Source organism: Brevundimonas goettingensis, from assembly GCF_017487405.1.
GTDB classification, from domain to species: domain Bacteria; phylum Pseudomonadota; class Alphaproteobacteria; order Caulobacterales; family Caulobacteraceae; genus Brevundimonas; species Brevundimonas goettingensis.
Genome location: NZ_CP062222.1, coordinates 1495258 through 1940323, shown reverse-complemented (window position 1 = coordinate 1940323; position 445066 = coordinate 1495258). Strand labels below are relative to the sequence as shown.

The window sequence follows — 445066 nt, the reverse complement described above, 5'->3', positions numbered from 1 at the left end:
CGATCAGGGATGCGGCGGACAGACGGGGGAAAAGCATGGCGCGATTGGCCCCTGATCCGCCCCCGATGGCAAGCCTGCTCAGCCCTGCGGCGCCGCCGCTGTCGCCGGCCTGGCCTCCGGAACGGCGCCCATCCCCGCGGGCAGGCAGGCGATGGCCAGATAGATGACCACATGCAGCCCGACCAGGGCCGCGAAAAGCCTCGGCTTCTTCGTCAGGGCGGCGGGGACGATCAGGGCCACATACAGAAGGAACGACCCGGCATAGGCGCCGATGATCATCATGGCGTTGGGACGCGCCAGGATCTGGGCCATCGAGACCAGCAGCATCAGCAGGTTGGCGGCCACCGTCAGCAGCAGCACCACTTTCTTGTTGGCCCAGAAATGCTCATCCAGATCCATCCCGTCGCGGATGCTGTGCGGGAACACCAGCGAGGCCGCGATGAAATAGACCAGGGCGATGGCCAGGCCGACCACCAGCATGCCGTAGCTGAACGGGGCGTCGCGGAACATGTGCCAGGCGGCGTCCCAGAAGGTGGCGATGTCCAGCCCGACGAACAGGGCCAGCAGCAGGGTCAGCCAGCCGATGCGGATCGACTTCCGGTGCTGGATGGCCGTGGCGAACCCCGTGGCGATCACCGCCACCGACAGACCCAGCACCATGCCGTAGAAGCTGAAGAAGAACTCGAACGCGCTCATTTGTCAGCCTCTGGGTTGGCGGGCGCGCGCACCGACCAACCGCCCGTGGCGACCAGGGCCGTGACCGAGCGGCCGATGTTGTAGCTGTGATAGGCCAGCAGGATGACCAGGGCCGCGATCACCACCTTCTTGCTGCGCGCGATGGCGGCGACCAGGGTCAGGACGGTGAACAGGGCCAGGCCCCACAGCAGCGACGGTCTGATCGCGGCGGCGAACTCGCCGGTGGCGTTGGTCACGACCATGAACAGGGTCGCCATGATCAGATTGGCGCTCAGTACGCACAGCAGGACGATCCGGCGCTGGCTCCAGAAATGGTCGTCCATCGACTGGCCGGGCTCCAGCTTGCGCGGGAAGGTCAGGGTCGCCGCGACATAGAAGATCCCGGCTACGAACAGACCCAGGATCAGCAGGGCGAAGCTGTAGGGGGCGAACCTCAGGATCACCCAGGCCTGGTTCCAGAAGGTGGCGATGTCGATGGCGACGAAGATCGCCAGCATCGGCGTCAGCAGGCCGAACCGGATGTCCTTCCTCTGGTGCAGCAGCCGGGTGAAGCCGCCCACCAGCTCGGCCGCCGAAAAGCCCAGCAGCAGGCCGTAGAAGCTGAAGAAGAACTCGAACGCGTCCATGCGACCCCCATCTGAACGAGCTTCACCTTATGCGGGCGGTGCGATTTCGTCACCCGCGAGCGGTTCAAACGCGCAGGGGCTGAACGACGACGGCCGGCCCCTTTCGGGACCGGCCGCGGAATCATCGGCAAAGAAGCGCCTGGCCTCAGTTGGTGTCGCGGCGCGCGCGCTTGGCTTCCAGGCGGTCGATCACGGTCTGGGCCTCGGCCATTTCGGTGCGGTGGGCGGTGATCTGGGCGGTTTGTTCCGGGGTCAGGCCGCCGGCGGTCTGGCCCGCGGTCTCGATGGCTTCGATCTGCTGCTGCAGGTTGGCGACCTGGTCCTGGGCGGCATAGAGGCGGTCTTCCTCGCGCTCGCTCAGGGCCGGGCGGGCCCGGCGGGCGGCCGAGCGCGCGGCGCCCCGTCCAGCCATGACCTGGGCGTCAGCGGTCGTCGGCAGAACCACGGCGGGCGTCGCGGTGGTGAAGACGAGGGCGGCGATCAGGGCGGCTTTCATTTGGGACTCCGGCGGATGACGAATTGGGACGATAATACGACATTAAAAATCCGTCACGTCAAAACTGGTGCGGTGCAACACGATTTATGCGGTGCGGTATGGGCGAGTGGGGCTCGCGCGCCAAAATCTTTCGCCGGCTCAATCAAATAGCGACTTCTGGCCGAGAACGCGGGTCTCCAATCATCGCCCGAACCCGTGCCTCGCGGGCACGGCCGACGGCTATTTCCAGATCGGCGTCCCGTCGCCGGGGAGGCCCAGCCGGTCCCACAGGGCGTTGACCCGCTCCACGACCTCTTCGTCCATGCGGATTTCCTCGCCCCATTCGCGCTTGGTCTCGGGCGGCCATTTGTCGGTGGCGTCCAGGCCGATCTTGGAGCCCAGGCCGCTCTCGGGGCTGGCGAAGTCGAGGTAGTCGATGGGGGTGGATTCGATGACGGTGATGTCGCGCGCCGGGTCCATCTTGGTCGAGATGGCCCACATGACGTCCTTCCAGTCGCGGGCGTCGATGTCGTCGTCCACGACGATGACCCACTTGGTGTACATGAACTGCCGCAGATAGCTCCAGACGCCCAGCATCACCCGCTTGGCGTGGCCCGGATAGGCCTTCTTCATCGACACCACGGCGATCCGGTAGGAACAGCCCTCGGGCGGCAGCCAGAAGTCGGTGATCTCCGGGAACTGGGCGCGAAGCAGCGGAATGAACACCTCGTTCAACGCCTCGCCCAGCACCGAGGGCTCGTCCGGCGGGCGGCCGGTGAAGGTGGTCAGATAGATCGGGTCCTTGCGCATGGTGATGGCGCTGACCTTGAAGACCGGGAATTTCTCGACCGAGTTGTAGTAGCCCGTGTGGTCGCCGTAGGGGCCTTCGTCCTCGTGCTCGTCCAGCAGGACGTGGCCTTCCAGCACGATCTCGGCGTTTGCCGGCACCATCAGGGGCACCGTCTTGCAGGGAACCAGCTCGGCCTTCTGCCCGCGCAGCAGGCCGGCGAACTGATATTCCGACAGGGTGTCCGGCACCGGCGTCACCGCCGCCAGAATGGTCCCCGGATCGGCGCCCAGAACGACGGCGCAGGGCAGGGGCTCGCGCTTCCCGGCCTTCTTGTGCCGCTGATAGTGCTGGGCCCCTCCGCGGTGGGCCAGCCAGCGCATGATGGCCTTGTCCTTGCCCAGCACCTGCATCCGGTAGATGCCCAGGTTGAAGTCGTCCTCGGCGCTGTCCGACGGCCCCCTGGTCACCACCAGCCCCCAGGTGATCAGCGGCGCCGGTTCGCCGGGCCAGCAGCCCTGGACGGGCAGGGCGGTCAGGTCGATCTGGTCGCCCTTCAGCACCACCTGCTGCACCGGCGCGGTCTTCACGACCTTGGGCCGCATCGACATCACCGTCTGCGCCAGGGGCAGCATCTCCATCGCGTCGTCCAGACCGCGCGGCGGCGTCGGATTCCTCAGGAAGGCCAGCAACTCCCCGACCTCGCGCAGCTCCTTTGCCGTCGTGCGGGTCTTCTTCTCCATGGTCACGCCCATGGCGACCCGCTTCACCGTGCCGAAGAGATTGGCCAGGGCCGGGATCGGGCTGATCGAGCCGTCGGGCATCACCGGCTTTTCGAACAGCACCGCCGGGCCGCCGTTGCGCAGCAGCCGTGTCTGGATCTCGGTCATCTCCAGATGGGTGGAGACAGGCTCCAACACCCGCACCAGCTCCCCCTCGGCCTCCAGCATGGCCATGAAGTCGCGCAGGGATTTGTAGGCCATCGAAAGCTCCGGATTCTCAGCCCCCGCTTAGAACAGTTTGCGGCGGGACGGTATGGCCGCCACGTCCGGCCCCGGCATGTTCCGATTTTACAGTCGTTTACTCGGGGTTCGGTGACCGCCGGTCTATGGCTTCCTCCAGCAACCGGAGGCGCGGCGCCATGACGAAGACGAACAGGACGGTCTGGATCCGCGTCGGCGTTCCGCTGGCCTTCATCGCATCGGGACTGGCGTGGTGGGCGATCATCGATCTTGCCCGCGCCCTGCTGACGGCGAGCTAGATCGAAACCTCAGGCCGGTTCTTGCGGCCCAGTGTCCTGTCGAGCCCCACAATCGCCAGACCGACGATCAGGAAAAAGATCAGCAGGCCGGTGAAGGTCGCGATCGCTTTCAGACCCAGCGCATCGACGTTCAGGAAACCGTAGGGCCACCAGTGGCTGATGAAGCCGTGGATCAGGGTCCAGACGCCATACACGGTCGGCACGCTTAGCCACCTTACCGGATCGATCCACATCAGCCGCCCCTTGGGGGTGAACAGGATCCAGTCGGCGAGAAAGGCCGCCGGCATGACGTAGTGCAGCAGGATGTTGACGAACATCAGCCAGCCCTGCGGGTTCCAGAACGGCGCCAGCAGGAAATGGTACACCAGCCCGACGACCACGGCGTAGAGGGTCACCATGGCCCGGATGCTCTCCGAGGCCGCCCAACGGCCCGCCCGCGTCCCGTCCGCGACGACCGGCAGGGTCAGCGCCAGGGCCATCATCAGATTGGTCCAGATGGTGAAGAAGCTGAAGTAGTTCACCACCCGCGCGGCGGCTTCAGCCGGCGCATGGCCCGCGACCATCAGAACGAACTGGGTGATCAGGGCGAACCAGCCGACCGCCGCAAAGACGATCCGCCAGAGTGTCGCCACGCCGCCCCCGAACCGATCCGCCATCAATAGGCCGGCGTATCCGAGACCAGGGCCCAGATCGGCAGCCTCAGCGCCCGGGTGGCGGCTTCCAGCTGGCTGCTGTCAAGGCGGCTGCGCCCGGCCTCGACCCGACGGATGACATCAGGGCTGGCGTGAATGGCCGCGGCCAGGGCCTCGATCTCGACGCCCCGTTCTTCCCGCCATCGTTTCAGCCGTCGTCCCGCCGACTGATAGCGGGGTTCGACCTCGGGAAACTCCAGCACGACGCCCATCTCGGACCTCCTCAGGCGACTTCCTCAGCGCGCCTTCTTGGGGGCGCGTTCAGCCAGTCTGATCCCATTTGAAGTCGGGGTCCAGCCAGTCGCCCAGGCGCCCGTCGGGCCGGGCCAGGGCGTGGATCTGCGCCATTTCGTCGTCCGACAGCTCGAAGTCGAAGATGTCGAAGCTCTCCTCGGCTCTGGAGACCTTGGTCGTGCGCGGTATGGCGATGACGTCCTGCTGGATCAGCCAGCGCAGGGTCACCTGGCCGGCGGACTTGCCGTGGGCGCGGCCGATGGCGTTGATCACCGGATCGTCGGCGATCTTGCCCTGGGCCAGGGGCGACCACGCGGTGATCGAGGAGCCCAGTTCGTCCGCCGCCTTCAGTAGGGGGCGGAGATCCAGATAGGGATGGTACTCGACCTGGTTGGTCACCAGCTTGGCCTTCGACAGTCCCTGCGCCTGACGGAACTCGGCCGAGGGGAAGTTGGACAGGCCGATCGACCGGGTCAGGCCCTGATCCTTGGCCGCGTTCAGGGCTCCAAGCGTCTCGGCGAAGCTCGGCGTCTTCTTGGGCCAGTGCAGCAGCAGGAGGTCTGGGGTAAAGCCCAGGCTGGCCGCCGATTCCTTCGCTTGGGCGAGCAGGTCGTCGTGATGGAAGTGGGCGACCCAGATCTTGGTCGTCAGCCAGACCTCGTCACGGGTCACATGGCCGGCCTCGATGGCGTCGCGGATGCCGTCGCCGACCGCCGCCTCGTTCTTGTAGATCCAGGCCGTGTCGATGTGGCGATAGCCGATGCGCAGGGCCTCGGCGACCATCCGCCGCGCGTCCTCGGGCTCCAGCATCCAGGTGCCGAAGCCCAGCAGGGGAATGGACAGGCCGTCGACTTCGATATGGGGCTGTTCGGTCATGGCGCGCCTGTGATGCTGCAAAGGTGACCGCCTACCTATGCCCTCAGGCGGCGGGCGCAACCAGATCGGCGAAAATCTCGTCCCACAGCGGCTCCATCCCGGCCCGGAACGCCCCCTCGTGCCCGATGCGTCTGACGCCCTGATCGGCCGGGGTCCGCACCTCGATGGTCTTCGGCGCATTGGGGTAGACCCTCAGCAGCCGCTCGGCCGTCACCGGTGTCGCGATCGGATCGTCGGTGAAGATCCAGGAGGTGATCGGCGCCGTCACCTCGGCGAAGGCGTTGGGCCGCAGCCGGTCGCCCAGCTCGTCCTCGAAATATTCCGGCTTCAGGCACCAGCGCTTCCAGGTCTCGAACACCCCGCGCGGCAGGTCTGTCCCGGCCCACAGGCCGCCGCCCTTCACATAGCCGTGCCGCCTCAGGCTCACCGGCCCGAAGCCGTGCCAGAAGAACAGCTCCAGCGGATTGTAGCTGCGGTGGTGCAGGCCCCAATAGCCGACGCCCACGCTGACGAAGGCGTGCCGGGCGATGCGGTCGTGATTGGGCATGAAGCCGACGAAATGGCCGCCGACGCTGTGGCCCACATGCAGGATCGGCCGGCCCTGCGCGGCCTCGGCCAGCGCCTCGACCGCCGCCGGCATGTCCCAGCGTCCCCAGTCGGGATAGTCCATGACCATGGCGGCCAGATCGTCCGGCCGAGATCCGGCGATGCCCCGGAAATCATAGGTCAGGACCGCCGCCCCCCTGGCCGCCAGATGGCGCGCGAACCGCTCGTAGAACCGCTTGGGAAAGCCGGTGCCCGAGGACACCAGCACCGCATGCCTCGGCTCCGGATGGGCGATCAGCCGCATCGACAGCGGATAGCCGTCGGCCGCCGCATGGACGAAGTCGCGGGTCGTCAGCTCAGGGCCGGTCGCTGGGGAGGAGGGGGAATCGGTCACGCGGTCAGTCCTGTTTCAGGACGGACGATGACAGCTTGCCGCGGCGTCAGGTCAAGCCTCTCCCGGAAGGCGCGGATGCGCCTTCGACAGGCTCCGCGGCGCCTGCTTCCGCCAGCGCCGCGCCAGCATCACCTTCAGCCATTCCGGACCGACCGTGGCGATCCGCGCCAGCACCAGCGGGTGGTCCTTGTAGTGGTCGGTGAAGTGGAATGTGGCCGGGTCCATCTCGATCAGCAGCTCGCGCTCGTCGAGACTGTCCAGATGGACCACGATGCTGTCGTCCAGCTGCGGCCGGACCCAGGTCAGGAACTTGCCCGCGACCTTGAACGACGGCTCGCCATAGGAGGTCCCGTCCTCCACTCCCGGCAGGGCGAACAGCAGGGCGCGGAGTTCGGCGTGGGTCACGGCGCGACCGATCGGGCGGGAGGGGAGGCGGTGGTCGGGCCCAGCGCCAGCAGCCCGTCCCAGCCGCCGCCGTCCTGAGGCTCCAGAATGACTCCGCGTCGCGCGGGATCGAAGTCGCCCTGTCCCAGATCGGAATCACCGCAAGGATTATCGCCGAAACACGCCCAGGTCCGACCGCCTTGCGAGGCGACCCTCAGAGAGACCACGACCTTGGGGTTCAGATGCCCGGCCGCGAACAGGAAGCCGTAACGCGCGGGCGCGGTCTTGCGGGCGTGATAGGAGCCGCCCAGCGCCAGCACCAGGGCGTCGGGGCGGGCATAGGCGGCCTCGGCCAGCAGTCCCGCCATCTCGATCTCATAGAAGGACTGGTCGAAGCCTTCGGGCCGCTGCGCGCTCGGCTGATAGGCCCTCAGCGTCAGATCGCGCCCGGCGGCCTTCAGCGCCCGGACCCGCTCCAGCATCGCGAACATGGCGGCGCTGGACCGGCCGTCGGCCCGGGCCGGGTCCCAGTATGGAAGGGTGAGCAGTCGCGTCCGCGCCGCCTCGCCGCCGTCCGAGGCCATGAAGGCGTCGAGCTCCGGCTGCATCGTTTCGGGCAGTTCCAACGCCACGACCACCGGCCGGGCGGCGCTCGCCTCGCAAACCATCTCTGCAAAGGCGGCGGGGGTTTCGGCCGTGCCGTGCATCTCCCCGACGAAGCCGAACCGCGTCTCTGGCCTGGCCCACAGCAGGGCGGCGTCCGGAGGTGGTGCGCACACCGGTGATTGGGCCAACGAAAGCGCCGCCATCAAAGCTGGAATCATTCGCCCCTCCCGATCTCAGGTTGCGACCGTCGATCAGGGAAGGGGCGAAATATGGGCCTTATTCGATGTCCTCGTTCAGCAGCCCGACCTTCTCGAAGCCGTGGGCGTGCAGGTCGTTCATCACCGCCATGAAGCTGCGATAGGAGGTCTCGGCCTGACCGCGCACGAAGACCCGTTCGTTCTGGCAAGCGCCGCCACCCAGGGCCTCGCAGACGTCGGCCGTCAGGCTTTCCATGGAAGAGGCCTTGTCGCCCACGAAGATGTCGCCGGAGGCCTGGACGGTGACATAGACCGGATCTTTCGTGGCGACGAACTCCGTAGTCGGCGGGGGCAGGTCGAGCTTGAGCGACACGGTCGCCAGCGGCGCCGAGACCATGAAGATGATCAGCAGCACCAGCATGATGTCCACGAACGGCGTGACGTTGATGTCGGCGTTTTGTTCAGCGGCCCTCGGAGCCTGAAAACGCATAGCCATGACGATCTCCTCCCTGTTTGGCGAAACACAGTTCCGCTTGAGGATGTGGAGCCGACATTCGGGCAAAGAAAAGGCCGGGTTCGACCCGGCCGCCAGGCAAAGAAAAGGCCGCGTCCCGGAGGGCGCGGCCTTGGTCTTCAGGAATGGGGACGAACCCTATTCGATGTCTTCGTTCAGCAGGCCGACCTTGAAGAAGCCGTTCTTCTGCAGATCGTTCATGACTTCCATGAACTGGTTGTACTTCACTTCCGGCTGGGCGCGGATGAAGACGCGCTCTTCCTGGCAGCCCTGGCCGGTGGGGTTGCCCACGGCGGCGCACACGTCGTTGGCCAGGGTTTCGATGGTGGTCTGTTTGTCGGCGATGAAGATCGAGCCCGATTCCTGAATGGAGATATAGGTCGGCTCTTTCTGCTGTTCCTGGTTGACCGGCGGGGTGGCCGGCGGCAGGTCCAGCTTGATCGACACGGTGGCCAGCGGGGCAGAGACCATGAAGATGATCAGCAGCACCAGCATGATGTCGACGAACGGCGTGACGTTGATGTCCGAGTTCTGTTGGATCGTCTTGCCGCCCGAGGCGCCGACGGGGCCCGAAACTTTGCCAGCCATACTTACTTGTCTCCGTCGAGGCCCGCCGCGCGGCGGACTGCGGTTGAATGTTCAGACCGGTGTCTTGGCGTCCCCGGCGTCGCTTGTAAAGCGGTCTCGACGCTCCGACGGTTCCCTCGCGTCGCTTTTCGCCTGCGAGGCGAGGAACCTAGCCCCGAGCCAGTTTCAGGAAGCGCTCAACCAATGCCGGATCGGACTTGAACGCGCCGGTGAAGCGGGTCGTCACGGTTGAGACGTGGCGGTGATGCACCCCACGGGTGGTCATGCACTGGTGCTCGGCGTCCACCAGCACCGCGACGCCCTTGGGCGACAGATGCGATTCGATGGCCTCGATGATGTCGTTGGTCAGGGTTTCCTGGTTCTGCAGCCGCTTGGCGAAGATCTCGACCACCCGCGCCAGCTTGGAGATGCCGACCACCTTCTCACCCGGCATATAGGCGACATAGGCCTTGCCGATGAACGGGGCCATATGGTGCTCGCAGTGGCTCTCGACCTCGATCTGGCGCAGCACGACCATGTCGTCATAGCCGGTCACGTCCTCGAAGGTGCGCGACAGCTCCTTGGCCGGATCGGCGTCATAGCCTTCGAACCATTCGGAATAGGCGTCCACTACCCGCTTGGGCGTATCGACCAGACCGGGGCGGGTCGGATCGTCGCCGGCCCAGGCGATCAGGGTCCGCACAGCCTCAAGCGCCTGCTCGCGGCTGGGCCGGATCACTTGGTCGTTCCCCGGAACGAGGACGGGTTTGGTGGGCGTGGAACTCATGAAATCGGTCTCAAACGAACGGGGCGGCGACGAAGACGGCTTCATTCGCCTTCGGACACTGTTTAACAGCTTCGCGGCTATATGGGACGTTCAGTCCGTACTGCAAGAAAACCATCAAGGCCGCCCTTCACGATGACGCTCTCACTCTACGACACCCTGCACCGCGAAAAGCGGGTGTTCACGCCGCGGAACTCCGAGCGCGTCACCCTCTATGTGTGCGGCCCGACGGTCTATGACTTCGCCCACATCGGCAACGCCCGCCCGCCGGTGGTGTTCGACGTGCTTACGCGACTTCTGCGCCGGGAATACGGCGCCGACCACGTCATCTACGCCCGCAACGTCACCGACGTAGACGACAAGATCAATCAGAAGGCCTTCAAGGAAGGCGTCGAGATCGGCGAGGTCACGGCCCGCTACGAGGCCGCCTATCTGGCCGACATGGCCGCGCTGAACGTCACTCCGCCGGACCTGACGCCCCACGTCACCGACCATATGGACGCCATCGTCGCCCAGATCGGCCAGATCATCGACGCCGGCTGCGCCTATGCGGCCGAGGGCCACGTGCTGTTCGACGTCTCGGCCTATCCGGCCTATGGCGCCCTGTCGGGCCGCAATCTGGACGACATGATCGCCGGCGCCCGTGTCGAGGTCGCCCCCTACAAGAAGAACGCCCACGACTTCGTCCTGTGGAAGCCGTCCAAGGAGAACGAGCCCAGCTGGCCGTCGCCCTGGGGCGCGGGCCGCCCCGGCTGGCACATCGAATGCTCGGCCATGATCGAGGAGACGCTCGGCCTGCCGATCGACATCCACGGCGGCGGCATCGACCTGGTCTTCCCGCACCATGAGAACGAGATCGCGCAAGGCGTCTGCGCCCACGGCCACGCCCACGCCGACAAGGCTCCGGCCGAATACAGCCGCTACTGGATGCACAACGGCTTCCTGACCGTCGACGCCGAGAAGATGTCCAAGTCGATCGGCAACGTCCTGCTGCTGCACGACCTTGTCCAGCACGTCCCGGGCGAGGTGGTCCGCTGGGCCCTGCTGTCGGCCCACTACCGCCAGCCGCTCGACTGGAACCAGTCGCTGCTCGACCAGTCGAAGAAGAACCTCGACCGGCTGTACGGCGCCCTGCGTCGCGCCGCTGACGTCGAGGCGCCAAATCGCGAAGAGGGGGGCGACGCCCCCGCCGCCGAGTTCCTCGAGGCTATCTCCGACGACCTCAATACTCCCGGCGCCATGTCGAAACTCTTCGCCCTGTCGAGCGAGATCGAGCGCGCCATGACTGCCGGCGACCTGCACGCCGTCGCTATCGCCAAGGCCGAACTGCTGGCCTCGGGCGCCATCCTCGGCGTCCTGCTATCCAGCCCGGACCAGTGGTTCGAGGGCGGCGCCGACGACGCTCTCAAGACCGAGGTCGAGGCCCTGCTGGCCGAACGCGTCACCGCCCGCGCCGCCAAGGACTGGCCCGCCGCCGACCGCATCCGCGACCGCCTGACCGAACTCAACGTCGTCGTCATGGACGGCCCCACCGGAGCGACCTGGCGGTTGAGGGACTAATCCTCTCTCGCCAAGGGGGGGCGCCTGCCACCTTGCGGGGTGGAGGGAACACGGCAGGGCGCGGGCCGTTCAGGCGGCATGAAAGCTCCGAGCTCGCGCACCGCGCCCGCCTTCGCCGCCTTTTCCCTGATCGCCCTGCTGGCCGCTTGCGGTCCGGCGCCTGAGAAGGCTTCGGAACACGCGGTCCCGGCTGCGACGGCGTCCGCGCCCACGCCAGCCCCGACCCCGCCCGCCGCCACGCCGGGCGCGCCCACCAAGGTCATCGGTCTCGAGGGGCTCGGCGATCTGAAGCTCGGCCAGCCCGTCCCCGCGGGCGGAACCTGGGCCGAGCGCGGGGCGCAAACGAGCGACGCCTGCCGCACCGTGACCTCGCCCGACTATCCGGGCGTCTACGCCATCGTCACCGAGGGCAAGGTCCAGCGCATCACCGTCGGCCAGCGCTCGGACGTGAAACTGGTCGAGGGCGTCGGCGTCGGCTCGCCCGAGAAGGATGTGAAGAGCTGGTTCGGCGGCTTCCGCGAGGAGCCCCACAAATATCAGGATGCCCCCGCCAAATATCTGACCGCCCCCAATGCCGCCAGCGGCGACCCGGCGGTCCGGTTCGAGATCGGCTCCGACGGCAAGGTCAGCCTGACCCATGTCGGCATGATGCCGGTGCTGGGCTATGTCGAGGGCTGCAGCTAGGGCTCAGGCGCCCATCCGTTCGCAGGTCTCCAAGAACTGCCGAAACCGCAAGGCCTGTTCGCGGTCGGAGATCTGCACCGCCTGAAACAGGGCCAGGTGAGGCACGCCCTCGGCGTTCAGCCAGTCCAGCGCACGGCGGCGTTCGGCGGCGTCTCGGGGGAGGGGAATGAGCATTTCTCCTCCTAACGGGCGTCGCCGGCGCCAATTGTAAAACGTTGTGAAATCAACGCGAATCCAGATGCCGAACCCCCGGCGTGGTGGCATTCAGGCGTGGGGCGGGCCTGACAACCGCCCCATGACCGGCCCGGCGATTAACACCAGTCAACCCGTCGGGCCGGTCAACTTTCCCGCCATTGCCAGCCGGATGCGACGTCCGCATTTTGGGCCGATGCGAGCCCCCGATACCTTCCAGACCGACCGCCTGACCCTGCGGCCCGTCACCCGGGCGGACGCAGCCGACGTCTTCGCCTATGCGGGTGAAGCCGCGCCGACGCGTTTCATGCCCTTCGTGCGCCAGCGCGACCCCGCCGAGAGCCTTGCCTTCTGCATCCGTTGCGAAGAGGCCCGGGTCTCGGGCGCCGCCTTCCCCTGGGCGCTGATCGAACAAGCGACCGGCGCTTTTCTGGGGGTGATCGAGCTGAGGCTGAGCCCGCCCAAGGCCGACTTCGGCTATATCCTCAAGGAAGACGCATGGGGCAGGGGTTTCGCCTCCGAAGCCGCCTCCGCCGTCGTCGGCTGGGCCATCGACCAGCCGGACATCCACCGCGTCTGGGCGACCTGCGATCCCGACAACGCCGCCTCCGCCGCCGTTCTGAAGAAGGCGAGTCTGAGTTATGAGGCGACTCTCGCCAACTGGGAGGCCCGCCCCCAGCTCGGCGAAGCGGCGGGCCATAGCTGCGTCTACGCCCTGACGAAGTCCGTCGCCTGACCCCACCCATCCCGCTCATCCCGGCGAATGCCGGGATCCAGATTCACATGCGGCGTCTGAGGTGTCGCACGGCCCGGACTTTGCGGCGGGCGCCGGGTCTGCATCTGGATCCCGGCATTCGCCGGGATGAGCGTTGAGGGGGAGTTCGCATACCCAGCCGTGTCGCCGCCCACGAAATCAGCCACTTGCGTCAATCCCGCCCCAATCGGCTCAGCACGCCTCCGGGACCGGTTAGACTGCGCGTCCGGTCTTTGACATCGCCAGCCCCCGTCGCCAGCCCCCGTCGCCAGCCCCCGTCGCCAGCCCCGTCGCCAGCCCCCGTCGCCAGCCATCGTCCGCGCCCGCCTGCACCCGAGCGCAAACTGAGTGCAACGACAGTCGCCAGAAAATACGACACCGTTTCAACGATCTGCCAGCTATTCCTCCGTCGCCGTCTCACCGATTGCACGTTTTGCACCCGCTTTTTCGAGTGCAAAGGCGGCGGGAACGGGCATTGTCCGGTGACGGGCAGGACGCCGGGTGTGTTTGGACAGGAGGGGCCATGCCGGGACGTCTTTTCGGAATAGCGACCGCCGCTCTCCTGGCCCTGGGTCTGCAGGGCTGTTTCACCGCCATGTACCTCTCGGATCGGCCGTCCGGGGCGGTTCTGGATGAGATGAAGCGACGTTGCGCCGAGGACGCCGGCCTCCACTGGTACGGCCCCCGGCCCGAGGGGGTGGATCTCTGGCTGCCCGGCCAGATGTCGCGGGATCCCGCCGATGACCCCCAACGCACCTCGCTCAGCCCCTATGACGTCAATTATGAGGACACGAGCTTCTTCGACGCCGGAATGGCGGGGGCGCTCTACATCCAGATGCGGCCGGGCTCTGGCGTCTTTGGTCCCGGGCGCGGCGATCCGCCAGGCATCTACCGGTTTCGTATGCTCGAGGCCGGGGATCCCGGTTGCGCCCGCTGGATCGCGTACCAGGCGTCTCGCGCCGCGCCCGGCGAACGGCCGTACAGTCGACCGGACGGAAAATGCGTCACATGGGACAGGGTCGAGGGGGTCGATGAGACCATCAAGGCCCATACCTTCATCCGTTTCAGCGACGGTCCCGCCGCGGAGAGGGGGCTGTATCGGGACGGGCAGGTGTTGATCGTCAATGGCCGGGAGCGGGCGCGCTTCACCGCCTACTGGGCGATCAATCCGCGCGGCGCGGCGGAGCGGCGAAGCCAATGGGGCATCAAGGCCTGCCAGTATGCCGACTACGGCATCCTCGGGTCCGCGTCTCCGGAGTAACCAAAGGCGGCCGTTGTTTCCTGATTTCCAGGACTTGAGGCAGAGTCCTGAGGTCCGGTCTCACCGATTGCACCTTTTGCACCCACTAATTTCCGGGTGCAAAGCCCCGGTCAGCGGCTCATCAGCTCCGTCGCCAGCTCGGCGGTCAGATAGCCGTCGGCGATGCGACCGTTGGCGGCCTGCCAGCGCTTCAGGGCGGCGCGGGTGTTGGCCCCGACCACCCCGTCGACGCCGCCGGTGTCATAGCCCATCCGCGTCAGGGCGGCCTGGGCGCCGACCCTCTGGTCGCGCGACATGGGGGCGTCCGTGGGCCAGCTGGCCATGAGCCCCGGCTTGCCCGCCACCCCGTCCGCCGTCAGGCCGATGGCCAGGGCATAGGAGACCGAGTTGTTGTAGCGCCGGATCACGAAGTGGTTGGGCAGGCCGATGAAGGCCGGGCCGCGCGCGCCCTGGGGCAGCAGCAGGGTGGCGTTCTCGGCCGCCTCGGCGTCGGTCATCGCCCCGCCTCGCGCCAGAGTCACGCCCTGCTGGCGCCAGAAGCTCCACGGCCGCGACGGGCCGTCGGCGAGCGAATAGTCGAAGCCCTGCGGGATCACGACCTCATAGCCCCAGGCCTGGCCGCGCTTCCATCCGGCCTGGGCCAGCAGATTGGCGGCCGACGCCAGGGCGTCGACGTCGGAGCCCCAGATGTCGACCTTGCCGTCGTCGTTCTGGTCGACGCCGAGGCGCAGATAGTTGTCGGGCATGAACTGGGTCTGGCCCATGGCCCCGGCCCAGCTGCCGGTCAGGCCTGCACGGCTGCGGCGGCCGTCGATGACAATGTTCAGGGCGTCGCGCAGCTGGCCCTCGGCCCAGTCGCGGCGGCGGCCTTCATAGGCGAGGGTGGCCAGCGAGCGGATGACGTCCTTGTTGCCCTGGACCTGTCCGAAGCTCGATTCCTGCGCCCAGATGGACACGAGGATCTCGGCGGGCACGCCGAAGCGCTGGGTCACGCTCCACGGCACGATGTCCACCTTGCGACGGGCCTCGGCGACGCGGGCGGACGAGACGGCGTTGGCGACATAGGCGCCGGCGGGACGGCTGAACTCGGGCTGGTTGCCGTCCAGTCGGATGACCTCCTGATCGGGCGTCAGTCCGGCCAGCTGCTGCTCATAGGCCGTGCGGCGGGCGCCGCCCATGCGGTTCAGGAAGCCCTGTTTCCAGCCCTCGAAGCCCGGCTGGTCATAGACGGGCTGGGTCGGCTGCGGCCCGGGCCGGGTCGGCGGGGGCGTCGGCTGAGGCTGGGGCTCCGGCCGGGCCGGAGCCAGCACCGTCTCCGCGGGCGGCAGCATCGGCGCGCAGGCCGCGACGGACAGGATCAGCAGGAGACGGGCGGAAAGGCGCATGTTGGTCAGGCTAGTGTCCCCGGAGATGAAGTCGCAATCACAAGCGCGCGACACGGCCAAGCGTTGCCGCAGATCGTGCGATAGTGGTCTGACCCCCTGATGACACCAACAGGGTGAACAGGCCGTTCACCGCGTTCGTTTCCGGAATCTAAAGCCGGGTGCGACATTCTGTCCATCGACCCTGATGCGGCCTGGTGGCGGAGGGGCTACGCGATGGGCCCGCAAGCCCATAGACCCTCCGTTCAACTCGGAGGCCAGGCCTCCATCCTTCTGGCGCTAACGCTCGCCGCGCGGCGGCTCGCTGCTTGAGCGCCGGTCGTGCTATCGCTCCCTGAGGACCCCGCCCAAATCAGTCGCCCGGCGGTTGACTTGGCGCTCCCGAATCTCTACATGCACCGCTCCGCCGCAGGTTCGCCCCGCGGCTCTTTTATTTTTGATTTGCCTCAGGACGCCCGACCATGAAGGTCCGTAGCTCGCTCAAGTCGCTCAAGACCCGCCACCGCGACTGCAAGGTCGTGCGCCGCAAGGGCGTCGTCTTCGTCATCAACAAGACCGACCCGCGCTTCAAGGCGAAGCAGGGCTAAACAGACGCTTATGGCGCTTAAGGGCGCCTAAGTCTCTGAAATGTCTTGACTATCGAGGGCTGTGGGCAATCTGTCCGCAGCCTTTTTCGTGTTCGTGGTTGAGCCTGTCGCGGCAACGTGGTTAGTCGCCCGCCAAACCCAGACACCGACGCGCTCAAGCAGCGAAGCTCCGCGAGCTGAGCGTTAGCGCCCTTCCGAAGGACCCAAGAATGACCGACGCCGCCGCTCCCTTCGACAGCTCGGACGTCCTGACCTCGGCGGCCCAGGGCCGTCTGCGTTCGATCATCGAGCGCATCGAGCGTCTGGAAGAGGACAAGGCCGCGATCATGGCCGACCAGAAGGAGGTCTTCGCCGAGGCCAAGGGCGAGGGCTACGACGTCAAGATCCTGCGCAAGGTCATCCGCATCCGCAAGCAGGACAAGGCCAAGCGCCAGGAAGAGGACGCCATCCTGGACCTCTACCTGTCCGCCCTCGGCGAGATCTGAGCCTGAAGCGGACGCCCCTCACGGGCGGTCCGAAAGACCCTTCGGGGTCACTCAAGCGCTCGACCGGGCTCAAGCCCGGCTCGGGCTTCAAGACAAGGACAGACAAGCCCGCCAGCCCGTTCGAGGCCGAGCGCGAGGCCGCGCGCCGCAAGGCCCTGAACGCCCTCAAGCGCGCCAAACGGGCGGCCGACAAGGCCGGTATCGTCCTGTCGGAGTGGGAGGGCGAGTTCATTGAGGGCGTCTCTGACCGCATCCAGACCTACGGCCGCGCCTTCGGTGACCCGGAGAAGGGCGCGCCCGGTCAGGCCCTGTCGGCCATGCAGGGGCGCAAGCTCAGGGAGATCACGGCCAAGGCCAACGGCGAGGAGCCGAAGCGCCGCTGGGGCCGCAAGAAGCCCCCCGAATGAGAAAGAGGCCGGCGGAGCGATCCACCGGCCTCTTCTGCGTTCTAGAACAGCACCTTGCGGTAGTTCAGTCGGATGACCCGGCCCGTGGGGTCGAGGTAGTCGGGCTGGTAGTTGACCGGCAGGTTGCCTGCCGAGGTGGTGACCACCGTGCGGGTGTCGAAGATGTTGTCGAAGCCCAGGCTGATCCGGGCGCCCTTGAGCAGCCAGGGGGCCTTCTTCACCCAGTCGGGGCGCTGGTTCATGTCGACGAACATGTTCAGCCCGACCGTGGTCTGGTGCGAGAAGTTGAGGTCGGTCGCCCCGCCGTCGACGAAGGTCGCCTCGCGCCAGTTGGCGTTGATGAAGGCGCCGAAGCCGTTGCGGAAGGCGCCGCCCTGGACCTGGATCTCCTGCTGGGGCGTGCCGCCGCGACCGCCGGTGGCGCCGCCGTTGAGCTGGTCGATGACCGGCAGGCCATCGGCGATGACGATCTCATCCTGGAAGCGGTAGGTATGATAGACCGACAGGTTGAAGACGCCCTGGCCCGGCTGCATCGGCGTGCCGCCGCGTCCGCCGCCGCCGCCCATGCGCATCTGACCGCCGCCCCCGCCACCGGGGCCGCCGCCTTCACCGCCGCCGGCCGGACGCGGGCCGCCGCCCATCATCATCATGCCGCCGGGGCGCGGACCGCCCGCCGCCGCGTTCGGCTTGCCGAACGGACGCGAGAAGGTGAAGCCGGTGCGCAGGTCCTGACGCTCGGTCTTGGCGTAGTTCAGCGGACGGGCGTCGACCGACAGCAGGTTGCCCGCGCCGTCGCGCACGAACCGGCCGGGCAGGGCCGCTTCCAGGGCCGGGGTGATGGTCGGGAAGGCCGAGATGGCGTCGTCCGTCCGGCTCCAGGTGTAGTTGGAGCTGAAGTTGAAGTTGACGCTCTGGAACGGGGTCAGGTTGAAGCCCAGCTTGACCACCGAGCGGTCGTCCGAACCCAGGTTGCGGTTGCCGCCGGTGATCTGGGTGATGTTGACCGTCTGGCCGGCCTTGAAGTCGTAGACGGCCACGTTCGAGGTGTTGATGACCGGGTCGTTGACCTGGTTGATCGTCGGGGCGCCCTGTTCATCCGTATAGCTGACGACGAAGCCGATCTTGCCGTTCGGGGCCCAGTTCAGGCCGCCGCCGATGGTGGTCAGGCCGCCGAAGTCGGACAGGTCGTCATAGCCGCCGTTGAAGTTGAAGGACAGGTCGCCGAGCTTCGACAGGAAGTCGCGGCGGGTGCTGGTCAGCGGCATGTTGACGTTGAAGCTGCCATAGACCCGGTCGCGCTGCAGCGAGCTCTCGGTGTGGCCGATGACGGTGCGGTCCGACTCGGAGTCCAGCGTCCGGGTGTCCAGGCCGAACTTGACGGTCGAGCGCAGATTGCCCGCCGGGCCTTCCCACAGGGTGCCGTTGAGGGTCGATTCCACATTGCCGCCGCTGGACACCGAATGGGCCGTGTCGGTGGCCTGGCGCAGCAGGGAAGGCGGGATGACGCCGAACGGGTTCACGGTCGGATCGTTGTTGGAGAGCGCGGTCTGGACGGGCAGGACCTCATAACCGCGGCCTGTCGTGGTGTCGGTCTCGGTCCGATCGTAGGTGGCGGTGACGGTGTAGCGCCACTCCTTCAGATAGCCGTCCACCAGCAGGGCGGCCTTGCCCGTCAGGGTGTCGTTGTTGCGCAGCATCGTGCCGGGGTCGGCCAGATAGCGCTGCAGCCGCACGTCGCCGGCGCTGGTCGAATAGGGGTTCCCGGCCGGCAGGTTCAGCGACAGGGAGGGCAGGCCGCCGTATCCGCTGGTGGTCGAGTCCTCCAGGCTGAAGCTGCCTGTCGCCTTGGTCGTGGCGTTCAGGTCGTGGGCCAGCGAGCCGCGGATGGTCGTCCGGTCGCCGCGCGACTGCAGGGTGCGATAGGCCGACAGCTCTTCCGGCGTCGCGACGGCGCCGCTCGGGCCATAGGTGTTGGGGTTCACCGTGCGGGTGATGTCGCGCTCGCTCTCGAACAGGGCGGTGTCGTGCTGCTGCTCGATGTCGAAGTTCCAGCGGTCGCCGGTCTTGATGGTGAAGGCGTTGCCGTCGACCTCGGCGGTGGTGCGGCCGCCCTGGGTCGGGCCGCGGCCCTGGAAGGTCGCGGTGGCCTGGCGGAACTGCTGCTTGAGGACGAAGTTCACCACCCGCTGGTCGGCGCTATAGCCGTAGTTGAGGGCGACCTCCTCGGGCAGAATCTCGGTGCGCTCGATGGCCTCGACCGGGATGCCCTGGATCTCCTGGAAGCCCGAGATGCGGCGGCCGTTGAGCAGCAGGACCGGACCGGAGTCCGACCGGCCGCGGCTCGACTGGGTCAGGGGTTCGAGCCGTTGCAGCAGCTCGGAGATGTTGCTGGCGCCGTAGGCCTTGATCTCTTCCGCGCTCAGGGTGACGTCGGGCGGGATGTCGCCCTCGACGCTGCCGCGCGGCTTCACGCCCGTGACGGTGACGGTGCCCAGGTCATAGGCGTCCGACGAGGCCGAGCCGCGCGGCAGGGCGTCGTCGTCCTGGGGCTCGGGCGAGGTCGTCGGCGGAGTCTGCTGCGGCGGCGTCGGGCCGGCCGTGGGCGGGGGCGCCGTCTGGATCGCGCCGGAGGCAAGCGCGGACAGAATGGCGACAGCGATCGTCATGGATGGTCTTCCGGAATCAACAGTGGCGTGGCGGCGTCTGCGACCGGCGGTGGAACGTCTGCGCGTCCCTTCAACCCCCGGCCATGCGCCGTTCGATGAGCCTCTAACGCACGCCCCCGCGACCTCCGTCGGGCGGATGCGTTAAATTTCAGACAGATTCAGGCAATGCCGTGAAATGTTGCCCCGAAACGACGGTGATCGGGGTCGATCCTCAGCCGACTTCCTTCAGGGCGCCTTCCAGCCCCTGTTCGCGGACCTTGCGGTACAGGGTCGAGCGGCCGATGCCGAGGCGGCGGGCGATCTCGGACATATGGCCGGCGTAGACCTCGATGGCGTGCTGGATCAGGTCGCGCTCGATGTCCTCCAGCGTGCGCAGATGGCCGCGGTCGTCGAGGATGCGGATCGGCTGGTCGGGCAGGGGCGGCAGTTCCACCGACAGCCCGCCCTCCGACGCGGCCGAAGCTTCGATGCCGCTCTCGGCCTGGGCCAGAGGCATGGCGACGCCCGAGATGGCCGGGAAGTCGTGCGGCTGCAGATAGGGGGCGTCGGCCAGGACCAGGGCGCGATAGACGCTGTTCTCCAGCTGGCGCACGTTGCCGGGCCAGTCGAAGGCGCTGAGCAGGGCCATGGTCTCGGCCGAGGCTCCGGCGACGCGCTTGCCCTCTTCGGCGTTGAAGCGGCCGATGAAGTGGTCGACCAGGGCCGGGATGTCCTCGCGGCGCTCGCGCAGGGCCGGGGCCTCGATCGGGAAGACGTTCAGGCGGTAGTAGAGGTCCTCGCGGAAGGCGCCTTCCCTGACCTGCTGGGCCGGGTCGCGATTTGTCGCCGAGACGATGCGGACGTCGACCTTGACCGAGCGTTTGGCGCCGACGGGATCGACCTCGCCCTCCTGCAGGGCGCGCAGCAGCTTGACCTGCATGTCCAGCGGCAGCTCGCCGATCTCGTCGAGGAACAGGGTGCCGCCGCTGGCCTCCTGGAACTTGCCGAGGTGCTTGTCGTGGGCGCCGGTGAAGGCCCCCTTCTCGTGACCGAACAGGATCGACTCGATCAGGTTGGCGGGCAGGGCGCCGCAGTTGACCGCGACGAAGGGCTTGCCGGACCGGTCCGAGGCCCCGTGCAGGGCGCGGGCGATGACTTCCTTGCCGACGCCGCTCTCGCCGGTGATCAGGACCGGGATGGAGGACTTGGCCGCGCGCGCGCCGAAGGCCTTGACCAGACGCATCGGCGGGCTGTCGCCGACCAGATCGTCGAACGAGGTGCGGCCCGCCACGTGCTTCTTCAGACGGCCGACCTCACGGGTCAGCTGGGTCATCTGCAGGGCGTTGCGGATGCCGACCAGGATGCGTTCGGGGCTGGCGGGCTTGATGAAGAAGTCTTGGGCGCCGGCCTGCATGGCCTTGACCACGGTGTCGATGCCGCCGTTGGCCGTCAGGACGATGACAGGGGTGGTGACGCCGGCGGTGCGGATCTCGGCCAGGGCCTCCATGCCGCTCATGCCGGGCATGACCATGTCCAGCAGCACGACATCGGCGCCGCCGCCCTTGGTCAGGCGATCGATGGCCTCGCCGCCGTTCTCGGCGTGGACGACGGCATAGCCCTCGCGATCCAGAACCGCCTGAACGAGGCGGCGCTGGGTCGGATCGTCGTCGACCACCAGAACGGTCTTGGCCATGGGGAGCACACCTTCGTCATCACCGTGAAGGCCGCCGCGTCTTGAAGCGCGACTGACCCGTTTCGGGACGTTTCTACGCCCGATGCGGTGAAGATCGGGTTGGTGGGCGTGGTGTGCGGGAGGTTAACGGGCGGGCGGTGGCGCGGGCCGGGCGGGCGGCGGGGGCGGGGGGACGAGGTCGACGCGCACGGCCTCGCCCGGGCACTGGGTGTCCGGCGTAAAGGTCCAGTTGATCGAATCCGAAGACCTCAGGCCCGGCCAGCGCTGGGGCTCGGTCTGGAACTGGTCCGTCTCCAGCGTCTTGCGCATGTCGCCGCGCCCAACGCCGGCGCAGATCCGCGGCATATAGGTCCCCGGCGAGGTCCACTTTCCGTCGTCGCCGAGCACGAAGACGATGACGGCGAACCGGTGGGCGATCAGCAGCTCGTCACGGCCGTCTGCGTCCAGATCGAAAAGGCGCGCCTTGCAGGGCTCGTCCTTGGACGTACAGCTGGTGAGGGCCTGGTTGGCGCCGGTGGAGCCGTCGAAGACGACGGATCGGGGGAAGGCCGCCGGAAGCGCGGTTCCGGCGGGCAGCATCTCGATACGGAGATCGACCGCCACGTCGGGCTTGGGGCTGTCCCACCGGTCTTCCATCTTCCGGGCCTCCTGAGCGCGCCGGGCGATGTCGGCGTCGGTGGAGCGCGCGAGCTTCTCAAAGGCTTGCTGGCCGACCTTGCCGCTCTCGAACCGCAGGAAGCCGAAGTCGAACTTGTCCGGCGTCACCTTGCCCGCCTCCAGACGCTTCACCTGATCGGCGACCGACAGCCGGGCCGGGTCGGCGAGGGGGCTGAACAGGGCGAGGATGACGGCGACGGCCAGGACGCCCGAGGCCAGGTTGGTCGCCTCCAGCGCCTTCATCCAGTCCGAGCCCTTGCGGATCAGGGGCACAATGGCGCCGAGCCCGTAGCCCACCGCATAGACGGCGCCGACCAGGGCGCAGGCGGCGGCGATGATCCGGTCCGGCGTCAGGCCGTACTGGCCGATCCGCAGCATCAGACCCCAGACGGCCAGGACGATCAGGGGCGTCAGCAGGAGCGAGGCGACCTGCACAGCGATGCGCAGCACCAGCGGCGGCCGGTTGTCGGGACGGCCGTCCTGATAGGCGGTGTTGATCAGGATGATCAGGGCGCCGGCCGAGGCGAGGACCAGAGCGGTCGCGCTGCCGGTGTCCCACAGGCCCTTGAGGCCCGTGAAGGGCAGGGCGGCGAGGAAGCCGGCGGCCAGCACCGTCATGACCAGCAACAGCCAGGACAGCAGCATCAGGGCCACGGCCCGCACGCCCCGGATCAGGCCGTCGCGCACGTCGGTCAGCTGCACCGCCGTGGCGAAGGCGAGGCCGGTCATGGGGAAGGCGAACCAGCTCTTGCCGATCAGGTCGCCGAGGAAGGTCAGGCCGATGACCTTGAACAGGGCGGCGCCGAGGAAGAGCAGAAGCCAGAAGGCGCCCGCGAAGCCGATCGACAGGGCCAGCTGGACCCCCGCCATCCAGGCCGCGTCGAAATAGGCGGGGTAGGGGGCGATCAGCCGACGCTCACGGTCGGCTGGCACGATCAGGTGATGGCCGATGAACAGGGCCACGGCTGTGAAGACCACGAACAGCGGTGACAGGACGGTGTCGTCCAGCTTCACGCCCTGACGGTCGATGTCGTGGAAGGCCAGCGCCGCCATGACCGCCCCGGCGATTCCGCCCCAGACGATCAGGGTGACCGGCCTCAGCCGCCCGACGCCCGCCAGCAGCACTACCGGCAGGAAGGCGAAGACGATGAACAGGCAGCCGAACAGCCAGGGATCGGTCGCCGGCCAGAGCGGCGGGTGGCGATACTCATTGGGCCAGGACCGCGTCAGCCACCACAGGGCCACGCCTTGCAGGAGGCCGATGCCGAGGCGGACGGCGGCCGTGGCGCGCCGGTCGCCCTCGCGCGCCAGTCCGGAGCGGCCCGAGGCGGAATGATCGTCATGGCTGCCGGTCATGGTTGTCTCCCCCGCACCATCTGAACCGAAAGCTGCGCCGTTGGGAAGCTCAGTCGGGATAACGGGCCTTGATGGCGGCGTAGGAGACGGCGGCCAGTTCGCGCAGGACGTCCATGTTCACGTCCGACAGCCGCTTCACATAGATGCAGCCGCCCTCTGTCTTGTGCTTGCCCAGCCGGGGCGACAGGGCGTCGCGGGCCTCTCCGGCGTGCAGATACAGGACCAGATGCGGCTTGCGGGGCGAGAAGGCGATGGCCGGGGCGTCGCCCTGGCGGCCGCTGTCGTAGACGTAGTGGTACGCGCCGAACCCGACGATGGACGGCCCCCACAGGGTCGCCCGCTGCCCCGTGACCTCGGCGAACAGGGCGGCGACGACTTCGGCGTCGGCCCGGCGCACCGGATCGGGCACGGCGGCGATGAAGTCGTCGACGCTGACGTCGGTGGGCTTGGTCTTCGCTTCGGCGGCCATGATCGCTCCCCTTCGCGGGGACGATAACACGGTTCAGGCAGCGGCGGGTTTGGGTTTGGTCCAGCGGTCAATAAGTCGCTGGGCGGGGCGTTCGACGAGGTGGTGGGCCAGGACCGCGAGACCGACTATGCCGGCGAAGACGGCGATTGCGAACAGGTCGTTCAGCCAGACCGAGCCGAAGTCGATGCGCCGCCCGTTGGGCATCCAGTGCAGCTTGCGGGCCATGATCAGCATCACCGTCAGCACGAACATATGGACCATATAGATGGCGAAGGACCAGCGGCCGAAGGTGACCAGCACCGGCAGATCGAGCAGGCGCGACACCTTGCCCTCCTCGCCCGCGAAGACCCAGACCACCCCGATGAAGACCAGGGTCACCAGAACCGTCACCGGCCCCTCGGCCCAGGCGACGAACAGGCAGCACATGACGACGGTCGCGACTTCCAGAGCCGTGGCGGCGCCCGCCTTCAGGCGCGGGATCCGGGTCCATAGCCCCTGCAGCAGGCAGCCGAGGAAGAAGCCGTAGACCGCGCGCGGAACGGCGAAGTCATAGGTGGTGTTCATCCAGCGCTTGGCGAACTCGACCACCATCAGGCCGCCGATAACCGCCAGCACGGCGCCGATCCAGCGGAACCGCTTCGGCGCGACCAACACCAGGGCGGCGAAGATCAGATAGCAGGCGACCTCGGCGCTCAGCGTCCACGAGGGACCGTTCCAGGTCAGGTAGGGATGGATGTGCCAGGCCTGGATCAGCAGCAGGTTGGTGAAGATCGCCTCGACCGAGCGGTCGCGCGTGAAGGGGGAAGCGGTGTCGAAATGGAACCAGAGTCGGCACAGCTCCAACCCGACGAAACAGGCCAGCATCAGGACGTGCAGCGGCCAGACCCGGCCCAGCCGGCGCACCATGAACCGGCCCGCGTCGCGCGCCGTCTTCAACCGCTCCGCATAGGCATGTGCGATGACAAAGCCCGACAGGACGAAGAAGTAGTCGACGAACAAATAGCCGTGCTGGATCAGCGGCCAGTCGCGCCAGTGGCTGGCGATCGGCATGTGGAACATGAACACGAGCACGGCGCAGACGCCCCTGAGGGAGTCCAGAGCTTCGAACCGATGTGCGCCCGCCGTTTTCACAGCGGCGTGATAACGGGTTCCCTGGCGGGGCGATAGAGGGGGCGAACCCTATCGGCTCAGCCCGGCTGCCAGCCTTTGGGAGCCATCTCAAACCCCTCGAATTCGAAGCCTGGCGCGACGGTGCAGCCGACCAGGGTCCAGGCGCCGAGCGACTTGGCCGCCTGCCAGGCGCCGGTCGGAACCACGGCCTGCGGCTGTTCGCCGGCCTTGAGGTCACTGCCCAGCCTGACCAGCCGCCGCGTCCCGCCCGAGGCGATCTCCAGCGCCAGCGGCGCCCCCTCATAGAAATGCCACAGCTCGGCGGCGTCGACCGAATGCCAGTGCGACTGCTCCCCCTCGGCCAGCAGATAGTAGATCGCCGTCCCGACCGAACGCCCGTCCACCTCGCGCGGATCGCGGAAGGTCTCGCGATAGTGCCCGCCCTCCGGATGGGGCTGGAGTTCGAGCATGGTGATGACTTCGGCGGCGGTAAGCATGGGGTGTGAATAGCCGAGTCGGCCGATTCAGGCCCGGAACTTCCGTCCGTGGGGTTAGCGCGCGACCTCAACCAGATCGTGTGAGAACAGGGCGCCGATGCGGGGCGCGTCGGCCGGGGCCAGTCGGCGTTCGACCTTTTCGACGCAGCGGTCCTCGATCCTTCCGGCGCGCCGATTGCCGTGGTGGACCAGGAAGATGTCGAGGCCTTCGGCGAAGTCGAGCCCCGCCCGGCTGGCGCCTGGATTGGAGCCTTTGGAGGTCAGGGACTGAAGCTCCATCTCGCGCCCGTCGTGGAACCAGACCCAGAGCGACGGATAGATCTCTCCCTTGCGGCCAGTCTCGCAGGACGCGGTCATGCCGGCGGCGTTGTCGATGCGATAGAGGACGTCGGCCTCGCCCCAGCGGTCGGAGGTGACGCGGATGTCGTTGGCCCGGACCTCGATCCGCGACCGGCCGCCAATGAACAGCAGCCCCAAGGTAATCGCGGCGCAGATCGCCCAGACCGTCAGGATCGTCCGGATCGACTTGCCGACCGAATAGCACCAGGCGGGAAAGAGGAAGGACAGGAAGACGGCGCCGATCCCGTACCAGAACCAGTGGCCCTGGATGGGCCACCAGCCGAGAACGTCGGCCCGTCCGATCACCCACGGCCAGGCGAACAGGCGCATCAGCCAGGGCTTCCACGAAAAGCCCAGCACGATCATCAGCACCATTGCGGGCGCGAGAAACAGGCGCTGTGTCGGCGAGAGCGTGTCGTTCGGGGATGTGGACTTGGGCGTGCCCCTCATCGTCGTGCCCGCCGCCGTTTGTTCGAGACGATCGAGGTCATGGCGCGCTCTCCACCTCGACCGCCACCCGATGGCCCGCCTCAGCGGTCGAGGCGGGGAGGGGCAGGTTCAGGAAGGTCCAGATCTGGTCGTACAGGCCGTCGCGGGTCAGGGTCGCGTGGTTCGAACCGACCATCTTCACCAGCCGCCGCGGCGTATGGGCGAGGTCGTAGAGGGTGCGGCCCTGTTCGAAGGGAATGACCTCGTCAGCGCTTCCGTGAACGATCAGCAGGGGGATGGAGACGCGGTCGATGATGTCGCGCGACCGGTACTGGTCCAGCATCAACAAGCGCACCGGGATGAAGGGCCAGGCCTCGGCCGCGATGTCGGCGGTGGAGGTATAGGGCGCCTCGAGGATCAGGGCGCGGGCGGGGCGTTCGACGGCCAGCCGGGTCGCGACCCCGGTGCCCAGGGAGAAGCCGTGGAGAACGATGTCCTGCGCCGGGGTCGTTCGGGCCAGCCAGTCCCAGGCGGCGCGGGCGTCTGTATGGAGACCCTTCTCCGAGGGCTTGCCGGTCGAACCGTCATGGCCGCGATAGCCGACGGCAAGGAAGCCCACCCCCTCGTCGGCCATGCGCCGCCAGCGCCCGGACTGGAAAGACAGACCCCCGCCCTGACCGCCGAAGAACAGGATCGTCGGCCGCCCCGGCTTCGGCGCCAGGAACCAGGCCACCAGCCGCTCGTGATCGTGGGTGTCGATGTGGACCACCTGGATCGGCGGGCCGTCGGCGTCGGGCGTCGGGCTGCCGTGAACGATCGGATAGAGCATCTCCCTCTGGCTGAAGAAGACGACGCCGATCACCAGCGCATAGGCGATCAGAACCACGCCGAGCAGGATCGCCCCGGCGCGCAGCCACCACTGCGATCGTCGTGTCGAACGGTGGGTCGAGGCCACTCAGATCGTCCCTGCACGATTCATCCCGCGCCGACCTTAGCCGTATTTCGCGTCACCGCGACCGGGAGTTGTCAGAGGACGCCGAGGGAATGCAGCCACTGCTCGACCTGGCCCGGCCATTCGCGGGTGATCGGATCGGTGGCGGGGCGCAGGCCGAAGGCGTGGCCGCCTGATCAGGCGTCTAGCCACAAGTTGCTCGTGGTGTCAGCCCGGTCACGGGCGGGTCCCTGTAGGCTCCCACCAGCTTCCATCGTGATAGGTGAAGAGCGCGCTGCCTGCCGCGGAGGCGCCGAACATCCCCGTCGTCGCGCCCCTGCCGAACGCCTCATAAACGATCCCGGGCTTGAGGGACTCGGGCGCATGGATCGTTCTGAAGCCCGCAGGCGCTTGCCCGTAGGCGATGCTGTCGAGCGCGATACATCCGCTTTCGGTCTGAACTTCCCAGACAAGTTTGCCGCTGAATGAGCGGTCGGCGTGCTCTCGGACTTCCAGTGAGGACACGCAGATGTCGACCGGCTTGCGGGCCTGGAGGAAGGATACGACGGGGTGTTCGAGATCGCCCGTCACCGTCATGGAATAGGTCGCTGAACAGCCGGTCAGCAGGACTGTCAGGCCAAGGCCGATCCGGGCTATCGAGCGACCAGCCCTCACAACGCCTTCACGATCCCTTCGACCATCTTCTTGGCGTCGGCGAACAGCATCATGGTGTTGTCGCGGAAGAAGAGTTCGTTCTCGACGCCGGCGTAACCCGCCGCCATGCCGCGCTTGATGAACAGGACGGTGCCGGCCTTTTCGACGTCGAGGATCGGCATGCCGTAGATGGCCGAGGTCGGGTCGGTCTTGGCGGCCGGGTTGGTGACGTCGTTGGCGCCGATGACGAAGGCGACGTCGGCGGTGGCGAACTCGGCGTTGATGTCCTCCAGCTCGAACACCTCGTCATAGGGGACATTGGCCTCGGCCAGCAGGACGTTCATGTGGCCCGGCATCCGGCCCGCGACCGGGTGGATGGCATACTTCACCTCGACGCCTTCTTCCTTCAGCTTGTCGGCCATTTCGCGCAGGGCGTGCTGGGCCTGGGCGACGGCCATGCCGTAGCCGGGGACGATGATGACCTTGGAGGCGTTCTTCATGATGAAGGCGGCATCGTCGGCCGAGCCCTGCTTGACCGGACGGGTCTCGACGCGCTGCTCGCCGGCCGGGCCGCTGTCGCCGCCGAAGCCGCCCAGGATGACCGAGATGAAGCTGCGGTTCATGCCCTTGCACATGATGTAGGACAGGATCGCGCCCGAGGAGCCGACCAGGGCGCCGGTAATGATCAGGGCGATGTTCTCGAGCGTGAAGCCGAGCGCCGCAGCGGCCCAGCCGGAGTAGGAGTTCAGCATCGAGACCACGACGGGCATGTCGGCGCCGCCGATGGGGATGATCAGGGTCGCGCCCAGCACCAGGCTGATGGCGAAGATGCCCCAGAAGGCCCAGGTGGTCGTGCCGCCCGAACCGACCATGATCCCGATCAGCAGGACTAGGACCAGGGCCAGGGCGATGTTGATCAGGTGCCGGGCGGGCAGGATGATCGGGGCGCCCGACATATTGCCGTTCAGCTTGGCGAAGGCGATGACGGAGCCGGTGAAGGTGATGGCGCCGATGGCGACGCCGAGGCTGAGCTCGATGATCGACTGGACCTTGATCCCGCCCATGCCGTCACTGATGCCGAAGGCTTCCGGCGCATAGACGGCGCCGACGGCGACCAGACAGGCGGCCATGCCGACGAGGCTGTGGAAGGCCGCGACCAGCTGGGGCATGTCGGTCATCTTGACCTTGGCCGCGATCAGGGCCCCGCCGCCGCCGCCCACGACCACGCCCCCGGCCAGCAGGGCCAGGGTGATCGGATCCAGCGCCCCGGTGAAGCCGAGCGTCAGCAGGGTCACGCCGACGGCGATGGCCATCCCGACCATGCCCATCGTATTGCCCTGACGGCTGGTCTCCGGGCTGGAGAGGCCGCGCAGGCTGAGAATGAAAAGAACGCCTGCGACCAGATAGGCCAGCGCCGCTATGGATGCGTTCATCGCAGTCCCCCGAAGTCTCTTGTTGGTCTTGTCGTGTGATGGATCATCAGAACACCGTCGCCCGGGCCGGTCGCGCCGGATCGTTCGTGCCGGCGGAGACGGTGCGGGCGCCTTCGCGGGCCAGACCCAGTCCGATCGGGCCGGGGCCGTCGGTCAGGGTCAGGGCGCGGCGGCCGTCGGGGCCGGGCAGGCGGCCTTGATCCGGGCCGCGCCCGGTCAGCCTTATCCCGTTGGCCCAGTGGTGCAGATCGTACGGGCTGGCCCGGTAGGTGACGGGGCGGAAGCGGCAGGCCAGCGTCCAGCCGGTCCCGGCGGGCGCCGCGACGGCCCAGCGCAGGCCCTGGAACGGCGGCCCCGGGACGTCGGTGTCCAGCGAGGCCTGGGCCAGGGCCGAGCTCGCCAGCAGGCCGGCAGGGGCTGTCGCCAGAAGGGCTGCCATCGCCTTCATCATTCGTAGTCCCCCGGGCAGGCCGTCCGCGCCAGCCGCCAGAAGGCCGCGACGATGAACAGGGGCGAGAGGAAGACCAGGGTCCAGTCGATGGCGTTCATCGGCCGCTCCTGGGCCACGATCCGCACCAGAACGGCCGAGAAGATCAGCACCACGCCGCAGTCCAGGAAGCGCAGCTTGCGGATGGCGTTCTTCTCGCGGAAGAAGCTCCACGCCCACAGGCCAAGCCCCAGCCCCGTGGCGATCCACGAGACCAGAACGGCCAGTTGTGCGGGGCTGATGGGCATGTCAGTCGGCCCGCCGCCACTTGCGGAAGGTGCTGACGCCGCTCCAGGCAACAGCGGCGATGGTCACGACAAGAAGGGTGATCAGCAGCGGCTTGTGCCCGGCCTGCGCCGCCTCCAGCACCTGCCAGCCCCAGAAGGCCAGGAAGGCCGGGAACAGGATGGCCATCAGGAACAGCTCGACCCGCCGCCGCAGCGGACGCGACATCCGGCCGCTGGACAGGACGAAGGCCAGGGCGCCCAGAAGGACGGCCGGGATCACGATCATCATGGCGATGTTCGCCGGGGTCATCAGGCGGCCTTCGTCTCGGCAGCCGGCTTGGGCCGTTCCTTCTTCTTGTACATGGCCAGCATCCGTCGGGTGACCATGAAGCCGCCGAAGATGTTGACGCTGGCCAGGGTCACGGCCGCGACGCCCGCGCCCTTGGCGATCCAGGGTGTGGCGCCGCTGTCCCCTGCGGTCGCCGCCGCCGCGATCAGGCCGCCGACGACGATGACGCTGGAAATGGCGTTGGTCACGGCCATCAGCGGGGTGTGCAGGGCCGGCGTCACCGACCAGACCACATAATAGCCGACGAAGATCGCCAGCACGAAGATGGCCAGTCGGAAGACGGTGGGATCGACGTGTTCCATCAGTCAGCTCTTCTGTTCAACGGGGTGGCAGGATCATTCTTCGGTTCCAGACCCAGGCGCCGCGCCAGATCGACTGCGGCCGTCAGCGCCAAGAGGCCGCCCGCACAGGCGGCGAAATGCTGGCCCGTTGGATCGACTTGCAAGAGGACGAAAGCCACGGTCGCCGCCCCGGCGACGATGGCGGTCAGATGGAGAGGGTGAGCCAGTAGCCTCATCCCCGCACGCCCTCATGGACCACCGCGCCGCCGTTGGTGACGACGGCCGCTTTGAGGATTTCATCTTCCAGATCGAGGCTCACCGCGCCGTCCTTGAGGATCAGGCCGACGAAGGCCAGCAGGTTCTTGGCGTAAAGGGACGAGGCGTCAGAGGCGATGCGGCCGGGCAGGTTGGCGATGCCGACGATCTGGGCGCCGTTCGGGGTGACAACGGTCTCGCCGACCTTGGCGCCCTCGACATTGCCGCCGGCCTCGACGGCCAGGTCGATCAGGACCGAGCCCGGCTTCATCGTGCCGACCTGTTCGGCGGTGACCAGCACCGGCGCCGCGCGGCCGGGGATCAGGGCCGTGGTGATGACGATGTCCTGCTTCTTGATGTGCTCGCCGACGAGCACGGCCTGTTTGGCCTGGTATTCCGCCGACATGGGCTTGGCGTAGCCGCCGGCCGTCTGGGCGTTCCTGAACTCCTCGTCTTCGACGGCGAGGAATTTGGCGCCCAGAGACTCGACCTGTTCCTTGGTGGCCGGGCGGACGTCGGTGGCGGTGACGACGGCGCCGAGGCGACGCGCCGTGGCGATGGCCTGCAGGCCCGCGACGCCGACGCCCATGACGAAGACCTTGGCCGGGGCGACCGTGCCCGCCGCCGTCATCATCATCGGGAAACCGCGGCCGTAGGCGGCGGCCGCCTCGATCACGGCGCGATAGCCGGCGAGATTGGCCTGGGACGACAGGGCGTCCATGACCTGGGCCCGGGTGATGCGGGGCACGAACTCCATGGCGAAGGCGGTGGCGTTGGCCCCGGCGAGCGCCGCGACGGTGTCCTTCTCGCGATACGCATCCAGCAGGGCGACCACGATGGCGCCGGGCTTGAGGGCGGTGATCTCCTGCGCTGTCGGGCCGCGCACCTTGAGCAGGATGTCGGCGCCTTCCAGCACCGCGCGGGTGTCGGGCTTCACCACGGCGCCGGCGGCGACATATTCGGCGTCAGGGAAGGACGACCCGGCGCCCGTGCCCGCCTCGACGGTCACGGTCGCGCCCAGGGCGACGAATTTCTTCACGGTCTCGGGTGTGACAGCGCAGCGCGTTTCGCCTTCACGGCGTTCGCGGGTCACGGCGATGGCGACGGCCAAACGAATCTCCCCAAGTCTTGTTCTTGGAAATCACGTTAGGCTGGAATGGATTGGTCCGTCAAAGCTCGAAAAGGCCGTTCGCAAGCGAAAGGCGTGCGCGAAACCGGATTTGACCGGCAGGGACTTGCCGATCCGGCAGGAGCCCTAGTGGGCCTTCTTCGAGCCTGACTTCAGCCAGACCGCGCCGACCGCGAAAAGCGCCACGCAGAGGAAAAGGCCGAGGAAGATGTTGCCGCCAGGACGGAAGGCCATGACCAGGCCCAGCAGCAGGGCGGCGATCGCCAGCGAGCCCCAGCTGAACATGGCCTGGACCAGCTTCCAGGTCGCGGCCTGTTCGCCGATGGCCATTTCACCGCGCTGATAGTCGTCAGCGCCGTGAGCGTCGTGGTGCGGGTCGGCCATGAGGTCTGCATCCGGAAGAGTCGGTGGTTTGCGACTTATAGCGCGGCTTGCGCCGGGCTCAAGTCATAGGCTCGCGGCTTCAGAACGTCGCCTCGAACTGGTCGACCAGCCGCTCCAGCCGGCCGCAGCCGATGGTCCAGAAGGCCGGGTCGCGCGGGTTGAGGCCGAAGGGCTTGAGCGCTTCGTCATAGGTCCGCGTCCCGCCGCCGGCCAGGAGCTCGCGGTACAGGGGCGTGAAGGCGGCCGGGTCCTTGCGCCGCGTCTCCATCAGGGCCGCCACAAGCAGGTCGCCGAAGGCATAGGCGTAGACGTAGAAGGGCGAGTGGACGAAGTGGCTGACGTAGGACCACCAGTGCTCGTAACCGGGGTTCAGGGTGACGGCCGGGCCGAGTGAGGCCCCCATCTCCTCCAGCCAGATCTGGCCGATGCGTTCGGCCGGGACCTCGCCGTTGGCGCGCTCGTCGTGGAAGCGGGTCTCGAAGCGGTGGAAGGCGATCTGGCGGACCACGGTGTTCAGCCCGTCCTCGATCCGCCCGGCCAGCAGGCCGCGCTGCTCGGCCTTGGGCGCGGTGGCCAGCAGTCGGTCGAAGGTCAGGCCCTCGGCGAAGATGGAGGCGGTCTCGGCGAGGGTCAGGGGGGTGTCGGCCAGCAGCGTGCCCTTGTCGGCGGCCAGGGTCTGGTGAATGCCGTGACCCAGCTCATGCGCCAGGGTCAGGACGTCGCGCCGCTCGCCCATCCAGTTCAGGAAGACATAGGGGTGGCGGTCGGCGGTCACCGGGTGGGCATAGGCGCCCGACTGCTTGCCCGGGCGGGCGCGGCCGTCGATCCACGGATTGTCGAAGAATCGCGTGGCGCGATCGGCGAACTCGGGACCCAGGTCGGCGAAGCTGTCCAGAACCATGGCCTTGCCCTGCAGCCAGTCGAAGCCGCGCGGGGTTGACGTATCCAGCGGGGCGTTGCGGTCCCACTGGTCCAGCGCCGTCTTGCCCATGGCCTTGGCCTTCAAGGCGTAATAGCGGTGCGACAGCTTCGGATAGGCGGCTGCGACGGCCTCGGCCATGGCGTCGACCGCCTCGCCGTGGACCTCATTGGCCAGGTGGCGGGCGTCGGCGGGGCGTTTGAAGCCGCGCCACTTGTCCTCCAGGGCCTTGTCGGCGGCGATGGTGTTCATGACCAGGGCCATGGTCGAGGTGCGGGCGCCGAGCGTCTCGCTCAGCCCCTCGGCCGCCGCCTTGCGCCGCGCGGCCTTGGGATCGGACAGCCGGTTCAGGGCCTCGGCCAGGGTCAGCTTCTCCTTGCCGACGTCCGCGCGAAGGGCGGCCAGGGTCTCGTCGAACAGCCGGCTCCACTGGGCCGAGATCGGGCCGTGCTCGGCGAGATAGGTCTCCAGCTCCTGCGACAGCTCGTGCGGCTTCATCGCCCGGACCCGCCGCAGCCAGGGCCGCCAGTTTGCCGCGCCTTCATCGGCCAGGAGGGCGGCCTCGATTTCGGCGTCCTCGAGCTGGTTGATCTCAAGCGTCAGCCAGACCGTCGGCGTGGCGATGGCGGTCATCTTCTCGCGGATATCGGCCTCGAAGCCGTTGGCCTCGGCGTCGTCGCGCGCGGTCGAGGCGGCGAGGAAGGCATAGGCGCCCAACCCGCCGAGCGCATCCGTCGCCCGCTCATAGAGGCCGATCGCCTTGTCCAGCAGCCCACCCAGGGCCTTCGGCTCGCCCCGCGCCGCGATCAGCGCGCCCTGAAGGGCGTTCAGCTCCGCCACGGCGGCCTTGCCCTTGTCGAGGTCGGCGGCGATGCGCGAGTCTGATCGCGAGGAATAGAGATCCGACAGATTCCACAGCGGGGCTTCGATCGAGGGAGCGGGGGGCGCTTTGAAGGGGGCGTTCATACCCTCAACAGTGGGGACGTCCGCCGCCAGAGGCAACCGGTCTTACGCCGCCATCCGCCACAGCAGGCTGTCGTCGATGGCTTCGGAGAAGCTGCGGGCCTCGTCCCACATCGCGTCTTCCTCGGAGTAGCGGGCGCTGGCCGAGGCGGAGATGACGTCGATCACCTGTTCCTCCAGCCGGTCCCAGATGATGGCCAGGTCGCCGCAGCCCTCGGCCTCGCACGGGACGATCATGTAGCGGCTGGCGTTGACGGAGGCGTGAGGAGCGAAGTGGGCCATGGTCGTTTCCTTTGAGCGTTGCCTGGAAGGCGGTGTCTGAGGGGCGGTGTCTTGCCGATGATGGACAATGCGACGGCGTTGCGCCAAAATCGGACGTATCGTTCAGGAGGCCCGCGATGCGACACGACAAGGCGATGATGGTCATCGAGCTGGCCCGGCGCATGGCCGCCTCGGCCGAGGGGCTGACGCTGGACGAGATGGCGCGCGAGAGCCGGGTCGGGCGGCGTACCGCCGAGCGGCTGCGCGACGCGGTCCTGATGCTGTTTCCGGCGGTGGAGGAGGTCAGCGACCCGCCAACCAAGCGCTGGCGCATCCGCGGCGGCCTGTCGGCCTTCGAACAGGCCCCGACCACGACCGAACTGGTCGAACTGACCAAGGCGGCGCAGGGCCTCAGGGCGACGGGGGAGGCGGGCCGGGCGGTCGCGCTGGAAGGGTTGGAGCGTAAACTCAAGTCGGCCATGCGTTCGACCACCCTGAACCGGCTGGCGCCCGATCTGGAGGCTCTGGTGCGGGCCGAGACCATCGCGGTTCAGGCCGGGCCGCGTCCCTCGGCCGACGAGAGCGTGCTGGCGACCATTCGCGGCGCGGTGCTGGCGCAGCAGCCGCTGGGCTTCACCTATGCCCGGCCGGGCGCCGAGCCGCGTCGCCGCAGCGTCGCGCCGTGCGGGGTGATGTTCGGCCGCGCCAACTATCTGGTCGCGGCGGACCGGGAGAGCGGCCGTATCCAGACCTTCCGTCTGGACCGGATGAGCGCGGTCGAGGCCCAGGATGGGGTCGCCCCGCCGCCCGCCGACTTCGACCTGGCCGTCTTCGCCAGCCAGTCCTTCGGCATCTATCAGGACGAGATCGAGGAGGTGGTGCTGCGCGTGGCGCCCATCGGCGCCGACGAGGCCCGGGCCTGGCGCTGGCACCCGACCCAGACCATCGAGGACCAGCCGGACGGCGGCGTCATCGTCCGCTTCCGCGCCTCGGGCATGCGCGAACTGGCCTGGCATCTGTTCACCTGGGGCGAGCAGGTCACCATTCTGGGCCCGCAGCGGCTGAAGGCGACGATGGCCGGGGAACTCGCCGCGGCCCAACGGGCTTTGGAAGCCGCGCCCTGATCTGCCGCCATCCGGCCTCTGGGATTAGCAAAGCTTAAGGTGACGGTTCGCCAGCGCGCCGGTATCCGCGTTCTCGACCTCCGGAGGCTCCATGCGACCCGTTCCCGTTCTGGCTGCCCTGATGCTGCTGACCGCCGGCTGTGCGGCGGCCGAACCCGCGCCAGCCCCCGCGGCCCAGGGTGTGATCACCGGGCCGGTCAGGGCCTCGGTCCTGCGCGACGGGGATCGCTGGACGGTCGACTATCAGTTTAATGACAGCGCGCCGGTCTGGGTCTTCCAGCGTTCGGCCCTGTTGCGCGTGGGTCGCCAGCCCTGGCGGCCGCAGTGGTGGTCGGTGGAGACGCCGGGCGTCGTGCTGGAGCGTCAGGGCCGTTACGACGTGCTGCGCACGACCGACGGCGGCCCGGTGCCGCGTGAGGTCCGCATCGTCATGCATCCGCGCGCGGGCGATCTGGAGGCGGACTACGATCCGGCTCTGATCTTCACCGACGGCACGGTCGCCCTCTATTCCGGCCAGTTCGACGTGATGCCCATGCCCTCGCTCGAGGCCGTCCGCGCCCTGCCGCTGGACCTGAACGGCGTGGACCTGCCCAACAGCGACCCGGCCGAGGTGCGCTGGAAGGATGCGGCGAGGCCGGTTCTGTTCAAGGGCGAGCGGGTGGACGCCCCCGTCGCGGCCAAGGCCGACACCTATGTCCTGTTCGGGGAGGCCAGCATCCGCCAGAATCCGGGCGTGACCACGGTCATCGATCCCGGCCTGCCCCACTGGCTGGGCGAGGAGCTCGGCCGGTTCACCCCGCAGGTCATGTCGGTCTATGAGCGGCGGCTGGGCGAGAGCCGTGGCGGACTGCCCACCCTGATGGTCAGCTGGACCGGCCCGACCGAGCATGTCTCCAGCATGGGCGGCAGCGTCCTGCCCGGGTTGATCTCGATGAATTTCGAAGGGGAGGGAGTGCTGGATCCCGACGCCGCCGCCCTGTCGCGCGCCCGCTGGTTCATCGGTCACGAGAGCGCCCACTTCTGGCTGGGCTCCAACGGGCTGAAGTATCAGTTCGCGCGCGAGGCCTGGATCACAGAGGGCGGGGCGGACCTGATGGCCGTACGCGCCATCCAGTCGATCGACCCGACCTATGACGCCCGCGCCGAGCTGCAGCGCGAGGTCGACGACTGCGTGCGGCTGGCGGCCGGCAAGCCCATCGCCACGGCCGGCGAGCGCGGCGACAACCGCGCCTACTACGCCTGCGGCGCCGTCTGGAGCATGGCGTACGAGGCGGCGCGCAAGGCCCGGCGCGGCGGCGACTTCATCGATGTGGTCGCCGACTTCCAGCGCGCCTATGGCGAGGACGGGATGCTGACGCGCGAGGAATGGCTGTCCGGCCTGACCCGCATCGCCCGCGACCCGTCGCTCAGGCTCGGCATCGAACAGATGCTGGATCAGGGCGTCGCCGACCCGACCGCCACCCTGGGTCGTCTGTTCGACCGGACGGGCGTGGCCTACCAGCTGGTGGGCGGGAAGATCGTGCTGAGCTAGGCGCCCGAGAACGGATAGGGGCTCACCGACTTGGACCAGTCGTCCACCGTCAGGGGCCTGTCGACCGGCGGGGCGGCGCGTTCGGCGCAGGGGTGGCGGTGGCACAGGCGGCAGGCCGGGCCGATGGGGGTGACCTCGGGGTTCTGGAGGTCCAGCCCCCGGGCGTAGATCAACCGATGGGCGTGGCGCAGCTCGCAGCCCAGGCCGACGGCGAGGTCGGCGCCTTCCGAGAAGGCGTCGTGGCCCTGACGGTCGACGGTGCGGGCCAGTGTAAACCAGCGGCCGCCGGGTTTGCCATCCTGAGGCGGCGTCTCGATGATCTGGGTGATGATCCGCCCCGGGGTGCGAAAGGCCGAGTGCAGCCGCCAGCGCGGGCAAGCGCCTCCAAAGCGAGAAAAGGGAAAGCCTGCGGCCGCATAGCGTTTCGAGATATTGCCCGCCTGATCGACCCGCATCAGGAAGAAGGGCACGCCGCGCGCGGTCGGGCGCGACAGGGTCGTCAGCCGGTGCGCCGCCTGTTCGAAACCCACCCCGAACCGCGCCTGCAGCCGGGCCAGGTCATAGCCGGTCTGCTCCGCCGCCCTCTGGAACGGGCCATAGGGCATCAGGACGGCGGCGGTCAGGGTGTTGGTCAGGGAGACCTTGAGCAGGTCGCGGCTGACCGGGTCCGGCATGTCGGCGGCGTCGGCCATTTCGGCCAGCTCGGCCTCATGCTCAGCCAGAACCAGCTGATAGACGACCGCGAAGGCGCGCGACGCCGGGCCCAGGGTTTCGGACACCAGCAGGCGGCGGCGGTGCGGGTCGAAGCGGCGGGTCCATTCGACCATGACCTCGGCGGGCATGACCTTGACCGTCAGATTGTGCCGCTCGGCCAGCCGGGCGCGGGCCAGGATCTCGACGTTCTCCCCTGTCTCATTGGCCGTCAGGGCGCCGTGCAGGGCCTCGCCCAGCGCATCCAGTTCGGGGAAGTGGTTTTGGCGGACCTGAATCCAGTCGCGCACCCGGTCGGCGGGCGTATCTTCGAGCCCGGCGCCGCCGCGTTCGGCCTGGATCCGGTCGCGGGCGCGGCGATCGGCGAAGGCGCGGTAAAGGCGCAGCATGGCGTCGGCGGCGGCGGGCGCCTCGTCGGCCAGTTGCAGGATTTCGTGACGCGGCACGCTCAGTCCCTGGAACATGGGGTCGGCCAGCAGCTCGGTCAGCTCGGCCTCGGAGGCGTGACCGTCCGGTGAGTTCAACCGGCGCAGATCGACGTCATAGGTGTCGGCCAGACGCAGCAACAGCTGGGCCGAGACGGGCCTCTGGTTGCGCTCGATATGGTTCAGATAGCTGGGGGAGACGCCGAGGTCGGCGGCCATGGCCGTCTGGGTCAGGGCGAGCTCGCGCCGCAGCCGTTTCAGCCGGCCGCCGAGGAAGAGTTTGTGATCGACGGCGGCGTCCATCCGCGAAGGATGTCACATCATGACTGAAAGGCAAGAGTCACATCATGACAAGATGACTTTCCCGATTGCACTCCGACGGTATCAATATGACTTCCGGCGTGTTGATGTCGGGTCAGGGCAGCGGGCCTTCCGCTGTCGCAAAGGAGACCCGCCATGGAACCGCTCAGCCGCCCCCAGGCCATCATCGACTTCTGTTTGGCCCCGCTAGACCTCGATCCGTCCGCGACGGGCGCGGAGGAGACGCGCCGCCGTCTGGAGCATGTGATCAAGACCTTCCAGTCCAAGCTGGCCAAGGCTTCCAGCCCGATCAGCGTCGACTTCTCGAACATGCCGTCGCAGGTCATCAACGAGGCCGCCCACGGCTACGAATAGGGTGGCTACGAAGAGTTGGGCAGGCGAGGGCGCTCGGCTTCAGGCCGCCAGCGCCCTTTGCTGTTCGCCCAGGTCGCAGACCAGTTCCAGCAGTTCGGCCGCGTTGAACGGCTTGGCCAGGTGGCGGTCGGCGCCGGCGGCCTGGCCTGCGGCGACGTGCTCGGCCAGGGCGTTGGCGGTCAGCATGACGATCGGCGTGCGGTTCAGGCCCATGACCGTCTCGTGCAGGCGGATCTCGCGCGTCGCGGTCAGTCCGTCCATGACCGGCATCTGCATGTCCATCAGCACCAGGTCATAGCCACCGTCGCGATAGGCGGCGACGGCCTGGGCGCCGTCCTCGACCGAGGTCATGTCGACGGCGGCCGGGGCCAGGATCAGCTCAACCACGCGGCGGTTGGTCGGATGGTCGTCAGCCAGAAGCACGCGGATGCGATGCGGCTCGAAATCTTCCGCGTCGGGTTGGGCCTCGACCAGGGCGGCGGGCTCCTGGGCCTCGATCAGGGGCAGGGTCAGGATGAAGGCCGAACCGCCGCCGGGCTCGCTCTCGCAATCCAGGTCGCCGCCCATCATCTCGGCCAACTGGCGGCAGATGGCCAGACCCAGGCCGGTGCCGCCGAAGCGGCGCGTGATCGTGCCGTCGGCCTGTTCGAAGCGGGTGAACAGGCGGTCGCGCGCCTCGGCGTCGAAGCCGACACCGGTGTCCTCGACGGTAAAGCGCAGCATGGCCGAGCCGTCCGGGCGCCGGCCGCGGCAGGCGGTCAGGCTGACGAAGCCCTGATCCGTGAACTTGACGGCGTTGGAGACCAGATTGGTCAGCACCTGTTTGACGCGGACGACGTCGCCGCGGACCCAGGCAGCGGCCTCCGGCTCGATGTCGACGAAGAAGGACAGGCCCTTTTCGGCGGCTCCGGCGGCGTAGAGCTGTGCGGCCTCGCGCACGGCGCGCGCCAGGTCGAAGGGTTCGCTGGCGATCTCCATCCGGCCGGATTCGACGCGGGCCAGATCCAGAATGTCGCTCAGCAGAGTCTGCAGCGTATGGCCCGACGACTGGATCAGCTCCAGCATCTCGGTCTGGTCGGGCGTCATTTCAGTGCGGGCCAGAGCCTGGGTCAGGCCGATGACGCCATTCAGGGGCGTGCGGATCTCGTGGCTCATATTGGCCAGGAACTCGGACTTGGCCCGGTTTGCGGCCTCGGCGGCGTCGCGGGCCTCGGCCAGGGCGCGGCTGTCGCGCTTCAGGTCGGTGATGTCGTTGCAGACCGTGACCATCCCGCCCGCGGCGGTGCGACGGTCCTGAACCCGCAGCCAGCGGTCGTCCTCGACATGCTGTTCCAGGGTGCAGGACAGGGCCTTGCGGGCGGCCAGCCGCTCGGCGATCCACGCCTCTTCATTGCCGAAGGCCTCGGTATAGCGGCCGGCGGCGACGCCGATGCGAATGATCTTCTCGAACGACATGCCGACGGTCAGGGCGGCGGCGATCTCGGGGTTCACCTCGGCGTAGCGGGCGTTCCAGACCATCAGCCGTTCGTCGGCGTCGAAGAAGGCCAGGCCGTCCGGCATGGCGTCGACCGCTTCGCGGATCTGGGCCAGGGCGTTGTTGCGCGACCAGGAAGCGACGCCGACCACGAAGGCGGCCATGGCGATGATCACGGCGACGCCGGTCGCCAGCCAGAACAGCAGGCCCGTCTCGCCCATACCGCCGGTCAGGACGACGCTGGGATCCGGCACGATGTCGAGGGCGGCCATGGAGCCGAAATGGAGGGAGCAGACGCTCATCAGGGCGAAGCCGGTGACAAGGGGCAGCCGCCAGCGGGAGGCCGACTGGGCCGGTAGTCCGGTCAGGACGGCGAAGCCCAGGCTGACCACGACCGACAGGGCGACGATAACCGGGTGGTAGACGAACCGGGCCCCCTCGAAGGTGACGGCGGCCAGGCCGACGAAATGCATTGCCGCGACCGAAGATGCGCCGGTCACCGCCCCGATGATGCGGCGGCTCCGATCGACGCCGCCCCGGTTCAGGGCGACGCAGGCCGAGAGGCCGATGACAGCGATCACCAGGGAAAAGAGAGTCGCTGCCGGGGTGTAGCGGACCGCGAAGCCGGGATCGTAGCCGACCATGGCGATGAAATGGGTCGCCCAGATCGACAGGGCCAGCACAAGGGCGCCGGCCGTGCTGTACAGGCGTCGGGCCTTGGGCGCGGCGGACCGGCCGAGGCCCACGAGGGTAATGGCGGTCGCAATGCCGCCCGCGCACACCACCGCAGCCAGCAGCATGAAGCGCCAGTCGTGTTGGGTCGTCAGGCAATTGATGATGCGATGCACCGGTTCGGAATCCCCCTTCAGTGGGGGCACAGTCGCCGAAACAGGTAAAGAAACCGCCTTTGCCGTACACTTTTTTGGCGCAAGGGCATTGGTTTCCCGCAACGAGATGATCGTCGTCATCCGGACGTGTCAGGACGATGCTAGGACTCGACGAATCACACGCCCGACCTGACGCAAAGCCGCCGCGAGACGCTTCCCCCATGTCCTTCGATCCGTCGCCTTCGCCCGTCGCGCCCATGGCGTCGTCGCGCCTGTGGACGGCCGGGACGACCGGCGGCCTGGCGGTGGTGGTGATCCTGATCTTCGCGGCTTTCCGCACCGAGCTGGCCCCCTGGCTGATCGGTCTGGCCCTGATCGTCGCGGCCGCCACCTGGTTCGCCAGCCGATCGACGGGCGGACCGGCAGGCGCGGCTGCCGCCGGAGCGGTGGCCGCACCGACCTCGATCGCGGCGGCCGCGCCCCTGCTGGACAACGTGTTCGAGGCGCTCAACGACCCGGTCCTGATCATCAGCGGCGGAGAGGCCGACGACATCGCCGGTCGCCGCATCGTCATGGCCAACGCCGCCGCCCGCGACCTGTTGCGCGTCCCGCGCGAGGGCGCCCTGCTGGTCTCGGCCATGCGGGACCCGGGCGTGCTGGAGGCGGTCGATGAGGCCCTGTTCGGCGAGGTGACCAAGACCACCGACTATTCCGCCGGCGGGGCCCGGGCGCGGCACTGGCGGGCGTGGGTCCGGCCGTTGCCGTCGCCGCGCGAGGCGCCCCTGGCCATTCTGGCCCTGCGCGACGAGACCGACGTGCGGCGCATGGAGCTGATGCGCGTCGACTTCCTGGCCAACGCCAGCCACGAACTGCGCACGCCCCTGGCTTCGCTGAGCGGCTTCATCGAGACGCTGAAGGGGCATGCGCGCGACGACGCCGTGGCCCGCGACCGCTTCCTCGACATCATGGCCACCCAGGCCGAACGGATGAGCCGTCTGGTCGCGGACCTGCTGTCGCTGAGCCGGATCGAGCTGAACGAACACATCCCGCCGTCGGGGCGGGTCGATCTGGCGCGGGCGGCCTCGGACGTGGTCGATGCCGTCAGCGTCCTGTCGCAGGAGCGCGGCGTGGTCGTCACCCTTCAGTCCGACGGCGGCAAGATCAACATCGACGGCGATCGCGACGAGATCATTCAGGTGATCCAGAACCTGGTCGACAACGGCATCAAATATTCGGCCCCCGGCCAGTCGGTCGAGATCGTCATCCGCCGCGACCTGCACATCGACGCCGCGCCCGGGCCGCGCACCGACGGCCTGACCCGCCTGCCGCTGCTGACCCCGGATCGCGAGGCGGGCGTCCTCTATGCGGCCGTCACCGTGCGCGATCACGGCCCGGGCATCGCCCGCGAACATTTGCCGCGCCTGACCGAACGCTTCTATCGGGTCGAGGGTCAGAAGAGCGGGGGAGAGCGCCCCGGCACGGGCCTTGGCCTCGCCATAGTGAAGCATATCGTCAACCGCCACCGCGGGGGTTTGACGGTGGTCAGCGCTCCCGGCGAAGGCGCGGCGTTCAGCGCCTATTTCCCGATGTCGCCGATCCGGTCCGAGACGTCCGACGCCATCTGAGACCAGCCGAAAGCGGGCGGACCTACGCCGTTACAGAAGTGTCACGGATCAGTCGTAATCCGCTCGCCAATAAAAGGCAGTTTCCCGCCTCACCGAGCCGGCCCCCAGCCAGGCTCTGAAACCCTGGCGATTCTGTTCGGACCTCGATGATCTGGTTCTTCCTTCTGGTGGTTATCGCCTTGTCGGCGCTCGCCTTTATCGGCGGGCGTGGGCTGGCGGTGCGCCGCGCCGACGCCCAAACCCGCGCCGGGGGCTCCAAGGCCCACTCGCGACCCGCCCAGCACGGTCTCTATGCGCTCATCTGGGTCGGGGCGCCGTCGCTGCTGGTTCTGATCCTGGCCGGGGTCTTCTCGGGCGGCATCGCCCACCAGGCCCTGGTCGCCGGCGCCTCGCCGGAAGTCGAGCAGCTTGAGCCCTTCCGCCGCGAGGCCTTCTTCTCGGACGCCTATCTGGTCGGCGCCGGTCAGCCGTCGCAGCAGATCTGGCCCGCGCCCCTGGCCGAACAGCTGACCGTTCAGGGCCGTCGCGCCGCCGAAATCCGCACGACCCTGTCGATCGGCACGGGGATCGCCGCCCTGATCGCCGCCGTTCTGGGCGGCCTGTTCGTCTTCATCCGCATCCGTCCGGACCTGCGCGCCCGCAATCGGGTCGAGGACTGGATCGGCGTCGTGCTGTTCGCCTGTTCGGCCGTGGCCGTCCTGACCACCATCGGCATCGTCTTCTCCCTGCTGTGGGACAGCCTTCGCTTCTTCCAGTCGGTGCCGGTCGCCGAGTTCCTGTTCGGGACCAAATGGTCGCCCCAGATCGCCATCCGCGCCGATCAGGTGGGCTCGTCAGGCGCCTTCGGGGCCGTGCCTTTGTTCGCCGGCACCTTCCTGATCATGATCATCGCCATGTGCGTCGCCGCGCCGGTCGGCCTGTTCTCGGCCATATATCTGTCGGAATACGCCAGCCGCGGCTCGCGCGCCGTGGTCAAGCCGGTGCTGGAGATTCTCGCGGGGGTCCCGACCGTGGTCTACGGCTTCTTCGCGGCCCTGACCGTCGGTCCGGCGCTGCGCGTCTTCTTCAACTCCATCGGCGACTTCCTGATCGGCGGGCCGCTGAACGACATCGGCCTCTATCTGTCGCTGGTGCAGAACCAGATGGCCCTGGTCGCCGGGGCCGTGATGGGGATCATGCTGATCCCGTTCGTCTCGTCCCTGTCGGACGACATCATCAACTCCGTGCCCCAGACCCTGCGCGACGGCTCCTACGCCATGGGCGCCACCAAGTCGGAGACGGTCAAGAAGGTGCTTCTGCCGGCCGCCCTGCCGGGCATCGCGGGCGCCCTGCTGCTGGCCATGTCGCGAGCCATCGGCGAGACCATGATCGTGACCATGGCGGCGGGCCTCGCGGCCAAGCTGACCCTCAATCCCCTGGACACGGTGACCACCGTCACCGTCCAGATCGTGACCCTTCTGACCGGCGACCAGGAGTTCAACAGCCCCAAGACCCTGGCCGCCTTCGGCCTCGGCCTGACGCTGTTCCTGGTGACCCTGGTGCTCAACATCGTGGCCCAGCGGATCGTCCAGACCTATCGGGAACAGTATGACTGACGCCACTCTTTCCAAAGGCGCCGATTCCCAGGGCGTCGGCGTCGATCCGGCGCGGGTCAGCAAGCTGCAGGCCGGCATCAAGAAGCGCTACGCCAAGGAGGCGCGCTTCAAGCTTTACGGCGTTCTGGCCGTCTCGGTGGCCGTCGGCTTCCTGCTGCTGCTGCTCGGCCGGATCATCGAACAGGGCCACACGGCCTTCTACGCCCACGAGATCACCCTGCCGGTCTATATGGACCCGGCCCGGATCGACCGGACCTATCCGCAGGGCACCAATTTCGAACTGCTGGTCGCCGAGCAGGAGCTGGTGCGTCTGGGCGTCCAGGACGACGAACAGGGAACCAAGGCCCGCGCCATGCGGTCGCTGTTCTCGTCGGAGCTCAAGTTCCGCGCCGCCGCCCTGGTGCGCAACAACCCCAACATCATCGGCCAGACGGTGACCATCGCGGCCCCGGCCTCGGACGAGGCGGACCTGTTCTACAAGGGCGAGATCTCGCGCGACACGCCGTCGGACCAGCGCCGCATCTCGGATCAGCAGATCGTCTGGCTGGACCAGATGAAGGCCTCGGGCGCGGTTCGCACCCACTTCAACGGCGCCCTGTTCACCAACGGCGACTCGACCGAGCCCGAGCTGGCCGGCGTCCTCGGCGCCGTGGTCGGTTCGGCCCTGATGCTGCTGGTCACCGCCCTGATCGCGATTCCGATCGGCATCGGCGCGGCCGTTTATCTGGAGGAGTTCTCGCCCCGGAACCGGATCAGCGACCTGATCGAGGTCAATATCAACAACCTCGCGGCCGTGCCGTCGATCGTCTACGGCCTGCTGGGCGTGGCCCTGTTCATCAACTGGATGCACCTGCCGCGCTCCTCGCCGCTGGTCGGCGGTCTGGTTCTGGCCCTGATGGCCCTGCCGACCATCATCATCGCCACACGGTCCTCGCTGAAGGCCGTGCCGCCCTCGATCCGCGAGGCGGCCCTGGCCATGGGCGCCAGCCGCACCCAGACCGTGTTCCAGCATGTCCTGCCGCTGGCCATGCCGGGCGTCATGACGGGGACCATCATCTCCATGGCCCACGCCCTGGGCGAGACCGCGCCCCTGCTGCTGATCGGCATGGTCAGCTTCGTGCCGGGCATCCCGCATTCGGCGGTGGAGCCCACGGGCGCCCTGCCGTCGCTGGTCTATATCTGGGAGAACGCCTCGGAGCGGGCGTTCCACGAGCGGACGGCTGCGGCCATCCTCGTCCTTCTCGCCTTCATGATCGTCATGAACGCCGGCGCGATCCTGCTGCGTCGGCGCTTCGAACGCCGGTGGTAAACTTATGAAATTCCCTTTCTTCCAGTCCCCGGTGAAGGCTGCAGACGGCCATGAGGGCGGCCCGGTCGATCCGACCGAAGTCCCGAAAATGGGCGGTCAGGTCCTGCCCGGCGCCGGCGAGGCTCCGCGGGGCGAATCCCTGCTGACCCCGTCGACGGATGAAGGCGCTCATTCGCGCGCCCCGACCGTCACCGCGCCCAATTTCCCGGCCGGCCCGACCAAAATCGCCGCGCGTGACGTCTCGGTCTTCTACGGCGACAAACAGGCCCTGTTCGACGTCTCGCTGGACATCCCGGACAAGACGGTCACCGCCTTCATCGGCCCGTCAGGCTGCGGCAAGTCGACCTTCCTGCGCACCATGAACCGGATGAACGACACCATCCCGGGCTGTAAGGTGACGGGTCGGATCGAGATGGACGGCGGCGACATCAACGCCAAGGCCATCGACCCGGTGCTGCTGCGCGCCCAGGTCGGGATGGTGTTCCAGAAGCCGAACCCCTTCCCCAAGACCATCTATGAGAACGTGGCCTATGGCCCGCGCATCCACGGCCTGACGTCCAACAAGGGCGAGCTGGACGGCATCGTCGAGGCCTCGCTGAAGCGCGCCGGCCTGTGGGACGAGGTCGCCGACCGGCTGCACTCGGCCGGCACGGGCTTGTCGGGCGGTCAGCAGCAGCGTCTGGTCATCGCCCGCGCCATCGCGGTCAATCCCGAAGTCATCCTGATGGACGAACCCTGTTCGGCTCTGGACCCCATCGCGACGGCCAAGATCGAGGAGCTGATCGACGAACTGCGCGAACGGTTCTGCATCGTCATCGTGACGCACTCGATGGCCCAGGCGGCGCGGGTGTCGCAGCGGACGGCCTTCTTCCACATGGGCCGGCTGGTCGAGCACGGGAACACCGAGGAAATCTTCACGAATCCCCGCGAACGGCGCACCCTCGACTACATCACGGGGCGCTTCGGTTGAACACGCATACCGTCAAGGCTTACGGCGACGAACTGAACCAGCTGACCGCCGAGGTCGCCCGCATGGGCGGCCTGGCCGAAGCCCAGGTCGCGGACGCCGTGGACTCTGTCGCTCGCCGCGACATCGCCCTTGCGCGCGCGGTGGTCGACCGTGACGTCAAGCTCGACGCCATGCACCGCGACATCGAGAAGAAGGCCATCCGCCTGATCGCCCTGCGTCAGCCCGTCGCCTCGGACCTGCGCAAGACCCTGGCGGCGATGAAGCTCTCGGTCGATCTGGAGCGCACCGGCGACCTGGCCAAGAATATCGCCAAGCGCGCCCTGGCCGTCGCCGAGACCGAGCCGATGCAGCCCCTGACCCGCTCGATCGAGCGGATGGGCCGGCTGGTGTCGATGCGGCTGCGCGACGTGCTGGACGCCTATACCTCGGGCGAGCTCGACGGCGCCCTGGCGGTCTGGGCCTCGGACGACGAGGTCGACGAGCACTACAACGCCCTGTTCCGTGAGCTGCTGACCTACATGATGGGCGATCCGCGCACGATCAACGCCTGCACCCATCTGCTGTTCATGGCCAAGAACCTCGAGCGGATCGGCGACCACGCGACCAATATCGCCGAGACGGTCCACTACGAGATCACCGGCGACGAGATGATCGGCGAGCGCCCGCGTGGCGCGCCCGGCGCCTCGGAGACCGGCCTGACCCATACTCACACCCTGCCTGAAGCCTGACCTCCCCGGCAGGCTGATCGGACGACGACGGAGAGACCCACGTGCAGCCCTACATCCTGGTGATGGAAGACGAGGACGCCCTGGCCACCCTGCTTCAGTACAATCTGGAGAAGGAGGGCTATGATGTCGTGATCGCCTCCGATGGCGAGGAGGGTCTGGTCCAGGTCGACGAGCGCCAGCCCGACCTGGTCCTGCTGGACTGGATGCTGCCCAAGGTCTCGGGCATCGAGGTCTGCCGCCGCCTGCGCGGCCGGGCCGAGACGCGCAACCTGCCGATCATCATGCTGACCGCGCGCGGCGAGGAATCCGACCGCGTCCGGGGTCTGGACACCGGAGCCGACGACTATCTGACCAAGCCCTTCTCGATGGTCGAGTTGATCGCCCGCATCCGCGCCGTGCTGCGCCGGATCCGTCCGGGCCTCGCCGACGACCGCGTCGGCCATGGCGACATCGTCATCGACCGCGTCGCCCACCGCGTGCGCCGCAACGGCACCGAGGTCCACCTCGGCCCGACCGAGTTCCGCCTGCTGGACCACTTCATGCGCCACCCGGGCCGGGTGTTCAGCCGCGAACAGCTGCTGGATGCCGTCTGGGGCTCGGACGTCTATGTCGAGGCCCGCACCGTCGACGTCCATGTCGGCCGCCTGCGCAAGGCCCTGGACGTCGGCGAAAGCGCCAACCCGATCCGCACCGTGCGTTCGGCGGGCTATTCGCTGGATCTGGAAGGCTAGAGGCGCTGCCGGGCGAGGGGCAGGCGGTTGACCTGACCGGCCGCTGGGCCGGGGTCTACTTCTACCCAACAGACTCGATCTACAATCCGTTCGACAGCTTTCCGCCGACGCCGTTCGAGGCCGAGCTGACGCAGGTCGGCGCCCGGGTGTCCGGCCGCACGCTCGAACCGGACGTCCTCGGCGGAGCCGGGGCGCCGGACATCCCGGCCGTTCTGGAGGGGCGCTTCGCGGACGGGGTCCTCGTCTTCACGAAGTTTTCGGAAGGCGGCGGCCACATCGACCCGATCCACTATGAAGGGCTGGTCTCCACAGCGGGCGACGAGATTTCCGGAACCTGGACGATCAAGGCCGACTGGTCCGGGACGTTCCGGATGCAGCGCCGGGTCGTCTCGGCCGAAAAGACCGTGCAGCGCGAAGCCGCCATCCGAACCTAGTCTGCCTTGGCGACCACATCCTCGGGCGAGAGCTCGTAGACGGTCGAGCAGTATTCGCAGGTGACGCGGATCTTGCCGTCGTCCTCGATCATGCCCGCGCGCTCCTCGTCCGAGAACGAGCCCAGGACGCCGACGATGCGCTCGGCCGAGCAGCGGCACAGGGCCGACAGGGCCAGGGGTTGCTCCAGCCGCACGCCGTCCTCGTGGAACAGGCGGAACAGCAGGGTCTCGGGCGAGACGGTCGGGTCGATCAGTTCGTCGTCGCCGAGCGTCTGGAACAGGGCGCGGCTGCGGTCCCAGACGTCCTCGGTCGAGCCGCGCGCGGCGTCGCCGGCGACCATCTGGATCATGGCGCCGCCCGCGCGCCATGCCGTGCCGGCGTCGGTCGAGACCTGACCCACGGCAAGACGCACCTTGGTCGGCACCTGTTCCGACTGGGCGAAATAGTGTTCGGCGCACAGCGACAGGCTCTCGCCCTCGATCGGGGTGATGCCTTGGTGGCGGTCGAAGTCCGGGCCCTGGTCCAGGGTCATGATGAAGACGCCCTTGCCCAGCAGGGTCTGGGCGCCGGGGCGGGCGAAGCCGGTCGAGGCGGCGGCGACCTCCTCCGGGTCGAACCGGCAGTAGCCGCGCAGGGTGCCCGAGGTGTCATAGTCGGCGACGACGTAGCGGACCGGGCCGTCGCCCTGGGCCTGGACGATCAGTCGGCCTTCGAACTTCAGGCTGGAGCCCACAAGGGCCGCCAGGGCGCAGGCTTCGCCCAGCAGGGCCGCGACGGGCTCCGGATAGTCGTGAGCCTTGATGATGCTGTCGACGGCTTCGCCCAGGCGCACCAGACGGCCGCGCACGGGCCAGCCTTCGATCTGGAAGGCGGCGGCGAGGTCGTCGGTCGGCGTGGCGGCGGCGGGCGCGGAATGGGGCACGGGGCTAGTGGTCCGGTAAGCGAATGTCTGGAAGGGCGACAAGATAGGCGCCTGAGGTCGCCATGGTAAGGGGCGTGTGATCTAAGGTCGGAACCCGGGACTCGCGAAAGCCGTTCCGGAACCGGGCGCAAGTCGAGGCAAGCATGGCGAAACCGACCCTGAAACCGCTGAACCGGCAGTCCATCGTGATCACCGGCGCCACCTCCGGCATCGGTCTGGCGACGGCGCGGCGGGCGGCGCGGGGCGGGGCCTGCGTCTTCCTGATCGCGCGCGGCGAAAAGGATCTGCGCCTACTGTGCGAGGAGCTTCAGGGCACGGGCGCCCGCGTCGCCTGGGCCGCCGCCGACGTCGCCGACTATGACGCCCTGGCCGAGGCGGCGGACAAGTGCCGGCGGCTGTTCGGGGGCTTCGACACCTGGATCAACAATGCGGGCGTCTCCGTCCTCGGCAGCGTGCTGGAGACGACGCTGGAGGATCAGCGTCGCCTGTTCGAGACCAACTACTGGGGCGTGGTCAACGGCTCGACCATCGCGGCGGAGCACCTGCGCGGCCGTCCCGGCGGCGGGGCCATCGTCAATGTCGGCTCGACCCTGTCCGACGCGCCGTCGCCGATCCGCGGCGCATACTCCGCCTCCAAACATGCGGTGAAGGGCTTCACCAACGCCCTGCGGATGGAGCTGCTGCGCGACGCGCGCAAGGGCGGGGCGCCGATCTCGCTCAGTCTGGTCAAGCCGGCCGCGGTGGACTCGCCCTACGACCGGCACGCCCGCAACCTGGTCGGCTATGCGGCCAATATCCCGCAGCCGGTCTATGCGACCCACGTCGTCGCCGACGCCATCCTGTGGTGCGCCACCCATCCGATGCGTGAGATCACCGTCGGCGGGGGAGGACGACTGATCGCCTCATTCTACTCAGCTTTGCCGGGGATCGCGGAACCACTTTTCGCCCGGTTCGCTCCTGTCCTGAAGCGGGACAGGGGTTCCGACTATGAGCCGTACGAGGATGGTCTGTACGACGCGTCCGACGACGGTCTCGATGAAGAGGTCTACTATCCTATGGTTCGACAGTTCAGCGTCCTGGCGGAAGCCCGCAAACATCCCGGGATCACGGCCGGATCGGTCGCCCTGGTCGCCGTGGCGGCCGTGGCCACGGTCCTGCTGACCCAGCGCACCGGCCCGACGCGGTATCGGGTGCTGCGCGATCGGCTGGATCCGCGCGGCTGGATCGACGCCGAGGCACTGCGCCACCGGTTCGAGGACATCCAGCGCGGCCTGAGCGAGAGCGCCGAGGACTTCGGTCATCGCGCGGAAGAGTTTGGCGACGACGCCCGCCATCAGGCCCAGAAGCTGTTCAAGCGCGGCAAGAAGGCCGTCTCGCCCGGGAAGCGTGCCAAATACGCCAAGGCCGCCCGGGGCTACGCCGAGGACGCCGGCAAGGCCGCGCGCCGCTATGCCGACGTCGGGGGCCAGTACGCGAAGGACCACGCCCGCGAAGGCGGCGCCCTGCTGGCCGTGGCCACCATCGCGGCGGCCATCGGGGCGGCGGCGCTGGAAAGCCGTCGTCCGGACAGCCGGGTCCGCCGGTTCGCGAAATTCTAGGGCTCCAGCTTAGCAATCATCGTTGCCGCTTCCACGCCTGACCGCGTAGACAGCGCGGCATGAGCGCGACCCCGACCTTCGTCTTCGACTTCGATTCGACCCTCGTCCGCATCGAGACGCTGGAGGCGCTCGCCGACATCGCGCTTGCCGGTCACCCCGAGGCCGACAACGTCCGCGCCGAGATCGCCAAACTGACCGATCAGGCGATGTCGGGCGAGGTCGATTTCGGCACGGCCCTGCGTCGGCGTCTGGCCCTGCTGCCGCTGACGCGGGCTCATGTTGAACAACTGGCTGACCGCATACTTGACGAGGGCACGTGGTCGGTGCGCCGCAATCTGCGCTTCTTCCAGGAGAACGCCGACAAGATCGTGATCCTGTCGGGCGGCTTCCGCGAGATCATCGCCCCGGTCGCCGAGGGGCTGGGCGTCGCGCCGGAGCGGGTGCTGGCCAACGATCTGGTCTATAACGCCGAGGGCCGGGTCACCGGCGTCGACGACCAGAACCCGCTCTCCTGGGACAACGGCAAGCCCAAGGTGATCGAGGCCTTGGGGCTGGCCCGGCCGATCGTCATGGTCGGGGACGGCTGGAACGACGCCGAGGTCAAGCTGGCCGGCGCCGCCGATCGCTTCTACGCCTTCACCGAGATCGCCCGCCGCGAGAAGGTCGTCGCCGTCGCCGACGCCGAGGCGCCCTCGATGGACGAACTGCTGCATGCCGAGGGCATGGCCGGCCGCTGGTCCTATCCGCGTGCGCGCATCCGGATGCTGCTGCTGGAGAACATCCATCCGGCCGCCGTCGAACGCCTTCAGGAGGCCGGCTATTCGGTCGAGACCATGAAGGGCGCGCTCGACGAGGACGACCTGATCGACAAGATCAAGGGGGTCCATGTTCTGGGCATCCGCTCCAAGACCAATGTCACCGCCCGGGTGCTGGAGGCGGCCGACCGTCTGATGGCCGTCGCGGCCTTCTGCATCGGCACCAACCAGATCGATCTCGACGCCTGCGCCGACCACGGCGTCGCGGTGTTCAACGCGCCCTACTCCAACACCCGCTCCGTGGTGGAGCTGGCCATCGGCCTGACCATCACCCTGATGCGCGACGTCGTCGACAAGTCGGCGGGCATGCACGCCGGCAAGTGGAACAAGTCGGCCGACGGCTCGCGCGAGCTGCGCGGCAAGACGCTCGGCATCGTCGGCTACGGCGCCATCGGAAGTCAGCTTTCGGTCCTGGCCGAGGCCCTGGGCATGCGGGTCATCTTCCATGACCTGTCCGAGCGGCTGGCGCTCGGCAACGCCCGGCGGATGCGCAACCTCGACGCCCTGCTGGCCGAGGCCGACGTGGTCACCCTGCATGTCGACGGGCGCAAGGACAACGCCGAGCTGATCGGGGCCGCGCAGTTCCAGCAGATGAAGGAGGGCGCGCTCTTCCTCAATCTGTCGCGCGGCCATGTGGTCAATATCGGCGCCCTCAGCCAGGCCATCCAGGGCGGACGCATCGCCGGCGCGGCCCTGGACGTCTTCCCGGAAGAGCCCCGCACCAACGCGGATCCGTTCGAAAGCCCTCTGATGGGACTGAAGAACGTCATCCTGACGCCGCACATCGGCGGCTCCACCGAGGAGGCGCAGGAGGCCATCGCCGAGTTCGCGGCCGAGCGGCTGCTGGGCTATCTGAACCGCGGCGACACGACCTTCGCGGTCAACCTGCCGAACGTCCAACTGTCCGAGGTTTCGGGCGGCCACCGCATCCTGCACATCCACCGGAATCAGCCCGGCGTCATGGCCGCCCTGAACCGGGAACTGGCCTCCGCCGGCCTCAACATCCTTGGCCAGCACCTGAAGACCGACGAGCGGACCGGCTATGTGATCACCGACGTCGATCGCGACTACGATCCTGAGGCGCTCAAGGCCCTGAAGACCCTGGACGGCACCCTGCGCTTCCGTCTGTTGCATTAAATCGACCAAGGCTTCCCTAGCGACATCTTGCGCTCGCGCCAAACGGGAGCATTCTCCGGATAACGACCGCGTCCTGACGGTCGACGGAGGAAGTAAATGTCTCGAAATCAACATGGTACGGCGCTGGCCGTACTGGCCGCCGCCGCAACCCTGGCCGTCGCCTCCGGCGCTTCGGCCCAGACCTACAATCGCCTCGTCGTCTTCGGCGACAGCCTGAGCGACAACGGCAACCTGTCGGCCGCGACCGGCGGGGCCGCGCCCGGGCCGGCCTACTATCAAGGCCGGTTCTCCTCGGGCCCGACTTTCGTGGAGCTGCTGGGCTTCACTCTCGGCCGTCAGACGGCCGGTTCGCCGGTGACGGGCAGCATCGACTACGCCTACGGCGGCTCGCGCACCGATGCCGTGGCCACCCCCGGACCGGGCATGCGGACCCAGCTGCAGGCCTATACCGCCGCCGGCGGCCGCTTCGGCGCTACCGATCTGGTCAGCATCCTGGGCGGGGCGAACAACATCTTCCAGGCCCTGCCGGCGGCCGGCGCCAGCGCCAATCCGACGGGGTCGATCAGCCCGGTCGCCAACGCGGCCGCGGCCGACATCAACTTCATCACCAACAGCGTCGCCGCGGCGGGGGCGGGGACCATCCTGGTCACCAACCTGCCCAAGCTCAGCCTCACGCCGCAGTTCCGGGGCACGGCCGCCGCGCCCCTGGCCGACTTCGCGGTGACGACCTTCAACGGCGCCCTGCTGACCAGCCTGACGGCGACCGCCGCCGCCAACCCGAACAGCAACATCATCGTCATGGACCTGTTCAAGATCGGCGACACCATCGCCGGCAACCCCGGCGCCTTCGGCATCACCAACGTCACCAACGCCTGCTACAACGGCGTCACTGTCTGTACGGACCCGGGCTACTTCTACTTCGACGGGGTTCACCCGACGGCCCTGGGCCACCGGATCATCTCCCAGCTGGCCACCGACTACCTCTATTACGGCGATCTGGGGGCCCAGAGCGCGGTTATGGGCGAGACCGGGTTCCGGCACCGCGAGGACAGCCTGGACGAGGGCTCCGCCAGCCTGTCGGGCCGCGAGGAGTGGCATGAGGGGACGTCCATCGTCATGGGCGGGACCTATGACCAGACCGATTCCGACGCGCGCGGCGTGGTCGGCGAGGCCAAGTCGACCGGCTACGGCGTCCGCGCCGCGGTCGAGAACGGCTGGAACAACAGCTGGAAGGTCGGACTGGCGGGCAGCTATCGCAACGCCGACATCGACGGAGCGCGGTTCACCACCACGGTCGATACCCTGGCCTTCGACGTCTATGCCGGCTGGCGTTCGGGCGGCAGCTTCGTCAACCTGTCGGCAGGGGCGGCCCACGACGACTACGACACCAAGCGTCTGACCATGGTGGCGCCGATCGTCCACACCGGCTCGACCGAGGGCGTGTCGAAGGGCGCGCGCATCCAGGGCGGGATGTGGTTCGACATGGGCGGGCTGGCGATCTCGCCGCGCGTCGCCGCCACCTGGGTCTCCAGCCACGTCAGCGGCTTCTACGAAGAAGGCCCGGCGGCCCAGTACGACTATCAAGGCCGTACCGTCGAGGACGTCAGCGCCGAGTTCGTGGTGCGGGCCGAGGGCGAGGCCGGCGGCTTCGGCTTCTTCGCCGAAGGCGGCTATCGCGACAGCCTGGCCGACAACTCCGACGAGGTCGGGGTGGGCATCCAGGGCAATCCGGCCAAGGTCCTGTACCGCGAGGTCGAGGAGCCGTTCGGCGGCCAGGTCCTGGCCTCGGCGGGTCTGGAAGGCGACTGGGGGCCGGTCAAGGTCGAGGTCGGCTACCACGGCCGCTTCGGTCAGGAAGCGACCAGCCATATGGGCGCGATCACCCTGACCCTGCCGCTGCAATAGACCTCGAAATCCTCTCCGGCCAAGCTTTCGCGAGCAAGCGTGGCCGGGGAGGGTGCGGCGTCGTGTCCGGAATGAAACCTCCGGAGCGCCCCAAAGTCGCCCCATCAAGCCGTAAAAGGCCCGGCTCCCCCGGTCGCCGCCAGACGCCGTTCCGACATCGTCGGTCTGCGAGATGTGACCGTTCCCCGCGCGATACAGCGACGCCGGAGCCGACGACACCATGCGCCGACTTGCGCCCGCCACCCTCGCGCACCCGGCTCTCGGAGCCTGGCGCGGCCATCTGGTCCACACCGGCCGCGCGGTCGGTCTGGCCGTCATGGCCTGCCTGGCCATGGCCGCTGCGCCCTTTACGCCCAAGTCGGTCGCCGAGGCCGCGCCCCTGTCCGGCGTGTCGCTGGTCAAGCCGCCGGTCGTCGCAATCGCCGCCCCCGCAGGGCCGATGATGCGGCAGATGGTCTTCGCCGAGCCCGTGCCCGGCCACGGCATCAACTCGAAATTCGGCATGCGCCGTCTGGGTGGCGAGCCCGGCGCGCGGATGCACAAGGGCGTCGACATCGCCGCCCCCACCGGCACCTCCGTCTATGCGACGGGCGAGGGCGTGGTGCTGCGCATCGGCTATGATCCGGCCGGCTACGGCAACTTCATCGAGATGCGCCACCCCAACGGCCTGACCAGCCTCTACGGCCATCTGAGCCGCGTCGATGTGGCCAGCGGCGACGCCGTCGGCCCGCGCCAGCGCATCGGCCTGGTCGGCTCGACCGGCTATTCGACCGGCCCCCATCTGCATTTCGAGGTCCGCCGCGAAGGGGCGCAGGTCAATCCGGCCAAGGTCATCGGCCGCGCCTTCCAGGTGAAGGCGGGCTAGCGCCGCACCCTGCCGATTCCGGTTGCCATGCCCTAGCCGTTTGCTACCTCTGGGAGACTTAGGGGTGGAGTATCGGCATGACGGCGGCGTTGACGCTGGAGGGTGTGGGCAAGCGCTACGGCGAGTTCCAGGCTGTCCGGGACCTGAGCTTCGAGGTCGGCAGGGGCCAGATATGCGGCTTCCTGGGCCCTAACGGCGCGGGCAAGACCTCGACCCTGCGCATGATCCTGGGCCTGCAGCCGGCGACGACCGGGCGGATCGACATCCTCGGCGCCGACAACGGCCGCAAGGTGCGCGACCGTATCGGCTTCCTGCCGGAGGAGCGCGGCCTCTACAAGAAGATGACCCCGGTCGACGCCATCGCCTTCTTCGGCTCCCTGAAGGGGGTGCCGACCGCCGAGGGCCGCCGTCGGGCCAAGGAGCTGCTGGACGCCCAGGGCCTGGGCGCGTCCAAGGCCAGGAAGATGAAAGAGCTGTCCAAGGGGATGGCCCAGAAGGTCCAGCTGATCGCCTCGATCGTGCACCGGCCCGAGTTCGTGATCCTGGACGAGCCCTTCTCGGGGCTGGATCCCGTCAACCAGCAGGGGCTGGAGGCTATGATCCGGGGGCTGGCGGCTGACGGGGCGACGGTCCTGTTCTCGACCCATGTGATGCAGCACGCCGAGCGGCTGTGCGACAAGGTCGTACTGCTGGCCCGGGGGCGCAAGGCGTTCGAGGGCACGGTCGCCGAGGCCCGCGCGACCTCGCGTCGCTTCCTGGAGCTGGAAGGCGACATCGCCGCCGAGGCCGTGTCGAAGCTGCCGGGCGTGACCGGGGTGGAGATCTCCTCCGAGCTGGACGGCGCCCGCGTCCTGCGCGCCGCGCTGGCGGCCGGGGCAGGGGGGCAGGAGGCGCTCAAGGCGGCCTTCCTGACGGGTCTGGACGTGCGCCGCTTCGAGCTGCGCGAGCCGACCCTGCATGACGCCTTCATCGACCTGACCGGGGACCATCCGGATCAGGACCAGTCTGTCTCCAAGCCTGCGGAGGCCGCCCGATGAAGCGCACCCTGCTGATCGCCCGCCGCGAGTTCATGGCCTATGTCCGCACCGTCGGCTTCTGGCTGTCGCTGCTGTCCCTGCCGCTGTTCGGCCTGCTGGGCGGGGTCATGCCCCTGCTGGCCCGGTCGTCCGAGCCCGTGCGCGAGGTCGTACTGATCGAGGACGGTCCGCAGGCGGCGGGGCTGGCCAGGGCTGTTCAGGACGTCATGGCCGCCGACGCCGAACGAAGGGCCCAGAGGGCGCAGGAGGCCGCCGAAAAGGCCAGCGCCTCCGCCGGCGGGGCCGTGGACTCCAAGGCCGCGCGCGACGCGGTCGCCTCCCTGACCAAGGACCGGGTCCGCATCGTGCCCGCGCCGGCTGAGCTGGTCGCCACCGCTCCCGGTATTGCCCGCGACGCCGCCGTGCGCCATCTGCTGGGCGAGGAGACGCCCAAGGATCAGCGTCTGGACGCGATCGTCTTCCTGACCCGTCAGGACGGCAAGCCGGGCGCCCGGGTCTGGACTTCGCGCGCCTCCGACTCGGAGGTCGAGGACTTCGTCAAGGACAGCCTGCGCAGCGCCAACCGCCGTCAGGTCTTCCAGGACGCCGGGATCGACCCCGGCATCGTGGTCGCCACCGACCGGTTCCGCGCCGATGTGAAGGCCTTCTCGCCACGTTCGGCCAGCGGGGGGGAGGTGTCGATGCGCGACCGCCTGCCGCGCTGGGTCGGCTTCGGCGCGGCCTTCCTCCTGTGGTCGCTGGTTATCACCGGGGCCTCGATCCTGCTCAACAGCGTGATGGAGGAGAAGGCCAACAAGATCCTGGAGGTCCTGCTGTCCTCGGCATCGGCGACCGAGATCCTGACCGGCAAGGTGCTGGGGGTGGCGATGCTGACCCTGACGGTGCTGATCGTCTGGAGCGGGATGGGGGCGTTCGGCCTGCTGACCGCCAAGCCGGAGCTGGCCGCCGGCGTCGGCTCGGTGCTGCTGCACAACGGCCTGATCTTCTATCTGCTGGCCTATACGGTCGGGGGCTATCTGATGTTCGCGGTCCTGTTCGCGGCCATCGGGGCCTTCTGCGAGACCCCGCGTGACGCCCAGACCCTGATGGGGCCGATCATGATGGTGCTGATCGTGCCCCTGCTGGTGCTCCAGATGCCCGACAGCCCCATCGCCCGCATCCTGTCCTGGGTGCCCTTCTTCACCCCCTTCCTGATGAGCGCCCGCGCGCCCTCGGACCCGCCGATGATCGAGATCGTCGGCACCCTGATCGGGATGGCGGTCACCGCCGTCCTGATGGTCTGGCTGGCCGGCCGCGCCTTCCGGGCGGGGGCCCTGTCGGACGTGAAGCTGAGCTGGAAGGCCTTCGGCGCGGCGATCCGGGGCGGGGGGAACTAGGGGTCTGTGTCCTCCCCACGCAGTGGGGAGGGGGACCGCGAAGCGGTGGAGGGGCGACGCGGGCGCGGCCGCCCCCTCCCCATCGCAAGCGACGGGGAGGAAAAGCAAAAAGGCCGCTCCGTGAGGAGCGGCCTTTTCAAATTTTGACATCGGATCAGACGCTTAGGAGCGCGGACCGCCAGCGCCCGGACCCGGCACGCGGGGCTTCGGAGGCGGCAGCAGGCCTTCGCGTTGAGCGCGCTTGCGGGCCAGCTTGCGGGCGCGACGAACGGCCTCGGCCTTCTGACGGGCGCGCTTTTCCGAGGGCTTCTCGTAGTGCACGTGGCGCTTCATTTCACGGAAGCTGCCTTCGCGTTGCATCTTCTTCTTGAGGGCTTTCAGCGCTTGATCGACGTTATTATCGCGAACGAAAATCTGTACCAGGTTGAACTCTCCTTTGGCCGCCCGCCGCGTCCTGTGAGGGAGACGGGCAGACAAATAAAATAGCAGCCCGGGGGCGACAGCCCACCGAGCGAAGGCGGGCGAATACACCAAGGGCGGGCGGCTGTCCAGATCGCGGACGCCCAAACCGTCGGGTTTTGCGAGGTTTCAGATGGGGTCGCATCCCGGCCCTGACAAGCCTATCTTCGCACCATGACCGAAGCGCCGCACCTGTCGAACGAAGCTCCCGTGGGCGACTGGGCCGACCGTATGGAACAGGCGGTGCTGGACGCCGCGATCCAGCGTGCGCCGACCTTTGGGTGGAATTCGCGGCTGGTGCGGGCCGCGTGTGAGGCTCAGGGGCTGTCGCGCGGCGACGAGGAGCTGCTGCTGCCCAACGGCCCGCGCGATCTGGCGGCCCTGCTGTCGCGCCGGCATGACGCGATGACGCTGGAAGCGCTGAAGGCGACCCCGCCGGAGACGCTGAAGATGCGCGAGCGAATCGCGCAGGGCGTCTCGGCGCGAATCGAGGCCGGGGCGGACCATCTGGAGGCGACGAAGCGCTGCGCGGCCTTCCTGGCCCTGCCGACAAACGCCGATCTGGGCTTGTCGCTGGCCTGGGAGAGCGCGGACGTCGTCTGGCGCTGGGCCGGGGACACGGCGACGGACTGGAACCACTATTCCAAGCGGGCGATCCTGTCGGGCATCCTGATCCCCGCCCTGACGATGCGGCTTTTCGACGGACCGGAGGCGGCCGAGGCCTTCGTCGCGGCGCGCATCGAGAACGTCATGACCTTCGAGAAGTGGAAGGCCGGCAAGGACTTCGAGGCCCCGCTGCGGCGGGTGACGGACTTGCTAGCGAAGCTCAGGTATCGCTGACGGGATCAGGCCTTGCCGAGCACCCGGTTCACATGGGCCATCTTGCGGCCCGGGCGGGCGTCGGTCTTGCCGTAGAGGTGCAGGCGGGCGTCGGGTTCGGCGGCCAGCTCGGCCCACTGGTCGACGGCATCGCCGAGCAGATTGGTCATCTCGATGCGGGCGTGGGCGGCGGTGGGGCCCAGAGGCCAGCCGGCGATGGCGCGGATGTGCTGTTCGAACTGGTCGCAGACGCAGCCGTCCTGGGTCCAGTGGCCCGTGTTGTGGACGCGCGGCGCGATCTCATTGACCAGCAGGACACCCTTGCCGAGGTCGAACAGCTCGACCCCGATGACGCCGATGTAGTCGAGGCCGTCGAGGATGGCCTCGGCGATCTCGATGGCGCGGGCGGCGGTCTTCGCATCGACCCTGGCCGGAGCCAGAGTGGTCGAGAGGACCCCGTCGGCGTGGTGGTTCTCTCCCAGTGGATAGACGGCGACGGAGCCGTCGTGGCCCCGGGCGGCGATGACCGAGAGTTCGCGCTTGAAGGCGGCCTTCGCTTCCAGAATGGCCGGGCGTTCGCCGATGGCGGCGAAGGCGTCGGCGGCCTCGGAGACGTTGCGGATCCAGACCTGGCCCTTGCCGTCATAGCCCTCACGGCGGGTCTTGAGCAGGGCGGGGACGCCCAGCCGCTCCAGACCGGCGACCAGGTCCTCGACCGTGTCCACCTGGGCGAAGTCGACGGTGGTGGCGCCGACGGCGTTGAGGAAGGTCTTTTCGACGACCCGGTCCTGGGCGGTCGAAAGCGCGGTCGGGCCGGGGGCGACGAGGGCGCCCGCGCCGGCCAGGGTCTCGACCGAGGCGGCCGGGACGTTCTCGAACTCGAAGGTGACGACGTCCGAGACCCGGCCGAGAACGGTCAGGGCGGTGGGGTCGTCATAGGCGGCGACGATCTGGCCGCGCGAGACGCGACCGGCGGGAGAGTTCTCCTCCGGGTCGAGGATGACGACGTCGAAGCCCAGCTTCGAAGCGGCCTGGGACAGCATCCGGCCCAGCTGGCCGCCGCCGAGGATGCCGATGGTCGAGCCGGGGGGCAGGGGAAGGGCCACTCAGTCCTCGACCGTTTCGGCGACGGCGTCGGTCTGGGCGGTGCGATACGCGGATAGGCGTTCCGCCAGGGCTTCGTCCGACAGGGCCAGGATCTGGGCGGCGAGCAGGCCGGCGTTCTTGGCGCCCGCCTCTCCGATAGCCAGGGTGGCGACCGGCACGCCGCCGGGCATCTGGACGATCGAGAGCAGGGAGTCCAGGCCGCTGAGCGCTTTCGACTGCACCGGCACGCCGAGCACCGGCAGGTCGGTCATGGAGGCGGCCATGCCGGGCAGGTGGGCCGCGCCGCCGGCGCCGGCGATGATCAGCTTGAAGCCCGCGGCTTTCGCTCCGGTGGCGACCTCATAGAGGCGCTGGGGCGTGCGGTGGGCGGAGACGACCTTCGCCTCCCAGGCCACGCCCAGGGCGTCGAGCGCATCGGCGGCGTGTCTCATCGTCGGCCAGTCGGACCGGCTGCCCATGATGATCGCCACCGGCGTCGAAGAAGTCGCCATCTCAGGCCTCCTGTCGCGGAAAGCGGCCCGTTACAGCACACGCGTTGCGCCCGCAACCAAGGGCGCTAGCATATCGCCAGTTCCGCCGACCCAGTGAGTCGCGCCCTCCCGGAGTTTCGCCGACCGTGACTGACGCGGCCGACACAGAGTTGAAGTCCGAAGTCGAGCGCCTGCGCGCCGAGGTCGAGGCCTTGCGCATCCAGGCTCACTTCCTCGAGAAGCGGGCCGAGGCGGCCGAGGCGGCGGCGGATCACGACGTCCTGACGCCCGCCCTGAACCGGCGCGGCTTCGTCGCGGCGATGAACCGGACCATGGCCTATTGCACCCGCTATGACGCGCCGGCGGTGGTGCTGTACCTCGATCTGGACGGGTTCAAGGGGGTCAACGACCGGCTGGGCCACGCCGCCGGGGACGCGGCCCTGGTGCGGGTCGCCGAGCTGCTGTTGGCCAATGTGCGCGAATCGGATGCGGTCGGACGCTTGGGCGGCGACGAGTTCGCCCTGCTGATGCTCAACGCGGGCATCGAGGAGGGGCGGGACAAGGCGAAGCGGCTGGCCGAGGCCCTGGCCACCGACGGCTTCGACTGGGAAGGCCAGAAGACCGAACTGGGCGGCTCGTTCGGGGTACGCGCCTGGGCCGAGCAGGCCGATGCGGAAACCTGGCTGGCCGAGGCTGACGCGGCCATGTGGGTCCGGAAACGGTCGCGCTGACGGCGCGTTTGGGGTCCGCGAGGCAAGATCGTGCGCGGCTTGACCTTGTCCGGCCGGGCGACCAGCCTCCGCTGCCATAGCCTTCACGGAGCCTACCCATGCCGATCGCTGACGCGCCCACCCTCAGCAAGCCCTCCGGCTCCCTGCTGGACCTGATCGGCAAGACGCCGATGGTGGAGGTGACGCGGATCGACACGGGCAAGTGCCGCCTGTTCCTGAAGCTGGAGGCCCAGAACCCCGGCGGCTCGATCAAGGACCGCATCGCCCTGTCGATGATCGAGGCGGCCGAGAAGGAAGGCTGGCTCAAGCCCGGCGGCACGATCGTCGAGGCCACGGCGGGCAACACCGGCCTGGCCCTGACGCTGGTCGGTCAGAACAAGGGCTACAAGGTCCTGCTGGTCATCCCCGACAAGATGTCCAAGGAGAAGATCCAGCACCTGCGCGCCATGGGCGCCGACGTTCGGCTGACGCGGTCGGACGTGCCGCACGGCCATCCCGACTACTATACCGACATGGCCGAGCGCCTGGCCCAGCAGATCCCCGGCGGCTACTACGTCAACCAGTTCGCCAATGACGCCAACTCGGCCGCCCATGTGAAGACCACGGGGCCGGAGATATGGGAGCAGCTGGACCACGACGTCGACGCCTTCGTCGCCGGCATCGGCTCGGGCGGCACCATCACCGGCACGGCGCAGTTCCTGAAGAGCGTCGGCTCCAAGGCCGAGATCATCCTTGCCGACCCGGTCGGCTCGACCCTCGCGGGCATCGTCAACGAGGGCGTGCCGGGGCCGGAGGGCAGCTACACCGTCGAGGGCATCGGCCAGAACTTCGTGCCGGACACAGCCGACATGAGCCTGATCGACAAGGCCTATTCGATCCCGGACGCCGAGGCGATCGCGGCGGTGCGCGAGCTGCTGCTCAAGGAGGGCATTCTGGCGGGCTCGTCCTCGGGCACCCTGCTGGCCACGGCCCTGCGCTGGTGCCGCGAACAGACCGAGCCGAAGCGCTGCGTGACCCTGGTCTGCGACACGGGCGCCAAGTACCTGTCCAAGGTCTATAACGACGCCTGGCTGGCCGATCAGGGCCTCGGCGACGACCCGATCCAGGGCAACCTCGCCGACCTGATCAGCCGCAAATACGCCGACGGCGAGGTGGTCGTCGCCGGCCCGACAGACAGCCTCGACTCGGCCTTCAAGCGGATGCGCTCCAACGATGTGTCGCAGCTGCCGGTGATCCAGGACGGCCGTCTGGTCGGCATCCTTGACGAGAGCGACATCGTCCACATCATGAACACCGACGAGATCACCCGAAAGGAGCGGTTCGCCAAGCCGGTCTCCGAGGCCATGACCCGCAATCTGGACACGGTGCAGGTCAATGAGCCGCTGGACGCCCTGATCCCCCTGTTCGACCGTGACCGGGTGGCGATCGTGCTGGACGGCGAGACCTTCGTCGGCCTGATCGCCCGCGTCGACCTGATCAACCACCTGAGCCTGAACCGGTAGGATGGACCTGACCCGCCGGACCGGTCTGGGGCTGCTGGCGGCGTCGATCGCAGCGACGGCGGGCGGCGCTCCGGCGTGGGCCCAGGCGGCGCCGCGCATCGCCACGGGGACCTATCCCAGCGGGGGCGAGGACATCACCGTCGTGCTGTTCAGCCCGCCGACGGAAGGCCTACCGATGGCGGGCGCCGGGATCCTGCTGCTGCACGGCGGGGGCGGGGCGGCGCTGGAGATCCGGCGCTGGCTGGAGGACGCGACCCGGCTGGCGGCGCGGGGCTATACGGTGGCCTTCCCGGCCTGGTTCGGCGCCGATCCCGAGGGGCGGCGCGAGGGCCGCGGCGCGTTCCAGAGGCAGGCGGCGCTGGACGGCTTCAATTGGCTGGCGACCCAGCCCGGCGTGGACCCCGGGCGGATCGGCATCATCGGCTTCTCGCGCGGGGGCTTCATGGCCTGCGAACTGGCGGTGTCGGACGCCCCGGCCCGGGCCGTGGTGGCCATAGCGGCGGGCGGCCGGCGCGAGGTCGAGCAGATCCTGAGGAAGCCGCCGACCCTGCTGATCCTGGCCGACGGCGATCCGGTGGTCGAGCCGGGCGTGACCCGCAACTGGGAGCGGACGCTGCGCCGCGCCGGGGTCCATGTCGAGGTCGAGGTGCTGGACAGCGACCACCATGTGCCCGAACCCGCCGAGTGGCGCGGCATCTTCGACACCGCCCACCGCTTCCTGCGCGACGAGCTGAGGAGTGGGGCGTGAGGCGGCGCGAGCTTCTGGGCGCGGCCGGTGTGCTGACCGTGGCGGGCCCGGTGCTGGCGCAGACGCCGCCGCCCGTGGACGGGGTCACGACCGAGCGGGTCGCGTATCAGAGCAACGGCAAGACCATCCGGGCGATCGCCTTCCGGCCCGGCGCGAATGCCAATGGGGCCGGGGTGGTCTACATCCACGGCTCGGGCGGGATGGGGCTGGACCAGCTGGCCTTCGCGCGGCAGTTCGCGGTGGACGGCTATCTGGCCCTGGCCCCGACCTATCTGGACGCGGCCGAGGACGACGTCGTGCGGCGCGAGCCGACGATGGAGGCCTGGCGCGACTGCGCGCGCGACGGGATCGAATGGCTGATCGGGCAGAGTGTGGATCGCCGCCGGACCGGCGTCGTCGGCTATTCCCTGGGCTCCTACATCGCCGTGGACGGGGCGCTGGGCGACAGTCGGGCGTCGGCGGCCATCGCCGTCTGCGGCGGCTGGGACGTCTATATCCCGCGCCACCCCACGCGACGCATCCCGGTGCTGATCCTGCGCTCGGAGCGCGACCGGGTCGTCTCGCCCGCCTCCACGCAGCGCTGGCGCCAGTTCCTGCTGGACGCCGACGTGCCAGTGCGGGTGCAGGTGACGCGCGGCGCCGGCCATCTGATGACGGCGGCCCAGTGGTCCGACGTCTATACCCGCAGCCAGACCTTCTTCGCCGAACAGCTCGGCGTCTCTTCCGACAGACAGGAGCCGTGATGGCCGACCTCAAGAACTCCCAAGGCTTCTCGACCCGGGCCATCCACGCCGGCCAGCGGCCCGACCCCACGACGGGCGCCGTGATGACGCCGATCTACGCCACCTCGACCTATGCCCAGGAGAGCCCGGGCGTGAACAAGGGCTATGAGTACGCGCGCGGCAAGAACCCGACGCGGGAGGCGTTCGAGGCCTGTATCGCCGACCTGGAGGGCGGGGTTCAGGCCTTCGGTTTCGCCAGCGGCATGGCGGCGACCTCGACGGCGCTGGAGCTGCTGGACGCCGGGTCGCACATCGTCACCGGCGACGACCTGTACGGCGGCTCCTGGCGGCTGTTCGAGCGGGTGCGCCGGCGCTCGATGGGGCTGGACTTCGCCTATGTCGACCTGTCGGACATCGCCGCAGTCGAGGCGGCCATCACGCCCAAGACCAAGATGCTGTGGGTCGAGACACCGACCAACCCGCTGATGAAGATCGCGGACATCGCCGCCCTGTCGAAGGTCGCCAAGGCCCACGGCCTGCTGCTGATCGTCGACAACACCTTCGCCACCCCCTTCTGCCAGCAGCCGCTGGCCCTGGGCGCCGACGTCGTCATGCACTCGGCGACCAAGTACCTGAACGGGCACTCGGACATCATCGGCGGGGTGCTGGTGGCGGGCAATGATGACGTCGCCAAGGAGCTGAAGTTCCTGCAGAACTCGGTCGGCGGGGTGATGGGGCCGTTCGACGCCTTCCTGGCCAACCGGGGGCTGAAGACCCTGGGCCTCCGGATGAAGGCCCACTGCGAGAACGCCATGGCCGTGGCCCGCTGGCTGGAGGACCGCGAGGGGGTGCAGAAGGTCATCTATCCAGGTCTGGTCAGCCATCCGCAGCATGCTCTCGCGGCCAGCCAGATGAAGGGCTTCGGCGGGATGGTGACGGTGTTGATCGACGGCGATCTGGAGCGGACCAAGCGGGTGCTGGAGAGCGTCAGGGTCTTCACCCTGGCCGAGTCGCTCGGTGGGGTGGAGAGCCTGGTCAACCACCCGGCCATCATGACCCACGCCAGTGTGCCGAGGGAGGTCCGCGAGGCCGGGGGCGTCACCGACAACCTGATCCGCCTGTCCGTGGGCGTGGAGGACGTCGAGGACCTGATCGCCGACCTGGATCAGGCGCTGTCTGTCTGATCAGAAGGCGTAGTTGACGGCGGCGACAAGGGCCGAGCCGTACTGCGCTTCAGAGGCGCCCGGGTCGGCGTTGGTGTCATACCAGCGCAGGTCGAGGTCGAGGTGACGGCTCATGGACCAGGTCACCCCGGCGTTCCAGCCGGTGTAGTCGACCGAGTCCTGCTGCTCGCGGCGGCCGATGGCGGCCGTGCCCTTGAGGCGGTCGGTGAAGGTCCAGCCGAGGCGGGCCTCAACCCAGGTCCAGCGGCCCGTAGCGCCGGCGCCGTCCGGCGAGGTCTGGAACTGCAGCCGGCCGCTGGCCTTGCCGATGGAGCGGCTGACGTTGGCGGTGATCTCCCAGTTGTCGGCGTCGGCGCCCGGATCGGCGTCGATCCGCCACTGGCGCGTCACGGACAGGTCGAGGTCGAAGCCCGCAAGCTCCGGCTGCATACCGATGAAGGCTTCGAGCTGGAGGTCCGAGCCGCCGGCGTCGATCGTCTCGGCCCCGGCTCCGGCGTAGAACAGACCGCCTTCGCCCTCCCAGTCGGCCGAGGCGGAGACATAGGGATCGCCCAGCGACTTGGAGGCGTCCTTGGAGCGGTTGTCCGTTCCGGCCCCCATGCTGAAGGCCCAGTCGCCGCGGGGCCAAAGCAGGTGAGGGCGCTCGCCGTGGGTCTGGCTGCCGCCGCCGGACTGGACACTGTGGGCGCCCGTCGAGGTCTGGCCCAGGGCGGGGGAGGCGGCGAGCCCGGTGGCGAGGGCGATGAAGGCGAGAAGGCGAGTCATGCCCCTGCCTAGCCCCGATTGCACCGCCTGCGTATGGGGTCGCGACCGGAGGCCGCACCCGGGGCTGGCCTAGGGAACGACCTTCCAGCCGTCGGCGGGGTTCACCCACATGACCGTGGCGGTCAGCTCGGGATGGGCGACGCCGCCGACGTCCGCGGTCGCGGTCATCGTGCCGTCGGCGTTGGCCGCATAGGCCGAACACAGGGGCTCGCCGCCCTTCATGAAGTCAGGCAGGCCGGCGATGATCTGGGGTCTGACCTGGGCCAGGGCGGCGGCGGGCAACGGTTGGCCGTCGATCTCGATCTTCTCGATGTCGGCCTCCTTGAGGTCCCCGTTGGAGCACTCCTTGCCGTCGCGGATGACGACCGCGCTACGGGCGAACATGACGATGACCGGGCTGTCCTGCAGCCGGGTTTCGGCCAGGCTGGTGATCGTTCCGTCAGCGCCGAAGGCATAGGAGCCGATGGCCCGGCACAGCTTCTGGGCCGGGAGCGGATCGTAGCACTGGACCTGGCCCTGACGCGCGGGCGCCAGGGGATCAGAGGCGGCGGCGAGGGTCAGGAGCAGGGCCGTGGCGAGCATCGGAGTGTCCTCAGGCGACGCCGACCTTCGTGGCGAAGGCGGCCGAGGCCACAGCGTACTCGCTGCGCAGGCGGGCGACCAGTTCGGCGGCCGGGACCACGTCGTGGACCGTGCCCGCGCCCTGACCGGCGGACCAGACGGTCTTCCAGGCCCGGGCCTCCTCGCCCATGTCCAGCTTGTGCTCGGGCAGGGTCTTGGGATCGATGCCGTTGGCTTCCAGCGACTTGATCATGAAGTTGGCCGGGATGCCCGAGACCGCTGGAGTGTGGACGATGTCGGTCGCGCCCGAGTCGATGATCATCGCCTTGTAGCCGTCGGACGCCATGGCCTCGGTCGTGTTGATGAAGCGGGTGCCCATATAGGCGAAGTCGGCGCCCATCATCAGGGCGGCGGCGACGTCCTGGCCGTTCGACAGACAGCCCGACAGGATGATGGTCCCCTTGAAGAACTCCCGCACCTCATTGACCAGGGCGAAGGGGTTGACGATGCCGGCGTGGCCGCCCGCGCCGTTGGCGACCAGGATCAGGCCGTCGACGCCCGCCTTGGCCGCGTTCTTCGCATGGCGGACGTTGGCGATGTCGTGGAAGACCACGCCGCCGTAGCCGTGGACCGCGTCGACCAGATCCTTGACGGCGCCGAGGGAGGTGATGACCAGCGGCACCTTGTGCTCCACCGTCACCGCCAGATCGGCCATCAGACGCTCGTTGGAGCCGTGGACGATGTGGTTGACCCCGAAGGCCGCGGCGTCGTCGTTGAGGCGCGACTTGATCTCGACCAGCCAGTCCCGATAGCCCTCGGTGGTGCGCTGGTTCAGCGAGGGGAAGGTGCCGATGACGCCCGCGTTGCAGCACTCGACCACCAGGTCGGGCCCGGAGACGAGGAACATCGGCGCCTCGATGACCGGCAGTTTGAGGCCCTTCTGGAGGGAAGCGGGGATGGCCATGGACGTCTCCTCAGTTGTCTTTCGCTACGCTTAGCGGGGGTACGTTGGGTAAGGCAACGGGCGTGTGGGTGGGTGAGAAGTGTTAGTGAGCGAGGGGTGAGCGAAGGAAGACGATGCCAGCGCGGCAGGCTCACCTCTTGCTCACCAGCACTCTTCACTGACCCGTCGCCGAAGTCTAAAGCGAGCGAATGACCACAGACACCTCCGGCCTGCATCAGCTGGGCCAGCAAACCGTCCAGCCGACCAGCCCCGAAACCGCCGTGCTGGAGCGGGTGCCCAACCCGCATTCGGACACCCTGTACCTGGCCCGGTTCACGGCGCCGGAGTTCACCAGCCTGTGCCCCGTCACGGGCCAGCCGGACTTCGCCCACATCGTCATCGACTATGCCCCGGGTGAGTGGCTGGTCGAGTCCAAGAGCCTGAAGCTCTATCTGACCAGCTTCCGCAACCACGGCGCCTTTCACGAAGACTGCACCGTCGCCATCGGCCGCAAGCTGGCCGACCTGCTGCAGCCGAAGTGGCTGAGGATCGGCGGCTACTGGTATCCGCGCGGCGGCATCCCCATCGACGTCTTCTGGCAGACGGGCGCGCCGCCCGAGGGCCTGTGGCTGCCCGACCAGGGGGTGCCGACCTACCGCGGGCGGGGCTAGGTCCAGCGGGGCTTTGCACTCGGAAAAAAGTTTTGCACTCGAGTGCAATTTTGAATGTCTGGCCTGAGGTTTGCCTTCTACGGATCTGAAAAAATACGGTTTTTCGTTTTATTGAGTTCTCGTTCGGGCGTGCACGCGGTCTGCACGCGCATGCGCCAGAGTGCGGCCATGCCTCGGTGTGGTTCAGCGATGTCAAAGACCCGAAGCCGTCAGTTTACGCCCTTCGGAAGCGGCGCCGAACCGAATGTGGTCGCGGACCTGCAGAGCCTTGATCGGCAAGGGATTGGCCAGCGTCGGAATGCGAAGTCGAGGCGCTTGACGGCCTCTCGTGACGGTCGTCAATGTCGTGTTTCGCACGTTCGGGATGCAGCGATGAGGCGTCGGTCGGTTTCGGTCGTGGTGGTCGGCGTCTGCCTGTTGGCCGCTCGGCTCCGGTCCTAGCCCGGCCCGTGACGGTCCCAGCCGCCGGCGGGCGGGTTCAAGCCGTCGCCGCACCGGTTTAGCACCCCCACGCAGGCGGTGAGGCCCAGCGAGGCGGCGGCGAGGATCAGGGCGGTGTGCAGGCGCAGGCGGCGGAACATGTCTCACTCCCCTCCGAGGACCGAAGGGGAGTGAGCGCGCCGATTGTGGCGGGTTCGGGGAGTTTAGGCCCAGGCCCCGGTGGCGTTCTCCGGCCGGAAGTCGAAGTCGCCGTCGGTGGAGAGGGTCAGGGCTTTCCAGGCGTCGAGCTCGGCCTGAAGGCTGGCGATCTTGGCCTGGACGATGTTGAAGCCGTCGGTTCCGGCGGCCCAGCGGACCGGCTGCTGCGGGGCATCGGCGAGGGTGACGAGGGCCTGGCCCAGTTTGGCCGGGTCGCCCGCCTGGTTGCGGCTGCGGCCGTCGTAGAAGGTCTTCAGGGCCTCGGCAGCCTCGGCATAGTCGGCGATGGGAACAGTGCCGTGCTTGACCGAGGTCGGCTCAAGGAAGTCGGTGCGGAAGAAGCCGGGCTCGACGATGGTCACCTGAATGCCGAAGCGGGCGACCTCCTGAGCCAGGGATTCCGAGAAGCCCTCGACCGCGAACTTCGAGGCGCAGTACAGGGCGCCGCTTTCGCCGCCGGCGATGCCACCGATGGAGGAGAGGTTGAAGATCCGGCCCGAGCGGTTGGCGCGCATGGAGGGCAGGACGGCGCGAGTGACGGACATCAGGCCGAAGACATTGGTGTCGTACTGGGCCTGGGCGTCGGCGGCGGTGGTCTCCTCGAACAGGCCGAGGTGGCCGTAGCCAGCGTTATTCACGAGGACGTCGATCCGGCCGAAGCGGGCGAGGGCGGCGTCGACGGCGGGCTGAGCCTGCGTCAGGTCGGCGACGTCAAGGGCGACCGAGAGGACGCGATCGGAATCCGGACCGACGACCTTGATCAGGGCGTCGCGGTTGCGTCCGGCGACGACGACATTGTCGCCGGCGTCGAGGACGGCGCGGGCGATGGCGGCGCCGAGGCCGCGGGCTGCGCCGGTGATGAACCAGGTTTTGGGGGCTGTGGTCATGTCCAAATCTCCATTCTTGTTTGGCCTATCGCGCGTTGCGCTACTTGAGGCCGGGGGCAGGCGTGTTGTGCGCCCTGACGGCCCCGGGGACGTAGACGGATGCCGCCAGCCTCTTGCACGATCCTGCCAACCGGCGTGGCCAGGCTTGCGCGCGCGGGCCCGCAGGCGTTGAGTGTCGGCATGGATCGCTTGCACGAACTCGCCGCCTTGGTGCGGAGCCGACTGGGCGAAGGCCCGCAGGACGGAACCGCGCCGGTGCTGTTGCCCGGCATCAGCATCCTGGCCAGCGACATCGTCTCGGACGCGCAGCAGATCGTCTATGAGCCCATGCTGTGCGTCATTCTGGAGGGCGCGAAACAGACGACCCTGGGCAGCGAGACTCATGCCTATCGGGCGGGCGACTATCTGGTGGTCTCGGCCGATCTGCCGGTCAGCGGGCAGGTGCTGACGGCGCCCTATCTGGCCGTCGGGGTGGCGCTGGATCCCGCGACGGCGGCAGAGCTGCTGATCGAGACCGAGGGCGGTCTGGCGGCGGACGAGACCCCGATCCGGGCGCTGGCGGTCAGCACCATGGACGCCGAGATGGTGGATACGGTGACGCGGCTGGTGCGGCTGCTGGACCGGCCCGGCGATGCGGCGGTGCTGGCCCCGATGATCCGGCGCGAGCTGCTGTGGCGGCTGATGCAGGGCGAGCACGCGGCCATGGTGCGCCAGATCGCGGCGGTCGACGGGCGGCTGGCCCAGGTCAAGCGGGCGATCCGCTGGATCCGCACCCATTTCGCCGAGCCGATGACCATCGGCGGGCTGGCGGCCCTGTCGGGGATGAGCGAGACGTCGCTGCACCGCCATTTCAAGGCCGTGACCTCGATGAGCCCGCTGCAGTACCAGAAGCAGGTGCGGTTGCAGGAGGCGCGCAACCGGCTGCTGGGGCAGGGCGGCGACGTGGCGGGCGTCGGCTTCGCTGTCGGCTATGACAGCCCCAGCCAGTTCAGCCGCGAGTACAGCCGCCAGTTCGGCCGGCCGCCGGGCCGAGACCTTGAGCGGCTGAGGGCCGACCCGGCGCTGGCGGCGGCGGTCTAGCCGGCGCGGCGAACCTAGCGGCGGGAGGGATCAGGCTCCGGCCTTGATCTCTTCGATATCGTCAGCGCTTTCCTCATCGAGGCCGGCGAGTTCGTTTCGGGCGCCCTCCGTCGCCAGAATCAGCTCGTCGAGCTTGGCTTGAAGCGCCGCCGTGTCGCGGTTCTGGCCGCGCTGGATAATCAGTGTCATGGCGACGGCGACGAGGGTCGCGACAGCGTGAAGGTCGAAGCTGTCGGGTTCGACCCTGCGCCAGACGAGAGCGCAGATCAGCAGGACCACCAGACTGGCGGGATGGCCGAGGGCGCCGACGGTGGTCGTCATGACGCGATGCAAGGGGCTGGACATCCCGGTCAGCGCCTCCACGCCGCCGGAGTTCCCACGATAGCGCCTGATGCGGTGGAATGACGCGATTTTACCGGTTGCGCCGTTGGACGCAGACGGTGGTCAGGGCAGGGTTATGGTCAGGGTCGAAAGGTCGGGACGGACGCGTTCAAGCGGGGCTTCGGCGGTCGTGCCGATGTGGATGAAGCCGGCGACCTTTTCGTTCGGCTTCACGCCAAGGATTTCAAGCGCTTCGGCGTCATAGCTGTACCAGTCGGTGATCCAGCAGGCGGCGTAGCCCAGAGCGTCGGCGGCGTGTTCGATGTTCATGCAGACGGCGCCGGACGACAGCTCCTGCTCCCAGACGGGCTTGGGACCCGGGGCGGCGGTGGAGATGACGAGGATGGAGACGGGGGCGGCGGTCAGCTTGGCCAGCACCGCCTGGGCCTTGCCGCCGAGGCCCTGACGGACGGCGAGGGCCGACAGGCGTTCGGCCAGATCGGCGCGGGTCTGGGGGCCCATGACCACGAAGCGCCAGGGGAAGAGCTTGCCATGGTCGGGGGTGCGGGCGCCGAGACGGAGGATTTCCGCCACTTCCTCGGGGTTCGGGCCGGGGACGGTCAGGGTCTGGGCGGGCGCCGAGCGGCGGGTCGAGAGCCGGTTCAGCAGCTCTTGCGAGCGGACGGGCTGGGGCAGGAGGTCGCCGAGATCGGCCGCTTTCGGAAATTGGGTCATGCGGTCTAGCTAGGCGCGGAGGCCGCCTTGCGCCATAGGTCGGGGGTGACCGACGACGCTGAAAATTCCTCCCCCGACCCACAAGTGATGGGTGCGCAACCGATCCCCGCCTGGGCAGAAGGCCTGACGCCGACGCCGCCGTGGCAGGATCTGGGGCATGAGGTCGTGCACCAGACGCCGTGGATGAAGGTGACCGAGCACAAGGCGATCGCTCCGACCGGGCGGGCGGCGAACTATGGCGTGCTGCGGTTCCAGAACATCGCCACCGGCGTGCTGCCGATCCATCCCGACGGGACCGTGACCCTGGTCGGACAGGCCCGGTTCGCGCGCGCCAACTATTCGTGGGAGATGCCCGAGGGCGGGGCGCCGTTCGGCGAGGATCCGCTGGACGCGGTCAAGCGCGAGCTGGCCGAGGAGGCGGGGCTGGCGGCGGCCAGCTGGAAGCTGGCGCTCAAGATCGAGGTGTCGAACTCGATCACCGACGAGATCGGTTACACATGGATCGCCTGGGATCTGACGCCCGTGCCGATCGATCCGGACCCGACCGAGATCATGACCATCGTGCGCGTGCCCTTCCTGTCGCTTCTGCACGAGATAGAGCGGGGGGCGATCCTCGACTCGTTTACGGTGGCGACAGCATATCGGGCGTACCATATGGCCAGGGAGGGGCTTCTGCCCGGCTGGCTGGCGCATGCCATGCTGACGCGGGTATAGTCCCCGGACGACCGGAGCCGTGCAGACATGACCCAACCCAAATTCGAGGTGATCGCTGGCCAGGAGACGACGGGTTCGTCGACCTGGGCCCAGCTGCGCGCCTCGGCCGAGGAGGCGGCGCGCAGCGAGCCGCATCTGGGGTCGCTGATGAATGCGACCATCCTGTCGCACCTGGACCTGGCCAACGCCCTGAGCTTCCAGATCGCGCGCAAGATCGGCGACGCCGAACTGGCCCAGATGAGCGTGCGCGAGGTCTGCGCCTTCGCCTTCTGGTCCGATCCGTCGATCGTGGCGGCCGCCGAGGCCGACCTGCGGGCCGTCGCCGAGCGCGATCCGGCGATCCGGTCGCTGCTGCAGCCCTTCCTCTATTTCAAGGGCTTCCAGGCGCTGCAGGCGTCGCGTGTGGCCCACTGGCTGTGGACGCAGGGGCGCGAGACCCTGGCCTTCCACTTCCAGAGCCGCATCTCCGAACTGTTCCAGATCGACATCCATCCGGGCGCGACCCTGGGCAAGGGGCTGTTCTTCGACCACGGCACGGGCATCGTCATCGGCGAGACGGCGGTGGTCGGCGACGAGGTCTCGATGCTGCACGGCGTGACCTTGGGCGGGACCGGAGCCGAGCGCGGCGACCGCCATCCCAAGATCGGCAAGGGCGTGCTGCTGGGCGCCGGGGCCAAGGTCCTGGGCAATATCCAGATCGGCGACTACGCCAAGGTGGCCTCGGGCTCGGTGGTGCTGAAGCCCGTGCCGTCAGGCTGCACCGTCGCCGGGGTGCCGGCGCGGCTGGTCAACTGCCCGACGGGCGCGGAGCCGGCCCGGACGATGGATCACACCCTGGCCGACGTGGTCTACGACTTCTCGATCTAGGGTTTCCCCTTGCGGGCTCTGCGACTAGGGTCCGCCACCAGATTCCAATCCGATACTGCCGAGGCTCCGATGAACACCAACGACATGAAGCGCATCGAGACGCATCTGAAGAAGACCTTCAACACGGGCGGCATCATCGTGAAGCCCCGGCCGAAGGTTAACGACTCGGCCGAGGTCTATGTCGGTGACGAGTTCGTCGGCGTGGTCTTCGACGACGAGGACGAGGACGGCAGCTTCATGTTCGAAATGGCCATCCTGTCGGAAGACCTGCCGAGCGACTGATCGCTTCGGCATCGCCGGACAGCAAAAAGCCCGGGCGGTTCGCACCGTCCGGGCTTTCCGTTTGTTTGGCCTACCGCGCTTCGCGCTAGTTGGGGCCGGTCAGATCAGCGCTTGCCGAAGATGGCGTCGGTGATCTTGTCGAAGAAGCTTCTGGGCTTGGCAGGAGCCGGAGCCGGAGCGGCGGCGGGCTTGGGCGCCGGAGCCGGGGTCGGGGCCGGGGCCGGGGCCGGGGCCGGAGCAGGGGCGGCGGCGACCGGAGCGGGCTTGGGCGCTTCGACCGGCTTCGGCGCCGGAGCAGCGGCCGGTTTGGCGGCGGCGGGCTTGGGCGCAGCGGCCTTGGGCGCGGCCTTCGCAGCGGCGGGCTTGGTCGCGGTCTTCGGGGCGGCCTTGGCGGCGGGCGCCTTCACAGCCTTGGGCGCGGCTTTCGCAGCGGCGGTGGCCTTCGGAGCGGCTGCGGGCTTGGTCGCGGTCTTCGGCGCAGCCTTGGCGGCGGGCTTGGCAGCGGCCTTGGGCGCGGCGGCCGGCTTGGCGGCGGGCTTGGGCGCAGTGGCTTTGGCGGCAGCGGCCTTCGGGGCGACGGCGGGTTTCGCGGCAGCCTTGGGGGCGGTCGTCGGGGCGGCCTTCACGGCCTTGGGCGCAGCGGTCGCCGGGGCCGGTTTCGGAGCGGCTTTTGCGGTCGCGGGCTTCGCGGCGCTCGACTTTGCCGCCGGTTTGGGCTTGGAAGCGGCGGCGGGTTTCGCCGACGCGGGTTTGGATGGTGCTTTAGCCATAGAACTCGCCGACCCCTCGGTTGGAATGGACGCACATGACGCGCGTCCGCAATTGCATCGATTCGATATAGTACTGGCCTTTAACAAAATGTCCCAAACCGCAGTTCAGATAATCGCACACGGTTCTCGCGCCGCCGCCGAGGCCGCTGCGGAGGCGCTCGACGCCGACGTCATGCTGGAAGGCGCGACCTATTCCATCCTCGAGGAAGACGAGGACCGCGGCATCTGGCGCATCGACGCCTTCCCGACGACGGACGAGGAGTCCGAGGGGATCCAGGCGCGGCTGGCCGAACATCCGGAGGTGACGGTGAAGGTCGAGGTCCTGGCGGACGCCGACTGGCTGGCCATGTCGCTGTCGGGTCTGCCGCCGGTGAAGGCCGGGCGATTCTTCGTCTACGGCGCCCACGACCAGGGTCTGGTGCCCGCCAGCGCCGTGGCCCTTAAGATCGACGCGGGCGCGGCCTTCGGCACAGGTCACCACGGGACGACGGTGGGCTGCCTGATCGCCTACGACGAGCTGCTCAAGCGCGAGACCTTCGAACGGGTGCTGGACGTCGGCTGCGGCACGGGGGTGCTGGCCATCGCGGCGGCCAAGACCGGCAGCCGGATCGCGGTCGGCACCGACATCGACGCCCCCTCGGTCCGCATCGCCAACGAGAACGCCAAGCTGAACATGGCCAAGGCGCGCTTCGTCCACGCCTCGGGCCTGAACGACCGTATGGTGCGCAAGGACGGGCCGTACGATCTGGTGTTCGCCAACATCCTGGCCCCGCCGCTGGTGGCCCTGTCGCAGGACATCAAGCTGGCGCTGCGGATCGGCGGGGTGGCCATCCTGTCGGGTCTGTTGCGGACCCAGGAGCGGCGGGTGACGGCGGCCTATCTGTCCAAGGGCTTCCGGCTGGAGCGGCGCATCCATCGCGACGCCTGGAGCGCCCTGGTGCTGCGCCGGATGGGTTAACGGGACGCCCCTTGGGGAACCGGCGCCGTCAGGACCCGTTCCGGGGGTTCAATGGCGGGAGGAACCCCATGACCCAGTACGACCCCAACCTCGACCCGGCGCGACCTGCGTCGGGCGAGCCTGTCTATACCGAGACCGTCATCGTTCGCCGTGAGTCGTCCAACACCGGCTGGTGGATCGCGGGCGGGCTGGCCATGCTGATCGTTGTCGCGGCGATGTGGATCCTGTTCGCGCGCGGCGAGGCCCCGGTGACCGACGACAGCGAGGCGCGGCTGGCCGAGGCCCAGGCCGCGCAGGCCGTCGCCGAAGCCCAGGCCACCTCCAATGTCGCCGCCGTCCAGGGCCAGATCGCCGGCGGGCAGCAGAGCCTTGAACTGGCGCGGGCCGACGCCGCCCGGGCCCAGGCCGAAGCCCAGCGCGCGGACAGCGAGGCCCGCGCGGCTGAAGCTCGCGCCGCCGCTCCGGCCGTCGTGACCCCGGCGCCGTCCGGCGGCGTGGCGGTGGTGACCCCGACCTCTCCGCAGCCTTAAGGCCCCAACCCCAAGGTCACGCTTGCCCTGAGGGGCGGAGCAGTGTCAGAGGCGCGTCATGCCTCTGCACATGATCAAGCTCAGCGTCGGCATGGATAACGTCGAATGGCTGGAGGAGCGCGCCCGCAAGGGGCCGCTGGTCGTCCATACGCGAATGACGCCCAAGCGGGCGGCGGAGATGGAGGACGGCGGCTCCCTTTACTGGGTGACCAAGGGCGTCATCCAGTGCCGCATGCCGATCGTCGACATCACCACGCGCGGGGAGGGCAAGGCCAGCGAATGCCTGATCACCCTGGCGCCCGAGGTGATCCGCACGGCCCCGCAGGCGCGTCGGCCGTTCCAAGGCTGGCGCTATCTGGAAGCGAAGGACGCGCCGGTCGATCTGACGACGATGGACGCGGGCGATCTGCCGGACGATCTGGCCATCCAGCTGCGCGAAATGGGGGCGTGGTAGGGCAGGGAGCGGACGTTCCGAACGTCGGCTGGGCGTGGGAAGCGGGCGTCCTCTAATGAACCATCGGGCCGGGTTCTGATCTCGGCGCCCGCCCGTCCCCAAGCCCGTAGGCTTCCATGAAATAGAAGAAGGTCGGATACACGGGACGACTGTCGGTACCGCAAACCACCGCAAACTGACGCTCGCGCAAGATGTCTCCATCAACGGGCTTGAACGGCCCATCGTTGTTTCCAGGCGAGACAAGGGGGTCTGCGTTGCCTCTGAACAGACGCGTTCCTCCGACGCGAAAGGTGCGCTCGTCGCATCGGAAATCGATCCGGTCGATCGTGTAGGCAGGCGTGGTCCAGTTCGTCTCCCGCGCGCCATGGCGAAACACAGTGTAGGTTGACGCGCCGAGGCTCCCATCCGCGAGACGGGTATTCCAGCCGACAGCGGATGCGATCTGGCCGTCTGTGTAGGCCACCACGACCCTGGTGTCGTTAGGACCTGACGGTCTCGTCTCACTAAAATCTTGCATGACGGTCGCCGAAACGATGGTCGCGAAAAGTGATCGCAGCATGGACTCTCTCGCAGGTGACCAAGCCACTCTGAGACCACAGTGACAGTGTCCGCAACGGGTCGAGAGCCGACATCGGCTCACCCGGCCGACTTAAAGCGCCAGCGCCGCCTCGCCCCGCAGAATCGCCTCGGCCTCCGGCGTGTGTTTGGCGCCGGTGCGATCGTGGAGGGTCAGGGCGGGAAGGAGTTTCAGCGGGGCGCGGCCGGTGCGGACGGCCTGGACGAGAACGCGTTTGGCGGGCTGGTCGGCGAAAGGCTGGATGGGCAGGATGGTGAACGAGCCTGCCTTTTCGCCGAGGGTGGACAAAATGTCCGCGAGCCGGTCGGCGCGGTGGATCATCAGGATTTTGCCGTTCTCGCGCGTCGCCTTGAGCAGCAGGGAGGACCATGCGGCGAGGCCGTCGTCGGCCATCCAGGCGCCGCGCTTGCCGGGGGCGGGCGCGCGCAGGGCCCCCGCATCGTCGAAGAAGGGCGGGTTGGAGACGGCCCAGTCGAAGGGCTTCAGATCGAGCGGGCGGAAGCCCTCGGCGACGTCGCCGGTCACGACGGTCATACGGCCCTCAAACCCGTTCAGGGCGGCGTTTTCACGGGCGAGGGCGGCGGCGGCGGGGTCGCGCTCCAGCCCCGTCAGAAGGATCTCCTGACGGCGGGCGGCGACCTGGGTCAAAACGGCGCCGGCGCCGCAGCCGGCCTCGAAGACGCGGTCTCCGGGCTTTGCATTGACGGCGGCGGCGAGGAGGGCCGCGTCCATGCCGGCGCGGTAACCGCTCACCGGCTGGCGCAGCCGGACACGACCGCCCAGCAGGGCGCTTTCGGCGATCTCCGTTCCCGGGGATACCGATGTCAATACGGACGTCACGCGGCTTGACCCATCATGGCCCGACCACCATTGTCCCGCCAATCGGCCCCTCGCAAGACGGGACGACTTCTGACGGGCGTTTCCCCCCTTTTTTGACGCCCGGGTTTCGAGAGAGTTTCGCGTGGACGCCGTCACCCTGACAACCGACCGGCCCTCTGACGGGCGCGGCGCCCGGCCGACGGGCGACGTCGAGGCCCTGGCGCGCCTGGCCCAGGCCGATATGGCCGCCGTCGACGCCCTGATCATCGACCGGATGCAGTCCGACGTGCCGGTGATTCCGCTGCTGGCAGAACATATCGTGGCGGCGGGCGGCAAGCGGATGCGGCCCCTGATCACGGTCGCCGCCGCGCGTGCGGCGGGTGGATCGATCGAGCATCCGCTGAAGCTGGCCGCCTCGGTCGAGTTCATCCACACCGCCACCCTGCTGCATGACGACGTGGTCGACGGGTCCGAGCGTCGGCGTGGCAAGGTCGCGGCCCATCTGATCTGGGGCTCGGCGACGAGTGTGCTGGTCGGCGACTTCCTGTTCGCCCGGGCGTTCGAGCTGATGGTCGAGACCGGCCAGATGCGGGCTCTCGGCATTCTGGCGCGGGCGTCCAGCGTGATCGCGGCCGGCGAGGTGTTGCAACTGACGCGCGCGCACGACCTGAATCTGGACCGCGACACCTATCTGCAGATCGTCTCGGCCAAGACCGCCGAATTGTTCGCCGCGGCGGCCGAGGCCGGGGCGGTGGGCGCGGGCGCCGACGACGCGGCCGTGGCGGCCCTGCGGTCCTATGGGCTGAACCTGGGCCTGGCCTTCCAGCTGGCCGACGACGCCCTCGACTACGGCGGCTCGAGCGAGGCTCTAGGCAAGAACGCGGGCGACGATTTCCGCGAAGGCAAGGTGACCCTGCCGCTGCTGCTGGCCATGGCCAAGACCAAGGGGCGCGAGGACGCCTTCTGGGACCGCACCATCACCAAAGGTGAGCGCACCGAGGACGACTTCCGCCGGGCGCGCGAATTGATCATCGGCACGGGCTCGGTAACGGCGACGCTGGACACGGCAGGCGACTACGCCGACGCCGCCAAGGCGGCCCTGCGCGTGCTGCCGCAGAGCGACTGGCGCGATGCGCTGGATCAGCTGGCGGACTTCGCCGTCAGCCGGGCGGCGTAGGGAAACGCGAGAACCATGGCAGTGCTCCTCGCCCTGGCTCTGGCCCTGCTCCAGTCGACTGCAAGGCCGACCCCTCTTTTCACTATGACGCTTGAACCCGGCGACGGGGTTGCGGCTGAACTGTTCCCGCTGAAGCCGGACGACCGCGCCGCTCAGGTCAAACAGTTGCTTAGCCAGGAAGGCGATGCGGCAGAGATTTCGCGCACCGTTGTCGGGCCGCTCGTCATGGCGCATCGGGAAGGCGAAGCGCCCGAACGAGTCCTGGTGATCTACGCTGAGGCCGCGTCCGAAGGCGCAGGGGGAGGGGCGTGTCGTTTGACGCGGGACACAACCCAACGCACGGACAACAGCGAGCGGGCGTTGCGCTGGTGCATGTCCTTTCTGGACCGATCAGCGACACCAACAATCACATTGCCGGCAAACCGCTGAACGAGATTTGACGCCTCAGGTCAGCCTGAGGACGGCGTGAGCGATCTCGCGCCAGAAGACACCGCAAACCATTCCTGCCAGCAGCAGTCCCACGACGCCCGCAGGCGAGAACGCGTGACGGCCAGGGCGATCCTCGTGGACCATTTCAGCCTCCCAACGGGGTCTTTGAATCGCCCCGTGTAAGAAACGAAGCTAATCCCGTTCAGGATGAACGCAAGCGGGGCCGATTTTGTGGCGTAAAATCAGCTGAGGCTGGCCGCGAAACGCTGAATCCGGCTGCAGGCTTCCTCGAGAATGGCTTCTGAGGTGGCGTAGCTGATGCGGAAATAGGGGCTGAGGCCGAAGGCCGCGCCCTGAACCACCGCCACGCCCTCGGCCTCCAGCAACTCGGAGGTGAAGACCTCATCGTCGGTGATGGTCACGCCCGACGGGGTCGTCTTGCCGATCAGGCCCGCGATCGAGGGGTAGACGTAGAAGGCGCCCTCGGGCGTCAGGCAGGTGATGCCCGAAGCCTGGTTCAGCATCGAGACGACCAGATCGCGGCGCTTCTCGAAGGCTTCCTTGCGCGGCGCCAGGAACTCCTGGGTGCCGTTCAGGGCCTCGACGGCGGCGAACTGGCTGATCGAGGTCGGGTTGGAGGTCGTCTGGCTGGCGACCTTGCGCATCAGGTCGATCAGGGCCTTGGGCCCACCGGCGTAACCGATGCGCCAGCCGGTCATGGCATAGGCCTTGGACACCCCGTTCACGGTCAGGGTGCGGTCGTAGAGCTTCGGCTCGACCTGGGCGATGGTCGTGTATTCGAAGTCGCCGAAGGTCAGGTGCTCATACATGTCGTCCGTCAGGATCCAGACCTGAGGATGACGCAGCAGGACGTCCGCGAGGGCTTGCAGTTCGGCGCGGGTGTAGGCGGCGCCGGTCGGGTTGGACGGGGAGTTGAGGATCAGCCACTTGGTCTTGGGCGTGATCGCGGCCTCCAGCACCTCGGGACGCAGCTTGAAGCCGTCGACTTCCTCGCCGGTCACGAAGACGGGCTCGCCCCCGGCCAGCAGGGTCATGTCGGGATAGGAGACCCAGTAGGGGGCCGGGACGATGACTTCGTCGCCCGGGTTCAGGGTCGCGACCAGGGCGTTGAAGATGACCGGCTTGCCGCCCGGGGCGACGTGGATCTGGCTGACATCGTAGGTCAGGCCGTTCTCGCGCGCGAACTTGGCGCAGATGGCCTTCTTGAGCGCGGGCATGCCGTCGGCGTCGGTGTATTTGGTCTCGCCGTTGTGGATGGCGACGATGGCCGCGGCCTTGATGTTGTCCGGGGTGTCGAAGTCGGGCTCGCCGGCGCCCAGGCCGATGATGTCGCGACCGGCGGCGGCGAGAGCGCGGGCTTTGGCGCTGACCGCGATGGTGGCGGACGGCTTGACGCGGGCCAGGGCGGCGGACTGGAGGGTGGACATGAGAGGATCCCGTAGCCGGTAAGGAGGAGGCGGCGGGCTTCTTTACGCAGATGATGTGACGCTGAAAACCGTGGCGCTCGCGGAAAAGCGTCCTGCAGTGCTATTCCCGCCCGATGATGCGGACGATCCTCGATTTTTTCCTGAACATGGAAGGCAAGCGCTGGCGCGCCTTGCTGGCGACGCTGCTGCTGTTCGCGGTGATCGTGGCCCTGTTCGCGGTCGGGAAGTCGTCGCTGGGGCTCGGGCACGGGGCTGAAGGCGCGGAGGCGCGGCTGGAAGAGTGGCTGACCGGGTTCCGCAGCGGGCCGTGGGGTCTGTTCGCGGCGATCCTGCTGTTCACCCTGTCGGCCTTTCTGGGTGTGCCCCAGTTCATCCTGATCGCGGCCTGCGTGGTCGCCTTCGGGCCCTGGTTCGGCTTCGCCTACAGCTGGATCGCGACGGTGGCCTCGGCGGCGGCGACCTACTGGTTGGGGCGCGGACCCACGGCGCGGTTCGTCGAGCGGTTCGGCGGCAAGACGATGGGGCGAATGACCCGGTTCGTCGGCCAGAACGCCTTCTATGCCAGCTTCATGATCCGCAATGTGCCGTCGGCGCCCTTCATCGTCGTGAACATGGCCTTCGGGGCGGCGCGGGCGAACTTCTGGGGCTTCCTGGGCGGCTGCGCCCTGGGGGTGCTTCCAAAGACCGCACTGGTCGCCTTCTTCGGTGGATCCTTCATGACGGCGGTCAGCGGAGACGGGGTCTGGACCTCGCTGATCCTGGCCGGAGTGGCCGTCGTCTGGCTGGGGCTGATGCTGGTCGTGCGCGAGATCGTGAAGCGCCGCGAGGCCGCGCGCGGGGATTGAAAACGGTCCGCACACGGCCTGTCGTCCGTATACGGTTTCAGCTGTCCGGGGCGTAACGCGGGTCGGGGAGGGGCGAGGCCTCTACGGCGCCGCTGGAAGCCAAGCGCAGCCGTAACCGGGACGTGATCGATACTCTCGCCTGAGGGGGGATCAGGACTTGTAATCGCCTTCTCATAAGGGCAAACGACGCTCCAGCCGGTCAGGCGAAAGACGATCAGTATGTTGCGCGTATGGGGATGCGCGCGGCGGGGCGTCGCCAGGGCCGGCAGAACATAAGAACGCCCTCCAGGCCCGAACCAAGACGGTAACCGACCCCCATGTTTTCACACCTCTTCGGCGCGATCTCCAACGACATCGCGATGGATCTGGGCACCGCCAACACCCTTATCTATATGAAGGGCAAGGGCATTGTCCTGAACGAGCCCTCGGTTGTGGCGCTGCGCAACGTCGGCGGCCGCAAGATCGTCCATGCCGTGGGCATCGAGGCCAAGCAGATGCTGGGCCGCACCCCGGGCCATATGGAAGCCATCCGTCCGATGCGCGACGGGGTCATCGCCGACTTCGAAGTCGCCGAGGAAATGATCAAGCACTTCATCCGCAAGGTTCATAACCGCCGCGGATTCGTGAACCCGAAGATCATCGTCTGCGTGCCGTCGGGCGCCACCGCCGTCGAGCGCCGCGCGATCAACGACAGCTGCCTGAACGCCTCGGCCCGCCGCGTAGGCCTGATCGACGAGCCGATGGCCGCCGCGATCGGCGCCGGCCTGCCGATCCACGAGCCGACCGGTTCGATGGTCGTCGACATCGGCGGCGGCACGACCGAGGTCGCCGTCCTGTCGCTGTCGGGCATCGTCTATTCCAAGTCGGTCCGCGTCGGCGGCGACAAGATGGACGACTCGATCATCAGCTACATGCGCCGTAACCATAATCTGCTGATCGGCGAAACGACCGCCGAGCGCATCAAGAAGGACATCGGCACCGCCCGTATCCCGGCCGACGGCGAAGGCCTGTCGATCGAGGTCAAGGGCCGCGACCTGATGCAGGGCGTGCCGCGCGAGGTCCGCATCTCGGAGCGCCAGGCCGCCGAAGCCCTGGCCGAGCCGGTCTCTCAGATCATCGACGCCGTGAAGGTGGCCCTGGAAGCGACGCCGCCGGAACTGGCCGCCGACATCGCCGACAAGGGCATCATGCTGACGGGCGGCGGCGCCCTGCTGCGCGGCCTGGACGCGGAAATCCGCGACCACACGGGCCTGCCGGTCTCGGTCGCCGACGATCCGCTGTCATGCGTGGCCATCGGGTGCGGCCGCGTTCTGGAACACCCGCGCTGGATGAAGGGCGTCCTCGACTCGGCTCTCTAGGGCTTTCGGGACGACACAGGCGGGGAAGGCGGCGAGCGTAGCCGCAAATCCCCGCCGCTCCGGTGTTTCACCGGTTTCCAAGCGGCCTGTATTTTGCAATAGGCTGCGATGTCGGCGGGGGGCGTCCCGCTGATTCCACCCTTACCGGAAAGGCTGCCGTGGCGTTTCGCGACGGACCGTTCGAGAACATCAAGGTGCCGCTGGCGTGGACCGCCGCGGCCGCGGTCGTCCTTGCCGTGGTGGTATCGCTGTTCCTGATTGTCAGCGATCGGCGCGATGTGCGCGATCACGACAACTACACCCCCGTGCGGGCAGGCTTCGACGCTGTTCTGGGGCCGGTCAGCGGCGTTCTGGCGGCGCCCGTGCGCTGGGCCGGCGCCCTGTCGGACGGGGTGAAGGGCTATTTCTTCGCCGTCTCCGAGAACCGGCGTCTGAAGGCGGAGGTCGCCGAACTGCAGCCGTGGCGCGACCAGGCCATCGCCCTGAAGAACGTCAACGCCCGCTATGAGGCGATGCTGGGCCTGCGCACCGAACCGCCGGTGGCCATGGTCACGGCGCGCTCCGTCTCCGACGCGCGAGGCCCGTTCGTCAACGCCCGCCTGATCGACGCCGGTTCCGCCAAGGGCGTCCAAATCGGCAACCCCGTCATCAACGAACATGGCCTGGTCGGCCGGGTCGTCGGCACCACCGGCGGCATCAGCCGGATGCTGTTGCTGACCGACGTCGCCAGCCGCACGCCCGTGCTGATCGACCGCACCGACGCCCGCGCCATGCTGACCGGCGACGGCAGCGGCAATCCGCGTCTGGAGTATATCCGTGGCGTCGGTTCGCTTCAGGCCGGGGACCGGGTGCTCAGCTCCGGCGACGGCGGCGGCTTCCCGCGCGGCGTGCCGATCGGGGTCGCGGCAAAGGGCATCGACGGCTCCTGGCGGGTCAAGCTGTTCAGCGACCGGGGCGCCATCGACTTCGTGCGGGTGCTCCTGTTCCAGGACTTCGGCCAGCTTGTGAACCCTGAATCGCTGAACGCCGCGCCCTTGGCCGGTCTGGGCACCGCCCCTGCTCCCGATGCGGCCCAGACGGCCGCCATCGGCGACGCCACCGCCCGCCGCGCCGCCGCCGCTACGGCCGCCGCCGAGCGCGCCCGCCGCGCCGCCGAGGCGCCCGCCGCAGCCGCCCCGGCCGCGCCGCGTCCTGCGGCTCCGAGGCCTGCTGCCGCCCCCCCGCCGCCCGCGACCATTCCGCCGCCGACGACGCCGGGAGGCGCGCTGTGAAACGGCACGCCGCGGTCCGTGTCGTCGGCCCTGTGGAGTGGATCCTCTACCCCTCGTTGGCCGTCCTCGCCGCCACCGTCGTGTTGGCCACGCCGGTGGAGCTGTTCGGGCTGAAACTGCCCGAGCCCGTCCTGCCGATGATGCTGGCCTTCGCCTGGCCTCTGGTGCGGCCGTCGATGATCGCCCCCGTCGCCCTGTTCCTCGTCGGCCTGTTCGTCGACCTGTTGTGGGGCGGGATGCTGGGCGTCTGGCCGCTGAGCCTGCTGGCCGTATATGGGGTGGTGCTGCTGTCGCGCAATCTGCTGGCGGGGCAGGAGACCCAGGTGCTGTTCGTCTGGTACGGCTGCTGCACCCTGCTGGCCTTCTTCCTGACCTATCTGATCGTCAGTCTGGACGCCATGAACGCGCCGAGCATCCTGGCGCTGCTGGGCCAGATGATCCCGACCTTGCTTCTGTTCCCCGTCGCCAACTGGATGATCCAGCGCTTCGATGACGGCGACACCCGTTTCCGATGAGCAGCGAACCCTCAATCTTCTTTTCGGACGTCAATGAGCGGCAGGGCTCGTTCCTGCGGCGGACGTTCATCGTCGGCGGGCTGACGGCGCTGGGCATCGGCGCCCTGGGTGCGCGGCTGGGCCAGCTGCAGGTCGTTCAGGCCAAGGAATACGCGACCCTCGCGACCAACAACCAGTTCAACTTCCGTCTGGTGCCGCCGCCGCGCGGACGCATCCTGGACCGCAACGGCGTGGTCATCGCCGGCAACCGGCCGAGCTTCCGCGTCCTGGTCGTGCGTGACGAGACCAAGGACCTGGACCAGACGCTGGACCTGCTGGGTCGGCTGCTGCCCGACACGGTGGATCGCCGTCGGGCGATCATCCGTGACGTCAACGCCGCGCGGCCCTCGTCCCCCGTGCCGGTCAAGAGCGACCTGAGCTGGGAAGAGTTCGCCAAGGTCAATCTGTACGCCCCCGAGCTGCCGGGCGTGATGGCCGACATGAACGAGGCGCGCTTCTATCCGTACGGCGGGTCCTTCGCCCACGTCATCGGCTATGTGGCCAAGGTCACCGATCGCGACATCGAGGCGATGAAGAAGCGCGGGGAGACCCCGCCCGAGATCCTCTACAACCCCGGCTTCCGTATCGGCCGGTCTGGCATCGAGAAGGCGCTGGACGCCGATCTTCGCGGCGAGGCCGGCGGCACCCGTGTCGAGGTCGACGCCCACGGCCGGGTCGTGGCCACCGACGTCGGCGGCTCCAAGCCCGCGATCAACGGCGAAGATGTGGTCCTGACCCTGGACGCCGACGTCCAGAATCGTGCGCTGGAAGTCTTCGGCGAGGAAAGCGGGGCCTGCGTCGTGATGGACGTGCGCAACGGCGACATCCTGTGCATGACTTCGGCGCCGTCGTTCGATCCGAATCTGTTCGTCGGCGGTGTGCCTTCGCGCATCTATCGCGCACTGGCCGACTATGAGCGCAAGCCGTTGCTGGACAAGACTATCAACGGCAACTTCCCGCCGGGCTCGACCTTCAAGCCCAACACCGCCCTGGCCCTGTTGCGCGCCGGGGTGGATCCATCGATCCGCATCAACTGCACCGGGGCGTTCCGCAACGGCAATCGCATCCAGCGCTGCTGGGGCCGTCACGGCCCGCAGGACATGCACAATGCGATCAAGAACTCCTGCGACGTCTATTTCTACACTCTTTGCAACCGGGCCGGCGTCGATCTGATCCGCGACACGGGCCTGAAGATGGGCTTCGAGCACGAGTTCGACATCGGCGTCGACAACCAGCGAAAGGGCCTGCTGCCGTCGACCGAGTGGAAGCGGCGCACCTTCAAGCGCGACCCCGTCTGGCATCCCGGCGAGACGACCTCGGTGGCGATTGGCCAGGGGGCGGTGCTGGTCAACGCCCTGCAGTTGGCCGTCTATACGTCGCGCCTGGCCAACGGGAAGAAGGCCATCCTGCCGCGTCTGATCAAGTCTGTGGGCGGCGAGGAGCGGCCCTCGGGCGCCGAGGTGCCGGACCTGCCGTTCGACCCCGCCCATATCGAGATCGTGCGCCAAGGCATGATCGCGGTGGCCAACGACACCTCCGGCACCGCCTATCGGCAGTCCCAGCTGGGGCTGGGCGACATCCAGATGGCGGGCAAGACCGGTACGGCCCAGACCCGCAACTATGGTTCGGGCACGCGCAAGTCGAACGTCTGGTCCGAGAAGGACCACAACCTGTTCATCGCCTTCGCGCCCGTGGACGCGCCGCGCTACGCCGTGGTGGTGATCGTCGAGCATGGGGGCAAGGGTGGGGCCACGGCCGGCGCGCCGCGCGCCCGCGAGGTCATGCGCACGGTCCTGCTCAAGGATCCGGAGATGCGCGAGCGCATCACCCGGCCGCCGCCGCCTGAGCCCACCGGCCCCGTGACGGAGGATCCCAATTTCGGCGCCGCGCCCGACGAGATTGTCGAAGGCGCCGTCGTGCCGGACGCTGCGCCTGCCGCGCCAACCCCCACGCCGTCCGGCCCGCGTCCCTATCAGGCTCCGCAATGACCGCTTCCGCCCTGACCCGTCCCGGCGAACGCGACCGGATCTCGACCAAGTTCGGCGAGATCGACTGGCGTTTCATCGCCCTGCTGTGCGTCGTCGCCGGCGCGGGCGGCGCCATGCTGTTCTCGGTCGCCGGCGGTTCGTGGGAGCCCTGGGCCGCCAAGCATTTGATCCGGTTCTTCGGCCTTCTGGTGGTGCTGCTGGCCCTGTCGATGGTCAATCTGAGGATCTGGTTCGGCGCCTCCTACATCGTCTACGGCGTGGCCCTGGTGTTGCTGATGCTGATCGAGGTGCCGGGACTGGGCTATACGGCCATGGGCGCCACGCGCTGGCTGAACCTCGGTTTCACCCGGATCCAGCCGTCCGAGATCATGAAGATCGGCGTCGTTCTGGCCTTGGCGCGCTGGTACCACGGGGCCTCGGCCCAAGACGCGAAATTCAGCTGGAAGCTGATCTTCCCGGTCGGGATCATCGGCGTCCCCTTCCTGCTTGTCGCGCACCAGCCTGACCTCGGCACGGCCATGCTGATCGGCCTGACGGGTGCTGCGATGATGTTCATGGCCGGTCTGGACTGGAAGGTGATCGCCGCGGCGGCCGCGGCGGCGGTGGCGGGGGTGGTGCCCTACATCATGTTCGGGATGCACGATTATCAGCGCAACCGGATCCTGACCTTCCTCAACCCCGAGGGCGATCCCAGCGGCAACGGCTATCACATCGTCCAGTCCAAGATCGCGCTCGGCTCCGGCGGCTTGCTGGGCAAGGGGTTCGGCCTGGGCAGCCAGAGCCAGCTGGAATTCCTGCCCGAGAAACAGACCGACTTCATCTTCGCGGCGGTGTCGGAGGAGTTCGGCTTCGTCGGCTCGATCACCCTGCTGCTTTGCTATGCCGGCATCATCCTGATCGCCCTGCGCATCGCCTCACTGTCGCACAGCCATTTCGGGCGGATGGCGACGGCGGGGGTGACCTCGACCTTTGCCCTCTATGTTCTGATCAACGGGGCGATGGTGATGGGTCTGGCGCCGGTCGTGGGCGTGCCCATGCCGCTGCTGTCCTATGGCGGTACGGTGATGCTGACGGTGATGATCGGCTTCGGCCTGGTCATGGCCACGCGGGTTCACCGCTACGCCGAACTGCCCAAGGGGCACGGGCTGATCTGATCTAGAGCTTCGCGCGGGCGGCCTTGAGTTTGGCCAGCAGCGCCTTGCGCACGTTGTCCTGGGACGCCGCCAGAGCCTTCGCCTCGGCGTCGAGGGCGGCGCGCCGCTGGTCGAGCGCCGCGACTTCGGCGGTTTGATCGCGGTCGAGGATTTCAAGATCGGCTTCCAGCGCCTTCACGGCTTCTCGCGCCTTGCTGGAGACGGGTTTCGTCAGGGGCTTGGCGGCCTTGCTGATCTTGCCGACGTCGATCGCCAGACCGCGCTGGATGACCTCTCCGGGCGCCTCGAGCGCGGCGTCATGGTCCGGGCCGGAGGTGATTTCCGACGCCAGTCCGTCCTTGAAGATGTCACGTTCGATGCCCCAGGCGGCCAGGGCCTTGGGACGCGACGACGCGGCGACCGTGAAGGCGTGGAAGCCGTCGGCCCAGGTGAAGACCTTCAGCTTGGCCATCAAACAATCCCTAGAGCGTCGAGGCCCAGTCGGTCGCGCGGATCAGGCTGTCGATGATGCCGGGCTCGGACGAGGCGTGGCCGGCGTCGGGGACGATGTCCAGCTTCGCCTCGGGCCAGGCGCGGTGCAGGGACCAGGCGCCCGAGATCGGAGTGACCACGTCGAAGCGGCCCTGGGCGATCCAGCAGGGGATGTGGCGGATGCGGCCGATGTTCTCGATCAGCCAGTTCTCCGACGGGAAGAAGCCGCCGTTGACGAAGTACCAGCATTCGATGCGGGCGAAGGCGAGCGCGAAGTCGGGTTCGGCGAACTTGTCCGGGCGGGCCGAGGGGCCCTCGACGCTGACGGTCTCGCCCTCCCAGCTGGACCAGGCGACGGCGCAGGCCTCGCGCTCGGCCTTGTCGTCGCCGGTGAGGCGTTTGTAATAGGCGCTCATCAGGTCGCCGCGCTCGGCCTCCGGAATGGGGGCCACGAACCGCTCCCAGGCATCCGGGAAGATCATCGAGGCGCCGTCCTGGTAGAACCAGTGCAGCTCCTTCTTCGTCAGCAGGAAGATGCCGCGCAGGATCAGGCTTTCGACCCGTTCCGGATGAGTGATGGCATAGGCCATCGACAGGGTGGAGCCCCAGGAGCCGCCGAACACCGACCACTTCTCGATGCCGCAGCGTTCGCGCAGGCGCTCGATGTCCTCGATCAGGGTCCAGGTGGTGTTGTCCTCGAGCGAGGCGTTGGGGCGCGACTTGCCGCAGCCGCGCTGGTCGAACAGGACGATGCGGTATTTGGCCGGGTCGAAGTAGCGGCGCATGCCCGGATTGACCGCCCCGCCGGGGCCGCCGTGCAGGACGACGACCGGCTTGCCCTGCGGGTTGCCGCATTCCTCGTAATAGATTTCGTGCTCGGTCCCCGTGCTCATCCAGCCCGAGGCGAAGGGCTCGATCTCCGGATAGAGGTCGCGTCGGGGAGCGTCGGGGATCGTGAAGGCCATCGGGAGAAAAACGCTTTCGGTTCTACGATTTCAGGCGTTGGAAGACGTCTTCCGCAATGCGGCAAAGGCGAGCAAAAGCCAACCCGCAATCATCAGAACACCGCCGATCGGGGCGACCGCGCCCATGGCCTTCATGCTGAGCAGGGCGATGAAGGCCAACGCCAGGCAGAAGACCAGACCGCCGGTCGCAGCCAGCCAGCCGCCGATGACGGCGAGCTTTTCGCCCCATATCGCGCAGGCGACGGCCAGGACGGCGTGGACTAGCTGGTAGTGGGCGCCGGTGGTGAGCAGGGTCTTGACCGCCGGGCCGGCGCCGTGGGCGGCGAAGGCGCCGACCAGCACGGCCATGGCCCCATTGAAGGCGGCGTAGACGACGAGGTTGCGATTCAATGTCATGAACCCACGCTAGACCACAGGCGGCCCGACGTCTGCTATCGGGGCGCATGAATTCCGCCTCTGAGTCTTTGCCGCCACCCCCTGCTGGCTCCGCTTGGCGGATGGGGCTTCAGTATGTGCTGCTGTTCGGGGCCAACGGGGTCAGCCTCCCGTTCGCGGGGCTGTGGTTCCACGCCCATGGGCTGGACGGGGCCGAGATCGGCGCCCTGTTCGCCGCGCCGATGTTGGGGCGGCTGGTCACCGGCCCGGCGATCGCCCTGTGGGCCGACGGTTTTCGGTATCGCAGGACGGCCATCGCCTTCCTGGCCCTGATCTCGGCCGCCGCCTATGCCGCGACGGGGCTGGTCGAGGGCTTCTGGCTGTGGGCGCCGCTGTGGTTCGTGGCGGCGACGGCGTTCGGGTCGATCATTCCGCTGAGCGACGTCATGACCCTGAGGCTGGCCAGGCGGGCGGGCTTCACCTTCTCGGTCCCCAGAGGGTTCGGCTCGGCGTCTTTCGTCGGGGCCAATGTGCTGATGGGCGCGCTGCTGGTGAAGGCGCCGGTCGATGTGGTGCTGGTCTGGTGCGTCGGCGCGGGGATCGCCATGGCCGTCTGCGCGCGCTGGGTCCTGCCGGCCGAACCCGTCGCCGACACGCTGGTCGGGGAGGCGGAGTCGCCGAAGGGGTGGGCCCGTTTCGCGGGTATGGGGCTGTTGCTCCGGAACCGGACCTTCATGACCGCCATCTTCGCCGTCGGCTGCGTCCAGGCGGCCCATGCCTTCTACTACGGCTTCTCGGCCATCGCCTGGAAGGCGCAGGGCATCCCCGAGAACATGACCGGCCTGCTGTGGGCCGCGTCGGTCGTGGTCGAGATCGGCTTCATGTGGTGGGGCGAGCCGTGGCGGCGCAAGGCGGGGATCGGGCCGCTGACGGTGCTTGCAGTGGGCGCGGGGGCGGCGATGCTCCGCTGGACGGCCCTGGCCTTTGCGCCGCCGCTGTGGCTGCTGTGGCCCCTGCAGACCCTGCACGCCCTGAGCTTCGCCGCGACCTATCTGGCTGGCGTCCAGTTGGTCGAGCGGCTGAGCCCGCCGGGCAGCCAGACGGTGGCCCAGACCCTGAGTTCGGTGCTGTCGGCCGGGGTTCTGATCGGGCTGGCGACCCTGGCGGCGGGGCCGCTGTACGACGCCTTCGGGGTGAAGGGCTATCTCGCCATGACGGCGATGGCCGCGGTCGGGTGCGTGGCGGCGTTCAGCCTGGGGCGTCGGCTAAGGCCTGGCTGAGGCGAGCTTAGTTCGGGCGAGCTCTGGGCAGGGGGGCGAGGCTGCGGGCCATGGCGGCGGCGGCGGCCTTGACGCCCTTTTGCACCGTCTCGTCCGGGATATCCATCGGCGCGCGCAGCAGGCCGATGGCCGGGACGTCAGCGTCATCGGGCAGGGCGGTCAGGATGCTGTAGAGCAGGAAACTGCCCACATCATGCTCGCCGTCGGAACTGGCGTCGGCGTTCAGGCCCGCGGCGTTCAGGGCCCGGACGATGTCGGCGACGGGCGCAGTGGCGCGAGCCATGGCCGGGCCGGTGTGGGTCAGTTTCGCGCCGTCGGCGCCCAAGGCGCGGTTCTCGGCCCGCATCTGGACGCGGAAGCCGCCCGTCTTGTGCGTGCGGCCGACCAGCAGGATGGCGCGGCACGAGGGATCGCGCAGGCTGTGGCTCAGGGTCGCGACCAGTTGTTCGGGATCTTCGGCCGGAATGGCGACGGTGCGGGCGCCAGTCGGATTCCAGGGCTGGCCCGACAGGTCCTCGACCGGGTCCCAGCCGGCCTCGTCCGGATCCCAGGCGCAGATCACGATCGCCGGCCTGCGGTCGGGCTGTTTCTCTGCGTGGAGGTCGAGCATGGGTCCTGCTTGGCATGTGTGACAGTGACGTGACAGGCAGGCCTCAGGTGTCGCCATCAGGGGTATGTCGTCAAGTGTAATGCGCCGGATTTCGGACACACTTCCCTTAATAACGCCAGTCTTCCCCTGTCGCGCGAACCTTAGCCGAGGTCGCCGACGGCGGCGTCCAGCAGCATGAAGGCCCGGCCCGCATCGGTCGCGAGCGAGGACAGCACGCCCGGCGCATCGCCGGAACGGGCGGCGCCGGCCAGCTTCTGCGCATAGGCCCGGACATAGCGTTCGGCGTCGGACTTCAACTCGGGATCGCTCATCACCCGGCGCGAGACGCTGCGGACGGCGGCCGGGGCGACGCGGCGGACGATCTGGCGCGCCCGGTCGGGATCGCGCCCGGCGAAGGCCTCGGCTGCCTCTTCCACGCGCGAGCGGGGCAGGAGGGCGTTGGGGTCGACACCCATGCGGCGGATGGCGGCGGTGATCCGGTCCGACATGGCGTCGGCGTCCGACGGCATGATCGGCTGGTCGAGGTCCATCGGCTCGGAGGGCGGCGGGCTGGCGCCGTCATTGACCAGATCGGCCCAGTCGAGGGCGGGCGCCTGAGAAGGCGGCGGGGGCTGGCGGCGCGTGGCCTCTTCCGTCGGCTCCAGACGCAGGCGGCCGCGCAGGCCGAAGCCGCGGTCGTCCGCCGCCGAAGGGCGTGCCTCCGGCGCGGGGGCGGGCTCGCGGCGGCGCGAACTCGACGGCTCGCCCGAGACCACGCCCATCAGGCGGACGGCCTCAGTCAGCATGTCGTAGTTGCGGCGGACACGCTCCTGGAAGCCGACGTCGAGAGCTTCGGTGTCCTCGGCGGCCTTGCGCGAGGCGGCGGCCAAGGCGGCCAGACCTTCTTCGACCGTGGCGCGGACGTCCTCGGCGCGGGCGCGGGCCTCCTCGGGCAGGCGCGCGGCCCGCTCGTCAAGATCGGTTATCGTGGCGTCGACTTCGCCGAGGGCCTTGATCATCCGGTCCATGGTGCGTTCGAGCTTCTCGATCGCATTGACGCCGGCCTGATCGACCATCGCGGCGGTTTCATTGACGATGCGGCGGGCGCCCTCGATACGGCTGTCGGCGGCGTTGTCGGCCTTCTGGGCGGCGTCGAACAGGGCCTCGCCGAGCCGGTCGGCGCGGATCTGGGCCTGGGCGGCGGCGTCGGCGGCGGCGATGCGGCTGTCCTCCGCGGTCGCAGTAAGAGCGGCCAGGGCCCGGCGGGTTTCCTCGACCAGGGTGTCGCGCGCCTCGGCGGCGAGCGCTTCGAACCGGTCCAGCGAGACCTTGGTGGCGGCGTCGAAACCGTCGGCCTCGCGCTGGGACATGTCGATGAGGGCGCGGAACTGGTCGGTAGCGGCCTCGACCAGATCCTTGATCGACTCGGCCGATTTGACCGAGGTCTCGCCGAGGTCGCCGTGGGCGGTGCGAGCGGCGTCGAGCTGTTCGGTCAGCTGGGCGCGCTGGCTCTCGACCTGGGCGGAAAAGTCCTCCTGATCGGTGCGCAGGGCGTAGGCGGCGGTGACCAGGGCGGCGCGCTGCTGGCCGAGGCCTTCCTCGACCGACTGGATCTGTTCGGCGACGCCGGCGCCGGTGTTCTCGAGACGCAGGGTCTGGCGGGCCAGGTCGTCGGCGGCCAGACGGGCGGCGTCCTGGGCCTCACCGGCGGCGGCGGCCAGGTCGGCGGCGCGGGCGGCGAGGGCGGCCTCGGCCTCGCGCAGCTGGGTCTGGGCCAGGTCGGAGGCGTCGACGATCATGCGCGACTGGCGCTCGACCGCGTCCAGCACCCCGGCGGACTGGGTGTCGAGCTGCAGGCCGAGGGTCTGCATGCCCTCACGCTCGCGGCCCAGCTGTTCGGACAGGCGGCGCGCGGTCCTGCCGGCGGTCTCGGCGGCCTCGTTCAGGCGGTTGGTTTCCTGCACGAGCACCTCCCGCAACAGGGCCATGTCGTTGCGGGCGCGCTCGGCGGCCAGAGCCGCCTGATCGATGTCGTTGCGCAGGGTCAGCAGGACCTGACCGGTCTGCTGGGCGGCGAGGGCGGTGGGCGCCACAAGGGCCTCGGCCAGGCCGCGCGCGCGGCGGGTCTCGGCGGCCAGGCCAGCGCCCTGGCGCACGGCGTGGGCCAGCATGACGGCCAGACCGGCCGGGGCCAGGGCGATCAGGGCGTAGAGGGCCAGACGCAGGGGATCGAGCGCCGCCGCGCCCGAACCCACCTCGAAGGCGGCCCAGGAGGCTACGCCGCCGATCCACAGGGCCGAGGCGACCCCGGCCAGCAGATAGGCGTAGCGGCCCGAGGGCGCGGCCTCGAACAGGCGCGTCATGGTCGCCGCGGTCGTCGGGGTCTCGGCGTCGGTCTCAGCGCGCGGCGCGGGCGGACTGGCGACGGTCGCTGGCGGGGCTTCCGCGCTCTCGGCGAAGGGCGCGGGCGCGAAGTCGGGGGTGACGACGGCGTCGGGGGCTTCAGCCTCTTCAGGGAGGGCGAAGTCGGGCAGGGGCGGCAGGGAGTCTTCGGCGACGCGGGCGCGGGCTGCCAGGGTCTCGGCGCGGGCGGCGGCGCGCAGCTCGGCCTGGCGCTGCTCTTCCAGCAGGCGACGGCGGCGACGTTCGGAGATGGGGCGGTCGATCACCAGCGGAGCCTCGGCCTCGACCGGGACCTCTTCGGCGAAGAGGGCCTCATCCTGCATCCCGGTCTGATCGTCGGCTTGCGCCTCAGCCTCGATCGCGGGTTCGCCGGGCGTCGTCGCGGGGTCCTCGATCGCGGGTTCGGGGAGATTGAGCGGCGGCCGTTGGCGGGATTTCATCAGGCGTAGGTCTCGGTCTGGCGACCTGGGGCCGGGCGCGGCGCAACAGGCCACGCAACCCTAACGGCTCACGACGCGTCCGCAAAGACGAGTCGTCTCATAGACCCGTGATTCAGCAGTGTTCGGACGGAGAGGCGATCGTGCTGCTCTGGGCCGGAGCCTGCGGGCAATCGACGACGCGGTGGACTTCACGTTCCGGGGCGCTGGGGCGGTGCAGATCGACGCCGAACTGCGACAGGGCGGCGGCGGCCAGAAGGGCGATGAAACCGGCGATCAGATCGATCAGAGCCTGCACCTCACCCTCCCGTCTCTCGCGTTCAAAACCAGCGACGCCTCTATGCTCCCAAAACCGTGTTCAGACAAGGTGAACGCGGGTCGGCATTGACCAATCACCGGCGAGCGTGGAACGGAAGACACAGGCGTTGCCTTACAGCGGGACGCCTGGCCGCAACGACGCTGTCACGCGAATCCTTCAGACAGGACGAATGGTCGCTACGGACGACACCTCTCCCGACAGTCTGCTGGCCGCCGGCCGGACCGTTTGGCGCGTGGAGAAGGCCGACCGGTTCGCGATCCTGATGGAGAACGAGACCTATTTCGACGCCCTGGCCTCGGCGATCTCCAAGGCGCAGCGGTCGATCGTCCTGCTGGGATGGCAGTTCGACCCCCGCACCCGGCTGGATCCTCAGAGCCGGGCCGGCGACCGTCAGGCCGAAATCGGACACCAGCTGCGGATGCTGGTGCGTTCCAGGCCCGAGCTGGACGTGCGGTTGCTGATCTGGAAGTCGCCGCTGCTGATCGCGGCCTCGCAGGGCTTCTATCCGCACAAGGCGCAGCGTTGGTTCCGCAAGCGGATGGTCGAATTCCGGCTCGACTCCCCAGGACCGATCGGGGCCTGCCATCACCAGAAGGTGGTGGTCATCGACGATAAGATCGCCTTCTGCGGCGGGGGCGACGTCTCGGTGGACCGCTGGGATTCGCCCGAGCATCTCGATCTTGACCCGCGCCGGTGCATGCCGTCGGGTCTGATCAGCGCGCCGCGTCACGAGACCATGGCGGTGATGGACGGGGCCGCGGCCCGGGCTCTGGGCGATCTCGCGCGTGAACGCTGGTTCCGCGCTACCTGGGAGCGGACCGTCCCCGACGAGGTCGACAGCGATCCCTGGCCCGACGGCGTCAAGGTCACCATGACCGACGTCCCGGTCGGCATCGCCCGCAGCGAGCCGAAATGGGGCGGGCGCGGCGAGGTGCGCGAGAACGAAGCCCTGCATCTGGAATCGATTCAGAAGGCCAGGAGGCTGATCTATCTGGAGAACCAGTATTTCACCTCGCCGGCCATTGCCGCCTGCCTGGCGCAGAGGCTGTCGGAGGAAAACGGGCCCGAGGTGGTGGTGGTCTCGACCGGCAACAGCCCCAGCTGGTTCGACAAGATGACCATGGACACGGCCCGGTCCGAGGTCCTTTTCCGGCTGGAGGCCGCCGACAAATACGACCGCTTCCACGCCTTCGCCCCGCATACGGCGGAGGGTGAGCGGATCATCGTCCACGCCAAGGTCTCGATCATCGACGACCGGTTGCTGCGTATCGGCTCGACCAATCTGAACAACCGGTCGATGGGGCTGGACACCGAGTGCGACATCGCCGCCGAGCCGGTGGATCAGGCGGGCCGCGACGCCATCCGCGCCTTCCGCCACCGCAGCATCGGCCATTTCATCGGGGTCTCGCCCAAGGATTTCGCGGCTGCCGAGGCGGTGCTGGGCTCGACCGGAAAGGCGATCCAGACCTTTGACACCGGGCGGATGGAGCTGCTGGGCGCGACGCCGCCCTCGCGGATCGAGCGGTTCATCGCGGAGTGGCAGCTGGGCGATCCCTCGTCCTCGGACAACGCCTGGCGGCCGTGGAAGCGCCGGAATCCGTCGCAGCGGATCGCAGGCGGGAATTTCAGCCGGCTGGGCGACCGTCCCGACGAGAACTAGGCGTCGATCTCGAAGTCGATGACCAGCGGCAGGTGGTCCGAGGCCACGCGCGCGAGGGGCGAGAAGGGCGCCTTGACCCCCGTGATGCGGATGTGCGGGCTGACGAAGGCGTGGTCGATGCGGATCGCCGGGAAGGCCGAAGGGAAGGTCTTCACCGTCTGCTTCAGGCCCAGCTTGCGCTGGCAGTCGTCGAAGCCGTTGCGGCACAGCGTCTGATAGGGGCGGGTGATCGAGGTGGCGTTGAAGTCCCCGGTCAGTATCGTCGGTCCCTTGCAGTCGGGGTGGCCCAGCCAGTCCTTGCCCATCAAGGCCGCCGCCTGAAGCCTCTGCTCGCGCGGGACGAGGCCCAGATGGGTGTTGATCACATTGACCTCGACGCCGTCGAAGTCGATGGCGGCCCAGACGGCGCCGCGCGGCTCCAGCCCCGGTATGCCCCGGATGGTCGGCAAGGCGCCCTTGCGGATCAGCCGCTCGGGCCGGCGGGTCAGCAGGGCGTCGCCATATTCCTCGGCCTCGATCAGCATGGCGGCGTTGAAGTGGAAACGCATGTCCAGACCAGCGGCGATGGCCTCGGCCTGATCGACATGGCCGGTCCGGGCGCGGCCGACGTCGAGTTCCTGAAGGCAGACGATGTCCGGATCATGCTCGTCGATCACGCCGACAATGCGGGCCACGTCGAGGCGTTTGTCGGTGCCGACGCAGCGGTGGACGTTGTAGGTCAGAAGACGGGGCATGCGGTCCAGCGGCGGTTGCGCGGGCGAACTGCTAGGCCAATTCGAACCGGATTGCGACCCTCGCAAGGCCGCGTCGGAAAACCGTCACGGGATCAGATTTCGACAAGCCGGTTCGGCAGTTCGTCGGGATTGTCCGTCCGCGGAGGAAAGTGGGTCGCGAGGACGTCGCCGGTGAGGCCGATGGCCGTTTCGAAGCCGTCGGCAGCGCGGCCGACGCGCAGCGACCGCGTCAGGGCGTCCACGGCTTTCGCCCAGACCTCGGCGTCGACTTTCGAGTGGATGGCCTCGTCGGCGACGATCTCGACCTGACGGTCCGAGAGGGCGGCGAAGATCAGGACGCCGGTGCGGTTCCGGGTCGTGTGCAGGCCGTGGGCGAGGAACTGCTGCAGGGCGGCGCGACGCACCCGGGCCCGGCGCACGCGGCGCGGGATGACCAGTCTCTGGACTGCGGGGATGCAGGTGATCAGCAGAACCGACGCGAAGATCGCCGCCTGGACCACGGCATAGGCCGAGAGGGTCTTGCCGATGGTGACCTCGCGGGCGGCCAGATGGGCGGCCTCCCAGCTGTCGCCGAGGCCCGGGAACCAGGCCGGGTCGAAATTCAGCGGAATCAGCAGCATGGGCAGGATCAGGGCCGAGGCCGCCGCCCAGCCGAGGCTGACGTCGCGATAGGAGGAGACCTGCCGGGCGAAGACGCAGAAGATCTCGCCGGAAGTCCGGCGTTCGGCCATGGCGATGGCCGCCGCGATCCGGGCCTGATCGTCGGGGGTAAAGACCTTCACCATCCGCCTGAGGCTCCCCCGCCGCCGAAACTGCCGCCGCCGCCGGAGAAGCCTCCGCCGCCTCCGCCGAAGCCGCCTCCGAAACCGCCGCCGCTGCTACGCCCGCCGCCCGACCTGCTCATCGCATCGAGAGCGCTCCAAAGGATGACCGGGCCGAGGCCGCCGCCGCGCCGCCGCCGACGTCCGCCGCCGTGGGAGGCGCGGATCATCCCGACCATGATGAACAGGAAAACCAGCCCGACGAGGATGATCGGCCCGATCGGCACATCGGCCTCCTCAGGCTTGGCCGCCGCGGCTCGGGCCTGGGCGTCGGCGGGGTCGAGCATCAACTGGGCGATGATGGCGTCGGTTCCCTGGGTGATGCCGCGCTGGAACCCGCCGGTCCGGAAGGCGGGCAGGATTTCGTTCTGGATGATCTGGGCGGACAGGGCGTCGGTCAGGACAGGCTCGAGCCCGTAGCCGACCTCGATCCGCACCCGGCGCTCGTTGGGCGCGACGATCAGCAGGGCGCCGGTGTCGTGCTCCTTGCTTCCGATGCCCCAGGCGCGGCCGAGGCGATAGCCGTAGTCCTCGATCTCATAGCCCTGCAGGCTTTCGAGGGTGACCACGATCAGCTGGTCGCCGGTGTCGGCCTCCAGCTTCTCCAGTTTGGCGACGAGGGCGGCCTCGACGTCGGGCTGCAGCAGATGGGCCTGATCGACCACGCGGCCGGACAGACTGGGGAAGGTCGGTTGCGACTGGGCGGCGCAGGGAAGCGCAGCCGCCAGCCAGAAGGCCAGCAACAACCAGACCGTTTTCACGGGGAAGGGGATGAGGGCCTTCACTGGGCGGGCGCGGAACCCGGGGTCACGGCGGGGGCGTTCCCCGGGGCGGGCGGCGGGAACGTTGGGGCCGACGTTGAAGGTGACGGTCGGGGCGTTCTGGGCCTCGGCGGAGGCGGTGAAGAGCTGCATCGGCTTGGAGCCCGACTGGAAGGTCTTGGCCCAGATCACCGTCGGGAAGGTGCGCAGCGAGGTGTTATAGTCGCGCACCGCCTCGTTGTAGTCGCGCCGCGAGATGGTGATGCGGTTCTCTGTGCCTTCAAGCTGGGACTGCAGCTGGACGAAATTCTGGTTCGACTGGATGTTCGGATAGGCCTCGACCGTCGCCAGCAGCCGCGACAGGGCGCCGGTCAGCTGGCCCTGGGCCGCCTGATAGGTCTGGAAGGCGGCGGGGTCGCTGAGGGTCTCGGGAGAGATCTGGACCGAGGTGGCTTTCGCCCGCGCGTTGATGACTTCGGTCAGGGTGGTGCGTTCGGCGATAGCCGCGCCCTGGACCGTGGCGACGAGGTTGGGGATCAGGTCGGCGCGGCGCTGATACTGGCTCTGGACGTCGGCCCAAGCGGCCTCGGCCCGCTCCTGTTTGGTCGGAATGGTGTTGTATCCGCAGCCGGCGACGGCAGGCAGCAGGACGGCCGCGACGGCGAGGCTGCGAACAGGGTGGCGAACCATAGCGTGTATCCTCGACAGGCCGCTCTTCTGGCGGGCGAGTCGGACTATCAGCGGTCAGGCGTTACGCTTCAAGCGTCAAGAGATACCGGTGTAACGCTATTTGCACGGCAGGCCGCGACATAGGTGTTGGCCAGAAGACAGGCGATGGTCATGGGGCCGACGCCGCCGGGGACCGGAGTGATCGCGCCGGCGACCGCGGCGGCCTGGGCGAAGGCGACGTCGCCGACGACCCGGGTCTTGCCCTCGGCGGCCTTGACCGGATCGGCCGAGGGCACGCGGTTGATGCCGACGTCGATGATCGTCGCGCCGGGCTTGATCCAGTCGCCCTTGATCATTTCGGGTCGACCGACGGCGGCGACCAGGATGTCGGCCTCGCGGCAGATGGCGGGCAGGTCGTGGCTGCGCGAATGGGCGATGGTGACAGTGCAGTTCTGGGCCAGCAGCAGCTGGGCCATCGGCTTGCCGACGATGTTGGAGCGGCCGACGATGACGGCGTTCAGGCCCGACAAGTCGCCCAGCGCATCCTTCAGCAGCATGACCGAGCCCAAGGGAGTGCAGGGCACCATGCCGGGCAGGCCGACGGCCAGACGTCCGGCGTTGACGACGTGGAAGCCGTCGACGTCCTTGTCCGGGTCGATGGCGTCCAGCACCACGGTGCTGTCGATCCCGGCGGGGAGGGGGAGCTGGACCAGGATGCCGTGGATGCCGTCGTCGGCGTTCAGGTCGGCGATCAGGGCCAGCAGCTCGGCCTGGGTGGTGGTTTCGGGCAGGCGGTGAGTGTCGGAGCGCATCCCGGCCTCGCGGGTGCGTTCGCCCTTGTTGCGCACATAGATCTGGCTGGCCGGATCCTCGCCGACGATGACCACGGCCAGACCGGGGATGACCCCGTGATCGGTCTTCAGCGAGGCCGAGGCGGCGGTCACGCGCTCCACCAGGCCGGCGGCGAAGGCCTTGCCATCGATGATCCGGGCGCGCGCGTCGTTTTCCGCCATGAAAGCAGCTTCCGTCAGGTTTCGTTCAGATGCGGGCGATTTACAGTGGGGGCGGTTCGGCGTCTATGTACGACCGACACAACTTGGGGGAATCCATGCGTCGTTCCGTGATTACGGCCACCGTCAGCGCCCTGGCTCTGGCGGCGGGCGCCAGCCTTCTCGGCGGACAGGCCATGGCCCAGACCTCGCTGCAGATCGGCGGCAGCGTCACGGGGGCTCTGGACGATCACGACTCGACGCTGGGCACGGGCGACGGCCAGTACCGGTTCGAGGATTACCGGTTTACGGCCCGCGCCGGCCAGCGGCTGGAAGCCATCATGCGATCCGACGCCTTCGATACCTATCTGGAAGTCTTCAAGGCCGGTGACGAGGGGGCCGAGAGCGGCCCTCTGGGCTTCGACGACGACGGCCTGGCTGACGGCACCAACGCGCGGCTGCGCTTCGTCGCCCCGGGTAACGGCGCCTATACGTTGCGCGCCCGGACCCTGTCCGGCGTGGAGGGCGGCGACTACAGCCTGTCGCTGAGCGAACGGCCCGCGCCGCCGCGTGCGCCGCGCCCCGGCGGCATCCGCCTGGGCCAGACCGTGTCGGGCAGCATCGCCGACACCGATGCCGAGGACGACGACGGCCTGCGCTACGACGCCTATGCCTTCCGTGCGCGAGAGGGCCAGCGCTTCGCCATCGCCCTGAAATCCGAGGACACCGACAGCCTGGATCCGGTGGTCCACGTCGGCCAGATGGTGGGCGGCAGTTTCGTCGAGATCGCCCAGAACGACGACGCCGCGAGCGGCGGCCTGGACTCCTATCTGGTCTTCACCGCCCCGAGTTCGGGGACCTTCATCATCCGCGCCATGCCGCTCGGGACCGACAGCACCGGCGACTACACGCTTTCGCTGGAGGAAGGCCCGCCGCCGCTGGACGCCACGCCCATTGCGATCGGCGACACGAAGGAGGGCGAGCTGACCGAGAGCGACGGCCTGAACGACGCGGGCGCGCGCGCCGACGCCTATCGCTTCACCGCCACGGCCGGTCAGCGGATCCAGGCGGAACTGAACTCCGAGGTCCTCGACACTGTTCTGGAGCTGTTCAACGCCAAGGGCGAGAGCATCGATCAGGACGATGACAGCGGCGGCGACACCGACTCGCGCCTGACCACCACCCTGAAAGACGGCGGGACCTATACGCTTCAGGTCCGGGCGATCGGCGACACGCTGCTGGGCGCCTATACGCTGAAGCTGGGCGAGGCCGCGCCGGCCCCCGCGGCCATCCCGCTGCCGTTCGGCGAAACCGTCCAGGGCGAGATCACCGCCGACGGGGCCCGCGACGATGACGAGCGCGGCTATGCCGACTACAGCTTCCAGGGCACGGAAGGGAACCGGGTCCAGATCGTGATGCGGTCAGGCGACTTCGACACCTACCTTCAGATCGGCAAGCCGGGCGACTCGTTCGAGGCCCTGAGCAGCGACGACGACGGTCTGGGCGAGGGGACGGATTCGCGCCTGAACTACATCCTGCCGGAGACGGGGGAGTATGTGATCCGCGCCTCGCCGCTGGGGTCGGACGCCAAGGGGCTGTTCTCGATCGAGCTGACCGACAAGGGGCCGCAGCCCGAGCCGGGCAGCATCCTGGTGGGGCACACCGCGCGTGGGACGCTGACCGACAGCGACGGCATCGCCGACGACGGCGCCTTCTTCGACGCCTACACGATCACGGTGGCCGAGGGCGACAAGCTGGACGTGACCCTGGTCTCCAACCATTTCGACGCCTACCTCGACATCGGCAAGATGAACGACGGGACCTGGGAGAGCGTCGCCAGCGACGACGACAGCCTGTCCGACACCCACGCCAAGGTGGAATGGACCGTCGATGAGGCCGGGACCTACATCATCCGCGCCCGCAGCTTCGCCCCGGGCGAGAGCGGCGACTACACCCTGGCGGTCGAAAGCCGGAAGTAGGCGTCAGCGACCGGTCGGCGGGTCCCGGAAGCTGAGGCTCCAGGACAGGTCGACCGGCCCCGTCAGGCTGGCGGTCCCGCACTCGACGACGGACCGCAGGGCGCCGACGGGCGTCCGGTGGATGGCCGGATCCAGCGTTCCCGCCCGGCAGGCCAGGCCCTCTACATCGAAGGCCGCGATCTCGCCGTCGCCGTAGCGCGCGCCGTCGGCGGCGACGGTCGCCTCGCCGAAGCTCGCGAAGGTCAGGTCGATCCTGGAGACCATCACGCCTGCGCGCGGCTCGATATGGTCGGTGCGGGTAATGCGACCGGGCTCCAGCACATAGCGGGTCGAGACGCTGACGCGATCGTCGGCGACCGGGCCGGGCTGGCCCATCCGGTCGAGCTTCGACTGGCGGTAGGTGACCACGGTGCGGTCGCCCTCGGTCGTGACCTCGGCATGGGTGAAATACGCGAGCGGCTGCAGCACCGAGCCGTCCGACAGGGTCAGGCGTGGCAGCAACTGCGGCCAGGTCTCGTCCGCCGCCCCGGCCAGAACGCCCGGCGAGAAGGGGATCGGGAAATAGGGGGTGTTCATATGCTGGCCGTTACCGCCGTTGATCAGCGGCAAGCCGATGACCCGCGAACCGTCGCGATACGTGACCAGCAGCCGGTCATACTCTCCCCTGGCGAACCAGTTGGTCTGGCTGCGGGGCAGGGCGCCAAGCCAGTTCTCGAAGCCCGGATCGGGGGTGGCGTCATGATAGCCCAGCCGGTTCCAGATCGCGTTGGTGTAGAGCAGCTGGTGCGCGAGGCTGAGGTTCTCGCCCAGGATCCGGTGTTTGCCGCGATAGGCGTCGGTCTTGCGGCCGTGATCCCACAGATTGACCGAGCCGGTCGTCGGATCCAGCCAGAAGTCGGCATAGCGGGCGGCGACGCGCGAGGAGAAGGCATAGGCCATGGCCTTCTCCTGATTGGTCAGGACGTCGAGCGAGGCGGCGGCGGTCAGGACCTCGAGGAAGGCCGTCTCGCCATAGGTCCCGATGCTGCGGCCGTATTCGAAGCCCTCGCCACGCAGGTTCAGCCGGGGCAGCATCAGGTCGACCGAGGATCGCAGCCAGGTCTTGACCTCGGGCGGCGGGGCAACGCCGGTCTCGATGAAGCGCTGGGCGATCTCGCCGATCAGCAGGACGCTGTAGCGGTCGAAGCGGCCGTCGCCGTTGGTCTCGTCGGCGAAGCCGTACTGACCGGAGTACTCGCGGAAATGGTCCAGCGTCTTGGCCAGCAGGGCCTCGCTGGCGCTGGTATCCTCCCAGCCCAGCAGATAGCGCAGCCGGGCGATGCTGAACGCCACGCCGAAATAGTTGTTGGGCAGGTCGATCAGGGTGAGGTCCGACGTCCGCACGAACCGGCGCCAGTCCAGCTGCGTGCGCAGCTTCGCCAGGGTCTCGGGGCTGACCGCCTCGTCCAGCAGGCCGGCGACCTGAAGCTCGTGCAGGGCTGAGACATAGTAGTAGATTCCCCAGCTGTCGTTGGGATCGTCGACGGTCAGATCGGCCAGGCGGCGGAAGCTGGACAGGTATTCGGGGAAGTTCGGGTCGGTGCGCGGCGTCTGGCTCAGCACATGGGCCATGGCGATGGCGATCTTGCCGGGCAGGAATTTGTCGTGGGACTCGAAGACGGCGACACCGTCCAGCGTGTAGTCGCGGCCGTCGGCGCGGAGCTGCTCGAGCAGGGCCTCGACCTGGGGCGTGATGCGGGTCTCGACCGTGCGGTTCATCGGGGCGACGTCGCGGTAGACGGGGCCTCGCGAGGCTTCCGCTGGTGAGGCGACGGAGGCCTGCGGCGGCGTCGTCGCGCAGGCCGTACCGGTCAGCAGACAGGCGGCGGCCACGCCGGAGAGGAGGATACGGTGCATCGGCCGGTCCCTGAATCGGAAAGGAAAAGGGCGGGAGCGACGACAGCCGCGCCCGCCAGAGAACTGTCCCTGGGAAGGAACGGGATCAGGCTGGATTGGTCAGGCCAATTTGTCAATCGCGCTTACCAGTCGCTCCTGTGCGACACTTCCGAGGCGGCCATCAGGAAGGCGCCGGAGCCGTAAAGCTGGGTGTCGGAGGCGGCGACATGGTCGGGCGCATAGCCGACCTGCTGCACCCAGCCGAGGCGGCCGTCGGGCTGGACGGCGCGCGACAGGGCGGCCCAGCCTTTCGCGACGGCAGGGCTGTAGGTCGCCCGGTCCAGCACCCCGGCGTTAACGCCCCAGGCCAGGCCGTAGACGAAGAAGGCGGTGCCGCTGGTCTCCGGTGGGCCGCCGGCGTCGAGCAGGGAGACGGGCCAATAGCCCTCGGCGCCCTGCAGCCCGATCAGCCGTTCGGACATCTGGCGGAAGATCGTCTCATAACCGGCGCGGGCCGGATCGTCGGCGGGCAGAGACTGCAGCACCTTGGCGAGCCCGGCGTAGGACCAGCCGTTGCCCCGGCTCCAGAACACCTTGTGGCCCGCCGAGTTCGGCTTACCGATGAAGCGGCTGTCCCGGTAGAAGAGGTGATCGTCGCGGTCGTAGAGGGCCTCGATCGTCGCGTTCAGTTCGCGCTCGGAATGGCGGCGGTACTTCGGATCGCCGGTGATTTCAGACAGTTCAGTCCAGACCGGCGGGGCCATGAAGATGGCGTCGCTCCAGCACCAGCGGACCTGACAGGGGCGTTCACCGCGGCCCTCGTCGAAGGTCATGGCGGCGTCGCTGGGCGCGGCGAGGATGGCGTCGAAGCGGGCGCGGAGAGGGGCCAGGCGCGCGGCGCGGGCTCCGCCTTCGACCCGTCCGGCGGCCCAGATCCAGCTGTGGCCGATGGCGTCGGCGTCGGCGTGGCGCGGGCGCGAGCCGAAGCCCCAGTGCGCCGCCTCGCCGTGATCCTCTATAGCCTTCGCATAGGCGGCGTCGCCCGTGGCGTCGGTGAAATCGGCGAGGCCGGCCCAGAAGGTCGCCTGGATCCAGTCGATCGGATCGGCGGTCTGGTCGCGGAAGGCGCCGACGTAGTCGAAGGCGTCCATATGGGCCAGTTGCCAGTCCGCGACTCGCCGCGCCTGGGCCAGGACGGCGGCGTCGCGCGGCGTCGTCGTGGATTGAACTGCCGCCGAACCGGCCGGTCCGCCTGCACAGGCTCCCGTTCCCAACAGTGCGCCGGACATCGCCAGCGCCGCAAAACTCCACCCTCTGATCCTCATCGTCTTTCTCCCTGACCGGACCATGTGGCTAGCCCGGTTCATTCTTTTTGGTCAGGCCAATCTTGTCACCGGTGTCAGTTTCGGTCTAGCCTGTTCGCATAACGTCGCCCGGTCCACGGGTGCGGGAAACATCAGGCAGGGGAAATACACCATGACCGCCAAGTCCAAGACCCTTACGCGGGCGATGCTGCTCGCCTCGGCCGCGACGCTGTTCGCCGTGCCGGTTCTGGCGCAGACCGCGCCGGCTCCGGCAGCCGACGAAACGCCGCAGCAGACCGCGCCCGAGCCCAGCGCCCAGGTCGGGGACGTCGTGGTGACCGGCATCCGCGCCACCCAGCGCAGCTCCATCGCTGTGAAGCGCGACTCGGCGACGATTGTGGACGCCATCGTCAATGACGAGATCGGCTCCCAGCCGGACAACTCCGTCGGCGATACGCTGGAGCGGATCACGGGCGTCACCGCCGACCGGTTCAAGGGCAACGCCAACGAGCTGTCGGTGCGGGGCCTGGGGCCGACCCTCAGCTTCTCGACCTTCAACGGCCGCGAGGTCTCGACCGCCGGTCCGGACCGTTCGGTCGCCTTCCAGCAGTTCCCGTCCGAGCTTGTGAACGGCGTCCTGGTGTACAAGACCCAGCAGGCCGACTTCCCCGAAGGCGGCATCGCCGGCGTCATCGACCTGCGCTCCATCCGCCCGCTGGACGCCCGTCCGCGCATCCAGGCCGAATACCGGGGCGTCTATCAGGAGAAGGAGGACGCCGCGACTGGCCGTGACGGCTTCGGCTATCGCGCCAACATCTCGGTGACCAACCGCTGGCGGGACACCGCCATCGGCGACATCGGGGTGAGCCTGGGCTACCAGCATCAGGACCAGGCCTCGCCCGAGGACTATTACACCACCAACTCCGCCTTCATTCCCTGCAACACCTCGGCGATCAATCCGAACCTGATCACCGGCACGGCGGCGGCGCAGACGGCCGCGGGCTCCAGCTTCAACTGCGCCATGCGCTCGACCCTGAGCGCGGCCAACCGGGCGGGCACGGCCGAGGTCCCGCTCTATTTCGCCACAACCTCGCGCGCCTTCCAGCAGAAGACGACCAGCGAGATCCGCGACGGCCTGATCGGCGCCCTGCAATGGCGTCCGAACGACCGTTTGGACTTCGCCCTGGACGGTCAGTACTCGAACCGCAGCAGTCTCGAGAACCGCAACATCCTGGCCATCACCGAGGCCGCGCGCGGCATCCAGCCCCTGATCGTCGGGGGCCAACTGGGCGGCGGCGAGGGCTTCAGCGACGGCGCCCTGATCTCCTATCGCGGCAACTCCAATGTCGAAATCCAGCTGGAAGACCGGCTGCGCGAGGAGGAGTACATCGGCGGCGGCTTCGCAGCGAAATACAGCGGCGACCGGCTGACGGTCACGACCGACCTGTCCTATTCGCAATCGGTGCGCACCGAGCTGCAGAAGGCCACCAACATGCGCTCGTCGCGTCGGGTGGTCTATGAGCTGAGCGGCCTCGACGATGTGGTTCCGACGGTCAATTTCATCGGCTTCGACATCAACGATCCGGCCAACTTCATCACTGCGGTTCCGGCGTCCAACACCAACTACGCCCGCTATCGCCTGGTCACCGACCGGCACGACGAGATCGCCGCGGCGCGGATCGACGGGACCTATCAGCTGGGCGAGGGTTTCTTCCGCTCCGTGGCGGCCGGGGCCCGCGTCTCCGAGCACCAGCGCAAGACCGACGCCAACAACAACGTCGACGTCGCCATCCCGATCGCCCGCGACGGCCTGACGGCGGCGCAGCTGGTGGCCCAGGCCAACGCCAACTGCCGCGTGCCCTTCGGCTCAAGCGACTTTATGAGCCAGTCCAGCACGAACATTCATTCGTGGGCCCAGTTCAACAATGACTGCCTGTTCAACACCTATACCGGTCGGGACTCCAACCCGCTGCTGACCGACTCGCGCGGTCCGGAAGACACCGACGTCACCGAGACGATCAGCGCCGTCTATCTGATGACCACCTTCGGCTCGGAGCTGAACGGCATTCCGTTCAGCGGCAACGCCGGCCTGCGCTATGTCCACACCACGGTCGACTCGCGCGGCTATCGCTCGGCGGTGACGGTGACTCCGTCGGTGGCCGGCTCGGCGGCGACCATCGTGACAGTTCCGGGCACGCTTTCGGAGGTCTCGGGCTCGGGCGAGTACGACTACCTGCTGCCCAGCTTCAACCTGAACTTCGACCTGAACGACCGGACCAAGCTGCGCTTCGGCGCGTCCAAGGCCATCGCCCGGGTGGGCATCGAGGAGTTCAACGTCGGCATCACCCCGGTGGTCGATGCGACCGCGACCACGGTTCAGGGCGTTCTGGCCAACTCCACGACAGGCAATCCGAACCTGAAGCCGCTGGAAAGCTGGAACCTGGACACCTCGCTGGAATGGTATCCCAGCCGCGACGCCGTCTTCTCGTTCGCCACCTATTACAAGTGGATCAAGAACGCGGCCTTCGACGCGGTCCAGCCCTACACCACCTCGATCATCGCCAACGGGTCGGAGGTGACGTTCAACGCCGTGGCGCCGGCCAACGACCCCGAGACGCGTCACCTCTACGGCTTCGAGATCACCGGCAACTACGTCTTCAGCTTCCTGCCGGGACTGTGGTCGGGCCTGGGCGCGACGGCGGGCTACAACTACGCCGAGGCGGACTTCGAATTCCCCGACCCCTCGACCGTCGCCCCCTATGTCGATCCGGCCAATCTGCGCGGCCTGTCGAAGAACAACTTCACCGGCTCGATCTTCTGGGAGGGCGCCGGCCTGTCGCTGCGGGCTTCGTACCGCTACCGCTCGGACTATTCCAAGCCCAACTCGTCGACCAACCGCAGCGTTCGCGGCTCGGGCTATCTGAACCTGTCGGCCCAGTACGACCTGACCGACAACATCCAGCTGAAGGCCCAGGCGCTGAACGTCACCAACGAACGGGACATCATGTACAAGCCCGGCGAAGACGCCATCACCGAGGTCAGCGAGAGCAACCCGCAGTACTATTTCGGCGTCCGCTTCCGCTATTGATCCCCATGACCCGCGACGGCTTCGCGGCTGTCGCGGGTCCGATTTTCCGGACCTGTCCCGATGCGTTCTCTCGTTTCCATTCTGGCCTTCGGGACTTTGCTGGCGACCCAGCCGGCCGCTGCCCAGGCGTCTTCTGCGGCTCCGGTGTGCGAAGGCTCCAGCGGCTATGCCGAGGCGTTCGGCGGTCGCCGCACCTTCCTGTGGCGGCCTGACTGGCTGACGGCGGTGAAGGCGCGCTATGCCACCGATCCGGCCTTGCAGCCGGCCCGGGCGGCCATGCTGGCCCGCGCCGACGCCGCCCTGACGCGCGGCCCCTATACGGTGGTCGACAAGACCCAGACCCCCGCCAGCGGCGACAGGCACGACTATATGAGCATGGGGCCCTATTGGTGGCCCGATCCTTCCAGGCCTGATGGCAAGCCCTATATGCGCCGCGACGGCCATATGAACCCCGAGCGGGACACCAACGCCTTCGACCTGACCGATCTGGAGGCGATGAGCGGCGACGTTCAGGCCCTGTCGCTGGCGTATTACTTCACCGGCGATGAGCGCTATGCGGCCAAGGCCGCTGAATTCCTTCGGGTCTGGTTCCTGGCGCCCGAGACGAAGATGAACCCCAACCTGAACCACGGCCAGGCCGTGCCGGGTCTCGTGTCGGGCCGGGCCGAGGGGGTGATCGACGCCTATCGGCTGGTGCGGGTGGTCGAGGGGCTGGGGCTGCTGGATACCTCATCCAGCCTGACCGACGCCGAGCGGGCGGGGTTGCGCGACTGGTTCGCCGACCTGGTCCACTGGATGGCCACCAGCCCGATCGGCCGCGCCGAGAAGGCGGCGACCAACAACCACGGCGTCTATTACGACCTCCTGATCTCGGAGTTCGCTCTCTATGCCGGGATGGACGATGTGGCGAAGACGGTCATCGGCCGGGTCGGCGCCCAGCGGCTGACGCCCCAGATCGCCGCTGACGGCAGCCTGCCGCAGGAACTGGCCCGGACCCGGTCGCTGCACTACTCGACCTGGACCCTGACGGCGGCCTTCGACATCGCCCAGCTGGGTCAGTGCGTCGGCGTCGATCTGTGGAATTTCCAGACGGAAGACGGACGGTCGCTGCGGAGCGCCACCAACTTCGTCGCCGGCTGGGCGGGCAGGGAGGCGGAATGGCCTTACCCCGAACTCGACAAGACCGAGACCTCAGGCCTGTACGAAGTGCTTCAGCGCGGCGCATGGGCCTGGAGCGATCCGGGGCTGGCGGCGAAGGCGGCCCTTTATCAGGAGCGCAACGCCGAGATCGACCTGAACCTGCGCGTGCCGCCCTATGGGCCGTAGGGCGGGATCAGATGGCGGTGCGGCGCGCGATGTCCTGACGCCGGGCCTCGACGTCGGAACGGGTGCGCTCCAGGGCGTCCAGTTCGGTGGCGGTCAGCAGGCCGTCGATGACCCTGCCGAGGTGGGCGCGCATGGCGCCGCGGGCCGCGGCCGGATCGCGCGCGATCAGGGCGTCGAGGATTTCGCGGTGATCCTCGATCAGGGGACGGACGCCGACCTGACGGGCGCGGCCCAGCATGGCGGCGCACAGGGGAGAGCGGTAGCGCAGGTCCCACAGGTTCTCGACCACCATGACGATGGCCGCGTTGCGCGTGGCCCGGGCGATGGTGGCATGGAAGCGGCGGTCGGCGTGCTCGCCGATGGCCGTGGTCAGGGTGTTCTCGCCGACCATGTCCTTGAGGATGACCTCGAGCTCGGCCAGCTCCGCATCGGTGATGACGCCGGCGGCCAGGGCGCAGGCCTCGCCCTCGAACAGGCGGCGCGCCTCGGTCAGTTCGAAGGCGCCGATGTCCAGCTCGGGCGCCGGGCCGCCGTTCGCGGGCCCCGCCTCGGTGACATAGATGCCCGAGCCCGGACGGGCCTCGACCAGACCCCGGATTTCAAGCGCGATCATCGCCTCGCGCACCGTGGGCCGGCTGACGCCGAACTCCTCGGCAAGGTCGCGTTCGGACGGCAGGCGCGTGCCCACCAGATACTGGCCGGCGGCGATGCCCGCGGCGACCGAGGTGGCGACCTGCTGGTAAAGTTTTCGGGTGTCGGCGGTGGATGTGGTCATGCCGCATTCTTCTACGACGCTGCGAAGGGTCAGGCCAGTGGGCCGGGCCGGCTGACATGTTTCCTCCCAAACCGCGTATGATGTGACTGAGATGACCGACCGTTCCCTCGCCGCTGCTCCCCAAAACGCTTCGTCGGTGTCCGCTGCGCGGATGGCTTCGCCCATCGTCGACGCCAAGGTGGTGATCACCTCGCCGGGGCGGAATTTCGTCACCCTGAAGATCACCACGGCCGAGGGCGTGTACGGCCTGGGCGACGCGACCCTGAACGGGCGCGAACTGGCGGTCGCCGCCTATCTGACCGAGCACGTCTGCCCGTTGCTGATCGGCAAGGATGCGCACCGGATCGAGGACATGTGGCAGTATCTGTACCGCGGCGCCTACTGGCGTGGCGGACCGGTCGGGATGACCGCCATCGCCGCCGTCGACGTCGCCCTGTGGGACATCAAGGCCAAGATCGCGGGCCTGCCGCTGTACCAGCTGCTGGGCGGCGCCTGCCGTGACGGGGTCACCGTCTATGGCCACGCCAACGGCGCCACGATCGAGGAGACGGTGCAGGAGGCGATCCGCTATCGCGATCTCGGCTATCGCGCCATCCGGCTGCAGTCAGGCGTGCCGGGGCTGAAGAGCACCTACGGCGTGTCGCGCGACAAGATGTTCTACGAGCCGGCCGACGCCGCCCTGCCGACCGAGAACGAATGGTCGACGCCGCGCTATCTGCGGATGGTGCCGCAGCTGTTCAAGGCAGCGCGGGCCGAGCTGGGCTGGGACGTCGAGCTGCTGCACGACGTGCATCACCGGCTGACCCCGATCGAGGCCGGGCGGCTGGGCAAGGATCTGGAGCCGTATCGGCCGTTCTGGCTGGAAGACGCGGTCACCGCCGAGCATCAGGCGGGCTTCCGCACCATCCGGGACCACACCACCACCCCTCTGGCCGTAGGTGAGATCTTCTCCTCCATCTGGGACTGCAAGACACTTATCGAGGAGGGGCTGATCGACTTCATCCGGGCGACGGTGGTGCACGCCGGCGGCCTGACTCATCTGCGCCGGATCGCAGCCCTGGCCGACCTCTATCATGTGAAGACCGGCTGCCACGGGGCGACGGACCTGTCGCCGGTGTCGATGGCGGCGGCCCTGCATTTCGGTCTGTCGACGTCGAATTTCGGCATTCAGGAATATATGCGCCATACGCCGGAGACGGACGCGGTCTTCCCGCACAACTACGGCTTCGAGGACGGCATGCTGCACCCCGGCGACGCGCCGGGTCTGGGCGTCGATCTGGACGAGGGGCTGGCCGCGCGCCATCCCTACAGCCGCGCCTATCTGCCGGTGAACCGGCTTCAGGACGGGACGATGTTCAATTGGTAGACCTGAACCGACGCGTCGTTCTGGGCGGAAGCCTGCTGGGCGCCGCCGCGACGCCGGTGGTCGCTCAAACAGCGCATGAGCCGGCGGCGCCGCTTGCGCCGCCCGAGGACCCGACGCCGCGCGCCGTGGTGCATTTCGCGCCCGAACGGTTCGACGACCTCTGGTGGGAGAATGACAGGATCGCCCACCGCATCTATGGCCCGGCCCTGCAGGCGCAGGAGCCGCCGTCGGGATCTGGCGTCGATGTCTGGGGCAAGAAGACGCGCGTCCCCTTCATGCAGCGCCAGATGGCCAGCGGCAGCTATCACGTCGATCACGGCGAGGGGCTGGACTTCTATGAGGTCGGGGGCAGTCGCGGCTGCGGCGGCCTCGGCGTCTGGTACGACAACAAGCTGTGGACCTCGCGCAATTTCGCGACTTACCGCATCCTTGACACCGGAGGCGACGCGGCGCGGTTCGAGGTCGACTATGCCCCCTGGCCGGTCGATGTGATCCGCAAGGTGTCGGAGACGCGCCGTGTTGAACTGCCGATGGGGTCCAACTTCAACCGCATCACCTCGACCCTGACCTCGGACACGGCGGAGCCTCTGACGGTGGGGATCGGCATCGCGCGCCGTCGACCGGCGACCCGGGCGAACAACATCCGGCGCGAAAAGGAAAGGGGCCGTCTGGACGTCTGGGGGCCCGAGGCCGCGCCGGGCTCGATCGGGATTTCGGTGCTGGTTGATCCGAAGTCGGTGGTCGGCTTCGTCGACGACTTCGACAACTATCTGATCCTCGCCGAGGTCCAGCCGGGCGTTCCCTTCACCTATTATGTCGGGGCGTGCTGGGACGGGGGCGGGGATTTCGCCGGCCGCGATGCGTGGTGGGCGCATGTCGATGGGCGGGCGTTCACGTTTTGATCTCGACATCCGGCGGGCGGAAGGCCAAAACGACGGCTGACCCCGGAGGATTTTTCCATGCCTGACACCGCCGACCTGTTTGGAGAGGCCGAGGCGCCCAGGGCCCTGACCGACCGGCTATTCTTCGGCCTCTTCCCCGACGCCGCGACAGCCCAACGGATCGCGGCGCTGGGCGAGGATCTGAAACGCAAGCACGGGATGAAGAGCAAGGTCCACGCCGTGGACCGGCTGCATGTGACCCTGTTCCATCTCGGCGACTTTCCGGGCCTGCCGAACGATCTCGTGCGCAAGGCGACGGCCGCCGCCGAGGGCATGAAGGCGGAACCGTTCGAGGTGACCTTCGACCATGCGACCAGCTTCGCCGGACGGCCGAAGAACCGGCCCTTCATTCTGAAGGGAAGCGAGGCGGGGCTCGCCGACCTGCAAGCCTACCGTGCCGCCGTGGGGCTGGCGCTGGCCAGCCAGGGGGTGAAGACGGCGGGCGCCTTCACGCCCCACGTGACCCTGCTCTACGACGACCCGATCATCGAACCCGATCCCATCGCGCCGATCTCATGGACGGTGCGGGAGCTGGTGCTGGTGCGCAGCCTGCTGGGGCAGGGGGTGCACGAACACATCGGGCGCTGGCCGCTGAAGCCCTAGCCGGCCGCGGCGACGTCGAGGTCGGCGACCACGATCCTGCGCATCTTCAGCATGGCCTGCATGGCGCGCTCGGCCCTGGCCCGATCCGGGTCCTGCATATAGCGGGGCAGGGCCTCGGGGATGATCTGCCAGGACAGGCCGTATTTGTCCTTGAGCCAGCCGCACTGGCTCTCGGCCCCGCCGTCGGCGGTCAGGGCGTCCCAAAGCCGGTCGACCTCGGTTTGATCCTTGCACGAGACATAGAGGGAAACCGCCTCGGTGAAGGGGAAGCGCGGGCCGCCGTTGAGGGCCAGGAAGCTCTGACCCGCCAGCTGGAACTCGACCATCATCGGACTGGCGCTGACGATCCGCGAATCCTCGAACAGGCCGGCATAGAAGCGCGCGGCCTCTTCCGCATGGCTGTCGAACCAGAGGAAGGGGGTGATCTTGTTCCGGGAAAAACTGACGGCGGGCATGGGGCGTCCTCCTTGTCGTTGGAAGGATGGTATATAACCGATCAGTTAAATGAAATCCAGAGAACGCGGTGTGCAGGAACGGATCGGAAGCCCCGAGGGTTGTGGAATGACAGGAGACTCTTATGACCGACCCGACCCCTCAGACCCGAAATGCCGAAATCGAGCGTGAGGCCCAGGAACTGGAAAAGGACGTCGAAGCCCTCGAGCGGCCTGATCGCGTCATTCCGCTCAAGGACAGGGATGAAGGCGACGGCGTCGGACCCGTGACCGGCGTGGTTCCCTGACAGCGGCGTGAGCGACCGGGTGGCGCGGGCGGGCGTCCTGTCCTAAAGGCCACCGGCCTTCAGGAGCTTCAGATGACCGCCACCATGTACGGAATCCCCAACTGCGACACCGTCAAGAAGGCGCGGGACTGGCTGGGGGCGAACGGGGTGGCGTTCGAATTCCATGACTACAAGAAGGCCGGGATCGACCGGGCCTCGCTGGAGCGGTGGGTCGCCGAGCATGGCTGGGAGACGGTGCTGAACCGGGCCGGAACCACGTTCAAAAAGCTTCCGGACGCGGATCGCGTCGATCTGAACCCCGACAAGGCCATCGAACTGATGCTGGCCCAGCCGTCGATGATCAAGCGGCCGGTGCTGGACCTGGGCGACCGTCGGATCGTCGGCTTCAAGCCGGACGTTTACGCGGCCGCCCTGGGTTAGGGGCTAGCCCTCGACGCTGGTCTCGGGGCGGTCGTGGCCGTCGGCGCGTTCGGTGATCCACTGGCCCGAGGTGTTCTCGTATTCGATGAAGGCCGTTTCGTCGGGCGAGCGCTGCTCACGCGAGGCGCGCACCGCGCCGGCGCGGGCGCTGTCGTGGTCGGGGAAGGTTTCGGAGAAGGTCTCGCCCAGCTTGTAGGCCCAGCCGCCGTCGTGTTCGACGATGCGATAGGTGACCTGGGACATGCGAAACTCCTCGAGATTAAATCAGGCCACGACCGTAGCCGGTGTCGGCCGCTTGAGGAACATCAACTGTAGTGTCACGCCCACGATCAGGACGACGACGAGGCTGAGCTGGAAAGCGACGACCAGCGGCGCCTGCGGGCTGGCCGCGACCGGATGGCCGGCGGGCAGGCGGGTCAGGGTCTCGGTCACACTGGGCAGGAACAGGGTGAAGACGGCGGTGCTGAGCGCCACGGTCTGGATCCAGTCGCGGTGGCGGCCCAGGAAGGTCGCCTTGTGCACCGTGGAGCCGACGGTCAGGGAGCCGAGGCTGAGGATCGAGATGGCCACGCCCGGCGCGTCCTTGATCACCAGAACGCCCGAGATCGCCCCGATGAACATGAAGACCAGCCATGCCTTGCCGATTGCGGCCTCGGGCGTCACCCGGCCCTGACGGATCAGCATATAGAGGGCGAGCGGGACGGCGGGCAGGCTGCCCAGGGTGTGGAACCAGCCCAGGGCCGAAAGCTGGGGCAGAAGCATCGCAATCCTCCCTTGAGGCCGCGCCACGGCGGCGTTTCAGGCGATCAGCCTTGACCGTAAGCGGACGGTTATCGAGGTTCAGACCGGCGTTCGATGATAAATTCGGCGCGACTGTCGCCGGGCTGCATCCAATGCCGCGTCCGGCGCCGACTACCCTTTGAAAGCGCGGGCGATGGGCCCGGCGCGATGGGAATGAGACGATGGAACACTTCTTCTATTCGTTCTGGTGGCTGATCTTTCCGGTCGGCGGGATGATCTATGCGGCCTTCCAGAGCTGGCTGAAGCTGCGCCAGCAGAAGGCGATGATGGACCTGATCCGCAGCTATGCGGACAAGGGGATGGAGCCGCCGGAGGCCCTGCTCAAACAGCTGGACATGCCGCTGGAGCTGGACGGAGACGAGCGGGAGGCGCGGCGTGAGCGGACGCCGGCCCACTACTGGTCGCTGGTCGGGCTGTTCGCGATCCTGTCGGCGGGTTTCGGCATCGGCGCCTGGATGAACATCGACCGCGACAGCGGCGCCTTTGTGATCGTGTCCATGGTGATGGCGGCGGTGGCGGTCTGGTCGCTGATCAACGCCCTGTTGTTCCAGCGGCCGAGGCTCTGACCCTGATCAGAACGGGGCAGGGGGATGTCTATCGTAACGGACGGCGATCTGGCGCGGGCCGCCCGGGCCGGATCCGACGCGGCCTTCGGGCGGCTGGTCCAGCGGCACCAGGCGGTGGTGCGCGCCTTCCTGCGCCGCACGCTTGGAGGCGGCTGGGCCGAGGCGGACGATGTGGCCCAGGAAACCTTCCTGGCCGCCTGGCGCTCGATGCGGTCGCTGAAGGATCCGGATGGCGTGCGATCCTGGCTTCTGGGCATCGCCTGGCGGCGGGCCCAGGACCGGATCAGAAGCGCTCAGCGCGGCGCCCGGCGGGATCGCGACTGGCTGGACGCGGTGGAGACTCCCGCCGGGGTCTCACATACCGACCGGATGGCCATGGCGGCGGCCATGGGCAAACTGGCCCCCGATGTGCGGGCCTGTGTGGCTCTGTGCCTCGCCGACGGCTTCTCCAACGCCGAGGCGGCCGAGGCTTTGGGCTTGCCCCTGGGCACGGTGAAGTCGCATGTTCTGCGCGGACGGGCGAAACTCCTGAAAGCGCTCGGAGGACCCGATGACGCCTGAACATAAGATGGCCGCCCTGTTTGCCGCAGAAACGCCCCCGGCGCGGGACTTCGCCTTCGAGGCCCGGATGGTCCAGCGGATCGCCATGCGGCGGTTCTGGGCCCGGATCGCGGCCATGATTCCTCTGGCCGTGGCGGCGGCGGCGGGACTGTGGGGGCTGCAGCCCCTGGGGCCCGAGGCTGCGCGGATGCTGGAACAGGCGGGGGCGGCGACCCCGGACCTGCTGCCCGCGCTGGCGGTCGTCGGGGTGACCGGGGCGACGGCGCTCTGGCTGGTCAGGACCCTGCGGGACTATCGCCGGGCCTGACCCTGCCGCAGGCGGATGGTCGCCGACACGCCGAAATGGTCCGAGGCGTATTCGCCGCCGACGGACTGGGTGGCGAATGCCCGGGCGCTGACCGGCGCGAAGGCGTCGGCGCGGGCGAAGATGTGGTCAATGACCCGGTTCGGGTGTCCCTTGGCGGGCTTGAGAGTGGTCGCCACAGACCCGCGCGGAAGGGCGCTGAAATAGTCGGGACCGGTCAGAACCGCGAGGCCGCTGTCCTCCTGCGTCGCATTGAAATCTCCCATCACCACCAGCGGGGTTCCGTCCTGCGGCAGCCAGGCCAGAAGGTCGCCGATCTGGCGCGCCCGCACGGGGCCTGCGTCATCCTGCCAGGCCAGATGGGTGACGACCAGGTCGATCGGAGCACCGCCCTTGGCCACCCGCAGCCGGATGGCGGTGCGGTAGTCGTCGAGCGGCTCCAGCTTCTTCCAGTCGCTGGCGATGATCGGCAGGCGCGTGAGAATGGCGTTGCCGTACCGCCTGGGCCTGGCCTCGTCATCGACCGAGTGGAAGATCCATTGATAGCCCAGCGCCTCGGCGAGGGTCTGGGCCTGGTTGGGCAGGCCCACGGCGGCGTCCTGAAGCACCTCTTCAAGCGCGATGACGTCTGCGTCCTGCGCCCTCAACACCTCGACGATCAGCGGCAGGCGGGCCGGCCAGTCGCCCTGATTGTGCCAGATGTTGAAGGTGGCCAAGGTCAGGGTCGCACCGGACCCGGCCGGGGCTGGGGCCGTGACACAGGCGCAGGTCGGAGAGGCGAGGGGCGCGGCTGTCATCCCGGTCAGCAGGGTGCGACGGTTCAGCATGGCGATCCTCCTTCGAGGCGGCCGGTTTAGGCCTGTCCGCCGCCTTACGAAAGTTTCACGTCGAAAGACGCATCCGTACGGCCTCGGCCGCGCCTCTTGTTATCAGAAGGCCGGGACATCACGCTCCGGTCGCCAGTTTGAAACAGGGGTTACACCATGGACATGACGCCCATCCTGATCGTCTTCACGGTCTTTGCCGCCATCACCGCCATCATCCTCGGCCCGGGCTACTTCAAGAGCCGCGAGCGCCGGGAGCTCCAGGCAACGGTCCGCGCCGCCATCGACAAGGGCCAGCCGCTGCCGCCCGAAGTCATCGAGGCCATGGGCCGCGAGGCCACCAAGAACGTCCCGTCGCGCACCCGCGACATCCGCCGGGGCATCATCTGGCTGGCTGTCGGCATCGGTATCGCCGCCTTCGGTCTGGTCGGTGAGCTGGGCTGGAGCCACGACGGCTGGGACGGCCCCGAGCATATCGGCAATGGCCTGCTGGGCATCGCCTGCATCCCGACGACCGTCGGTCTGGCCTTCCTGGTCCTGAGCTTCTTCAACAAGAACAAGGACTGAGAGCCGGTCACGACAGGGGGAAACTGTAATGACCAAGTCCCTGATGGACTTCCATGACGTGGAGCTCGCCGCCCTCGCGGCGGCGGGCGGGCGGCGGGAGTTCGGCGAGCTGGTGCGTCGGCACGGCTCCGCCGTCCGTGCGTTGCTGCGTCGCATGGGAGCCCAGGCCGCCGAGGCCGACGACGTGGCCCAGGACGCCTTTCTGACCGCCTTCCAGCGGTGCTCCGAGTTTCGGGGCGAGGGCACCTTCGCCGCCTGGGTCAAGCGGATCGCCGCGCGGCTCTATCTGAAGCGGAAGTCGAAGGACGCCCGCTATGTCTCGGAAATCGAGACGGAAGAGGTCGCGCCGACGATCGACACGCCCGGACTGGTCGACCTCGACGAGGCGCTCAAGTCGCTGAACGAGACCGAGCGGCTGTGCGTTTCTCTCTGTCACGGGGCGGGTATGTCCCATCCCGAAATCGCGGCCGCCATGAATCTGCCGCTTGGTACGGTGAAGTCTCATGTCAAACGTGGTCTGGATAAACTCCGCGCCCGGCTTCGGCCGGAACCGCCACTCTCCGGGAGAGCTTCGCATGTCGGTTGATGAGTTCGATCCCGAGATCGAGCGCCTGTTCGCCCGAACCCCGCACATGGCCGATGCGCCGCTGTTCGTCGCCGATGTGGAGGCCAGGCTGGCTTCGAGCTCGCGCGTCCGGACCCTGGCCCTGACCCTGGCGGGGCTGGTCGGCGGAGCGGTCGCGGTCAATCAGGCCATGCACGTCAACATCAACTTCGCCTCCAGCGATGCGCCGGTCGCCGGCCGGGCGCTGGGGCAGGGGTTGCAGGCGGCCAGCGCCGGGACCGAGAACGCGGTCCAGTCGTTGCTGGACCAGGTTGGCCTCGCGAATGTGTCGCTTGGGTCGATGAGTGGAATGCAGCTATTCTGGATCGCGACGGCAGCGCTGATCGCGCTGGCCGCCGCCGGTGTGATGAAACTGTCCCAGGAAGCGTAACCCCATGTCGAGCCAGAAGCAGGAAACGGTCCGCCGTCTCGCCGCCCCGGACATCATGAAGCGAAAGGGCGGCGAGCCGATCGTCTGCCTGACCGCCTATGACGCCCCGACCGCGGCGCTTCTGGACGATCACTGCGACCTGCTGCTGGTCGGCGACAGCGTCGGCATGGTGGTGCACGGCCTGCCCAACACCGTCGGCGTGACCATGGAGATGATGATCCTGCATGGCCAGGCGGTCATGCGGGGCTCGAAGAAGGCCATGGTCGTGGTCGACATGCCGTTCGGCTCCTACGAGGGCGGCAAGGAAATCGCCTACGAAAACTGCGCGCGGATGATGAAGGAGACCGGGGCGCAAGGGGTGAAGCTGGAAAGCGGCCCCACCGTCCCGGAGACCATCGCCTATCTGGTCCAGCGCGGCATCCCGGTCATGGGCCACGTCGGCCTGCGGCCCCAGGCGGTGCTGACCGAGGGCGCGTTCAAGGCCAAGGGCAAGACCGACGATGAGCGTCTGCGGGTCATCGCCGAGGCCGAGGCCACCGCCGATGCGGGCGCCTTCGCCATCGTCATCGAAGGCACGGCCGAGGGCGTCGCGCGCGAGATCACCGAGGTCATCGACAAGCCCACGGTGGGAATCGGCGCCTCGGCCGCCTGCGACGGTCAGATCCTGGTGACCAACGACATGCTCGGCATGTTCGACTGGACGCCCAAATTTGTCCGGAAGTACGCCGATCTGCGCGCGGAAATCGACCGCGCGGCCGCAAGTTACGCCTCTGACGTCAAAGCCCGCCGTTTTCCTGCCGAAGTCGAGACCTACTTCTCGAAAAAGCCGGCTTCGCAATAACGCGCTTCTGTTGAGACGCGTTGCGGGAGCGACGTTGACCCACTAGGGTCCGCGCGGTTTTGCCGATTAGCTTTCTGGGGCGACTTTTCCGTGGTTGATGTCTTCGAGCAGGTCGAGGAGGAGCTTCGCTCCGATCGATACAAGCGCCTTTTCCTGACCTGGGGTCCGATCGTCGGCGGCATCCTGCTGCTGGCCCTGATCGGCGCGCTGGGCTGGTGGGGCTGGGATTCGTGGCAGAACTCCAAGGCGGACAAGGCCTCCGTGGCCTATGACCGGGGTCTCGAAGCGCTGCAGCAGGGCAATGCCGCCGGCGCCGGCGCAGCCTTCCTCGAGGCTCAGAAGGAAGGCAACGGCGCCTATAAGGCTCTGGCCCTGCAGCAACGCGCGGGGCTCGCCGTCCAGGCCAACAACCTGACCCAGGCCGTCGAGCTGTTCGATGAAGCCGCCAAGGCCGCGGGTGATCCGATCCTCAAGGACACCGCCGCCTACAAGGCCGCCCTGATCATCCTGGACACCGGCACGACCGAAGACGCCATCAAGCGCCTGACGCCGCTGGCCGCCGAAGGCCGCCCGATGCGTCCGTTCGCCCAGGAAGCCCTGGCCATGGCCAACCTGCAGGCCGGCAAGCCTGCCGACGCCCGCGTCCTGTGCGTCCAGCTGACGCTCGGCCAGGACGTCCCCGACTCCGTTCGTCAGATGGCCCAGCAGTGCATCGACGCCGTCGACACCGGCGCCGCGGCCAATGTGAACGACATCATCAAGGCCCAGAAGGCCCTGCCGCCGGTGACCGCGCCGTCGGCCCAGGCCCTGGCTGGCGCTCAACCCCAAACGGCCGCTCCGGCTGCCGCACAATGACGGATCGCGCCTTGAAGACGACGCACATGACCCGCGCCCTGAAGATCGCCCTGATCGGCGGTCTGGCGGTGACCGCCGCCTCCTGCGCCGCCCAGCGCCAGATGCTGCCCTTCGGCCTCGGCGGCAAGAAGGCCCCGACCGCCGTCGCCACCGCCGGACAACGCGTCTCGGTGCTGGAGTTCGAACAACAGCTGGCCCCGTCGGCCGCCCTTTCTGGTCGCGACTTCTTCCTGCCCGGTCCTCAGGCCGCCAACAGCTGGCCCCTGCCGGGCGGCACCGCCGAGAACTCGGTCGAGCACGTCATTGCCGCGGCGGATTTCACCGTCGCCTGGAAGCGCGACATCGGCGCCGGCTCCTCGAAGACCCGCCAGGTCATGGCACCGGTGGTCGCTGACGGCGGCAAGGTCTTCGTTCTGGACGGCGAATCGACCGTGACGGCCGTGGACGCCGGTTCGGGCGAGGTCCTGTGGAAGCACAACGTCAAGCCGGAGGGCCGTGAGCGCGGCGAAGGCATTCTCGGCTTCAACATCCGCATGGGCGGCGGTTCGTCCCTGACCGGCGGCTTCGGCGGCGGCGTCGCCGTCGGCGGCGGCAAAGTCTTCGTGGCCTCGGGCTATCGCACCATGTCGGCGCTCGACGCCGCCACCGGCGCCGTGGTCTGGACCGTGCCGGTCGACAGCCCGATCCACGGCGCGCCCACGGTCGCCGGTTCGCGCGTCTATGTCGTCGACATCGACAACCAGATCATCGCCTTCAATACCGCCAACGGCCAGCAGGAATGGTCCTATCGCGGCATCGCCGAACCGGCCCGCATCATGCGCGCCTCGTCTCCGGCGGTGGTCGGTGACACGGTCGTGGCCCCGTTCTCGTCCGGTGAAGTGGTGGCGCTTCGCGCCTCCAACGGCCAGGCCGTCTGGAACCAGGTTCTGTCGCGCACCAGCCGCACCAGCGCCCTGTCCGAAATCCGCGACATCGCCGGCCGTCCGGTGGTCTCGCGCGGCTTCGTCTACGCCGTCAGCCATTCCGGTGTGATGCAGGCGATGGATATCCGCTCGGGTACGCCGAAATGGACCCTGCCGGTCGCCGGCGTCAACGCGCCCCTGCCGGCCGGCGACGTGGTCTATGTCGTGTCCAAGTCGGGCGAGCTGACCCTGATCAACCGCGACTCGGGCGCCGTCTACTGGACCAAGGACCTGAACGTCGGCCGCGTCCGCAAGGAAGGCGGCGTGTTCGGCTGGTGGGACCACACCGTCCATCCGGAATGGTCGGGTCCGATCCTGGCCTCCAACCGCCTGATTCTGGTCAACTCCGACGGCGAGGCCGTGGCCTTCGATCCGAAGACCGGCGTCCAGACGGCCGCGATCAAGCTGGGTGCGGCGGCCTACGTCGCCCCGGCCGCCTACAACGGCGCGCTGTACGTTCTGAACGACAAGGGCCAGCTGGTCTGCATCCGCTAGGAACCTTTCGAGGGTCCACTGTTTCACTTCTTCGGGCGGAGGCGCTGACGCTTCCGCCCGAAACACGTTAGAAGGCCAGTCATGGCATTGAAGGTCGCCATCGTCGGCCGCCCCAACGTGGGCAAATCGACCCTGTTCAACAGGCTGGTCGGAAAGCGCCTCGCGCTGGTCGACGATCGCCCGGGCGTGACCCGTGACCGTCGCTATGCCGACGGCAACATCGGCGACATGGACCTGACCCTGATCGACACCGCGGGCTATGAGGATGTCACCGACGACAGCCTCGAATCGCGGATGCGCGAACAGACCGAGGCGGGCATCGAGGACGCCGACGTCATCCTGTTCATGATGGACGCGCGCGAGGGGGTGACCTCGCTGGACGAAATCTTCGCCGAACGCCTGCGTCGTCAGGACAAGCCGGTCATCCTGCTGGCCAACAAGTCCGAGAGCCGTGAGAGCGGTGGCGGCGTCGGTGAGGCCTATAGCCTGGGCTTCGGCGAGCCGGTGGCCATCTCGGCCGAGCACGGCGAAGGGATGGCGGACCTGTACGCCGCCCTGGTCACGGCCAGCGCCGACATCTTCATCGAAGAGATCGACGAGCCCGACAAGCCGATCCGCATCGCGATCATCGGCCGTCCCAACGCCGGCAAGTCGACTCTGATCAACCGCCTGATCGGCGAGGACCGTCTGCTGACCGGGCCCGAGGCCGGGATCACCCGCGACTCCATCTCTGTCGACTGGGAATACGAGGGCCAGAACATCCGTCTGGTCGACACCGCCGGGATGCGCCGCAAGGCCCGGGTGCAGGAGAAGCTGGAAAAGCTGTCGGTCGCCGACACCATCCGCGCCATCACCTTCGCCGAGGTCGTCGTCGTGGTCATGGACAAGGACAACGCCTTCGATGTCCAGGACCTGCAGCTGGCCGATCTGGTCGAGCGCGAGGGCCGGGCGCTGGTCTATGTCGCGTCCAAATGGGACCTGGAAGAGAACCCGCAGGCGCGCATGGCCGAGCTGAAGCGGATGGCCGACGACAAGCTGCCTCAACTGAAGGGTTCGCCCTTCGTCGCCCTGTCGGCCCACTCGGGGCGCGGCGTCGAGCGGCTGATGCCGGCAGTGCTCAAGGCGCACGAGCTGTGGTCGGTCAAGGTCAAGACCAAGGACCTCAACGACTGGCTGTCCATGGCTACCCAGAGGCACCCGCCGCCCGCCGTGGACGGCAAGCGCATCAAGACCAAATACATGGCCCAGACCAAGGCCCGGCCGCCGACCTTCGTGCTGTTCGCCAGCCGGGGCGGCAATCTGCCGGACCACTATCTGCGCTATCTGACCAATTCGATCCGCGAGAGCTTCGACCTGCCCGGCGTGCCGATCCGGCTGACGGTCAAGGGCGGCTCGGAGAACCCCTATGCGGCGGGCGGCGCCAAGTCCGGCCCCGAGCGCTACAAGGGCGACGCCAAGACCGCGCCCCGCAAGGTGCGCAAGAAGGAAGAGGAAGAGTCTCACCTGCCCGGCAAGGCGCTGGAGCAGAAGAAGACCCGCGTCGCCAAGCCGCGCGTCATCAGCGGGGTGAAGGCGTCCTCGTCCAAGAAGGCCGGCTCCTCGGTAGCGATCCAGAAGGGCGCGCGCGGCGGGGCGAGACAGGTCTCGCGCTCGGGCCGTATCCGCACCGGCCAGAAGCACGCGCCGAAGAAGTAGGGGGCTTCCAAGCTTCACCTTACGGTTGACCGGCGCCTCGCCCTCGGCAAGATGACGCCGGTCAGTGGAGGGGCTTATGGGCATTTCATCGGGTTTGATCGCAGTCGCACTTCTGGCGGTCGGGTTGCAGGAGGCCGCGCCGCCGGAGCCGGCCTGTGTCCCGCCAGAGGTTCCGGCGGTCGAACGGACGGTGAAGCCCACGCGTCCGGCGACCCCGTCCTGCGTCAATGAGGCGACCCACCGCCACACCTGCAGCAACCGGGTCATCACCACCTATGAGGCGTCCATGGACGCCTATGGCCAGGCCTTCGACGCCTATATCGCGACGATAAACGCCTATGTGCAGAAGCTCAGCGCCTATGCCCAGGCGGCCAATGACTATGGTCAGTGCGAGCAGCGGATCGTCGTGCCGACCCGGATCATCGAGCCCTGAAACCTAGTCCGCGAAGCTCACATAGCCCTCGGGCGAGATGGGCGGGGTTGAAGGCGATTTCCCAGGCGTGGCCGTCCGGGTCGGCGACATAGCCGTTGAGGCCCCCTTGCGGCGGTTCCTGCGCCGCCCGCAGAATCGCACCGCCCGCCGCCGCCAGCCGATCCATCAGCGGCTCGACGTCATTCTGCGCGCTGACGTTGTGGGCCAGGGCGAAATCGCCTGACGTATTGGCCACAGGCCGCGCCGAATCCGTCGCCAGGGCCGTCCGGAGCCAGGTCCCGAGGACGAAGCCGTTCATCTGGTAGAAGACGACCTCGCCATTGTCGAAAACGGGCGTCCAGCCGAAGCCCTCGGCATAGAAGCGCTTCGAGCGGGCCACGTCGTCGATCCCGAGCGTGACCACAGACATCTGTTGTTGCACGGCTTCTCTCCCTTAAGCCCGATCAACGGGCGGATCGGGGAGCCCGTTCCAGCCTGATAGACGGCGTTGCCGGATTGATCCGCCCGCCCGCCCAACCGTCTTTTCGTCGTCATCGGCTTTTGACCGAACGGCCATCGACCTGTGTCGGAACTGAATCCCGGCCGCCCTAGGAGCGCCCTGTTGCACTGCACCAAGAAGGGGGCTTCTCATGCGCAATTTCCATTCGGTTCGTGGCCTCGCGGCCGGTCTTCTCGCCACCAGCGCCCTGTGCGCGCCGGGTCTGGCCTTCGCCCAGCAAGCGGCGCCCGCTCGGGATGGCGAGGCCTCCCAGGTCGATGAGGTCGTGGTCACCGGCCAGCGCGCCGCCGTGCGCGCCGCCATCGCCGTCAAGCGCGCCGAGTTCGAGGTGATGGACGCGGTCTCGTCCGACGACATCGGCAAGCTGCCCGACCACAACACCGCCGCCGCCCTGCGCCGCATTCCCGGCGTCTCGGTTCAGGAAGACCAGGGCGAGCCGCGCTTCCCGGTCCTGCGCGGCCTGACCTCGACCTACAACCGCACCACCATCGACGGCGCCATCGTCGCCTCGGTCGACGAAGCCGCTCGCACCGTACCCCTGGACATTGTCCCCTCGGTCATGGCCGGCCGGGTCGAGGTCATCAAGACGGTGACGCCCGAGAACGACGGCAATGCCATCGGCGGCGTGATCAACATCACCACTCGCAGCGCCCTGGACGTGGGCCGGCCGTTCTTCAACGGCATGGCCTCCTACGGCGTCTATGAGCAGAACGGCGACGTCCGCAACGACGAGCCGTCCTATCGCCTCAGCTTCGCCGCCGGCAAGACCTTCGGCGCCAATGACGAATGGGGCGTGGTCGTCGGCGCCAGCCACGAACAGCTGGATTACGACATCCCGCAGATGGAGGTCGCCGACCCCTCGGTGCGCGAATACACGGCCGCCGGCGTCCCGGTGAACTCCGGTGCACCGACCGGCAACGGCATCCAGGTTCCGACCCAGTCGCGCCTGTTCTGGTACAACAACACCAAGACCCGCGACGGTGTGAACGGCAAGATCGAGTGGCGGCCGAACGCCAGCTTTCACTGGGAAGCCTCGGGCCTGTGGGCGCACATGGAGGACGACGAGGAGCGGATCGAATACCGCATCGAGCCCGTCGGCAACGTCACCAACCAGACCGCGACCAGCGGCGCCTTCGCCAGCGGTCGCGGCATCATCGGTCTGAACCAGCCGATCACCAAGCGTGAGATCAGCCTGGCCCGCACCGCCTTCCAGTGGGACGCGACCAGCCAGTGGGCGATCGACGGCTCGCTGGTCTATTCGCACGCCAAGATGGAGCAGCCGAACACCTCGGTCACCTTCACCACCCGCGACGCCCAGGCCGCCAACTACGGCTTCAGCTATGACACCTCGGGCTTCTTCCCGGTGTTCACGCCACGCACCGCGGGCCTGACGACCGCCTCAAGCTACTTCCTGACCCAGTATCGCGACAGCCTGGTCCAGTCGTTCGAGAACACCACCCAGGTCAATCTGAACGCCGCCTTCGATGACGGCGGCGCCGACCGCAATCTCAAGGCCAAGGTCGGATTGGCGCTGCGCACCAGCGACCGCGACTATCAGAGCGCCCGCACCGACTATGCCAACAGCGCCTTCAACTTCGACTCCGTCGACCGGCCGGGCCCGAGCGCGCTGATCCACGGCAATCTGGTCTGGGCGCGGATCGACGTCGCCTCGACCTACGACTACTTCAACGCCAATCGCTCCAGCTTCACTCGCATGGTCGCGGCGCGGTCGGGCGACTATTCGGTCAGCGAGGACGTCTCGGCCGCCTACGGTCAGGCCAGCTATCGGGTCGGGACCTTCACCGCCCTGGCCGGGGTTCGTTACGAGGAGACCGAGGTCTCGGCCGACGCCTTCAGCGTCCGCTCGGGCGTGATCACCCCGGTTTCGAACGACGGCGACTACGGCAACTGGCTGCCGAGCGTGCACCTGCGCTGGGACTTGATGGACAACCTGACCCTGCGGGCCGCCTGGACCAACACCATCGGCCGTCCGAATTTCGGCTCGCTGGCCGGGGCCGAGAACGTCACCGTGACCGGCGGCGTCTACACCATGTCGCGCGGCAATCCCGACCTGAAGCCGCGCGAGAGCGAAGGCTTCGACCTGTCAGCGGAGTTCTATCCCCACGACGGCCTGATCTCGGTCGCGGTCTTCTCCAAGGAGATCGCCAACGAGATCTTCACCCTGACGTCGCAGGAACAGATCGAGCTCGACGGACAGGTTCGCGATGTGACGGTGACCACGCCGCGCAACGCCAGCGGCGCCTCGATCCGCGGCATCGAACTGGCCTTCCAGCAGGAGCTGTCCATGCTGCCGGCGCCGTTTGACGGCTTCGGCGTCAGCGCCAACGCCACCTTCTTGGACACCGACTTCACCTTCCTGACCAACGGCGGCGCGGTGGAGCGCCATCACTCCCTGTTCCTGCAGCCCGGCACGACGACGAACGAGTCGATCTACTATCAGCGCGGTCCGTTCGAGGCGAAGATCTCGCACAACTACATCGGCGGCTTCCTGGAGACGGTGAACGACACCATCCCCAACGCCGACCAGTTCTGGAAGGGCCGTCACCTTTACGACGCCTCGGTCAGCTGGCGCACCGATCGCGGCGTGACCGTCTTCTTCGAGGCCCAGAACCTGTCGAACTCGGGCCGTCAGGAGAACACCGGCCCGGGTGCGCGCTACCTGCAGGAATCGGCCGAGTATGGCCGGACCTTCTGGGTCGGTCTGTCGGCTGCCTTCTGAGGACACGGACGATGATCGTTTCGGCCTTGTTCGCCTTGGCCTTGTCCGGAGCCGCGCAAGCGGCTCCTGTGCAGGCGGCCGTTCCTGCTCCGGCCGCCCCGCAGCATCCGCCCATCCCGCTCGCGGGTCAGGCGGAGACACTGCGCCGCTACGACGCCCACGCCAGCCAGGGCGTCGCCGTGGGGCCGAACGACGTCTATGCCGTGTCCAACTTCACCCTGGCCCGCTTCGACAAGGCCACGGGCGAGAAGAAGGCCGAGTGGGTGGGGGAGCGCAGCCGCTATCCGCACATCAACTCCTGCACCCTGATTGAGGCCCAGCTGGTCTGCGCCAGCTCCAACTATCCGGCGGTCCCGCACGTCTCGACGGTGGAATTCTTCGATCCCGTGGACCTGCACCACATCCGCAGCGTGGCCCTGGGCCTCGGGACCGGGTCAGTGACCTGGGTGGAGCGGCACGACGGCTTCTGGTGGGCCATGTTCGCCAACTATGACGGTCGGGGCGGCGAGGCGCCGCGCGATCATCGCCACACCACCCTGGTCAAGTTCGACGACCAGTGGCGCCGGCTCGAGGCCTGGGCCCTGCCGGCCTCGATTCTCGACCGGATCACGCCGATGAGCATCTCCGGCGGCGGCTGGGGGCCGGACGGGCGGCTCTATTTGAGCGGTCACGACCTGCCGGAGCTCTATGTCGTCGCCATTCCCAACGGTGGCGGGGTGCTGGAGCACATCGAGACCTACGGCATGGAGGCCGAGGGTCAGGCCATCGACTGGGACGAGAGCACGCCGGGCATGCTGTACGGCATCACGCGCTCCAGCCGCGAGATCCTAGCCATGCGGGTGCCGCTTCGCTGATCAGCTTCGACCAAGGCGTCTGAGGACGGCGTCGCGATAGCTCCGGCTGATCACCAGTTCCGCGCCGCTGTCGAGGGTGGCGCGCCAGGCGCCGTCGGCCAGCGGCCTCAGTTCGGCGACATGGGCCAGATTGATCAGGGTCGAGCGGTGGACGCGGGCGAAGCCGGCCGGCGCCAGCCGCGCCTCCAACTGCTGCAAGGGCTCGCGCAGCAGCCCCTCCTGATCGCGCCAGTGAACGACGGCGTAGTTTCCGGCCGAGGACACCCATTCGATCTCGGCGGGCAGAACCGGGGCCCGCCCGCGTCCGACCGAGACGATCAGGGGCGTGGGCGCATCCGGCGCGCGGGCGGCGATGGCCTGTTCGGTGCGGACGGCGTCTAGAGCGGCCCGGAGCGCTTCCATCTCGCGACGCTGGAGGTCGGTGCGTCGCCACCAGGCCGCGGCCAGTCCGGCGGCGGCGAGGGCGGTGTAGAGCAGGATGGCGACCGGCAGCCGGTCGATGGCGCGGGCGGCTATCTCGCCCCAGGACCAGTCGGCATGGCGCATGGCCTGATCGATGCCGGTCGATATCAGGGCGGCGAGGGGCACGATGGGAACGATGAGGATCGCCAGGATTCCCATGCTCTTCGCCCGGTCGCCTAGCAGGCTGAGGATCGCCCAGACCATCACCCCGACCGCCACCCAGGGCGAGAACAGGAGCGCCGCCCAGCCGATGGACTCCGTGACGTCGAGGCCGAAGTCGCGCCTGAGGAACCACGCCGCCGACACCGCCGTGGCGCCGTAGCTGTAGAGCGCCAGACCGGCCATCAGGGCCGGGAAGGGCAGGGCTTTCAATCGCAGGCGGGGCCTCATGCCGGGACGGGAACCCGACGCTTGCGAACCAGCAGGCTGACCAGCCAGATCAGGCTCAGCGACTGGAAGACGACCGTCGGCCAAAGGGCGCTCCAGGGCGAGGGAATGAAGGTCAGGAAATTGCCGGAAAAGGCCGACAGCACCGCGCTATAGGCGCCCACCATCTTCCAGAGATGCTCATAGGTCCACAGTTCGGGGCTAAAGGGCCAGTCCGTGGGGCGCGCGAACCGCCACAGGTCCCAGCCGCCGATCGACAGCGACCCATAGGCTAGGGCGATCAGGATCTGGGGCGGCGTGTCCTGATGGCCGGTCAGAGCCAGCCAGACGCTGAACAGCCCGATCCCGACGGCGCCCAGGGTGGCGATCCAGTCGATGGGTTGGGCGCGATCCGAGGCGCGCAGGTCGGGCCGCTTTCGCCCCAGCACCCGCAACCCAGAGAACAGCCCCAGCGACGCGGCCGAGGACAGGGCGAGGAAATAGGCGTTCGGCCTCAGCGCCGTCATCCCCCAGGCGCAGACCAGAAGCGTGGACATCAGGACGGCGAAGACCCGGCCAGAGAGCCTGTGCAGGCGCGAGCCCTTGCGGGTCAGGATGGGCAGGGCGCCGACCACGACGGCGCCGAGGCCCGTGCTGATGTGGACGATCAAAAGCGGGAGGAAGGGATCGGGAAGGGTCATGCCTGACCCGTGACCCGCCGACTCGCCTGCGCCCAGTCCCGTGGGACGAACGGCGGCCTGACGTGACGAAGGTCGGCCTAGACCAGGGCCTCGCCCGAAATCCCCTCGCGCCATTCCTTGAAGGAGACGGTCAGGGGCGGCGTCAGGTCGGGGCGCGCCAGTTCGACGATCAGGGGGGCGAGCTCCGACGGGTGCGGCACGGTCTCGGGATCCTCGCCGGGGAAGGCCTGACCGCGCATGGCGGTGCGCATCCGTCCGGGATCGAGGACCGAGACCCGCATCGGCGTGGATTCGATCTCGTCGGCCCAGGCCTTCATCATGGCCTCGGCGCCCGCCTTGGTCGCGGCATAGGCGCCCCAGAAGGCGCGTGGCGTGGTCGCCAGGCTGGAGGTCAGGTGGATCACGCGACCGGCGTCCGACAGGCGCAGCAGCGGCTCCAGCGAGCGGATCAGGCGGAAGACCGAGGTGAAATTGGTCTTCTCGATCTTGGCCCAGCCGCGCGGGTCAAGATGGGCCACGGGCGTCAGGCCGGCGGCCCCGAGGGTGGCCGCCGCATTGACCCAGATGTCCAGCTTGCCGAACCGCTCGAAGATGGCGCCGCCCAGCCGATCGATGCCGCCGCCGTCAACCAGATCGAACGGAACGAGGGTCGCGTGTCGACCCGTCTCGCGGAAGATATGGTCGTCCAGCTCTTCCAGCCCGCCCTGCGTCCGGGCCGTGGCGACGACGTGGGCACCGGCGCAGGCGAGGGCGAGAGCGCTCTCATAGCCGATCCCGCGCGAAGCCCCTACAACCAGGGCGATACGGTCTTTCAGGGGCTGGGCAAAAGTCATGGCGCGCTGATAGCGCGGCGGCGCTTCAGGCGAAAGTCAGAACCCCGGCCCAGGCTGCCAGAGGCTGAAGCTGAAGCCTTGGTCGTCGCAGACCGTGCAGGACAGGCCGGTGGCGCTCTCCGCCGGAATAGCGGCCTTCCCGCCCAGTTCGACGACGCGGGCGCAGGCGGCCGTGATGTCGGGCACCTTGAAATAGAGGTTGGTCTCACTGGCCGGGTGCTCGGCCTTCACGAAGCCGAAGGCGGGGTCGCTGTCGGCGACATGGGCATAGGTCGACTTGGACGCGTCCCCGTCGAAGCTCCAGCCGAACAGGCCGCTGTAAAAGGCCTTGGCCTTGCCGATGTCGGCGGTGTCGAGCGTGAAATAGCCGAGCTGAACCTGGGCCATGGGCGTCCTGTGCTTAAGCTTGCAGGACCTAAGCGCTCACCAGCAGCGAAAGTTGCCGACCGACGGCGTCGCGGCCGCCTTCCTCGATTTCCCGGTCCACCAGACGGGTGGGGTAGTCGCCGGTGAAATAGTGGTCGGTGAACTGCGGGTGGGCGCTGTTGCGGCCCGTCTCGCCCATGGCCTTGTAGAGACCGTCGACCGACAGGAAGCCCAGCGAGTCGACCTCCAGCATCTCGCGCATCTCTTCCATGGTCTTGTTGGCGGCGATCAGTTGGTCCCGCTCGGGCATGTCGATACCGTAGAAGTCGGGATAGAGGATCGGCGGGCTGGCCGAGCGCAGGTGAACCTCGGTCGCACCGGCCTCGCGCACCGCGCGGACCAGCTTCACCGAGGTTGTGCCGCGCACGATAGAGTCGTCGATCAGAACGACGCGCTTGCCTTCGATCACGGCCCGGTTGGGGCTGTGCTTCATGGCCACGCCCTTCTGTCGGGCGCCTTGGCTGGGCTGGATGAAGGTGCGGCCCAGATAGTGGCTGCGGATGATGCCCATCTCATAGGGGATGCCGCTCTGCTCGGCATAGCCGAGAGCCGCGGGGACGCCGGAGTCGGGCACCGGCACGACCACATCGGCTTCCACGCCATGCTCCAGGGCCAGGCCGTGGCCCATGCGCTTGCGCACGCCATAGACCGAGCGGCCGTTCACGACGCTGTCGGGGCGGGAGAAGTAGACGTATTCGAACAGGCAGGGACGGGCGGCCCGCGCCGGGAAGGGCTTGATTGAGCGCAGGCCCTCATGGTCGATGACGATGACCTCGCCATGCTCGACGTCGCGCACGAAGGTCGCGCCGATGGTGTCCAGCGCGCAGGTCTCGGACGCCAGCACCCAAGCCTCGCCGACCTGGCCCAGCACCAGCGGGCGAATGCCCAGCGGGTCGCGGGCGCCGATCATCTTGGTGCGGGTCTGGGCGACAAGGGCGTAGCCGCCCTCGATCCGGGCCAGGGCGTCGATGAAGCGGTCGACGATCTTGGCCTTACGGCTGCGGGCGATGAGGTGGAGGATGACCTCGGAGTCCGAGGTGGACTGGAAGATCGATCCCTCGCCGACCAGCTGGTTCCGCAGATAGTGGAAATTGGTCAGGTTGCCGTTGTGGGCGATGGCGATGCCGCCCTGGTCCAGGTCAGCGAACATCGGCTGGATATTGCGCAGGAAGCTGCCGCCTGCAGTGGAGTAGCGGGTGTGGCCCACGGCCGCGGGCCCGGGCATCCTCTCCTTCAGGTCCGAGCCGCCGAAGGCCTCGCCGACGTGGCCCATGTGACGCTCGGTGTGGAAACGGGCTTCCTTGACCGCGGCGATGCCGCAGGCTTCCTGACCGCGATGCTGCAGGGCGTGCAGGCCCAGCGCCACGATGGAGGAGGCCTCGTCATTGGATGCGCCCCAGACGCCGCAGACGCCGCATTCCAGACGCGGATGGTCGTCATCCGCGTCTCGATGGTGCTCGCGGTGAACGACCGGAGCGGAGATAACGTGATCAAGGCTGCTCATCGTGGGGCTCCGATGATAGCGGGAAATTCAGGGGGCGGCGGCGTCGGGCGAAGTATTGCCTGTTTGGGGCTTACGCAAGGCGCCATCGTCGGAAAATCCTCTGCGGACAGAGGAATCGACGACCGGCGAAAGCGCGTCCGCCCCCCGGCCGATGCCGGGCAGGATGAACTGGATGGCGCGGGCGGCGGCGGCGCTGACCGGGCGCAACGCGGCCTCCTTCAGCCACTGGGGCGTCCTGTCGCCCGGCATGGCGGCGACGATGACCAGATGGATGGCCCCCAGCAGCACCAGCGACCGGCCGGCGCCGACGAAGACGCCGAGGATACGATCCACGCCGCCGAGCGTCGGATGGGCCTGAGCCCGCTTCGACAGCATCGAGCCGAAGATGCGGATGCCGAAATAGATGATCAGGAAGGCGGCGACGGCGGCGAAGATGGTCCCGGCCCAGTCCGGATTGATCAGGGCCCGCCCGATCCGCGAGGTCAGGGGCAGGCTGACCAGGGCCAGGAAGGCCGCCAGCACGAAGCTGAGCAGAGTGATCAGCTCGCGCGTGGCCCCGCGCACCCAACCGGCGGCGGCCGAGGCGAGGATGACCAGGATGGCGAAGGCGTCAAAGCCGGTCACGTAAGCGGGCGATCCTCAACAGGCACGCTGACCTAATAGCGGTTTTCCGAGATTCGTTCGACCGCTTCCGTCAATCGGCTGACGCCTGTGACCAGAACGCCATCCCCCTTGACCGTCAGGGGGTGGGACAGGACGTGATCGAAGCCCAGTTTCTGAGCTTCGCGCAGCCGGGCTTCCGCGCGGCCGACGGCGCGGATCTCGCCCGACAGGCTGATCTCGCCGAAGACGACGCAGCCCTGGGGCAGGGGCACGCCGGTCGCGGAGCTGATCAGGGCCGCCGCCGCCGCCAGATCGGCCGCGGGCTCGTTGATCCTCAACCCCCCGGCGACGTTCAGATAGACGTCCTGATTGCCGAAGCCGATTCCGCAGCGGGCCTCCAGCACGGCCAGAACCATGGCCAGACGTCCCGTCTCCCAGCCGATCACCGCGCGGCGCGGCGTGCCGTAGGCCGAGGGGGCGACCAGGGCCTGGATCTCGACCAGCACCGGCCGTGAGCCCTCGATCCCGGCGAAGACGGCGGCGCCAGGGGCCCGCTCCTTGCCCTCGCCGAGGAACAGGGCCGAGGGATTGGACACCTCGCGCAGGCCGGTGTCGCCCATCTCGAAGACGCCGATCTCGTCGGTGGCGCCGAAGCGGTTCTTGCCGGCGCGCAGGATGCGGAACGGATAGCCGCGCTCGCCCTCGAAGCTCAGGACGGCGTCGACCATATGTTCGACCACGCGCGGACCGGCCACCTGACCGTCCTTGGTGACGTGGCCCACGAGGACAACGGCGGGACCGCCCGCCTTGGCCATGCGCACCAGCTCCCCGGCGCAGGCCCGGACCTGGGTCACCGAGCCCGGCCCGGCCTCATGGGCGTCGGACCAAAGTGTCTGGACGGAATCGACGATGACGATGTCGAACTTCTCGCGCTTCAGGGTGCCGAGGATGTCGCGGAGCGCTGTCGCCGAGGCCAGGGCCACCGGCGCCTTCTCCAGTCCCATCCGCTTGGCGCGCGAGCGGATCTGCTCAATCGCCTCCTCGCCCGAGATATAGGCCACTTTCACGCCCGCGAGGGCCGCGCGGCCCGCGACGTCCAGCAGCAGGGTCGACTTGCCGACGCCCGGGTCGCCGGACAGCAGCAGGGCGGAGCCCGGCACCACCCCGCCGCCGCAGACGCGGTCGAATTCGGTCACCCCAGTGATGATGCGCGCCGGCTCCGGCGTCTCCGACATCAGGGATTCGAACTGCAGGCCGCGTGTTTTCGAAGCGCTGACGGGCTTCAGCGCGCCGGGAGGGGCCGCACGGCTCTCCTCGACGATGACGTTCCACTGATTGCAGGCGTTGCACTGCCCCGCCCATTTGCCGTGCACCGCCCCGCAGGATTGACACACATAGATCGCACCGTCTCTCGCCATACGACCGGCTTACAGGAGTCGGTCGAGATCGGGCAGGGGGCTGTAGGTGGGGTGCGTCCGGAACTGACGCCCTTCTTGGCCGACTAGCCGATATAGGCGCGCGGCACACGGGGCATGACCGAGGTCAGCATCTCATAGCTGATCGTCCCCGCCGCCTTCGCCGCATCGTCCACGAGGCGGTTCGCGCCGAACAGTTCGATGGAATCGCCGACGGCGACGTCGAGCCCGGTGATGTCGACCGCGATGACATCCATCGACACCCGGCCGAGGATACGGCGCGTCTCGCCATGAACCCAGACCTGGCCGGAGCCGCTGGTGCCGGTCGCGCGGATCAGGCCGTCAGCATAGCCGGTGGCGCAGGTGGCGACCCGCACGGGCGTCTCGGCGATGAAACCGCGCGAATAGCCGACGCTTTCACCTGCGGGCACGTCGCGGGTCTGGAGCACTTCGGCGGTCAGGGTGGCGACCGCGGCGATGCGCGGGTCGGCCTTCGCCTCGGGGCCGCCGCCATAGAGGCCGATGCCCGGCCGCACGACGTCGAACCGGAATTCCGGCCCCAGGAAGCAGCCGCTGGAGTTGGCGAAGGACCGTGTGACGCCGGGATATTTCAGAGTGGCGGCGGCGAAGGCGTCGCGCTGGCGGGTATTCATCGGCTCGGACGGCTCGTCGGCGCAGGCCAGATGGGTCATGACAAGCTCCAGCCCCTCGAATGGCTCGGGCGCGTCCTCGGGGCGGAAGCCGAGCCGGTTCATGCCGGTGTCGATCTGCAGGCCGCAAGGGCCGCCGCCGACCGCCGTCCAGGCCGCCTGCTGCTGTCCATGATTGATCACGGGTCGGATCCCCGCCGCCTTCAGCGTCGCCGCCTGATCGCCGTGACAGCCGTCCAGAACATAGATGACCGCCTCAGGACCCAGAGCCTCGCGCAGGGCGATCCCCTCGGTTCCGCGCGCCACGAAGAAGGTTCGCGCCCCCTCGGCCATCAGCCGCGTCGCCACGGCCGCGGCGCCCAGCCCATAGCCGTCCGCCTTGACCACCGGCTGAACCGGCAGGCCGCTGACCCGGCCGAGGGTCTGGTAGTTCCGCGCGAGGGCGTTGAGGTCGACGGTCAGGCGGGCAGGGGCGTGCATGGGCGCCTTATGCCGTAAGTCGCGGCCGTCATCACTCCGGAATGTCGCCGAAGCTTGAGCCATAGCCCTTAGCCAGGTTGCCGAAGCGGGTGGTGTCAGCGTCGAAGCTCAGTTTCACGATGCCGATGGGGCCGTGGCGCTGCTTGCCGATGACGACTTCGGCCTGGTGCTGCAGGACATCCATGTCCTCCTGCCACTTGAGGTGCTCCTCGGTGCCCTCACGCGGCTCGGTCCGGCCCAGATAATAGCTCTCACGGTACACGAACATCACGCAGTCGGCGTCCTGCTCGATCGAGCCCGATTCCCGCAGGTCGGACAACTGGGGCCGCTTGTCCTCGCGCTGCTCGACCTGACGCGACAGCTGCGACAGGGCGATGATCGGGACGTTCAGCTCCTTGGCCAGGGCCTTCAGGCCGCCAGTGATCTCGGAGACTTCCTGCACCCGGTTCTTGTTGCCGTTGCCCTCGCCGACGGTGATCAGCTGAAGATAGTCGACGATGATCAGGTCGAGGCCCTGTTCCATCCGCTTCAGGCGGCGGGCGCGGGCGGCCAGTTTGGAAATGGCCAGACCGCCGGTGGCGTCGATGTAGAGGGGGCTTTCGCCGATCTCGATGGCCGCGTCGCGGATGCGGCCGAAGTCCGAAGCGTCGATCTCGCCCTTGCGGAGCTTGTCGGACGACACGCCTGAGGCGTCGGCCAGGATCCGCATGGCCAGCTGTTCGGCGCTCATTTCCAGCGAATAGAAGGCGACGACGCCGCCGGACACGGTCTTGCGGCCGTCGGGGGTCGGCTCCCAACGGTAGTTTCGGGCCACGTTGAAGGCGATGTTGGTCGCCAGCGCCGTCTTGCCCATCGACGGACGGCCCGCGAGGATCAGAAGGTCGGACGGGTGCATGCCGCCCAGCTTGGAATCGAGGTCGTCCAGATGGGTGGCCAGACCCGCCAGCTTGCCTTCGCGCTGATAGGCTTCGCCCGCCATCTGAACGGCGCCGGCCAAGGCGTGGGAAAAGCTGACGAAACCGGACGAGGGTGCCCCGCTCTCGGCCAGGGAGTAGAGGGTCAGTTCGGCCTGTTCGATCTTGTCGATGGCCGCGGTCTCCGGATCCGGCGCGTCCTTGATCATATCGCCGCCGATGCGGATCAGGTCGCGGCGCAGGGCCAGATCGTAGACGACGCGCGCATAGTCCGGCGCATTGGCCCCCGGAGGCGCCCGGTCCATCAGGTCGGCCAGATAGCGCAGCCCGCCGAACTCGGCGAAGGCCGGGTCCTGTTTGAACCGCTCCATCAGGATGGTCGGCTCGGCCAGCATCCCCTGGCGGATGTGGTCCTCGATGGCGTCATAGAGCCGCTGATGGAAGGGCTCGTAGAAATGCGTGCCCCGCAGCCGGTCGGACAGCCGCTCGAAGATGGCGTTGTCGAACATCAGCGCGCCGAGCAGCGCCTGCTCGACCTCGAGGTTGTGCGGCAGGGACGGGACGGCGACCGTATCGGGGAAGGGGGTGTAAGCGTTCATTGTGTTAACGCCTTACCCGTCGCACGCCCCTGCGACATGCTCGGTCGCCCCCGCATCCGTGGACAACCCAAGCCCTTCTGGGGACAGGGTGAAAATATCCAATCCTGTCAGGGAACGGAGCTTTCCAAAGGAAGGATCCTTGCGGCAAGCCTTAAGGAAGAGCCCTTATGCCGGGCAGGGATAGCGGTCGGCCATCCATTCGCGCAACGCCTGGGTCACGCTGATCTGGCCGCGGCGCGCCGCCGGGATGGCGTTGAAGCGGCCCAGGATCTCATTGACGTTGAAGCTGACCTTCTCGGGCATGCAGGTCGCGGGGCGACGTCCGGCGGCGCGATCGGCGGTCTGTTCGGCGCGTACGGTCTGCATGCCGCCCTTGAATTCGTTCATCAGCCGGCGGGTGTCGGAGCGCAGCAGGGCGGTGGGGTTCTGGGGGATGCGGCTGGCGGTCGTCAGGAACTCCTGCACCGTCATGGCGCTGGCGGCCGTGGCGATCAGGCTGACGGCGACAGCGAGGATGGCGACGCGCTTGAACATGATCTTTCCCCTTGTTCCTAAGGCCAAGCTTGGCGGGGCTCCGGTGGCGAAACAATGACCTGCGCAAGGCCAAAACGGAAGCGGCGCGGGGATCGCTCCCCGCGCCGCCCTCGTCCGTGCCGCGAGCGGCCTAGAAGCTGTAGCTCAGCCGGCCGTAGAAGAAGCGCCCGTTGAAGCCGTAGGGCGAGTACTGCGGGAAGCCCACCGACCCGGTCGTGCCGTTGATCGCGGCCGGGGTGAAGATCGGATATTCGTCGGTCAGGTTGTTGACCCCCACCGCGGCGGCGACGCCCCACGGCAGCTGATAGCGGCCTTCCAGATCCAGCAGGGTCGCGTAGCCGGTCGAATAGTCGAGGCTGGACGCGTTGTTGGCGATCAGGACGCTGTCGTAATAGGTCGCCTTGGCCGTGACGCCGAAGCCGCCGTAGGTCCAGTCGACGCTGCCGAGGATCTTTTGTTCCGGCGTGCCCTCCTCGAAGGCCAGGACGTTGGCGCGGTCGAACAGGAAGCCCGGGGTGGTGGTGATCGTGGCCCCGCCCGGGATGGAGATCGTCGGGTTGGACGGGGTGCGGGTGATCTCCGTGGAGTTGAAGTTCGCCGCGACCGTGAAGTCGAAGCGGCCCCAGCTGTCGGTGGGCATGCGGTAGCGGCCCACCACGTCCACGCCGCTGGTCGAGGTGTCGACGCCGTTCAGGAAGAAGCGGGCGGCGCTGATGCCGAAGGCCGAGGTCAGATAGGCATTGATCGCCGCCGCCGTCGCCGCCGACTGGCCGTCGCGCGACCCGGTCCCGCCGAGGTTCTCGGAGTAGACGATCCGGTCCTGGATATCGATGCGGTAGGCGTCGACCGTCAGCTCGAAGCCGCCCTTGCGCAGCACGAAGCCGCCCGAGAAGTTGGTCGACATTTCAGGCTCAAGCGGCTTGGCGCCCAAAGCGATGGCGGTCGGCGAGTTCACCCGGAAGGTGCCGGCCTCGATCAGCGAGGTGCCGGCCGTCGTGGTCACCAGATTGGTCGAGGTGTAGCTGAAGTACTGCTGTTGGAGCGCCGGCGCCTTGAAGCCGGTCGAGATCGCGCCGCGCAGGGCGAAGAATGGGTTGACGTCGTAACGCGCCGACAGCTTGCCCGTCAGGGTGTCGCCGAAGTCGGAGTAGTCTTCGTACCGGACCGCGCCGCCCAAGGTGAACTGTTCGGTGAACTTGCCTTCCAGGTCGGCGTAGACGGCCCAGTTGTGGCGATCCACGTCGATGGCGGTTGAGGGGCTGAAGCCGGGGAAACCTTGCGAGCCCAGGGCGGCGTTCAGCGGCCCCTTGTTGTAGGAGGCGGCCTCGCCGGGCGTCATGCCGAAGGTTTCGCGACGGTATTCCGCGCCGACGGCCAGGTTGAGCGGCTCATAGAGGCCCAGCTCGATCGGCTTGACCGCGTCTAGGCCCACGGTCAGCTGGTCGTAGTCGAGACCGCCGGCCTGGAAGAAGGTCTTGGACGCCGCGCCATAGGATGCGTTGAGGGAGTTCAGGACCGTATAGGTCAGCTCGTTGCGGCCCCAGCCCACCGACAGGTCGACGTCGAAGCCGGCCGCCTGGCCCTTGATGCCGCCATACAGGTTGTAGTCGTCGATCTCGGCGCCGATCACGGGGGTGAAGCCGTTCGGATAGATGGCGGTGACGTTGCGGGCGTCATTGTACGGACGCGCCGTGGCGGCCGATTGGGAGTAGCGGTGCTGGTAGCCGCCGAAGCTGTAGGCCTCCCAGCCCGCCGACAGGGGCGTGCCGGCGTTGTACCAGATCGAGCCGGACTTCAGCTTCGGATCGCCGAACCGGGCCAGGACCGTGGTCGACGAGCCGCCGTTGACCGCCGCCGGGGCGGCGTAGTCCGAGCGGTTTGTCGGGTCGCGCTGCTGCAGCTCGCCCGACACTGTCAGGAAGCCTTCCGAGCCGAGGGGCAGGCCGACCCAGCCGGCGACCGAGGTCGTCTCGCCGTCGTGGCGGCTGTGCGAGCCGCGGGCCGTGTCGAAGTCGGTGTCATAGACGCCGTAGTTCAGGGTCAGGCCGCCGCCGTGGTTGGCCTCGCGCAGACGCAGGTTGATCACACCGGCGATGGCTTCGGAGCCGTACTGGGCCGAGGCGCCGTCGCGCAGGACTTCGGTCGATCCCAGGGTGACGGTCGGAATGGTGTTCAGGTCGAACGCCGTCGAGCCGCGACCGATCGCGCCGTTGACGTTGAGCAGGGCCGCGATGTGCCCGCGCACGCCGTTGATCAGAACCAGGGTCTGGTCGGGAGCGAGACCGCGCAGGGTGGCCGGACGCACATGGTCCGAACCGTCCGAGATGGCCGGGCGGGGGAAGCTGATGGAGGGGGCGGCGGCGGCCAGGGAGGCGGCCAGCTCGGTGCCCGTACCCGAACGCTGCAGGGTCTCGCCCGAGATCACATCTACGGGAGCGACGGTGTCCAGGCGCGAACGGCCCGCGACCCGGGTGCCGGTGACGACCACTTCCTCGACGGTAGAGGCGTCATCCTGCGGCGCCGCCGGGGCGGTTTGCGCGGAGGCCACGAGCGGGCAGGCCAGCATCGCGCCGGCGGAGGCGAAGGCCAGAAGAAGGGTGCGGGAAGAACGAGCTTGCATGGGGTGCGCCTGGAAACCGAGGAAAGGGCCGACGTGTGAGCGCCGGGGGTGATCGCCTGATCCCTGGATCCGGCGCAGGCCGGGATGTTTCCCTTTGGTCGGTCTACGGAGGAGTGCGCGGCAAGATCATTGCCGAAATGCCCCAGACGCCGTTCTTGAGCAGCAGGCTGGTTGCGTCGGCCGGGGCGGTCAAGCACGCCTTAACCGCTTCCTTTCACGACGTTGCATATTTGACATATCGATGACGCGCGGCTGGCGGTGGACGGCCAGGCCGTGGCTGGTCGTCCGATTTATCCTTTCGGACCAAAGTTATAGGTCTCGCCGGGACGGCCGGAGGGCATCGGGCAAAGAAAAAGGGCGCGTCCCGGAGGACGCGCCCTTGATCGTTTCAACCGTCAGGTCGATCAGGCTTCGAAGCCCAGGCCGTCCTGTTGGCCGGCGCCGCCCTCGACCATGTCGCGGGCTTGTTCGGCGGCGGCTTCGCGGTCTTCGTCGTAGGCCGACTTGATCACGTCCTCACCCTTCGCCTGACGTTCGGCTTCTTCGGCCGAGCGGGCGATGTTGATCTTGACGGTGGCCGAGACCTCGGGGTGCAGGCGAACCAGCACTTCGTGGACGCCCAGCGACTTGATCGCGGTGTTGAGCACGACTTGCGAGCGCTCGACCTTGCCGCCTTCGGCCTGAACGGCTTCGGCGACGTCGCGGCCGGCGACCGATCCGTACAGCTGACCGGTTTCACCGGCCGAGCGGATCATGACGTAGAACTGACCGTCGATCTTGTCGGCGACCTTCTGGGCCGCGTCCTTATTCTTCTCGTTGCGGGCCTCGATGGCGACGCGGTCGAGTTCGAACTTCTCCAGGTTCTTCGACGTGGCGCGCAGCGCCTTGTCGCGGGGCAGGAGGAAGTTGCGGGCGAAGCCGTCCTTGACAGTGACGACGTCGCCGATGGCGCCGAGGTTATCGACGCGTTCCAGCAGAACGACTTTCATCTTACTTCACCACGTAGGGCAGGAGGGCCAGGTAGCGAGCGCGCTTGATGGCTTTGGCCAATTCGCGTTGCTTGATCTGGGACACGGCGGTGATGCGCGAAGGCACGATCTTGCCGCGTTCGGAAATGTAGCGCTGCAGGAGCTTGACGTCCTTGTAGTCGATCTTCGGCGCGCCTTCACCCGAGAACGGGCAAACCTTGCGGCGACGATAGAAAGGACGGCGGCCGGCGGCGCCGGAGCCCGCGGGCGTGCCCGGGACGTTACGGGGAGCGGTGGTATCGGTCATGTGATCTGATCCTTACGCTTCGACGGCGTCTTCACGCGCCGGACGCTCGCGGTCGCGCTCACGTTCGCGCTCGCGGCGGGCCAGCAGCGGCGACAGTTCCAGGTCGAGTTCCTCGACGCGGACGGTCAGCCAGCGCAGCACGTCTTCGTTGATGCCCAGCTGACGCTCGACTTCGGCCATGGCGGCCGGAGGCGTGTCGATGGCGAGCAGGGAATAGTGCGCCTTGCGGTTCTTCTTGACCCGGTAGGTCAGGTTGCGCAGGCCCCAGTATTCGATCTTGGCCACGGTGCCGCCGCCGGCGACGATGAGGTCCTTGATCGTGTCGTTGAGGGCTTCGGCCTGTTGCGCGCTGATATCCTGGCGCGTCATGACCGTGTGCTCGTAAAGAGCCATTCGTCAGTCTCCCTTGTGGGGCGTCGGCGCCGACGGACCGGGTAAGTCGCGCCTGCGATGGCTCCTGAAGCGGCGGCCGGGATGACTTCCCGAACCCTTTGGCGTTCCGCATCAGGACCGAAGCCCTGGAAAGCGGGCGCGTATAGGGGAAAACCGGCGATCCGGCAAGGACTGTCTGGCCGCGCCGGGAGGGGCGGTCAGAAGCTGCGGCGCAGGCTCACCGAGGCCTGGATCTGGCCCTGGCTGAAATTGACCTCGTCATAGGCGGCAGGGCTGGCGCCGCGCACGCCCTCGAACAGGCGGAACCGGCTCTCGCTGGGCTGGCTGACGTTCAGGTCTGCGCTGAGGCTGAGCGTGTCGTCGGGGCGGTAGCTAAAGCTGCCGTAGACAAAGGGATCGGACCGCCAGCTCGAGAGGGTGCGCGCGCCATAGGACCGGCCCTCGCCGCCGCTGGAGGCGCCGACGGTCCAGCTGATCCGCTGGGCGGTCAGGTTGCGGCTCAGGCTCAGGCTCCACAGGAACGGCTGTTCGCTGCTGAGACGGCGCTCCTCCAAGGTAATCGGATCGCGGGTCTGCGATCGTCGCCAGGTCGCCGAGGTGTTGAACATCCCGCCGGTCCAGCCGAACCGGTCCAGCGGCAGGCGGTTGGTCAGTTTCAGGGTGTCGCGCGTCGCGTCGGCGACGTTGCGCGTGATGGTGAAGGTGACCGGGTCGGTCTCTCCCGGCGGGATTTCGGTGACGATCACCGACCCCAGGACGTCGTCGATCCACTCGTGCGTCAGCTCGGCGGTGAAGGCGCCCTGTTTGTCGTAGACGCGTTCGTAACGGGCCTGGGCGAGCCAGGTCTGGGCCGGGCGGATATCGGGGTTGCCGCGCCCGAACACGCCGGTGCTGAACGAGGCCGAGGCCTGGAAGGAGCCGAAGGACAGCTGTTCGGCGTTGCGCTCGGCCTTGAAGTTCCACTGATGGCCCGGCTTCGGCGTCCAGCCGAGGTTCAGCCGGGGCTTGAGGAAGCTCAGGGTGGTCTCGCCTTCGCCGGCGCTGCCGGTGGCGGTGATTCGCGACGCCTCATAGCGCAGGGTGGTCTCCAGGCTGAGGTTCGGCCGGGCCGCCCAGACGCCGGTGATGAAGCTCTCGGACCTCAGTTCCTCCACCCGGGTGTCGTCGCCAGGCAGCAACAGGGGATCGCCGTTGAACCGGTAGGCGGTGTCGCTCTCGACCCAGTTGAGCGCCGCTTCGGAGCCGGTCTCGAAGCTCCAGGCGCCCAGCGGCGTGTTCAGGGACGCAAACTGGACCGAGCCGTTGAGGATGCTTTCGCCCCTGTCCTCGTCGGAGAGGCTCTGGGAGGTGAAATCGGGGGTGTCGTAGAGGCCGTCAGAGGTTGAATGGATCAACTGCTGCGAGCCGACCAGCTCAAGGGTGGCGCCGCGCGGCAGGCTGCGGGTCCAGCGCAGGGCCATCTCGCCCTTGAAGGTCTCTTCCTGGCTGACGGAGTCCTCGCGGCCGAACGGAATGACCAGAAGGTCGGTGAAGGCGTAGTCGGAGCCGTTGTAGCTGAACAGGCCGTTGGCGCGCAGACGGCCGCCGGCCAGAGGGCCTTCATAGACGCCGGTCGCCTCGGCCTGATCGAACATATAGTCGCCGGTCGACAGGGCGCGCAGCAGGACCGTTCCGTCCGGGGCGGTGCGGATGCGATAGCCGTTCTGGGCGCCCGGCCCGTGATAGAGCTGCAGCGAGCCCTCCAGCGAGCGGCCGCCGCGCTGTTGCTGGATCTGCAGATAGAGGTTGGGCTGGATGTCGCCGGTGGAGACCAGATTGGCCCCGACCGAGACGGCGCCGCTGACGCCCGCGTCGGGTTTGCGGATGACGTTGGCGACCACCGCCTTGCCCTGCATGTCGATGCCGCCCGCGCCGCCGCGGACCAGTTCGATCCTCAACACCTGCGAAGCCGGGATGCGGGCCAGAATGGAATAGAGGGTGTCGCTTCGGGTCGGCGGCCGGTCGCCGTCGATCAGCACATTGCCCTGGGTGCCCGCCATGCCCCGGGCCGAGGTCCCGCCGTCGAACTGGAAACCCGGGATGCGATAGATCATGTCCAGGGCCGTGACCGGGCGGAACTCGGAAAAGAAGTCGGCCTGATAGGGGGTGACCCTGTCGTCCGCAGCGACCTCGACCGCAGCGGAGGCTGTCTGGCTTTCATCGTCGTCGAGGGCGAAGGCCGGATCCGCACCCAGCACCGCAGCGAGCCCCAAAGCCCAGGCGCCGAGGGCCAGACCTCGGCCGCCGGAACGGTGCAGGCGCGTCTCTACGAGATTGAAAACCAAGGCCCGTTCCCCCCGAACGCCGTTTCGGTATGGTGACGCTGGAGGGGGATTGTGTCGGACCTGCGGCTTCAATCAGGTCCTTGTGCAACCGAGGCGATATCGGGCGTTCCGCTTGCCCTGACGGAATGATCGGCTTACGCCTCCGGTCCTGATTCAACGGCCCACGGACGGTTCAATGACCCTCGCCCTCCTGTTCCCCGGACAAGGCAGCCAGTCGGTCGGCATGGGCGCGGCCCTGGCCGACGCCTTCGCCAGCGCGCGCGAGGTCTTTGCCGAGATCGACGAGGCCCTGGGCCAGAACCTGTCGCAGCTGATGCGCGAGGGGCCAGAGGACCAGCTGACCCTGACCGAGAACGCCCAGCCGGCCCTGATGGCCGTGTCGGTGGCGGCGGTGCGGGCGTTGAAGGCCGAGTTCGGAGTGGACGTGACGACCGCCGGCTTCGTCGCCGGTCACTCGCTGGGCGAATACTCCGCCCTGTGCGGCGTCGGGGCGATCTCGCTGGCCGACACGGCCCGCCTGCTCAAACTGCGCGGCCAGGCCATGCAGCGCGCCGTGCCGGTGGGGCAGGGCGCCATGGCTTCCCTGATCGGCCCGAAGACGGATCTGGCCCTCGCTGAGGAAGCCGCCAAGGCGGGTTCGGAAGTCGGCGTCTGCGTCGTCGCCAACGACAACAATGCGGGCAATATCGTCATCTCGGGCGACAAGGCCGCGGTCGATCGCGCCATCGAGAAGGCCAAGGAGCTGGGCGCGCGGGCCATCCCGCTGAACGTCTCGGCGCCCTTCCACTGCCCCCTGATGCAGCCCGCCGCCGACGAGATGGCCACGGCTCTCGCCACCGCGACCATCGTCGCCCCGGCCGTGCCGGTCGTCGCCAACGTCACCGCCGGTCCGGTCACCGATCCGGAAATGATCCGCCGTCTCCTGGTAGAACAGGTCACGGGTCGCGTCCGCTGGCGCGAGAGCATGATGTGGATGGCGGGTGAGGGCGGCGTCACCCGCTTCGCCGAGATCGGCTCGGGCAAGGTCCTGACCGGCATGGCCAAGCGCATCGCGCCGGACGCCGACGCCGTCGCCCTGAACACCCCTGAAGAGCTGGAAGCGTTCGCGAAGTCGCTGCAAGGAGCCGAATAATGTTCAATCTCACCGGCAAGACCGCCCTCGTCACCGGCGCTACGGGCGGTATCGGCGGGGCCGTCGCCCGCGCCTTGCATGCCCAGGGCGCCACCGTCGTCCTGTCGGGCACGCGCGAAGCCGTGCTGGCCGATCTGGCGAAGGAACTCGGCGAGCGCGCCCACTTCGCCACCGCCAACCTGTCGGACCCCGAGTCGGTCGACAACCTGGTCGCCGCCGCCGAGGAAGCCGCGGGTTCGCCGCTGGACATCCTGGTCGCCAACGCCGGCATCACCAAGGACGGCCTGCTGATGCGGATGAAGGACGAGGACTTCCAGTCCGTCCTGACCATCAATCTGGAGAGCTATTTCCGCCTGTCGCGCGCCGCGATGAAGGGGATGATGAAGCGCCGCGCCGGACGCATCATCGGCGTGACCTCGGTCGTGGGTGTTACGGGCAATCCGGGCCAGACCAACTATGCGGCCTCCAAGGCCGGGATGATCGGCTTCTCCAAGTCGCTGGCCCAGGAAGTCGGCTCGCGCGGCATCACCGTCAACTGCATCGCGCCGGGCTTCATCGCCTCGCCGATGACCGACGTCCTCAACGATGCCCAGAAGGACGCCATCATGAAGAACATCCCGATGGGCCGGCTGGGTCTGGGCGACGAAATCGCCGCCGCCGCCGTCTATCTGGCCTCCGACGAAGCCGCCTATGTCACGGGCCAGACCCTGCATGTGAACGGCGGGATGGCGATGATCTGAGCGATCAATCCCTGTAAACCCCTCTTTCCAGCCGATATGGCTGTGCTAAAGGGCCTCGCAACCGCTTGCCGCCTGACCCGTTAGGGTCTTGCACAAGCGTCGCCGTCATGAGACGGCAGGATTTGAGACAACAGCCGCATCTTGCGGCCCCATAAGGCAGAGACACCCATGTCCGACACCCTGGAACGCGTCCGCAAGATCGTCATCGACCACCTGGACGCCGATCCGGACAAGGTCACCGAAAAGGCCAGCTTCATCGACGACCTGGGCGCCGACTCGCTCGACAACGTCGAGCTGGTCATGGCCTTCGAAGAAGAATTCGACATCGAGATCCCGGATGACGCCGCCGAGCACATCCAGACCGTCGGCGACGCCGTGAAGTTCATCTCGGAAAAGACCGCCGGCTAAGCCCGGCGTCCTGACCCCGAAAGGGGCATGGACGACAGATACGGCCGCCCGATGCTCCCGACGGAGCGCGGGCGGCCGTTTTCGTTTCCGGCTTCCGAAAAGCGCTGATCAGCGCTCGCCCTAGCGGTAAGGCCCCGCGCTCACTATGATTTACGGCTTGAGTCTCAACAGTCATGGAGCGCAGGGCATGCGCCGCGTTGTCGTCACCGGCCTTGGACTGGTCACCCCCCTGGGCTGGGGCGTCGAACATACCTGGAAGGGCATCGTCGAGGGACGCTCGGGCATCGGTCCGATCACCGCCTTCGACACTGAGGGCTATGGCTGCACCATCGCCGGTGAAGTGCCCTCCGTCGACGGTCGCGGCGGCGGCTCGCCTGACGCGCCCGGCAGCTTCGATCCCGACAAGGTCATGTCCGCCAAGGACCGCAAGCGCGTCGACGACTTCATCCTGTTCGGCATCGCCGCCGCAGACGAGGCGCTGAACGACGCGAACTGGCACCCTGAGACGGACGAGGACAAGGAAGCCACCGGGGTCATGATCGGCTCCGGCATCGGCGGCCTGGGGCCCATCGCCGACACCGCCATCGTTCTGAAGGAACAGGGCGTGCGCCGGGTCAGCCCCTTCTTCATCCCCTCGGCCCTGATCAACCTGGTCTCGGGCCAGGTCTCGATCCGCCACGGGCTGAAGGGTCCCAACCACGCTCCGGTCACCGCCTGCGCCACAGGCGCCCACGCCATCGGCGACGCGGCCCGGATGGTCATGCTGGGCGATGCCGATGTCATGCTGGCGGGCGGGGCCGAGAGCTCCATCGTCCCGATCGGCATCGCCGGCTTCCTGGCCTGCAAGGCCCTGTGCACCGCCTATAACGACACGCCCGAGGCCGCCTCGCGTCCGTATGACCGCGGCCACGCCGGCTTCATCATGGGCGAGGGCGCCGGTGTCGTGGTGCTGGAAGAGTACGAGCACGCCAAGGCGCGCGGCGCCAAGATCTATGGCGAAGTCATCGGATACGGCATGTCGGGCGACGCCTATCACATCACCGCCCCGTCCGAGGACGGCGACGGCGCCGTGCGGGCCATGAAGGCCGCGATCAAGCGCGCCGGGATCGACGTCTCCGAAATCGACTACATCAACGCCCACGGCACCTCGACCATGGCCGACTGGATCGAGCTGCGCGCGGTCGAGAAGGTCGTCGGCGACCATGCCAAGGATCTGGCCGTGTCCTCGACCAAGTCGATGACCGGTCACCTGCTGGGCGCCGCCGGGGCCATCGAGGCGATCTTCTGCCTGCTGGCCATGCGCGATCAGATCGCGCCGCCGACCATTAACCTCGATGATCCGGAACACGAAACCGCCATCGATCTCGTGCCACACAAGGGCAAACCCATGAAGATCGATGTGACCATGTCCAACAGCTTCGGCTTCGGCGGCACCAACGCCTCGGTCATCTTCAAGAAGGTGGCCTAGTGCTCAAGGGTTCGGGGGGACCCATCAAGGGGCCGGTGAAGGGACCGAAGCCAGCCCTGCGCGGCAAACGTTCGGGCACGGTCGCGGCCCTGCTGGCGGCGTCGGCGACGTTCAGCCTGTTTCTGATCGCGGGCCTGGTCTGGGCCTGGAGCGTCTATTACGCGCCCGGGCCGTCCGCGCGGACGGGAGAGGCGACCGTCGTCTCCCTGCCCAGCGGATCGGGAGTCTCGGCCATCGCGGCCCAGCTGAAGAGCGCGGGCGTCATCCGCTCGACCGACATGTTCAAGGCCGCCGCCACCCTGACCGGCGCCGACCGCAAGCTGCGGGCCGGCGAGTATCAGGTGCCGACGAAGGCTTCGCTGCGATCGGTGCTCAGGCTGCTGACCGACGGCCGCGTCGTGCGCCACTACGTCACCATCCCCGAGGGCTGGTCGTCGCTGCAGGCCGTGGACATCCTGAACAAGGAAGACGTCCTGACCGGCACGGTCGAGACCCCGCCCGCGGAAGGCTCCCTCTGGCCCGACACCTATGAGGTCTCGCGCGGCGAGACCCGCGCCTCGGTGATCGCCCGCATGCAGCGCGCGATGACCGACAACCTGGCGCGGCTGTGGGCCACGCGCAGCCCGGCGACGGTGGTGCGCACGCCCGAGGAGGCGGTCATCCTGGCCTCCGTCGTCGAGAAGGAGACCGGTCTGGCGGCCGAGCGCCCCCGCGTGGCGGCCGTCTTCTCCAACCGGCTGCGCATGGGCGTGCGGCTCGAGAGCGACCCGACCATCGTCTATGGCATCACCCACGGCCGTCCGCTGGGGCGCGGCATCCGCCAGTCCGAGCTTCAGGCCGACACGGGTTACAACACCTATCTGATTGACGGCCTGCCGCCGACGCCCATAGCCAACCCGGGCAAGGACGCCATCGCCGCCGTGCTCAACCCGCCGCGCTCGAACGATCTGTTCTTCGTCGCCGACGGGACCGGTGGGCACGTGTTCGCCGCGACCTATGAGCAGCATCTGGTCAATGTCGCGCGCTGGCGCGAGATCGAGCGCCGCAAGGCCGGCCTGCCGCCCGGCGCGACCCCGCCCGCCGCGCCCGGCGCCCTCGCGCCCGGAACGGCGCCCACGGACCAGCCCCTGACCGGAGAGGCCGTCATCACCATGCAGCCGCCCGGAACCCTGACCCCGTCGCGCCCCCTGCGTCCGGCCACGGCGGATCCCCGGTGACCACCCTATCCGGCCAGATATCGGGAATGACCGGCTTCGGACGCGCCGACGGGGCGCTCGACGGCTGGAGCTGGAGCGTCGAGGCCCGCTCGGTCAACGGACGCAATCTGGAGGTCCGCTTTCGCGGCCCCAACGGTTTCGACAACCTCGAACGCCTGACCAAGGCGGCGGCGCAGGAGCGGCTGAACCGGGGTCAGGTCACGGTCGGCGTCCAGGCGAAACAGGCGCAAGGGTCCGCGGCTGCGCTCGCGGTCAATGAGGCGGTGCTGAACCGCTATCTGGAGCTGGCCAACCAGCTGACGATGGAAGGGGCGACCCCGCCCTCGGCCGACGGCCTGCTGGCCCTGCGCGGCGTGCTGGATACGCCGGAAGAGGATGCCGATCCCGAAGCCCGCGCGCCGATCGAGGCCGCCATGGCCGTCGCCGTCGCTGAGGCCCTTGATGCCCTGAAGCTGTCGCGCGAACGCGAAGGCGCCCAGCTGACGCCTGTCATCAGCCAATTCATCGACGCCATCGCGGCCCTGGTTGTCCGCGCCGAGGGCGAGGCCCAGGCCCAGACCGATCACATCCGCGACCGCTTCGCCCGCCGCATGGCCGAACTGGCGCCCGAGGTCCCCGGCCTCGACGACCGCATCGTGCTGGAAGCTGCGGCCCTGGCCACCAAAGCGGACGTGCGCGAGGAGCTGGACCGGCTGACCGCTCACGTGGCCTCGGCCCGCACCCTGTTGCGGCAACCGCCCGCCGGACGAAAACTCGACTTCCTGATGCAGGAATTCATGCGCGAAGCGAACACACTGTGCTCGAAATCGGCTACGACGCCGCTCACCGCCATCGGACTCGATCTGAAGGCGGTGATTGAGCAACTCCGAGAACAAGTCCAAAATGTCGAATGACCGCACGCCGCGCCGGGGCGTCCTCCTGATCGTGGCCAGCCCCTCGGGCGCCGGCAAGACCTCCCTGTGCCGCCGTCTGATGGCCGACCACGGCAATCTGGAACTGTCGATCTCCATGACCACGCGCGGCATTCGTCCGGGCGAGGTCGCTGACCGCGACTACCACTTCGTCAGCCCGGAAGAGTTCCAGGAACTGATCGATCAGGACGCCTTCCTGGAGTGGGCTGACGTCCATGGCAGCCGCTATGGTTCGCCGCGCGCGCCCATCGATAAGGCGCTGGAAGAAGGCCGCGACGTCCTGTTCGACATCGACTGGCAGGGCGCCGCCCAGATCGCAGAGAAATGCCCCGAGGACGCCGTCCGCGTCTTCATTCTGCCGCCCAGCCTCCAGGAGCTGCGTCGCCGTCTGGTGACCCGTTCGCAGGACGCCGACGAGGTCATCGAACGCCGCATCAACAATGCCAAGGGCGAGATCGAACACAGCGATATGTTCGACTATGTGTTCGTCAACGACGACTTCGACCGCTCCTATTCGGAGCTCGCCCACATCTATCACGCCGAGCGCAGCCGCCGGTTCCGCAACGTCTGGGTCGAGGCCTATCGCGACGACCTGCTGCAGGAAGATGTCTGAAATTTAAGGTGAACGCCGGTTGGCGAGGGTGCGCAGGCGTGCATTACTGATCCCGACACGGGGGTGTTGGGAGACTTCGGATATGACGAACTTCAAACCCGCCAGACTGGCTGTCGTCGCTCTTCTCGGCGTGATGGCCCTCGGCTCGGCCGCTTGCGCCTATGACGACTACGGCGACCATCACCATCGCGGCCACGACCGCGGCGGTCATGGCCCGCGCGGCGACCACGGCCGCGATCACGACGGCCGCGGCGATCATCGCGGCGGTCACTGAGTAGCAGCATAGCGCCCGCCGTTCCTCAGGGACGGCGGGCTTTTCGTTTCAGGCTTTCAGGAAAGCCGCGCGCGCCGCGAACCAGGGCCTCAGCCGCTCCAGCGCCTGTTCGATCAGGGGAGTGGACACCGCGAAGCTGAAGCGCATGAAGCGGTGGCCGTCTACCGGATCGAAATCCACGCCGGGCGCGGTCGCCACCCCCGTGTCGCGCAGCAGCTGCTCGCAGAAGGCCACGCTGTCGTCGGTCAGATGGCCGATGTCGGCCCAGACGTAGAAGGCGCCGTCGGGCGGGGCGATGGTCTTCAGGCCCAGCGAGGGCAGGGCCGCCAGCACCAGCTCCCGGTTGCGCCGGTAGACCTCGATATGGCCTTCCAGCTCCTCGACGCAGTCCATGGCCACCAGACCCGCGTGCTGGCTCAGCGACGGCGGCGTCAGGAACAGATTGCCGATATAGGCCTTGGCCGCCGCGATATGGTCGGGCGGGACCAGCAGCCAGCCCAGCCGCCACCCGGCCATGCTCCAGTATTTGGAGAAGCTGTTGATGACGAAAGCCTCGGGCTCGAACTCCAGGATCGAGGGCGTCGGGCGGTCGTAGCTGAGGCCGTGATAAATCTCGTCCGAGACGATGGCGATGCCGCGCCGCTTACAGACGGCGGCGATGGCGGCCAGTTCCTCGGGCGCGATGATCGAGCCGGTCGGGTTGGCCGGGCTGGCGATGATCACCCCGGCGGGCGCCGGCTCCAGCGCCTCAAGCGCGGCGGCGGTCAGCTGATAGTGTTCGGCGGGACCGCAGGCGATCTCGACCGGGGTCAGGTTCAGCGCCTTGACCGTATTGCGATAGGCGACATAGCCGGGCCGGGCCATGGCGATGCGGTCGCCGGGCCGGAAGCGCGACGACAGGGCCAGCACGAGCGCGGGCGAGGCGCCGCAGGTCAGCAGCAGCCGGTCCGGATCGACCTCGACGCCGTAGCGATCCTGATAGAGCCGGGCGATGCGCGCCTTCAGCGGGGCGCTCTCCCAATAGCCCATGCCGTCGGCATCCAGCACCCGGTGCGCCTCGGCGATGGCGGCGGCGGGCGCGCCGGTCGACGGCTGGCCGAACTCCATATGGATCACATCGCGCCCCTCGGCCTTCAGGGCATGGGCGATGCGGCTGATGGTGATGGCGCGGAAGGGTTCGATCTCGGTCATGGCGCCGTTAGTGAAGAGTGAGCGGGGGGTGAGCAAGGGGTGAGTGGGATCTGTTTTTGAGGCTCACGACTGCGCTCACTTTTCACTCCTCACCGATCCAACGCCGCCGCCAGCCGCAGGAAGCCCGCCACGTCGATGGTCTCGGCGCGGGCGTCGGGATCGATGCCGGCGGCCTCGCACAGGGCGCCGCCGCCGAGCTGTTTCAGGCTGGAGCGCAGCATCTTTCGGCGCTGGCCGAAGGCGGCGGCGGTGACGGTCTCCAGCCGCTTCAGCGTCGCCCGGTCGGGCCGGTCGGCGCGTGGAATCAGATGCACCACGGCCGAGGCCACCTTGGGCGGCGGTGTGAAGGCGGCGGCAGGCAGGTGCATGACGATCCGCGCCTCGGCGACCGCCTGCGAAATGACCGCGAGGCGCCCGTAGGCGTCGTCGTCGGTATCGGCCACGATCCGCTCGGCGACCTCCTTCTGGAACATCAGGGTCAGGGCGCAGGGCGTCCAGGGCCCGGTCAGCCATTTGATCAGCAGGGCCGTGCCGACGTTGTAGGGCAGGTTCGACACCAGATGAGTCGGCCCCTCCGCCAGCTTCGCCTCATCGACCTTCAGGGCGTCGGCCTGGACGATGGTCAGGCGGCCGTCGCCGGCGTCCAGCTCCTCCAGCAGGGGGACGAAGCGCCGGTCCTTCTCGACCAGGGTCACCCGACCGGCGTCGCTCTCGAGAATGGCGCGGGTCAGGCCGCCGGGCCCGGGACCGACCTCAATCACGGCGCGGCCCTCGAACGGACCGGCCAGACGCACGATCTTTCGCGTGACGTTCAGGTCCAGCAGGAAATGCTGGCCGAAGCTCTTCTTGGCCAGCAGGCCGTGGGCTTCGAGGGATTCGCGCAGGGGCGGCAGGTCGGCGGTCATGCGCCCTTGAACACCGACAACCTGCGGAAAGCTAGCCGCCAGCGCGCGCCGCGGCCATCTCGGTCGCCAGTCTGACGGCGGCTATCAGGCTCTCTGGGCGGGCGACGCCCTTGCCGGCGATGTCGAAGCCCGTTCCATGGTCGGGCGAGGTGCGGACGATGGGTAGGCCCAGGGTGGCGTTGACCCCGCCCCAGAAGTCCAGCGTCTTCACCGGGATCAGGGCCTGATCGTGATAGAGGCAGATCGCGGCGTCATAGGTCGCGCGGGCCTCGTCGTGGAACATCGTATCGGCGGGGCGGGGTTCGGTGATCGCGATCCCCTCGGCGCGCAGGGCCTCGACAGCGGGCGCGAGGACCTCGATCTCCTGCAGCCCCAGAGCCCCGCCTTCACCGGCGTGAGGGTTGAGGGCGGCCAGGGCCAGACGCGGACGGGCGATACCGAAGTCACGCCTCATCGCCTCATGCACGACCCGGGCGGTGCGGATGACCCGCTCGCCGGTCACCAGCTGGGGCACCTGGTCCAGCGCGACGTGGATGGTCACCAGACAGGCGCGCAGGTCTTTCGCCGTCAGCATCATCACCGGCCCGCGGGTCCCGGCGAAGGGCGCGTCCGCGGTCAGTTCGGCGATGAACTCGGTGTGGCCCGGAAAGCGGAAGCCGGCGGCATAGAGGGGCGCCTTGGCGATGGGGGCGGTGACCAGCCCCGAGGCCTCTCCGGACAGGCACAGATCGACGCCGCGCTCGATCCAGTCGGCGACGACCCCGGCATTGGCCGGATCGGGCTTGCCGACGGTCACAGGCGCAGACACGGGATGGCTGAGCACCGGCAGGGCGCGGGCGAAGCGGTCGGCGGCGTCGGCGACCTGTCCGATCTCGACGATCGGCACGCCTTGCGCCTTCAGCAGTTCGGGATCGCCGATGACCGCGAAAGGCGCGCCCTCGGACGAGAGCGCGCGCCAGGCTTCAGCGATGATCTCGGGGCCGACGCCCGCCGGCTCGCCCATCGACAGGACCAGCGGCCGGGGCGCGGTCATCGGGTTACTTCAGCTCGATCAGGGCGTCGGCGCGCAGGTCGCGAATGTAGCGGCGCGCCAGCATGGCCAGGTTCTGGTTCTGCAGACGGCCTTCGACCTGTTGGAAGGTCGGGGCGTCAGGGCCGCCGACGCGACGTCCGCAGACGGCCAGCAGGTGGACGCCCAGCGGGGTGCGGACAGGCGAGCTGATCGTGCCGACTTCCGCGGCGCGGGCGACCTGCTGGAACTGCGGCGCCAGGTTGGCGATGTCGGATTCACCCAGGTCCGAGCCCAGCAGGCCCTGTTCCGAGGTGGCGCGGGCCAGGATGTTGTCGCAGGTCAGTTGCGGCTTGAGGGCGTTCAGCCGGGCCGTGGCGGCGGCGACCTCGGCCTCGGTCGCCGTTTCCGGCACCTCGACCATGATCTGCTTCATCGTCACCAGGCTGGTGGCGGCGCCCGAGCGCTTGTCGCGCATGTAGACGATGTAGACCCCGCCCTCGACCGGGATCGGGCGCGACAGCTGGCCGACCTGGAGCTGGTCCAGGGCGGTCTGCAGTGCGGGTTGGACGGTGCCCTGGACGACCCAGCCGGCGTCGCCGCCGCGTTGCGCCGACGGGGCGGCCGAGAACTGGCGGGCCACGGCCTGGAAGGGCGCGCCCTGGACCATCTGCTGGACCAATTGGTCGGCGCCGTTGATGGCGGCCTGCTGACCGCCCACGCGGGCGGCCTCGATGTAGATTTCGCCGATCAGATACTGGGGCTTGGACGCCGCCTCGGTCATCTGGCGCATGGCCTGTTCGACCGCGGCGTGGGAGACCTTGGCCCGGCTGTTGAAGCGGCCGCCGACCAGGGCGCGCCAGCCCAGTTCGGTGCGCAGCTGCTCACGCATGTTCTGCGGGCGGATGCCGCCCTGGGCCAGGAAGTTCATGTAGTTGGCGGGCGTGGTGCCGGCCTCCTGCGCCATGGAGGCGATTTCCTCGTCGACCTCCTCGTCGCTGATCACCAGATCCTTGTACTTGGCGATTTCCTGGTTCTGGAGCCGTTCTTCAATCAGGGCGTTCAGAGCCTGCTGCTGGATGGCCGGGATGTTCTCCTCGGTCGGCTGCACCTGGCTCATGGCGATGATCGTCAGCATGCGCTGACGCAGGTCGAAGCTGGTGATGACCTGGTCGTTCACCGTGGCGATGACGCCTTCGGAGATCTGGAACTGGGGCGGCGCGGCGGCCGGGCGGGCGGGCGCCTGTTCAGCGGCCGGGTTCAGCGCTCCGGCGGAGGGAGAGGCGGGCGCCTGCGCAGGTGTCTGGGCGGGCGCGGGCGCCGGGGCCGTCTGGGCCCAGGCCGGCGCAATAGCCGAGCCCGCGAGAAGCGCGGCGATCGCGACGCCCGTCGTGTTACGCATCAAAGGCATAGTCAGTCCTGAATCCTAGAGAAGCGCCGTCTCGACCCCATTGTGCGGGGAGGTCGCGCCCCTGCAAGCGATGTGTTCATCGGTTGCTGTTTCGTCCGTAGCCTGTACCGCCAAAAGTGGCGAGGTTTAGGCGCACATAAACCCCCTCGGACGGGCCCGAAGGCCGTACGCGGGTATTGTCCTGGCGGAAACCCAGTTCGAACCGGAAGCAATCATCGTCGAACAGCAGGCCGACCTCGGAACGGGTGATCAGGTCGCGCTCCAGATCGGCGATGCCTGTGACCGCCACGCCCCAGTTGCCATAGACGAACTGCTGGCCCTGAAGCTGGATGAACTCATAGTTCCGGTTGTTGTCCCCGCTGAGGGGATTCGACCGGTCGACGATATAGCTGACGGTGGCGACGTTGCGGCGGCCCCAGGTTCCGTCGACGGCGGCCTCGGCCCGGCGGATATCGCCCGAGCCGTCGATGGTGGCGTGCCCCCAGGCCCGGAACCGGTCGGTCGGCGAGACGCTGGCCTGAACCACCCAGTCCGAGGTTTGAGAGGCCAGCCCCGACGGGTCGTAGAGCTTGCTCGTATCGTCCGGAATGGTGGTCAGGAAGGCGTCTTCCTCGTACGACCGCATGCTGCGGCCGATGAAGAGGCTGGCCTTGCGGATGTCGTCCCAGCGCAGGGTGGCCCGCGCCCCCGCCGTGAACCGCGAACCGCCTTCGTAGAAGTCGTACCCCGGCAGGCGGTCGGTGCGGAACAGGGAGCTTTCGTCCAGCTCGAAGGTCTGGGTGTCCTCGATCGGGATGCGCGGATCGAGGTTGGCCTTGTTGGAGATCGACAGCTGGGCCATCGGCTCGATGATCAGGTCCGACGTGGCGCTCAGCCGCTTGATCATCGGATAGCTGACGTCGACGCCCGCCGTGGCCCGGCCGCGGGTGATAATGTTCTCCGAGTCGCTGCCCGGCATGGGCGGAAGGTCCGAGACCGAATAGGCGTCGAAGCGACCGTCGATGAAGGGCTCGATCCGGACGCCCGAGGCGGTGGTGAAGGCCCGGCGCCATTCGCCCTGCAGGGTGATACGGCGGCTGTCGACACCGCCGAAGCCGTCGGTCGAGCCCGCGGGAATGACCTCGGGCCGCAGCACCGGCGCACCGACATAGGCATTGCGCGACAAGGACACCGCCGACAGCTTCAGGCGCAGACGTCCGCCAAGGATCGGGTCGGCCGGCTCCCAGCGTCCGTCGATGAGCGGCGCCACCAGCGGCAGGGTCTTGTCGTTCTCGAAGGCCTTGTAGCCATCGGGGTCGCGGAAGTCAGTGTCGGCATAGGCCTGGTCGAGGCGCAGGCTCTGGATCGAGAAGGCGGCGATCGACAGATAGGATCGTTCGGTCTGGCGCTCGGCATAGACCTGGCTGATCAGCCGGCGCTGGTCGCCGTAGTAGAGCCCGTTGTCCTGGTAGGGGTCGCGGACGTCATAGCGGTCGAACAGGTTCTTGTCCGAGGTCCGTTCCGCCGTGAAGCCCCAGCGCCAGGGACCGGCGGGATCGAACGCGCCATAGGCCAGGATGTAGCTGCGGCTGGTGCGATCGCCGAACTCGACATTGCTCTCGGTCGAGCCATCGCCGTCGAGATCGAAGTCGCCGAAATTCCGCTCATAGGTATAGCCGCCGCGCGCCACGATGGTGCCGCCCGCGAACCGTCGGCGCCATTGCAGGTTCACGAAGGGCGCGACCTTGGTGTTGATCTGCGGGCTGACGATCCAGTCTTCCGACGGGGAGACGACATGCAAATAGGGCATCTCGACCGAGAGGCCCCGGCCCTCGTCATAGTTGATGATCGGGACCAGCAGGCCCGAGGCGCGTTCGACCGTCGGGTCCGGCACGGCGAAGACCGGCAGCCAGAACAGCGGCACCCCGCCGACCACGAAGGTGGCGTTACGGAACAGGATGGCCCGCAGTTCCTCGTCCTGGACCACCTTCTCGGCCTTGACGGCGATGCTTGGCGTCTTGGCGTTGCCCTCGGCGTCGCAGATCGCGCAGGGGGTGAACAGGGCGTAGTTCAGCTCGCTGACGTTCTCCGAACGGCGCACGGCCGTGGCGGCCATCAGGCTGGAGCCGTTGGACAGCCGGGTCGCGAGATCGACGACGACACCGGCCCTCAGGTCGGAATCGAGTTCGAGATGGCTGGCGTAGACGACGTCGCCGGCGGGGCTGGTCAGCTCGACTTGCCGATCGGCGCCGCCGACGCCCCGGGCCGTGTCGTAGGTGACCTCGCCGGCCCGCAGGGTGTGGCCCTGGAAGCGGGCGAAGACGCGCTCGACCGTGCTGCTGGCGGTAATCACATCGCCGGTCCGGGTGGCGTGCTCGGCCTGGATGTAGACCGCCTTGGGCGGCAGGCCGTCGGGGCCCGGCGCGTTCGAATCGGCGGCAGCCGCGGCGGGCGTCGCTTGAGCAGGAGCCGTCTGGGCGGCGGCCTGGCCGGCCAGCCATGGCGCGCAGGCGATCGCGGCGGCGCCGGCCAGAAGCCGGGCCCGCAGGGCATTGCCCTGGCCAGTGCCTTTTGAGGCGCCGCGTTCAGTCTGCATGCGAATTCGATCCGTAACGCTTGGCCCCCGCCGAGCGGTCGCTTAGCCGTCTTCGGTATAGAACAGCAAGGTAAAGGCGGCGAGCGCCGTCAGCATGGCAGGCAGCCAGGCCGCCACAAAGGGCGGAACCACCTCGGCCGAACCGAACGCCGAGGACGCCTGGTTGAGGAAGAAGAAGGCGAAGCCCAGCACCACGGCGCCGACGGTCATCTTGGCCAGATCGCCCAGCCGCATCAGGCGCAGGGAGAAGGCGGCGGCCAGTATCGACATGGCCGCGAACATCAGCGGCGTCGCCAGAAGCTGTTGCAGCCGCAGCCGGTAGGCGGTCGAGGAGAAGCCGGCGTCCTCGATCCGGCTGATCTGGGCGGGCAGCGACCAGAATGAGGTCGCCTGCGGCCGGGCGAAGCGTTCGAAAGCCTCGTCGTCAGCCAGGCTGGAAGGCAGGTCCAGGGTGGCGTAGCGCACCGCCCTCTGGCCGGTCTGGGCGCCGACGGCGTTGATCAGCCGCCAGCGGCCCGCGCTGAGACTGGCGGCGGGAGCGTCGATCCGCTCGCTGAAGGCGCGACGGCCCTGGGGATCGGTCGTGTAGATGAAGAAGGTGACGTCCAGCAGGCGGGCGTTGGCGCGGTCCTGACGGCCGGCGCGGATGACCATCTGGCGCGTATCCTCGCCCTCGCGCAGCCAGATCGCCTGTTTGTCCTCCTCGGCGCCGAGGACGGAGCCGGAGATCCGGGCGCGCTCCCGCTGGAACAGGTTGTCGCCCGCCGCCGCCAGCGGGCCGATGCAGGTGACGGTCAGGACCCCGAGCACCAGCGCCATTCCGGCCGCGGGCAGGACGAAACGCCAGGCCGAAATCCCCGCCGCCCGCATGGCGATCAGCTCCGAACGCCGGTTCAGGCTGACGAAGGCCGACAGGGTGCCGAACAGGAAGACGAAGGGCAGCAGCTGGACGATCACCTGCGGCGACTTGATCAGCATCAGGCCGACGATGCGCAGGGCCGAGAGGTCGGTCTCCGAGCCCAGACCACGCGAAATCTCGACGAAGTCGATCAGCATGACCAGGGCGCTGATGACGGCCAGGGCCACGCCCAGGGCGCGCATCTGCTGGACCAGCACATAGCGTTCGATCCGACCCAGACGGATCGGCTTGCTCGTATCGCCGGCGCGAAGGGAGAGTTTCATGCGAACCGCGCCTTCATCCGCTCGAGCATCGGCCAGGTGCGGCGCCGGCGCGGTTTGAGCGCGCGGTACAGAAGTCTTAACGCCAGGGCGGCCGCGACGAGAGGCAGGATGTACTGGAAGACGTTCAGCCAGCCGTTCCAGGCGCTGGCGGCGACGATGCCGTAGCCCATGATCCGCACCAGCAGGAAGACGCCCGCCGCCTTGGCGATGCGCAGACTGTAGCCCGAGCGGCTGAACTGGCCGCCCATGATGGCCGCCAGCGCCATGGCCATCGCCGTCAGGGCGTAGAGGGGCGACGACAGCCGGTTGTTGGCCTCGGCGAGCAGCTCGCCGCGCGATCCGCTGTGACCGATCAGGTCGGGCGTCGGATTGATCAGTTGGGACATCCACAGGTCCGCGGGCTTGTAGCGGATCTTCTCCGAGCTCTCGGTATAGGGGGTCAGGTCGAACGGCAGCCGGTCGAAGGACAACTGGTTCAAAACGCCGTCCTTGGAATATTCCTGCGCCGATCCGTTCACCAACGTCAGCGTCGGGGCGCCGTCGATCCGTTCGAACCTGGCCTCGCCGGCGTCCCAGGTCCGCACCGTCTTGCCGTTGTCCAGATAGACGAAGAGGTTCTTGAGCAGGCCGTTCTGTTCGATCTGCTGCACATAGACGGTCAGGCCGCCGGGGCCCTGGACGAACCGGCCTTCCTCGACCAGCAGGGCGGCCAGGTCGGTGCGGATGGCGAAAGCCTCCTGGCGTGCGGTGCGCTGGGCCCAGGGCTGGGCGAACAGGTTGGTGAACAGGGCCAGCAAGGCCACGAGCACCGCGATCCGCACCGCCGGCGAGATCACCTGCCACCGCGTCATGCCGCTGGCGAAGGTTGCGGTCAGCTCCTGCTCGCGCTGCAACCGGGTCAGGGAAATCAGGGCGCCGACGAACAGGCCGATGGGCAGGATGACCGAAAACAGCTGCGGCAGGGCCAGCAGGGTCAGTTTGATCATAACCAGAACGCTTTGCCCGCGTTCGACGATGACCTGCAGTTGATCCAGGCTCTGGGACAGCAGGCCGATTCCCGCCAGGGCGCCGCACGCCGCCACGACGGGCAGGGCGATCTGTTTGAAAAGATAGCGTTGAATCAGGGTCATGCGGCGGCCGGCGAACACCCAGGTTGCGGGCGCGCGTGATGGAGAGCATCTAATACACATCCGGACGCCCTGCGGACAACCGCGCGGCCTCCCTCCCGAACTGTAGCAAACGACCGGGGCTCAATCCCGGCTGGAGTCGCCTTCATGAAGATCGAATTTGTCGCCCACGCCGGCGCGTCGGAAGTCCTTGCCGTTCTGGTCGGCGAGGGCCGCGCCCTGGCCGGAACCGGGCCGGCTCTGGATACGGCGGCCTCGGGCGCCCTGACGAAGGCGATGACCGCCAGCCGCTTCACCGGCGCCGCCAACTCCACCCTGACCGTCGCCGCCCCCGTGGGCGTCGAGGCCGCGACCGTCCTGCTGGTCGGAGCGGGCAAGGACGCGCTGGACGACAAGGGCGTCGAAACCGCAGCCGGCGCGGCCTGGCACGCCGTCAAGCTGTCGGGCGCCGAGACCCTGACCCTCGACTTCGGTCATCTGACCCCGGAACAGTCGGCCCGCGCCGCCTTCGCCGTGCGCCTGGCCGCCTACACCTTCAACAAATACCGCACGACGCTGAAGCCGGAGAAGATCGCCTCGATCAAGACCGTGCAAGTCGTCACCTCGGACCTGCGCGCCGCCGAAGCCGCCTTCGAGCCGATGTCGGCCGTCGCGGACGCCGTGGTCTTCGCCCGCGATCTGGTCTCCGAGCCCGCCAATGTCCTCTACCCGGCCGAGTTCGCCAAACGGGTCAAGGATCTGGAGCGCCTCGGCCTGAAGGTCGAGATCCTCGGTGAGGCCGAGATGGAGAAGCTGGGTATGTGGACCCTGCTGGGCGTCGGCCAGGGCAGCCGTCGCGAAAGCCAGCTGGCCGTCATCCAGTGGAATGGCGGAGAGCCGGGCGCCCAGCCCCTGGCCTTCGTCGGCAAGGGCGTTTGCTTCGACACCGGCGGTATCTCGATCAAGCCGGCCGACGGCATGGAAGACATGAAGTGGGACATGGGCGGCGCTGCCGCCGTGGCCGGCCTCATGCACGCGCTGGCGGGCCGCAAGGCCAAGGTCAACGCCGTGGGCGTGCTCGGCCTCGTCGAGAACATGCCTGACGGCAACGCCCAGCGCCCGGGCGACGTGGTCGTTTCCATGTCCGGCCAGACGGTCGAGGTGATCAACACCGACGCCGAGGGCCGCCTCGTCCTCGCCGACGCCCTCTGGTACACCCAGGAGCGCTTCAAGCCGAAATTCATGATCGACCTGGCCACCCTGACGGGCGCCGCCATCGTCGCCGTGGGCCTGGACATCGCCCCGCTCTACGCCAACAGCGAAGAGGTCGCGGGACCGATCCTGGCCGCCGCCGAGAAGGTGGGTGAGAATTTCTGGCGCATGCCGCTGCCGCCGCAGTACGAGCAGCACATCGATTCCAAGATCGCCGACGTGAAGAACACCGGCAACGGCCGCGCCGGCGGCTCGATCACTGCCGCCCTGTTCCTGCAGCGCTTCACCAACGGCGTGCCGTGGGCCCACCTCGACATCGCCCCGACCGCCTGGGTCAACAAGTCGCCGAGCCCGACCGTCCCCGAGGGCGCCGTCGGCTTCGGTGTCCGCACCCTCGATCGGATGGTCGCGGACAGCTACGAGGCCAAGTGACCGACGCGACCGGCCCGGAAATCTGGTTCTACCACCTCGAGCGGTCGACGCTCGATCAGGTGCTGCCGGAGCTTCTGGGCCGGACGCTTCAGCGCGGCTGGCGGGCGCTCGTCCGGGTCGCCGAGGAGCGTCGGCTCGAGGACATCGACGAGCGGCTATGGACGTTTCGCGAGGACAGCTTCCTCGCCCACGGCCGCGCCGACGAGGCCAATGCCGGGCGCCAGCCGATCCTGCTGACGCAATCGATGGAGAACCCGAACGGCGCTCAGGCGCTGTTCATCGTCGACGGCTCAGAACTGGGCGCCACGGAGAGTTACCAGCGATGCTTCATCATCTTCGACGGACGCGACGACACGGCGCTGACCGGCGCACGGCAGCGCTGGAAGGATCTGAAGGGGCAGGGCGCCAACCTGGCCTACTGGAAGCAGACGGACGAGGGCTGGCAAAAGGCGGCCTGATCGTCGCCGGGCTCGCGCTTCTGGCTGCCTGTTCGACCCCGGCTCCGGCGGCGAAGCCCGCGCCCGCGGTGGTCGCCGAGGCCCAGGTGTCCCAGCCCGTCGGCACCCGCATGCCTCAGACCGGTCAGGACCTGTGCAAGGCCAATGACCTTCAATGGCTGGTGGGCCGCAACAAGACGGAAATCCCGGTCCCGGTGGACGTGATCAACCGCCGCGTGGTCTGCACCAGCTGCGCGATCACCGAGGACTATTCCCCCTACCGCCTGAACATCTTCTTCAACGCCCAGACCGAAACGGTCGAACAGGTCCGCTGCGGCTGACCGAACAGGAGACGACGCCCGTGAAAACCTCTGCGCTTCTCTCGACCCTGATCGCCTTTTCCGCCCTGGCCGCCTGTGCTCCCGTCGAGGGCGGCGGAGCGACCCCGGCCCCGCCGGCGAACGAGCTCGGCCAGTGCAAGGCCGATGCCTATCGCAGCTATATCGGCAAGAGCCGGTCGGAACTGCCCGCGGCCGCGCCCGGCGAGATACGCCGGGAAGTCTGCACCACCTGCGCCATGACCATGGACTTCAACCCGAACCGGGTGAACATCGTCTATGACACCGCCAGCAACCGGATCACGGAAGTGAAGTGCGGATGAGGGCGCTCGCCGCCCTTGTCGCAAGCGCAGCCCTGACCGGCTATATGGCGACGCCGCCTGAGGCCCCTGGCCCCACGCCGCCACAGCGCTGCGACGCCTCGGCCGCGCAGTCGTTGATCGGCTCCCACGTCGGGGCCGTGGACTTCGCGCCCGGCGCCAATGTCCGGATCGTCTGCACCACCTGCGCCACGACCCGCGACTACCGGCCGGACCGGCTGAATATCCGGTTCGACCAGCAGACGGGGATCATCAAGTCGGTGGACTGCGGCTAGTTACCGGGTCCGGGCGGCGTAGAGCTCGCTGAGCCGGTCGGGCGTGCCGGGGATCCGCTCCAGGTGCGGGTAGCGCAGGCCGCCGTGGTAATCGAGGCTGACGGTGCGGTAGTGGTCGCCGTCCTTGACGATCAGCTCGATCGGCGTGGTCGTGTCCTTGGCCGCCTTGATGGCCTCGGTCAGGTTTGAGGCCGAGGCGGCCTCGCCGTTGACCGCGACGATCGACATGCCGATGGCCAGTCCCGCCTTAAAGGCCGGGCCGTCCCACTGGACCGCCGAAATGCCGTTCTCGCCGTTGGTCTGCAGACCGATGGAGTACATGAAATTGTTGCGCTTCAGCCCCCCTTCCAGCGTCTTCTGCCAAGGGCTCTTGGTGTCGGTGTAGACGAGGCGGTAGCCGCCGCGCGCCAGACCATCCAGCGGAGCGCCGGGGCCGTGGCCGTCCAGACGGGTGCGCAGGAAGGTGGCCCAGTCGTTCTCGACCACGCCGTTCAGCGCCGCGACCACGTCGTCGAAGGTATAGGGCGCCTCGTTGTACTCGCCGTCGTGCGTGCCGAAGAAGGCCTTGGCGAAGTCGTCCAGACCCTTGCGGCCATTGGTCTTCTCCCGGATCAGGGTGTCGGCGTCGAGCCAGATCAGCTGACCCTCGACGTAATAGTCCTCGTCGCGCTGCTCGCTCAGCCAGCCCTTGGGCCGGCGCATGGAGATGATCGGGTCGTTGACCGTGTCCTGCATCGCCCGCCACGAGCGGCCCACGCGGTTGTCATAGGTCGCGGCGTCGATGGCGAGGGCGTCCAGCGCCTGATCCCTGGTCATCAGGCCCGAGCGGGCGGCCAGCACCTTGCCCCAGAACTGGGTCTGGCCCTCGTAGACCCAGAGCAGTTCGTTCTGCAGCGGGGTATTGTAGTTGGGGACGTACTGCCCCGCCGGACGCCGCCACTTGCCGTTCCAGGAGTGGGTGTATTCGTGGGCCAGCAGGTCGCGGTCGCCGAACTGGTTGTCCCAGTCGGTGAAGAACTCCGGATCGACGCTGTCCTCGGACGAGCGGTGGTGCTCCAGCCCGATGCCGCCCAGCCGATCGGTCATGGCCATCAGGAAGTTGTAGTGGTCGAAGTGGCGCGCGCCGTACAGGCGATCGGCCTGGGTCACCAGCGCGCGCAGGATGGCGATCTGGGCGTCGGTCGGAGCGATGTTCGAGGCGGCGTCGGCGAAGATATCCAGCTTGACCGGGGAGCGGCCGCCCGGATCCAGATCGATCTGGCGATAATGGCTGCCCGCCATCAGCGGGCTGTCGATCAGGACGTCGAGGGTCACCGGCTTGAAGGTGGTGACGTCGCCCCCCTCGATCTTGGCGGTGGAGGCCGTTTCCAGCGCCGTGCCGAAGCTCCAGCCCGTCGGCAGCTTCACGCTGGTCTGGGTCGTGATGTTGTGGTGCCAGCGGCCCGCCGGATAGAGCAGCATCTTCTCCCACTGGGCGTTGAGCATCTCGGCCGTCATGGTCACGCGCCCCTGCGCTCCGGCCGTCGGCGACAGGTGCTGGAAGTCGGCGCTGATCTCGGTCACGCCCTCGGGCACGACGACGTGGAAGGCGAAGCTTTCGACCGGGTCGCGCGTCCATTCTATGCGCTGGCCGTTCGCCGTGATGATCAGGCCGGCCAGTTGGGTGATCGGGCCGTCGGGGCCGTGGTCGCCGGGCAGCCAGGCGGGGAAGAAGAGGGTCAGCGGACCCGCGCCCTCGACCGGAATGGTCTCGTGGACGCTGTAGATGCGGCGGTTCAGGTCGGTGGCGTCGACGTCCAGCTTCACGACGCCGGGCCAGGGCTTGTCCACCACCACCGGGATCGGCGCCATCGTCGTATAGGGCGTCGCATCTGGCGCGGCGGTCTGCGCCATCGCAGGCAGGGCGGCGGACCCAACGCTCCCGCTTGGGCTGCGTCAAGTCGCCGCGCCTCACGAAGTGTCACGCGCGACTGTTTCGATAGCGAAATCCGCTTGCATCCGGCGCCGCTTCGGGGCGTAGCTTCGCCCATCGCCGTTCAGGATGCCCCCCGATGCCTTCCATGTCGAAGCCGCTTCTCCTCGCCGCCGCCGTCGCAGCCCTGGGGGCGACGGCCCTGTCCGGATGCGTGATCATCGCCAGCGACGGAGGCGACAAGACCATCGTCGCCATGCCGGGCGAGGAAGCGACGCGGGCCGAGGAGAACGCCTACGCCGCCGCCATCGCCGATCCGCTGCGTCCGGCCGAGGAGGTCGCTCGCGATCCGCTGCGCAAGCCTGCCGAGATGATGGCCTTCGCCCAGTTGGACGCCGGGGACCGCGTCGCCGACATCCGGCCCGAGGAGGGCTATTTCACCCGCCTGTTCGCCAAGGCCGTCGGTCCGTCGGGCCGGGTCTATGCCTTCGTGCCCAACCAGACCGCCCAGCGCGAGAACGGCTTCGGCGACACCCTGGCCGCCGCCTATCCGAACGTGAACCGGATCACCGGCGACCTGAACGTCATGACCTTCCCCGAGCCGCTGGACGTGGTCTTCATGGGGCAGGAGTACCACGACTTCACCATCCCCCGGTTCAACGTCGATGTCGCCAGGATGAACGCGGCGGTGTTCGCGGCGCTCAAGCCGGGCGGCCTCTATGTCATCCTGGATCACCAGTCGGCGCCGGGCGCGGGCATCAGCGTCTCGGGCACCCTGCACCGCATCGAGGGCGCGGAGCTGCGTCGCGAGGTCGAGGCCGCGGGCTTCGTCTTCGCCGGAGAGACTTCGGCCGTCGCCAACCCCGAGGACGACCACACCCTGACCGTCTTCGACCCGGCCATCCGGGGCAAGACTGACCAGTTCGTCTATCGCTTCCGCAAGCCGGGCTAAGCCCAAAAGGTAGGGGCGTAACCTCGGCGGTTTGCGGGCGTAATCAATCAAGCGCCGCTCAGGGCGCGTGGGAGGCTGACATGAAGCGTTCGTTCGTCCTGGCCGTTTCGGCCGCCGTTCTTCTGGCCACAGGCGTCGCGGGCGGCGCCGTCGCCCAGATGCATATGGAGCCGTCGGCCTATTCGGCCGCCCTGGCCGATCCGGTCCGCACCGAAGCCGACAAGGCGCGCGACGAGGCCCGGCATACCGCCGAGACCCTGGCCTTCGCCGAGGTCATGCCCGGCCAGACCATCGGCGACATGATCATCGGCGGCGGCTATTTCACCCGCGTCTTCGCCGCCGCCACCGGCCCGACCGGCAAGGTCATCGCCTGGCAGCCCGCCCAGTTCATCGGCTTCCAGGCCTCGTATGCCGACGCCATCACCGCTGCCGACGCCCTGCCGAACGTCGAGGGCATCCGCTCGCCGCTGGGTGCGCCCGAGTTTCCGGCCGCGATGGATCTGGTCTTCACGGCCCAGAACTATCACGACCTGCACCTCAAGCCCTTCGCGGCCGATACGGCGGCGAAGACGAATGCGGCAGTATTCGCGGCGCTCAAGCCCGGCGGCCTCTATGTCATCGTCGACCACTATGCCGCCGCCGGCTCGGGCCTGGCCGCCGCCGACAGCCTGCACCGCATCGACCCGGCCATCGTCAAGGAGGAGGTCGAGGCCGCGGGCTTCGTGCTGGAAGACCATAGCGACATCCTGAAGAACGACAGCGATCCCCTGACCGCCAATGTCTTCGATGCGGCGATCCGGGGGCACACCAGCCAGTTCATGCTCAAGTTCCGCAAGCCTGCATGATCGCCGGTCTGCTCGCCGCCGTCATGCTGCTGACGGCGGCGGCTGACGACCGTCCCGCGCCGTATATGATCGCTCCCGGGCTGTTCGACGCCTCGAAGCCCGACCTCGGCCTGACCCCGGCGCCGGGCACGGAGACCTTCACCGTCTTTCGACCGGAAGAGGGAACCGATCACTTCAGCAACGGCGTCTCCCTGATCGGCTTCAGGGGGCGGCTCTATGCCCAGTGGCAGTCCTCGCCGCGCGACGAGGATTCTCCCGACACCCGGGTGATGTTCGCTTCCAGCGCCGACGGCGAGCGCTGGACCGCGCCGGTCGAGCTGGCGCCGCCGGGAGAGGGCGGACGGATGGTCTCCAGCGGCGGCTGGTCCACGGACGGCCAGACCCTGGTCGCCTACCTCAACGTCTGGCCCAACGGCTTCCAGTCCGGCGACGGCGGCCAGACCGAATACCTGAGCAGCGGCGATGGTCAGAGCTGGTCCGCCCCGCGGTCGGTGCTGGCGGCGGATGGGACGCCCATCGACGGCGTCATCGAACAGGACCCGCACCGTTTCGGAGACCGTATCATCGGCGCCTTCCACATGCGGCCCGGCATGATCGCCACGCCCGCCTTTACGGATGACCCTCTGGGCGTCTCCGGCTGGACCCTCGGCCGCATGACCCATCTGGAGCGGGCCCCGACCCCGGCGGGCGCCCCCATCCATGAAAGCCGCCTCAGCCGCGAGATCGAGCCCAGCCTGTTTCAGGCCAGCGACTGCGCGGTCATGGTCTTCCGCGATGAAGACCTCAGCTTCCGCCAGCTGGCGTCCGAGAGTTGTGACCGGGGCGTCAGCTGGTCCACGCCGGGGGTCACCGCCATGCCTGACAGCCGCGCCAAACAGAGCGCCGGTAACCTGCCGGACGGCACGGCCTTCCTCGTCAATGCGCCGAACAGCGACCGCCTCCGCATCCCGCTGGCCGTCACCGTCAGCCGCGACGGCCGCACCTTCGACCGGTCCTTCCTGCTGCGCGGGCAGGGCGACCTCCAGCCGCTTCGCTACGAAGGCCAGTACAAGCGGCCGGGTTATCACTACCCGAAGAGCACCGTCTGGAACGGCTTCCTCTGGGTTGGATACGCCGCCAACAAGGAGGATGTGCAGGTCACCCGCATCCCCATGAACGCACTCTCCGGCTATTGAGAACCGTTATCAATTAGCGGTTTAGGACAATTTGTCCTTGTCATCGCGTGGACACCCGGGGTCAATCGGCGCAAATACCCGCCACGTTTTTCGCGCGAAAGTCCGCCCAGTTGTACGACTACAAGGCCGCCTTCGAATCCGCCGTCGATCAGGTGAAGAGCGAGGGGCGTTACCGCGTCTTCGCCGACCTGAAGCGCGTGCGCGGCCAGTTCCCCAAGGCGGTGCGGCGGCGTGAGGACGGCTCCGAGCAGGACGTCGTCATCTGGTGCTCCAACGACTATCTCGGCATGGGCCAGAACCCGGTCGTGCTGGAGGCCATGCAGGCCGAGATCGACGCCGTGGGCGCCGGCGCCGGCGGCACCCGCAACATCTCGGGCACGACGCGCTCGGCCGTGGACCTGGAGGCCGAGCTGGCCGCCTGGCACCAGAAAGAAGCCGCGCTGCTGTTCACCTCGGGCTATGTGGCCAATGAGGCGACCCTGACGACCCTGCAGCGCATCCTGCCGGGCCTGATCATCTTCTCCGACAGCCTGAACCACGCCTCGATGATCGCCGGCATTCGCAACGGCGGCTGCGAGCGGCATGTGTTCATGCACAACGATCTGGCGCATCTGGAGCAGCTGCTGGCCGCCGCGCCCGCCGATGCGCCCAAGCTGGTGGCCTTCGAGAGCGTCTATTCCATGGACGGCGACATCGCCGACCTGGCCGGCACCATCGCCCTGGCCCGCAAATACGGCGCCCTGACCTATCTCGACGAGGTCCACGCCGTCGGCCTGTACGGCGCGACCGGCGCCGGCGTCGCCGAGCGTGACGGGGTGCTGGCCGGCATCGACATCGTCGAATGCACCCTGGGCAAGGCCATCGGCGTCATGGGCGGCTATATCGCCGCCGATGCGGTGATCGTCGATGCTGTGCGCAGCTGGGCCTCGGGCTTCATATTCACCACCTCGCTGCCGCCGGCCCTGACTGCGGGCGCACTGGCCTCGGTGCGCCACCTCAAGGCCCATCCGGAACTGCGCGTCGCCCATCAGGAGCGCGCCCGGACCCTGAAGGACCGCTTCGCCGCCGCCGGCATCCCGGTCATGCCGTCCGAAAGCCACATCGTCCCCGTCTTCGTCGGCGATCCGGTCCACACCAAGATGATCTCGGACATGCTGCTGGAAGAGTTCGGCGTCTACGTCCAGCCGATCAACTATCCGACAGTGCCCAAGGGCACCGAGCGTTTGCGTTTCACCCCCTCGCCGAACCACGACGACGGCATGATGGACGCCCTGGTCAGCGCAATGGACCAGCTCTGGACCCACTGCCACATCGCCCGGATGCCCTCGGCGGCTTGAGAAGCGGCTTGATTTCGGCTTCCGCTATTTTCGCGGTATGGTTCCGGCATGAACGTCCACCAGCCGATCCCGGATGCGCCGGTCGAGGAGGAAGACTTCTTCGACATGGCCAATCTGCGTCCGAAGACGACGGGCCTGCCGATGACCGTGTGGGTTAGCCACAGGGGGCACGCGCGGCATGACGCCCGCATCAAGGTCTGCCAGACGCCGGGCGACCGGATGGGCGTCGATGATCTGGCCGTCGTGGGTATCCGCCCAGAACCGAGCCTGATCGAGGGCGCTCTCGACGCCGCCAACCTGAAGCTGGTCCAGCAATGGATCTCCCTGAACGCCGAGACCCTGATCGGCTATTGGGACGGCGAGATCGACACCGCCGACATGATCCAGGGCCTGCAGCGGCTTTGAGCGACGCCAGCCTCGGGCAGCTCATCGTCGAGAAGACCCGCAACGGACCCTATCTGAAGGTCACCGCCGTCCATGTCGCGACGGGAACCGAGGCCACGGCCGTCGGCCCCGCCATGGAGCCCAAGGCGGTCGAGCGGCTGGCCGTCGCCAAACTCCGGCGTATTCTCGGCCTCTGACTGTCCGCTCCGCTTCACAGTCCCGACACAAGATGTTGTGGTTGGCCCCTCTCAGGACTAGATAGGGCGCCTTCAGATTGCCGGGGACGCCTGTGACCATCACCACCCACGCCGACTACTTCTCGAAGTCTCTCGCGGACGCCGATCCGGACGTCTTCAAGGGCATCCAGGGCGAGCTGGGCCGTCAGCAGGAACAGATCGAGCTGATCGCGTCCGAGAACATCGTCTCCAAAGCGGTTCTTGAAGCGCAAGGCTCTGTTCTGACGAATAAATACGCCGAGGGCTATCCCGGTCGCCGCTATTACGGCGGCTGCGAATATGTCGACGTCACCGAGGATTTGGCCCGCGAGCGCGCCAAGCAACTGTTCGGCTGCGCCTTCGCCAACGTCCAGCCCCACTCGGGCGCCCAGGCCAATCAGGCGGTCTTCTTCGCCCTGCTGCAGCCCGGCGATACCTTCCTCGGCATGGATCTGGCCTGCGGCGGCCACCTGACCCACGGCTCTCCGGCCAACCAGTCGGGCAAATGGTTCCGCCCGGTGACCTACAAGGTCCGCGAGGACAATCACCTGATCGACTACGACCACGTCGCCGAGATGGCCGAGAAGGAAAAGCCCAAGCTGATCGTGGCCGGCGCCTCGGCCTACAGCCGTCACATCGATTTCAAGCGCTTCCGCGAGATCGCCGACAGCGTCGGGGCCTACCTCTTCGTCGACATGGCCCACTATGCGGGCCTGATCGCCGGCGGCGTCTATCCGGACCCGCTGCCGCACGCCCACGTCGTGACCACGACGACGCACAAGACCCTGCGCGGTCCGCGCGGCGGCATGATCCTCAGCAACGACGTCGAACTGGGCAAGAAGATCAACTCGGCCGTCTTCCCCGGTCTGCAGGGCGGGCCGCTGGAGCATGTCATCGCCGCCAAGGCCGTGGCCTTTGGCGAGGCGCTCAAGCCCGAATTCAAGGCCTATGCGAAACAGGTCGTGCTCAACGCTCAGGCCCTGGCCGGCGTCCTGGTCGAGCGTGGCCTGGCCATCGTCTCGGGCGGCACCGACAGCCACCTGATGCTGGTCGATCTGCGGCCCAAGGGCGTGACCGGCAAGGCCACCGAGCTGCAGCTCGAACACGCCCTGATGACCTGCAACAAGAACGGCGTCCCCTTCGACACCGCCCCCTTCACCGTGACCTCGGGCGTCCGTCTGGGCACCCCGGCCGGCACGACGCGCGGCTTCGGCGAGGAAGAGTTCAAACAGATCGGTCACTGGATCGCCGACGTCGTCTCCTCGATGAACGGCGGCGACGAGGCCGATCCGGCCGTCATCGCCGAGGTCGCCGGCAAGGTGCGCGAGCTCACGCGCCGCTTCCCGATCTACGGGTAGGCGCCTGATGAAGTGCCCCTTTTGCGGACATCAGGACACCCAGGTGAAGGACAGCCGGCCGTCTGACGACGGCTCGGCCATCCGCCGTCGCCGGTCCTGCCCGAACTGCAACGGGCGCTTCACCACCTTCGAGCGGGTGCAACTGCGCGAGCTGATGATCCTCAAGCGCAACGGCCGCCGCACGCCCTTCGACCGCGACAAGCTGGAGCGGTCGCTGAACGTGGCCCTGCGCAAGCGGCCTGTTCAGGCCGAACAGGTCGAACAGCTGGTCAGCCGCATCACCCGCCAGCTGGAAAGCCTGGGCGAGACGGAAATCCCGTCCAGCATCGTCGGCGACTTCATCATGAAGGCGCTCAAGTCGGTCGATGAAGTGGCCTATGTCCGCTACGCCTCGGTCTACAAGGATTTCCGCCACACCGGCGACTTCGCCCGCTTCCTCGGCGACGAAGGCCTGGACGAGACCTGATGCGGCCCCGGATTACTCTCAAGATCGCGACCTCGCTGGACGGTCGTATCGGCACCTCGACGGGCGAAAGCCAATGGATCACGGGTCCCGAAGCCCGGCTCCAGGGTCACCGCCTGCGCGCGGCCGGGGACGCCATCCTGGTCGGCGTCGAGACGGTGCTGGCCGACGACCCGCGCCTGACCGTGCGCCTGCCCGAGAGTGAAGCCGGTGTGCGGATCGAGAAGGCCGATCCGCTGCGTGTCGTCCTCGACAGCCGCCTGCGTACCCCGTCTTTCGCCCGGCTGGCCAAGGCAGGGACCCTGATCATCACCACCCGCGAACCCCAGCCGATCGGCGGCGCCGAGGTGGTGCAGGTCGCGGGTGACGCCCAGAACCGCCCGACCATCGAGGCCATTCTGGAGTTGCTCTACGCCCGCGGCGTGCGCAGCCTGATGATCGAGGGCGGCGGCCGGGTCGCGGCGGCTTTCGTCGCGGCCGGCGTCGTGGACGCCATCGACTGGTTCCGCGCCCCGATCCTGCTGGGCGGAGACGGCCGTCCGGGCGTCGCGGCCCTGTCGCTGGCGCGTCTCGCCAACGCTCCGAAGTTCCGGCGCCTTGCGGTGGAGGCTCTGGGTGACGACCTGTGGGAGCGCTACGAAAGGGTTTCCTGATGTTCACAGGCATCGTCACCGACATCGGCCGCGTCCGCGCGGTCACCGAAACCAATCGCGACCGCCGCTATGAGATCGAGACCGCCTGGGACGTTTCGGGCATCGACATGGGCGCCTCCATCAGCCACGCGGGCTGCTGCCTGACCGTCGTCGAAAAGGCGGATGGTTGGTTCGCCGTCGAGGTTTCGGACGAGACCCTGTCCAAGACCACCCTCGGCGGCTGGAAGACCGGCGACCCCGTCAATCTGGAGCGCGCCGCGAAACTGGGCGACGAGATGGGCGGCCACGTCGTCTCGGGTCACGTCGATGGTCTGGGCAAGGTCGTGTCGATCGAACAGGTCGGCGGATCGCACCGGATCGTGGTGGAGGCCCCCGCCCCCCTGCATCGCTACATCGCCGCCAAGGGCTCGATCACGGTCGACGGCGTGTCCCTGACGGTCAACGCCGTGGACGGCCGGAACTTCGACCTGAACATCATCCCCCACACCTGGGAGGCGACGACCCTGGGCCGCTTGCAGCCCGGGGACGCCGTGAACCTCGAAATCGACATGCTGGCGCGCTATCTCGCACGCTGGCAAGAGACCGCGTAATGACCAACACCATCCAGCTTTCCTCGGACATGTTCTCCAGTCCGATCAGCCCGATCGAGGACATCCTCGAAGATGCCCGCAACGGGCGCCCCTACATCCTCGTCGACGCCGAGGATCGCGAGAACGAGGGCGACATCATCATCCCGGCCCAGTTCGCGACGCCGGACCAGATCAACTTCATGGCCCGCCACGCGCGCGGCCTGATCTGTCTGGCCATCACGTCCGAGCGCGGCCGCCAGCTGCGCCTGCCGCCGATGACGTCCGACAACCGTACTTCCATGGGCACCGCCTTTACCGTCTCGATCGAGGCGAAAGAGGGGGTCACGACCGGCATCAGCGCCGCCGACCGCGCCCGCACGGTCCAGGCCGCCGTCGATCCGAATAAGGGCGCCGACGACATCGTCTCGCCGGGCCACGTCTTCCCTCTCATCGCCCGCGACGGCGGGGTTCTGGTCCGCACGGGCCATACCGAGGCGGCCGTCGACATCAGCCGCATGGCCGGCCTGACGCCTGCGGGGGTGATCTGCGAGATCATGAATGACGACGGCTCCATGGCCAGGATGCCGGATCTGGTCGCCTTCGCCCAGCTGCACGGGCTGAAGATCGGCACCATCGCTGATCTGATCGCCTATCGCCGCCGCACCGAGCGCTATGTCGAGCGGGTCATGGATCAGCCGTTCGAGAGCGTCCACGGCGGTCCGTTCCGTCTGATGCTGTACCGCGACACCATCGAGGGCGGCGAGCACGTCGCCCTGGTCCACGGCCGTATCGAGCCCGGCAAGCCGACGCTGGTCCGCATGCACCAGGTCGATTTCGCCGCCGATCTCCTGGGCCATCGCGAGGACCGCCAGAACTACATTCCCGCCGCCCTCAAGCAGATCTCCGCCAGCGGCGAGCCCGGCGTCGTTGTCTTCCTTCGCGACCCCTCGCTGCAAGGTCTGGCCGAACGCCTCGCCGGCGCCGACAAGCCGGTGACCAACGACCGCGCCATCAAGGCCTATGGCCTGGGGGCCCAGATCCTGCTGGACCTCGGGGTCCGCGACATGATCGTGATGAGCTCGACCCGCCCTGAGCCGACTGCGTTGGAAGGCTACGGCCTGCGCATCGTCGGCTGGCGCGGCATGAACGGAGAAGACCAATCCTGACCGAACCGATCCGCGTCCTCATCGTCGAGGCGCGCTACTACGACGCACTGGCCGACGCCCTGCTGGACGGAGCGAAGGACGCCCTGCGCGCCCAGAATGTGGCCTTCGACGTGGTCACCGTGCCCGGGGCCCTCGAGGTGCCGACCGCCATCGCCCTGGCCGACGAGGCCGGCAAATATCCGACCGCGCCCAAGTACGACGGCTTCGTCGCACTCGGCTGCATCATTCGCGGCGAGACCTACCATTTCGAGATCGTCTCGGACCAGTCGGCCGCGGGCCTGATGCAGCTCGGTCTGAAGGGTCTGGCGATCGGCAACGGCATTCTGACGACCGAGGACGAGGACCAGGCCTGGGCCCGCGCCAAGCTCAGCGAAGGCGACAAGGGCGGCGGCGCCGCGCGCGCCGCTCTGGACCTGATCGCCTTGCGCAAACGCCTCCGGCATGGTCTTGCGGGGCAATGACCGAACCCAACAGCATCCAGGCCGTCCTGCAGCAACTCGCCGAGAGCGAGAAGGAACGCGCTGAACCCTCCCTGACCTCGCGCCAGCGCCGTGCGCGCACCGTCGCCCGTCTGGCCGCCGTCCAGGCCCTGTACCAGATGGAACTGGCCGGCGAGGGCGTCGAAACCGTGATCACCGAGTTCTCCAACCACCGCTTCGACGCCGATATCGAGGGCGAGCCCCTGGCCGAGGCGGACGAGGAGTATTTCGGCGGCATCGTGCGTGGCGTGATCGAGAACCAGCGCGAGATCGACACCGCCGTAAAGGCGCGTCTGGCCTCCAACTGGCGCATGGAGCGTCTGGACGCGACCCTGCGCGCCCTGCTGCGCTGCGGAGCCTGGGAGCTGGCGCACCAGCCCGAAGTGCCGCGCGAGATCGTCATCGACGAATATGTCGAACTGGCGAAGGCCTTCTTCGACGAGGCCGAGGCCAAGTTCGTCAACGCCGCCCTGGACGGCGTCGCCCGCGACGTGCGCCCGAAGGCGTAAGCGCTATGCCCGCCGTCGACGTGTCCGGCGAGTTCGAGACCATCGCGAAACTGCTGGCGCCCCTGGCCCATCCCGAATGGGGCAGGGGGTTGGTCGACGACGTCGCCGTGGTCCCGTCCCGTCCGGGCTTCGATCTGGTGCTGACCAAGGACGCCCTGGTCGAGGGCGTGCATTTCCTGCCCGAGGATCCGCTCGACACGGTGGCGCAGAAGCTGTTGCGCGTGAACCTGTCGGATTTGGCGTCCAAGGGGGTGGAGCCGTTCGGCTATCTGCTGGCCTGCCACTGGTCGCAGCGCTGCGGCTGGCCTGAGCGTCAGGCCTTCGCGGAGGGGCTGGCGCGCGATCAAAAGGAGTTCGGCATTCACCTGCTGGGCGGCGATACGGTCGTCACGCCGGGTCCCGCCTCGTTTTCCGTCACCCTGATGGGCTGGGCGAAGGCGGGCAGGGTGGTGGCCCGCAACGGCGCGCGCCCCGGGGACGCCGTCTTCGTCACCGGCCAGATCGGCGACGGCTTCCTGGGCCTGAAGGCCGCGCAAGGGGCGTTGACGCTGGCGCTCGAACGTATCGAGGCGCTGATCGACCACTATCGCCGTCCCATGCCCCAGACGGCCTTCGCCGAGGTCGTGCGCGACATGGCGACTGCCTCGCTGGATGTCTCAGACGGCCTGATCGCCGACATCGGCCATATCGCCGAGGCCTCGGGCGTGGGCATCGAATTGGATATGGAGCGGACGCCAGTGTCCCTGGCCGGTCAGGCCTGGCTGGAAACCCGCGTCGACCGTCAGGCGGCCTTCGAGCAACTGGCCACCGGCGGCGACGACTATGAGATCGCCTTCACCGCCCCCGCCGCCGACGAGGCTGCCCTGCGCCGCGAGGCCGAGCGCCGTCACATCCGCCTGACCCGGGTCGGCCAGGTCGTGGCCGGAGCGGGCGTCCGGGTTCGTTTCGAGGGCCGTCCGGTCGAGCTGGCCCGCGCCGGCTGGACCCACGGCTGACAGCGGTCGCTGAAACTGAATCCTAACCCCCGCCGGTTAGGGTTACCCTCATGCGCCGCAGAGACCTCATCGCCGCCGGAACCGCCGTCGCCCTTTCGGCGCCGGTCATCGCCGCCACGCCCGCTCTGGCGAGTGCTCCCAAGAAGGAGGAGGGCGCAGAGCCCGCAGACAAGACCGTCAGCATCCGCGCCGTGGGCCTGCCGGTCATCGTCGAAGGCCGCATCCGCAACTATGTCTTCGTCAATCTGAAGCTCCACCTCGCCCCCGAGCCCAAGGTGGAGGACATCCAGAACAAGGAAGCCTTCTTCCGCGACGCCCTGGTGCGGACCGGCCACGGCGCGCCATTCACCCTGCCGGACGACTGGAACAAGCTCAGCGACAACAAGATCAACGCCGCCCTGATGGCCATCGCCGAGGTTGTCGTCCCCCACGCGATCATCAAGGCCGAGGTGACCAACCAGATCCCGCGCCGCCGTGTCAGCGGGCCGGTGATCGAGACGGTTCCGGACCCCTATCTCACGCCCGACGGCTCTGACGGGTCGGCTGACGGCGTGGCCTCGACCCTCTAGGCGTCTCTCGCTTCCAACGACCCTCCCCAAAGACCCTTCAAAGATCACGGTTGCGTCATCACGGCGCATGCGGCACGGTCATGCGGCAATTCCCGAGTGACCGCAGTTCTGCGGTTGTAGCGCACGGGGGAGCCGGAAGGCGGATAGAGGCCAAAAGGCCCGCCGCGCCAAGGAGCCGGGCGCCTTTTGCAAGGGCATGGAAACGCCAATGAGTCATATACTTACGCTGGTCTTTGGGGCCGGCGTCCTGGGGGTGCTGTATGGCCTCGCCCAGACGGCTGTGCTGATGAAAGCCGGCACCGGCAATGACAAGATGCGAGAGATCGCCGCCGCCATTCAGGAAGGCGCCTCGGCCTATCTGAGACGGCAATACACCACCATCGGCATCGTCGGGGCCGTCATCCTGATCGCCGCCTACCTGCTGATCGGTCCCTATGCAGCCGTCGGCTTCCTGATCGGGGCGGTGCTTTCGGGCGCCGCCGGCTATGCCGGGATGCTGATCTCGGTGCGCGCCAACGTCCGGACGGCCCAGGCCGCGTCGGAAAGCCTCGCCAAGGGGCTGGACCTCGCGTTCCGCTCGGGCGCCATCACCGGCATGTTCGTCGCCGGCGGGGCGTTGGCGGGCGTCTCGGGCTATTTCGCGGTCCTGGTCATGCATATGGGCCTGGAGCCGACGAGCCGCGAGGTCGTCGACGGCCTTGTCGCCCTTGGCTTCGGCGCTTCCCTGATCTCCATCTTCGCGCGACTGGGCGGCGGCATCTTCACCAAGGGCGCCGACGTGGGCGGCGACATGGTGGGCAAGGTCGAGGCCGGCATTCCGGAAGACGATCCCCGCAACGCCGCGACCATCGCCGATAACGTCGGCGACAACGTTGGCGACTGCGCCGGCATGGCCGCCGACCTGTTCGAGACCTATGCGGTGACCACGGTCGCCACCATGGTCCTGGCCGCCATCTTCTTCCGGGGGACGGAGTACGTCGGGACGATGATGCTGCTGCCGCTGGCCATCTGCGGCATCTGTATCGTCACTTCGATCATCGGCAGCTTCTTCGTCCGCCTGGGCAAGAAGCAGAACATCATGGGCGCGCTGTATCAGGGCCTGATCGTCACAGGCGTCCTGTCCGTGGGCGCGGTCTGGTGGGTGATCACCACCCTGGTTCCGGCCTCCGTCACCACTGGCGACGGTCTGGTCATCACGCCGATCAGTCTGTTCTACTCGGGTCTGGTCGGTCTCGGGGTCACCGCGGCCATCGTCGTGATCACCGAATACTACACCGGTTCCAACTTCCGTCCCGTGCGGTCGGTGGCCAACGCCTCGGTGTCGGGCCACGGCACCAACGTCATCCAGGGTCTGGCCGTCTCGCTCGAGTCGACCGCGCTTCCGGCCCTGACGATCATCGTCGGCATCGTGGCCAGCTATCAGCTGGCCGGGCTGTTCGGCATCGCCATCGCCACCACCACCATGCTGGGCGTGGCGGGGATGATCGTGGCGCTCGACGCCTTCGGTCCCGTCACCGACAACGCCGGCGGCATCGCAGAGATGGCCGGACTTCCCTCGGAAGTGCGCCACTCGACCGACGCCCTCGACGCCGTCGGCAACACCACCAAGGCCGTGACCAAGGGCTACGCCATCGGTTCGGCTGGCCTCGGCGCCCTGGTGCTGTTCGCGGCCTATACCTCGGACCTGAAGTACTTCTCGGCCAATCCGGGGGACTATCCGTTCTTCGCCGGGATGGGCGCGGTCGCCTTCGACCTGACCAACCCCTACGTCGTCGTCGGCCTGCTGTTCGGGGGGCTGCTGCCCTTCCTGTTCGGCGGGATGTCGATGATGGCGGTCGGTCGCGCGGCCGAATCGGTCGTCGCCGAGGTGCGCCGTCAGTTCCGCGAGAACCCCGGCATCATGACCTATGAGGTGAAGCCGGAATACGGACGCGCCGTCGACATCCTGACGAAGGCGGCGATCCGCGAGATGATCGTGCCGTCGCTTCTGCCGGTGCTGTCGCCGATCGTCCTGTTCGTCGCCATCCTGTTCCTGGCGGACAAGGCCAACGCCTTCGCGGCCCTCGGCGCCATGCTCATGGGCGTCATCGTGACCGGCCTGTTCGTGGCCATCTCGATGACTTCTGGCGGCGGCGCCTGGGATAACGCCAAGAAGGTGATCGAGGAGGGATTCACCGACAAGAACGGCGTCGTCCACGGCAAGGGCTCCGAAGCCCACAAGGCCGCGGTCACCGGCGACACGGTCGGCGATCCCTACAAGGACACCTCCGGCCCGGCGGTGAACCCGATGATCAAGATCACCAACATCGTCGCCCTGCTGCTCCTGGCGGTGCTGGCGAGCGGCAAGATCGTCTGATTGCGTCCCGGACAGCGGCTTCGCCGCTTCCGGGAGGACAAAAGTAAACGCCCCGGAGAGCGATCTCCGGGGCGTTTTCTTTCCGACTGTCTCGGTGACTTAGTCCGGGCGGCGCTGGCCGGGGACGTCCTCGTCGGTGCGAGGCAGCTGGCCACGGGCGACGTTGCCCAGCAGCTGTTCCATGACGGTCAGCGAGCGACCGCGGGTCGGGGTCTCGCGACGCTCCATGGCGATCTTCTGGCCGTCATCCAGGCCCAGGGTACGGACCGAGGCGACCTTGGAATCGGCCTTGTCGAAGGTGATCTCGGTCACGCTGCGCTGGGAAATCTGCGGGCGATTGTAGGTGTAACGCTCGCTGGTCTGGCTGATGTAGTACCAGACCTGATCCGGTTCGAAGGTCGAGGTGGTCGAGGGCGTGCCCAGGCGCGCCAGGACGGTCTCCTTGGTGTCGGTGCCGGCGACGATGTCCGAGGGCTTCACATCGACCACCTGGAAGCCGTGCAGACCCACCACGGGGGCGCAGGCAGCGGCCGAAAGCGCCAGGGCGGCGACGGCGACGAGAGGGGCGATACGAAGCATTTGCGGGCGCCTGCGACAGAACAAGGTCTTTGACCTAACCGGACACGGGCTCTAGTTCAACGGCGCGGCGGAAAAGGGGCCGTGAAACATGCTTAAGTCTCTCTTCCGGAAACATTCTGCGCCGAGCCCGGGCGACACCCTGTATGCGGCGGTCGCGGCCCAGGCGCGTCAACCGGCCTTCTACACCGTCCTAGGCGTCGCCGACCGGATCGACGCCCGGTTCGAGCTTTACACGCTGCACGCCCTGTTGCTGATCCTGCGCTTGCGCGATGAGGACGCCGGGGAAGACGGGAAGGGCGTGGCCGCCGCCCAGTCCCTGTTCGACGCCTATGTTTCGGCGCTCGACAACGTCCTGCGTGAACTCGGCGTCGGCGATGTGTCGATGGCCAGGAAGATGCGCACCCTGGGCGAGGCTCTGTATGGCCGCATGACCGCCTATGAGAGCCCGCTGCGCTCGGGCGACGCCGCCACCCTGTCCGCCGGACTGGCCCGCAACGTCTTCGAGAGCGAGGACGCGGAACGCGGCGCCGCGCTCGCCCGCTATGCCCTTGCGGCGCGCGAAGCTCTGGCCGCCCAGTCCTTCGCCGCCGTTCTGAAACCGTCCTGGCCGGAGATCGCCGCATGAGCCTCGCCCTTCCGTTCAGCGAGACCGTCCGCCTCAACGAGATCGGCGCCGGTCTGAAGCGCACGCTGGAGCCCGACGCCGCCGTGCGCGCCCGCATCGCCCGCTCGCTGGACCTGGCTTCGCTCGACGCCTTCGAGGCCGAGGTGGCCCTCGCGCCCAACCCTGATCTGGGTCCGCATCTGGGCAAGGGCGGCTGGAAGCTGACCGGCCGCGTCAAGGCCAGCGCGGTCCAGACCTGCGGCATCACACTTGAGCCCCTGCCGGTCGAGATTGACGAGCGATTCGCCGTCGATCTGGTCGAGCAGGCTCCTGAACGGCCTGAGGACGAAGAGTTCGAAATCGGCGTCGACGACGAGATCGCCGATGTGATCGAGGACGGCCGAATCGACCTGGGTCAGTACGCGGTCGAACAACTGGCCCTGAACCTCGATCCCTTTCCGAGGAAGCCCGGCGTGGAGTTCGTCCAGCCCGAGGAACCAAAGGAAATCTCGCCCTTTGCGGTCCTGAAACAGTTCAAGCCCAAGGACGAAGCCTAAAAACTTGACCTAAGGTCGCCTGCCTTTGCATCGACCTGTTGCAGGTCTATCGTGAACAGCCCAGATGAGCGTCGCGTCAGACGACGCCCGGAGAGCGTAGCCTTTTGCCCACCCCCGTCCTGATATCGCTCGACGCCATGGGCGGCGACCACGGACCCTCCGTCGTCGTCCCCGGCATTCGCGAATACCTCCGCCGCCACGGCGGTGAGAACGTCCGCTTCCTGCTGCACGGCGACCAGACCGCCATCGCGGCCGAGATGGCGAAATGCAAGCTGACCGCCGAGGTTTGCGAGATCCGTCACACCGACAAGGTCGTGGCCATGGACGAAAAGCCCGCCACCGCCATGCGCCGAGGCAAGGGCTCCAGCCTGTGGAACGCCGTCGAATCGGTGAAGTCGGGCGAGGCAGGGGCCGTGGTCTCCGCCGGCAATACCGGCGCCCTGATGGCCATCTCCAAACTGATCCTGCGCATGTCGGCGCCGGGGCTGGAGCGTCCGGCCATCGTGGCCAGCTGGCCGACGCTGAAGGGCGTCACCGCGGTTCTGGACGTCGGCGCCAATATCGAGAGCGACGCCGAACAGCTGATCGAGTTCGCCATCATGGGCGAGGCCTTCCATGCCGCTGTCCATGGGGTGAAGAAGCCGACCATCGGCGTCCTGAACGTCGGGTCCGAGGACATGAAGGGCCATGAGGAGGTGCGCGAGGCGCACGCCATCCTACGCGCCGGCGGCCTGGACCTGAACTACCACGGCTTCGTCGAGGGCGATGACATCGCCAAGGGCACGGTCGATGTGGTCGTCACGGACGGCTTCACCGGGAACATCGCCCTCAAGACCGCCGAAGGCACGGCCCGCTTCATCTCGACCCTGCTCAAGGGAGCCCTGTCCTCCAGCGTCCAGGCCAAGATGGGCGCACTTCTGGCCCTGCCAGCGCTCAAGGCCATGGGCCAGAAGATCGACCCCAACGCCATCAACGGCGGCCCCTTGCTGGGCCTGAACGGCATTGTGGTGAAGAGCCACGGCGGCGCGACCGCCCAGGGCTTCGGCAACGCCATCCGCATCGGCGTCGACCTGGCCCGCAGCGACTATCTGACAACGGTCGGCTCCAAGCTGGGTCGGCTCGACGACATCATGCACGCCCTGCCATCCGCCGCTGAAGCGGGGGAGGCGGCCGCATCCTCCGGAGAGATTCTGCAGTGAGCGTTATCCGCAGCGCCGTCACCGGCGTTGGCTCCTATCTGCCTGAGCAGATCGTGACCAACGCCGACTTGGCCGAGTTCGTCGAGACCAGTGACGAGTGGATCCAGGAACGCACCGGCATCAAGCAGCGCCACAAGGCGCGCGACGACCAGCCGACCAGCGATCTCGCCGTCGAGGCGGCCCGCAAGGCCCTGGCCGACGCCGGCAAGACGCCCGCCGACGTCGATCTGATCATCGTCGCCACCACGACCCCGGACATGACCTTCCCGGCGACGGCGACCATCGTCCAACGCAAGCTGGGCTGCCCGGTCAATATCGCCTTCGACGTCCAGGCCGTCTGTTCGGGCTTCGTCTATGCGCTCAGCGTCGCCGACGGCTTCGTGGCGCGCGGTCACGCCAAATGCGCCCTGGTCATCGGCGCCGAGGAAATGACCCGGCTGATGGACTGGTCGGACCGCACCACCTGTGTCCTGTTTGGCGATGGAGCCGGCGCCTTCGTGGTCGAGCCGCGTGAAGGGCAGGGGACCAAGGACGATCAGGGTCTGCTCGGCTTCGCCCTGCGCGCCGACGGCTCCAAGACCGATCTGCTCTATGTCGACGGCGGCCCTTCAACGACCGGCTCGGTCGGTCACCTCCGCATGCTCGGCAACCAGGTGTTCCGCCACGCGGTCGTGAACATCGCGGAGGCCATCACCGCCTGCTGCAAGGCGGCGAACATCGAGATCGCCGACGTCGACTGGTTCGTGCCCCACCAGGCCAACCAGCGCATCATCAAGGGCGTAGGCGACCGCCTCGGCCTGAACGAGGAGACGGTGATCACCACCGTGGCCCAGCATGCCAACACCTCGGCGGCATCGATTCCGCTGGCCATGGACGCCGCCATCAAGGACGGGCGCATCAAGCGGGGCGATATGGTCCTGCTCGAAGCCATGGGCGGCGGCCTCACCTGGGGCGCTTGCGCTTTCCGACTTTAAGTTGCCCTTAAGCTCAAGCTTGTCGACTTGGGGCTTTCGTTTTGTTGGGTTTTCGCCTTTTATGAGAACCTCGCATCGACCGGAGACGAACCTTGGCTGAACAGAGCACATTGACCCGCGCGGATCTGTGCGAGGCTGTCCACGAAGAGGTGGGCCTGTCGCGGCAGGAATGCTCGTCGATGGTCGAGCGCACCCTGGATCTGATCGTCGAGTCGCTCGAGCGCGGCGAGACGGTGAAACTGTCCGGTTTCGGCGTCTTCCAGGTTCGCGAAAAACGCGCCCGCATGGGCCGTAACCCCAAGACCGGCGAACCGGCCGCGATCAATCCGCGCCGGGTCATCAGCTTCCGCGCGTCCCAGATCATGAAGTCCAAGGTCCACGACGCCGCCGTCGAGGCCTGATCGCCTTGGCGAAGAGCCCTAACGCTTTTCGTACCATCTCCGAAGCGGCGGAGGCCGTCGGCGCGCCGCAGCATGTGTTGCGCTTCTGGGAAACCAAATTCACCTTCATCGACCCGGTCAAACGGGCCGGCGGTCGGCGCTTCTATCGTCCCCAGGACGTGGTGGTGCTGAAGGCCGTGCGTCGGCTGCTGCACGACGAGGGCCTGACCATCAAGGGCGTGCAGCGCCTCTACAAGGACCAGGGGCTGGCCCGGTTGGCCGCCTACGGTGATCCCGAGGCCGCCTTCGCCATGGACGCCGAATCGGGTTCGGACGCCGCGCCCGTCGCGGAACAGGCCTCGGCCGTGCCCGGACCGACCAACGGGCCTGTTTCGACCGTCCGCCTGCGTCAGCTTCTTGTGGAGATCGAGAGCGCGCGGGCCCGTCTGGACGCCGTTCTGGCCGGTTGATCATAAAAGCGCGTTTTTGCGTTTGCGGCGGGCGGGTCGCCCCGCTATACGACCGCCTCTCGGAGCGTGGCGCAGCCTGGTAGCGCACTTGACTGGGGGTCAAGGGGTCGCAGGTTCGAATCCTGTCGCTCCGACCATCTAACCTCTTGGTTTCATGGTCGAATTTAGGGGCCGCCTTCGGGCGGCCCCTTCTCAATTCCGGCTTGGGGCACATATGGGGAGCAGTCCCAATTCAGCGGTTTGATTCGCACCGCTCCTGGTCGGCGTTGTTCAGTTTTGACGGCGATCGGCGGCTGCTCTCAGCGAAAGTCACGCGTCTTCGGCCTTATCGAGTCGATGTGCAGGTCCGGGATGTATATGTCGCGCGCAGCCATGCCCTTCGGCGGCGCGTCGCGGGCATCCGGTGACCCGCCGCGAGCGAACTCATCCCCTCGACCCTGTCTGAACCTGAGCGGGGCGTCGCGGCCGCCGACGCTGGCGAGCTGATCGGACAGATCAAACAGCTTGTAGGCGACGAGATGGACGACCTCGCCCTCGCGCTGGATGCGACCGTGGACGCCGAGCATGGAGGCGCCGAGGATCGTGCGGCGGTTCTCTTCATAGAGTTTGGGCCAGATGACGAGGTTGGCGATGGCGGTCTCGTCTTCCAGGGTGATGAACATCACCCCCTTGGCCGAGCCGGGCTTCTGGCGGACGAGAACGACCCCGGCGACGCGGACGAACTTCTGGTCGCGGGCGGCGCCAGCCTGGGCGCAGGTTTCGTAGGTTTGCCGGGTCAGATCCTCGCGCAGGAAGGCCAGGGGATGATCCCTGAGCGTCAGGCCGATGTGGCCATAGTCCTCGACCACTTCACGGCCTTCGGTCATCGGCTTGAGCAGGATCTCGGGCTCGTCGGTCTCGGGGACGATCTGCTGCTCACGCAGGGAGGCGGCGGCGAAAAGAGGCAGCGGTTCGTCGCGCAGACCCTTGATGGCCCACAGGGCCTCGCGTCTGGCCAGTTGCAGGGAGGGGCGGAAACCGTCGGCCTCGGCGATCTTCACCAGACTGGCGGCGGGGACGCCGGCGCGGCGCCAGACGTCATCGACCGAGGCGAACGCCTGGTCGGCGCGGGCGCCGACGATCTTCGCGCCGTCGACATTGGCGAGACCGGAGACCATGCGCAGGCCCAGCCGGACGGCGAACTGTTCGGGATGACGGGTCGGCTCGAGACTGCAGTCCCACCGCGAGGCGTTGATACAAGGGGGATGGATCTCGACGCCGTGTTCCCGCGCATCACGGACGATCTGGGCGGGCGCATGGAAGCCCATGGGCTGGGCGTTGAGCAGGGCGGCGCAGAAGACGTCGGGATGCCAGCATTTAAGCCAGGACGAGGCATAGGCGATCAGGGCGAAGGAGGCCGCGTGGCTCTCGGGAAAGCCGTAGGAGCCGAAGCCCTCGAGCTGGCCGAAGGTTCTGGAGGCGAATTCCTCGGTGTAGCCCCGCGCGACCATCCCGCCGATCAGCTTGTCCCGGAAATGGCTGACCCCGCCGGTGAACTTGAAGGTCGCCATGGCGCGGCGGAGCTGATCGGCCTCGGAGGCGGTGAAACCTGCGCATTCGATGGCGACCCGCATGGCCTGTTCCTGGAACAGGGGCACGCCGAGCGTCTTGCCCAGGACCTTCTCCAGTTCGGGCTTGGGGTATTCGACCGGCTCCTTGCCCTCGCGACGGCGCAGATAAGGGTGCACCATGTCGCCCTGGATCGGGCCGGGGCGGACGATCGCGACCTCGATGACGAGATCGTAGAAGGTGCGCGGCCTGATCCGGGGCAGCATAGCCATCTGGGCCCGGCTCTCGATCTGGAAGACGCCCAGGGTGTCGGCCTTGCGGATCATCGCATAGGTGCGCGGGTCCTCGGCCGGGATGGTCGCCAGATCGAGGTCGATCCCCTTGTGGTCGCGAAGCAGGTCGAGACCGCGCTTCATGCAGCTCATCATGCCGAGGGCGAGGCAATCGACCTTCATGAATTTCAGGGCGTCGATGTCGTCCTTGTCCCATTCGATGACCTGGCGGTCCTTCATCGCCGCGGGCTCGATAGGCACGAGATCGTCAAGCCGGTCCCGGGTCAGGACGAAGCCGCCGGGGTGCTGCGAGAGATGGCGCGGGGCGCCCTGGAGCTGATGCGCCAGTTCTAGGGTCAATCTCAGGCGCCGGTCCTCGAGATTGAGGTTCAGCGCCTTGAGGTGCTTGTCTTCAACACCTTCCGTCGACCAGTGCCAGATCTGGGAGGATAGGGCCTTGGTCAGGTCCTCGGGCAGGCCGAGCGCCTTGCCGACGTCACGGATGGCGGCCTTGGCGCGATAGCGGATGACGACCGAGCAGAGGGCCGCATGGTCCCGGCCATAGGTGTCGAACACCCACTGCATGACGACCTCCCGGCGCTCGTGCTCGAAGTCGACATCGATGTCGGGCGGTTCGCGCCGCTCCTCGGAGACGAAGCGCTCGAACAGGAGGTCGTTGCGCTCCGGATCGATTGAGGTGATGCCCAGCACATAGCAGACGGCCGAGTTGGCGGCTGAACCCCGTCCCTGGCACAGGATGTCGCGACTGCGGGCGAAGGCGACGATCGAGTTCACGGTCAGGAAATACGGCGCGTACTCCAGCCGCTCGATCAGGCCGAGCTCGTGTTTGAGGACGGCCGCGACCTTGTCCGGCACGCCGTCCGTATAGCGCCGGGCCGCGCCCTCGAAGGTCAGCTGCTCCAGGGTCTGCTGCGGCGTCATGCCGGGCGTCGAGACCTCGTCGGGGTACTGGTACTGGAGCTCGGCCAGGGAGAAGCGGCAGCGGTCGGCGATCTCGAGCGTCCGGGCCAGGGCCTCCGGATACCGGGCGAATAGCCGATGCATCTCCTCGGCGGGCTTCAGATGTCGGTCCGCGTGGCGCTCCCTCCGAAAGCCCAGTTCGTCGATGGTGCAACGGTGGCGGATGCAGGTCAGGACATCCTGAAGCAGGCGCCGCTGCGGATGATGGAAGAGCACGTCGTTGGTGACGACGGTCGGGACGCCGGCCGAGGCGGCCAGGTTCGATAGGTCGTGGAGCCGCAACGCGTCGCCGGGGCGGCGACGCAATGTAAGGGCCAGATAGGACCGGTCCGCAAAGATGGCGCGGAGCCTGCGCAGATTGGCGGCCGTGGCCGCGTCGGCCTCGTCAGGGACGAGGATGGCGATCAGGCCCTCGGCCCAGTCGGCGACGTCGGTCCAGTCGAGATGGCATTTTGCCTTGCCGGCGCGCCGCTTGCCCACGGACAGCAGCCGGGTCAGGCGCGAATAGGCGGCCCGATCGGTGGGATAGACCAGCAGCCCGGTCCCATCGGCGAGATCCAGGCGGCAGCCGACGATCAGCCTGGCGCTCGTGGCCTTTGCCGCCTGCCAGGCCCGGACGATGCCGGCGACCGAGTTCCGGTCGACGACGGCCATGGCCTCGATGCCGCAGACGTTCGCCTGGCTGAACAATTCCTCGCACGACGAGGCTCCGCGCAGGAAGGAGAAGTGCGAGGTGGCCTGGAGTTCGACATAGCGGGGCGGCGGCGCGGACATTATGTTCCCGTATTGTTCTTTTTAGAGGCGTGCGAGTCCGATGGGTGTCGGAACTTCAAAATCGTGGGGGATTTCCTACGTAGAGAGTTGAAACAGCTGACGGACCGCGGAGGACGACATGGCCGGCGGATGGACACGTGACGGCGCCGTTCTGGATCAGATCCACGACACGGTTCTCGACGGGGTGTTGAACGCCCGGGCGCAGATGCCGGTCGGTGAGGGCGCCTCGGAATGCGTGGAATGCGGGGAAGACATCCCCGAGGCCCGGCGCAGGGCGATGCCCGGAACCACGACCTGCATACATTGCCAATCGGGCAGGGACAGCCGCGTCGTTCATTCCGCCATCAATCGGCGCGGCAGCAAGGACAGCCAGCTGCGCTAGGTGCGCAGTCAAGGTCGCGGTGAACCGGCAGGGCGCTCGGGTGTTCGGCGCAGATGACCTCGCAGGATCCCGACCTCTGCCGCCGTGCTCTCAGGGAGATCGGCGAGATCGCGGCAGTCGCCGTGCTGGACGGCAGTGCGATGACGGAGCAGGAGGCGCTCCAGACCATCGCGGCCATCGCGGAATGGGTGAGTGAGGAAACGCCTTCCGACCGGGCCGGGTGCGGCGACCGCATCCGCACCCTGAACACGATGACCGATGGCGTCGATTTCGACCGTCTGGATGATCACGCGGCCGTCGCGCTTTTCCACGCCGTTGTAGGCACCCTCCAGCGACCGGGCGCGGCCTCATCGTCCTGATGGCCGGGTTCGACGAGCGTCGCAACGCCGGCGCCGGCTGGCAGCACGACAATGATCGACGCGAGGGTGAGCGGAGCGCTAGGCGCCGGGCAGGGTGCTCATCAGTTCCCTGATGCAGGCCGCGAGCGTGTCGATGTTGAAGGGCTTGGTGATCATCGACATCTCGGGACCGAGGAAAGCGCCGCGGTCGGTGGCCTGTTCGGCGTAGCCCGTCATGAACAGGACGCGGAGATGCGGCTGGAGCGTGAGCGCCATGTCCGCCAGTTGCCGCCCGTTCAGACCAGGCAGACCGACGTCGGTCACGAGCAGATCGACATGTCGCCCGCGCAACAGCGCCAGGGCGCTCTCCGCTTCGGAGGCCTGCAGCGGCGCATATCCGATCTCTGTCAGGACATCGAGCACCAGCAGACGGACGGAAGGATCATCCTCGACGACGAGGATGGTCTCCCCGCGGCCGAGGGGCGTCGGGATCGCCTGATCACTCTGGACGGTCGAAACCGACGCCGCGCGCGGCAGATAGAGGTCTATGGTCGTCCCGCCGCCCGGTTCGCTGGCGATCGACACGCCGCCGCCGGCCTGCCGCATGAAGCCGTAGATCATGGAAAGACCCAGGCCGGTGCCCTGTCCGATCGGCTTGGTTGTGAAAAACGGATCGAACACCCGATCGATCACGTCCGGAGCAATGCCCTCGCCGGTGTCCTCCACCCGGATGCGAACATAGTCGCCGGCCTCGAGGCCAAGCCCCTTATCCACGGCAACGGCCAGGTTCGACGTCTCCAGGGTCAGGACGCCGCCGCCCGGCATGGCGTCGCGCGCGTTGATCGCCAGGTTGAGGATCGCGCTTTCCAGCTGGTTCGCGTCGCTCCACGCGGGCCAGGTCGCCGCGTCGAGGCGCACCAGCAATCGGGTCTGCTCGCCGAGCGTCCGCGTGAGCAGGTCCTCCATCGACCCGACGAGTTCGTTGACGTCGACAGCCCTGGTGTCGAGGGACTGCTGTCGGGAGAAGGCGAGTAGGCGATGGGTCAGGCCGGCGGCGCGCTCGGCGGAGGTGGAGGCTGCATCCATGAAGCGGCCGAGATCCTCGGTGCGTCCGTCCGCGATGCGGCGGCGGATGATGTCGAGGCTGCCGATGACGCCGGTGAGCATATTGTTGAAGTCGTGGGCCAGACCGCCCGTTAGCTGGCCGACGGCTTCCATCTTCTGGCTCTGCCGAAGCTGTTCCTCAAGCTGTTTGCGATGGCTGATGTCTCTCCCGGTGAGGAAAAGTTCGTCATCCTCTGCGGCGCCGCTCCAGTCGATCCAGCGATAGACGCCGTCGGCGTCTCGTAGCCGGCTTTCGAAGCTCTCGACCGTGCCCTGTCGTCCGAGACCGTCGATCATCCGGCGCAGGCCGATCTGGTCGTCGGGATGGATCAGATCCCGTAGGTCCCTGCCTTCGAGTTCGCCGCTATCGTGTCCTCCAAGGCGGCTCCAGGCCGGATTGGTGGCCCGCAGACGCCCGGCGCGGTCGGTGACGGCGAACAGGTCGCGCGACAGGGCCCAGACACGGTCCCGTTCCTGGGTCCGCGCCTCGACGCGTTGTTCGAGGGTGGCCGCAAGTTCGCGCAAGCGGGCTTCGGCCTGTTTGGCGTCCGTGACGTCATAGATCACGCCAACGAAGCGGACTCCCAGCGGACCGGCATCGCGGATCAGTTCGCCGCGCCGGGCGAGCCAGCGCTCGGCGCCGGTGTCGGCGCGCCGGATGCGGAATTCGGAATAGGCCGATTGCTGCTCGGGGGCGGTGTCCGCGCCGAGAATGATCGGCGGTTCGCCCGGCGCCACGACGGCGTTGATGGTGCGGACGGGAAGGGCGTCGGCCGGCAGCAGGCCGAGCAGGGCGCAGAACTGCTCGGAGACCGTCGCCGTGCCGAAACCGCTGACATATTCGAAACTGCCGACGCCTCCTGCGGTCTGGGCGATGCGGAGTTGTTGCTGGACGCGCTTCTGTTCTGTGATGTCGCTGAGCACGCCGGTGAAACGCGCGGGGGCCCCGGATTCATCCAGGGTCAGGCCGCCCCTGGCGAGCACCCACCGAACGCCGCCGCCGGGATCCCGCAGTCGGTACTCCCGGGCGAACACCTCGGCGCCGTGCAGGACCCCGGCGACGGAAATCCGAACCCGCGTCCGGTCTGCTTCGTCGATAGCGGAAAAGAAGGTCGCGGTCGGCACCCCGTCGCGGGCCGCATCGCGATCCAGGCCGTACAGCTCGGCGAACCGGGCGTCGGCGCGCAGACGGTCGCCGGCGATGTCCCAGTCCCAGGCGCCGCTGGCGCCCTCCAGAGACCGCCGTCCCTCTGGGGTCGGCGAAGGCTCAGGAGGCATCGGCGCCGACGATACGCTCGAGGAACTCGGCGATGAGCACCTTGAGAGCCTCGATCGAGGGCAGGTCCATCAGCATGGCGATATAGCCGCGGATGTCCCGGCCGCTGACCGAGAAGTTGATGTAGAGGAACAGGACGACACCCGTCGTGCTGGACGGGTCGGTATCTGACAGTTCGAACAGAACCTGCCCGTCGCCACGGATGACGGCCGGCAGGGACATTTCGAGCGGCCGCTTGAGCATATTGGCCATGGTCGCCAGACAGCCGTAGAGGACCACATTGCCGGTCTCGGACAGGGCTTCGTCTTCCATCTCAAGGACGCCCGCCTCATCCAGCTCGTCGCCGGTCACGGCTCGCACCAGGGCGAGGCTGTTGGCTTCGGGGAAGATCAGCAGGGCGCGGCCCGAGAAGGCGCCTTCGAAGTCCTGACGGACGGCGACGAGATCACCGCCCTCCCGCTCACGGATCAGGGTCGCGGCGACGGTTCGACTGACGATCTCAAGAGCCGGCACGGACAGCAGGACCTGATGGCCGATCATCTTGCGCAGGCTCGCCGCCGCGCGACTGACGCCGATATTGACCAGTTCCGTCAGCGCGTCCTGCTCGAGCTCGTCCAGATATCCCCCGGTCCGGGTCACGTTCTGGTAGACCGGAGCTTGAGGGCTGCGCCCGACAGGAAGCCCCGGACGCTGTCCTCGGTCACCGGCTTGGCGATGAAGGACACGTCGGCGTCGCGGGCCCGCGCGATGATCTCATCCTGGACGTTGGCGGTTGCAAGCGCGATCGGCATGGATGGATGGGCGGCCCGGAGCTCTTCGGCGAGGTCCAGTCCGTTCCGGCCAGGCATGTTGAAGTCGAGAATGGCCAGATCCACCGCACCGTCCGCGATCCGGGCGAGGGCCTCGTCCGCATTTCCGGCTTCCACCCGCGTCCATTCCGGTTGCAGGGCCGCGACCGCCTTGCCCAGGACGATCCGGGCCAGCTTGCTGTCGTCGACGATGAGAAGGGTGGTCATACGCGGTTACGCCCCTGGTCACGGGATGGCTGAATCTCACGTCTTATAAGCGCCGCCGTGCGGTCTGTCCCGTCAAGTCTCGGCTTCGCCTTGATACTTTGGCGATAGAAGCGGGGTCAGCCACGCATCCAGAGACGGGTTGCCGACACAACCGACGAGTTTCGGCGCGAAGACCAGCAAGACCTGGAGAACCGCGCCGTTCAGGTCGGTGCAGGCCGACAGATCGACCGTCCGTTCCGGCGATGCGATCAGGGCGTTCGCCAGAGGTTCGGCGTCTTCAACCCGGGCCACCCCGTCAACGACGATCGTGTTCGCTTCCACGGTAACGCTCATCGGACGAGCGCCTTCAGGTCCAGGACCAGCAGGAGTTTTCCATCGCCGAGCAGCGTGGTCCCCGTCGCGCCCGGGACCGCGGCCAGAAGGCCGGAGAGCGGCTTGAGCACGACGTCCAGCCGCGCCCCGACGGCGTCCACGCCCAGGGCGAGGCGACCCTCCGCACCCTCGACGATCAGGACGGTCAACCCGCTGTCGAACGGCGCCGGAACGCCGGGACGCACCAGATCGGCCAGACGGACGAACGGGAGCACGGTCTCCCGGACGACGATGGCGGATCCCAGTCGGACAGGCGTGATCTCTTCGGCGCGGATGCGCAGGGTTTGCTGAACGTCGGAGAGCAGCAGACCGAACCGCTCGCCGCCCACCTCGACGATCAGCACCCGCGTCATCACCACGGTCAGAGGCGCCCGCAGCGTGAGGACGGAGCCCCGGCCCGGCAGACTGGCGATAGCGATACGGCCGCCCAGTCCGGTGACGGCTTCCCGCACCGCGTCCATTCCGACGCCGCGTCCGGAGACGGAGCTGACACGGGACGCGGTGGAGAAGCCGGGCGTGAAGATGAGTTCCAGAGCCGCCTGCTCGCTCAAACCGTCCAGATCAATCCGGTCGCCGAGGCCCCGCGCCCGGGCGATCTCGCGCAGATGCGCCGGGTCCATGCCGCGGCCGTCATCACGAACCTCGACCTCCACCTCGTCGCCGTCCACACGCGCCCGGACAGACAGGATCGCCCGTTCGCCCTTGCCGGCGCCATGCCGTTCAGCGGTGTCCTCGACCCCGTGGTCGAGCGCATTCCGCACGAGGTGGAGCAGGGGCTCGTACAGGCCATCGACGACGCCCTTGTCCGCCTCGACCCCGTGGCCCCTGAACTCGATATCCACGGACTTCCCGAGTTCAGCCGCGAGTTGGCGCGCCTGCCGCTCGAGGCGACGCAGGACCGGGGACAGGGGTGTCATGCGCAGGCGCATCACGCCGCTGTGCAGATCCGTCGTCAGCCGGTCGATGAGAGCCTGGATCCGCGCCAGTTCGCCATCGGGGTCGGCGAGGGCCAACAGGGCGTTCTTGGCGATGACGAGCTGATCGGCCTGATCGGCGAGGGCGTCGACCTGGCGTCCATCGACCCGCAGACGGGTCGCAGCCAGGCTCGTCCTGTCGACCGGGACGGCCGCCGGTGCGCTTTCGGCCGTCTCGTGATCGGTCGAGAGGATGATGTCCGCCTGATCCTTCACCAGACGGAAGGCCTCCGCGACCCGGTCCGGATCGGCTTCGGACAGCAAGTCGAACGCCAGCCGGCAGACGAAGGGGTCGTAGTCGGCGGACGGGTCCACAGGCCCGGCAGAAACCTCCAGGGCCCGCAGGCCGGGCACGGTGCGGACGATGGCCAGGGGGTCATCGCCCCGGAAAAAGGCCTGGGCGTCGGGGCGATAGCGGACAGCCGTCAGTCGTCCCTGCGCGTCGGGATGGCGCAGTCTGAGCGCTCCCACCCAACGGACATCCGGCGCGGCCGACGTCGTTCGGTCCTCATCAGTTCGGCCCAGAAAGTCCGAGAGACGCGCCACGAGACGATCGGCTGCAACACCGGCGTCGGAACCCAGTTCGCCATCGCGGCCAAGGTCTTCCAGCCAGGTTTCGGAGCGGTCGACGACGGCCAGAAGCACGTCGACCAGATCGCCGGTCGCCGTGAGCCGCTTCTTTCGGACCGCGTCGAGCACGTCTTCGGCCGAATGCAGCACCCGCCCCATCGGCGCCAGGTCGAAAAGGCCGACGGATCCCTTCAGGGTATGGACGGCCCTAAAGGCGCTGTCGATCAGGGCGGGGTCGTCCGGCGTCCGCTCGAGAGCCAGCAGATCCTGCCCGGCGCGCTGCGCCAGTTCAGGGCCTTCGATCAGGAACTGTTCGAGCAGTTCGTCCATCACACCGGCCTCTGATACACCATCGCCTCCGGGAAGCGCCGGAGCACGAAGGCATCGGAAATCCGGCTCATGGATTCCGTATGTCCGAGGCAAAGGAAACCTCCTGGGACCAGGGCGTCGAACAGATGGCCGACCGCGACCTTTCGCGCGGCGTCGTCAAAATAAATGAGCACATTGCGGCAGAAGATCACCTCGAACCGGCCATGCCCGGCCATCGAGTCCCGGTCGATCAGATTGGCGGGCGACAGGCTGATCGACTCGCGAAGATCGTCGATGATCCGGCGGCGGTGGTGATGGGTCGGATTGAAGTAGCTGTCGAGCACCGGGCCCGGCAGTCGCGACAGGGCGCGGTCGCCGTATTCGCCGGCCGCCGCCGCGGCGAGGGCATGGCTGTCGATGTCGGAGCCGACGATTTCCACATTATAGGCGTCGACCAGGCGCCAGTTTTCCAGCAGCCACAGGGCGATCGAATAGGGCTCCTCGCCGCTGGAGCAGGGGTTGGACCAGATGCGGACCCTGTCGCCGGGCGCCTTGTTGCGGATCAGCTCCGGCAGGAGGTCGTCGGAGAGGCATTTCAGCTGGTGGTCTTCACGGTAGAAATAGGTCTCGTTGACCGTGCACGCGTTGATCAGGGCCTCGCCCTCGGCCGGATTCGCGCGAAGCAGGCCGAAGTAGAAGGTGAAGGACACCGTGCCGTTCGCCTTCATCCGGTCGGCCACCCGGCGCTCGATGTAATAGCGCTTCTTCTCGCCGAAGATCATGCCGGTGCGGCGATAAAGGAAGTCGCAGATCCGCTCCAGGCTCTCGGCGGTCAGGTGGAAGTCCGCCATGCCCGGCGTGCCCCGGCTCATCGCGCACGAACCGCTGCGGCCAGATGGGCGCCGACGTCGCCGAGGTCGGCGACGACGCTCGCGCCGTCCGCCCGGGCCAGTTCTCCCGGCATGCCCCAGACGATGGCGGTCTGTTCGGACTCGGCGATTGTCCACCCGCCGTCTGCCTTCAGCGCGGCCATGGCGGTCGCGCCGTCATTGCCCATGCCGGTCAGGAGCACCCCGGCGAGCCGCTCGGCCGGCATGACCTGACGGGCGCTTTCAACCAGCCGGTCCACGCTCGGATGCCAGCGCCGTCGTTCATCCTGGGGGGCGGGGAGGGCGACGATGCCGCCGGCCCGTCGCGACAGGATCATATCGGCGTCGCCGCGGGCCACGACCACCAGACCGGGCTCCAGCCGTGTCGCCCTGGCCGCCTCGACGACGCGAAGGCGGCAGAAGCCGTCCAGCCGGCGCGCAAGGGAACCGGTGAAGCTTGCGGGCATGTGCTGGGCGACCACGACCGGCCAGGGGAAATCCTCGGGCAAGGCGCCGAGAACCGCATCCAGGGCGGGAGGGCCGCCGGTCGAGGCGCCGATCACAACCAGCCCGGGCAGATCGGCGCCGGACGCCTGGTCAAGAGGCTCGACCGTCTGGCGCGAAGAGGCCATCGGGAGGTGCGCCACACCCTGGGTCTTCATCCGCACGCGCTCGGCGAGACGATGGGTGCGCCGGACCCTCGCCGAGGCCGCCGAGCGCACGGTCTCGATCAGCTGGTCGGCGAGGTCGTCCATCTTCAGGGACACTGCGCCGGTCGGCTTGGCGACGAAATCCACCGCGCCCAGGGTCAGGGCCTCGAGCGTCTCGTCCGCGCCTTCGGTCGTCAGGGCGGAGAGCATGACCACGGGGCAGGGACGCTCGAGCATGATCCTGTCCAGGGTCTCCAGTCCGTTCAGGCCCGGCATGTTGATGTCCAGGGTGATGACGTCGGGACGGAAGGTCTCGAGCCTCTCCAGCGCCTCGACGCCGTCTCGCGCGAAAGCGAGTTCGAATCCGTCGTCCCGCCCGAAGACGTCCGCGAGCAGACGACGCATCAGGGCGGAATCGTCAACGACCAGAAGCTTGATCACGCGGGGGAGCCGAGCCCCGGCGAAAGCGCGGCCAGGACGTCCGCCTCGGCCTGGTCCAGCAAGGTCCGGGCGTCGGCGATCAGGATCACCGTCCCGTCGGGATTGCGGGCCACCCGATCGAAGATCGCGCGGTCATCGGCCAGGAGGTCGGACGCCGGCGCCAGATCGGACCGGGCAATCGCCCGGATACCGGCGACGGCGTCGACGATGAAGCCGGCCTGAAGCGCGCCCGCCGCGGTGACGATCACCTTGCGAACTGTTGTGGCCGCGCGGTCGGCGCCGAAACGCTTGCCCTGGTCGATCACCGGAACGACACGGCCTCGCAGATCCATTACTCCCTCGATGAAGCCCGGGGCGTTCGGAACCCGGGTGAGGGTTTCGGGCGCCGTCACAACCTCATCGATGTCGGCGACGGGCAAGCCGTAGGTTTCTCCGCCCAGATGAAAGATCAGGAAGGTCTCGGTGTCCTGCATGCTATCCTCGGCCACCGTCTCAAGCTCCTGTCGACCATCGGCCATGATCTGTTCGAGCGCCTCGGGCCGGAACAGGCGTTCGGGCGACAGAAGGCTGACCACCCGACCCGACCCGACGCGGGCGAGGGCTTCGATGGCCGCTTCTCCGCCGCCGCGATTGAGAAGGGCGGGGGCGGGACCGATGGCGCTGTCCGGTATTCTCAGGACGACCTGCAGGCCGTCCACCCGCAATCCCGCCAGGGCGGACCCGATCCGCACGACGATCAATTTGCCCGCTGCCGTCGGCGGGACCAGTCCCATCAGGGCGGCGAGGTCGACGACGGGCAACACGCCCCGACGATAGGGGACCACGCCGAGATCGGCGCGCTCGCCATGCGGCAGGGAGGCGATGCCTTGCGGCGTGTTGATCGCCTCGACAACGGCGGCGATCGGCAGGCCGTGGGTCTGTCCGGCCACGGTGAAGGTGAGGATCTGTGTCGTCGCTTCGACCTGGTCGGCCATCTCCGGCCCGGGTCCGGCTGCGAGCGGACGGCTCGACGCGCCGCCGGTCCTTGTGGTTCCGAACGCCGCCAGGAGCGCGCCGTCCAGATCAACCACCCGGATCGCCTCGTCCTCGGCGACGAAGACCGGGGCCTTGCCATGGCCCGAGGCCTTCATCTCGCCCAGTCCGATCACCGCATCGACCTTGAGGGCGAGGGGACGTTCGAGATCCATCACGATCAACCGGCCGGCGGCGGTCGCCGGCGTTTCCGCTCGTCCGAGAAGCCGCGCGGCCGAGATGACCGGCAGAACGGCGCCGCGCAAACTGGCGACCCCGTCCACGCAGGCGGGCGCATGAGGCACGCGGGTCACGGCGAGGTCGCGCGCGACTTCGCTGACGATGGCGGAGGGCGCCGCCATGGTCACGCCGTCCACCCGGAACCTGAGCACCGGGATCATTGCCGTGTCCGTCGGGCTTCCGGGCGCGACCGGGGACACGCTCATGCCGTGCCGGTTTTCAGCGCGTCCGCGAGCGAGGCGATCTCCTCGATCGCCACCGCCAGATCCTCGGAGCTCTGGGCCTGCTGGCGGGCGGCGGCGGCGGCCTGAACGGACGCGCCTGAAGCTTCTTCGGCGGCGGCGGCGATCTGACGGGCGCCCGCCAGGACTTCGTTGACCGTCGCCAAGATCGCGCTGGATCCGTCCAGGATCGCATCGGACCCGTCGCGGATCGTGGACAGGTCGTTCTCCACCTCCGCGAGGCGTTCGTCGATCATGCGATTGCGCACGACCTCCGCGCCGACGCCGGCGACGATGGTCTCCAGTTCCCGCCGCGACGCGAGGGTCTGGGCCTGGATGAGCCAGACGCGATCCTTGATCTGGTCGGCGTTCTCTCCGGCGTCCCGCGCCAGTCCCCGGATGTCGGAGCTGACCATGGCGAAACCGCGCCCGGCGTCCCCGGCGCGGGCGGCCTCGACCGACCCGCTGACGGCCAGCATCGTGGTCTGGACGGCCAGCAGGGCGATGCCGTCGACGATCTTGTCGATCCGGCGGCCGAGCGTCTCGAGGCCGCCCAGCAGGGCGATCACCTCGGTGGTTTCCGTCAGGCCGTGAGCCACCCCCTCGGAAAGGGCGGCGACGGTGGCGCGGCTGCCGGCGACGCGGGTCCGGGTTTCGGAGGCGCGGGCCAGTGAGCGTTCGGCGACGTCCCGGGCAACCTCGGCCGCCCGTTCGATCTGGCTCATCGCCGTGGTGGCCTGCTGGGTCGCGCTGGCCTGAATCTGGGCGCCGCGGCTGATCTGATCGACGGCGGCGAGGATTTCGGTGGCTGCGCCGGAAAGCTGCTGCACGGCCGCGGAGAGTTCCTCGGCCGAGGCGCTGACCTGTTCGGCGGCGGTCGCGCCCGCCTCGCCCTGCAGGACCTCGCTCAGACGGGCGAGGTCTTCGGAGGTCTGCTGGCTCTGTTCCAGCGACACCGTCTGCTGCTGCACGGCGCGCTGCGCCTCGCCGGCGGCCGCGGCCTGTTCCTCGGCGGCGGAGGCGACGTTTTCAGCGCCCTTCTGGGCTTCTCGCAGCGCGATGTCGGCCTCGACGGCCGAGGACAGGACCGTCTCCGCGTCGCGGGACATCGCCCCCGCCTCCTGCCGAACGGACTGGAGTTCGGCGGAGACCTTTTCGGCGGAGGCGGCGCCTCGGGCTGCGTCTTCGGCGGCCGCCTTGACCCGTGTGGCGATGGTCTGGACCTCGGCGGCGATACTGTCCGCGAGGTCTCGAACCTCGCGCGCGCGCGTTTCGGCCGTTTCCGCCAGGGCTCGCACCTCGTCGGCGACCACTGCGAAACCGCGCCCGTTGTCGCCCGCGCGCGCCGCCTCGATGGCGGCGTTCAGCGCCAGGAGACTGGTGCGATCCGAGATGTCGGCGACGGCCCGGGTGATCTCGCCGATGGCTCCGGCGTGGTCTTCCAGGGCCGAGATGGCGGCGACCGCGGCGAGTTGTCGTTCGGCGGTCGAGCGCACCGAGGCGATGGAGCCTTCGATCTGGACGGCGGTTTCGGTGATGGCCGTCTGCAGGGCTTCAGTCCGCGTCCGCGCGCTCTCGGCGCGACTGCGGGCTTCCCCGAACGCCTCGCCGAGGCTTGCGACGGAGGCCAGGGACTCGTGGGCCGCTCCGGCCGCTTCCTCGGCGCCGCCTGCGATCTGTTCGAGCGCGCGTCGCAGCTCTTCCGCGGCGCTCGCGGCTTCCGCGATGCCGCCGGAGAGTTCCTGAGTTGCGGCGGCGACCCGTTCGACGGCTGTCTGCCCGCTCCGGGCGACCGGCCTGGTCGCCCGGCGAGGCGGAGGCGGCGACGCCTTGGGCGCGCGTCCGCCGCCCTGACCGGACAATGCTGTCGTCTTGACCAGCGACATTCAGGAACCTTTTTTCGAGTACGGTCCGCACGCTAGACTATCCGGGCGGGGCGGTCACGAACTGAGACCGCCTGTCAGGAAGATCGTGCGGCGAAATCCGGTCGCCCGAGGACGGCGTCAGAGATTGACGATCTCGAAGTCGTCGCTCGCCGCCAGCCTTTGCGCCAGAACCGCCCGGTGGCAGCCGGCAGGGTCGGTCTCGAAGCACAGCAGGGCGACAGGCGCTTCCGAAGCCATGGCCTCGAGTTCCGCCAACTGCAGCTGGGCGGCGGGCTCGGCGAGGTGGTCCTCGAAAACGGCGCGCATCTCCGCGATACGTCCCTTTCTGGCGGCGTCACGGCCGGACTTGGGCGTGCCGAGCGCCCGCAGGTGCCGGTAGGCGATACCCTCGGCGGCAAGGCTCGTCGCCAGGATCGTCTTGGAGAAGCCCGCGCGCCGTGAGGCGGCGACAGCGCGGACGTCGACCAGGGTTTGCACCCCGGCCGACTTCAACCGGCCGATGACTTCCGCCTGGGTGGCGCCTTCATATCCGACGGTGAACAGCTTCATCCTCGACATATGGCGGCTCCGAACCCGGGCGGAAGACCTCAAGGCCTAGCGCAGCGCCATGCGCAGCCGTCCGAACGACCAGGCCTGGGCTTCCCGGGCGTCGGAGACGACGTCAGCCATCGAGAAGAACTCGTGGACCGAACCGTCCCAGACGCGGCGTTCGACGGGCACGCCCGCGCGACGAAGGGCGGTCATCAGCGTCTCGCCATCCGAGCGCAGGGGGTCGATCTGGGCGTTCACGATGGTGACCGGAGCCAGTCCACGCAGATCGGCGGCGACCAGATTGTAGCGGGGATCATTCTGATCGGCGGGACTGCGCAGGGCATACTGACCGAACCAGCCGAGCGTCGGCGTGCGCAGGGGCAGGCTGGCCATGTTCTCCACCTTGGACGGCAACTGCGGATTGGCGTCGGCGATCGGATAGACCGCCAGAATGGCCTTGGGCTGGGTCCAGCCGCCGTCGCGCGCCGCGATGGCGACGTTTAGGGCCAGGTTGCCGCCCGCGCTTTCACCGGCGATGGCGATGTTCTTCGGATCACCACCCCAGGACGCGGCGTTCTCCTGCACCCATTTCCAGGCGTTGTTGGCGTCTTCGTAGAAGGCCGGGAACCTGTTCTCGGGGCCCTTGCGGTATTCGACCGAGACGACGATCGCATTCAGGTTTTTGGCCATCGAGCGGGGCGTGGCGTCATAGACATCCAGGTTGGCGATTACCCAGCCGCCGCCGTGATAGTAGACGACGACCGGCAGATTGGCGCCCATGGCCCCGGCCGGCTTGTAGACGCGGATCGGCTGGGTCGTTCCGCCCGTCGGATAGGTCAGGTCCACGGTCGTGACGCCGGCGTCCGGCGCGGTCGACATGCCCATGATCATCTTGACGCGGTTGACGGCGTCGGCCGGCGACGGCTGGGCGCGCGCCTGCTCGACGGTGAGTGTCTCGATGGGCTTGGCGCCGAGCGCGGATTGGGCGTCGAGCACGGCCTGCATGTCGGCATCGGGCCGGGCGGTCATGCCCATGGGGGCCATGGCGCTGGGCGGCGGGGCGGACGGCTTCATGCCCATCCCCCTGCCGGGGGCACAGGCGGTCAGGGTGGCGGCGAGGGCGACCGAGGTCGCCAGCAGGGTAAGGGTCGATTTCATAGAAGGTCTCTGATCAGAAAAAGGGGGCAGGGCGGCGCGCAGGGCGCTCAGCGCATCAGACGTTCGACCATCGACAGATGGCTCTGGACGATCATGACCGTGGCCTGGGCGGCGGCCTTGAGCTCCGGCGTGTCGCCGGTCTCGGCATAGGTCTTCATCAGACCCAGCGCCTCCTTGTGAGCCATCATCTGCTGGGCGAGGTAGAGACGGTCGCGCTCCACGCCGTCGTATTTCTGAAGCGACGCCAGCATCGCCATCTTCGGCGCGTCGAGCATCGGCGTCGGCGCAGTCATTCCGGCCCGCATCGCGGCCGCGGCGGCGTCTCGGGTCGTTTTGGTATGGTGCTCCACCATCATCTGGGCGAAGCGGCGGATGTCAGGGTTCTGGGTGGTTTCGAGCACGAGCTGACTGGACTGCACTTCATAGAGGTCGCCGGCGCCGGCGAACATCAGGAAGGTCGGGGCGGGTGGGGTGGGCGCCAGGGTGCCGGCGGGCGTCCAGTTGTAGTCGAACGTCTGGGCGGAGGCCGCGCCGGCGATCAGGCAAGCGCAAGCACTTGCTGCGAGCAAGAGTTTCATCTTCGAGTTTCCGGTAAGTTATTCAGTTGCCTAGGAAACTTGGTCGAACGCTGTTGGTTCCGCCCAGCGGCGTTCGACCCGCAAATAAGCCTCTGATCGCTCAGGGTTTGCGCTTGAACGTCTCGCCCACGACGCCGGCGTCGGGCCCGTCAGGACCCGCGCTTTCCCGTTCTAAGCCCGTTGTCACGCAGGCCTTCTTCGAGGTGGAGGCGTCCGGCTTGCCGCCGGGGGCGGCGCCGTTCTTGCGGCGACCGTCTGTCTGTTCCTCGGCCATCTCAGTGCTTCCCGCCGCCAGGCTCGGCCTGTCTGCGGTGCACCTCCGCCAGCGCAGTCTGCGGCGTGACGGCGGCGGTCGCGGCCTGAAGCTTGTTCATGACGCCCGCGACGACATCGCCTTCGCCGCGCTGCATGGCGTGGTAGCCGATCTTCGCGACATCCGCCGGATCCATCTTCTTGCCCTGGCCGACGACGGTGTCTTCCATGCCGGCGCGGTCGAAGAACTCCGTGTCGGTCGGTCCCGGCATCAGGACGGTGACGCTGACGCCCGTGTCCTTCAACTCGTTGCGCAGGGCGAATGAGAAGCTGTCCACATAGGCCTTGGAGGCGTTGTAGACGGCCGCGAAAGCGCCCGGCATCAGACCGGCGATGGAGCCGGTCAGCAGGATCTGGCCCTTGCCGCGTGTCCGCATGTCCCGCCCGACCAGATGCAGCAGCCGGGTCGTGCCGGTGATGTTGGTGTTGATCACATGCAGGATGTCGCCGAAGTCCTGATCGAGGAAACCTTCGCCCAGACCATGGCCCGCATTGGCCGCAAGGGCGTCGACGGAACGGCCCGATACGAGGTCGTAGAGCGACTGGACGCCCTCTTCGGTCGACAGGTCGGTCTGCAGGGTTTCGACCCGGGCGCCCAGGCTCTCGAACGCCTGTTTGGCCTCGGCCAGGGGTGTGTCGGCAGCGACCACCAGATCGAAGCCGTCCTGTGCGAAGAGGCGGGCGAGTTCATAGCCGATGCCCGACGAGGCTCCGGTCACGATCGCGAGCGGCCGCGCGGTCTCCGCTGACGTAAGTCTACTATCCGACACAAGAATTCTCCGGGTGAAGCGATGCCCGATGAAGCGCGGGGCGTCCTGCAGGTTCCGTATCGTGACGCTGGAACGGGCCGGGGGCGGAGGGATTGGAGTGCCCAGCCCAAGGAGTGCGCCATGTCCCACGATCCCCTTTCAACCGACGCCGAGGTCGCCTCGCCCGCCTTCAGCGACAAGGACAATGTCGGAGGCGACTATTCGGCGTCGAGCATCCGCGCCGTGATGATCAACCGGCCGCGTCAGGAGCTTTATGACTTCTGGCGCGACTTCTCGAACCTGCCGTTGTTCATGGAGAATGTGAAGGCGGTCGAGATGCTGGAATCCGGTCGTTCGAAATGGACCATCGCCGGCCCCGGCGGCAAGGATGTCGAACTCGTTTCGGACATCACCGAGGACGTGCCCGGCGAGAAGATCGCCTGGACCTCGAGCGAGGACTCCGACCTCGATCACGAAGGCTGGATCGCCTTCAAGGACAACGCCTTCGGGCGCGGCACAGAGGTGCGTGTCTTCATCAGCTATGACCCGCCCGCCGGCGCGCTGGGCAAGGTCGTCGCCAAGGTCCTGCAGCGGGAGCCGCGCGTCCAGGCGCGTGGCGAACTGCGTCGCTTCAAACAGCTGATGGAGACCGGCGAGGTGTCGACTTCGAAAGCGCCCGACGCCGCGCCCCGCGCCGACCGTCACTTCTGATCTTCGGCTTCAGCCGCACCCTCATTCCCTGAAAGAACCCCCATGCGCGCACTGACCTGGCACGGCAAACACAACGTTCAGGTGGACACTGTCCCCGACCCCAAGATCGTCAATCCCCGCGACGCGATCATCAAGATCACCGCGACCGCCATCTGCGGCTCCGACCTCCACCTCTACGACAGCATGATCCCCGGCATGTCGAACGGCGACATCCTCGGCCATGAGTTCATGGGGATCGTCGAGGAGGTCGGGCCGGCCAACACCACCCTGAAGCCCGGCGACCGGGTGGTGGTGCCCTTCGTCATCGCCTGCGGAAAATGCTTCTTCTGCGATCACAAGATGCCGGCCGCCTGCGACAACTCCAATCCGGCCGAAAAGGCCGACGCCTCGGAAGTCGCCTACGGCTACGCCATGACCGGCGCCTTCGGCTATTCGCACCTGACGGGCGGCTACGCGGGCGGCCAGGCCGAGTATGCGCGAGTGCCCTATTCGGACTATGGGCCGATCAAGATCCCGGACGGCGTTTCAGACGAGCGGGTGCTGTTCCTGTCGGACATCTTCCCCACCGGCTGGATGGCTGCCGAGAACGCCCAGATCAAGCCAGGCGATACGGTCGCCATCTGGGGCTGCGGGCCGGTAGGCCTGTTCGCCATCAAGTCGGCCATACTGATGGGGGCCGGACGGGTCATTGCCATCGACCACCACCCCCGCCGCCTCGAACTGGCGAAGCAGAATGGCGCGGAGGTGCTGAACTTCCACGAGGTGAAGGTTCGCGAGGCCCTGATGGAGATGACGGCCGGCATCGGGCCTGACAGCTGTATCGACGCGGTCGGGATGGAATCGCACGGCTTCTCCCCCGACAACATCATCGACGCTGTGAAGCAGGAGACGAAGATCCTGGGCACCGACCGTCCCCACGTCCTGCGCGAAACCATCATGGCGGTTCGCAAGGGGGGCACGGTTTCGGTCCCCGGCGTCTACGGTGGCGTTGCGGACAAGTGGCCGATCGGCGCCTTCATGGAGAAGGGGCTGACGCTGAAGACGGGGCAAACCCATGTGCAGAACTATCTGCCAGAGCTGCTGCAGCTGATCCTCGACAACAAGATCGACACCACCGACCTGATCTCCCACCGGCTGCCGCTGGAACAGGCGGCCGAGGGCTACAAGAATTTCAAGATCAACCAGAACGAATGGACCAAGGTTGTCCTGCTGCCCCACTGAGCGGTCAAGGAAGCGCCCGGCGGCTTTAAGGCTGCCGGGCGGATGGGCGTCATCAGCCCTGTTCTAATGGCGCCCTTCAACCCATGAGGGCCCATACTGCGGTGTGGCGTACCAGGCTTCCGCTGTTGGGCCCGACGGCCCAGTGCATCAGTTGCGAGCTCGTCCCAGCGGGGCCACGTCTTTGGCGACCGCTGGCCGTGGAGGGCAATATCAGGCGGCGGCCGGCCCCTGTCTCGCGGGTCCAAATCCGCATCCCCGACGCCACGCCACGGCAGTATCGACGATGGTGGCGAGGTCCCGCACCTGCGGACTCCAGCCAAGGCGCTCCATTGCGGCCGCCGGATCAGCCACCAGCATCGGCGGATCGCCTGCACGCCGGCCCCCCTCGACAACCGCCGGATGACGGCCGCAGGCTGCGGTGACCGCAGCGATGATCTCGCGCACTGACGATCCGACGCCGCGCCCCAGGTTCATGGCCTCGAACCCGGCGTCCAGACCGCCGACCTGCAGCGCGAGGACGTGGGCGCGGGCGAGATCGGCGACATGGATATAGTCCCGGACGCAGGAGCCGTCAGGCGTGGGATAGTCCGATCCGAACACCGTCAGCGGCGCTCCGCCCATAGTTGCCTCGATGGCCAGCGGGATGAGATGGGTCTCGGGATAATGGGCCTCGCCCAGGTCGCCCTCGGGATCCGCCCCCGCTGCATTGAAGTATCGCAGCGCCACAGCCTCCAGATCGAACGCCGCGCAGGAGGCGGCGATCAGACGTTCTCCCGCCAGCTTGGAGTCGCCATAGGGATTGATCGGCGCAAGACGGTCCGCCTCCCGCAACCGGGACATCTCCGCCGGCGCGCCGTAGACGGCGGCGGTCGAGGAAAACACCAGCCGTGCCGTGCCCGAGCGTCGCATGGCCGAGACCACGGCGGCAACGCCGTTGAGGTTGTGATCCCAGAACAGGTCCGGGCGGCTGACGGATCGACCCACCTCGATCAGACCCGCGAAATGGATCACGCCCGCGACCGAATACTCTCGCATGGCCTCGGCGAGGTGGTTGGCGTCCCGGACGTCGCCAATGATCAGCGGCCCCCATTTCACCGCCTCGACGTGCCCGTTCGACAGGTTGTCATAGACGACGGGCGTATAGCCGGCGCGAGACAGGGCCTTGGAAGTGTGTGACCCGATGAATCCGGCGCCGCCGGTGACGAGTATGCAGGGCCCCGGCATCAGCAGGCAGTCGCGAGATCAGGCCGTTTCGACGGGGCCCGAAGGGAGAGGCGCGTCTCGGCGTCTTCGGGCGTAGACCAGCGCCGATCCCCGCCAGACTTCGACCGCCGCGCGATGCGGCAGCCGCAGGAGTTCGGCCGCGGCCCTTGCCCGCGCCTCACCGTCGGAGGTGAGGTCAGCCCGCTCGAAGGCGGGGGAGAGGGAGGTGGCGCTGAAGTAGCGGAACTCATAGTCGGCCACCCGCTCACCCGAGGCCGACGGCGGCGGCGTCGGACACCGAGACTTTCAGGGACGGCGCGAGCTTGCGATAGGTCGCCAGAGCCTGACCCACAACCTGGTCCATGTTGTAGTACCGGTAGGTCGCCAACCGCCCGACGAAACTGACCTCGGGCCGTTCAGCCGCCAGCGCTTCATAGCGTTTGAACAGCGCGTGGTTCTCCGGGCGCGGAATCGGATAGTAGGGGTCGCCCTCCGCGGTCGGATATTCGTAGGTGATGCTGGTCGACGGGTGCATCTGGCCGGTCAGGTGCTTGTATTCGGTGATGCGCGTGAACGGCGTCGCCTCGTCCGGAAAGTTGACGTTGGCCACCGGCTGGAAGGTCTCCTGCGGGTGGGTCTCGTGCCGGAACTTCAGCGACCGATAAGGCAGGCGGCCGTAGCGATAGTCGAAGAATTCGTCGATCGGACCCGTGAATACCAGGCGGTCGTGGGCGACCATCCGGGCGACATCCCGGTATTCGACCCCGGTCCGGACCTCGATATTCTCGTGGTCCAGCATCCGCTCGAACATGGCCGTGTAGCCGTCCAGTGGCATAGCCTGGAAGGTATCTGTGAAGTAGCGGTCGTCGGTATTGGTCCGCGTCGGCACGCGCGAGGTCACCGACTTGTCGAGCTGGGACGGATCCAGACCCCACTGCTTGCGGGTATAACCGCGGAAGAAGGTCTCGTAGAGCTCGCGCCCGATGGCCGAGACCACGACGTCCTCCGACGTCCGCACTACTGACACCGGCTCGGCGCGAGAGGCGAGGAAGCCGGCGGCCTGCTCGTCGTTCTGCAGATCGAGCCCGAACAGGATGTTCAGCGTCGTCCGATTGATCGGCATCGGCACGAGAGTTTCGCCGACCTGGGCCAGAACGCGATGCTCGTAGGGACGCCAGCGGGTGAAGCGCGACAGATAGGCGAACACCTCTGCCGAGTTGGTGTGGAAGATGTGGGGTCCGTATTGGTGGATCATGACGCCGGTGTGGTCGAGCCGGTCGAAGGCGTTGCCCCCCACGTGCGGACGTCGATCCACAATCAGGACGCGCTGGCCGCTCTCCGACGCCAGCCGCTCGGCCAGAACCGACCCTGCGAACCCGGCGCCGACGATCAGGACGTCGTAGTGGGCGAGCGGCGCCTTCGGTCGCCGATCGGGCGTCGATACGGCCTTGGTTCGCGCCACGGCGGCGCGCTCGATCAGGGCGTTCATGCGGATATAGGTCTGGTCCCAGGACAGGTCGGCCAGGGCTGCATCGCTTTCGGCGAGCCAGGCGCCGTTGCAATCCGCGGCTTGCGCCAGCGCGGTTTCGCAGGCCGCCACGAAGGCCTCGGCCGTGTCCGCGATCCCGACGGCGGCCAGGTCGCCATAGTGGCGGACGACGTCGCGGATCGGTGTGGAGACCACGGGCTTGCCCGCGGACAGATACTCCGGGGTCTTGGTCGGGCTGATGAAGCGGGTGGACTCGTTGATGGCGAACGGCATCAGGGCCACGTCCCATTCCGCCAGCCTTGCGGGCAGATCGGCATAGTCGGCGCTGCCCGGGTAGTGGATGTTGGAACGTCGCGGCAGTTCGTCGGGGGAGATTTTCACGACCGGTCCGACCATGACGATCGTCCAGTCCGGCCGGGCGTCGGCCACGGCGGCGATCAGTTCCAGATCCATTCGCTCGTCGAGGACGCCGTAGAAGCCGAGAACGGGGCCGGTCGAGGCGCGTGCCGGCATCCTGCGGGTTTGCGCAAAATGGGCGCGATCAACGCTGGACGGGAAGGGGTGGATATTGGCGTGCAGATGCTGCTTGGCCTCATACAGACTGTATCCGCCCGTAAAGATCACGTCCGCGGTGGCGATCAGCTCCTGCTCCAGGGGACGCAGGGCGGGGGGGGCGAAGCGGAAATTCGCCAGCTCGTCCATGCAGTCGTAGACGACAGCCGAGGGCTCGATGTGCCGCGAGATCGGCAGCATCATCGGCGTGTAGTACCAGAGGATGGGCCGCAGGATGTCTCGGTCGCGGACCAGGGCGTCCAGCAGCGTCTTTACGGTGTGGTCGCGCTCTTCAGCGCCAAGGCGGCCGGGAATGAGCGGCGTCGCAACGGTGACGCCCGTCGGCTCTTCGCGGAGCGCGAGGCGAGGGGTCTCGTCCAAGCCGATTGCGACGGCTTCCTCGAAATAGATCACCGGACGGGCGGCGGCGAACCGGCCCATGAGATGCTGGGGGCGCTGAAATACGAAATCCCACCGCAGGTGGGAGAAGCAGATCAGCGCGTCGGGCTCGCGGCCCAGACCGGCGAGGGAAACGACAGACGCGCCTTCGAGCGCCAACGGGGGATGGGGACGGTCCATAGGCGCGCTTTCTTGTGCTGAACCCTGTCAACATCTCCCCGCAGGGGTCGTTCCAAGTTATTAAAAATAAAGGCGATTTCCGGCGGAAAGCGTCGACTTCCCGACTTATCGGATGATGGCGGAAAGCCGTGCGATTTCCGCGGCGAGAGGCGCGTGGACGGTTCTTTCGCCCCCGCTGTCGGGCGGTCCGAACAGGCCCGTCGCACAGGACCGGTCGTCGTCCCAGCCTGGGTAGCTGGTGACAGGGTAGAGGCAGATTGCTCCGATGTCCGCGCCGCCGGCTCGTGCGTCCATGACCTCCTGGCAGACGTAATGCAGCCAGGGCGCCCGCGCGGACCCTTCCGCGCCCGTTTCTGCGACGATGACCGGTCGGTTGTATCGCCGCCAGGTCTCCTCCAGCAGGTCCGACAGCGGCCTGTAGTCGTGATGGCCGAGCGGCAGGGTCGGCCCGTGCTGTCGCCACTGATTCTGCGGATAGAAGTTGCAGCCGATGACATCGAGCAGATCCGGCGATCCGCCCAGTTCCGGGTCCATCCGGCCGCAGATCATGTCGAAGGCCTGGTACTGGGTCAGGCTGGCCCTACGCGCGGCGGAGACGTCATCCTCGCCATGAGTAACCGGGGCGATATGGATAAGAGGTTCAGCCCAGAGCAGCCGGCAGCGGGGGTCGACCTCTCGGAGCGTGCGCGCCGCCTGAACCCCGGCGCGCACCAGTTGCCGCTTCAGTTCATGGCCGCGTTCGAGCCCATAGGGATGAAAGTCCCCGACCTCTCCCGCGATGAAGGCGTAGAAGGACATTTCGTTGAGCGGACACCAGAGCGGCGGGGCGTCGGTCAGGGTCTGGTAGTGGCGCGCTGCGGCCTCGGCATAGTCGGCCAGCCGCTGGATGAAGCCGGCCGACCAGATGTCGATGTCGTCAGGCGTGCCGTAATGCCAGAGGTCCCAGATCACCCGCACGCCGGCTTGCGACGCCGCCTCGATCATCGGCGTCCAGCTGCGCCAGTCGTATACGCCCGGCTTCTGCTCGATGAGATGCCATCGCAATCCGTCTCGCGCCGTCTCCATGCCGTGCTCGAGGATCGCGGCATAATCGGTCGCCGCATGGCGGTCGTGTCCGCTGCCCCGCGTCACATCCAGACGGATGCCGTCACGACGGCGGTGGGTTGAACACTCGAACCCGGCCATGAAGGGATGACCGAAAAGCCAGTCACTCATGGAGTGGTGCGCAAAGGATACTGATCGGGTGTGTTCGGCTCGGGTTGGCGGTCCTCACGGGTCTTCATGCGGAGGCCAGCTCTGTCAGTACAGTCTCCACGAAGGCGGGGTCATGAGGCGTGGCCCCATCGGCGTCGACGATCAACCGGTCCTTCGACCACCTTCGTTGGGGCGTCAGGGCGAGGGTGTCGGCAAGCGACTTCGCAACGATTGGGCTGACCGTGAAGGCGGTGGCCTTGGGCCCCGAGGTGATATCCGTCACTCCCGCGGCGAGCGCGAGGGCCGTCAGACGGGCGGCGCTCAACAGCAGTGACGCGCCCTCCGGCAGGGGGCCGAACCGGTCCTCGATCTCTTCGTGGAAGGCGTCGATGTCCTCGACCGCCGTCAGCCGGGCGAGGCGGGCGTAAAGGTTGATGCGGGTGGTCGGGTCGGGGACGTAGTCGACGGGCAAATACCCCGCTGAGGTCAGATTGAGTTTGGGCGGCGCCAGATCGAGGGCCGGCTCGCCGCGCGCGATCTTGAGCGCCCGTCCCAGCACCCGCTGATACAGGCTGGCGCCGATCAGGCGGATGTGGCCGGCCTGTTCGTCGCCGACGAGGTCGCCGCCGCCCCGGAGGTCGAGGTCTCGCGCGCTGATGGCGAAGCCCGAGCCCAGCCGGTCCAGCGCCTCCAGCGTCTGCAGCCGCGACAGGGTGTTCTCCGACAACGGCGCCTGCGGGTCGCTGAGCAGATAGGCGTAGCCCTGCCGCCGGCCGCGCCCGACCCGTCCGCGCAGCTGGTGCAGCTGTGCGAGACCGAACCGGTCCGGTCGCCAGACCAGAATGGTGTTGGCGCGCGGCACGTCCAGGCCGTTCTCGATGATATTGGTCGCCAGCAGGACGTCGCCATCGCCCGCCGCGAAGCCGGTCATCACCGCATCCATGTCGTCGGGAGACAGTTCCCCGTGGGCGACGACGACCTTGAGTTCCGGGACCAGTTTCGAAAGCTGCTGCTGCAACGCCCCGAGGTCCTCGATGCGGGGCGCGACAACGAAGCTCTGTCCGCCACGGGCGGCTTCCCGCATCAGCGCGATCCGCACCGAGCCGGCGTCGAAATCGGTCAGGAAGGTGCGGATCGGCCGCCGTCGCGCCGGCGGACTGGCGATGACGCTGACATCCTGGATCCCGACCATGGCGCCCTGCAGAGTGCGGGGGATCGGGGTGGCGGTGAGCCCCAGGACGTGGGGGGCGCGCGCCGACAGCTCTGCCTTCATCTTTGCCCCGAAGCGGTGCTCTTCGTCGATCACCACAAGACCCAGATCGGCGAAGGACAAGCTTTCCGACGCGAGGGCCTGGGTGCCGACCACGACCCGGAGAGAGCCATCCGCCAGACCCGCTTTCACCTTGCGGGCTTCCGCGCTGTCGGTCATCCGCGACAGCTGCCCGACGGCGATCCCGGCCTCTTCGAAGCGCCTCTTGAAGAGAGAGTAATGCTGGCGGGCGAGGACCGTGGTCGGCGCCACGATCATGACCTGTCGGCCGGACAAGGCGACGACGGCGGCGGCCCGCAGGGCGACCTCTGTCTTGCCAAACCCGACGTCCCCGCAGACCAGCCGGTTCATCGGCTTGCCGGAGGCCAGGTCGCCGACGACAGCCTCGATCGCCGCCATCTGGTCCGCTGACTCGGGGAAGGGGAAGCCGGCGGCGAATTTCTCATAGGCTGCGCGCGGCGGCGCGATAGCGGGCGTCGAGAGGGCGGCGCGGGCCCGGGCCTGTTCGACCATGACCGCCGCCGTCTCGTCGATCCGGGCGCTGACCTCGGCGCGTCGCTTGATCCAGCCCTGGGTGTTCAGCCTGTCGAGCGTTACCGCACCGGCCTCGGAACCATAGCGCCAGATGCGCGAGAAGGCCTCAATGGGCGCCAGCACCGTCGCCCCGCCGTGATACTCCAGCCGCAGGACGTCACGCTCCACGCCGTCGGCCTCGATCATCTCCAGCGCCTGCAGGACGCCCAGCCCGTGGTCCTCGTGGATCACGACGTCGCCGGCCCGGAGTTCCGTCTCGCCGAAGGGGTTGGTCGTCGCTGCGGTCGCCCGCGCGATGCGGCCGCCGGTGACGTCCGAGGGGGTGATCACCACCAGGGCCTGCCGGTCGTCGACAAACCCCTGATCCAGGTCCGCCGTCAGGGCGGTCAGGGCGCCCGGTGACGCCTTGCGGGCTTCGTCCCAGGACGCGATGCTCTGCGGCGCCTCGACGCCGCTGCGCTTCAACAAACGGCTGACGACCCGGAGTTCGTGAGGCAGGCCGACGAGGACGACACGGCGGTCCGCTTCACGCTGTTCCTTGATAAAGGCCCTGAGCGCGGGACCCGACGCCTTCTCCCGCGCAAACTTCGGGGCCGGCGTCACGCCCTTTACGGACAGGACCTCGGACCTCGACAGGTCGGCCATCATCTCTTCAGTCGTCAGGTATAGACTTGTGGGCGGCAACGGACGCAGGCCGTCCGTGTCGCCGAAGGCGCGCCGGGCCTCGAAGGCCTCGGCGATCTGGGAGTCGATCCGGGCGATGCGGGTGTCCACACCGGCCTCATGACGGATCGTTGCGGACGGCAGGAATTCGAACATGCTGGACAGGCCGTCGTAGCGTTCCGACAGGCGGTGCTCCAGACCCGTGGTGTCGAAATCCTCGTCCTCGTTCTCGCCTAACCGGCGTTCGTTGGCCGGATCCAGTCGCAGGGACGAGACCTCCTCGCCGCTGCGCTGGCTGACCGCGTCGAACGCCTTGATCGACTGGATGACGTCGTCTTCTGACAGTGAGATCCTGAACGGGCCGGCGGCGGCGGGCGGATAGACATCGACGACCTCGCCCATCAGGGCGATTTCGCCGGGCTCGTCGATACGGTCGTCCGTCACATAGCCCCAGTTCCGCGCGAACACCGTTAGCGCCGCCCGATCCAGCGTATCGCCGACGTGTACGCGAAAGGCGTGGCCGACCACGTCGTGCGGCGGCGTGCGCTGCATGGCGGCCTCGGGGCTGGTCACCACCCAGCGCTTCAGGTCCGCCTCAGGAGCCTTCAACGCTGCCAGAACCGCCATCCGCCGCCCCATGCTCTCGCGGGACGGGGCGGCGCGGTCGTAGGGAAGGCAATCCCACGGCGGCAGGACCAGAATGTCCGCCGCTGTCGCGGATCCGAGCGCGCCCAGGGCCGAGGCGATCTCATCGGCCCGCCGCTCGTTCGTCGCCAAAAAGACGAGGTCGCCCGGATGATCAGCAAGTTCCTCCGTCAGCCGCGCCGCGACCGCCGCAGCCGGGGCCTTGCGCGGCGGATCGGTGATGTCGGCCGGTATCGGTCCGTCGACGAGTGAGAGTTCGCCGATGATCGGGACGGTCGTCTGGTCGGACAGAGAAGAGGACATAGGCGGGACAATCGGTTTCATCATGAGGATCAGCCGCCGGACCGGCTGAGATGTCGCGAGGGGTCACCGGAGAGCGGTCACGACTCCGAGGCCGGGTGGTTGCAGGTCGACGGGGGCGGGCAGGGACGCGACGAAGGTCTCGATGGCGAGGTGGTAGCTGTCCGCTCGCTCCAGGAAGCCCATGTGGTTGACGCCGTCGATCATCTCGAGAGCGGCTTCAGGCGTCTCCGCGGCCATGACCTTGCTGGCGTCGGGCCTGGTGACGATGTCGACCTCACCGCCGAGGACCAGCAGGGGGACGCCGAGGTCACGCAGGGCTCCGGTCGCGTCCCAGTGGAACATCGCCAGATTGCCGCGCGCCTGGACGCCCGGCGGATTGCGGGTCGCCAGCAGGGTCGTGTGCTCTAGTTGGCTGCGGGTCACATAGCGACCGAAGCCGAGGCGGTTGGCCATGTGCGCCGAGCCGCTGAGGTAGCCCTGCCAGGCGCCGAGCCAGAAGAGCGGTTGAAGCCAGGCCATGACATGAAAGACGGGCTCAAGCACGGGCTTCTGCAAGGCCCTGAGAAGGCGCGAGACGATCATCGTCCGAAGGGGATTGGTGTAGGTGGTGTTGATCAGGACCACGCCGGCGACGCGGTCCCGCACGAAATCCGGACGGTCGCGGACCAGGGTCTGGATGGTCATGCCGCCGATGCTGTGGCCGACAAGGACGACGCGCCCGTCGCTGGAGCTCATGACAACCCGGCGCAGATCCTCGGCGAAGGCGGGGAGGGTGACGCCGGATGGTTTCACCTTCGAACGGCCGAGACCGGGAAGATCCCAGACCACCAGCGGATGACGGGCGCCGAGGGCCCGCGAGGCATAGTCCCAGATGGTGCTGTCCAGCCCCCAGCCGTGAGTCAGGACCAACGGAAGCCCCGATCCGGCGCCGCGGCGCTCGACATAGAGGCTCGCGTCCACGCCATCGATGAAGACGCCGTCCTCGCGGCGCGCGGTCGACGGGTCGGTGTCGCTCCGGGCCAGGAGCACCGTAACGAGCGGCCGCCCCATGAAGGAAAAGGCCAGCAGACCCAGACCGGTCCAGAGACGCCAGGTGTCGCGGACGAAGACCAGACCGACGCCGTCGTCGGCCGGGATCAGATAGCCGCCCCACCAGGTCCAGAACAGCCAGACCGCCGTTCCCAGGATGAGGAGGGACAGCAGGCCGAAGACCAGCTTGAGAAGAGGGATAAGGGGCATTGAGGGATCCTGACTGGCCCCACCAACAGACCCGGCGCCGCATCGTTCCGGAGCGAGTGACCTTATTCTCTGGAACGTCGCGAATTCATGCTCCAGCCCCCGTTCGCCTTATCATTTGAGAGTGCGAGCGGCTCCAAACACGCCGACACCGACCCATGATTTTTTGGGAGGAACGCATGCCGGATTATCATTTCATGCTTCAGCCCCGCCGAAGCGATGAGCCGGAGTTGGAGTGGGTCGCAGCGACCGATGACGAACAGGCCGCGGCTCTGGCCGAGCTGCGCCTTCTCATGGACGACAACTTCGCCGCCGTGAGCTTCGAGGGGATGGATGGGCAGGTGCGCCGTCTTCAACGTGATCCCGTTCGCCTGGCGGTCGGGCGGGCGCATCGTCCGGATGTTTGACACTGTAGCTCCCGCAGCGACGGGCGACGGGTCCGCCGACGGACTTTCCCTTCTTCTCGATCCGGAACTCGACGCCTTCGGCGCCAGCCGGACCGTGACGCGAGGTACACGCCTTGCGGCTGGTCGCCGCGGCGTTCTGACGATCGTCAGGTCAGGGGTCGTCTGCCGCACAACCGCGCATTCGGGCGTGTGCGCGGGCCTGGTCCGAGCCGGCGAGATCCTGGAATCGGAAACCCGGCTCGGCGGCCCGACAAGCCACGGCTGGTGGATGTCAGACGGCGTCGTACGGGACATTCCCCTGGCGGCGCTCGAGGAGCGCTACGGCAGAGACGTCCGTCAGGACGTCTCGGAGCTCTGGCTGTCTCAGCAGCTGGCGGCGAGTCGGACGACCCTCGTATGCGCCGTGCGCCATCGGGGCGCGCAGCGTATCGCGGGCTGGGTGGCGGCGCTGGCCGAGGCGGACGGCGTCGCCCGTATCGCCCAGGGCCAGTTGGCCGCCATGGCGGGTCTGCAAAGGACCAGCGTCTGCGCGTTGCTGGCCGATTTGGCGGGCCGAGGAGCGGTCCGCGTCGGCCGGGGAAAGGTGGCTGTTCACGACCGGAATCTTCTGCTCGCGGAGAGCTGTGGCTGCGCCGCCCGTCTGGACCGGAACTAGAGACGACCTCCTGCCTTTCAGGTCGCTCCCTGCATTCGGCGACGCCCCGGGGCGAGTCCCCGAAACGACCTGAGCCTTCTCAAACCCGGTGTGTTCATGCCCCGATACTTCTTCAACACCCAGGACGGCCATTGCGTCCGGGACGATGCCGGCGAAATCCTGGACGACGACGCGGCGGCGCGGCGCGAAGGTTTGGCTGTGCTCGGAGAGATATTACGCTATCAGGATGAGAGTTTCTGGAACACCGGTGAGTTCTCCGTGATCGTTCTGGATGAGAACTCTCGGCATGTGGTCACCCTGACCACGCGGGCTACGCGGGGCGATCCGCCGGAGACGCAGACGCCATGAACGCCCTGATCGACAAATTGACGCGCCGCGATGTTCTGACCCCGGAGGAGCAGGCGGTTCTGCACGATCTGCTGGAGTCCCCACGGACGGTCCCGGCCTCGGCGGACGTCGTCACGGAGCACAGCCGGCCCAATCATAGCACCCTCGTCCTGTCCGGCCTGGTCGGGCGTTACAACACCCTGCGCGACGGCGGCAGGCAGATCACCCAGATCGGCGTGACGGGAGATTTCGTCGATCTGCACAGTCTCTTGATGAAGCAGATGGATCACGGAGTGGTCGCGCTCACGGATGTTGTGGTGGCTCATGCGCCGCACGCGAAGCTTCGGGCGATCACGGAGTCCTGGCCCCATCTGACCCGGCTGTTGTGGCTGGACACCATCATCGACGCCGCGATTCATCGACAATGGCTGACGGCCATGGGGCGCCGCAGCGGCGTGGGCCATCTGGCTCACCTGCTGGCCGAGCTTTATCTGCGTCTGGAGACGGTCGGGCTGGCTCGGAACCACGCCTTCGACCTGCCGCTGTCGCAGCCGGTGCTCGGCGACGCCCTCGGATTGTCCGCGGTGCACGTCAACCGGCTGGTCTCCGACATCCGCCGCGCGGGACTGGTCTCCTGGACCGGATCGCGGATCGAGATTCTCGACTGGCCTGGACTGGTGCGAGAAGCAGAGTTCGATCCGACCTATCTGCGCCTGCACCGGGAGCCGGTCTAGGCCGCCGCCACCGACGCCGGACCGCCCGTGCGACCCGGAGCCGCGGCCCGGTCCCCGGACAGGGCGGCGCCCTCGAAGCCATCTGTATTGTTGGTCCCCGCGAACCCGAACGCCGGCGCATCGACTGAGCCCACGAACCTGTCTCCGTCGAAGACGTGGGCGCTCGCCGATCCTGGACTGGCCCTGAGCGTATCGCGGGCTTCTTCCATGGCCGGCTCAGGTGCGGTCGCGTGGAGAAGGGCCATGGACGCGTCGCCCGCCTCGCCATGATCCAGGAAGGCAAAGTAGATCATGCTGTTTCCGAGTCCTCGGAGTCGAGCAGGGCATGAAGCTCCGGATGGCTCTCTGCGGGAAACCGCTCCAGGGCGGCGCTCAGGATCTCCCGGGCCTGACCCTCGTCCAGATCCGCTCGGGCCTCGCGTGCTTTCAGGTCTTCCAGAACAAGGGCCAGAGCCAATTCGCCCATGGCGTTTGAATCGATGGCGGCAGGGGTTTTGGTCATGATTGAATTTCCTCGTGCAGATCCAACCCGAACCCCTGCGAGAGATGATGGTTTCTAAGTCAGGAAGCCGACTCCAACTGCTCATGGCTTTGAGGCTTCAGGCTCGGCACGCCGGGTTTTCACGCCTTCCATTTGCCCGCCGGCGCCATATAGCCCGATCAGCCGCGCATGCAACCAGGAGCCGCGCCAAACCCCGGGCCTGGGGATCGGCTGCCGTGCGGCTCGACGCTAGAACCCCCCGAACCCTGGTTGACCCTCCCGCGCCGGCAAAGGCGCGGGGCGGGCGTCAATCGTCCGATGTCACCGCGATCACCGGCCTGTCAGCCGGCCCGACCTGGCAGCCCCCCTGCCTGCCGGCTTTTCCTGACGGCATGAAATCCCTTGTGTGGTGATCTATCGGTCTGAACCCGGGGGACCGCCGGGACCGGGATGGGGCTCCCGTTCGCCGACGTCCGATCTCGGGACCGCATCCGCAGGACCTCAATCGACCTGGGGCGGGCGTGGCTTTATCGGAGGGAGCCGGGAACGGGCTGCGGGCCGCGGTCGCTTCCCCGCAATGACACAGACGGATCTGTTCCAGACGTCCGGGCCCTATGGACCTGAAGGGTTCAGCTATCGACCCGAGGCGATCTCGCGCGATCTCGAGCGGGACCTGATGCGACGGTTCGAGACCCTGCCGTTCGAGGCCTTCGACTTCCACGGCTTCAAGGGTCATCGGCAGGTGGTCTATTTCGGCTGGCGCTACGACTTCACACGCGCCCGGGTCGAGACCGCCGAACCGATCCCGGATTTCCTGGAGCCCGCCCGGGCGGTCGCCGCCGACCTGGCCCAGGTCCCGCCGGAGGCGCTCGTCCAGGTCCTGATCAACCGGTACGGGCCCGGCGCGGGGATCGGCTGGCATCGCGACCGGCCGCAATTCGGCAAGGTCGTCGGGCTCTCCCTGGGGGCGTCGACGCCGTTTCGGTTCCGCCGGGGAAGACCCGGCGGTTGGGACCGGCGTACGGTTCCGGTCGAGGCGCGGTCCGCCTATCTGCTGGACGGCGAGGCGCGCGATGTCTGGGAGCACAGCCTGAGCCCGGTTGCGACCCTGCGCTATTCGATCACCTTCCGGACCTTGAGACCTTGAAGACCGGGCCGATGAGCGGTCGGCGCGGGCCCGACGCGCCGGGTCCGGGAGCCGACACAGGAACCGGTTGGCGCCCTGACGGATTCGTCCAGCCAAGGAGGATCAATCCAATGGACAGTCCAGCAGCACCGGTCACGGGCGTGAAAAAACGGGGCTTCGCCTCCCTCTCGCCGGAGCGCCGATCGGAAATCGCCAAACTCGGCGGGCGCTCCGTGCCCGAGGAGAAGCGCAGCTTTTCCCAGAACCGGGATCTCGCTCGCGAGGCGGGCCGCAAGGGCGGAACGCAGTCGAGCCGCCAGAAGAAGGGAGACGCCTGATGTCGGATGACAAGACCGGGCGCGGCGGCCAGGACGGCGATCCGGTCCGTCCGCAAGAGGATCGGGAGGATCCGCCGCGCGGCGAGGGCCGGCCCGGCTCCGACGCCTGGACGCCTGACCCGGCGCAGCCCGGAGGAACGCCCGCACGCCGGGAGACGCCTCCGGGAGCGCCGGGAACCGACGCGGGAACGCGCTAGGGCGCAAGCCCTCGGATCGGCGGCACGGCGCTGCAGGACGTGGCGCGCGGCCGTCGCGCAGGCCCGGCTCACGGCGTCCTCAACACCGGCGCGGGCCGCTGCGACAGGGCGTTCAGGGCCGCGGCGCTTCCGCCGAGGGCGGCCAGACCGGTCGCGCCGGCCAGGAGCAGAACGATCCCGCCCCAGTCCAGGCTCCAGTGCGCCTTGAACACCAAGGCGACGATGGGCCAGGCGCCGGCCGCGCCCAAGGCCAGGCCCGCCACACCCGCGATGGCCCCGACGAGACTGTATTCGATCAGATAGGCGGCAAGGATCTGGCTATGAGACCCGCCCAGAACCTTGAGCACCGCCGCCTCCCGCGCCCGCTCACGCACCCCCGAGGCGATGGCGCCGACCAGAACCAGCAGCCCCGCGAGACCGGCGACCGCGGCGGCGCCCCGGATCGCCAAAGCCAGGCGGTCGAAGAGTTTCGCGGCCGACTCCAGTTGTTCGCGCACACTGATGACGTTCACTTCGCGGAAGTCCCGGCCAAGGCCCTGGGTCAGGGCGCGCTCCTCCGCGGGCGTGGCGCGGGCGATGGCGACGCTTCTCGGATTGGCGCCCTGGATGGCGTGGGCGTCGAGCACGACGAGGAAGTTCGAGCCGAAACCGCCTGGATCCACCTTGCGCAGGGCGGCGATGCGGGCGTCGATCTCGCGGCCCAGCACCTGCAGGGTCAGGGTGTCGCCGACCTTCAGTCCGGCTCCCCTGGCCTGATCGCGCGCCATCGCCACCCGGGGCGGACCGGCGTAGTCGGCAGGCCACCATCGGCCGGATACGACATTGGCGTCGTCGGGGGCGCCGGCGAGGGCCGACAGCAGGATGTCCTGGTCGAAGGCCCAGCGCTGGTCGTCGCGGATCCTGTCCAGATCGACGGTCTCCCCCTTGAGTTGGGTGATGCGGCCGGTGATCAGGGGGGCGCGGCGATAGCGGTCAGGCCCCGGATCTCGCATGGCGCGCGCGACCACGGCGTCAAAGGCCGCGCCGCGTTCCCCTGGGATTTCGGTGAAGACGACCGAGGGCGCGGACCGGGGCGCCACATCGGTGATCTGGGCCAGGAGGCTGGACTGGATGAGGACCACACAGGCGAGAAGGGCGACGCCGAGGCCGATGGCCGGAGACGCGGTGCGGGCGGCCGAGCGCGGTCCCGCCAGATTGGCCAGGCCGAGGCGCACGGCGCCCGAGGTCCCGCGCCGGAGGACGCCCGCCAGCCGGGCGGCGGCAAGGCCCAGAAGCCAGAGGAGGCCGAAGGCGACCAGGGTTCCGCCGATCAGGCCCGCGGCGGCCGGCTTCGACGGAGCGGTCAGGACGGCCATGGCCGCCAGAGCGAGGCCCGCGAGGCCGGCCCCGAAGACCTCGGGCCCGAATTGGACGCGGCGGGCCGTCGCCTGGCGGAACAGGGCGGAGGGCGGGGTCGCACGGGCGCGGGCCAGGGGGGCGAGCGCGAAGGCCGCGGCCGCAAGCAGGCCGAAGGCGCCGGCCCGCAACAGAGGCTCGGGGTAGACGGCGAACAGGGCGGGGATCGGCAGGCTGTCCCTGGCCAGGGCGCCGATGATGAGAGGGGTGACGGCGCCGATGACGAGACCGATGGCGACGCCGAGCCCGGCCAGAACCCCGATCTGGATCAGATAGAGATTGCGGATGAGGGCCCCGTCTGCGCCGAGCGCCTTGAGGGTCGCGATCGAGGGCTTGCGGCCCTCGAGATAGGCCGAAACCGCGCCGCCGACCCCGAGTCCCCCGGCAACCAGGGAGGCGAGACCGATGAAGCCGAGGAAATACTCCAGTTGGTCGATCAGGCCCGAGGCGCCGGCCGCGGCCTCGGACCGGTCGCGCGCCTCCAGCCGGGCGTCCGGGAAGGTCTTGCGCACCTGGGCGATGACGGCCTTGGGATCGGCGCCGGCCGGAAGGACGATGCGAACGGCCTCGCCGAAGAGGCCGCCGGGTTGCAGCAGGCCCGCCCGTTCGACGACAGGGACGGCGGTGATCACCCGCGGGCCGAGGGCGAAGCCGCGCCCCAGCCGGTCGGGCTCGGCGATGAGGACGGCGCGGGCGACCAGGGGCGTCGCGCCCACCGTGAACCGGTCGCCGAGCTTCAGATGCAGACGGTCCAGAAGAGTCTGTTCGACGACCGCGCCGGGAACCCCGTTTACCGGGGCCAGGGCGGCGGAGAGGTCGGGGGCTCCCGTCAGCTCGACTTCGCCGACCAGGGGATAGGCGGCGTCGACGCCCCGCATGTCCACGAGGCGGCGCTCGCCCGAGGCCGTCTCGGCCATGCCGTTGGCCCGGACCGACCAGGCGACCGGTCCGAGCCGTGAAAGGGCCGCGCGCTGTTCGGGGGTGAAGCGGGTCTGGTCGAGGCTGAAGACGACGTCGCCGCCGAGGATTTCGCGCGCCTGTCCGGTCAGACCCTGCCGGAAGGCCTCGGCGGTCGAGCCCGAGGCGGCGATGGCGGCGACGCCCAGCGCCAGGCAGGCCAGGAAGATGCGAAAGCCGGCGACCCCGGATCGCAGCTCGCGCCAGGCGAAACGCAGGGCGAGGCTCACGCGGGTTCGTCCTGGCCGGCGATGCGGCCATCCTTCATCCGAACGGTCCGGTCCGCCCGTTCGGCCAGCCGCCCGTCATGGGTGACGAGGACCAGGGCGGCGCCGGTCTCGCGCACCAGGTCGAACAGAAGATCCGCGACACGGGAGCCGTTGACGGCGTCCAGATTGCCGGTCGGTTCGTCGGCGAACAACAGCTCGGGCCGCACCGCGAGCGCCCGGGCCAGGGCGACGCGCTGCTGCTCGCCTCCCGACAGCTGGTGCGGGTAGTGGGTGCGCCGCCCGCCGAGACCGACGCGGTCGAGCCAGGCGCGGGCCTCGGCCGTGGCGCCGGGCCGATGGTCCAGCTCCAGGGGCGCGGCGACATTCTCCTCGGCGGTCATATTGGGCAGGAGATGGAAGCTCTGGAACACCAGCGCCGCGCGGCCGCGCCGAAGTCGCGCCCGGCCGTCCTCGCCCAGGCTCGCCAGATCCACCCCGAACAGAACCGCCTTCCCGTCGCTGGGCGTCTCAAGTCCCGCGGCGATCGAGACAAGGGACGACTTTCCCGATCCGGAGGGCCCGATCACGGCGACGGTCTCCCCGGCGGCGACGCTCAGGTCGACGCCCCGCAGGATCTCGACGGGTCCGGCCGCGGAGGGCAAGGTCAGTCTGACGGCCTCAAGGACGAGGGGAGGTTCTGAAGCCATTGGAATTCCGACGCGATGTCTTGGGAGGAGACGGTTCCTTCCCATATAGGCGCTCAACGCCATGACATCAGATCAGACCCATTTCCCGCGTCGTTTCGTCCTCGCCGCCGGCGGCGCGCTCGCCCTGGCCGGATGCGGACCGCGTGAGGCGGAGACGCCCGCCGCCCCGGCGCCCGACGACCCGGCGGCGAGGCCGCCCGGCCCGCGCGCGGCCCCGGGCCGGATCGTCACCCTGTTCGGCGACTCGATCACCGCCGGCTACGGGCTGAAGGCGAGCGACTCCCTCCCGGCTCAGCTCGAGCGTGCGGTCGTCGCCCTGGGCGTCCCGGTTCGGGTGCGCGCCGCGGGCGTGTCCGGCGACACCACGGCGGGCGGGCTCGCGCGCGTGGACTTCAGCGTGCAGGACGACACCGATCTCTGTATTGTGGCCCTGGGCGGAAACGACTTGCTCCAGGGGGTCGATCCGGGCGAGACCCGGCGCAATCTGGACCAGATCATCAAGCGGCTGCAGGCCCGCCACATCCCGGTCCTGCTGGCCGGCATGCGCGCCCCGCCGCAGTACGGCGCCTGGGCGCGCGAGTTCGATCAGGTCTTCGTCGACCTGGCCCATGAGGACAACGTTCCCCTCTATCCCTTCCTGCTCGAGGGCGTGGCGCTCGACCGACGCTACAACCAGGCCGACGGCATCCATCCGAACCCTGTCGGGGTGAAGATCATCGCCGCGAGGCTCGCCCCCGTGGTGGCGAGGGTGCTGGCGCCCGCCACACCGTCCTGATCCGGCATGACTGGCGTCACGCGTTCCCCTGACGGTGTGGCCGAAGGCGCGCCGGCGTCGAGCCGGGTGGCGCTCAAGGTCGATATCGTGGTGATCGGCGCTGGCCAGGCGGGCCTGTCCGCGGCATACCATCTGAAAAACCTGGGCCTGGAGCCGGACCGGCGTTTCCTCACCTTCGACCACGCGCCCGGGCCGGGCGGGGCGTGGCAGCACCGGTGGCCGTCGCTGACCCTGAGCACGGTCAACCGCGTCCACGACCTGCCGGGGATGCGGTTCGACGCGGCGGTGAGGACGGACGACGGGCAGGTGAGGGCATCGGTGGCGGTGCCCGAGTATTTCGCGGCCTATGAGAAGGCGTTCGATCTTCGCGTTCACAGGCCCGTTTCCGTCGTGGCGGTCTGCGACCGGGGCGAACGGCTTCGGGTGGAAACCGACCGCGGCGTCTTTTCGGCGCGCGGCGTCATCAACGCCACGGGCGCCTGGGAGGCGCCGTTCATCCCGGAATATCCGGGCGCGGACCGCTTCAGGGGGCGGCAACTGCATACGAAGGACTATCGCACCGCGGCCGCGTTCGCCGGCCAGCATGTGGTGGTTGTCGGCGCAGGCATTTCCGCGATCCAACTCCTCGACGAGATTTCGCAGGTGACTTCGACGACCTGGGTGACGCGTCGCGCACCTCAGTTCCGCGAGACGCCGTTCACGCCCGAGGACGGCCGCGCGGCCGTGGCGCGGGTGGAGGCCCGGGTTCGCCAGGGGTTGCCGCCGGGTTCCGTCGTCTCGGTCACCGGATTGCCGATCACGCCCGCGATCCGGGCCATGCGCGCCCGGGCGGCGCTCAGCCGCCTGCCGATGTTCTCGGAGATCACCGAGACCGGGGTCCGCTGGGCCGATGGTTCCGAACAGGCGGCGGACGTCATCCTGTGGTGCACCGGGTTCCGCAGCGCGCTTGACCATCTGGCGCCCCTGCAACTGCGCGAACAGGGCGGCGGGATCGTCATGACGGGAAGGCTCGCCACCCAGGTGGCCAAGGATCCTCGCATCCACCTGGTCGGCTATGGTCCGTCGGCCTCGACCATCGGCGCCAATCGGGCCGGCGGGGCGGCGGCCAGGGAGCTGACGACATTTCTGTCGCTCCAGAGGGGGCAGGCGCGCCCGCCGGAGGCGTAAGGCGTCCTGCCCAGGCCGTCATGGCCGAACCGCCATGTCCGGGCGCCCCCTGCGCTCGCCCCTGTCTTTGGCGGGGAGCATCGGCGCGCTCTGTGCGTTGCGGATGTCCATGTCACAAGGAATCCGCCCATGAGCTCGACACTGACCGCGACCTTCACCACGCGCCGCGAGGCCGAGCTGGTCGTCGAGCGGCTGGTTCAGGAGTTCAAGCTGGATCGCAAGGCGATCGCCGTACAGGCCGACGGAGACGAGAGCACCGTCGGCGAGACGACGTCGGGCGGAGACGCCCCGTCCGTCGGACCGGGCGCCGAAGGCCGGGAAGACGCTCCCGTCGAGGGTCGGATCCGGGTGTCCGTATCGCCGGAGGCCGGCGGGGACCCGGAGGCTGTGCGCAGCGCGTTCGCGGAGTTCGGCGGCGAGTCCGCCTGAACGCAGCCGCCTGAGAGGCCGCGCGCCAGGCGCCGGCGAGCGCGCGCCTCATCCGAACAGGCCGTGGAGATACCAGGTCAGGTCGCCGGTGACCGGTTGTTCGCCGTCGCCCCGCCGGAAGACCCAGAAGCGTTCGCCGGCCTCGTCCTCGAGCTGGAAATAGTCGCGCACCGCATCGCGCTCGCCGTCACGGCGCCACCATTCGCCGAAGATCCGTTCGGGGCCGTCGGCGCGTCGGACGCGACGACGCACCCCGCGCCAGCTGAAACTCACCGGCGGCTGGTCCGGGAGGAGGGCGACGGTCTCGATACGCTCGGGCGAGGGCAGCAGCCGGACCGGCCGCGGCCAGCGCTTCGGCCAGCGCTCGGGCACGGGCAGAGCGGTCGGGGCCAGTCGTATCGAGGACCGCTCGGGGACATCGCTCTGGGCCGGCGCCAGCCGGTAGAGACGGCGGCCGCCGAGGCGGTTGGACAGGATGTCGATGAGATCAGACACATCGGCGGCGGCGGGCGTGGCGAGATCTCCGGCGGCGGGCTTCCAGTCCAGCGGTTCGACGACCGGAGCCGTCAGGACCATGATCTCGACGCCCAGGCCCGGATCGACGGTTTCAAGCCTGTCGCAGAGCAGCCGGGTCAGGCGTCTGACGTCGCGGATCGGCCTGGCCGTTCCGATCCGGATGACCTCGATGTTGGCGTCGACGCGATGGAAGCGCAGGTCGAGCTTCAGCGCGCCCAGCCCCCGGGTCTCGAGCGCGGCGCAGAGCGTATGCGCCAGTTTGAGGGTGTAGCGCGCAAGGGTTTCGGGCGCGCCGATCGGCTCGGCGAACACCTCGCGCGCCTGGATCAGTTCCGGCGCCTCCACCGGATCGATCGGTTCGGCCGTCCGGCCGAAGGCCTGGTCCAGTCGCCGGGTCAGTTCGGGCCCGAAGCGCAACGCCAGGGGCGCGCGCGGCTTGGCTTCGATCTCGCCGACCGTATCGATCCCCATCCTCGACAGACCGGCGACGATGTCCGGCGTCAGGCGCAGGGCCGAGGTCGGCAGGTCGGTGATCAATCGTGCGCCCCGATCGGGCGCGACGAGGGCGGGCCGGGCGAGCAAGCGGGCCAGGGCATGGGCCGAGCCCCAGGTGTCCGCCATGGCGGCGCGGGCGGTCAGGCCCACCGCGCGGCAGGTCTCGACGAGGTCGTCAAGCAAGCCCTCGTCGCCGCCGTAGCGGTGGGTCGCCCCTGTGGCGTCGATGACCAGGCCGTCCGGGGGATCGGCCGCGACGATGGGCGCATAGCGTCTGAGCGCCCACAGGGCGAGCTGCTCCAGGCCGTCCGCGTCGCCCTGTGGGTCGTGATCGTGAACCGTGAGGTCGGGGATCAGGGCCCGCGCCTGGGTCGCGGCCATGCCCGGCCGGATCCGCCGGGCCTGTGAGGCGGCGTCGGCGGCGACCACGACCCGTTTGCGCCCGATCCTGCCGACCAGGACGAGCGGCGTCTCAGGCGACGGCGCGTCGGTCCCAAGCCGGCGTCGAAGACGATCGGTCGGCCAGGTCGGCAGGTAGAGCGAGACGACCCGTCTCATCACAGGCTTCCAGTTCAAAATCGGCGCATGCGCCGGCGCGGCAGCGGATCAGTTCGACGAACCAGCGGGCCCGACCGACGCCGGCCACAGGCAGGGGCTTGGAGGGCAGAGGGGTGGAGGGCAAGGCGGTGACGCGCCAGCGGGTGACGGCGGCCGTCGGCTGGCCGAAATCCGCCGCCTCCGCCTGTCGCCGCCATCGGCGGATCGCCAGCCCGAGGGTTCCGGACCCCTCGGCGGCGAGTTGCAGCCGTCGCGACGCGGTCATGGAGAGGCGGGCGACCTCGCCGACCACCGCGCCCAAGCCACCGTGGCGCAGCCCTTCCTCGAAGGCGGTGAGCACGGCCGCCTCGTCTTCGGCCTCGACATAGACCACCCGGTTGGACTCCAGCCCGGCCTGCTCGAGGGCGGGCGCGAACAGGTCCGCGCGCGTGACGCACCACAGGACCGGGCCGCGGGTGCGCGCCGCGACGCCGGCGACGAACAGGGCCGACGCCGTCCCGTGCAGGGCGCCGTTTCCGCCGCCCGCAACCTCGTGCAGGGCGCCCAGCTGAAGCCCGCCTGCCGGAAGACGAGCGTCGATATCCGGGACGCCGAAGGGCAGCACGCCGCCGGGCGCCCGTCCGCCCGCCTCGAGCCGCGCGATGTCTTTGCGCAGGGTCTCGAAGGCGCTGGTGGGCGGGGCGACGGACATGGACTCCGGAACGGTGAGGCTGCAAGCATGTTCCGTATTTGTTCTCTTTTCAAGCCGGCCGAGTCAAGGCGAGCCCGCCCGTGACTGTGGACGGTCCACACAATGGGAGGGAGTCTCGCCCACAGAGACGGAGCGGCTCGCGATCACCGAGGCGTTGCAGAGTAAGGCCGCCGCATTCGAGAGCCGGCTAGCGGCTTGGTCATCGATCGACATCTCCCGGCTAGCCGAGCTCCTTGAGCGCCTTAACGGCAGAGCGAGCGAAAACTGGCCGAATTCATAATCCGACGCACATAAGGTGCGGTGGCCTATCGAACGTCCGCTTTGGGTCGGATTGCGAAGTTAGCACCCTGCCCGAAAGCGGACCTGAGCAGCCCTTTCCATGAGCGTACGTTCCGGACTTCAGCTAGGGGTGGGAAGCGGACGTTCAGAGCAGTCGAACAGAGCTGGAGCTCCGCTACGCCTGTATCATTCCTTGCCGGATTGCGAACCGCACAAAGTCACCTGGCGTCCGAACACCCGCCTTCCGCATTGCCGATGCACGGTGGGTTTCCACCGTCTTCACACTGATACCAAGACCATCGGCGATTTGTTCGTTGCGCAGTCCCTGCGCCATCATACAGCCGACCTCACGTTCCCGCGCGGTCAGGAGCTGGCGCCGCGACAGGACGTGGTCCCGCAGGTGCCCGGCAGTAAGTAGCTCGCACACCCAGGGCGAATAGTAGGGCCGCCGATTGCCCAGCGCCGAGATCGCGGCCCTCAGATGCAGACCTGTATCGGACTTGAGGATGTAGCCCCTCGCGCCCGCCGCAAGACCAGCATTCACCGTCTCGTCGTCATCTCTCATTGTGAAAAGTAGCACGGAAACTTCTGGCGCCTCCCGCTTGAGGCGGCGCGTCAGGGTCACGCCGTCCAGGCGGGGCAAAGACACGTCCAGAACGGCGATGTCGGGGCGCAGTGTCAACGCGAGAGCGAGCGCCGCATCCCCATCCCTTGCCTCCCCGACGACCGTCCAGGTGGGGTGATTGGTAATAATTCCCCGGAGTCCGCGTCGAACGACGGCGTGATCATCCGCTAGCAGGAGCCTCAGCATGTTGCCGCCCCTCTGTCAGCGGAGCGGTACGATCGGCCGGGAACGCCCCGGTAAGCCATCAGGTCAAACCCGCATACCTGGTCGGTTTCGCCAGTGTGACCTGAATCGAATCGTTCAGAGCTCGGCCAGCGCCGAGGCGCCTATCGGCCTCGCACTCCGAGCCGGACCTTGTCTTCCCTCTTCAAAAGCGGACCTCGCCGCGTCCGCAAAGGGTGAAGTGGACCTAGACGTCGTAGCGCTTGATCCCCTTCATAGAGAGAAAATACCGTCCGCCCTTCGGGCCGCTGAGGATGTTCTCGCCCTCGCACCGCTCTCCTGTGAGGTCTTTGTAGTGGGGTCGACGGCCCCAGGTATGCGGCACCTTGGCTTGGCGAAACGCCGCGCTCAGATTTCCGAACTCGGCGTCGATGTGGCGCAAGGAGGGCAACGACCGGTCCGCCATATAGAGTGCGACGTCTACCCTTCCATGTGTTTCGTAGAGCCTCCGGATTCCGTCCAGAACCTCCGCGCGTGAGAGTTTGGAGCCGTCCTCATGGCGTCCGCGTTTGACGGCGCTGAGCGGTAGTCCCGCCAGTCGATAAGCCCGCCCGACCGAACCGAAGCGAGAAATATAGGCCCTTGAACCGTGAAGTCCTGGTTCAGCGTCAATCAGACTGCAAGTCACCTTGCCCTCACGCCGGGCAATACGGCGCAGTCCCTCAACCATCTCCTCCTCCGTCTGAGTGTAGAGACCGTCGAGTTCTCGAAGGCGCCCCTGAGCCGCCGAGAACAGGCGCTGCGATAGAAGCGGCTTCATGACTTGGGTTGTGGCCCACGCGCCGCGCGGGTGATGTTGGACGGGCGTTGCAAGGTGATGAGTGGATTTGCCGAAGGCCTGAGTACCGGTGACCAACTCGCATCTCAGGACCCGACCGACCCGTTCCTTCGTCCAGGGCGATCCGTCAGTCCAGAAGCTGCCTTTCCTATTGAGAAGTTGCGCGATGTCAGCCTGCCGTTTTCCTTTCGAAACGAAGAGCCGGAAAATCGTACGGATGACCGCTGTCTCGGCTTCTCCCGCCGGCGCATAGCGCACCGACTGGGTTATTCTCGACTTTCGTTCCCCCGGCCGGAGGAGACGGTCTTCCGTACCGTCTGGATTGAAGGTTTTGCGGCAAAACCCGTAGGGAGCCGGCCCCCCGGAAGTGTGGCCCATCTCCGCGTTCAGTCGCTTGGCAGCTCTGACCTTGGCCGAAAGTTCTCTGCTGTACTCTGCCGCCATTACGCGTTTCAGATGCTTGACGATTGACCCTGCGAAGCCATCTCCAAACGCTTCAGCGCAGTACACAACCGCGACCCCTCGCGACCTGCACAGGTACTCGTAGTGGGCGGCCTCATCCGTGTCCTGGTATCGCCCCCAGCGACTGACATCGAGAACCAGAATGGTTTGGAAGTCGGCCTGACCGCCAATGACGTCCGCAAGAAGTTGCGCCAGTCCGAGTCGCCCCGCGGCCGATAGTCCACTGCGACCTGCGTCGACATAGGACTTAACGATCTCGAACCCTTCCGCCTCCGCATAGGAGGCAATCGATGCCGCCTGATTCTCCAGCGAAAACCGCTGATGGTCGGTAGACATTCGAAGATATTGTGCCGCGCGGCGGAACGTGTCGCTGGTCGGGGGAGCAGACGGAGGCATCGTCATGAGGCAGAGTACCGCAACTGGACGTCCGTGTCCGATTGCGATGAGCCCGGAGCGGGTCTGATCGCTCAGGGGTGGCCGTTGGCGTGGCGCATTCAGGCCGCGCGTCAGCGGTAATGTCCGCAACCGGTCGATGCGACATCGTCATCAGGCCGCAAAGCCGACCTTGCTGATGAGCGGACTTTCCGGACTTCAGCTAGGGGTGGAGAGCGGACCCTTTATTGCGTCAACAAAATCCACCCGGCGATGGCCGAACCCGCCAGCACCATCGCGTTGGCGTACCGGCTCCTCCAAAACCACACCGCCGCGAAGGCCCCCAAGAAGATCGCTATCGCTATTGGAACGGAGGGGACGCGCTGAAGCGTAGTCCAGCCCAACTGAACGCTCGTGGCCGCGATGATCCCCACGACGGCGGCGGCGATCCCGGCCAGAACCCGGTGAAGCCGTTCGTCGCTTACCACAGCCTCCAGACGCTCATAGAAAATCATCGAGAACGCGAAGGCCGGGAGAAACACGCCGACCGTTATGGCCAGCGCGCCGACCCAGCCTGCGGCCACGAAGCCGACGAATGTGCAAAAGATCACCAGGGGGGCGGGAATGACGCCGGCGAACGCGACGCCGTCGAGAAACTGGCCGTCGCTGATCTGGCCGCGCCCCACCGTGTCGGCCCTGACATAGGGGATGGCGGTGTAAGCGCCTCCGAACGTCAACAGGCCTGCCTTGAGTCCGGTCCAGAGCATGGCCAGCGCGCCGGTCGCGGCGATAGGGTCGACGTGCTCCCGGGCCGTAGGCTGGCCGTAAAGATGCAGACCGGCCGCGAGGATGACGGCGGCGACGGCCACGACGAGCGCCAGGCCGTATCGACCCGTCTTGACTAAGGCGTACCCCGCGCCGCCTGCAATCAGTGCGTTCCAGAAAGCGACGCCGAGCAGCGTCGCTCCGAACGCAACGATGGCGATGACCCACAGCCATCGATCTTCGAGAATGTGCAAGCCGATCTTATGCACGGCCCGGACGATCACCGCGACCACAGCAGCCTGAACACCCATGAAGGCTCCGGTCAGGAGCCCCATGACGGGCGAAAGCGCGACATAGGCCCAGCCGATAGCGAGCATGATGACGAAGCCGGGAAGCATGAATCCGAGGCCGGCGAGCAGGCCGCCGAAGCGCCCTCTCGCTCGCATCCCGAGGTGGACGCAAAGTTCATGCGCCTCGGGCCCAGGCAAGACCTGAAGCACTGCCAAGAGGCGGTTAAAATGGGCATTTGAAATCCAGCGCTCTTCGTCGACGAGCTCGCGCCGGATCATGGCGATCTGCGCCACCGGCCCTCCGAAGGCGAGCAAGCCGAAGCGAAGGAAGCGCACGAACAGCGCCGGGATCGACAGCGAGGGAGGGGTGCGGTCGGTTTCGATAGAGGTCACAAGCATGGCTCCGGTTTCCGCGCGCACGGCGCAGAGAGAGGAGCGGAGCTTGGACGGCGAACCGTCTGGTCGGGCGTCCGCGTGTGCCCGCTGATCGACACTACTGCGGTCAAGGGGGATTTCCAACCCGGGGCAAGGTCAGCTTTGGGTCGAAAGCGGACACTTAAAAAGCGCCGGAACCCCGACCTGCCAACCGCGCTGAGTCCGGTCATTTGATCGGAGGTGCTGAGATGGCTGTCAGAAAGACGCTGTTGAAGTCCGACACCGGCGTCTGCCTGACTCAGGTGGACGAGGTCGCGGGCGTGAAGGTGAAGGCGACCCACTATCGGCTGACGACGCTGAGGCCAAACCAGCCGCGGGTCATTGCCGATCATGACCTGGCGGAGGTGGCGTTCGCGGGCGAGGTGGCGGAGTCCAAGCGCGATCCCGTCGCTGTCCGAATGGCCTCCGATCTGTAGCGTCGGCGGGCGGACAGAGGAACCGGTGCAGCCCTTCGCGCGTCCGGTCAGCGAAAGGAGACCACCATGTCAGACGACAAGACCAAGACCGGCGGCCAAGACCGCGAACTCATCAGCCTCAGCGAAGATTACGAGGCTCGCGACTGGGCCGAGAAGTTCGGGGTTTCGGAAAAGGCGCTGCGCGACGCCGTCGCACGCGTCGGCAACCGCGCCGAGGATGTCCAGCGCGAGTTGGGCGGTCGATGACCCGCTCTGACAAACCGATGGCGACCGGGCTCGTCGTCGGCGGTCTCGGAGGACCTGAGGATCAACTGCTCGAAGACGGGCAGGAAGAAGTCTTCGCGCGGGAGGAAATCGAAGGCGGGCGGGTTGAGCATCATACAGGCGAGGATGACGCCGGCCGCACCCAAGACCCACGTACCGAACAGGGAGACCGCTGATGGAAAAGGGAACGTCGACGCCATTGCAGCCGGCCGCGCCGCTTGAGGATCCGCCTCGCACGCCCGGAAAGCCTGGATCGGACGCCTGGGAACCGGGCGCCGACCAGCCAGGCGGCGTCCCGGCGCGCAAAGACACGCCAGAGGGCGCGCCCGGCACCGAGGACGGCACGCGGAACCCTGAGCGCGCCTAGACTGTCTCGGCTCCCTCGAGCGGCGGGAGGGCCTTCAGGACTTCGGGCCCGAAGATCAGCTCGCCGAAATAGGGCTCGAGCGTCAGCAGTCTGGGGTGGTCGCCATAGGCAAGGGTGACGTGCAGTTGTGCGGGAAACTCAGTCTTCCAGCCTGAGGACTTCCAGGCCTGACGGCTCCGATTTTCGAGCCTTGGAGACTCGAAGGTCAGGACGATGGCGTTGTCGCGGAAGGCCTCGAGCCGCCGATCGCCGGAGGCATCGACCCGGACTTCGCTTGGCCCGAGGGTCAGCTCTTCGACGTCAATGTCGTAGCGGCTGTAAACCAGGGTCGCATGCAGCTCATGCAGGGGACGAAGCGGTGAAAATCCGACGCGGTTCGCCCAGCTGACGATGTCGTCGACATTGAGGAGGCGACGAGTGATCAGGAGGGGCGTCGTCGCCGGAATGAAATTCGGCAGGTGGGCGGCCGCATAGGCGACCGCGGCTTCGATGTCCGCCCGTTCCAGATAGGGATAGTCGTCCAGTATTTCCGACCAGGGACCGCCGAAGGCGACCATGTCGAGCACGTCACGCACGGTGATCCCCATGCCGCGGATGCAGGGCTGACCCCGCTTGTGGTCAGGATCGACAGTGATGCGCGAGAAATCGGCCATAGCCTACCTTGGCCCGGACGATCGGAAACCGGAAGGCCCGCCGCCGTTGCAGCAGCGGCGGGCCCGGCTTCTCCCCAGAAACCAGGAGCGGCGTCCCTGTCGCTCCGACTCCACAATCAGTGGAGGCCGTGTCAGGTTCCGTCCATGATCAGGCCTGACCTAGACCGACTGAACCCCAACCTGAATGAAAAGGCCCTTTCCGCCGAAACCCTGGCCACGGTCCGGCGGCTGGTCACCGTGCTTTTAAGGGGCGTTCTGGTCGCCGATGCCTATGCGCGGGCGGGCCAGCGTTTGGCAGAGGTTGGCGAAGACCCGCTCGATATGACCTTCGCCTTCGTCGAGCCTGACATGTATCTCGAGGTCTGGCGCGGTTTCCTGCAAGACTTTGAGACGGGTTTGAAGACGCTGCTTGCCGACGCCCGCGCGGAACCCGCAGCCCGGGCGGCCTTGACCGAGTTCCGCGATGCGTTCCGTAGCGCTGTGCCGGCCGAGCCTGCATCGTCTTTGAACAAGCGGAGCATGATGGCGGTCTTCGCCAACCAGATGGAGCTCGGGTTGCAGGATCGGGCGATCAGGAAGCTCGAAGCGGTCACCTATCTGCTGGTCGACGGCTTGCCTCGGGCCCCGCTCGAGGAACTGGCGGGCGAAGACGGGGCCCCGGCTGACCAAGGCCCGGAGTCATACAATACCATGCCAGGGTCCTGAAATGACCGAGATCAAGGACTGCCGGACCGATCGCGAAGCGCTCGCCTTGATCCTCGACGCCTTGGGACAGCCTGAGGCGATCGATACGGAGCGCGATTCCGTCCACTATCTGGATTTTGAGTGGCGGCGACAGGCGATGCAGCTCTACCGCATGACCGACGACGGCTTCACAGCGTTCCAGGTCCGCTTGCTGGCCTTGGCCGGCGGATCCTGGGACGGCCGGAAGGCGGTTGGACGCGCGCATGCGCTGGTGTCCTATGTCGTCGACGCCCGTCATTCGGCGTGGCGGGAGGCGGAAATCGCCGCCGGTCGAGATCCCGATCGTCCTGCCTGACTCCACAAAGCCCGATCGTCGTGCCACGGTCGGTACATGCCGATGCTGTCCCGCGCTGAACTGACCGCCTTCGTCGTTGCGCTGAGGATGCTGGTCGACGAGACCTCTCCCGATCGCCTGCCTCCCGCGACCACGCCCTTTGACGTCGCTGCCGAAATCGCCGCCTTACGGGTGTTTTGCGAAGATCATCTGGCTGTCGCCTCCAACGCCCAGCTGATTGCCCTGAGAGATGGGTCGTCGCCAAACATGCCTGAGAACGCAACGAAGGCCGAGAAGGATCTTGCCCGACGGGTCACCCGCGCCGAGCGCCGCATCTTCAACGGCATCCTGATCCGCCGTGGCGCCGAGCCCGCTCCGGCCCTGTCGCCGCCGGTTGATCTGGAGGCGGACGCCATGGCGATCCGCCTGACGCTGTTGTTGCTGCTTCGGAACGTTTCGGACAAGGCGGTGATTGAGGCGAACCGCATCGCCTTCGCCAAATGGACGGCTATGGGGGAAGCGGGCGTGCCCGAGACCGATCCCGAGCGCCTGGCGCTCGACTACCAGCTCCTGTTCTATCGGACGTTCATGGACGCCTCGGGCGTTACCGATCGGTTCGTCGCCAACCTGCAAACAGGGACGATGAACTAATGTGCAACCTCTACTCCATCCGCAAGGGCCCGGCCTCCATCCTTGACATGGCCCGGGCGATGTCGGGAACAGTCGGCAATCTGGAGCCCCGCGACATCTATCCCGACTATTCGGCGCCGATCGTGCGCCTGAACGAGGCAGGCGAGCGGGTGCTGACCCTGGCGCGCTGGGGCATGCCAACATCCTCCCGCGTGCTGTACGAGGCCGCGACCAAGCGGGCTGACAAGCTGCGCGCCAAGGGGACGGAGTTCGCATTCAGCGAGCTGCTGAAGATGGAGCCGGACAAGGGCGTCACCAACGTCCGCAACACGGCCAACGCGTCCGGCGGCGTCAACGCGCACTGGCGGCCCTGGCTGGGTTGGCCCAACCGATGCCTGGTCCCCTTCACAGCCTTCAGCGAGCCGGACCAGGACTATCGGGGCACCAAGAAGCCGATCTGGTTCGCCCTCGCGGAGGATGAGCCCCTGGCCTTCTTCGCCGGCATCTGGACGCCGCACGCCTGCGTGCGAAAGATCAGCGTCGGTTGGGAGGAATTCGACGCCTTCGGCTTCCTGACCACGGACTCGGCCGAGCCGGTAAAGACCTATCATCGTAAAGCCATGCCGGTGATCCTGACGACCGAGGAAGAGCGCGACGTCTGGATGCGCGCCGGGTGGGATGAGGCAAAGGCGCTTCAGCGACCGCTGCCGGACGGGCTGCTTCAAATCGTCGAGCACAAGGCGTTGGCGTGAAGGGCTGGAAGACCCTACCAAACGGCGACCTCGAAGTGTCGCTTATGCGCTCGATAGAAACCGCCAGTGACCCTGAGGGCGCCGTAGCCATTCGGATCGAGCACGAGCGAGTAGCTGGTCAGCTAGAGGTCATCCAACTGGCCATGTCACCGGAGGATGCCGAGGCGATGGGGCGCGAACTGATCGAAGTGGCGCAGCTCATGAGGCTGGCAAAAGGTCGAGCCTGAAGAGGCTAGCGCTCAACACGTGAAAACTACGGCTGCAAATCGTCTAGCGCTTTGACGTCCCAAGTCTTCACGACGCTGGGTTCAACACCTTCGCCAACGCTCAACAGCAGGTCCATGGATCCGGTACGCTCAAAACCCGCGACAATGTGGCAGACCGGTATACCCGTACCATCATCATCCACTCCGATTTCGGTCTCTCCGGCCCACTTCACTTCACCATTAAAGCGGAGCTGGGGGTACAGTTTGGTCTCGCCGATCCCCTCAACGTCGCAAACTAAAACCACCCCAAGGCGGGCTTGGGCGGGGAAGCTTTTGAAAACGAACTCGCCGTCGGTCAACACTCCCATGAAGGAAAGGAGGCCATTCTCCTCCCGCCGAATGTCATCACAGACAAATGCTGATTTGACGTCGAACTTGACGCTCACTGGACCACCTGCCTTGAGAGACTTGGAGCAATCTGATCAGACCAAGGAGTGATATCAGCCTGTTCGCCGAAGATTGTCCGGGTGTTCAGAATCCGCGTGAAGGTTGTGTCGCGCAACAGCAACGTTGCTTGACGAGGTTTGCGGTCCTTGCCCGATTTTGACCGAGACATCGAAACAGGCGTCGGAACCCCCGAGGATGATGACCCCAGCCGACCTCGACCGGATCCTCGACGAAATGCAGGCCAAGGCCGCCGGAAACCCTGACGCCATGCCCGGCCTGATCACCGTCCAGACCGACGACTGGATCGCGAGCATCGCCGCTCTCTCGACGAGGCCCAAGACGCTCGTCGACGGCATCCGGATCCGGGACATCAAGATCGCAGTCGGTGCGACAGAGACCACCGCTGTTCTAACGCGCGCCGAGGCGGGTGAACGCGGCGAGCCCTATCGCGATCTGGCGCAAGGGCCTGAAACGACGAAGGCCCGCCCCTCCGCGAGGTCCGTCAGTTTGCCAAGGCAAACCGGACGAGCTGCTGAAATGTGTCCTTGGCGGGATCGCTATCGTTCCAGCCCTCCCGAAGTACGCCCTGTTCGAGCCCTTCGACTGCGGCCACACCGAAGCCGACACCCTGCGTCGATTCCGCCATGACCTCACACTGCCGAGGATGCCTACCTTCGTCGACGCGGCATCGCACGGTCGCCCATCCGGAGGTGACATCTCGAGAGGACGCAAGCACAGGATACCTCGGGCGCGGGATGACTTCCCACACGAGAGGTGCGACGAAGACGTCGGAGTTCAGCCCCATCAGTGGCGGGGTTTGCTGAATCAGCACTATCGCCAGCGCTACCTGGATCACCATCAGTCCCTCCGCGTCGCCAGCCATTGATAGCGGAACCGCCGTTTCCGGCAATGGAAGCCAGAACCCGCACACGACAAAAGGCCCGCCACCCCGCGAAGGGTGACGGCCTTCCAGAGGCAGGACAGGATGAGGTCATGCGAACGCGAGAGACGACCGTCGAGGACCTGGAGGACTTTTGGACAGCTCTGCAGGCGCCGCTCGGCCGGGCCCTTCGCGACGCCTGGTCGATCCTGACCGAGAGGGTCGAGGCGCAGAACCGGCGAGTGTCGGACATGCCCGATCAGGAGATGGTCGAGCTGCTGTGCGTCGCTTTCCGCGAGGCCGCGCCGATCCACTACCAACACGTCGACAGGGATCGCCTTGAGGCCGGGCTCGATGAGCTGGTCGCCACCCTGAGGATGGAGATGGCGGCGAACACGCCTTCCAACGAGACGATGAACTAGCCGGGCCTTGATGGAAGCGTAGTCAGATCCGAACCGCCACCACGGCTTCGACCGCGCCTGGGCGATGGCGACCCAGCTCACCGTCCAGCCTTCTGTCGCCTTCAGCAGGGCGTTCAGTCCGTCGACCTGTCCCTGCTTAAGGCCGCCCAAGCGCTTGCGCACCCCAGCAAAGAACGCTGCGTGATCCATGGTCAGACTCCTGATTCCGGGGTGTCCCACCGTTGAGAAGTGTCTCACGGCAAAAGATGTGAGGCGCTCGCCGTTCGGCGCCGTCGTTACCTGTGGCGGCTCACACCGCCGTCGGCTGTCCTCGGGGGAGGCGGCCAGATCCTTCCAGATCGGCGGCCCGGCGCGGAGAGCGGCCGGGTCGTTTTCTGCCCTCGGCATTGGAACCTCAAGCGCTGGGCCGCCCGCCTGCTTACGCTCCCGAACACAGGAACCGGCGGTCTCTAACGCGGTTGAGCACACGTCCCAAGGCCATTCCCCGTGTGGCCCAACGACCGAGCGGCCCGGCGCCTCACCCTCAGCACGCCGGGCCGCAGGCGTCGCCCTATCGGGTAACGACCTCAGACCTCAGAGCACGACCAAGGCATTTATGCTCGGATCCCTTCTTGCCGCCGCTCATCGCGCACGGCGCCCAATCGTAGTCGCCGGCTCAATCCTCGCCCTGGCCGTCGTCATCGCCACCGCTCGCGGATAACGAGCCCTGCCTGACCGCAGGTTCGGGGCGGGCCGGCGGTCCGAAAGACCCCATGGTCCCGCCGTGCTGAGCGGCTAACGTGGCGCGGCAGGTCAAAGCCCCACCGCGATCTGCCGGGGCTCCGATTTCCGCCTGACCGCGATGCGGAGCCCCACCTTCCCCGCTTTCCGTGGGAGGGCGTCGTAGTTTTGTTGCGTTGCAACCGATCCGGAAAACATTAGTTTTTCAAAAGAAGCTGGCCACTGGCCGACTTCTGGCGGCCCGCCCCGAACCTTCACTGGCTCAGGGACGGGCCGCCGCCGGCCTGATGGCGGCAGAGATCCTGTCTGGCCTGACAACAGGCCGGGTCGCCTGCTAGCTGCGGTGCAGGGGGGGGCATCACCGAGGCACCCCTTGGGTTGCACGCCGCTAGGCATGCCGGTTTCCGGTAGCGCTGGATTTCCAGCTAGTCGTTAGTTCTCAATGAACATGTAGGCCGTCCAACCCCACACCGCAGGAGCGCGGCAAGTGTTGGCCGCTTGACCTGCGACAGCTTCGCCTTGCGCCAGCGTCTGGGGGGCGATGCGCAGACCTGACGGGTTCCTCACGTTGACGCTGTCGCACATTCGATATCGCACCTCGCCTGCCGTGTTGAGAATGTACAGGCAGGCGGCATCGACTTGATCCAGCACCGGTTCGCCGCCTTGAGCGTAGATGGTTGCGCCGGTGAGCGAGAGCGGCCGCCCAGTTTGGTTTACCCAAGGCGACCAGCGCGTCTGCTGAACCTGCCCATTACACCGGATCACTTGATCAACCCGGGGCTGTCGCCAGGTTTCCAGCCGCCTCGACGCTGCTGAAGCCGTGACCGAAACAGTGAACCACGGCTCGGTGTGCATGGGACTGAAACTGACATAGAGGGTATCGCCGGGCTGCACCGTCAACCCGGGCCCTGCTGGCGAGCTGCGCAGCTTAATGCTCGAGATCGCCACGCCACTGTTTCGTGAAGTGCAGGCTACTTCCCCTTCACCAGCGGCCGACTGCCCGGTCTCAAAGCGATTGCGGCCGATGCAATACTCCAGAAATTCTCGCCCCCTGCCTGCGGCCGCGCCTTGGACCGCGTCGATCTGCAACGACTGGTCCGACGTGTTTGTTAGCTTCAGATATTGGGTCAGACCGCTATCAAGCCGATAATTCTGCTCTCCGATCATCAAGGGACACGAGACTTCGTTGGTGCGGGAGTTGGCGCAGGTCGCGTCTCTGGTGACGGCCGCAGCGGGAGCTTCCTGGCAGTTACTGAGCAACCATGCCGCAAATAGCGATGTCACGACGACGGCGGCCGAACGATGGAGCTTCAAGGTGGCCGTCCCTTCGGCTTGGCGGGTTGAGCCGCTGCGATTTCGAAAATTCCAGGTCTCGCAACGAGCAATAAGGTTAGTCGCGAGCAAAGACGCTCGCCGAAGATGGCGGTTTCTGGGAAATCACTCGCGGCGCCAGTCGTGACGCCATCTTAGCGTTGAAGTCTTCGCCGGCTCGAACGTGCCGACACTTACCCAAGGGGTCATAGCCGCTAGGCCATGACCTGTTCAACGATGGTGGGTGCCGTGGTTCCGGTGAACCGTTCCCAGCTCCCGCCCTGATCGACCACCAGCTCGCCCGACGTATTGGGCACCTCAGCGGACGCACTCCCATCTTCCGTCGATGGCCAAACAGTTCGGTCGCGCCTCTAGAACCCGTTTGTTGCTTTCCTTCATCCCCGCTTTGATCACCTGGCGGAGATGACCGCCGATGCGGTGAGGTCGCGGACTGTTAAGGAGCCCGCGCCATAACGGCCTGATGAAGGCCTTCATATCTCTTGCGGGTGACACAGCCCGAATCCCTCACGACGAACGCCAGCGGGCTGCGCGGTTGACGCGCGTGCTGGAATCCATGACGGCCAGCCTTCTGCAGCTTCTGGCGGAAAGAGATCGGCCCTCTGGCCGCTTCTTCTGGGATGGCTTGACGGGTGAGTTCAGGACCTGCCCGCTGGTCAGCGCGCTCGCACTGACGAGCGCTGACGGTGTCATCCATGCGGAGGCCAGGCTGCGGAACGACGAGTGGTTGCTGACCATATCGGTCAGCCTGCCGGATCATGCTCTCCGCGGCGTCTACGACCGGCTGCATGGCCTTCTCAACCTGCTATCCTACAGCGATCTGGAAATGGACGCCCACACGGTCCACTGAGTTCGGGCTTCCCGCCAAAAAGCAGACGCTTGGGCGTTGGGTCCGGCCGTCTTTGACACGATGTCCTGTTGCACCGCCGAACACGATCCTTAAGGTCGCGCCGGGCTTCAGGGATTGGCGGGTTGCGGATGTATCGAACGAGACTGGCGGCGTTGGCCGTCGCCCTGTGCGGATCGATCGCGACCGCCGCTGTAGCCCAGGTGAGCGTCGGCGCCGTTCAGCAGAACACGGGGGCCTTCGAGGACAAGTTCCGCCAGTTCGAGGGCGAGGACTGGCCGACACCGACCGACTATCGCAACGCCTCTGGCGCGCCGGGCTATCGCTACTGGCAGCAGAAGGTCGACTACGACATCGACGTGTCGCTGGACGAGCCGACCCGCACCCTCACAGGTAAGGAGGTCGTCACCTACACCAACAACTCGCCCGACCATCTGGGCTATCTGTGGATGCTGCTGGACCAGCAGAACTACCGCCGCAACTCCATCGCCGAGATGACCCGCACCTACACCTCGGCGACCGAGGTCAGCGTGCCGGAGGTGCTGCGCGTCCAGCGGATGAAGGACTGGCAGGGCGGGTTCAACGATCTGAAGATCACAGGGCCGGACGGCGCGGATATTCCCTTCACCATCGTGGATTCCATGATGCGGCTGGAGCTGCCGGCCCCGCTGGCGACGGCTCAGAGCTTCACCTTCACCATTACCTACACCCTGCCGATGGTGGAGAATAAGGTCGTCGGCGGGCGCAGCGGCTATGAGTGTTTCACCAAGCCGACCGAGGACGGCAACTGCCTGTTCGAGGCGGCCCAGTGGTTCCCGCGGCTGGCGGTCTATTCCGACTACGAGGGCTGGCATAACGCCCAGTTCATCGGTTCGGGCGAGTTCACCCTGGAGTTCGGCGACTACGACGTGCGTGTCACCGTTCCGGCGGACCACCAGGTCGCCGCCACCGGCACGCTGCAGAACCCCGACATCCTGACCGCCGACCAACGCGCGCGTCTGGAACAGGCGCGCAACGCCGCCGAGCCGGTCTATATCGTCACCCCCGCCGAGGCCGCCGCCGCCGAGGCGCGCCCCAGCCGCTCGGGCACGCGGACCTGGCATTTCCAGGCCGACAACGTCCGCGACTTCGCCTGGGCCAGCTCGCGCAAATTCGTCTGGGACGCCATGGGCGTGACCCAGGCCACGACCAGCCGTCCCAGCGTCATGGCCATGTCCTTCTATCCGAAGGAAGCGCGGCCCTTGTGGGACACCTATTCGACCCGGGCCATCGCCCACACGATCAAGGTCTATGACCAGTTCGCCATCCCGTATCCGTACCCCACCGCCCAGTCGGTGAACGGGCCGGTCGGCGGGATGGAATATCCGATGATCACCTTCAACGGCCCGCGCCCGATCCGCGACGACAACGGCCGGCTGACCTATACCGAACGGGCCAAGAACGGCCTGATCGGGGTGGTGATCCACGAGGTGGGCCACACCTATTTCCCGATGGTCATCAACTCCGACGAGCGGCAGTGGACCTGGATGGACGAGGGGCTGAACAGCTTCGTCCAATACGAGGCCCAGAAGCTGTGGGACCCCGACTTCCCCTCACGCGGCGAACCGCGCGACATCGTCGAATACATGGTCTCGCAGGACCAGGTGCCGATCATGACCAACTCGGAATCGGTGCTCCAGTTCGGCAACAACGCCTACGCCAAGCCGGCGACGGCCCTGGTGATCCTGCGCGAGACGGTGCTGGGACGCGAGCTATTCGACCGGGCGTTCCGCGAATACGCCCAGCGCTGGGCCTTCAAGCGGCCTACGCCCTATGACTTCTTCCGCACCATGGAGGAGAGCTCGGGCGTCGATCTGGACTGGTTCTGGCGCGGCTGGTTCTATTCGACCGACCATGTCGACATCGCGCTGGACGGCGTGACCAGGGTCACATTGCAGTCGACCGATCCCGAGGTTCGCGCCCGCGAGGCCCGCGCCCGTTTCGACGAGGCGCCGGTCCCGACCACGGTAACCAACAACGCGGGGATCCAGACTGTGATCGAGCGGGATCCGGCCGTGCGCGACTTCTACAATACGACCGACCAGTTCACGGTCACGGCTCAACAACGCCGCGACGCCGAGAGCGCCGACAAGAAGGCCGACGAGGATCGCCGTCGGGCCCAGGGCTTCACCGACAACATATACCGCTTCACCTTCACCAACCAGGGCGGTCTGGTCATGCCGGTCATCGTCAAACTGACCTGGGACGACGGCTCGACCGAGACGGTGCGCATCCCGGCCGAGGTCTGGCGCCGCAACAGCCGCCGGGTGATCTGGCAGTATGTGTCGTCCAAGGCCCTGCGTTCGGCTGAACTGGATCCGCTGTGGGAGACGGCCGACACGGACCGCGCCAACAACTATTTCCCGCGTCGCCTGGACGTCAGGTCCATCCCGTTGTCGGCGGACGGTCCGTCACAGCCCAACCGGATGCGCGACAGCGACGTCGAGGTCAGCCCGGATTCGACCGCCGTGCGCGACGCGCCCCGTTCGGGAGGTCGCTCATGAGCCGCCTGTTGCGATCGGGATCAGTCCTGGCGGTCGTGGCGGCGCTCGCGATAGCCGGACCTGCGGCCGCGCACCGGGGCCACGCGGGCCTGACCGTCGTGGAGATCGATCCCGTCACCGGCGGCGTGACCGTGGTTCACCGCTTCTACGCCCACGACGTCGAACCTGCCCTGGCCTCTCTGGCGCCCGACGCCCAGCCGTCGCTGGATGATCCCAAGGCGGTCGCCGCGCTCGAGGCCCATCTGGCGGCGCGCTTCCGCTTGGACGTCGATGGGCAGCGCGTCGTGCTGCATCAGACGGGCGATGATCTTGCCGGCGACAACGTGCGGGTGGAGCTGGCGGGAGAAATCAGCCCGGCTCCGATTCATAACGTCCGGGTCGATGTCGATTTTTTCCCCGACGTCTATGAGGACATGGAGATGCAGGTGAACGTCCGCGTCGCCGGCGTCACGCACACGGCGGTGTTCCACTCTGGAACGCAGGCGCAGACGTTGGAATTCGCGGACTGAGGAGCTGGGATGACGAGGGTCGGCTTATGGTCGACCGCGATCAACGCCAAATGTCACGTTTGCGATCGCCATCCAATTTCCGCTTCCGGCGCAGACCCGCTGGAGCCTGCCCGGGCGGAACGCCTAAACGTTAAGGCGCCCCGAGCTCATAAGAGACAATGACGACATGGCGGAATAAATCCGTTGCTCGATATGACGGATATCTCCCGCCTGTGCATCGTGTTCGGAAAAGCGGGTAGGTGATGGCCCCGACCGGGAAACCTCAGGACGACGCGGACAGGATCCGCTGGCTGGCGCGCGAAATCCTCCCGCACGAGGCGGATGTGCGCGCCTGGTTGCGGCGATCCCTTGTTCTGTCCGGTGAGGTCGACGACGTGGTTCAGGAAGCCTACTGCCGACTGGCGGACATCGCCAATTTTCAGCGCATTGTCTCTCCAAGAGCCTATTTCTTCCAGACCGCGCGCTCCATCGTCCTGGAGCAGATGCGCCGGGCTCGCATCGTTCGTATCGAGGCGGTGACGGAAATCGACGCCCTGCGCATCGAATGGGACGAGCCCTCGCCGGAACGTATCGCCGGCGGGAGAAGGGAGCTTGCCCGCGTCATGGATATCGTCGCGACCCTGCCCGAACGTGCGCGCCGGATTTTCGAAATGCGCAAGATTCTCGGCCTCTCCCAGAAGGAGATCGCCGAGCGGCTCGGCGTGTCCCAGAACGTGGTTGAGAACGAGGCCGCCCGCTCGTTGAAGGTGGTTCTGGCGGCGCTGCAGACGACGCCGGACGAAACCGTCGCCGGACGGACAGGGCAGCGACGCGCATGACCGGAGTCGAGACGGTTCAGCAGATTCAGGACGAGGCCGCAGACTGGGCGGTTCGGCTCGACGCGGGCGAGCTCGACGGCGACGGTCAGGGTCGTCTCGACGCTTGGCTGGCCGGCGATCCGCGCCGCCGCGGCGCCCTCTTGCGCGCGAGAGCGGGTCTGGAACTGATCTTGGAGCCGGAACCGGGCGAGGTTCGCGACGCGATGTCCCGTCCGCGGCGTATGGATCGTCGCACGCTTTTCGGCGGGCTTGGCGCGGCGGCGGCGGCGGCGGCGCTCGGGACGTTGGCGCTCATTCCGGTTCTGAACGATCGGCGCTACAAGACCGATATTGGGGAGATTCGCAGGGTGCCGCTCCGCGACGGTTCGCTGGCGGCGATCAACACCGACACCGAAATCGCGGTCGATCTGCAGCCCCGGCAACGCGCCATTCGCCTCGAGCGTGGCGAGGCCTGGTTCCAGGTCGCGAAAGATCCGTCGCGCCCCTTCGTCGTCACAGCGGGAGACGCGCGGGTGCGAGCGGTCGGCACGGCCTTTTCAGTGCGCCGCCGCGTCATGGGCGTCGAGGTACTCGTCACCGAAGGCGTGGTCGAGGTGTGGAGCGGCAAATCCGGTGCGGCGCGTCGAGTCTCCGCCGGCAACCAGATCTTCGTGAGCGACAGCGCCGGCCCCGCCAAACCGCTGCACCGGCCACTGGAAATGGATCGTGCTCTCGCTTGGCGGGACGGTCAGATCGTTCTGGACGGCGACACCATCGCGGCGGCGGTTCATGAGTTCAACCGCTACAATGTCCGCAAGATCGTCGTGACGGATCCCCAGCTCGAAGGCCGGCGGATTGTGGGCTGGTTCCATACCAATGAGCCCGATAGCTTCGCGCGCGCGGTGGCGGCGTCGGAAGCCGCCGAGCTCGATGTGAGCGGCGACGTCATCCTGCTCGGCGGCTGAAGCCTCGCATTTTTTTTCGTAGGATCCCGACGGAAAATCCGCGGTCGATCATCGCTCAAGACGGAACCCTCGTCAGAAGGGTCCGGGACATGGAAACGAGAAAAGGGGAGGCAGTCTCATGCCGTTCACGTGCAATACCGTCGTTAAGGCGAGCCTGATGGTCGCCGTCAGCTCCATGGCGCTCGCGAGCGCCGGGGGGGCTCTGGCCCAGTCCAGACAGTTCAACGTTCCGGCCCAGGCGGCGGCGACCGGCGTGCCGGAGTTCGCTCGTCAGGCCAATCTGCAGATCCTCGCGCCGGCGTCCGCGGTCGCCGGTCAACGCACCGCCGCTGTTCAAGGCGTCTTCGGCGTGGATCAGGGCCTGTCGCGCCTTCTGACCGGCAGCAATCTCGTCGTCGCCTCCAATGACAGCCGCACAGCCGTGCTCGCAGCGGCCAGCCCGGTCGTTCAGGTCTCCACGACCTCCCAGTCGGTGCCCGCTCCAGAGCAAGCCCAGGACGACACGGCGACTGAAATCGACTCCATCGTGGTAACCGGTTTCCGTGCGTCTCTCGGCAGCGCCCTGAGCGCCAAGCGCCGCGCCAACGGCGTGGTCGATGTGATCAAGGCCGAGGACATGGCCGATTTCCCGGACGCCAATCTGGCCGAATCCATTCAGCGAGTTCCGGGCGTCTCCATCGCCCGCGACGCCGGGGAGGGGAGGCAGATCACGGTGCGTGGTCTCGGACCGCAGTTCACGCGCGTGCGCATCAACGGGGTCGAGGGGCAGAGCACGGCTTCGGGCACCGACAGTTCGGGCGGCGCTAACCGCAACCGGGCCTTCGACTTCAACGTCTTCGCCTCGGAACTCTTCAACAGCATTACCGTGCGCAAGACGGCGTCTGCTGAAACCGAAGAGGGCTCGCTCGGGGCTACCGTCGACCTGCAGACCGGCCGTCCGTTCGATTATCGCGGCGCCAACCTCGCCCTGTCGGCCCAGTACGGCTACAATGATCTGTCGCAGGAGTGGGACCCGCGCTTCGCGGCCCTGGCTAGCAACACTTGGCTCGACGGCCGTCTCGGCGCCCTGGTTTCGGTCGCCTACACCAAGCGCCGCCTGCTGGAAGAGGGCCATGGCTCGGGCGGCTGGCTGAACGGGACCGAAGCCGGCGGCTTCAACCCGGCTTCGCCCTACACGGCTGCCAGCCGCGCCGACGTCTATACGCCGCGCTTCCCGCGCTACGGGCGGCTGACTCACGACCAGGAGCGCCTAGGCCTGACCGGGTCGCTGCAGTTCCGGCCCCAGGACACGACCCTGATCAACCTCGACGTCCTCTACTCGGACTTCAAGGCGACCCGTCAGGAGAACTGGCTGGAGGCCCTGTCCTTCGCCCGCAACGCCTCCCAGGGCGGCCGACCCGAGATCATTGTCCGCGACGGCGCGATCAACTCCAACGGCGAGATGGTCTACGGCCTGTTCGACGACGTCGACATCGAGACCGAAACCCGTTTCGACGAGCTCGACACCAAATACACCCAAGGCACTCTGACGCTGGAGCACCAGTTCAGCGACCGCTTCCGGGTCAAGGGTCTGGTGGGCTGGTCGAAGTCGGACTTCGACAACCCGGTCCAGACCACGGTGATCCTCAACCGCGAGAACACGGACGGCTATTCCTACGATTACCGCGACAACCGCAACCTGCCGCTGATCAACTACGGCTTCGACGTCACCAGCCCGGCGGCCTACAATTTCGGCGCCGCTCGGTCGGAAATCCGCCTGCGGCCCCAGGGCGTGACCAATACGATCAAGACCGGCCAGTTCGACGCCGCCTATGACCTGAACGACAGCCTGACCCTGAAGGGCGGCGTCAACTACAAGGAATATGCGTTCGACTCCTGGGCTCTGGCCCGGGTCAACGAATCCGTCGTACCGCAGCTGCCGGCGGGGTTGACCCTCGCCAGCCTGACCCAGCTGGTCAGCGGCTTCGGGCGCAATCTCGGCGCGCCCTCGGGCACGGTCACGAGCTGGATCGCGCCGGACCTCAACGCCTTCGCCGATCTGTTCAACATCTACAGCGGCACGGGCCTGTTCGAGCTCAGCGGCGCCTCCAACGCCAACGCGCGGGGGAATATCCGCAGCGTGACGGAAAAGGACACCGCCGCCTATCTCCAGCTCGACTTCAACACCCAGCTCGGTGCCGTGCCGATCCGCGGGGATGTCGGGGTCCGCTACGTCAAGACCAACCAGAGCTCGACCGGCTATCAACTGGTCGCCGGCGCGGCCCAGCAGACGACCGTCGAACGCGACTACGACGACGTCCTGCCGGCCCTGAACGTCACGGCCGAGATCTCGCCGGACTTCCTCGTACGGTTCGGCGCGGCCAAGGTGATGACGCGGCCCAACCTGGGCAGCGTGACGCCGGGCGGCAGCCTCAGCACGGTCGGCGTGTTCAGCGTGAGCTCCGGCAATCCGGAACTGGATCCGATCCGGGCCACGACCTACGACCTGTCCGCCGAATGGTATTTCGCGCCGGACGCCTTGCTGTCGGTCGGCCTGTTCTACAAGGACATCGAGAGCTACATCCAGACCTCGCGCGTCTCGATGCCGTTCAACCAGTCGGGCCTGCCGCTCGAGCTTCTGAACGGCCTGGGCGTCTCGGCCAGCGACGTCTTCCTGTTCAGCCGGCCCGTCAACACCGAGGGCGGCCCGCTGAAGGGCATCGAGATCAGCTACCAGCAGCCGTTCAGCTTCCTGCCCGGACCGTTCGACAACCTCGGCGCCATCTTCAACGTCACCTTGGTCGATTCCGAGATCAGCTACATCTCGGCGCGCTCTCCCACCGGCTTCGTGGACAACGACCTCGTCGGCCTGTCGAAGACGGCCTACAACGCCACCCTCTACTATGAGGACGACCGCTTCAGCGCCCGCGTCTCGGCCGCCTATCGCGACCGCTATCTGACCGCCGTGCCCAGCGGCACCAGCACCAACGACATCGACGGCGTGAGGGACATTGTGACGGTGGACGCCTCGGCGTCCTGGGCCCTGACCGACCAGGTCAAACTCACCTTCGAGGGTCTCAACCTGACGGACGCCTTCAACGAACAGTACACCGACAGCCGCCGCGACGGCACGGTCGTCTACTCCCACACCGGCCGTCAGTATAATTTCGGCGTGCGCTACAGCTTCTAGACTTCCTCCTCCCGAGGATTGGGCGTCGGCGGCTTCGCTGGCCGGCGCCCGCTTTTTCTTTGAGGCTTCAATGTCTTCGTCCGTTTCTCGTCGTCTGATCCTTACCGCGGCGGTCGCCGCACCCTTGAGTGGGAGGGCGATGGCCGCAGACGCGACACGTTACGACGCCGTGGTGTCGCGCTCAGGGATCGCGCGTATTCCGGGCGTTCCCGCCTATCCGGATCTGACGGCCGCCATCGCGGCCGCGCCTGCGGATGGCGTTCGGCCGTTTCGCATCCTGATTGGGCGGGGCATCCATGACGGACAGGTGGTGATCGACAAGCCCTTCATCCATCTGGTGGGAGAAAGCCGGACGGGTTCGGTGATCAATCATCTCGCGGCGTCCGGTCTGGCCGCGCCGGACGGCCGCAACTGGGGCACCTTCCGCACCCCGACGCTGTTCGTCCGCGCGCCGGATTTCCAGGCCCGCAACCTCACGATCAACAACGCCTTCGACGGCCTGGCCGAGATGACGAAGCCTGGCGGTCTGCACTCGCACAATGGCGCGGGGCCGCAGGCGGTGGCGCTGATGCTGGACAAGGGCTCCGATCGGGCCGTGCTCCGCGACTGCGACATCCTCAGCTATCAGGACACCCTGTTCCCGGACGCCGGGACCGCCCTGTTCGAACGTTGCCTGATCGTGGGCAGCTATGACTTCATCTTCGGCGCAGGCCGGGCCTGGTTCGAGGCCTGCGAAATCCGCTCGCGGCCCCGCCCGGTCGATCCCGTCGACGGCTATATCGTCGCGCCGAGCACACCGGTCGACCAGCCCTTTGGCTTCGTCTTCCATCGGTGCCGCCTGACGAAGGAGGCGGGAACGGCGAGGGGGTCGGTCTATCTGGGACGGCCCTGGCGGCCGTCGAGCGCCTTCCCGGACGGTCGCTACGGCGATCCCCGCTTTGTCGCCGCCGCCAGCTTCCTCGACTGCTGGATGGACGACCACATCGCCCCGGCCGGCTGGACCGAAATGTGGTACACCGGCAAGGACGGCAATCCCCGCACCATGCTGCAGCCGGAGGACGTCCGGTTTTCGCAGTACGGGTCGCGTGGCCCGGGCCGTGCGGACTTCGCAAGAGGAGTGACGCTCACCTCCGCCCAAGCCGCCGCGATTACGCGCGTTGCGGTCATCGGCGTCTAGGCACCCATCTCAAGGGACGACGGATCAAGTGGCCAGCAGCAGGACCCCGGACTCTGGCACATTGGGGATTGCGGCCGGCGAGACATGTCCAATTTTAGGAGGCGAGCTAACGTCCGCTCCTGGCGCTTCGGGGACGCTCGTCACTGGAAGGGCAGGGCTGTGGGGGTTGATGAAAGCAAAGGGCCGCGTCTCCTGCGAGACGCGGCCCTTGTGTCGACATCTGCGCGGTGGATCAGTAGCGCAGGCGCAGGCCCACCGAGGCGCCGATGGCGCGGGTCTCATCGCTGTAGCGGCCAGTGACGTCGCCGAAGACTGTCCAGCCGTTGACTGACTGGCTGGTCAGGCCGGCCTTGACCTCGCCATAGGCGTTTTCGAATTGATCGGGGACGCGCAGGTCCGGACCGGCGCTGCCGACCGTGGCCGCGTTCTCCGACAGGGCTTCGCCGACGGCGCGGACCGAGACGTTGTAGCGGGTCGTCCAGCTTCCGCCGATCGACGTGTCGCCGGAGACGCGCGCGCCCAGCGACGGACGCAGGCTTTCGCCGTCCTCGAAGCGGAAGTTCGAACCCACCGCGACGAAGTCGTCCACCGAGGTGTTGACGTAGGCCAGGGCCGCCGTCGTCTCGATGAGCGTGCCCATGATGAAGGGGGCCCGGAAGCCCGCCTCGACCGTGGCGCCCACAGAGGTGATGTCGGTATCCGCATGGGTGAAACCGGCGAGGCGAGGGGCCTTGATCTCGGCGTTCAACTGGTTGGCGCCGACCGTGCCCGCGACGAACCAGCCGCCCCGAACGAAGGTGGCGTAGGCGCCGGCCGACCAGCCGTCCATGTCGATGGAGGTCGACTGTTTGTCGAAGTCGGCGCTGGAGTTCACGTAACCGACCGAGGCGCCGAAGACGACGTCGCCGTCCATCATCGGGCGCACCGCGTCGATGCCGATCGTCGCCGAGCTGAGGTCCTGGCCGTAGGAGGCGTCATAGTGCTTCACGCCGGCCAGGGTCGCTTCGTAGCGGTCGACCTCGCGGGCGGTGTGCGTGCCCTGGACATCGACCCAGAAGCCGCCGGCGCGTTCGCCGGCCGCCAGTTGATCGCGGACCTCGGCCTGACGGGCCGCGCGCGGCGCCGTCTCGTACCAGGCGGCCTGGGCCTGCGAGGCCAGGGTCGAGAACTGGTAGGCCTGGACCTTGGGCAGGCTGACGAGAACGGTCTGGCCCGAGGCGTTGACGCCCAGCTGGCTGAAGAACAGGCCCGGCTTGTCGATGGCGCCGCCGAAGACGCCCGCGTTGTAGAAGCTGGAGCCTGCGTCGAGGACGAAGTCGCCGGCGTGGGTCGAACCATTGACCACCACGATGCCGGTCGGGTTGTAGGCGCCGAAGCCGGTCGTCGTATCGCGGATCGCCACCGAGGTGACGCCCGAGGTCGTGCCCACGGTCAGGACGTCCGAACGGCCGCCGGGGGCGATGGCCGTGTCGATCAGCAGGCGTGCGCCTGTCGTGCCGACGTAGTTGGCGCCCGTGGCGACGATAGCGTCGCCGAGGACGCCGTTCATCAGGTTCAGCGAGCCGGCGTTATTGAAGGTCGTCAGGCTCGTCAGGAAGAAGCTTGAGCCGCTGGCCGTGACCGGGCTGAAGCCGACGAAGATCTGGCCGTTGTTGTTGAAGACGTTGGTTCCGCCGCGGAAATCGAAGTTGGTGACAGTTCCCACGGTCACCAGCTGGCCGGCGTTGGTGAAGGTGTCATTGCCGGCGCTGAAGGTCGACAGGCCGCCGGTCTGGAAGGTGGTGCCGGCTCCGCCCGAAATCTGGCCGGTGTTCGATCCGGTCAGGGCCGAGAAGTCGATCTGGCCGGAGATGACGCCGGAGTTGTTGACGACGACCGAGCCGCCGGTGGCGCGGATGGCGGTGGTGAACGGCGAGCCGCTGACCGCCTGGACCGTGGCGCCCTGGGCGACGTTGATGGTCGAGCTCGTGCCGGAGGCGGTGTTCAGCGCGATGACCGAGTCCGTCGCGCTGTTGACACGACCGGCGACGACGGCGCCGGAGGCGATGGTGATCGTCCCGCCGCCGGCCGAGTTGGCCAGAATGGCCGGGCCGCCCGCCGAGACGACGTTGCCCTGGATGTTCAGGTTCAGTCCGCCCGTGCCGGACGAGGCGTTGATCGCCGGTCCGCTGCCCGAGGTGATTGCGCCGGTGTTGGTGACGACGGTCGAGCCGGAGCCCGTCGAGGTCGCCACGATGCCGGAGGTGGCGCCGGAGACGGCGCCGCCCGCCGTGACGACGACCGGGCCGTTCCCGCTGACGGCCTGGAGGCCGATGCCGCTCAGGCCGGTGATGGTCGTGCCGGGCGCCGAGGTGACGGTGACCGCGCCGTTGCCGGTCGAGGCGACGTAGACGCCCTGACCGCCTTCAACGAGGCCGCCCGTCGCGGTGTAGGAGACCGGGCCCGCCCCCTGGACCACAACGCCGTAGGCGCCGGGGTCGATGACGCCGCTGGAGGTCACGTTCACCGCGCCGGTCCCGCTGTTGACGGCGTAGATGCCGGCGCTCTGGAGACCCGTACCCGCCGAGACATAGATGCCGCCCGACGAGTTGATGTTCAGCGCCCCCGCGCCGGAGGCGATGCTGGCGTAGATGCCGGTGCCGACGGTGTTGCCGGCGCCCGCCGAGCCGATCGAACCAGCCTGGTTGATGGTGATGGCGCCGGTCTGGGTGACCGCCTGGATGCCGACCGTAGCGCCCGGAGCGATCGTGCCGCCCGCCGCCGTATTGATCGTCACCGTTCCCGAGGTGGTGGTGGCGCTGATGCCGACGTTGGAGGCGTTGATCGCGCCCCCGGAGGTGATGGCGATATTGCCGCTGTTCGACGCGCCGCTGACAGAGGCGACGATGCCGTTGGCGACCCTGTTCGCGCCCGCCCCGCCGATCTGGGCCTGGTTGTTGATCGTGATGTTGTTGGCGCCGGTCGCGCCCGTGGCGTTGGCGAAGATGCCGGTGCCGCCGATGGCTCTGAGGGTTCCCAGCGCGGCGGTGTTGATCGTGGTGGAGCCCAGGCCGTTCAGGTTGGCGTTGATCGCGATCTGGCTGGCGCCGCCGGAGACGACGCCCGCATTGGTCGTGATCGCGATGCCCGAACGGGCCGTTGTGCCGGTGCTGGACACGTCGATGCCGCGATAGGTGCCGCTGATGCCGCCCGCCGCCGTGTTGACGGTCACGAGCGAGTCACCGCGTCCGTCGGCGAAGATGGCGTCCCAGGTTCCGTTCGTGCCCGAGAAGGCAGTGACGTTGCGGGCGTTGATCGTGATGTCCCCGCCGACCGTCTGGGCGCTGATCCCCGATCCGCCGGTCGAGGTGATCGAGTCCGTGCTGGTGATCGAGATCGTGTTGGCCGCCAGGGCGCCGTTGTTGACGGCGACGATGCCGAAGCCTGAGGCTGCATTGATCGGGGCGGCGACGTTCACGACGACCGCGCCGTTGGGGTTCGCGCCCTGGCTGGCGGCGACGATGCCACGCGTTCCGGCGTTGACGCCGTTGGCGTAGACCGAGACGTTGCCCTGGCTGGTGGCGAAGATCCCCGTCGCGCCCGCCGAGACGGCGCCGAGGCGCTGGTTGGCGCTGCCGATCGTGGTGGCGCCCGTGCCGATGTTCGCCGCATCCACGCCATTGGCGCCCGCGCCCGAAATGATGTTGGCGACGTTGTTGATGCTGATGCTGCCGGCGCCGGAGTTGTTGGCGGCGATGCCGACGCCCAGGGCGTTGATCGCGCCGGTTCCGTTGATGGTGATCGCGCCGCCCGCGGCATAGGCTTCGACGCCGCGTCCGGCGGCGGCGGTGACGCCGGCCGTGTTGATGGCGATGGCGCCCGCACCCATGGTCTGGCCGTAGACGCCGCCCGCGGCGCCGCCGGTGACCAGGCCGGTGGAGGTCAGGCTGACGTTGCCGCCGCTCGACAGGCCGAGCACGCCGAAGCCGCTGGTCGCCGAGGCGTCCAGGACATAGCGCGAGCCGCCGGTCTGGTAGGTGACGCCCGTGCCGCCGTTGGCGGTGACCGCGCCGGTTGCGATGGTGACATTGCCGCCCGACTGGCCAAAGACCGCCGGACCGCTGGACGAGGTGACGCCTGCAGTGCGCAGGGCCACGGCGCCATTGCCTGCGATGGTGCCGACGACGCCGCCGATGGCGCCGGAGACCTGGCCGCGCGCATCGATCAGGATATTGCCGCCGTTGGTATGGCCGTAGACGCCGTACTGGTTCGTGCCGGTGACGGCCGCCGTCGACAGGACGTTGATGCCGCCCGCCGCGCCGTCCGACAGGGCGTAGATGCCGTCATAGCCCGTTACCGCGCCGCTGGTGTTGATGGTGATCAGGCCGTTGCCCTGCGACTCGGCGAAGACCGCGCTGTTCGAGCTCAGGGTCTGGGACGCGGTCGAGAGGATGGCGCCGTTGGTCGCGATGTTGATGTCGCCGCCGACCGTCTGGGCGCTGATGGCCGTCCGGCCCGTGCCGGTGACCGCCCCGGTGTTGATGGTCAGGCTGTTGGCGGCGAGCGAGCCGTTGTTGACCCCGATAATGCCCCAGGAATTGAGCCCGACGACCGGACCCGTGACGTCGATCAGCACGCGGCCGTTCGGGTTGGCGTACTGGTTGGCCGCCACAATACCGCGCGTGCCGCCCGATACCGAGGAGGCGTAGACCGAGACGTCGCCGGCGCCGAAGGCGGTGATGCCTGTGCCGGTCGCGCCGTTGGCCGTGACCGCCCCGAGGCGGTTCGTCGCCGACCCGACGGTGACGGCGCCGAGGCCGGTCGTTACCGCCGCGATGCCGTTGGCGTTGGTGCTGGTCACGGGGCCGGTGGACAGGATGCTGATCGTGCCGGCGCCGCTCGTAGCCGCCTGGATGCCGAATGACGAGGCCTGGACCGGACCGGTGGTGGTGATGCCGACATTGCCGCCCTGGGCGACGGCCGCGATACCACGGGCGTTGGTCGAGGTCGCGCCGGCGGCGTAGATCGTGATGTTACCGGTCGTGGCGGTGGTCTGGGCCGCGATGGCGTCAGCGGTGACGGCCGAGGTCAGGCCGCTGGCGTTGATGTTCACCGAGCCGCCCATGGAACTGCCGAAGACGCCGAAGCCGACGTCGGCGGTGGCGTTGGCGATCGAGGGGCTGTTGGCCGTGGTCGAAATGACCTCGGCCGTGCCGCCGGTCGCCGCGACCGTGGTTGTCGAGACGTTGACGTCGCCGGCGCCCGTGGCGAACACGCCCGAGCCGCCCGTGGTGGTGATGGCGCCGATCCGGTTGGTCTGGCCGATGTTGACGCCCGCCGAGCCGACGGCGACGGCGCGGATGCCCTGGTAACCGTTGATGGCTCCGGTGTTGACGGTGATCAGACCGCCCAGACCCAATCCATCATTCTCGATGTCGACGCCGCGGAAGGAGGCGTTGATCGATCCGGTTGTGACGCCGATGTTTCCGCCATTGTTGGCGACCGCGTAGACGCCGGTCCAGCCGTTGTTGTTGCCGTAGGTCGAGGTGATGTTACCGGCGGTGATCGCGGTCGCGCCGCCGTTGGAGAAGCTGTAAATCCCGGAGCCGCCGGTCGAGTTCACGTCGGCGACGCGGACCGTGTTGGTGTTGGACGCCAGCGCGCCATTGTTGACGACGGTGACACCCTGGCCGTTGTTGGCCGTGACCGTGCCGTTGACGTCGATCAGGACCGCGCCGTTGACCTGGAAGTTTCCGCCCGAGGTCTGGTTCGAGGCCAGGACGCCCCGGCCCGCGCCGGTCACCGTTCCGGCATAGATCGAGATGTCGCCGCCCGAGGTGACGAAGATGCCGTTGGAGCCGCCAGTGACGGTCCCCACGCGCTGGTTGGCCGCGCCGACGGTCGCCGAGCCGAGGCCGACGTTGCGGCTGTCGATGCCGCTCAGGGTTCCGCCGTTGACGGGTCCGGTGGCGCTGATGGTGGTCGCGCCCGCTCCGGCGCTGACAACGTAGATGCCGCCCTGGGCGCCCGATATCGCGCCGGTGGTCGCGATGTTGACCGCGCCGGTCGTGGTCGTGGCGGTAATCGCGCGGTCGTTCGGCGCGTTGACGGCGGCGGTGTTGATGGTCACCGAGCCTGGGCCGCCGGCGACGATGCCGACGACGCCGCCGGTGGTGGCTCCCGCCAGGTTGATGTCGATCGCGCCTCCGGCCGAGGTGCGGGCATCGACGGCGCGCGTGTTACCGATGATGGCCGAACCGGCGTCCAGCGCGCGGATGGCGATGGCGCCCGAAGTCGCGTTTGCGGTGACGCCCGTCGCGCCCCGCACGGTGTTGGCGCCGTTCAGGGTGTAGTCGACGTTGCCGGCCTGGCCCGACAGATAGACGGCGTCGAAGCTGGCCGAGGTGACGGCGTTGGTGCCGACGGTGACGGTGCCCGCGCCCGTGGTCGAGGCATAGACGCCGTTCTGGCCGCCGGTGATCGCGGCGGTCGCGTTGACGGCGACATTGCCGCCCTGCGAGGTCGCATTGACGCCGCGCACGGTCGGGGCGGTGGTCCCGCCGATGACGCCGCCGACGTTGACATCCACCGCGCCCGCGCCGTTCGAGACGGCGTTGATGCCGATTTGGCCGCCGTCGATCGTGCCGCCGGCGCCCGTGGTGATGCTGATCGCGCCGGGCGTGGCGCCGTTGGCGAAGGCGCTGATGCCGGTGGCGTTGTTCTGGGTCAGGCTGATCGCGGTGGTTACGCCGGCGGCCTGGCCGATGGTGATCGTCCCGCCGTTGCTCTGGGTCGAGATGCCGTACCCGCCTGCGGTGATCGTCCCGCCGGTCGAGTTGACCAGGACCGTGCCGGTCGCGCTGTTGCTGCCGGCGAACAGGGCAATGGTGTTGGAGTTGATCGTGTTGGCCCCGTTCAGCAGGCTGACATTGGCGGCATTGCTGTTGGCTGACAGCGCCGCGCCATTGCCTGCTGCCGCGAAGGTCGAGCCTCCGGCGCTGGCGTCAATCGTGACGTCATACGCCTGGCCATACAGGCTGACGGCGGTGGAGGCCGACTGGATGCTGGATCCCGACAGTATGTTGACGATCAGCGGGTTGGTCGCGCCGTTCTGGAGATTGGCGGTGAAGCTGGTCTGGTTGGCGCTGGCGCGGCTGTCGATGACGGCGCCGGTCAGTGTGACGATGTCGCCGTCGGCGCCATAGACCCCGACGCTCGAGTTCGCGCCGCCATCGGAGATAAAGCCTGTCAGGGTGGTGATGGCGCCAGCCGTCAGGGCCTGGCCCGGTGCGCCGACCTCGGTCTGCTGGGCATGGGCGACGGGGGCCATCGCGGCCAGCACCAGCGCCGACGCGCTGGTCATCATCGCCGCGGAACGCGTTTTAAACATGATCACTTGGACAAACCTCTGGCGCCCGGAACATTTCCAGCGCGAAACACGCGAGGGCCTTACGCTATCGACGGTGAAATAAATGGTTGATTTTTTTAGTGTTCCAGAATTGGGACGTCGGTCGGATGGTTTCGGAACCTTTGTCCGACATCGCCTCGACCGGGCGGAATTGCGGCTCACAATCCCGACTGGCCGGAGGCGTTTGACCGACGCAGCCGTTTAGGGTGTCGGAGGCTCCGTTCGTCTATCCGACGATGCGGGCGACCGACGACTGGGGGGGCCTGGAAGTCGAGACCGGCGGCGCCCTCGTCTGGAGCGAGGGACGGCGAGCGATGGTCAAGGCTCCTGTTGACGTCTTCGGATCCGGGCAGGGATGGCGGCTCAGGCTGGCGAAGGGGTGAGCCATCGCGCCTGGCGACGGCCATGGCGGTTATCGCGTGGTCTGCACGCGAGACTGTGGCGATTGAGCTGGCGGCCGCCGCCTCCTGACGGCGGGTGTGAGGCCCCGGCGTGGCTCCGGCGCCGAACCTCGAACACTTCGAAGGGTGTGTCGGCCAGGGTTGTCAGAACCGGCCGGGGCCACATCATGGACGGGCGTGCTCTTGCGGGTCTTGCCTCCGGGACGCCGCGATGGACGTGGCCGTGCACGACGAGACGTGGTCAGCGCGGCCGATGGCCTTGGCAACCCTTTCCGGCGGCGGTGGGTCGATGATTGCAGTGTCGAGGGTGGCGGCGTGGGCTCTGATCGGGGCCGGTGTGACGTTGGAGATCCTCGCGGCGTTCCCTCGTGTCCCGACATCCGCCAGTCCGGCCAATCCGTGGGCGCCGGATCAAGACTGTCCAGCGTGTTGCGGAGAACGGCGACTTGTCCATCCTCCGCCCGCACCTTCAGCCCGGCGACTTTGCCGCGTCATCTAGCCGGCTGGAAGCGAAACTGCCGGAAGAGCCTCCAGATCAGCCTTTGTCAGGGTCGTCGCCAGATCCGTGTCGGTCCCTCGCACGACCGGCGTCAGACCTGACAGCGGAATCCTGACGAAGCGATCCGGATGGCTGTCCTCGATTTCAACGAGCAGTTGGTCGACCGATCCGTCGGCGCCTTTGATGACCTGGGCGACGTCACCGATTTCCGCGCCGCCGGCGCCGACGAGCTCGGCGTCAAGGAGCTGGGCCTCGGTCAGGCCCAGCGCGACGATGGACGGCCCGGAAACCACTGCGCTGGCCTCCGCCTGTCGTTCCATCCTGTCCTCGGCTGCGTCATTTCCGTCGCTACAGGCGACCAGCAGGCCTGCAAGGCCGAGGACGAGGGGAAGGGCTTTCATGGGACATCCTTTCAAACGACTGTTCTGAACGGCGTTCTGCTGCCGCAGTTTCCGACCTGTGACGATGTGAGGCGGTTCCCGGCTGCAGAAGTTTGTTAACGGAGAAGGGGCGGGCGAACCGGACAGCCGGCCGTCGATCTGATTGGCCGATGATGTTTGAACACCTGCCCCCGATGGCCCCCTCGATCTTCGGAGCCCTGGTCGCCGGCGGCGTGATCGGGTTCGAGCGCGAATGGCGCGGCCGGCCCGCAGGTCTGCGCACGCACATCATTGTCAGCCTGGCGTCAGCCCTCCTGATGCTTGCGTCTATGTCCCAGGCGGACTGGGCGTTTCATGCCCTGCCCGAAGAGAACATTGTCACAGACCCCACGCGCATGGCGCATGGCATCCTGACCGGCATCGGGTTCCTGTGCGCCGGCGTCATCTTTCGCACCGGTTTCACGGTTCATGGCCTGACCACTGCAGCCTCGCTCTGGATTACATCGGCGATCGGGATCCTTTTCGGCGCCGGTCTTTATGGCCTGGGGATTGCGGCGACGCTCACAACGGCTTCGGTTCTGATCGTGCTGCGGGCGATCAGCGCCCGGATGCCGACCCGAGCCTATGTGGATGTGGAGGTCAGCTGGCGGCGCGGAGATGATGGCTCGGAGGCGGCGATCGAGGCCGGGCTCCAGGCGATCGACAAGACCGCTCGGCCCGGGATCTTCGAACTGATCGAAGACGGACGGGTCGTCCGGCGGACGTGGAGAGTGGGTTCGGGCGGAGAGACAGATATGAAACTCCTGGCCTGGCGATTGTGCGAGATCGAGGGTGTCATCGGCTACAGGTTCGTTCCCCGCGACGATTGAGCTCGGGTCGTCGTCCGGGGCGCCGATGGTGACATTCAAGGCTTGAGGCAGTGAAGGTGACCGATGACCGGAAGCCATGGCTCATCAAGGTTCGCGTCGGATAAGCAAGGGCGTCGCGCCCGGCCAAGTCGGTTCGGTGACGGCCAGGGCAAAGTTCGCGTCCCTGCTTCTGGCGGGCATCCGCACCCTCGGGGACGGTAGCTTCCACAGAGGCATGGGGACTGACATGAGCGGACGTGTCAGACCGCTCAACTGGCCGCGCAGACCGTCGTGCGACCCGGCTGTCGGTGTGATTGCAGTCCGGATGCTGGCAAACCGGCAGCGGCGCGCCCGAAGCGCCCGTTCACATAGGGTCGGCCTGGCATCTAGCGCTGAGTCCTGACGTTCAACTTCATGCAAGATTTGATGAAGCGCGTGCGGTCCATGCACGATTGAAGGCACTGGCGATGGCGGTTTTCGATCTTCCAAGTGACAAAGCCTTCCGAGGTCTTCGCTCTCCTGCTTCGGGGCGGATCATCTCCGCGAAGCGTTTGGGGGCCGGGACAACGGCATGGCCACGAACGAGGCGAAAACCTCGTGATCCCACCGTTGCGCCTCTATTGCTTGCCGTCGCCGCCGCCGACAGGATCCGCGTGGTCGGGGCGCGCGCCCTGAAGGATGACATGGACAGGTTCAAATTGAGCCTGACCCTGCCGCCGTCGCGTAGGCGGCTGTGAAGCCTTGGCGTGCCTCCCGCGCTAGACCTCGAACACGCGATAGGGAGTGTCGCCCAGGGTTCGAAGGACGGGCAGGGCCACGTTATAGACGGGCGTGCCCTTGTGGGTCTTGCCCTCGGGCGCGCCGCGATGGGCGTGGCCGTGGACGACCAGGCTGATGTTGTCGTACCGGTCGATCGTCTCGGCCAGCCGGGAAGACCCGAGGAAGGCGTGGATTTCCGGAGGCTCGCCGACGACGGTGTCGACCACGGGCGAATAGTGGAGCAGCACGACCGAGCGTTCCGTTCGCAGGGTGCGGATCGAGTTCTCGATCAGATTGGCGTCCTCGACGGCCTCCTGGACGAAAGTCTTGATCGAGCTTTCGCCAAACGAACTCAGCATATAGCGCCCGAAGCCGCCGACGAACCCCTTGCCGCCGGCGAAGCCGACCCCCTCGATCTCATAGGCCTGACCGGTCAGCATCTTGACCCCGGCGTCGCACAGCATCTTCGTCACGTGCTCGGGCTGCCCGCATTCGTGCTCGTGATTGCCCAGCACCCCGACCATGGGGATTTTGCAGGCGCGGATGTCTTCGAGCAGGATCTCCACCTCGCGCGTCTTGCCGAAATTGGTCAGGTCGCCACACAGGCACAGGACGTCGGCGTCCTCATGCACCTGTTCGAACAGACCGCGGTGGGGTCGGTCGTGGTTCTCGCCGACATGCAGGTCGCCGACGGCGGCGACGCGCAGCTTCTTCTTCGGACCGGTGTCCATACCGGGCTGGGGCGTCTGCGGGGCGGACGAGGCCGGGGAAATATCGCTCATGCCGTCTCCTTCAGTGACCGAGGTTGACCGGATCGTGCCGCTCGTCGAGCCCCTTGCCAACCACGTCGCCGAAGCCCCATTCGGAGATGTCGAGAACGTAGTCGCGCGCGCTGAACAGCCGCCCACGGCAGACCTTCACCCGGGGCGAGGGCAGGGTGACCTGGGCCTGCAGCCGTTCGGTCAGCTCCTGCATGAGCCAGGCCGGCGCCTTGTCCCGTTCGGTCGGATAGGCAAAGCGGAAGTTCAGGAGATGGGCCATCAACACCTCCCAGTAGAGATCCATCTGATCCAGCAAGGCCTTCCAGTCGATGGCGTCCGACTGTTTGAGGATGATGTGGTTCACATCGGCGCCGTCATAGCGATAGCGGTCCTGGATGAAGACCTTGGACAGGATCAGGGCCGTCGGCGGGGTGATCGCGACCTCGTGGCCATAGACCTGAATACGGTCGTCGCCGAACCAGCTGTCGTTGACCGCGATGGTGCCGTTCGACATGGCGAAGATGACGTCGAAGAAATGCTTCTCGTCCTTCCAGACTTTCGCGATCCAGCGCTCGTCCTCAACGTCGGTGCGGTAACCGCGGGCCTGGAAGAAGGCCAGGATCCGAGGATAGTCGCCGGGCTTGCAGAAGACATCCAGATCCTTGGTCGGGCGGCGGATGCCCGTATAGGCCGTCACCGCATAGGTGCCGCTGAGCAGGAAGGGGATGCCGCTTTCCTTCAGGAGCCGCAGGCTTTCCTCATAAAAGGCGAGGGCGTCCTCAGGCGGATGAAAGGTCGGTTCAATGGCGGTTTCGGACACGTTGGCTCACCCGTTCGCAAGCGCTGACAACGAGGCTCAAGGAGAGGGGGTTCCGCCGCCGCGGGCGCTGAATCCGTTTCACAGGCCCGGACGCGAGCCGGCTCACTCAATTTGGATTTTCGTGGCCTTCGGAATCATTCCCGCCTCGGACCATTGGCGGTGCCGGCCAGCCTCAGAGCCGTGGGACATACGATGATCAGACGTATTCAGGATGACCGCGCCCTCTTGGTCACCGGCGTTGCCGCAGCGACGGGGCTTTCGCTCAGTCTCGCGACGATCGTCGCCGCGTTCGTACGCTGAGCCATCGCGTTTGCGATCTGTTTCGCGCCTCTGAATATGGGCCTGTCTAGGGGTGAGCCTGCGCGGTCATCGGACTGCCGCCCGCGAGCGGTCCCCTCTCCCTAGGCGAAACGGGAATTGGCCTCTGCCCGAAGTGGACTCGCCCAATGTCCGGGGAGCGTGGGAAGCGGATGTAGGCTGTCGAGGGCTCGCTCCGTATACTGGACAAGGAGTGATGCTAGCCCGATCTCGAAGTGGGGAGCGGCTCATGCGCGACCCAACAGCCTTCCATGGCCCTTCGCGCGGCCACGCCCCAATCCGCAATAGCGCCCGCGTTTGATGAGAACTGCGAGTATGCCGGATATCGGTCAACCTGCTGCGCGCTGGTGGTCCAGAGGGTCCAGCTTACCCCGTCCAGAACCGTCTGGGGAAACTCTGGAGGCCATTTGAAGCCTGGGATCACCGCGCGTGGCGGATCGAGCGTTTGAAACTGCTCGGCAAGGCGAAGCAGCGCAGGGCATCGATCGCTATCGGTCCAAGTGATTTGATCCGGCCGGCCAGCCCGGCGATCCAACCGTCTGGCCACGAAACGAAGTCGCGTCGGACGCCCTGTAGGCGCGCCCTCAGACGTAGGATTTAGATAAAGCGATATCGAGCCGGAGAAGGTCTGAAACGCATCGGTCCAACGCCAGCCCAGTAGAGCCGGATTGTAGTTCCAGAGAACTTCATCGTCGACACCAACGGCTTTAACAAGAGGGCGTCCCTCGGCCTGACTAAGGCTTGATTTCGGCACGGCAGCCGCTGCTGGGACCGAGGCTACTAAGGCAGCACATAAGGTGACGACATAGGGAAGCTTTCGCATGTCCAGACGATCGCATGCTGTCCTGGCTGTGTGAAGTTTGACCCGTCTATGTCCGCTATGGGTCGAGAGCGGTCTTTGGCCAACTGACCGATAGGGGACCTGTCGCCCGGGGGGAGGTCGGGGCTCCGCGAGCGTCTGTCGAACAGCTCCGGAGCCCCGGCCGGCGTCAGGTGGGGCGTCGACCGGCGGGGGCAAGATAGCCTGCACGGACGGCTGCGCCATGGGGTCTTTCGTACCGCTACGGTTTGCGATCGCTTCTACCCGAAGGTTCGCGGCAGACCTGCACGCACCCACGCCGTCCACTGGTCTCGTAGCCATTCGCGCATATGGGTCACCTCGATCTGAGCTGACCAAGCGCGCGCCTTGCGCGGCCGTTCCCGCGTCCACAGAACCACCCACAATCGGATCGGACGGGCGTTGCTCCCGCTGAAGTCCGCCCCCGGGCGCAGATGGGACGTTGACGCCGTTCCAGGGCGCGATTGCAAAGGGACGGCTCGTCTGTCGGAAACCTTGCGCGAGGCCTGACTAGTGCCTCGCCTCGCTTGAACCGACGTTTGCGACCAACTCCCGATTGACGATCAGTCGCAGCAGCGCGCTTTAAGGTGTTGATTTAAGGAACCAAATCTGAACCGCCGCTGTCAGGCCGTCTCAAGCTCGGGCTGGCGGACGTCGGGCAGGTTGACGAGGTTCGGCGGGGACTCAGGGTCAAGCGGAGGTAGACAGACGAACCGGGCCTCGGTCGTGCTGTTGCGAAGCTTCAGACGCAGTCGGACGAGCTTGCCCGCTTGAGCCAGTCTGAAGGCCAGCGCCCGGGCGGTCTCCTCGGCCGCTCGCCCTGTCCTGAACACCATCGGGTTGTCGACAGTATCCGCTTGAACGGCCCAGCCGCGGGCGAGGGGTTCAACGACGATCGTTTCCATAGGTCCTCCGCTGAATGGCCCGCGAGGCCTCCAGGCTCGCCGGCGGCAGTGATTTTGGTTTCGGGCGTATCGCCGTCAAGAGGTCGCGGAACCTGCGGCTTAGCTGGAACGCCCGCAGCTAGCTCTCGTTGTGGCCTCACCTCAGGAGATGCCCGCCATGACGCCAGAAGAACCGAACCGCCACGAGAAGGCCGCCGAGGCGGTCCGCGAAAACCGACCGGTGAAGGCGGAGTTTGTCCGCGGCGGACGCCCCGGCGTGCCCGTTCTCGTGATCCTGATCGTATCCACACTCGCCGCGGCGTTGGCCATGTTCGGGCTTTGGACGCTTTTCCACGGCGGGTTTGCTGCAGAGAAGCCCAATGTGGGTGGCGATGTTGCCGATGTCCGCGCGTTCGAAGGCGACGCGGCCCAGGGACCGCCGACAGCCGACGCTCCGACGACATCGACGGGTGAGGCCCAGCCTGTTCCGACCGGCGAAGCGCCCAACGTCAACGCGCCGACCGTGCCTTCCAACACTGTCGAGCCCGTTCCTACTCCGCGGCGCTAGCGCGTCGGAACGCGGAATTCCAGCTCGCGATAGGGCTCGCCCCGCTCACCGGCCTCGGCGCGGGTCATGACGCCCGTCATCTCTGTCGCTCCGACTGCGACCTTGATGTCCCGGATACGGATTCCGTCAACGAGGGTCCTTGGCTTCGTCGAGAGGGCGGCGATGCTCGCAATCCAGTCATTGGTCTGGACGGTGATCAGCCCAGGCATGGCGTCGGGACTGCCGGCAGCCTTGGCCTGCATGTCGTCGAGAATCTGGTGGAGCTGGGCGGGCGTCATGCTGGCGGTCTAACCGAGTCGCGTGTGCCCGTCCGGGTCTGAGCTGTCAGAATTCAGCCTAGCTCGGGTCCTGGGGTTGAGCGCGCGCCCACAGGACCGCCTTTTGCGGATGCACCAGGGGCAGGCCGTCATCGCTGATCGGGGTCGCCGTAAGGAGGAGACCCCGGATCACCGCCTGCGGTGACAGCTGCGGAGCCACCGCAAGCATCGAAGCGGCCACGCGGGCGACGAACGGCGAGGCGAATGACGTGCCCGACGACCGCATGACCTGGCCGCCTGGACCGCGTACCAGGTTTCCTTCGGCCAGGGCATACAGTTTCACCTGGGGTCCATAGGTGGTGAAGGTCGTCGGCAGGCCCGTCACGCCGGTTCCCCCGATGACGAGCAGATTGGGCGTGTCGATCGAGGAGGGCGCGCTCCCGCCGTCGACGTCCGCGCGGTCGGTATTTCCGGCGCCGGCGATGAAGAGGATGTCGGGGCAGTCCCGCATCAGGGCCTCGATCCCCGCTCGCGCCGTGGCGTAGATGGCCGCGCCCCGCGCCGCGGCCCGGTCGGGGTCGGTCTCTGCGCCGGTCTGCAGCAGGGTCGTCGCCGCCTCCTCCTTGTCGAATCCCCAGCTCATATTGACGACGCGCACGCCAGCGCCCCGCATCCGACGGCAGACCCCGGGCAGGATCGCCGCCCACCGCGCGGCGTCGTCCTCCAGCACCGGGACGCGCTCTGGACTGTTGCCGAAGGGGATGGCGTTGGCCCCGTACAGGCGCACGAACGGCGCCGGATCGGCGATCAGGCTCGCAACCCAGGTCCCGTGAGACCAGGCGCCCCATTCCTCGGTCGCAAGCGTGTCTTCGATCTGTTCCTGGATGCCGGCGTTTCGCGCCCGTTCGGCGACAAAGCGGGATTCCGGGGTGTCGTCGCCATAGGCGAGATCGCGCAGACCCTTTTCGAGCGCGGTCTGAAGCCCGAGCCGTGCGGCGAGCACCGGCGAGGGCGGGGTGACCACCTCGGCCGTGGGCCGAAGGTGAAAATCGAAGGTCGGCCCGAACGCGTCGTCGATCACACCATTGTCGTCGTTGTCGACGCCATCGAGAGGTTCGGCGGGATCGAAGGCCAATCGCCCTGCGAACAGGGTACGATCAAAGCCGCTCTCGAGAACAGCGACGGTGACAGGCCGGGCCCCCTCGAGATCTTCGGTCGCAGGCTCGCGTGCCGGCCAGATGTCGGCGGGCCGATGTGAGGGAACATCCAGCCAGGCCTTGAGGGCGGCGGCCATGGTTTCGCGGCAGGGCGGCACATAGACCGCCTCGGCGGCCATGCCGGCCAGGGCGAGGCCGCCCATGATGTCGATCGACCCTTGCGCCCTGGCTTGCGGATCGACCACCAGGGCGGCGCTCCCGGCGTGGAAGGCCGGGCTGGCGGTCTGGGTGACGCCGTAACGGCTCAGCACCTCATCGCGGACCACGGACGGGTCTGCAGACTCCAGCGTTCTGGACAAGGTTCTGACGGCAACGTCGCAGCGGGCCGGGACCGGGGCCGCGGCGCCGGCCGCCATGGCCTCTCTGACCAGATACCCCACCTGCTTCATCTGAGGTTTGGATTCGTGGGTCCGCTGCTCCCGGATCAGGGCGACGGAGTCGTCGGGGCGACCTTGCAGGAGGGCGATGGAGGCCAGGCCGATCCGCAACCGGGCCTCGATTTCCGGGTCGGTGATCCGGTAGTCCGACAAGAGCCGTTCGCCCTCGCGCCGGATGTGGGGCACAAGCGCGTCCAGGAACGCGGGTGTCAGATAGATTTCACTCGGAGGACCTGCGACCTCGAAACGGGTCGCAGGGAGATCGGCGCGGGAGGCGATGACGGGTCTGGCGTCCTGGGCCGAGGCGCCGGTCGCCATGACGACCCAGGCCGCAGCCAATATAGCGATCCGCATCCTTGTTCCCCCTCGATCAGCCCTCAGGTTACAGCGACGGTTTCGCACGACAAGGGTTTGTGAAGCTCGCCGGCGGTCATGGGCCCTTAGGAGGCTTGGGGCCCGTAAACCGGGTGATGCTCGGTGGACACGAGGCGTCTGGTTTGGGGCGGCTGGTCGCTTTCGGGGGGGCGTTGATTTCGTAGCGCGCCTTGGCGTCCGCCGATACTCACGCTCCCTGTCGCAGAGAGCCGGTGTGGCCTGAATCAACAGGGCCGCCGGCGAATTCCGGACGGGCGATGGGCCCCGGCCCGGCTCGCCGGGTCGGCAGAGCAGGCGGCCAGGACGCCTGATCGGGCGCGAACCGCTTCGCGGCACGGATAGAATGCCGACCCGGGACCCGCCAGGGGATGACCGGGCAGTGCGAGTTTCGGGCGCGGCCGGGCGGTTCGCTTCAAATCCGACAAGGCGCGTGCCGCTTCCTGGTCAGGGCATGGATCAGAAAACCGGAGCAGGGAGAAGGGGACGGATGCTGTGCAGGACGTCGCGGCCGACGGATCTGCGCGCCGGACGACGTCTCACGCGGCCTCGTCTGCCGTCCTGGGTCCGAGGGCGGCGAACTGCTGCCGGGCCAGGGCCTCGTCATAGAAGACCTCGGACTGACGGGGCGGGGCCAGAAGATAGAACTGGGTGACGGGAAAGGGATCGCTGCGGTCGCGACGCCAGAGCGCGCGTCCCTCGGCGGCGTCCAGTCGGGTCCACTTGCCCGGTTCGTTCGGATGATCGAGCTTAGTCATGGGCCCAACCTACAGCGTTCGTCCGGATTTTCGAGGGATGGACGCGGCTATCGGGCCGAAACCCCGTCGGGTGTGGCTCCAGCGCCCATAAGGACGTTCACAATCTGTTCTCGTGGATGTAGGCTCGCAGCACCATGACCGAAACGGCCGTCCGCAAGATCATCCACGTCGACATGGACGCCTTCTACGCGTCGGTCGAGCAGCGTGATGATCCGGCCTTGCGGGGGCGGCCCGTCGCCGTCGGCTATCCCGCGAAACGGGGCGTGGTGGCGGCGGCCAGCTATGAGGCGCGGGAGTTCGGGGTCCGGTCCGCCATGCCCTCGACCACCGCCATGCGCAAATGTCCGGATCTGGTTTTCACCCCGCCGCGGTTTGAGGTCTACAAGGCGGTGTCCCGCCAGATCCATGCCGTCTTCGCCGACTACACCCCTCTGATCGAGCCCCTGTCGCTCGACGAGGCCTATCTCGATGTGACCGAGAACCTGCGCGGCCTGGCGACGGCGTCCGAGACCGCGCAGGACATCCGCCGGCGCATTCTGGATGAGACCGGGCTCACCGCCTCCGCCGGGATTTCCTACAACAAGTTTCTGGCCAAGCTGGCGTCCGACCAGATGAAGCCCGACGGCCAGTTCGTGGTCCCGCCCGGCCGGGGAGAGGCCTTTGCCGAGACCCTGCCCGTGACCCGCTTCCATGGCGTGGGGCCGGTGACCGCCAAACGTATGCACGACCTGGGGATTCATACGGGCGCGGATCTCAAGGCGCAGACCCTCGAGTTCCTGCAGCGCCATTTCGGAAGTTCGGGACGCTGGTATTACGACATCGCGCGCGGCATCGACCACCGCCCCGTTCGCCCGGACCGCGAGCGCAAGTCCTCGGGCTCGGAGACGACCTTCGCCGAGGATCTGACCGATCCGGTCGGCATCGAGGCCGGGGTCAAGGCCATGGCGGCCGACGTCTGGGCCTGGTGCGCGCAGACCGGCGTGCGTGGCCGCACCGTCACCGTGAAGGTCAAATGGGCGGACTTCCGGCAGGCGACCCGCAGCCGGTCCGTCCAAGGCCGCGTCGATGACCTGGAGACCCTCAGCGCGGTCGCCCTCGACCTCGTTCGCTCGCTCTATCCACCCCGGATGGGGGTCCGCCTGGTCGGCGTCACCCTGTCCAACCTGGACCGCTCGCCCGCCCCTTCGGCCGGCGAGCCGCAACTGGCGCTCGGATGAGGCCTTCAGGCCGGATCAGGCGTTAGGGCGGGCATGGTTGTCTTTCTGGATTTCGAGGCCTCGTCCCTCAGCGACGACTCCTATCCGATCGAGGTCGGCTGGGTCTTCGAGGACGGGCGCGGCGAGAGCCATCTGATCCGGCCGGCGGACGACTGGCGCGACTGGGGCCCGCAGGCGGAGGCCATCCATAAGCTCTCCCGAGCCCGCCTGCTTGAGGTCGGGACCTCTCTCGAGCATGTCGCGCGCCGCATGGTCGAGGTCCTTTCCGGCCACGCCCTTTACGCCAGCGCCCCGTCCTGGGATGGCAAGTGGCTCAGCGTTCTGCTGCGGCGCGCCGGTCTCGCGCGCAAGGCCCTGACCTTGCGCGATACCGATGAGGCCCATGCCGCCCTTGCCTCCGGAATCCTGTCCGGGGTCCTGTCGGATGTCGAGGTCGAAGCCCTCATCCCGACCCTGATCCGTCGCGCCCGGATCGAGCGGGAGAGCGTGCCGGTTCGCCACCGGGCGCTCGCCGACGCCGAGGAAGAACGCCAGGTCTGGCTGACCGTCGGGCGATTGGCCGAGGCGGAACGGGCCCGCCGGCTGTCCTAGTTGCCGCCCTCGCGGCCGCCGGCGGCGCGCAGCAGGTCGCCGACCCTGCGTCCATCGAGACGACAGGCGGCGATGACCCGGTCATAGACGATGACCCTGCCGTTGCGGCCGCGTACGGCGACGCAGGCGAGCACCCGCCCTCTGACCAGCCGGGAGAGCCGGTCGCGGTCGGCGCGACCCGTCGGGCTGTGCAGTTCAGGCGCATCGAAATCGGACAGGCGCACCTCGATCCAGGTGGCGGGGTCCGCGCCCGGTCCCACGCAGAGGCTGTCGCCGTCGCCGACGTAGCGGACTTGGCCGGAGAAGGTCTCGCCCGCGCGGGCGGGCAGACGGCCCTCGCAGGGATCGGCATGGGCGAGCGCGGGCAGGGCGGCGGCGGCGGCGGCGAGGCCGGCGAGGAGGGGAAGCCGTGTCATCACGACAGGATGGGGCGCTTCCGTCGCCTCGCCAAGCGACGATCCGGCCGAAAGGGAGAGCGAGGGCCGCGCGGGGCGCTCCGATGGGGAGTGAGGATCAGGAGATCGCCATGAAACCGCTCTCGCGCACGTCGGAAGTCCGTTGGGTCGAGCCGTCGCCGCGCGGCGCCGCCCGCCGGCCCCCGGGCCGTGAGGTTTCGGCGCCCGAACCGTCCTGCCTCGCCGGCCTGGACGACCGCGTCCTGCTGGCCCTTCTTCTGGATCGCTGGCTGCCGCCGGCCGAGGTCGATGCGGCCGCACAGGGCCTGATCGCGCGGTTCGGGTCGCTCGGCGACATCGCCGCCGCCGAGATCGCCGAGCTCGGGCGGGTCGCGGGGATAAGCGCCCCGGTGATCCGGGACCTCAAGCTGCTGCGTGAGCTCAGCGTGCGACTGGCGCGCAGCGCCGCCAGCACGCGTCCGGTCCTGTCGTCGTGGTCGGCGCTCCTAGCCTATGCCCGAACGACGCTCGCCCACCTGCCCCGGGAGCAGTTCCGGGCCCTCTACCTGGATCGTCGCAACCGGCTCCTTGGCGACGAGCTGGTCGCGGACGGCACCGTCGATCATGCCCCCGTCTATCCGAGGGAAGTCATCCGGCGGGCGCTCGAGCTCTCGGCCTCGGCCCTGATCCTCGTCCACAACCATCCTTCGGGAGATCCCGCGCCGTCGCAGGCGGACATCGCCATGACCCGTCAGATCGTCGAGGCGGCCGGCGTCTTCGGGCTTCAGGTCCACGATCACCTGGTCGTGGGTCGCGAGGGCACGGCGAGCTTTCGCGCCCTGGGCCTGTTGTGAGGCGATCATGACCCTGCGCTCCATCGTCTTGGCCCTCGGCGGCGACCTCTACCAGGGCGGTCATCGCGCCAATGTGCCCGCGCCGGGCCACAGCCGGGCCGACCGGTCGGTTTCGCTCCTTCTCTCGAACGGGCGGGTCATCATCCATGGTTTCGGGGCGGCGGACTGGCGCGCGGTGCGCGATCAGCTCCGCGACGGCGGATTCATCGACGCCGCCGGCCGTCTGAGAGGCGGCGGGGAGGCCGGTTCGAGCGCGCCGAAGCCGGACCGCCGGATCCGGCTCGAGACCGCCCTGCGTCTGTGGGAGGGCGGCGTTGACCTTTCCGGAGGCGATCCGGCGTCGCTTCATCTGCGCCGCCGCGCCGTTCGCGGCGGCGAGGCCGCCCGGGATCTGCGTTTTCATCCAAACGCGCCCCTGTCGGTCTACCGCCCGGGCGGCCGCACCCGCCCGGCCCTGGTCGCTCTGGTCCGGGCGCCCGACGGCGACCCGTCGGCGGTCGAGTTGACCTATGTCGCGCCGAACGGCCTGAGGGCTTCAGGCCTTGCCCTGTCGCGCAAGGCCGTCGGGGTCGTGCCGCCGGGTTCGGCTGTTCGTCTGGGCGACGTCGCGCCGGAGATGCTGGTGGGCGAGGGGATCGTCACCACCCTGTCGGCGATTCGATCGCTTCGCGCTCCCGGGCTGGGCGCTGATGTCCGCCAACAATCTGGCCGCCTGGACGCCGCCTGAGGGCGTCCGCCGCGTGCTCGTCGCCGCCGACCGCGGCGCGGCCGGCGAGGGCGCGGCGGCTCGCCTGGCCGGCCGGCTCGCGCGCCTGGGGGTGGCCGCCCGGGTGATCCTGCCGGCCCCGGCGTTCGACGACTGGAACGCGGTCGCGCGCGCGGTCGCCGAAAGGAAGGAGGCAGGGCGCTGAGAGGCGCCGGAGCGGCGGGGATAGGCCCCGATGTCCGGCGGGAGACTTCCCATGACCGACCTCGTTCCTGTCGCCGCCGCTGCAGCCCCGGCTGCGGCCGTCATCTTCACTCCGCAAGAGCGCACCGTCCGCCTCGGTGATCTCGGCATCGCCCGTGAGAACCTTCGCTGGTCCGAGCCGCCCGATGACGACATCCCGACCCTGGCCGCGACCCTGAAGGCCGCCGGACAACTCCAGCCCGTGACCGTTCGCCCCGGGCGCGGCCGGAAGGAACAGGCCTGGATGGCCCTCGACGGACGGCGTCGCCGCCTGGCGCTCGGCCTGCTTCTGGAGGCCGGCGACATCGACGAGGACTATCCCGTCCGCGCCTATGTCGAGACGGATCCCGCCCGGCAGGCGGCGGCGGTTCTCCTGACCAACACCGCCCTGCCGGTCCATGTCGCCGACGTCATCGCCGCCATCGGCCGCATGCTGAAGTCGAGGCTGACCGTGACGACCATGGCCCGGGCCCTGGGCTATGCCGAGGTCGAGATCAAGCGGCTGGCGGCGCTGGCGGACCTGCCGCAGGACGCGATCAATGCGCTCAGACTGGGCCGGCTGACCCTCAAGCAGGCCCGTCTGCTGGCCCGTCTGCCGGACAAGGCCGAACAGGCCGAGCTGGCCGAGGCGGCGCTCGACGGTCGCGGCTTCGCGGACTGGAAGGTCATCGAGCGTCTCGACGACGCGCGCGTGACGGCGCGCGACCGGCGCTGCGCGCTCGTGGACGCCAGGGCCTACGGCGACGCCGGCGGGCGCACCGAAGCCGATCTGTTCGGCGAACTGACGCCCGTCCTTCTCGATCCCGACATCCTGACCGAGCTGTGGCTCAAGCGCGCCCGCGGGATCGCGGCCGTTTTCGAGGCGGAAGGGATCGCGGTTCACCTCACCGCCGGGCCAGAGCCCGAACTGCCCGGGGATCTCGAGGCGCTCGGCTATGTCTATGGCGGAGCCCTGCCGGCCGAGGTGCTGGCGCTCTACCGCGCCCAGCGCGAGGTCTACGCCGATCGGATGGAAGCCGCGCGCGGTGCGGTGGAGGACGCGGACCGTCCGGACGTGGCGGATGTCGCCATCGTCGACATGATCCACGCCCGGATCGCGTCGGACCAGACCGGCTGCGGCGGACGCGCCGTGACGACGATGGTGATGTGGCCGGCGTCGGGCTGCGGCGTCGAGGTGCGCTGCTACACCCCCGTGGAGCCGGACGATGGGCCGGAGGACGAGGGCGAGAGTGCAGACCGTGACGCGCCGGAGCCTCGCGCGGCCGGCGCGCCGGCCTATGTCGGTCCGGAGGTCGAAGCGCCCGAGCCTGACATCGACGGGGTCAACCACGCCCTTCACGCGGTGCGGACCGATGTCGCGACGCGAGGCCTGATCCGGGCGCTGGCGGACGATCCCGGGGCCGCCCTGACCGCACTGATCTCGCGGCTCTTCGTGGTCATCGTTCGTCGGGCGCGCATCGCCCGCTCGGAGTCCGCCCTGTCGATCGTCGCGACCGGCTTCCACCCGGCAGGCGGGCGGGTGATCGAAACCCTGGACGGCGACGTCCGCCAGCGGCTCGACGACCGCAGGGCTCAATGGCAGGCCTCCGGTGAGACGGTGATCGCCTGGGTTCACGGCCTGCCGCACGGAGAGAAGATGGGTCTGCTGGCGGAACTGACCGCCGCGTGCCTCGATGTCCGGGAGGAGAACACCTCTCAGATCCGCCGGGCCGCCCCGGGCGGAGGCGACGGAGCTGGCGGCGCTCTGCGCCGCCGAGATCACCCGGCACTGGACGCCCGACGCGCCCTTCCTGCAGCCGCATTCCAAGGGGCTGCTGATGTCCATGCTGGAAACCCTGGGGTCCGATGCCCCGGGCGCGGCGGGCCTGAGGAAAGCCGAACTCGTCGACCGGGTCGCCGAACAGGCCGCCGCCCGGTCCTGGGCGCCCGGCTTCCTGTCATGGCGGGCCGACATCGCGCCGGACGCGGCCGAGGCGGGGTCGGGCGATAACCTCGGCGCCGGCGATCCCTCGACCGCGGAGGAGGAGGGGGAGGATGCGGACGGGGCGGGGGCTTTCGCCGTCACCCCCGAAGGCGAGTCGGCGCTCAGCGACGCCGCGGCCTGATGCAGGACGGGTTCCCGCGACGCCGTCCCGGGTCCCCGGGGCGGCGTCGCGGCGCGCCCGGTCCAAGAGGCGGTCAGGGAGAGCAGGTTCGACGAATCCCGCTCTTCAACCGCGGTGTGGGAAAGACCCGGAGGATGATCTCGCCTGTGGCGGACCGGCCGGGGTCGCGGCTCAGGCCGCGGCTTGCCGGACCGCCAGGCTCTGGACGGCTTCACGACCGAGGGGGGCGACGGCCAGGACGCGCGCGAGGGCGCCGAAGTCGACCGGCTTGTCGACATAGGCGTCGGCGCCGGCGGCATGGCCGAGGGCGTGATCCTCCGGCCGGGCCGAGGCGGAGAGGACCGCGATCGGCGTCTGCTGGTTGGGACCGGGGCGCGACCGGAGTTCACGGGTCGCGGTCAGCCCGTCCATGACCGGCATGTTCACATCCATCACGATCAGGTCGAAGGGCGACTGGTCGGCCATGTCGAGGGCGATCTGGCCGTTCTCGGCCGTGGCGCAGGTATGACCGACGGAGCCCATCCAGGCCTCGAGGACCATGCGGTTGACAGGATGGTCCTCGACGATGAGCACATGCAGCGCGGCGACGTCGGCCGCCCCGGCCGGTGCGCCATCGTCGATGGCGGTTGGAACCGTCCAGTCCAGGACGTCCATTTCCAGCTCGAGCGTGAAGGTGGAGCCGACCCCGGGGGCCGACACGACCGAGACCTCGCCGCCCATCAGATGGGCCAGCCGCCGGCAGATGCTGAGCCCCAGGCCCGAGCCGCCGAACCGCCGGGTGGAGGAGGCGTCAACCTGGCTGAAGGGCTGGAACAGACGGTGGATGTCCTCGGCCCCGATCCCGGCCCCGCTGTCGGTCACCGAGAACCGGTAGCGCATCCGGTCGCCGCACAGCCGTTCCTTGTGGGTGGCGACCCGTATCTCGCCGCTATCGGTGAATTTGACCGCATTGCCGAGAAGGTTGTGTGTGATCTGGGCGAGGCGAAGCGGATCGATCCGTACCAGCGCAGGGTGTTCGCCGGTTCGCTCGACCGAGAAGTCCAGGCCCTTGGCCTCGGCCTGGGCCCGGAAGGGGCCGATGAGCCGCTCGAGCAGGTCGCTCGTCTCGGTCGCCACCGGATCAATCTCGAGCCGGCCCGCCTCGATCTTGGTCAGGTCGAGGATGTCGTTGAGCTGGACGAGCAGGCTTTCGCCCGACTGCCGGATGATCGAGACATAGTTGGCCTGGGCGGGCCGGAGATCGGTCGTCTCCAGCAGCTGGGCCGCCCCAAGGACGCCGTTCATCGGGGTGCGAAGCTCATGGGAAATGATCGCCAGGAAGTTCGACTTGGCGTCACTGGCGGCATCCGCCCGGTCGCGGGCGGCCTCCAGATCGACGATGAGCCCGGCCTGACGGGCGTTCACGGCGGCCAGTTCGTCGTCCTTCATCCGGGTGATGACCACCTTGATGAACAGGGCGAGACCCAGAACCGGCGCCATGGCCAGAACGGTCAGGGAGTTGCGGGTGCCCCAGAGGTCCGCGATCAGGATCAGCACTACCACCGTGTAGGGCAGGGAGACGATCAGCGCCTCGCGCGGCGCCGAGCGCATCTGGGTGAAGACCAGCATATAGCCGGCCATGAGCAGGGCCACGGCCATGGCCAGGGAATGGTCGTGACCGCTGAAGTAGGAGAGGAGGGGGGCGATCGCCCAGGCGACACAGGACGCTGTGGCCACGACCAGCTTCAGACGGGCATGGAAGGTGGGCTCCAAGGTGGTCATCCGGGTTTCAACCACGGTGCGGGCCAGGCCCAGCACGGTCGTGCCGGCGAACCACGCCAGGGCGACGATCCAAGGGATGGTGGTGGCCAGCGCCAGGGCCCAGCTTGCGATGATCCAGTAGCGCATATTGCCCGAGGCGACGATCCCGTGGAGGACCGGCGAACGGGCTTCAGGGACGTCTGCGGTCGGCGTGGCGGTCATGAAGGGCTCCCGATACCGTCGTAAGGCGAGAGGCCCTAAGAGACTGTAAAGCCGTGTGAAATGTCCGGTTTCGTACGCGGGTAGACGAGCAAAAGGTCGAAGGGAGGGTGGCCGGGGGCGAAGCGGAACGCGGGAGATCGGCTCCCGGGGCGCTTCGGATCGACAGGAGACTGACATGCAGACCATGATGTTCAACGGCCGACTGGCGGCCGACCCCCAGATCACCGACGACTTCGGCAAGGCCGTGTTTCGCCTGCTCGAAAAGCGCGGCGTCGATGCGGGCGGCAAGGACCGGCTCGTCGGCGTCAACTGCGTGAGCTGGTCGAAAGGGCTCAATGAAAAGGTCATCGCCCGCGGGCTCGTCCGGGGCTGCGAGGCCATCGTCACCGGCGCCTTCATCGATCTGGCCTATGCGGCCAAGGACGGCACGGAGCGGACGGCCAAGGAGCTGGTGATCCATCGCCTGATCGTCCTGGACTGGGCCGAAAACCGGGCCGAGGACCGGGCCGGAGACCGGGACGCCGGGACCGCGGCCGACCAGGCCGCCGCCTGATCTTCAACCCATCTCAAAGGAGACTGACATGCAAACCCTCGTCATCGAAGGCTATCTGGCCGCCGACCCGTCCATCCTCTCCGCCCACGGCTCCGGCAAGAAGCGCGCGAGCTTTCGCGTTCTGGAAACCACCCGCTTCCGCCGCGCCGACGGCACGCCGGGCGAACGCACAACCGGCTTCAACTGTATCTGCTTCAACGCGGCCACGGCCGAGAACTATATCGAGGCCTATGCCAGAAAGGGCAGTCGGGTGGTCCTCCAGGGCCATGTCGAGAACAACACCTGGACCGGCAAGGATGGGGTCGAACACTACGACCTGCAGGTGATCGTCGCCGACATCCGCCTGAAGAAACGGCGTGACCGCGGAGAGGCGGCGGCCTCGGCGCAAGGCGGCCAGGCCGCGGACCTGACCGACGACCCTGACCTGAGCGACGACATCCCCTTCTGAGGGAGGCGACCACAGAACGCCTCAGGGCGGCCCGGCGCGCGAGCGTCGGGCCGCCTTCTCTTTTCAACGGGAGGAGGGGGAAGGGCGGAGGCGGGCGAGCCGATCGGGCTCGTTGAACAGGGAGTTTCCCCATGATCGCCTCCGTCTGGACCCAGGACCGCATCGATCGCCTCCGGACCCTCTGGCTGCAGGGGCGGACCGCCGAACAGGTCGCACGCGCGCTCGGAGCCGACATCACGCGCAGCGCCGTTCTCGGCAAGGTCCATCGGCTGGGCCTGTCGGCCGGCCGGCCGGCGCCGCCGGTCAAGCGACCGGTCCAGCCGCGGCCGCTTCCGCCCGCGCGCCCCCTCCCGCTGAAAGCGGTTGCGAAGACGAGGTCGAGGATCCCGACGCCGGAGGATGTCCCGGTGCGTGAGACCGGGCTCGCGACCCTGCTGTCCGTCGGTCGCCGGGACTGCCGCTGGCCCATGGGCGATCCGCGGGCCGAGGGCTTCAGCCTGTGCGGTTTGAAGGCCGTGCGGGGCGCCTACTGCGCCCGGCACGGTGCGATCGCCTATCGGCCGGCGCCCGAGAACCGGCGCGGTCTGGAGTTTGTCTTGCGCCTGGATTGAAATCCGCCGCCCTGCGCTCGCCGCCCTGCGCTCGCCGTCATGGGGCCGCCGCCATGCGCTCGCTGCATTCCGCCCCTATCGAAGTCACCACGGCGGCCTCGACGAGGTCGCCGTGCATCTGTTTGTCCGGGTGGCCGATCTGAGCCGCCCGCCTTCGGCCCCCCGGGCCGTGAGAGGTCCCATGTCGTCCCCCGCCGCTGAACTCAAACTCGCCCGCCGGATCCTGGGCTGGGACGCCTTCACCCTTGGGCGCGCCCTGCGCCTGTCGGGCACGCCGGAAAAGATCGCTGCGCGGGTTCTGGATATGGAAGCCGGAAAGCGCGACATCAGCGGTCCCGTGCAGGTCGCCCTCGAGGCGTTCCTGAGCGGCTGGCGTCCCAACGCGTGGCAGGACGACGTGGCCGCCTGAGCGGAGCTGCGTCGCGACCTTGGGGCGATCGCGGTGCGGGGAGACCGGCGAACAGCGGTCGGGATGAACCCTTATGGTCAAGCTGCGTTCAACACACATGACCTTCAGACCCACGACCCTCGAACGCGCCTACCAGCTGGCTGAAGGCGGCGAATGCCAGACCGTCAGCGAGATCAAGCTTCGGCTTCAGGCCGAGGGGTTCGCCAATATCCAGGATCAACTGTTCGGCCTGACCACGGCCCGGGCGCTGAGAGACCGCTGCAAGGCCCACTGCAGGCCCGTCGCCGCCTGATGTCCCAGACACGCGCTCTGGCTATCGGTCCGGGGTTCGCGGTCCTCGTCGCGGCGGTGGTGACGGCCGCCTGGCGGCTGATGCCCTGATCGATCCTGAGGCGTGCTGCGGCCCGTCAGTGCAGGGTTTGCCAGCCCATCACGGCCTCGACGTCGTGCGAGCCGTCCTGCTGGACCAGAAGCTCCACGTCGCGGCCCGCGCGATGAAGTCGCTGGGTCAGGTCGAGCCCGGCCTCCTCGGCGTCGACCCGGTAGTCGTATTGGCCGACCCGGCGGTCGTTCCTCATGACCCGCCATCCGCCCTGGACCCGCAGCACGGCGATGGTGATCTTGTCCATGGAGGCTCCGTTCTGGATGGGGCGGCGACCTAGCACGCCGCCTTGCCGCCGCGCCATCGGACAGGATGTCCCAAGAGCCTGCGGCGCCGGCAGGATGGGCCTTCCCGGGGGCGCCGTAGGCTCGCCTACGGAGACGGAGAGGAAGGTGGATGGCCGTCCGTCCGCATCGGCGCAGCGTGCGCCGAATGGCGTCCTCGCCCGAAGGGGGCGAGGACATTGCCCCCACACAACGCCCTCCGATCTTGTCATATCACCCCGGAAGTCAACGGCTGCGCCGTTCCCCTGCGCGAAGGGCGAGCGGCCCTCCGCTCCGGTGACTGCCGGGGACCCCGATATGGCCAAGACCGGGGTCGTTGCGCATGGGGCGCACGGCATTCTCCAGGAATGTTCCAATGACCCGTTTCAACACTTCATCCTCCGCCTTCACCCCGAAGTCCGACTCCGCCTTCGACGACCTGTCGGCTTCGCTCGGCGATCCGCGTCCGCATCCGACGCAAGAGGCTCTGGTCCAGCTCGGGCGCGCACTGATGACCGAGCTGGTGGATGTGATCTCCGACTCCGCACTGGAGGACTTTCAGACCATCCTCGGGGAGGCGTTGATCGGCGCCTTCCACTCGGCGGCCGGGCGGATCGAACGTGAGGCGGACCGGGCGCGCGACACGATGCGATCGCTGGACCGGGACTTCGACGGATCGGAGGCCGCCGACACCGAACTTCAGGAGGCGACGGCGAAAGCCCGAGCCGGAGATGCGGCCACCCAGGCCTGCGAGCTGATCCGGGATGCGGCCTCCGAAACCTGGACGGTCGCGACCGGCGAGGTCTGGACGGCCTGGAGGGGGAGCCGCCGGGGCACGCATCTGACCGCGGCGCAGCTGGAAGCCAAACAGGCGATCCGGGCGATCCGGCAAAGGCGTTCGGGGGAGGCGGATCCGGGCGGTCCGGTGGTCGCCTTCCGGGGAGCCCCGACGGCCGACAGCGCCGAGGACGCGGGCCGGATCTTCGACGCCCTGAACTGGGCGAAGTCGGAATGGCCGGACATGGCTCTGGCGACGACCGGGGCGAAAGGCTCCGAGAAGCTCGCGATCAAATGGGCCCAGCAGAAGGGGGTCACCCTGATCCTCGCGCGGGCGGATTTCGATACCCACGGCAAGGCCGCTCCCTTCCGGGCGAACGACGACCTGATCGCGCTCGAGCCGGAGGTCTGCCTGACGCTGGTCCACTCGGTGGCCGGGGTCCGGGAGGAGCAGCGTCCGTTCGGTCCGGCCCTCAACCTCGGGCAGAAGGCGATGGAAAACGGCGTCCGCCACGTGTCCATCAAGGCCCGGGCCGCCTGACACATCACGACTGAGATGGAACGACCCGCTCGGCTTCGGCCGGGCGGGTTTTTCTCTGTCATCCGGAAATCTCCCGCGGCAAACCCGCTCCGACAACGCCTCCGACGTCTTGAGCGAACGCCTTTGATCGCGTGTGATGAGATGTCGGCGAATATGATGGCGATGTCTGAAAATCCGCAAAAGGGGTGGAGGGCAAGATAAAAGGCGGTGTTTGGCGGTCTTCGTTTCTCGTATCCTGTCCGTGGGTTAGCGGCCTGATCCGAGGCGTTGGATGACTTGTCGCAAGTCGTCCTGTCCTGGGCGCGTCGGCGGCCCGAAGGAGGCCTGGCCATGCTCATCCGGGATGCGATCGACGGTCGACTTGAAACGAACTCCGCACAGGGGCGGGACGAGGTTCAGGTCGGCCTTCCCCTTCGGCTGAAGACCGAGCGGATGACCGTCAGGAACGGCATGCTGAAGCGTCTGGCGAGCTCGCGCGCCTTTGCCCTCGGCGACCGGTCAGGCGTGCTCCGGGCGGCGCAGAACCGCTCGGGACGCGCCTTCAGGCTGGACGTCCGGCAGAGGGTGATCGTCAAGGCCCTGGTCTCGCGCCATGTCGGCAAGGGCGTCGATCGCGGGGCCGCCCTGGCCAAGCATGTCGTCTATCTGGGTCGCTCCGGCGCCGGCGCCGAGGGCACGAGACCGGAGTTCTTTGACCGCGAGAGGGATGGGATCCGGCCGCAGGCGGCGACGGCAGGGTGGAGTGGGGACCGGCATCATTTCCGGTTCATCATCTCGCCCGAGCATGGCGATCGGCTCGAACTCAGATCCTATGTGCGGGCGGTGATGGACCGGGTGAGGGCGGATCTCGGCGAGCCGGACCTGAACTGGATCGCGACCTGTCACTACGACACCGATCAGCCGCACGCCCATGTGCTGGTCCGGGGGCGACGGGCGGATGGGCGGGACCTCGTCATTCCGCGCGACTACATGGGTTACGGCTTCCGCGCGCGGGCCCAGGAGGTGGCGCAGGAGCGGCTGGGCGATCTGTCTCGGGTCGAGGCGGAGCGCAGGATCTGGAAGGAGACCCAGGCCGACCGGTTCACCGGCTTCGACAAGCGGTTGCTGGCGGCGGCCGACGCACGCGGCATGGTCGATGACGGCGTCGGCGCGAACGACGCGTGGGCGGCCCTCACGCGGGGACGGTTGCGGCACCTGGAGGGGCTAGGCCTCGCGGTGCGATCAGGAGGTCGCTACCGGCTCGACGCGGAAATGGAGCTCAAGCTGCGGACCCTGCAGGCGCGGCGGGACGTCATCCGGACGCTGAACCAGCGGCGGCTGGAGGGAGCGAGGGTGGTGCGAGCGCTCGGCCATGAACGGGTGAGGGGCGTGGTGGTGAAGACCGGCTTCCATGACGAGGCCGGGGCGGCGCCCTGGGCGGTGATCCGGGATGGCGGCGGCGTCGAGCATTATGCCCGGCTGCGGGCCGGGTCTCCAGCCCTGGACATCGGCAAGACGGCCGAGCTCATCCCCTCGGGCGCCGGTCTCGCCCAGGCGGCGATCGTGAGGGGCGTGAACCTGGCGCGCTGAGACGAGGGGCGCCCGGACGTCACGGTCGGAGAGCCGAGAGGGCTTCGGTGAACCGGTCTCGTCGGCCGTCAGTTCGAGCAGATTCGGGCCCGGTCGTTCACCCAGCATCCGTCGTTCAGACGCACGGTCCCGAGCGGATCGCCGGCCCGGTCGTCATCGGGATCCGCGTTCCAGGTCGCGTCGCCCGTTCCGTCGCGATTGCGCACGACCACGGCGAAGTGAGACTGGCGAGGCTTGCCGTCGGACCAGGCGTTCAGCGTATAGCCGCCGTCGCCGAACGGAAACACGAGGCACTCCCCATCGACCCGGACCTTGCCGTCCACGGACAGATAGCACCGGCGTCGCGAGGACGATGGCGACGGAGCGTTGGAAGGTGTTGGGGCCGTGGTCTCCGGGGGAGCAGCGGGCGTGTCGGACGTCGCCGGGGGGCCGGATGGCGCGAGGCCGACGGCGCCGGGCCTGATCGACGACGCCTGCTCGGGCGAAGCGGGCGCTGAGGCTGTGGAGGCCGTTGGGCGCGACGCGGGTCGGGCGTCGTCATCGCCGCAAGCCGCCGTGCCGGCGATTAGGAGACACGCCGCCGCCCAGGTCATCGGTCCGCGGGGAGTCCATCTCATGATCATGATGCTGTCCTTTCGGTCGCGGAGTTTGGGGCCGGCCCAGAGCCTGGAGATGGCCTCCGTAAAAGGAGGTGGAGGTCTGCGATCTCCGGATTGGCGTGTGGAGAGGCAAACCGTACGGGCTGAAGACAGTTCCGTGAGCCGTGGCGCGCGGTGGGTTGGAGGTTGCGTCGACCTCGACCTGGGGGCGGCGTGTCACGTTTGACAGGGGTGTCCCCAGCGCGGTCGGGGCAGGGACTGACAGAAGACACAGGGGACATTCCGCGATCGATGGAACATGTCTCCGGATGCGGGATTGATTGAGTTTCAAGGTCACCCGGTTCGGTCCGGGGGCGTGCGCCGACAGCGACGCGCGATCTTCGACAAGGGGCCGGCATGGCGGGCGACATTGAACTCTCGAGACGAGGTGTCCTGATGGCGGGAAGCGCGACAGCGGCCATGGCCGCGGTGTCTCCCGCGGAGGCGCAGGCCCCGCTGCCGGAACCGCCGCCGACCACCATGGGCGTCTCGTTCGAGGTCAACGGCGCGAAACAGACGCTGGAGCTCGACACCCGCACCACCTTGTTGGACGCCCTGCGCGAGCACCTGCACCTGACCGGGACGAAAAAGGGCTGTGACCATGGTCAGTGCGGAGCCTGCACCGTCATCGTCGACGGCCACCGCATCAACGCCTGCCTGACCCTGGCGGTGATGCACGAGGGCTCGAAGGTCACGACGATCGAAGGGCTGGGGCAGCCGGACAATCTGCATCCGATGCAGGCGGCCTTCATCAAGCACGACGGCTATCAGTGCGGCTATTGCACGCCGGGCCAGATCTGCTCGGCCGTCGCCGTTCTGGAAGAGATCACGGCCGGCGTGCCGAGCCACGTCTCGGCCAGCCTGACCGATCGGCCCGAAGCCACCAGTCTGGAAATGCGCGAACGGATGAGCGGCAACATCTGTCGCTGCGGCGCCTATTCCAACATCGCCGAGGCGATGGCCGAGGTGGCGGGAGCGTCGGCATGAGGCCCTTCACCTATGAGCGGGTCACGGACCCTGCGGCGGCCGCGCGGGCGGCCATGGCGAAACCAGGCGCGAAATTCATCGCCGGCGGCACCAATCTGCTCGACCTGATGAAGCTGGAGATCGAGACCCCGCCGCACCTGATCGATGTCGGGCCGCTGGGCCTGGACCGGATCGAGGAGACCCGCGACGGCGGCCTGCGGATCGGGGCGCTGGTGAAGAACACCGACCTCGCGTCCGATCGTCGGGTGCGGCGCGACTATGCGGTGCTGAGCCGGGCCCTGCTGTCCGGCGCCTCGGGCCAGTTGCGCAACAAGGCGACGACGGCCGGCAATCTCCTGCAGCGAACCCGCTGCCCCTATTTTTACGACACCAACCAGGCCTGCAACAAACGCAGGCCCGGATCGGGGTGTTCGGCCATCGGTGGGGTCAGCCGACAGCTGGCGGTGATCGGATCCAGTGAGGCCTGTATCGCCACCCACCCCAGCGACATGGCCGTGGCCATGCGGGTGCTCGACGCGAAGGTCGAGACGGTGAATGCGGCGGGTGAGACCCATGTCATTCCGATCGCGGATTTCCACCGGTTGCCGGGAGACCAGCCGCATATCGACACCACCCTGCCGCCCGGCGATCTGATTACGGCGGTGACGCTGCCCAAGCCGCCGGGCGGAGTCCACGCCTATCGCAAGGTTCGGGATCGCGCCTCCTACGCCTTCGCTCTCGTCTCGGTGGCGACCATCATCCAGGGCGACGGTTCGGGTCGGGTGGCCTTCGGGGGGCTGGCCCACAAGCCGTGGCGGGTCGAGGCGGCCGAGGCGGGCTTCGCGCAAGGCGCCGGGGCCGTGGCCGGGGCGGCGCTCGCCGGGGCCAGGCCGACGCAAGACAACGCCTTTAAGGTCACCCTGGCCGAGCGCGCGCTGGCCGCGGCCATCATGGACGCGAGAGGCTGAGCCGATGAAGTTCGACACGCCCGCCGGGATGAATGCGATCGACCAGGCCAGGGTCGTGGGCAAGCCGTTCGACCGCATCGACGGACCGCTCAAGACCACGGGCCGCGCTCCCTACGCCTATGAGCGCCACGACATCACGACCAACCCGGCCTATGGCCATGTCGTCGGCGCCGGTATCGCCAAGGGTCGCATCCGGAACCTGAAGACCGATCGGGCGAAGGCGGCGCCGGGCGTCCTGGCAGTCGTCACCGCCGATACCGCCGGGGACGTCGGCAAGGGGGACAACAACACCGCCAGGTTGCTCGGCGGTCCCGAGATCCAACACTATCACCAGGCGATCGCGGTGGTGGTCGCCGAGACCTTCGAACAGGCGCGGTCGGCGGCCCAGCTGATCGAGGTCGATTACGTCCGGGCCGAGGGGGCCTTCGATCTGGCCGACGAGAAGGACAGGGCGAAGCTGCCGTCGCCCAAGGAGGCGTCGAGGCACGGCGACTTCGAGGGGGTCTTTGCCGCCGCGCCGGTGACGCTGGACGCTACTTACACGACCCCCGATCAGAGCCATGCGATGATGGAGCCGCACGCCACCATGGCCGCCTGGCAGGGCGACAGGCTGACGCTGTGGACGTCCAATCAGATGATCGCCTGGGGCAAGGGGGAGGTGGCCAAGATCTTCGGTCTGAAGCCCGAGAATGTGCGTCTGGACTCCCCCTATATCGGCGGCGGCTTCGGCGGAAAGCTGTTTGTCCGGGCCGACGCGGTCATGGCCGCCCTGGGCTCCAGGGCCATAGGCGGGCGGGCGGTGAAGGTCGCGCTGCAGCGGCCGTTGATCGCCAACAACACCACCCACCGTCCGGCGACGATCCAGCGCATCCGCATCGGCGCGGAGCGGGACGGGCGCATAACCGCCATCGCCCATGAGAGCTGGTCCGGTGACCTGGAGGGCGGCGGAACCGAGACGGCGACCCAGCAGACGAAGCTGATCTATGCCGGCGCCAACCGGATGACGGCCCAGAAGCTGGCGGTGCTTGACCTGCCCGAAGGCAACGCCATGCGGGCGCCGGGCGAGGCGCCGGGGCTGATGGCGCTCGAGATCGCCATGGATGAGATGGCTGAAAAGCTGGGCATGGATCCGGTCGAGTTCCGCATCGTCAACGACACCCAGGTCGATCCGGAGAAGCCGGAACGACAGTTCTCCAGCCGGCCCTTCATCGCCTGCCTGACGACCGGGGCCGAGCGCTTCGGCTGGTCGCAGCGGAGATCCACCCCGGCCTCGGTACGTGACGGGCGTTGGCTGATCGGGATGGGGATGGCGGCGGGCTTGCGCAACAACCTTCTGATGAAGTCGGCGGCGCGGGTCCGGCTGAACAGCGACGGGGTTGTGATCGTCGAGACCGACATGACCGACATCGGCACCGGGACCTACACCATCCTCGCCCAGACGGCGGCGGAGACCATGGGCGTGGGCCTGGACAAGGTCGTCGTCCGGCTCGGCGATTCCGATTTTCCGGCTGCGGCGGGGTCGGGCGGACAGTGGGGGGCGAACAACTCGACCTCCGGCGTCTATGCCGCCTGTATGAAGCTGCGCGAACAGGTGGTTGAGAAGCTGGGTTATGGTTCCGACGCGACCTTCGCCGACGGACGGGTGACCTCGGGCGCGCAGAGCGCGGCCCTGGCCTCGGCCGCACGCGACGGGACCCTCACGGCCGAGGATCACATCGAATACGGCGATCTGGACAAGACCTACCAGCAGTCGACCTTCGCCGGGCATTTTGTCGAGGTCGGGGTGGACGGCATCACCGGCGAGGTCCGGGTCCGCCGCATGGTGGCGGCCTGCGCGGCCGGACGGATCCTCAATCCCAAGACCGCGCGCAGCCAGGTCATCGGCGCCATGACCATGGGGGTCGGCGCGGCCCTTATGGAAGAGCTGGCGGTCGACAAGCGGCTGGGCTTCTTCGTCAACCACGACCTGGCCGGCTACGAGGTGCCGGTCCATGCCGACATCCCGCATCAGGAGGTGATCTTCATCGACGAGCTGGACGACAAATCCTCGCCGATGAAGGCCAAGGGCGTGGGGGAACTCGGCCTGTGCGGCGTCGGGGCGGCCATCGCCAATGCGATCTACAACGCCACCGGGGTGCGGGTGCGCGACTATCCGATCACCCTGGACAAACACCTCGATCGCCTGCCTGATATCGCCTGATGCGCCTTTTGCCCTCCGCCGCCCGAGCTCCGCGCCGGGTCCATGAGACGTCTGTGGCGAAGGGCGCGGGATGACGGTCCTGATCGCCGCGCGATCCGCGGCGCCCGGAGGCGGGCCGCTGATCGATCCGTTCGGACGCCGGGTCGACTATCTGCGGGTTTCGGTGACCGACCGGTGCGACCTGCGCTGCGTCTACTGCATGGCCGAGCGCCAGAACTTCCTGCCGCGCGCCCAACTGCTGTCGCTGGAGGAGCTGGACCGGGTCTGCACCGCCTTCATCGGCCTGGGCACGAAGCGGCTGCGGCTGACGGGCGGTGAGCCTCTCGTGCGCAAGGGCTTCCTTGATCTGGTCGCCTCCCTCTCGCGCCATCTCGCGTCCGGGGCGCTGCAGGAACTGACCCTGACCACCAACGGGACGCGGCTGGCCGAGCACGCACAGGATCTGGCGCGGCATGGGGTCAGACGGATCAATGTGTCCATCGACACCCTCGATCCGGAAGCCTATCGCCGGATCACGCGGGGCGGCGAGCTGGCGAAGGTGCTGGCGGGTCTGGAAGCGGCTCGGGTCGCCGGAATTGCGATCAAGATCAATACTGTGGCGCTCAAGGCTGACAATGCAGATGAGCTCGGCGACATGGTCCGTTGGGCCCATTCGCGCGGCATGGGACTGACCCTGATCGAGACCATGCCGCTGGGCGAGATCGAGGCGGATCGCACAGACCAGTATCTGTCCCTGGCGGACGTCCGCGCCGGCTTCGAGCGACACTGGACCCTGACCCCGATGACGCAGCGGACGGGCGGGCCCGCGCGCTACGTCCGGGTCGAGGAGACGGGCGGGACGCTCGGCTTCATCACCCCGATGAGCCACACCTTCTGCGAAGCCTGCAACCGGGTGCGGGTCACCTGCACCGGCGACCTGTTCCTGTGCCTGGGGCAGGACGACAAGGCGGACCTCAGAAGCGTCCTGCGCGCGTATCCCGGCGATGACGCGCCCCTGGTGGACGCGATCCGAGACGCCATCGCCATCAAGCCGAAGGGGCATGATTTCCGCATCGACCGCCCGGGCGCGGCGCCCGCCGTGGCGCGGCCGATGTCTATGACGGGCGGCTGAGGTCTTCCGGCCGGTCGACGTCGAAGGTTGCGCCGGGGGCCTCCACGTCGAGGGTCGCGACGGCGTGCCCCAGGGCCTCCAGGACCGGACGCCCGCCCTGGTCGCCTGTTAGGGCCATCAGGGCGGGGAAGGTTGACGCGGCGAAGGCGGTCGGATGCGCCAGCCCCTGCGGCGCGCGCGCCCGGGCGGCCGGGGCGCGGTCGCTCACCAGATCGAGCAGCCGGTCGGCGAGACCGGGATCGACCTCGGGCATGTCGCCGAGAAAGATGGCGACCGCGGCGGCGTCGTCAGGCAGGGCGGTGAGACCCGCCTTCAGGGAGGCGGACAGGCCCTCGGTCCAATCGGCGGCCTCAACGATCTTCAACCGGGGGGCGGCTAGGTCGGAGACCGCGTCTTGCACGGTCCCTGCCAGAGCGCCGACCACCAGCACGACGCTCTCCACCCGGGCGGCCAAGGCCGCCCGCACGGCCCAGCGGATCAATGGCTCGCCGCGCCAGTGGGCCGTCAGCTTGCCGCCGCCGAAGCGCGATGCGGCGCCGGCGGCCAGGACGACGGCGTGACGGCCCGCAGTCACGTGTTCGGTTTCCGAGTCTGCCGCGCCTGGACGATCTCCGCGACCACGGAAACCGCGACCTCTTGCGGCGATCGGGCGGCGATGGGGATGCCGATGGGGGCGTGCAGCCGCTCAATCGCCTCCGCGGGCACCCCGTCGGCATCAAGGCGGGACAGGCGCTCCGGCAGCCGCCGCCGCGAACCCAGCACACCGACGTAGCCGGCCCGGCTGTCCAGGGCGGCGCGCAGGGCGTCATGGTCGAGGTCGGCGTCGTGGGTGGCGACCGCGACCGCCGTCCACGGATCGGGTTCAAGGGCGGCCAGCGCGGCGGCGGGCGCGTCGCGTTGGTAGGCGAGGGGCAGGGGCGGGGCGGCCTCGGGGCCGTTCGGGCGCACCAGCGTGACCTGCCAGCCCTGGAGCAGACCCTGCTGGGCCATGGCCATGGCGAAGGGATCGGCCCCGATCACGATCAGCCGTTGTGGTGGGTCATAGACCCGCAGGGCGCCGGGGCCGGCGGCCTCGCCGTCGGCCAGGCGACGATGGCGGCCGTCGGAGACCAGGGTCACCGTACGGCGATCGGCCTCGGCTGCTTCCAGCCCGGCGATCACCGGATCGTCGAACGCCAGCCGCTCGACGAGCAGCTCCAGTCGTCCGCCGCAGGGCAGGCGCGCATCGACGAAAGGACTGCCGCGGCCATAGACCAGGCGCGCGGGCTCTCCGGTGGCCAGCACTTCCCGCGCATGGATCGCGACGTCGGCCTCGATACAGCCGCCGGACAGAAAGCCGCCCATGTCGTCGGCGGTCACGACCATCTGGGCGCCCGGACCGCGCGGCCCGCCGCCCTCCGCGGCGACGATGGTGACCAGGGCGATTGGCTGGCCGAGGCGCGCCGCGGCAAACATGCGAGGCCGCAGGTCGTCTTCCAGTCCCGCGACGTACCAGTCATCCAAGCGTGTGGTCTCCGTTGAGGAGGCAATGGCCCCGTCTGGCCAACAGCTGATGGGGGTTTGGCGTTTCCATCCGGGATGAAGTCGCGCGAGATAGGAGTCTCAGGCGAGATGGACGGGTTGGCACGAGGGAGCTGGGGCGCATGTCTGATTTGGGCTCAAAGCGGTGATCGGGAATGTCCGCTCTGGGCAATGCCGCTTTCGCATTCGTGATGATGGGGTCGCGTGGGGCAGAGGGCGATTAGGGTGGCGAAGCTTCCGGGGCAGAGGATTCACGACCTCCGCCACAGCGCGGCCAGCTTCATGATCAACAACGGGTGGACCTGTTCGCCGTCGGGAAGGTGCTGGGGCACGCCAGCTATCAAAGTACCCAGCGGTACAGCCACCTCGCCAACGATACCCTGCTTGCGGCGGTCGAGGCCGGGGCGGCAAAGCAGAACGCCGCGTGATCAAACTCCCCACCCGCACCCTGACATCGCGTCGGGGTGCGGGTGGGGCACTCTTTTTTTGAAAGGCCCCCTCACGACCTTGCCGAAGTGGCCTTCAGAGCTGGGGTTAGCGGCGACGGCTCCAACACGATTGCAACTGGTCGTCCGCGTAGCGTGTCCAGTCGTAAAGATAGCCTGTGCCTGCGGTGACAGACATGGTGGCCATTGAGCCATCGGGCTGCACCGCATACCCCCAAACCGTCACGTTGCGGCGCTCGGGCGGGGTCGGAGTCCAAGGATGGAAGTCCGGTGCAGCCGCGTTACGCTGCGCCACGTTGGGGACGCGGAGACGGGGTGGGGACAGTTCGTTCAACGCTTCGAGGACGCCAAAGATCTGCGGACAGGTTGTGGTGCTGATCATCTGACCTTCCGGTCCGCCCCGGCGGGCCAAGAACTCGGTCGGTCCCCGTTGGCCGGGTCCCGCCTGCGGGCGTGCGTAGAATTCCACCACGCCGCCACGCGACGAGTACCCGGCCCAGAAATTTGCGGCAGCGGGTGCCTGCCGCAAACTTTCGTTTACTGTCTGAGCCTGCGCCGGAAGGGCGCTAACGAGGGCCAGTGCCCCCCCGAGTGCAGTCATCAGGTGTTTGGACAAGGTTGAGCCTCCGGATCGACTTCGGGACCGACACCGCCGCCGATGGCGGCCTCGCGGTTCCGCTGATCGTAGACGTGCAGCCTGGGCGTGCCGGGGATTTCATACGACCCGTCACTATCGCGTGCAACGATATACAACTTCGTCTGGTTCCGGTCGCCACCGTTGGCAGCCCGCATGGCCTGCATGCCGCTGAGGTGGTCTTGGTCAGTAGGGTAAGAGTTCGGACCCGACTGCTCACCATTAGGGTGGTTCGGGCCCGTCGACATCACCCAGCCCAAGGGGCCGTGGCTATGGACGCTGCCGACGAGGACGGCGCCCGCGACGGGCGGCGTGAAGTCCACGTCGGGGCTGGGCTTTTGATCGCCGCCGCCCGGCTGGCTGAAGGTCTCCTCGCTGGTCGTGATCGGACCATGGTCGAACGAGCCGTCGGGCAGTTGCCACAGCGCGGTGAAATATTCGCGCTCGTTGAAGGGAGTCTCGTTCGGCTTATGGCCTTTCGCAAACTCCTCCATGTCCTTCGCCGCCTTCGCGGCGGCCGCGTCGGCATTGACCTCGAATTGGCCCAGCGCGTCAGCGCAGGGATCGTTCTGGACGGGCGGCTCCGGGTTGGGGTTGTCGCTCACCTCGTCTTGGTGAATACCGCCCGTATCGCGAGGGCCGCCAGCGCTGCCGCCGTAACCGCCCGTCGAGCCGTGCGCACGGCGGGTCCCGGTGACGAGGATTTCGCCCAAATAGGTCGTGTCAGTCATTATGCTTCTCCATGTCGCGAGGCGGGATGCCCGGCCGACTTGGGAAGTGTTAATGGCGCACTGCGCCAACTCCGGACGTAGGCGTAGGACGATTTTCCTATACCGCCTTTCGGTGGCACGTTGCGCAATCTGTTGAAGGGGTGCCCTTGTCGCCAGTCAGCGGACGTTCCGGACTTCGGCTGGGGGTGGGAAGCAGTCGCTCGGGTCGGCTGGGTCGTACGGGGGATGCCGCAATCCGGGTAACCTGTAGTCTGCCCCAGCGTCGCAGCCGGTGGAGCTTGTCGAGGGTTCGGGTTACCGCCTAGAAACTCCCTCCCTTCGTTCGTCGCTCAGCCCGCAGAGGACCCATGCGTCGCCGTCCCCGCCCCAAAGTCTTCCGCCCCGCGACGTGGGTTTGGATTTGGTTGTTGTTGGCAGGGATCGGGTTGGCGGCCCTAGTCGCCGCTTCCGCGTGGCTGGGGGAGCATGCTCTTTGACGAGGACATCAATCTCGCGACTTCCGGTCCTCGAACGGGCTTATCAGATTGCGGACAGTGGGGGCGCCGCATCAACAAAGACCCTTCGCACCGCGCTCGTTGCAGAGGGCTATGCGTTCGGTGAAGTCGCTGCGGCATTGCACGGCCTGGCAATCCGGAGGTCCCTGAAAGCCCGCATCGCTATGGCTCGTTCAGAGAGAGATGATTCCGGCGGCGAGACCTGAAACGCTGAGAAGGTCGATCGCAGGGCATAAAGGGTCGGAACGCCGGTCAACTGCGCTCCCGTTCATGAACCTCTGATATTGTGACGCTGGACAATCTGTGGCGTTCGCATTTTCATAACCAACGCTATGGGACGCATACTTGATCGCCTGAAGGCGGGTGCAGCTGAATACACCGTGGAGCCGACCGGAGAAGGCGGCTTTGTGCTCGTCTGCAACCGTGAGCATAGCGAGGATTTCGCCCGCTTGGTGCGGGACCTCATCAACTACCCCAATGACGAACTCGCGGTTTTGCCGACCGGCGACGGAAGGGGAGGCTACGAGCGAGTGGTAATACTGCCCCTGTAAACCCATCGTCCTGAATTTGGCATCGGTGAGCGTCCGCATTGGGTCGATTTCGGTCCCCGGCATCATGCCAGAACGCGGACATTGCCCTGATCACCAGTGAGCGGACATTCCGGTCTTCCCCTAGGGGTGGGAAGCGGGCGCTCCAGTTCAGGTGGAGCACATTGCTTCATATGACGGGAGGAACCTGAATCTGAACGTGAAGCTGGCATGGGGCGGATCGAAGCCGTTCATCCAGTCCCAACGCCCTACATAAATTTCATCGGGTTGAGCACGACACGCTTGCCGCACCGGGCACGCGGTCAGACGTGCGTGAACGGGATCGACGTCAACGCAGTCTCGCTGGCTCACAAGCTTGAAGTCGTCGCCGGGGTGGATGGCGATCAGGTTGATCGAGTTGTTTCGCACCAATCCGCCCCCGTCGTTCAACCTCATTGTGCGGGTGACGCCGTTGGACCCCACGAGGATGGCCGTGCGTCTCGCTGTTCCGGGGCGTTGCGGGTCATCGACCGAACGAACGGTAAGGGTGGCTCCCGTCCGCCCCAGCAAAGCGGTAGCTGTCTCTGTTCGGCTTTGGGCGAGACAGGCTCCTCCGACAAAGAGCGCACCTGTGGTGGAAATCGCAATGAAGAGCGCTCGTCTGTTCATCCGAGATGAGTCTTCCGAAAGCAGCTCGCATGCAAGGTTGGATCAACGTCCGCAACGGGTCGAGAGCGGTCTTTCGCCTGCCGCCCGACACCGGACCCTCACCCCAAGTGAGATTGGCATCACTTCGGTGGGGTCTCAGCGATCACGGCGGCGAGATCTTCTTCCACGAACGGTGCCAGATACAGCCTGACCGGCCGGTCGAAGCACGCTATCCATTGAAGATTGCTGAAATAGAACGACCAGAAATTACGCCCTTCCGGACTCGTTGCGAAAGCCTTGAGCGCTAGCAGGTCCGGGACGCCTAGCCTCTGCGCGATCGGCTCAGAGACGCACAGGATCGCCTGGTCGATAAGAGCATCGGGCGAGGCGATCGCCCTGGCCGCCAAGCGGTCCGACAGGCGGAAGTCACGGTCATAAAGGTTCACGCCCCGCGCGTTCAGCACCTCGGCCGAAAGACGAGCAGCGGCCATGTTCATCCCGTGATGGTACTCGGCCGTGTAAGCCTGTCGCGGAAAAAGGGCAGCCGCCGCGGCGCGACGCTCAGTTCCCGGATCCTGCGGCAGCGCCGGTGAAATTGGAGCAACCTGGAGGCCCAGGGCAAAGGCAAGCGCTGCAATCATGCTTCAAAATATCGGTCGTTGTGAAAGTCCGCAACGGGTGGATACGGGACCTCGGCGTTGTCATTTCTGAATGCCTGAAGCCTATTGCGTCACAGAGGACCAGCATCTGAAGAGGAGCTGGTCTGCGAACCGGCCCCAGCCGCCGATCTGACCTTCCGTTCCACTCACTCGCAAATCTGCAAAGGAGCCATCGGACTGAGTGGCCGAGGCCCAAATCGTGTAGCTTGCGGCCTCCGTCCGCTGAGTAGTAGGCGACGGGAAAAACGGGCCAAAACTATCTTGCCGAGACAGATTCCGAACCCTTACAGTCGGCATCGGCAGGCCGTTCAGCGACTCCAAAACAGAAGCGAGAGCAGGGCATTCCCGCTCATCAATGACCTGAACCTGCTCTTCCCCAGCCGTGGCGGCGAGCGCACGACGAGCGAGGAACCGGTAGGGTTGTTCATTGGTGCGGAAAAACTCTGTGATCCACACTCCCGCTAAAGGGCCGTTGCTCGCGCTGGCTCTGTAGCCCGCCAGAAAGGTGGAGTTGGACGGGGCGTGATCTTGCCCGATTTGCACAGTCTGAGCGTTAGCCGTCGCTGCGTTGATCGAGAGGGCAAAGGCTGCGGTCGCCATGACATTTTTCATATCGATAACGTTGCATGGTTTTCGCATGATGTCCGCCATGGGTCGGAAGCCGCCTTAGGCTATCGGCCGGAAAGCCGACTTTCGAGCGCACGCTGAATGTCGTGTTGCCGGGCGACATTGATAGACCGCTTCTGGCGCTTCTGAGACGTCGGCGCGATGATCGCTTTGAGTCGACTTGGTCCCCGGCACTAGGCCAAAACACGTGGACATTGCCCAGACCACCAGCAAGCGGACGTTCCGCCAATCGCAAGTCGTGCGCAGCCGTCCCCGATCGTGAAGTTAGCCTTCATTTGTCGGAGACCTATCGCCCCCACCGAGTTTGCGGGCCTTCTCATCAAACATGGCCGCCAAGCTGAGCAGTTCGGCCCTGTGGATCGGATTTGAGGTTAGTTCTGCGGCTTTGAGGCATTTGGCGGCTTTGGCTCTGGCAGAGGCGGCAGTTAGTCGGCTTATGGTCATCGAACCTGACTACGTGAAATTACGTAGCCAGATCATGGCAAGAATGTAAAATCGCGTTACTTTTCAAGGGTGACTTTGACTAGAAGGTTCTAGCGCCCGGCTTGGAACAGGAGGGACGTCATCAAGCTGCTGGTCACGCCATCCACGCTCAGGTTGGCTCAGCGAGATCTCTGGGCCTGTTACGTTGCACCTTTACGACGATTGAGTTCGGAAGTGCCGGCCGAAAAACGTTCTCAACGGGAGCCGTCGGGAGGCTATCCGCCGGAAAGCCGACGTTCGAGCGCACGCTGAATGTCGTGTTTGCACGCGGCAGCGAAGGACCGCTTCTGGCGCATATCCGACTTTGATCGGCCGGCGCCAAGCGCGCGACTGATGGTGCGAACCGCACCATGGACGGGTTGTGGAAAGTGCAACGGCTGCGGCGGAATGAGGATCGCTGTTCGGCCCGAACTGTTTCGACCTTGATACAAACAGTCCCGGCCCAACAATTCTGCCGCGGATAGCTTGAATTGTATTATTATATAGCTACCGTAAATCCGTGCCTACCGGCGTGAAGACCGGGGCGGAGTGAAACCCAGGAACAGATCAAGGGAAGCGCGGCCTGCGCTTGGCCTCTTGGACAACTTCGGCCGAAGCACGGGGAGAGGCGACACCGGTGTCAATCTTCCGCCGACTGTGACCAAGGGCTGTCGCCCGCATCAGAAACCGTGACCGGGCCCAAAAGAGCCGGCGCTCCAGGAGGGATTTGCAGTGAAAAATACTCAGCAGAACAGCGGCTTGTTGTCTTCAGTGTCCCTGATCGCCGTTATGGCGTCGGGAATCCTAATGGCGGGTGCGGTCCAGGCCCAGACAACACCGCCGACCGCCGAGCCGGCGGCCGACTCCCAAGCCAGCGAGGTCGAGGAAGTCGTGGTGACCGGCATCCGCGCTTCGCTTCGCCGAGCGCTCGACACCAAGCGCAACTCCAATGTCATGGTCGACGCCATCAACGCGGAGGACATCGCCGACTTCCCGGACGCCAATCTGGCCGAGTCCCTGCAACGTCTGCCTGGCGTTTCGATTGACCGGGACAACGGGGAGGGGCGCACAATTTCGGTCCGGGGCCTGGGCGGGGATTTCACCCGGGTACGGCTGAACGGCCTCGAAACCCTTTCGACTGCAGGTTCGAACGACTCTGGCTCCAGCCCCAACCGGGGCCGCGGCTTCGATTTCTCGACCTTTGCTTCGGAGTTGTTCAGCTCCCTCAAGGTTCAGAAGACGGCGTCGGCCGAGACCGATGAAGGCGCGCTCGGCGCCACCGTCGATCTGGTTTCCGGTCGCCCGTTCAATTTCCCGGGTCGGCGTTTCGGCCTTTCTGTCCAGGATGCCTATTACGCCAACGGCGAGACCAACAATCCGCGCGTGGCGGGGCTGATCTCCGATCGCTGGCGGTTCAACCATATCGGCGAGTTCGGAATCCTCGGCTCGGTCGCCTATAACAAGCGCAACTCGATCAGCGACAGCTACGAGCGCGGTCCGGGGCAGAGCGACTACGCCTACCGCGGCGCCACCTTCCAGGGCACCAGCACCCCGGCCGGATCGGAATACCAGGGCTTCGCACGTCCCATCGGCACGACGATTCCCAACGTCACCAACCCCAATGCCCTGGCCCTGATGACCGGGTCGGATCCCGCCGCCTACGCCCTGATCAACGGCAACGGACGTGGATCTTTGGTGCGTATTCCCGCCTTGCCCACGATCAATCACCGCGAGATCGAACAGGAGCGGCTGGGCCTGACGCTCGGCGCCCAGTGGCGACCGACCGACCGGACGACCGTCAGTGTCGATGGCCTCTATTCCACGTTCGACAGCTCTTCGGTCAATTATCAGATCGTCCCCGTTGGCCTGAACCGCAACAATACCTCCGGCGTGATCCCCAACGCCACGAACTACAGCTACAATACCGCGCGGCCGGGCGCGCCCAGCCCGGGGACCGTCAATACGAACCAGGGGTCTGCGGCCCAGAGGCGCGCCCTTTATTCGACCTGCACCTCGCAGCCCGTCCTGACGGGCTCCAACGGGAACCGTATCCGGGACGCCATCGATTGCGGGGAGTCCCAGAACGGCGGCGCGCTCGTCCCGGGCTATGGCTTCAGCTTCAATCCCAACAACCTGGACGTCTACGAATACTATAACAATCCGCTGTCCCCGGGTTACATCAATGACCCTTACGGCCTGGCCATGCGCGGCGCCTTCATCGGCCGACCCGCGACGCGACTGATCGACGCCGCCGTCAGCGACGACGGCAGCCAGGCGACCTATCTGAAGCTGGGCAATGTCGATTTCCGCTCGGCGGCCGACTCAGGGACCTTCACGACCGAGTTCCAGCAGCTGTCGATCAATGTCGATCACCAGTTCACCGACAGGCTGCGCCTGAACTTTACCTACGGCGCCTCGAAGTCGACCAACGAGAGCCAGGGCCTGCTGGCCGAGTTCACCCGCCTGGACTCCGGCAACGGCACGGCCGGCAACGACTACTTCGTCTATGACGCTCGTGGCGGCGGCGACTTCCCGCTGATGAATTTCGGGTTCGACACAGCCGATCCGACCAAGTGGGATTTCGTGAAGGGCTTCTCCGCCCTGAGGAACTACCGTCGCTCGGTCGAGAACACCTACAGCGGCGGCAGGCTCGACTTCGCGTTCGAGGCCAACGACAGCATCACGTTGAAGTTCGGCGGCGGCCAGCGTCAATTCGGCTTCAGCACCAGCCAGGCCGAGCGCCTGATCGGGGACACCGTCAACCCCAGTCTGCTCGAGGGGGGCTCGCCCACAACCGTCAAGGACATGGGCCAGCTGATCTCCTGGGGGCAGGGGCTGGATGTGCCCAACGGCATGCCGACGTCGTTCTGGGCGCCCAACCTGCAGGCCTTCGACAACAGGTTCGGCTTCACCTGCGACTGTATCAACAAATGGGGCGACTGGCGGCTGTCCAGGCTGCGCAGCCCCGCGAGCTCATTCGGCGTAGACGAGACCGACACCAGCTTCTACCTGCAAGCCGACTTCGACACCCTGCTGTTCGATCGACGTCTGCGCGGTAATGTCGGGGTACGCTACGCCCTGACTGAACTGGAATCGAGCGGCCTGACAACCACGGCCCGTCAGGTCTCGGCGACCAACGACTATGACGACACCCTGCCGTCGGTGAACGTCGTCTATGAGCTGTCGGACAAGATGTTCCTGCGCTTCGGCGCCGCCAAGGTGATGGCCCGCCCCCTGCTCGGAAATCTGGCGCCCAGCATCACCGCCTTCTCCGTACCCAACACCGCCGGCGCCACCACGGGCGGCAGCATCACCCTTGGCAATCCCAAGCTGCAGCCCTTCCGCGCCACCAACTACGACCTCAGCTTCGAATGGTATTTCGCCCGCGACGCCCTGTTCTCGGTCGCCCTCTTCGACAAGGAGATCAGCAGCTTCCCGCAGACCTTGGTCGGCGAGAACCGGCTGTCGGAAATCCTCTCGGCCGACGAGATCGCCCAGTTGCGCGAAGCCTTCCTCGATGCGCCGGGCGCGGTTCCCAATGCCAATCTGGCCAACCAGCGGGCCTATCTCGACAGCGACCAGCTCTTCGGGGTGCGCCAGTTCCGTGACGCTCCCGGGGGCTATCTGAGAGGCATTGAACTGTCCTACCAGCAGGCTCTGAAATTCCTGCCCTGGTATTTCGAAAACCTCGGCATCCAAGCGAACTACACCCATATCGAAAGCGAGCTGAGCTACATTCTGAGCCCGCAGCCTCTCGTGGTGGGCAAGGGCCCGTTCCTCGGCGCCTCGCCTGACGCCTTCAACTTCACACTCTACTACGAAGTCCCGAAGTTCTCGGCGCGTGTCTCGACCTCGTATCGCGCCGAGTACCAGACGACCTATCCGCTGGCGACCGGCACCTGCGATCCGGGTGTCTGCGACAGTCCCCTGGTCAATGATTTTGGAGGTAGCGCGGCCACCCTCAATGTCGACTTCTCCTCGACCTACAAGTTCAACGACAACTTCAGCCTGACCGTCGAGGCCCTGAACCTCACCGATCAGGCGAACGATCGCTATGCCTACTCCGCCAGCCCCGTGACGACCTCCTTCGGCCGGACCGGCCGCCAGTTCTTCGTCGGCGCGCGGATGTCGTTCTAACCGGACTGCCGTCCCTTATTCTCCTTCCCCGGGATGGCCTGCGGGCGTCGGTTCGCCGACGCCCGCCTTTTTATGAAAGCGGACCGCTATGCAGCTGGATCGACGAGGTTTCCTGACAGCCGGCACCGCCTCCGTGGTCGCCGTCACAGCCACAGAATCCGCAGCTGCGGGCGCTGGCGCCCTGGCCATCGCCGACGAAGGTTGGAGCCTGTGGATCGATGAGGGCGCGGCCTGGAAGGATGACGACATCCATCTGCCCGGGGCCTTCGATCTGGCGGCCTTGCCAGTCAATCCGCCGACCGGCGGCTGGGACGCGCTGAAGTCCGTCGACGCCCTGACCGTCAGCCTGCCGACCACGGTCGAGGAGCATCTCTGGGGTCGGTTCGGCACGCGGCCCTATGGCCCCGACGAATACCGCTACGCGGAGACCGACAATGTCCCGCAGTATGGCGCCTACAAGGGCGTGTCCTGGTGGTCGAAGGCCGTCGACATTCCGGCCGAGGCGGCGGGCCGGCGGGTGCTGCTCAACCTGCGCGGGGCGCGCCTCCGGGCCGAGGTCTTCCTGAACGAGATTCTGGTCGGCTATTCGATCATGTCGGAGCTGCCGTTCAGCTGTGACCTGACCGAGGCCATGCGGCCGGGGCAGGCGAACCGGTTGGCGATCCGCATCACCAATCCGGGCGGGCGCTACGACTGGCGAGATTCCACCACCATGGTCTGGGGTAAGGTGAAGCTGTTCGCCTCGCACGGCTTTGGCGGCATCGACCGGGGTCTGGCCCTGAGCCTGCATCCGATGACCGGCCGTATCGACGACGCCTGGGTGCTCAATACGCCCGAGCCGCGCACGGTCACCGGGTTGATGGACATCCTGCTGGAGCAGCCGGTCGCGGCCTCGGCCATCCCCAGCCTGCGGTCGAAAGCCGGCGTCGAACTGGTCGACGACAGGACGGGGCAGAGGGTTCCGGCCGTCGTCCGTCTGGACGCGCTGGAGACTCTCGGCGACCGGCGCCTGCGCGCCCGGTTCACGGTGACGGCGCCCACCGCGAAACTTTGGGATCTGGAGACGCCGAATCTCTATCGCCTGCGCTTCCGCTGGGCGGAAACTCCTGAGGCAATCGACACGCGCGAGCCGCGCTTCGGCTTCCGCTGGTTCGGGGTCGAGGGCGTCGGAACCGACGCCCTGCTGCGTCTGAACGGCCGCCGGACGCGGCTCTACTCGGCGATCTCCTGGGGCTACTGGGGCTACAACGGTCTCTGGCCCACGCCGGAGTTGGCGAAGCGTGAAGTGACCGCGGCCAAGACCCTGGGTCTGAACACGCTCCACTTCCACCGCAACGTCGGCAAGCCCGAGGTCTTCGCGGCCATGGACGAGATGGGGCTGATGCGGGTGATGGAGCCTGGCGGCGGCCGCCATGCCGTCGGCCGCGACCTCCAGCCCGGCGAGAGCTTGTCGCCCGCCGACGCCTTCAGCCGCGACTTCATGGTTGAGAAATGCCGCGCCATGGCCCGCGCCTTCCGCTCGCATCCGTCGCTGGTCCAGTACACGCTTCAGAACGAGATCGGCGCGAACCTGGCCAATCCCGACGTCCAGTTCGTGCTCAAGGCCATCCATGACGAGGATCCGAGCCGGGCGGTGGTCCTGAACGACGGCTTCGTGAAGCGCGGCGCGGCCCAGGCCATGTACCTGCCGTACAACGACCACTACTTCCGCTCCGACGTCGAGGAGTGGGGCGGCTGGTGGGTCGAGCACCAGGCGGCCGGCGACCAGTGGTACGACCGCTTCTACAAGTCGAAAGACGACTATGTGCACATGCAGAAGGGCAAGCCCTTCATCGTCGAATTCGGCGAGATGCAGGGCTGCGCCGTCGCCGACAACCATGTGAAGATCGTCGCCGACATCCTGGCCCACGGCGGCAAGAGCTACGACTTGGGGGACCACAAGGTCGTGGTGGCGGCGACCAGCGCCTATCTGGACCGCTGGGGTTTCCGCGGCGCCTTCCAGACGACCGAGGCCCTGTTCCTGTCGGTCGGGCGCAAGGCCTACGAGAGCTGGCGGAACTATCTGGAGAACATCCGTCTGGGCGAGACGGTGGACGTGGCGTGCGTTTCCGGCTGGGAGAGCACGGCGATCGAGAACCACTCGGGCATCGTCGACAACCTGCGCTACTTCAAGGCCGATCCTGAGCTGCTGGGGCAGGCGCTGAGGCCCGTCATGGCCGTCGCCAAGCCAAAGGCCCTGGCCTATGCGCTCGGGGAGACGGCCGAGCTGGACCTGTGGCTGTTCAACGATGCGGCGACGTCCGCGACCGGCGAGATCGTTGTGAGCCTGACGGGGCCGTCGGGGGCGGAAACGGTCTTCGCGCGGCGCCCGGCGCCCCAGCAGACGCCCGATCAGTTCAGCTATCTGGTCGCCGAGAGCGTGCGGTCGCCGGCCTTCGCCGAGGAGGGGCTGCACCGATTGCGTGTCACGGTCGGCGGGGTGACCTCGGAGCGGGAGCTGTGGGCGACCGGTCCGGCGGCGGCGAGGCGGCCACTGCGGATCGGGGTCTCGGGCATCGCCCGCAGCCTGCGGACGAAGCTTGAGGGCCTGCCGGGCGTGACGCTGGAGGATGTGATCGCGGGCGGCCGCTATGACGGGATCATCGCCTCGGGTCTGAAGGCCGATGAGATCGCGCGACGGCAAATCGGCGAGGAAACCGGTCTGGAGGCCCAGCCGACTCCGGGCCAGACGCCGCCGGTGGTGCTGGGCGAACTGCCGGAGGAGGTTCTGGCCGCCGTCCGTGCCGGTACGCCGCTGCTGGCTGTGATCCAGGAGGACGGTCTGGCCGACGGGGTGGCGAAGCAGCTCTCCGGCCTCGGACTGTTCGACTATGCGGGTCAGGTCGGCGGCCTGCGCGCGCCCTGGATGGGCAACTGGAACTATGTCCGCGCCCATTCGACCTTCGACGGCGTGCCCGTCGACTGCGGCATGAGCGTCCTGCATCAGGTCGAGGGCCAGCCCTCAAATGGTCTGGTGATCGAGGGGCAGGGCGTCGAGGTCATCGCCGCCTACAGCCGTGACCACGACCGCCAGAACGGCGCCGCCAGCTTCATCGTGCGCAAGGACGGCATGCGGGTGCTGGTGCATCGTCTGCCGGATATGGCCGGGCCGCTACAGACCCGCTGGCTCGCCAACGCCGTCGGCTGGCTGGCCGAAGACACTTCACACGCGTGACCGGAGATCAGTCTGCAACTGACGAGATGATAGTCAGCCGCGGCCGCGTGTTTGCAGAGGCCGCCCCTCCCTCTCGCGATGGCGAGCAGAAGTGCCAGGGCGAGCGTGAGTGGGTTGCCGGGCTGCACCCGCCACGGTGCTCGATGTCCGCTCTCCGACACGCGGTAAATGTCCGCTCATGGCGCTTCTCAGACCTGCGCCACCAGTAGCCACCCCGGGCTCGTAGCTGTCCTTCGGAATGTCTGCTTGTCGGACGCTACCCTGCGCGATCTTTCGACGCCTCATGTCATCTGCATGGGTTAGCTCGTCCGGGCCCACTCTGGCGGAAATACCAGCTCGGGCGACGCTTCTCGTAACTGGGGCTTGGAGTCGGCCCAAGGGGCGCGCCCCGAGCCGCCCACTCGCCGATTATAGGGTGCTAAGGAAGAGATTCTGGCGCAGCTTCACAACCGCACCACAGTCGCGGGACCGTCCTATGCCCGTCAGTTTAGCTACCCGTTCGGCTTAGGTCGTGGACTCATAAGCTCTGAGCCACAGGCGGGTTGAGGCCAGCAGTACGGCGGCGAGGAAGTTGCGGGCCAGTTTGTCGAAGCGTGTGGCGACGCGGCGGAAGTGCTTGAGCTTGCAGAAGTAGCGCTCCACGACGTTGCGCTGTCGATAGATGGCGGGATCGACGGAGCGCTGGACCTTGCGATCCTTCTGGGTCGGGATATGGGCGCAGCCGCCGCGAGAGCGGACCAGATCGATGACGGCCTGTGCGTCGTAACCTCTGTCGGCGACGAGCGCCTTGGCGGGCTTGAGGCCGTAGATCAGTTCCTCGACGGCGGCCTTGTCGGACGCCTGGCCGGCCGAGAGGGTGATCCTGAGCGGCAATCCGTCCTGATCGACCAGGGCGTTGATCTTGGTGCTCAGTCCCCCACGAGATCGGCCGATGGCGTGATCCGGCCCCCTTTTTCCACCGGCGGCGTGCTGGTGGGCCCGAATGATCGAACTGTCGATCAGGTGCATCGAACCCGGCGACGCCGCCGACAGCGCCTCGAACACCCGCACCCAGACGCCTGCTTTGGCCCACCGATTGAAGCGATTGTAGACCGTCGTGTGCGGCCCGTAGCGACCCGGCAGGTCACGCCAGGGCGAACCCGTCCTCAGAATGTAGAAGATGCCGTTGATCACCCGACGGTCGTCCACGCGGGCCACGCCGCGGGGCTTGTTCGGAAGCAACGGCTGGATCAGCCGCCACTCCGTTTCGCTCAGATCGTATCGCGCCATCGACGTCTCCTTCCGAAGACCTCGAATCCCTCAGACCTTTATGGGTTCAGAACCTAGGCGATGCGCATGCGGCTGATCGGTCTCGGTCTGGGTCTGGTGGTCGGCGCGGCGGCGGCGACCGAACTGTTCGCCTGGACCTACGGCTGGGCCGAAACGCTCGGTCCGGCCTGGCGGGTCAATGCGGATCTGTCCCTCTATCCGCCCTGGGCCATCTTCATCTGGCGCGGCCAGTTCGGGGAGGAGGCCCATGCGGTCATGGCCCGATGCGCGCCCCTGATGCTGCTGGGCGGGGTCGGCGGACTGGGGCTCGGCGCCGTGGCCGGCGACCGGCCGCATCGGCGGATCAGGGGCTGGGGCGGCTGGACGGACATCCGCGGGGCGGGCCTTCTGGCGCGGGACGGGGCGGTGCTCGGCCTGTTCAGGGGACGGGTCCTGGCCACGACCGATCTGCGGCCGACCCTGGTCACAGGCGGGACGCGCAGCGGCAAGGGCCGGGGACATGTCACGCCGACCCTCCTGTCCTGGGGGCAGAGCGTCCTCGTGCACGATCCCAAGCGCGAACTCTGGTCCGTGACGGCCGGGTGGCGCTCGCGGTTCTCCCACGCCCTGTATTTCGACCCGCGCGATCCCGTCTCGGCGCGCTGGAACCCCCTGGCCGAAATCCAGCCGGGCCCGGGAGAACTGGCCCAGGTCCAGAGGCTGGTGGCCATTCTGTCGGACCCCGGCGGGGTGAGGGACGACGAGGCCATCTGGGACAAGGCGGCCTCGGAAATCCTCGAGGCGGTGATCCTGCACGTCCTCTATACGGCCGAGGACGCGGACAAGAGCCTCGTCCGGGTGCGCGAGCTTCTGGCGGACCTCGACGCCGCCGCCGACGTCATGGTCAAGACCCTGCACCGGGCCGGCCCGGGCGGCGAGCCCGAGGCGCATCCCTTCATCCGCACCGCCGTGAAGGGCTATGCGGCCATGCACGACCGGTTCCGCACCTCCGTCCAGGGCACGGCGCGCTCCTATCTGAAGTGGCTGGCGGGTGACGACCTGGAGCGGGTCCTGTCCGCGTCCGACTTTTCGTTGGGCGACCTGATGTGTGCGCAGGCGCCGGTGTCGCTCTATGTGCAGGTGGCGCCGGCCGACGCCGCGGCGCTGCGGCCCCTGGTGCGGCTGCTCTTCTATGCGGCGGCCCAGGCCCTGACGGCGGAGGAGAGGCGCGACGCCACGGGCCGCGACAAGCGCCACAGCCTCCTGATGGTCATGGACGAGTTTCCCCTGCTGGGACGGCTGGCCTTCTTCGAGAAGTCCCTGCGCCTGATGAGCGGCTACGGCGTCAAGGCCATGTTCGTCGCCCAGTCCTTGAATGACATCGTCGAGACCTACGGCGCCCACAACACCATTCTCGACAACTGCGCGGTCTATACCGCCTTCTCGGCCCTGGACCCGCTGACCCAGGACAAGGTGTCGAAGCTCACCGGCTCGGTGACGGAGACTCGCACGAGCCGGAGCGGCCCGGCGTTGATGGGAGCGGGGCGGAGCTCGGTGTCGCGCGCCGAGATCGAACGGCCCCTGCTGGAGCCCGGCGAGATCCGGTCCCTGCCGGACGATCAGCAGCTGATGTTCGTCGCCGGCCGGCGCCCGCTGCGGACGGAGAAGCTGCTCTATGACCGGCGCGAGCCGTTCCGGAGCCGGGCCGGGGAGGCGGCGCCCGACCAGGGCGTCCGCATCGACGCGCCGCCGCCACGACCGCACCCTTGGGCGGGGCGCCGGGCCCTGGGCCAGGACGCCGAGGCCAGCCTGCCGTTGTTCAAGGAGGTCTCGGCCGCCATCGACGACAGGAAGATCGCGGCCAAGGCCGCGGAGATCGCGGGCAAGGTCACGCAGGAGATGGCCGCCCAGGAGGCCGCGCTCGATTATCTGAGAGGATTAGCCGATGCCAAGGACTAACGGAGCGGCCGCCCGGGTACAGGTCTATCTGAGCGATCCGAAGATCGCCCGGGCGCTGGAGCGCGAGGCGCGCGCGGGCCATATGCCGCTGAGCCAGGCGGCCGGGCGCGCCATCACCCGGGGCCTGATGGGCTCGCCACGCGCCGACCCGGAAGACCGGATGCTGGCCCTGGACCGGTCTCTGCGCGATCATATGAAGGCCACCGGCCGGGACATGCAGATCGTCCAGGAGCTGCTGATCGAGGTGGCGCGGGCCTTCTTCCTTCGACTGCCTGATGCTCTGGTCGATCAGGATCCGACGGTCCAGGCCGCCGTCGAGCAGAGGATCGAACGACTCCTGGACGCCACCGCCGCCCGGATTGTGGCGGGTCGGACGGCCCGGGAGGCCGAGCGTCCGGCCGAGCCCCGCTCGTTTGATCCGGACTGATGGCGGTCCATCCGATCGTCGGCGAGCGCAAGCTGGAAGCGCTGCGCCACGCCCTGGGCGAGACGGTGCTCGCCGCGCTGGAGGAGCCGGCCGTGGTCGAAATCCTCGCCAATCCGGACGGGCGGCTGGTCCTCGACCGGGCCGGAGACGGGCGCTGCGACACCGGAGAACGGCTGTCGGCCGAGGCCCGGGAAAGGGTCATCAAACTGGTCGCCGACTATGTCGGCGAGAGCGTCGCGCGCGAGACGCCGCGGCTGTCGGGCGTCCTGCCCGCGACCGGCGAGCGCTTCCAGGGGCTTTTGCCGCCCCTCGTCACGGCGCCGGCCTTCTCGATCCGGAAGCGCCCGCCCGTGATCTGGAGCCTCGACGACTATCTGCGCGACGGGGTGCTGGACGCGGCCCAGGCCCGGGCCCTGCGCCAGGCCGTCGAGACGCGGGCCAACATCCTCATCTCGGGGGGGACCGGATCGGGCAAGACCACCCTCGCCAATGCGGTCCTGGCCGAGCCCGGGTTCGCCGGCGACCGCGTCATCCTGATCGAGGATACCCCGGAACTGCAATGCGGGGCCTGGGACCTGTTGCCGGTCCTGACCCGGCGGTCCGCTCCGCCCGTGGGCGTCGGCGACCTCGTGCGGGACGCCCTCCGGCTTCGGCCCGACCGGATCGTCGTCGGTGAGGTTCGGGACGGGGCGGCGGTTCTGGAAACCCTGAAGAGCTGGAACACGGGCCACCCGGGCGGGCTCACCACCATCCACGCCAACTCGGCGCAAGACGCCCTGTCACGGCTCGAGGATCTGATGGCGGAGGTCTCGATCCGCCCGTCCCGGCGCATGATGGGCCAGGCGATCGACCTGATCGTCCACATCGCGCGGCGCCCGGGAGGTCGCCGTGTCGAGGCAGTGCTGGCCGTCGACGGGGTCGACGGCGCCGCCTGGCGGATCAGGCGCGTCGCCTGACGGTCGGTCGGTGAGAACCGGTGGCGCCGGCTCCGGAGGACAGAGGACACGGCCTTCAATCGCCGGCGGGTCGCGAGACGCTCTCTCCGAGACCCGCGACCCAGTCGGCGTAAGGCGTGTTGCGCGCCATGTGGCGGTTGAGATCGGGCGCGCCGTCTGTCCACCAGACCGGACCGCGCTCGCCCAGGGCGACCTTGGCGGCCTGGACCTCTCCGCGCGCCGCCCTCAGCGCCTCGGGATCACCGGCAGCGAGCGCGTCGCGGACAGCGCGGCGTGCGGCCATCAGGGCCTTGACCTGCCGATCCCGGGTGTCGGGATCGAGGGCGGGGTTCGAGCGCCGCCAGAGGCGGCCCCGGACGACGATATAGCGGCCGTCCGGTGTCTGCGGCGGCGCCCGGCGCGTGATCAAGGCTCCGACCATCCCACAACCCGGAAGCGCGCGGTCCCCGGATTCGTGTCGAAGCGCAGGGAGACCCTGGCGTGGCCGTGTCCAGGCACATAGTCGAGGGCGGCGTGCGCCGTCTCCTCGCCGAGGACGCCCTCGACCTCGACGGCGGCGGCGGTGTCGTCGCCCGCATTGTCGATCTGGACCTCGGCCACCCATCCCGCCGTCGTCGGCCGGCTCAGACGCAGGCTTGCGCTCAGGACCGGCGGCGCGGGCGGCTCGACCGCCTCGCGGACCACGATGGCGATCACCCCCAGGGTCATGAGACCGCCGAGGACGGCCATGGCCCATTGGAGCCACGGCCGTCCGGGCGGCGGTCCGGCGGAAGACGCCCTGGAGGGCGTGCGGGCGGGGGCTTTTTGCGGCGTTGTCATGGACGGTCAGACCAGGAGGCGGGCGGCGGCGGCGCCGATGGAGGCGGGAAAGCCGAGGACGACCATCGTCTGGACCACCCCTTCGAGGCCGTGGCCCTCGATGCGGCCGAACACCCACAGGGCGAACAGGCTGATGCCGAGCGAGACGGCGTAGCCGGGCAGGGTGAAGTGGAAGAAGGCCGTCAGCGGGCGGTCCGCCTCTTCCTGGCCCGCGAAGCCGGCGTTGAAGACGATGAGATGAAGCAGGACGATCGAGGTGACGATCAGGGCCAGGATGTGAAGGGGCGTGGCCTTGTAGGCGATCAGGATCATCTCCTCGGTCGGGGCGACGTTGAGGGCGAAGAACAGGGCGCCGGCCGCCATGAGGAAGAGCTCTCCGCCATACGAAGCTTCTTCCTCATCACCCGCCCCCTCGTCCCGCGATCCGCTGAGCTGGCGGCGGGCCAGCAGCGCGCCCATGGCGCCGGGGACGGCCTGCAGCGCCACCATGCCCACGGCTTCGTGGGGCGAGACGTCCCATTCGACGACGCCGAACAGGATCAGCAGCGCGGAGGCGGTGATGAAGCCGACGGCCAGGGCCACGCCGGTGTCCAGAAGGTCGCTGACCGGACCTCGCGTGCGGGAAAAGCCGGCGTACCAGGCCAGGCCGTAGAGCAGAGGCAGGCCGCCCGCGATGAACGCAAGCAGGCGCCAGCGGTCCATCACAACCCCTTGCTCCCACATTTCCATCGTCATCAGGAGCGGGATATTGAAGACGAGGGCTCCGGCGAACGCCCGCCCCAGGTCACGAAGATAGGCCTTCTCACGGGGTAGCGAGAGCGGTGCAGGGCTGGAGGCGGCGGAGGTCATCCGCCGCCAACGCCCGTCCAGGCGTTCGGCTCCGTGCGTCGCTCGCTCCTCTGACCCGGCGCCCGGGCGGCAGGCGGATGGCGAACCGCCAGGGCCGCCGTCAGGCCGCCTCGGAAAAGCCCGGCAGGGGTTCCGCTGCGAAGCCGAGGGCCGGGTTGGCGAGGACGGCGATCGACCGCTCGCCGCTGTAGAGGGCGATCGTCTCGTATCCCGGCCAGCGCTCGGCGAACCGCACCAGATCCTCGCCGGCGGACGTCTCGTCCTTGACGGCGAGGACCGCGATCTCACGCGCGGGCGCGCCCGGCAGGTTGACGATGCAATAGTAGGGCGACACGCGACACTCCGGGCCTCGGGACGCGACGTTCCGCGACCTTGGGCGTCGAGAACGGCGGCGATCCCGATCCGTTCCGCGAGCGCCGCGTGACCGAGGGATCGTTAGGCCCGGAACGGAATCGGCAGGGCGTCGGTTTCCAAACAACGTCCAACCGCAGGAGGCCGATATGGGTGACAAACAGTCCGAGGGACGCAAGGCCAACGGCGCCGCGCCGGGCGGGAAGCCCGATCCCGCAACGCCGGACAAGGATGTGATTGCCACGGGGCGTGAGGCCGCTCGCCGGGCTGGGCCTGACGGCCCGGACGCGGGCGAGGTGGGCAAGACCTTCAAGTCTGCGCCGGGACAGGCGCCGACCGATCCGTGAACGGGCGCGGCTTCGTCCTGACGAGTCCCGTCGCGGCGGCCGGTCATGCCGGCTGCCGTCTGACGGTGCTGGCCGAGCGCCTGGCCGGACAGGACGACCGTGAGCGGGGCAGAGCGTGAGGCTATGAGCGAGGTCGTCGCGTTTCTGGAGGGGACCGGGGCCGATGGACGCGGGCGGCCGATCGAGACCGTCCTGGCCTTCACGCCGACGGAGCTGGAGCGTCATCACGACTTCATCCAGTGGCTCTTTCCACTCGCGGAGCCCAGCCGGGCGGTTCCCGGCTCGCCGGTGCTCACCCCGGCCGATATCGCCGCGGTTCGCGGCTCCATCCCGGCCCAGGCGAACCTGCGGCGCGCCGCGGCGATGATGGCGGACTTCTATGACCGGTCCGGCCATTGGCTCGAACCTTCGGACCACAACCATCTGCGCATCACCCGCATCATCCGGAGCCTGCGGCTGCTGGCGGGCCCGGAACCGGCGGATGCGTTTCGCAGCCGGATCGAACGCCGGGTCGAGACGGCGGGCGCGACGATCGGTGAGCGCACCCGCGCCTTCTGGACACAGGCCTGAGGGTAGGACCAACCCTTGACGGCGACACCCAGATTCATCAGGGCTCTGATCAACTGTCACAATCGGCGCCGTTTTGCGCCGGCCCGCGCTATTCGAATCCATGTCCTTGCCCGCCCCATCCGTGGTTCATCAGGTCGCCGCCCTGTGTTGGCAGCGGCGTGCGGGGAGCGTGCACGTGCTGCTGGTGACGTCGCGCGAGACGCGCCGCTGGATCCTCCCCAAGGGGCATCGGATGCCGGGAAAGACCGACTGGGAGGCCGCCGCCCAGGAGGCGGTGGAAGAAGCCGGAGTCCAGGGCGTGATCGGCGAGCACCCCATCGGCGCCTTTGACACCGTCAAGACGGGGCGTGGGGGGCGGACGCGCCCGGTGCGTATGGCGGTCTATGCCCTGGAGGTTTCCATCGAACTGGCGGACTGGCCCGAGCGACAACAGCGGGAGCGCCGGTGGGTCGCGGTTCCGCAGGCTCTCGCTCTGGTCCAGGAGCCGGGCCTGAAGGTCGTGCTGCGGCGGTTCGGCCGCGACCACGACGCGCCCAGGGCGTGGGGCGCCGCCCCGCGTCCCTGAAGGGCTCAAGCGGGGTCGGTGTCGGCCAGCTCGATCCAGGCCGGAGCGTGGTCGCTCGCTCTTTCCCGTCCCCGCACCGCCGCATCCACCCCGGCGTCCTTCAGTCGGGCCGCTGCCCGTGGATTGAGGAGGAGGTGGTCGATCCTCAGGCCCGCATCTCTCGCCCAGGCCTCGCGCAAATATTGCCAGAAGGTCCAGGGCGGCTGCTCCGGAAACCGTTCGCGCAGGGCGTCGGTCCAGCCCTGGTCGAGCAGCCGGGCGAAACCCGCCCGGCTCTCGGGCTGGAGGAGGGCGTTCGCCTTCCAGGAGCGGCTGTCGTAGATATCAGCTTCGGTAGGGACGACATTGTAATCGCCGCACAGGACAACGGGCGCGTCGACCGTCACGAGCCCGGCGGCGTGTGCGATCAGTCTCTCCATCCAGGCGAGCTTGTAGTCGAACTTCGGACCGGGGCGGGGATTGCCGTTGGGCAGATAGAGGCAGCCGACGAGAACACCCTGGACGGCGGCCTCCAGATAGCGGCTCTGCCGGTCCGCCGGGTCGCCGGGAAGCGAGCGGCGGGTGACGACCGGGGCGCCCACCCGCGACAGGATCGCCACGCCGTTCCACCGGTGCTCGCCCTCCCAGACCGCGTCATAGCCGGCCTCCCGGATCGCGACCTCGGGGAACTGGCGTGCGGTCGCCTTCAGCTCCTGCAGACAGGCGATGTCCGGGGCCTCGGCCTTGAGCCAGTCGAGCAGATTGGCGAGACGGGTGTTCACCCCGTTGATGTTGAAGGTGGCGATCCTCACGGCGGTCCCGCACTGCGACGTGTGACGGCGCGCAGGGCGCGCCTGTTCCGGCCAATCGCCGCAGACCCGTTCGGTTCCTCAGGTCCGGTGGATTTGTCCGCGGCGGAAGCGGGGCGGCGGGCTGGCGCCGGCCGGCGACGCGGGCAAAAGCACCGGCGACGCATTCCTAAGCCTAAAGTGAAGGTTGTGGCGCTTCAAAACACACGTATTTCTCTGTGCTTGACGATGCGTGCGGGGTGGAACCGATGACATTCAAGGCGTGCCTCGCGGTCCTGTGGCGCAGCTTGTCGACCGGCAAACTCGCAGATGGCGGTGGAAACCTCGCCCGTGTCGAACCGGGCGGTGACCGTCTTCTTGGCGGGGTTCTGGCAACCGCCTGCAAAGGCTGCGCGTTGACGACCAGAAACGGCCTGAAACCTGTCGGCCGCTGTCCGGAGTGCTCCGAAAATGTGCGTTATCTGGGCGGATGATCCGGTGCAGGGCGCGAAGGCCTGATGGCGCGTTCACTTGAGCGCCTCGCCTACCGCAGTCGTGCGACGGTCTCGGTCGATTCCCTGCTGCTGATCGCGGACGTTCTGGCGGTCTCGCAACGCAACAATCGCCGCGACGGCGTCAGCGGCGCGCTGACCTACAGCGACGGCGTCTTCTTCCAGGTTGTCGAAGGCTATCCCGAAGACCTGGACAGGCTGCTGCGGCGCCTGTCCGAGGATCCGCGGCATAGCGCGATCACCATAGTTCACAGGGCCCCGGTCGCGGGGCGACTGTTCGGCGAGTGGAGCATGACGGCCCCCAGGATCGCGCCGGATCTGGCGCCGGCGATGAAGAAGGCGGTCGAGGAATCCGATATCGCACCTTCATTGGCCATCGAGACCTTGCGTCGACTGGCGACGGCGAGCCCGCAGGCCGATTGAGGCGCTGACCCGGGATGTGTGGCGGTCGGGCCGGCTATCCGATTCCGGAAACGGCGTCGGCCGGCGCCCTTCTCGTGACCGGCCCGCTTGTCAAGGCGCCGAAGGCGACCGAAAAAAGGACCGCCTGATTACACCCGACAGACGTCTCCGTAGACCGCATGCCGCGCCGCCCTCGTAACAGACTGTTCCGACGTTCCCCGTGGCTCTGGATCTGGCTGCTGGCCGCGAGCCTCCTTTTGGGCGCGCTGCTCGTCGCGGCGACCTGGTACGGCGACGGCCGATGAACGCGGGGCGTCGATCGACCGTTCTCGAGCGCGCCTTCGAGCTTGCGGACAGCGGAAAGCTTTCTTCCATCCGCCCCTTGAGGCGGATGTTGCTGGATGAGGGTTTTGCGTTCGCCGACATCGCCTCGAACCTGGGCGGTCTGGGGATACGTCGCGCGCTCAAGGCCAGAATCGACGCGTCTCGCGCCCGGGTGTCTGGCTAGCCGTTCCCTCGGTTTCGCGGTCGGGGGGGCGTCGTCCAGTGGCCAGCGCGTCGGCGGGCCTGCGGCGCTCACCAGGCGAGCAGCGGGGAGACCCAGCGTGGACATCATTCGCCCCTGATCAGCCGCTCAGGCGTTGCAGCCCCGCCGCTCGCGGTTGTGCCGGGCGCGATGCGGGCTCGGCAGGCCGGCCTCACGAAACCGTGTTTTTCGCGCTGACGGACGGGACGACGACGCGCCCTTGGTCTGCACGCCGCGCAGCGGTAGTGGGCCTCCACGGACAGGCCACAACAACGGCTTGGGTGGACATGCAATTTGGCAAGTCGTCAAGCGTCAGGCGTCGACCACGGACAAGTCGTTCGAAAAGTGTTTGCCGGAAATAATCTCAAGTCATGCCAAGTCGGAAACAACTTGAGCAAACTAACCTGTAGTTCGCTGTATTCGGCCTGTTGACAACCTGCGGGTGGATTTGCTTGCAATGAGTCGCGCCGTGTTGAACCGCGCTGAACAACAGGACATCAGACATGCAACGGACCCTGGGGCGCCGCCTGTTCGGCGCAGCGATGACGTGCGGCCTTCTGGTCGCGGGACCGGCCCTGGCGGGCGGATCGGGAATGCCGTGGGAAGGGCCCCTGCAGCAGGTGGTCCAGTCGATCACCGGGCCTGTGGTCCAGGCCGCGGCCGTGGTCGCCGTGGTCGTGTTCGGGGCCGGCATCGCCATGAGCGAGAACGGGTCCTCGATGCGGCGGGGCCTGGGCATCATGTTCGGACTGTCGATCGCCTTCGCCGCCTCGACCTTCTTCCTCGACTTCTTCGGCTTCGCCGGCGGGGCGGAGATCGCGTGATGGCCGACCAGCCCGAAGGTTGGGAGCTGCCCGTGGCCCAGGCCCTGGCCGAGCCGGTCCTGATGGCCGGCATGCCGCGGGACTATGCGATCGCCATGGGCACCATCGCCCTGGTTCTTGGCCTCGCCATGCGCATCTGGTGGCTGGGTCTGCTCTGGTGGGCGGTCGCCCATGCGATCGGCCTGTGGGCCGCGCGGTCCGACCGCCGCTTCTTCGACGTGCTGCGCCGCCATCTGCGCACGCCCGGCCATCTGGACGGGTGAGGGCGGGATGCGGTTCCTCGACGAACATCGCAGACGGCCCGCCGCCCTGGCCGATCATCTGCCCTGGGCCGCCCTGGTCGCGCCGGGGGTGGTGCTCAACAAGGACGGATCCTTCCTGGCCGGCTGCCGCTTTCGGGGGCCCGATCTGGAGAGCTCCACCGAGGATGAGCTGATGGCGATCCGCGCCCGGCTCAACAATGCGCTCAAACGGCTGGGCTCGGGCTGGTGCCTGCATATGGAGGCGCGCAGGCGGCCGGCGGCGGCCTATCCGCAGAGCGCCTTCGACCTGGACGTCGCCTGGCTGATGGACGAGGAGCGCCGCAGCCGTTTCGAGACCGCCGATCCGGCCTTCGAGACCGACTTCCACCTCGCCCTGACCTGGCTTCCGCCCGCCGACGAGACCCGTCGCATGGAGCGCTGGCTGTTCGACGGCCTGGCCCGGGCCGGACAGGACTGGCGTCTGTCCCTGGCGACCTTCTCGCGCGAGGCCGACACGACCCTCGATCTTCTCTCCGACGCCCTGCCGGAGATCGCCCGCCTGGACGACGCCGACCTCCTGACCTGGCTGCACGACAGCGTCTCGCCGACGCCCTTCGCCGTCCGGCCGCCCGAGACCCCGATGTTCCTGGACGCCTGGCTGGCGGACGCGGCCCTGACCGGCGGGGTCGCGCCCCGGCTCGGCGACCGCTGGCTCAAGGTCGTCTCGGTGCGCGGCCTGCCGTCGGTGACCCGGCCGGGACTGCTGGACGCCCTGGGCGCCCTGCCGTTCGACTATCGCTGGACGGCGCGCTGGATCGGCCTGGACAAGCCCGAGGCCGAGCGGGAGATCGTCAAGCTCCGCAAGCGCTGGTTCGCCAAGCGCAAGGGCGTCGGCGTCCTGCTGCGCGAGGCCGTCACCCGGGAGGAGGTTCCGCTCCTCGACACCGACGCGGCCTCCAAGACCGAGGAGTGCGACGGCGCCCTGGCCGCGCTCGGGGCGGAGAGCTGCGCCTTCGGCTACCTGACCCTGACCGTGACCGTGCTCGAGGCGACGGAGGCGGGCGCCGCCGCCCGGGCCCGCGCCGTCGAGGCGGCCCTGAACGCCAAGGGCCTGGTCGCCCGTGTCGAGGATCTCAATGCGGTCGAGGCCTGGCTCGGCTCCCTGCCGGGAGAGCCCTATGCCGATGTCCGCCGGCCGCTGGTCTCGACCCTGAACCTCGCCGACCTGCTGCCGGTCTCGGCGGTCTGGGCCGGCCCCGCGGAGGACGCCCACCTGGCCGGACCGCCCCTGGCCACGGCCCGGACCACCGGATCCACCCCGTTCCGCCTGGTCCTCCATGTCGGGGACGTCGGCCATGCCATGGTCGTCGGCCCCACGGGTTCGGGCAAGAGCGCCCTCCTGTCCTTCCTCGCCCTGCAGTGGTTCCGCTATCCGGACGCCAGGGTCGTCTTCTTCGACAAGGGCCGGTCGGCGCGGGCGGCCACCCTGGCGGCCGGCGGCCGCTGGCGGGCGCTCGAGCCCGGGGCGCGCTTCTCCCTGCAGCCGCTCGCGGCGATCGACCGGGAGGACGAGCGGGCCTGGGCGTCGGAATGGATCGCCGAGACGGTGCGGCTGGCCGGGCTGGAGCCCGTGCCGAGGGTCCGGGAGGAGATCTGGATCGCCCTGTCGGCGCTCGCCGAGGCCCCGGTCTCGCAGCGCACCCTGACGGTGTTCTGCGCCCTGGTCCAGGACAAGGCGGTGTTCGCGGCGCTGGAGCCCCTGACGCTGAAGGGGCCGCATGGGGCGCTGCTGGACGGGGAGGGGGAGGCCCTCGCCCCGACCCGGTTCGACACCTTCGAACTGGAGACCCTGATGGCCACGCCCTCGGCGGTCGCGCCCGTGCTCTCGGCCCTGTTCCATCATCTGGAGGCGAGTTTCGACGGCCGGCCGACCCTGTTGGTGCTGGACGAGGCCTGGCTCTTCCTGGGCGAGACGGCCTTCGCGGCGCGCATCCGCGAGTGGCTCAAGACCCTGCGCAAGAAGCGGGTCAGCGTCGTCTTCGCGACCCAGAGCCTGGATGACGTCGCCGCCTCCTCGATCGCCGCGAGCCTGATCGAGAGCTGCCCCACCCAGGTGTTCCTGCCCAATCCGCGCGCGCTCGAGCCGTCCTCGGCGGCGCTCTACCGCGGCTTCGGCCTCAACCGGCGGCAGCTGGAGCTGATCGCCTTCGCTACGCCCAAGCGGGCCTACTACTGGCGCCAGCCGCGCGGGCGCCGGTTGTTCGACCTGCGTCTGACCGGCGTGGCCCTGGCCCTGTGCGGCGCCGCCTCTCCGGAGGACCAGGCCCTGATCGACGCGATCCTGGAGCGATCCGACCCGGAGGGCCAGGCGCCGGGCGGGTTCGCCCGCGAATTCCTCAGAGCCAAGGGAGTGCAGAATGTTGACGCCGTCTTCGACGCCTTCGCCCGACCGCTCGCGGCCGAATAGGCGCCTTGCGATCCTCGCGGCCGGTCTGGTCGCGGTCAGTCTTCTCGCGGCCGCTCCCGCTCCGGCGCAGCAGGTCGTCTTCGATCCCCGCAACCATATCGAAAACGCCCTGCAGGCGGCGCGTCAGCTGGAGAGCCTGGCCAATGAGGCCCGGAGCCTGGCGGCCTCGCCCTACAGCCATCTGGTCCAGTCGAGCCAGAGCCTTCACGACATGGCGGAGCTGGCGCGGACGGCGCGGGGATTGGCGAGTTCCATCAACGGCCTGGAGCGACAATTTCAGACCCTGTATCCGGAAGATCTGACGGGGGCGGACCTGCTGCGCCTGCTGGAGCAGGGGCAGGCGCGGACCGCCAACGCCCGCCGGACGGCCGAGGACCTCGCCCGAACGGCGGCGGAGCTGGAGCGGCTGGGGCAGGGCCGGCAGGCCCGGCTCACCGGAGCCCTGACGGCCAGCGAGACGGCCACGGGCCAGACCGCCGCCGTCCAGTCGACCAATCAGCTGCTGGCCGTGCTCGCTGAGGACATGGCGGCGCTGCGCACCCTCCTGCTGGCCCAGTCGCGCCTGCTGGCCGAACAGACGGCGCGTGACGCGGCCGACAGGGCGTCGGGCGATGCGGCGCGACGCCGGCGCTGGGCGGCGACGGCCCCGCGCCCGACGGCGCCGGCCTTCGATCCCCTGTCCCACGCCGACGACTGAGGAGACAGACGATGTCGGTCGGAGTGGAAACGCCCAATGAGCTGATGGTGGTGTTCTCCAACACCGTCTCGGCCGGGTTCGACGCCCTCCAGGGTTCGGTCAACGGCGTCTTCGGCCTGCTGATCGTCCTCGTCGTCGCCCTGACCGGCATCCAGTGGGCGCTGTCGCCCAACCGGGAGGTCCTCGCCTCGGGGTTCGGCAAGGTGATCCTGATCGGCGCCTTCGCCTGGTTGATCAACGATTGGCAGCAACTCTCTGAAACCATTTACGCCGGCTTCCTCGAACTGGGGCTGACGGCCGGGGGCGGCTCCCTGTCCCGCGAGGAGTTCCTGAATCCCGGGGCGATCCTGGCCCAGGGCTGGCGCATCGTGAAGGCGCTCGGCGACACCCCGGCGCCGGTCGACAACCCGCTCGATGTGGTCGGCAACCTCGCCGACGCCCTGATCCTGGGCCTGGCCATGATCGGCATCATGCTGGCCTTCGCGGTTCTGGCCCTGCAGATCATCGTCTCCCTTCTGGAGTTCAAGATCGTCACCCTGGGCGGTTTCGTCCTTCTGCCTTTCGGGATCTGGAACAAGTCCGCCTTCCTGGCCGAACGGCCGCTCGGTTACGTCGTGTCCGCGGGACTGAAGGTCCTGGCCCTGGCCATCGTGGTCTCCGGCGCCCAGACGATCTTCGATCAGCTGCAACCTTCGGCCAATCCGGACATCTACGAGGCCCTGACCATCCTGGTCGCGGCGCTTCTGCTGGCCATGCTGGCCCTGTTCATCCCCAACCTCGCCTCGGCCCTGGTCACGGGCGGACCGGCGCTGGGCGCCGGGGCGGCGATCACCGCTGGCGTCGCGGTCGGCGGGATCGCCGCGCTCGGCGCCGCCGGAGCGGCGGGCGCGGGGGCTGGCGCGGGCGGCGCGGCGACGCGACTGGCCGGGCCTGCACGGAGTGCGTCCGGCGCAGGCTCCGGCCGGCCGCCGACCCCGGGGGCGCCGCGGGGAGGGCCGGCGCCGGGTGGCGGCTCCCCGGCGGCATGGGCGGGGCGACCGCTCCGATCCCCTTGACCCCTTCGACACCTGCGGCGCCGCCGCGGCCGGCGGGCGACGAACGCAGCGCTTTCGGCCCCATCCGACGGTCTGAAGAGCCGGCGGCGCTTATGGTCGGCGATGTCGCGGACCCGGCGGCGGGAGGGACCTCGCCTTCCCCGGCGTCGGACCCGGGCAAAGCGCAGGCGACGGGCGACGGCGCGGCGGCCTCCGGCGCGGCCGGGGCCACATCCAGACCGGCGCGAACCGTGACGGCCGAGGCGGCCCGGGCGCGCCCGGACTTCCACCGCGCCGCAGCCCGGTCCGCGGAGGCTCCGGATCGCCCGTCCACTCCCGTGAGCCGGTCCCAGGCGCTGCAGGCCTTCTTCATCGCCAACACGGGCCGCGGCCTCCTGCCGGCGGGTGAAAACAGCGGGGTCCTGTCCCCCCATCTGAAGAGCGAGGAGAGTTGAAATGCACCCCTTCTTCCGGCCCAAACGCGCGATGGCCTCGGCGCCCGACCAGACGCCGTACCAGCGCGCGGGCCAGGTCTGGGACGACCGCATGGGCCTGTCCCTGGCCCACGCCCGCAATTGGAGACGGATCGCCGTGGCCAATCTGGCCCTTGCGGGGTTCCTCGGCGCCGGCTGGTGGGTCCAGGCCGACCGGGCCGTCGTCAAGCCGTTCGTGGTCGAGGTCTCGGATTGGGGCCAGACCCAGAGGATCACCGCCATCGGCGGCCGCTACGAGCCCAATGAGGCCCAGGTCGGCCATGCGCTGGCGGGCTGGGTGCGCGATGTTCGCTCCAAGTCGATCGATCCGATCGTCATCCGGCAGAACTGGCTGCGCGCCTATGACCTGCTGACGCCCCGGGCGGCGAGCTTCCTCAACGCCTGGGCCCAGACCCACGACCCGTTCGCCGAGGTCGGGCGCGAGGCCGTCAATGTCGAAATCCTCAACGTCGTCAGACGGACGGAGCGAACTTTTGATCTGCAGTGGCGGGAGACCCGCTTCGTGAACGGGCAGCAGGCCGGTGTCGAACGCTGGCGCGCCCTGATCACCACCACCGTCCAGCCGCCCCGCACCGAGGCCGAGCTGATGAAGAACCCCTGGGCCTTAAAATCGAGGACATCTCATGGACCCCCGACGCCTCCTGATGCTCGCCGCCGCAGGCCTGGCCCTGTCGGGCTGTGCGCTGCTGCCGCCCCCGGTCCGGATCGCGGCGGACAGTCCGGCCGCCCCCGTGGCCGAGACCCGACCGGCCCCGGAGACCGAGGCCGGTGGCGCGGGATTGCCGTCTGACGGGATCGGTCCGTCACGGTTCGCCCCGGCCGCCGCGGCCACCGCGGAGGACGGCGTCTCGCGGGCGCGTCCCTATCTCGAGGTCATCGCGGCGGGCGGCCCGCCCGCCGGGCGGGGGCGCCGCATCCGCCACCGGTCGTCCGGCCATCGCGGCGGCGAACACGGCGGCCCGGGCCCGGTCGACCGAGGACCGCTTCGTCGGCGGCGTCCAGATCTTCGGCTGGTCTCCCGGGCGGGTCTTCGAGGTCTGGGCCGCCCCGTTGCGCGTCACCACCCTGAGCCTGGCGCCCGGCGAGACCCTCGTCTCCAAGGCGGCGGGCGACACGGTGCGCTGGCAGATCGGTGAGGCCGCCTCCGGCTCAGGAGAGGGCAGGATCACCCATGTGCTGCTCAAGCCTCTGGAGCGTGGGCTGGAGACCAACCTCATCCTGACCACCAACCGGCGCGTCTATCTCATTGATCTGAAGAGCGGCGGGGCCGATGCCTTCAACGCTGCGATCGCCTGGGATGCGGGCTCCGTCACGGGGGCTTCGTCGCCTGTTGTCGCTCAGAGCGAAGGACCGGAGCCGCCGACGCCCGATCGCGTGCGCAAGTCCGTGGTCCAGACCATCGTCATCGCCGGCGCCGTCCTCGTCTCCGGATCCCTGGCCTGGGCCTTCGTGGTGCAGCCCGAGTTGCGGGCGAACGCCCGCGACCGGCAGGCCGAGGCCCGGGAGGATCAGGCCCGGGGCGTGGTCCGTCCGACCGACGCCGTGACCGACCAGCCGGCGAACTATGACCGGCTGCCGTCCCCGAGAGGCGCGTCTCCCCTCGATGACGCCGAAGCGGGACCGGCCGCACCGCCGACTTCGGAGGCAAGGGCCCCCGGTTATGCGTCCTCGGCCCATGCGCGCTCCCCTATGCGCCCGCCGAACGCGCCCCGGGCCCGCCGCGCGCCGGCGGTCCGTCCCCGCGCGAGCTGGCGGCGCGGTCGGGCCTGTTCTTCGCCGGCGCGCCGGGATCGTCGACAGCGCCGCCCGTTCCGGCGCGGGGTGAGGGCGCGGCCTTCCGGGCGGCGGGCGCGGACCTGGGCGCCGACTTTGGCGAGATCTACAACGGGCACGGCCTGGTCGCGCCACTTTCCCCGTTCGAGCTCAAGGCCGGTGCGCTTGTGCCTGCCGCCCTGCTGACGGCGGTGGATACGGCGCGCGCCGGACCGGTGATCGCCACGGTGACCCAGAACGTCTTCGACACGGTCAGCGGCCGTCACCTGCTCATCCCGCAGGGGGCGCGACTGATCGGCAGGTCCGAGGGCGAGAGCGCCTATGGCGACCGGCGGGCGTTTCTGACGTGGGAGCGGCTCATCCTGCCCAACGGCAAGAGCCTGATCCTGACGTCGGAGGCGGGCGTCGACGCCCAGGGCGCGATCGGCGTGCGCGGCCAGGTCGACCGCCGGCTCTTGCCTCTGCTTGTCGGGACCCTCTTCGCCGGCGCCATCACCACCCTCGGTCAGGTGGCGCGCGACGGCTCGGACGGCGGCGGCCTGCTCGGCGACGCGGGCGACGCCGCCGCCATAGAGGGCGCCCGGGTCGGCGGGCGTCTCATCGATCGCGAACTGCAGGTCCGGCCGTCGATCCGGCTGCGCGCCGGCGCGCCCGTCCGGGTGTTGATCACCCGGGACCTGATCCTGGAGCCCTACCGGCCATGACTTCGCCCCTCGCCACCCGAACCCGATGGGCAGCGCTCGGGGTCCCGGTCGTCCTGCTCGGTTGCCTCGCCCTCATCGCCGGGGAGACACCGGCCCTTGCCCTGGTCAATGAGAGCCCGAGCCTGCCGCGCGGTCTCTACGTCCGCCAACCGGGCGCGGCGCTGGAGCGCGGCGCGATCGTCGCCATCCCCCAGCCGGCGATGGCGCGCGCCTACCTCGCCGATCTCGGCATGCCGGCCGAGGTCCTGCTGATCAAGCGCGTCGCGGCGATCGGCGGAGACCGCGTCTGCCGGGACGGCGCCCGGCTGACCGTGTCGCAACGCGTCGCCGCCGTTCTGGAGGCGGACCGCCGCGGACGGCGGCTGCCGTCCTGGTCCGGCTGCCGACGGCTGAAGCCGGACGAGCTGTTCGTGCTGGGCGACACCCCGTCGAGTTTCGACAGCCGCTATTTTGGACCCGTGTCGGCCGGTCAGGTCACCGGTATCTTCAGGGAGACGGTGACATGGTGAGGACGCTCCTTCTGGCGGGGCTGGTGCTGGCCCTCGCGGCCCCCGCCCGGGCGCAAACGGTCGACTGGCGCGGGGCGGGCGGCGACCTTTTCGGCGCCCCTGCGCCGGAGCCGCACCGGACCGAAACCGCGGAGAACCCGGATCCGGTCCGGGTTGCGCCGCCCGCCCAGCCCTGGCGGGAGGCGGTGGAGGCGGCGGCGCGCGACTACGGCCTCGACCCCAAGCTTCTTCACGCCCTCATCGTGACCGAAAGCGCCTATCGGCCGGATGTCTGTTCGCCCGCCGGCGCCTGCGGCCTGGCCCAGCTCATGCCGGCGACCGCGCTCGACCTGGGTGTGAAGAACCGCCTCGATCCGGTTGAAAACCTGAGGGGAGGGGCCGACTACCTCGCCCGGCAGATGGTTCGCTTCGGAGACGTGCGCCTGGCTCTCGCCGCCTACAACGCGGGCCCCGCCCGGGTCGCCCGGGTCGGACGCGTTCCCGACATCGCAGAGACCCGGCAATATGTCGCCACCGTGATCGAATGCTATCTGGCGCTCTCGGCGGGTCGGACGATCGCCAGCGCGCGCCAGTGCGGGCGTGGGGAGGAGCGCCCGTGACGCCTGAGCTCCCTGCCGACGCCCCCGCCGAAGGCCGGCTGCTGACGCGCGCCGAGGCGGCGGAAGTCCTCAGCGCCATGGGGGTGCGCATGAAGGCCGCCACGCTCGCCCGCCTGTGGTCGACGCGATCGGATGGGCCGCCGGTGCGCCACATCCGCTCCAAACCCTACTACCCCCGCGTCTTGCTGGAGGGATGGGGGCGGGCCCAGATCTCGGAGCTGCGCACCGGTGCGCCGCCGGCGGCGAAAGGCCGTCGCCATGGATAGGCGCCCGGCAAGGCCGGAGGCGGGGACGGTCGCACCGGCAAACCCCGGGGTTGCGGCGCCCATCGCGCCGTGGCGCGTGGCCGGCGCCCGGGTCCGCCGGGGCCGTCCTCACCCTGAGCGGGAGGGGCGAGGGCTCGCCGTGGGCGTCGGACCGGAAGCGGCGGGGGCTGCAGGGGGCTGACATGGCCTTCCATGTGAACGGCGCGCCCGTGGAGAGCGGCGGTCCCGCGGATCGCCTCCTGTCGTGGGACCGCGTGCGCGACATGACCGGCATCAGTCGCAGCACCGCCTGGCGTCTGAGCCATGCGGGCGCCTTTCCCTCGCGTGTGTCGATCTCGCCGGGACGGGTCGGGTGGTGGGAGAGTGAGCTGACCGCATGGAAGGCGTTGCGGGGCTCTGCGCAGGCGATCGATCCTCCCGGCCGGATGGCGCGCAAGGGGCTCGAGCCGCCGATGCGGCCCCGGCTTCCCGGGATGGCGAGGGCCTCGCCGACACGGACCGCGCCGCCGGCGACGGCGACGGCCCAATCGGCCCAACCGGATCTCACGCCTCCCGCTCCGGCGCCTGTCGGGTTCGAGGCCGCGCAGGCGGCGAACCCCGCCCCCGACCAGATCGACTTCGGGTTCTGACACAGCGGCGCTCTCCCGGCGTTATCCAGTCGGGCGTCCGGCGCTCCGGGTCGTCACAGCGGATGTCGGCCTCCGTCGGAGATGAGGCAACCAACGGGCTTCGCCCCTGTTCTTGCAGGGCGCGTCGACCCGACGCGCGGTTTCCAGACCTCGGGACGCAAGCTGTTGAGACAGAAAGACGATTGGCGTCTGACCGACGCCGTGCCGCATGAGACGGGCCGGGGCGATCCGTTCGCGGCCGCGATCCGCGGCACGCGCATGGCCATGGTGATCACCGACCCGCGCCAGGACGACAACCCGATCGTCTTCGTCAACAAGGCGTTCCAGACCCTTACGGGCTATGAGCGTGAAGAGATCATCGGCCGCAATTGCCGGTTCCTGCAAGGCGCCGACACGGACCCGGAGGCCGTGCGGGCGATCGGCGATGCGATCCGGGCCGCCGAGGACATCCAGATCGACATCCTCAACTATCGCAAGGACGGATCCAGCTTCTGGAACGCCCTGTTCCTGAGCCCGGTCCGGGGCGAGGACGGCCAGGTCCAGTTCTTCTTCGCCTCCCAGCTCGACGTCTCGGACCGGATCGAGGCGCACGCGGAGATCGCCGCCCAGAAGGCGTCGGTCGATCGGCTGGTCGCCGAGCGCACCGCCGAACTGGAGGCCGCGCTCGAAGCCAAGACCCTGCTGCTGCACGAGGTCGATCATCGGGTGAAGAACAACCTCACCATGATCGGATCGCTGCTGAGGCTTCAGGCGCGGTCGCTGCCCGACCCCCAGCTTCGGGTCACCCTCAACTCGATGCTGGAGCGGGTGGACGCCTTGGCGACCGTGCACCGCCGCCTCTACCAGTCGGGCGACATCACCCGGTTCGATGTCGGCGGTCTGACGGAGACCCTCACCGCCGACGTTTTGGGGTCGACCGGGCGGGGGAAACATCGAGGCGTCTGTCGAGGTCGAACGCATCCTGGTCCCGTCGAACCAGGCCTCGGCCATCGGCCTGATCATCAACGAGCTCCTGACCAACGCCATCAAGCATGCCTATGCGGACGGACGACCCGGACGGCTGGCCGTCAGCGCGGCGGCCGACGGCGACCACGCCGTCATCACCGTCGAGGACGACGGCCCGGGGCGGGTCGACGCCGGCGCGCCCGGTCTGGGCCGCAACCTGATCGGCCGGTTGTCGCGCCAGGTCGGCGCCGTCACCGAATGGGCTTCCGTCGAACCCGGCACGCGCGCCACCGTCACCTTTCCGATCGAGGCGCCATGACGACCCCACAGGCCCCCTTCAACGTGCTGATCGTCGAGGATGAAGCCTTGCTCGCCATGGACCTCGAAGCCATGATCGAGGATTGCGGCCACCGGGTCGTCGCGGACGCCATGTCGCTGGCCGACGTCCACGCGCTCGCCGGCATGGCTGCGCCCGACATCGCCTTCGTCGATCTCCATCTCGCCGACGGGTCCAACGGCCTCGACGTCTGTGCCTGGATCCGCGCCAACTGGGACGGGACCGCGATCGTGTTCGTCACCGCCAACCCCGATGAGATCCCGTCGGACTTCGGCGGCGCGCACGGCGTGATCCCGAAGCCCTTCTCACGACATGGTCTGGCCTCCGCCATGCGCTTCATCGGCGAGGGGATCAGCGACCCGCCGCCAAAATCGGGGCAGCCGGCGAGCTTCATTGCGTCGCCACGGATCCGCGAGCTTTGGGCCGCCTGAGCCGCCGGACTCCCGGTGGTGGCGGGAGACCGGCTCTGCGCCGGAGAGGCTCGCCGCCGTTGAGGCGCAGGGCGTGCCCAAGGATCGGACCGAGTGGTGAGATGACGGGGGCGGGAGAGCTGCCGAAGGGGCCTTTGCCCGACACAACCCATGCCTCGCCGACGGCTGTCTGCCCGGACGGACCGCCTGGCAGGCTCGTTGCGGGGGCCCGATGCGCGCGACATCTGCTGCGTCGGATCATCGTGAGCAACCCGGGCTGGCGGCGTGAGCCGCCCGTCGAGGCGGCGGATCCTTGCCGCGAATTCATTTGAATGCGGAACCCTGGATCGGCAGGGCTGGGCAGCCCCCGGAGTTTCCCATGACGCACCGCCTGCCACTCGCCGCGATCTTCGGCCTCGCCGTTCTGTGGAGCGCGCCCGCCTGGGCGCAATCGTCCGGCGCCGCGGTCGACAACGCCCGCATGGCGCAGATCTTCGCCGACGACCAGGCGATCCGCGAAGGCGTCTCGGCCGGTCGACGGCCGGACCGCGCCTTCGTGGAGCGGATGCACGCCGAAGACGCCGCTCGACGGGTCGAGGTCCGGACCCTGCTCGAGGCCGGGGCCCTGGCGAGCGCCGAGGATTTCCGCAAGGCCGCCTTCGTCTTCCAGCACGGGACCCAGCCGGATGATTATCTGCTGGCCCACAGCCTGGCCGTGGCGGCTGCGGCCAAAGGTTCCGAGGGCGCCGCCTGGATCGCGGCGGCCAGCCTGGACCGGTATCTCCAGATGAAGGGGGAGCCGCAGATCTACGGCACCCAGACCACTGTGCGTCAGGGGGAGGCTCCGACAGACGATCCCTATAACCGCGGTCTTGTCCCGGACAGCTTGCGCACAGCCATGGGGGTGCCGACCCTCGCCGAACAGGCCGCGAAGCTCGAGGCCGTAAACGCGGCCCTGGCTGCGGCCAAGGCGGCTTCAGGGTCGCGCTGATCCCGGTGTGCGGCGCGTAACGCCCGGTCGGTCGAGCGATGGACATCCATCGCCGCCAGCGGCCCGGCTTTGTAGACATCAGACTGACGGCCTTAGGCGTCCGGGCGCTCGGGAGCGGCGAGACGCATCATGTCGCTCTGGAGCCTGCGTACGTCACCGATAGGACCGGCGGCTGGCCCGGACCATCTCCTCGAGCCAGTTGATCAGGATCGTCGCATAGACCCGCTGGTCGGCCGGGTCGCGCAGGGCGTGCGAGGCGCCGGGAATGATCCGGTGGGTGAAGGAACTCGCCCGCTTGAACGCCGCCTGGTAGGACAGGATGACCTCGGTGGGAATCCGGTCGTCCGCGCCGGACTCGACGATCAGAACGTCCCCCTCGAACGCCTCGCAGGCGGCCAGAGCCCGATTGTCGCCAGGCGCGCGGATGTGTTCGCGGTAGGCGCGGACGCCGTCCTTGTTCAGGAGCGCCTTGGGCGTGTCCCAGTCCGCGTCCGGATAGAGGGCGGGCACGCGAAGCGCCAGCCATCGCACCGGCCTGTCCTGGGTCAGCAAGGCGGAGAGATATCCGCCGTAGCTGGTCCCGATCACGCCGATGGCGTCGCCGTTGATGAGGGGCTGGGACGCCAGGAAGTCATAGGCCGTCCGGACGTCGTTGAGCCCGTCCTGCCGCGTGACCTCCTCGCGACCGGCGTCGCTCCCGGCGTGACCGCGCAGATCGAAGGTGAAGCAGACGCAGCCGAGCCTGGCGATCTCCTCGGCGTGGCCGAGGTCCTCCTCCTGGTCTCCGCCCCATCCGTGGACGAACAGAAACCCCGGGACGGGCGCATCGGGCTTGAGCAGGGTCCCGGCCAGCTTCTGTCCCTCGACGGCGAGTTCGACGCGGCCCTCCTGGATGTCGCTCTGGTCCTTCACATCAACCTCATCGCGTATTTGGTCATGGCGCCGACGACCGGATCGACACCGCTGAAATAGGTGACGGCGTGCGGCGGGATGGCGGCCTCGCCATAGACCTCGACCGTGGCGGTGTTGACGAAATCGAGGTCCGGCCCATGGGCGAAGGCTTCGAGCGCGGCGACCTCGGCACCGGTGGCGCCACCGACGCGCCAGGATTGCTCGAGGACGCCGACGCGGCGATTGCCTTGAGCGTCCCGGCCAGCAAGCACATCATAGTTGCGGCGGGTGAGCACCATGGTCGGATAAGCGCGTCGTGCGGCGTCGTCGAAAACTGCGGCGCATCGGATGGCCTCGACGGCCTCAGGCTCCAGACCGAGGTGGGTCAGTCGGTCGAGGCCGCCCCTGACGCAGCGCAAACGGGTTCCGCCGTAGACTGTGCGGCCCTTGTGATCGATCGTCTCCTGCTGATCGCCGACGTAGCTGATCTCCAGACCCGCGACCCAGAGACTGCCGACACTGTAGGTCTCCACCTCGCTCATATTCTCCTCGACGACGATGCCGAACCGCGCAAGTTCGTCCGGATCCTGTTCGGCGATGACGGCCCGGAGGTCGTCGGCGGTCCTCACCACCGTCTGGCCGAGGCTCGCCTTGCCATTGACATCCTTGACCCGCGCTGGGCCGGCTTCGAGAAGCCTCAGACCGGCTTCGATGGCGTCGGCGGCGGTGAAGGCCGTATAGCCATTCAGCGCGGCGTCGCCGAGCCGGTCCGCCATCGCGTTCGACCATCCTTGCGGGCATGTGGCCTCGGGCCGGACCAGACCATGGGTGATCGCCTTGGTCGCGACGAAGGGGTGAGGGACGAGCCCTCCGAGCAGGGTCGTCGCCGAAAATGTCATCGTGGGACCCGGTCCCTCGACGATCGTCTCTCTGGGAACCAGGAGGATATCCGGTCCGACATCGTCCGTCGTCTCCACCTGGGCGATGAGCGGAATGCGCAGCAGGGCCGCCAGCCGCGCGACCAGGACTTCCCGCGACGTCTGGTCGTGGCGGTTGCCGCCTTTCTGGGCGCTGGGACTGTAGAGGGCGATCCGGCCAGAGCCCTTGCGTTCGTGAACGACGGGACGGGCGCGACGTCATGGGGGCAGCTCGATCATCGCGCTCTCTGTTGGAACTGTCGTCGTCCTCCTGACCCGGGATCGCGGGGGCTGCCGACCTGCCTCTGTCCAACTCTCCCAGCTCGGTCGCGATCCGGCGGGCTCGAAAGAATTGCGGCGGGAGAGGCGTCAGTCCGAAAGGCCGGTTTGCTCGATGACGCCCCAGCCCTCGGTTGCATGGTCACGGCGACGAGCAGCCCGGAACCGGCGGCTTAGGGATCAGGGTAGCCTTTGCTCGACCAGGCCTCCTTCAGAGGCCCAGTTGGTCCAGCGTCCTGTTGAGTTGAGAAGCGGTCGCGCTGGAGGGGGCGATCATAGGCGGCCAGGGGAGGGAGTGGGGCGTGGGCGTGTGGGACATCAGGGACGGACGCCGGCACGGAGAGCTGACGATGAGGCGCTGCCTTGCGACGCTTGAAGCGGATCGCGCAGCACGATTGTTTCATGACGGGCAAATGCCTGCAGGCTTCGTCCCAAGCGGTATAACCAAGGTTAGTCCGTGGCTTAGGTGGCGGTTAAGCTTGTCGTGTTACGTCGGTCTCTGAAGAGGGGCCATGTCCGGCGCAAACGAGCTAACCCGCGCACGTCTTGTGCGATTGCTGATGATGGGCGCCATCGCCGTGGCGGCCGTTCTCCTCGCCGTGTTCGGGATGGTGGCCTATTCGGCCACGGTTCTCGACCGGATCGGGCTGGAGACACAGACCCGCCTGACGGAGCGGCGGATCGAAACCCGACTGAAGGGGCTGGACGCAGACGTCTTGTCGGCCACGGTGTGGAACGAAGCCTATGAGCGCACCTTGGCCGGCGACCAGGCCTGGATGCAGGCCAACTACGGCGACTACTACGCGGACTATATGCACCATCAGGTGACCCTCGCGTTCGATGGGCGGGGACGAGCCATCTATGCATCTCGTGACAGCGAAGCGGTCGCGCCCGGGGCGGAGAGAGCGTTGGCGCTCGCAGTCCAGCCCCTGGTCAACGCGGTTCGGAGTCAGGCGCCCAGAAAGGGTCCCCGCGAGCCCGGGGCCCGCTACGGCCTGGATTCCGTCGTGCACCGGACCGCCATCGTCCTTGTCGATCGCGAGCCTTATATGGTCGCCGTTTCGACGGTCGTGCCCGAGGATTCCGCGCACGCGCGCGCAGGGGCCCGGGATCCGGTCGTGATCAGCGGCCTGCCGGCGCGAGCTTTCATAGCGTCTCTCGGCCAGGACCTCATGCTGGAAGGGGTGCATCTGGCAGGAGCGGGTGCTCGAGGTCCGGGCGGGCAGATGGCGCTGCGCGATCCGGCGGATCGTGTGCTCGGGACGGTCGTCTGGACGCCCGCGAAGCCCAGTGCCGTCATGCTGTCCCGGGCGGCGCCGGCCTTGTCCGCCCTGATGGCGCTCGTGCTGATCGCTTCCGCGCTCGGCGTCGCCAGAGCACGGCAATTGATCCGTAAACTCGCACGCCATGAGGCGGCGCTGGCCCACAGCCTCGGGGAGGCCGAGGCGGCGAACGCGGCAAAATCCCAGTTTCTCGCCAATATGAGCCATGAGCTTCGCACGCCGTTGAATGGCGTCATCGCCATGAGCGAACTCCTGCACGCGTATCAGGGCGACGACCGCGGACGGCAAATGGCCCGCACCATCGTCAGTTCGGCCCAGGTTCTCCAGAGCGTCGTAAACGACATTCTCGACGTCGCCCGCATCGAGGCGGGACAGGTCCAGCTGGAGCTCGCCCCCTTCGACCTCTCCGAGACCCTGCGGGCCGTCGGAGACCTGCACGGCGCCGCGGCCGCGACCAAGGGTGTCGAACTGACGGTCGTCATCCACCCCTCCGCCGCAGGTCTGTATTCCGGAGACCGGACGCGGGTCACCCAGATCGTGTCCAACCTCGTCGGGAATGCGGTCAAATTCACCGAAGCCGGACATGTGACGCTGAGGGCCCGACGCAGGGCGTCGGGAAGTCTTTGTCTCAGCGTCAGTGACACCGGGATCGGCTTCGACCGGGCGACGGCGGCGCGCCTGTTTCAGCGTTTCGAGCAGGCGGACCTCTCCACAAGTCGGCGTTTCGGGGGCTCAGGGCTCGGATTGTCGATCTGCGATTCTCTCGCCACATTGATGGGCGGAACGGTCAAGGTCCGTTCGCAGCCCGGCCGAGGTTCGACTTTCCTTGTTCGCCTGCCGCTCGCCAGGATCGGCGACGCCGCCGAAATGCAAGCACCGAGCGCATCGGCCGAGCTCGCCCAGGAGCCGGCAGGCGCCCTGCGGGTGCTCTGCGCGGACGATCACGAGGTGAACCGCCAGGTTATCACGATGATCCTAGAGCCTTTGGGGGTCGATCTGACCCTGGCCGAGAATGGTGCGGAAGCCCTCGAGCTGTTCCGCAGCGAACATTTCGACATTGTTCTGATGGACGTGCAGATGCCCGAGATGGACGGGCTGACGGCGACGCGCGCGCTTCGCGCTCATGAAACAACCACCGGTCTGGGCCGGACGCCGGTGATCTCGCTTACGGCCAACGCCATGCCCGACGACGTCCGGCGCAGCCTCGAGGCCGGATCGGATCTCCATCTCGCCAAGCCGATCCGACCAGCCGCTCTGCTCGACGCCATCGTGCGGCTGACGGATCCCGCAGGCGTTTCCGATGACGTCGCCGCCTGAAAGATCGCCATGCTGAAACCGCTGTCCGCTAGCCTTTTCCTTCTTGGCGCGACCCCGGTCCTCGCCGGAAGCCCGCCGTCTTCGCCCGAAGGAACGGCGACGCCAACAGTCGCCACGGCGTGGCGCGTCGAGGGGACGGCGGGCGTTGTCAGCGACTATCGGTTCAGAGGTTATTCGCTCTCTGGCGGCGAGCCGGCGGTCCAGGCGGGCCTCACCCTGACCCATGTGTCGGGCTTCTATGTGGACGTCTACAGCTCCTCGATTGAGGACTACGGTGTGGATTCCGACGGCAATGGAGCCGAAGTCGAACTGACCGGGTCGCTCGGGTGGCGTGGCCAGGCCTCTGGAATTGACGTCGAGGCCTCGGTCGCGGCCTACCGTTATCCTGGCGGAGAAGCGGTCGACTATGTTGAAATCCCTGTTCAGGCTGGACGGAGTTTCCTGGCCTTCACGGTTACGGCGGGACTGGCCTATGCCCCGGCCCAGAGGGCCCTGGGCGACGCGGACAATCTCTACGAATGGATCGCGGTCGATTACGCGCCCGGGGGCTGGCCCGTCAGCCTCAGCGGACGGGTGGGCCGTGAACGCGGGGCTTTCGCCGAAGACGGGAAGTGGGACTGGGAGGCAGGCCTGAGCAAGGATCTCGGCGTGGCGACCATGGGGCTGTCGTGGACGGACAGCGATCGCACCCAGGGCGCCTGGGTAGCTTCGCTCTTCCTCAGCTTCTGACCCCTGACACTACTGGAGCTGGTCGAGACGCCGCGTCCAGCGCTCCGATCGCTCGATAGGGGCGACGGTCTTTGGGACGCGCGAGCGGTCATCAGCAAGGTCTCGTCGGGACTTCCGCAGCTTGTCATCGGACGAGGGCATGGCCTCTGAGACAGTTCTGAAAAGACCTGGGACAGGCCTTTCGACCGGATATGGATTATCTCGTTCGCGGGCTCATAGGTCTGAGCGCCAGCTTGGAGCGCCATTAGTCCGGTTTGCTCGCGTGGCCGAAACCTTCGCGGGCAGCTGTTTCCAGGACGCGGGCCCGATCCTCGAATTCCTCGGCCAGCTTGCGAAGTTCGGACTTGATGGCGGGATCGGATGACAGCGCCGCGGCCCTGCGGCACTTTTCGGCTTTGGCTCGGGATGAGGCGGGGGTCAGACGTTGGCGCATAGGTGATCTATAAGGGAAATTACCTATCTCGCCACACGGTGAATTGGAAAATGCTCATGGATTTCAATGAATGTACGCTGCGGCCCGCCTCTTCTCGACTATCGGAGACGCCGCTGTCGCTGACCCTCGAAATCCTTGGCCCGGCGCCGACGGCGGCTCATCGGCTGGACAGGAAGAATGTGTTCCCGTCCGGGTCCTGAAAATAGACGTGCGGAAAGGGCTTCGAGACGGGTGGGCCCAGGAACTTCACGCCCTTCGCTCTAAGGCGGTCGTACTCGTGATGGACATTCTCACATCCGAACGATCCGTTGAAAAAGGTGCCGACCCTGTCTTCCTGACCGGTCGGCGTGAAGAGCAGCAGCCCGGTCTGTGCGCCCGGGATGGTCAGTTCGATCCAGCGCCTGTCTTCGACCGGACGATCGGTTGCGATGATGAAGCCCATGACCTCCGTCCAGAAGGACAGCGCGAGATCCTGATCACGGGTCGGGATGCCGACGTAGTTGAGTTTTCGGATCACGATTGATCGGCTCGACGCTGACGGCCGAATCTGCCGGCCAGATTTGCTGTGCTAGAGGCTTTGGCATGAGCAACAAGCGATATGCCCTGGATCGATATGTCCTCGATACGCTCATGCGCGACCTCGTGGGCCATGATCGCAAGGCGTCCGCTTTTCTCGTCTACCTCGCCTTGTGGGCCGCGTCGGAAGACGGGGTTCCTCGGCTCAGCCATGCGCAACTCGCCGAGAGAACCGGGCTCTCCAAACGGAGCGCCCAGGAAGCTGTGCGGCACCTCCTTGCCAGGAACCTCCTGCAGGCGACCCGACCCGGTCCCACCGAGGTGACGCGCTACGAAGTCCTGAGTCCTTGGAAGGGACATCTCGTGAACCGCTCGAACGAAGGGTGAAGGCTCAGCGGGGCTGCCACAACTCGATTTTCGTCCCGTCGGGATCCTGGATCCATACAAACCTTCCGAAAGCGTCGTCATCATTCCGGTCGAGGATCGGCACGTCCGCTGAGCGGAGCCGTTCGACCATGGCGTCCATATCGTCGACGGTGAGGTTGATCATGAACTCGCGCGTCGACGGGGCCATGTGGTCGCTCGTCTCGGGCACGGCCATCCAGGAGACGGCCGGAGGATGGCTGGCCTCGGTGTAGCGCAGCACCGCGCCTCCCCATGCGGCAACATCGACGCCCAAGGCTTCGCGGTACCAGTCCGCGAGCGCCGCCGGGTCCTTGCTCTTAACGAACACGCCGCCAATGCCCGTCACATGACCAGGAGCCTCAGCCATGACGGGCGCCTGACATGCGAGCGCGACAAGGAACACGGCCGCCCCAAGCTTGCAAAATGACATGATACATCCCGAACGATCCGGTTGAGACTGTGAGCGCCGTGGGCCAAGTGATAGAGGGGCCAAAACGGATCGGCCATAAGTGCAACGAATGCTATAGCAGCAACCTGCGCGTCGTCTGTCGTGGCAGGCGATGTCCGCCCGTCAGGCGTAGCCTTCGACCACCTTGCACACCGTCAGGCCGCACAGGATGGGCCAGTCCGATCCGCTGCGCCGAGAGACCACGACTGAGGATCAGGGCCGGGAGTATATCAACTCGGGGCGATCTCGCCCGGCGGGGAACGCACCGCACGGGATTGGAGAGCACGGACGAAGACCGGTGGAAAGGCACGGCTTGGCCGGCAGCCGAGCGCCCTGAGGAGCGGCTTACGGAAATGTAATTCCTCGGCGCGCATCCGCGGCGCGGTCCCGGCTCCTCATTAAGGCAGACGCACCCGTTGGAGGCGTTTGAATGTCGTCACGCTTCCCAAACGCACCGCGTCCGCGGCTCGACGCTCCTGTCGCATGTGAGCGAGCACTCGGGCCGCCCGTATGACCCCCCTCTGACGGCTGACGATCACTGACGACCGGCTGGGTCAAACCCGAAAGTCACGGGTCGTCCGCCGGCGGACCCCTCAAAAATTTCAGAAACGGAGATCCACGATGCGACCTGTCGCCATCGCTTGCGGGCTGCTGCTTGCCGCCTGCTCCACGACCGCTCTCGCCCGTACCGCTGCCGAGCCTCAGGCCCGGTTTCGCTATGGCGACCTGAACCTGCGTGAAGCCGGCGATCGTCAGATCCTGGTGGCCCGCGTCGATCACGCCGCGGCCGACTTTTGCCGCAGACACAGCGCTGTCGTCACCCCCTACCATCGGCGCAATGACCCGCGCTATTGCGTGGCCAGTATTCGGGTCCAGTTGATGTGGGCCATGCCGATCCCGGTGCGCCAGGCCTATGACAGCGGCTGGGAACGTCGGCCTGTCGGGCGCTTTGCGACGCCAGGCGCTCACCGTCCGTCGCCGGGTCCGACGGCGGTCCCTTCGATGATCAACGGCGACAACGGCGATGCTCCAGAGTGAGGAAGGCATTCCCGGTGGGGGAACGGCTCGGCGCGTGCGGTGTTGAGGCCCCCATGGCTTTGGGCGAGCGAAGAGGATCATTCATGAGGAACGACCGGGCCCTGATGGTCGGTTTGGGTTTTGCGGCATTCGTGGCGCTGGTAGCGGTCATGATCGGAAACATCCTCTTCGTAGCGGCCTGAGAGGATGCGACTCGGGGGGCGCGCTTCCCACATTCATCGACAGGCCCAGGCCTGACCTTTCGGACCGCGATCAGGAGGTTCGCTTGATCTCCTCGATGTCGTCCGCGGTCTCCTCGTCCAGGCCCGCCATCTCATTGCGCGCCCCTTCCGTGGCCAGGATCAGTTCATCGAGCTTGGCCTGAAGCGCCGCGGTGTCGCGGTTCTGGCCCCTCTGGATGATGAGGGTCATGGCGATCGCCACCAGCGTCGCCACGGCGTGGAGGTCGAAGCTGTCGGGTTCGATGCGCCGCCAGACGAGCGCCGCAATCAGCAACACGACCAGGCTGGCCGGATGGCCCAGGGCGTTGACGGCGGTGGTCATGAGGTGGTGCAGGCGATCACGCATCCCCACCCAGCGATTTGAGGACGAGCGGGTTGCGCCGTTGCGACGCTTCGACGCGAGCCTGCCGGAAATGGAAAGCCCGCCACCCTGGAAGAGGTGGCGGGCTGGAATGCGGAGCGCACGGAGCGCTCGACGCATCGACCGGGAAGGGTGAGGGGCGGGAGCGGCCCTTCCGGTCGCCAGCCCACCCAACGGCGATATCCCTTGCGAGGTTCCACCCCGGCCCTTGACGGCATTAAACCGGGATCCAGGATCACCGCCGCCGGCGAGCCTGGAGGCCTCGCTGCGCGATCAACGGAGGACCTTATGGAGAAGATCGTCGTTGAACCCCCGGATGCGGGATGGGCCGTGCGCACCGACGCCATCGCCAGCACGATGGTGTTCCGAAGCGGAAGCGCGGCCGAGGAGGCGGCGCGGGGCCTGGCGATCAGACTGGCCAGGGCGGGCGAACCCGTCAAACTGCATCTGAAGCTGCGCAACAGCGCGGCCGAGGCGCGGTTCGTTCGTCTGCCGCCGCTCGAGCCTGGTGCGACGCCGAACCTCGTCACCATCCCGGACGTCCGCACTCCGGAACACGAAGGCGTTCAGGCGACGAGACGGGCGCAGTCTGGGCGGTCGCGGGCGTCGGTCGAATAAAGGTCCGCGCAGCTCGGCGTCGAGCGGAGGGCCGGCAGCGGGTCCGGCGGAAGAGCGTTGCGGCGGCCCAAGGCCTTCGATCGACCCGCCCGACAAGACGGTCGAAGCGGGCTTGGGGACGGCTGCGTTCGAAGCGGTCGAATACGGGCGTGACGGCGCTCGAGAGATTTCACCGACCCAGGCATGGGAGCGCAGCTGGTGATTCCGCCACGGCGTCTGACGAACGGGTGACGCCGGTGCTTGGCCTGAAGGGCCCCAGGGGGAAAAGGGCCTCAGACCCGGCCATTCGCCGCGCGCGCTGGGTCTGATCCTTCACCGAGCCGACATGCCACGGCGTCCAGCACCCCGAGAGCGGCCGCCACGTCCTCCTCGGAAACGCCGGCGAAGACGCGCTGACGCACGGCGGCGGCATGAAGCTTTGGCGTGTCGGACTGGAAAGACGTGGGTGGTGTCACGCTGCGGATTGAACGTCTGGCCCGCTGGACGGATCGTCGGCGGCGACCTGTTGGGCCACCTCAGGATAGAGCTCGAGGATCTTGATCAGCAGCGCCGTCGGTCCATCGAAGACCTCGTCCCGCTTCTGCTCCCAGTTCTGCAGCGTTCGCACTTCAAGGCCTACGGAGTTGGCGAACTGTTCCTGGCTGAGGTTGAGGCCCTTGCGTGTCCGCGCCAGCTTGCGGCCACTGGCGGGCAACGGCCGTTTCGCACCCACCCCCAGGTTTCGCAGCTCCTGGATCAACGGGGCGCCGTCGTATCGTGGAATCTCCAGATGCGCCGAGCGGCCCGTCAGGAGCCGCTCGGCGACAGCGCGCGCGACGCTGGCCTTGACGCCGCGTCGCACAAGGGCGCGCGCGAACGGCACCGTCTGCATGAAGGCGTCAAGGGGACGAAGGATGACCCTTGCGCTGGAATCGCTGTTGACCGGAGCGACGGCCTCGGTTCGCACCCGTGGTCCGAGTTGCGCCGCCAACGATGATTTCATCGACATCGATCGTCTCCATGACCACCTGGATCAACCAGCGGAGTTTCGTGACGCCGAGGCTGTTCGGACCTGTTCCGTGCAGGTGTAGCCCGTGCAGACGCAGCGTGGGACCTGACCTGAGGACCTCCGCCATCACCCAGACCGGCCCGTCCGGAGTGTCGATCCTGGCCGTTACGACCGGATCGAAGACGGCGTCGTCGTCCAGGGTGATGAGAATGTCCCCGGGGGTCCAGCTCACGGCAAAGACTCTACGCTAATAGCGTATGGTTGGCACGATCGGGGGCATGGCTCCGATGGGTCACAGCGCCAGCTCCGGCTGGATCGGGTCGCCCGGAGGAGGCAGGGCTTTCACACCTTGTGTCTCCAGGGCGGAGACCGGTTTGACCGTGGCCAGGATCGTGCGTTCAAGGATCTCGATCGCTTCACGCTTTTCCTCGAGATAGTCGTGCTGGACGTAGACCGACATGGTGATCGAAGATCCGCCGCCGAGCTCATTGGCGTGGTTGAGCAGCTTCGACAGGATGAAGGGGCTGACGCGGGCTTTTGCGAGCCGTGTCGCGCCACTGCGACGCAGATCGTGGACGGTGATGTCGGGAACATCGATCGCCGCCCGGATGTCGCGCATGGCGTGGCTGATCGCTGAAGGGTGAATGGCGCCGGGAACCTCGCCCCGGCCGACGAAGACGAACGGGGAGGGCTTCTCGCCGTCGGCAAGCCTGGGCCGAAGCGCGAGGGCTTCGCGGATCAGCAGGATCGAAAACTCACCGAGCGGGACGACGGTCGTACGGCCGGCCTTGGTGCGGGCCGCCGGAATCGTCCAGGTCCGTTCCTCGAAATCCAGTTCCGCGACGCGCATTTCGGCGATCTCCGCCCGCCGTTGGAGCAGGAGCGCCGCCAACTGGATCGCGATCCGAATCGGGCGGCCGACCATGAGAGGCTCGTCGCGGCCTTTCGGAAGCGGGCGGCGAAAGCCGGAGGTGTCCTCAAGCGCGCGCCACAGCGCCCGCAGCTCCATATCGTTCAGGACCCGGGTGCGCGGTGTTTCCTCGGCGAGATCGTCGAGCTGTTGGGCGGGGTTCTTGAGAACCCGGTCCTCGGTGATTCCCCACGCGAAGATCTGACTGATCAGGCTGCGGGCGCGGTTGGAGGTCACACCCTTGCCCTCCTGGAGGATGTCCCGAAGCCTTTGACGGACGACAGCCTTCGTCACCGCCTCGATGCGCAGGGAGGCGATGGGCCCCAGATGCTTCTTGTAGAGGTTTCTCTCGGACAGGATGGTGGGCGCCCGCTTTCGCTTCTTGCTGGGCCGGTACTCGCCGCTTTCGGTCGCCTGGAAATAGCCCTCTGCCATGTCGGCGAAGGTTCGAAGGGGTTCGTCCCTCGCTTCAGCCTTCACGATCTGGGCCTCTGTCGCGGGATCCTTGCCGTCGTCGACGTCGCTTAGAATTCGTCTCGCCTTCGCCCGGGCGCCGGCGACGGTCAGCGCAGACTTGTCCCCGAAAGCCTGATCGGGGGGGACGTAGTGACCCAGCCGCATGCGCGGCTGGCTCCCGTCGGGGCGACGATACCTGAAGCCCCAGACTTTTGAATGGCCGGAGATGCGGAGGTACAACCCCTTCAAATCGGCATCCCAGAGTTCCAGCCGGTCTCCGGCGGTTGGCCTCAGCGCGGCGACGCTGCGGTCTGTCAACTTGGTCGCGGCCATCTGGTCCTCGTCCTCGGCCCCGGAAATTTGGGGCACATATGGGGAGCAAAATGCAGGAACTCAGAGAATAGCCGCGAACTGTCGGAGTTTCAAAAAATAAAAGGAAAACAGCAGTTTAGAACAGATTTGAACCGTCCTGAACTGTGGTGAAAAAGGGGCGAGAGGCCGCTGGGGGTCAAGGGGTCGCAGGTTCGAATCCTGTCGCTCCGACCATCTTCTTCATGAAGACGGTTGGTTGAAGGGGTCGCTTTCGGGCGGCCCCTTTGCAATTCCGCTATCGGTTATTTCGGCTTCTTCTCGGCCCAGCTCAGCAGGGGCAGCAGGGGGAAGCCCCAGGCGATGCCGGCGATGCCGTAGTAGAGCAGCCGCACGATCTGGTTGTCGGGCAGATGGGAGCCGATCGAGATCACAGCCCAGACGTAGAAGATCAGGAAGCCGACGACGCCCAGCGCCGCGACGGCCCGCCGGGCGCGAGGACCGAGCTTGGGGCCCATCAGCGCTTGTTCCGGAACAGGTAGTAGGCCACCAGGCTGAACACCGCCCCGCCCAGCGCCCAGATCACCCACTGCCAGCTGTCCATCGTGGTGTTTGCGAACACCCGGATCGGCAGAAACCAGCCGCACACGGCGCCGACTCCGGCGACCAGCAGGGCGGCGAAATAGCCGCGCTTGCCGCTCAGCAGGTCGGCGATCCAGGCCACGGCCAGAACACCCAGGGCGGCGATGACGATGTCGGCGTATTGCAAGCCCTTGTTCCTCCAACCGTGTTCGACTTTCGCGCCGCGCCGGGCTGCGAAATCGTCTTTGATCTTGTCGCCCCGGGCGGGCATACCGCCACGGTCCGGGGTCCTTCCCGACCCCTAGCATAGCCGTCAGGACATCGGGCGTCGAATGAACCGTTTCGCGTACCGCGACCAGAGCCGTTCGGTCGCCATCTGGCTGTTCCTCTGCGCCGCCATGGTCTTCGCCATGGTGGTGATCGGGGGCGTCACCCGCCTGACCGGCTCCGGCCTGTCGATCACCGAGTGGAAGCCGATCATGGGCGCCATCCCGCCGATGTCCGACGCCGCCTGGGCCGACGCCTTCCAGAAGTACAAGGCCATCCCCCAGTACGCCCAGATCAACGCGGGCATGAGTCTGTCGGAGTTTCAGGGCATCTTCTGGTGGGAGTGGCTGCACCGGCTGGTCGGGCGGCTGGTCGGTGTGGTGTTCTTCCTGCCCTTCGTCGTCTTCGTGGTGATCAAACGCATCCCGCGTCGACTGATCTGGCGCTGCCTGGTCCTGCTGGCCATGGGCGGGCTTCAGGGGCTGATCGGCTGGTGGATGGTGACGAGCGGCCTGTCGGTCCGCGTCGACGTCGCGCCCGAGCGGCTGACCATCCATCTGGGCCTCGCCCTCCTGATCTTCATGGGCCTGATCTGGACGGGGCTGGAGGCCTGGGCCGGGCAGGAGCATTCGCGCTCGCCCGAGGGCTGGAGCCGGGGCGCCACTGCCCTTCTGGTCGCGGTCTTCGTCCAGTGCCTGCTGGGCGGCCTCGTCGCCGGGGCCAAGGCGGGCTTCGTCTATACCGACTGGCCGCTGATGAACGGTGGGTTCTTCCCGCCTGTCGAATGGGGGAAAGGCGCCATCGCCTTCCTGCACGATCAGGCCCTGGTCCAGTTCAATCACCGCATCTGGGCCTACGCCCTGCTGATCGGCGGCACGGCCTATGCTGTCCAGGCCTGGCGCTGGCGGCTGGCCGAGGGGCTGGGCTTCTCGGCCTTCCTTGTCGCGGGCGCCCTGTGGCTGCAGGCCCTGCTGGGGATCGTCACCCTGATCAACGCCGTACCCTTGTGGCTGGGTGGGTTGCACCAGGCGGGCGCCGCCGTCGTCCTGCTGCTGGCGACCGCCAACCTCTGGCTGGTCCGCCGCTCGCAGCCCCGGCTGTTCATGTCAGGGCCCAGAAGGCGCTAGGAAGTCGGCGCCAGTTCCTTCGCCAGCCCCGCGGCCCCTGCGCTGACCTCCCGCCAGGTCGTCTCGAACCCGGCGTCATCGCCATAGTAGGGGTCGGCCACCGACTGTCCCTGCCGCCCGGCATGGTCCAGCAGCAGGCTCAGCGCCGCCGTCCCGTCCTTCGGCCGCAGCCGCTTCAGGTTGGCCAGATTGTCAGCATCCAGCGCCACGATATGTGTGAAGTGGCGGAAGTCCTCCGCCTTCACCTGCCGCCCCCGATAGCCCGAGATATCCACCCCGTGCCGCCGCGCTGTCGCCTGAGCCCTCCGGTCCGGCGGATCGCCGACGTGCCAGCCGCCGGTCCCCGCCGACTCGATCTCGATGTCGAGCCCCAGTCGACCCGCCTCGGCCTTCATCGCCGCCTCGGCCAGCGGCGAGCGACAGATGTTGCCGAGGCACACGAAGAGGATGGATGGCTTCATGACTCTCTTCTCCGCTCATCCCGACGAAGTCGGGATCCAGATTCACACGCCGTCTGTGCCGCAAGGGCTCGAGCAGTGCGAACCTCCTGAGGCCTGATCTGCAATCTGGATCCCGGCTTTCGCGGGGATGAGCGGTGTTTGAGATCACCGCCGCCCGAACAGCTTCTCGAGGTCGCCCAGCTTCAGCTCGACATAGGTCGGGCGACCGTGGTTGCACTGTCCGGAGTGGGGGGTGGCCTCCATCTGGCGGAGCAGGGCGTTCATCTCGGGCGCCGACAGCACGCGGCCGGCGCGGACCGAGCCGTGGCAGGCCATGGTGCCGCAGACCTCGCCCAGACGTTCGCTCAAGGCCAGCGCCGCCCCGTGTTCGGACAGGTCGTCGGCGATATCGCGGATCAGGCCTTGAACGTCCGTGTCGCCCAGCAGGGCCGGAGTCTCGCGCACCAGCACCGCCCCGGCGCCGAAGGCCTCGACGATCAGGCCCAGCTCGGCCAGTTCGTCCGCCTTGGCCACGACCCGGTCGGCTTCGGACGGATCCAGCTCGACGACCTCGGGCGTCAGCAGGGCCTGCCGCGTCACCGACCCGGCCGCCATCTGCACCTTCATCTTCTCATAGACGAGCCGCTCGTGGGCCGCGTGCTGGTCCACCACCACGATGCCGTCGCGCGTCTGGGCGACGATATAGGTGCCGTGCACCTGGGCCCGGGCGGCGCCCAGCGGATGGTCGACGTAGTCGGGCGCCGCGCCCGATCCGCCTTGGCTGGGCCATGAGGCAAAGCTGGGCGACACCTGCTCGACCCGCGCCGATTGTTCGTTCAGTCCCGGCAGGACGCCGGTCACGGGGCGCACGGGCGGCGCCTCCCAGCCCTGCCACCCACTGAAGCTCGTCGCCGAGGGCGTGGACGGGCTCCATGCAGGATAGTTCGGGCTCGGCGCACCTGTATGGGCCGTGAAACCCGCCAGCGCATCCGCCGCCACCGTCGTCGAGGCCCGGTGTCCGGCGGCGGCCAGCGCATGCCTCAGTCCGCCGACAATGAGCCCGCGCACCAGTGCCGGATCGCGGAACCGCACCTCCGCCTTGGCCGGATGGACGTTGACGTCGACATACAGCGGATCGACCTCGAGGAAGAGCACCGCCGCCGGGTGGCGGTCGCGGGCGAGGAAGTCGGCATAGGCGCCGCGCAGCGCCCCCTGCAGGAGCCGGTCGCGCACCGGGCGGCCGTTGACGAACAGATACTGATGCGCCGCATTGCCCCGCGAATAGGTTGGCAGGCCCGCATAGCCGCTGAGGCGCACGCCATCCCGCTCCTGATCGATCAGCAGGGCGTTGGCCTCGAAATCGCGGCCGAGCAGGGCGGCCAGTCGCTTCAGCCGACCCTCGTCGCCCGGATGTTCGGCGGGCAGGCGCAGGACCGTCTTGCCGTCGAGGTCCAGGGTGAAGGCGACGCTCTCATGCGCCATGGCCTGACGCTTGATCTCGTCAGAGATGGCCATGGCCTCGGCCCGCTCGGACTTCATGAACTTCAGCCGTGCCGGGGTGGCGTAGAACAGGTCGCGCACCTCGACCCGCGCCCCGTGCGGCCCGGGGAAGCCGGCGGGCGCGACCGCCTTCTGATCCCCGCCCTCGACATGGATCATATGGGCGTCGCCGCCCTCTTTCGGACGGCTGGTGATGGTCAGCCGTGCCACCGAGCCGATCGAGGGCAGGGCCTCGCCGCGGAAGCCCAGGGTGTTGATCCGCAGCAGGTCGACGTCGCCCGCGTCATCGGGCTCCAGCTTGGAGGTGGCGTGCCGCTCGACCGCCAGGGCCAGTTGGTCAGCCGCCATCCCGTGCCCGTCGTCGGCGATCAGGATGCGCGCCAGTCCGCCGCCGTCCGCCTGGACCTCGACCCGCCGCGCGCCCGCATCAAGGGCGTTTTCGACCAGCTCCTTGATGGCGCTGGCCGGCCGCTCGACCACCTCGCCGGCGGCGATGCGGTTGACGGTCTCGGGCGGAAGGCGGCGGATGGGCATGAAGCGTCAGTTCTGGCGGGAAGAGGGGCCTCTCGTCCAGATAGGAACGGCGGCCCGGATCACCAGAATATCGGCCGATTCTGCGTCTGCGTGGTTAGTCGTCTTCCCACGGCGCGGGGCTGTAGAGCCCGGCGATGAAGTCGGTCAGGGCGGCGACGGCGGCCGAGGGTTCGCCACGCGGCCGCACCGCATGGATGCCGACGTCGGCGGCCCCCTCGACCTCGGGCAGGACGCGGACCAGCTGCCCCGAGGCCAGTTCCTCCGACACGTCCCACAGCGAGCGCAGGGCGACGCCCAGCCCCGAAAGAGCGAGCTCGCGCACCACCTCGCTGGAGTTGGTGCGGACATGGCTGACGCCGCTCACCTCGACTTGTCGCTTGCCGGTCGTCAGCCGCCAGGGCAGCTGGCCCTCGGCCGCCACCAGCCGATGGTTCGCCAGATCGGTCAGGCTCGCGGGCGCGCCGTGCATCTCCAGATAGGCCGGCGCGGCGCACAGGATGCGACGGCTGGTCGCCAGTCGGCGCGCGTCCAGTCCGGGCGCGACGCCCGACGAAATCCGGATCGCCAGATCGATCTTCTCGGCGATCAGGTCGGAGAAGCCGTCGGACAGGTCGAGCGTCAGCTGGATCCCCGGATGCCGGTCCAGAAACGGCTTCAGATGCGGCGCCAGATGCATCCGCCCGAAGGACGTCGGCGCCGACAGCCGCACCGGTCCCGACAGGCCATCGCCCGGTCCGCGCAGCCGCGCCTCGGCCGCCTCGACCGCCGCCAGGATACCGAGCACATCCCGATGGAAGCCCTCGCCCTGTTCGGTCAGGGCCAGCCGCCGCGTGGTCCGATGGATCAGCCGCGCGCCCAGCCGCGCCTCCAGCCGCGCCATTCGCTTGGACGCCATGGCGGGCGAGATGCCCATGTCGCGCGCCGCCGCCGACAGGCTTCCGGCGGCGACCACTCGGGCGAACAGGGCGTAGTCAGGGTCCAGCATATCTGTTCTTCTGAGGAATGACTGTCTTTCGTTTTATATCTCTACCGCGCATACCCAGCCCGGTCTATCCTTCGGCCATGGAACAGATGATCGACAAGGCCGGCCTCAAGGTCGCCCAATCCCTGACCGCCTTCATCGACGGTGAGGCCCTGCCCGGGACCGGCCTCGACGCCGCCGCCTTCTGGACCGGCGTCGCCGACGTCTTCGCCCGTTTCGCGCCCGAGAACGCGGCCCTGCTGGCGAAGCGCGACGATCTGCAGGCGAAGATCGACGCCTGGCATCTGGCCCAACCGGGCCAGCCCGACCCGGCCGCCTATGAGGCCTTCCTGCGCGAGATCGGCTATCTGGTCGCCGAACCCGCCCCCTTCGCCATTCAGCCGACGAAGGTCGACGCCGAGGTCGCGGCCCTGGCCGGCGCCCAGCTGGTCGTGCCGATCCTCAACGCCCGCTTCCTGCTGAACGCCGCCAACGCGCGCTGGGGCAGCCTGTACGACGCCCTCTACGGCACGGACGCGATCCCGGGCGCGGCGGCGAGCAAGGGCTATGACCCCGAACGCGGCGCGCAGGTCATCGCCTGGGCCAAGGCCTTCCTCGACGAGGCCGTGCCTCTGGCGAGCGGGAGCTGGACTGACTTCACGGGCGGCGACCCGGCGCTGGCCGACGCGGCCCAGTTCGTCGGCCGCGCCGGTGACAATCTGCTGTTCCGCCACAACGGCCTGCATATCGAGGTGGTCGTCGACCGCGCCCATCCGATCGGGGCGAGCGATCCGGCGGGCATCGCCGACGTGGTTCTCGAAGCCGCCCTGTCCACGATCGCCGACCTCGAGGACTCCGTCGCCGCCGTCGACGCCGAGGACAAGGTCGCGGCCTATGCCAACTGGCTGGGCCTGATGAAGGGCGATCTTCAGGCCGGATTCGACAAGGGTGGACGGTCGATGGTCCGTACACTGAATACCGACCGGACCTATACCGCGCCGAACGGTTCGGAGCTGGTCCTGCCGGGCCGCAGCCTGATGTTCGTGCGCAATGTCGGGCACCTGATGACCACCCCCGCCGTGCGTCTGGCGAACGGCGCAGAGGCGCCCGAGGGCATCCTCGACGCCATCGTCACCAGCCTGATCGCGATCCACGACCTGAAAGGGGAGGGGCGGTTCCGCAACAGCCGCGCCGGCTCGATCTATATCGTCAAACCCAAGATGCACGGGCCGGAGGAGGCCGGCTTCACCAACCGGCTGTTCGACGCCGTCGAGGACCTGCTGGGTCTGGAGCGGCACACGATCAAGGTCGGGGTCATGGACGAGGAGCGCCGAACCTCGGCCAATCTCGCGGCCTGCATCCACGCCGTGAAGGACCGGATCGTCTTCATCAACACCGGCTTCCTCGACCGCACCGGCGACGAGATGCACACCTCGATGCGGGCCGGCGCCATGGTTCGCAAGGCCGAGATGAAGGCCTCGGACTGGATCGCGGCCTATGAGGATCGCAACGTCCAGATCGGCTTGGCCTGCGGCCTGTCGGGCAAGGCCCAGATCGGCAAGGGCATGTGGGCGGCGCCCGACCGGATGGCCGACATGCTGGAGCAGAAGATCGGTCACCCGCGCTCGGGCGCCAACACCGCCTGGGTGCCGTCGCCGACGGCCGCCGTGCTGCACGCCACCCATTATCACCGCGTCGACGTCTTCGCGCGGCAGGCCGAGCGCGAGGCCGAGCCGATCGCGGCCCTGTCGCGCCTGCTGACCATCCCGCTGGCGGCCGGACATAACTGGTCGCCGGATGAGGTCCGGGCCGAGCTGGACAACAACGCCCAGGGCATCCTCGGCTATGTCGTGCGCTGGATCGATCAGGGCGTCGGCTGCTCCAAGGTGCCCGACATCCACGACATCGGCCTGATGGAGGACCGCGCGACCCTGCGCATCTCGTCCCAGCACATGGCCAACTGGCGGCTGCACGGGGTCTGTACGGACGAAGAGATCGACGCCGCCTTCGCCCGGATGGCCGTCAAGGTCGATGCCCAGAACGCCGACGACCCCCTGTATCAGCCGCTGTCCGGCGGCGAGGCTGATAGTCTGGCGTATCAGGCCGCCCGCGCCCTCGTCTTCGAAGGGGTGGAACAGCCGAGCGGCTATACCGAGCCCCTGCTGCACCTGTTCCGCCGTCGGGCGAAGGGGGAGGCGGTCTGAGCCGCTCCCCTCTGACCTGGCTCTTTTGACCTAGCCGGGGGAGCCCGGCTTGGAGGTCCCCGGCACGGCCTCCTGCAGGGGCGCGACCCCGTCGCCTCGCACCGGATCGGGCGCCTTGGTTTCCTGATGCCCCAGGGCGAGGACATAGGCCGCCACGGCGAGGATGGCGATCAGGCCCAGAATGACCGCGAAGGCCTTGCGGGCGCGGCCCGGGTTTTTGATGGCGGGTGGCTTTTCGTGTTCCATGGCTACCAAAGTCGCTCCAGCCCAATGGGTTGCCGCCTCGGCTTCGGCGTCTCGCTCTCTTCAGGCGCTCTATCCCATTTCACCGCTCATCCCGGCGAATGCCGGGATCCAGATCCAGACGCCCTGTTTGCTGCGGCGGCCCGAACAGCATGAGACTCTTGGGGCCCCATGTGAATCTGGATCCCGGCGGTCGCCGGGATGAGCGGTAGGAGATATCCACCCTCGACCTTCGACGCTTGGCGGACCCTCGACCCTCAAAACAACTCCAGCTGCGCCCGGGCATCCGCCGGCACGCGGAATTTCGTCACATCCAGCACATGCCGCTCCTGATCGAGGCCATAGCGTTTGATGGCCGCCTTGAACCGGGTGGAGATCAGCTGGGCGACGGGGCCGGACCCCTTCATCCGCTGGGCCCAGTCGGCGTCATAGTCCTTGCCGCCGCGCGTCTGGCGGATCAGGGACATGACCCGGGCGGCGCGGTCGGGCCGCACGTCGGCCAGCCATTCGCGGAACAGGTCCTTGATCTCCAGCGGCAGGCGCAGGGTGACGTACATCGCCGTCTGGGCTCCGGCTTTCGCCGCCGCTTCCAGCACCGCCTCCATCTCGTGGTCGTTGAGGCCGGGGATCACGGGTGCGAAGCCGACGCCGACGGGCACGCCCGCATCGGCAAGCGCCTTGACCGCATCCAGCCGTCGCTGCGGCGTCGAGGCCCGAGGCTCCATCGCCCGCGCCAGCCCCCGGTCCAGGGTGGTGATCGAGACGAAGGCCGTCGCCAGTCCCTCGCGTCCCATGGGGCCGAGGATGTCGATGTCGCGGGTGATCAGGTTCGACTTGGTGATGATCGAGAACGGCTGGTTGAACCGCTGCATGACCTCAAGGATCCCCCGCGTCGATTTCAGCTCCCGCTCGACCGGCTGATAGGGGTCGGTGTTGCCGCCTATGTGGATACGTTTGCAGACGTATTTCCGGGCTGAGAGCTCCTGTTCCAGGAGACGCGCTCCCTCGGGCTTGAAGAAGATCCGGCTCTCGAAATCCAGGCCCGGGGATAGGCCCATCCAGGCATGGGACGGGCGGGCATAACAGTAGATGCATCCATGTTCGCAGCCTTTGTACGGGTTGATGGAGCGGTCGAAACCGACGTCCGGGGAGGTGTTCTTGGCGATAATGGTGCGGGCGTGCTCGGGCGTGAGCGTGGTCCGCAAGGGCTCGGGGGCCTCGTCTTCCGGCGTCCAGCCGTCGTCGAAGGCTTCATGGGCGACCGGTTCGTACCGGCCGGAGGCGTTGGTGCGGGCGCCGCGTCCTTTCGTCTGCAGAGGCTTCGTCGCCGGGATGGACATGAGGGGACGATAACAGCAGAACAGAACAAAGCAAGAACATTGAGAACGTGGAACGTCCGGAACAAGCGTCTTATCGCCCGCTGATGCGTCGAATTCGGTCGTAATGCCGGGCTGGGCTAGAGCTTGAGCAGCTGGCTGCTCGTCGCCACCAGTGCGAGCAGCCCAGCCACAACCCCGAAAGCCAGCGGCAGGCTGGAGGCGTGGGCGATCCAGCCGATGCCGGCGGGCCCGGCGAGGATGCCCGCATAGCCGACCGTAGTCACCGCCGGCACGGCGAGATGTTCCGGCATGTCGGTCTGGCGGCCGATGGCGCTGAACAGGACGGGTACGAGGTTGGAACAGCCCGCGCCAAGCAGGGCGTATCCCACGAGCGCCGCCGGCCAGGCGGGGACCAGCACCGCCACCGCCATTCCCGTCGCCGCCAGCAGACCGCCGAACAGCAGCACCCGCGCGCGGCCCAGCCGCTCGACGATCCGGTCGCCAATCAGCCGGCCCGCCGTCATCGTCAGGCTGAAGGCCGCGAAGCCGAGGCCGGCCATGGCAGGCTCAACCCCGCGCTCGGCCGTCAGGAAGACGGCGCTCCAGTCCAGGGCCGCGCCCTCGGCGAGGAAGACCACGAAGCAGAGCGCCGCGATGAAGACGACGACGCCGTGCGGCAAGGCGAAGGCGGGCCCGTCACCCTTCGCCGCATAGGGCAGGAGCCCGGGCCGCGCCCACAGCAGCAGGCCCGCCGTCAGCACGACCACGATCCCGGCCACCCCCAACGGCGCGACGCCCAAGGTCAGCAGCGCCGCCGATCCGCCCGCGCCCGCGAGCCCGCCCAGGCTGTAGAAGCCGTGAAAGCCGGACATCAGCGTCTTCCCGCTGGCCCTTTCGACGATCACGGCCTGGATGTTGGCCACGCAGTCCATCGAGCCGATACCCGCCCCGAACACGAACAGGGCGACGGCCAGGCCCGGCACGCTGGCGGAGGTCGCCAGCACCGGCAGCATCAGGACGGCGGCGACGGTCGCGACGGTGATCACCGTCCTGCACCCGGCCTTGCGCGCCCAGGCGCCCGACAGCGGCATGGCCAGGATCGACCCCAGTCCGAGGCAGAGCAGCAGCAGGCCCAGCGCGCCTTCATCCAGTCCGGCGCGCGCCTTCACGTACGGCACCAGCGGCGCCCAGGCGGAGAGGATCACGCCCGGAATGAACAGGGCGAGCCGCGTCGCGCCCTGTTCGCGCAGGCCGGGGATTTTCTGATCGGCTTCGATGATCGTACTCACGCTAATCACCGCTCATCCCGGCGAATGCCGGGATCCAGGTCCAGACGCCGTGTCCGCCGCAAGGATGCCGGCGGTGCGAAACTTCAAACACTCGATGTGAATCTGGATCCCGGCATTCGCCGGGATGAGCGGTGGAAGAGAGCGAGTCTCTTCCACCGTCCGGATCAATCCTCGGCGGCGGCCTTTTTGGCGGCCGGCTTCTTCGCCGGAGCCTTCTTGGCGGCGGGCTTCTTCGCGGTGGCCTTCTTGGTCGCCGGCTTCTTCTCGCCTGCCGCCTTGGGGGCGGCCTTCTTCGCCGGCGCCTTCTTGCCCTTGGACGGGGCGGCGGCGGCGCGGGCGGCCAGAAGCGGCAGGGCGACTTCCAGCGTCAGATCCTCGGGCGCCGTGCCCTTGGGCAGGGTGGCGTTGATCTTGCCCGACTTCACATAGGGGCCGAAGCGGCCGGCCATGACGTGGATCGGCTCGCCCGTCTCCGGGTGGGCGCCCAGGTCCTTGAGCGGGGCCACGGCCGCGCCGCGACCGGCGAACTTGCCCGCCCGCTTCTCGGCCAGCAGGACCACGGCGCGGTTCAGCCCGATCTCGAACACCTCGTCGATATCCGCGACATTGGCGTAGGTCCCGGCGTGCAGGACGAAGGGCCCATAGCGCCCGAGACCCGCGGTGATCGGCTTGCCATCCTCGGGGTGCATCCCTACCTCGCGCGGCAGGGCCAGCAGGCGCAGGGCCTGGTCCAGCGTCAGCGACGCTGGGCTCCAGCCCTTGGGCAGGGACGAGCGTTTCGGCTTGTCCGCCTCGGGCGGAGTGGTTTCCACATAGGGGCCGAAGCGGCCGATCTTCAGATGGACCGGCTGGTTGGTCTCCGGGTCCAGACCCAGTTCGCGATCGCCGCCGTCCGCCGCCGCTTCCGAATCCGGAGAGGCCACGGGCCGGGTGTATTTGCAGTCCGGATAGCGCGAACAGCCGACGAAGGCGCCGAAGCGGCTGGTCTTCAGGCTGAGCTGGCCGACGCCGCAGGTCGGGCAGGCGCGCGGGTCCGAGCCGTCCTCCTTCTGCGGGAAGATGTGCGGCCCGAGCGACTCGTTCAGGGCGTCCAGGATGGCCGTGGTGCGCAGCTCTCCCGCCGCCGCCGTGGCGACATGGAAGTCGGACCAGAACTCGCGCAGCAGCACCTTCCAGTTCAAATCGCCGGCCGAGACCTCGTCGAGGCGCGTCTCCAGCGCCGCGGTGAAGTCGTACTCGACCCATTTGCGGAAGAACTGCTCCAGGAAGGCCGTGACAAGCCGTCCCTTGTCCTCGGGATAGAAGCGGTTCTTGTCGGTGCGGACGTATTCGCGGTCGCGCAGGGTGGTCAGGATGGAGGCATAGGTCGAGGGACGGCCGATGCCGAGCTCTTCCAGCTTCTTGACCAGAGTGGCTTCCGAGAAGCGCGGCGGCGGCTCGGTGAAATGCTGCTCGGTGCGGATCGCCTCGACCTTGGCCTTGGCGCCTTCCTTCAGCGTCGGCAGGCGGGTCGAATCGTCGTCCTCGTCCGTCTCGGCGCCCTTCTGCTTCTCGTCGCGGCCCTCTTCATAGACGGCAAGGAAGCCGTCGAAGGTGACCACCTGGCCGGTGGCGCGCAGGGCCGTCTGGCCGTCAGAAGTCTCGACGTCGACCGTGGTCCGGTCCAGACGCGCGGCCTCCATCTGCGACGCGACCATCCGCTTCCAGATCAGCTCATAGAGCCGCTGCAGGTCGCCATCGAGACGCAGGCTGTCGGGGTGGCGCGCGATGTTGGTCGGGCGGATGGCCTCGTGCGCCTCCTGGGCGTTCTTGGCCTTGGTCTTGTAGTAGCGCGGCTCGGCCGGGACGAAGGCGGGGCCGAACTGGCCGGCGATGACCTCGCGCGCCTGGGCGATGCCCTCGGGCGTCGTCTGGACGCCGTCGGTCCGCATATAGGTGATCAGGCCGCCCGTCTCGTCTACGCCCTCGTACAGCTTCTGCGCCGCCTGCATGGTGCGCTGGGCGTTGAAGCCGAGCTTGCGCGATGCCTCCTGCTGCAGGGTCGAGGTGGTGAAGGGCGGGGAGGGGAAGCGGCGGACCGGCTTCTTCTCGATGGACTTGATGGTGAAGTCGCCGGCGTTGATCGCATCGCGGGCGGCGAAGGCGACAGCTTCCGAGGGGATGTCCAGACGTTGGATCCGCTTGCCGGCGTGCTTGACCAGACGGGTCGTGAAGGGCGGGCTGTCGGCGGCCAGATCGGCCTCGACCGACCAGTATTCCTGGGCCTTGAACCGCTCGATCTCCATCTCGCGGTCGACGACGATACGCAGGGCGACCGACTGCACCCGGCCCGCCGAACGGGCGCCGGGCAGCTTGCGCCACAGCACCGGCGACAGGGTGAAGCCGACCAGATAGTCCAGGGCTCGGCGGGCGAGATAGGCCTCGACCAGCTCCATGTCGATCTGGCGCGGCGCGGCCATGGCCTCGAGAACCGCGGTCTTGGTGATGGCGTTGAAGGTCACGCGCTCGACGTGGGTGTCCTTGAGCGCCTTCTTCTTGTTCAGAACCTCGAGCACGTGCCAGCTGATCGCTTCGCCTTCGCGATCCGGGTCGGTCGCGAGGATGACGCGGTCGGCGCGTTTGGCGGCCTCGGCGATTTCGGACATGCGCTTGGAGCCGCGGGCGTCGACCTCCCATTCCATGGCGAAGTCATCGTCCGGCTTGACCGACCCGTCCTTGGACGGAAGGTCACGGATATGGCCGTAGGAGGCGAGGACCTCGTAACCGGAGCCGAGGTATTTGTTGATGGTCTTGGCCTTGGCCGGGCTCTCGACGATGACGAGGTTCATTACAGCGCAGTCTGTTGGGGAGGGCGCGAACGTGGTTGGCGCCGGGCGGCGTGTCAATCAGCAGAGGTTGATCCAACACAACTTCCCGGAAAGGTTGCAACCTTACTTAAAGTTGTGCTCTTGTTCCTCATTAACCGCGATTCACAGGATCCCCCCATGTCGCGCGACGCCTCTCCGGTCCAGCAGCCCGACCCCAAACCCCGCTCGGAACCGCCGGCGACGGGGCGCGAGAAGGATTATCCGGTGCGCGAATATATCGGCGGGATGTGCATGGAACTGGCCCAGATGGCGCGATGGGACGGCGACGAGCGTCTGGCCGTTCTGCTGGAAGCTGCGGCGGCCCGCGCCCACGAGCCGAGGCCCGACCGTCCCGAGATTGAGACGGTCGAGCGGTTGGCGCGCCGGGCCTAGGGGCCGGGGGCGGCCGGTCACCCCTCGCCGACCGTCCCCGTCTTCACCTCGCCCGCGCGGCGATAGAGGGTGGAGATCACGCCCGAGCTGGTGGTCTCGCTCTTCTCCAGCACGAAGCCGCCCGGCTTCGACAGACCGTCGAACCAGCGCTTGCCCCCGCCGAGCACCAGCGGAAAGACCATCAAGCGCAGCTCGTCGATCAGATCGTGGGCCAGAAGAGCGTGCAGCAGGACGCTGGACCCCTGGGTCAGCAGGTCCGGCCCGTCGCCCTGTTTCAGTTCCGCTACGCGAGCGGGCACATCGCCGGTCAGGCCGACCGAGTTGACCCATTCCAGCGTATCCGGCGAGGAGGTGGCGACATATTTGGTCACCCGGTTGAACAGGGGCCCGATCGGATGCTCCTGATGCACCGGCCAGTAGCCCGCGAAGATGTCATAGGTCTTGCGGCCCAGCAGCAGGTCGAAGGGCTCCGTCTCGGTCTTGCCGAACACCCCCATGAAGGGGTCGGCGTCCTCGGTCCAGAAGGGGGCGGTCCAGCCGCCGAAGGCGAAGCCGCCGTCCGGGTCTTCGCCGGGCCCGCCCGGGGCCTGCATGACCCCGTCCAGGCTGACGAAGGCGGCGCCGATCAGTTTTCTCATCGGGATGGCTCCTCAGAGCGCCGTGGCGGCGCGGCGGAAGGGGAAGAGGGCGCGCAGGGCCGGGTCACGCAGCCACAGACCGCCCCACATGATCAGGCCGAGGTACAGGCTGAACAGCTGGTGGCTGAACAGGGGCGCATCGACGCGGACCTGGGTCGCCATCGCCCCACCCAGCAGCCCCATCATGACCACTGCGCCGAAGACGCTGGTGCGCGGATAGATGTAGAGAAGCACGCAGGTCAGCTCGATCATGCCGATCGGCAGGACCCAGGCGCGCGACCAGCCGACCTGCTCCAGGGTGTCCCCGGCGACGGCCATGCCCGTGAGCTTGGGCAGGACCGAGGCGCCGAGCATGAACAGGACGAACAGGGCGCTGAGCACGCGCCCCGTCCAGACCATGGGGGAGGCCTTCAGCGCCATCAGCCCGCGCCGCCCGGCTTCCAGTCTTCCGACGGATTGGTGTTGATCATCCACGGAATCCCGAACTTGTCGGTGAAGGAGCCATAGCCGGGCGACCAGAAGGTCTCGCTGAAGGCCATGCCGACCTTGCCCCCGGCTGACAGGCCATCGAAGACCCGCTTGGATTCCGCTGCGTCATCCGAATGGAAGGTGACGTCGAAGCCGTTCTTGGGCTTGTCGATATTGGGCGCGAACTCGGGCGGCATGTCCGCGCCCATCAGGGCCTGGCCGTCGATCTCCAGCCAGCCGTGCATCAGCCAGTCCTTGTATTTGGGATCGATCGGCATGTCGGGCGGTCCGTCGCCGAATGAGAAGGCCTTGATCTCGCCGCCCAGGACCGACTGATAGAATTCGAAGGCCTGGCGGCATTCGCCCTGGAAGCTCAGGCTGGTGACCAGTTTCATGACGCGTTTCCTCTTCTTTGTTGGGGTTGGATCAGGCGTTCTCGGTCGGCGCGACGACATTGGTCATCCACGGCACCCCGAACCGGTCGGTGAAGCCGCTGAAGCCCGGGGCGCAGTCGTTGACGCCGAAGGGCATCTCGACCTGGCCGCCTTCCGACAGGCCGTCAAAGACGCGCCGCGCCTCCTCGACCGTGTCGAAATGCAGGGTGATATCGAAGCCGTCCTTGGGCTTGTGCATGTCGGGGGCATGGTCCGGATGCATGTCCGAGCCCAGGATGGCCTGGTCCCCGACCTGCAGCCAGCAGTACATCAGCTTGTCCGCCACCTCGGGCGGCCCATCGGGGAAGGCCTCGCCATAGCGGATGGCGGTGGTGATCTCCCCGCCCAGAACCCGGGCGTAGAAGTCGAACGCCTCGCGGCAGGTGCCGGGCAGGCTTACGCTGGTCACGATCTTCATCACGGCGTCTCCGATAAGGAATGTCAGTCGGGGTTGGCGGCGAGCCAGGCCTCCAGCCGGTCGGCGGTCGAGGTCCAGCCATGCTTGTGGCCGGTCAGGCTCTGTTCGGACTTCAGCCCCTCGTGGGTGAAGTCCATGACGGTCCGGCCGTCGGCGGTCTCGTCGAAGTCGATGCTGACCTGGGTGTCGACCGGCGGCCCGTCCTCGTGGCTCTCGTCCCATTTGAAGGTGAAGGCCAGCCGGCGCGGGGCGTCGATCTCGGTATAGATCCCGCTCTGCCAAAGGTCCTCTCCGGTGGCGGGCGAGCGGAGGCAGATGCGCCAGGCGCCGCCGACCCGGAAGTCGCACGTCGCCGACACCGCCGGCCATTCCACCGGCCCCATCCAGAGGACAAGAATCTCCGGGTTGGACCAGGCCCGCCACACCAGATCGCGCGGCGCGTCGAAGGTGCGCTGCATCTTCAGGGTCGGGCGGGTGGCGGGGGCTTCGGCGACGGCGATGGTCATCGGCGTGTCCTCAGAGGGTCTTCACGAGTTCGGCAAGCTGGTCGGCGACCTGGCCCCAGCCGTCTTGGAAGCCCATCTGCTCGTGCTGCTTCATGGTGGCTTCGTTCCAGTGGCTGGCGGTGGCCTTGTATCTGGTCTTGCCGTCGGCCGTGGGCTCCATCTCGATCCGCGCGGTCATGAAGGGTTGGCCGGCGGGCTTCCATTCGGGGGTGAAGGCGTCCGTCGAGATCAGGCGGCGGTTCGGCACGACCTCAAGGAAGATCCCCGAGTTCGGGAACACCTCGCCGTTCGGGCCGTGCATGGTGAAGTTGAAGCGGCCGCCGGCGCGCGGTTCGACGATGGCGTCGGTGATCGTCCAGGGCTTGGGCGCGAACCACTGGGCCAAGATCGCCGGGTCGGTATAGGCCTTGAAGACCTTCTCGGGCGGGGCGTCGATGATCCGTTCCAGCACCAGATCGAAGGCGTGGGCCGCCCCGTCGGTGTCGCACGGATTGTCGTTGGGGTGCTGGGCTTCAGTTTCGTTTGCCATCGTCGTTTCCCTTCTGAATCTTGCGCAGATAGTCGTCCAGCCGGTTGAAACTCTTGTCCCAGTACCGGCGGTAGTGTTCCAGCCATTCGGCGATGCCCTTCATCCCCATCGGCTCCAGCCGGGCAGGGCGCCATTGGGCCTCCCTGCCGCGTGAGATGAGGCCAGCCTTCTCCAGCACCTTCAGATGTTTCGACACCGCCGGCAGGCTCATGTCGAACGGCGCGGCCAGGTCGTTGACGCTGCACTCGCCCTCGGTCAGCCGCGCCAGGATCGCCCGACGGGTCGGGTCGGCCAGGGCCGCGAACTTCGCATCAAGAGGATCGGGAGTGGGCTGCATCGTCCGTCTTCAAATCTAACCTGTCAGTTAAGTACGGTGATCTCTGCGCATTGTCAACCGATCGGTTAAATTAGCGCTGCGGAACGCGAAGCGCCTGAGATTGTTGGTCTTCCCACACCGATGGAGCGACCGATGAAGGCCCTGATCCTCAACTGCACCCTCAAGCCCTCGCCCGAGACTTCCAGCACCGAGGCCCTGGCCAAGGTCGTCATCGCCGAGCTGGAGAAGGGCGGTGCGGAAACCGAGCTGGTCCGTCTGGTCGACCTGAACGTCAAGCCGGGCGTGGAGAGCGACATGGGCGAGGGCGACGACTGGCCCTCGGTCGATGCGAAGCTGAAGGCGGCCGACATCGTCGTCTTCGCCACCCCGACCTGGCTGGGCCAGATGTCCAGCGTCGCCCTGCGCGCGCTGGAGAGGATGGACGCCTGGTTCGCCGAGACCGACGACAGTGGCCGCCCCGTCGCCTTCGGCAAGGTCGCGGGCATCGTCATCACCGGCAATGAGGACGGCGCCCACCACATCGTCGCGACCATCAGCCAGGGCTTGATCGACATGGGCTTCACCATCCCGGCGCAGAGCTGGACCTACTGGCACCTCGGCCCGGGACCCGGCCCCGACTATGTCGAGACAGATCAGGGCCACGACTACTCCGACCGCGTCGGCCGCAACGCCGCCCGCAACCTGATCGCCCTGGCGAAGGTGTTGAAGCCGGAGACCTATCCGGTTCCGGAGAGCGGTGAGTAAGCTCTCCCACATCCGTCATCCTCGGGCTTGTCCCGAGGACCCATGGCGGCTTCGGACAGGACGCCGCCGCTGTGACGCCGCGGCGGACCCGGTCGTGTCCCGCTTGCTGAACGATGGGTCCTCGGGACAAGCCCGAGGATGACGGGGTTAGGCGTTGGCGTCCGCCGACACCCGACGTATGAAGGGGCGTACAAACCGGGAACTGCCGCCATGTCCGTCATCGCCCTCGCGCTCGTCGCTGCGCTCCAGACCGCTCCGGCCGCGACGGAGGAAGCCCGGATCGGGGCCGTGCTCGATCAGTTGAACGTTGCCTCGACCGCCGCCGACACTACGGCCTACTTCAGCCTGTTCACCCCCGACGCCCGCTTCATCGGCACCGACCGGACCGAGCGCTGGTCGATGGCCCAGTTTCGGGCCTTCACCGAGCCCTACTTCGCGCAAGGCAAGGGCTGGACCTACACCCCGTCGGACCGGGTCATCACCGTCGCGGACATCGACTGCCGCTGCGTGGCCTGGTTCGATGAGCAACTGTCCAACGCCTCCTACGGGGCCACGCGCGGCTCGGGCGTGCTGCGGCTGGTGGATGGCCAGTGGAAGATCGAGCAGTACGTGCTCAGCTTCGCCGTCCCGAATGAGGCATCCAAGGCGGTGGTCGCCGCGATCAAGGCGACGCCGGAGCAGCCGGCCCTCTGATGGAGTTCCAGGAAGAGGCCTTCGTCCTGTCGGCGCGGGCGCATGGCGATACTGGGGCCGTCGTCGACCTGCTGACCGAGACCCACGGGCGGCACGCGGCCTATGTTGCGGGCGGTGCGTCGCGCAAGATGAAGCCCTTCCTCCAGCCCGGGTCGCGGGTCATCGCCGACTACCGCGCCCGCACCTCGGACCATCTGGGCTCGGCCCGGCTGGAGGCGGTGGGAGAGGGGGCCTCGGCCCTGTTCGACGACCCCCTGGCCCTGACCGGCCTTGCCGCCGCGACCGCGGTGACGCAAGGAGCCCTGCCCGAGCGTGAGGCCCACCCCGGCGCCTTTCTGGCCTTCGAGGCCCTGATGAGCGCCTTCATGATCCCCGAGGTCTGGCCCGCCATCTTCGTCCGCTTCGAGGCCGGGCTGCTGGAGGATCTCGGCTTCGGCCTCGATCTGTCGCGATGCGCCGCGACAGGGACTGTCGACGACCTGATCTACGTCAGCCCCCGCACCGGCCGCGCCGTCTCCCGCGAGGCCGGCGCCCCTTATGCCGACAAGATGCTGAAGCTGCCGCCCTTTATGCTCGGCGCCCAGGCCGGGCTCGGCGAAGGCGACGTCGGCGCTGGCCTGGACCTGACCGGCCACTTCCTTGAGCAGTTCGTCTTCCACCCCCAGAACAAGCCGCTGCCGGCAGCGCGCGACTGGATGGTGGACAAGTTGAGGGAACAGGGACGGCTCTAGCGCCCGGACCCGACTATCGGAACACCCTCAGGGGCGCCGCGGGGAAGCCGCCGACAGGAGTCGCCAAGCGGTGCTGAAGGTCCTTCAGCGCCGTGCCGATGACCGTCAGGTCAAAGATCTGATGGTCGAAGTCCGGACAGGGGCTCAGGGTCTTCATGGAAGGTCTGCGTCCAATAACGCGGTTCACAGACAGAACGGCTCCCTCAACCACAAGTTCCGCCTGTGCGCTCCGTTTCGACTTTGGCGTTCGGGCGTGACGGGAATGTCGGCTTCCGACGCCACGGAGCGTCTGGATTGCGTGGGCTGTCCCCGGTTCGATCCCCGGTCGATGCGCGTCCGGTTCAATCCCGGCTAGACTTCGCGATCCGCCTGAGTGATTCGATCCCGCATGACCATCCACACGCCTCCGCCCCCAGAGGGCGGCCGTATCATCGACGAGCCCATGGAGACGGCGCTGAGCCGCCGCTACCTGGCCTATGCCCTGTCGACGATCACCAACCGCGCCCTGCCGGACGTGCGCGACGGCTTCAAGCCGGTGCACCGCCGCATCCTCTACGCCATGCACCAGATGCGGCTGAACCCGCAGGCGGCGGCGCGCAAGTGCGCCAAGGTCGTCGGCGAGGTCATGGGCGGCTATCACCCGCACGGCGACGCCTCCATCTATGACGCCCTGGTGCGTCTGGCCCAAGATTTTTCCCAGCGTTATCCGCTGGTTGATGGCCAAGGCAACTTCGGCAACATCGACGGCGATAACGCCGCGGCCATGCGCTACACCGAGTGCAAGCTGACCGCCGCGGCCGTCCTGCTGATGGACGGCATCGACCAGAACGCGGTCGACTTCCGCCCGACCTACGACGACCAGGACGAGGAGCCGACGGTCCTCCCGGCCGGCTTCCCCAACCTGCTGGCCAACGGGTCGTCGGGCATCGCCGTGGGCATGGCGACCTCGATCCCGCCGCACAACGTCGGGGAGCTGATCGACGCCTGCCAGCTGCTGCTGGACCGGCCCGACGTCACCACCGCCGAACTGGCCGAGATCGTGCCGGGGCCGGACTTCCCGACCGGCGGCGTCGCCGTCGAGGGGCACGCCTCGATCCTCGATGCCTATGAGACCGGCCGGGGCGGGGTGCGGCTGCGCGCCCGCTGGGAGACCGAGGACTTGGGCCGCGGCGTCTGGCGGATCATCGTCACCGAGATGCCCTACCAGGTCCAGAAGTCCAAGCTGATCGAGGCCCTGGCCGAGCTGATCGAGCAGAAGAAGGCCCCGCTGCTGGGCGACGTCCGCGACGAGTCGGCCGAGGACATCCGTCTGGTCATCGAGCCCAAGAACCGGACCATCGAGCCCGAGGTCCTGATGGAGAGCCTGTTCAAGCTCTCCGATCTGGAGGTCCGCTTCCCGATCAACATGAACGTCCTGGATGCCACGGGCACGCCCGGCGTCATGGGGCTGAAGGCCTGTCTGCAGGCCTTCCTCGACCACCGCCGCGACGTTCTGGTTCGCCGCGCCCAATGGCGGATCGAGCGGGTCGAGAAGCGACTGCACCTGTTGGAAGGCCTGCGGATCGTCTTCCTGAACCTCGACGAGGTCATCCGCATCGTGCGGGAGGAGGAGCAGCCCAAGGCCGTCCTGATCGCGCGCTTCGGCCTGACCGAGCTGCAGGCCGACTACATCCTCGACACCCGCCTGCGTCAGTTGGCGCGGATCGAGGAGATGGCCATCGAGAACGAGCACAAGGCGCTGGCCGAGGAGCTGGCCATGCTGCAGGCCCTGTCCACCTCGCCGGCCAAGCAGTGGAAGAAGATCGGCCAGGACCTGGCGGCCGTCCGCAAGGTGATGATCTCGCCGCGCCGCACGACTATCGCCGAGGCTGTGGATGCGTCGGCCTTCGTGGCGCCCGAGGCCTATATCCCGCGCGAGGCCATCACCGTCATCCTGTCGGAGCGCGGCTGGATCCGCGCCGCCAAGGGCAAGGTCGAGGACCCGTCGGAGCTCAAGTTCAAGGAGGGCGACGCGCTCGCCTACCTCGTGCCGGCCTTCACCACGGACAAGATCCTGGTCGCCGCCTCGGACGGCCGGGTCTTCACGATCGGGGCCGACAAGCTGGCCGGCGGGCGTGGCCACGGCGAGCCGCTGCGTCTGATGATCGAGCTGGAGGAGAAGGCGGACATCGTCGCCGTCCTGGCCTACCAGCCGGGAGCCAAGCTGCTGGTGGCCTCGAAGGCCGGCTATGGCTTCATCGCGCCCGAGGACGACATGGTCGCCCAGAAGCGGGGCGGCAAGCAGGTGCTGAACGGCGACCTCCTGGCCATCCTGCGTCTCGGAGCGGCCGACCACGTCGCGGTGATCGGCGAGAACCTCAAGACCTTGATTTTCAAGGCGGAAGAGCTGCCCGAGATGGGCCGTGGCAAGGGCGTCAAGCTGCAGTCCTACAAACAGGGCGGGCTGCAGGACATCAGCGCCTTCAACGGCGAGATCGGACCCGAATGGGCCGACGGAGGCGGCCGCCGCCGCAACTGGCCCGACTGGAAGGACTGGCTCGGCAAGCGCGCCGGGGCGGGCCGGATGGGGCCGCGGGGACTGCGGAAGTTCCGGTAACGCCCTGCGGGGTGGGATGAGGCCGTAGTTCCACCCAGTCACGCCCACGCCGTCATCCTCGGGCTCGTCCCGAGGACCCATGGCGGATGCGAGCGGGATCTGAGCCGCTGAGAGGCATTAACTGATCGTCGTCGTCCTGCCATGCCGAACCGTGGGTCCTCGGGACAAGCCCGAGGATGACGGGTTTGGTTTTGCACTCCGGAAAAACGTTGCACTCGAGTGCAATGGCGGATGTTGATCGTGAGGATCGACTTTTAATCTTCTGATTGAAAACCATTTTCTAATTCCAGAAGCAAGGCGCCGGCTTTGCACTCGAGTGCAGGGGCGTGCACTCGGCGTCTCATTGGATGGTGATGTCAAAGACCGGAACCCGCCAGTCTAAGCCCGTTCCGGAGGGCGCCGAGCCGATTGGCGTCGCGGATCGGCAGGGCCTTGATCGGCAAGGGTTTCGTCGGCGAGCTTATGCGAGGTCGGGGCCTCAGTCGTCGTATTTCGAGCGGGCGATGGCCTTGAGGGCTTCCAGAGCGCGGTCGCGGGCCTCGCTGTGGTCGAGGATGGGGTTGGGGTAGTCGGTCCCGAGACGCACCTTCGCCTTGGCAAGCACATCTTCCGGCGCGGTCCAGGGCGCGTGGACCCATTTGGCGGGGAGGGCGGCCAGTTCCGGGACCCAGCGGCGCACATAGTCGCCGTCGGCGTCAAACCTCTGGCCCTGTGCGGTCGGGTTGAAGATGCGGAAGAAGGGGGAGGCGTCGGCGCCCGAGCCCGCGACCCATTGCCAGTTCTGGACATTGTTCGCGAGGTCGGCGTCCACCAGGGTGTCCCAGAACCAGGCCTCGCCCTTGCGCCAGTCGACCAGCAGATCCTTGACCAAAAAGGAGCCGACGATCATTCGCACCCGGTTGTGCATCCAGCCGGTGGTCCACAGCTGCCGCATGCCGGCGTCAACGATCGGATAGCCGGTCTGACCCCTGGTCCAGGCCTTGAAGCCCTTCGTATCGGAGCGCCAGGGGAAGGCATCGTATTCGGGCCGGAACGACCGTTCCGTGATTTGCGGGAAGGCGTGGAGCAGGTGGGCGGAGAATTCGCGCCAGGCGATCTCGGCGACGAACTTGTCCGCTTCGGCCTGAGGCGCGCGTCTGTCGGCAGCGGCCTTCTGTACCGCCTCGACCACCCGCCAGGGATGAATCTCGCCCCAATGCAGATGCGGCGACAGCCGGCTGCCGCCGACCTCCGCCGGATGATCCCGCCCGATGGAATAGGTCTTGAGCGCGTCGCCGGTGAAGGCGTGCAGGGCCTCGGTCGCCGCCGCCTCGCCGGGTGTCCAGTCGAAACGGGTGGACCAGTCGGGCTTCGTCGGCTTCAGGTTCCAGTCGTCAATGTGGTCGCTGTCCAGCCCCTTCACCGGCGTCAGTTCGCGCGGCGCGGTGGTGTGCGGCGGGGCCTCGGCTTTTGCGAGCAGGGCGTTCTTGAAGGGGGTGAAGACCTTGTAGGGCCCGCCGCTTCCCGTCAGCACCGACCCCGGCTTCGCCATTAGTGAGCCGTTGAAGCCCCGGCATTCGACGCCGTCGTCCTTCAGCCCGTGGGCGATGTCGGCGTCGCGGGTCCAGGCCTCGGGCTCGAACAGCCGGTTCATGAAGACGGTATCGGCGCCGGTCTCCGCGATCAGCCGCCTGAGTTCGCTCTCGGCATGACCGCGTTTCAGCAGCAGGGGCGCGCCCCGATCCTTCAGACTGGCGGCCAGGGCGCGCAGCGAGCCGTCCAGCCACCACAGCGAGGCCGCGCCCCAGGGGCGCCCGTCGCCGGCCTCGTCGAGGATGAAGACCGGGATCACCGGCCGCCCCGTCTCGGCCGCCGCGTTCAGCGCCGGATTGTCGGCCAGCCGCAGGTCGCGCCGGAACCAGAGGATGACGGGCGAGGCGTCGGCGTTCGGCAAGTCTGGGCTCCGTGAGGTTTCAGTGTCTTAGGCCCGTGAAGCCCGTCCGGGACAAGTCGCGGCGCGGTCAAAGGTTTCCTCAGGCGCCCGAAACCCCGGATGGCGAAACCGGACTGAATCCGGTAGGTCACCCGGATGGCTGAACACACCCTTGATCTGGGCTCCCTGCAGACCTTGCTCGACCGCGTCGCGGGGCTGAACATCGCCTGTATCGGCGACCTGATGCTGGACCGCTATGTCTATGGCGACGTCACCCGGGTCTCGCCCGAGGCGCCCATTCCCGTGCTCAAGACGAAGCGGACGGTGTCGATGCCGGGCGGCGTCGGCAATGTCGCGCGCAACGTCGCGGCCATGGGCGGGCAGGCGCGTCTGGGCGCCGTCGCCGGGCCCGATGCGGCCGGCGACGAGCTGATCGGCCTGATCGCCGCCGAGGACCGGGTCGCCGACTTCGTGGCCCGCCCGGACGGCGCCGCGACCATCGTCAAGACCCGCTTCGTCTCCGCCGGCCAGCAGCTGCTGCGGCTGGACGAGGAGGAGATCGCCGTCGGCGTCTTCGACCGCGAGGACGTCTTCGCGGGCGCCTCCGCCATCCTGCTGTCCGACTATGACAAGGGCGTCGTCACCGAACGGCTGATCCGCGCCGCCCTGTGGGCCGGGCAGAATGCGGGCGTGCCGGTGATCGTCGATCCGAAGGGCCGCGACTTCGCCCGCTATGGCGCCGTCGACGTGATCAAGCCGAACGCTTCCGAACTGGCCGGCGCCACCGGCCTGGCGGTCGGGACCGACGCCGAGGTCGAGGCGGCCCTGACCCATCTGCTGTCGATCACCACGGCGAAGGCCATCGTCGTGACCCGCGCGGGCAAGGGCATGTCGATCGCCAGGCGGGACGCGCCGATCGTCCATCTGCCGGGCCGGGCGCGCGAGGTGTTCGACGTCTCGGGCGCCGGGGACACCTGTATGGCCTCGCTGGGTCTGGCGCTGGGCGCCGGGGCCTCGCTGGAGCGGGCGGTGGAGTTCGCCATCCTCGCCTCGGGGGTGGTGGTCGGAAAGAGCGGCACCGCCGTGGTCACTCCGGCCGAGCTGATCGAGGCCGAGATGAGCCAGCACGCGGCCTTCGCCCAGGCCAAGGTGACCCCGGTCGAGGAACTGGCCGCGCGGGTCGAGACGTGGCGCCGGCAGGGGCTGCGGATCGGCTTCACCAACGGCTGTTTCGACATCCTGCACCGCGGTCACGTCGCCTATCTGGCCCAGGCGCGCAGCTGGTGCGACCGGCTGGTCGTGGCCCTGAACACCGACGAGTCCGTGCGCCGGCTGAAGGGCGACGGCCGTCCGGTCAACGATCTGGAAAGCCGCGCCGTCGTCATCGGCGGACTGGCCAGCGTCGACGGGGTGACCTCCTTCGACGACCCGACGCCCCTGGCCCTGATCGAGCGCCTGCGTCCGGACGTCCTGATCAAGGGCGCGGACTATACGCGTGAGGGGGTGGTCGGGGGCGATCTGGTCGAGAGCTGGGGGGCGAGGTCAAGCTGGCCCAGTTCCAGGACGGGTACTCCACCACCAAGACCATCGAGAAGCTGTCGGGAGACGCATCATGAGGCGAATGATCGTCGTGACCGGCGGGGCCGGCTTCATAGGCTCCAACATCGTCGCCCGGCTGACGGGCGAGGACCGCTACGACGTCGTCGTCTGCGACCGGATGGAGACGGCCGACCTGGCCAAGTGGAAGAACCTGGCAAAGCACCCGATCGCCGACTTCTGGGAGCCCGAGGACCTGTTCGAACAGCTCGAACGCCATGCGGAAGAGATCGAGGCGGTCGTCCATATGGGCGCCATCTCGGCGACGACCGAACAGGACGCCGACCTGATCATGCGGACCAACTTCATCCTGTCGCGCGATCTGTGGGACTGGTGCTCGCTCCGCGACGCCCGGTTCATCTACGCCTCGTCGGCGGCGACCTACGGTGACGGGGACGGCGGGTTCGAGGACGACGACAGTCTGGAAGGCCTCGGCGCGCTGCGGCCGCTGAACGCCTATGGCTATTCCAAGATGCTGTTCGACCAGTATGCGGCGCGCCAGTCGGACCGCGGCCAGTCGCCGGGCCAGTGGGCGGGGCTGAAGTTCTTCAACGTCTACGGCCCCAACGAAGGCCACAAGGGGACGATGAAGTCGGTGGTGGCCCAGATCTGGCCCAAGGTCGCGGCGGGCGAGACCGTGACCCTGTTCCGCTCGCACAATCCGAACTATCCGGACGGCGGCCAGATGCGGGACTTCGTCTTCGTCGAGGACGTGGTCGACATCATCGCCTGGCTGCTGGACACGCCGCACGTCTCGGGCGTGTTCAACGCGGGATCGGGGCAGGCGCGGTCCTTCCTCGATCTGGCCAACGCCACCTTCGCCGCCGCCGGCAAGACCCCGGCCATCGACTATGTCGATACCCCGGTCTCGATCCGCGACCGCTACCAGTATTTCACCGAGGCCCGGATGGGGCGGATCCGCGCCGCCGGCTATCCCGGCCAGTCGACGCCGCTGGAAGAGGGCGTGCGCCGCTACGTCCAGGACTTCCTGTCCCAGCCGGATCAGTACCGGTGACGCCCCGCCGGCTGACCTTGCGCCAGTGGGTCGGCTGGTTGGGCTTCGCGATGATCTTCATCATCGCGGCGGCGACGGCCGTCTGGCGCGGCGACATCCTCAAGGCCGGGCTCGACCCCCAGGTGCCGTTCCAGACCTATACGCCGCCGCCGGCGCCCGACTACGCCCAGGCGTCGAGTTGGGCCCTGCGCGAGGCGCGGACGCCCGGGTCCGGCGTGGCCGCGGTCTTCTTCATCCACTCCACCACCTATGACGGCGGTCGGAACTGGAACGGGCCGATCGACGACGCCGCCGCCGACGCCTATCTGCGCCGGGTGGTCATTCCCAACTACGCCGGGCCGTTCGAGCGGGCCGGGGCGATCAGCATCCCCCGCTATCGCCAGGCAAGCCTCTATACCCGCCTGACCCTGAGGACCGACGCGCGCGACGCCCGCGCCTTCGCCTATGGCGATGTGGCCGCCGCCTTCGAGGCCTGGCTGGCGCGGCATCCGTCGGGACCGATCGTCCTGGCCGGGGTGGAGCAGGGCGGCGACCTGCTGGACCGGCTGGTGCGGACCCGGATCGCCCCCGATGCGGCCCTGCGCCGCCGTCTGGTCGCGGCCTATGAGATCGACACCCTGGTCGCCGTGGACCAGATGAGCCCCAACGTCCCGCCCTGCGCCTCGCGCGCCCAGACCGGCTGCGTGGTCGGCTGGTCCCAGGTCGGGGAGGGCGACGACGGAGCAGCCGAGCGGCGGCTGCGTCGGGCCCTGGTCTGGAACGCGCGCGGCCGGCTGGTCGATCTGGACGGCCGCAAGACCCTTTGCGTCAACCCGGTCAGCGGGGCGGCCGACGAACAGCCCGTGCCCGCCCGCCGCCACCTGGGCGCCGCCAACGCCACCGGGCTGGAGTGGGGCGTGCGTCCCGCCTTCCTCGACCGGCTGGTCGCCACCCAGTGCCGAGGCGGGGTGCTGCGTCACACCATGCCCGACTCCGAGGCCTTCAAGGAGGTCGGGGACTGGGCGGATCGCAGAAAGGCGCGGCAGTACAATCTGTTCTATGCCGATGTTGAGGCCGATGTTCAGGATCGCCTGAACGCCTGGAAGGCGGCCAACCCGGCCGCCTAGTCCAGCGACCTAGTCCAGTCCCGGCCGGTCGTTGCGCCAGTCGAACAGGGCCTCCAGCGTCTTTACCGCCTCGCCGCGCGGGCTGAGCAAATCCGGGTCGCGGCCGAGGATCAGACGGGCGTCGTCGGCGGCGGCCAGCATCAGGCTGCGGTGGCGGATCGGGTCGGCGAAGCGATAGGCCGGGAAGCCGCTCTGCTTGAGGCCCAAGGGGTCGCCGCCGCCGCGCAGGCGGAAATCCTCCTCGGCGATTTCGAACCCGTCCTCGGTGCGACGCAGGGTCTCCAGCCGTTCCTTCGCCGTCTCGCCCAAGGTGTCGCCGTACAGCAGGATACAGGCGCTGGCCTTGGCGCCGCGCCCGACCCGTCCGCGCAGCTGGTGCAGCTGGGCCAGGCCGAAGCGGTCGGCGTGTTCGATGACCATGATGGAGGCGTTGGGCACATCGACCCCGACCTCGACCACGGTCGTGGCGACCAGAATGGGGATCCGACCGTCGGCGAAGTCGGCCATGACCGCTTCGCGCCGGGCGCCGGGCATCTGGCCGTGGGCGAGACCGACCTCGACCTGGAGGATACGGCGCAAGTCCTCGGCCCGGGCCTCGGCGGCGGCGAGGTCGGTCGCCTCGCTCTCGGCGACCAGAGGGCAGATCCAGTAGGCCTGGGCGCCGCCCTCGATGGCCGCCTTCAGGCGTTTCGCCACCTCGCCGATGCGGGAACCGGGCAGGACGGCGGTGGCGACGGGGGTGCGGCCGGGGGGCTTCTCCATCAGCCGGCTGACCTCCAGCTCGCCGTATTGGGTCAACTCCAAGGTGCGGGGGATCGGCGTCGCCGACATGGTCAGGAGGTGAACACCGCCGACGCGCGGATCGCCCTTGGCCTGAAGCCGCTGGCGTTCATTGACGCCGAAGCGGTGCTGTTCGTCGATGACGGCCAGACCCAGCCGGTCGAAGCGCACCGCGTCCTGGAACAGGGCGTGGGTGCCGATGGCGACCTGGGCCCGGCCGGTGGCCAGGGCGTCGAGACGTTCGCGCCGCTCGGCCGTGGTGTCGCGGCCGGTCAGCAGGACCGAGGCGATGCCCGCGGCCTCCAGCATGGGCGACAGGCGCTGATAGTGCTGGCGGGCCAGGATTTCGGTCGGGGCCATCAGGGCCGCCTGGAAGCCGCTCGAGGCCGCGTCGGCCATGGCGAGGGCCGCCACCGCCGTCTTGCCCGAGCCGACGTCGCCCTGCAGCAACCGCCCCATCTGTTCGCCGCCGGCCAGATCGGCGCGGATCTCGGCGACGGCCTGGCCTTGCGCGCCCGTCAGGGTGAAGGGCAGGGCGGCCATGAGGGCGTCGGAGGCCAGGCCCGGGCGGATGACCGGGGCGGGCGTGATCTGACGCGCGCGGCGGCGGCGGGCGAGGGCCAGCTGGTGGGCGAACAGTTCGTCATAGGCCAGCCGCTGACGGATCGGGGCGTCGGGCTCCAGATCGCGTTCGCCGGTCGGGGCGTGCAGGGCCTCCAGCGCCGGCCGCCAGCCGGGCCAGTTCTGTTTCGACAGCCAGGCCGGGTCCTGCCACTCCGCGAGTTCGGGCGCCGCCGTCAGGGCCTGAAGCGCCAGCTTCCTGACCACCCGCGAGGTCAGGCCCGCCGTGGCTGGATAGACGGGCTCGACCGTCGGGATTTCCTCACCCTTGTCCAGCGGCACGATCCAGTCGGGGTGCAGGATCTGCACCTCGCCGTTGAACCGCTCGACCTTGCCCGAGACCAGCCGCCGCTCGCCGCGCGGCAGCTGGCGGTCGATGTGCTGGGGCGAGCCGCCGAACCAGACAAGGTGGACATAGCCGGTGTCGTCCGAGGCCCGGACCTTGAGCGGCGCTCCCGGCCGCGAGGGCACGAACAGTCGGTCGACGACCACGTCGAACACGCCGACCTCGCCGTCCACGGCCTCGGCGGCATTGGTGCGGCGTCGCGTGATCACGCCCGACGGGCTCAGGAACAGGACGTCCCGGACCAGAGGCCCCGCCAGCTTCTGGATCAGGGGCGCGACCTTGGCCCCCACCCCCTTCAGGCTGGTGGCCTCCGCGAACAGGGGAAAGAGAATCTGCGGCCGCATCGGCGCCAGCATAGGGCGGGGCGGGGCCGAACCCTAGACGCCTTGGCCATATCCGCTCCCGGTGAAGGCTGTCCGGACGTTCGGGGTTTCAACGGATGGGGTCGGCCGCGCGCCCCGACGATTGTGTTGGTCTCCACCGCCGAAAGATCGCCCCTCATGGACAAGCCGTCTCCGTTCGACGCCGTCGGCAACTGGCTGTCCGCCCGCGACTGGACCGATGCGGGGCTGCATCTGGCGGCGGCCCTCGCCATCCTGGTCGGCGCCTTCCTGCTGTCGAAGCTGATGCGTGTCGCGCTGGATCGGCTGCGCGGCCGGCTGACCGTCAGCGCCCCGGCGATTTATATGGTGGAACAGATCGGCGGCTATCTGATCCTTCTGGTGGGGGCGCTGATCGCCGTCTCGACCTTGGGCGTGGACCTGGCCTCCCTGGCCATCTTCGGCGGGGCGGTCGGCGTCGGCCTGGGTCTGGGGCTTCAGGGCATCGTTAAGGAGTTCGTCTCCGGTCTGGTGCTGATCTTCGATCCGGCCATCCAGGTCGGCGACTACATCGAGGTGGACGACAGCGTTCGCGGCGAGATCGTCGAGATCGGTCCGCGCGCGACCCGCCTCAGGACCAACGACGATCTGAACGTGGTCATCCCCAATTCCAGCCTGATCCAGAACCGGGTCACCAACTGGACCTACAACACCACCTCCCGCCGGATGCATGTGCCCTTCTCAGTCGCGGAGGAGAGCGACATCGCCCGGGTGCGTGACGTGGTCCTGGCCGCCGCCACGGCCCTGCCGTTCACCCTTGCCAATGACGATGTGCACAAGAACCAGGTCTGGCTGACCGACTTTTCGGGCGGCAAGCTGGACTTCGACCTGGTGGTCTGGCCGGCGCCGGAATCGTCGCGCCATCCGCGCGCCATGCACGCCGCCTACACCTGGGCGATCTATCGGAGCCTGGTCGAGGCCGGCATTCGCGCGGCCGATCCGAGGATGGACATCCGCCTGACCGAGTCGGAGACGAGCAAGGCGGTGACCGCCCGGCCTCACCCTTCGAGCCGTCCGACCGAGAATGACGCAGCCAGCGCCGTCTATGACGACGCCGACCGCAGCCGCCGCCTCAGGGAGTCCGAACCCCGCAAGCGCGACCGGCCGGCTGCTGGGTGAGAGCGCTGTGAGGCGAAACCGCATCCGGAGAACGCGCACAGATTGCAAACGACGTTATGCGAGCGCAGGATCGCAACCGTCAGGACAGCACGAAGGGACTGGGGGATGTCAGTTTCGATTCTGCAGCAAAACCTTACCGACAAGGGCTATGACGTCGGCATCATCGACGGCAAGCTGGGCGCCCTGACTTTTCAGGGGTTGGCGGAATATGTGAGCAGCAATGTCGCCCCCGACGCGACCGGCGATCTGCTGGCCCTGGTCCTGCCCAAGGCCATGAGCCAGAGGCTGGAATACATCCATTTCTTCGCCCAGGTGTCCCACGAGAGCGGGTTCAAGCCGCAGTCGGAGAACCTCAACTATTCGGCGGCGGGGCTGCGGGCGACCTTTTCCAAGGCTCGCATTTCGGACGCCCAGTGCCAGAAGTTCGGCCGCACCGCGACCCGGGCGGCGGACAAGGTCGCTATCGCAAACACCATCTACGGCGGGACTTGGGGGGCGAAGAACCTCGGCAACACCCAACCCGGCGACGGCTATTGTTATCGCGGAAGGGGCCTGATCCAGCTGACGGGGCGTGCCAATTATCACGCCCTGGGCGCCAACTATGAGGTCAATCCGGATCTGCTGCTGACGCCGGCCGGATCGATCGCCGCGGCGGTGGATTTCTGGACCTCCAAGGGGCTGAACGCCCTGGCCGCCACGGACAGCGTCTCCAAGGTCACCCTGCGCATCAACGGCGGCGACAAGGGGTTGGCCGAGCGCAAGGCCCTGACGGACAAGATCAAGAAGATCTGGCCGGCGTAATCCTCTGGCAGCAGGCGACCGTTCCTGACGTCGGCACGGCTGGCGGCGCGGCGCGGCGCTCGCTATATCCCGCGCCTCATGACTGATGACCGTGACCAGACCCGCCTGTCTCGCGCGCGCTTTCGCGCCTGGCGTCGAGGCTTCCGTGAAGCCGATATGGTGCTGGGGCCGTTCATCGAACAGGTTGGGCCCGGGCTGACCGACGCCGAGATGACCGAGTTCGAGGGCCTGCTGATGCAGGACAACGATCACGAGCTCTACAGCTGGATCATCGAGACGGCGCCGACGCCGCCCGAGCACGAAACGCCGCTGATGGCCCGCATCCGGGCCTTCGTGAAGGAACATGTCTCCCACGCCGTCCAGCAGGGGATCGGCTGAGTGGCGCGTCAGGATATCGAACTGGGCGGGGTGCCGGAGGGTCTCGACGCCCTGACCGTGGCCGAACGGCTGACGAAGTCCGGCGGGACGGCCGTCTTCATCGCCCGCGACTACCAGCGCGCCGGAAACTTCGCCCAGGCTTTCCGGTTCTTCGCCAAGGACGTTGAAGTTCTCGAGTTTCCCGCCTGGGACTGCCTGCCCTACGACCGGCTCAGCCCGACGTCGTCGGTGTCGGCCGAGCGGATGGCGGCGCTCACCGAGCTGGCGGGACGGCCAGCGCGCTCGCCCAAACCCCTGTTGGTCGTCACCACCATCGCCGCCGCCATGCAGCGCACCCCGCCGCAGGAGGTCACCGCCTCGGCCGGATTCGACGCCGCCGTGGGCCGCGACCTGGACCAGTCGGCGCTCGAGAAATACTTCACGACCAACGGCTATATGCGCGCCTCGACCGTCAACGAGCGCGGCGAATACGCCGTGCGCGGCGGAGTCATCGACGTCTATCCGCCGGGGTTCGAGGAGCCGGTGCGGCTCGACATGTTCGGCTCGGAGCTGGAGTCGATCCGCACCTTCGACCCGGCGACCCAGCGGTCGACCGGCCAGCGCAAGAAGATTTCCCTGTCGCCGGTGTCCGAGGCCCTGCTGGACGCCGAGACCATTTCGCGCTTCCGCACCGGCTATCTGGGCCTGTTCGGCGCGGGCGGGGACGACCCCCTCTATGTCGCCGTCTCCGAGGGCGCGCGGCGTCAGGGGATGGAGCACTGGCTGCCGCTGCTCTATCCGAACCTGGAGACCCTGTTCGACTATCTGCCGGACGATGCGTCGGTGTTCCTCGACAATCAGGCCGAAGCCGCGCGTGGCGAACGCTGGGCCCTGGCCAAGGACGCCTATGAGGCCCGGCGTGAGGCGTCGCTGGCCAAGGGCGGGGCCGCCAATCGCGCCCTGCCGCCGGAGCGGCTCTATCTTCCTGAGGGCGACTGGAACAGCGCGCTGGCGGGCCGCGACGTCCGCCGTCTGACGCCGTTCGACACGGCCGGCGAGGACGCCGGCGGGCGGCTGGGCCGGACCTTCGCCGCCGAACGGGCCCAGGACAGCGTCAATCTGTTCGAGGCCGTGGCGAACCATGCGGCGGCCTTGAAGGGGGAGGGCAAGCGCGTCCTGTTCGCCAGCTGGACCGAGGGCTCGTCCGAGCGTCTGTCGGTCATGCTGGCCGACCACGGGCTGGATCACGTCGTCGCCGTGCGCGACTGGGCCGACGTCCAGTCGGCGCCGAAGGACCTGTATCTGCGCGCCGTCCTGCCGGTGGAGCACGGCTTCACCACGGACAGTCTGGCGGTCATCTCCGAGACCGACATGCTGGGCGATCGGCTGGCGCGGCCCAAGCGCAAGCGGCGTGCGTCCAACTTCCTCGCCGAGGCCTCGGCCCTGACGACGGGCGATCTGGTCGTCCACCTTGATCACGGCATCGGCCGCTACGAGGGGCTGAAGACGCTGGAGATCCAGGACGCCCCGCACGACTGTCTGGAGCTGCAGTACGCGGGTGATTCCAAGCTGTTCCTGCCGGTCGAGAACATCGACCTGCTGACCCGCTACGGCACGGATTCCGAAGACGTCCAGCTGGACCGTCTGGGCGGCGCCGCCTGGCAGGGGCGCAAGGCCAAGGCCAAGGCCCGGCTGCGCGAAATGGCCGAGGGGCTTATCGCCCTGGCGGCGAAGCGCGCGCTGCGGGTCTCGGACGCCATCACCCCTCCGCAGGGGCTGTTCGACGAGTTCTGCGCCCGCTTCCCATACGAAGAGACCGACGATCAGCTCAACGCCATCGGAGACGTGCTGGAGGATCTGGGCAAGGGCACGCCGATGGATCGTCTGATCTGCGGCGACGTCGGCTTCGGCAAGACCGAGGTGGCCCTGCGCGCCGCCTTCGTGGTGGCCATGAGCGGCCAGCAGGTCGCCGTCGTCTGTCCGACCACGCTTCTGGCGCGACAGCATTTCAAGACCTTCTCCGAACGCTTTGCCGGCTGGCCGATCACGGTGCGCCACCTGTCGCGCATGGTCACGGCCAAGGACGCGGCGGAGACCCGCAGCGGATTGAAGGACGGGTCGTTCGAGATCGTGGTCGGCACCCACGCGGTCTTGGCCGAGCAGGTCGGGTTCAAGGATCTGGGCCTCGTGATCGTCGACGAGGAGCAGCATTTCGGGGTCAAGCACAAGGAGAAGCTCAAGAGCCTGCGCGCCGATGTGCACCTGCTGACCCTGACGGCGACGCCCATTCCGCGCACCCTGCAGATGGCCTTGTCGGGCATCCGCGAGATGTCGATCATCGCCACGCCGCCGGTCGATCGTCTGGCCGTGCGGACCTATGTCACGCCCTGGGATCAGGTGCTGATCCGCGAGGCCCTGCTGCGGGAGAAGTATCGTGGGGGTCAGGCCTTCTACGTCTGTCCGCGCCTGTCGGACCTGCCGGACATCGAGAAATTCCTGAGGGAACAGGTGCCCGAGATCAAGTTCGTGGTCGGTCACGGCCAGATGTCGCCGACCCAGCTGGAAGACGTGATGAGCGCCTTCTACGACGGCGAATACGACCTGCTGGTCTCGACCACCATCGTCGAGAGCGGCATCGACATTCCGACCGCCAACACCCTGATCGTGCATCGCGCCGACATGTTCGGCCTGGCCCAGCTGCACCAGATCCGCGGCCGGATCGGGCGGTCCAAGGCGCGCGCCTTCGCCTATCTGACCACCGATCCGAAGCGGCCCCTGACCCTGTCGGCCGAGCGGCGTCTGCAGGTGTTGCAGTCGCTGGACAATCTGGGCGCCGGCTTCCAGCTGGCCTCGCACGATCTGGACCAGCGCGGCGGCGGCAATCTGCTGGGCGACGAACAGTCGGGACACATCCGCGAGGTCGGGGTCGAGCTGTACCAGCAGATGCTGGAAGACGCCGTGGCCTCCCTGCGTGAAGCGGGTGAGGAAGTCGTCGACCGGGGCTGGTCGCCGGCCATCAACGTCGGCGCGGCCGTCTTGATTCCAGAGAATTACGTCCCGGACCTCAACGTCCGTCTGAGCCTGTATCGCCGTTTGTCGGACGCCGAACGCACCGAGGAGCGCGAGGCCCTGGCCGCCGAACTGATCGACCGGTTCGGCCCGCTGCCGGACGAGGCGAAGCAGCTGCTGCGCATCGTCGGCATCAAGGCCAACTGCAAGACGGCCTGTATCGAACGCATCGACATCGGACCCAAGGGCTGTGTCCTGACGCTGCGCAACAACAGCTTCCCCAACCCGATGGGGCTGGTCGGCCTGATCCAGAAGAACCACGCCTTCTGGAAGATCCGTCCGGACCAGAAGATCGTCGTCATGGGCGACTGGCCGACGCCGGAGGACCGTCTCAAGGTCGCCGAACGCATCACCGCCGATCTGGCGCGGGTGGCGGGGGCGGGGGCCTAAGGCGGGGTACTGGGGGCACGCCGGAAGCTCTTGTCGGCGAACCGTTGGTTGCTAAGGTCAAGCTTCGGACAACGGAGCTTCAGCATGCGCACCGGATCGGCCAAAGTAGTCGCGACCGCGATTGTGTTGCTCTGTGGTGCGGCTTCGCCCGTTTTGGCGGCGGAACCACAGGAGGCCGCGACATGTGAGCTCGGGTCGTCTGTCTGGCTCGGGGAGCTTTACCATACGCTCAGCGCTCGGGCGATCGAGATGGTCGCTCGGGCGAGGCAGCCGGGCTGGGCCAGCGATGAGCGACTTGTGGAACTTGTGGCTCCTGGGGCCGGGTTTACGTTGGTCATCGGCGATGTCTCGGATGCGCCGGCGGCTGAGGGTGTCCCCGCCGCCCACGAATTCGCGAGCCGATTGGGGTTCGAAAAGTTTCGGTATGGCAGCCGGGCCGGAATCCCGATCCGGGTGAACGGATGCGACGCTTACGACGTCGAGATCGAATTCTTCGATGCGGAAACGGCAGACAATGTGACCGTCAGGTTCAAGATGTCGCAAGGCCGCGTGGTCAGCGCCGAGGGCTGGAACGGCTTCTTCACCGAAGGTCGAGTGTCGCCGACTTCCTGACCAAGGCGTCTAGGCTTGATGCGCCTGAGCCGCCGCGCGGGCCGCCTCGTGCTTGCGGCGCGACAGGTCGGCGGAGGCGCGTTCGAGGACGGAGGCGGGGCTTTCGCCGGGGGAGACCTCGGCCGAGCCGACGTCGAACTCGACCACGAAGGGCGAACGGTCGGGGCCGGCGTCGAAGGCGGTGCAGCCCACGACGGCGGCGATACGCTCTGCGGCCAAACGTCCGGCGGGGCCGGGGGTGGCGGGCAGGGCGAGGGCGAAGACCTCGGGGGCGAGCAGGGCGGCGGTGTCCTCGACGCGCACCAGACGCGAGACCATGGCGCCGATCTGCGGCATGGCGCGGTCCAGCCAGCCGCCGGCGCGGGCATGGGCCAGGCTGTCGCTGTCGGCGACGCGCAGGACGCAGACCGACAGGGCCCGGCGGCGCGACTTCGCCCCCTCGGCCAGCCGGGCGAGGTGGGCGGCGAACAGTTCGCGGGTGAACAGGCCGGTCGAGGAATCCATCAGGCCGGAGCCGCGCGCGGTCTCCAGCGCCTTGCGGATCGCCTGATGCCGGCGGTGCGAGGCGGCGAGGCCCAGGACGCGCGAGGCGGTCTCGGCCTCGGGCGTATCGGCGGCGGCGATGTCGGCGAAGCCCCGGTTGTAGAGCTCGGCCAGATTGATCTCGCCGGCGCTGCGCAGATAGAGGATCAGGGGGATGTGATAGAGGCGGGTGTTGCGCTTCATCCCCGCCGCGATCGACAGAGCGGGCGCATGGTCGGGGGCGCCCCACAGGACCGCCGCGTCGAAGGCGGCCTCATGCAGATAGTCGAAGGCCGTATAGGGCGTCGGCGCCGCCACCACCTCGGCTCCCGCCGCCGTCAGGGCGTTGGACAGGGCGATGAAGCGCGGATCGGCGCCGCCTGCGACCAGAATCTTGAGCGGGGCGGGGTCGGGTTGGTCTGCGCTCAGGGTGGCGCCGTGCAGGGCGAAGGTGGCCTGGCGCAGGCGGAACTCTTCCTCGGCGATGGCGGCGCGCATCAGGTGTTCGATGCGCAGGGCGGCCTGGGCCGGATGCGGCGGTTCGGACATGGCCAGGTCGACGCCGGACGCGTCGGCGTTCTGGCCGATGGCGATGATGGACAGGCGCCGGTCGCCGGCGGCTTCGCGCAGCAACTGGGCGATTTCGGGGAAGCCGGGATGGCTGGCGTCCAGAACGGCGGCTTCAAGGGTGAAGTCGTCGAGGGCGGCGACGGCGGCCGGAGCCGACCGCGCGGTCAGGGTCCGCCAGCCCAGGGCGTCGAGGCCGCGGCACAGCGGCCCGACCAGATCGTCCGTCTCAGCGACGACCAGAACGCGAGGATCGGGGCCCAATTAGTCGTCTCCTAAGCCTCGCAAAACCACGGGTTTATACCCCGCGCGAAGTCGGCGGACCATAACGATGGCCGCCCCGCCGACGCAACGGCAATGCAGAGCCGTAGGGGGAAAACTTTGTACGACTTTCGTACGCTTCCCTCGCGGGCGTTTTCCGCTAAGAGTCGCCTGCTTAATAGTGCGGTGGGGCCGGCTTGAGCGGACAGACGACAGACGTCGAGACCGAAGGTCACACGGGCAGGCTTTCTCCGGTCTTCTGGGGCAAGCTGGCGGTTCGGGCCTTCACGCGCAGCTGGGGCCGCGACGTGATGCTCTATACGGGCGGGGTCTCCTTCTTCGCCCTGCTGGCGGTGTTTCCGGCGATCGCCATCCTGATCGGTTTCTACAAGGCCGTGCTGTCGATCAGCCAGGTCAGCGAACAGGCCGTGGCTCTGGCCGACATGCTGCCCCATGCCGCCCGCGCCATCTTCCAGCAGGAGGTCGAGCGGCTGGCCAGTGTCGGGGCGCGCACCGTCTCGGCCCAGAGCGCCTTCGCCCTGTTCATCGGCGCCTATGCGGCGCATCGGGGGTTCAAGGCCTTGCTGGCCGGTCTGAACCTGATTCACGACGAGACCGAGCCGCACGGCTTCTTCAAATTCAATCTGCTGGCCTTCTTCGTGGCCCTGTTCGCCTTCGTCCTGTTCACCGTGGTGTCGGGCGCGGTCGTGACCTCGCGGCTGATGGAGCATACGGCGACGACGACGCGCGGCCATGCCCTGCCGATCGACGGTCTGTGGCCCGCCCTGGGTCTCGCGCTCGGCCTGTCGCTGCTCTACCGCTACGCCATGTCGCACCGGACCAAGGTCGCCTGGGCGCCCTCGATCACCGGCGGGGTGGTGGCGACCGTCATGTCGATGATCTCGTCATGGCTCTGCGCCATCTATGTCGAGCAGGTGGCGTCGCTGGGCGCGACCTATGGCTCGGTCGGCGCCGTGGTGGTGCTGCTGATATGGCTGTCGTGGAACATCAACGCCATCTTCTACGGCGGCGCCTTCGCTACCGAAATGGAGATCGCCTGGCGCGCGCGCGGCAAGCCGGACGCCCAGCCCGAAGGCGGCGACGCCGGCCGCGTCGTCAGCCTGTCGGAACGGCGCCAGTCTCGACGTTGAGGCTGAGGACGCCGTCGGCGTCCGAGATTTCGATCACCCGGCCGCCCAGTTCGCTCATCAGGAACGGCACGTCGATCCGCGCCATGGGGTCGGTGGCCAGAAGGGTGGCGCGGGTTCCGGGCGGCGCGCCCTCCAGCGCCTTCCTGAGCCGCAGCGACGGCACCGGGCAGCGATGGCCGCGGGCGTCGATGAGAACGGGGGGGATCATGCAGTCAGCCGCGACAGCAGGATCGTCAGGGCGACCTTGACGCTCTCAAGTCGCACCGCCTCGCGGCCCAGGTCGCCGAAGCGATGCTCCTGATGCACCACCCCCGCCGCATCGGCTGCGGCGAAATGGACCAGGCCGACCGGCTTTTCCGCCGAGCCGCCGCCGGGTCCGGCGATGCCGGTGATCGAGACGGCGAGGCCGGCGCGAGACTGGGCCACGGCGCCGACCGCCATGGCTCGCGCGACCGGCTCGGACACGGCGCCGTGGGTCGCGATCAGATCCATGGGCACGCCCAGCATCTCGTTCTTGGCCTCGTTGGAATAGGTGACGAAGCCCCGGTCGACGACGGCGGAGGACCCCGCGACCGCCGTCAGGGCGCCCGCCACCAGGCCGCCGGTGCAGCTCTCGGCCGTGGCGATCATCATCTCGTTCTCCAGGGCGGCGGTGATCACAGCCTTTGCCAATGCCTCAATCTCTTCGGGAAACATTGTCCTATCCGAACCACTTGCGAGTCGGCCTAGGGTGACGACAGACCGCCTGTCTGTCGACCGGCCGAACCGTGACGGAGCGCCTATGACCGACACCGATATCGACAGCGTCGCCAGCGAACCCATGCGCAATCCGGCGCCGGTCCTGTTCGCCGTGGCCATCTTCACCTCGGCGGCCCTGGTCTTCGTGGTCCAGCCGATGGTCACCAAGCTGGTGCTGCCGATGCTGGGCGGGTCCCCGTCGGTGTGGAACACCTCGATGGTCTTCTTCCAGACCGCCCTGCTGGCCGGCTACGCCTACGCCCACGCCCTGCAGCGGCTGAAGGCGGTGCGATCGCAGCTGGCCATTCACCTGGCGCTGCTGCTGCTGGCTGGACTGTTCCTGCCGCTGAAGATCAGCGGCCTGCTGGGCGAGCCCAATCCGGCGGCGCCGATCGGCTGGCTGCTGGCCACCCTGACCCTGTCGGTCGGGGCGCCGTTCGCGGTGCTGTCGGCGACCGCGCCCCTGCTGCAGGCCTGGTACGCGCGGGTTCGCGCCGGTCATGCGGACGGCCAGAACCCCTATGTCCTCTATGCCGCCTCCAACCTCGGCAGCTTCCTCGCCCTGCTGGCCTATCCGGTCGTGATCGAACCCCTGATGTCCCTGTCGGGCCAGAGGGCGAGCTGGAGCGGCGGCTATGCGACCTTCATGCTGCTGATCGTGGCCCTGGCCTGGCTGGTCTGGCGTCGGCGGCTGGACGATGCGGTGGCCTCAGAGCCTGGGGCCCTGCCGGCCAGTCCGGCCATCCCCTGGCGCGAGAAGGCGGTGCTGGTGCTGCTGGCGGCGGGACCGTCCAGCATGATGCTGGGGGTGACGGCCCATCTGTCGACCGACGTGGCCTCGGCGCCCTTCCTGTGGGTGATCCCGCTGGCGCTGTATCTGCTGACCTTCGTCATCGCCTTCCAGAACAAGCCGATCATCCCGCTGCCGATCACCCTGATGATCGCGGCGGCCGTGGGCATCGTCTGCATCGCCTTCACCGCCTCGCGGTCGGGCAACTGGGCGATGATGTTCGGCCTGCATCTGTCGGCGTTCTTCTTCCTGGCCCTGATGTGTCACCAGCGGCTGGCGGCGCGGCGGCCGGCGCCGGACCGGCTGACGGAATTCTATCTGCTGATGTCGCTGGGCGGGGTGGTCGGGGGCGCCTTCACGGCCCTGCTGGCGCCCGTGATCTTCAGGACGGTGCTGGAGTATCCGCTGGTGCTGGTCCTGGTCGGGCTGGCGCGGCCCAGCAGCAGGACGCCGATCCGCAAATGGGAGGTCTATACGTTTGTCGCGGCCGTTCTGATCTGTCTCGCGCCCATCGTGCTCAAGGGGGTGTTCGACGCCAACTGGGACCTGGCCTGGGCCTGGAGCCGCAACGTCAATGTCTCCATGGAGCAGACGACCCAGCTGATCCTGATGTTCGCGATGATCGCCGCCTTCATGATCCGCGACCGGATGCCGGCCTATGTGATCATCAGCGCCCTGATCGCCATCGTCACCCTGTCGATCGGCCGGGGCTATGACTGGGCCCTGACGGAGCGCAGCTTCTTCGGCGTCATGCGGGTGGCGGACCAGACCGACGACCGGCTGGGCGGCAGCGTCCATGTGCTGATGCACGGCACGACCCTGCACGGGGCCCAGCCGCGCGATCCGGCCTTCGCCTGCAAGCCGACCCTCTACTACGCGCCGGCGACGCCCATTGGCCAGGTGACGCAAGCCGTGCAGAGCCGCGCCTGGGGTATCCGTATCGGGGTGGTGGGGCAGGGGTCCGGCGCCATGGCCGGTTACAAGCGCGCCGAGGACCGGCTGACCTTCTTCGAGATCGATCCGATGGTCGATCGGCTGTCGCGCGATCCGAAATGGTTCAGCTTCATCAACGGCTGCGCGAAGCAGAACGGGCCGGGCGGGACGATCGACACGGTGCTGGGCGATGCGCGGCTGTCGCTGGTCAAGCAGCCGGCGGGGACCTACGACCTGTTGCTGATCGACGCCTTCTCATCGGACTCGGTGCCGACCCATCTGCTGACGGAAGAGGCCATCGCCGGCTATCTGAGGCTGCTCAAACCCACCGGCGTCGTCATCCTGCACTTGTCGAACCGCAACCTCGACATCACCGGCCCGGCCGAGGCGGCGGCAAGGGCGCTGAAGGCCCCGCACCTGCACCAGATCTATTTCGAGGACCAGAACGCGCCCGACATGGCCGAGGCCTCGACGGAGGTCCTGATCCTGTCGCCGACGGAGGAGGGGCTGGCCGAGTTCACGGCGGACCGACGCTGGGAGAACCTGCCCGATCCGAAGGTGCGGCCCTGGACCGATGACTATGTGAACCTGTTCGGCTCCCTGTGGCGGCACCTGAAGGCGCAGTGGGAACAGCCGTAGGGGCTCAGGAGGCTTTGTTCAGGCGGCGGGCAGCTCGATCGTCGCGACGGCCTGGGCGGCCAGGCCTTCGCCGCGACCGGTGAAGCCCATGGCCTCGGTGGTCGTGGCCTTCACGCTGACGGCGTCGAGCGGCAGGGACAGGATGGCGGCGATGCGTTCGCGCATGGCCTGACGGTGCGGCTTCACCTTGGGTCGCTCGCAGATCAGGGTCACGTCGACGTGGACCATGCGGCCGCCGCGCGCAGTGACCTTCTCGGCCGCATATTCGAGGAAGCGGTCGGACGACGCGCCCTTCCACTTCGGGTCGGTGGGCGGGAAGTGGTCGCCGATGTCGCCGTCGCACAGGGCGCCGAGGATGGCGTCGGTCAGGGCGTGCAGGCCGGCGTCGGCGTCCGAATGGCCGATCAGGGTCTGGTCGTGGGGAATCTCCACGCCACACAGCCAGACGGAGCCGCCGGGACCCCAGCGGTGGGCGTCGAAACCGGAGCCGACGCGGGTCTGCATACGGGTTTCAGATGCGATCAGGGCCTCGGCCATGGCGAAATCCTCGGGGAAGGTCAGTTTCATCAGTCGCGCGTCGCCCTCGACGACCACGACCTTGCCGCCGTCGGCCTCGACCACGGCGCAGTCGTCGGTGGGGCTCCCGGCGGAGGTCCAGTTGGCCCAGGCGGCCTCGAGCCGGTCGCGGCGGAAGGCCTGGGGCGTCTGGGCGCGCCACAGGTGGTCGCGATCGACCGTGCCGGTGATGGCGTCGCCTGAAGTCTTTTTCAGCGTATCGGCGACGGGCAGGGCGGGCAGGGCGCCGTCGGCGGTGTCCAGCGCGGTCAGCAGGCGTCGGATCACGGCCTCACCGAGAAGCGGCCGGGCGGCGTCGTGGATCAGGACGATCTGGTCGGCGGGGCCGGTGAGGCTGGCCAGTCCGGCGCGGACCGAGTCGGCCCGGGTCGCGCCGCCGGTGACGGAACGCCAGCCGGTCAGGCCCGAAAGCGCCGCCGCCGCCGCCTCATGCCCGTCCTCGGAGACCACGACCGCGACATCGTCCGCGCCCGCCGCCAGCAGGGCCTCGACGGACCAGCGCAGCACGGGTTTGCCGCCTAGCAGCCGCCACTGTTTCGCGATACCGGCAGGGTTAGCGGCTCTGGAGCCGGTTCCGGCGGCGACGACGATGGCGGCGAATGTCATGGCGGCCTTCTAATCGCCCCGGTTCGGCTTGACGAGAGGGGCTGAAGACGGCGGAAAGGGCCGATGACGGACAGTTCGCGCAACATTTTGCAGATCGGCGACGTCTTGATCGCCGGCCGGGTGCTGATGGCGCCGATGACGGGGGTCACCGACCTGCCGTTCCGTCTGCTCGCCTCGAAACTGGGCGCGGCCTATGTGGCGACCGAGATGGTGGCCTCGGCCGAGCTGGCGCGCGGGCGGCCCGATGTGGTGCGGCGCGCGGCGGTCGGCGGCGGTCTGCCCCTGACGGTGATCCAGCTGGTCGGCCGCGATCCCGGCGCGATGGCCGAAGGCGCGCGCATGGCCGAGGCGGCCGGCGCCGACATCATCGACCTGAATTTCGGCTGTCCGGCCAAGGAGGTCACGGGCGCGGCCTCGGGCTCGGCCCTGATGCGCACGCCCGACCTGGCCTCGCGCCTGATCGCCGCCGCCGTGGGCGCGGTCAGCCGCCCGGTGACGGTCAAGATGCGCCTCGGCTGGGACGACGACAGCCGCAACGCCGCCTGGCTGGCCAAACGGGCCGAGCAACTGGGCGTCGCCGCCGTGACCGTCCATGGCCGCACCCGCCAGCAGTTCTATACCGGCGTCGCCGACTGGGACGCTGTGGGCGAGGTCAAGGCGGCCGTCGGCATCCCGGTCATCGTCAATGGCGACATCATCACCGCCGGTCAGGCGCGCGAGGCGCTGGAGCGGTCCGGTGCCGACGCCCTGATGCTCGGCCGGGGCGTCTATGGCCGTCCCTGGCTGGCGGCCCATCTGGACCGCGCCCTGGCCGACGGAACCGAGCTGGAGGAGCCCGGGCCGGAAGAGCGTCTCGCCATCGTCGCCGAGCATCTGAGGGCCTCGGTCGCCTTCTACGACGGGCCGGTGGGGCTGAAGATGTTCCGCAAACATCTGGGCTGGTATGTCGAACAGGCGCCCTGGCCCGCCGACCCGGCCGAGCGGCGTGCGGCCAAGTCGCGGCTGTGTCGGCTGGACGATGCCGAGGCCGTGATCCGGGAGCTGAAAAACCTTTGGTTACCGTTGGCTCATTTCGGCAACTCGCCTGTTGAGTTTTCGCCACAGCTGGTCGAAGCTGATGCGGCATGACGGACACACCCGCCTCCCTGCCGGGCGCCGATAATGACGCAGCCCTGACGGCGACCGAGACCGAGCCCAGCCTCTGGGCGCGGTTCGCGGCCGGACGGGCGCGCGCCCTGTTCGGCGCGGCTTACGGCGGTGCGGTCATCGTGGCGGCGGCGGCGATCTGGCTGGTGGCCATTGCGCCCGGCGCCACGGCCGATGGCGGGGCCCGCGCCATCGCCGGTCAGGCCGTGCTGCTGATCCTTCTGGCCAACCTGCTTCTGATCGGGGTTCTGGCGGTCATCATCGGAGCCCAGGTGATGCGGCTGGTCCGCGTCCGGAACACCGATCCGGGCGCCCGACTGCACCTGCGGTTCGTGGCCCTGTTCTCGCTGGTGGCCGTCGTGCCCGCCATTCTGATCGCCCTGGTGTTCGGGGTGCTGGTCAACAGGGGCGTGGACCAGTGGTTCAGCCGCAACGTCCAGGACGCCGTCGATAACGGCGCCTCGATCGGCAAGGCCTATATCGCTGACGTCGGCGGCCGCATGACCCGCGACCTCGGCGCCATGTCCAACGAGCTGGGCGGGGTGCGGCAGGTCTTCGACAACCGCATCCAGTTCACGGGCGCCCTGACCCAGATCGCCGACTTCTTCGGCTATCCGGCGGTCTATATTCTGAACGGCGAGGGCGAGGTTCTGGCGCGGGGCGAACTGCCCGAGGCGCCGCCCTATGTCGCCCCGCCGCTCTCGGCGCTGGAGATCGCCGCCGAGGGGCAGGACGCCCCGGTTCAGGTCACCGAGAACCCCGACACCGTCCGCGCCCTCTATCCGCTGCCGGGCTATGGCGACGCCTATCTCTATGTCGTGCGACCGCTGGCGCCGGGTCTGGTGGCCCAGATGCGCGCCGCCGTGCAGTCGATCCAGGGCTATCGCGAGGCCGAGGAGAGCCGGGCCCGCATCCAGTCGGCCTTCGCCCTCAGCTATCTGGAGACGGCGCTGCTGGTGCTGGTCGGCGCGGTCTGGCTGGGCATGTCGGCGGCCAGCGCCATCTCCGGCCCTATCGGCCGGCTGATCAAGGCCGCGGATCAGGTGGCAGGCGGCGACCTCAGCGCCCGCGTCGACAACCAGGGCGCTCCCGGCGAGATCGCCGACCTGTCCGAGGCCTTCAACCGGATGACCGGCGACCTGGAGCACCAGCAGGCGGCGCTGAAGACGGCCAGCGAGGACGCCCAGTCCCGCACCCTGTTCATCGAGACCGTGCTGTCGGGCGTCAGCGCGGGCGTCATCGGTCTGGACCGGCGCGGCCGGGTCTCGGCCATCAACGACAGCGCCCTGCAGTTGCTGTCGATCGACGAGTCCGAGGTTCACGGCAAGCCGCTGGCCCAGGTGGCGCCGGAGCTGTCCGAACTTGTCGGCCGGGTCGAGGCCCATATCGAAGAGGACATCGACGTCGCGCGCGAGGGCGAGACCCGGCGTCTGCGCGTCCGCATCGAGGGCGGGCAGGGCGGCGAGATGGTCCTGACCTTCGACGACATCACCCGTCTGGTCACCGCCCAGCGCAACGCTGCCTGGCGCGACGTGGCTCGCCGCATCGCCCATGAGATCAAGAACCCCCTGACCCCGATCCAGCTGTCGGCCGAGCGGCTGCGGCGCAAGTACCGGGCGCGCATCGGCGACGACGTCGAGGTCTTCGACCGCTGCACCGACACCATCATCCGCCAGGTCGGCGACATCGGCCGGATGGTCGACGAGTTCTCGTCCTTCGCCCGGATGCCGACGCCGCGCTTCACGGCCGAAAGCCCGGCCGAACTGCTGCGCGAGGCGGTCTTCGCCCAACGGGTCGCGGCGCCCGACATCGCCGTCGAACTGGTCGAGCCCTTGCCGAATGTGAAGTTCCAGGCGGACGGGCGCATGGTCGGCCAGGCGCTGGCCAACATCCTCAAGAACGCCGGCGAGGCCGTCGCCGCGCGCCGTCTCGGCACGCCCGACGCGGTCGAGAACGCGCCCGCCATCATCGCGAAGCTGTCGGTCGACAACGGTTTCGCGACCTTCGCCATCGAGGACGACGGCAAGGGTCTGCCGGTGCGCGACCGCGACCGCCTGACCGAGCCCTATGTCACCACCCGCGAGAAGGGCACCGGCCTCGGCCTCGCCATCGTCAAACGCATCTGCGAGGACCATGGCGGCGAGCTGAAGCTGGCCGACGCGGAGACCCTGCATGGCGCGCGGGTCTGTCTGATCTTCCCCCTGAAACCCCACCCCAAGGCTGCCGACGACGCCCGCGCGTCCGGTGTGGTCGCGGCCGAATAGCGAGGCGATATGCGTTCAACTGGCGCTGACATCCTGATCGTCGATGATGAGGCGGACATTCGCGAACTGGTCTCGGGCCTGCTCGAGGACGAGGGCCACGGCGTACGCGTGGCCTCCAACGCCGAGGAGGCCCTGGCGGGCATCCGGGCGCGCAAGCCCACGCTCCTGGTGCTCGACATCTGGATGCAGGGCGGGGGCATGGACGGGCTGGAGCTGCTCGACATGGTCAAGGCGCTGGACGCCGACCTGCCGGTCGTCATGATCTCGGGCCACGGCAATATCGAAACCGCCGTCAGCGCCCTGAAGCGCGGCGCCTATGACTTCATCGAAAAGCCGTTCAAGTCGGACCGGCTGGTGGTGGTCATCGAACGCGCGCTGGAGGCCGCCAGCCTGAAGCGCGAGAACCGCCGCCTGCGCGCCCAGGCTTCGGTGCCGACCGGCCTGATCGGACGTTCGGCGGCGGCCCAGGCCCTGCGCTCGACCATCTCCAAGGTCGCACCGGCCAACAGCCGTGTCCTGATCTCGGGTCCGCCCGGATCGGGCAAGGAGCTGGTTGCGCGCCAGATCCACGAGGCCAGCCCGCGCGGCCGTGGCGAGTTCGTCGCCATCTCCGCCGCCGGCATGACCCCGGAACGGCTCGACGTCGAACTGTTCGGGGAGGAGGGCGCCGACGGCCGTCCGCGGAAGATCGGCGTGTTCGAGCGCGCCCACAACGGAACCCTGTATCTCGACGACGTCGGCGACATGCCGCGCGAGAGCCAGAGCCGCATCCTGCGCGTCCTCGTCGACCAGCGCTTCCGCCGGGTCGGAGGCGAACAGGACGTCCAGGTCGACGTCCGCGTCGTCACCTCGACCTCGCGCGACCTGAAGGTCGAGATCACTGAGGGCCGGTTCCGCGAGGACCTGTTCCACCGCCTGAACGTGGTGCCGATCCGCGTTCCACCGCTGTCGGAGCGCCGCGAGGACATCTCCGAACTGGTCGACTATTTCATCGACACCCTGTCGAGCTCGCAGGGTCTGCCGCGCCGGCGCATGGGCGACGACGCCGTCGCCGTGCTGCAGGTCCATCCCTGGCCGGGCAACGTCCGCCAGCTGAGGAACAATGTCGAGCGGCTGCTGATCCTGGCGACCGGAGACCTCAACGACCCGATCAGCGCCGAGATGCTGCCGCAGGAGGTGGCCTCGTCCAACTCCGGCGCCTCCATGGGGGCGGAGCGCACCATCGCCCTGCCGCTGCGCGAGGCGCGCGAGGTGTTTGAGCGTGAGTATCTGGCCGCCCAGATCATGCGCTTCGGCGGCAATATCTCGCGCACCGCCGCCTTCATCGGCATGGAGCGCTCGGCCCTGCACCGGAAGCTGAAGTCGCTGGGCGTGTCGCCGTCGCGCGGCGGCGAGGACGACGAAGGAAGTCTGGACTGATGTCACGCGTCGCCTACGTCAACGGTCAGTACCAGCCGCACGGACAGGCCACGGTCCATATCGAGGATCGCGGCTTCCAGTTCGCCGACGGCGTCTATGAGGTCTGGGCCGTGTTCGACGGACGGCTGGCCGACTACGAGGGCCATATGACCCGGTTGGGCCGCAGCCTGTCGGAGCTGCGCATTCCCGCCCCGATGACGAAGGAGGCGTTGACCCGGGTCCTGCGCGAAACCATCCGGAGGAACCGGGTGCGCGACGGCCTGGTGTATCTGCAGATCACGCGCGGCACGGCCCGACGCGACCACGCGTTTCCCGCCGAGGGCACGCCGCCGAGCGTCATCGTCACCGCGAAAAACCTGAACTACCCGCGATCCGAGGCCCAGGCCGCGAAGGGCGTCGCCGTGGTCACCCAGCCGGACATCCGCTGGGGCCGTTGCGACATCAAGACGGTGGGCCTCTTGCCCAACGTCCTCGCCAAACAGGCGGCCAAGGAACGCGGCGCCGCCGAGGCCTGGTTCGTCGACGAAACGGGTCTGGTCACGGAAGGCTCCTCGACAAACGCCTGGATCGTGGATCAGGACGGCAAGCTCAGGACGCGGGATACGCAGGCCAACATCCTGCGCGGCGTCACCCGCGCGGCCGTGCTCGACATCCTCGCCTCCGAGGGCTTCGAACTGGACGAACGCCCGTTCAGCGTGGACGAGGCCAAGGCGGCCAGGGAGGCCTTCTACACCTCCGCCAGCGGCTTCGTGACGCCCGCGATCTCGATCGACGGGGCGAAGATCGGCGACGGCAAGCCGGGCCCGGTCGCGACCAGACTGAGGGCGCGATATATTGAAGCGGCGCGGCGCGACGCCATTTAAGCGACTGATTAAGCTATTCCGGCGGTTGCGGCGGCGGTTCGCTGGCGTCTAAGGTGACCGGGCCGGGCGCTTCGATCCGGTCCCCGTTCTCCCCGGCGGGCGTAACAAGCAAGAACAGGACTAACCTGCCATGTCGCAAGACAAGCGTCAGAACCTTCAGGACACCTTCCTCAACTCGGTCCGCAAGACCAAGACCCCGCTGACGATCTTCCTCGTGAACGGCGTCAAGCTGCAGGGCATCGTGACCTGGTTCGACAACTTCTGCGTGCTGCTGCGCCGCGACGGCCAGTCGCAGCTGGTTTACAAGCACGCGATCTCGACCATCATGCCCTCGGCCCCGGTCCAGCTCTACGAGCCCGACGCCGACGAGGACTGATCCTTTCGGCCGGGAGGTCGTGGGTGTTTCGGTGAATAGTGCTAGTGAGCGAGGGGTGAGCCGATGCGGGGCACGCCTTCGCCTACTATATGGGCTAGTGCGCCAGATATGGTCGAGCGGGGCGTCGCGGTCGCGCTCACCCCTCGCTCACTAGCACTCTTCACCCTTTCCGAGTTTCAGAGACCCTTTGACTTCAAAACTGATCGACCATTCCGTTCCCCTGATCCGCGCGATCGTCATCCATCCGGACGGGCGCAGCGAAAGCTCCCGACTGGCGGAGGAACGGCTGGAAGAGGCGGCGGGCCTGGCCCGCGCGCTGGACCTCGACGTGCGCGCCGAGGAGATCGTGCGCCTTCGAAAGACGACCCCCGCCACCCTGTTCGGCGCGGGCAAGGTCGAGGAGCTGGCGGCCCTGGTCCGTGCGGCCGAGGCAGAGGCCGTGGTCGTCGACGACCAGCTGACCCCCGTCCAGCAACGCAATCTGGAGAAGGCCTGGGAGTGCAAGGTCATCGACCGCACCGGCCTGATCCTCGAGATCTTCGGCCGTCGCGCCCGCACCAAGGAAGGCCGGCTGCAGGTCGAACTGGCCCGGCTCGACTATGAGCGCTCGCGCCTGGTCCGCACCTGGACCCACCTTGAGCGGCAACGCGGCGGCACCGGCTCGACCGGCGGCCCCGGCGAAACCCAGATCGAACTCGACCGCCGCCTGATCGCCGACCGCATCGTCCGTCTGAAGGGCGAGCTGGAGGAGGTGCGCCGCACGCGCGGCCTGCACCGCAAGCAGCGGCAGAAGGCGCCGTTCCCGACCATCGCCCTGGTGGGCTACACCAACGCGGGCAAGTCGACCCTGTTCAACCGGCTGACAGGGTCGGAGGTCCTGGCCAAGGACCTGCTGTTCGCCACCCTGGACACCACCCAGCGCACCATCCGCCTGCCGCAGGGCCGGCCGGCCATCGTGGCGGACACCGTCGGCTTCATCTCCGACCTGCCGCACGAACTGGTCGAGAGCTTCCGCGCCACGCTGGAAGAGGTGGGCGAGGCCGACCTGATCCTGCACGTCCGCGACATCGCCTCGCCGGACAGCGCGGCCCAGGCCAAGGACGTCGAGCAGGTCCTCAAACAGATCGAGATTCCCGAGGGCAAGACGCGCCGGGTGCTGGAGGTCTGGAACAAGACCGACCTGCTGGACGAGGAGGCCCGTGAGGCCGTTCTCGGTCAGGCGGAACGTCTGGCGGCCGAGGGCAAGGCCGTCGCGGTCTCGGCCTGGACCGGGGAGGGGATCGAACCTCTGCGTCACGTCATCACCACCCTGATCGACGACGATCCGGAGACGCGGTTGACGCTGCAGCCGGAGCAGGGCGACGCCCTGGCCTGGCTGTATCAGCACGGGCGGGTCACCTTCCGCGACACCGACGACGAGGGCCGCACCCATGTCGTCGTCCGTCTGGCTCCGCAGGCGCTGGGCCGGTTCGAGCGCCTCTATCCCGATATGGGCGCCTGACCGTATGGCGGTGATCGAGACCGTCCTGCTGCTGCTTCTGGCCGTCGTGGTCTCGGGGGCGGTGGCGCGGATGACCCGCATCGCCCTGCCTCTGGTGCAGATCGCACTGGGGGCCTTGGTGGTCCTGATCACCGGCCATACGATCGACCTGAAGCCGGACATCTTCTTCCTGCTGTTCCTGCCGCCGCTGCTTTTCCTCGACGGCTGGCGGATCCCCAAGGAGGCCCTGTTCCGCGACCGGGCGATCATCCTGGAGCTGGCTCTCGGGCTGGTGCTGTTCACCGTCGTGGGGCTGGGCTTCCTGATCTGGTGGATGATCCCGGAGATGCCGCTGCCGGTGGCCTTTGCGCTCGCCGCCATCCTGTCGCCGACCGACCCGATCGCGGTTCAGGCCATCGCCGCCCGCGTGCCCATCCCCAAGCGGCTGATGCATATTCTCGAGGGCGAGTCGATGCTGAACGACGCCACGGGCCTGACCTGTATGCGGATCGCGGTGCTGGCGGCGACGACGGGCGCCTTCTCCATCGGCAACGCGGTCGGGACCTTCGCCTGGCTGGCCCTTGCGGGCGTCGTTGTCGGCATTCTGATGACCCTGGCCATTTCCCTCGCCAAGAACGTGATCAGCCGGAAGTGGGGCGAGGACGTGGGGGCCCAGATTCTGGTCAGCCTGCTGATCCCTTTCGCCGCCTATCTCGCCGCCGAGGAGTTGCACGCCTCGGGCATACTCGCGGCCGTCGCGGCCGGCATCACCATGAGTTTCACCGAGCGCGGCCAGACCCAGCAACTGGCCACGACCCGCATCCGTCGCGCCGTCGTCTGGGACACCGTCCAGTTCGCCGCCAACGGGGTGATCTTCGTCATCCTCGGCGAGCAGATGCCCTCGATCCTCGCCCGCGCGGCCGAGGTGGTGCGTGGCACCTCCCGGCCCGAGGTCTGGTGGCTGGCCGTCTATGTCTTCGCCATCGTGGCGGCCTTGGCGGCCCTGCGCTTCATCTGGGTGTGGACCTCGCTGAAGATGACCCTGCTGCGCCGGCGGCAGGACGCCCCGCCTCCGAGGGTCGGCCTGCGCCTGACCATGGTGATGTCGATGGCCGGCGTCCGCGGGGCCATCACCCTGGCCGGCATCCTGACCCTGCCGTTCGTCCTCGCCGACGGATCCGAGATGCCGTCGCGGAATCTGGCCATCTTCCTCGCCGCCGGGGTGATCATCGTCTCCCTGGTGCTGGCCACCCTGGTCCTGCCCGGGCTGATGCGGAACATCGAACTGCCGCCCGAACCCTCGCACCAGCAGGAGGAGGATCGCTCCCGCGTCGCCGCCGCCGAAGCCGCGCTTCAGGCCATCGAGGACAAGGCCCACGCCCTTTCCGAGGGCAAGCCGGACCCGGATATCTACACTGACATCGCCGCCCGACTGATGGCGCTGTACCGACAGCGCATCGAGACCCGCACCCGCACGGACGAAGACGACGTCAATGTCTCCCGCCGTCTGGACGAGATCGAGCGCCAGCTCCGCCTGACAGGTCTCAGGGCCGAGCGCGACGAACTCGGCCGGCTGATGCGCGCCCGCGAAATCGATTCCGACACCGGCAAGAAGCTGGTCCGCGAGGTCGACCTGCAGGAACTGCGTTTCCTCTGAAGGGCTTGTCTGCGCCGAAATCCGGCCCGTTAAGGCCAAATCCCCGCCTAAAGTGAGTTTCGGCCGCCACAGAGAGCGCCGGAGCCGAAATGCGCCTGTCGGACCGATCGCGCGCGTTTGTTCCGTATGCGGCGAAAGGCGCGCGCGAACCGTCCAGCGTCACCGGCGGATCACGCTTCCGTGGACCGTTGACCGGTCACGCTTGAACCCTGAGGCCGTGAGACCACATACTCCCTTGAGCGCCGTCGGAATCGACGGGTCGTTTCGTGGGGTCGCTGCATGTCGCGGGGCTTTTCGGAACGACGGGCCGGAGATCTCCAATGGCCCGGGAGTAAGTAGAATGACCGAGACCAAAACCCTGCCCGTGTTGCCTCTGAGGGACATCGTGGTTTTCCCGCACATGGTCGTGCCCCTGTTCGTGGGTCGCGAAAAGTCTGTGCGCGCCCTCGATGAGATCATGAAGGGTGAGAAGCAGATCCTGCTGGCCACCCAGAAGAACTCCGTCGACGACGATCCGACGCCTGAAGCCATCTATCCGGTTGGCGTCCTCGCCACCGTGCTGCAACTGCTGAAACTGCCCGACGGCACCGTGAAGGTCCTGGTCGAAGGCAAGGGCCGCGCCCGCCTGACCAAATTCACCGACCGCGAGGAGTATTTCGAGGCCGAGGCCGAGACCATCGACGACGAGGCCGGCGAACCGGCCCAGTCCGAGGCCCTGCTGCGCGCCGTGGTCGAGCAGTTCGAGAACTATGTGAAGCTGAACAAGAAGGTCCCGCCCGAGGCCCTCAGCTCCATTCCCCAGATCACCGAGGCGTCCAAGCTGGCCGACAGCGTCGCTGCACACCTGTCGGTCAAGATCGCCGACAAACAGGCCCTGCTGGAGACCATCGCGGTCCCGGCGCGCCTGGAGAAGGTCTATGGCCTGATGGAGGGCGAAATCTCGGTCCTGCAGGTCGAGAAGAAGATCCGCTCGCGCGTGAAGCGCCAGATGGAGAAGACCCAGCGCGAATATTATCTGAACGAGCAGATGAAGGCGATCCAGCGCGAGCTGGGCGAGACCGACGACGCCCGTGACGAGATCATGGAGCTGGAAAAGCGCATCCGGAAGACAAAGCTCAGCAAGGAAGCGCGCGCCAAGGCCGAGGCCGAGGTCAAGAAGCTGCGCAACATGAGCCCGATGTCGGCCGAGTCGACCGTGGTCCGGAACTACCTCGACTGGCTGCTGTCGATTCCGTGGGGCAAGACCAAGCAGAAGCCGATCGATCTCAACAAGGCCGAGGACATCCTCGAGGAGGATCACTACGGCCTGGAGAAGGTCAAGGAACGCATCATCGAGTATCTGGCCGTCCAGGCCCGCACCAACTCGCTGAAGGGTCCGATCCTGTGCCTCGTCGGCCCTCCCGGCGTCGGCAAGACCTCGCTCGCCAAGTCGATCGCCAAGGCGACCGGCCGCGAATACATCCGCATGTCGCTGGGCGGCGTGCGTGACGAGGCCGAGATCCGCGGTCACCGTCGGACCTACATCGGTTCGATGCCGGGCAAGATCATCCAGTCGATGAAGAAGGTGAAGACCACCAACGCCTTCATCCTGCTGGACGAGATCGACAAACTGGGCGCGGACTGGCGCGGGGACCCGTCCTCGGCCCTGCTGGAGGTGCTGGATCCGGCCCAGAACAATGCGTTCGGCGACCACTATCTGGAAGTCGACTACGACCTGTCCAACGTCATGTTCGTCACCACGGCCAACAGCCTGAACATGCCTCAACCGTTGATGGACCGGATGGAGATCATTCGGGTCAGCGGCTACACCGAGGACGAGAAGGTCGAGATCGCCAAGCGTCACGTCCTGCCCAAGGTCACGACCGACAACGGTCTGAAGCCGGCCGAGTTCGTGGTGCCTGACGAGACCATCCGCGACCTGATCCGCTACTACACCCGCGAAGCCGGGGTGCGGTCGCTGGAGCGGGCCTTCGGCGGCCTGGCGCGCAAGGCCGTGCGCGAAATGGCCAAGACCGGCGTGGACTCCATCACCGTCGATGCGGCCAAGCTGGCCGAATACGCGGGCGTCCAGAAGTATCGCTACGGCGAGACGGACGAGGAGGATCAGGTCGGCATCGTCACCGGTCTGGCCTGGACCGAGTTCGGCGGCGACATCCTGACCATCGAGGCGATCAAGATGCCGGGCCGTGGCCGCATGACCGTCACCGGCAACCTCAAGGAGGTGATGAAGGAGTCCGTCTCCGCCGCCGCCTCCTACGTCCGGGCCCGCGCCCTGAACATCGGCGTCAAGCCGCCGGTGTTCGAGAAGACCGACATCCACGTGCACGTGCCGGACGGCGCGACGCCCAAGGACGGTCCCTCGGCCGGCGTGGCCATGACGGTCGCCATGGTCTCGGTCCTGACCGGCATCCCGATCCGCAAGGACATCGCCATGACCGGCGAGATCACCCTGCGCGGCCGGGTCACCGCCATCGGCGGCCTGAAGGAGAAGCTGCTCGCCGCCCTGCGCTCCGGCATCAAGACGGTGCTGATCCCGCAGGAGAACGAGAAGGATCTGGCCGATGTGCCGGACAATGTGAAGTCGGCGCTGGAGATCGTGCCGATCTCCACGGCGGACGAGGCGCTCAAATGGGCCCTGGTCGGCAGCCTGACCCCCGTCGAGTGGGACGAGGCGGCCGAGCCGCTGAACCCCACCCCGCCGCCCGCCACGGACGGCTCGGCGGTCGTCAGCCACTGATCGTGGTTCAGCCTTACGGTTGACCCGACGTTAGGTACGAAAAGCGCGGTCCGGGACCTCCCGGGCCGCGTTTCTCTTTTGACGCGAGCCCAAATCCCCGCCTTACTGATTCTCCAGAGGGGCTTCACGGGGATGGATGCGGCGACGCATCCGGAAGGGGATGCTGAAAGAATGACCAAGGCCGAACTGATCGCCGCCATGGCGGCCGGCGCCGACATCACGCGAGACCAGGCCCGGCTGGCGCTCGACGCCTTCACCGACACCGTCACCGGAGCCCTGAAGAAGGGCGACGACGTGCGCATCGTCGGCTTCGGCGCCTTCGTGGTCGTGGACCGCAAGGCCGGCGTATCCCGTAATCCCCAGACCGGAGCCACCATCAGCCGCCCCGCCTCGCGCACCGCCCGCTTCCGCCTGGGCGAAGGGCTGAAAAGCGTCTTGAACGGATAGGCCGGGACGGGCACAAGCACTCCTCCAACGCGCGGCCGTCATACCGACAGGTCGCCGCGACGTGGTGAGGGCGGCTAGCTCAGCTGGTCAGAGCATCTCGTTTACACCGAGAGGGTCGGCGGTTCGAACCCGTCGCCGCCTACCACCCCTGGCCCGCGAGACCGCGCTAGAGCGGATTGAGGTCGCGAGGCGCGCGGATCTTGCGGAACCGGGCCTCGACGAAGGCGAAGGTTCCAAAGGCCGCCAGACCGACAGCCGTGAGCCCCAGCATCCAGGACCCGCCGGGCTGACGTTCAAGGGCGTCCAGAGACGAGCCGAAGCTGCCGACATCGCTGGACCGCGCATGCCAGCCGGCCAGGATGACCAGCACCGCCAGCGGCAGATAGGCCAGGCCGCGCGCCACATAGCCGGTTCGGGCGATCAGCGAGAGTCGGCGGCAGAGACGCTCCGAACAGGCCAGGGTCTCGCCGAAATCGCTGCTGAAGCCCTTGATGATGTTGCCCACCCCGACGGCCGTGACCACCAGTCCCACCCCGATCAGCAAGGCGTCGCCGAACGGCAAGGCCAGAAGCATCTCTGCCTTGCGCTGGTTTTCGGCGACGTCCTCGACGGCCATCGACGGCCCCACCTCATCCAGCAGCTCGAACACGCCCGAGGCCAGCAGGCCGTAGAACAGACCGCTCACGGCCTGGCCCGCGCGGAGCAGAAGGGCGCGGGCGCTGGAGCCTTCGCGATCGGCGTCGAAGACAGCCTGCAGAATGCGCCAGCCGACGAAGGCCCACAGGCCCAGGCCGAGCAGGACCAGCCACAGCCGTCCGAACGGCTGCTGGGCCAGCCAGACTGCCGCCCCCTTCGTTCCGACCGCCCGGTCGCCGAGGTCGAGCGCCGCCATCAGGGTCAGGGCGCCGACGGAGGCATAGACAAAGCCCCGGGCGCCGTAGCCGATACGCGCCGCCATCTCGATCAGGACGGGCAGGGGCGGGACGCGCCGCAGCAGGGACGAGCGCCGCCGGCCAAGGTCGCCGAGGCGGGCGGCGCGGTGACGGATCGTCTGAAGCACTGAGGTCAAGGCCGGGTCCGTCTGCAAGCGAGACTGTTCAATCCCTGGCGGGGGCAAAGGCTCCGCACCGGCTCGCCCGGACGGCGACGGGCCAGCAAAAAGGCCGCCGGAGCGATCCGGCGGCCTTTTCTTGGTCTGGCCTGATCCCGGGGATCAGAAGCGGAAGCTGGCCCGCAGCAGCAGGGTGTAGCGGACGTAGTCTTCCAGCATCTCGGCGTCGGCGTTGATGGTCAGCATGCCCAGTTCGTTGCCGACCGAGAGGCGGAAGCCGGCGATAGGGCCGCCGCCTTCGATATTGGTCGGGTCCAGGGTGAAGGACGAACCGCCCGAGGCGAAGCGGGCGATGGTCTCGCCCGGATCGACCGAGAGGTTCTGGCGCCAGCCGAGGCGGACCTCGGGGCGGATCCAGCCGTTGGAGCCGAAGCCGTAGCCGATGTTGACCGCCGCCACGCCCGTCAGGAGGTGACCGTCGCGCTCGTCGATGTCGAGGTCGAAGCCGTCGCCGCCGCCCGATTCCGTGCGCGCGCCCTCATGCAGGCCGAAATACTCGGCGTAGATTTCCGGACGGATGTTCAGACGGCCGAAGTTCCGCTCGTAGGATGCGCCGCCGGCCAGGGCCAGGGAGAAGCCGTTCCAGTCCGACTGGTTGTTCAGGTACAGGCCGTCGCCGACCAGCGAACGGTCGGCGCTGAAGGTCGCATAGCCGGCCGCCGCGCGGGCCCAGGTCGTCCAGTTCTGACCCTGGGCGCGCCAGTAGAGACCCAGTTCGACCAGGCTGGCCGACAGGATCTCCTGGGCCTCGGCCTCGGGGTCCTCGATGTCGGAGGAGGTGAAGGCCAGGGAGATACCCACGGCGCCGAGGGTGGTGCCGGTCTCGACCCCGCCCGCCACGCCGAAGCCTTCCGAGCGGAAGCCGTAGGTGTCGGTCTTGTCCTTGTCGGCGTAGAAATTGATTTCCTGGACCCAGGCGCTGGTCTCGCCGACGCCGGCGGAGGCGTTGCGGCCGGTCAGGGCGCGGGTCACGGCGTCGACGCCGCTGGCCAGGGAGAGCAGGGGGCCGCCCGAGTGGTCGGGCAGGGTCTGTTCGTACAGGTTCATCAGCCCGTCGCGCGTCGTCTCCGACAGGAAGGCCGACTGCAGGGCGGAGTTGGCGGCCAGGCCGTTGTAGACCGCGTCGAAGGCCTGGGACTCGACCCCGATCATGCCGATTTCAGAGGCGGTGCGGCGGCGGGCGTCGATATAGACGTCCCCGGCGGCCACATCGGCGCCGGCCGAGACCACGAACAGATAGGGCGAGTTCTCCTGGACGGCTCCCGAGTTGACCGTGCCGTAGTTCAGGGTGTCGGCGTGGATCAGGGTGAACCGCTGGGGCGATTGAAGCAGCGAGGTGAAGCGGATGCCGAGCGTGGCGCCAGTCGCGATGTTCGCCGTGCCGTTGACCTTGAAACCGCCCGCCGTCGTGCTGGTGGCCGGGTCCAGCGCCACCAGCAGGGTGCCGGTCGCGCCGACATTCAGGCCGGTGACGTTCAGCTGGCTGGTCTGGCGGGCTTCGAGGGTGCCGTTGGCGACATTGACGTTGAGCAGGCCGTCGGTGTCGCTGAGGGCGCCGCTGACGACGGCGCCGCCGGTGATGTTCAGGGCGTCCGCTCCGGCGCCGAAGGCTATGTCGCCGACCCAAGTTCCGTTCTGGACGTTGATGGTGTCCGCGCCCGAGCCGAGCAGGACGTTGCCGACCAGGATGGGCTCGTCGACATCGTCGACCCCGTCGTTGTCGGTGTCGTCCAGGACGCTGTCGGTGGCGCTCAGGATTCCGGTCTGGGTGATGGTCACGCCCGAGGTGTTGGCGCGCAGATCCATGGCCACCGCCGTGCCCGTGACCGGATCGCCGTCGGCGTTCGCCACCAGATTGGCCTGGAAGGAATAGGTGTTCACGATTGAGGTCAGGGTGCCGCTCAGATCGACCAGGGTGGCGATGTTCGCCGTCCCGCCGCCCGAGGTCGCCAGGATCGAACCGTTGTTCACGAACGACGGCAGGCTAGCGCCGGCGTCGATGCGGATCGCGTTGACGGTGCTGGTCGCGGAGGTGGCAGAGGCCGCAGTGATAAAGCCGTCGTTGCGCAGGATCGGGGTCGAGGCGCCGGCCGCCAGATGGAGGCTCGTGGCGTTGGCTTCGCTCGCCAGGACGGCGATGGTCCCGGCGTTGAAGATGCCGCCTGCGACATTGACGGTCTGGCCGGCGCCGCCGCCGAACAGGACGGCATTGCCGTTGATCCCGTCGTAGATGCCGTTGCCGACGATGGAACCCCTGTTGATGAAGCCATAGGCGGTATCGGCGGTCGTGCCGGCGGCGCCCAGGGTGATCGACTGGGTCGCCGAACCGATGGTCACGGCCGGGGCCGAGCCATAGGCCAGGATATTGGCGGTGCCTTCGCTGGCGTCGAGGCGGCCGTCGCCGTCTTCCTCGGCATTGTTCGCGTCGAGGTCGACCGGGGGGGCGTCGAAGACCACGCCGCCCGCCACATTGGCGCCGACGATCACGGTCGAGGCCGTCTGCAGCAGGTCCTCGGGCTCAAGGCCCTTGATGAAGGCGTCGGTGCCCTGGGCGTTGTAGCGATAGCCGCTGGAGGTCAGGGCGCCCTGGATGGTCAGGCGGCCGGACACGTCGCCGAGGATCTGGGCCGCCGAGGAATTGCCGCCGCTGGAGGCGAGGGTGCCGTCCAGGGTGATGTTGCCGGTGACCGCCGCCGTAGTGCGGAAGGCGGCGGAATTGTCGCCGAAGACGTTGATCGTGCCGAGGTTGGTCAGGTTGCCGATCAGATTGGTGTCGATGGCGACGGCGACCGAATTATTGCCCTCGACCTGAACGACGCCGCTTGTGCCGATGTCAATGTTGCCGGTCACGGCGCCCGCGCCGGACAGACGCACGCCGTAGCGGTTCGTGCCCACGGCCCAGGGGCCATCGACGTCGCCGTCGCTGTCGGTGTCCGGGTAGGAGGTCAGGGTGTCGGCGACCAGGACCTGGCCGTTGATCAAAACCGTCGTGGTCACGCCGCCGTTGACCTGGACGGCGATCGCATTGTCGGCCGCGTTCTCGATATTGACGTTGGCGCCGCTGTCGACCGTCAGGGTGTTGTTGGAATCGATCGTCACGGCCGTGCCGGACGACAGATTGGTTCCGCCGCCCGAGGCGAATCGGATGTTGTCCGCCGCCGAACCGGTGGCGTTCGAGGTCTGAATCGGGGTCGTACGGATGGTCGAGACGACGACCTCCGCCTGAACGCCGGTGGCGACCATCAGCGGAGCGAGCGCCGCAGCGGTCGCGAGCAGTTTACGCATTCGGTAGAAACCCCTGTGGACACACACGCGCACTATTGTCGCGACCCTGTAACAGGGCGTCCGCGAGCTTGCCTCAAGTTTCTCGAATTTGAGGCGATTGCAAGGCCGGAACGACAGCTTTGAAAGCATCTCGCAGCGATGCTGCTTGTCAGTGACGCGATCAAAGTGATATCACTTCGATAACGAATATCGGAGGGATTTGATCATGACCACCCATTCCACCTCGTCCGAAAGACCGGCCAGCACCGCCAATGGGGTGCTGATCTTGCTGCTGGGTCTCGCCCTGATCGTCGGCGGCCCGTTGCTCGGTTTCGCAGGCGCTGACGCGGCCGCGTCGCATGGAGAGGAGATCGGATCGGTCGGCCTGGGCCTGTTCGCTGCGGTCGTGGGCCTGCTGGCGCTCTGCGGCCTCTATTCGCTGCAGCCCAATGAGGCGATGGCCATCCTGCTGTTCGGCGACTACCGTGGCACGGACCGTCACACCGGTCTGCGCTGGGTTCTGCCCTGGTACAGCCGCAAGAAGATTTCGTTGCGGGCGCGAAACATCACCAGCGACAAGCTGAAGGTGAACGACAAGCGCGGCAACCCGGTCGAGATCGCGGCCAACGTCGTCTGGCGCGTGTCGGATTCGGCCCAGGCCCTGTTCGACGTCGACGACTACCAGGCCTTTGTGAACATCCAGGTCGACACCGGCCTGCGCGACATCGCGTCCCACTACGCCTACGACCACGGCGAACAGGTCGAGGGCGTGGATCAGGAGCTGACCCTGCGGGCGGACGCCGAGGACGTGGCCGCTCGACTGCGCGACGAACTGGCCAAGCGCTGCGGCGTGGCCGGGGTGGTGGTCGACGAGGCGCGCCTGGCCCACCTGGCCTATGCGCCGGAAATCGCCGGCGCCATGCTGCGGCGTCAGCAGGCCGAGGCCATCCTGTCGGCGCGCCGTCTGATCGTCAGCGGCGCGGTCGGCATGGTCGAGACGGCGCTGGACGATCTGAGCGCGCGCGGCGTCGTCGATCTGGACGAGGATCGCAAGGCGGCGATGGTCTCCAACCTGCTGGTCGTGCTGTGCGCTGACCGCGAGGCCCAGCCCGTGGTCAACACCGGCACGCTCTACGGCTGATGGCGGCCAGACTCCGCAAGCCCTTCCTGATGCGCGCCTCTCCGGGCGTGATGGCGGCCGTCGAACGTCTGGCGGCCGCCGAATTGCGCTCGGTCAACGCCCAGGTCGAGGTGCTTCTGCGTGAGGCCTTGCTGCGCCGCGGCGTCGCCGTGACGAGTAACGATCCGGGGCCTGACGATCCCGCATGACCTCTTGAGCTTGGCGTTGAGCGGGTCTAGGGGCGTTTCATGGTCCCGCGTAAAAAAGCCGCCCGCATCCAAACCCGCACGCCACGCGTTGCGCGATCCAAGCGAGCGGAGGAGTCCTCAATGAGCCTGGTCGATCTCGACGTCACCGAAGCCGACCTGCGGCTGATCCCGGGCTGGGACGAGGAAGTCGCCGAGACTCTCAGGATTCTCAAGGCCTCGGCCGAGGACCCCCGGCCGCGCCTGGTCGACACCACCATGCTCTATGCGCCGCGCTCGGGCGGGGTGAAGCGCTATCTGGAATCCAAGAAGGTCTGGCTGGCCGAGAACCGGCCGGGCGTCAGCCACTCCTTGGTGGTGCCGGGCGCGCGCCATGACGCGGGCGCCGATGGCGTCATCAAGCTGCGGGCCACCAAGCTGCCGTTCGGCGACGGCTATCGCTGGCCGTCCTCGGTCAAGCGCTGGGGCGCCTGGGTCGCCTCCATGAAGCCCGCCATCATCGAGGCCGGCGATCCCTATACGCCCGGCCAGGGCGCGCTCGAGGCGGGCCAGAGGGCCGGCTGTCCGGTCGTCGGCTTCTGCCACTCCGACCCGGCCGGCCTCGCGGCCCTGCATTTCGGCGAGTGGGCCAAGAAGCCGGTCGAGAAGCGCTGGGCCAAGCTGTTCGGCCAGTTCGACCGCGTCGTCTCGCCGAGCCGCTTTATCGCCCGCCGTCTGGAAGAGGCCGGCGTCGGCAATATCGTCATCCGGCCCCTGGGCGTGGAGATCGACACCTTCCGCCCGGACCGCCGCGACCGCGACTGGCTGCTGAAGAAGCTGGGCCTGCCGGCCAGCGCCCGCCTGCTGTGCTTCGCCGGCCGTCCGGCGCGCGAGAAGAACATCGATGTCCTGATCGAGGCGGTCCAGAAGTTGGGCGACCCTTATCATCTGGTGCTGGTCGGGGCCGGGCAGGGGATGCCCGCCGAGGACCGCGTCATCGCCCTGCCGTACGAGAAGGACCCCCGCGCCGTAGCCCGGATCATCGCCAGCTGCGACGCCTTCGTCCACGCCAACGACAAGGAGCCCTTCGGCCTGATCGTGCTGGAGGCCATGGCCTGTGGACGCCCGGTCGTGGGCGTCAACGCCGGCGGCGTCGCCGAGACCGTCACCAATGAGGTCGGCCAGCTGGCCGCCTCGGCCGACCCGACCGAATACGCCGCCGCCATTGAGGCCCTGTTCGCGCGCGACATCGAGGCCATCGGGGCCGCGGCCCGCGTCCATACGGTCGAGCGCTTCGCCTGGAACCGGGTCTTCGAGGACCTGTGCATGGTCTATGCCGACGTCAGCGGCCAGCCCGCCTTCGTCCATCCGGCCGAGGAGCTGGCGGTCCACTAGGACCTCCCGAAGCGCAGGCGACACAGCTGCTCGCCTTTCGCGTTAACTATCTCGCCAACCGCCGTTGGATCGGCGAGAACGCTTTCCGAGCTTTGCGGGGGCGCGGGTGCGGCTTGTTCTGATCCTTCTGGTGGCCGTGGGGGCCTGGTTCCTTCCGCCCGCGCCGCGTCCGGTGCAGGCGACGGCGACGCCTCAGGCCGTCGGGGCGTGCCCGACCGCCCCGAACTTCCCCGGTAGGATCGAGAAGGTCGTCCTGACCGCGCCCGGCGCCTATGGCAATCTGCAGTACCGACGCACGCCGTTGGGCCCGAAGACCATCGCCATCACCATCGACGACGGCCCCGATCCGCGCGGCTCGCAGGCGGTCATGGCCATCCTCGAATCCCGATGCCTGCGCGGCACCTTCTTCTATGTGGGCCAGTATGCGGCCCTGAGGCCCGACATCGTCCGCGACGCCGTGCGGCGCGGTCATAATGTCGGCAGCCACAGCTGGTCACATCCGACCCGTCTGGCGGGGTGGGGCAGGGAGAGCGCCCAGGCCGAGATTCGTCGCGGCTTCGTGGCAGTCGAAAACGCCGCTCCGGGCCAGGTGGAGCCCTTCTTCCGCTTCCCGGGGCTGGGCGACAGCCTGGGCCTCAGAAACTGGCTCGGCGAGGCGGGAATCGCCGTCGTCGGCGCCGAGGGCGGCACGGACGACTGGCGCGGCATTGGCGCCGAGGCCATCACCCGCCGGACCTTGGCCAATATGGCCGAGAGCGACGGCGGCGTTCTGATCATCCACGAGACCCATCCGGCCATGATCGCCGCCCTGCCGGGCCTGCTGGACGAGCTGAACCGCCGCGGCTTCCGCTTCGTCCAGATCACCGCCGGCGATACGGCGCGGACGACAGCACAGGCGAAGCCGCAGACGCTGCTGAGAGCCGATCGGCCGCTATGACGCGCAACCGGAGCCGCAGGAACCGCGATCGCCGCTGATCGGTTGTCTTTTCGAACAAGGAGAGACGCCATGACAGACCCCAACACGACCCCGAACCCGCTGGACGACGAGGAAAGCTCCGGCTCCGGCGTCAAGCGCCCTGATCAGGGTTCAGGCGGACCGGGCAAGGATCCAGCCGCTCCGGCCTCAGGGGGCGAAGGCGCCGCCGGCGCCGGCGGTCCCGAGGGTTTCGGAACCGGAACCTGAGGACTGAAAACGAAAACGCCGGCTCCGCGAGGAGCCGGCGTTTTTTCATGTCCCCAAAGCTGGGGGCGGGGGAGGCGCCATCCTTCCTGATCACAGAAAGAATGGCGCGAGTGACGGGGCTCGAACCCGCGACCTCCGGCGTGACAGGCCGGCACTCTAACCAACTGAGCTACACCCGCGTTGCTCGCTGCGGCGTGGTGCGCCGCGGCGAGGGGCGTCGTTTAGGCGGACCATCGCGGCGGGTCAAGCGACGAATTCACCTTCGCATGCAGTTTTTGCGACACCGGGAATCTTCGAGAATTCGGCCCAAAATCTGCGAACCATTCTCAATGAAAACCCTTTTGCCGCATGGGTTTGAACGGCAGCGTTGTTGGGTCTAAGAAGCGCCGAATCCCCCCGATCAGCCGGACTCCCCATCCGGCCCGCGAGGCTATTTTTATGAACGCATTCCTTCTGCAGTACCTGCCGGTCGTGATCTTCATCGGGATCGCGGCGGTCATCGGCCTGCTGTTTATCGTCGCGGCCCTGTTGATGGCGCCCAACAGCCCCGACTCGGAGAAGCTGTCCGCCTATGAGTGCGGCTTCAACGCCTTCGACGACGCGCGCATGAAGTTCGACGTGCGCTTCTACCTGGTGTCGATCCTCTTCATCATCTTCGACCTGGAAGTGGCCTTCCTGTTCCCGTGGGCGGTTTCGATGTTCGACCTCAGCCACGCCGGCATGGTCTTCGCCTTCTGGTCGATGATGGCCTTCCTGGGCGTGCTGACGGTCGGCTTCATCTACGAATGGAAGAAGGGCGCCCTCGAGTGGGAATAGTGACCAACGACACCCCCCTGATCGGTCGCGGCAACTCGGGCGCCTCGCCCCTGCTCAGCCCGAACGGCCAGCCGCTGACCGCCTATGGTCAGGGCGCGCGCTCGACCGTCGAGGGCTATGATCCCAAGCTGCACGACAAGTTCTTCGAGGCGGTCAACACCGAGGTCGCCGACAAGGGCTTCATCACCGCGCCGCTGGACGACGTGATCACCTGGGCCCGCACCGGCTCGCTGATGTGGATGACCTTCGGCCTGGCCTGCTGCGCAGTGGAGATGATCCAGGCGTCGATGCCGCGCTACGATCTGGAGCGCTTCGGCATGGCCCCGCGCGCCAGCCCGCGCCAGTCCGACCTGATGATCGTCGCTGGTACTCTGACGAACAAGATGGCTCCCGCTCTGCGTAAAGTATACGACCAGATGCCGGACCCGCGTTACGTGTTGTCGATGGGTTCCTGCGCCAATGGCGGCGGGTACTACCACTACAGCTACAGTGTTGTTCGCGGTTGCGACCGCGTTGTACCTGTTGACGTCTATGTTCCGGGTTGTCCGCCGACGGCGGAAGCTCTGGTCTATGGGCTGCTGACCTTGCAGAAGAAGATTCGCCGCACCGGGACGATCGAGCGATGAGCGATTTCCCCTCCAGCGCCACCGGCGGCACCCTGGCGAGCCTGATCGCCAATGAGGCCATTCTGACCCCGCTGGGTCAGGAGATGGTGGCCGCGCTCCAGGTCGACGCCCTGGTCGAGCACGGCGAGCTCAACATCACCTGCCACCGCGACCGGATCCTCGAGGTCCTGACGGCGCTGCGCGACACCTATGAGTTCCAGCAGCTGCTGGACGTCTGCGGCGTCGACTACCCCGAGCGGGCCGAACGGTTCGACGTGGTCTATCACCTGTTGTCCATGACCCGGAACGCGCGCATCCGCGTCAAGGTCGCGACCAATGAGACGGCTCCGGTGCCCAGCGCCGTGTCCGTCTATCCGTCGGCCGGCTGGTTCGAGCGCGAGGCGTTCGACATGTACGGCATGATTTTCTCGGACCATCCGGACATGCGCCGGCTGCTGACCGACTACGGTTTCCAGGGGCATCCCCTGCGGAAGGACTTCCCGATGACCGGGTATGTCGAAGTGCGTTACGACGAGGAGCAGAAGCGGGTTGTGTATGAACCCGTCAAACTGGCCCAAGAGTTCCGGAACTTTGATTTCCTGTCGCCCTGGGAAGGCGCCGAATACCCGGCTCCCGTTCTGCCCGGCGACGAGAAGGCGGGATGAGCACATATGAATCGGGCGGCCTTTCGATCGGCTTCGTCGTTCTTTCTGGTCACGTTCTCGACCGCGTTCCTGTTTACGCTGGGCGCGCGTCTGACCGGCTGGTTCACGCGGTCGCCGAACATTCCGCCGCAGCAGCAGCAGGCGCTGGGCATCGCGATCATGGTCGCCGTGGTCTGTCTGGCCGTGGGCGCGGGCATTCGTCGGCTTTCGGCCGGCGAGCTGCAGAGCGCGCTGCTGGGCGCCTCGGCCATTCTTCTCTCGACGCCGCTGGCGATCGCCGTCCTGACCGGCGACTGGCAGCTGTCGACGGCCGCCGTGTCCAGCATGGGGCTGCTTACACTCGCGCTCGGATGGCTGGTGGCGCTGACGCGCCGGCATCAGCCGGGCATCGAACCGATCGAAACGGAGCTGTCTGATGGCTGACGGCGCAAAGATTGAGAACATGACGCCCACCGTCGCCGACCTGGACGTCTTCGCGGACGACCTGGACCAACGCACCTCGCATGCGAAGGAGATGGACGACCGCAAGTTCACCATCAATTTCGGCCCGCAACACCCGGCCGCGCACGGCGTGCTGCGTCTGGTGCTGGAACTGGACGGCGAGGTCGTCGAACGCGTCGATCCGCACATCGGCCTGCTGCACCGCGGCACCGAGAAGCTGATGGAGTCGCGGACCTATCTGCAGAACATCCCGTATTTCGACCGGCTGGACTATGTCTCGCCGATGAACCAGGAGCACGCCTTCTGCCTGGCCATCGAGCGGCTGCTGGGCGTCGAGGTGCCGTATCGCGGCCAGCTGATCCGGGTTCTGTACTGCGAGATCGGCCGCATTCTGAACCACATCATGAACGTGACGACCCAGGCGCTCGACGTCGGGGCTCTGACCCCGCCGCTGTGGGGCTTCGAGCAGCGCGAACAACTGATGGTCTTCTACGAGCGGGCCTGCGGCGCGCGCCTGCACGCCAACTACTTCCGCCCCGGCGGCGTCCATCAGGACCTGCCGATGGCCCTGATCGACGACATCGACCGCTGGTGCAAACAGTACCCGGGCAAGCTCGCCGATCTGGAAGCCCTGGTCACCGAGAACCGCATCTACAAGCAGCGTAACGTCGACATCGCCGTCGTCACCAAGGAACAGGCCCTGCAATGGGGCTTCACCGGCGTGATGCTGCGCGGCTCCGACATCGCCTGGGACCTGCGTCGCTCGCAGCCCTACGAATGCTACGCCGATCTCGATTTCGATATCATCGTCGGCAAGAACGGCGACTGCTGGGACCGCTACCTCTGCCGCATCGAAGAGATGAAGCAGTCGGTCCACATCATGGAACAGTGCATCCACAAGCTCCGCAACTGCCCGGGCGAACCGGTCATGAGCGAAGACAACAAGGTCGTTCCGCCTCGCCGTGGCGAGATGAAGCGGTCGATGGAATCCCTGATCCACCACTTCAAGCTCTACACCGAGGGCTTCAAGACCCCGGTCGGCGAGGTCTATGCCGCCGTCGAGGCGCCCAAGGGCGAGTTCGGCGTCTATCTGGTCTCGGACGGCACCAACAAGCCGTACCGCTGCAAGATCTCGGCCCCCGGCTTCCGCCACCTCCAGGCCATGGACTGGATGAACCGAGGCCACATGCTGGCCGACGTCTCCGCCATCCTGGGTTCGCTCGACATCGTCTTCGGCGAGGTCGACCGGTGATGGGTTTTTCGGTGGATCCTGTCTTCACGCAGCTGCAGTTCGTCGCCTTCGCGGCGCTGCTGTCGCTTGGCGTGGCGATCCAGTTCGCCTTTTCGCCCAAGCGCCGTGCGGTGATGGGCAACATCAAATTCCTGCTGGCCGACGCGCTGAGGACGGCGCCGTCGATCGCGGGCGTGACCCTGGTGCGCGGTGCGTACCGGGCGGGATATCTGAATGAGGGCAGGGGCTTCATCGAAGCCAATCTGCGCTCGATCGTATGGATGAGCGGCGCGATCCTCGCCGGTCAGGTGGCGGTGCGGTTCGTTCCGCCGATGTCCTGGCTGGCGCGCGATCTGCGCCTCGCGGGCCGCGCCGTCTGGAGCGAGCGCCTGGGTCGCTGGATGGGAAGCAATCGATGAGCGTGCGTCGTCTCGCAAAAGTTCAGCCTGAATCCTTCGCCTTCTCCAAGGCGACGATGACCAAGGCCCAATGGTGGATCAAGAAATACCCCGACGACCGCAAGCAGTCGGCGGTGATCCCGATCCTGTGGCTGGTGCAGAAGCAGGAAGGCTGGGTGTCCGAGCCCGCCCTGCGCGCCATCGCCGAACTGCTGGGCATGGCCTACATCCGGGTGCTGGAGGTCGCGACCTTCTACACCATGTTCATGCTCGAGCCAGTCGGCTCGGCCGCCCTGATCCAGGTCTGCGGCACGACGCCCTGCATGCTGCGCGGTGCCGGCGACCTGATGAAGGTCTGCAAGGACCGCATCGGCCCGAAACAGACCCTGTCCGCCGACGGTAAATTCTACTGGGAAGAGGTCGAGTGCCTGGGCGCCTGCGTCAACGCCCCGATGGCCATGGTCAACGACTACTACCATGAAGACCTGACCGCCGCCGACATGAACCAGATCATCGACGACTTCGCGGCCGACAAGACGCCGAAGCCCGGTCCGTACGTCGACCGCGTCAACTCGGCGCCGGAGGGCGGGGCCCAGACCCTGCTCGATCCCAAGCTCTACGACGGCTCGGCCGCCGTCAAGATCACGAAGCTGCCGAACTCCGACCCCGCGCCCGAGAAGGCGCCGGCCTGATGTCGAAGACCGATCCGAAATCGCCGAAGGCGCTGCAGGGAAGCGGCGTCGCTTTCATGGGCGCCGGTGCGGCTTTCATGGCGATCGGTGCGACCAATCACAAGCTGCTGGCCTTCCTCGGCGTCGGCGGCGCCTTTCTGGCCATCGGCGCGAGCTTCCTCGCCAGGGCGAAAAAGGCTGACAAGACAGGGGAGGGCGACAAATGAGCCTTCCAGACCTCAACACCGACGAGGGTCGTCTGGCCTACCGCAAGGAGCTGCGGCGCGTGGCCTGGCCGATCCGTATGGCCGGCTTCCTGCTGATCGTCCTCGGCGGTCTGCTGGCTTTGGGCGCGCGCACGAACACGCTCGGTCTCGACAACGGCGTCATGCCCGTCGCCTACGCCGCCCTTGCCCTCGGCTGGGTGCTGTTCCTGGCGGCGATCATTATCCGCACCCGTCACCACAAGCGCCGTCTGGCGGAGGGGCTGTGATGTCCCTGCATCAGACGAACACGGATCGACTCCGTATGGTCAAGCTGTCGTGCCATTGTCGGCAAGACGAACGATGCTCTCTGGTCAGTCAGGACCAGGGGATAGGGCATGGCCGAACGGAAACCCGGCAAACGCGGGCGTGCGCCCGCTCGGCCGTCGAAAACGCGACGGCGCGCCGCCGCCTTCCTCGCCAATCTGCTCGGCGTCCTGGGGATGACCGCGGGCGGGCACGCCCGTCCGGAAACCCCGCAATCATCGCAACCCGTGCCTTCGCGACCGGCGCCTTCGCCGTCGCCTTCCCCTGTTTCTCAGCCGACCGGCCCCGTTGATGCCCCTGAACGCCCATCGCCTTCTCCAAATCAAACGCCTGTCCTCGGCGAGCGCGACCGTCGCGACCGCCGAAGCGAGCTCTCACGTTCCCGGCTGTGGCGACCGGATCCACCTGGTTGGGGAGGCGGCCCGATGATCGGCATGCTTGAAGACAAGGATCGCATCTTCACCAACCTGTACGGGCTCCAGGACTGGGGCCTCGAGGGCGCGAAGAACCGAGGCTGCTGGAACGCGACCAAGGACATGTTGGACATGGGCCGCGACTGGCTCATCACCAACGTCAAGAACTCGGGCCTGCGCGGCCGCGGCGGCGCCGGCTTCTCGACCGGCCTGAAGTGGTCCTTCATGCCGAAGGAGCTCAAGGATCGGCCGCACTACCTCGTCGTCAACGCCGACGAATCCGAGCCCGGCACCTGCAAGGACCGGGAGATCATGCGCCATGATCCCCACCTGCTGATCGAAGGCTGCCTGATCGCCTCCTTCGCGATGCAGGCCCACGCCTGCTACATCTATCTGCGCGGCGAATACGTCCTCGAGCGTGAGCGGATGGAGGCTGCGGTCAAGCAGGCCTATGAGGCCAGGCTGATCGGCAAGAACAACGTCCACGGCTGGGACTTCGACGTCTATATCCACCACGGCGCCGGCGCCTACATCTGCGGCGAAGAGACCGCCCTGCTGGAAAGCCTGGAAGGCAAGAAGGGCCAGCCGCGCCTGAAGCCGCCGTTCCCGGCCGGCGCGGGTCTGTACGGCTGCCCGACCACGGTGAACAACGTCGAATCCATCGCCGTCGTGGGCACCATCCTGCGTCGCGGCGCCGACTGGTTCGCCGGCTTCGGCCGTCCGAACAACACCGGCACCAAGCTGATGTCGATCTCGGGCCATGTGAACCGCCCGTGCAATGTCGAGGAGTCGATGTCGATCCCGCTGCGTCAGCTGCTGGAAGAGCATTGCGGCGGCGTGCGCGGCGGCTGGGCCAATCTGAAGGCGGTCATCCCGGGCGGGGTCTCAGTGCCCCTGATCACCCGCGAGATGTCCGAAACCGCCCTGATGGACTTCGACTCCCTGCGTGAAATGCGCTCGGGCCTCGGCACCGCGGCGGTCATCGTCATGGACAATGACACCGACCTGGTGAAGGCCATCGCCCGCATCAGCTATTTCTACAAGCACGAGAGCTGCGGCCAGTGCACGCCGTGCCGCGAAGGCACCGGCTGGATGTGGCGCGTGCTTGAACGCATGGCGATCGGCGAGGCGGATCCGTCCGAGATCGACCTGCTGCTCGACGTCGCCGGTCAGGTCGAAGGCCACACCATCTGCGCCCTCGGCGACGCCGCGGCCTGGCCCGTCCAGGGCCTGATCCGGCACTTCCGTCACGAGATCGAGGACCGCATCCAGCAGTACCGCACCCGCCGCGCGAACTTCGCCGGCCACGCGATCGCGGCGGAGTAACGATGAGGGCAGCGATCATCATCGCTGGAGGACTTCTCGGTCTGGCCGCCTGCGGTCAGCCCGCGGAGAAGGCTGCGCCCAAGGCGTCGGCGACGGCTCCGGCCGCCGTCGCAGCCTCGGACGCCGCGACAGCGCCGACCGGTCCGCTGTCGGCCGTGGATTTGCGCCGCGTGTGCCGCGCGGGTCTGGCCGCCATCCATGGTCAGGAGCCGGACGCCATCCAGATCACCGGTCTGGAAGGCTCGGTCGTCAACGCCCAATGGCCCGCGCCGGTCGACGGCGGCCTGATGAAGGCCCAGTGCCGCACCGACGGTCCGCTGCTGACCTGGAAGCCGGTGGATCTGCCCGATCCCGCCGACAATCGCTGGATGAACCAGTCCGGCGACCCCGCAAACACCTTCGCCGTCAAAGGCGACGTCGTGACGGTCACCCAGACCTTCCCCGACGGTACGAACCAACAGTCGGACCTCACGGTCCCTGCGAGTAAAGAGGCCGCCTGATGCCCGTCGCCAAGGTCAACGGCGTAGAAACCGAATTTGAGCCCGGCATGACCGTGCTGCAGGTCGCCGAGCGCGCCGGGCATGAGATCCCGCGCTTCTGCTACCACGAGCGGCTGTCGATCGCCGGCAACTGCCGCATGTGCCTTGTCGAGGTGAAGCCCGGACCGCCGAAGCCGCAGGCCTCGTGCGCCCTGCCGGCCGCCGAGAACCAGGAGATCTTCACCGACACCCCCATGGTCAAGAAGGCCCGCGAAGGGGTGATGGAGTTCCTGCTCATCAACCACCCGCTGGATTGCCCGATCTGCGACCAGGGCGGCGAATGCGACCTGCAGGACCAGTCGGTCGGCTACGGCCGCGACGGCTCGCGCTATTCCGAGAACAAGCGCGCCGTCGAAGAAAAGAACATGGGTCCGACGGTCAAGACCTTCATGACCCGGTGCATCCAGTGCACCCGCTGCGTCCGCTTCATCTCCGAGATCGCGGGCGTGCCCGACATCGGCATGATCTCGCGCGGCGAGGACGCCGAGATCACGACGTACCTCGAGAAGAACGTCGACTCGGAACTGTCGGGCAACGTCAACGACCTGTGCCCGGTCGGCGCCCTGACCCACCGCCCGTGGCAGTACCACTACCGCCCGTGGGAGCTGAAGAAGACCGAGACCATCGACGTCATGGACGCCCTGGGCTCGAACATCCGCGCCGACTCCAAGGGCGCCGAGGTCATGCGCGTCCTGCCGCGCGTCAACGAGGGCATCAACGAGGAGTGGCTGACCGACAAGAGCCGCTACGTCGTCGACGGCCTGCAGAAGCGCCGCCTGGACCGCCCCTACATCCGTGAAAACGGCAAGCTGCGCGCCGCGACCTGGGAAGAGGCCCTGAACGCCGTCGCCGCGAAGCTGAAGGCCGCCCCCGCCAACCGCATCGGCGCCATCGCGGGCGACCTGCAGGACGCCGAGGGCATGAAGGCGACGCTGGACCTGTTCCGCGCGCTCGGCTCGGCCAATACCGACTGCCGTCAGGACGGTTCCTCGCTGGGTTACGGCCCGCGCGAGAGCTGGCTGTTCAACTCCAGCCTGATCGGGATCGAACAGGCCGACGCGGTCCTGCTGGTGGGCGTGAACCCGCGCACCGAGGCCCCGCTGCTGAACACCCGCCTGCGCAAGATCTGGCTGGCCGGCAAGGCCGAGATCGGCGTGATCGGCGAACAGGCCGACCTGACCTATCCCTACAGCTATCTCGGCGCCGGTTCGAAGACCCTGGGCAAGCTGCCCAAGGTCGCGATCGACACCCTTACCAAGGCCCAGCGTCCGGCCATCATCGTCGGCGGCGACGCCCTGTCGGGCGACAACGGCGAGGCCGTCCTGAACGCCCTGGGCGCCCTGGCGAAGAAGGTCGGCGTCATCGCTGACGGCTGGAACGGCTTCAACGTCCTGCACCACGCCGCCTCGCGCGTCGGCGGTCTGGACATGGGCTTCGTGCCCGGCGAAGGCGGCCTGACGGTCGCCGACATGCTCAAGCCGGACGCGCTGGACGTGCTGTTCCTGCTGGGCGCCGACGAGGTCAACGCCACGGCGTCGAACGCCTTCCGCGTCTATCTGGGCAGCCACGGCGACAACGGGGCCCATGGCGCCGACGTCATCCTGCCGGGCGCCGCCTACACCGAGAAGTCGGGCCTGTACGTCAACACCGAGGGCCGGGTGCAGATGGCCGAACGGGTCGTCTTCCCCAAGGGCGACGCCAAGGAAGACTGGGCCATCCTGCGCGCCCTGTCGGCCAGGGTCGGTCAGACCCTGCCGTACGACACCCTGGACCAGCTGCGCACGAAGCTGATGGGCGACCATCCGACCTTCGGCCGCATCGACGCCCTGCCGACCCCGTCGACTTTCGATCCCTCGGCTCTGGGCAAGAAGGGCGATCTCGGCGATACGGCCTTCGCCTCGGCCGTGGCCGATCCCTACCTCAACAATCCGATCGCGCGCGCCAGCGACACGATGGTCGAGCTGTCCGCCCTGCGGTCGGCCCCGGCCGCGGCAATGGCGGCGGAATAACCCATGGACCCGATGTCTTTCTGGACCACACCCCTCGGCTGGTTCCTGGCCACCACGGGCGCCGTGCTGCTCGTCACCGTCGGCGTTCTGATCGCCGTGGCCTTCCTGCTGCTCGCCGACCGCAAGATCTGGGCGGGCATCCAGATGCGCAAAGGCCCCAACGTCGTGGGTCCCTTCGGCCTGCTTCAGTCCTTCGCGGACATGATCAAGTTCGTCCTGAAGGAAGTGGTCGTCCCGGCCGGCGCCGACAAGGCGGTCTTCCTGCTGGCCCCGATCATCACCGTGATCACCGCCTTCATCACCTGGGCGGTCATTCCGTTCGCCCCGGGCTGGGTCATCTCCGACCTGAACGTCGGCATCCTGTACATCTTCGCCATCTCGTCGCTGGGCGTGTACGGCATCATCATGGGCGGCTGGGCTTCGAACTCGAAGTATCCGTTCCTCGGCTCGCTGCGTTCGGCGGCCCAGATGGTCTCCTATGAAGTCTCCATCGGCCTGGTGATCATCAACGTCATCCTGCTGGCCGGTTCGATGAACCTCAGCGAGATCGTGACCCAGCAGCAGGGATGGATCTGGAACTGGTTCGCCTTCGGCGGCGGGGCAGGGAGCTGGCCCACCATCGTGATCATGTTCCCGATGCTGATCGTCTTCTTCGTCTCGGCCCTGGCCGAGACCAACCGCCCGCCGTTCGACCTTCCCGAAGCGGAATCCGAACTCGTGGCCGGCTATCAGGTCGAATATTCCTCGACCCCGTACCTGCTGTTCATGATGGGCGAGTACGTGAACATCATCTTCATGTGCGCCATGATCAGCATCCTGTTCTGCGGCGGCTGGAACCCGGGCTTCCCGATCGACTTCGCGGCCGACTGGAATCCCTTCCTCGTCAACTTCCTGCTGTTCCTGGTGCTCTTCGCCAAGATCGTCTTCTGGTTCTTCATGTTCGCCGTGGTGAAGGGCTTCGTGCCCCGCTACCGCTACGACCAGCTGATGCGCCTGGGCTGGAAGATCTTCCTGCCGACCTCACTGGTCGCCGTCGTCGGCGTCTCGGCCTGGCGCGTCTTCGCGATGGGGGCGTGATGCGTATGGCCGCAGCCATTATCCTCGCCGCCTCCACCGGCGCCTGCGCCTTCCCGCAGCCCTACGAAGCCGATCCGACCTCGGTCTACGGCTGGCAGCGCCGCCAGGACGACATCCAGCGCCGTGAAGACGAGCGCCAGCGCCTCTGCGCCATCATGAACAAGGACAGCGATCGCTACAAACGCGATTGCACCCGTCCGGGAGACCCCATCCGATGATCGCCCGACTGATCCAGACCGCGAAAGGCGCGCTTCTGCTCGACGCCTTCGGCGCCGTCGGCCTGACCGTGCGCGAGATGTTCCGTCCGAAGATGACGGTCAACTACCCGTTCGAGCGCAACCCGCAGTCGCCGCGCTTCCGCGGCGAGCACGTCCTGCGCCGCTACGCCAACGGCGAAGAACGCTGCATCGCCTGCAAGCTGTGCGAGGCCATCTGCCCGGCGCAAGCCATCACCATCGAGGCCGAACCGCGCGCCGACGGCAGCCGCCGCACGACCCGCTACGACATCGACATGGTCAAATGCATCTACTGCGGCCTGTGCCAGGAGGCCTGCCCGGTGGACGCCATCGTCGAGGGACCGAACTCCGAGTTCGCCACCGAGACGCGTGAGGAACTCTATTTCGACAAGCAACGCCTGCTCGAAAACGGCGACCGCTGGGAACGGCAGATCGCGAAGAATCTGGAACTCGACGCGCCTTATCGCTAAGGCGCAACTCGCTTAAACGGACCTGCGATTCACGGATCGCGGTTCAGGACGGAAAGGGGCGCTGGGCCCATCATGCTGCAAGGCATAGCCTTCTATCTGCTGGCGACGGTCGCCGTGGTCTCTGGCCTTCTGGTCGTGACCATGAAGAACCCTGTGCACAGCGTGCTCTTCCTCATCCTCGCCTTCTTCTCGTCGGCGGGACTGTTCGTGCTGCTGGGCGCCGAGTTCCTGGCCATGCTGCTGGTCGTGGTCTACGTCGGCGCGGTGGCGGTGCTGTTCCTGTTCGTCGTCATGATGCTGGACGTCGACTTCGTCGGTCTGCGCGAGGGCTTCGCCCGCTACATGCCGATCGCCGTCATCGTGGCGACCATCCTGCTGATCGAGATGATCATGATCACCTCGGCGGTCGTGACCGGCGGGGCAGGGGCCCAGGCCCGTGACGTTCTCGTGGCCACGCCGGAAACCTCGAACATCGAGGCCATCGGCCGGGTGCTCTACACCGACTATATCTACTTCTTCCAGGCGGCCGGGATCGTGCTGCTGATCGCGATGATCGGCGCCATCGTCCTGACCCTGCGCCACAAGCCGGGCGTCCGCCGCCAGAAGATCCACGACCAGGTCACGCGCGACGCCAAGACCGCGATCGAGATCAAGGGCGCCGCTTCGGGCGCGGGTCTGAACCCCGAGGAGCTTCGCTGATGATCGGTCTGCACGCCTATCTCGTGGTTGCCGCCATGCTGTTCACCATCGGGGTGTTCGGCATCTTCGTGAACCGCAAGAACGTCATCATCATCCTGATGTCGATCGAGCTGATCCTGCTCGCCGTGAACATCAATTTCGTCGCCTTCTCGACCTATCTGCATGACGTGCAGGGGCAGATCATGGCGATGTTCGTCCTGACGGTCGCCGCCGCGGAGGCCGCCGTCGGCCTCGCCATCCTGGTGACCTTCTTCCGTAACCGCGGCGACATCGCCGTGGACGACGCTTCGGTCATGAAGGGCTGATCGTGAACCTGCACTTGCTCGTCACTCTCGGCGTTTTCGCCCCGCTTCTGGGCGCCGCCATCGCCGGCTTCTTCGGTCGCCGCATCGGGAACATCCCGTCGCAGATCGTCACGACCGGTCTGCTGTTCTTCGCCTGCGCCGTGGCCTGGACCGTCTTCGGCCAGTGGACCTGGGGCCATCTCGAGCCCTTCACCGTCCAGATCGCGCCCTTCATCACCGTGGGCGACTTCAAGTCGGTCTGGTCGATCCGCATCGACGCCCTGTCGGCGACCATGCTGATCGTGGTGACCAGCGTCTCGTCGCTCGTCCACCTCTACAGCTGGGGCTATATGTCGGAAGACGACAGCCGCCCGCGCTTCTTCGCCTATCTGTCGCTGTTCACCTTCGCCATGCTGGCGCTGGTCACCGCCGCCGACTTCATGCAGCTGTTCTTCGGCTGGGAAGGGGTGGGCCTGGCCTCCTATCTGCTGATCGGCTTCTGGTTCAAGAAGTCGACCGCGTCGGCTGCCGCCATCAAGGCCTTCGTCGTCAACCGTGTCGGCGACTTCGGCTTCGCGCTCGGCATCATCACCGTCTTCTGGATGTTCGGTACGATCAACTTCGCCGAACTGTTCCCGATGATCGCGGGCAAGGCCGGCACGACCTGGGAGTTCCTGGGCCATGACTGGTCGGCGATCGACCTGGCCGCCTTCCTCCTGTTCATCGGCGCGATGGGCAAGTCGGCGCAGTTCTTCCTGCACACCTGGCTTCCCGACGCCATGGAAGGCCCGACGCCTGTGTCGGCCCTGATCCACGCGGCGACCATGGTCACCGCCGGCGTCTATATGGTCTGCCTGCTGTCGCCGATCTTCGAATACGCCCCGACCGCCTCGCTGATCGTGGCCATCGTCGGCGCCATCACGGCCCTGTTCGCCGCGACCGTCGGCATGATGCAGAACGACATCAAGCGGGTCATCGCCTACTCGACCTGTTCGCAGCTGGGCTACATGTTCTTCGCCGCCGGCGTCGGCGCCTACCAGGGCGCCATGTTCCACCTGTTCACCCACGCCTTCTTCAAGGCCCTGCTGTTCCTGGGCGCCGGTTCGGTGATCCACGGCATGCATCACGAGCAGGACATGCGGAAGATGGGCGGCCTGTGGAAGCTGCTGCCGATCACCTATGCCGTCATGGTCATCGGCACGATCGCCATCACCGGCCTGGGTATCCCCGAAGTGGGCGGTTTCGCAGGCTTCTACTCCAAGGACTCGATCATCGAGAGCGCCTTCGCCGCGGCCTCCAGCGGCCATTCGCCGGCCGGCTATTTCGCCTTCTTCATCGGCATCATGGCGGCGGGTCTGACCAGCTACTATTCGTGGCGTCTGATCTTCATGACCTTCCACAACAAGCCCCAGTGGACGGAAGAGGCCTTGGCCGCGCACGACGATCACGGCCACGCCGACGATCACGCCTCGCACGCCCAGATCGAGACCCACTCCGAGCCGGACGGTCACGACGCTCACGACGATCACGCTCACGACGATCACCACCACGGCCCGTTGCACCCGCACGAGAGCCCCTGGGTCATGGTCGTGCCGCTGCTGCTGCTGTCGGTCGGCGCCGTCTTCGCGGGCATGGTCTTCGCCCCGAACTTCATCGGTCACCACGAGCACGAGTTCTGGCGCGGAGCCATCTTCACCGGCGCCCACAACCACGTCCTGCACGAGAGCCACGAGGTTCCGATGTGGGTGAAGCTGTCGCCTCTGGTCCTGACCATCCTGGGCGCCCTGATCGCCTTCTGGATCTACGTCCTCAAGGAAGGCGTCGCGAAGATGTGGGCCGAACAGAAGAGCCCCGTCTGGGCCTTCCTCTACAACAAATGGTACTTCGACGAGCTGTATGACGCTGTCTTCGTCAAGGGCACGAAGGCCCTGGGCGACTTCTTCTGGAAGATCGGCGACGTGAAGATCATCGACGGCCTGGGCCCCAACGGCGCCGCCTGGTCCTCGCTCAAGTCCGCGAGCTGGCTGTCGAAGTTCCAGTCGGGGTACGTCTACTACTATGCGTTCGTGATGTTGGTCGGTGTCGCCGGCTTCCTCGCCTTCGCTCTCTATGCGTTCGGAGGCTGACCGTGCCCGCAATCCTGAGCATCGTCACCTTCCTGCCGCTGGTCGGGGCCCTCGTGCTCCTGGCCGCGCGGTTCACGCAGAAGTCTGCTGACGCCGCCGCGCCGCTGGCGCGCTGGATCGCCCTCATCACCACCCTGGCCACCTTCGCGGTGTCCATCGTGCTGGTGATGTCGTTCGATCCGTCGAACACGGCCTATCAGTTCGTCGAGCTGCACAAATGGTTCGCCGGGGCGACCTATCATCTGGGCGTCGACGGGATCTCGATCCTGTTCGTCCTGCTGACGGCCTTCCTGCTGCCGATCTGTATCGTGTCGAGCTGGAAGTCGATCGAGACGCGCGTCGTCGAATATATGATCGCCTTCCTGGTGCTGGAGACCCTGGTCATCGGCGTGTTCACGTCGCTGGACCTGTTCCTCTTCTACATCTTCTTCGAGGGCACCCTGGTCCCGATGTTCCTGATCATCGGCATCTGGGGCGGGGCGAACCGGATCTACGCCTCGTACAAATTCTTCCTCTACACCCTGCTGGGGTCGGTTCTGATGCTGCTGGCCATGCTGTGGATGGCCTACTACGCCGGCACCACCAGCATTCCGGAGCTCAAGGCCTTCCGCTTCCCGGCCGAGTTCCAGCCGCTGCTATGGCTCGCCTTCTTCGCTTCCTTCGCGGTGAAGATGCCGATGTGGCCGGTCCACACCTGGCTGCCCGACGCCCACGTCCAGGCGCCCACGGCGGGTTCGGTCATCCTGGCCGGCATCCTGCTGAAGCTGGGCGGATACGGCTTCATCCTGTTCAACGTGCCGATGTTCCCCATCGCCTCGCAGATGTTCCAGCCGTTCGTGATGACCCTGTCGGTCATCGCCATCGTCTACACCTCGCTGGTCGCCTTCCGTCAGACCGACATCAAGAAGCTGATCGCCTATTCGTCGGTGGCCCACATGGGCTTCGTGACCATGGGCATCTTCGCCGGCAACGCGCAGGGCATGCAGGGCGCCGTCTTCCAGATGCTGAGCCACGGCCTGATCTCGGGCGCGCTCTTCCTCTGCGTCGGCGTGGTCTATGACCGGATGCACACCCGCGAGATCAGTTTCTACGGCGGCCTGACCGCGCGCATGCCCTGGTATGCGGCCATCTTCCTGATGTTCACCATGGCCAATGTCGGTCTGCCGGGCACCTCGGGCTTCGTCGGCGAAATCCTGACCATGACCGGCGGCTATCAGGCCGCGACCTGGGTGGCCTTCGTCGCCGCCTCGGGCGTGATCTTCTCGGCCGTCTACGCCCTGACGCTGTACCGCAACGTCATGTTCGGCGAGATCGTCAATCCGGCGCTGGCGGATATCAAGGACATCGACAAGCGCGAGCTGCTGATCTTCGTCCCGCTGATCGTCGGCACCATCTGGCTGGGCGTGCAGCCCGACCTGGTGCTCAACTATACCGCCGCCTCCGTCGACGCCGTCGTGGGCGTCTATCGCGCCGCGATCGGCGGGTGAGATAACAATGCCTGATCTGTCCTCCGCTCTCCATCTCGCCGCCCCGGAGCTTACGCTCGCCATCGGCGGTCTGGTCCTTCTCGTGCTCGGCGCCTTCATCGGCGAGAAGAGCGCGCGTCTGATCTCGATCCTGTCGGTCGCCCTGCTGATCGCCGCCGCGGCCATCGCCGCGACCGGCCCGCTCGGCGCGGCCTTCCACGGCGCCTATGTGGCGGACCCGCTGGCCGTCTACGCCAAGGTGGTCATCTACCTCTGCTCGGCGGTGGCGGTGATCCTCGGCGGCGGCTGGATGCAGCGCACCAAGATCGCCAAGTTCGAATATCCGATCCTGATCGTCCTGGCCTCGGTCGGGATGAGCATGATGGCCTCGTCGGGCGACCTTATCTCGCTCTACGTCGGCATCGAGCTGCACTCGCTGGCCCTCTACGTCCTCGCCGCCTTCCACCGCGACGACCTCAAGGCCTCGGAAGCCGGCCTGAAGTATTTCGTCCTCGGTGCCCTGTCGTCGGGCCTGCTGCTGTACGGCGCCAGCCTGATCTACGGCTTCACCGGCTCTATGCGCTTCGAGGACATCGCCGCCGTGGCGTCCGGCGACAACGTCGGCGCAGGCCTGATCTTTGGTCTCGTCTTCCTGATCTCGGGTCTGGCCTTCAAGGTCTCGGCCGCGCCGTTCCACATGTGGACGCCCGACGTCTACGAAGGCGCCCCGACCCCGGTCGTCGCCCTGTTCGCCACGGCCCCCAAGGTCGCGGCCATGGTCCTGATCGTCCGCGTCCTGGACGGCGCCTTCATCGGCATCCACGACCAGTGGGCCCAAGTGCTGGTGCTGATCGCCCTGATCTCGTTCGCGGTCGGTTCGTTCGGCGGTCTGGCCCAGAAGGACATCCAGCGCCTGCTGGCCTATTCCTCGATCATCAACATCGGCTACGCCCTGCTGGGCATCGCCGCCGGCACCACGGTCGGCGTCCAGGCCATGCTGATGTTCATGACCCTCTATGTCATCGACCAGTTCGGCTTCTTCGCCCTGATCCTGTCGCTGGGCAAAGGCGGCAAGCCGATCCGCAAGATCGCCGACCTCGCCGGCCTGAAGAAGACCCGCCCGGTCACGACGGTGGCCATCACCGTCCTGTCGCTGTCGGTGCTGGGCATGCCCCCGTTCTCGGGCTTCTGGGGCAAGTTCTACGTCTTCGGCGCGGCGGCGAGCGCGGGCTACTGGATGGTGGCGGCGGCGGGCCTCGTGGCCTCGGTCGTGGCGGCTTTCTACTATCTGCGCATCATCAAGCTGATGTGGTTCGACGCGCCGCTGGACGAGGTCGGCGCCGACGCCGCTCCGGTGGAGTCGCAGTGGATCGGCTGGGCCTGCGCGGCCTTCTCCTTCCCCGTCGTGATCGTCGGCCTGATCTATCTCGAGCCCTTGGCCAAGGCCGCGGCCGCCGGCTTCGGAGCCGGGTAGGGCGGTGACGCCCCCACCGATCCTGCTGCTCGAAGAGACGGATTCCACCAATGCCGAGGCCCGTCGCCGGGCCGAGGCGGGCGAGGCCGGTCCCCTGTGGATCGTCGCCCGCCGCCAGACCGCCGGGCGCGGCCGGCGCGGGCGCGAGTGGGTGTCCGAGACGGGCAACCTCTACGCCACCCTGCTGATCACCACGCGCAAGCCTCCGGCCGAGGCGGCTCAGGTGACCTTCGTCGCTGCCCTGGCCGCCGCCGATCTGGTCTGCGAACTGGTGCCGCCGCCGCTGGTGACGATCAAATGGCCCAATGACGTGATGGTCGAGGCCGACAAACTGGTCGGCATCCTGGTCGAGTCAGGCCCGCATGAGGCCGGCGGCCCCAACGCTGGAATGCTCTGGCTGGCCGTCGGCATCGGCGTTAATTTGACTGAGGCCCCGACCGGCACCGAACGCCCGGCCACCGCCGTGGCCGACCACCTGAAGGCGGACGTCCATTCGACTCCCCGGATCGAGGACGCCGCCGAAATTCTCGCCGGTCATTTCGCCATCTGGATGGAGCGTTGGGAGACCCTGGGCTTCCAGCCGGTGCTCGACGCCTGGATCGGCCGCGCCCGGGGCCTCGACGGTCCCTGCACGGCGCGGCTGGGCCATGAGACGCTGGAGGGCATGGCCGAAGGAGTCGAGGCCGACGGCGCCCTGCGTCTGCGCCTGCCGGACGGTCATCTGCGCCTGATCTCGGCCGGGGACGTCTTCTTCGGTTCGCCCAGGGGAGGGCAGGGCTGATGCTGCTGGCCATCGAACAGGGCAACACCAATACGCTCTTCGCCATCCACAACGGCGCCGACTGGATCGCCCAATGGCGCACGGCGACCGAGGCCAATCGCACGGCCGACGAATACGCCGTCTGGCTGAGCCAGTTGCTGCACATGCATGCCCTGTCGTTCGACGACCTGACCGGCTGCATCATCTCCAGCGTCGTGCCCCAGTCGATCTTCAACCTGAGGAACCTGTCGCGCCGCTATATGAACGCCGAACCCCTGGTCATCGGCGAGAATGCGAAGCTGGGCATCGAGGTGCGGATCGCCAAGCCCTCGGAGGCCGGCGCCGACCGTCTGGTCAACGCCATCGGGGCCCATCTGGTGTATCCGGGCGACCTGCTCTTGATCGACAGCGGCACCGCCACCACTTTCGACATTGTAGCGGCCGACGGCGCCTTCGAGGGCGGCCTGATCGCCCCGGGCATCAATCTGTCGCTGCAGGCCCTGCACGAAGCCGCCGCGAAACTGCCTCGCATCGCCATCCAGAAGCCGGAGAGGGTGATCGGCAAGGACACGGTCGCCGCCATGCAATCGGGCGTTTTCTGGGGCTATATCGCCCTCATCGAGGGACTGGTGTCCCGCATCAAGTCCGAGTGGGCGGCGCCGATGACGGTCGTCGGCACCGGCGGCGTCGCCTCTTTGTTCGAGGGCGCCACAACAGCCATTGACCGGTTCGATCCGGACCTGACCATCCGCGGCCTGCTGGAAATCTGGCGCCGCAATACTGATTTGAAAGACTGAATGAAAAAATCGACCAACGACGAACTCGTCTTCCTGCCGCTGGGCGGCTCGAACGAGATCGGCATGAACCTCAACTGCTACGGCTATGGGCCGGAGCATGATCGTCAATGGATCATCGCCGACGTCGGCGTGACCTTCGGCGACCCCTCGACGCCCGGCATCGACGTGATCGTGCCCGATCCGTCCTTCCTCGAGGGCGAGAAGATCCGCGGCATCGTCCTGACCCACGCCCATGAGGACCATATCGGGGCCCTGGGCTGGCTGTGGACCCGCATGAAGGCCCCGCTTTATGCCACGCCCTTCACCGCCTTCCTGATCCGCGAGAAGCTGCGCGAAGCCGGCATTCTGAACCAGGTCAAGATTCATGAGGTGCCGCTGAACGGGACCATCGATCTGGGTCCGTTCCAGGTCCAGATGATCACCATGACCCACTCGATCGCCGAGCCGAACGGGCTGGCCATCCGCACGCCCCTGGGCACGGTGTTCCACACCGGCGACTGGAAGATCGATGACGGCCCGGTCGTGGGCGAGGTCACCGACGCCAAGGCCATCACCGCGCTCGGGGACGAGGGCGTGCTGGCCATGGTCTGCGACAGCACCAACGTCTTCTCCGAAGGCTCGGCCGGGTCCGAGACCGGCGTCGCCGAAGAGCTGGACAAGCTGATCGGCAGCCTGAAGCACGGCCGCATCGCGGTGGGCTGTTTCGCCTCCAACGTCGCCCGCATGGACAGCGTTATCCGGGCGGCCGAAAAGCACGGCCGCCGGATCTTCCTGGCCGGCCGCTCGATGAACCGCATCACCTCGGCCGCCAAGCACGTCGGCATGCTGTCCGATGTGAAGAAATTCCTGTCCGACGAGGAGGCCCGCGTCTGGCCCGCCGACGAGATCCTGTATCTCTGCACCGGCAGCCAGGGCGAACAGAACGCGGCCCTGGCCCGCGTCGCCTCGGGCACCCACCCGACGGTCAAGCTGGGCCGCGGCGACCACTGCATCTTCTCGGCCCGGGTCATTCCCGGCAACGAGCTGTCCATCGGCCGTCTGCAGGACCGCCTCGCCGAGCGCGGCGTGCGGCTCTACACCGAGAAGGATCACCCGGGCATCCACGTCTCGGGCCACCCGTGCCGTGACGAGCTGCGCCAGATGTACGCCTGGGCGCGGCCGCAGATCGCCGTCCCGACCCACGGCATGCGCCGCCACATCGCCGAGCACGCCCTGTTCGCGACCGAGCTGGGCGTTCCCGAGACCGTGACGCCGCGCAACGGCGACATGGTGCGTCTGGCCCCCGGACCGGCGGCCATCATCGACGAGGTGCCGAACGGCCGCCTGTTCGTCGACGGCGGCATGCTGGTGCCGGAACAGGGCGAGGCCCTGCGGGAACGCCGCCACGCCTCGACCAACGGGGTGATCGTGGTCTCCTTCGCCATGGACCGTCGCGGCAAGATCGTCTCGGACATCGACGTGCGCGGCATCGGCCTTCCGGGGGATGACGAAAGCCCGCTGGGCGAGGCCCTGGACGAACTGGCCGAGCGCGCCGAACAGGCGGTCAACAGCCTGAAAGGCGACGCCCGCGAGGACGACACCGTCGTAGAACAGGCTGTGGCCCGGGTTCTCAAGAAGGCCTCGCAGCAGATCTGGGACCGTCGGCCCATCGTCGAGACGGTGATCCTGCGTCTCTGAACGTGATTTGCGATCACGGCATTTGCGATCACCGGATTTGCGATCCTTGGGGCGCGGCGTAAGGTCGCGCCCTGGAGATCGGGGAAAGCCCACGTATGACCCTTCGCACCCTGGCGGTCCTGACCGTGCTGGCCACGGTCGGCCTGTCGGTCGACGCCTGCCATGACGGCGCCGGCAAGCGCACCGAGACGACCCAGATCCGCATCACCGGCACGCCCAAGGCGGGCCATGTCGCCCCCGCGCGCCACCAGCCTGAAAAGCCCGCCGATGAGGCCGCGCCCGCAACTGGCTCGAAAGGGCGAAGCGGGGTAGGGGCTGGGTCGACCGCGTCCCAGGAGTCCTGATGCCCATCGGCCCGATCACCATGACCGCCATCTATCTGACCATCTGGTGGACGGTGCTGTTCTGTGTTCTGCCGCTCGGCATGTCGCAGGAGGATCAGGCCCCGCCGACCGACGGCGGCCAGTGGGGCGCGCCGAAGACGCCCAATCTGAAGAAGAAATTCATCACCACCACCTGGGTCTCGGCCATCGTCTGGGCCGTCACCATGGTGATCATCTTCACCGGCTGGCTGCCGCTGCCGAAACTCGGCTGAAGAACCGCAGGGTTCGCCTAGCTTTTGCCCCGCCGTCCCGGCTAAAGCTCAGGTCTGATTGACCACGCGGATTCTGCCATGCGCCTGTCGCGCTATTTCCTGCCCACGCTCAAAGAAGCGCCCTCCGACGCCCAGATCGTCTCGCACCAGCTGATGCTGCGCGCGGGCATGATCAAACAGGAAGCCGCCGGCATCTATGCCTGGCTGCCGCTGGGCCTGCGCGTCCTGAACCGGATCGAGCAGATCGTGCGCGAGGAGCAGGAGCGGGCGGGCGCCGTCGAGCTCTTGATGCCGACGCTGCAACTGGCCGACCTGTGGCGCGAAAGCGGCCGCTACGACGCCTATGGCCCGGAGATGCTGCGCATCACCGACCGCCACGAGCGAGAGCTGCTCTACGGACCGACCAACGAAGAGATGGTCACCGACATCTTCCGTGGCTTCGTGAAGTCCTACAAACAGCTGCCGCTGAACCTGTTCCACATCCAGTGGAAATTCCGCGACGAGCGCCGTCCCCGCTTCGGCGTCATGCGCGGCCGCGAGTTCCTGATGAAGGACGCCTATTCGTTCGACATCGACGAGGCCTCGGCCCGCAAGGCCTATAACCGCATGTTCGCGGCCTATCTGAACACCTTCGCCCGCATGGGTCTGAAGGCCGTGCCGATGCGCGCCGACACCGGCCCGATCGGCGGCGACCTGTCCCACGAGTTCATCGTTCTGGCCGACACGGGCGAAAGCCAGGTCTTCTGCGACAAGCGTCTGGTCGAGATGGCCCCGCCCGGAAACGACGTCGACTGGAACGACCTGCAGTCCGTCTTCGACGAGCGCACGGCGCTGTATGCCGCCACCGAGGAGATGCACGACGCCGGCGCCTTCGAGGCCGGCACGCCGGAAGAGAACCGCCTGACCGCCCGCGGTATTGAGGTCGGCCACATCTTCTACTTCGGCACCAAATACTCGGCCCCGATGAAAGCCAAGGTCGCCGGGCCGGACGGCAAGGACACCGAGGTCCATATGGGCTCCTACGGCGTCGGGGTGTCGCGTCTGCTGGGCGCGATCATCGAGGCCAGCCACGACGAGGGCGGCATCATCTGGCCGGACGCCGTCGCCCCGTTCGACGTGGTGGTGATCAATCTGCGCGTCTCGGACGAGGGCGTGAACGCCGCCTGCGAGGAGGCCGTCGCCAAGCTCGAGGCCTCGGGCAAGGACGTCCTCTATGACGACACCGACGAGCGTCCGGGCGGCAAGTTCGCCACGGCCGACCTGATCGGCGTGCCTTGGCAACTGACCATCGGGCCCAAGGGTCTGGCCGACGGCGTCGTCGAGCTGAAGCGCCGCGCCACCGGCGAAAAGCAGACGGTTCCGCTGGCCCAGGCGCTGGAGATCATCGGTTGAGCGATACGCCCTCTGTCCTCGGGGAGGCCGACCTGAAGCCCGTGAAGCCGGCCGGGCCATTCTCCCGTTGGGAGTTCGCCCTGGCCCTTCGCTATCTGCGGCCCAAGCGCAAGGAAGGCTGGGTCGCCTTCATCGCCATCATCAGCTTCCTGTCGACCATGGCCTCGGTCTTCGCCCTGATCGTGACGCTCAGCATCATGTCGGGCTTCCGGTCCGAGCTGCTCAACCGGATGCTCAGCTTCAACGGCCATATGTATGTCTCGGGTCAGGTGCTCAACGCGCCCGATCGCGAACAGGCCCTGGCCCGGATCAAGGCCGTGCCCGGCGTGGTCAGCGCCGACCCCCTGATCGAGACCCAGGCTCTGGTCCAGGGCGGCGGCCAGACGACCGGCGCCATCGTGCGCGGCCTGAAGCCCTCCGACCTGGCTTCGATGCAATATGTCTACAAGAGCCTGTCGCCCGAGGCCCGCGCGGCCTTCGGTCAGGGCGCCTACGGCGGCAACCGTGTTCTGGTCGGCCAGACCCTGCTGGACCAGCTCGGCCTGCGGGTCGGCGATCCGATCACCATCTTCTCGCCCTCGGGCGCCGACAGCGCCTTCGGCAATCTCGGCGGCCTGTCCAAGACCTACTACGTCGGCGGCGCCTATTCCTCGGGCACGGCCGACTACGACCGGGCCTTCATGTTCATGCCGCTGGAACAGGCCCAGCTCTTCTTCGGCAAGGAGGGCGTCTGGGACGTCATCGAGCTGAAGGTCGCCAATCCCGATCAGGTCCAGACCTATACCGACGCCGTGCGCGAGGCGGCGGGCAGGGGAGCATTGGTCACCGACTGGACCGTGCGTCTGGCCGCCTTCTGGGGCGCGCTGAAGGTCGAGCGGGTGGCCATGAGCATCATTCTGGCCCAGCTCGGCATCATGGCCGCGCTCAACATCATCGTCGGCATCGTCATGCTGGTGAAGAACAAGACCAAGGACATCGCCATCCTGCGCACCGTGGGTTCGACCCAGTCGTCGATCCTGCGCATCTTCTTCCTGGCGGGGATGATGATCGGGGTGACCGGTCTGGTCGTCGGCCTGGTCCTCGGCCTCGTCTTCTGCCTGAACATCGGCGCGATCCAGCACTTCATCGAAGGGATCACCGGGGTCCAGCTGTTCAACGCCGACGTCTATATGCTGGACGCCATCCCGGCCAAGGTCGACCCGGCCGACGTGATCTGGATCTCGGGCTGGTCGCTGCTGCTGTCCTGCGTCGCCAGTCTGGTGCCGTCCTGGATCGCCGCCCGGATCGATCCCATCGAGGCCCTGCGCTATGAGTAATCCGGTCCTCAGCCTGCGCGGTATCGTCCGCACCTATACGACCGGCCAGGGCGAGCTGTCGGTGCTCAAGGGCGTCGATCTGGACGTTCGTCCCGGTGAGATCGTCGGCCTGATCGGGCCGTCGGGCTCGGGCAAGTCGTCGCTGCTGCACGCCGCCGGCCTGCTGGAGCGCCCGACCGAAGGTCAGGTCATTATCGGCGGCGAGGATGTCGGTCAGCTCGACGAGCGCGCCCGCACCCGCATCCGCCTCAGCCGCATCGGCTTCGTCTATCAGTTCCACCACCTGCTGCCCGAGTTCGACGCGCGCGACAATGTGGCCCTGCCGCTGCGTATCGCCGGTCATTCGGAGGCCGTGGCCCGCAAGGCGGCGGAGCAGGCCCTGGCCTCGCTCGGCCTTGGCGAGCGCCTCCTGCACCAGCCAGCCCAGATGTCGGGCGGGGAGCAGCAGCGCGTCGCCTTGGCTCGCGCACTGGCCAACAAGCCGCGCCTGCTTCTGGCCGACGAACCGACCGGCAACCTCGACCCGGCCACCAGCCAGACGGTGTTCGAGGCCCTGCACGACCTGGTCAAGACGACCGGCGTCGCCGCCCTGATCGCCACTCACAATATGGAGCTGGCCGGTCACATGGACCGCGTCTTCGCCCTGAAGGACGGCCATCTGGAAGAGCGTCCGGCCGAGAGCCAGACCTACTGATGTCGCCGCCGCCGCACGGCGGTTTGCGAGGGCTGGACAGGGCGCACACGGGCGGTCAACCTCAGGATTGAGCACGCTTTCGCGCTCAACCGAAAGGCCCGCCATGTCGCTCATTGCCCTGATATCGGCCCTCGTTCTTGGCGCAGGCGCGGCCCCGGCGCCCGTTCAGATCCAGCAGGACCCGGCGGCGGAGCCCCAGGTGACCCAGCTGCCGTCGGTCGAGGCCCTGGGCCGCGCCGATCAGGACGCGGTGCGCGACTTCGTCGGCCGCGTCGCCGCCCCCGCCAGCGGCCGCGGTCTGGCCCGCTGGGAGGGGCAGGTCTGTCCCGGCGCCGTCAATTTCCAGCCCGAGGTCGCCCAGCCCATCGTCGACCGCATCGCCGATGTCGCGCGCGAACTGGACATCCGTGTCGGCGCGCCCGGCTGCCGGGCCAATATCGTGGTGGTCTTCACCAACAACGGCCCCGGCGTGGCCCGCACCCTGATCGAGAACGACCTGCGGCTGTTCCGCATCGGCGTCAGCGGTCTGGATCAGGGCGCCGCCGCCCTGCGGACCTTCGAGGACGGCGACCAGCCCGTGCGCTGGTGGCCGCTCAGCATGAGTTTCGACCCGCGCACCGGCCAGCGCGCCATGCGGGTGCCCGGCGACCGGGGCGGGGTCAAGGTGGACGAGTGGGTTCAACAGACGATCTGCGGCGGGCCCTGCGGCAACCCCGACGACAGCATTCTGGGCGCCGCTCCCGTCATCGCCATCACCGGCGGAGCGTCGCGGGTCAATTCCGCGACCGAGGACGCCCTGTTCAAGGTCATCGTCATCGTCGACGTGGCCCGCATCGGCGTCGTCAGCGCCGACCAGCTCGGTGACTATCTCGCCATGGTCAGCCTGGCCCAGATCGGTCAGGACGCCGAGACCGGCGGCTTTGACAGCGTGCTCAACCTGTTCGACGGCGGCGCGCAGGGCAGGGGGCTGACCGACTGGGACTGGTCCTATCTGCGCGCCCTCTACGGCGCCGCCGGCGCGCGCCGTTCCCCCGCCTCGCAAGCCGACTCGGTCATCCGCATCATGCGCAGCGATCGCCAGCGCGCCGAGGCTGCCGAATAATACCCGGGCGGATTGACCGCCTAATATTGCCCGGGTAAATCCGCCTCCGAAATCCGTGCTACAGGACGGACACAGGGGAACTCACGATGCAGCACGACCTGACCCAGGGTTCGATCACCGGCCGGCTCTTGGGCATGGCCGCCTTCATCGGCATGGGGCTGCTGTTCCAGACGCTGTATTTCCTCGTCGACCTCTATTTCGTCGCCGGCATCGGGTCCTCGGCAATCGCGGGCGTGGGTCTGGCGGGCAATGCCTTCTTCCTGTGCATGGCGGCGTCCCAGATGGTGGGCGTCGGCGCCCTCAGCCTGATCGCCCGGGCCATCGGGGCGAAGACCTTCGATCAGGCCGACGGCGTCTATCGCCAGTCGATGATCATTGCGCTGGGCCTCGCCGCGATCACCCTCGTCTTCGGGTATCTCCTCGCCCATGCGGGTCTGCGCCTGCTTGCCGCCGATGAGGCGACGGCCCGGGACGGGGTCGCCTATCTCTATGGTTTCCTGCCGGCGCTGGCCCTGATGTACCCCTCCAACGTCCTCGGTTCGGCCCTGCGCGCGGCGGGGGTCGTGCGGCCGACCATGTTGATCCAGACGGGGACCGTGCTGCTCAACGCCGTCCTGGCGCCCGTCCTGATCGCGGGCTGGGGCACGGGCCATCCGCTCGGCGTCTTCGGTGCGGGCCTGGCCAGCTCCATCGCCTCGGCGCTCGGCTTCATCGGCGCCGTCTATGTCTTCGGCCGGTCCCAGACGATCATTGCGAACCCCCTGAAACTGCCGCGCCCGGATTTCGCCGTGTGGAAGCGGATCATCGGCGTCGGCCTGCCGTCGGCGGCGGAGTTCCTCTTGATGTTCATCACCGCGGGCGTCGTCTATGGCGTCATCCGCCATTTCGGCCCCGAGGCCCCGGCCGGTTACGGCGTCGGCTCGCGCGTTATGCAGGCGGTCTTCCTGCCGGCCATGGCGGTGTCGTTCGCCGTCGCGCCCGTGGCGGGCCAGAATTTCGGCGCCGGCCGCGGCGACCGGGTGCGCCGCACGGTCAGGGACGCCGCCGTCCTCTCAACCGGCATGATGCTGGTCCTGACGGCGCTGTGCCACATCCGGCCGGACCTGATGATCGGCGCCTTCGCGCATGATCCCAAGGTGATCGAGATCGGCTCGACCTTCCTGAAGATCATTTCCCTGAACTTCGTCGCCACCGGTCTGATCTTCACCGCGTCGGGGACCTTTCAGGCGCTCGGCGACACCCGTCCGGCCCTGTTCGGCAGCGTCTCGCGCCTGATCACCTTCGCGGGTCCCGCCATCTGGCTCTCGACCCAGCCCTGGGCGCGGCTGGAGCACGTCTGGATGCTCTCGGCCGCCTCGGTCTTCGTCCACATGCTGATCGCGCTCTTCTTCCTGCGCCGCGAGCTGGCGAAGAAGCTGGCCGGTCTGGTCCCGCGCGAGGCGGTTCCGGCCTAGAGTCCGGCCGGATCCACGACCGCATGACGGATGCGCTTGCGGTCCCAGGTCCAGGTCATGTGCACCAGCCCGTCCGCCGTCTGGATCACGGCGGGGTAGGCGTAGCCGCTCGTCAGGGGCTCGGTCTCCAGCGTCAGCACCCGGCGCCACGAGACGCCGTCATCCGACAGGGCCACGGCCAGCGGCCAGCGCGGCCCCTTGCCGGGCGTCGCCGCCGCATGGGCCGTGGGGTTGTAGACGATCAATTGGCGCCCGTCGGCCAGGGTCACGGCGTCGGTTCCCGAGTTGGGGTTGGGCAGGTCTACGGCGCCCAGTGGCGACCACGTCCGCCCGCCGTCCTGCGACCAGGTCGAGGCCAAAGCCCCCTGACGCGTCCGCGCCACGGCCTGCAGCTGCCCGTCCTTGTGGATCAGAACGCTGGGCTGGATGGCGTCGATATTGAGCGGGGAGGGGACGGGATCGCTCTTGGTCCAGCTCTGGCCCTGATCCGCCGACCGCTCGAAATGCAGGCTCCAGCCGGCGCCGGCGTTCGCCCCCACGCCTTCGCCCGCCTCGACGCTGGACGGCGACAGCCAGGCCCCGTCGGCCAGCAGCACCGGCTTGTTCTTGATCGGCCCCAGAATCCCTTCTGGCAGCCGGCGCGGCGGCGACCAGGTCCGCCCGCCGTCGCCCGAGGTCATGACCATGCCCCACCAGTCCTGCGGCGTCGGCCCGACCTTGTAGAACAGGATCAGGGGCTGACCCGGCGGCTGGAACAGCACCGGGTTCCAGGTCGGATGCCGGGTCCCATCGCTCTGCACCCCGTTCGCCACGCTGACGGGCCTACCCCAGCGCCCGCCCTCGCAGCGGGCGAACCAGATCTCGACATCCGGATTACGCTCCTTGGTCCCCCCGAACCATGCGGCGCCCAGAACCCCCGCTCCGATCTCCACAATCGTCGAGGCATGGGCCTCCGGATAGGGCGGGGCGTCCTCGATGAAGCCGAGGCTGAGCAGGGCGGAGGGCGTTTCGGCGCGGACGGATCGCACGGTCGCCAACACGCCGCCGCCCGCCAGCAGGGCTGCCAGTCCGCGACGGCTGGGCTTCATCTGAGGAAGGTGGCGATTTCGGCCGCGACGCCAGCCATCAAGTCAGAAGGCAACTTGCCCAGCGGCTCCATGCGGTTGGCTTCCACCGTCGCGATCTTGCTTGTGCGGATCAGCGACGGCGCGGGCAGGCCTGCCTCTCGATAGCGGTCATCCAGAAGCACATCGCCGGACCATGAGCGATGCTCGGCGCTCGTGATCATGACCACCCAATAGAGATCGGGTCCGCCGACCGACCCCTTCGAGACCACCAGAGCCGGACGACGCTGCCGAACGTCCCTGTCGGTGTAGGGGAAGGGGACCTTGACGATGTCGGCGGCCTTAAAGGTCGCCATAGGCCCGTCGATCCGCGTCGCTGTCCCATTCGTCAAAGTGCACGAACGGATCGTCCTGGGCCGGGGCGCGCGCCTTGGACAGCAGGACCTGACCGTCACGGATTTCGTAGGCCAGTTCATCGCCTTCACGCAGGCCTAGGGCCGTCCGTACCGCTTGCGGCACGGTCGTCTGGGCCTTGGAGGTGATGCGGCTCGTGATCATGCGGTAAGGATGTTCCTTACTGCCCTAGACGTCAAGATCAGCCACCGCGAACTGGGCGTTGTCCTGGATGAAGCGGAAGCGGGCCTCGGCCTTCTTGCCCATCAGACGCTCGACCAGATCCTCGATGTCGTCCTCGCTCTCGGGGACGGTGACGCGGGCCAGGGTGCGCTTCTTCGGATCCATGGTGGTCTCCTTCAGCTGGGAGGCCATCATCTCGCCCAGACCCTTGAAGCGGCCGATCTCGGTCTTCTTGTTCTTGAAGACGGTCGACATCAGCTCGTCGCGGTGGGCGTCGTCTCGGGCGTATTCGGACAGGGGGCCGGCGCTGATCCGGTACAGCGGCGGCAGGGCCATATAGAGCCGACCCTGACGGATCACCTCGGGCATGGAGCGATAGAAGAAGGTGATCAGCAGGGCCGCGATGTGGGCGCCGTCGACGTCGGCGTCCGTCATGATGACGATGCGCTCGTAACGCAGCTGTTCGATGTCGAAGCGCGGTCCGGGCGTGACGCCCAGGGCCAGGGTCAGGTCCGACAGTTCAATGTTCTGACGCAGCTTGTCGGCGGTGGCCGAGGCGACGTTCAGGATCTTGCCGCGCAGGGGCAGGATGGCCTGGGTCGTGCGGTCGCGCGCCTGTTTGGCCGAGCCGCCGGCCGAGTCGCCCTCGACGATGAACAGTTCGGTGCCGTTGGCCGACTGGCGCGAACAGTCCGACAGCTTGCCGGGCAGGCGCAGCTTGCGGGTCGCGGCGGCGCGCTGGACGTCCTTGTCCTTGCGGCGGCGCAGACGGTCCTCGGCGCGGTCGATGACGAAGCCCAGCAGGGTGTTCGCCTGCTTCGGGCTCTCGGTCAGCCAGTGGTCGATGGGGTCGCGCAGCAGCTGTTCGACCAGCCGCTGGCCCTCGGGCGAGGACAGGCGATCCTTGGTCTGGCCCTGGAACTCGGGATTGCGGATGAAGACCGAAATCAGGGCGCCGGCGTTGGCGATCACGTCCTCGGCCGTGATCTGGACCGCGCGCTTCTCGTTGGTCAGCTCGCCATAGGCTTTCAGGCCCTTCACCAGGGCGGCGCGGAAGCCGGCCTCGTGGGTGCCGCCGTCGGGCGTGGAGACGGTATTACAATAGGACGAGACGAAGCCGTCGGCCTCGCCGAAGCCGATGGGCGACCAGGTCACGGCCCATTCGACCGCGCCGGCCTCGCCCTTGCGCTCGACCCGGCCGGAGAAGGCGGGGGTCACGGTTTCAATCTCGCCGATCCGTTCGGCCAGGGCGTCGGCCAGACCGCCGGGGAAGTGCAGCAGGGCGCTGGCGGGCGTCGCGTCGGTGATCCGCTCGGGCGCGCAGGTCCATTTGATCTCGACGCCGCGGAACAGATAGGCCTTGGACCGCGCCATGCGGAACAGACGCGCGGGCTTGAACGCCGCTCCGACGCCGAAAATCTCGGCGTCCGGATGGAAGCGGATCAGGGTGCCCTTCTTCTTGGACGGCTGGATCTGGGCGATCGGGCCCTGCGGAATGCCGCGCGAGAAGGACTGCTTCCACTCGAAGCCGTCGCGCCAGACGGTGACGTCCAGCAGGTCCGACAGGGCGTTGACGACCGAGACCCCGACCCCGTGCAGACCGCCCGAGGTCTCATAGGCCTTGCCCGAGAATTTGCCGCCCGAGTGCAGCACGGTCATGACGACTTCCAGCGCCGACTTGCCCGGGTGTTTGGGGTGGGGATCGACCGGAATGCCGCGGCCGTCGTCCTTGACCGACAGCACGCCGTCGGCGTCCAGATCGACGGTGATCAGCTTGGCGTGGCGGGCCACGGCCTCGTCCATCGCGTTGTCGAGGACTTCGGCGAACAGATGGTGCAGGGCCCGCTCGTCGGTGCCGCCGATATACATGCCGGGGCGTTTGCGGACGGGCTCCAGCCCCTCCAGCACCTCGATCGACGACGCCGAGTAGTTGCCAGGCATCGGCGGTGGCGCGGGCGGCAGGGACGGCCGCTGGGCCTCTACGGGCGCGGCCTTCACCTCGGGCGCGGCCACGGGCGCGCTCGCCGCTGCGGGCGCAGGCGCGGGAGCAGCGGCCGGCTTGGGCGGCTGCGGTTGGTCATCATCGAAGGAGAAGAGATCGGCGGGAGCCATGGGCATACTGTGAGGCGATTCGGGACCGCGTCAGGTAGGCCCCGGCGGCGTTTGGAGCAAGCTTGACGCGGCTTCTGGGGATCACTGCGTCCTGTCCCGTCATCAGGCCACGCGTGAGGATGGCCAGCAACAGGGTCCAGGGCAGGTTGGCGTTGGTCAGCAGCACGCTTTCCGACAGGCTCAGCATCAGGAAGACGGCGAAATAGGCGATGCCGAACCAGCCCTCGCGGTCGCCGCGTCCCGGGATCTGGAACAGGCTCGTCAGGAAGGCGACCAGCACCGTCGCCCCCACGGCGATCGCGCCCGGCCAACCCAGCTGGATCAAGAGGTCGATCCAGCCGTTGTGCGCCGAGGGCACGGGCCACTGGGTCTCGGCCCGGATCCAGGCGGCGGGAATGCTCTCCCGGCCCCAGAAGGCCTGATAGCCGAAACCGGTCCACGGCCGTTCGGCGACCTCGCGCATCAGGGCGGTCCAGATGTCGGTCCGGCCGGTCAGGGACGGGTCCTTGCCCAGCGCCTTGAGCACCACGGCCGGTTCGGTGATGAAGACATAGGCGATCAGGCCGAACAGGACGACGCCGAACCAGACGCCGATCACGGTCAGGGCCGGTCCACCCTTCTTCATCGCCCACAGGGTCCCCACGATGCCGACGCCGATGACCAGACACAGCAGCGAAGTCTTGGATTGGGTCGCCAGCACCAGCAGGACGGTGATCCCGAAGCCGGCCCAGGCCATCTTCGTGCGCTGTTCCTCCAGCGCCAGACAGGCAGCCGCCGCCACGGCGCCCGCGACCATGACCACCCCCATCTGGTTCTTCTCATACCAGAGGCCGCGCCACAGGCCGGCGTTGTCGAACTGGTGCACGCCGATACGCGGGAAGGCGAAGACCATGATCAAACTGCCGATCCCCATCAGCAGGCCCGAGAGCATCAGGACGCGCGGCAACTGCGGCCCTTTGAACACGGCGCCCAGATAGATGGCGAAGACGCTGGAAAAGGCCATGGCGATGGTCCGCCGCGAGGTCACGCCCGGATCGATCGACCAGTATTTCGAGGCATAGGCGTGCAGGATCAGCAGGCCGAGGATGATCAGCGTCGGCCAGGCCTTGATCACCTTGTCGGCGCGCCAGCAGAGCAGGGCGGTGATCACCGCATAGACCGGCAGCCAGATCAGCCGCAGGATCGGCGTCTCCTCCTGCAGAGGGGCGAAGACCGGGCCGATCAGGGCGCCTGTCAGCATGACGATGACGAAGATGACCGCAGCCTGCTCCCACCACGGGGGAGAGGCGTCCGGGGAATCGGGCTCTGGACGGGAGAAGGTCACGGCGGCAGGGTCGCCGTTCGTGCTTAACGAACCGTTGGGATTTGGGGGAAACAGATGACCGACAGCCTGCTCAGGACGCGCGACGGCCATCACGCCCGCGTCGGCTTCGTCGAACTGTTCTTCGACCTGGTCTTCGTTTTCGCCGTGACCCAGATCTCCCACAGCCTGCTGCATCACCTGACCTGGGAGGGGGCGATTCACGCGGCCATGATGGCGGCGGCGGTCTGGTGGTCGTGGATCTACACCAGCTGGGTCACCAACTGGGCCGATCCGGAGCGGGTTCCGGTCCGTGTGGCCCTGTTCGTCCTGATGGGGCTGGGGCTGCTGATGTCGACATCGCTGCCGGAGGCCTTCACCGAAAAGGGGCTGTGGTTCGCCGTCGCCTTCGTCGCCACCTCCATGGTCCGCAGCGGCTTCATGCTGTTCGCCGCGCGCGACAACGCCATGCTCAAGCGCAACTTCCTGCGCATCATCATCTGGCAGATATTCTCCGGCGTCTTCTGGATCGCCGGCGGCCTGATGGAGGGCGAGTGGCGCGTCGGCCTGTGGCTGGCGGCCCTGTTCATCGAATACATCTCTCCGGCCATGTTCTACCGCGTCCCGGGCCTCGGCCGCGCCAACACCGCCGAATGGACGGTCGAGGGCGGCCATATGGCCGAGCGCGTCGGCCTGTTCGTCATCATCTGTCTGGGCGAGTCCCTGCTGATCACCGGCGCCACTTTCGCCGAGGCGACCTGGACGCCCGAGGTCATCGCCGCCGCCGCCGTCGCCTTCGTCGGGACCCTGGCCATGTGGTGGATCTATTTCAGCGCCGCCCACGAGGCCGCCTCGGAGGTCATTTCCAAGGCCTCCGACCCCGGCACCCTCGCCCGCCGCGCCTATACCTACTGCCCGATCCTGATCGTGGCGGGCATCATTGTGACCGCCGTCGGCGACGAGCTGTCTCTGGTCCACCCGACCGGCCACGTAGAGCCCGCTGTCGCCGCCGTCCTGATCGGCGGGCCCTTGCTCTTCATGATCGGCGGCCTGCTGGCCAAGCTCGCCGTCTTCGAGCGCTGGTCCATCCCGCGCGTGGCCGGCTGCGTCGCCCTGGCGGCGCTGTGGCTCGCGGCGCCATTCGTCATGCCGCTCGGGCTGGCCGCCCTGACGACAGCGGTGCTGATCGCGGTGGCGGGCTGGGAGACCTGGAGTTTGCGGACGGCCTGATCCCACACCGTCATCCTCGGGCTCGTCCCGAGGACCCATGGCTGACCTATCGCGGACGGCGACGCTCAAGCGCTCGTCTCAGCCCCGCAGTCCCGCGCGCTGACCGCTGGGTCCTCGGGACGAGCCCGAGGATGACGGAATTAGGGGATCACGCTGCGAGTCAGATCTGCCAGCCGGCGCTCCAACTCGGCGCTGAAGCAGTCGAGCGCTTCATCAAGATCGATGTAAGGGCCGTCATAGTCTTCGGGTTGAGTGGGTTGCGACGGCTTTTCCCGCAGGCTCGGGCTTCTCGAAATCTCGTTCAAAGGTCTTACCCCGCCTTCTCCACGAAGCTGTCGATCACCCGCTTCTCGCCGGCCTTCTCGAAGTCGACCAGCAGCTTGTTGCCCTCGATCGACTGCACGTTGCCGTAGCCGAACTTCTGGTGGAACACCCGCTCGCCGCACTTCCAGTTGGCCCCCGCCTTGGGATCGGCGGTGGCGACCAGTCGGCCGTCGCCCTCGATCACGGCGTGGCGGGCCTGGGCCGATCGCGGCGTCTGGGCGGCGGTGAAGCTCTGGGCCCGCTTCCAGCCCGGCGAGGAATAGCCGCTGCCGAACGACGGGGCGTCGTCCCAGCGCGACTTGGCCTCCTTCATCCCGCCCGAGGCGCCGTAATAGCCGGTGTCGCTCTCGGCCTCGACGTGGGCGATGGGCAGTTCGTCGACGAAGCGGCTGGGGAGTTGCGATGTCCAGCGGCCATAAACCTGACGGTTGGCGGCGAAGGAAATCCGCGCATCCGATTTGGCCCGGGTGACGCCGACATAGGCCAGGCGCCGTTCCTCCTCGAGGCCCTTCTCGCCCTTCTCGTCGATCGAGCGCTGCGACGGGAAGACGCCTTCCTCCCAGCCCGGCAGGAAGACCAGCGGGAACTCCAGCCCCTTGGCTCCGTGCAGGGTCATGATCTGGACCGCGTCATCTCCCGCGCCCTTGTCGAGGTCCATGACCAGCGACACATGCTCCAGATAGGCCTGCAGCGTCTCGAACGACTGCATCGCCTGAACCAGCTCCTTCAGGTTATCCAGCCGCGTCTGGCCGGTGACCCGGTCGGCCTTCTGCATGTCGGTGTAACCGCTCTCCTCGAGGATGGTCTCGGTCAGGTCCCAGTGGCGGGTGTCGGTCGCCAGCGCGCGCCAGCGGTCCAGATCACGCACGAAGGTCGACAGGGCCGTGCGCGTCCGCGCCTGCAGTTCGTCAGAGGTGATCAGGTCCCGCACCGCCGCCATGGCCGAGACGCCGTCGTGCCGGGCGATCTGCAGGATCTTCTGCACCGAGGTGTCGCCGATGCCGCGCTTGGGCACATTGACGATCCGCTCGAAGGCCAGGTCGTCGTCCTCGGACTGGATCAGGCGCAGATAGGCATGGGCGTCGCGAATCTCGGCCCGCTCGAAGAAGCGCGGACCCCCGATGACCGTGTAGGGGATGGCCAGCATGACGAAGCGTTCCTCGAACGCCCGCATTTGAAACGACGCGCGAACAAGGACGGCCATGTCCTTGTATTTCTGACCTTGTCTGCGCGCGGTCTCGATCTCGTCGGCGATCAGCCGGCTCTCGGCCTCGCCGTCCCAGACGCCCCGCACCCGGACCTTGTCGCCTGTCATGTCCTCCGTCCACAGGGTCTTCCCTAGCCGGTCGCGGTTCGAGGCGATCAGGCCCGAGGCGGCCCCGAGGATGTGGTTGGTCGAGCGGTAGTTGCGCTCCAGCTTGACGATCTTCGCGCCCGGAAAGTCCTTTTCGAACCGCAGGATGTTGTCCACCTCGGCCCCGCGCCAGCCGTAGATCGACTGGTCGTCGTCGCCGACGCAGCAGACATTGCCCGTCGAGGAGGTCAGCAGCCGCAGCCACAGATACTGGGCGACATTGGTATCCTGATATTCGTCGACCAGGATGTAGCGGAACCGGTCGCGATATTCTTGAGCGATATCCGCGTGTTTCGACAGGATCGTCAGGTTGTGTAACAAGAGGTCGCCAAAGTCGCAGGCGTTCAGGGTCGCCAGTCGCGCCTGATAGGCGGCGTACAGGGTCTGTCCCTTGCCATTGGCGAAGTCCTCGGTCGTCGGCAGCTTCTCGGGCGTCCAGCCCCGGTTCTTCCAGTGGTCGATGAGGTTGGCCAGCGACTTGGGCGTCCAGCGCTTGGTGTCGATATTGGCCGCTTCCAGCAGCTGTTTCAGCAGCCGCTCCTGATCGTCGGTGTCCAGGATGGTGAAGCTGGATTTCAGCCCCACCAGCTCCGCATGCCGCCTCAGGATCTGGGCCGCCACCGAGTGAAAGGTGCCCAGCCAGCGCAGACCCTCGGCCGACGGGCCGATCAGATGGGTGATCCGCTCGCGCATCTCGCGCGCGGCCTTGTTGGTGAAGGTGACGACCAGCAACTCCCACGGCCGCGCCTTGCCCAGCTTGAGGATGTGGGCCAGCCGCGTGGTCAGGACCTTGGTCTTGCCCGTCCCGGCGCCCGCCAGCACCAGCACCGGCCCCTCGGTCGTCTCCACCGCCAGCCGCTGCTCGGTGTTCAGACCGGCCAGATAGTCGGATGCGCCTTCAGGGCCGCGCGAACGGGCCAGGTCGGAGATTTTCGGGGTCGGCAGATCGGACAAGAGCGACTCGTGGGCAATGCGTATCGCCGGAACATAGTGAGTACGGCGCGCAAAGTCAGTCCCGTCCGTCATCGCCGCCAGTGGTTACCTTGCGGGAACCGCTACGCCTGCGCCTCGTTCTGCCGCCACAGGGACAACGGAAGGGACCAATCCATGACTGACAACGCACCCAACACATCGCGCAGCTCCGGCGGCGGCAACGCCGGCCTCGCCTTCATCGTCGGCGGCCTTCTGGTCGTGGTGGCGGTGATCGCCTGGTTCGTCTTCGCCGGCGGCGGTCTGAACCCGGCGAAGAAGGAGATCGACGTCGACGTCAACCTGCCCAAGGTCGAGGCGCCGAAACTGCCCGACGCCCCGTCGCCTCAGGCCAACTAAATGAAGGCCTTCGGCTGATCATTTCAGCTGATAGGTGACCGTCGTCACGACGCGGACCTTCTTATTCAGCGAGGAGGTCTCGTCGCCGATGTCGTCACGCGCCAGGATCTCGAACGACCCTTGCGTCGCCTGACGGATGCCGCCGAGCGGGGTCTTCGAGTCCTTGGCGAACTGCTCGGCCCCGGTGCGCGCAGAGGCCGTGGCCTCGGCGATCATCGCGGGCCGCACGTCATTGAGCTTGGTGAACACATAGGTCGGCGGGGTGAAGTCCAGCACCACCCCCTGCCGCACCAGTTCGTTCAGGGCGCGGCCGGTCGCGGCGATCCGGTTCACATCGGTCGTGCGCACCACAACGCTCTGGGCGAGGATATAGTGGGGCACGGCTTCGCTGGAGACATATTCCCGGCTCTTGGTGTCGGTGACCTCCAGCCGGCCCAGGGTCACCACATCGTCCCCATACCCCTGAGCCTTCAGGAAGGTGCGGACCAGGTTCAGGTCGGTATCGATCTTGGCCTGGGCTGACTGCAGCTCGTCGCCGGCGGCGGTGAAACGAAGCGACAGCACGGCCAGGTCGCCGGTCACATTGCGCTCCGACACGCCGCGCACCGTCACCTGCCGGTCCCCGACCCGTGCATTGACCACCCCCTTGCCGATGAACAGGCCGGCCCCGATCAGGCCAATGGCGATCAGCCCGCCGAATATGGCCGGGGGCAGCAGGGACTTGTCGAATTGCATGGTGTTTCCTCAAGAGCCTTCCGGGCTCTTTGCGGGAGAATGCGCTCGCCTAGGACGTTGTCAAACGGTGTTTTCCGGCCGCGAATTCCAGCGCCAGAATCCGGCAGGCCGAGGCCAGCGGACGCCGCCCGCGCGTCTCGTCGACCCAGGCCAGAAACCCCGCATGGCTCTGTCCGCGCTCGTCGGCGAAGGCGTCCAGCACCGCCCAGAACTCGGGCTCCAGCGCCACCGAGGTCGCATGGCCGGACAGGACGACGGAGCGTTTCTTCAGCATGGCGTCGTCCGGCTGGGGGAGGGCGGAGGGGGCATGTTAACTCGCCCTTCGCTGCGCTAGAATAGGCTCATCGACATTGATCCGTCACTTGCCGGAACCGCTGATGACGAACGCCGCCTACGCCGACGATTTCGACCGCGTCCGCCCGCAGAAGCTGCGGCCCCTGACGGCCCTTCGCGCCTTCCAGAAGCTGATCCGCGACAAGGAAGACACCGCCCAGGTGTTCGAGATCATGCGCGCCCTGTCGGGTCGGTCGGTGGCGCGCGGCTATAACCGCATGCTGCGTTCGGTCGAGGGCGGGCGTCAGGCCTTCCTCGCCGAGGAGCTGGCGCACAAGCTCGACGATCCGGACTGGCTGGCGCGGTTCGAGGCCGGCACCGTCGGCGCCGCCTATCGCGCCTTCCGCGAGGCCCGGGGCTTCACCGCTGATGGGCTGGCGGACGCCGAGCGCGAGGTCATTCCCTTCGTCGACGCCGAACATCCGATCGTCTGGTACTCGCGCCGGCTGCGCGACGTCCACGACATCTGGCATGTGCTCACGGGCTACGGCACCGATGCGCTCGGCGAGGCCTGCGTCGTCTCCTTCTCCTATGGCCAGACCCGCAACCTCGGCTTCGCCTTCATCGGCTGGGGCGCGGCGCGGGAGATCCAGCGCGAGGTTCGCGACATTCCGGCCCGCAAGGCCGCCTTCCAGGCCTGGAGGAACGGCCGCGCCGCCCGATGGCTGCCCGGCCTCGACTACGACGCCCTGTTCGCCGAACCCCTCGACGCCGCCCGCGCCCGCCTCGGCATCCGCCCGGCCACCGTCTACGCCGCCGTGCCCGAGGCGAAGAAGGCGGGGCTGAAGCTCCGGGCCGCCTGAGGCGCTCCGCCGCTACACCTGTAGTTTCAACTCTGAAATAAACGGGCCATAAAAGCGCCGGTCGGCGAACGCTCCCTTTCGGTCAGGCTTTCCTGGAAAGCCGGTTTTTTTGGAAGGGATGCGATGAAGACCGTGACTGGAGTGACCGGCCTGGCCTTGAGCCTCGGCCTGATGGGGACCGCCGGCGCCGCCAGCGCGGGTGAGACGTGCGACCGGATCGCCGCGACCTTCCCCGGGTCGGCCTGTGTCGAGACGGCTCACGGCGCGGCGGTGGCGCCCGACACGGCCCGGGCAACACAGATGGCCGGCTACGCCGCCGAGGGCGAGCGGCGCTTCGAAACCCATTTCGGCCGGCCCGTCGGCCCCTATGTGGTCTATGAGTTCACCGACAAGGGCACCGTGGGGCAAACCAGCGCGGCGTTGCGGGCGGTCGGCGTCGACAGGGCCCTGCCGCAGCCGACCCTTCAGGCCCAGAAGGAGATGCGCATCAAGGCCCTGCAGGAGGGCGCCGTGCCCCAGATGCGCGCCGCGGGCCGGACCGAGGCGATGATTGAACAGGCCGTCGCCACCCGCATGGCCGCCATGGACACCGACATCTCCGTGCGCGAGGCCTCGGTCCTGCCGCATGAGCTGTCGCATCAGTGGTACGTTCAGGCCGGCTGGCCGACCGCCCATTCCGATGCCGGCGGCCACTATGGCGGACCGGGCCCGGACTGGATGGACGAGATGGCCGCCATCCTCGGCGAGAGCGACGTCAATGCCGACGGTCGCCGCCAGCAGTTCCGGCAGCTCTATCAGAACAGCATGCCCACCATGACCGTGGGTCTGCGCAGCGCCGATCTCGTCGATCTCTCGCCCCTTCTGGATCAGGTCCATCCCGCCCATGCCCGGGACCGGGCGGCGGACCGTCCCCGGACCGAGGGCGTGGCCACCACCATCCGCGCCAGCGCGACGGGCGCCATCGACCCGGTCAATCTCTTCTACCTGCGGGTCCGGATGTTCGCCGACTTCCTGATGGCCCGGACGAACGATCCGGCGGTGTTCGGCTCCATCCTCGACGCCTTCAGCCGGGGCGACAGCTTCGACCAGTGGCTGGCGACCGAGGGGCAGGCGCGCGGCCTGGCCCCGGACCGCGCGGGTCTGGAGCAGCAATGGCGGGCCTGGCTGGGCTCCAGCCTCGGCGAGCTCCGGATCGCCTGAGGGCAAGGGGAGGCATAAGCCCCGCTTGTGCCTCCCGGCCCACAATCGCGTTGCGGGCGAACGCGGGTCGGTCCATCTCACGGCCCAATCCTCCCCGAGCCTCACTTGACCCCGACCGACCTGCCTCGTCCGACCCTGTTCAGACCGTCCGCCGGCGCCCTCGCGGTGCTGGGCGTGGGCGTCTGCGCCCTGATCTGGGGCACGACCTGGTTCGCCATCACCTTCCAGCTGGGCCGCGTCGATCCGATCGCTTCCATCGTCTGGCGCTTCGGCCTGGCGTCGCTGATCCTGTTCGGCGTCTGTCTGGCGACCGGCCGGTCCATTCGCCTGACCCGTGTCCAGCATCTGGCGGCGGCGGGGCAGGGGATGTTCGCCTTCGCCCTCAGCTACGCCTTCGTCTACACGGCCGAGGGGCTGATCACCTCGGGCGTCGTCGCCGTGGCATTCGCGTCCATGGCCCTGATGAACCTGATCCTGTTCCGGGTTGTGCAGAAACAGACCGCCCACCGGGCCGTCTGGACCGGGGCCGGGCTCGGCGCGCTCGGCGTCGCCGTCCTGTCGGGCGGAGAGTTGCTCGGCGCCCGTCTGGGGCCTCAGGCAGGGATCGGCGTCGCGCTGGCCGTCGCCGCCGCCGCCGTCTCGACCCTCGCCAACTGGTTCGCCTGGCGTGGTCAGCAGGCCGGCTCGCAGGTCATCCCGGCCACTGCCTGGGCCATGGGCTATGGCGCGGCGCTGGTCGCCGTCTTCGGACTGGTGACGGGGGTGCATTTCTCCATCGCCCTGACCCCGGCCTATCTGCTGTCGCTGCTCTATCTGTCGGTGTTCGGCTCGGTGATCGCCTTCGTGATCTATTTCAGCGTCGCCCGCAGCCGGGGCTACACCCTCGCCAGCTATATCGGGGCCCTGACGCCCCCGATCGCGCTTCTGGTCTCGGTCGTGTTCGAAGGCGCCCGTTTCGGCTGGACGGCGCTGGTCGGCGTGGGTCTGGTCGTCGCCGGTCAGGTGCTGCTCGCCCGGGCGCCGAAAGGCTCCTAGCGGAACCAGCATCAAAGCTCCGCTCATCCCGGCGAAGGCCGGGACTCAGATTCACATCCGGCGCCTGAGGTTTCGCATGGTCAGAATTCTTGCGGCGGACTCGGTATCTGAACCTGGATTCCGGCCTTCGTCGGGATGAGCGGTCAGGGGGATCAGCGAAACCAGCCGGATCGTTTGGTCTTCGTCTTCGCGACCTTGGCGGCCTCGACCGCATCGGGCGTCCTCGCCGCGGCGGCCTTCATCCGGCGCATCTTCTCGGCCTTGATCCGGCGCACGGCCAGCAGCGAGATCAGGCCCAGACGAGTCCGGGGATCGGCGGCGTATCCACCCATGGTCAGTCCTCCGGCGTCTCTCGTTTCGCCCCATCCAGAAGCCGCGAGACCTTCGACCGTTCCGTCTCCGCCGCCTCACGCTCGGCCTTCGTCCGTCCATGCGCGGCGCGGTTGACCGCCGCCATCGCCCTGGCGTCATCCTTCGCCTTCGCCTTGCGCGCGCGGTTCAGATTGATGATCTCCGCCAAAGGTTCCTCCGGTGACGCTTGATAAATCAACGCTCTAACAGGGCGTTCAACGAAACTCACCCGAGCCGGTCGCGTTGATATGGCACAACCCATCTCGCAAGGAGAACTCCCATGGTAGACCTCGCCCTCATCAAGGAACACCTCGAAGTCGTCGGCTCGGACGGCGGCCACGTCGGTCGCGTCGACCACGTCAATGGCGACCAGATCGAGCTGGCCAAGCTCGACCTCGCCGGCGGCTTCAAGCACCATATGATCCCCGTCAGTTGGGTCGATCACGTCGATGAGCACGTCCATCTGAACCTCACCAAGGACGACGCCAAGGCCCGCTGGACCGAGAAGCCCCACTAGGCTCCCGAAGCCAGACACACGAAAGGCCCCGTCATTCGGCGGGGCCTTTTGCTATGCGGATCAGGGCTCTGGCGCTGCCGGCTGAGTTCCGGTCTCAGGGTGAGGCGCAGGTGTCCCCGGCGGCGCGGCGGGCGTCGGCGGCGTCGCCAGCACCTCGGGGATCTCGTCCTCAGGCAAGGTCTGGGGCGCGACCAGGGGCTCGGGCCGTCCCGTCTGGTTGACCGAGGCCCAGGCCTCGCCGCTGACCGCCCGGCTGCGGCCCAGTTCGAACAGGGCCTGCATCGAGGCGGTGTCGAACTTCAGGCTGGAGACTGTGATATTGTCCGGGATCGAGGACATGGTCACCGACATGCCGTTGCGCGCGCCGAACGCGGCATTGGCGGCCAGGGCCAGCCGCAGCGACGACTTGCTCATGCTTTCGTATGTCCGGCTCAAAATTCCGTCGATCCGGCCCGGGGTGACGCCGGTGTTGCGGCCCACCTGACCGTTGATGATCACATAAAGGGCGCTGTTGGCCCGATGCTGCGACGGATTGGTCCACAGCAGCAGGTCCTCGGGGATGGCCAGGAAGGGGGTGTTGACCCCGCCGTCGACGTGCATGTCCTGAACCACCTGGCCCTGTTCGGTCATCCCGGCGATCAGCACCGGCGGGAAGATGCCGGGAATGCTGGCCGAGGCCACCAGCACGTCGCGGAACAGCTTCAGCGCATTCTCGTCCCCCTGCGTCGCCAGCACTCCCATGTCCCAGATCACCGTCTCTTCGGTGTCCAGATCGGTCGTGGCGACCAGCAGCCGGCGGCCCTTGGCGTGTTCGGCCGCGATGGCGCGCAGCAGCTCCGGCGTCACATTCCGATCCACCAGATCGCGTAACACTCGCGAGGAGAACAGGCTGGGCCCGCGCAGGGCCGAGAAGGTGCGGGCGCTGAGCAGGCCGTTGGTCCCGCCGCCGACGTAGGCGTCGCGCAGCTCGTCGTCCCACTCCGGCCCCAGGAAGGCGAAGGGCGCGGCCAGGGCCCCGGTGCTGACCCCGGTGACGACGTTGAAGCTCGGCCGGTCGCCGCGCTCGGTCCAGCCGACGATGACCCCGGCGCCGTAGGCCCCGTTGGCCCCGCCGCCGGACAGGGCCAGGATCCGCTCGCGCCCGCCATCGGCGCTCAGCCGGCTCTCGATCTGGTCGGCCAGGGCCTGGAGCTTGGCGGTGTCATTGGACCGTATGCGCGGATCCGCGACCGGGATCAGCGATTCCGGCGCGATCCTGAGCGGCCCCTCCGGCCGCGCCAGGGTCCCGCACCCGGCCAGCATCAGGGCGCTGAGAACGGTAAGGGCCAGAACGGTCCTGCGAATCATCGACGATGCCCTTCCAGAGGCGGTTTTCCGACGCCGAGCTTACCGCGAATTCACGACGCAAACGCAGTCAGGCCCTTGCTTGCTGCAACGCACAGCTTCAGCATTGGATCATCATGATCCGACTGATCCTCAACATCCTCTGGTTCATCTTCGGCGGCTGGGTTTCCGGCCTGCTCTGGCTGCTGGGCGGCGCGATCCTGGCCCTGACCGTGGTCGGCCTGCCCTGGACCTTCGCGGCCTGGCGGATCGCCAGCTACTCCTTCTGGCCCTTCGGCCGCGAGGTCGTCTGGCAGGACGAGCTTCCGGCGGGCGGCGGCTGCCTCGGCCTGCCGCTGAACATCATCTGGTTCGTCTTCGCCGGCTGGTACATCGCCTTGTCGCACCTGATCATCGCGGTCGCCGAGTTCGTCTCGATCATCGGCATCCCGTTCGCGCTCAAGGACCTGGAGCTGGCCAAACTGGCCCTCGCCCCCGTGGGACGGACGATCCGGAACAAATAAGACCGGTCGCCCCGACTCAGCTCTGCGGTCTGGCCACCGCCGCGTCCGGCACCTCCACCGTCGTCGGTCCGGGCTCGGTGGCGATCCGCCAGTTGCGCGTGCGGGGCAAATATTCGCGGTTGGGAAAACCGTCCAGCGGGTGGTCGGCCAGCACGTTCGAGATATCCGCCGCCATCGCCTGGCTGCGGATATAGTAGCTATGCTCGACAAAGGGATCGGCGGCGCCCGACACGATCCGGCAGTCGACGCAGGCGATCTTCTTGGGGATCAGGTCGACCATCCGCGGCCCGTCCGAGCCCAGCCGGTCCGGATTGGCCTTGGTCTTGTCGGAGACCAGCAGCCCCTTGTCGCGCGGGTTGAAATAGACCGTCACCTGCCGCCCGATGCGCGGCAGTAGCCTCAGCTTCGTATCGTGTTCGAAGGTGTCGTCATCCTCGTCGGGCGCTGCCAGCAGGATCTGGTCGAACAGCCGCGTCAGACTGTTCTGGTCCTTGGCGATCAGGGCCTGGATGGCGTTCCTGAGTACATAGGCGCCCATGCTGTGGACCAGCAGGTGAACATTGCGCTGGCAGTATTCGCTGTCCTTGAGCGCCAGCACATAGTCGCGGAATTTCAGAAAGGCGCGGGCCACGGCGGGGCCTGTCACCCGGGCGTCCTCGCGGTCGCTGTAATAGGACATCAGCGGAATGGCCTTGCCGTCGGAGGGCCAGCTGAAGACGACGATGTTCACCGGCCGGCCCTCGACGCTCAGGCTCTGGGCGAGCAGGGCCCCGGCCTGCAGGGCGCCGTCGAAGGTCACGTTGAACCCGTGGATGAAGACCAGGGTGTCGGTTTTGGGCCCCGACGCCATCACCGCGCGCAAGTCCGTCATGAACATGCCGCTGCCCATTTTGGCGACGTCCTGAACGCCCTTCTTGTCGGGATAGACGACCAGGGCCTGCCTTACCGGCCTCTTCGGGTCCGGCGCGAAGTCGGCATAGCCGAACCTCAGGGCCGCCACCCCGTCGGGATTGAAGGCGCCTCCGAAGGTCTGTTTGGCGGGGATATGGTTGCGGTTCGTCGCAAAGAAGACGCGGACGCTGGCCATCGGTGACCCCCGTGAACGCCGCTGCCGGGCGTGGGCCTGCTTCACATACCACGGCCCCCTAGAGCAACCAAGGCGTGTGTCGATGCGACACATCGCGCGAGGCGATTGGCAGGTCCGGGCGTGCTTCAGAAGCCGGTGAACAGCCGGTCCAGCGCACGACGAATGCCGTCTTCGTGGTGGGTCACAGAACCTATGCGCCGCCTGAGATTCCGCCCGGCCATGCTCGCGAGTTCGCTCACGACGAGAACGAGCCCTTCTCCGGCGAAATCGATCTCCATTTCCAGCGCACCGACGGTCGCTTGGCTGTCATTGACGAGAGGCGCAACCACGGCGTCGTCGAAGCCCATGACAAGATGGGAGGAGAGCACGACCAGATAAGGTGCGAAACGGCGCGCCTCGGGCGATGGATTTTCGAAGACGTCGAACTGCTTCACAGCCAGGAGGGGCGGATGTAGTCCGACAGCAGTCCACGCTCGCGAATGCGGCGATTGTGATCCCTGATCGCCTCGGCGTTTTCCTCGGCCCAGCGCTTCGCCCGGGCCTCGGCGCCGGCAGGGTCGACCTTCTGCAGGTGCAGCCGCAGGGCGCGCTCGTCCATCCCGGCGATG

445 protein-coding genes, 3 tRNA genes and 1 pseudogene (1 of these 449 cut by a window edge) are annotated in these 445066 nt (G+C 67.8%); 252 read left to right on the top strand and 197 right to left on the bottom strand.

The window, feature by feature from the left end:
- Window positions 1–78: 78 nt before the first annotated feature.
- The 13 genes from IFJ75_RS09670 to folE form a co-directional block, all read right to left on the bottom strand.
- Window positions 79–696, bottom strand: a complete 618-nt coding sequence (locus tag IFJ75_RS09670) for a hypothetical protein (protein ID WP_207932353.1) — start codon at window positions 694–696, stop codon at window positions 79–81.
- On the bottom strand, window positions 693–1322 hold the full coding sequence (locus tag IFJ75_RS09665; RefSeq protein WP_207932352.1) for a hypothetical protein: 630 nt from the start codon (window positions 1320–1322) through the stop codon (window positions 693–695). The genes IFJ75_RS09670 and IFJ75_RS09665 overlap by 4 nt, the downstream gene beginning before the upstream one ends.
- 145 nt (window positions 1323–1467) lie before the next feature.
- The gene (locus IFJ75_RS09660; RefSeq protein ID WP_207932351.1) at window positions 1468–1818 is read right to left on the bottom strand and encodes a hypothetical protein; all 351 of its coding nucleotides are present in this window, start codon (window positions 1816–1818) and stop codon (window positions 1468–1470) included.
- A gap of 219 nt (window positions 1819–2037) precedes the next feature.
- The gene (locus tag IFJ75_RS09655) at window positions 2038–3567 is read right to left on the bottom strand and encodes a UbiD family decarboxylase (protein WP_207932350.1); all 1530 of its coding nucleotides are present in this window, start codon (window positions 3565–3567) and stop codon (window positions 2038–2040) included.
- Window positions 3568–3841: 274 nt separating this feature from the next.
- Complete coding sequence (locus tag IFJ75_RS09650; RefSeq protein ID WP_207932349.1) at window positions 3842–4501, bottom strand: Pr6Pr family membrane protein; 660 nt, start codon at window positions 4499–4501, stop codon at window positions 3842–3844.
- Entirely contained in the window at window positions 4501–4749 is a 249-nt protein-coding gene (locus tag IFJ75_RS09645; RefSeq protein ID WP_207932348.1) for a helix-turn-helix domain-containing protein, read from the bottom strand. Before IFJ75_RS09645 ends, IFJ75_RS09650 begins: the two co-directional genes overlap by 1 nt.
- Before the next feature lie 49 nt (window positions 4750–4798).
- The gene (locus IFJ75_RS09640; protein ID WP_207932347.1) at window positions 4799–5647 is read right to left on the bottom strand and encodes an aldo/keto reductase; all 849 of its coding nucleotides are present in this window, start codon (window positions 5645–5647) and stop codon (window positions 4799–4801) included.
- Window positions 5648–5690: 43 nt separating this feature from the next.
- Window positions 5691–6587 carry an alpha/beta hydrolase family protein gene (locus IFJ75_RS09635; protein WP_225897069.1) on the bottom strand — a complete coding sequence of 299 codons (897 nt, stop codon included), beginning with the start codon at window positions 6585–6587 and terminating at the stop codon, window positions 5691–5693.
- Between the two features lie 51 nt (window positions 6588–6638).
- Entirely contained in the window at window positions 6639–6992 is a 354-nt protein-coding gene (locus tag IFJ75_RS09630; protein WP_207932346.1) for an MmcQ/YjbR family DNA-binding protein, read from the bottom strand.
- A complete protein-coding gene (locus IFJ75_RS09625; protein ID WP_207932345.1) occupies window positions 6989–7795 on the bottom strand; it encodes a hypothetical protein in 807 nt (268 codons plus the stop codon). The genes IFJ75_RS09630 and IFJ75_RS09625 overlap by 4 nt, the downstream gene beginning before the upstream one ends.
- A gap of 58 nt (window positions 7796–7853) precedes the next feature.
- Window positions 7854–8270, bottom strand: coding sequence for a biopolymer transporter ExbD (locus IFJ75_RS09620; protein WP_207932344.1), 417 nt, complete (start codon window positions 8268–8270; stop codon window positions 7854–7856).
- Between the two features lie 156 nt (window positions 8271–8426).
- Window positions 8427–8876 (bottom strand): biopolymer transporter ExbD, encoded by a 450-nt coding sequence (locus IFJ75_RS09615; RefSeq protein WP_207932343.1) that lies wholly within the window; start codon window positions 8874–8876, stop codon window positions 8427–8429.
- A 148-nt stretch (window positions 8877–9024) separates the two neighbouring features.
- Window positions 9025–9642, bottom strand: a complete 618-nt coding sequence (folE, locus tag IFJ75_RS09610) for a GTP cyclohydrolase I FolE (RefSeq protein ID WP_207932342.1) — start codon at window positions 9640–9642, stop codon at window positions 9025–9027.
- A 132-nt stretch (window positions 9643–9774) separates the two neighbouring features.
- On the opposite strand from folE, the gene cysS reads away from it, so the two are divergent.
- Both cysS and IFJ75_RS09600 read left to right on the top strand, forming a co-directional pair.
- Window positions 9775–11199 (top strand): cysteine--tRNA ligase, encoded by a 1425-nt coding sequence (cysS, locus tag IFJ75_RS09605; protein ID WP_207932341.1) that lies wholly within the window; start codon window positions 9775–9777, stop codon window positions 11197–11199.
- A gap of 78 nt (window positions 11200–11277) precedes the next feature.
- Window positions 11278–11883 carry a hypothetical protein gene (locus IFJ75_RS09600; protein WP_207932340.1) on the top strand — a complete coding sequence of 202 codons (606 nt, stop codon included), beginning with the start codon at window positions 11278–11280 and terminating at the stop codon, window positions 11881–11883.
- Between the two features lie 3 nt (window positions 11884–11886).
- On the opposite strand, the gene IFJ75_RS09595 is transcribed toward IFJ75_RS09600, so the two are convergent.
- Window positions 11887–12057 (bottom strand): hypothetical protein, encoded by a 171-nt coding sequence (locus tag IFJ75_RS09595; protein WP_207932339.1) that lies wholly within the window; start codon window positions 12055–12057, stop codon window positions 11887–11889.
- Between the two features lie 214 nt (window positions 12058–12271).
- On the opposite strand from IFJ75_RS09595, the gene IFJ75_RS09590 reads away from it, so the two are divergent.
- A complete protein-coding gene (locus IFJ75_RS09590) occupies window positions 12272–12811 on the top strand; it encodes a GNAT family N-acetyltransferase (protein WP_207932338.1) in 540 nt (179 codons plus the stop codon).
- A 541-nt stretch (window positions 12812–13352) separates the two neighbouring features.
- Window positions 13353–14090: a hypothetical protein gene (locus IFJ75_RS09585; protein ID WP_207932337.1), complete on the top strand. Its 738-nt coding sequence runs from the start codon at window positions 13353–13355 to the stop codon at window positions 14088–14090.
- A gap of 110 nt (window positions 14091–14200) precedes the next feature.
- On the opposite strand, the gene IFJ75_RS09580 is transcribed toward IFJ75_RS09585, so the two are convergent.
- On the bottom strand, window positions 14201–15475 hold the full coding sequence (locus IFJ75_RS09580) for a lytic murein transglycosylase (protein ID WP_207932336.1): 1275 nt from the start codon (window positions 15473–15475) through the stop codon (window positions 14201–14203).
- A 458-nt stretch (window positions 15476–15933) separates the two neighbouring features.
- Here IFJ75_RS09580 and ykgO point away from each other — a divergent pair, with 458 nt between their 5' ends.
- Together ykgO and IFJ75_RS09570 are read left to right on the top strand one after the other, a co-directional pair.
- Window positions 15934–16059, top strand: coding sequence for a type B 50S ribosomal protein L36 (gene ykgO / locus IFJ75_RS09575; RefSeq protein ID WP_008263184.1), 126 nt, complete (start codon window positions 15934–15936; stop codon window positions 16057–16059).
- Between the two features lie 209 nt (window positions 16060–16268).
- On the top strand, window positions 16269–16544 hold the full coding sequence (locus tag IFJ75_RS09570; RefSeq protein ID WP_207932335.1) for a DUF2312 domain-containing protein: 276 nt from the start codon (window positions 16269–16271) through the stop codon (window positions 16542–16544).
- A gap of 448 nt (window positions 16545–16992) precedes the next feature.
- Here IFJ75_RS09570 and IFJ75_RS09560 read toward each other — a convergent pair whose 3' ends face one another.
- The 18 genes from IFJ75_RS09560 to IFJ75_RS09475 form a co-directional block, all read right to left on the bottom strand.
- On the bottom strand, window positions 16993–19617 hold the full coding sequence (locus IFJ75_RS09560) for a TonB-dependent receptor plug domain-containing protein (RefSeq protein WP_207932334.1): 2625 nt from the start codon (window positions 19615–19617) through the stop codon (window positions 16993–16995).
- Between the two features lie 211 nt (window positions 19618–19828).
- The gene (locus IFJ75_RS09555; RefSeq protein WP_207932333.1) at window positions 19829–21289 is read right to left on the bottom strand and encodes a sigma-54-dependent transcriptional regulator; all 1461 of its coding nucleotides are present in this window, start codon (window positions 21287–21289) and stop codon (window positions 19829–19831) included.
- A gap of 123 nt (window positions 21290–21412) precedes the next feature.
- Window positions 21413–23302, bottom strand: coding sequence for a DUF4153 domain-containing protein (locus IFJ75_RS09550; RefSeq protein ID WP_207932332.1), 1890 nt, complete (start codon window positions 23300–23302; stop codon window positions 21413–21415).
- Between the two features lie 49 nt (window positions 23303–23351).
- Window positions 23352–23771 carry a DUF1801 domain-containing protein gene (locus IFJ75_RS09545; RefSeq protein WP_207932331.1) on the bottom strand — a complete coding sequence of 140 codons (420 nt, stop codon included), beginning with the start codon at window positions 23769–23771 and terminating at the stop codon, window positions 23352–23354.
- 33 nt (window positions 23772–23804) lie between these two features.
- Entirely contained in the window at window positions 23805–24842 is a 1038-nt protein-coding gene (locus IFJ75_RS09540; RefSeq protein ID WP_263973038.1) for an acyltransferase family protein, read from the bottom strand.
- A gap of 116 nt (window positions 24843–24958) precedes the next feature.
- Window positions 24959–25378, bottom strand: coding sequence for a cupin domain-containing protein (locus tag IFJ75_RS09535; RefSeq protein WP_207932330.1), 420 nt, complete (start codon window positions 25376–25378; stop codon window positions 24959–24961).
- Between the two features lie 54 nt (window positions 25379–25432).
- Window positions 25433–26092: a hypothetical protein gene (locus tag IFJ75_RS09530; protein ID WP_207932329.1), complete on the bottom strand. Its 660-nt coding sequence runs from the start codon at window positions 26090–26092 to the stop codon at window positions 25433–25435.
- Between the two features lie 112 nt (window positions 26093–26204).
- Entirely contained in the window at window positions 26205–27101 is an 897-nt protein-coding gene (locus tag IFJ75_RS09525; RefSeq protein ID WP_225897067.1) for an alpha/beta hydrolase, read from the bottom strand.
- A gap of 213 nt (window positions 27102–27314) precedes the next feature.
- The gene (locus IFJ75_RS09520; protein ID WP_207932328.1) at window positions 27315–27674 is read right to left on the bottom strand and encodes a hypothetical protein; all 360 of its coding nucleotides are present in this window, start codon (window positions 27672–27674) and stop codon (window positions 27315–27317) included.
- A 74-nt stretch (window positions 27675–27748) separates the two neighbouring features.
- Window positions 27749–29164 carry an NAD(P)(+) transhydrogenase (Re/Si-specific) subunit beta gene (locus tag IFJ75_RS09515; protein WP_207932327.1) on the bottom strand — a complete coding sequence of 472 codons (1416 nt, stop codon included), beginning with the start codon at window positions 29162–29164 and terminating at the stop codon, window positions 27749–27751.
- Between the two features lie 46 nt (window positions 29165–29210).
- Window positions 29211–29615 carry a hypothetical protein gene (locus IFJ75_RS09510; RefSeq protein WP_207932326.1) on the bottom strand — a complete coding sequence of 135 codons (405 nt, stop codon included), beginning with the start codon at window positions 29613–29615 and terminating at the stop codon, window positions 29211–29213.
- Window positions 29612–29899, bottom strand: a complete 288-nt coding sequence (locus IFJ75_RS09505) for a hypothetical protein (RefSeq protein WP_207932325.1) — start codon at window positions 29897–29899, stop codon at window positions 29612–29614. The genes IFJ75_RS09510 and IFJ75_RS09505 overlap by 4 nt, the downstream gene beginning before the upstream one ends.
- Before the next feature lies 1 nt (window position 29900).
- Window positions 29901–30188 (bottom strand): hypothetical protein, encoded by a 288-nt coding sequence (locus IFJ75_RS09500; RefSeq protein WP_207932324.1) that lies wholly within the window; start codon window positions 30186–30188, stop codon window positions 29901–29903.
- The gene (locus IFJ75_RS09495; RefSeq protein ID WP_207932323.1) at window positions 30188–30529 is read right to left on the bottom strand and encodes an NAD(P) transhydrogenase subunit alpha; all 342 of its coding nucleotides are present in this window, start codon (window positions 30527–30529) and stop codon (window positions 30188–30190) included. The genes IFJ75_RS09500 and IFJ75_RS09495 overlap by 1 nt, the downstream gene beginning before the upstream one ends.
- Before the next feature lie 211 nt (window positions 30530–30740).
- Complete coding sequence (locus IFJ75_RS09490; RefSeq protein ID WP_207932322.1) at window positions 30741–31874, bottom strand: Re/Si-specific NAD(P)(+) transhydrogenase subunit alpha; 1134 nt, start codon at window positions 31872–31874, stop codon at window positions 30741–30743.
- Window positions 31875–32018: 144 nt separating this feature from the next.
- Window positions 32019–32276 (bottom strand): aa3-type cytochrome c oxidase subunit IV, encoded by a 258-nt coding sequence (locus IFJ75_RS09485; protein WP_207932321.1) that lies wholly within the window; start codon window positions 32274–32276, stop codon window positions 32019–32021.
- Window positions 32277–32355: 79 nt separating this feature from the next.
- On the bottom strand, window positions 32356–34161 hold the full coding sequence (locus tag IFJ75_RS09480) for a M3 family oligoendopeptidase (RefSeq protein WP_207932320.1): 1806 nt from the start codon (window positions 34159–34161) through the stop codon (window positions 32356–32358).
- Window positions 34162–34203: 42 nt separating this feature from the next.
- Complete coding sequence (locus tag IFJ75_RS09475; RefSeq protein ID WP_207932319.1) at window positions 34204–34440, bottom strand: hypothetical protein; 237 nt, start codon at window positions 34438–34440, stop codon at window positions 34204–34206.
- A 116-nt stretch (window positions 34441–34556) separates the two neighbouring features.
- On the opposite strand from IFJ75_RS09475, the gene IFJ75_RS09470 reads away from it, so the two are divergent.
- Together IFJ75_RS09470 and IFJ75_RS09465 are read left to right on the top strand one after the other, a co-directional pair.
- Complete coding sequence (locus IFJ75_RS09470) at window positions 34557–35543, top strand: helix-turn-helix transcriptional regulator (protein WP_207932318.1); 987 nt, start codon at window positions 34557–34559, stop codon at window positions 35541–35543.
- A 91-nt stretch (window positions 35544–35634) separates the two neighbouring features.
- The gene (locus IFJ75_RS09465; RefSeq protein WP_207932317.1) at window positions 35635–37074 is read left to right on the top strand and encodes a hypothetical protein; all 1440 of its coding nucleotides are present in this window, start codon (window positions 35635–35637) and stop codon (window positions 37072–37074) included.
- Here the strand turns inward: IFJ75_RS09465 and IFJ75_RS09460 are convergent.
- On the bottom strand, window positions 37071–38513 hold the full coding sequence (locus IFJ75_RS09460) for a helix-turn-helix domain-containing protein (RefSeq protein WP_207932316.1): 1443 nt from the start codon (window positions 38511–38513) through the stop codon (window positions 37071–37073). The two genes, IFJ75_RS09465 and IFJ75_RS09460, sit on opposite strands and share 4 nt — an antisense overlap.
- 153 nt (window positions 38514–38666) lie before the next feature.
- Between IFJ75_RS09460 and IFJ75_RS09455 the strand changes: the two genes are divergently transcribed.
- Window positions 38667–38885 (top strand): hypothetical protein, encoded by a 219-nt coding sequence (locus IFJ75_RS09455; RefSeq protein WP_207932315.1) that lies wholly within the window; start codon window positions 38667–38669, stop codon window positions 38883–38885.
- A 39-nt stretch (window positions 38886–38924) separates the two neighbouring features.
- On the opposite strand, the gene IFJ75_RS09450 is transcribed toward IFJ75_RS09455, so the two are convergent.
- Window positions 38925–41207, bottom strand: coding sequence for an ATP-binding protein (locus IFJ75_RS09450; protein WP_207932314.1), 2283 nt, complete (start codon window positions 41205–41207; stop codon window positions 38925–38927).
- A gap of 200 nt (window positions 41208–41407) precedes the next feature.
- Between IFJ75_RS09450 and IFJ75_RS09445 the strand changes: the two genes are divergently transcribed.
- The 7 genes from IFJ75_RS09445 (at window position 41408) to IFJ75_RS09415 (ending at window position 48578) form a co-directional block, all read left to right on the top strand.
- The gene (locus IFJ75_RS09445; protein ID WP_207932313.1) at window positions 41408–42811 is read left to right on the top strand and encodes a sensor histidine kinase; all 1404 of its coding nucleotides are present in this window, start codon (window positions 41408–41410) and stop codon (window positions 42809–42811) included.
- 146 nt (window positions 42812–42957) lie between these two features.
- On the top strand, window positions 42958–44406 hold the full coding sequence (gene pstC, locus IFJ75_RS09440; protein WP_207932312.1) for a phosphate ABC transporter permease subunit PstC: 1449 nt from the start codon (window positions 42958–42960) through the stop codon (window positions 44404–44406).
- Window positions 44399–45715: a phosphate ABC transporter permease PstA gene (gene pstA / locus IFJ75_RS09435; protein WP_207932311.1), complete on the top strand. Its 1317-nt coding sequence runs from the start codon at window positions 44399–44401 to the stop codon at window positions 45713–45715. Before pstC ends, pstA begins: the two co-directional genes overlap by 8 nt.
- 4 nt (window positions 45716–45719) lie before the next feature.
- Complete coding sequence (gene pstB / locus IFJ75_RS09430) at window positions 45720–46685, top strand: phosphate ABC transporter ATP-binding protein PstB (RefSeq protein WP_207932310.1); 966 nt, start codon at window positions 45720–45722, stop codon at window positions 46683–46685.
- The gene (phoU, locus tag IFJ75_RS09425) at window positions 46682–47413 is read left to right on the top strand and encodes a phosphate signaling complex protein PhoU (protein WP_207932309.1); all 732 of its coding nucleotides are present in this window, start codon (window positions 46682–46684) and stop codon (window positions 47411–47413) included. The genes pstB and phoU overlap by 4 nt, the downstream gene beginning before the upstream one ends.
- 41 nt (window positions 47414–47454) lie before the next feature.
- Window positions 47455–48144: a phosphate regulon transcriptional regulator PhoB gene (gene phoB / locus IFJ75_RS09420; RefSeq protein ID WP_131248927.1), complete on the top strand. Its 690-nt coding sequence runs from the start codon at window positions 47455–47457 to the stop codon at window positions 48142–48144.
- A 146-nt stretch (window positions 48145–48290) separates the two neighbouring features.
- Window positions 48291–48578, top strand: coding sequence for a hypothetical protein (locus IFJ75_RS09415; RefSeq protein WP_207932308.1), 288 nt, complete (start codon window positions 48291–48293; stop codon window positions 48576–48578).
- Here IFJ75_RS09415 and IFJ75_RS09410 read toward each other — a convergent pair.
- Window positions 48575–49501 carry an Hsp33 family molecular chaperone gene (locus IFJ75_RS09410; protein WP_207932307.1) on the bottom strand — a complete coding sequence of 309 codons (927 nt, stop codon included), beginning with the start codon at window positions 49499–49501 and terminating at the stop codon, window positions 48575–48577. The two genes, IFJ75_RS09415 and IFJ75_RS09410, sit on opposite strands and share 4 nt — an antisense overlap.
- Window positions 49502–49644: 143 nt before the next feature.
- On the opposite strand from IFJ75_RS09410, the gene IFJ75_RS09405 reads away from it, so the two are divergent.
- The 6 genes from IFJ75_RS09405 to IFJ75_RS09380 all read left to right on the top strand — a co-directional run bounded on the left by IFJ75_RS09405 (window position 49645) and on the right by IFJ75_RS09380 (window position 58234).
- A complete protein-coding gene (locus IFJ75_RS09405) occupies window positions 49645–51099 on the top strand; it encodes an SDR family oxidoreductase (RefSeq protein WP_207932306.1) in 1455 nt (484 codons plus the stop codon).
- Between the two features lie 59 nt (window positions 51100–51158).
- Complete coding sequence (serA, locus tag IFJ75_RS20265; RefSeq protein ID WP_207932305.1) at window positions 51159–53051, top strand: phosphoglycerate dehydrogenase; 1893 nt, start codon at window positions 51159–51161, stop codon at window positions 53049–53051.
- Window positions 53052–53147: 96 nt separating this feature from the next.
- A complete protein-coding gene (locus IFJ75_RS09395) occupies window positions 53148–54956 on the top strand; it encodes an autotransporter domain-containing protein (protein ID WP_207932304.1) in 1809 nt (602 codons plus the stop codon).
- A gap of 220 nt (window positions 54957–55176) precedes the next feature.
- Entirely contained in the window at window positions 55177–55821 is a 645-nt protein-coding gene (locus IFJ75_RS20095) for a M23 family metallopeptidase (protein ID WP_207932303.1), read from the top strand.
- Window positions 55822–55898: 77 nt separating this feature from the next.
- Window positions 55899–56858 carry an ABC transporter ATP-binding protein gene (locus IFJ75_RS09385; RefSeq protein WP_207932302.1) on the top strand — a complete coding sequence of 320 codons (960 nt, stop codon included), beginning with the start codon at window positions 55899–55901 and terminating at the stop codon, window positions 56856–56858.
- Window positions 56855–58234 (top strand): ABC transporter permease, encoded by a 1380-nt coding sequence (locus tag IFJ75_RS09380; RefSeq protein WP_207932301.1) that lies wholly within the window; start codon window positions 56855–56857, stop codon window positions 58232–58234. Before IFJ75_RS09385 ends, IFJ75_RS09380 begins: the two co-directional genes overlap by 4 nt.
- 162 nt (window positions 58235–58396) lie before the next feature.
- Here the strand turns inward: IFJ75_RS09380 and rpsU are convergent, their stop codons facing one another.
- Window positions 58397–58657, bottom strand: coding sequence for a 30S ribosomal protein S21 (gene rpsU, locus IFJ75_RS09375; protein ID WP_207932551.1), 261 nt, complete (start codon window positions 58655–58657; stop codon window positions 58397–58399).
- A 210-nt stretch (window positions 58658–58867) separates the two neighbouring features.
- Between rpsU and IFJ75_RS09370 the strand changes: the two genes are divergently transcribed.
- Window positions 58868–59533, top strand: coding sequence for a COQ9 family protein (locus IFJ75_RS09370; RefSeq protein ID WP_207932300.1), 666 nt, complete (start codon window positions 58868–58870; stop codon window positions 59531–59533).
- A gap of 5 nt (window positions 59534–59538) precedes the next feature.
- Here the strand turns inward: IFJ75_RS09370 and IFJ75_RS09365 are convergent, their stop codons facing one another.
- Together IFJ75_RS09365 and purE are read right to left on the bottom strand one after the other, a co-directional pair.
- The gene (locus IFJ75_RS09365) at window positions 59539–60555 is read right to left on the bottom strand and encodes a 5-(carboxyamino)imidazole ribonucleotide synthase (RefSeq protein ID WP_263973046.1); all 1017 of its coding nucleotides are present in this window, start codon (window positions 60553–60555) and stop codon (window positions 59539–59541) included.
- Between the two features lie 63 nt (window positions 60556–60618).
- Entirely contained in the window at window positions 60619–61110 is a 492-nt protein-coding gene (gene purE, locus IFJ75_RS09360; protein ID WP_207932298.1) for a 5-(carboxyamino)imidazole ribonucleotide mutase, read from the bottom strand.
- 125 nt (window positions 61111–61235) lie between these two features.
- On the opposite strand from purE, the gene IFJ75_RS09355 reads away from it, so the two are divergent.
- The 5 genes from IFJ75_RS09355 (at window position 61236) to IFJ75_RS09335 (ending at window position 65976) form a co-directional block, all read left to right on the top strand.
- Window positions 61236–61820: a GGDEF domain-containing protein gene (locus tag IFJ75_RS09355; RefSeq protein WP_207932297.1), complete on the top strand. Its 585-nt coding sequence runs from the start codon at window positions 61236–61238 to the stop codon at window positions 61818–61820.
- A 98-nt stretch (window positions 61821–61918) separates the two neighbouring features.
- Window positions 61919–63322, top strand: a complete 1404-nt coding sequence (locus tag IFJ75_RS09350; protein ID WP_207932296.1) for a pyridoxal-phosphate dependent enzyme — start codon at window positions 61919–61921, stop codon at window positions 63320–63322.
- Between the two features lies 1 nt (window position 63323).
- Window positions 63324–64070: a dienelactone hydrolase family protein gene (locus tag IFJ75_RS09345; RefSeq protein WP_207932295.1), complete on the top strand. Its 747-nt coding sequence runs from the start codon at window positions 63324–63326 to the stop codon at window positions 64068–64070.
- A complete protein-coding gene (locus IFJ75_RS09340; protein WP_207932294.1) occupies window positions 64067–64813 on the top strand; it encodes a dienelactone hydrolase family protein in 747 nt (248 codons plus the stop codon). Before IFJ75_RS09345 ends, IFJ75_RS09340 begins: the two co-directional genes overlap by 4 nt.
- Window positions 64813–65976 carry a cystathionine gamma-synthase gene (locus IFJ75_RS09335; RefSeq protein ID WP_207932293.1) on the top strand — a complete coding sequence of 388 codons (1164 nt, stop codon included), beginning with the start codon at window positions 64813–64815 and terminating at the stop codon, window positions 65974–65976. Before IFJ75_RS09340 ends, IFJ75_RS09335 begins: the two co-directional genes overlap by 1 nt.
- On the opposite strand, the gene IFJ75_RS09330 is transcribed toward IFJ75_RS09335, so the two are convergent.
- From IFJ75_RS09330 to IFJ75_RS09320, 3 genes are all read right to left on the bottom strand, one after another.
- The gene (locus IFJ75_RS09330) at window positions 65977–66741 is read right to left on the bottom strand and encodes a TorF family putative porin (RefSeq protein ID WP_207932292.1); all 765 of its coding nucleotides are present in this window, start codon (window positions 66739–66741) and stop codon (window positions 65977–65979) included.
- 69 nt (window positions 66742–66810) lie between these two features.
- The gene (locus IFJ75_RS09325) at window positions 66811–67323 is read right to left on the bottom strand and encodes a hypothetical protein (RefSeq protein WP_207932291.1); all 513 of its coding nucleotides are present in this window, start codon (window positions 67321–67323) and stop codon (window positions 66811–66813) included.
- A 10-nt stretch (window positions 67324–67333) separates the two neighbouring features.
- A complete protein-coding gene (locus IFJ75_RS09320; RefSeq protein ID WP_207932290.1) occupies window positions 67334–68266 on the bottom strand; it encodes an NAD(P)H-dependent flavin oxidoreductase in 933 nt (310 codons plus the stop codon).
- A gap of 188 nt (window positions 68267–68454) precedes the next feature.
- On the opposite strand from IFJ75_RS09320, the gene queF reads away from it, so the two are divergent.
- The gene (gene queF, locus IFJ75_RS09315; protein ID WP_207932289.1) at window positions 68455–68916 is read left to right on the top strand and encodes a preQ(1) synthase; all 462 of its coding nucleotides are present in this window, start codon (window positions 68455–68457) and stop codon (window positions 68914–68916) included.
- Window positions 68917–69353: 437 nt separating this feature from the next.
- Here the strand turns inward: queF and IFJ75_RS09310 are convergent, their stop codons facing one another.
- Window positions 69354–69497 (bottom strand): hypothetical protein, encoded by a 144-nt coding sequence (locus IFJ75_RS09310; RefSeq protein WP_207932288.1) that lies wholly within the window; start codon window positions 69495–69497, stop codon window positions 69354–69356.
- A 63-nt stretch (window positions 69498–69560) separates the two neighbouring features.
- Entirely contained in the window at window positions 69561–70442 is an 882-nt protein-coding gene (locus IFJ75_RS09305) for an oxidoreductase (RefSeq protein ID WP_207932287.1), read from the bottom strand.
- Window positions 70443–70622: 180 nt separating this feature from the next.
- On the opposite strand from IFJ75_RS09305, the gene IFJ75_RS09300 reads away from it, so the two are divergent.
- Entirely contained in the window at window positions 70623–71522 is a 900-nt protein-coding gene (locus IFJ75_RS09300; protein WP_207932286.1) for an AraC family transcriptional regulator, read from the top strand.
- 30 nt (window positions 71523–71552) lie between these two features.
- Here IFJ75_RS09300 and IFJ75_RS09295 read toward each other — a convergent pair whose 3' ends face one another.
- Window positions 71553–71867 carry a low affinity iron permease family protein gene (locus IFJ75_RS09295; protein WP_207932285.1) on the bottom strand — a complete coding sequence of 105 codons (315 nt, stop codon included), beginning with the start codon at window positions 71865–71867 and terminating at the stop codon, window positions 71553–71555.
- Window positions 71868–71966: 99 nt separating this feature from the next.
- Complete coding sequence (locus IFJ75_RS09290; protein ID WP_207932284.1) at window positions 71967–72578, bottom strand: nitroreductase family protein; 612 nt, start codon at window positions 72576–72578, stop codon at window positions 71967–71969.
- Window positions 72579–72665: 87 nt separating this feature from the next.
- On the opposite strand from IFJ75_RS09290, the gene IFJ75_RS09285 reads away from it, so the two are divergent.
- The 3 genes from IFJ75_RS09285 to IFJ75_RS09275 all read left to right on the top strand — a co-directional run bounded on the left by IFJ75_RS09285 (window position 72666) and on the right by IFJ75_RS09275 (window position 74441).
- Window positions 72666–73292: an NUDIX domain-containing protein gene (locus IFJ75_RS09285; RefSeq protein ID WP_207932283.1), complete on the top strand. Its 627-nt coding sequence runs from the start codon at window positions 72666–72668 to the stop codon at window positions 73290–73292.
- A gap of 27 nt (window positions 73293–73319) precedes the next feature.
- A complete protein-coding gene (gene cysE / locus IFJ75_RS09280; RefSeq protein ID WP_207932282.1) occupies window positions 73320–74159 on the top strand; it encodes a serine O-acetyltransferase in 840 nt (279 codons plus the stop codon).
- Between the two features lie 69 nt (window positions 74160–74228).
- On the top strand, window positions 74229–74441 hold the full coding sequence (locus IFJ75_RS09275) for a DUF3126 family protein (RefSeq protein ID WP_207932281.1): 213 nt from the start codon (window positions 74229–74231) through the stop codon (window positions 74439–74441).
- A gap of 104 nt (window positions 74442–74545) precedes the next feature.
- Here IFJ75_RS09275 and IFJ75_RS09270 read toward each other — a convergent pair whose 3' ends face one another.
- Window positions 74546–75211 (bottom strand): hypothetical protein, encoded by a 666-nt coding sequence (locus IFJ75_RS09270; RefSeq protein WP_207932280.1) that lies wholly within the window; start codon window positions 75209–75211, stop codon window positions 74546–74548.
- A gap of 88 nt (window positions 75212–75299) precedes the next feature.
- Between IFJ75_RS09270 and IFJ75_RS09265 the strand changes: the two genes are divergently transcribed.
- The 3 genes from IFJ75_RS09265 (at window position 75300) to IFJ75_RS09255 (ending at window position 77153) form a co-directional block, all read left to right on the top strand.
- Window positions 75300–76169 carry a 50S ribosomal protein L11 methyltransferase gene (locus IFJ75_RS09265; protein WP_207932279.1) on the top strand — a complete coding sequence of 290 codons (870 nt, stop codon included), beginning with the start codon at window positions 75300–75302 and terminating at the stop codon, window positions 76167–76169.
- 68 nt (window positions 76170–76237) lie between these two features.
- Window positions 76238–76699, top strand: a complete 462-nt coding sequence (locus IFJ75_RS09260; protein WP_207932278.1) for a hypothetical protein — start codon at window positions 76238–76240, stop codon at window positions 76697–76699.
- A gap of 58 nt (window positions 76700–76757) precedes the next feature.
- A complete protein-coding gene (locus tag IFJ75_RS09255) occupies window positions 76758–77153 on the top strand; it encodes a DUF1489 family protein (RefSeq protein WP_207932277.1) in 396 nt (131 codons plus the stop codon).
- Between the two features lie 52 nt (window positions 77154–77205).
- Here IFJ75_RS09255 and IFJ75_RS09250 read toward each other — a convergent pair whose 3' ends face one another.
- Window positions 77206–77712 (bottom strand): hypothetical protein, encoded by a 507-nt coding sequence (locus tag IFJ75_RS09250; protein WP_207932276.1) that lies wholly within the window; start codon window positions 77710–77712, stop codon window positions 77206–77208.
- Window positions 77713–77802: 90 nt separating this feature from the next.
- A complete protein-coding gene (locus tag IFJ75_RS09245) occupies window positions 77803–78558 on the bottom strand; it encodes a tRNA1(Val) (adenine(37)-N6)-methyltransferase (protein ID WP_225897066.1) in 756 nt (251 codons plus the stop codon).
- 133 nt (window positions 78559–78691) lie between these two features.
- On the opposite strand from IFJ75_RS09245, the gene IFJ75_RS09240 reads away from it, so the two are divergent.
- Both IFJ75_RS09240 and IFJ75_RS09235 read left to right on the top strand, forming a co-directional pair.
- Window positions 78692–79726 carry a polyprenyl synthetase family protein gene (locus IFJ75_RS09240; RefSeq protein ID WP_404822086.1) on the top strand — a complete coding sequence of 345 codons (1035 nt, stop codon included), beginning with the start codon at window positions 78692–78694 and terminating at the stop codon, window positions 79724–79726.
- A 15-nt stretch (window positions 79727–79741) separates the two neighbouring features.
- Window positions 79742–80155, top strand: a complete 414-nt coding sequence (locus IFJ75_RS09235) for a hypothetical protein (RefSeq protein ID WP_207932275.1) — start codon at window positions 79742–79744, stop codon at window positions 80153–80155.
- A 242-nt stretch (window positions 80156–80397) separates the two neighbouring features.
- On the opposite strand, the gene IFJ75_RS09230 is transcribed toward IFJ75_RS09235, so the two are convergent.
- On the bottom strand, window positions 80398–81603 hold the full coding sequence (locus IFJ75_RS09230; RefSeq protein ID WP_207932274.1) for a pyridoxal phosphate-dependent aminotransferase: 1206 nt from the start codon (window positions 81601–81603) through the stop codon (window positions 80398–80400).
- Between the two features lie 113 nt (window positions 81604–81716).
- Here IFJ75_RS09230 and IFJ75_RS09225 point away from each other — a divergent pair, with 113 nt between their 5' ends.
- The 6 genes from IFJ75_RS09225 (at window position 81717) to rodA (ending at window position 88773) form a co-directional block, all read left to right on the top strand.
- On the top strand, window positions 81717–82448 hold the full coding sequence (locus IFJ75_RS09225) for a TVP38/TMEM64 family protein (RefSeq protein ID WP_225897065.1): 732 nt from the start codon (window positions 81717–81719) through the stop codon (window positions 82446–82448).
- Between the two features lie 317 nt (window positions 82449–82765).
- A complete protein-coding gene (locus tag IFJ75_RS09220) occupies window positions 82766–83806 on the top strand; it encodes a rod shape-determining protein (protein ID WP_207932273.1) in 1041 nt (346 codons plus the stop codon).
- A 158-nt stretch (window positions 83807–83964) separates the two neighbouring features.
- The gene (gene mreC / locus IFJ75_RS09215) at window positions 83965–85077 is read left to right on the top strand and encodes a rod shape-determining protein MreC (RefSeq protein WP_207932272.1); all 1113 of its coding nucleotides are present in this window, start codon (window positions 83965–83967) and stop codon (window positions 85075–85077) included.
- Window positions 85074–85592 (top strand): hypothetical protein, encoded by a 519-nt coding sequence (locus IFJ75_RS09210; RefSeq protein WP_207932271.1) that lies wholly within the window; start codon window positions 85074–85076, stop codon window positions 85590–85592. Before mreC ends, IFJ75_RS09210 begins: the two co-directional genes overlap by 4 nt.
- A complete protein-coding gene (mrdA, locus tag IFJ75_RS09205) occupies window positions 85589–87619 on the top strand; it encodes a penicillin-binding protein 2 (RefSeq protein ID WP_207932270.1) in 2031 nt (676 codons plus the stop codon). The genes IFJ75_RS09210 and mrdA overlap by 4 nt, the downstream gene beginning before the upstream one ends.
- Window positions 87616–88773, top strand: a complete 1158-nt coding sequence (rodA, locus tag IFJ75_RS09200; protein WP_207932269.1) for a rod shape-determining protein RodA — start codon at window positions 87616–87618, stop codon at window positions 88771–88773. The genes mrdA and rodA overlap by 4 nt, the downstream gene beginning before the upstream one ends.
- A gap of 1 nt (window position 88774) precedes the next feature.
- Here the strand turns inward: rodA and IFJ75_RS09195 are convergent, their stop codons facing one another.
- From IFJ75_RS09195 to IFJ75_RS09185, 3 genes are read right to left on the bottom strand one after another with little or no spacing between them, the layout of a single operon-like run.
- On the bottom strand, window positions 88775–89224 hold the full coding sequence (locus IFJ75_RS09195) for a hypothetical protein (protein ID WP_207932268.1): 450 nt from the start codon (window positions 89222–89224) through the stop codon (window positions 88775–88777).
- A 10-nt stretch (window positions 89225–89234) separates the two neighbouring features.
- Complete coding sequence (gene pip / locus IFJ75_RS09190; RefSeq protein WP_207932267.1) at window positions 89235–90209, bottom strand: prolyl aminopeptidase; 975 nt, start codon at window positions 90207–90209, stop codon at window positions 89235–89237.
- A gap of 30 nt (window positions 90210–90239) precedes the next feature.
- Window positions 90240–90605, bottom strand: a complete 366-nt coding sequence (locus IFJ75_RS09185; protein ID WP_207932266.1) for a DUF423 domain-containing protein — start codon at window positions 90603–90605, stop codon at window positions 90240–90242.
- A gap of 101 nt (window positions 90606–90706) precedes the next feature.
- Between IFJ75_RS09185 and IFJ75_RS09180 the strand changes: the two genes are divergently transcribed.
- The gene (locus IFJ75_RS09180; protein ID WP_263973037.1) at window positions 90707–91864 is read left to right on the top strand and encodes an MFS transporter; all 1158 of its coding nucleotides are present in this window, start codon (window positions 90707–90709) and stop codon (window positions 91862–91864) included.
- A gap of 7 nt (window positions 91865–91871) precedes the next feature.
- Here the strand turns inward: IFJ75_RS09180 and IFJ75_RS09175 are convergent, their stop codons facing one another.
- The 3 genes from IFJ75_RS09175 to IFJ75_RS09165 all read right to left on the bottom strand — a co-directional run bounded on the left by IFJ75_RS09175 (window position 91872) and on the right by IFJ75_RS09165 (window position 95591).
- Window positions 91872–92474: a hypothetical protein gene (locus tag IFJ75_RS09175; RefSeq protein WP_207932264.1), complete on the bottom strand. Its 603-nt coding sequence runs from the start codon at window positions 92472–92474 to the stop codon at window positions 91872–91874.
- 140 nt (window positions 92475–92614) lie between these two features.
- Window positions 92615–95296 carry a coiled-coil domain-containing protein gene (locus IFJ75_RS09170; protein ID WP_207932263.1) on the bottom strand — a complete coding sequence of 894 codons (2682 nt, stop codon included), beginning with the start codon at window positions 95294–95296 and terminating at the stop codon, window positions 92615–92617.
- Between the two features lie 112 nt (window positions 95297–95408).
- The gene (locus tag IFJ75_RS09165) at window positions 95409–95591 is read right to left on the bottom strand and encodes a hypothetical protein (protein ID WP_207932262.1); all 183 of its coding nucleotides are present in this window, start codon (window positions 95589–95591) and stop codon (window positions 95409–95411) included.
- Between the two features lie 190 nt (window positions 95592–95781).
- On the opposite strand from IFJ75_RS09165, the gene IFJ75_RS09160 reads away from it, so the two are divergent.
- A complete protein-coding gene (locus IFJ75_RS09160; protein ID WP_225897064.1) occupies window positions 95782–97272 on the top strand; it encodes a phospholipase D-like domain-containing protein in 1491 nt (496 codons plus the stop codon).
- On the opposite strand, the gene IFJ75_RS09155 is transcribed toward IFJ75_RS09160, so the two are convergent.
- From IFJ75_RS09155 to folD, 4 genes are all read right to left on the bottom strand, one after another.
- Window positions 97269–98006, bottom strand: coding sequence for an endonuclease/exonuclease/phosphatase family protein (locus tag IFJ75_RS09155; protein WP_207932261.1), 738 nt, complete (start codon window positions 98004–98006; stop codon window positions 97269–97271). The genes IFJ75_RS09160 and IFJ75_RS09155 overlap by 4 nt on opposite strands.
- Before the next feature lie 92 nt (window positions 98007–98098).
- A complete protein-coding gene (locus IFJ75_RS09150) occupies window positions 98099–98791 on the bottom strand; it encodes a TPM domain-containing protein (RefSeq protein WP_207932260.1) in 693 nt (230 codons plus the stop codon).
- Complete coding sequence (locus IFJ75_RS20090; protein ID WP_318781099.1) at window positions 98785–100278, bottom strand: LemA family protein; 1494 nt, start codon at window positions 100276–100278, stop codon at window positions 98785–98787. Before IFJ75_RS20090 ends, IFJ75_RS09150 begins: the two co-directional genes overlap by 7 nt.
- Window positions 100279–100346: 68 nt before the next feature.
- Window positions 100347–101270 (bottom strand): bifunctional methylenetetrahydrofolate dehydrogenase/methenyltetrahydrofolate cyclohydrolase FolD, encoded by a 924-nt coding sequence (gene folD, locus IFJ75_RS09135; protein ID WP_207932259.1) that lies wholly within the window; start codon window positions 101268–101270, stop codon window positions 100347–100349.
- A 95-nt stretch (window positions 101271–101365) separates the two neighbouring features.
- Between folD and IFJ75_RS09130 the strand changes: the two genes are divergently transcribed.
- Entirely contained in the window at window positions 101366–103225 is a 1860-nt protein-coding gene (locus IFJ75_RS09130) for a PPC domain-containing protein (protein ID WP_207932258.1), read from the top strand.
- A gap of 3 nt (window positions 103226–103228) precedes the next feature.
- Here the strand turns inward: IFJ75_RS09130 and IFJ75_RS09125 are convergent, their stop codons facing one another.
- Together IFJ75_RS09125 and IFJ75_RS09120 are read right to left on the bottom strand one after the other, a co-directional pair.
- Entirely contained in the window at window positions 103229–105121 is a 1893-nt protein-coding gene (locus tag IFJ75_RS09125; protein ID WP_207932257.1) for a hypothetical protein, read from the bottom strand.
- 122 nt (window positions 105122–105243) lie between these two features.
- Window positions 105244–106389, bottom strand: a complete 1146-nt coding sequence (locus IFJ75_RS09120; RefSeq protein WP_207932256.1) for a glycoside hydrolase family 88/105 protein — start codon at window positions 106387–106389, stop codon at window positions 105244–105246.
- Between the two features lie 187 nt (window positions 106390–106576).
- On the opposite strand from IFJ75_RS09120, the gene IFJ75_RS09115 reads away from it, so the two are divergent.
- Window positions 106577–109492, top strand: coding sequence for a TonB-dependent receptor (locus IFJ75_RS09115; protein ID WP_207932255.1), 2916 nt, complete (start codon window positions 106577–106579; stop codon window positions 109490–109492).
- A 60-nt stretch (window positions 109493–109552) separates the two neighbouring features.
- Window positions 109553–110818: an alginate lyase family protein gene (locus IFJ75_RS09110; protein ID WP_207932254.1), complete on the top strand. Its 1266-nt coding sequence runs from the start codon at window positions 109553–109555 to the stop codon at window positions 110816–110818.
- Window positions 110819–110825: 7 nt separating this feature from the next.
- Here the strand turns inward: IFJ75_RS09110 and IFJ75_RS09105 are convergent, their stop codons facing one another.
- Window positions 110826–111593: a FadR/GntR family transcriptional regulator gene (locus IFJ75_RS09105; protein WP_207932253.1), complete on the bottom strand. Its 768-nt coding sequence runs from the start codon at window positions 111591–111593 to the stop codon at window positions 110826–110828.
- Window positions 111594–111744: 151 nt separating this feature from the next.
- Between IFJ75_RS09105 and manD the strand changes: the two genes are divergently transcribed.
- Genes manD through IFJ75_RS09090 form a run of 3 tightly spaced genes read left to right on the top strand, consistent with a single transcriptional unit; the run spans window position 111745 to window position 114503 of the window.
- On the top strand, window positions 111745–112959 hold the full coding sequence (manD, locus tag IFJ75_RS09100) for a D-mannonate dehydratase ManD (RefSeq protein ID WP_207932545.1): 1215 nt from the start codon (window positions 111745–111747) through the stop codon (window positions 112957–112959).
- Window positions 112953–113861: a DUF4861 family protein gene (locus IFJ75_RS09095; RefSeq protein WP_207932252.1), complete on the top strand. Its 909-nt coding sequence runs from the start codon at window positions 112953–112955 to the stop codon at window positions 113859–113861. The genes manD and IFJ75_RS09095 overlap by 7 nt, the downstream gene beginning before the upstream one ends.
- A 57-nt stretch (window positions 113862–113918) precedes the next feature.
- The gene (locus IFJ75_RS09090; RefSeq protein WP_207932251.1) at window positions 113919–114503 is read left to right on the top strand and encodes a 2'-5' RNA ligase family protein; all 585 of its coding nucleotides are present in this window, start codon (window positions 113919–113921) and stop codon (window positions 114501–114503) included.
- Here the strand turns inward: IFJ75_RS09090 and IFJ75_RS09085 are convergent.
- Window positions 114500–114958, bottom strand: a complete 459-nt coding sequence (locus IFJ75_RS09085; protein ID WP_207932250.1) for a VOC family protein — start codon at window positions 114956–114958, stop codon at window positions 114500–114502. The genes IFJ75_RS09090 and IFJ75_RS09085 overlap by 4 nt on opposite strands.
- Window positions 114959–115080: 122 nt before the next feature.
- Between IFJ75_RS09085 and IFJ75_RS09080 the strand changes: the two genes are divergently transcribed.
- The gene (locus IFJ75_RS09080) at window positions 115081–115242 is read left to right on the top strand and encodes a hypothetical protein (protein WP_207932249.1); all 162 of its coding nucleotides are present in this window, start codon (window positions 115081–115083) and stop codon (window positions 115240–115242) included.
- 72 nt (window positions 115243–115314) lie between these two features.
- On the top strand, window positions 115315–115662 hold the full coding sequence (locus IFJ75_RS09075; RefSeq protein ID WP_207932248.1) for an arsenate reductase: 348 nt from the start codon (window positions 115315–115317) through the stop codon (window positions 115660–115662).
- Between the two features lie 3 nt (window positions 115663–115665).
- Here the strand turns inward: IFJ75_RS09075 and IFJ75_RS09070 are convergent, their stop codons facing one another.
- Together IFJ75_RS09070 and IFJ75_RS09065 are read right to left on the bottom strand one after the other, a co-directional pair.
- Entirely contained in the window at window positions 115666–115905 is a 240-nt protein-coding gene (locus IFJ75_RS09070) for a hypothetical protein (protein ID WP_207932247.1), read from the bottom strand.
- Window positions 115906–115926: 21 nt separating this feature from the next.
- Complete coding sequence (locus IFJ75_RS09065) at window positions 115927–116424, bottom strand: DUF2306 domain-containing protein (protein ID WP_207932246.1); 498 nt, start codon at window positions 116422–116424, stop codon at window positions 115927–115929.
- Window positions 116425–116624: 200 nt separating this feature from the next.
- Here IFJ75_RS09065 and IFJ75_RS09060 point away from each other — a divergent pair, with 200 nt between their 5' ends.
- The 3 genes from IFJ75_RS09060 to IFJ75_RS09050 are packed head-to-tail and all read left to right on the top strand — an operon-like array spanning window position 116625 to window position 117897.
- On the top strand, window positions 116625–117029 hold the full coding sequence (locus IFJ75_RS09060) for a hypothetical protein (RefSeq protein ID WP_207932245.1): 405 nt from the start codon (window positions 116625–116627) through the stop codon (window positions 117027–117029).
- Window positions 117030–117053: 24 nt separating this feature from the next.
- On the top strand, window positions 117054–117590 hold the full coding sequence (locus tag IFJ75_RS09055; RefSeq protein WP_207932244.1) for an RNA polymerase sigma factor: 537 nt from the start codon (window positions 117054–117056) through the stop codon (window positions 117588–117590).
- Window positions 117580–117897 (top strand): hypothetical protein, encoded by a 318-nt coding sequence (locus IFJ75_RS09050; RefSeq protein ID WP_207932243.1) that lies wholly within the window; start codon window positions 117580–117582, stop codon window positions 117895–117897. Before IFJ75_RS09055 ends, IFJ75_RS09050 begins: the two co-directional genes overlap by 11 nt.
- Here the strand turns inward: IFJ75_RS09050 and IFJ75_RS09045 are convergent.
- Complete coding sequence (locus IFJ75_RS09045) at window positions 117882–118721, bottom strand: endonuclease/exonuclease/phosphatase family protein (protein WP_207932242.1); 840 nt, start codon at window positions 118719–118721, stop codon at window positions 117882–117884. The genes IFJ75_RS09050 and IFJ75_RS09045 overlap by 16 nt on opposite strands.
- Window positions 118722–118877: 156 nt before the next feature.
- Here IFJ75_RS09045 and IFJ75_RS09040 point away from each other — a divergent pair, with 156 nt between their 5' ends.
- From IFJ75_RS09040 to IFJ75_RS09005, 8 genes are all read left to right on the top strand, one after another.
- On the top strand, window positions 118878–119285 hold the full coding sequence (locus IFJ75_RS09040; protein ID WP_207932241.1) for a DUF6249 domain-containing protein: 408 nt from the start codon (window positions 118878–118880) through the stop codon (window positions 119283–119285).
- 28 nt (window positions 119286–119313) lie between these two features.
- Window positions 119314–119871 (top strand): RNA polymerase sigma factor, encoded by a 558-nt coding sequence (locus IFJ75_RS09035; RefSeq protein ID WP_207932240.1) that lies wholly within the window; start codon window positions 119314–119316, stop codon window positions 119869–119871.
- Window positions 119861–120280, top strand: a complete 420-nt coding sequence (locus tag IFJ75_RS09030; protein WP_207932239.1) for a hypothetical protein — start codon at window positions 119861–119863, stop codon at window positions 120278–120280. The genes IFJ75_RS09035 and IFJ75_RS09030 overlap by 11 nt, the downstream gene beginning before the upstream one ends.
- Window positions 120281–120284: 4 nt before the next feature.
- Window positions 120285–121121, top strand: a complete 837-nt coding sequence (gene panB, locus IFJ75_RS09025; RefSeq protein ID WP_207932238.1) for a 3-methyl-2-oxobutanoate hydroxymethyltransferase — start codon at window positions 120285–120287, stop codon at window positions 121119–121121.
- 90 nt (window positions 121122–121211) lie between these two features.
- Window positions 121212–121976 carry a tetratricopeptide repeat protein gene (locus IFJ75_RS09020; RefSeq protein WP_207932237.1) on the top strand — a complete coding sequence of 255 codons (765 nt, stop codon included), beginning with the start codon at window positions 121212–121214 and terminating at the stop codon, window positions 121974–121976.
- Window positions 121977–121987: 11 nt separating this feature from the next.
- Window positions 121988–123433, top strand: a complete 1446-nt coding sequence (locus tag IFJ75_RS09015; RefSeq protein ID WP_225897063.1) for a PQQ-binding-like beta-propeller repeat protein — start codon at window positions 121988–121990, stop codon at window positions 123431–123433.
- Between the two features lie 81 nt (window positions 123434–123514).
- Window positions 123515–125128: a ribosome biogenesis GTPase Der gene (gene der / locus IFJ75_RS09010; protein ID WP_207932236.1), complete on the top strand. Its 1614-nt coding sequence runs from the start codon at window positions 123515–123517 to the stop codon at window positions 125126–125128.
- A 76-nt stretch (window positions 125129–125204) separates the two neighbouring features.
- Window positions 125205–125561, top strand: a complete 357-nt coding sequence (locus IFJ75_RS09005) for a hypothetical protein (RefSeq protein ID WP_207932235.1) — start codon at window positions 125205–125207, stop codon at window positions 125559–125561.
- Here the strand turns inward: IFJ75_RS09005 and IFJ75_RS09000 are convergent.
- Window positions 125548–125982 carry a VOC family protein gene (locus IFJ75_RS09000; protein WP_225897062.1) on the bottom strand — a complete coding sequence of 145 codons (435 nt, stop codon included), beginning with the start codon at window positions 125980–125982 and terminating at the stop codon, window positions 125548–125550. The genes IFJ75_RS09005 and IFJ75_RS09000 overlap by 14 nt on opposite strands.
- A gap of 208 nt (window positions 125983–126190) precedes the next feature.
- Between IFJ75_RS09000 and IFJ75_RS08995 the strand changes: the two genes are divergently transcribed.
- Window positions 126191–128800 carry a TonB-dependent receptor gene (locus tag IFJ75_RS08995; protein ID WP_207932234.1) on the top strand — a complete coding sequence of 870 codons (2610 nt, stop codon included), beginning with the start codon at window positions 126191–126193 and terminating at the stop codon, window positions 128798–128800.
- Window positions 128801–128811: 11 nt separating this feature from the next.
- Window positions 128812–129654, top strand: coding sequence for a hypothetical protein (locus tag IFJ75_RS08990; protein WP_207932233.1), 843 nt, complete (start codon window positions 128812–128814; stop codon window positions 129652–129654).
- Here the strand turns inward: IFJ75_RS08990 and IFJ75_RS08985 are convergent, their stop codons facing one another.
- The 15 genes from IFJ75_RS08985 to IFJ75_RS08915 all read right to left on the bottom strand — a co-directional run bounded on the left by IFJ75_RS08985 (window position 129655) and on the right by IFJ75_RS08915 (window position 145753).
- On the bottom strand, window positions 129655–130506 hold the full coding sequence (locus IFJ75_RS08985; RefSeq protein WP_207932232.1) for a LytR/AlgR family response regulator transcription factor: 852 nt from the start codon (window positions 130504–130506) through the stop codon (window positions 129655–129657).
- The gene (locus IFJ75_RS08980) at window positions 130503–131183 is read right to left on the bottom strand and encodes a DUF2306 domain-containing protein (protein ID WP_207932231.1); all 681 of its coding nucleotides are present in this window, start codon (window positions 131181–131183) and stop codon (window positions 130503–130505) included. Before IFJ75_RS08980 ends, IFJ75_RS08985 begins: the two co-directional genes overlap by 4 nt.
- A 77-nt stretch (window positions 131184–131260) precedes the next feature.
- Window positions 131261–132016: an SDR family NAD(P)-dependent oxidoreductase gene (locus tag IFJ75_RS08975; protein ID WP_207932230.1), complete on the bottom strand. Its 756-nt coding sequence runs from the start codon at window positions 132014–132016 to the stop codon at window positions 131261–131263.
- A gap of 36 nt (window positions 132017–132052) precedes the next feature.
- Window positions 132053–132403: a VOC family protein gene (locus IFJ75_RS08970; protein WP_207932229.1), complete on the bottom strand. Its 351-nt coding sequence runs from the start codon at window positions 132401–132403 to the stop codon at window positions 132053–132055.
- Window positions 132404–132431: 28 nt separating this feature from the next.
- Window positions 132432–133946 (bottom strand): amidophosphoribosyltransferase, encoded by a 1515-nt coding sequence (gene purF / locus IFJ75_RS08965; protein WP_207932228.1) that lies wholly within the window; start codon window positions 133944–133946, stop codon window positions 132432–132434.
- A 27-nt stretch (window positions 133947–133973) separates the two neighbouring features.
- Window positions 133974–134570 (bottom strand): CvpA family protein, encoded by a 597-nt coding sequence (locus IFJ75_RS08960; protein ID WP_207932227.1) that lies wholly within the window; start codon window positions 134568–134570, stop codon window positions 133974–133976.
- A gap of 32 nt (window positions 134571–134602) precedes the next feature.
- Window positions 134603–135967: a DNA repair protein RadA gene (gene radA, locus IFJ75_RS08955; RefSeq protein ID WP_207932226.1), complete on the bottom strand. Its 1365-nt coding sequence runs from the start codon at window positions 135965–135967 to the stop codon at window positions 134603–134605.
- 83 nt (window positions 135968–136050) lie between these two features.
- Complete coding sequence (alr, locus tag IFJ75_RS08950) at window positions 136051–137094, bottom strand: alanine racemase (protein ID WP_207932225.1); 1044 nt, start codon at window positions 137092–137094, stop codon at window positions 136051–136053.
- Window positions 137095–137125: 31 nt separating this feature from the next.
- On the bottom strand, window positions 137126–138607 hold the full coding sequence (locus IFJ75_RS08945; protein WP_207932224.1) for a replicative DNA helicase: 1482 nt from the start codon (window positions 138605–138607) through the stop codon (window positions 137126–137128).
- A 165-nt stretch (window positions 138608–138772) separates the two neighbouring features.
- A complete protein-coding gene (locus IFJ75_RS08940) occupies window positions 138773–139141 on the bottom strand; it encodes a hypothetical protein (RefSeq protein WP_207932223.1) in 369 nt (122 codons plus the stop codon).
- A 130-nt stretch (window positions 139142–139271) separates the two neighbouring features.
- Window positions 139272–141761, bottom strand: coding sequence for a TonB-dependent receptor plug domain-containing protein (locus tag IFJ75_RS08935; protein ID WP_207932222.1), 2490 nt, complete (start codon window positions 141759–141761; stop codon window positions 139272–139274).
- Between the two features lie 404 nt (window positions 141762–142165).
- The gene (rplI, locus tag IFJ75_RS08930) at window positions 142166–142750 is read right to left on the bottom strand and encodes a 50S ribosomal protein L9 (RefSeq protein ID WP_207932221.1); all 585 of its coding nucleotides are present in this window, start codon (window positions 142748–142750) and stop codon (window positions 142166–142168) included.
- A 1-nt stretch (window position 142751) separates the two neighbouring features.
- Window positions 142752–143036 (bottom strand): 30S ribosomal protein S18, encoded by a 285-nt coding sequence (gene rpsR, locus IFJ75_RS08925; RefSeq protein WP_207932220.1) that lies wholly within the window; start codon window positions 143034–143036, stop codon window positions 142752–142754.
- Window positions 143037–143048: 12 nt separating this feature from the next.
- On the bottom strand, window positions 143049–143429 hold the full coding sequence (gene rpsF / locus IFJ75_RS08920; protein ID WP_207932219.1) for a 30S ribosomal protein S6: 381 nt from the start codon (window positions 143427–143429) through the stop codon (window positions 143049–143051).
- Between the two features lie 197 nt (window positions 143430–143626).
- On the bottom strand, window positions 143627–145753 hold the full coding sequence (locus IFJ75_RS08915; RefSeq protein WP_207932218.1) for a TonB-dependent receptor plug domain-containing protein: 2127 nt from the start codon (window positions 145751–145753) through the stop codon (window positions 143627–143629).
- Between the two features lie 175 nt (window positions 145754–145928).
- On the opposite strand from IFJ75_RS08915, the gene fabD reads away from it, so the two are divergent.
- The 8 genes from fabD (at window position 145929) to IFJ75_RS08875 (ending at window position 152516) form a co-directional block, all read left to right on the top strand.
- Window positions 145929–146885 carry an ACP S-malonyltransferase gene (gene fabD / locus IFJ75_RS08910; protein WP_207932217.1) on the top strand — a complete coding sequence of 319 codons (957 nt, stop codon included), beginning with the start codon at window positions 145929–145931 and terminating at the stop codon, window positions 146883–146885.
- Window positions 146885–147625 (top strand): 3-oxoacyl-[acyl-carrier-protein] reductase, encoded by a 741-nt coding sequence (fabG, locus tag IFJ75_RS08905; RefSeq protein ID WP_207932216.1) that lies wholly within the window; start codon window positions 146885–146887, stop codon window positions 147623–147625. The genes fabD and fabG overlap by 1 nt, the downstream gene beginning before the upstream one ends.
- 168 nt (window positions 147626–147793) lie before the next feature.
- The gene (locus IFJ75_RS08900; protein ID WP_131249014.1) at window positions 147794–148033 is read left to right on the top strand and encodes an acyl carrier protein; all 240 of its coding nucleotides are present in this window, start codon (window positions 147794–147796) and stop codon (window positions 148031–148033) included.
- Between the two features lie 187 nt (window positions 148034–148220).
- Window positions 148221–149501: a beta-ketoacyl-ACP synthase II gene (gene fabF / locus IFJ75_RS08895; protein ID WP_207932215.1), complete on the top strand. Its 1281-nt coding sequence runs from the start codon at window positions 148221–148223 to the stop codon at window positions 149499–149501.
- 23 nt (window positions 149502–149524) lie between these two features.
- On the top strand, window positions 149525–150718 hold the full coding sequence (gene mltG / locus IFJ75_RS08890) for an endolytic transglycosylase MltG (RefSeq protein WP_404822097.1): 1194 nt from the start codon (window positions 149525–149527) through the stop codon (window positions 150716–150718).
- 26 nt (window positions 150719–150744) lie between these two features.
- Entirely contained in the window at window positions 150745–151611 is an 867-nt protein-coding gene (locus IFJ75_RS08885) for a YicC/YloC family endoribonuclease (RefSeq protein ID WP_207932214.1), read from the top strand.
- Window positions 151601–152242, top strand: a complete 642-nt coding sequence (gene gmk / locus IFJ75_RS08880; protein WP_207932213.1) for a guanylate kinase — start codon at window positions 151601–151603, stop codon at window positions 152240–152242. Before IFJ75_RS08885 ends, gmk begins: the two co-directional genes overlap by 11 nt.
- A gap of 82 nt (window positions 152243–152324) precedes the next feature.
- Window positions 152325–152516, top strand: coding sequence for a hypothetical protein (locus IFJ75_RS08875; protein WP_207932212.1), 192 nt, complete (start codon window positions 152325–152327; stop codon window positions 152514–152516).
- Window positions 152517–152564: 48 nt separating this feature from the next.
- Here the strand turns inward: IFJ75_RS08875 and IFJ75_RS08870 are convergent, their stop codons facing one another.
- The 7 genes from IFJ75_RS08870 to IFJ75_RS08840 all read right to left on the bottom strand — a co-directional run bounded on the left by IFJ75_RS08870 (window position 152565) and on the right by IFJ75_RS08840 (window position 161919).
- The gene (locus IFJ75_RS08870; protein WP_207932211.1) at window positions 152565–153707 is read right to left on the bottom strand and encodes a pyridoxal phosphate-dependent aminotransferase; all 1143 of its coding nucleotides are present in this window, start codon (window positions 153705–153707) and stop codon (window positions 152565–152567) included.
- Between the two features lie 89 nt (window positions 153708–153796).
- A complete protein-coding gene (gene rsmA, locus IFJ75_RS08865) occupies window positions 153797–154612 on the bottom strand; it encodes a 16S rRNA (adenine(1518)-N(6)/adenine(1519)-N(6))-dimethyltransferase RsmA (RefSeq protein WP_207932210.1) in 816 nt (271 codons plus the stop codon).
- A 31-nt stretch (window positions 154613–154643) separates the two neighbouring features.
- Window positions 154644–155645: a 4-hydroxythreonine-4-phosphate dehydrogenase PdxA gene (gene pdxA, locus IFJ75_RS08860; protein ID WP_207932209.1), complete on the bottom strand. Its 1002-nt coding sequence runs from the start codon at window positions 155643–155645 to the stop codon at window positions 154644–154646.
- A 4-nt stretch (window positions 155646–155649) separates the two neighbouring features.
- Window positions 155650–157023 carry a peptidylprolyl isomerase gene (locus tag IFJ75_RS08855; protein WP_225897061.1) on the bottom strand — a complete coding sequence of 458 codons (1374 nt, stop codon included), beginning with the start codon at window positions 157021–157023 and terminating at the stop codon, window positions 155650–155652.
- Window positions 157024–157108: 85 nt separating this feature from the next.
- Window positions 157109–159607 carry an LPS-assembly protein LptD gene (locus IFJ75_RS08850; protein WP_207932207.1) on the bottom strand — a complete coding sequence of 833 codons (2499 nt, stop codon included), beginning with the start codon at window positions 159605–159607 and terminating at the stop codon, window positions 157109–157111.
- A gap of 42 nt (window positions 159608–159649) precedes the next feature.
- A complete protein-coding gene (gene lptG, locus IFJ75_RS08845; RefSeq protein WP_207932206.1) occupies window positions 159650–160789 on the bottom strand; it encodes an LPS export ABC transporter permease LptG in 1140 nt (379 codons plus the stop codon).
- On the bottom strand, window positions 160786–161919 hold the full coding sequence (locus IFJ75_RS08840; protein ID WP_207932205.1) for an LptF/LptG family permease: 1134 nt from the start codon (window positions 161917–161919) through the stop codon (window positions 160786–160788). The genes lptG and IFJ75_RS08840 overlap by 4 nt, the downstream gene beginning before the upstream one ends.
- A gap of 144 nt (window positions 161920–162063) precedes the next feature.
- Between IFJ75_RS08840 and IFJ75_RS08835 the strand changes: the two genes are divergently transcribed.
- From IFJ75_RS08835 to IFJ75_RS08815, 5 genes are all read left to right on the top strand, one after another.
- Window positions 162064–163539: a leucyl aminopeptidase gene (locus tag IFJ75_RS08835; protein WP_207932204.1), complete on the top strand. Its 1476-nt coding sequence runs from the start codon at window positions 162064–162066 to the stop codon at window positions 163537–163539.
- Window positions 163536–163997: a DNA polymerase III subunit chi gene (locus tag IFJ75_RS08830; protein WP_207932203.1), complete on the top strand. Its 462-nt coding sequence runs from the start codon at window positions 163536–163538 to the stop codon at window positions 163995–163997. Before IFJ75_RS08835 ends, IFJ75_RS08830 begins: the two co-directional genes overlap by 4 nt.
- Before the next feature lie 86 nt (window positions 163998–164083).
- Window positions 164084–164317 (top strand): hypothetical protein, encoded by a 234-nt coding sequence (locus tag IFJ75_RS08825; RefSeq protein ID WP_225897060.1) that lies wholly within the window; start codon window positions 164084–164086, stop codon window positions 164315–164317.
- Between the two features lie 20 nt (window positions 164318–164337).
- Window positions 164338–164637 carry an I78 family peptidase inhibitor gene (locus tag IFJ75_RS08820; RefSeq protein ID WP_207932202.1) on the top strand — a complete coding sequence of 100 codons (300 nt, stop codon included), beginning with the start codon at window positions 164338–164340 and terminating at the stop codon, window positions 164635–164637.
- Window positions 164634–164909, top strand: a complete 276-nt coding sequence (locus IFJ75_RS08815; protein ID WP_207932201.1) for a hypothetical protein — start codon at window positions 164634–164636, stop codon at window positions 164907–164909. The genes IFJ75_RS08820 and IFJ75_RS08815 overlap by 4 nt, the downstream gene beginning before the upstream one ends.
- On the opposite strand, the gene IFJ75_RS08810 is transcribed toward IFJ75_RS08815, so the two are convergent.
- Window positions 164910–166802 (bottom strand): M61 family metallopeptidase, encoded by a 1893-nt coding sequence (locus IFJ75_RS08810; RefSeq protein ID WP_207932200.1) that lies wholly within the window; start codon window positions 166800–166802, stop codon window positions 164910–164912.
- A gap of 158 nt (window positions 166803–166960) precedes the next feature.
- Here IFJ75_RS08810 and IFJ75_RS08805 point away from each other — a divergent pair, with 158 nt between their 5' ends.
- From IFJ75_RS08805 to IFJ75_RS08730, 16 genes are all read left to right on the top strand, one after another.
- A complete protein-coding gene (locus IFJ75_RS08805; protein ID WP_225897059.1) occupies window positions 166961–167773 on the top strand; it encodes a class I SAM-dependent methyltransferase in 813 nt (270 codons plus the stop codon).
- An 80-nt stretch (window positions 167774–167853) separates the two neighbouring features.
- Entirely contained in the window at window positions 167854–168618 is a 765-nt protein-coding gene (locus IFJ75_RS08800; RefSeq protein ID WP_207932199.1) for a class I SAM-dependent methyltransferase, read from the top strand.
- Entirely contained in the window at window positions 168615–169793 is a 1179-nt protein-coding gene (locus IFJ75_RS08795; protein ID WP_225897058.1) for a sialidase family protein, read from the top strand. Before IFJ75_RS08800 ends, IFJ75_RS08795 begins: the two co-directional genes overlap by 4 nt.
- Window positions 169794–169903: 110 nt before the next feature.
- Window positions 169904–171130, top strand: a complete 1227-nt coding sequence (hemA, locus tag IFJ75_RS08790) for a 5-aminolevulinate synthase (RefSeq protein WP_207932198.1) — start codon at window positions 169904–169906, stop codon at window positions 171128–171130.
- A 48-nt stretch (window positions 171131–171178) separates the two neighbouring features.
- Entirely contained in the window at window positions 171179–171535 is a 357-nt protein-coding gene (locus IFJ75_RS08785; protein WP_207932197.1) for a hypothetical protein, read from the top strand.
- Window positions 171532–171711 (top strand): DUF6898 family protein, encoded by a 180-nt coding sequence (locus IFJ75_RS08780; RefSeq protein ID WP_207932196.1) that lies wholly within the window; start codon window positions 171532–171534, stop codon window positions 171709–171711. Before IFJ75_RS08785 ends, IFJ75_RS08780 begins: the two co-directional genes overlap by 4 nt.
- Window positions 171712–171803: 92 nt before the next feature.
- On the top strand, window positions 171804–173087 hold the full coding sequence (gene glyA, locus IFJ75_RS08775) for a serine hydroxymethyltransferase (protein ID WP_207932195.1): 1284 nt from the start codon (window positions 171804–171806) through the stop codon (window positions 173085–173087).
- A gap of 7 nt (window positions 173088–173094) precedes the next feature.
- On the top strand, window positions 173095–173553 hold the full coding sequence (gene nrdR / locus IFJ75_RS08770) for a transcriptional regulator NrdR (RefSeq protein ID WP_207932194.1): 459 nt from the start codon (window positions 173095–173097) through the stop codon (window positions 173551–173553).
- Complete coding sequence (locus IFJ75_RS08765) at window positions 173553–174203, top strand: RibD family protein (protein WP_207932193.1); 651 nt, start codon at window positions 173553–173555, stop codon at window positions 174201–174203. The genes nrdR and IFJ75_RS08765 overlap by 1 nt, the downstream gene beginning before the upstream one ends.
- Window positions 174203–174793: a riboflavin synthase gene (locus IFJ75_RS08760; protein ID WP_207932192.1), complete on the top strand. Its 591-nt coding sequence runs from the start codon at window positions 174203–174205 to the stop codon at window positions 174791–174793. Before IFJ75_RS08765 ends, IFJ75_RS08760 begins: the two co-directional genes overlap by 1 nt.
- Complete coding sequence (gene ribB, locus IFJ75_RS08755) at window positions 174793–175938, top strand: 3,4-dihydroxy-2-butanone-4-phosphate synthase (protein WP_210766920.1); 1146 nt, start codon at window positions 174793–174795, stop codon at window positions 175936–175938. Before IFJ75_RS08760 ends, ribB begins: the two co-directional genes overlap by 1 nt.
- Window positions 175935–176399, top strand: coding sequence for a 6,7-dimethyl-8-ribityllumazine synthase (gene ribH, locus IFJ75_RS08750; RefSeq protein ID WP_207932539.1), 465 nt, complete (start codon window positions 175935–175937; stop codon window positions 176397–176399). The genes ribB and ribH overlap by 4 nt, the downstream gene beginning before the upstream one ends.
- Window positions 176396–176926 (top strand): transcription antitermination factor NusB, encoded by a 531-nt coding sequence (gene nusB, locus IFJ75_RS08745; RefSeq protein WP_207932191.1) that lies wholly within the window; start codon window positions 176396–176398, stop codon window positions 176924–176926. Before ribH ends, nusB begins: the two co-directional genes overlap by 4 nt.
- A gap of 5 nt (window positions 176927–176931) precedes the next feature.
- Window positions 176932–177921, top strand: a complete 990-nt coding sequence (thiL, locus tag IFJ75_RS08740; RefSeq protein WP_207932190.1) for a thiamine-phosphate kinase — start codon at window positions 176932–176934, stop codon at window positions 177919–177921.
- A gap of 50 nt (window positions 177922–177971) precedes the next feature.
- On the top strand, window positions 177972–178490 hold the full coding sequence (locus tag IFJ75_RS08735; RefSeq protein ID WP_207932189.1) for a hypothetical protein: 519 nt from the start codon (window positions 177972–177974) through the stop codon (window positions 178488–178490).
- A 208-nt stretch (window positions 178491–178698) separates the two neighbouring features.
- Complete coding sequence (locus IFJ75_RS08730) at window positions 178699–180846, top strand: sodium-translocating pyrophosphatase (RefSeq protein ID WP_207932188.1); 2148 nt, start codon at window positions 178699–178701, stop codon at window positions 180844–180846.
- A gap of 99 nt (window positions 180847–180945) precedes the next feature.
- Here the strand turns inward: IFJ75_RS08730 and bamE are convergent, their stop codons facing one another.
- Entirely contained in the window at window positions 180946–181425 is a 480-nt protein-coding gene (gene bamE, locus IFJ75_RS08725) for an outer membrane protein assembly factor BamE domain-containing protein (RefSeq protein ID WP_207932187.1), read from the bottom strand.
- 88 nt (window positions 181426–181513) lie between these two features.
- Here bamE and IFJ75_RS08720 point away from each other — a divergent pair, with 88 nt between their 5' ends.
- From IFJ75_RS08720 to IFJ75_RS08690, 7 genes are all read left to right on the top strand, one after another.
- On the top strand, window positions 181514–182050 hold the full coding sequence (locus IFJ75_RS08720) for a ubiquinol-cytochrome C chaperone family protein (RefSeq protein WP_207932186.1): 537 nt from the start codon (window positions 181514–181516) through the stop codon (window positions 182048–182050).
- Window positions 182047–182586 (top strand): YceD family protein, encoded by a 540-nt coding sequence (locus IFJ75_RS08715; RefSeq protein WP_207932185.1) that lies wholly within the window; start codon window positions 182047–182049, stop codon window positions 182584–182586. Before IFJ75_RS08720 ends, IFJ75_RS08715 begins: the two co-directional genes overlap by 4 nt.
- Before the next feature lie 137 nt (window positions 182587–182723).
- A complete protein-coding gene (gene plsX / locus IFJ75_RS08710; protein ID WP_263973044.1) occupies window positions 182724–183785 on the top strand; it encodes a phosphate acyltransferase PlsX in 1062 nt (353 codons plus the stop codon).
- Window positions 183782–184759, top strand: coding sequence for a beta-ketoacyl-ACP synthase III (locus IFJ75_RS08705; protein ID WP_207932183.1), 978 nt, complete (start codon window positions 183782–183784; stop codon window positions 184757–184759). The genes plsX and IFJ75_RS08705 overlap by 4 nt, the downstream gene beginning before the upstream one ends.
- A 92-nt stretch (window positions 184760–184851) precedes the next feature.
- Complete coding sequence (locus IFJ75_RS08700; RefSeq protein ID WP_207932182.1) at window positions 184852–185160, top strand: integration host factor subunit alpha; 309 nt, start codon at window positions 184852–184854, stop codon at window positions 185158–185160.
- A gap of 5 nt (window positions 185161–185165) precedes the next feature.
- The gene (locus IFJ75_RS08695) at window positions 185166–185609 is read left to right on the top strand and encodes a MerR family transcriptional regulator (protein ID WP_207932181.1); all 444 of its coding nucleotides are present in this window, start codon (window positions 185166–185168) and stop codon (window positions 185607–185609) included.
- A gap of 60 nt (window positions 185610–185669) precedes the next feature.
- Window positions 185670–185746: transfer RNA gene (locus tag IFJ75_RS08690), tRNA-Pro, on the top strand.
- 162 nt (window positions 185747–185908) lie between these two features.
- On the opposite strand, the gene IFJ75_RS08685 is transcribed toward IFJ75_RS08690, so the two are convergent.
- Window positions 185909–189184: an error-prone DNA polymerase gene (locus IFJ75_RS08685; RefSeq protein ID WP_207932180.1), complete on the bottom strand. Its 3276-nt coding sequence runs from the start codon at window positions 189182–189184 to the stop codon at window positions 185909–185911.
- A gap of 118 nt (window positions 189185–189302) precedes the next feature.
- Between IFJ75_RS08685 and IFJ75_RS08680 the strand changes: the two genes are divergently transcribed.
- On the top strand, window positions 189303–189566 hold the full coding sequence (locus IFJ75_RS08680; RefSeq protein ID WP_207932179.1) for a DksA/TraR family C4-type zinc finger protein: 264 nt from the start codon (window positions 189303–189305) through the stop codon (window positions 189564–189566).
- A 53-nt stretch (window positions 189567–189619) separates the two neighbouring features.
- On the top strand, window positions 189620–189925 hold the full coding sequence (locus IFJ75_RS08675) for a hypothetical protein (RefSeq protein WP_207932178.1): 306 nt from the start codon (window positions 189620–189622) through the stop codon (window positions 189923–189925).
- 78 nt (window positions 189926–190003) lie between these two features.
- On the opposite strand, the gene IFJ75_RS08670 is transcribed toward IFJ75_RS08675, so the two are convergent.
- The 14 genes from IFJ75_RS08670 to IFJ75_RS08605 form a co-directional block, all read right to left on the bottom strand.
- Complete coding sequence (locus IFJ75_RS08670; protein WP_207932177.1) at window positions 190004–192286, bottom strand: hybrid sensor histidine kinase/response regulator; 2283 nt, start codon at window positions 192284–192286, stop codon at window positions 190004–190006.
- A complete protein-coding gene (locus IFJ75_RS08665) occupies window positions 192276–192923 on the bottom strand; it encodes a chemotaxis protein CheX (protein ID WP_207932176.1) in 648 nt (215 codons plus the stop codon). The genes IFJ75_RS08670 and IFJ75_RS08665 overlap by 11 nt, the downstream gene beginning before the upstream one ends.
- Window positions 192920–193300, bottom strand: coding sequence for a response regulator transcription factor (locus IFJ75_RS08660; RefSeq protein WP_207932175.1), 381 nt, complete (start codon window positions 193298–193300; stop codon window positions 192920–192922). Before IFJ75_RS08660 ends, IFJ75_RS08665 begins: the two co-directional genes overlap by 4 nt.
- Window positions 193301–193372: 72 nt before the next feature.
- Window positions 193373–193633: a hypothetical protein gene (locus tag IFJ75_RS08655; protein ID WP_207932174.1), complete on the bottom strand. Its 261-nt coding sequence runs from the start codon at window positions 193631–193633 to the stop codon at window positions 193373–193375.
- The gene (locus IFJ75_RS08650; protein WP_207932173.1) at window positions 193630–195546 is read right to left on the bottom strand and encodes a chemotaxis protein CheA; all 1917 of its coding nucleotides are present in this window, start codon (window positions 195544–195546) and stop codon (window positions 193630–193632) included. Before IFJ75_RS08650 ends, IFJ75_RS08655 begins: the two co-directional genes overlap by 4 nt.
- Complete coding sequence (locus IFJ75_RS08645) at window positions 195546–196397, bottom strand: CheR family methyltransferase (RefSeq protein ID WP_225897057.1); 852 nt, start codon at window positions 196395–196397, stop codon at window positions 195546–195548. Before IFJ75_RS08645 ends, IFJ75_RS08650 begins: the two co-directional genes overlap by 1 nt.
- A complete protein-coding gene (cheB, locus tag IFJ75_RS08640; RefSeq protein ID WP_263973036.1) occupies window positions 196394–197449 on the bottom strand; it encodes a chemotaxis-specific protein-glutamate methyltransferase CheB in 1056 nt (351 codons plus the stop codon). Before cheB ends, IFJ75_RS08645 begins: the two co-directional genes overlap by 4 nt.
- 32 nt (window positions 197450–197481) lie before the next feature.
- Window positions 197482–198942, bottom strand: coding sequence for a chemotaxis protein CheW (locus tag IFJ75_RS08635; protein ID WP_207932171.1), 1461 nt, complete (start codon window positions 198940–198942; stop codon window positions 197482–197484).
- Entirely contained in the window at window positions 198939–200843 is a 1905-nt protein-coding gene (locus IFJ75_RS08630; protein WP_207932170.1) for a methyl-accepting chemotaxis protein, read from the bottom strand. The genes IFJ75_RS08635 and IFJ75_RS08630 overlap by 4 nt, the downstream gene beginning before the upstream one ends.
- A 117-nt stretch (window positions 200844–200960) precedes the next feature.
- Window positions 200961–201392, bottom strand: coding sequence for a DUF488 domain-containing protein (locus IFJ75_RS08625; RefSeq protein ID WP_207932169.1), 432 nt, complete (start codon window positions 201390–201392; stop codon window positions 200961–200963).
- A gap of 45 nt (window positions 201393–201437) precedes the next feature.
- Window positions 201438–202532 (bottom strand): alpha/beta hydrolase, encoded by a 1095-nt coding sequence (locus tag IFJ75_RS08620; protein WP_207932168.1) that lies wholly within the window; start codon window positions 202530–202532, stop codon window positions 201438–201440.
- A 47-nt stretch (window positions 202533–202579) separates the two neighbouring features.
- Complete coding sequence (locus IFJ75_RS08615) at window positions 202580–203110, bottom strand: DUF4142 domain-containing protein (RefSeq protein WP_207932167.1); 531 nt, start codon at window positions 203108–203110, stop codon at window positions 202580–202582.
- 100 nt (window positions 203111–203210) lie between these two features.
- Window positions 203211–203384, bottom strand: coding sequence for a hypothetical protein (locus IFJ75_RS08610; protein ID WP_207932166.1), 174 nt, complete (start codon window positions 203382–203384; stop codon window positions 203211–203213).
- 1 nt (window position 203385) lies between these two features.
- A complete protein-coding gene (locus IFJ75_RS08605) occupies window positions 203386–204141 on the bottom strand; it encodes an SDR family NAD(P)-dependent oxidoreductase (protein ID WP_207932165.1) in 756 nt (251 codons plus the stop codon).
- 171 nt (window positions 204142–204312) lie between these two features.
- Here IFJ75_RS08605 and IFJ75_RS08600 point away from each other — a divergent pair, with 171 nt between their 5' ends.
- Both IFJ75_RS08600 and IFJ75_RS08595 read left to right on the top strand, forming a co-directional pair.
- Entirely contained in the window at window positions 204313–204882 is a 570-nt protein-coding gene (locus IFJ75_RS08600) for an SRPBCC family protein (RefSeq protein ID WP_207932164.1), read from the top strand.
- Between the two features lie 42 nt (window positions 204883–204924).
- Window positions 204925–206103, top strand: coding sequence for a zinc-dependent alcohol dehydrogenase (locus IFJ75_RS08595; protein ID WP_207932163.1), 1179 nt, complete (start codon window positions 204925–204927; stop codon window positions 206101–206103).
- Window positions 206104–206313: 210 nt separating this feature from the next.
- On the opposite strand, the gene galE is transcribed toward IFJ75_RS08595, so the two are convergent.
- The 5 genes from galE to IFJ75_RS08570 all read right to left on the bottom strand — a co-directional run bounded on the left by galE (window position 206314) and on the right by IFJ75_RS08570 (window position 215774).
- Window positions 206314–207327: a UDP-glucose 4-epimerase GalE gene (galE, locus tag IFJ75_RS08590; RefSeq protein ID WP_207932162.1), complete on the bottom strand. Its 1014-nt coding sequence runs from the start codon at window positions 207325–207327 to the stop codon at window positions 206314–206316.
- 244 nt (window positions 207328–207571) lie between these two features.
- The gene (gene glf / locus IFJ75_RS08585; RefSeq protein WP_225897056.1) at window positions 207572–209926 is read right to left on the bottom strand and encodes a UDP-galactopyranose mutase; all 2355 of its coding nucleotides are present in this window, start codon (window positions 209924–209926) and stop codon (window positions 207572–207574) included.
- A 105-nt stretch (window positions 209927–210031) separates the two neighbouring features.
- Window positions 210032–211141 (bottom strand): hypothetical protein, encoded by a 1110-nt coding sequence (locus IFJ75_RS08580; RefSeq protein WP_207932161.1) that lies wholly within the window; start codon window positions 211139–211141, stop codon window positions 210032–210034.
- 64 nt (window positions 211142–211205) lie between these two features.
- Entirely contained in the window at window positions 211206–214535 is a 3330-nt protein-coding gene (locus tag IFJ75_RS08575) for a helicase-related protein (RefSeq protein WP_207932160.1), read from the bottom strand.
- Window positions 214536–214598: 63 nt separating this feature from the next.
- A complete protein-coding gene (locus tag IFJ75_RS08570; protein ID WP_207932159.1) occupies window positions 214599–215774 on the bottom strand; it encodes an alpha/beta fold hydrolase in 1176 nt (391 codons plus the stop codon).
- Between the two features lie 176 nt (window positions 215775–215950).
- Here IFJ75_RS08570 and IFJ75_RS08565 point away from each other — a divergent pair, with 176 nt between their 5' ends.
- From IFJ75_RS08565 to IFJ75_RS08550, 4 genes are all read left to right on the top strand, one after another.
- Window positions 215951–216178, top strand: coding sequence for a hypothetical protein (locus tag IFJ75_RS08565; RefSeq protein ID WP_207932158.1), 228 nt, complete (start codon window positions 215951–215953; stop codon window positions 216176–216178).
- 268 nt (window positions 216179–216446) lie between these two features.
- Window positions 216447–216833: a helix-turn-helix domain-containing protein gene (locus IFJ75_RS08560; protein WP_207932157.1), complete on the top strand. Its 387-nt coding sequence runs from the start codon at window positions 216447–216449 to the stop codon at window positions 216831–216833.
- A 96-nt stretch (window positions 216834–216929) separates the two neighbouring features.
- Window positions 216930–217181, top strand: a complete 252-nt coding sequence (locus tag IFJ75_RS08555; protein WP_207932156.1) for a DUF6894 family protein — start codon at window positions 216930–216932, stop codon at window positions 217179–217181.
- Window positions 217178–217894: a Crp/Fnr family transcriptional regulator gene (locus tag IFJ75_RS08550; protein WP_207932155.1), complete on the top strand. Its 717-nt coding sequence runs from the start codon at window positions 217178–217180 to the stop codon at window positions 217892–217894. The genes IFJ75_RS08555 and IFJ75_RS08550 overlap by 4 nt, the downstream gene beginning before the upstream one ends.
- Here IFJ75_RS08550 and IFJ75_RS08545 read toward each other — a convergent pair.
- Complete coding sequence (locus IFJ75_RS08545; protein WP_207932154.1) at window positions 217891–218187, bottom strand: hypothetical protein; 297 nt, start codon at window positions 218185–218187, stop codon at window positions 217891–217893. The two genes, IFJ75_RS08550 and IFJ75_RS08545, sit on opposite strands and share 4 nt — an antisense overlap.
- Window positions 218184–218396 carry a hypothetical protein gene (locus IFJ75_RS08540; RefSeq protein WP_207932153.1) on the bottom strand — a complete coding sequence of 71 codons (213 nt, stop codon included), beginning with the start codon at window positions 218394–218396 and terminating at the stop codon, window positions 218184–218186. Before IFJ75_RS08540 ends, IFJ75_RS08545 begins: the two co-directional genes overlap by 4 nt.
- A 556-nt stretch (window positions 218397–218952) precedes the next feature.
- On the opposite strand from IFJ75_RS08540, the gene IFJ75_RS08535 reads away from it, so the two are divergent.
- The 3 genes from IFJ75_RS08535 (at window position 218953) to IFJ75_RS08525 (ending at window position 220036) form a co-directional block, all read left to right on the top strand.
- Window positions 218953–219522, top strand: a complete 570-nt coding sequence (locus IFJ75_RS08535; protein ID WP_207932152.1) for an alpha-ketoglutarate-dependent dioxygenase AlkB — start codon at window positions 218953–218955, stop codon at window positions 219520–219522.
- Between the two features lie 110 nt (window positions 219523–219632).
- Entirely contained in the window at window positions 219633–219839 is a 207-nt protein-coding gene (locus IFJ75_RS08530) for a con-10 family general stress protein (RefSeq protein ID WP_207932151.1), read from the top strand.
- A complete protein-coding gene (locus IFJ75_RS08525; protein ID WP_207932150.1) occupies window positions 219839–220036 on the top strand; it encodes a hypothetical protein in 198 nt (65 codons plus the stop codon). Before IFJ75_RS08530 ends, IFJ75_RS08525 begins: the two co-directional genes overlap by 1 nt.
- Before the next feature lie 68 nt (window positions 220037–220104).
- On the opposite strand, the gene IFJ75_RS08520 is transcribed toward IFJ75_RS08525, so the two are convergent.
- Both IFJ75_RS08520 and IFJ75_RS08515 read right to left on the bottom strand, forming a co-directional pair.
- On the bottom strand, window positions 220105–222618 hold the full coding sequence (locus IFJ75_RS08520; protein WP_207932149.1) for an ABC transporter permease: 2514 nt from the start codon (window positions 222616–222618) through the stop codon (window positions 220105–220107).
- Window positions 222615–223304: an ABC transporter ATP-binding protein gene (locus IFJ75_RS08515; RefSeq protein ID WP_207932148.1), complete on the bottom strand. Its 690-nt coding sequence runs from the start codon at window positions 223302–223304 to the stop codon at window positions 222615–222617. Before IFJ75_RS08515 ends, IFJ75_RS08520 begins: the two co-directional genes overlap by 4 nt.
- Before the next feature lie 61 nt (window positions 223305–223365).
- Here IFJ75_RS08515 and IFJ75_RS08510 point away from each other — a divergent pair, with 61 nt between their 5' ends.
- From IFJ75_RS08510 to IFJ75_RS08500, 3 genes are all read left to right on the top strand, one after another.
- Window positions 223366–224079: an arylesterase gene (locus IFJ75_RS08510; protein ID WP_207932147.1), complete on the top strand. Its 714-nt coding sequence runs from the start codon at window positions 223366–223368 to the stop codon at window positions 224077–224079.
- 6 nt (window positions 224080–224085) lie between these two features.
- On the top strand, window positions 224086–225246 hold the full coding sequence (locus IFJ75_RS08505; RefSeq protein ID WP_207932146.1) for an NAD(P)-binding domain-containing protein: 1161 nt from the start codon (window positions 224086–224088) through the stop codon (window positions 225244–225246).
- A gap of 129 nt (window positions 225247–225375) precedes the next feature.
- Window positions 225376–225675 carry a hypothetical protein gene (locus tag IFJ75_RS08500; protein ID WP_207932145.1) on the top strand — a complete coding sequence of 100 codons (300 nt, stop codon included), beginning with the start codon at window positions 225376–225378 and terminating at the stop codon, window positions 225673–225675.
- A gap of 48 nt (window positions 225676–225723) precedes the next feature.
- Here the strand turns inward: IFJ75_RS08500 and IFJ75_RS08495 are convergent, their stop codons facing one another.
- The 5 genes from IFJ75_RS08495 to chrA all read right to left on the bottom strand — a co-directional run bounded on the left by IFJ75_RS08495 (window position 225724) and on the right by chrA (window position 232127).
- The gene (locus IFJ75_RS08495; RefSeq protein WP_207932144.1) at window positions 225724–227244 is read right to left on the bottom strand and encodes a Y-family DNA polymerase; all 1521 of its coding nucleotides are present in this window, start codon (window positions 227242–227244) and stop codon (window positions 225724–225726) included.
- A complete protein-coding gene (locus IFJ75_RS08490) occupies window positions 227159–227935 on the bottom strand; it encodes an ImuA family protein (RefSeq protein WP_207932143.1) in 777 nt (258 codons plus the stop codon). The genes IFJ75_RS08495 and IFJ75_RS08490 overlap by 86 nt, the downstream gene beginning before the upstream one ends.
- Before the next feature lie 454 nt (window positions 227936–228389).
- Window positions 228390–229025 carry a response regulator gene (locus IFJ75_RS08485; RefSeq protein WP_207932142.1) on the bottom strand — a complete coding sequence of 212 codons (636 nt, stop codon included), beginning with the start codon at window positions 229023–229025 and terminating at the stop codon, window positions 228390–228392.
- Window positions 229026–229248: 223 nt separating this feature from the next.
- Entirely contained in the window at window positions 229249–230637 is a 1389-nt protein-coding gene (locus IFJ75_RS08480) for a recombinase family protein (RefSeq protein WP_207932141.1), read from the bottom strand.
- Between the two features lie 281 nt (window positions 230638–230918).
- On the bottom strand, window positions 230919–232127 hold the full coding sequence (chrA, locus tag IFJ75_RS08475; RefSeq protein WP_207932140.1) for a chromate efflux transporter: 1209 nt from the start codon (window positions 232125–232127) through the stop codon (window positions 230919–230921).
- A gap of 224 nt (window positions 232128–232351) precedes the next feature.
- Here chrA and IFJ75_RS08470 point away from each other — a divergent pair, with 224 nt between their 5' ends.
- The 3 genes from IFJ75_RS08470 (at window position 232352) to IFJ75_RS08460 (ending at window position 233019) form a co-directional block, all read left to right on the top strand.
- Window positions 232352–232579: a hypothetical protein gene (locus IFJ75_RS08470; RefSeq protein ID WP_207932139.1), complete on the top strand. Its 228-nt coding sequence runs from the start codon at window positions 232352–232354 to the stop codon at window positions 232577–232579.
- 66 nt (window positions 232580–232645) lie between these two features.
- Window positions 232646–232825 (top strand): DUF3606 domain-containing protein, encoded by a 180-nt coding sequence (locus tag IFJ75_RS08465; RefSeq protein ID WP_207932138.1) that lies wholly within the window; start codon window positions 232646–232648, stop codon window positions 232823–232825.
- On the top strand, window positions 232822–233019 hold the full coding sequence (locus IFJ75_RS08460; RefSeq protein WP_207932137.1) for a hypothetical protein: 198 nt from the start codon (window positions 232822–232824) through the stop codon (window positions 233017–233019). Before IFJ75_RS08465 ends, IFJ75_RS08460 begins: the two co-directional genes overlap by 4 nt.
- A gap of 187 nt (window positions 233020–233206) precedes the next feature.
- On the opposite strand, the gene IFJ75_RS08455 is transcribed toward IFJ75_RS08460, so the two are convergent.
- Complete coding sequence (locus IFJ75_RS08455; protein ID WP_207932136.1) at window positions 233207–233863, bottom strand: DUF433 domain-containing protein; 657 nt, start codon at window positions 233861–233863, stop codon at window positions 233207–233209.
- Between the two features lie 144 nt (window positions 233864–234007).
- Here IFJ75_RS08455 and IFJ75_RS08450 point away from each other — a divergent pair, with 144 nt between their 5' ends.
- Genes IFJ75_RS08450 through IFJ75_RS08430 form a run of 5 tightly spaced genes read left to right on the top strand, consistent with a single transcriptional unit; the run spans window position 234008 to window position 236490 of the window.
- On the top strand, window positions 234008–234568 hold the full coding sequence (locus tag IFJ75_RS08450; protein ID WP_207932135.1) for a hypothetical protein: 561 nt from the start codon (window positions 234008–234010) through the stop codon (window positions 234566–234568).
- A 1-nt stretch (window position 234569) separates the two neighbouring features.
- Window positions 234570–234902: a hypothetical protein gene (locus IFJ75_RS08445; protein ID WP_207932134.1), complete on the top strand. Its 333-nt coding sequence runs from the start codon at window positions 234570–234572 to the stop codon at window positions 234900–234902.
- A gap of 42 nt (window positions 234903–234944) precedes the next feature.
- Window positions 234945–235532 carry a hypothetical protein gene (locus IFJ75_RS08440; protein WP_207932133.1) on the top strand — a complete coding sequence of 196 codons (588 nt, stop codon included), beginning with the start codon at window positions 234945–234947 and terminating at the stop codon, window positions 235530–235532.
- 59 nt (window positions 235533–235591) lie between these two features.
- The gene (locus IFJ75_RS08435) at window positions 235592–236263 is read left to right on the top strand and encodes an SOS response-associated peptidase family protein (protein WP_263973035.1); all 672 of its coding nucleotides are present in this window, start codon (window positions 235592–235594) and stop codon (window positions 236261–236263) included.
- Entirely contained in the window at window positions 236260–236490 is a 231-nt protein-coding gene (locus IFJ75_RS08430) for a hypothetical protein (protein WP_207932131.1), read from the top strand. Before IFJ75_RS08435 ends, IFJ75_RS08430 begins: the two co-directional genes overlap by 4 nt.
- Before the next feature lie 26 nt (window positions 236491–236516).
- Here IFJ75_RS08430 and IFJ75_RS08425 read toward each other — a convergent pair whose 3' ends face one another.
- Both IFJ75_RS08425 and IFJ75_RS08420 read right to left on the bottom strand, forming a co-directional pair.
- A complete protein-coding gene (locus tag IFJ75_RS08425) occupies window positions 236517–236915 on the bottom strand; it encodes a hypothetical protein (protein ID WP_207932130.1) in 399 nt (132 codons plus the stop codon).
- Window positions 236916–237418: 503 nt separating this feature from the next.
- Entirely contained in the window at window positions 237419–237775 is a 357-nt protein-coding gene (locus IFJ75_RS08420) for a hypothetical protein (RefSeq protein ID WP_207932129.1), read from the bottom strand.
- A gap of 134 nt (window positions 237776–237909) precedes the next feature.
- Between IFJ75_RS08420 and IFJ75_RS08415 the strand changes: the two genes are divergently transcribed.
- Window positions 237910–238218, top strand: a complete 309-nt coding sequence (locus tag IFJ75_RS08415; protein WP_207932128.1) for a hypothetical protein — start codon at window positions 237910–237912, stop codon at window positions 238216–238218.
- A gap of 1152 nt (window positions 238219–239370) precedes the next feature.
- On the opposite strand, the gene IFJ75_RS08410 is transcribed toward IFJ75_RS08415, so the two are convergent.
- Window positions 239371–240252, bottom strand: a complete 882-nt coding sequence (locus IFJ75_RS08410) for a hypothetical protein (protein ID WP_207932127.1) — start codon at window positions 240250–240252, stop codon at window positions 239371–239373.
- Between the two features lie 478 nt (window positions 240253–240730).
- Between IFJ75_RS08410 and IFJ75_RS08405 the strand changes: the two genes are divergently transcribed.
- The 7 genes from IFJ75_RS08405 (at window position 240731) to IFJ75_RS08375 (ending at window position 250274) form a co-directional block, all read left to right on the top strand.
- On the top strand, window positions 240731–241117 hold the full coding sequence (locus tag IFJ75_RS08405) for a hypothetical protein (protein WP_207932126.1): 387 nt from the start codon (window positions 240731–240733) through the stop codon (window positions 241115–241117).
- A gap of 128 nt (window positions 241118–241245) precedes the next feature.
- Window positions 241246–243657: a M1 family metallopeptidase gene (locus IFJ75_RS08400; RefSeq protein ID WP_207932125.1), complete on the top strand. Its 2412-nt coding sequence runs from the start codon at window positions 241246–241248 to the stop codon at window positions 243655–243657.
- Entirely contained in the window at window positions 243654–244166 is a 513-nt protein-coding gene (locus tag IFJ75_RS08395; protein WP_207932124.1) for a DUF6702 family protein, read from the top strand. Before IFJ75_RS08400 ends, IFJ75_RS08395 begins: the two co-directional genes overlap by 4 nt.
- Window positions 244167–244408: 242 nt before the next feature.
- Window positions 244409–244984 carry an RNA polymerase sigma factor gene (locus tag IFJ75_RS08390; protein ID WP_207932535.1) on the top strand — a complete coding sequence of 192 codons (576 nt, stop codon included), beginning with the start codon at window positions 244409–244411 and terminating at the stop codon, window positions 244982–244984.
- Window positions 244981–245928: a FecR family protein gene (locus IFJ75_RS08385; RefSeq protein WP_207932123.1), complete on the top strand. Its 948-nt coding sequence runs from the start codon at window positions 244981–244983 to the stop codon at window positions 245926–245928. The genes IFJ75_RS08390 and IFJ75_RS08385 overlap by 4 nt, the downstream gene beginning before the upstream one ends.
- A 118-nt stretch (window positions 245929–246046) precedes the next feature.
- Entirely contained in the window at window positions 246047–249097 is a 3051-nt protein-coding gene (locus IFJ75_RS08380) for a TonB-dependent receptor (protein WP_207932122.1), read from the top strand.
- 139 nt (window positions 249098–249236) lie between these two features.
- Window positions 249237–250274 (top strand): pectinesterase family protein, encoded by a 1038-nt coding sequence (locus tag IFJ75_RS08375; RefSeq protein ID WP_207932121.1) that lies wholly within the window; start codon window positions 249237–249239, stop codon window positions 250272–250274.
- A 232-nt stretch (window positions 250275–250506) separates the two neighbouring features.
- On the opposite strand, the gene IFJ75_RS08370 is transcribed toward IFJ75_RS08375, so the two are convergent.
- The gene (locus tag IFJ75_RS08370) at window positions 250507–257619 is read right to left on the bottom strand and encodes a hypothetical protein (protein WP_207932120.1); all 7113 of its coding nucleotides are present in this window, start codon (window positions 257617–257619) and stop codon (window positions 250507–250509) included.
- Window positions 257620–258689: 1070 nt separating this feature from the next.
- Here IFJ75_RS08370 and IFJ75_RS08365 point away from each other — a divergent pair.
- A complete protein-coding gene (locus IFJ75_RS08365) occupies window positions 258690–259061 on the top strand; it encodes a hypothetical protein (protein ID WP_207932119.1) in 372 nt (123 codons plus the stop codon).
- A 50-nt stretch (window positions 259062–259111) separates the two neighbouring features.
- A complete protein-coding gene (locus IFJ75_RS08360; RefSeq protein ID WP_225897055.1) occupies window positions 259112–259810 on the top strand; it encodes an MgtC/SapB family protein in 699 nt (232 codons plus the stop codon).
- 737 nt (window positions 259811–260547) lie between these two features.
- On the opposite strand, the gene IFJ75_RS08355 is transcribed toward IFJ75_RS08360, so the two are convergent.
- The 3 genes from IFJ75_RS08355 to IFJ75_RS08345 form a co-directional block, all read right to left on the bottom strand.
- Window positions 260548–261330: a metallophosphoesterase family protein gene (locus IFJ75_RS08355; RefSeq protein WP_207932118.1), complete on the bottom strand. Its 783-nt coding sequence runs from the start codon at window positions 261328–261330 to the stop codon at window positions 260548–260550.
- 10 nt (window positions 261331–261340) lie between these two features.
- Window positions 261341–262129 (bottom strand): nucleotidyltransferase family protein, encoded by a 789-nt coding sequence (locus IFJ75_RS08350; RefSeq protein WP_207932117.1) that lies wholly within the window; start codon window positions 262127–262129, stop codon window positions 261341–261343.
- A gap of 1779 nt (window positions 262130–263908) precedes the next feature.
- On the bottom strand, window positions 263909–264190 hold the full coding sequence (locus IFJ75_RS08345; RefSeq protein ID WP_207932116.1) for a hypothetical protein: 282 nt from the start codon (window positions 264188–264190) through the stop codon (window positions 263909–263911).
- A 157-nt stretch (window positions 264191–264347) separates the two neighbouring features.
- Between IFJ75_RS08345 and IFJ75_RS08340 the strand changes: the two genes are divergently transcribed.
- Window positions 264348–264737: a hypothetical protein gene (locus IFJ75_RS08340; protein ID WP_207932115.1), complete on the top strand. Its 390-nt coding sequence runs from the start codon at window positions 264348–264350 to the stop codon at window positions 264735–264737.
- Here the strand turns inward: IFJ75_RS08340 and IFJ75_RS08335 are convergent.
- From IFJ75_RS08335 to IFJ75_RS08325, 3 genes are all read right to left on the bottom strand, one after another.
- Entirely contained in the window at window positions 264734–265015 is a 282-nt protein-coding gene (locus IFJ75_RS08335) for a hypothetical protein (RefSeq protein ID WP_207932114.1), read from the bottom strand. The two genes, IFJ75_RS08340 and IFJ75_RS08335, sit on opposite strands and share 4 nt — an antisense overlap.
- A gap of 58 nt (window positions 265016–265073) precedes the next feature.
- On the bottom strand, window positions 265074–266942 hold the full coding sequence (locus IFJ75_RS08330; RefSeq protein ID WP_207932113.1) for a S8 family serine peptidase: 1869 nt from the start codon (window positions 266940–266942) through the stop codon (window positions 265074–265076).
- A gap of 557 nt (window positions 266943–267499) precedes the next feature.
- A complete protein-coding gene (locus IFJ75_RS08325; RefSeq protein ID WP_207932112.1) occupies window positions 267500–267718 on the bottom strand; it encodes a hypothetical protein in 219 nt (72 codons plus the stop codon).
- Between the two features lie 134 nt (window positions 267719–267852).
- Between IFJ75_RS08325 and dinB the strand changes: the two genes are divergently transcribed.
- Together dinB and IFJ75_RS08315 are read left to right on the top strand one after the other, a co-directional pair.
- The gene (dinB, locus tag IFJ75_RS08320) at window positions 267853–268935 is read left to right on the top strand and encodes a DNA polymerase IV (RefSeq protein ID WP_207932111.1); all 1083 of its coding nucleotides are present in this window, start codon (window positions 267853–267855) and stop codon (window positions 268933–268935) included.
- 33 nt (window positions 268936–268968) lie between these two features.
- Window positions 268969–269526: a 3'-5' exonuclease gene (locus IFJ75_RS08315; protein WP_207932110.1), complete on the top strand. Its 558-nt coding sequence runs from the start codon at window positions 268969–268971 to the stop codon at window positions 269524–269526.
- Here the strand turns inward: IFJ75_RS08315 and IFJ75_RS08310 are convergent.
- Window positions 269523–269942, bottom strand: coding sequence for a thermonuclease family protein (locus IFJ75_RS08310; protein WP_207932109.1), 420 nt, complete (start codon window positions 269940–269942; stop codon window positions 269523–269525). The genes IFJ75_RS08315 and IFJ75_RS08310 overlap by 4 nt on opposite strands.
- A gap of 110 nt (window positions 269943–270052) precedes the next feature.
- Here IFJ75_RS08310 and radC point away from each other — a divergent pair, with 110 nt between their 5' ends.
- Genes radC through IFJ75_RS08295 form a run of 4 tightly spaced genes read left to right on the top strand, consistent with a single transcriptional unit; the run spans window position 270053 to window position 273714 of the window.
- Window positions 270053–270775 (top strand): RadC family protein, encoded by a 723-nt coding sequence (gene radC, locus IFJ75_RS08305; RefSeq protein ID WP_207932108.1) that lies wholly within the window; start codon window positions 270053–270055, stop codon window positions 270773–270775.
- A gap of 7 nt (window positions 270776–270782) precedes the next feature.
- The gene (locus IFJ75_RS08300) at window positions 270783–271502 is read left to right on the top strand and encodes a DUF7146 domain-containing protein (protein ID WP_318781094.1); all 720 of its coding nucleotides are present in this window, start codon (window positions 270783–270785) and stop codon (window positions 271500–271502) included.
- Window positions 271465–271686 (top strand): toprim domain-containing protein, encoded by a 222-nt coding sequence (locus tag IFJ75_RS20085; protein ID WP_318781093.1) that lies wholly within the window; start codon window positions 271465–271467, stop codon window positions 271684–271686. The genes IFJ75_RS08300 and IFJ75_RS20085 overlap by 38 nt, the downstream gene beginning before the upstream one ends.
- Before the next feature lie 51 nt (window positions 271687–271737).
- Window positions 271738–273714: a ParB/RepB/Spo0J family partition protein gene (locus IFJ75_RS08295; RefSeq protein ID WP_225897054.1), complete on the top strand. Its 1977-nt coding sequence runs from the start codon at window positions 271738–271740 to the stop codon at window positions 273712–273714.
- Between the two features lie 286 nt (window positions 273715–274000).
- Here the strand turns inward: IFJ75_RS08295 and IFJ75_RS08290 are convergent, their stop codons facing one another.
- Entirely contained in the window at window positions 274001–275791 is a 1791-nt protein-coding gene (locus IFJ75_RS08290; protein WP_207932107.1) for an ATP-binding protein, read from the bottom strand.
- A gap of 175 nt (window positions 275792–275966) precedes the next feature.
- Between IFJ75_RS08290 and IFJ75_RS08285 the strand changes: the two genes are divergently transcribed.
- The 5 genes from IFJ75_RS08285 (at window position 275967) to IFJ75_RS08265 (ending at window position 278104) form a co-directional block, all read left to right on the top strand.
- Complete coding sequence (locus IFJ75_RS08285; RefSeq protein WP_207932106.1) at window positions 275967–276344, top strand: hypothetical protein; 378 nt, start codon at window positions 275967–275969, stop codon at window positions 276342–276344.
- Window positions 276345–276372: 28 nt separating this feature from the next.
- Window positions 276373–276792 carry a single-stranded DNA-binding protein gene (locus IFJ75_RS08280; protein WP_207932105.1) on the top strand — a complete coding sequence of 140 codons (420 nt, stop codon included), beginning with the start codon at window positions 276373–276375 and terminating at the stop codon, window positions 276790–276792.
- Between the two features lie 131 nt (window positions 276793–276923).
- Window positions 276924–277403, top strand: a complete 480-nt coding sequence (locus IFJ75_RS08275) for a GcrA family cell cycle regulator (RefSeq protein WP_207932104.1) — start codon at window positions 276924–276926, stop codon at window positions 277401–277403.
- Between the two features lie 181 nt (window positions 277404–277584).
- Entirely contained in the window at window positions 277585–277812 is a 228-nt protein-coding gene (locus tag IFJ75_RS08270; protein ID WP_207932103.1) for a hypothetical protein, read from the top strand.
- Window positions 277813–277909: 97 nt separating this feature from the next.
- Window positions 277910–278104 carry a hypothetical protein gene (locus IFJ75_RS08265; RefSeq protein ID WP_207932102.1) on the top strand — a complete coding sequence of 65 codons (195 nt, stop codon included), beginning with the start codon at window positions 277910–277912 and terminating at the stop codon, window positions 278102–278104.
- A 115-nt stretch (window positions 278105–278219) separates the two neighbouring features.
- Here the strand turns inward: IFJ75_RS08265 and IFJ75_RS08260 are convergent, their stop codons facing one another.
- Window positions 278220–278441: a hypothetical protein gene (locus IFJ75_RS08260; protein ID WP_207932101.1), complete on the bottom strand. Its 222-nt coding sequence runs from the start codon at window positions 278439–278441 to the stop codon at window positions 278220–278222.
- 392 nt (window positions 278442–278833) lie between these two features.
- On the opposite strand from IFJ75_RS08260, the gene IFJ75_RS08255 reads away from it, so the two are divergent.
- Window positions 278834–279775: a DUF2493 domain-containing protein gene (locus tag IFJ75_RS08255; RefSeq protein ID WP_207932100.1), complete on the top strand. Its 942-nt coding sequence runs from the start codon at window positions 278834–278836 to the stop codon at window positions 279773–279775.
- Window positions 279776–280105: 330 nt separating this feature from the next.
- Window positions 280106–281344 (top strand): DUF3363 domain-containing protein, encoded by a 1239-nt coding sequence (locus IFJ75_RS08250; RefSeq protein ID WP_207932099.1) that lies wholly within the window; start codon window positions 280106–280108, stop codon window positions 281342–281344.
- A 68-nt stretch (window positions 281345–281412) separates the two neighbouring features.
- On the opposite strand, the gene IFJ75_RS08245 is transcribed toward IFJ75_RS08250, so the two are convergent.
- On the bottom strand, window positions 281413–281667 hold the full coding sequence (locus IFJ75_RS08245) for a hypothetical protein (RefSeq protein WP_207932098.1): 255 nt from the start codon (window positions 281665–281667) through the stop codon (window positions 281413–281415).
- Window positions 281668–282378: 711 nt separating this feature from the next.
- Here IFJ75_RS08245 and paoA point away from each other — a divergent pair.
- The 4 genes from paoA (at window position 282379) to moaA (ending at window position 287227) form a co-directional block, all read left to right on the top strand.
- On the top strand, window positions 282379–282969 hold the full coding sequence (gene paoA, locus IFJ75_RS08240; RefSeq protein WP_263973034.1) for an aldehyde dehydrogenase iron-sulfur subunit PaoA: 591 nt from the start codon (window positions 282379–282381) through the stop codon (window positions 282967–282969).
- Complete coding sequence (locus IFJ75_RS08235; protein ID WP_207932097.1) at window positions 282966–283916, top strand: FAD binding domain-containing protein; 951 nt, start codon at window positions 282966–282968, stop codon at window positions 283914–283916. Before paoA ends, IFJ75_RS08235 begins: the two co-directional genes overlap by 4 nt.
- 4 nt (window positions 283917–283920) lie before the next feature.
- Window positions 283921–286116: an aldehyde oxidoreductase molybdenum-binding subunit PaoC gene (paoC, locus tag IFJ75_RS08230; RefSeq protein ID WP_207932096.1), complete on the top strand. Its 2196-nt coding sequence runs from the start codon at window positions 283921–283923 to the stop codon at window positions 286114–286116.
- A 70-nt stretch (window positions 286117–286186) separates the two neighbouring features.
- Window positions 286187–287227 (top strand): GTP 3',8-cyclase MoaA, encoded by a 1041-nt coding sequence (gene moaA / locus IFJ75_RS08225; RefSeq protein ID WP_207932095.1) that lies wholly within the window; start codon window positions 286187–286189, stop codon window positions 287225–287227.
- On the opposite strand, the gene IFJ75_RS08220 is transcribed toward moaA, so the two are convergent.
- Both IFJ75_RS08220 and IFJ75_RS08215 read right to left on the bottom strand, forming a co-directional pair.
- The gene (locus IFJ75_RS08220) at window positions 287211–287801 is read right to left on the bottom strand and encodes a nucleotidyltransferase family protein (RefSeq protein WP_207932094.1); all 591 of its coding nucleotides are present in this window, start codon (window positions 287799–287801) and stop codon (window positions 287211–287213) included. The two genes, moaA and IFJ75_RS08220, sit on opposite strands and share 17 nt — an antisense overlap.
- A complete protein-coding gene (locus tag IFJ75_RS08215) occupies window positions 287798–288730 on the bottom strand; it encodes an XdhC family protein (protein WP_225897053.1) in 933 nt (310 codons plus the stop codon). Before IFJ75_RS08215 ends, IFJ75_RS08220 begins: the two co-directional genes overlap by 4 nt.
- A gap of 314 nt (window positions 288731–289044) precedes the next feature.
- Here IFJ75_RS08215 and IFJ75_RS19945 point away from each other — a divergent pair, with 314 nt between their 5' ends.
- The gene (locus IFJ75_RS19945) at window positions 289045–289176 is read left to right on the top strand and encodes a hypothetical protein (protein ID WP_263973033.1); all 132 of its coding nucleotides are present in this window, start codon (window positions 289045–289047) and stop codon (window positions 289174–289176) included.
- Window positions 289177–289794: 618 nt separating this feature from the next.
- Here the strand turns inward: IFJ75_RS19945 and IFJ75_RS08210 are convergent.
- The 4 genes from IFJ75_RS08210 to IFJ75_RS08195 form a co-directional block, all read right to left on the bottom strand.
- The gene (locus IFJ75_RS08210; protein ID WP_207932093.1) at window positions 289795–290559 is read right to left on the bottom strand and encodes a hypothetical protein; all 765 of its coding nucleotides are present in this window, start codon (window positions 290557–290559) and stop codon (window positions 289795–289797) included.
- A 667-nt stretch (window positions 290560–291226) separates the two neighbouring features.
- Window positions 291227–291643 (bottom strand): hypothetical protein, encoded by a 417-nt coding sequence (locus IFJ75_RS08205; RefSeq protein ID WP_207932092.1) that lies wholly within the window; start codon window positions 291641–291643, stop codon window positions 291227–291229.
- A 725-nt stretch (window positions 291644–292368) separates the two neighbouring features.
- The gene (locus IFJ75_RS08200; protein ID WP_207932091.1) at window positions 292369–292869 is read right to left on the bottom strand and encodes a hypothetical protein; all 501 of its coding nucleotides are present in this window, start codon (window positions 292867–292869) and stop codon (window positions 292369–292371) included.
- Window positions 292870–292950: 81 nt separating this feature from the next.
- Window positions 292951–293538 carry a hypothetical protein gene (locus IFJ75_RS08195; protein ID WP_207932090.1) on the bottom strand — a complete coding sequence of 196 codons (588 nt, stop codon included), beginning with the start codon at window positions 293536–293538 and terminating at the stop codon, window positions 292951–292953.
- Between the two features lie 1245 nt (window positions 293539–294783).
- On the opposite strand from IFJ75_RS08195, the gene IFJ75_RS08190 reads away from it, so the two are divergent.
- Both IFJ75_RS08190 and IFJ75_RS08185 read left to right on the top strand, forming a co-directional pair.
- Entirely contained in the window at window positions 294784–298113 is a 3330-nt protein-coding gene (locus IFJ75_RS08190; protein WP_207932089.1) for a TonB-dependent receptor, read from the top strand.
- An 88-nt stretch (window positions 298114–298201) separates the two neighbouring features.
- A complete protein-coding gene (locus tag IFJ75_RS08185) occupies window positions 298202–301327 on the top strand; it encodes a sugar-binding domain-containing protein (protein ID WP_207932088.1) in 3126 nt (1041 codons plus the stop codon).
- Window positions 301328–301831: 504 nt separating this feature from the next.
- Here the strand turns inward: IFJ75_RS08185 and IFJ75_RS08180 are convergent.
- The gene (locus IFJ75_RS08180) at window positions 301832–302596 is read right to left on the bottom strand and encodes an IS5 family transposase (RefSeq protein WP_207932087.1); all 765 of its coding nucleotides are present in this window, start codon (window positions 302594–302596) and stop codon (window positions 301832–301834) included.
- A gap of 66 nt (window positions 302597–302662) precedes the next feature.
- Between IFJ75_RS08180 and IFJ75_RS08175 the strand changes: the two genes are divergently transcribed.
- From IFJ75_RS08175 to trbB, 3 genes are read left to right on the top strand one after another with little or no spacing between them, the layout of a single operon-like run.
- Complete coding sequence (locus tag IFJ75_RS08175) at window positions 302663–304534, top strand: type IV secretory system conjugative DNA transfer family protein (protein ID WP_225897052.1); 1872 nt, start codon at window positions 302663–302665, stop codon at window positions 304532–304534.
- A complete protein-coding gene (locus IFJ75_RS08170; protein ID WP_225897051.1) occupies window positions 304521–304961 on the top strand; it encodes a hypothetical protein in 441 nt (146 codons plus the stop codon). The genes IFJ75_RS08175 and IFJ75_RS08170 overlap by 14 nt, the downstream gene beginning before the upstream one ends.
- Window positions 304961–305917 carry a P-type conjugative transfer ATPase TrbB gene (gene trbB / locus IFJ75_RS08165; RefSeq protein ID WP_207932086.1) on the top strand — a complete coding sequence of 319 codons (957 nt, stop codon included), beginning with the start codon at window positions 304961–304963 and terminating at the stop codon, window positions 305915–305917. Before IFJ75_RS08170 ends, trbB begins: the two co-directional genes overlap by 1 nt.
- 55 nt (window positions 305918–305972) lie before the next feature.
- Here the strand turns inward: trbB and IFJ75_RS08160 are convergent, their stop codons facing one another.
- The 4 genes from IFJ75_RS08160 to IFJ75_RS08145 all read right to left on the bottom strand — a co-directional run bounded on the left by IFJ75_RS08160 (window position 305973) and on the right by IFJ75_RS08145 (window position 307919).
- Window positions 305973–306338, bottom strand: a complete 366-nt coding sequence (locus IFJ75_RS08160; RefSeq protein ID WP_207932085.1) for an arginase family protein — start codon at window positions 306336–306338, stop codon at window positions 305973–305975.
- Window positions 306323–306736: a hypothetical protein gene (locus tag IFJ75_RS08155; RefSeq protein ID WP_225897050.1), complete on the bottom strand. Its 414-nt coding sequence runs from the start codon at window positions 306734–306736 to the stop codon at window positions 306323–306325. Before IFJ75_RS08155 ends, IFJ75_RS08160 begins: the two co-directional genes overlap by 16 nt.
- Before the next feature lie 6 nt (window positions 306737–306742).
- Entirely contained in the window at window positions 306743–307585 is an 843-nt protein-coding gene (locus IFJ75_RS08150; protein ID WP_207932084.1) for a TIGR02587 family membrane protein, read from the bottom strand.
- Between the two features lie 100 nt (window positions 307586–307685).
- The gene (locus IFJ75_RS08145) at window positions 307686–307919 is read right to left on the bottom strand and encodes a hypothetical protein (protein WP_207932083.1); all 234 of its coding nucleotides are present in this window, start codon (window positions 307917–307919) and stop codon (window positions 307686–307688) included.
- Between the two features lie 166 nt (window positions 307920–308085).
- On the opposite strand from IFJ75_RS08145, the gene IFJ75_RS08140 reads away from it, so the two are divergent.
- The 3 genes from IFJ75_RS08140 (at window position 308086) to IFJ75_RS08130 (ending at window position 309418) form a co-directional block, all read left to right on the top strand.
- Entirely contained in the window at window positions 308086–308283 is a 198-nt protein-coding gene (locus IFJ75_RS08140; RefSeq protein ID WP_207932082.1) for a hypothetical protein, read from the top strand.
- Between the two features lie 123 nt (window positions 308284–308406).
- A complete protein-coding gene (locus IFJ75_RS08135) occupies window positions 308407–308853 on the top strand; it encodes an opioid growth factor receptor-related protein (RefSeq protein ID WP_207932081.1) in 447 nt (148 codons plus the stop codon).
- 175 nt (window positions 308854–309028) lie between these two features.
- Window positions 309029–309418 carry an NUDIX hydrolase gene (locus tag IFJ75_RS08130; protein ID WP_263973032.1) on the top strand — a complete coding sequence of 130 codons (390 nt, stop codon included), beginning with the start codon at window positions 309029–309031 and terminating at the stop codon, window positions 309416–309418.
- 5 nt (window positions 309419–309423) lie between these two features.
- On the opposite strand, the gene IFJ75_RS08125 is transcribed toward IFJ75_RS08130, so the two are convergent.
- The gene (locus IFJ75_RS08125) at window positions 309424–310209 is read right to left on the bottom strand and encodes an exodeoxyribonuclease III (protein WP_207932079.1); all 786 of its coding nucleotides are present in this window, start codon (window positions 310207–310209) and stop codon (window positions 309424–309426) included.
- A 494-nt stretch (window positions 310210–310703) separates the two neighbouring features.
- On the opposite strand from IFJ75_RS08125, the gene IFJ75_RS08120 reads away from it, so the two are divergent.
- The 16 genes from IFJ75_RS08120 (at window position 310704) to IFJ75_RS08045 (ending at window position 324546) form a co-directional block, all read left to right on the top strand.
- Entirely contained in the window at window positions 310704–311120 is a 417-nt protein-coding gene (locus tag IFJ75_RS08120; RefSeq protein WP_207932078.1) for a BLUF domain-containing protein, read from the top strand.
- A 199-nt stretch (window positions 311121–311319) separates the two neighbouring features.
- Window positions 311320–311607, top strand: coding sequence for a hypothetical protein (locus tag IFJ75_RS08115; RefSeq protein ID WP_207932077.1), 288 nt, complete (start codon window positions 311320–311322; stop codon window positions 311605–311607).
- A gap of 521 nt (window positions 311608–312128) precedes the next feature.
- Complete coding sequence (locus IFJ75_RS08110; RefSeq protein WP_207932076.1) at window positions 312129–312449, top strand: TrbC/VirB2 family protein; 321 nt, start codon at window positions 312129–312131, stop codon at window positions 312447–312449.
- Window positions 312449–312712 (top strand): VirB3 family type IV secretion system protein, encoded by a 264-nt coding sequence (locus tag IFJ75_RS08105; protein WP_207932075.1) that lies wholly within the window; start codon window positions 312449–312451, stop codon window positions 312710–312712. Before IFJ75_RS08110 ends, IFJ75_RS08105 begins: the two co-directional genes overlap by 1 nt.
- Window positions 312713–312719: 7 nt before the next feature.
- Window positions 312720–315158: a conjugal transfer protein TrbE gene (gene trbE / locus IFJ75_RS08100; RefSeq protein WP_207932074.1), complete on the top strand. Its 2439-nt coding sequence runs from the start codon at window positions 312720–312722 to the stop codon at window positions 315156–315158.
- Window positions 315109–315855 (top strand): conjugal transfer protein TrbJ, encoded by a 747-nt coding sequence (locus IFJ75_RS08095; RefSeq protein WP_207932073.1) that lies wholly within the window; start codon window positions 315109–315111, stop codon window positions 315853–315855. The genes trbE and IFJ75_RS08095 overlap by 50 nt, the downstream gene beginning before the upstream one ends.
- An 11-nt stretch (window positions 315856–315866) precedes the next feature.
- On the top strand, window positions 315867–316910 hold the full coding sequence (trbL, locus tag IFJ75_RS08090; RefSeq protein WP_207932072.1) for a P-type conjugative transfer protein TrbL: 1044 nt from the start codon (window positions 315867–315869) through the stop codon (window positions 316908–316910).
- Window positions 316911–317345: 435 nt separating this feature from the next.
- Window positions 317346–318173, top strand: coding sequence for a conjugal transfer protein TrbF (gene trbF, locus IFJ75_RS08085; RefSeq protein WP_225897049.1), 828 nt, complete (start codon window positions 317346–317348; stop codon window positions 318171–318173).
- 260 nt (window positions 318174–318433) lie between these two features.
- Window positions 318434–319342: a TrbG/VirB9 family P-type conjugative transfer protein gene (locus tag IFJ75_RS19695; RefSeq protein ID WP_263973031.1), complete on the top strand. Its 909-nt coding sequence runs from the start codon at window positions 318434–318436 to the stop codon at window positions 319340–319342.
- Window positions 319324–319860 (top strand): TrbI/VirB10 family protein, encoded by a 537-nt coding sequence (locus IFJ75_RS08075; protein ID WP_207932071.1) that lies wholly within the window; start codon window positions 319324–319326, stop codon window positions 319858–319860. Before IFJ75_RS19695 ends, IFJ75_RS08075 begins: the two co-directional genes overlap by 19 nt.
- Window positions 319857–320369 carry a S26 family signal peptidase gene (locus IFJ75_RS08070; RefSeq protein ID WP_207932070.1) on the top strand — a complete coding sequence of 171 codons (513 nt, stop codon included), beginning with the start codon at window positions 319857–319859 and terminating at the stop codon, window positions 320367–320369. The genes IFJ75_RS08075 and IFJ75_RS08070 overlap by 4 nt, the downstream gene beginning before the upstream one ends.
- Window positions 320363–320968 carry a lytic transglycosylase domain-containing protein gene (locus IFJ75_RS08065; protein WP_207932069.1) on the top strand — a complete coding sequence of 202 codons (606 nt, stop codon included), beginning with the start codon at window positions 320363–320365 and terminating at the stop codon, window positions 320966–320968. Before IFJ75_RS08070 ends, IFJ75_RS08065 begins: the two co-directional genes overlap by 7 nt.
- Entirely contained in the window at window positions 320965–321234 is a 270-nt protein-coding gene (locus IFJ75_RS08060) for a hypothetical protein (protein WP_207932068.1), read from the top strand. The genes IFJ75_RS08065 and IFJ75_RS08060 overlap by 4 nt, the downstream gene beginning before the upstream one ends.
- Window positions 321235–321416: 182 nt before the next feature.
- Entirely contained in the window at window positions 321417–321863 is a 447-nt protein-coding gene (locus tag IFJ75_RS08055; RefSeq protein WP_207932067.1) for a helix-turn-helix transcriptional regulator, read from the top strand.
- Between the two features lie 165 nt (window positions 321864–322028).
- Window positions 322029–323576, top strand: coding sequence for a PAS domain-containing protein (locus IFJ75_RS20260; protein ID WP_207932066.1), 1548 nt, complete (start codon window positions 322029–322031; stop codon window positions 323574–323576).
- A 358-nt stretch (window positions 323577–323934) separates the two neighbouring features.
- Entirely contained in the window at window positions 323935–324546 is a 612-nt protein-coding gene (locus IFJ75_RS08045) for a hypothetical protein (protein ID WP_207932065.1), read from the top strand.
- 153 nt (window positions 324547–324699) lie between these two features.
- Here the strand turns inward: IFJ75_RS08045 and IFJ75_RS08040 are convergent, their stop codons facing one another.
- Together IFJ75_RS08040 and IFJ75_RS08035 are read right to left on the bottom strand one after the other, a co-directional pair.
- Window positions 324700–325458: an alpha/beta hydrolase family protein gene (locus IFJ75_RS08040; protein WP_207932064.1), complete on the bottom strand. Its 759-nt coding sequence runs from the start codon at window positions 325456–325458 to the stop codon at window positions 324700–324702.
- On the bottom strand, window positions 325455–326450 hold the full coding sequence (locus IFJ75_RS08035) for a DUF3182 family protein (protein WP_404822095.1): 996 nt from the start codon (window positions 326448–326450) through the stop codon (window positions 325455–325457). Before IFJ75_RS08035 ends, IFJ75_RS08040 begins: the two co-directional genes overlap by 4 nt.
- A gap of 695 nt (window positions 326451–327145) precedes the next feature.
- On the opposite strand from IFJ75_RS08035, the gene IFJ75_RS08030 reads away from it, so the two are divergent.
- The gene (locus IFJ75_RS08030) at window positions 327146–329233 is read left to right on the top strand and encodes a hybrid sensor histidine kinase/response regulator (RefSeq protein ID WP_207932063.1); all 2088 of its coding nucleotides are present in this window, start codon (window positions 327146–327148) and stop codon (window positions 329231–329233) included.
- A 9-nt stretch (window positions 329234–329242) separates the two neighbouring features.
- On the top strand, window positions 329243–329962 hold the full coding sequence (locus IFJ75_RS08025; RefSeq protein ID WP_207932062.1) for a TorF family putative porin: 720 nt from the start codon (window positions 329243–329245) through the stop codon (window positions 329960–329962).
- Between the two features lie 244 nt (window positions 329963–330206).
- Here the strand turns inward: IFJ75_RS08025 and IFJ75_RS08020 are convergent, their stop codons facing one another.
- On the bottom strand, window positions 330207–330395 hold the full coding sequence (locus tag IFJ75_RS08020; protein WP_207932061.1) for a hypothetical protein: 189 nt from the start codon (window positions 330393–330395) through the stop codon (window positions 330207–330209).
- A gap of 157 nt (window positions 330396–330552) precedes the next feature.
- The gene (locus IFJ75_RS08015; protein WP_225897047.1) at window positions 330553–330912 is read right to left on the bottom strand and encodes a VOC family protein; all 360 of its coding nucleotides are present in this window, start codon (window positions 330910–330912) and stop codon (window positions 330553–330555) included.
- Between the two features lie 65 nt (window positions 330913–330977).
- On the opposite strand from IFJ75_RS08015, the gene IFJ75_RS08010 reads away from it, so the two are divergent.
- Window positions 330978–331298, top strand: coding sequence for a helix-turn-helix domain-containing protein (locus IFJ75_RS08010; RefSeq protein ID WP_207932060.1), 321 nt, complete (start codon window positions 330978–330980; stop codon window positions 331296–331298).
- Window positions 331299–331302: 4 nt separating this feature from the next.
- On the opposite strand, the gene IFJ75_RS08005 is transcribed toward IFJ75_RS08010, so the two are convergent.
- The gene (locus tag IFJ75_RS08005) at window positions 331303–331683 is read right to left on the bottom strand and encodes a VOC family protein (RefSeq protein ID WP_207932059.1); all 381 of its coding nucleotides are present in this window, start codon (window positions 331681–331683) and stop codon (window positions 331303–331305) included.
- 702 nt (window positions 331684–332385) lie between these two features.
- Between IFJ75_RS08005 and IFJ75_RS08000 the strand changes: the two genes are divergently transcribed.
- Entirely contained in the window at window positions 332386–332802 is a 417-nt protein-coding gene (locus IFJ75_RS08000) for a UrcA family protein (RefSeq protein WP_207932058.1), read from the top strand.
- A gap of 252 nt (window positions 332803–333054) precedes the next feature.
- Here the strand turns inward: IFJ75_RS08000 and IFJ75_RS07995 are convergent, their stop codons facing one another.
- On the bottom strand, window positions 333055–333369 hold the full coding sequence (locus tag IFJ75_RS07995; protein WP_207932057.1) for a low affinity iron permease family protein: 315 nt from the start codon (window positions 333367–333369) through the stop codon (window positions 333055–333057).
- Between the two features lie 303 nt (window positions 333370–333672).
- Here IFJ75_RS07995 and IFJ75_RS07990 point away from each other — a divergent pair, with 303 nt between their 5' ends.
- Window positions 333673–334002: a hypothetical protein gene (locus IFJ75_RS07990; RefSeq protein ID WP_207932056.1), complete on the top strand. Its 330-nt coding sequence runs from the start codon at window positions 333673–333675 to the stop codon at window positions 334000–334002.
- Window positions 334003–334453: 451 nt separating this feature from the next.
- Here the strand turns inward: IFJ75_RS07990 and IFJ75_RS07985 are convergent, their stop codons facing one another.
- The 5 genes from IFJ75_RS07985 to IFJ75_RS07965 form a co-directional block, all read right to left on the bottom strand.
- Window positions 334454–334873: a helix-turn-helix domain-containing protein gene (locus IFJ75_RS07985; protein WP_207932055.1), complete on the bottom strand. Its 420-nt coding sequence runs from the start codon at window positions 334871–334873 to the stop codon at window positions 334454–334456.
- A gap of 7 nt (window positions 334874–334880) precedes the next feature.
- Window positions 334881–335222 (bottom strand): hypothetical protein, encoded by a 342-nt coding sequence (locus tag IFJ75_RS07980; RefSeq protein WP_207932054.1) that lies wholly within the window; start codon window positions 335220–335222, stop codon window positions 334881–334883.
- Window positions 335223–335282: 60 nt separating this feature from the next.
- Window positions 335283–336689: a tyrosine-type recombinase/integrase gene (locus IFJ75_RS07975; protein WP_207932053.1), complete on the bottom strand. Its 1407-nt coding sequence runs from the start codon at window positions 336687–336689 to the stop codon at window positions 335283–335285.
- 281 nt (window positions 336690–336970) lie between these two features.
- Window positions 336971–337183 (bottom strand): DUF2842 domain-containing protein, encoded by a 213-nt coding sequence (locus IFJ75_RS07970; protein ID WP_207932052.1) that lies wholly within the window; start codon window positions 337181–337183, stop codon window positions 336971–336973.
- The gene (locus IFJ75_RS07965) at window positions 337183–337434 is read right to left on the bottom strand and encodes a transglycosylase (RefSeq protein WP_207932051.1); all 252 of its coding nucleotides are present in this window, start codon (window positions 337432–337434) and stop codon (window positions 337183–337185) included. Before IFJ75_RS07965 ends, IFJ75_RS07970 begins: the two co-directional genes overlap by 1 nt.
- Window positions 337435–337579: 145 nt before the next feature.
- Here IFJ75_RS07965 and IFJ75_RS07960 point away from each other — a divergent pair, with 145 nt between their 5' ends.
- Window positions 337580–338641, top strand: a complete 1062-nt coding sequence (locus IFJ75_RS07960; protein WP_207932050.1) for a COX15/CtaA family protein — start codon at window positions 337580–337582, stop codon at window positions 338639–338641.
- Here IFJ75_RS07960 and IFJ75_RS07955 read toward each other — a convergent pair.
- The 3 genes from IFJ75_RS07955 to IFJ75_RS07945 all read right to left on the bottom strand — a co-directional run bounded on the left by IFJ75_RS07955 (window position 338638) and on the right by IFJ75_RS07945 (window position 342100).
- Entirely contained in the window at window positions 338638–339102 is a 465-nt protein-coding gene (locus tag IFJ75_RS07955; protein ID WP_207932049.1) for a low molecular weight protein-tyrosine-phosphatase, read from the bottom strand. The two genes, IFJ75_RS07960 and IFJ75_RS07955, sit on opposite strands and share 4 nt — an antisense overlap.
- A 144-nt stretch (window positions 339103–339246) precedes the next feature.
- Window positions 339247–341115, bottom strand: a complete 1869-nt coding sequence (gene mutL / locus IFJ75_RS07950) for a DNA mismatch repair endonuclease MutL (RefSeq protein ID WP_207932048.1) — start codon at window positions 341113–341115, stop codon at window positions 339247–339249.
- A 94-nt stretch (window positions 341116–341209) separates the two neighbouring features.
- A complete protein-coding gene (locus tag IFJ75_RS07945; protein WP_207932047.1) occupies window positions 341210–342100 on the bottom strand; it encodes a LysR family transcriptional regulator in 891 nt (296 codons plus the stop codon).
- A 77-nt stretch (window positions 342101–342177) separates the two neighbouring features.
- On the opposite strand from IFJ75_RS07945, the gene IFJ75_RS07940 reads away from it, so the two are divergent.
- A complete protein-coding gene (locus IFJ75_RS07940; protein WP_225897046.1) occupies window positions 342178–344280 on the top strand; it encodes a malate synthase G in 2103 nt (700 codons plus the stop codon).
- A gap of 30 nt (window positions 344281–344310) precedes the next feature.
- Here IFJ75_RS07940 and IFJ75_RS07935 read toward each other — a convergent pair whose 3' ends face one another.
- From IFJ75_RS07935 to topA, 4 genes are all read right to left on the bottom strand, one after another.
- Window positions 344311–344526, bottom strand: coding sequence for a hypothetical protein (locus tag IFJ75_RS07935; protein WP_207932046.1), 216 nt, complete (start codon window positions 344524–344526; stop codon window positions 344311–344313).
- 254 nt (window positions 344527–344780) lie between these two features.
- Window positions 344781–345863, bottom strand: a complete 1083-nt coding sequence (locus tag IFJ75_RS07930) for a PA0069 family radical SAM protein (protein ID WP_207932045.1) — start codon at window positions 345861–345863, stop codon at window positions 344781–344783.
- Window positions 345864–345979: 116 nt separating this feature from the next.
- On the bottom strand, window positions 345980–347131 hold the full coding sequence (locus tag IFJ75_RS07925) for an MFS transporter (RefSeq protein WP_207932044.1): 1152 nt from the start codon (window positions 347129–347131) through the stop codon (window positions 345980–345982).
- Window positions 347132–347295: 164 nt separating this feature from the next.
- Window positions 347296–349959 (bottom strand): type I DNA topoisomerase, encoded by a 2664-nt coding sequence (gene topA, locus IFJ75_RS07920; RefSeq protein WP_207932043.1) that lies wholly within the window; start codon window positions 349957–349959, stop codon window positions 347296–347298.
- Between the two features lie 156 nt (window positions 349960–350115).
- Between topA and IFJ75_RS07915 the strand changes: the two genes are divergently transcribed.
- On the top strand, window positions 350116–350370 hold the full coding sequence (locus IFJ75_RS07915) for a hypothetical protein (RefSeq protein WP_207932042.1): 255 nt from the start codon (window positions 350116–350118) through the stop codon (window positions 350368–350370).
- 17 nt (window positions 350371–350387) lie between these two features.
- On the opposite strand, the gene IFJ75_RS07910 is transcribed toward IFJ75_RS07915, so the two are convergent.
- The 7 genes from IFJ75_RS07910 to IFJ75_RS07880 are packed head-to-tail and all read right to left on the bottom strand — an operon-like array spanning window position 350388 to window position 353700.
- Window positions 350388–351008 (bottom strand): dihydrofolate reductase family protein, encoded by a 621-nt coding sequence (locus tag IFJ75_RS07910; protein WP_207932041.1) that lies wholly within the window; start codon window positions 351006–351008, stop codon window positions 350388–350390.
- 12 nt (window positions 351009–351020) lie between these two features.
- Window positions 351021–351428: a DoxX family protein gene (locus IFJ75_RS07905; protein WP_207932040.1), complete on the bottom strand. Its 408-nt coding sequence runs from the start codon at window positions 351426–351428 to the stop codon at window positions 351021–351023.
- A complete protein-coding gene (locus IFJ75_RS07900) occupies window positions 351428–351871 on the bottom strand; it encodes a VOC family protein (RefSeq protein WP_207932039.1) in 444 nt (147 codons plus the stop codon). The genes IFJ75_RS07905 and IFJ75_RS07900 overlap by 1 nt, the downstream gene beginning before the upstream one ends.
- Before the next feature lie 31 nt (window positions 351872–351902).
- Window positions 351903–352328 (bottom strand): VOC family protein, encoded by a 426-nt coding sequence (locus tag IFJ75_RS07895; protein WP_207932038.1) that lies wholly within the window; start codon window positions 352326–352328, stop codon window positions 351903–351905.
- 23 nt (window positions 352329–352351) lie between these two features.
- Window positions 352352–352834 (bottom strand): SRPBCC family protein, encoded by a 483-nt coding sequence (locus IFJ75_RS07890; RefSeq protein WP_207932037.1) that lies wholly within the window; start codon window positions 352832–352834, stop codon window positions 352352–352354.
- Window positions 352835–352844: 10 nt separating this feature from the next.
- Window positions 352845–353363, bottom strand: a complete 519-nt coding sequence (locus tag IFJ75_RS07885; protein ID WP_207932036.1) for an SRPBCC family protein — start codon at window positions 353361–353363, stop codon at window positions 352845–352847.
- Complete coding sequence (locus IFJ75_RS07880; RefSeq protein WP_207932035.1) at window positions 353347–353700, bottom strand: ArsR/SmtB family transcription factor; 354 nt, start codon at window positions 353698–353700, stop codon at window positions 353347–353349. The genes IFJ75_RS07885 and IFJ75_RS07880 overlap by 17 nt, the downstream gene beginning before the upstream one ends.
- A gap of 132 nt (window positions 353701–353832) precedes the next feature.
- On the opposite strand from IFJ75_RS07880, the gene IFJ75_RS07875 reads away from it, so the two are divergent.
- From IFJ75_RS07875 to recO, 3 genes are all read left to right on the top strand, one after another.
- Window positions 353833–354444, top strand: a complete 612-nt coding sequence (locus IFJ75_RS07875) for a flavodoxin family protein (RefSeq protein ID WP_207932034.1) — start codon at window positions 353833–353835, stop codon at window positions 354442–354444.
- Window positions 354445–354654: 210 nt separating this feature from the next.
- Window positions 354655–355137 (top strand): nuclear transport factor 2 family protein, encoded by a 483-nt coding sequence (locus IFJ75_RS07870; RefSeq protein ID WP_207932033.1) that lies wholly within the window; start codon window positions 354655–354657, stop codon window positions 355135–355137.
- Window positions 355137–355868 (top strand): DNA repair protein RecO, encoded by a 732-nt coding sequence (recO, locus tag IFJ75_RS07865; protein WP_207932032.1) that lies wholly within the window; start codon window positions 355137–355139, stop codon window positions 355866–355868. Before IFJ75_RS07870 ends, recO begins: the two co-directional genes overlap by 1 nt.
- Window positions 355869–355881: 13 nt before the next feature.
- On the opposite strand, the gene IFJ75_RS07860 is transcribed toward recO, so the two are convergent.
- On the bottom strand, window positions 355882–356025 hold the full coding sequence (locus tag IFJ75_RS07860; protein WP_207932031.1) for a hypothetical protein: 144 nt from the start codon (window positions 356023–356025) through the stop codon (window positions 355882–355884).
- Between the two features lie 231 nt (window positions 356026–356256).
- Here IFJ75_RS07860 and parC point away from each other — a divergent pair, with 231 nt between their 5' ends.
- The gene (gene parC / locus IFJ75_RS07855; RefSeq protein WP_207932030.1) at window positions 356257–358464 is read left to right on the top strand and encodes a DNA topoisomerase IV subunit A; all 2208 of its coding nucleotides are present in this window, start codon (window positions 356257–356259) and stop codon (window positions 358462–358464) included.
- A 478-nt stretch (window positions 358465–358942) separates the two neighbouring features.
- Here parC and IFJ75_RS07850 read toward each other — a convergent pair whose 3' ends face one another.
- Window positions 358943–360397, bottom strand: a complete 1455-nt coding sequence (locus tag IFJ75_RS07850; protein ID WP_207932029.1) for a cryptochrome/photolyase family protein — start codon at window positions 360395–360397, stop codon at window positions 358943–358945.
- Between the two features lie 135 nt (window positions 360398–360532).
- Between IFJ75_RS07850 and IFJ75_RS07845 the strand changes: the two are divergent.
- The 3 genes and pseudogenes from IFJ75_RS07845 to IFJ75_RS07835 all read left to right on the top strand — a co-directional run.
- Window positions 360533–361816 (top strand): annotated as a pseudogene (locus IFJ75_RS07845) (PfkB family carbohydrate kinase); the annotation flags it as partial.
- A 181-nt stretch (window positions 361817–361997) separates the two neighbouring features.
- Window positions 361998–362987, top strand: coding sequence for an ADP-glyceromanno-heptose 6-epimerase (gene rfaD, locus IFJ75_RS07840; RefSeq protein ID WP_207932525.1), 990 nt, complete (start codon window positions 361998–362000; stop codon window positions 362985–362987).
- Window positions 362988–363037: 50 nt separating this feature from the next.
- Entirely contained in the window at window positions 363038–364093 is a 1056-nt protein-coding gene (locus IFJ75_RS07835) for a DUF3089 domain-containing protein (protein WP_207932524.1), read from the top strand.
- 9 nt (window positions 364094–364102) lie between these two features.
- Here the strand turns inward: IFJ75_RS07835 and recG are convergent, their stop codons facing one another.
- Window positions 364103–366184 (bottom strand): ATP-dependent DNA helicase RecG, encoded by a 2082-nt coding sequence (recG, locus tag IFJ75_RS07830; protein ID WP_207932028.1) that lies wholly within the window; start codon window positions 366182–366184, stop codon window positions 364103–364105.
- 156 nt (window positions 366185–366340) lie between these two features.
- On the opposite strand from recG, the gene IFJ75_RS07825 reads away from it, so the two are divergent.
- From IFJ75_RS07825 to IFJ75_RS07805, 5 genes are all read left to right on the top strand, one after another.
- Complete coding sequence (locus IFJ75_RS07825) at window positions 366341–367339, top strand: mechanosensitive ion channel family protein (RefSeq protein WP_207932027.1); 999 nt, start codon at window positions 366341–366343, stop codon at window positions 367337–367339.
- Window positions 367340–367444: 105 nt separating this feature from the next.
- Window positions 367445–368140, top strand: a complete 696-nt coding sequence (locus IFJ75_RS07820; RefSeq protein WP_207932026.1) for a hypothetical protein — start codon at window positions 367445–367447, stop codon at window positions 368138–368140.
- 78 nt (window positions 368141–368218) lie between these two features.
- Window positions 368219–368518, top strand: a complete 300-nt coding sequence (locus IFJ75_RS07815) for an FAD assembly factor SdhE (protein ID WP_207932025.1) — start codon at window positions 368219–368221, stop codon at window positions 368516–368518.
- Window positions 368519–371956 (top strand): transcription-repair coupling factor, encoded by a 3438-nt coding sequence (mfd, locus tag IFJ75_RS07810; RefSeq protein ID WP_207932024.1) that lies wholly within the window; start codon window positions 368519–368521, stop codon window positions 371954–371956.
- A gap of 84 nt (window positions 371957–372040) precedes the next feature.
- Window positions 372041–372568, top strand: a complete 528-nt coding sequence (locus IFJ75_RS07805; RefSeq protein WP_207932023.1) for a hypothetical protein — start codon at window positions 372041–372043, stop codon at window positions 372566–372568.
- Between the two features lie 9 nt (window positions 372569–372577).
- On the opposite strand, the gene IFJ75_RS07800 is transcribed toward IFJ75_RS07805, so the two are convergent.
- Window positions 372578–373921 carry a diguanylate cyclase domain-containing protein gene (locus tag IFJ75_RS07800; protein WP_207932022.1) on the bottom strand — a complete coding sequence of 448 codons (1344 nt, stop codon included), beginning with the start codon at window positions 373919–373921 and terminating at the stop codon, window positions 372578–372580.
- Window positions 373922–374115: 194 nt separating this feature from the next.
- On the opposite strand from IFJ75_RS07800, the gene IFJ75_RS07795 reads away from it, so the two are divergent.
- Window positions 374116–375069: a YihY/virulence factor BrkB family protein gene (locus IFJ75_RS07795; protein WP_225897044.1), complete on the top strand. Its 954-nt coding sequence runs from the start codon at window positions 374116–374118 to the stop codon at window positions 375067–375069.
- Here IFJ75_RS07795 and IFJ75_RS07790 read toward each other — a convergent pair.
- Both IFJ75_RS07790 and IFJ75_RS07785 read right to left on the bottom strand, forming a co-directional pair.
- Window positions 375035–375277: a sulfurtransferase TusA family protein gene (locus IFJ75_RS07790; RefSeq protein WP_207932021.1), complete on the bottom strand. Its 243-nt coding sequence runs from the start codon at window positions 375275–375277 to the stop codon at window positions 375035–375037. The genes IFJ75_RS07795 and IFJ75_RS07790 overlap by 35 nt on opposite strands.
- The gene (locus IFJ75_RS07785; RefSeq protein ID WP_207932020.1) at window positions 375274–375765 is read right to left on the bottom strand and encodes a CinA family protein; all 492 of its coding nucleotides are present in this window, start codon (window positions 375763–375765) and stop codon (window positions 375274–375276) included. Before IFJ75_RS07785 ends, IFJ75_RS07790 begins: the two co-directional genes overlap by 4 nt.
- Before the next feature lie 85 nt (window positions 375766–375850).
- Here IFJ75_RS07785 and IFJ75_RS07780 point away from each other — a divergent pair, with 85 nt between their 5' ends.
- Window positions 375851–378169, top strand: coding sequence for a fused MFS/spermidine synthase (locus tag IFJ75_RS07780; RefSeq protein WP_207932019.1), 2319 nt, complete (start codon window positions 375851–375853; stop codon window positions 378167–378169).
- 18 nt (window positions 378170–378187) lie between these two features.
- Here IFJ75_RS07780 and IFJ75_RS07775 read toward each other — a convergent pair whose 3' ends face one another.
- Window positions 378188–379351, bottom strand: a complete 1164-nt coding sequence (locus tag IFJ75_RS07775) for a bifunctional 2-C-methyl-D-erythritol 4-phosphate cytidylyltransferase/2-C-methyl-D-erythritol 2,4-cyclodiphosphate synthase (protein WP_207932018.1) — start codon at window positions 379349–379351, stop codon at window positions 378188–378190.
- 63 nt (window positions 379352–379414) lie between these two features.
- Here IFJ75_RS07775 and dusB point away from each other — a divergent pair, with 63 nt between their 5' ends.
- The 10 genes from dusB (at window position 379415) to IFJ75_RS07725 (ending at window position 391885) form a co-directional block, all read left to right on the top strand.
- Entirely contained in the window at window positions 379415–380479 is a 1065-nt protein-coding gene (gene dusB / locus IFJ75_RS07770; RefSeq protein WP_207932017.1) for a tRNA dihydrouridine synthase DusB, read from the top strand.
- A complete protein-coding gene (locus IFJ75_RS07765; RefSeq protein ID WP_207932016.1) occupies window positions 380476–382761 on the top strand; it encodes a sensor histidine kinase NtrY-like in 2286 nt (761 codons plus the stop codon). The genes dusB and IFJ75_RS07765 overlap by 4 nt, the downstream gene beginning before the upstream one ends.
- 9 nt (window positions 382762–382770) lie before the next feature.
- Window positions 382771–384180, top strand: coding sequence for a nitrogen assimilation response regulator NtrX (gene ntrX / locus IFJ75_RS07760; RefSeq protein WP_207932015.1), 1410 nt, complete (start codon window positions 382771–382773; stop codon window positions 384178–384180).
- Window positions 384180–385043, top strand: coding sequence for a D-amino-acid transaminase (locus IFJ75_RS07755; RefSeq protein ID WP_207932014.1), 864 nt, complete (start codon window positions 384180–384182; stop codon window positions 385041–385043). The genes ntrX and IFJ75_RS07755 overlap by 1 nt, the downstream gene beginning before the upstream one ends.
- Before the next feature lie 130 nt (window positions 385044–385173).
- A complete protein-coding gene (gene hfq, locus IFJ75_RS07750) occupies window positions 385174–385419 on the top strand; it encodes an RNA chaperone Hfq (protein ID WP_131249128.1) in 246 nt (81 codons plus the stop codon).
- A 187-nt stretch (window positions 385420–385606) separates the two neighbouring features.
- Window positions 385607–386920 carry a GTPase HflX gene (hflX, locus tag IFJ75_RS07745; protein WP_207932013.1) on the top strand — a complete coding sequence of 438 codons (1314 nt, stop codon included), beginning with the start codon at window positions 385607–385609 and terminating at the stop codon, window positions 386918–386920.
- Window positions 386921–386924: 4 nt separating this feature from the next.
- Entirely contained in the window at window positions 386925–388556 is a 1632-nt protein-coding gene (locus IFJ75_RS07740) for a Na+/H+ antiporter (RefSeq protein ID WP_207932012.1), read from the top strand.
- 340 nt (window positions 388557–388896) lie between these two features.
- The gene (lon, locus tag IFJ75_RS07735; protein WP_207932011.1) at window positions 388897–391293 is read left to right on the top strand and encodes an endopeptidase La; all 2397 of its coding nucleotides are present in this window, start codon (window positions 388897–388899) and stop codon (window positions 391291–391293) included.
- Window positions 391294–391464: 171 nt separating this feature from the next.
- Window positions 391465–391740 carry an HU family DNA-binding protein gene (locus IFJ75_RS07730; RefSeq protein ID WP_207932010.1) on the top strand — a complete coding sequence of 92 codons (276 nt, stop codon included), beginning with the start codon at window positions 391465–391467 and terminating at the stop codon, window positions 391738–391740.
- Between the two features lie 68 nt (window positions 391741–391808).
- Window positions 391809–391885: transfer RNA gene (locus IFJ75_RS07725), tRNA-Val, on the top strand.
- A gap of 21 nt (window positions 391886–391906) precedes the next feature.
- Here IFJ75_RS07725 and IFJ75_RS07720 read toward each other — a convergent pair.
- Window positions 391907–392800, bottom strand: a complete 894-nt coding sequence (locus IFJ75_RS07720) for a DUF1206 domain-containing protein (RefSeq protein WP_207932522.1) — start codon at window positions 392798–392800, stop codon at window positions 391907–391909.
- Window positions 392801–392953: 153 nt separating this feature from the next.
- Complete coding sequence (locus IFJ75_RS07715; protein ID WP_207932009.1) at window positions 392954–396136, bottom strand: autotransporter outer membrane beta-barrel domain-containing protein; 3183 nt, start codon at window positions 396134–396136, stop codon at window positions 392954–392956.
- 205 nt (window positions 396137–396341) lie between these two features.
- On the opposite strand from IFJ75_RS07715, the gene IFJ75_RS07710 reads away from it, so the two are divergent.
- The 5 genes from IFJ75_RS07710 (at window position 396342) to IFJ75_RS07690 (ending at window position 399998) form a co-directional block, all read left to right on the top strand.
- Window positions 396342–397256, top strand: a complete 915-nt coding sequence (locus tag IFJ75_RS07710) for an SPFH domain-containing protein (protein ID WP_207932008.1) — start codon at window positions 396342–396344, stop codon at window positions 397254–397256.
- Window positions 397256–397444, top strand: coding sequence for a hypothetical protein (locus IFJ75_RS07705; RefSeq protein ID WP_207932007.1), 189 nt, complete (start codon window positions 397256–397258; stop codon window positions 397442–397444). Before IFJ75_RS07710 ends, IFJ75_RS07705 begins: the two co-directional genes overlap by 1 nt.
- A gap of 120 nt (window positions 397445–397564) precedes the next feature.
- Window positions 397565–398815: a glycosyltransferase gene (locus IFJ75_RS07700; protein ID WP_207932006.1), complete on the top strand. Its 1251-nt coding sequence runs from the start codon at window positions 397565–397567 to the stop codon at window positions 398813–398815.
- A gap of 106 nt (window positions 398816–398921) precedes the next feature.
- On the top strand, window positions 398922–399752 hold the full coding sequence (locus tag IFJ75_RS07695; protein WP_207932005.1) for a polysaccharide deacetylase family protein: 831 nt from the start codon (window positions 398922–398924) through the stop codon (window positions 399750–399752).
- Window positions 399753–399821: 69 nt separating this feature from the next.
- The gene (locus IFJ75_RS07690) at window positions 399822–399998 is read left to right on the top strand and encodes a hypothetical protein (RefSeq protein ID WP_207932004.1); all 177 of its coding nucleotides are present in this window, start codon (window positions 399822–399824) and stop codon (window positions 399996–399998) included.
- A gap of 102 nt (window positions 399999–400100) precedes the next feature.
- On the opposite strand, the gene IFJ75_RS07685 is transcribed toward IFJ75_RS07690, so the two are convergent.
- Window positions 400101–400177, bottom strand: a tRNA-Asp gene (locus IFJ75_RS07685).
- A gap of 259 nt (window positions 400178–400436) precedes the next feature.
- On the opposite strand from IFJ75_RS07685, the gene IFJ75_RS07680 reads away from it, so the two are divergent.
- The 30 genes from IFJ75_RS07680 to IFJ75_RS07535 all read left to right on the top strand — a co-directional run bounded on the left by IFJ75_RS07680 (window position 400437) and on the right by IFJ75_RS07535 (window position 427261).
- Window positions 400437–400814 carry an NADH-quinone oxidoreductase subunit A gene (locus IFJ75_RS07680; protein WP_207932003.1) on the top strand — a complete coding sequence of 126 codons (378 nt, stop codon included), beginning with the start codon at window positions 400437–400439 and terminating at the stop codon, window positions 400812–400814.
- Window positions 400784–401440 carry a NuoB/complex I 20 kDa subunit family protein gene (locus tag IFJ75_RS07675; RefSeq protein ID WP_207932002.1) on the top strand — a complete coding sequence of 219 codons (657 nt, stop codon included), beginning with the start codon at window positions 400784–400786 and terminating at the stop codon, window positions 401438–401440. Before IFJ75_RS07680 ends, IFJ75_RS07675 begins: the two co-directional genes overlap by 31 nt.
- A gap of 83 nt (window positions 401441–401523) precedes the next feature.
- The gene (locus tag IFJ75_RS07670; RefSeq protein ID WP_404822094.1) at window positions 401524–402084 is read left to right on the top strand and encodes an NADH-quinone oxidoreductase subunit C; all 561 of its coding nucleotides are present in this window, start codon (window positions 401524–401526) and stop codon (window positions 402082–402084) included.
- Window positions 402085–402090: 6 nt separating this feature from the next.
- Entirely contained in the window at window positions 402091–402507 is a 417-nt protein-coding gene (locus IFJ75_RS07665) for a hypothetical protein (RefSeq protein ID WP_207932000.1), read from the top strand.
- A 91-nt stretch (window positions 402508–402598) separates the two neighbouring features.
- The gene (locus IFJ75_RS07660; RefSeq protein WP_225897098.1) at window positions 402599–403777 is read left to right on the top strand and encodes an NADH-quinone oxidoreductase subunit D; all 1179 of its coding nucleotides are present in this window, start codon (window positions 402599–402601) and stop codon (window positions 403775–403777) included.
- Window positions 403777–404175, top strand: a complete 399-nt coding sequence (locus IFJ75_RS07655) for a hypothetical protein (protein WP_207931999.1) — start codon at window positions 403777–403779, stop codon at window positions 404173–404175. The genes IFJ75_RS07660 and IFJ75_RS07655 overlap by 1 nt, the downstream gene beginning before the upstream one ends.
- Window positions 404172–404846 (top strand): NADH-quinone oxidoreductase subunit NuoE, encoded by a 675-nt coding sequence (nuoE, locus tag IFJ75_RS07650; protein WP_207931998.1) that lies wholly within the window; start codon window positions 404172–404174, stop codon window positions 404844–404846. Before IFJ75_RS07655 ends, nuoE begins: the two co-directional genes overlap by 4 nt.
- Window positions 404846–405052, top strand: a complete 207-nt coding sequence (locus IFJ75_RS07645; protein WP_207931997.1) for a hypothetical protein — start codon at window positions 404846–404848, stop codon at window positions 405050–405052. The genes nuoE and IFJ75_RS07645 overlap by 1 nt, the downstream gene beginning before the upstream one ends.
- A complete protein-coding gene (locus tag IFJ75_RS07640) occupies window positions 405049–405318 on the top strand; it encodes a hypothetical protein (RefSeq protein ID WP_207931996.1) in 270 nt (89 codons plus the stop codon). The genes IFJ75_RS07645 and IFJ75_RS07640 overlap by 4 nt, the downstream gene beginning before the upstream one ends.
- A 462-nt stretch (window positions 405319–405780) precedes the next feature.
- Window positions 405781–407094, top strand: a complete 1314-nt coding sequence (gene nuoF, locus IFJ75_RS07635; RefSeq protein WP_207931995.1) for an NADH-quinone oxidoreductase subunit NuoF — start codon at window positions 405781–405783, stop codon at window positions 407092–407094.
- A 2-nt stretch (window positions 407095–407096) separates the two neighbouring features.
- Complete coding sequence (locus IFJ75_RS07630) at window positions 407097–407594, top strand: hypothetical protein (RefSeq protein WP_207931994.1); 498 nt, start codon at window positions 407097–407099, stop codon at window positions 407592–407594.
- Entirely contained in the window at window positions 407594–409642 is a 2049-nt protein-coding gene (nuoG, locus tag IFJ75_RS07625; RefSeq protein WP_207931993.1) for an NADH-quinone oxidoreductase subunit NuoG, read from the top strand. The genes IFJ75_RS07630 and nuoG overlap by 1 nt, the downstream gene beginning before the upstream one ends.
- 12 nt (window positions 409643–409654) lie before the next feature.
- The gene (gene nuoH / locus IFJ75_RS07620) at window positions 409655–410719 is read left to right on the top strand and encodes an NADH-quinone oxidoreductase subunit NuoH (protein WP_207932520.1); all 1065 of its coding nucleotides are present in this window, start codon (window positions 409655–409657) and stop codon (window positions 410717–410719) included.
- The gene (locus tag IFJ75_RS07615) at window positions 410719–410937 is read left to right on the top strand and encodes a hypothetical protein (RefSeq protein WP_207931992.1); all 219 of its coding nucleotides are present in this window, start codon (window positions 410719–410721) and stop codon (window positions 410935–410937) included. The genes nuoH and IFJ75_RS07615 overlap by 1 nt, the downstream gene beginning before the upstream one ends.
- The gene (gene nuoI, locus IFJ75_RS07610) at window positions 410934–411425 is read left to right on the top strand and encodes an NADH-quinone oxidoreductase subunit NuoI (protein ID WP_207931991.1); all 492 of its coding nucleotides are present in this window, start codon (window positions 410934–410936) and stop codon (window positions 411423–411425) included. The genes IFJ75_RS07615 and nuoI overlap by 4 nt, the downstream gene beginning before the upstream one ends.
- 72 nt (window positions 411426–411497) lie before the next feature.
- Window positions 411498–412124, top strand: coding sequence for an NADH-quinone oxidoreductase subunit J (locus IFJ75_RS07605; RefSeq protein WP_207931990.1), 627 nt, complete (start codon window positions 411498–411500; stop codon window positions 412122–412124).
- Window positions 412124–412429, top strand: a complete 306-nt coding sequence (gene nuoK, locus IFJ75_RS07600; protein ID WP_207931989.1) for an NADH-quinone oxidoreductase subunit NuoK — start codon at window positions 412124–412126, stop codon at window positions 412427–412429. The genes IFJ75_RS07605 and nuoK overlap by 1 nt, the downstream gene beginning before the upstream one ends.
- A gap of 8 nt (window positions 412430–412437) precedes the next feature.
- Window positions 412438–414534 (top strand): NADH-quinone oxidoreductase subunit L, encoded by a 2097-nt coding sequence (gene nuoL, locus IFJ75_RS07595; protein WP_207932519.1) that lies wholly within the window; start codon window positions 412438–412440, stop codon window positions 414532–414534.
- 2 nt (window positions 414535–414536) lie between these two features.
- Window positions 414537–416021 (top strand): NADH-quinone oxidoreductase subunit M, encoded by a 1485-nt coding sequence (locus IFJ75_RS07590; protein WP_207931988.1) that lies wholly within the window; start codon window positions 414537–414539, stop codon window positions 416019–416021.
- Between the two features lie 7 nt (window positions 416022–416028).
- On the top strand, window positions 416029–417474 hold the full coding sequence (gene nuoN / locus IFJ75_RS07585; RefSeq protein WP_207931987.1) for an NADH-quinone oxidoreductase subunit NuoN: 1446 nt from the start codon (window positions 416029–416031) through the stop codon (window positions 417472–417474).
- Window positions 417475–417478: 4 nt separating this feature from the next.
- Window positions 417479–418255: a biotin--[acetyl-CoA-carboxylase] ligase gene (locus tag IFJ75_RS07580; RefSeq protein WP_207931986.1), complete on the top strand. Its 777-nt coding sequence runs from the start codon at window positions 417479–417481 to the stop codon at window positions 418253–418255.
- Window positions 418252–419031 (top strand): type III pantothenate kinase, encoded by a 780-nt coding sequence (locus IFJ75_RS07575; RefSeq protein WP_207932518.1) that lies wholly within the window; start codon window positions 418252–418254, stop codon window positions 419029–419031. The genes IFJ75_RS07580 and IFJ75_RS07575 overlap by 4 nt, the downstream gene beginning before the upstream one ends.
- Window positions 419032–420708, top strand: a complete 1677-nt coding sequence (locus IFJ75_RS07570) for a ribonuclease J (protein ID WP_207931985.1) — start codon at window positions 419032–419034, stop codon at window positions 420706–420708.
- A 95-nt stretch (window positions 420709–420803) separates the two neighbouring features.
- Window positions 420804–421052, top strand: coding sequence for a hypothetical protein (locus IFJ75_RS07565; protein WP_207931984.1), 249 nt, complete (start codon window positions 420804–420806; stop codon window positions 421050–421052).
- Window positions 421052–421303, top strand: a complete 252-nt coding sequence (locus IFJ75_RS07560; RefSeq protein WP_207931983.1) for a DUF1467 family protein — start codon at window positions 421052–421054, stop codon at window positions 421301–421303. The genes IFJ75_RS07565 and IFJ75_RS07560 overlap by 1 nt, the downstream gene beginning before the upstream one ends.
- Window positions 421304–421381: 78 nt before the next feature.
- Window positions 421382–422695: a proline--tRNA ligase gene (gene proS, locus IFJ75_RS07555; RefSeq protein WP_207931982.1), complete on the top strand. Its 1314-nt coding sequence runs from the start codon at window positions 421382–421384 to the stop codon at window positions 422693–422695.
- Window positions 422692–424011, top strand: coding sequence for a lipoprotein-releasing ABC transporter permease subunit (locus tag IFJ75_RS07550; RefSeq protein WP_225897043.1), 1320 nt, complete (start codon window positions 422692–422694; stop codon window positions 424009–424011). The genes proS and IFJ75_RS07550 overlap by 4 nt, the downstream gene beginning before the upstream one ends.
- Window positions 424004–424705 (top strand): ABC transporter ATP-binding protein, encoded by a 702-nt coding sequence (locus tag IFJ75_RS07545; protein ID WP_207931981.1) that lies wholly within the window; start codon window positions 424004–424006, stop codon window positions 424703–424705. Before IFJ75_RS07550 ends, IFJ75_RS07545 begins: the two co-directional genes overlap by 8 nt.
- 103 nt (window positions 424706–424808) lie before the next feature.
- On the top strand, window positions 424809–425807 hold the full coding sequence (locus IFJ75_RS07540; RefSeq protein ID WP_207931980.1) for a hypothetical protein: 999 nt from the start codon (window positions 424809–424811) through the stop codon (window positions 425805–425807).
- Between the two features lie 86 nt (window positions 425808–425893).
- Window positions 425894–427261 carry an MATE family efflux transporter gene (locus IFJ75_RS07535; protein WP_207931979.1) on the top strand — a complete coding sequence of 456 codons (1368 nt, stop codon included), beginning with the start codon at window positions 425894–425896 and terminating at the stop codon, window positions 427259–427261.
- On the opposite strand, the gene IFJ75_RS07530 is transcribed toward IFJ75_RS07535, so the two are convergent.
- The 5 genes from IFJ75_RS07530 to IFJ75_RS07510 are packed head-to-tail and all read right to left on the bottom strand — an operon-like array spanning window position 427258 to window position 432337.
- A complete protein-coding gene (locus IFJ75_RS07530) occupies window positions 427258–428349 on the bottom strand; it encodes a sialidase family protein (RefSeq protein ID WP_207931978.1) in 1092 nt (363 codons plus the stop codon). The two genes, IFJ75_RS07535 and IFJ75_RS07530, sit on opposite strands and share 4 nt — an antisense overlap.
- Window positions 428346–428681 carry a type II toxin-antitoxin system PemK/MazF family toxin gene (locus IFJ75_RS07525; protein WP_207931977.1) on the bottom strand — a complete coding sequence of 112 codons (336 nt, stop codon included), beginning with the start codon at window positions 428679–428681 and terminating at the stop codon, window positions 428346–428348. The genes IFJ75_RS07530 and IFJ75_RS07525 overlap by 4 nt, the downstream gene beginning before the upstream one ends.
- Complete coding sequence (locus tag IFJ75_RS07520) at window positions 428668–428883, bottom strand: AbrB/MazE/SpoVT family DNA-binding domain-containing protein (RefSeq protein ID WP_207931976.1); 216 nt, start codon at window positions 428881–428883, stop codon at window positions 428668–428670. The genes IFJ75_RS07525 and IFJ75_RS07520 overlap by 14 nt, the downstream gene beginning before the upstream one ends.
- Before the next feature lie 24 nt (window positions 428884–428907).
- Entirely contained in the window at window positions 428908–431019 is a 2112-nt protein-coding gene (gene parE / locus IFJ75_RS07515) for a DNA topoisomerase IV subunit B (protein WP_404822080.1), read from the bottom strand.
- Entirely contained in the window at window positions 430982–432337 is a 1356-nt protein-coding gene (locus tag IFJ75_RS07510) for an O-antigen ligase family protein (protein ID WP_225897042.1), read from the bottom strand. The genes parE and IFJ75_RS07510 overlap by 38 nt, the downstream gene beginning before the upstream one ends.
- A 54-nt stretch (window positions 432338–432391) precedes the next feature.
- Between IFJ75_RS07510 and IFJ75_RS07505 the strand changes: the two genes are divergently transcribed.
- On the top strand, window positions 432392–433543 hold the full coding sequence (locus IFJ75_RS07505) for a low temperature requirement protein A (protein ID WP_207931974.1): 1152 nt from the start codon (window positions 432392–432394) through the stop codon (window positions 433541–433543).
- 310 nt (window positions 433544–433853) lie between these two features.
- Here IFJ75_RS07505 and IFJ75_RS07500 read toward each other — a convergent pair whose 3' ends face one another.
- Complete coding sequence (locus IFJ75_RS07500; RefSeq protein WP_225897041.1) at window positions 433854–436175, bottom strand: DUF3553 domain-containing protein; 2322 nt, start codon at window positions 436173–436175, stop codon at window positions 433854–433856.
- A 153-nt stretch (window positions 436176–436328) separates the two neighbouring features.
- Here IFJ75_RS07500 and IFJ75_RS07495 point away from each other — a divergent pair, with 153 nt between their 5' ends.
- Entirely contained in the window at window positions 436329–436550 is a 222-nt protein-coding gene (locus IFJ75_RS07495; RefSeq protein WP_207931972.1) for a hypothetical protein, read from the top strand.
- Between the two features lie 18 nt (window positions 436551–436568).
- On the opposite strand, the gene IFJ75_RS07490 is transcribed toward IFJ75_RS07495, so the two are convergent.
- Together IFJ75_RS07490 and IFJ75_RS07485 are read right to left on the bottom strand one after the other, a co-directional pair.
- A complete protein-coding gene (locus IFJ75_RS07490; RefSeq protein WP_207931971.1) occupies window positions 436569–437285 on the bottom strand; it encodes an SIMPL domain-containing protein in 717 nt (238 codons plus the stop codon).
- 49 nt (window positions 437286–437334) lie between these two features.
- Complete coding sequence (locus tag IFJ75_RS07485; RefSeq protein ID WP_207931970.1) at window positions 437335–437559, bottom strand: ribbon-helix-helix domain-containing protein; 225 nt, start codon at window positions 437557–437559, stop codon at window positions 437335–437337.
- 103 nt (window positions 437560–437662) lie between these two features.
- Here IFJ75_RS07485 and IFJ75_RS07480 point away from each other — a divergent pair, with 103 nt between their 5' ends.
- The 3 genes from IFJ75_RS07480 to IFJ75_RS07470 all read left to right on the top strand — a co-directional run bounded on the left by IFJ75_RS07480 (window position 437663) and on the right by IFJ75_RS07470 (window position 440656).
- Window positions 437663–438421, top strand: a complete 759-nt coding sequence (locus IFJ75_RS07480; protein ID WP_207931969.1) for a Coq4 family protein — start codon at window positions 437663–437665, stop codon at window positions 438419–438421.
- Window positions 438422–438544: 123 nt separating this feature from the next.
- Entirely contained in the window at window positions 438545–439621 is a 1077-nt protein-coding gene (locus IFJ75_RS07475) for a hypothetical protein (protein ID WP_207931968.1), read from the top strand.
- A gap of 105 nt (window positions 439622–439726) precedes the next feature.
- Complete coding sequence (locus IFJ75_RS07470) at window positions 439727–440656, top strand: DMT family transporter (protein WP_225897040.1); 930 nt, start codon at window positions 439727–439729, stop codon at window positions 440654–440656.
- A gap of 152 nt (window positions 440657–440808) precedes the next feature.
- On the opposite strand, the gene IFJ75_RS07465 is transcribed toward IFJ75_RS07470, so the two are convergent.
- Both IFJ75_RS07465 and IFJ75_RS07460 read right to left on the bottom strand, forming a co-directional pair.
- Window positions 440809–440988: a hypothetical protein gene (locus IFJ75_RS07465; protein WP_207931967.1), complete on the bottom strand. Its 180-nt coding sequence runs from the start codon at window positions 440986–440988 to the stop codon at window positions 440809–440811.
- A 2-nt stretch (window positions 440989–440990) separates the two neighbouring features.
- Window positions 440991–441176: a DUF4169 family protein gene (locus tag IFJ75_RS07460; protein WP_207931966.1), complete on the bottom strand. Its 186-nt coding sequence runs from the start codon at window positions 441174–441176 to the stop codon at window positions 440991–440993.
- A 111-nt stretch (window positions 441177–441287) separates the two neighbouring features.
- Between IFJ75_RS07460 and IFJ75_RS07455 the strand changes: the two genes are divergently transcribed.
- Window positions 441288–441524: a DUF2171 domain-containing protein gene (locus tag IFJ75_RS07455; protein ID WP_207931965.1), complete on the top strand. Its 237-nt coding sequence runs from the start codon at window positions 441288–441290 to the stop codon at window positions 441522–441524.
- 60 nt (window positions 441525–441584) lie between these two features.
- Here IFJ75_RS07455 and IFJ75_RS07450 read toward each other — a convergent pair whose 3' ends face one another.
- Window positions 441585–442871, bottom strand: coding sequence for a patatin-like phospholipase family protein (locus IFJ75_RS07450; RefSeq protein WP_207931964.1), 1287 nt, complete (start codon window positions 442869–442871; stop codon window positions 441585–441587).
- Window positions 442872–442984: 113 nt separating this feature from the next.
- Here IFJ75_RS07450 and IFJ75_RS07445 point away from each other — a divergent pair, with 113 nt between their 5' ends.
- Window positions 442985–443371 (top strand): YccF domain-containing protein, encoded by a 387-nt coding sequence (locus tag IFJ75_RS07445; protein ID WP_207931963.1) that lies wholly within the window; start codon window positions 442985–442987, stop codon window positions 443369–443371.
- 16 nt (window positions 443372–443387) lie between these two features.
- On the opposite strand, the gene IFJ75_RS07440 is transcribed toward IFJ75_RS07445, so the two are convergent.
- From IFJ75_RS07440 to IFJ75_RS07430, 3 genes are all read right to left on the bottom strand, one after another.
- Window positions 443388–444458: an alpha/beta hydrolase gene (locus tag IFJ75_RS07440; RefSeq protein ID WP_207931962.1), complete on the bottom strand. Its 1071-nt coding sequence runs from the start codon at window positions 444456–444458 to the stop codon at window positions 443388–443390.
- A 125-nt stretch (window positions 444459–444583) separates the two neighbouring features.
- Window positions 444584–444892, bottom strand: coding sequence for a CcdB family protein (locus tag IFJ75_RS07435; RefSeq protein WP_207931961.1), 309 nt, complete (start codon window positions 444890–444892; stop codon window positions 444584–444586).
- Window positions 444889–445066 carry the 3' portion of a type II toxin-antitoxin system CcdA family antitoxin gene (locus IFJ75_RS07430; RefSeq protein WP_207931960.1) on the bottom strand. It continues 71 nt past the right edge of the window, so 178 of the gene's 249 nt are visible here — the last part of the coding sequence; its start codon lies beyond the right edge, outside the window; the stop codon is at window positions 444889–444891. Before IFJ75_RS07430 ends, IFJ75_RS07435 begins: the two co-directional genes overlap by 4 nt.

Bases quoted from the DNA above. Each gene is read 5' to 3' on its own strand.
- IFJ75_RS09670 (WP_207932353.1), bottom strand. From the start codon at position 696: ATGAGCGCGTTCGAGTTCTTCTTCAGCTTCTACGGCATGGTGCTGGGT.
- IFJ75_RS09665 (WP_207932352.1), bottom strand. From the start codon at position 1,322: ATGGACGCGTTCGAGTTCTTCTTCAGCTTCTACGGCCTGCTGCTGGGC.
- IFJ75_RS09660 (WP_207932351.1), bottom strand. From the start codon at position 1,818: ATGAAAGCCGCCCTGATCGCCGCCCTCGTCTTCACCACCGCGACGCCC.
- IFJ75_RS09655 (WP_207932350.1), bottom strand. From the start codon at position 3,567: ATGGCCTACAAATCCCTGCGCGACTTCATGGCCATGCTGGAGGCCGAG.
- IFJ75_RS09650 (WP_207932349.1), bottom strand. From the start codon at position 4,501: ATGGCGGATCGGTTCGGGGGCGGCGTGGCGACACTCTGGCGGATCGTC.
- IFJ75_RS09645 (WP_207932348.1), bottom strand. From the start codon at position 4,749: ATGGGCGTCGTGCTGGAGTTTCCCGAGGTCGAACCCCGCTATCAGTCG.
- IFJ75_RS09640 (WP_207932347.1), bottom strand. From the start codon at position 5,647: ATGACCGAACAGCCCCATATCGAAGTCGACGGCCTGTCCATTCCCCTG.
- IFJ75_RS09625 (WP_207932345.1), bottom strand. From the start codon at position 7,795: ATGATTCCAGCTTTGATGGCGGCGCTTTCGTTGGCCCAATCACCGGTG.
- IFJ75_RS09620 (WP_207932344.1), bottom strand. From the start codon at position 8,270: ATGGCTATGCGTTTTCAGGCTCCGAGGGCCGCTGAACAAAACGCCGAC.
- IFJ75_RS09615 (WP_207932343.1), bottom strand. From the start codon at position 8,876: ATGGCTGGCAAAGTTTCGGGCCCCGTCGGCGCCTCGGGCGGCAAGACG.
- folE (WP_207932342.1), bottom strand. From the start codon at position 9,642: ATGAGTTCCACGCCCACCAAACCCGTCCTCGTTCCGGGGAACGACCAA.
- cysS (WP_207932341.1), top strand. From the start codon at position 9,775: ATGACGCTCTCACTCTACGACACCCTGCACCGCGAAAAGCGGGTGTTC.
- IFJ75_RS09600 (WP_207932340.1), top strand. From the start codon at position 11,278: ATGAAAGCTCCGAGCTCGCGCACCGCGCCCGCCTTCGCCGCCTTTTCC.
- IFJ75_RS09595 (WP_207932339.1), bottom strand. From the start codon at position 12,057: ATGCTCATTCCCCTCCCCCGAGACGCCGCCGAACGCCGCCGTGCGCTG.
- IFJ75_RS09590 (WP_207932338.1), top strand. From the start codon at position 12,272: ATGCGAGCCCCCGATACCTTCCAGACCGACCGCCTGACCCTGCGGCCC.
- IFJ75_RS09585 (WP_207932337.1), top strand. From the start codon at position 13,353: ATGCCGGGACGTCTTTTCGGAATAGCGACCGCCGCTCTCCTGGCCCTG.
- IFJ75_RS09580 (WP_207932336.1), bottom strand. From the start codon at position 15,475: ATGCGCCTTTCCGCCCGTCTCCTGCTGATCCTGTCCGTCGCGGCCTGC.
- ykgO (WP_008263184.1), top strand. From the start codon at position 15,934: ATGAAGGTCCGTAGCTCGCTCAAGTCGCTCAAGACCCGCCACCGCGAC.
- IFJ75_RS09570 (WP_207932335.1), top strand. From the start codon at position 16,269: ATGACCGACGCCGCCGCTCCCTTCGACAGCTCGGACGTCCTGACCTCG.
- IFJ75_RS09560 (WP_207932334.1), bottom strand. From the start codon at position 19,617: ATGACGATCGCTGTCGCCATTCTGTCCGCGCTTGCCTCCGGCGCGATC.
- IFJ75_RS09555 (WP_207932333.1), bottom strand. From the start codon at position 21,289: ATGGCCAAGACCGTTCTGGTGGTCGACGACGATCCGACCCAGCGCCGC.
- IFJ75_RS09550 (WP_207932332.1), bottom strand. From the start codon at position 23,302: ATGACCGGCAGCCATGACGATCATTCCGCCTCGGGCCGCTCCGGACTG.
- IFJ75_RS09545 (WP_207932331.1), bottom strand. From the start codon at position 23,771: ATGGCCGCCGAAGCGAAGACCAAGCCCACCGACGTCAGCGTCGACGAC.
- IFJ75_RS09535 (WP_207932330.1), bottom strand. From the start codon at position 25,378: ATGCTTACCGCCGCCGAAGTCATCACCATGCTCGAACTCCAGCCCCAT.
- IFJ75_RS09530 (WP_207932329.1), bottom strand. From the start codon at position 26,092: ATGGTGCTGATGATCGTGCTGGGCTTTTCGTGGAAGCCCTGGCTGATG.
- IFJ75_RS09520 (WP_207932328.1), bottom strand. From the start codon at position 27,674: ATGACGGTGACGGGCGATCTCGAACACCCCGTCGTATCCTTCCTCCAG.
- IFJ75_RS09515 (WP_207932327.1), bottom strand. From the start codon at position 29,164: ATGAACGCATCCATAGCGGCGCTGGCCTATCTGGTCGCAGGCGTTCTT.
- IFJ75_RS09510 (WP_207932326.1), bottom strand. From the start codon at position 29,615: ATGATGAAGGCGATGGCAGCCCTTCTGGCGACAGCCCCTGCCGGCCTG.
- IFJ75_RS09505 (WP_207932325.1), bottom strand. From the start codon at position 29,899: ATGCCCATCAGCCCCGCACAACTGGCCGTTCTGGTCTCGTGGATCGCC.
- IFJ75_RS09500 (WP_207932324.1), bottom strand. From the start codon at position 30,188: ATGACCCCGGCGAACATCGCCATGATGATCGTGATCCCGGCCGTCCTT.
- IFJ75_RS09495 (WP_207932323.1), bottom strand. From the start codon at position 30,529: ATGGAACACGTCGATCCCACCGTCTTCCGACTGGCCATCTTCGTGCTG.
- IFJ75_RS09485 (WP_207932321.1), bottom strand. From the start codon at position 32,276: ATGGCCGACCCGCACCACGACGCTCACGGCGCTGACGACTATCAGCGC.
- IFJ75_RS09480 (WP_207932320.1), bottom strand. From the start codon at position 34,161: ATGAACGCCCCCTTCAAAGCGCCCCCCGCTCCCTCGATCGAAGCCCCG.
- IFJ75_RS09475 (WP_207932319.1), bottom strand. From the start codon at position 34,440: ATGGCCCACTTCGCTCCTCACGCCTCCGTCAACGCCAGCCGCTACATG.
- IFJ75_RS09470 (WP_207932318.1), top strand. From the start codon at position 34,557: ATGCGACACGACAAGGCGATGATGGTCATCGAGCTGGCCCGGCGCATG.
- IFJ75_RS09465 (WP_207932317.1), top strand. From the start codon at position 35,635: ATGCGACCCGTTCCCGTTCTGGCTGCCCTGATGCTGCTGACCGCCGGC.
- IFJ75_RS09460 (WP_207932316.1), bottom strand. From the start codon at position 38,513: ATGGACGCCGCCGTCGATCACAAACTCTTCCTCGGCGGCCGGCTGAAA.
- IFJ75_RS09455 (WP_207932315.1), top strand. From the start codon at position 38,667: ATGGAACCGCTCAGCCGCCCCCAGGCCATCATCGACTTCTGTTTGGCC.
- IFJ75_RS09445 (WP_207932313.1), top strand. From the start codon at position 41,408: ATGTCCTTCGATCCGTCGCCTTCGCCCGTCGCGCCCATGGCGTCGTCG.
- pstC (WP_207932312.1), top strand. From the start codon at position 42,958: ATGATCTGGTTCTTCCTTCTGGTGGTTATCGCCTTGTCGGCGCTCGCC.
- pstA (WP_207932311.1), top strand. From the start codon at position 44,399: ATGACTGACGCCACTCTTTCCAAAGGCGCCGATTCCCAGGGCGTCGGC.
- pstB (WP_207932310.1), top strand. From the start codon at position 45,720: ATGAAATTCCCTTTCTTCCAGTCCCCGGTGAAGGCTGCAGACGGCCAT.
- IFJ75_RS09405 (WP_207932306.1), top strand. From the start codon at position 49,645: ATGGCGAAACCGACCCTGAAACCGCTGAACCGGCAGTCCATCGTGATC.
- serA (WP_207932305.1), top strand. From the start codon at position 51,159: ATGAGCGCGACCCCGACCTTCGTCTTCGACTTCGATTCGACCCTCGTC.
- IFJ75_RS09395 (WP_207932304.1), top strand. From the start codon at position 53,148: ATGTCTCGAAATCAACATGGTACGGCGCTGGCCGTACTGGCCGCCGCC.
- IFJ75_RS20095 (WP_207932303.1), top strand. From the start codon at position 55,177: ATGCGCCGACTTGCGCCCGCCACCCTCGCGCACCCGGCTCTCGGAGCC.
- IFJ75_RS09385 (WP_207932302.1), top strand. From the start codon at position 55,899: ATGACGGCGGCGTTGACGCTGGAGGGTGTGGGCAAGCGCTACGGCGAG.
- IFJ75_RS09380 (WP_207932301.1), top strand. From the start codon at position 56,855: ATGAAGCGCACCCTGCTGATCGCCCGCCGCGAGTTCATGGCCTATGTC.
- IFJ75_RS09370 (WP_207932300.1), top strand. From the start codon at position 58,868: ATGACCGAAGCGCCGCACCTGTCGAACGAAGCTCCCGTGGGCGACTGG.
- IFJ75_RS09365 (WP_263973046.1), bottom strand. From the start codon at position 60,555: ATGCTGTCCCAGGCCGCTTCGAAGCTGGGCTTCGACGTCGTCATCCTC.
- purE (WP_207932298.1), bottom strand. From the start codon at position 61,110: ATGGCGACTTCTTCGACGCCGGTGGCGATCATCATGGGCAGCCGGTCC.
- IFJ75_RS09350 (WP_207932296.1), top strand. From the start codon at position 61,919: ATGCCGATCGCTGACGCGCCCACCCTCAGCAAGCCCTCCGGCTCCCTG.
- IFJ75_RS09345 (WP_207932295.1), top strand. From the start codon at position 63,324: ATGGACCTGACCCGCCGGACCGGTCTGGGGCTGCTGGCGGCGTCGATC.
- IFJ75_RS09335 (WP_207932293.1), top strand. From the start codon at position 64,813: ATGGCCGACCTCAAGAACTCCCAAGGCTTCTCGACCCGGGCCATCCAC.
- IFJ75_RS09330 (WP_207932292.1), bottom strand. From the start codon at position 66,741: ATGACTCGCCTTCTCGCCTTCATCGCCCTCGCCACCGGGCTCGCCGCC.
- IFJ75_RS09325 (WP_207932291.1), bottom strand. From the start codon at position 67,323: ATGCTCGCCACGGCCCTGCTCCTGACCCTCGCCGCCGCCTCTGATCCC.
- IFJ75_RS09320 (WP_207932290.1), bottom strand. From the start codon at position 68,266: ATGGCCATCCCCGCTTCCCTCCAGAAGGGCCTCAAACTGCCGGTCATC.
- queF (WP_207932289.1), top strand. From the start codon at position 68,455: ATGACCACAGACACCTCCGGCCTGCATCAGCTGGGCCAGCAAACCGTC.
- IFJ75_RS09310 (WP_207932288.1), bottom strand. From the start codon at position 69,497: ATGTTCCGCCGCCTGCGCCTGCACACCGCCCTGATCCTCGCCGCCGCC.
- IFJ75_RS09305 (WP_207932287.1), bottom strand. From the start codon at position 70,442: ATGACCACAGCCCCCAAAACCTGGTTCATCACCGGCGCAGCCCGCGGC.
- IFJ75_RS09300 (WP_207932286.1), top strand. From the start codon at position 70,623: ATGGATCGCTTGCACGAACTCGCCGCCTTGGTGCGGAGCCGACTGGGC.
- IFJ75_RS09295 (WP_207932285.1), bottom strand. From the start codon at position 71,867: ATGTCCAGCCCCTTGCATCGCGTCATGACGACCACCGTCGGCGCCCTC.
- IFJ75_RS09290 (WP_207932284.1), bottom strand. From the start codon at position 72,578: ATGACCCAATTTCCGAAAGCGGCCGATCTCGGCGACCTCCTGCCCCAG.
- IFJ75_RS09285 (WP_207932283.1), top strand. From the start codon at position 72,666: ATGGGTGCGCAACCGATCCCCGCCTGGGCAGAAGGCCTGACGCCGACG.
- cysE (WP_207932282.1), top strand. From the start codon at position 73,320: ATGACCCAACCCAAATTCGAGGTGATCGCTGGCCAGGAGACGACGGGT.
- IFJ75_RS09275 (WP_207932281.1), top strand. From the start codon at position 74,229: ATGAACACCAACGACATGAAGCGCATCGAGACGCATCTGAAGAAGACC.
- IFJ75_RS09270 (WP_207932280.1), bottom strand. From the start codon at position 75,211: ATGGCTAAAGCACCATCCAAACCCGCGTCGGCGAAACCCGCCGCCGCT.
- IFJ75_RS09265 (WP_207932279.1), top strand. From the start codon at position 75,300: ATGTCCCAAACCGCAGTTCAGATAATCGCACACGGTTCTCGCGCCGCC.
- IFJ75_RS09260 (WP_207932278.1), top strand. From the start codon at position 76,238: ATGACCCAGTACGACCCCAACCTCGACCCGGCGCGACCTGCGTCGGGC.
- IFJ75_RS09255 (WP_207932277.1), top strand. From the start codon at position 76,758: ATGCCTCTGCACATGATCAAGCTCAGCGTCGGCATGGATAACGTCGAA.
- IFJ75_RS09250 (WP_207932276.1), bottom strand. From the start codon at position 77,712: ATGCTGCGATCACTTTTCGCGACCATCGTTTCGGCGACCGTCATGCAA.
- IFJ75_RS09235 (WP_207932275.1), top strand. From the start codon at position 79,742: ATGGCAGTGCTCCTCGCCCTGGCTCTGGCCCTGCTCCAGTCGACTGCA.
- IFJ75_RS09230 (WP_207932274.1), bottom strand. From the start codon at position 81,603: ATGTCCACCCTCCAGTCCGCCGCCCTGGCCCGCGTCAAGCCGTCCGCC.
- IFJ75_RS09225 (WP_225897065.1), top strand. From the start codon at position 81,717: ATGATGCGGACGATCCTCGATTTTTTCCTGAACATGGAAGGCAAGCGC.
- IFJ75_RS09220 (WP_207932273.1), top strand. From the start codon at position 82,766: ATGTTTTCACACCTCTTCGGCGCGATCTCCAACGACATCGCGATGGAT.
- mrdA (WP_207932270.1), top strand. From the start codon at position 85,589: ATGAGCAGCGAACCCTCAATCTTCTTTTCGGACGTCAATGAGCGGCAG.
- rodA (WP_207932269.1), top strand. From the start codon at position 87,616: ATGACCGCTTCCGCCCTGACCCGTCCCGGCGAACGCGACCGGATCTCG.
- IFJ75_RS09195 (WP_207932268.1), bottom strand. From the start codon at position 89,224: ATGGCCAAGCTGAAGGTCTTCACCTGGGCCGACGGCTTCCACGCCTTC.
- pip (WP_207932267.1), bottom strand. From the start codon at position 90,209: ATGGCCTTCACGATCCCCGACGCTCCCCGACGCGACCTCTATCCGGAG.
- IFJ75_RS09185 (WP_207932266.1), bottom strand. From the start codon at position 90,605: ATGACATTGAATCGCAACCTCGTCGTCTACGCCGCCTTCAATGGGGCC.
- IFJ75_RS09180 (WP_263973037.1), top strand. From the start codon at position 90,707: ATGGGGCTTCAGTATGTGCTGCTGTTCGGGGCCAACGGGGTCAGCCTC.
- IFJ75_RS09175 (WP_207932264.1), bottom strand. From the start codon at position 92,474: ATGCTCGACCTCCACGCAGAGAAACAGCCCGACCGCAGGCCGGCGATC.
- IFJ75_RS09170 (WP_207932263.1), bottom strand. From the start codon at position 95,296: ATGAAATCCCGCCAACGGCCGCCGCTCAATCTCCCCGAACCCGCGATC.
- IFJ75_RS09160 (WP_225897064.1), top strand. From the start codon at position 95,782: ATGGTCGCTACGGACGACACCTCTCCCGACAGTCTGCTGGCCGCCGGC.
- IFJ75_RS09155 (WP_207932261.1), bottom strand. From the start codon at position 98,006: ATGCCCCGTCTTCTGACCTACAACGTCCACCGCTGCGTCGGCACCGAC.
- IFJ75_RS09150 (WP_207932260.1), bottom strand. From the start codon at position 98,791: ATGGTGAAGGTCTTTACCCCCGACGATCAGGCCCGGATCGCGGCGGCC.
- IFJ75_RS20090 (WP_318781099.1), bottom strand. From the start codon at position 100,278: ATGGTTCGCCACCCTGTTCGCAGCCTCGCCGTCGCGGCCGTCCTGCTG.
- folD (WP_207932259.1), bottom strand. From the start codon at position 101,270: ATGGCGGAAAACGACGCGCGCGCCCGGATCATCGATGGCAAGGCCTTC.
- IFJ75_RS09130 (WP_207932258.1), top strand. From the start codon at position 101,366: ATGCGTCGTTCCGTGATTACGGCCACCGTCAGCGCCCTGGCTCTGGCG.
- IFJ75_RS09125 (WP_207932257.1), bottom strand. From the start codon at position 105,121: ATGCACCGTATCCTCCTCTCCGGCGTGGCCGCCGCCTGTCTGCTGACC.
- IFJ75_RS09120 (WP_207932256.1), bottom strand. From the start codon at position 106,389: ATGTCCGGCGCACTGTTGGGAACGGGAGCCTGTGCAGGCGGACCGGCC.
- IFJ75_RS09115 (WP_207932255.1), top strand. From the start codon at position 106,577: ATGACCGCCAAGTCCAAGACCCTTACGCGGGCGATGCTGCTCGCCTCG.
- IFJ75_RS09110 (WP_207932254.1), top strand. From the start codon at position 109,553: ATGCGTTCTCTCGTTTCCATTCTGGCCTTCGGGACTTTGCTGGCGACC.
- IFJ75_RS09105 (WP_207932253.1), bottom strand. From the start codon at position 111,593: ATGACCACATCCACCGCCGACACCCGAAAACTTTACCAGCAGGTCGCC.
- manD (WP_207932545.1), top strand. From the start codon at position 111,745: ATGGCTTCGCCCATCGTCGACGCCAAGGTGGTGATCACCTCGCCGGGG.
- IFJ75_RS09090 (WP_207932251.1), top strand. From the start codon at position 113,919: ATGCCTGACACCGCCGACCTGTTTGGAGAGGCCGAGGCGCCCAGGGCC.
- IFJ75_RS09085 (WP_207932250.1), bottom strand. From the start codon at position 114,958: ATGCCCGCCGTCAGTTTTTCCCGGAACAAGATCACCCCCTTCCTCTGG.
- IFJ75_RS09080 (WP_207932249.1), top strand. From the start codon at position 115,081: ATGACCGACCCGACCCCTCAGACCCGAAATGCCGAAATCGAGCGTGAG.
- IFJ75_RS09075 (WP_207932248.1), top strand. From the start codon at position 115,315: ATGACCGCCACCATGTACGGAATCCCCAACTGCGACACCGTCAAGAAG.
- IFJ75_RS09070 (WP_207932247.1), bottom strand. From the start codon at position 115,905: ATGTCCCAGGTCACCTATCGCATCGTCGAACACGACGGCGGCTGGGCC.
- IFJ75_RS09065 (WP_207932246.1), bottom strand. From the start codon at position 116,424: ATGCTTCTGCCCCAGCTTTCGGCCCTGGGCTGGTTCCACACCCTGGGC.
- IFJ75_RS09060 (WP_207932245.1), top strand. From the start codon at position 116,625: ATGGAACACTTCTTCTATTCGTTCTGGTGGCTGATCTTTCCGGTCGGC.
- IFJ75_RS09055 (WP_207932244.1), top strand. From the start codon at position 117,054: ATGTCTATCGTAACGGACGGCGATCTGGCGCGGGCCGCCCGGGCCGGA.
- IFJ75_RS09050 (WP_207932243.1), top strand. From the start codon at position 117,580: ATGACGCCTGAACATAAGATGGCCGCCCTGTTTGCCGCAGAAACGCCC.
- IFJ75_RS09045 (WP_207932242.1), bottom strand. From the start codon at position 118,721: ATGCTGAACCGTCGCACCCTGCTGACCGGGATGACAGCCGCGCCCCTC.
- IFJ75_RS09040 (WP_207932241.1), top strand. From the start codon at position 118,878: ATGGACATGACGCCCATCCTGATCGTCTTCACGGTCTTTGCCGCCATC.
- IFJ75_RS09035 (WP_207932240.1), top strand. From the start codon at position 119,314: ATGACCAAGTCCCTGATGGACTTCCATGACGTGGAGCTCGCCGCCCTC.
- IFJ75_RS09030 (WP_207932239.1), top strand. From the start codon at position 119,861: ATGTCGGTTGATGAGTTCGATCCCGAGATCGAGCGCCTGTTCGCCCGA.
- panB (WP_207932238.1), top strand. From the start codon at position 120,285: ATGTCGAGCCAGAAGCAGGAAACGGTCCGCCGTCTCGCCGCCCCGGAC.
- der (WP_207932236.1), top strand. From the start codon at position 123,515: ATGGCATTGAAGGTCGCCATCGTCGGCCGCCCCAACGTGGGCAAATCG.
- IFJ75_RS09005 (WP_207932235.1), top strand. From the start codon at position 125,205: ATGGGCATTTCATCGGGTTTGATCGCAGTCGCACTTCTGGCGGTCGGG.
- IFJ75_RS08995 (WP_207932234.1), top strand. From the start codon at position 126,191: ATGCGCAATTTCCATTCGGTTCGTGGCCTCGCGGCCGGTCTTCTCGCC.
- IFJ75_RS08990 (WP_207932233.1), top strand. From the start codon at position 128,812: ATGATCGTTTCGGCCTTGTTCGCCTTGGCCTTGTCCGGAGCCGCGCAA.
- IFJ75_RS08985 (WP_207932232.1), bottom strand. From the start codon at position 130,506: ATGAGGCCCCGCCTGCGATTGAAAGCCCTGCCCTTCCCGGCCCTGATG.
- IFJ75_RS08980 (WP_207932231.1), bottom strand. From the start codon at position 131,183: ATGACCCTTCCCGATCCCTTCCTCCCGCTTTTGATCGTCCACATCAGC.
- IFJ75_RS08975 (WP_207932230.1), bottom strand. From the start codon at position 132,016: ATGACTTTTGCCCAGCCCCTGAAAGACCGTATCGCCCTGGTTGTAGGG.
- IFJ75_RS08970 (WP_207932229.1), bottom strand. From the start codon at position 132,403: ATGGCCCAGGTTCAGCTCGGCTATTTCACGCTCGACACCGCCGACATC.
- purF (WP_207932228.1), bottom strand. From the start codon at position 133,946: ATGAGCAGCCTTGATCACGTTATCTCCGCTCCGGTCGTTCACCGCGAG.
- radA (WP_207932226.1), bottom strand. From the start codon at position 135,967: ATGGCGAGAGACGGTGCGATCTATGTGTGTCAATCCTGCGGGGCGGTG.
- alr (WP_207932225.1), bottom strand. From the start codon at position 137,094: ATGCACGCCCCTGCCCGCCTGACCGTCGACCTCAACGCCCTCGCGCGG.
- IFJ75_RS08945 (WP_207932224.1), bottom strand. From the start codon at position 138,607: ATGAACGCTTACACCCCCTTCCCCGATACGGTCGCCGTCCCGTCCCTG.
- IFJ75_RS08940 (WP_207932223.1), bottom strand. From the start codon at position 139,141: ATGTTCAAGCGCGTCGCCATCCTCGCTGTCGCCGTCAGCCTGATCGCC.
- IFJ75_RS08935 (WP_207932222.1), bottom strand. From the start codon at position 141,761: ATGCAAGCTCGTTCTTCCCGCACCCTTCTTCTGGCCTTCGCCTCCGCC.
- rplI (WP_207932221.1), bottom strand. From the start codon at position 142,750: ATGAAAGTCGTTCTGCTGGAACGCGTCGATAACCTCGGCGCCATCGGC.
- rpsR (WP_207932220.1), bottom strand. From the start codon at position 143,036: ATGACCGATACCACCGCTCCCCGTAACGTCCCGGGCACGCCCGCGGGC.
- rpsF (WP_207932219.1), bottom strand. From the start codon at position 143,429: ATGGCTCTTTACGAGCACACGGTCATGACGCGCCAGGATATCAGCGCG.
- fabD (WP_207932217.1), top strand. From the start codon at position 145,929: ATGACCCTCGCCCTCCTGTTCCCCGGACAAGGCAGCCAGTCGGTCGGC.
- fabG (WP_207932216.1), top strand. From the start codon at position 146,885: ATGTTCAATCTCACCGGCAAGACCGCCCTCGTCACCGGCGCTACGGGC.
- IFJ75_RS08900 (WP_131249014.1), top strand. From the start codon at position 147,794: ATGTCCGACACCCTGGAACGCGTCCGCAAGATCGTCATCGACCACCTG.
- fabF (WP_207932215.1), top strand. From the start codon at position 148,221: ATGCGCCGCGTTGTCGTCACCGGCCTTGGACTGGTCACCCCCCTGGGC.
- IFJ75_RS08885 (WP_207932214.1), top strand. From the start codon at position 150,745: ATGACCGGCTTCGGACGCGCCGACGGGGCGCTCGACGGCTGGAGCTGG.
- gmk (WP_207932213.1), top strand. From the start codon at position 151,601: ATGTCGAATGACCGCACGCCGCGCCGGGGCGTCCTCCTGATCGTGGCC.
- IFJ75_RS08875 (WP_207932212.1), top strand. From the start codon at position 152,325: ATGACGAACTTCAAACCCGCCAGACTGGCTGTCGTCGCTCTTCTCGGC.
- IFJ75_RS08870 (WP_207932211.1), bottom strand. From the start codon at position 153,707: ATGACCGAGATCGAACCCTTCCGCGCCATCACCATCAGCCGCATCGCC.
- rsmA (WP_207932210.1), bottom strand. From the start codon at position 154,612: ATGACCGCCGACCTGCCGCCCCTGCGCGAATCCCTCGAAGCCCACGGC.
- pdxA (WP_207932209.1), bottom strand. From the start codon at position 155,645: ATGACCGCGCCCCGGCCGCTGGTCCTGTCGATGGGCGAGCCGGCGGGC.
- IFJ75_RS08855 (WP_225897061.1), bottom strand. From the start codon at position 157,023: ATGCGTAACACGACGGGCGTCGCGATCGCCGCGCTTCTCGCGGGCTCG.
- IFJ75_RS08850 (WP_207932207.1), bottom strand. From the start codon at position 159,607: ATGCAGACTGAACGCGGCGCCTCAAAAGGCACTGGCCAGGGCAATGCC.
- lptG (WP_207932206.1), bottom strand. From the start codon at position 160,789: ATGAAACTCTCCCTTCGCGCCGGCGATACGAGCAAGCCGATCCGTCTG.
- IFJ75_RS08840 (WP_207932205.1), bottom strand. From the start codon at position 161,919: ATGACCCTGATTCAACGCTATCTTTTCAAACAGATCGCCCTGCCCGTC.
- IFJ75_RS08835 (WP_207932204.1), top strand. From the start codon at position 162,064: ATGAAGATCGAATTTGTCGCCCACGCCGGCGCGTCGGAAGTCCTTGCC.
- IFJ75_RS08815 (WP_207932201.1), top strand. From the start codon at position 164,634: ATGAGGGCGCTCGCCGCCCTTGTCGCAAGCGCAGCCCTGACCGGCTAT.
- IFJ75_RS08810 (WP_207932200.1), bottom strand. From the start codon at position 166,802: ATGGCGCAGACCGCCGCGCCAGATGCGACGCCCTATACGACGATGGCG.
- IFJ75_RS08805 (WP_225897059.1), top strand. From the start codon at position 166,961: ATGCCTTCCATGTCGAAGCCGCTTCTCCTCGCCGCCGCCGTCGCAGCC.
- IFJ75_RS08800 (WP_207932199.1), top strand. From the start codon at position 167,854: ATGAAGCGTTCGTTCGTCCTGGCCGTTTCGGCCGCCGTTCTTCTGGCC.
- IFJ75_RS08795 (WP_225897058.1), top strand. From the start codon at position 168,615: ATGATCGCCGGTCTGCTCGCCGCCGTCATGCTGCTGACGGCGGCGGCT.
- IFJ75_RS08785 (WP_207932197.1), top strand. From the start codon at position 171,179: ATGAACGTCCACCAGCCGATCCCGGATGCGCCGGTCGAGGAGGAAGAC.
- nrdR (WP_207932194.1), top strand. From the start codon at position 173,095: ATGAAGTGCCCCTTTTGCGGACATCAGGACACCCAGGTGAAGGACAGC.
- IFJ75_RS08765 (WP_207932193.1), top strand. From the start codon at position 173,553: ATGCGGCCCCGGATTACTCTCAAGATCGCGACCTCGCTGGACGGTCGT.
- IFJ75_RS08760 (WP_207932192.1), top strand. From the start codon at position 174,203: ATGTTCACAGGCATCGTCACCGACATCGGCCGCGTCCGCGCGGTCACC.
- ribB (WP_210766920.1), top strand. From the start codon at position 174,793: ATGACCAACACCATCCAGCTTTCCTCGGACATGTTCTCCAGTCCGATC.
- nusB (WP_207932191.1), top strand. From the start codon at position 176,396: ATGACCGAACCCAACAGCATCCAGGCCGTCCTGCAGCAACTCGCCGAG.
- thiL (WP_207932190.1), top strand. From the start codon at position 176,932: ATGCCCGCCGTCGACGTGTCCGGCGAGTTCGAGACCATCGCGAAACTG.
- IFJ75_RS08735 (WP_207932189.1), top strand. From the start codon at position 177,972: ATGCGCCGCAGAGACCTCATCGCCGCCGGAACCGCCGTCGCCCTTTCG.
- IFJ75_RS08730 (WP_207932188.1), top strand. From the start codon at position 178,699: ATGAGTCATATACTTACGCTGGTCTTTGGGGCCGGCGTCCTGGGGGTG.
- bamE (WP_207932187.1), bottom strand. From the start codon at position 181,425: ATGCTTCGTATCGCCCCTCTCGTCGCCGTCGCCGCCCTGGCGCTTTCG.
- IFJ75_RS08720 (WP_207932186.1), top strand. From the start codon at position 181,514: ATGCTTAAGTCTCTCTTCCGGAAACATTCTGCGCCGAGCCCGGGCGAC.
- IFJ75_RS08715 (WP_207932185.1), top strand. From the start codon at position 182,047: ATGAGCCTCGCCCTTCCGTTCAGCGAGACCGTCCGCCTCAACGAGATC.
- plsX (WP_263973044.1), top strand. From the start codon at position 182,724: ATGGGCGGCGACCACGGACCCTCCGTCGTCGTCCCCGGCATTCGCGAA.
- IFJ75_RS08685 (WP_207932180.1), bottom strand. From the start codon at position 189,184: ATGTCCGCGCCGCCGCCCCGCTATGTCGAACTCCAGGCCACCTCGCAC.
- IFJ75_RS08680 (WP_207932179.1), top strand. From the start codon at position 189,303: ATGGCCGGCGGATGGACACGTGACGGCGCCGTTCTGGATCAGATCCAC.
- IFJ75_RS08675 (WP_207932178.1), top strand. From the start codon at position 189,620: ATGACCTCGCAGGATCCCGACCTCTGCCGCCGTGCTCTCAGGGAGATC.
- IFJ75_RS08670 (WP_207932177.1), bottom strand. From the start codon at position 192,286: ATGCCTCCTGAGCCTTCGCCGACCCCAGAGGGACGGCGGTCTCTGGAG.
- IFJ75_RS08660 (WP_207932175.1), bottom strand. From the start codon at position 193,300: ATGACCACCCTTCTCATCGTCGACGACAGCAAGCTGGCCCGGATCGTC.
- IFJ75_RS08655 (WP_207932174.1), bottom strand. From the start codon at position 193,633: ATGAGCGTTACCGTGGAAGCGAACACGATCGTCGTTGACGGGGTGGCC.
- IFJ75_RS08650 (WP_207932173.1), bottom strand. From the start codon at position 195,546: ATGGACGAACTGCTCGAACAGTTCCTGATCGAAGGCCCTGAACTGGCG.
- IFJ75_RS08645 (WP_225897057.1), bottom strand. From the start codon at position 196,397: ATGAGCCGGGGCACGCCGGGCATGGCGGACTTCCACCTGACCGCCGAG.
- cheB (WP_263973036.1), bottom strand. From the start codon at position 197,449: ATGCGTCGTCTGCTCGCGGACGTCTTCGGGCGGGACGACGGATTCGAA.
- IFJ75_RS08635 (WP_207932171.1), bottom strand. From the start codon at position 198,942: ATGAGCGTGTCCCCGGTCGCGCCCGGAAGCCCGACGGACACGGCAATG.
- IFJ75_RS08630 (WP_207932170.1), bottom strand. From the start codon at position 200,843: ATGTCGCTGGTCAAGACGACAGCATTGTCCGGTCAGGGCGGCGGACGC.
- IFJ75_RS08625 (WP_207932169.1), bottom strand. From the start codon at position 201,392: ATGAAGCTGTTCACCGTCGGATATGAAGGCGCCACCCAGGCGGAAGTC.
- IFJ75_RS08620 (WP_207932168.1), bottom strand. From the start codon at position 202,532: ATGAAATCGACCCTTACCCTGCTGGCGACCTCGGTCGCCCTCGCCGCC.
- IFJ75_RS08615 (WP_207932167.1), bottom strand. From the start codon at position 203,110: ATGAAACTCTTGCTCGCAGCAAGTGCTTGCGCTTGCCTGATCGCCGGC.
- IFJ75_RS08610 (WP_207932166.1), bottom strand. From the start codon at position 203,384: ATGGCCGAGGAACAGACAGACGGTCGCCGCAAGAACGGCGCCGCCCCC.
- IFJ75_RS08600 (WP_207932164.1), top strand. From the start codon at position 204,313: ATGTCCCACGATCCCCTTTCAACCGACGCCGAGGTCGCCTCGCCCGCC.
- IFJ75_RS08595 (WP_207932163.1), top strand. From the start codon at position 204,925: ATGCGCGCACTGACCTGGCACGGCAAACACAACGTTCAGGTGGACACT.
- galE (WP_207932162.1), bottom strand. From the start codon at position 207,327: ATGCCGGGGCCCTGCATACTCGTCACCGGCGGCGCCGGATTCATCGGG.
- glf (WP_225897056.1), bottom strand. From the start codon at position 209,926: ATGGACCGTCCCCATCCCCCGTTGGCGCTCGAAGGCGCGTCTGTCGTT.
- IFJ75_RS08580 (WP_207932161.1), bottom strand. From the start codon at position 211,141: ATGAGTGACTGGCTTTTCGGTCATCCCTTCATGGCCGGGTTCGAGTGT.
- IFJ75_RS08575 (WP_207932160.1), bottom strand. From the start codon at position 214,535: ATGTCCTCTTCTCTGTCCGACCAGACGACCGTCCCGATCATCGGCGAA.
- IFJ75_RS08570 (WP_207932159.1), bottom strand. From the start codon at position 215,774: ATGCCCCTTATCCCTCTTCTCAAGCTGGTCTTCGGCCTGCTGTCCCTC.
- IFJ75_RS08565 (WP_207932158.1), top strand. From the start codon at position 215,951: ATGCCGGATTATCATTTCATGCTTCAGCCCCGCCGAAGCGATGAGCCG.
- IFJ75_RS08560 (WP_207932157.1), top strand. From the start codon at position 216,447: ATGTCAGACGGCGTCGTACGGGACATTCCCCTGGCGGCGCTCGAGGAG.
- IFJ75_RS08555 (WP_207932156.1), top strand. From the start codon at position 216,930: ATGCCCCGATACTTCTTCAACACCCAGGACGGCCATTGCGTCCGGGAC.
- IFJ75_RS08550 (WP_207932155.1), top strand. From the start codon at position 217,178: ATGAACGCCCTGATCGACAAATTGACGCGCCGCGATGTTCTGACCCCG.
- IFJ75_RS08545 (WP_207932154.1), bottom strand. From the start codon at position 218,187: ATGATCTACTTTGCCTTCCTGGATCATGGCGAGGCGGGCGACGCGTCC.
- IFJ75_RS08540 (WP_207932153.1), bottom strand. From the start codon at position 218,396: ATGACCAAAACCCCTGCCGCCATCGATTCAAACGCCATGGGCGAATTG.
- IFJ75_RS08535 (WP_207932152.1), top strand. From the start codon at position 218,953: ATGACACAGACGGATCTGTTCCAGACGTCCGGGCCCTATGGACCTGAA.
- IFJ75_RS08530 (WP_207932151.1), top strand. From the start codon at position 219,633: ATGGACAGTCCAGCAGCACCGGTCACGGGCGTGAAAAAACGGGGCTTC.
- IFJ75_RS08525 (WP_207932150.1), top strand. From the start codon at position 219,839: ATGTCGGATGACAAGACCGGGCGCGGCGGCCAGGACGGCGATCCGGTC.
- IFJ75_RS08515 (WP_207932148.1), bottom strand. From the start codon at position 223,304: ATGGCTTCAGAACCTCCCCTCGTCCTTGAGGCCGTCAGACTGACCTTG.
- IFJ75_RS08510 (WP_207932147.1), top strand. From the start codon at position 223,366: ATGACATCAGATCAGACCCATTTCCCGCGTCGTTTCGTCCTCGCCGCC.
- IFJ75_RS08505 (WP_207932146.1), top strand. From the start codon at position 224,086: ATGACTGGCGTCACGCGTTCCCCTGACGGTGTGGCCGAAGGCGCGCCG.
- IFJ75_RS08500 (WP_207932145.1), top strand. From the start codon at position 225,376: ATGAGCTCGACACTGACCGCGACCTTCACCACGCGCCGCGAGGCCGAG.
- IFJ75_RS08495 (WP_207932144.1), bottom strand. From the start codon at position 227,244: ATGAGACGGGTCGTCTCGCTCTACCTGCCGACCTGGCCGACCGATCGT.
- IFJ75_RS08490 (WP_207932143.1), bottom strand. From the start codon at position 227,935: ATGTCCGTCGCCCCGCCCACCAGCGCCTTCGAGACCCTGCGCAAAGAC.
- IFJ75_RS08485 (WP_207932142.1), bottom strand. From the start codon at position 229,025: ATGCTGAGGCTCCTGCTAGCGGATGATCACGCCGTCGTTCGACGCGGA.
- IFJ75_RS08480 (WP_207932141.1), bottom strand. From the start codon at position 230,637: ATGTCTACCGACCATCAGCGGTTTTCGCTGGAGAATCAGGCGGCATCG.
- chrA (WP_207932140.1), bottom strand. From the start codon at position 232,127: ATGCTTGTGACCTCTATCGAAACCGACCGCACCCCTCCCTCGCTGTCG.
- IFJ75_RS08470 (WP_207932139.1), top strand. From the start codon at position 232,352: ATGGCTGTCAGAAAGACGCTGTTGAAGTCCGACACCGGCGTCTGCCTG.
- IFJ75_RS08465 (WP_207932138.1), top strand. From the start codon at position 232,646: ATGTCAGACGACAAGACCAAGACCGGCGGCCAAGACCGCGAACTCATC.
- IFJ75_RS08460 (WP_207932137.1), top strand. From the start codon at position 232,822: ATGACCCGCTCTGACAAACCGATGGCGACCGGGCTCGTCGTCGGCGGT.
- IFJ75_RS08455 (WP_207932136.1), bottom strand. From the start codon at position 233,863: ATGGCCGATTTCTCGCGCATCACTGTCGATCCTGACCACAAGCGGGGT.
- IFJ75_RS08450 (WP_207932135.1), top strand. From the start codon at position 234,008: ATGATCAGGCCTGACCTAGACCGACTGAACCCCAACCTGAATGAAAAG.
- IFJ75_RS08445 (WP_207932134.1), top strand. From the start codon at position 234,570: ATGACCGAGATCAAGGACTGCCGGACCGATCGCGAAGCGCTCGCCTTG.
- IFJ75_RS08440 (WP_207932133.1), top strand. From the start codon at position 234,945: ATGCTGTCCCGCGCTGAACTGACCGCCTTCGTCGTTGCGCTGAGGATG.
- IFJ75_RS08435 (WP_263973035.1), top strand. From the start codon at position 235,592: ATGTCGGGAACAGTCGGCAATCTGGAGCCCCGCGACATCTATCCCGAC.
- IFJ75_RS08420 (WP_207932129.1), bottom strand. From the start codon at position 237,775: ATGGTGATCCAGGTAGCGCTGGCGATAGTGCTGATTCAGCAAACCCCG.
- IFJ75_RS08415 (WP_207932128.1), top strand. From the start codon at position 237,910: ATGCGAACGCGAGAGACGACCGTCGAGGACCTGGAGGACTTTTGGACA.
- IFJ75_RS08405 (WP_207932126.1), top strand. From the start codon at position 240,731: ATGAAGGCCTTCATATCTCTTGCGGGTGACACAGCCCGAATCCCTCAC.
- IFJ75_RS08400 (WP_207932125.1), top strand. From the start codon at position 241,246: ATGTATCGAACGAGACTGGCGGCGTTGGCCGTCGCCCTGTGCGGATCG.
- IFJ75_RS08395 (WP_207932124.1), top strand. From the start codon at position 243,654: ATGAGCCGCCTGTTGCGATCGGGATCAGTCCTGGCGGTCGTGGCGGCG.
- IFJ75_RS08390 (WP_207932535.1), top strand. From the start codon at position 244,409: ATGGCCCCGACCGGGAAACCTCAGGACGACGCGGACAGGATCCGCTGG.
- IFJ75_RS08385 (WP_207932123.1), top strand. From the start codon at position 244,981: ATGACCGGAGTCGAGACGGTTCAGCAGATTCAGGACGAGGCCGCAGAC.
- IFJ75_RS08380 (WP_207932122.1), top strand. From the start codon at position 246,047: ATGCCGTTCACGTGCAATACCGTCGTTAAGGCGAGCCTGATGGTCGCC.
- IFJ75_RS08375 (WP_207932121.1), top strand. From the start codon at position 249,237: ATGGCCGCAGACGCGACACGTTACGACGCCGTGGTGTCGCGCTCAGGG.
- IFJ75_RS08370 (WP_207932120.1), bottom strand. From the start codon at position 257,619: ATGATGACCAGCGCGTCGGCGCTGGTGCTGGCCGCGATGGCCCCCGTC.
- IFJ75_RS08365 (WP_207932119.1), top strand. From the start codon at position 258,690: ATGGCTGTCCTCGATTTCAACGAGCAGTTGGTCGACCGATCCGTCGGC.
- IFJ75_RS08360 (WP_225897055.1), top strand. From the start codon at position 259,112: ATGATGTTTGAACACCTGCCCCCGATGGCCCCCTCGATCTTCGGAGCC.
- IFJ75_RS08355 (WP_207932118.1), bottom strand. From the start codon at position 261,330: ATGAGCGATATTTCCCCGGCCTCGTCCGCCCCGCAGACGCCCCAGCCC.
- IFJ75_RS08345 (WP_207932116.1), bottom strand. From the start codon at position 264,190: ATGGAAACGATCGTCGTTGAACCCCTCGCCCGCGGCTGGGCCGTTCAA.
- IFJ75_RS08340 (WP_207932115.1), top strand. From the start codon at position 264,348: ATGACGCCAGAAGAACCGAACCGCCACGAGAAGGCCGCCGAGGCGGTC.
- IFJ75_RS08335 (WP_207932114.1), bottom strand. From the start codon at position 265,015: ATGACGCCCGCCCAGCTCCACCAGATTCTCGACGACATGCAGGCCAAG.
- IFJ75_RS08330 (WP_207932113.1), bottom strand. From the start codon at position 266,942: ATGCGGATCGCTATATTGGCTGCGGCCTGGGTCGTCATGGCGACCGGC.
- IFJ75_RS08325 (WP_207932112.1), bottom strand. From the start codon at position 267,718: ATGACTAAGCTCGATCATCCGAACGAACCGGGCAAGTGGACCCGACTG.
- dinB (WP_207932111.1), top strand. From the start codon at position 267,853: ATGACCGAAACGGCCGTCCGCAAGATCATCCACGTCGACATGGACGCC.
- IFJ75_RS08315 (WP_207932110.1), top strand. From the start codon at position 268,969: ATGGTTGTCTTTCTGGATTTCGAGGCCTCGTCCCTCAGCGACGACTCC.
- IFJ75_RS08310 (WP_207932109.1), bottom strand. From the start codon at position 269,942: ATGACACGGCTTCCCCTCCTCGCCGGCCTCGCCGCCGCCGCCGCCGCC.
- radC (WP_207932108.1), top strand. From the start codon at position 270,053: ATGAAACCGCTCTCGCGCACGTCGGAAGTCCGTTGGGTCGAGCCGTCG.
- IFJ75_RS08300 (WP_318781094.1), top strand. From the start codon at position 270,783: ATGACCCTGCGCTCCATCGTCTTGGCCCTCGGCGGCGACCTCTACCAG.
- IFJ75_RS20085 (WP_318781093.1), top strand. From the start codon at position 271,465: ATGTCCGCCAACAATCTGGCCGCCTGGACGCCGCCTGAGGGCGTCCGC.
- IFJ75_RS08295 (WP_225897054.1), top strand. From the start codon at position 271,738: ATGACCGACCTCGTTCCTGTCGCCGCCGCTGCAGCCCCGGCTGCGGCC.
- IFJ75_RS08290 (WP_207932107.1), bottom strand. From the start codon at position 275,791: ATGACCGCCACGCCGACCGCAGACGTCCCTGAAGCCCGTTCGCCGGTC.
- IFJ75_RS08285 (WP_207932106.1), top strand. From the start codon at position 275,967: ATGCAGACCATGATGTTCAACGGCCGACTGGCGGCCGACCCCCAGATC.
- IFJ75_RS08280 (WP_207932105.1), top strand. From the start codon at position 276,373: ATGCAAACCCTCGTCATCGAAGGCTATCTGGCCGCCGACCCGTCCATC.
- IFJ75_RS08275 (WP_207932104.1), top strand. From the start codon at position 276,924: ATGATCGCCTCCGTCTGGACCCAGGACCGCATCGATCGCCTCCGGACC.
- IFJ75_RS08270 (WP_207932103.1), top strand. From the start codon at position 277,585: ATGTCGTCCCCCGCCGCTGAACTCAAACTCGCCCGCCGGATCCTGGGC.
- IFJ75_RS08265 (WP_207932102.1), top strand. From the start codon at position 277,910: ATGACCTTCAGACCCACGACCCTCGAACGCGCCTACCAGCTGGCTGAA.
- IFJ75_RS08260 (WP_207932101.1), bottom strand. From the start codon at position 278,441: ATGGACAAGATCACCATCGCCGTGCTGCGGGTCCAGGGCGGATGGCGG.
- IFJ75_RS08255 (WP_207932100.1), top strand. From the start codon at position 278,834: ATGACCCGTTTCAACACTTCATCCTCCGCCTTCACCCCGAAGTCCGAC.
- IFJ75_RS08250 (WP_207932099.1), top strand. From the start codon at position 280,106: ATGCTCATCCGGGATGCGATCGACGGTCGACTTGAAACGAACTCCGCA.
- paoA (WP_263973034.1), top strand. From the start codon at position 282,379: ATGGCGGGAAGCGCGACAGCGGCCATGGCCGCGGTGTCTCCCGCGGAG.
- IFJ75_RS08235 (WP_207932097.1), top strand. From the start codon at position 282,966: ATGAGGCCCTTCACCTATGAGCGGGTCACGGACCCTGCGGCGGCCGCG.
- paoC (WP_207932096.1), top strand. From the start codon at position 283,921: ATGAAGTTCGACACGCCCGCCGGGATGAATGCGATCGACCAGGCCAGG.
- moaA (WP_207932095.1), top strand. From the start codon at position 286,187: ATGACGGTCCTGATCGCCGCGCGATCCGCGGCGCCCGGAGGCGGGCCG.
- IFJ75_RS08210 (WP_207932093.1), bottom strand. From the start codon at position 290,559: ATGACTGACACGACCTATTTGGGCGAAATCCTCGTCACCGGGACCCGC.
- IFJ75_RS08205 (WP_207932092.1), bottom strand. From the start codon at position 291,643: ATGCGGACGCTCACCGATGCCAAATTCAGGACGATGGGTTTACAGGGG.
- IFJ75_RS08200 (WP_207932091.1), bottom strand. From the start codon at position 292,869: ATGATTGCAGCGCTTGCCTTTGCCCTGGGCCTCCAGGTTGCTCCAATT.
- IFJ75_RS08195 (WP_207932090.1), bottom strand. From the start codon at position 293,538: ATGGCGGACATCATGCGAAAACCATGCAACGTTATCGATATGAAAAAT.
- IFJ75_RS08190 (WP_207932089.1), top strand. From the start codon at position 294,784: ATGGCGGGTGCGGTCCAGGCCCAGACAACACCGCCGACCGCCGAGCCG.
- IFJ75_RS08185 (WP_207932088.1), top strand. From the start codon at position 298,202: ATGCAGCTGGATCGACGAGGTTTCCTGACAGCCGGCACCGCCTCCGTG.
- IFJ75_RS08180 (WP_207932087.1), bottom strand. From the start codon at position 302,596: ATGGCGCGATACGATCTGAGCGAAACGGAGTGGCGGCTGATCCAGCCG.
- IFJ75_RS08175 (WP_225897052.1), top strand. From the start codon at position 302,663: ATGCGGCTGATCGGTCTCGGTCTGGGTCTGGTGGTCGGCGCGGCGGCG.
- IFJ75_RS08170 (WP_225897051.1), top strand. From the start codon at position 304,521: ATGCCAAGGACTAACGGAGCGGCCGCCCGGGTACAGGTCTATCTGAGC.
- trbB (WP_207932086.1), top strand. From the start codon at position 304,961: ATGGCGGTCCATCCGATCGTCGGCGAGCGCAAGCTGGAAGCGCTGCGC.
- IFJ75_RS08160 (WP_207932085.1), bottom strand. From the start codon at position 306,338: ATGGTCGGAGCCTTGATCACGCGCCGGGCGCCGCCGCAGACACCGGAC.
- IFJ75_RS08155 (WP_225897050.1), bottom strand. From the start codon at position 306,736: ATGACAACGCCGCAAAAAGCCCCCGCCCGCACGCCCTCCAGGGCGTCT.
- IFJ75_RS08150 (WP_207932084.1), bottom strand. From the start codon at position 307,585: ATGACCTCCGCCGCCTCCAGCCCTGCACCGCTCTCGCTACCCCGTGAG.
- IFJ75_RS08140 (WP_207932082.1), top strand. From the start codon at position 308,086: ATGGGTGACAAACAGTCCGAGGGACGCAAGGCCAACGGCGCCGCGCCG.
- IFJ75_RS08135 (WP_207932081.1), top strand. From the start codon at position 308,407: ATGAGCGAGGTCGTCGCGTTTCTGGAGGGGACCGGGGCCGATGGACGC.
- IFJ75_RS08120 (WP_207932078.1), top strand. From the start codon at position 310,704: ATGGCGCGTTCACTTGAGCGCCTCGCCTACCGCAGTCGTGCGACGGTC.
- IFJ75_RS08110 (WP_207932076.1), top strand. From the start codon at position 312,129: ATGCAACGGACCCTGGGGCGCCGCCTGTTCGGCGCAGCGATGACGTGC.
- IFJ75_RS08105 (WP_207932075.1), top strand. From the start codon at position 312,449: ATGGCCGACCAGCCCGAAGGTTGGGAGCTGCCCGTGGCCCAGGCCCTG.
- trbE (WP_207932074.1), top strand. From the start codon at position 312,720: ATGCGGTTCCTCGACGAACATCGCAGACGGCCCGCCGCCCTGGCCGAT.
- IFJ75_RS08095 (WP_207932073.1), top strand. From the start codon at position 315,109: ATGTTGACGCCGTCTTCGACGCCTTCGCCCGACCGCTCGCGGCCGAAT.
- trbL (WP_207932072.1), top strand. From the start codon at position 315,867: ATGTCGGTCGGAGTGGAAACGCCCAATGAGCTGATGGTGGTGTTCTCC.
- trbF (WP_225897049.1), top strand. From the start codon at position 317,346: ATGCACCCCTTCTTCCGGCCCAAACGCGCGATGGCCTCGGCGCCCGAC.
- IFJ75_RS08070 (WP_207932070.1), top strand. From the start codon at position 319,857: ATGACTTCGCCCCTCGCCACCCGAACCCGATGGGCAGCGCTCGGGGTC.
- IFJ75_RS08065 (WP_207932069.1), top strand. From the start codon at position 320,363: ATGGTGAGGACGCTCCTTCTGGCGGGGCTGGTGCTGGCCCTCGCGGCC.
- IFJ75_RS08055 (WP_207932067.1), top strand. From the start codon at position 321,417: ATGGCCTTCCATGTGAACGGCGCGCCCGTGGAGAGCGGCGGTCCCGCG.
- IFJ75_RS08045 (WP_207932065.1), top strand. From the start codon at position 323,935: ATGACGCACCGCCTGCCACTCGCCGCGATCTTCGGCCTCGCCGTTCTG.
- IFJ75_RS08030 (WP_207932063.1), top strand. From the start codon at position 327,146: ATGTCCGGCGCAAACGAGCTAACCCGCGCACGTCTTGTGCGATTGCTG.
- IFJ75_RS08025 (WP_207932062.1), top strand. From the start codon at position 329,243: ATGCTGAAACCGCTGTCCGCTAGCCTTTTCCTTCTTGGCGCGACCCCG.
- IFJ75_RS08020 (WP_207932061.1), bottom strand. From the start codon at position 330,395: ATGCGCCAACGTCTGACCCCCGCCTCATCCCGAGCCAAAGCCGAAAAG.
- IFJ75_RS08010 (WP_207932060.1), top strand. From the start codon at position 330,978: ATGAGCAACAAGCGATATGCCCTGGATCGATATGTCCTCGATACGCTC.
- IFJ75_RS08005 (WP_207932059.1), bottom strand. From the start codon at position 331,683: ATGGCTGAGGCTCCTGGTCATGTGACGGGCATTGGCGGCGTGTTCGTT.
- IFJ75_RS08000 (WP_207932058.1), top strand. From the start codon at position 332,386: ATGCGACCTGTCGCCATCGCTTGCGGGCTGCTGCTTGCCGCCTGCTCC.
- IFJ75_RS07995 (WP_207932057.1), bottom strand. From the start codon at position 333,369: ATGCGTGATCGCCTGCACCACCTCATGACCACCGCCGTCAACGCCCTG.
- IFJ75_RS07990 (WP_207932056.1), top strand. From the start codon at position 333,673: ATGGAGAAGATCGTCGTTGAACCCCCGGATGCGGGATGGGCCGTGCGC.
- IFJ75_RS07985 (WP_207932055.1), bottom strand. From the start codon at position 334,873: ATGCAGACGGTGCCGTTCGCGCGCGCCCTTGTGCGACGCGGCGTCAAG.
- IFJ75_RS07975 (WP_207932053.1), bottom strand. From the start codon at position 336,689: ATGGCCGCGACCAAGTTGACAGACCGCAGCGTCGCCGCGCTGAGGCCA.
- IFJ75_RS07970 (WP_207932052.1), bottom strand. From the start codon at position 337,183: ATGGGCCCCAAGCTCGGTCCTCGCGCCCGGCGGGCCGTCGCGGCGCTG.
- IFJ75_RS07960 (WP_207932050.1), top strand. From the start codon at position 337,580: ATGAACCGTTTCGCGTACCGCGACCAGAGCCGTTCGGTCGCCATCTGG.
- IFJ75_RS07955 (WP_207932049.1), bottom strand. From the start codon at position 339,102: ATGAAGCCATCCATCCTCTTCGTGTGCCTCGGCAACATCTGTCGCTCG.
- mutL (WP_207932048.1), bottom strand. From the start codon at position 341,115: ATGCCCATCCGCCGCCTTCCGCCCGAGACCGTCAACCGCATCGCCGCC.
- IFJ75_RS07945 (WP_207932047.1), bottom strand. From the start codon at position 342,100: ATGCTGGACCCTGACTACGCCCTGTTCGCCCGAGTGGTCGCCGCCGGA.
- IFJ75_RS07940 (WP_225897046.1), top strand. From the start codon at position 342,178: ATGGAACAGATGATCGACAAGGCCGGCCTCAAGGTCGCCCAATCCCTG.
- IFJ75_RS07935 (WP_207932046.1), bottom strand. From the start codon at position 344,526: ATGGAACACGAAAAGCCACCCGCCATCAAAAACCCGGGCCGCGCCCGC.
- IFJ75_RS07930 (WP_207932045.1), bottom strand. From the start codon at position 345,863: ATGTCCATCCCGGCGACGAAGCCTCTGCAGACGAAAGGACGCGGCGCC.
- topA (WP_207932043.1), bottom strand. From the start codon at position 349,959: ATGAACCTCGTCATCGTCGAGAGCCCGGCCAAGGCCAAGACCATCAAC.
- IFJ75_RS07915 (WP_207932042.1), top strand. From the start codon at position 350,116: ATGTCGCGCGACGCCTCTCCGGTCCAGCAGCCCGACCCCAAACCCCGC.
- IFJ75_RS07910 (WP_207932041.1), bottom strand. From the start codon at position 351,008: ATGAGAAAACTGATCGGCGCCGCCTTCGTCAGCCTGGACGGGGTCATG.
- IFJ75_RS07905 (WP_207932040.1), bottom strand. From the start codon at position 351,428: ATGGCGCTGAAGGCCTCCCCCATGGTCTGGACGGGGCGCGTGCTCAGC.
- IFJ75_RS07900 (WP_207932039.1), bottom strand. From the start codon at position 351,871: ATGAAACTGGTCACCAGCCTGAGCTTCCAGGGCGAATGCCGCCAGGCC.
- IFJ75_RS07895 (WP_207932038.1), bottom strand. From the start codon at position 352,328: ATGAAGATCGTGACCAGCGTAAGCCTGCCCGGCACCTGCCGCGAGGCG.
- IFJ75_RS07890 (WP_207932037.1), bottom strand. From the start codon at position 352,834: ATGACCATCGCCGTCGCCGAAGCCCCCGCCACCCGCCCGACCCTGAAG.
- IFJ75_RS07885 (WP_207932036.1), bottom strand. From the start codon at position 353,363: ATGGCAAACGAAACTGAAGCCCAGCACCCCAACGACAATCCGTGCGAC.
- IFJ75_RS07880 (WP_207932035.1), bottom strand. From the start codon at position 353,700: ATGCAGCCCACTCCCGATCCTCTTGATGCGAAGTTCGCGGCCCTGGCC.
- IFJ75_RS07875 (WP_207932034.1), top strand. From the start codon at position 353,833: ATGAAGGCCCTGATCCTCAACTGCACCCTCAAGCCCTCGCCCGAGACT.
- IFJ75_RS07870 (WP_207932033.1), top strand. From the start codon at position 354,655: ATGTCCGTCATCGCCCTCGCGCTCGTCGCTGCGCTCCAGACCGCTCCG.
- recO (WP_207932032.1), top strand. From the start codon at position 355,137: ATGGAGTTCCAGGAAGAGGCCTTCGTCCTGTCGGCGCGGGCGCATGGC.
- IFJ75_RS07860 (WP_207932031.1), bottom strand. From the start codon at position 356,025: ATGAAGACCCTGAGCCCCTGTCCGGACTTCGACCATCAGATCTTTGAC.
- parC (WP_207932030.1), top strand. From the start codon at position 356,257: ATGACCATCCACACGCCTCCGCCCCCAGAGGGCGGCCGTATCATCGAC.
- rfaD (WP_207932525.1), top strand. From the start codon at position 361,998: ATGATCGTCGTGACCGGCGGGGCCGGCTTCATAGGCTCCAACATCGTC.
- IFJ75_RS07835 (WP_207932524.1), top strand. From the start codon at position 363,038: ATGATCTTCATCATCGCGGCGGCGACGGCCGTCTGGCGCGGCGACATC.
- recG (WP_207932028.1), bottom strand. From the start codon at position 366,184: ATGCGGCCGCAGATTCTCTTTCCCCTGTTCGCGGAGGCCACCAGCCTG.
- IFJ75_RS07825 (WP_207932027.1), top strand. From the start codon at position 366,341: ATGGACAAGCCGTCTCCGTTCGACGCCGTCGGCAACTGGCTGTCCGCC.
- IFJ75_RS07820 (WP_207932026.1), top strand. From the start codon at position 367,445: ATGTCAGTTTCGATTCTGCAGCAAAACCTTACCGACAAGGGCTATGAC.
- IFJ75_RS07815 (WP_207932025.1), top strand. From the start codon at position 368,219: ATGACTGATGACCGTGACCAGACCCGCCTGTCTCGCGCGCGCTTTCGC.
- IFJ75_RS07805 (WP_207932023.1), top strand. From the start codon at position 372,041: ATGCGCACCGGATCGGCCAAAGTAGTCGCGACCGCGATTGTGTTGCTC.
- IFJ75_RS07790 (WP_207932021.1), bottom strand. From the start codon at position 375,277: ATGATCCCCCCCGTTCTCATCGACGCCCGCGGCCATCGCTGCCCGGTG.
- IFJ75_RS07785 (WP_207932020.1), bottom strand. From the start codon at position 375,765: ATGTTTCCCGAAGAGATTGAGGCATTGGCAAAGGCTGTGATCACCGCC.
- IFJ75_RS07780 (WP_207932019.1), top strand. From the start codon at position 375,851: ATGACCGACACCGATATCGACAGCGTCGCCAGCGAACCCATGCGCAAT.
- IFJ75_RS07775 (WP_207932018.1), bottom strand. From the start codon at position 379,351: ATGACATTCGCCGCCATCGTCGTCGCCGCCGGAACCGGCTCCAGAGCC.
- dusB (WP_207932017.1), top strand. From the start codon at position 379,415: ATGACGGACAGTTCGCGCAACATTTTGCAGATCGGCGACGTCTTGATC.
- IFJ75_RS07765 (WP_207932016.1), top strand. From the start codon at position 380,476: ATGACGGACACACCCGCCTCCCTGCCGGGCGCCGATAATGACGCAGCC.
- ntrX (WP_207932015.1), top strand. From the start codon at position 382,771: ATGCGTTCAACTGGCGCTGACATCCTGATCGTCGATGATGAGGCGGAC.
- IFJ75_RS07755 (WP_207932014.1), top strand. From the start codon at position 384,180: ATGTCACGCGTCGCCTACGTCAACGGTCAGTACCAGCCGCACGGACAG.
- hfq (WP_131249128.1), top strand. From the start codon at position 385,174: ATGTCGCAAGACAAGCGTCAGAACCTTCAGGACACCTTCCTCAACTCG.
- IFJ75_RS07740 (WP_207932012.1), top strand. From the start codon at position 386,925: ATGGCGGTGATCGAGACCGTCCTGCTGCTGCTTCTGGCCGTCGTGGTC.
- lon (WP_207932011.1), top strand. From the start codon at position 388,897: ATGACCGAGACCAAAACCCTGCCCGTGTTGCCTCTGAGGGACATCGTG.
- IFJ75_RS07730 (WP_207932010.1), top strand. From the start codon at position 391,465: ATGACCAAGGCCGAACTGATCGCCGCCATGGCGGCCGGCGCCGACATC.
- IFJ75_RS07715 (WP_207932009.1), bottom strand. From the start codon at position 396,136: ATGCGTAAACTGCTCGCGACCGCTGCGGCGCTCGCTCCGCTGATGGTC.
- IFJ75_RS07710 (WP_207932008.1), top strand. From the start codon at position 396,342: ATGACCACCCATTCCACCTCGTCCGAAAGACCGGCCAGCACCGCCAAT.
- IFJ75_RS07705 (WP_207932007.1), top strand. From the start codon at position 397,256: ATGGCGGCCAGACTCCGCAAGCCCTTCCTGATGCGCGCCTCTCCGGGC.
- IFJ75_RS07700 (WP_207932006.1), top strand. From the start codon at position 397,565: ATGAGCCTGGTCGATCTCGACGTCACCGAAGCCGACCTGCGGCTGATC.
- IFJ75_RS07690 (WP_207932004.1), top strand. From the start codon at position 399,822: ATGACAGACCCCAACACGACCCCGAACCCGCTGGACGACGAGGAAAGC.
- IFJ75_RS07680 (WP_207932003.1), top strand. From the start codon at position 400,437: ATGAACGCATTCCTTCTGCAGTACCTGCCGGTCGTGATCTTCATCGGG.
- IFJ75_RS07675 (WP_207932002.1), top strand. From the start codon at position 400,784: ATGGAAGAAGGGCGCCCTCGAGTGGGAATAGTGACCAACGACACCCCC.
- IFJ75_RS07670 (WP_404822094.1), top strand. From the start codon at position 401,524: ATGGTGGCCGCGCTCCAGGTCGACGCCCTGGTCGAGCACGGCGAGCTC.
- IFJ75_RS07665 (WP_207932000.1), top strand. From the start codon at position 402,091: ATGAATCGGGCGGCCTTTCGATCGGCTTCGTCGTTCTTTCTGGTCACG.
- IFJ75_RS07660 (WP_225897098.1), top strand. From the start codon at position 402,599: ATGGACGACCGCAAGTTCACCATCAATTTCGGCCCGCAACACCCGGCC.
- IFJ75_RS07655 (WP_207931999.1), top strand. From the start codon at position 403,777: ATGGGTTTTTCGGTGGATCCTGTCTTCACGCAGCTGCAGTTCGTCGCC.
- nuoE (WP_207931998.1), top strand. From the start codon at position 404,172: ATGAGCGTGCGTCGTCTCGCAAAAGTTCAGCCTGAATCCTTCGCCTTC.
- IFJ75_RS07645 (WP_207931997.1), top strand. From the start codon at position 404,846: ATGTCGAAGACCGATCCGAAATCGCCGAAGGCGCTGCAGGGAAGCGGC.
- IFJ75_RS07640 (WP_207931996.1), top strand. From the start codon at position 405,049: ATGAGCCTTCCAGACCTCAACACCGACGAGGGTCGTCTGGCCTACCGC.
- nuoF (WP_207931995.1), top strand. From the start codon at position 405,781: ATGATCGGCATGCTTGAAGACAAGGATCGCATCTTCACCAACCTGTAC.
- IFJ75_RS07630 (WP_207931994.1), top strand. From the start codon at position 407,097: ATGAGGGCAGCGATCATCATCGCTGGAGGACTTCTCGGTCTGGCCGCC.
- nuoG (WP_207931993.1), top strand. From the start codon at position 407,594: ATGCCCGTCGCCAAGGTCAACGGCGTAGAAACCGAATTTGAGCCCGGC.
- nuoH (WP_207932520.1), top strand. From the start codon at position 409,655: ATGTCTTTCTGGACCACACCCCTCGGCTGGTTCCTGGCCACCACGGGC.
- IFJ75_RS07615 (WP_207931992.1), top strand. From the start codon at position 410,719: ATGCGTATGGCCGCAGCCATTATCCTCGCCGCCTCCACCGGCGCCTGC.
- nuoI (WP_207931991.1), top strand. From the start codon at position 410,934: ATGATCGCCCGACTGATCCAGACCGCGAAAGGCGCGCTTCTGCTCGAC.
- IFJ75_RS07605 (WP_207931990.1), top strand. From the start codon at position 411,498: ATGCTGCAAGGCATAGCCTTCTATCTGCTGGCGACGGTCGCCGTGGTC.
- nuoK (WP_207931989.1), top strand. From the start codon at position 412,124: ATGATCGGTCTGCACGCCTATCTCGTGGTTGCCGCCATGCTGTTCACC.
- nuoN (WP_207931987.1), top strand. From the start codon at position 416,029: ATGCCTGATCTGTCCTCCGCTCTCCATCTCGCCGCCCCGGAGCTTACG.
- IFJ75_RS07570 (WP_207931985.1), top strand. From the start codon at position 419,032: ATGAAAAAATCGACCAACGACGAACTCGTCTTCCTGCCGCTGGGCGGC.
- IFJ75_RS07565 (WP_207931984.1), top strand. From the start codon at position 420,804: ATGACCCTTCGCACCCTGGCGGTCCTGACCGTGCTGGCCACGGTCGGC.
- IFJ75_RS07560 (WP_207931983.1), top strand. From the start codon at position 421,052: ATGCCCATCGGCCCGATCACCATGACCGCCATCTATCTGACCATCTGG.
- proS (WP_207931982.1), top strand. From the start codon at position 421,382: ATGCGCCTGTCGCGCTATTTCCTGCCCACGCTCAAAGAAGCGCCCTCC.
- IFJ75_RS07545 (WP_207931981.1), top strand. From the start codon at position 424,004: ATGAGTAATCCGGTCCTCAGCCTGCGCGGTATCGTCCGCACCTATACG.
- IFJ75_RS07540 (WP_207931980.1), top strand. From the start codon at position 424,809: ATGTCGCTCATTGCCCTGATATCGGCCCTCGTTCTTGGCGCAGGCGCG.
- IFJ75_RS07535 (WP_207931979.1), top strand. From the start codon at position 425,894: ATGCAGCACGACCTGACCCAGGGTTCGATCACCGGCCGGCTCTTGGGC.
- IFJ75_RS07530 (WP_207931978.1), bottom strand. From the start codon at position 428,349: ATGAAGCCCAGCCGTCGCGGACTGGCAGCCCTGCTGGCGGGCGGCGGC.
- IFJ75_RS07525 (WP_207931977.1), bottom strand. From the start codon at position 428,681: ATGGCGACCTTTAAGGCCGCCGACATCGTCAAGGTCCCCTTCCCCTAC.
- IFJ75_RS07520 (WP_207931976.1), bottom strand. From the start codon at position 428,883: ATGATCACGAGCCGCATCACCTCCAAGGCCCAGACGACCGTGCCGCAA.
- parE (WP_404822080.1), bottom strand. From the start codon at position 431,019: ATGCCCATGGCTCCCGCCGATCTCTTCTCCTTCGATGATGACCAACCG.
- IFJ75_RS07505 (WP_207931974.1), top strand. From the start codon at position 432,392: ATGACCGACAGCCTGCTCAGGACGCGCGACGGCCATCACGCCCGCGTC.
- IFJ75_RS07495 (WP_207931972.1), top strand. From the start codon at position 436,329: ATGACTGACAACGCACCCAACACATCGCGCAGCTCCGGCGGCGGCAAC.
- IFJ75_RS07490 (WP_207931971.1), bottom strand. From the start codon at position 437,285: ATGCAATTCGACAAGTCCCTGCTGCCCCCGGCCATATTCGGCGGGCTG.
- IFJ75_RS07485 (WP_207931970.1), bottom strand. From the start codon at position 437,559: ATGCTGAAGAAACGCTCCGTCGTCCTGTCCGGCCATGCGACCTCGGTG.
- IFJ75_RS07480 (WP_207931969.1), top strand. From the start codon at position 437,663: ATGACGAACGCCGCCTACGCCGACGATTTCGACCGCGTCCGCCCGCAG.
- IFJ75_RS07475 (WP_207931968.1), top strand. From the start codon at position 438,545: ATGAAGACCGTGACTGGAGTGACCGGCCTGGCCTTGAGCCTCGGCCTG.
- IFJ75_RS07465 (WP_207931967.1), bottom strand. From the start codon at position 440,988: ATGGGTGGATACGCCGCCGATCCCCGGACTCGTCTGGGCCTGATCTCG.
- IFJ75_RS07455 (WP_207931965.1), top strand. From the start codon at position 441,288: ATGGTAGACCTCGCCCTCATCAAGGAACACCTCGAAGTCGTCGGCTCG.
- IFJ75_RS07450 (WP_207931964.1), bottom strand. From the start codon at position 442,871: ATGATTCGCAGGACCGTTCTGGCCCTTACCGTTCTCAGCGCCCTGATG.
- IFJ75_RS07445 (WP_207931963.1), top strand. From the start codon at position 442,985: ATGATCCGACTGATCCTCAACATCCTCTGGTTCATCTTCGGCGGCTGG.
- IFJ75_RS07440 (WP_207931962.1), bottom strand. From the start codon at position 444,458: ATGGCCAGCGTCCGCGTCTTCTTTGCGACGAACCGCAACCATATCCCC.